The sequence below is a fragment of the bacterium genome (assembly GCA_016716565.1).
GTDB lineage: Bacteria > Bacteroidota > Ignavibacteria > Ignavibacteriales > Ignavibacteriaceae > IGN2.
On sequence record JADJWC010000002.1, the window covers coordinates 403,700 to 865,072 of the forward strand.

Genomic DNA, 461,373 nt, shown 5'->3' on the forward strand with positions numbered 1-461,373 from the left:
CAAATGCTGTGGCAATCGCTGATGGAAATTTTCTACGGTCGACTGACGGCGGCGTAAGTTGGAATATCGGGGTATCAGCAAGTGAGAAGTCCGATCTGCTTTCTGTAACAGCTGACGTTGTTCTTGCGTATGGAAGAACCGGAATCTTTCCTAATTACGATGATCGAATTTTAAGATCTTCCGATGCTGGGCAAACCTGGACAGATCTTGGTGAAGTTATACCAGAAGGAATATTTGCAGTTACAGTAAACGATTTGCAATACATTGTTGCATCAGATTTTAATGGCAATATGTTTCGCTCAACTGATTTAGGATCATCATGGTCACAGACTTTTATTTCACGTGGTCAAATCCCAACATTTTTTAGTTCCTCTTCACCTTATTTTTCTGATTCTCAAACAGGCTATTTCGGATACGGCAATGGTTTCGTTATTAAAACTACAGATGCCGGTGCATCCTGGATTCAAATATCAAGCGGCACTGGTGAATCACTACATGATGTTGCACGTTTCAGCAATGGAAATCTACTTGCTGTTGGTGATAATGGAACACTTCTTACAAGTGATGGACTTTCCCAGTGGATCATCCATGAGAGATTTTCACAGAATCATCTGAAAGCTGTTCAGGTAATTGATAACAATAGTGCAGTGCTTGTTGATGAAACAGGACAAGTATATAAAAGTACTGATGGAGGAATTAATTGGTCAGCGACTGCCGGAAAACCTTCAAGTATGTCTTCAGCAGAAGATATTCACTTTACAACATTGTTGGATGGCTGGGTAATTGGTCAGAGTTTCAATACCGGTGCCTTATATCATACTACAGATGGGGGAAATAGCTGGATACCCGTTACAGAATTTTTAGGAAGTTACAGATCAGTAGATGTTGAAGGTTCAAATATCTGGGCTGCAAACGTTGGTGAAATATTTTACAGAAGTACAGATAACGGTGCAACCTGGATTCAGGGAGAGCTACCGTGGTCGCCTGTTAATCTTGGGGACATGGATTTTTATAATGAAAGTATTGGTTATGCGGTTGGATGGTGGGGTCAGGCATTTCGCAGCAATGATGGTGGAATAACATGGGAAATTTTACCCACACCATCCACCAACGATAACTTTACGGATATTCATCTACTAGGTGCAAATGAACTTTGGGTAAGCACCAACAATAATGTAGCTTATTATTCTGCAACCGGCGGTCAAAGCTGGTCAGTAATGAATATCGGTTCAGATGGTTTTGGCAGTTTTAGTTCAATTGTGGGTGTACAAGGCGGAGATGCCTGGACTGTCGGAGATCAGGGATATATTGAGCATTTTACCGGTCCGCCACCGCCACCTGTTAATCAACCTCCGGTAGCATCATTTGAATTTAATGCAACTGGCCTCACGGTCGACTTCACAGATACGAGTACTGATCCCGATGGTTTTATCGTAAGCTGGGAATGGAATTTTGGAGATGGAAACTTTTCGACTCAGCAACACCCGACTCATACTTATGATACCGCTAATACATACATCGTTACTTTAACAGTAACTGATGATGATGGTGATACTGGTACTGCCGGTAGAATAGTGGTAGTTCAACCCGGACCTGGTGGAACCTATGGAAATTTTACAGAAGTAACACCATTAGATTCTCTCTTTGTCACTCCGCAAGATGAAGATTTTTGGGTTATAACAACAGCACCTGCCGATTTTGATTTAGATGGCGATCTTGATATTGCGGTACTGGGTTATTATGTAGTCTATAATGTAAGCGTCGAAGACAAGCTCGTGCTTCTTCGCAACGAAGGATCTGTAGATTCAGTGAAATGGGATTTTTCTTATATCGATTTACCTATTAGCTCTTTGACTTCAGGTTCTTCAGATTTAGCCTGGGGAGATGTTGATGGTGATACCGATATGGATTTAGCGATAGGTACAGATGGTGCTACGGTGCTATATAGGAATGATTCAGGGAATTTAATTCTCACCGACACAGAACTTCCTGGGTACTGGGAAGAAAACAGCCAAGCTGAATTTGATCTCCGTTCAATTACTTGGGCAGACTATGACAACGATGGCGATCAGGATTTATTTATTCCATCAGTTTTTGATGATACTACTTTCAGCTACAGAACAGCTTTATTGCGAAACGATGGTCCAAATACGAGTGGAGGTTGGATTTTTACTGAAACTGATTCGATGTTTGCTGCTACAAGTCACGCACAGAGTTCATGGGCTGATTTTGATGGTGATCAGGATCTTGATTTACTTTTAATAAACGTTGCTCCATTGTATGATAATGGATTTATTCATCGGTATCGTAATGACGGCAATGGTGTATTCACAAGAGAAAATATTCTTGAAAATTTAAGTGTCGAGCGAGGAGAAGCTCAATGGGGAGATTATGATGGTGATGGAGATCTTGATGTTCTTGTTGTCGGTAATCTCAAGGAAATCGATAGTACTTATACTCCAATGGCTCTACGAATTTATAAAAACGAGAATGAATCCTTTGTCGCCTTCGATGTAATTAGTTGTATCCCCTGCGAGGGTTGGTTCGATCTTACGGCTGCTACCTGGGCAGATTACGACTCGGATGGCGATATGGATATTCTATTAGCTGGAACTCATAATCCCGGCACAGGAAATATTGAAGGTCGTGCAAGAATATACACCAACGATAATGGAGTCTTTACTGAATCAGGCAATGAATTACCGGCTCCGAGAGCAGCTGGTGATCGTGGTGGAACTTTTTCATGGTTCGATTTAGATGGTGACGGTGATCTGGATTATTTTATTGCAGGACAATATTTTGTCCCCGGCGGAAATGGTTTGGTAGAAGCACAAATGCACGTTTATCGTAATGATGTTCCTGCATTAAACGAAGCACCTTCCCTTCCAATCGGATTAAATGCAGTTGTTCAGCCGGACAATTCTGTAACTCTTTCATGGCTGCCTTCAACTGATGATCACACTCCCGGTCCTGCGATTACTTACGATCTTGTTATTGTAAGAAACGGTACTCACGTTCCAGTTGGTGATCTGCAAAAAGTTGGGCAGGATATTATCACGCGACTACCAGAACCCGGAAATATCAGCGCAGTTGTTGAATGGTCTTTAGCAGGATTACCGGATGGACAATATCAATGGCAGCTCCGTGCAGTCGATGCGGCTTATGTCGGCAGTCAGGTAGCTGTAGGAGAATTTAGTATAGGTGTAGTTTCAGTCGATGGAGATAATGAACTTCCGTTTAACTTTAGTCTTGAACAGAACTACCCTAATCCATTTAATCCGGCAACGACAATTAAATATTCAATTCCCAGCTCAGGTCAAGTTACATTAAAAATTTATGATGCTTTAGGAGAAGAGGTTGCACTGCTTATAAATGAGTATCGTCAAGCAGGAAATTATATTCTAACATTTGACGGAAGGAATTTATCGAGCGGCGTGTATTTTTATCAATTGACATCTAGCAATTTGATTGATACAAAAAAAATGATCCTCCTTCGATAACATTTCAGTGAATAGGTTTTGATGAAGTAGCCCAAAAGTGATACCCTCCTCCTGCCCTCTCAAATTTTTTTTTGAGAGGGCATTCTATAATCTGTTAACTGAATACAATTGTAGGATTTGTCCCAAATCATCAGAATTGAGCACTATAATGTTATAAGGTTTAATTATCACATAAGGAAAAATTAAATGTTAAAGAAATTATTTTTTTTATTGAACGTCGTTCTTTTTGTTCCATTTAACTATGCATACTCAGAGAATATTAATATTCTGCAAAATGATTCAATCACTGAATCTCAGGCTATCCAGAAAGCAAAACAATTAATTTCAGGAACTGTTATAAAGACCGAATTGACAACGCATGATGGAATAAATGTCTGGGAAGTTTACATGGTTACTTCTTCAGGTGGAGAATTGAAGGTAAAGTATAGTTTAGATAATGGCACAATGGTTGAGTTAAAGGGGACTTCTCCTTCTTTTGAGTATGAAGTTCAGTCCGGAATGAATTTAATTGAATACTCTACTGCTAGATCTGTCGCACTCAATACAAAAACTGGCGACATCAGCGAATGGAAACTTGAAAAAGATGACAGCGATAACAGATGGGAGTACAGATTTTTTATTTTAAGTGCCAGACAAAAATGGGAAATCCGAATCGATGCAACCACAGGAGTTATACTAAGAATTAAGTAATTTTAGTGAGGCTTTTAATAAATATTGAGCGATGGAAGTAATTATTGAGAACATATTAGCGTATTTGCTGGCAATCAGTTTTATTGCTTCTCTTTTCTATTTTTACATCAAGCGTCATAAAAAGCATACCCAAAGCACAAAACGAAAAATTGCAAAAGCTAAAGAATCAGGTTTTCACGAACCTGTTTCTCTCCATCCTGTAGTTGATCCGGATATTTGTATCGGTAGTGCTGCCTGTGTTGCAGCCTGTCCTGAACACGATATCCTGGGAATTGTAAATGGTCAGGCGACAACAATTAATGCTTCGAGATGTGTTGGACACGGAGCGTGTTTTCATGCCTGCCCAGTTCAGGCAATCACTCTCTGCATAGGTACAGAAAAAAGAGGAGTTGAACTTCCTCATATCAGCGAAGAATTTGAAACTACAATCCCGGGAATTTTTATCGCCGGTGAACTTGGTGGAATGGGTTTAATCAAAAATGCCGTTGAACAAGGTAAACAAGCGATGAGTTATCTATCTTCAAAAATTGGAACGAGGGGAGATGCTCATTACGACGTTGTGATTGTTGGAGCAGGACCTGCCGGTATTTCTTCTACGCTGGAAGCTGTTAAAAGAAAATTAAAATATGTAACCCTTGAGCAAGACACTCTTGGTGGAACAGTATCAAATTTTCCAAGACAAAAAATTGTAATGACCTCCCCAATGGATTTGCCGCTTTACGGTAAATTAAAACTTTCCGAAACATCAAAAACAGAATTGTTGAAAATCTGGAACGAGGTGCTCTCAAAGAATAACGTTACCATAAATGAACTTGAAAAAGTAGAAAGCATTGAGAAACAGCAGAATATCTTCATTGTAAAAACAAATAAAAATCATTATTCAACTAAAACTGTACTTCTTTCAATTGGAAGACGGGGTTCTCCGAGAAAGCTGGATGTTCCCGGTGAAGAAAAAGAGAAAGTTTCTTATCGACTTATTGAACCTGAGATGATCCATAACCAGAAAATACTGGTAGTAGGTGGTGGTGATTCAGCAATAGAAAGTGCTCTGCTTCTTGCTGATGAAAATAATTTCGTTACACTTTCGTACCGCAGTGATTCATTCTCGAGACTAAAACCTAAGAACCTTGAACGGATAAATAAATATTCTAAGAGTGGGAAAGTAAAAGTTATTCTTAATTCAGAAGTGATCGAAATACTTGATACCAGCGTACTTCTTCGGGTATCCGATAGAACTGAAGCAGTTGTTGTCGAAAATGATCTTGTGTATATTTTTGCAGGTGGTATTTTGCCCACAAAGTTTTTAGAGGAAATAGGAATAAAAATCACGAAAAAATTTGGTGATGCTATCCTGAAGCACTCATAATTTCAAGGAATAAAAATCTTTAGACTTTTTACATACTTTTTCTTTTTGGTTTCGTCTATTCAATTGATTGCCCAGATCTCTCCCGGCGATCTTACAAGTTTTCATGCTGATCTTGAAGGAATAAGCAACTGCACTAAATGTCACGAGCTTGGCGAGCAGGTTAGCAATTCAAAATGTCTTGATTGTCATACTGAAATTAAAGCAAAAATGAGTGCAGGTAGTGGTTATCATTCCAGCTCAGATGTTAAAGGGAAAAACTGTTCAAGCTGTCATAGTGAGCATCATGGAAGAAATTTCCGGATTGTGAATTTCAAACCTGAGTCATTCAATCATGATAAAGCAGGTTTCAGTTTAACAGGTAAACACAAAAACACAGAGTGTAAAGATTGCCATAAACCTGAATTCATTTCCGATACAAAACTTAAAAAAAGGAAAAACACATATCTTGGTTTGAATCAAAATTGTTCGACCTGTCATGAAGATTACCATCAAAAGACTCTTGGAGAAAATTGCAATAATTGCCACAACACAGAATCATTCAAACCCGCGGTCAAGTTTGATCACGCTAATGCAGCATTTAAATTAACTGGTGAACACCTTCAGGTTGATTGCGCTGGCTGCCATAAAATGGAAACAAAGAACGGAAAGAAATATCAGGCATTTAAAAATATTCCTTTTCAAAATTGTAATTCGTGTCATAAAGATGTTCATCAGGGAAGTTTTGGGCAGAACTGTTCCAGTTGTCATGTAACCGCGAGTTTTAAGCAAATCAACAACTCAATGTTTGATCATAGCAGGACAAAATTTCCTTTAGTCGGAAAGCATAAGTCTGTTAGCTGCAACAATTGCCACAAAGCACCTTCTGGTTACAAAATGAAATTTGATTTATGTACCGACTGCCACACGGACTTTCATAAAGGACAATTCATCGTCAATAATGTCACGCAGAATTGTTCGGACTGTCATTCTGAGAATGGTTTCAGACCTTCATTATTCACACTGGACAAACACAATAAATCACGATTTCAACTTACAGGTGGACATTTAGCCACACCTTGCGAAAGTTGTCACTATCAACAAAACAACTGGCATTTTAAAGGCATCGGAGTTGATTGTATTAGCTGCCATAAAAATATTCACGAAAATGAGCTAATTGCGAAGTTCTTACCAAATAATGATTGCCGAGAATGTCACCAAACGGAAAGTTGGAATACTATAGAATTTGATCACAACAAAACGGAATTCCCTCTTTTGGGCAAGCATAGCTCACTTAGCTGCGGATCCTGTCATCGCCAGAATAATGGTGAGGCTATTGCAATCGTTTTCAGTTCGATTAAGAAAGAATGTGAAGCTTGTCATAAGGATGTTCATTATTCACAATTTAGAGTGGATGGAATTTCAGATTGCAGCCGTTGTCATACATTTGATAATTGGAAGCCTGAAAAATTTGATCACAACATAACGGAGTTTAGTTTAGAAGGTGCACATCAAAAAGTTGATTGTGCACGTTGTCATCCAAAAGTAGAATTAAACGGGAATACTTTCATCAAATTCAAATTAGAAGATTTTAAATGCGCTACCTGCCACAAAAAATAGTTTTGGCCTTGCTACTCGTAGTATCTGCATTAGCACAATCACCGCACGGTGATGATTTTGATTACGATTGCGAACTCTGCCATGAACCAACCAGCTGGAAAATTGACGTAAAGAAAGTCAGGTTTGATCACAGCATAACTAGTTTCGATCTAGTTGGACAGCATCAAGCCGCAGATTGCAGAAGTTGTCACTCAAATCTTGAATTCTCAAAAATTAATTCCGACTGCGTTTCCTGTCATACTGATTTACATCAGGGGACAGTTGGAAAGGACTGTTCAAAATGTCATACGCCAAAAACATGGATGGTTGAAGATATAAATGGTCTTCACCAAAAAGGAAGATTTCCACTTGTTGGAAATCACCTGACTGCTGATTGCCAATCCTGCCATACTCGTTTTGTAGATCTCTATTTTGAACCATTGAATACTGATTGCTTCGCCTGTCATGAACAAGATTACAACGCTACCCAAAGCCCGAACCATTTAGCCGCTAATTTTTCCAAGCAATGTGAAGATTGCCACAATGTTACAGCAACATCATGGTCAACAGTAAATATTGTTCATGATTTTTTCCCACTCACGGGTGGTCATGCTATCTCTGACTGTTTCGAGTGTCATGAAACCGGAGGTAATTTCACTGGACTTTCACAGGAGTGTATTACTTGCCACGAAGATGATTACAACAATCAGGAAAACGATCCAAATCATATAGCCGCAAATTTTTCAACAGACTGCAGACAATGTCATACAATTAATGGATGGTCTCCTTCTTCATTTGATCATGGTTTGACTGCATTCCCGCTCACCGGGGCACACATTAATACAGAATGTTCATCCTGTCATTCATCAGGATTTACAGGAACACCAACTGATTGCTTTGCTTGTCACGAGGATGATTTCAACTCAACTCAGGATCCTAATCACGTTCAATCGAACTTCCCGACTACTTGTGCAGTATGTCATAGCACAACAGCGTGGGAACCGGCAACTTTCGATCACGCTCTTACTGCTTTTCCGCTTACAGGAAAGCACATTACTGTTGACTGCCAGGAATGTCACTCAACTGGTTACACAGGGACACCTACTGATTGTTACTCCTGTCATCAGGAAGATTATAACACGACTCAAGATCCGAATCACGTATTGAAAGGTTATTCAACAAATTGCACTGAATGTCATACTACAAACGGCTGGGATGAAATTATTAATTTCAATCACAGCATTACGCAGTTCCCATTGACAGGTGCACATATTTCTACAGATTGCAACCAATGCCATCAGCAAGGATATACAAATACCCCAACTGATTGTTACCTATGCCATACTGAAGATTATAATAATTCTACGAATCCAAATCATGCCGGTGCCGGTTTCCCAACAACTTGTATTGATTGCCATACTACAACTGCCTGGGTTCCTTCAACATTTGATCACGATGGACAATATTTCCCAATTTATACAGGAGAACATGCAGGAGAGTGGAATTTATGTGCTGACTGTCATCAGGTACCGAATAATTTTGCTGTCTTTACTTGTATAAGCTGCCATGAACATAATCAGATAGAAATGGATGATAAGCATCAGGGTGTTCAAGGCTACCTTTACGAAAGTAATGCTTGTCTATCCTGTCATCCCGATGGAACTAAAGGAAATGCATTTAATCATAGTAATTCTATTTTTCCATTAACTGGTGCACATACAACACTGGATTGCCTACAATGTCATCAGAGTGGATATTCAGGAACTCCGACGCAGTGTCTTGCTTGCCATCAGGATCACTATAACAATACTACAAATCCAAATCATACTTTACTTTCATTGCCGACGGATTGCGAACAATGTCACACTACCAACCCGGATTGGCAGCCGGCAACATTCCCAATTCATAATCAATATTTTGAATTGCTCGGTGCTCACGCCAATATTACTAATTGCACTGATTGCCATAATGGAAATTATACCACGACATCTAATCTCTGCAATGATTGCCATAACGATGCATACACCAATGCGTTAAATCCAAATCATGCGGCAGCGGGAATACCCACTGAATGCGAGCAGTGTCATACTTCAACTGCATGGATACCATCTACCTTCAATCATATTTCAACCGGATTTGAATTACTTGGTGCGCATACAACAATTCAGTGTTCAAATTGTCATCAGGGTGTAATTACCGGATTAAATTCTGCTTGCATTTCCTGTCATCAGGATGATTTTAACATCGCCCCAAACCATGTTGCTCAGGGATTTCCGACAAACTGTGAAATGTGCCACAATTCTATTTCGTGGAATCAGGTAACATTTGACCACAACGCAACAAACTTTCCGTTAACGGGTGCTCATATTAGTGTTGATTGTTCTAGTTGTCATGAATCCGGTTTTACAGGAACTACAACAATCTGCTACGATTGCCATACAAGTGATTATCAGCAGAGCACGAATCCAAGTCATACTGCGTTATCATTACCAACGGATTGTTCTCAGTGCCATACTACAAATCCGGATTGGCAGCCAGCAACTTTTCCAATACATAATCAATTCTTTGAATTGCTGGGTGCTCATGCAAACATTACTGACTGTGCTGATTGCCATAATGGTAACTATACAAATACACCAAACACTTGCATTGGGTGTCATCAGAGTGAGTATAATGGAACTAACGATCCGCCTCATTTAGTACTTAACTTTTCTTTTGACTGTTTAACTTGCCATAATATGAATGGATGGACTCCTGCTAACTTCAATCATTCATTCTACCCGATTTCAGGTCACCATAACAATGTTAATTGCAATCAATGTCATTCGGAGGCAAACTATCAGCCACAGTGTTTAAGCTGCCATATGGATGATTTCCTTGAAGAGCATGATCCGGGAGATCCTACTAATTGCTGGAATTGTCATGATACTTTTGATTGGAGTATTGGAGCCAAAGTAGACGGATTAAAACAATTAAATTAAAAATGACTCGAAATATTTTTTACATACTAGTTTTGTTCACTGCTGTTCAAATTTCTGTTCAAGCACAGAATAAGAACTTGGTTACCGGCCAGATTAGTTATATCTCAGCACAAAATATTTATGTTAAATTTTCAAGCACAGATGGAATTGAAACCGGCGATACGCTTTTCCTGAAAGACAGAAATAATTATCTGCCAGCTATCATAGTTGATCACAAATCATCAACGTCGTGTGCAGGAGTTTCTATTACTAACAGGAAACTGGAATTAAACACAATTCTGTATGCATTTATCTTCGAGCAGAAAACTGAAGACACAAGTAACGCTGATGTAACTCAAGAAACTTTAATTGCTCCTATTGTAGTTCCACCGGTTGCTTCAGAAGACATAGTTACAAAAACTTCTTTGGAACCCATTCCAACTCTTTCAGGAAAACTATCTGTTCAGTCATACTCAAATTTTACGAACAATCAATTCAGCTATGATTATCAGAGATGGCGATATACTTTTCAATTGAGTGCAGACAGGATTGGCAGTTCGGGATTTTCTTATACTCATTATCTGAGTTTTGCCTATCGTGCCGATGACTGGAACAGGATATCTTCAAACTTTTCAGAAGCACTTCGGGTTTACGATCTTGCTGTGAAGTACAATTTTAATGAACGAACTTTGCTTTGGCTGGGACGACACATAAACAATAAAATTTCAAATATAAGTTCGATTGACGGACTTCAATTTGAAACAGGCGTAGATGAGTGGTCATTCGGGGCCGCTGTTGGCTCAAGACCGGACCTCAACAATATGGGCTATAATTTTAAGTTGTTTGAATATGGTGCTTACCTGAACCGGGCTGATCTGCTGGCAAACGGTGATATGCAAAATACTCTCGGCTATTTTGAACAGACTAATGATTTTAAAACTGACAGAAGATTTCTCTATTACCAGCATTCCAATTCTGCGATTCAGAACACTAGGATCTTTCTTTCAACCGAAGTTGATCTTTACAAAAAAGAAATGGGCGAAAGCAAAACTGATTTTTCACTTACAAGTCTTTTCACTTCAATAAATATTCGTCCGAGCGATTTCTTTTCCATTATGCTTTCGTATGATGCAAGAAAGAATGTAATCTATTACGAAACATTTAAGACATTGGTTGACAGTATAATTGAAAATGAGACCAGACAAGGATTCAGAACACGACTAACCATAAAACCTGTGCAAAATTTATATATCGGTGGAGATTACGGTTACCGATATCGCAGAGGTGATCTGAAACCATCAAATAATTATGGCGGATATATTACTTACTCAAGAATTCCCGGGATCGAAACCAGTGCAACTGTTTCATTTAACAGGTTGAGTAGCAGCTATACTGAAGGTGATATCTGGAGTACAAATTTGAGCAGACCAATTGTCTTTGGATTTGATATAATGTTAGGTTATAGATTTACCAGTTACAAATTCAGAACGGGCATTGAAGAATTAAAGCAACACTCCGCTTCAATAAATCTGAACACATATCTGTTAAAACCTGTACTACTTAATTTAACATATGAAGGAAATTTTGAAGACACGAGAACCTCGGGAAGATTTTTAGCCAACCTTACTTATAGATTTTAAACTACTATTTAGTAGAGATGACATCCGGTAATTGCCGGATGTCATCTCTTTAAACCAAACTAACATTACTTAAGAAGAATCATCTTCTTTGTCTGAACAAAATTATCAGTTATAATTGTATAGTAATAAACTCCTGCCGATATATGATTTGCATTGAATACAACTTCATAACTTCCAGCTGATTTTTCTTCATTAACCAGAACTGCAACTTCATTTCCTAAAACATCATAAACTTTAATTGAAACAAATTGTTTTTCTGCAACAGCATATTTTATTGTTGTTGACGGATTGAATGGATTAGGATAATTCTGTTCTAGCACAAATCCATTTGGTGCAAGATTGTCAACAGAAACTATATCACTATAAGCATATTTACCATTGAAGTCGATCTGCTTCAGTCTGTATTCAAGAGATGAAGCATTTATTCCAGTGATATCATCTTCAAAAAGGTAATATGCCGGCTCGGTTGTAGTTCCTTTACCCTCTTTGAATCCTATTAGCATCCATTCTGCAACCTTACCTGTAGTAGTACTTCTTCGATAAATTTCAAACAGTTGATTATTAGATTCAGTTGCTGTTTCCCATTCTATTAAAATCTTTGAACCTTTATTGATTGCAGTAAAGGATGTCAGCTCAACAGGAACATTACCTTCATCCATTGTTAGAGCTTTAATACAAAGATTTGCACTTCCAGCTGATCCTGGGAATGCTGGATCTTCGTAGTAATACGTATCCATCCACTGTGAACCATTCCAGTAAAAACTTTCGTTAGGATTTGAAGTGGAGTTTACGATTGTTAAATATGAATCCTCCACCAGCAAAACTGGTACTTCGGAAGTTCTGTCAAATGGTTGCCCACCTCTGGAAAGACTGAGATAAACATAAAAATCATTTCCTGCATTCAACAACAGAGGATCTGTAATATCAATTGTATAGAACCCGGTATATTGTATGTAACCTGATTGTGAAAGTAATTCATTCTGCAGTTGTCCACTTTGAAATGTATCATATACTTTGAATGTATAATTGACACTATCCGCAGCAACGAAGAAACTAACAGATTTGAGATATTCATTTGATTCAGCAGCGAATGCATTGAATCCCTCATTGCAATCTGTTTTCGTTGCTCTCCATCCATGATAATCGTGGTAGTAAATGTGATCATACTGCTGCGGCTCAACATCTTTGAATGTGACGGCTCCCATTTCAATATTTTTTCCACAGTGCTTGTCGTAATAGGAAATCCAAAAATAACCGCTTAATCCCCAGCCTGCACCCCAACTGTTCTTTACAAGCCAGGCACCGGGTAATGGAGCTTGAGTTACTTTGTTATCATCCCATCCGACAATTGATACCGCATGGTTCGGATCCTGAGTGGAAGTAGGCGGCTGATAATGAATATAATTCTGAATGAATGAACTTGCATAACACATACAGGTTCCCATTACTCCATAATCCATTATCATTTGTTTGAGTGTATTTATGTTGCTGAGATCTGAGTAAGTATTAAGCCAGTATATTTCTCTGGGATAATAATAATGCCAGCTTGTATCAGATCTTGGCGGCGGTGTACTGTATGATTGTCCATCAATATCTCTTACAGCACCCTCACCTCTTGATAAATATGCAGAAGCAACTCTATAATCTCCGCCTTCATGAACAACAAGTCCGTTACCGGTAGGCGGATCAAGATCTTCGTTAAAGTACTGATTAAATCCATTCCACCAATCCAGGTGATATTCTGCAAGATTTGGTTCACCTGTTTCGCCATTATTTGCCCAGGCTCCGGTCATAAGAAGATTTCCTTCCATTGCAGCCATTGTACCGTGAGTCCAGCAGGTTCCACCTTGCTGGGATTTTACAGATGTTACATAGTTAACACCCCCAACATTTCGTAAATCATAAGTAGCTGGAGGAGTTTGTGCGAACGAAGATGAAACATACACAAACAAACACATCAGCATAAAAACTGAAATAAATTTTTTCATTTGAACCTCTTGTTTTTATTAATTGGATGATATGATTTAAATGAAAATTTCTGAAAAAGTTGTAGTCTTCCGGAAAAGCAGAACCAGGCAGGTACATTAACGTGAGATTCTGTTAGGAACGCATTTTTAGTGCGAAAAAAAATATCAGACTTTAAGTCTGTCAATCCCCTAACCTTTGATAATAATGATTACAATGTAAACTTATTCAATTCTCGCATTAAAAACATGGAAAAATTTTTCAGGATAATTTTTAGTATTTCCTATTTTGATTATAAAAAATCTCACGTTAAGTTTAATCAGTTCTTTCAAATGTTTACGGTGTTCCCGCTTCGAATATGGAGTAAGGGAAATTATAGGGAAGTCCGGTGCAAATCCGGCGCTGTCGCGCAACTGTGAGAACAATTAACAATTAAAAATTTACAATGAACAATTTCCGCATTTTTAATTGTTCATTATTCATTGTTAATTGAAATAAGCCAGGAGACCTGCCGTAAGTGTAACTTAATCAACCTTCGCGAGAATCCCGAAAAGGGATAAAGAGGTTAGTTAAACGATGGTCTCTTATTCATCCTTCGTTTTCTTTCAACTTTTCACCCGCGAAGTTACTTGCTAAAACCTTTTAATAAAGGAGTAACTTCTATGGTAAAAATAAAATTCTTCTTTCTATTTGCTGTCTTTATTCTGTCGGCATCACCTTTTGCACAAAATAATATCGTGCAAAAAACTGATTCATCCGGATACTATAAATTGACCGATGTTGTAATTTCAGCTACGAGAACAGCTTCCAGTACACTTGAGCTTGCTAATTCTATTTCAACAATCGATTCATCGGAAATTGTAAATAAAAATTCATTCAATGCTTTTGATGTATTAAGAAATGAATATGGAATGAGCTTTTCTCAGCAAGGTACGAAAGCTTCAGTTTCAAATGTTTATATGAGGGGTGCCAATTCCTCTCATACACTTGTATTGATTGATGGCGTTGAAGTCAACCTGACGGATGATCCTTCAAACTTTTATAATTTTTTTAGTCTCCCAACTGAAAACATTAGCAGAATTGAAGTGCTTCGGGGACCTCAAAGTACACTTTACGGTTCGAACGCACTTGCCGGAGTAATTAATATTATAAGTGCTGTTGGAACAACCAAACCTGTTTCCAGCATCAGTGTTGAAGGAGGAAGTTACAATACATTTAAAGGGACATTATCATCACTTGGAAAGGTCGATGATTTCAGCTACACGGTTGGACTGAGCAGGATAAAAAGTGATGGATTTTCTGCAGCTTCAGAAAAATATGGCAATACCGAAAAAGACAGCTATCAACTTGATAATATCAGTTCAATTCTGGGCTATGATTTTTCAGATAAATTTAAAACTGATATTGTTATCAGGTATAACAAATCAAAATCCGATCTTGATCAGTCACTCGGTTCACCGGAATTCTGGGATGATCCAACGTACGTATTCAACCAGCAAGAATTTATAATCCGTGCTCAGGGAAGGTTAGGCCTTTACGATGATATGTGGAATCAGAAATTCGGGATTTCATATTTCAGTAATGTAAGAGATTACTCTTTTGATTCTTCAGCAGCAAGTGCATATCAATCGTGGAGTAACTATGATGGCAGAAGATATAAAGCTGATTGGCAAAATGATATTAGCTTTTTTAGGAATAATCTTATTACTGCCGGATTAGAATTTGAAGTCGAAGATATGGAATCCGAGTATTATTTAATCTCGAGTCTTAATCCGCCTGACTTTGCAAGCATTATTCCGAAGACAAATGTAAATACCTTTAGTTTTTATTTGCAAGATCAAATTAAAGTAAGTGAAAGTTTCTTTGGAACGCTTGGAATCAGGCTTGATCAGAACAATCAATTCGGGAGTGCGTTTACATATCGGATCGCTCCCGCATACATATTCTGGCAAACTGGCACAAAGTTAAAAGCAACTGTCGGAACCGGATTCAAAGCACCAACACTTTTTTATCTCTATGATCCACTTTATGGTAACACTGAACTGGAACCCGAAAAAAGTTTTGGCTGGGATGCTGGTGTTGAACAGTTTTTCTGGAGTGAGGGATTTTCGATCGGTGCAAATTATTTTTTCAACAAGTTTGATGATATGTTTGGCTTCGACCCGATTACATTTAAATCAATTAACATTAACAAAGCGCAGACAAATGGAGTTGAAATCTTTACGAAGGCAATCCTGACGAGCGAAATAGAAATCAAAGCTAATTACACGTACACAAATGCAATTGATAAAAGTGAAAACACGGTCGATTTCAACAAAAAACTTTACAGAAGACCGGAACATAAAGCTGGATTGTTTCTCAGCTATTTATTTTCAGAAGATCTGAATGCAAATGTCGAGTTAATTTACGTCAGTAAGAGAGAAGAACCTGATTTTGTGAATTATCCTTCACGGATCATAGTACCTGATTATTTACTTGTAAACTTTGCAGCACATTATGATATACTTCCATTTATCAGACTTCAAGGCAGAATTGAAAATTTACTCGACAAGGAGTATGAAGAAATATATGGTTTTGGAACAGCTGGATTTTCTGTTTACGGCGGAATAAGTCTGAAAGTACAGTAATATTCAAATCATATTAGATAATAAGAATGAATATAACTTTGACCTTTGGCTTTTGACATTAAAAAATAAACTTTATCTTTGAACAATTATAAACTGAAATTATTTTCAAAAAAATTTTAGAAAGGAAACAAATATGAGCAGGATAACACCAAAATTCTGGATACTTACTTTAATGATTTTTGCTGCTGCATTTGTAAGATTACTTCCCCATCCGCCTAACTTTGCACCAATTGCTGCTATGGCATTATTTGGAGGAGCATACTTCAATAAAAAATGGGCGGCGTTTCTTGTCCCGCTTGCAGCGATGTTTGTTACAGATCTGATCCTCGGTTTCCACGAGACCATGTGGGCAGTCTATTTAAGCTTTGCACTGATTGTTGTTCTTGGAATAACAATGCTTAAGGAGAAGAAAGTAGGTAATATCTTTTTTGCATCTGTTATTTCGTCAGTCAGCTTTTTTATCATAACAAACTTTGGCATCTGGATTTCAACAGGATATTATGAAAAGACCGGTGCTGGATTAGCTGCTTGCTATACTGCAGCAATTCCTTTCTTCCATCAGACATTGTTGAGCGATTTATTTTTTGTTGGAATTTTGTTTGGACTTTATCATTTAGCCAAACAGAAATTACCACAGTTGGCTGAAATAAAAGCTTAAAAATCAGGCGGCGGTTATGCCGCCTTTCTTTTTCTCAATGAACTACAAACCTTTACTAATTGATTTTGATGGCGTTCTGAAAATTGGAAATTCCCCTGCTTCAGATGTAGAGGAATTTTTTCAATTCATCGAAGAGAATAAAATCCCTTCATGTATACTAAGTAATTCTACTCTAAGAACCGGTGAGATGGTTAAAGAATTTTTTGCTGGTAATAATATTGAACTTAAAATTCCTGCTATCACTGCATTCGATGCAACTCTATCTTTCGTTAAAAGGAATTATAACAGAGTACAAGTTTACTGCCGCGATTATCTGATTCATCACTTTGAAGGAATGATTGATGTGAAAAATCCTGAAGCGATTGTCATCGGTGATATTGAGGACAGATGGAATTATCAGATAGTAAATGACATCTTCAAAAAAGTTTCTGCTGGTGCAGACCTGGTCGCAATGCACAAGAATAAATTCTGGAACCCTCACGGTGAATTACTGATTGATGCAGGTGCTTTCATCACCGGGATAGAATTTGCTTCGGGCAAAGATGCTATTGTGATTGGAAAACCATCACAACATTTTTTCAAAGAAGCCCTCGAAAATATAGGTCGTAAAATAGATAATGGATTTTATATGATTGGAGATGATCTTGAAAATGATATTATTGCTTCACAACGGATTGGCGGAACGGGAATTCTCATTTACACCGGGAAAACTAGATTTCCTTTCAATAATTCTATTAATTTAAAACTAGATTTTGAAGCACACTCATTGAATGATGCAGCTTCAATTATACAGCGGGAATTTCGGCATTAGCTTTTTGAATCTTTCCCCTTCTCAAAGCATACTTTACAATTCGTTTCAGTGCCTGAGCATAGCTCATTCCTGCATGCGCAGCAGATCTCATAAATCCTGCACCTTCCGTAATGTCAGGATTTGGATTTACTTCAAGCACATAAAGCTTGTTTTCTTTGGAGAAACGCATGTCAACTCTTGCATAATCTCTGCAGCTCATCACTTTAAATGCTTTAAATGCAATTTCTTTAGCTCTCTTTTCAATTTTTTGCGGAAGCGGTGCAGGGCAGATCGGAATTGTTTTATGATATGATTCGTGGTGCGGATCCCACTTAGCCTGGTAACTCACGATATTATGTAAATGATCAGGCATTGCTGAAAAGTCAATTTCACTTATTGGTAAAACGCGAAGTCTTTTATCACCCATAACCGCAACATTTAATTCCCTGCCTTCAATAAACTCTTCAACCAAGGCAGGCTGATTGAAGTGCTTTAATACATATTCAATCCTCTTTCTGAGTTCTTTGCCATTCTTGACTATCGATTCGTTTTCAATGCCGACACTAGCATCTTCAAAGGCGGGTTTAACTAATAGCGGATATTTAAGCCGATGCGGATACTTCGTTGATTTCACCTGAACTATAAAAAATCGAGGGATTCTAATCCCTGCTGAACTTAGCAACCTTTTAGCAAGTATTTTGTTTTGACAATTAGCTAGACCCATAGCTGGTGCGCCTGTATAGGGTATGCCTATCAGTTCATACAATCCTACCACATTCATCTCTAGTCGTGGATTATCCTTGTAAATTTCAACAAAATTAAAGATGACATCCGGTTTGTCCTCTTTGAGATGTTTAAGTAAAAGGTCGAGGTTATCCTTAATATTCAACGTATAAGCATTAAAGCCGACCGAAGTAAGCTTTTGAGCAATATAATCATACTCCTCCATTGGAGTCGTTTTATCAACCTCAAAATAAGTCTTAAATTCAAGTTCCTTAGGCTCCGGCTCAGATGTTTTACGGTACATTTCCGGCTGGGCTTCATTGTAGATGACTGCTACTTTTATTTTGGGTCTTCGCATGTCACAAATTTAAAGATATTTTTTTTGGAATAGAAGAAATAATGCTGACTAATTCATTCTGATTAATTAGATTTGAGCCCTGAATAATTTAGATCATGAGCTTCTACCCTCAACCAAATAAATACCAGTGTGGACCGTTCGCATTAAAGTATGCTCTTGTAATGCTTGGAATTTTTACGAGCGAGAAATCAATCGCAAGGAAAGCAGGCAGCTCCTGGTGGCATGGAACTGATGAACTTGGATTAGAAGAAGCTGCAAAATTTTACGATTGCAGATTTAAATATTTCCGTCGTGAAGTCGGACAGGATGCAATTAAAGTACTTATCCAGCATTTGAAGAGAGGATTTCCATGCATACTTAGTGTTGATAAATGGGGTCACTGGATTACAGTTATTAACTGGCAGCAGGGAAAATTTATTTTGATGGATAGCTCAAAGGATAAAGTCATCCAGATATATTCAGCAAAGCAGTTGATAAGCAGATGGAAGTTTATTGATCCTGATGATGAGTTTAAAAGCTTCGATGGCTATGCTCTGATTCCAAACTTCAAACCGAGAACAAGAGCAAAGTTTACTCTTGCGAAAGCAAGATATGTAATGCAGAAAAAAAATTCAGAACTTGCCAAACACTGGGATACTTACTTCAATGATTTAATTTCGATATGCAAACCGAGAACGGCAACATCAATTCATACAATTTCATTCGGTGAGTTTTTGCGAAGATATGAAAAGATGATAATCGAAGAAGTTGTTTACTGGCATGGAATTCCAACCTACAATGAGCTGAGAAAAATTGTCGACAAGATGAAGTTTATTGCAGATGTGTATAACCTGATCATCTACATTGATGAACACAAAAAGGCTTTGGTGGATATAACCAGTCTTTTAATGATGTATGCCTGCGGTAAATATGGGATGGAAAAAATTTACGCATAATCTTTAATCTAAAAATGAGTGAAGTAAAACGATTCAGCAAATTACTTAAAACTGAAACATCAGCACTACTGATAATAGATATTCAGGAAAGAATCCTGCCGGTTATTAATAATTACCAGATGGTTGTTGATAATACTTTAAAGCTCATCAAAGGATTCAAAGTTTTAAGTTTACCGATTTACTACACAGAACAATACCCAAAAGGACTTGGTCCAACGACTAAAACAATAACCGATGAACTTGGAGGTTTGAAGCCATTCGATAAAATGTCATTCAGCTGCTCAGGTGCAGGGGAATTGTTCAATGAATTCAAAAAGAAAAACTTAACACAAATAATTGTATGCGGGGTCGAATCTCACGTCTGTGTTCAGCAAACAGTTTTAGATTTAATTGAAAACGGATTGCAGGTAAACCTCGCTGCCGATGCCGTTTCATCACGTAAAGAAATTGATTACCGTACTGCTCTCGATCGAATGAGACATCACGGTGTTGAAGTGACGACAACAGAGGCAATCCTTTTCGAACTTCTGAATGTCTGCGGTACTCCCCAGTTTAAGGAGGTTTCAAAGATTGTTAAATAGTATTTCAAAGATTAGCCGCATTCCACAAAGCACTCACTAACCAGCCTTCAACTTTTTCATTAGCAACTGTTAAATTTTATAACAGCAAAAAAAAATTGCGATTTGCTATGATTTCTGAATGCACTTTGTAATTTTTACTATAAATCACTCAAAATCACACAGTATTTCCACACCTTCATAATTCACAGATGGCACACGGCTTGCCATAACTAGATGTTGACAAGTAAGTTTAAAATGAATTGAACAAACAGCCGATTGAATAATGCATCAGTAAATACTCACCCAATTGTGGAAGAAGCCCTAAAGAATTTTTTCGACAAATCTTCCAGAAAAGAATTCGTTGATAAGCTTTTCATCGATACAATTCAAAAGGACATTGCGAAGGAAAGTGCGAAGGATCGAATTGTTGATATCAGTACTTCTTCCCAAACACGTTTCCAGATTGATCAGCTCATCACTTTTGCTGAAACCAGAATGGATGAAGAAAAGTATATTCAGTTTTTAATTCATATAGGTCAGCACACAATCATTGCTGGTGAAAACCCAATCGCACTGGAAATCCATGAAAAACTAATTCGACTGTGTAATGATAAAGTTGAGATGGCAGATATCAGAGCAAACGCACTTCTTTCAATCGGAGAAATATACAGTCGTCAGGCTCAATGGGAATTAAGCATCAGCTATCTCGATAAATCAATTAAGATTTTCAGAGATGAAAATGACACAAAAGGAAATATTCATTGTCAGAATATTCTCGGAACAATTCACGGTGATCAGGGAAATCTGAATAAAGCGAAAGAGCATTTTGAGAATGCACTAAGTGCTTTGCAGGAAGTTGATGATATTGCTCTTATCGGAACTATCGAAATTAATCTCGGCATAATCAATAATATGCAGGGTAATTATAATGAAGCTCTGTCATACCTCAAGCGAGCACTTTTGAATTTCGAAAAAGTTGGTGACATCAAAAGAATAGCTGAAATAAAACAAAACCTCGGAATGGTCTACACTAAGAAAAAGGAATACTCAGCAGCAATAAATGAATTTAATGAGAGCATCGAGCTTTCAATCCGTTCAAGCTATTTACAAAACCTTGGAATCGCTTACATCAATAAAGCATTTGTTTATCTGCAGCAAGGTGATTTCGATTTTGCAGGAGCTTTTGCAAATAAATCGATGGAAATTGCTAACAAGATAAACGACAAATTATCAATTGCTGAAGTTTATAAGATTAAAGGAATAATTAGCAGACATAAAAACAATATTGATGCTTCCGAAAATTCACTACTAACTGCTTACAGACTGAACAAAGATCTGAACAATCAGCTTAATTTAGCAGAGGTTGCCTGCGAACTTGGAATTTTGTTCAAGAAAAAAGGTGAGCGGGCTACAGCAGATAAATATCTCAACGAAGCCCTTGGGTATTTTAAGAAAATAGATTCCAAAGCAGATATTTCCTATCTTGAAAGGTTGATGGCTGATTAGGATTTTATTTTACTACTTTAGTTCCAGCCTTAAATAACCTTCTCGAAGAAAAAACAAAGAACTAATCAAATCGATAATAAAAAAACCTGCCCATTGATTGAGCAGGTTAAATGAAATCTTAATTTATTTTAATAACCTGACATCGCTGAAAGCAAACTCAAGCCAAAAATAGCCATAAATACTGCAGTCAGAATTGCAGCAATTACAAAGTATACTACTAACAGAATGATTATACTCACAATAAGATAACCAACTTTTTTATCTTCGGGTGTTTTCATAATCGGTGACAGTCCAAGATACATTAAAAATAAACCATACAAGCCGATTAATCCTGCAAGCCATCCAATGGTAGGTAAAATATTTAGTATACCTGCTATCCAAACCGGTGTCATTGAATAAGCAACGAGTTGAACAGCTCTACCCATGTTCTTTTGAGAACCAAAACTCGGTGCCAGCGCATCTATAACAAATCCAGCTATCAGAACTGAAAGAAATGCATTAATCAACTGGACAAGTCCCATAGCTATTCCATAGCTAAATGAGGTGAATCCAAGTATTCCTATTACACCCCAACCGATTATAGCTGCAATGGTCGGAATCAATGCCAGAGGCAATACATAACCAAAAAGAATTTGCTGAATATTAGGTTCTTCTGCAGCAACAGCATCCCATTCTGTTTTGGGAGTTATGATAATATTTTTTGCCCGCTCCACGAGGTTCATAAAACGCTCCTTTTATGTTGATGAATTTGAAAGAGAAAATTATTATTCGCTTACCGGATTTGCTTCCCGCATTGATTCCAGTTTACCGATATCTATTTGATCCAAAGCTGATTTAATTTCATCCATTGGAACATTATTTCCATTAACTGAAACCATAAATCTTCCCGACACTAAAACTTCAATGCTGCCATATTCTCCCTGGCTGTCATATTTTTCATATGCTTTATGACCTTTGTACTTGATAGTTTTCTCATAACCGGTTTCAGACTCTTTATCGATATCAGCCATCGCCCAACCCCAGGCAGCGATTCCTGCAAATCCTGTCGCACCTGAAATATCAGTAATTTCAATATCAATTCGTTTTGAATAATCCCCATTGTTATAATCTGCTTCGGCTTTAGAGACAGTAAATCCCATTGCTCCTGTTTTTTCACCTTCAGCATTTGCTCTTTTCTAATCACCCAGTGATTCGGGTAGCAATGCTTTCAGATCTCTGAAATCAACAACATCGTACTTTTTTCCTTCTTCATATCCTTTCTGGACTTCTTTCATATTATCAACAAAATCGTCAAGACCTTTTATGCCGGTCTTTTCTTCAGACTCATTTTTTTGTTGTTCATTTGGTTGGTTATTGTCTCCTTTTCCGCAGCCGGCAAGAAACAATATTGATAATAAAAACAGACAGGAAATAAATTTCCACATGATGAGACCTCCTATTAATTAAAAATTAGTTTGTTGGTCAAAGGATGTTTAGCCCTCACAATCCTCATCTAAATCTTCTATAATTAAAAGTATCCTTTTAGATACTCTATAAAACTTAGTAAAATTAGCTGTTGGAAACAATAGTTGTTCAATCCTTTTAGCTGATGAGTGTATCAATATTTAGAACGAATATTTAATTCTTGCGTAAAATGAAGTTCCGAATTCACCATACTGAGTTAATGATTCCCCTTTAAAAAAATTAGTTATTAAAAACAGATCGAGATTTGTAATTACTGAATAGTTTATTGATGGAACTATTACGAAAGATTTATCATCGGGATTAAATATTCCGTAAAGTGTTCCTCTGAGCAAGGGTGTGATGTCATATGAAAATTCCTGATACAGAGACCATCTCGCCGCCGAAAGCATTCCTAACGAAAGTGCTTCTTCCTGGAATAAAAGTGTGTTGGATGTTTTTCCATTATTGTTATACAGAATTTCTGTATGAATGTAAAAAGTGTTTGGGAAAGTATAATCTCCCGATAGTGCCATTGAAACAAGCGGCTTATCCCAGGACGAAATTGATGATTCACCGGACTGCATATAAATTGAATTTGTATCCGGCTCATTTGGTGCCTGGCTTACAAGAATCTCTCCGCGAAAACCTGCATCAAGAACATCCCCTGCCCAGCTAAAACCAGTAAGCCATCTTTTAAACCTTACTCCTGCAATAAGATTAAAATCATAGTTCCATTCATTCAAGCTCCAAAGTCCTGCTAAGATCTGGTTATTAGGATCCTTTGCCGGCTGATATGCAACATCGAATCTTGTAACAGGACCAGTGTAATACTGAAGTCTGACTGCATCTGTTGCGGGTAGTTCTTCATAATCAAAATTCAAAACATTACGTGGATTAAAAAGATCAGTCGGATTCCAAACCCAGCAGGTTCCCCATGCTACTCTTTGTCTGCCGAGTGTTGCTTGTAAGTTATCTTTAATATATTCAATCCATATTCGGTCCGCTTCAATATACCCTAAAGACTTTTCTGATTCCCAGAGGATTGCATCGAGCTCAGCAAAATCGTGCTGTGTTTGAATCAGTTCACCAAAGTCAGGAATCCTTTCAACTGATTCACCATAAAATGCCCTGAATCTTATTTCTAAAGCAGCGGTTAAATTTTCGATTGCATACCATTTAGTATTTAATCGAAGATGAATTAAGTTGTCATTTAATCGATCATCAATTCTGGGAATTTTAGAAGTGCTGAAGAGATATTTTGCATAGCCATTATATTCAAATGGAGATAGCTGTGCAAAAGACATATTAATATTAAACAGCATTATAAGAATTAACTTATTTTTCATTTTATTTTTTCTTGATTGGTCTAATGATTATGTCTGGATAAATATATCAACCGTTAACTAATCAAGATTACTTATTTCATTTCCGTTTCACTTCATCCTTCTCAACCATACCATCATGTAAAGTAACAACGCGATAAGCTCTGTCAATTACTCTCTGATCGTGAGTCGAAAAAACAAAAGTCATATTAAAATCTTTATTCAGCTTTTCCATCAAGTCCAAAAGTGAATCCGCTGCAGCTGAATCCAGATTTGCTGTAGGTTCATCTGCAAGAACAAACGACGGTTTTGATGCAAGTGCTCTCGCAACAGCTATTCTTTGCTGTTGACCGCCTGATAGTTCAGAAGGCTTGTTGTCTATTCTGTCACCCAAACCAACTGCTGTCAACAATTCAATTGATCTTTTTTCTCTTTCTGATTTACTAATCCCTTGCAAAAGCATAATGAACTCGACATTTTCTTTTGCTGTAAATACGGGGATAAGATTGTACGCTTGAAATACAAACCCGATATGATGAAGTCTGAAATTAACAAGCTCGTCTGGTTTGTAGGTTGATAAATCAACATCGTCAATCACAACACTGCCCGATGAGGGATTATCTAATCCACCAACAATGTTAAGTAATGTGGTTTTTCCTGAGCCGGATGGACCAACAATTGCAGTGAATTCACCGATTTCGATTTGAAGATTAATTTCATTCAATGCTTTAACAGGAATGGCTGTTCCATCATAGATTTTTGTTACCTTATTTATATGAATTAATGACATAAATACTCCTAATAATCATCAGCTTCGCAACCGGCATAGTGCAAAGCGATTGCTATAAAGTTTTTTTGAAATTTGTAATCATTCTGCATTCTTTATCAAGTTTATCTAAGAGTTCATTTAATTTTTCATTCGTTATTAGTTTTCTTCTGTTAAGAACTATCAAAATGTTTGCATCTTCAAATGTCGATCTTCTTGCTACGTTTAAGAAATATCCAAATTCTTTTTTAAAGGTTGACCCAGATCCTTCCGCTATATTATTTGAAATACTCAAAGCTGCATCTCTTAATTGCTCTGCAAATTTAAAGAGATGCTTTCTTTCCAGCTCATCAGCGATATCAAGTAACTCATCACCAATTTCGATTGCCAGTTTCCAGATTTCCAAATCCTGAAATCTAAATTTCGCCACTATTTCCTCCATTTTTATTTTGAATATTTTGTCGTTCTCTCAGCGCTTTGCTCTTTGCACTCTGCGCTTAAAAAGTTCTAATAGCTTTTGCAGGTTTAAGTTTGATTGCTTTGATAGCAGGATACATTGCTGAAAAAACCGCTGTTAATAAAATCATAACCGTAATTGATAAGTAAAAAGTAGCTGGCAGAATCGGATAGAGTATTGTCCCCAATCCCCACTCAGATAATCCGGCTGCAAATGCCGAAAGATTTATCCCTGCAGAACCAAAATATGTTATCGTGATAATTGCTAATATCATCCCGACGATCCCGCCAACTATTGCCAGTGTTATCGTTTCCAGAATAACCATCAAGAAAACTTTCTTCCTTTTCATTCCGATTGCCATCAGAACACCAAACTCTCTCACTCTTTCAAGAACAGACATTAGCATTGTGTTCGTTATTCCAAATAGTAATGCGAAAAGAATTACTCCCATAAAAATGCTCAGCTGAAGTCCAATCATTTCATCCATTAACTTAAGTTCAGGTGCAAGTTCCTTCCAGCTTTTGACTGAAAGATAATCATAGCTCTTTGCCAGATTAGTATAAAGTGAATCAACATTCTCGGAGGAATTTAATCTTACTACTATTTCATGACATATAGGTTGCGAAGCGATGAGAGAAAGAATATCGTTTTCTTTTATAAAAACCGTGGAGCGATCAAACATCGTTGATTCAGTACGAAAAATTCCTGTTACTCTAAATGCTCCATAGATAATTGATCCATCCAATCCCTGAAAACTTAAAACGACTTTAGACTTCTCTTTTAGACCTAGATTTTCAGCTAGCTTATATCCCAGTAAAATTTGATTTTGAATATTATCCGAAAAATATTTCCCAACTATAATATTATTGTGAACTGAAGTTACTTTCATTTCATCCTGCGGTTGAATTCCTGTAATTCTGACTCCACCGGAAGATGTTGCGGATGAAATCATTCCCTCAATAATAAGTCTTGAGGAAACACCTGTAACATTTGGCTGTGATTTGATGTCTTTAAGTATGTTAAGAGTTGAAGGAATTGTGTCAGTCAGAAGTTTATCATCCTCAAATGTTTTTGTATGAATTTGTATGTGACCGAGATCTCGGTCTATAGTTGTGTTTATTAGTGACTCACCCATCCCAAACATAATTGCAGAAGTAAATAACCCGCAAAGTAACCCAACAGCAATAGCAGCTATAATAATCAGGCTTCTTCTTTTGTTCCTCCAGATATTTCTCCAGGCAAGAATTAATAACATATCAACCTCTCATAGCTTGGACTGGCTTAATTTTCCTGATAAAGTTTATAGGATACAATCCTGAGACTAAGGCTATTGCCAGAACCGTCCAAACCTGGGCAATAAACATCCCGGGATAAATTGCAAACGGAAGAATCGGTTCAAAACCCCATGCAAGAATAGCGTCAGCCATTTCTCCGGTTAAAGGAATTGGATGACTGACAAAATAAATTAACAAAGGCAGGCTTATTATAGCACCTGTAAATACACCAATAAAAGAAATGAAAATTGTTTCGAGTGTAGTTACTAAATATAGTTTCCATTTTTTCATTCCAACCGAAATAAGAATACCAAATTCCTTTACGCGCTCAGCTGTCATCATCATTATAGTTCCGAAAATTCCGAATGCAATTACTACGTAAAGAATTCCAAGCATAATTATTCCCTGTGCATTATCAATTTGAATTGACTGTACCAACTCCGGAGAAAGTTCTTTCCAGGTCATCACATCATAATTATCTTTTTGCTTTTCATCCTTCATTTCAAAAAGTGAACTGACCTGATCTCTTATTTCATCTACCTTTTTTGGATTTTTAATCATAATCGATAAAGAAGTTAATCTGTCCGGCGCAGAATAAATCCATTGAGCATAAGGGATACTGAGATAAGCAAAGGATTTATTTTGTGATGGCAGAGTGAATTTTGCAATTCCTTCAACTTGGATTAGTTCGGCTGCTGTTACTCCATACATTCCTTGACCATAAATAAGAACTGAATCACCAATATCAACTTTTAATAATTCTGCAAGTCCCTCGGCAAGAATAATTCCTCTGGAATCATTTGTGGGATATTTACCTTTTATGATTTTCTCTTTTAATGATGTAAGCTTATTTTCTTCTTGCGGATCAATCCCAACGATTTGGGCGACTTTAGTTACCTGTCCATATGATACCAGAGAAAAAGTCTCTAACCGTTTTACTGTAAAATCAACTCCTTCTATCTGATTTATCTTATTAATTTTTTCATCATCCAGAATCATACTTTCTTCAAGAGATCTTTTTTCCCAGTAATCTTTTCCCTGTACCTGGATATATCCTGTGTACATTCTGACCGAAGAATTAATCATATAATCGTAATATCCGGTCTGCATTGAACGCATAAGAAGTGCTAGAATTACAGCAAAGAACACTGAAGATGCTGCTATTAAAGTTCGCCGTTTATTGCGCCAGAGATTTCTCCATGCCAATATTATATATGTCAGCATATTTATCTTACACGCTTCATATTTTGTTCTGAAAAGAAACTTTCATCAATTTTATAGTTGAATTCAATTGTGGTGTATTCCATAATTGTTTTATTCCCAGGTTTATCAACCGGTATCATTTCCCAATATGATAAAATATTTCTTCCCCCCATTTTCTTTGCTTTACTTCCGATGAAGGATTTAATGAGAATATTATCTTCGTCATAATAATCTGCCTGAACTTGCAGATAGCTTCCTTTTGCAATCCAAGTAATTATTTTTCCCCAGACAACTCCTGCTTCGGGTTTTGGGATCATTTCAATTTTGTAACAATCGTATCCCTTTAATTTTTCTTCGTCGATTAGTGTGTGATTATAATCATTTACAACGGAGGATTGACGAACGAGATCATCATTTGTAAAGTCCGAGCCCATCCAGGATTGAAGCATCATTGATGGGGGAATTTTTATTACTCTTTGTGCAGACGGCAGCCAGTTCCAGACTTCATTTTTTCTTTTTAGAGTAACACTTCCTTTGTCTCTTGCAGGTTCTGTAATATATATTAGAGCATAGTCGGGCTCCAATGCCCAGACTTTCATTCCCATTGTACGTGACCAGTCTGGTTTTTCAATTGTCATCTTTAACTCTGAATAACTGCTGTTTGAACGCATGAGCTCATCAGCTTTTTGTACTATTTCTTTTGCATCCTGCGCGTTTGCAGTTGATATTAACAGTGTTATTATAATTATAAAATTTTTCATAAGTCTTTTCTTTCTTTCAGCAGGTTTTCTAAATAAAAACAAAGAATTATTATAAGAAACAAGTTTGTTAAATACGACATTGTTGGGCAGATTTTTTTCCATCAATTAAAATGTTTTCTGGTTGAAAGATATATTTTTATTTTTGCACACAGGAAAGTTAAAAATTCAATTTAAACTAAAAGAAATTTAAGGAAGTTAATATGCCAAATCCACTTATTTCTCATATAGAGATCCCATCAACAGATCTCAATACCTCATCTGATTTTTTTAAAAAAGTTTTTGATTGGGATTTTAAACCTTTTGGGAATGGGTATTTACTGTACAATAATCATCAGGGGATTATGGCAGGAATTAGAAAAGTTGAATCAGTAGCTAAGGGTGAATGCACAACTTTTCATGTAACGGTCGATAATTTGGAACAGGTATTAGAGAAAATAAAAGCTGCAGGAGGTCACATCAAAAGAGGGAAAACTACAATCCCTGCTATGGGATGGTATGCAGTTATATCAGATACAGATGGCAACAGCATCGGTCTATATCAGAAAAGCTAACCAAAATTAAAAATATTTTTGATTTAAAGCAGATTAAACTGCGACAACGGGCTCTTCTTCTGTTTCCACAATACGATAAGTATGATTTATTGTCATTGCTTTTTTGAGCATTGCCGAAACACCGCAGTATGTTTCAGTAGAAAGTTCTATTGCTCTTTCAACATCTTTATGTTGTATTCCTTTCCCATAAAAGACATACTCGAGGTCAATGTGACTGAATACTTTTGGATGCTCTTCAGTTTGCTGTGCTGTAATGTTAATTTCAAAATCAGTCAGTTTAACTCTCTTTTTTTGAAGGATGCTCACTACATCACTCCCGGTGCATCCGGCTAAAGCCATTAAAACTAATTCCTTTGGTCTTACACCTGCATTACTTCCACCTAATTTTTCCGGTCCATCCATTGTAATCCAGTGATTTGATTCCCCTCTGGCAGCGAGTGTTAATCCTTTTACTTGTTTCAGGTAAACTTTTTTAGTTTCCATTTTTCCCTTTCTTCAGAAATATGTGAATTTATAGTAGTATGATGCTATCATTTTTAATTAGATTCTTTCAATTAAGGTTATTATAGAACAATATAATCGGAGCGATTGTTCAATTTTGAATTATTACCCATACCAGGTCAAATAAAATTATTCTTGTTGATTATCTAGAATAATGGAACTATCCGGCAATATGTTATGTTATCAACTATGTAATTCTAACACAAATTAAAATGGAGAAAAAATGAAAAGAATATCAATATCCTTATTTGCAATTGTAACATTGTTCACTACTTCAATTTTGGCACAATACGATACAAAAATGGTATCCAAAGCAGTAAAGAACGATATCGTTCAGACAGCAATCAGTGCCGGTAATTTTACAACTTTAGCAACTGCATTGACAGAAGCTGGTCTCGTTGATGCATTAAAAGGCGATGGTCCCTTTACAGTATTTGCACCAACAGATGATGCTTTCAAGAAATTACCGGAAGGTGCTCTTGAAGGATTATTAAAAGATAAAGATGCATTAAAGAATGTTCTGCTATACCACGTTGTTGCTGGAAATGTAAGTTCAAAAGATGTTGTGAATCTGGATAAAGCAACAACTCTTAACGGTTCAGATATTAAGATTAAGACAGTTGATGGCAAAGTAATGATTAACGATTCCCAGGTTACAGGTGCTGATGTGCAGGCTTCTAACGGGATTATACACGTAATTGACACAGTTTTACTCCCCCCTACTAAATAGCCCCCTATGTGGATGATGAAGAGACCCCGGAGTGATGACCCGGGGTTTTTTATTTTAATTCAGCAGTTACATTCTTTATTAAATTCCACGCATCCTCAATGTGTCTTCTCTCGTGCCTGATGCTTCCGATTGTCAATCTGATTACAAACTTGACATTAAGTTTTGTGTGAGATAAAAATATTTTTCCTGAAGAATTTATTTTTCCAATAACTTCTCATTCAATTCATTTAGTTCCTGATCTGTTTTATTCCGTGCATTATATCTGAAACAAACTGTTGAAAAAGGAACAGGTGCCATTCGTTCAAAATCTTTTTCATCGTCAATCCATTTAGCAAATTCCTGAGCTAGTATAATGTGAGCTTTTATTCTTGAAGCCAATCCTTCAACTCCGAAATATCTGATAATAAACCAAAGCTTGAGTGAACGAAATCTTCTTCCCAATTGAATTCCGTAATCCATCAGGTTTTCTACTTCATCATCCTGTTTAGTCTTCAAATATTCTGGGATAAGACTGAATGCCTGCTTTAATATTCCAGGTTTGCGAGTAAAGTAAATACTCAGATCCATTGGTGTGAACATCCATTTATGGGGATTGATGACTATTGAATCTGCTCGCTCCCACCCTTTTGTAATCCATTTCATTTCGGGAATCATTGCAGTAACTCCGGCATAGGCTGCATCGATGTGAAGCCAAAGATTATGTTTTTCACAAATTGCCGCTATCTCTTCAACCGGATCTACACTTGTTGAAGATGTTGTCCCAACTGTTGCAACAACGCAGAAAGGTTTCCATCCATTTTTAATATCTACTGTAATTGCTTCATCAAGTTTTTGGGGAATCATTTCGAACTTATCATTCACTGGAATTTTTCTTATTCCTTCCAAACCAATTCCCAATGTCAACGCACCTTTTTCAATTGATGAGTGCGCTTGTTCTGAACAATACATCCTGAGTCTTGGAATATCATGTCTTCCAGCCATTCCTTTTTCTCTGAAACCGAGATTTAGCTGCTCACGTGCAGATGCAATCGCGTGCATCGAGCTTGTTGAAGCTGTGTCGTAAATAATTCCCCAATAATTTTCGGGCAATCCAACCATCTGTCTGAACCAGTTCATCATTGCTCTTTCGTGCTCGGTAAAAGCAGGAGATGTTTTCCAGAGCATGCCGTTTATGCCCAAAGCTGCTGTTAAAAACTCAGCTAAAATTCCCGGACCGCTTGATGTTGAGTTGAAGTAAGCCATAAATCCGGGATGATTCCAGTGAGTAATTCCATCCATCAAAATTTTATCAACATCATTTAAAACTTTTTCAATCTCTTCACCACTCTGCGGCGGCGAATTAGGAATTTGCTTTGAAATATCACCGGGATTTACCTGTGAAAGCGGCGGAAATTTTTCAATATCATTTAAGTAATCAGCAATCCAGTCAACTAACTGATGACCAGATTTTCGAAATTCTTCTATAGGCATGTCTGACATAGTGTGCTTCCTTGAATTTATAAATTCGTGCATTCGTGGCTAACTATTATTGCCACGAATCTGCCTAATAGCAGACAAGTTCACGAATAATTTCATTCGAAAAATAAGAAATGAATTTGTCTTTATTCACTCTGCAATATTTAATAAGTTAATACAAACGATAATATTAATTTTCCCTCAATCAATTAAATGATGAATAAAATTCTTTTATTAACAATATCGGTAATCCTGCTCATTTTAATTTCTTGCACTGAGAAGTTGCCGCTTGATAAAGATTTGACTAAGAAAAACTATAACTTGATTAATCAGGATGGTGAAGAAGTAATATTTCCTAATGTCATCAAAGGCAACATAACAGTAATTGGATTTATCTTCACGCACTGTCCCGATATTTGTCCGATGACAACACACAATATGTATTTAACAGAAAAGCAATTGAAAGAAGACGGAATTAACGATGTGAATTTTGTTGCGATCAGTTTTGATCCGGAAAGAGATTCACCAGAAGTGCTTAAAAAATTCGCCGAAGCACGTGAGCTTGATTTTAAGAGCTGGAAATTGCTAACTGGTGAAAAGAAAATAATTACAGAATTATTAAAAAGATTCGATGTAAAAGCTATCAAAACGGACGAGTTCACAGATGCAGAAGGTAATTATGAGTACTCGATGATGCACACGGATAGAATATCTTTGATAGATGAGAATTCAAGATTAAAGAAAAACTACAAGGGCAGCACATTGAATATTGAAGAATTAGTCAAAGACATAAAAATATTAAAGGATTAATCATGAACATCTTATTAGCAATTTTATTCGTTCTCTTTCTACCTGAAGACAAAATAAAAATTAATAACCCGTGGATGAGACCCTCATCAGAAAAAATGGCAACGGCTCTTTATTTTGTAATCGAGAATAAATCTGAAACACCAGACACACTTTACCAGGTTGATTCTGATTTGGCAGAACGAGTTGAAATTCACGAGACATACTCTGAAGGTGAAATGATGGGCATGCGCAAAGTGGATATGATAATAATCGAAGGTAAAAGTTCTTTTGAACTAAAACCAGGTGCTCATCACATCATGCTGATGAAGTTGAAGAAAGATATTAAAGATGGTGATGAAGGAGAGTTTGTACTTCACTTCAAGCAGGCGGGTAAGATTAAAATCACCGCTGTAGCAAAGAAACCGAAATAAGTTTAATTGATAGGATTAACCAAAATCTAGCACAGATTACTCATCTGTGCTACGAAAATTGCGGATCTTTACTTTTCAAAAAACTCTTCAGAATATCTCTTCCAGTTAATATCATCCAGTTTTTCCATCTCGCCTACAAAGATTGCACCTTCCGGTTCAAGTTCAGCTTCTTTACTTGTCATAGTTTTCTTTTTTATTGCCTGAAGTCTTTCAATTTCTTCCTGGTAAAACGAAACTGCTGCTTTCCCGATTTTCATTGCCGGAAGTTCTGAATCAAGCTCATCAGCATCAATTTCACAGATGAAATTTTTATCGTATGGTGAGAACTCGAGTGAATCCAGCTCATTGTTAATAAATTTATTTATTTCTTTAACTTTACCGCTGACAGGCGACTTAAATGAAATCCTCCTCTGTCCCTGTGTTATTGTAAACAAAGACTGACCTTTTTTTACAGGCATACCAAGATTCGGTAGACCAATAGAATCTACTTTTCCGATAATCTTTTTCGCAAAATCATCAATTCCAACTTTAACTGTTCCTTCTTCACCAACATTAGCCCAGCAATGTCCTTCAGAAATAAATACACCTCCCGGTATCTGGAACTCAGGAGCCTTGAAACCAGCAACTTCTTTAAGATGTGTAATGTGTACTTTCGGTTTCAGCATTTTGCTGATTCTGTCTTCCCGCTTGATAAGTAATTTTTTAACAAACTCTAAAAGCTCATCTTCAGTAAATGGCTTCTGAACATAATCCATCGCACCGAATTTCATACACTCAACGGCCGTTTCAACAGTAGCGAAACCGGTGATGATTACAACATCAATATCAGGACGAAGATGCTTTACAGATTTTGTTACTTCTAGCCCATCCATTTCAGGCATCTTTAGATCTGTAAATACAAAGTCGTATGAGTGGGTCTGGATTAATCCCAGAGCTTCTTTTCCGTTTTCAACTGTGTCAACGCAGTATCCGTCAAGCACAAGAATTCTTCTGAAGCTGTCGAGAATAACTGATTCATCATCAACACACAGGATTCTTGCTTTGGGATTTTCTACTTCAGCACGCTTGAGAGTTTTTGCTTCCCTGCTGTAATCAAGATTGAGACTTACTTTAAGTGCCTCTTCTCTTTCCTGATGTACTTTCTTTTCTTTTACTCTCTTTGCAATATATCTGATTGTGATATCAGCAATGATGAAAACGATTACGGCTAAAACAAATAGTGCCATTGTAACTCCCTGTTATAATTTCGTAAAATATTTTTTTCTACTGTTCAAATATAGTTCACTACATCCTGTCTGATGCAAATGGAACCAGGTAATTTAAATCATACTCAATATTCGATGGAATAATTTTATAAATCCAGCCTTCGAAATAAGGATCTTTTTCGAGCAGGTTTATATCATTAATTATTTTTTCATTTCTTTCGATAATTCTTCCGCTTATTGGTGAAAGCAAACGATGAGCAAGTTCATCATCAGTCAGCAGATTTGCACAACTATCCCCCTGAATAATTTCATCGTCATTTTCCATTAATTCAATCTTTACCAGTTTTTCAATTGTTTCGAGGAACAAATCGGTGGCTCCAATTACAGAAATGCCTTCTGTTTCAAGATTCATCCAGCTAAGATTGCCCAATCGTTTATACTTTGGTGGACCTGGTACATACGATAGAGACGATTTATCATTACGAAATTTTGCCTCCTCGATGCCTTTTTGAATACGATGATATTTTATTCCTCTGTTAATCGAACTATTTAATTCCTCAAACGTAAACGGCTTCGGGACAAAGTCAATTGCGCCTTTGTAAAGCGATTTTACTGCATTCTCGACTGTTGAAAATCCTGTAATCATTATTACTGGAGTCGGAATTTTTCTTTTCTGTATTTCGTCCAGAAAAGTGAATCCATCCATGTGAGGCATCATTATATCGCACAGGATTAACGAATAGTCCTTATTCGATAATTGTTTCAATGCTGCAGAAGCATCATTATTGGAATCAACCTGAAATCCTTCCGCCGAAGCAATTCTTGATACGGCATTGAGAATCACCTGCTCATCATCTATGATCAATATTTTTTCGTTCTTAAACATTCGTCCATTAGTTTGTGTAATTCAAAGGCAGAAGTATTGTAAAAGTTGTTCCTTTGCCAACTTCACTTTCCACGTTTATTGTCCCATCGTGATTATCAATTATTCCCCAGATAACTGCCAATCCAAGTCCCGTTCCTTTCTGACCCTTTGTGCTGTAAAATGGTTCGAAAATTCTTGGTAAATCTTCCTTCGAAATACCCGAACCATTATCAGCAATTTTTATTTCAATATAATCTCTTACACCTGCTTCATCCACAAAAGCCCAACGTTGCCAATCGCATTTTGGATTTATACAGCCTTCAAACATTCCCTGTGGAGGGATTTCAAATGAGTAAATAGTACTATTACATTTTGGACAGGTTGATTCTTTGTCAATAACTGAAATGTTACACTTTGGACAGGATATCTGCACTTGCTCAGAATTTTTTATCGCGATTCCATATTTATCTCTATTCTTTCCGTAGATCGGATCGAGGTTGACGAATCCTTCTTTTCCATTCTGAACGATCTTTAATTTCACACTCGGTTTGCCATCAATTTTTACTTCTTCATTCATCAGCGAATGTCTCTTTGAACAAACAGCATTTTTAATCTGAAGTGTGCCGTACGGCGAAAGGCTGATCATTCTGGAAGAAACTGATATCCTTCCATCTCTTTCCTGCATAGCATCTGAAGCATTCACTAATAAATTAATAAACACCTGCTGCATCTGGTTGGAATCAATTTAAAGAGAGGAATGTTCTCCTCAAGATTTTTTTCAAGTTTTATATGCTTCATCGAAAGCTGGTTATCAACTACACCAATTGCATTGTTTATTATTTCATTAATGTTTGCGTTACTCTTTTTCGGCACTGACTGACGTGCAAAGTCCAATAAACTTTTTACGATTTCCCTGCTTCGCTTGGTTTCTCTTACAATCACTTTTAAATCTTCCTGAAGTTCAGGATCATTTACTCTTTTTAAAAGGAAACTGCTGTAAGTAAGTACTGCTGTTAACGGGTTATTGATTTCGTGAGCAACACCAGCGGCCAGCCTTCCCATTGATGCCATTTTATCTGATTGAAAAAGTTGCAATCGTGCATCAGCAAGTTTTTGCGTCATATTGTTGAAAGATTTTGCAAGCAAACCAAGTTCATCTGAACCCAAATCTTTAATAGAATAATTTAAATTTCCCGTACCTACCTGCTCAGTTGCATTGACGAGCTCATTAACCGGTTTTTCAATCCACTTTCGCACAAATATTCCAATGATCAAGCTCAACAGTGCTATCGCAATCAAAGCGAAAATAATTGAGCGAAACTCACTGCTTGCAATTTGTGCATCAACTTCCTTCAAACTCAATTTAACATCGAGAACGCCGAGGACTTTCTGTTCAGCAGGATGAACATGACAATCTGCTTCCCAGCAGGATGGTTCATTGTAAATTGGATTAATTGTGCCAAGTATTCTTGATGAATCCTGAGGTGAATCATAAATTCTCATCCGGTCTTCCATCGGCAAACGTTCCAACGGTTTATTTGCGGTATGACATCCATAACAGGCTTCAGCATTTTTATCTACCATCTCTCCAATGAATTCTTTCTGCGAAGAAAAAATTATAGAACCTTCTTTATTAAAAATTCTGATTTCCTGAATGCCCGGTTCCTCTGAAATCGTATTAATTATCATGTGCGTTTCATCGGTTCTGTTTTCGAGCATGCTAAGGTGAGTACTGTTACGGATTGTTTCACTCAATTTATTCGCATAGCCTTCCGCTTGTGCGATGAGTTCGTTTCGCTGCGCCTGTATGCTGAAAAATGAATAGACGCTTATGATGGCAACTGTGACGATTCCAACGGTCAGGATCAGCTTAAGACTTATTTTCGTGAATGCTTGTTTAAACTTCATCATCACTTAATCTGCTAAAATTATTTCACCTGTTTACCAGGCTTGTTCTGTGGATAGCTCATATCATCATGACAACCTTCGCAGGAAGGATTCTTTGAGTAATCATTATTTTCATGACAATCAGTACAATCAAATTCAATGTGCATTTCATCAAGAATTAATCCGGTTACTTTATGATTGAAATTAGAAGAATCCCAAGCCTGATGACAGCTACTACAGGAACTACTCAAACCTGTAAAGACTGTTTTGCGTTGATGACAGCTCGAGCAGTTTAATTTTGAATGATAACTTTTTAACTCAAATCCGGTTCTCGCAAGATGATTGAAAGGAGCCATCTCTTTTGTTGAGTGACAGCTTTCACAATCTTTTTTGGATTTTGTATCGTGACAGCTTGAACAATTTTTATGAGCTTCTTCAATTGATATTTTTTTTACTTTTTTATCGGGTTCATCAGAATGACATTTAGCACAACTTTCTTCCTGATGACAGCTTTTACAATCCAACCCATAAATATCCGTGTGTTCGTTATGATAGAATGTTACTAGCTTTCCTTTTTCGTGAGAAGTATTGTAAACAAGTTTAGTCGGAGCTTTTATTTCCGGATGAACCCGGGTCAACTGATAATCTTTTCCTGTATATGCAGATTTGCCGCTGGAGTTTAATTCATGGCAGCTTTCACACGCAACATCATTACTCCATTCATTGTGACAATCCATACATTGCCTGTGGTACGCACCTTTCAAATCCGGTTTGGAGATATCTGTTCTTTGCCTTGCGGGTTCATGACAATCATCACAGCCGATCACATCTCCGGGAGGATTATAATGATGACACATTTCGCAACCGCCGGACATTTCCGACATTTCTGCATGAATCCTGTGCGAAAAGATAACAGGTTCATATAAATCCTGCACACTCTTCAACTTATCCATCTTAATGACTGCAGGAGATTTTGAAGGTGACATATAAACCGTCATCATTTTTTCGCGGGGACAATCAATCAAACAGGGATTCGATTTGGTCGGAGTCTCACAAGCATGACAAAGACTGCAATTAAACTTTAATTGTGAATGATCCTGTGCAACCGCTGGAACGCTCAATAAAAGAACTGAAATAAAACTGACTGATATTTTTATAAAAGTTTTCATCATGCACCTTTAATTGCATATTTAGTTTTTCTCAAAGCACTTTTTACAGGTAAGCTGATAATCGGGAAAATCATAACGAATGCACGATAGACTAATATCTCGAGAGCAACGAAACCGATCGTTACAGAAATTTCTCCTATTGATGGAAAGTATGAAGTTTCTGTATAAGGTGGATTATAAGCGATGATATAATTATTGAACCGGTTAAAGACGACTCCAAATATCACGAGCATAGAAGCAATATATAATCCCGTTGTAGACTGCCTCACAGAAGCAGACAAAAACATTCTCAATGGTATAATCACTCCTAAAACAATTTCAATTGTGAACATTATACTGGGCAGAGTAAGTTCAGTAAGATAAACGAATGATTCTCTTATGAACATATCTCCTATTTTTGCTGCCAAATAGATTCCAAGAATAGGCCCAACAAATCTTGAGAGACTTGTCAGCACATCTTTTTCAGGTTTTAGTCCAAATGATTTTGAAGAAGTGAGTGATTCCATAATTACCATCGGAAATCCAACAGAAAAAGCTGAGAGTAAAAACAAAAGTGGTAATACCGGAGTCTGCCACAACGGATGCATCTTCTCACCAGCTATAATCATTAACGTACCGAGTGAAGATTGATGCAGGCAGGAAAGAACCACTCCAGCTATTATGAAAACGAACATAAATTTGTTTAATGTCCGATCCAAAAATCTCAATATGCTGTCAACAATTTTATTTAACCCTGATAAAATTCCGGGAAGATTTACCCTTCCGATAAATCTCTCGGTAACTATTGGCAGAAACTCTATGTAAAGAACACTTAAGTACACCATTACACAAATGCCAACTTCAAACAGTGCGGAGTTGCCATTCCACATAACCAGTGGATGCCATACATAGTACCATCTTCCTATATCTGTAACAACACTTAATGCTACGAATGTGTAACCCAGCATTGCTGTTAAAAGCGCAGGCCTGATTAGCACTTCGTACTTATCACGATGCCAGATATGACCTAATGCTGCAGTTGTAAAACCTCCGGCTGCCAATGCAACACCAGTAGCTACATCAAGGCCAATCCAGATCCCCCATGGAAAATATTGATTTAAGTTTGTAACAAACCCAAGTCCAAATATGAACCTCAAAGCAAGAAATACTAACCCAATTAGCGCAATGACCGAAATAAAAATAACCGACGGAGTAAAATATTTATGTTTGATTGGAGTCGGCTGAAATTCGTGTTCCATTATTTGCCCTCCTCTTTGCTATCTTTATTTTTTGAGACCCACATTATTCCACCAAGCAAAGCATATAGTGCAATTGGAGGAACAAAATATGCAAATATTCCATGCTGAATTGATTCAGAAACTCCGGGAGCTGGTTTATCTCCTAATTTCGGAAAATCCAACTCGTTAAATTCTCTGTTTGCAAGATACATCCACGAAGTACCTCCAACTTCAGTGAAACCATAAATCTTGTTTATATATCTGTCCGGGTAAAGTTCGATTCTTTTCTCTGCAGTTTCAATAAGGTTTCTTCTCTTTCCATAAGTAATAGCTTCTACCGGACAAATTTCAACACAAGCTGGAAGCAAACCCCCTTTTGTTCTTTCAATACAGAAATCACATTTATTTATGTTAGGTTGAATTGCTTTTTCATATTCAAATGTCGGAACCTGAAATGGACAAGCAACCATGCAATAGCGACATCCGATACACATACTTCCATCCCAAACTACCGCACCGCTTTCTTTTTTAGAGAATGCACCAACAATGCACGCTGAAACACAAGCTGGATGATCGCAATGCATGCATTGAACTTTCACATTCAATGGACTTTTCGGATTTGATAAATTTTCATACCTGTTAACAACTGTATACGATTCATTTGCTGGTCTTCGCATTTTCTCGAAAACGCTTTCATCATCGTAGCTTTCAAGATCGCCTGCTGGAATATCGTGTGCAGTTTTACAAGCCCACTCGCATCGTCTGCATCCTATGCACACAGTTGTATCAACAAGAACACCCATTCTGTCCTCGAAAAGTTCTGACTTTGATTGTGCTAATAACTTTTTTGCAGGTATGCCTGAAACGGTTGCACCAACTACCCCCAAAGTTTTCAGGAAGTTACGACGGTTCAATTCTCCCATAATGACCCCATTATTGTTTGGATTTGATCTCTAGAGTTTTTTACAACCCTTGCAAAATCGTACCAATGATGCCACCTGAACTAATTGGGAAATGTTTAGAAAATCTGTAAAAATATCTGATTTTATCCAGAAGATTTTCAAGAATTAATTGTCAATTGTTAAGCATCTCTTATTTGTGAAAAATTAATAAATGCTGATTGGCAATATTGAGAATTAATTGTGGCAATTATTTTGTTACGAATAATGGAGATTTAAGGAATGAATTCAGAATTCAGGCAAATAATTACGTCTATGAGTTATGAATTTAGATTATGTTTTCTTCCGCAGCGGGGACAGAATAGTTCAGTCTTTTGGAAATCCGGTGGAATTTTTATTTTCAATCCACAGGAACAATCGATAAATGAGTAGTTGTTCACTTTCATCATAATATCTCCTGTATCTCTTTTCGTTTGTTTATTTAAACCGAGTGTAACAGGAGTAATTGAAGCTTCCTTTAATCCTATAGTAGTCTGATCAGCTAAACCTGAAGAAGGTATTATTGGTAAATTGCTTTTTTTTATTTTGTTGAATGCATTCTGATAATCAATATAGTTTGCACCACCGGACATACTTCTGAGAATTCTAACTCTCTCTGAAATCGGAGGATGTGTGCTTGTGAGATTAGATAGTTTTTGTCCCTTCGGCTTCAGTGGATTAGCAATGTACATTGGGGCAGTAACTTTATTAGCGGTCTTTAACTCTTCAGTTGAGTTTGCAATTTTTTCAAGAGCGGATGCTAAACCTTCCGGATATCTAGTGTAACGAACTGCAGATGCATCAGCAAGATATTCTCTTTTTCTTGAGATGGCAAAATAAAGTAGTTGTGCTAGTATCGGTGCAAGTATTGCAAACACGATTGCGACAATCATAATTATCATTTGTCCCTGTCCGCTGCTTTTGGAAGATTTTGAGGTGTATCTTCCTCCGCCAAACCAAAGACTCCGCAGAAAAACTTCTGAGATCAGAACAATACTGCCGAGCATAATTCCGGCAAAAGTCATAAACAAAACATCGCGGTTAACAATGTGTGAAACTTCGTGAGCAACAACTCCCTGAAGTTCATCTCTGTTCAATCTTGCGAGAAGACCTGCAGTAACTGCAACTGCGCTGTTTTCAGGTTTCACTCCTGTTGCAAAAGCATTTGGTGCAGCTTCATTGATAATATAAACTTTAGGCATCGCTGGAAGACTTGCAGAGATTTTCATCTCTTCAACAATATTAAAAAGTTGAGGATGAACTTCCTTCGTTACTTCTTTTGCACCACTTACTGCAAGAAGAATTTTACTTCCGCTGAAGTAGCTGATGAGTGATAGAATTCCCCAGATAACGAACGCAAAAAACATCCCGATGAATCCTCCGCCATCGGGATAATATGCACTTCCGAAAAAATATCCGAGAAGTAAGAGAGTTAATCCAAGAGAGAAGAAAAGGATCAACGACTTACGTCTGTTAGCTTCGATTAATTCCCACATTAAGAATCAACCTTTTTACAACTCAAGATTGAATGATTGGATGATTTGAGCCACAGGCTCATCAGCCTTTGGTTGAGAATAATTGAATAAAAATATATTGTCACCATCGATTACGATTTATTTAGTTATTGGTTATTTGTTAATGGTAATAGTTTATTAGTTGCTGGTTTTAGTTTGTAGTTGGAAGAACCAAAACTGAAGACTATTGGACTAAGACTAAAAACTAACAAACAAAAAACTAACTTTCAGAAACTAACTTTCGGCACTTCTCTTTCTTTTGCGTCTTCAACCTGGAAGAATTCTTCCTGTAAAAACTTGAACATACCAGCTATGATATTCGATGGGAACATCTGGATCTTGTTGTTATAAAACAGAACCTGATCATTATAGCTCTGTCTTGCAAAAGAAATTTTATTTTCTGTTGAAGTAAGCTCTTCCTGCAAAGCAAGGAAATTTTGATTTGCTTTCAGGTCGGGATAATTTTCAACCTGAACACGAAGCTGTCCGAGTGCACCGCTCAGCAATCCTTCTGCCTGTGCCTTTTCACCGACTGTCGAAGCATCCATTGCCTGGCTGCGGTACTTTGTGATATTTTCCATTATTTCGCGTTCGTGCTTCATATAACCTTTTACGGTTTCAAGCAGATTCGGAATAAGATCGTGTCTTCTTTTCAACTGAACATCTATCTGCGACCAGGCATTCTTTACTCTGTTCCTCAATTGAATCAGCGAGTTGTACATTGAAATAACAAACAATACAACAACTGCAATTAAAACCAGCACTATTATTAAACCGGTCATTTGCTTCCTCCATTATTTTGGGATGAATTTTCAAACATATCTTTTAAAAGATTAATTATTTTATTCTTTTTATTCACTGAGCCGAACTCAACAACTTTCTTAAGCTCACCTTTATCGAACCAGATACCGTGATTCTTTCTGCACTTATCAACAACTACTTTTCCCTTTTCTCCAATCTCAGACTTTTTCATTTGTTTTCCGCAGATGGGACAATCATAGCTTTTTTCTTTTACGTCTGCTGCTTCTTTGAACAAATTGATCAGTGCTTTTCTTTCTTCATCTGTTTCAAGAAGCAGCTCAAGCTCGCCTGCATCAAGCCAGACACCTGAACAGCTTGTGCAGTAATCAACTTCCACCTGCTCAAGCTCGAGCACAATCATTGGATCTTTACAAGCGGGGCAAAGCATTTTATTTACTAAAACAACGTGTACGAAATTCCCAGTTGCAGTGCTTCTTTAAGCTGTCTTTGAATCGATTCATCTTCATCATAAAGCAGAAGCACATTAAATGTTACTGAGACGTACTCATTCACTTTTGCCGAGATGATATTATCCCATCGCACATCCCATACACTTAAGTCATCAAAAGTGCCGAAAAGTCTCAAATAAGTATAGTAGGACATATTATCAAAGAAATCCCATTTATATTCTGTAACTGATTCAATACCGGTTTCATTTTTAAATTTTTCGATCTCACTCAAAGTTTCAACATCATCTGAATATGATGTAAACTTGTCCGTAAAAGTCTGCTTCATTCCAATACCAAGTCGTGTTGAGAAGTTTGGAATTTGATCGTACACCAAACCGATTGCTTCAGTGAGATAAAAGGGATCCATAAAATCAACTATTTGAAAAGAAGGAATACTATCATAATTATAACCCTTTGATACAGCAGTTCTTGCGGTAATACCTGCATAAGGACTAACCGCCCATCCGATATGGTAAATCAAAGTACTTTCAAAAAATATTTCGTTGTCGTTTGTTCTGTATTCTTCATCACCGAACTTTGTTCTGCCGTAGGCAAACTTCAACGAGTTTCTCCATTTCCACGGATCACCGATATAATCTAATCCGAATAAAGAAAAGAATGTAAACGATAATGAGTTCTGTCCTCCCTGCTGCCAGTTGGAAAATGCTACCTGCGAAAGATTAATTCCCACTACACCCTTTGGAGTCCAGAGGGTATCTTTCTTTACAGCAGTTGTATCCTGTGCAAAGGAGGAGAATGATATTAAGACTATCATCATTGATATTAGAATTGTTTTCATTTTTATTCCCTGAGTTGTTATAAATTGATTTTAATATTTCTGAATAAGTTTTGAGATTATGCTATTTTCTGTAACAAGATCTTTCATTTTGGAATACGGAATTTCCAGCTCAGTCGGTCCGAAAGCATACGCAGTTATTTCATAGTTGTTATAATAAAAAACCAAACTGCTATCGCCAATCAAAAAATTTTCGTTAAGACTGAATTGATTATTTTCAAACCAGAAACCAGCCTGTCCAAGGTCCGCATCTGGAGTCAGTTCTTTAAGTTTTCTGAATTCAACCTCTGCTATCTTATTGAGTTCATCCTGCTTATCAGCGGGAATTATTTTATCTAGAGAAATTTCATCGCCATTCGTCAAATAGTAATTTTTAAATGTTATGAATGTATTCGGATGAGCTCCACCTGTGTAAGAGTACTCCATATAATCAATTGAAAAAATATTTTCCTTGTTGAATTTTACTTCTCCCGTTCTTTCAATGAACCAGGATTGAAAAGCGTCGGGAAATTCCTTCATAAATGATTCATAATCACTGATGAATGATTCCATCTGAGAATTAAAATCAACTTCACTCGTAATATTTTCACCATTTGATGAGAAAAGGTTCTCAATTGATTTGTTGATTTTATTTTTTACAGTTTCATTCTCATACTTAATAATCTGTGGAAATTCTATTTTTATTTTAGCACAGTTGTCATCCCGCAGACTGTCGCATCCTTCTGACTGCTTCTCGTACTTCACCATTTCAAACTGCAAATCATTTACGGAAGGATTTTTATTTCCTCCGCAGGCAAAAAATAAGAACAACAAACCAACGGATATAAAAATCAGAAAGAGTTTTTTCATTATACCTATTTCATAATTCTAAACTGAATAATTAACTGAACAAAAATAAATAACATTCGTTAGAATTACTTATCAATTTCGAACAGAAGTAGTGCTAATGAAAAGATGAGTTCAATATTTATTAGATTAGTATAAATGAGGAAAAGAATTTATTACCTAAGGGAGGAGCCAATAATACTCCCGGAAGATGAAGCACATATCTGGAATTTTGATATGGATAAGTATCTCAATCAGATTGATGAGTTTGCAGATATATTATCAAGTGATGAATTGGTCCGGGCAAGTAAATTCCATTTTGACAGAGATAAAAACTGGTTCATCATAAGCAGAGGTTTATTAAGAGTTTTTGTGAACTTCTACTCGACCATTCCAGCCGAAAAAATTAAATTCATCACAAACGATTTCGGGAAACCATCATTATCGATTGCTGATAACAATCCACATTTACATTTTAATCTTTCACATAGCAAAAACTTTTTGAGTATTGGTTTTTCGAGTAACAACCATATCGGTGTTGATGTTGAATTGATGAAACCATTGAAAGATCATCTGGAAATTGCAAAACGATTTTTTTCTGCTCATGAAGTTGAACAGCTGCTTTCATTTCCTGCTGATAAAATACTTGACGGATTTTATTCCTGCTGGACAGCGAAGGAAGCTGTGATCAAATTATCAGGCGAAGGACTTTCATTCCCTCTAAAAGAATTTGACGTAGAGTTAAAAGCTTTGAAACCCGGTGAATCCTCCATATACAAAGTAAATTTAAAGAAACTATCTACCGATTTATCGATCGAGGTATGCAGGTTAAACAAAATGCTTTACAGTGCTTGTGCAGTCAGCAATGTGAACACTGCATTCATCCACTGCTATTTTGATGAGAATGATCTTTTATCCTCTTCCCTCATCTGAATGGAAAAAGCTATAAACTATGAATCTTTTTTAGTTCATTTAAAAGATGAGTGATATCCGGTTCAGTTTGATTTGATTTGCCGATTGGATCTTCAAATCCATCAATTCCTAAAAGTCCACGGATCGTGTTAGTTACACCATAACTCAAAACATCAAGGTTGTATCCTCCTTCAAGGAAGAAAATTATTTTTCCTTCGCAAAGCTGTGTAGCAGATTTAATGAGTTGAGTTGTAATCCAATCGAAACCTGAAAGACTCAAATTCAGATTTGCCAGCGGGTCATCCCAGTGAGCGTCGTATCCGGCAGATACAAGGATTAAATCGGGATGAAATCTTTGTAACATCGGAATAACAATTTCCTCAAACACAGATTTGAAACCTGTATCACCAACGCCGGCTTGTAATGGATTATTAATAACAGTTCCTTCTGCATCTCCCGTACCGATTTCTCTGATACTTCCTGTCCCGGGATAAAATGGATATTGATGAGTAGAAATAAAAAGTATATTCGGATCATCGCCGACCAAAGCTTGTGTTCCATTACCGTGATGAACATCAAAATCAACGATTGCAACTTTATTTATTCCGGGTTGAGTCAAAGCTGACTTTGCTGCAATTGCAATATTGCCGAACAGACAAAATCCCATCGCACGGTTTGCAAGTGCGTGATGTCCAGGTGGACGGAGTAGTGCAAATCCGTTTTTTAAATTTCCACTACAAACTTCTTTCGTCAGATCAATTGAACTTCCAACGGCGGTTGCAGCGGCAAGAAAAGAATTTTGGTTTGAATAAGTATCAGGATCAAAGTAACCGCCTCCTTTTTCGCAAAAGGATTTTACATACTCCACATATTCTTGAGAATGGCACAAAGAGATTTCTTTAGATTCGGCAGCACGTGCAGTGATAGTTTGAATTTTCTCGAACAATCCCGTTGCTTTTAACCGCGTAATTATTGAGTCGAGTCTTTTCGCATTCTCGGGATGACCGGTGAAGTTGTGTTTTAAGAATATTGGATCGAAAGCTATTCCGGTGCTCAATTGTTTTCCACGTAATTCATTTAAAAATGATAATCCCCGAACTTTTTCCGGGGATTTTTTAGCTCCGCAGGTAGGACTTGAACCTACGACTCCCTGATTAACAGTCAGGTGCTCTAACCAACTGAGCTACTGCGGAATTCATTAAAATTGAGGGACAAATTTAACGACTCGGTGAACACATGTCAAGAAATTATTTCCCCTGATAATAATTAAAAACAAAGCATAAAACTGTTCTGATCAACTTCCTTAATGAGATAAATTATCCAGTCATGACAAGATTCTAATTCCGAAATTTTTGAGTTCAATTTTTATAGTAGAGATTAACTTTCTTAAGAAAAAATATCACGTCAATTTCGACGAGAATTTTTTCAAGTTTACTTTTTATCCATAATCTTCTCAATCAAAAATTCATCTTCGTAATATTTACAGGAAGTATTTTTCGTGGCGACAATTATAGCATCTCACAATAAAACTCTACTTCAAATTATATTATTCTTTTTCTTAATGAATTTGTATACTCCGTCAAAACTGACTTTTAAATCTTCTTAAATGGGACAGCTTTTAATTTATTGCATTAGATGGCATGTCAGTTGAAAGTTAAAAATTATACTTTTGATCAATATCAACTAACAAATTAAAGGACCACAGAACAGGGGAAAAACTTTAACTCTTCCTATCTCGACTCAACCACAACCACCATATACCGGCTTCGCTAGAAGCCGGTTTTTTATTTTTGGCATTTTCCCATTATTGAATCTGATTCAATTTTTATTTAATTATTTATAGTCAATTTAACATCTATTATTAAACGGTAGTGTGAAAACTTCTTTCATAGTATTACTGTTTGCATTCGTGTGTGTACAAAACTTTCTGCTTAGCCAGACTGAAAGGTTTGTAATATCCGGTTTTGTAAAAGATGCTATTACAGGTGAAGCACTTGTTGGAACAAATATATTAGTTTATGATGATTCGCTTAGTCTTAACTTCCCTCCGGTAACTGGTACTGCAACTAACAGGTTCGGATACTATGCAATACCTTCTCTCAAGTCTCAAAAGTACATCTTAATTTTTCGACATATAGGGTACAAAACCGCAATTAGAGAAATATATTTAAAAGATGAAAAACAGTCGGAATCGCTGTCAGTTGAGTTGCTTGCAGAAGACATTCAGTTGAATGAGATTATAGTTGAAGGAGAAAAACAGGAACGCATTCTGACAAGTACAATTGATATTCCACCTGAATTATTGACTAACCTTCCTACACTCACTGGAGAAATTGACTTGTTTAAATCCCTTGAAATGTTGCCTGGAGTCGGAAAGGGTTCTGAGATTTCCAGCGGCTTATATGTCAGAGGAGGTTCGCCAGATCAAACTTTAACTTTAGTTGACGGAACAATTCTTTATAATCCTGCTCATCTTGGAAATATTGCCAGTACTTTTAATTCAACTGCACTCAGTGATGTTAGATTAATAAAAGGAGCTTTTCCTGCTGAATATGGTGCAAGACTTTCAAGTGTCCTTGATGTAAAATTACGTTCAGGTTCAAAGGAAAGAGAAAAAGGTATTGTTGGACTTGGAACGATAAACTCCTTTGGTGCTTTTGAAGGACCACTTGATAGTAATTCCACATATCTGGTGTCCGGGCGGTATATGTATTACGATATTATTCAAAAAAATTTTGATGAGGAAAGTTCAACTCCAAGATACAATTTTTATGATTTTAATGCGAAAGTCAACCTTTCGATTTCAGAAAGAAATGTTGTGGCGATAAGCGCTCTTTACAGCAAAGATCATGCTTATAGTCCACCCAGCATTAAAGATACAGACTATGATATCGAATGGGAGAATTTAAATCTTAGTTTGAATTGGCTTCAGGTAAATACAAGATCTCTGCTTCTTAATTCTATAGTAAGTTTTATTAACTACAATTTCACATCAAAGATTGGTATCGATCCTAAATCCAAGACTTCTTATACTTATTTTTCCAATCCAGATCTTACTGATCTTTACTTTAGACAAAATGCCGAAATGAAATGGCACCAGGATCATCTTTTCAAAACCGGAATTGACATTGCTTTACATAACTATGATGTGCTTTACAGCGATATTTATTCTGAAGCTCTGGAAAAAGATCCATATGCCGGTGTTGATATTTCATCGGTTGAAGCAGCATGGTATTTGCAGAGCGAATCCCAATTCGGATCAAGATTCAGTGCAAATTATGGGGGTCGGTTTTATTATTTCGGTTCAACAAAATATTTCAGCTTTGAGCCGAGAGTTTCACTTGCTTATAATCTTACTGCAGATTTTATTTTCAAGGGAGCATTTGCAATTGCACACCAATTCCTTCATCTGATCGAGCGAAATGACATCACTCTGCCAACCGATTTATGGTATCCCTCCACAAAAAAAATTGAGCCCAGTTATTCTACCCAGTATGTACTGGGATTTGACTCGTACTGGTTTGATCAATCGTACAATTTTTCGGTTGAAGGGTTTTATAAGGATATGAAGAACCTTTATGAATTTAAAAACTCAATAGAGCTTGATCCACTGGATTTTTCAATCGAAGACCAATTCACGAAAGGTGAAGGAGAAGCTTACGGAGTTGAAATATTTTTGAACAAACTCAAAGGAAATTTATCCGGCTGGGTGGGTTACACATTATCCTGGTCCAAACGTCAGTTTGATGAGCTGAACGGCAGCAAAGTTTTCTATCCACGTTATGACCAGCGACACGATTTTTCTTTCGTGGTAACTTATAAAATTCTTGAGAAGCTTAGTATTGGTGCAACGTGGGTTTATGCAACAGGACAAAGATATACCCTTCCGCCCGGTCAATATATTTTTGATCCTATCGGAACCGGAGGTGATCCGCAAATCCAATTTAATTACAGAGGACTGAACACGGAAAAGTTTCCTGCATACCACAAACTTGATATTAATTTCAATTATTCCTTTAAGTGGCTGAATGCAGATTTTGAAGCTTATCTAACTCTATATAATCTTTACAACAGATTGAATACTTTTGCTCAATATGTAGTGATTGTCGAAAATGAAGTTGGAGAAGAAGTACCAGTTATTAAAAGAATAAGTTTATTTCCGTTTATTCCTTCAGCAGGAATTGCAATTAAATTTTAATGTTAAGTATGTATAAAAAATTAAAACTATTCTTTGTGCTAATATTGATTTCTCTTTCGGCATGTGAAAACGAAGAATTGGTTAATCCTGAATTTAGTTATGAAGAATACGTAGTCGTTCAGGCAGAAATCCAGGCAAACAGATATTTCCCTGCCGTTCGATTTACTAAAACTCTTCCATTAGGAGTTCCATACAGAATTGAAGACGCTGAACTGAAAAACGTGATTGCGTATATTAAGCGAAATGGTATTCAAATTATTCCTTTAATTTATACAAGTAAGGGTCTCTATCAACCATTGGAAGATTTTTTTGTTGTTGAAGGAGAAACGTATGAATTATTTGCGATGTACAACGATACTTATATTTACAGCATAACGCAGGTTCCATACAAACCGGAACTCACGAACGTCTACTACAATTCAAGCGGCCATAATCTCAACGCAACGGTTTCATCAAAAGCTGGAGAAGTTTACGCTGCAATTTGGATTGTCACCACAACTCCGTCAGCAAAAGCCGATGACTATTTTGCCGTCACCTCAGCTATTCCAGGTACTGATGTGATTGCTACAACTTCCACCATTCCGGAAGAATACAGAGGCGGTAACTATTCAGGTTTGCGGTACATCCAGGTAAATTCTTTCGATCAGTCTTTCAAAGATTATTTTAATACCAGAACTGCAGGCAGCCAGATTAATGATCCCTATGTTCAGGGAGGCGGTGAGATAACCTGGAATGTTCACGGAGATAAAGTGATTGGTATGTTTATCGGAGTATCAAAGGGAATTCCTGAACTGGTATTTTAATTTATGATGAAATTTCATTTACAAATATTAATCGCACTTCTAATAATATTCAGCAGTTGTGTTGAAGATAACATCACTCCACCGCTCACTGGTGAATTAAATCCAACTGCAGAAATGCTGGTTTACTTTGAATCAAAGGGTGATTTTGTAAACAGTAATTCAGCTCCAGCACTGATCGATGCACAGGAAGTTTATTCAAACTTAGCAAATTATCTTATTATTGATTTAAGAAGTTCTGCTGATTTCAATGCTGGTCATATCGAAAGTGCGGTAAATATTTTAGATGATAGCCTTTATAATTTTATAAAAACTATCGATGCCATCTCATATTCAAAAATAATTTTAGTCAGCAAGAACGGACAAAGTTCAGCATACTTCACCTGCCTGCTACGATTAGCTGGATACAATAATGTTTACTCGATGAAATATGGAATGGCTGCATGGAACCAGTTTTTTGCAGATAATTGGTTTAGTGCCTTGAGTGACGCAGTGAACATTTCGTCGTATACAAATGAGGATTTTCCAAGAAATGAATTGACTGATTTGCCGTCAGTAACATTTGAAAATCCCGATGCATCACTTCCGGATAGAGTCAATGCTCGAATAAAAAAAATTATTGAAGAAGGGTTTTACTACACGGATAATCTTCCATCAGAGAGTACTCATTATATAGTTTGCTACGGCAAAATGAGATTGTACTATGCTCGCAAATTTATAATTCTCGAAGGCAGAGGACATCCACCTGGTGCAAGGCTGTATATGGACAAGCCCGACTTTGAATTTAAAAGCGGCAAATACCTCCAATCATTGCCAAATAATCAGCCAATCTGTATTTATGATTACGATGGACAGCAAAGTGCCTGCATGACTGCATATTTAAGAGTACTAGGTTATGATGTTACTTCCCTGCTTTTTGGGGCTAATCAATTATTTTACAGCAGGATGATGGATGAACCGGATTTAATGGAGTATGCCTTCTCTTCCTTAAAGATTAATAATTTTCCTTACGTTACAGGAGAATGAAAAAAAGGCGATTCATTAGAATCGCCTTTGAATTCTTATCAATAAAAACATCAGGAAATAATCTTCGATTCTTTCAATCTTCTCGTCATCGCAATAAAGAAACCGATCACCATTATTGCAACGCCAGCCCATACAAGATTTACAAATGGTTTTATGCTGGCGGAAACGCTTAAGATTTCTGCTGTTGTAGTTTGAACAGATGCATTTTCAGTTTCAGAACCGTCGAGAGGAGTTAATGCAAGATCAATATTTCCAGCTGAAAGGTTTTCCAATTCAATTTTCAAATTCATTTCTTTTGATTCGAAGGAAGTGAATTCTACCTTCCCGCTGGTCTGCTTTCGTAAAAGTTCAATCTCGACTTTCTTACCGTCTTTTTCAATCTCGAGTACGGCACCCATTTGAAAATCTTTTCCTTCGCTCATTGCCTGCATAGTTTCGGCACCCAAGTTGAATTTCGTGAATGTAATTTTCGCTCCTTCAAATTCTGTTGAACCGCCTTTCTCCAAAGAGATGTGATTATGTGAATGCTGAGTCTGACTTTGTCCACCTTCATCATAACCTAAAGGAGCAAAATAAATGTCTTTTGTAAGAAGAGTAAGAATAGCTGGCTCACGGACTATGCTGTTGTTAAAATCACTTCTGTACATTATTGGGGCAATATTGTATTGTGAGTTACCTTTCTTAACATTTATGTTAAATGCATACTTGGTATTGTTTGCAATTAAGTTGTAGCCCGTAAAAGTCATTTCATAACCAAATGCAGATGCTGGCTTGCCTTTTACAAGATCAACTGTAACTTCTTTGCTGTAAACTGCCGAGCCAATCACACCAAGAATGAATAACGCGATTCCAATATGAGCCACATATGCACCGAGCATTTTTAAGTTACCCTTTACTATTTTTATCGCAATGTCCAGATTTACAAATAATGCGAATGAGGTAGTGAGTGATAGAATAATTATCATAATCTCTCTTACGCCACCAAAAATCACAAGCATAATTGTAAATAAAACTGCACCGGCTGCAGAGTAAGTTGATTTCTTTATCAATTCATTCAAATCTGATCTTTGCCATTTGATTAGCAGACTTATACCATTGAGAAACATTATGATAATAGCGAGAGGGAGATGCATTTCATTATAGAATGCTGTATCGACGGAGGTCCCAAATAGTGGTGCGGATGTTCCGGCAAGTACTATTATCGCTGATGCGATCAATACAATCATTGCAGTAAAAAGTGCTAGTTCCCTTGAAAGAATACTTTCGTCGTCTCTGATATTTTCATTTAATGTTTTCCATCTGAATGCAATCATACCTAAACCAAGAAGTGTGAATGTGCCTATGAATAAAACAAGGAAGAGATATACGATCATTCCCGGATCAACAAATGAGTGTACAGATGCATCGCCGAGTACACCGCTTCTTGTTAAGAATGTGCTATATAAAACGAAAACATAAGTCATAACACTTAATAACAAATTCGTCTTTGCATATTTACCAATTCCTCCCTGTGCCTGACTTCTCTTTTGAACGAGTAAAGTATGAATAGCTGCAACTCCAACAAGCCAGGGAATCAAGCTTGAATTTTCCACAGGATCCCATGCCCAGTAACCTCCCCATCCAAGCATTTCATAAGCCCAATAGCCGCCGAGCATTATTCCTAAACCTAGCACTCCCATTCCGGCGAGCATCCATGGAAATGCTTGTCTTACCCAATCTTTATAGTCATTCTTCATCATTGCGGCAATTGCAAAAGCGAATGGAACTGTAGCCATAGAAAATCCGGCAAACAATATCGGCGGATGTATCTGCATCCAGAAATTCAGAAGCTGCGGATTCAGTCCTCTTCCATCGGTAATGAAATCATTTAGTGAAACACCGGCCTGAGATAGTAAACCTGCGAGCTCTTTATTTACCTGAATGAATCCCTGATTAGTGCTTTGATCCGTGAAGAAAAATTGCTGAATAAACGGAAGATTAAAAAACTGAGAATTTATGTGTTCGATTTTTACAAACACCGGATGAACCCAGATATACTCAAATGGATTTTTGAACCAGGGCGAAACCATAACTAGTAAGAATGATGTTGCCAGAGTGAATACAGCCATTACACGCGGTTCGAGGTCACCTCTTTTAGAAGTATATGACTGAAGAATTACTCCGACGATTGCAGTCATTAATAGCCATAACATGAAACTTCCTTCCTGACCACCCCAAAAGGAAGAAGCAAGTTGAAAAACTCCAAGATTTCTTAAGTCGTTATTACTGTAACTGTAGATGTAATTATACTGATATTGATGAGTAAGAATTGCATACCATAAATAAACGGATGCAGAGATAACCAGAACAGCCATCCCATGGTAAGCAATCCTTCCATAATTTAGAGTGTTTTTATACCCCCGGTAATTAAGAAAGTACATTATCATAGAGATAATGCTGAATGCAAGCGCAAGTGTGAGTATAATACTTCCTATCATCTAAACCTCGAGTCTGATTAAATTTTCTTAAATATCTTAGATAAATATTACAACGAAGAGTTCGCCGTTTGCTCTTCGTATTTACTTGGACATTTAGTTAGAATGTCTTTGGCGTGAAAGTACCCATTCTGATATTTACCGGTTACAACAACACTGGTGGCACTTTCGAAATTGTTAGGTATTGATCCTTCGTAAATTACTTTCATCTGGTTTCCATTATGATCGCTCATCATAAAGGAGAAGGTTTTATTTTGATTGTCAATCTGATAGTTCTTTTCTTTCACCCAGCTGCCCGTTGCTTTTACTGATTTTTCAGTTGACATTACTTTATTGAAATCGTCAACATATTCAATATTACTCTGAGTGAATAAATACCCCATCAACACAAGAAATACTGCAATAATAATTCCCCCGAATATATATTTATTTTTCATTTTTTATCTCCACTTAATTCTTTTTCAATAGTTTTTAATCTTTTATCGAGGGCGAACATATAAAAAAATATTCCTACCCAAACAATGAGAACAATAATCATAACAATGTAAATAGCATTGTTCTGCAAAAAGTTGTAAAGACCGTCCAAATTTATCCTCCCTGCCCTGTAATTGGGCTCATTAATTTTTTATCAAGCTTATCTTTAATAATTATTGATCGATAACCAACACGCCACATCCAGAAATATAGAATAGTAAATCCAATCATCGAAAGGAAAAAGATTAGCTGCATATTTGAATTCATTTGAAAATCAATTACCGGTCCAGCATTTGAATCATCTGCTGAGCCAGGATGAAGTCCTTTCATTATTCTTGGCATTATGAAAATAAAAAATGGAACCGTTACAAATGCAATCAATGAATAGACTGCAGATAGTGTTGCGCGTTTGTCTTCAGATTCAATTGAAGAACGAAGAGCAAAAAGAGCTCCGTAAATTAAAAGAATAGCAAAGATGCTTGTTTGTCTTGGATCCCAGCTCCAGAATTGTCCCCACGCGAACTTTGCCCAAACCGCACCGGTAACAGTAGCAAGAATGCAGAAGATCATTCCAAGCTGTGCTGCTGAATGTGCTTTTGCGTCTTCATCAAGATTTTTAGTGCGTAAATATCTGAAACTAAAAATAGTGGACATTAAAAATGCAATTACGGTAAGCCATGCGGTTGGTACGTGAAAGAATATAATTTTCGCATTTTCCTCCAACCCGGGGATGAACGGAAATTCGTACCAGGCGCTTGGTTTCTCAACAATTGGAAATGCAATTCCTGCTATTGATACAAATGCTAAAAGTAAGAATAAGAGAATTTTCCAGATCATAAAATTTTAACTAAAAAAACCTTTGATTTTGACTAATCTTTCCAGATAAAATCGAACAGCATATAAGATGCAGTAAACATAATTACGTCGTAACCAACAACAATTGCTATTTCAAATTGAGATTCTTCAAAGCTTGTACCATCAAACGAGAACAAAGTTAATTGAACACAGGTAAGAATCAAAGGTAATAAAATCGGAAAGGAAAGAACCGGATAGAGAGTGCCTTTTGCACCGGCTTTTGCAATAATTGCAGCGATTATCGTGGATGCAACCGCAAGTCCAATATTTCCCAAAATAAAGGTCAATAAAAAGAGAGAGAAATTTTGTACAACAAATTTTTCGAATAAAGCTGAATAAAGAAGAGCGATTACCAGGTTCATGCAGAAGACGAGTATCAAGTTAAAAATCAGCTTACCTGAAAACACAGTTGTTGGAGAAGCAATTAGCTGAAGTGTTAATGTTGTTCCGCGTTCTTCTTCAGAGACAAATGCTCTTGAAAGACCAGACATCGCTGTGAAAAAAATAACCACCCAGAAAAGTCCTGCTGTAAGACTTTCGGTTATAGTTTCATTTCCAATTGAAAAAAGAATTACACTAATCGCCACGATGATGAACATCGCCAGTGAATTGATCGCGTAGCGTGTTCGCAGTTCTGAATGAAAATCTTTTTTGAATAGTGCGTATGCTTGGGTTATCATAGTTTATTTATTTAACATTTGGCTAAAGCCAATATTTATTTACCACTCATAACCACGAGCTAAAGCTCGTGGCTATTTAAAGTTGACTTTTCGCTGATATTAATTGCCACGACCTTCAGGTCGTGGAATAGATATCCCACCTGAGTCTTCGGCTTTAGCCAAAATTATGTTTCTTGAGAAATAAATTATATTCTTCTGCAAAAGATTTAAGACTATGGTGCTCCTCTTGATTTTTAATATAATCTTGTACTTTAGCGACTTGAGATTCGCTTACTGATACTGCGATATATTCATCCTGCCATTCAAATTTTATATTCGTGAATTTGTTCTTATTAATCCAATTTGATGATTCACCTTTAATTAACATTACAATTTTACTGATTGTCTGCTCTCTTCCAAGTGATATCAACAAGTGAATATGATCTTGAACGCAATTTATTGTATCTATAAAAATATCTTTTAATCTGGCGTTTTGCTTAATGTGTTGCAAAAGAATTTGCTTTAATTCTTTGTTGATAAGCTTTTCTCTATTCTTCGTTGACCATATTAAATGTATCCAGATTCTCGTATATGGCATAATTATATTAGACTGAAACAGTTTTAATTTATAAACTTAATATTACGAACAAAAGCTGCCATTAGTTCAATCATTTAAATTTCTCCAGCAGCAAAACTTCATTGCATAATTCTAAATCTTTAACTTCATTGGAAGCGATAATCACGATTCTTGTTTTTCCTTCTTCACGAACGATATTATAAACTACTTTCTTTCCTTCTTCATCAAGGTTGGAAGTCGGTTCATCAAAAATCAAAACTTCGGGAAAATGCATTAGCGCAAAAATAAATTTAAGTCTTTGCTTCATCCCTGATGAATAAGTTTTTACAAGATCATTTTTTCTGTTATCAAGAAGAAACTGTGAAAGATAATCATTCACTCTTTTCTCATTAAAACTAACACCGCGAACTTTTGCAAATATTTGCAAATTCTCCCAGGCAGAAAATTCTTCGTACAAAACCAGGTATGGAGATACAAACCCGATATGATTGTGAAGCTTTTCTGGAATTATTTCACCGCCTGAATTTTTATGAATGATTTTTCCTGATGATGGAGCAATTAACCCAGCGACAATTTTTACAAGAGTCGATTTGCCTGAACCGTTCGGTCCTGAAATGCCGAAAATGCCATTCCCTGTCCAGTGAAAATTAATATCTCTGAAAATTAATCTGCGTCCGAACAGCTTGGAAAGATTTTGAGATTGGATTGAGTAATTACTCATTGAATATAACAAATTTTCCTTTTACAACTTCATCGCCTGCTTTAATCACGTATATATAAACTCCAGAAGCAAGTTTGTTATTATTATCATCAATACCATCCCAGCTAACCCCTGTTTGACCTCCGGGAAGAATCTGAATGCTTACTTCCTTAATGTAAATTAACTGCATATCAACAGAGTAGATGTTAAAATCAACGGTCTCTCCGACATTTTCTTCAAATGGAAAAAACACTAATGGTGTGTTCAATAAACTCGTGCTATAGTTGAATGGATTTGGATAAGCATATTCAACATTGCTTGCAGGAGGAACAATTAAACTATCTTCCCTGATTAATTGATTGTTCAAAACTTCCGAGACAGCCCAGTAATTTGTATTACTTACAGAAAAAGTTGATGAATAATCACCGGTGAGTTCTCGTTGTCCGCTCGTCGGGTTGTTGAATAATGTGTAGTTAAAATCAAAATATTGATTTGAATTTTCACTTGCAGCAATAGCATCAGCATTCGTTACAATTGCAACTAGTGTGTCACTGTTTGATGCAATATTGAACTTCACATAATTATTTGCCGTTGGTGCAGACATCAAATCGGGAGGCGGTGCAGGATATTGAATTGTAAATGTTGAAGTAACTTCTGGATAGTTCACAGCCTCCTCAAAATATTTTCCAGGTATACTTCTGAAGTTTGTGAAGAAAGTCCATATTCCAAACTTGTTCAGCTCTCTTGGATATGATGTTCCGACTTCGTTCAAGCTTTGATTAATGGCAAGGATAGCCTTTATGCTCGGAATCAACTCCCACTGTCTTTTCAAGATCCCAAATCCAAAATTATTTGTCAGATAGATATTCCAGATTGCAAGGTTATAACCATTCTGTCTTGGAAAGGCAAGATCAGTATTATTGAAATATGAGTTCATATAAGCGTAATAGTCGTTCACATCATCATAAACAAATTCTTCCATTGATGTTGAAGTTAACTCATAAAAAAATATATCAGAGTCCCTGTAAGGCGACGTTCCGTTAAAAACCGAGTAGTTTCCCAATTGAATTCCATGATGAAATTCGTGAGCGACTGTAACCTTCATACCATTAAGACCAGCTGAATAATAACCAGTATAATCATTATCAATGACCATAAAGGAAGTCCAATTGACTGAGCCGACTTTACTCTCCCATTCAGTATAACCATAAATGCTGCTGGATTGATTCTGTATATAAACGTCATACTTATTATCACCACCGCCATCCCCATCCGGAGGAGGTGCAAGAAATAGAAGCTGTTCAACTTCAAATCTGTAAACTGAATCGAGTGCTCTCGCAACTTCGGCAACATTTTCATCGATAGTTAATCCAGTAGAATAATTTGGCCGATTTGTTCCGCTTGGATCGTAATGTATTCTGAAAAATCCTGAAGGAGAGACTACACTTGTTTGCAAAGATGGTCGTGCCAATAGAGTCTTTAAAATATTCTGCTGTTCAATCGTAAAAGAATTTAAATTTAGTTTCACATCATTTACCAAAGTAAAACCGCACTTCCTGTCTTCAATAGATAGCTCCACAGGTTCATCAGTTTCCGGCAGGAGTTCGGGTGCTCTCAGCTGAATGAACTTAGAATAGAGTGAATCTAGCTGTGAGGTATTTAACTCCTGCGCAATCACTTTATCATTGGCTAAAAAAATAATCGATAATATGAATACTGTCTTAACTATTTTTTTAATGAGCGAATTGATATACAATTTTCTTCCTTATTAGAATAAACTAAAAAATAATTTTTCTTATTCAATCTTGCGAACAAATAATCTGAAACATTTTCTGCGGGGAACATCTGGTTCAGCAAGTATGTATTATCTGTTTGACGATAAACAAGTTTGTAAATATAATTATCATTAATACTATTTACCGTAAAATTATTTATCCCTTTGATTGAAGTTTCACCAAAAAATGCTTTTCCAAATTCCGGCTTTTCATTTCCAATGGATTCATTGATCTTTTTTGATATGCTAATTTTATCTGCTGACACTACAACCAGATAATTTTCCATCTCGCTTTGAACCAGACTTGCTACAAATGGATATTCATTGTCAAATTGATCAGCACCATAAAGATTAACTTTCGTGTCAATTGAATTCGAAACACGCAAGTTTGTCTTTTCCACATTTGGACCTGTTTTAATTCTTACCGTTTTGAATTCAAAAGTATTATTCTCAGATTTCCAATAATATATTACCGGCTCATCCATTACAAACAATTCAGCCTCAGTTACATTCCTGTCAATAACAGGATATTCCTTAAATGTTATACTGACATCTTTATTTTCAAATTTGCCTAAATACATTTTTGATTTTTTATTATAAAGAACAAAAATGTTTACAAATGAACTGTCAATCCTCTGAAAATAAACATCAAGAATTTCACCAGGTGCATACAGCTGCTTTCTGGATATTTTATCGGTGTTAAAGTTGTATCTAAAGACTTCCAGTAAAGGAGCATCTTCTGAATAGCAATAAAAAATTTTCCGGAATTTGAAAAACTCATCGACTTTTATTTCGGTATGAGCTTCTGCCAACGGAATAGAATAATACTTTGAAGGAATCCCCGAATTATTGTTTACAAGCAATTTCAAAGATCTATCATTTTCATCAACAAAGGCAATATCATCGTTACCATCATTGTCATAATCAAACTTTGTAACAGCTCCAGCGCTAACACCGAGTGAGATTTTTATATCAGAGGGATTAAAAATTCTTGAGCTGAGTAGAGTCAGTTCACCAGAAGAGGTAAGGCAAGCAAGTTCGAATGCAGAAGCGAATCTTGATCTGGTGAATGATATTATTGATGCATTTTTCAGATATGGAACCGACTCATAAAATTGCTGGCCGTCTTTCCCAAAAATAATATTCAATGAATTATTCAGGATTAGATAAGCAATATCAGGGACTTTATCACTGTTGAAATCTCCGATTTGAACCGAAGCAGGTTCGCCTTCAATCTTTAATGAGATTTTGTTTTTAAATTCTGATCGATAATCACCAAATACAATTTCTATGCGATTATTGATTGTATAGATAATGTCCGGAATACCATCCAGGTTCAAATCAAAGCTGCGAAGTGATCCGATTTTATTCAGGTACGGAATTGTCCGAAGATCACGAAATATTCCCCTAGTGTTATTAATAAAAACCTGAGTGAATTTTCAAGAATGTCAAATGCTGCAATATCCGGGAAACCATCATCATTGATATCAAGAAAAGCAGCTTCGCTGAATGTAGTGCCCGGAGCAATTTTTCTTTCACCTATTCCATCGTCAGCCTTGTAAAGAATTGAAAGTCCGTCAAAAGCACTTCCGAATACAAGTACTTCGTCGTTTCCATTCAAATCAATATCGCCGGTAAGAATGTTTTCAGGATATGAATCAAATGATATCTCACCTACTTTTTCAGACAAAGAATCAGTATAAATACTGAAGAATGATACTTTCCTTTGCTTTCTATCAACTGCAGAAAATAAATTATCAAATCCTGCAATGTTTTTGACCGGTTTGAGTTGAGATATTTCAGATTTTATCGGAAGCTCTTTGAATACTACTGTATCATTCTTTATTCCAGAATAAATTCCTATTTGTTTAATAGCGGGTGAGTAAAAAATTAATTCGGTATTGCCATTAGAATTCAAATCGGCTGAGATAACGGCGTTATAACCCTTTGGGACAGGGTAATCATTCCGATAACAAAATCCGTTTATTGGAACCTGACTGAAGGATAGACTTGGAATTAATAATAAAACTAGAATGAAACTATTTATCAACAGAGCGGTTTTTGAGTCTGTTGTCTCTCCTGGTAAGCGCCTCATTAAATCTTCTTTTCTGTTCATTTGTTTCTGGTAAAGCTTCTATTGCTTTTACCGGTTTACCTTCTGAATCAACTGATACAAAAGTAAGGTAAGCCGAATTGGTATGCTTCACCGTGCCCTCTTTAAATGATTGTGCAAATACTTTTACTCCAACTTCCATTGAAGTATTAAAAACTCTGTTAACGGAAGATACCAGGGTTACGGCGTCACCAAGTTTAACAGGATGGTGAAAATCTATTCTGTCGACAGCAGCGGTAACACATATTCTACCGTTATGTTTAGCAGCACTCAGTGCTGCACAAATGTCAATCCAATGCATCAATTGTCCCCCAAGGAGATTACCCAGCTGGTTTGTATGGTGAGGAAGAACCAGCTCGGTCATTGTAATCTGCGATTCGCTTACTTTCCTGCCATTCATTAATTAGAGGAAAATCCCCCCTTTAATTTTGATTCAAGCGTATTTCTTAAATCATCAACCTCCTGAAAATTTTTATCTTCAGGATACATCCGAACAAACTTTTTCATTTCTTTCAACGCTTCATCTTCTCTTTCTCTATCCATCAGCAGTTTAATTTTCCTGTATAATGCCATCGGTGCATATTGTGTATCATGATAAGTCTCGACTACTGAATCATAATATTTTAGTGACGCTGTGTAGTAATCCATCTTTTCATAGATGGTTGCGATTGTATACTCTTTTCGTCCAAGCTTATCATTCATTTCTTTAATCTTTGTCTCTGCTTCACCTACTTTTTCATTCAGCGGGAAAAAATCAACAAATGCCTGATACTCTTCGATTGCTTTCCTGGTATATTTTTGATCGAGAGTATAATCGGGAGAAAGCTCATAATAACTTTCGGCGAGCATGAACTGAGCATTGGAAACAAATTCACTTGCAGGCATGTTTTTAATCAATTTACTGAACTCGTATGCTGCAAGTATGTATTCCTCGCGATAAAATCTGCACATACCAAGATAATATTGTGCATCGTCAACAATACTGCTGCCCGGATACTGGAGAAGCAAAGCTTCAAGCTCGGTAGCAGCATCTTCATAATCCTCATCTTCAAATAAAGTGATTGCGTATTTAATCCGGTCATCAGGTGACAAATCGCTAAGATCACGAGTTGAACTACACCCCCAAATGACCATCAAAATTGATGTAAATATTAATAGATATTTTCTCATAAGTGCTTTATTTTCAAAAACTAACAGGTAATATTAGCTAAATTTGATGAGGCTTCAAAGGTAAAATCAGTCACTCACTTCTTACGGTGAAGAATATCACAATGACCGCTGCTGCCGTTCCGATTGCAATTAATGGTTCAGCAAATCCGGAAAGAAATGGTTCTGATGGAATCGTTCCTTTTGTGAATGGGAAAGATTCGTTTTCGAGATATTTTAAATCTTCCACTTTAACGGTATCGATTACTGTGATTTCGAAATCTTGTTTTCCGCTTTCAGAAAAAGATTGAAGATAATTTCCAAATAATGTTGAGTAGCGCTGAATGTAATGAGTTCCAAACCAGCCGTCCCTAAACATCTCTCCATATTCAACACCGGCTCCTTCAATAACAATATTTACTTGAGGAATTTTTAGATCATCAGAAGGATTTTCAAAAATTTCTCTGCCGGATTTTATGAATCTGTCTTTAATACTATTTGAAAAAAGAGAATAGGATTGACCAAGATTAAGTTTAATAAGAATTTTCTTTTCACTTATTGGGATTTCAGAATTTATCCGATCAACGAGCGAATCGGTTAATGAATAAAAAATTTCAATATTTGTTTTTGATTGACCTAAAAGATTGGACAGTGGGAACAGAATAATCATCAAAATGAATAATCTTTTCCCTTCGTTAAAAATATTGTTTGCAAACTGAATGAACATTACACTGCTAATATCCACAGAATGGCTAAGAGTTTCAAGATGTTCTTGATACTGCGTGCCTCGGCGAATCCGCCAGAGGCGGAGAAGACGGGGATGCTTGATTCTGGATACTTGATACTTGTCACTAGATGAAATAAAAAAAGCTGTCGGATCCAAGATAGATCCAACAGCTTTTAATTTTTAATTTATAATTGCTTCTATCTCGCCATTGCCTGCAGTCTCTTTATTCTTTCTTCAGTTGGTGGATGAGTAGAAAACAACTTTGAAATTCCTCCACCAGCTAAAGGATTTATTATAAACATATGAGCTGTTGCAGGATCAGAATGATAAACTGGTTTCATCTGGTTACCTCTGGAAATTTTTTGAAGTGCAGAAGCAAGACTTAATGGACTCCCTGAAATCTCCGCACCGCCTTTATCAGCTGCAAATTCACGTGAACGTGATATTGCCATTTGTAAAAGCATTGCCATTATCGGAGATAAAATCAAGAGAACTAATCCTCCAATTCCTCCGCCTTCTCTGTCGTCACTCCTTCCAAACATCATAGCCCATCCAGCCATTTGTGCAATGTATGAAATAGAACCAACCAACGTTGCTGCAATTGTGCTAATCAATGTATCCCTGTTTTTCACGTGTGCAAGTTCGTGAGCCATCACACCGGCTAGTTCGTCATTGCTTAATCCCTGAAGAATTCCCGTTGTTGCAGCAACTGCAGCTTTCTTCGGACTTCTTCCTGTTGCAAATGCATTTGGTGTTGGATCGTTTATCAAATAAACTTTAGGCATAGGAAGATTTGCCTGTCTCGCTAATCTTTCAACCATATCATAAAACTTCGGTGCTGATTCACGATTGACTTCTTTTGCTCTGTACATTTTCAGAACTATTTTATCAGAAAACCAGAACGAACCGAAGTTCATAAGTAATGAAAATACCAAAGCGATGGTCATTCCTGTGTTACCGCCAAGATAATAGCCGATAAACAAGAAAAGAGCCATCATTAATGTCATTAAGAATACTGTTTTAACTGCGTTCACTTTTTATCTCCTTTTTAAGTTTGGGAACAAATCTAAGCTGTGAAAAGTTTCGTTTCAATACTAAGTGGGATGACTATGAATTTCAAACGATTCTGAATCCCGCTAGTAAATTCATTATAAATTGTTCATTATGAATTCTAAATTATCCCCTCTCCTTCCCCTTGCCTTTATTTGCTATAATCCTTAAATAGACGAAGCATTTTTCAAGGAGTTTAAATGAGATCCATACTTTCATCGCTTTTTATCATTTTTGTTTTAACAAGCTCAATCGCTGTTGGGCAAGATACATACAGATTTATGAATATTGATATGAGTGCGCGTGCAGCAGCACTTGGCGGAAGCTTTTCTACAAATAATGATGATGTTGATGTTCTCTTCTACAATCCCGCAGGTATGAGTTTCCTTGAAAAAAATCCTGTCTCATTTTCCTTTGTAAAACACTTGATGGATATAAATCTTTTCAGCTTAGCCTACTCAACAGAGTTTGAAAACATTGGCAGGTTCGGTACCGCTGTTAAATATATCAACTACGGAACATTTGATGGTGCTGATGAATTTGGAAATAAAACAGGTGAGTTTGGTGCCGGCGAGCTTGCATTCATTTTGGGATACACAAATGAATTCACTGAGAATTTTTATTACGGTGCAAATGCAAAAGTTATTTACTCCAGTATCGAAGATAAATCATCAAGCGCGATAGGACTCGACCTCGGAGTAAATTACGAAATTCCGAGCCAGCAGTTGAATCTCGCGGCAACAGTTCTTAATCTCGGTACACAGATTTCTTCATACATCGACACAAAAGAAGATCTTCCGCTTGATATTACAATCGGTGTTTCAAAAAGACTTGAAAATCTTCCGGTTCGTTTGTCACTTGATTTTCATCAGCTTAATAAAGAACGTGATGAACTTTATCAGCATCTGAAAGGATTTACTCTCGGTGCAGAGTTCTACTTAAGCGAAGTATTCACACTTCGTTTTGGATATGACAACGAAGCGCGTTCGGATCTGAAGGTTGGCTCTTCGGCTGGCATTGCAGGATTTAACGGCGGACTTGGTGTTAAAATTTCCGAATATATTTTTAATTACGGGTATTCGTCGATGGGTTCTATTGGCGCAATGCACAGAATTGGACTGGCAACAGCAATTTAAAGCTTATTTACTTCCCTGCTTCTCTAAGTTTTTTATCCTGTCAAGATAAGTTTCGGCAAGCGTGTGTGAGTTCTGGAATTCTCTCATATCAAGCACTGCGTTATAATATTTTTTTGCTTCATCATATTTACCGCGAGATTCCATTATGTTGCCTGAATAGAGAGTCGCATTAATTCTAAAACCCGAAGCTTTGTCTTCGTCAATTTTTTTAGATTCTTCAATACATTTTTTATAGTATGAAAAAGCTTCAGTTAATTCTCCTTTAGTTCTCAAAATATTTCCAATGTAATAATTCGCTTCCCTGCGAACCATGGGAGTATTGTAACCTTCCTGGTTTCTATCGGCTTTCCTGAGAACGCTCCTGAAAATTTTATCGACTGTTTCCCAATCAGCTCTCCTTGCCGCAAGTCTTCCCTCCCATCTTTCAAATACCGGATTATCCGGGAATAACTGAACAAGTTGTTTTGTATAAAGCGCCGCTGATGTGGTATCGTTTTCAAAATAGTAGAAAAATGTAACGAGGATGTACTTTGCTTCGTACTTTGAATACTTCCCAACACTTGCTGCTTCTTTCAATTGCTTCAGTCCGAGTTCCTTGTTGCCTGTTGGAAAGAACATCATCACAGGTTTAACTATCGGGTATTTTTCTGGAATTACAGCAGCGAGATAATTGTAAATTCCAAAACCAAGCTTTACATCAACATTATCGGGATCGAGTTTGTGTGCAAGTTCAACCAGTGGCAAAGCTTCCCGTCCATCATCTGCGGCACCGAACCAGCTTTCACGCATTACCCTCAGTCTTCCTCTGAAACCAATTGCACCGCCTTTGAAGAAGAGTGCATCAACGTTGTTCGGATCTTTATCGAGAATTGCATCGCAGAAATCAACCGTCTCTTCAATCTTTTCATAGAAGCGTTCATCCTGTTCTTCATTTTCTTCTGAAAGAATAATTCTCCACCAGTCAATCATCGCAAAAAAGAATTTCCCTGCCGGATGTTTTGGATATTCTTTTTGTAAGGTAAGAAAAGTCTTTTCAGCTTCGGTGAATTTTATACTGTAGATTTGATTGATACCTGCCTTGACGAGAGAATCGTAATCAGGTTTTGGGGAAGCAAAACAGGTAATGAGGAGAATAAAGAATAAAACTTTTTTTAACATATGTAATAGATGCTTTTAATTTTGATAAGAAAGTTAAGAATATATAATAAAAAACTCGATGCAAAGATCGGGTTTAATTTGTAGAAAAATTGTTGGACTATTTCAACAGTATCATCTTCTTCGTCTCAACATAGTTTCCAACTTTGATTTGATAAAAATAAATTCCGCTTGGTAGATCATTTGCATACCAGGTTATTTCGTATCTACCTGCTTGCTTTTCTTCATTAACTAATGTTTCTATCACGTTGCCAAGTATACCATAAATCCTGATTTCAACATTCGAACTTTGTGGGATTGTGTATTGCATTTTAGTATTCGGATTGAATGGGTTGGTATTTGGTAGCGATATTGTAAATAGTTACCACTGTAATCCAAATTCATCAGAGTTTTTCCAAGTGTACCTTTTAAACGGGGAACAAGTTTATCTTTAACAGTATTATAAAGAGTATCCTGATCATTTATTTCCGGGTTACCATCTTCGTTCACAAGACACTCTATATAAACATCTGATGAACAATGATTAATATACTGAACAAAGGAATCAAACCACTCAAAAATGATTCCATTAGAACCGTGAGCAAGAGAAAGCATAATCATCGAAGTAAGTTCTGGTGTTTTTGGTTTCCGCCAAATGCACCATTCTGGCGGATTATTCGGGTAATTTGTTCGGAGACCAAAAGTCTGAGCCTTAAACCAGAAACTTGAATCAACCGCACTGGTTCTTTGAAAATTAAATCTCAACCATTCAAAATCCTGATAACGAATTGCTGGCCAATTTGGTGAAGCAGGATACATTCCAAGTATTATTTTCTCCGGCTTTGCTATGTTATAAAACATTTCTATTTCATCTTCTCCGTTTACATCAAGTGTGTGCCACCAAGAAGGATCAAAATGAACTACCAAAGGCGGTGCCTGGACGCTTCTTATCAATTCATCAACTACACGAATGGGTGTATAGCAATCTATTGAGTAAGGCTCATCTGTTCCACCCCAATATATTATGTTGTCCCAGCCCATAGTCTTAAAACTATCTGCGTACGATTTAATATTTTGAATTGTCTGAGCAGCTGTTAATGAATCATACATAAAAGCGTTCCACCCATCATTATCGTAAACTTCAGCGTAATCAATGTAAAGAGTACAGAGAGTATCTGTTCTCAGCCAGTCTACCCAGAATTGTATGCCTGTAAATGATTCCCAGTCTATAAAGTTTACGGCTAATGAGGAACCTTCCATTAGTGAAAATTTTTCTGGCAAAATGAATCCCGGGTAATATTCATACCATCCTGAGAGTGGATTTGGATGCAAGTAGAAATCATCAAAATTTCCGTTAGTATCAAAATCCCCGACCTTCAGAGTTCTTGCTATAAAGGTAGAATCATAATGAAGGCTATCATTTGGATTTTTATATCTAAATACTACCTTTATTACACAGACATCCTCATTTATACTTGCATAGCCGTGATTATCCAACGCCATTCGGAATCTTGGTGTATATTTTAAATCATACCGATCATAATTTTGATACCAGCGCTTATATAATTTATCTTGCCTGTAATGTGGTCCATACATCAATGAACACGCGGGTGAAGTCAATCCTTCGGTTGACCAGCATTTTTTCCCCCTCCAGGTAGCAGTATCTCCGAATGTCGTACTTGGATTATTATAGTCATAATGCTTAAACCCAACTCTTTCCGGATTCTCCTGATTTTGTTCTGCTTCCCATTTTGAATAGTAAGCTGATGAGTAATGATATATATATTCAAACTCATTTTTATCATTATATGCAATCAGGTTATAAATTTCCAGCGGTTCCTTTGTATCATTATCAGCTCGATGCCATATTGTATTAAATCCTGTAGCCTCATAACGAATGCGCATATTAGAATTTGTTAGTAGTGTATTTTTGACTGGTGCACCGACAGTGAACTCTTCAGACGGCTTTTGTTCCTGTGCTAATGCTGTTGCGTTAAATAGTAATAAAGCAGTAATTATCCGTCCGCTTTTACAAAGCGAGATAAACCCTCTTGGATAAAACAAGTAATACAGGTGATGAATATTTTGTTTCATAAGTCCTCCCGATTTTTATGTGTGAATGTAGTTAATTAATCCTGTCAGATTCCGGACAACCTGCCTGTTGGACAGGCAGGGCCGGAATGACAGCGCTATGTCATTCTGAGCAATAGCGAAGAATCTCACTCATAACTTCTTTAGAATCTTCATCCTTTCAGGACTCAGAATGACAGTTGTTATTTTATGTAAATCATTTTCTTTATATCTGAAAAAACAGGAATATTATTTTCACCTTTTACAAAAATTTGATAAATGTATACTCCCGAAGCTAGATTCTTGATACTGGATTCTGAATGCTGGTTATTCGATGCAGAGAATTCTACTTCGTAGTAACCTGCTTCTTGAACTTCATTTACTAATACATTAACCAACTCTCCTTTTATATCATAAACGTACAGCTTTACATTTCCTCTCTCTTTCAACTTGTAGCCTATCTTTGTACTAGGATTGAATGGGTTCGGATAGTTTTGATACAGGATGTAATTGTTAACCGGCACCCATCCATTCTTTACGGGCACTAGTTTTACTGAAACCTGCTCTGATGGATTTGATTCATTCCCCTGATTATCTACGGCTGTAAGTTTGTAGTAAAGGGTTTCAACATTTGACGGAAATGTATGGTAATAAAATGTATCGGTAATTGAAGCAATAAGCTTTGTCGAATCTAAAGTGAAGTCAAATGTAGTATCTCTATAAACATTATAATAACTGAAATCTGATTCTGTGGTTTTATTCCAGTTTAATTTTATCAGACTGTCAACATTCGCTGTAAGATTAACAGGAGACCTTGGTGGAAGATCAACATAAAAATAACTTTCCCCATAAGGTCCTCCGTAAAGTCCGATGTCACTTCTTGTGCTGTCTTTATCCAGAATATTCGGATCTCCTGCATCAATTAGAGGAGAAAATTTTTGAAGATGAAAATCTAAATCACCCTGTGTCGTGTCATCATTTACTATCATTGGGTTAACCGAGAGGTTTGTTGTGTCTGGAGTAATGCCCGAATAAATTACACTGCTGTTCCATACGTTATTATATTGGTATTTAAAATTTCCTCCTGAAAATGCTGATATCCATCCTTGAGCATCTGTTACCCCATTATTTTTTGCTTGATCATCAGGTCCCATTAAGATTATATAATCTTCGTAAATGCCAACAATATGATTATTTTTTATCTTCAGGTATTGTGCACCATAATTACGTAAACCGGTAACTGACTCAATTCCACTTTTCGTAAAAATTAAATTATTGTAAACATATGCTGAATCAGATGTAGAAAATCTCATTCCTACCCCACCATAAGGTGGTCCAAAAAATATAAAATTATTAGTTATAGTCGGTCTTGCACCTATATTTTTATAAATACCATAAGAATTTGTTTCAATATAATTTGAATCTATTATCGATCTGTAATTGCTGTTAAAGGCTTCTATATATACACCATCCACCACTTGTGAATTCTGATCAGTATATATAAAATTCCTGCGTATATTTGAACCAGAATTAAAAATCCATACTCCTCTTGTTTTTATATTTTCAAGTAGGTTATTGTAAACCAGAGGATTAGAATATCGAATATAAATTCCCAGTGATGCATTTACTATTCTATTTGAGGTAATACAACTGCCATACCCATTCTGATTAGCTTGTATACCCCAAGTATTTAAAGTATTTGGTAATAGTATTTTAAATCCTTTTAACAAGCAGGTGTCTTTAATTTGAACTGCAGGAATTCCTGTAGCAGATAAATAAATTACACAACTGTCCATTCCTGCGCCAATAAGTGACAACCCCGGTATCATAACAACCTGCTCTTCATAAACTCCGTTGGCTACGTAAATGGTATCACCAAAGACACAAATGTTAATGCACTTCTGTATGCTGTCTGCGGCTGTTTCCCAGCTAGTGTAGGGTGGTATGCTAAGTCCGGTTTTGCTAACGTATCTTATCGTAGCGTTAAGTTGTAAGCTGTAAGCGATAAACAACGTAATTAATAAAAGGAAGAAAAGAGATAAGTTTATTTTGCAGGAAAAATTGGGTCGCATATAGTTACCCTTTTTTTGTTTGCAAATTAGGAAATTATTTTGAGAAAGGCGAGAGTTACGCAGTTATGGATATCTCTGCCATTATTACCAAACAGTGTTCAAAATTTATTAAGGCAAAATGCGAAAACGCTAAAATTTCAAACATCTGAGATTAGTCTATAATTTCGCTACAATTTCGGTCAAATTCCGTTCTAATTATACTCATATTGTTTTCGCTTAAAATTTGTCTGAAATTCTGGCAGAGTTGCATTCTTTAGTTTCACGTTATTACAGGTATTTAAATATGTTTTTTGAATCAGGTATTATCAGCTATCAGTAATAAAAAAGGCGATCCGATGATCGCCTTAGAAATACAAAATAAAGTAATAAATTTAAGCTGTATGCAATTTGTTTAGTAGATATACCGAAAGCTTATCAACCCCAACTCTTTCCTGCACCATTGTATCTCTTTCACGAACGGTTACAGTCTGGTCTTCGAGAGTTTGAGTATCGACAGTTATGCAAAACGGAGTTCCGGCTTCATCCTGTCTGCGGTATCTTCTCCCAACAGCACCTTTGTCATCATAAAAAACCCGGAAAGATTTTCTTAAATCGGTTTCAATCTTTCTTGAAATTTCAGGCATACCGTCTTTGTTAACCAGGGGAAAGATTGCAGCTTTTATTGGTGCAAGTCTCGGATGGAATTTGAGAACGGAACGAAGTTCACCATTCACCTCTTCTTCATAATATGCATCGACTAAAAATGCCATAAAAGATCTGCTTGCACCGGCAGAAGTTTCAATTATGAATGGAATAAATTTTTCTTTCGCCTGCTCATCAAAATATTTTAATGATTTGCCTGAGAATTCTTCGTGCCTGCTGAGATCATAGTTTGTTCTGTTGTGAATTCCTTCAATCTCTCCCCATCCGAATGGAAATTCATATTCAATATCAACAGCTTCTTTTGCATAATGTGCAAGCTTATCTGCCGGATGATCGTGGTAACGTAATTTGGTTGGAGTCATACCCATTCTCTTAAACCAATCGAGCCGTTCTGCTTTCCAGTAATCGTAAAATTTTTTGTCTTCACCTTCTTTTACAAAGTATTGCATTTCCATCTGCTCAAACTCGCGTGTACGGAAAAGAAAATTTTTCGTGTTTATTTCATTACGGAATGCTTTTCCGATTTGAGCAATTCCAAACGGAAGTTTTTGTCGGGAAGATCCCTGAACATTCAAAAAGTTTACGAATATTCCCTGAGCTGTTTCCGGTCTTAAATAAACTACTGAGCCAGTATCTTCAACAGGACCGATAAAAGTTTTAAACATCAGGTTGAATTTTCGTGCATCTGTGAATGTTCCCTTGTTGCCACACTGAGGACAGTTTAATTGTGCAAGCAGCAACTTTGAAATCTCAGCATCTTCAAGCAATAGTGTGAAAGGATTTTCCTGACCGGAATTATTAATCTTCTTATCAATCTTTTTTAAAAGTCGTTCATCACTCTTCAAATTTTCTTTCAACTCTTGTATTGCTTTATCTTTTTTCTTGTCAGCATATGAATCTCCAAGAACATCCAACCTGAATCGTGCTTTACATTGTTTGCAGTCAATCATAGGGTCAGTAAAATTCTCAACGTGACCTGAAGCTTCCCAAACTTTCGGATGCATTAAAATAGATGCATCAATTCCTTCAACATCTTCGCGGTAAGTCATTGTTTTCCACCATTCGCTTTTAATATTGTTGAGAAGCTCAACACCGAGCGGACCGTAATCCCAGCAGCCGTTAAGTCCGCCGTAAATTTCACTAGATTGAAAAACAAATCCTCTTCTTTTAGCAAGAGAAACAATTTTTTCTAAAAGGTTATCTTGTGTGTTATTTTTACTAGAAATGGTCAAATCCTCCGTTAAAATCAAAATTTCGGGTGTGAATATAACAAAGATTAGCGAGAGAATTCAGAGAATTATTTTCCTGAAATGTATTATATCTATATAACTATTTCTTTCCTTTTATTTATTTTTTCACATCAAATTCGAGGGACAAATGATAAAAGCACTATTACCTAAGGAAGAGAAGTATTTTGACGACTTCAGGGAGATGATTTCCCACATCCAGCAGATGGCAAAGTACACCGAACAGCTTTTTGCAGATGAACTCGTTGACAAGAACCACTACCTCAATATCAAACCTTTAGAACTAAGATGCGATGAAATTTCATCACGTATTGTAAAAAGACTAAATAAAACTTTTATCACTCCGTTTGACCGCGAAGATATTTTCGCACTTATAAAAAGAATGGATGATATCAGCGATATGCTTTTAGGAGCTGCTGCACGAATTGAAACTTTTCACATCACAAAAAAAATACCTCACGCCGATAAGCTCGCCTCGATTATATACAAACAGTCACAAGAACTTGGAGTTGCAATCCAGGATCTGAAAGCAAGACGGATCAACGAGACAAAAGCAGTAAAGGATCTTGAATCCGAAGCAGATACTGTGTACAGAAATGCTATGCAGGAACTCTTTGCAAATGAAAAAGATGCAATCGAACTAATAAAGAAAAAGGAAGTGCTCGATATTCTGGAAAGAACTTCTGACCGTTGTCAGTCTGTTGCAAATGTCATTCTTTCCATCTTCATCAAAAATGCATAAGCTTTAATGGAATTTGTAATCTTCATTATTATCCTTGCGCTTGTCTTCGATTTCTATAACGGAATGAATGATGCTGCAAACTCAATCGCCACAGTGGTTGCGACTCGTGTTCTCAGTCCGTTTCAGGCAGTTGCGTGGGCAGCATTTTTTAATTTCATCGCGGCTTTTGCTTTCGGCGTTAGCGTTGCAACTACAATCGGTAAAGGTATTGTCGATGTAGCTATTGTTGATAATTTTGTTATTCTTTCCGGACTTATTGGTGCAATTATCCTAACGGCTACAGCAACACATTTTGGTTTACCCATAAGTGTTTCTCACTCGATTATTGGCGGTTATGGCGGGGCCGCCATAGCTAAAGCAGGATTTAGCGCCCTAATTATATCAGGATATACAAAGGTTGCAATCTTCATTTTTGCAGCACCACTGATTGGAATGGTGATGGCGTATATTTTTTCAATCATCACTCTGTGGATAGTAAGGAACAAACAGCCTAGGAAAGTAGATAAATATTTCCGTAAACTTCAACTTGTCTCTGCTGCGCTTTATAGTTTAAGTCATGGATCTAACGATGCACAAAAAACAATTGGTATAATTACAATCGTACTTTTTACAAACGGTTTGTTAGGTGATGTATTCCGTGTTCCGTTTTATGTTATCATCATGAGTCATGCAGTAATCGCTTTGGGAACATTAGTTGGTGGTTGGAAAGTGATCCGAACACTGGGAATGCGAGTAACCAAGCTAAATCCATTCGGCGGATTCAGTGCTGAAACTTCTGCGGGATTAACAATTATCGGGGCAACAATTTTTGGAATACCAGTAAGTACAACTCACACTATCACAGGTTCAATAATCGGAGTTGGATCTGTAAAAGGTGTCTCAGCAGTACGATGGGGAGTGGCAAAAAATATTTTGTGGGCGTGGGTGCTTACTATTCCGGTCTCAGCTATCAGCGCAATGATAACTTATGAAATAGTGATTTACGTTCAAACTCTTCTCTGAAGTTACTTTCGAATCTCCTCAGATAACAATTTCTTAATGCGGCGATGTTTATCACTCAACTTTCCATACTTAGCTTTTACGACCTCAAGAAGTGAAATGGACTGGATGATATAATTCTTCCTCAGAAGTTTTAAATGATTGCTTTTAGTTTTCTTTATCTCAGCATTTAATGCCTCAAGATGTTTCCTGATTGCATAAACATCTCCTCTGTCAATTGGACCTGAAAGTGCTTTCGCAGGAGATAACCTAAAAACATTATCAAGTGCAGATTGAGTTGTCTTTCTAAGAATATTCTTCGGAGCATTATTTTTTGAAGATATCAGAGAGAAAGCGTTGAAAAGATTTCCAACTAAAAAATTTGAGCTGTGAACTGCTGCAATATGCTGAAAGACTTTTTGCTCGGACGTGATCCTGTGAGGTTTCAATTTTAACTTTTTGCACAACTGGAGCAAGAAAAATCTCGCTCGCTTATTATCCGTTTCAATTGATGCGGGTGAATTTTTTATATCAACCACATCTTTTGATGGGAATGGTCTGATGATATGCAGTGAACCGACTCCACAACCCTTCATCGATAAAGATTGTAATGCAGAAATATTTTCGACACCGGAAAAGTGAATGCAGATTTTATCTTTAAATTCATTTATTATTCTTGACAATGCATCTGCAGTCTTTTTGATTTCACCATCGGGAACTGTTAAAAAGAATATGTTCACATCGGATGGAATTTTTTTCAGATTATTTGAAAATAACGGAATTGAAAATTTATTTACAAGAGTTTTTGCAGAGGATAATTTTCTGCTGACAACTATATGAACATCGTATCCTGATTTAATTATAGCAGATGTGAGTGAATACGCAAGTTTGCCGGCACCGATTATTGCTATTTTTTGCTTTGTCAAGCTGGTTAATCTCCGTAAAAAACTGCAGAGAGATAGCCAACTACTTCTGAGTTATCACCAGTTACATCTCCTGAATCTGTCCTGCTTAGTACCATCGAATGCCTGATGTTCTTCAGGTTCGCTGCTTTCATCAAAGCAACAATTGGTCCTCCGCCGCAAGCTTCGCAAGTATGATTTTCAAGATCAAACTGCAGCGATTCGTAATCAAATTCTCTCACTCTCTTTTCAACAATTGAATCGAGTCTGTCAGCCTGGCTTTTATTATAGAAATGAGAAAGATCAGAACTTGCAACAATCAAAGTTTCATTATCTGATATTTCCGAGAGTCTTTTTGCAAGTGTATCGATGTTTCTTTTCGACTGATCGCCCATCACAACAGGAACAATTTTAAAACCTTTTAACACTGACTGCAGAAATGGAAGCTGTACTTCCAGAGCGTGTTCTCTTCTGTGTCCTTCGTATCCTTTGAAAATTATTCCGTCACTGGTCTCAAGCTTTTCACGAAATTCGTTATCAACCTTCAAAATACCGAGCGGAGTTTCATACGCATCACCTTCAAATAGACTGATGCCTGGAAAATATTCGCTGTGGCTTGGTGAGATAATAACAACAGTTTTATAATTTTTTCCGATTAAAAGATTATAAGCATGCGCGGCAGTTTTTCCCGAGTAAACATAACCAGCGTGAGGTGAAACAATTCCAAAGACGTTATCAATTTTTTCTTTTGGCTTTGTAACATCCAGCATAAGGGAAATATCTTTTTTCAATTTATCAGGATTTGCGGGATAGAAATATCCGGCTACCTGAGCTGGTCTCACATAATTCATTTTCTACCTCCAATTTCTTCTTCAGAAAAAACGATAGCAGTGAAGACTTTTATGTTTAGCATCCTTTCCTTCCAGTAACTTCCGTAGAGCCCTGCTTTGTGGCAGAGTGCTGTAAGAAATTGTGCACGGTTATAATTTTGTTCAGTTGCAACCTGCGGAAGAAGAACCGCTCTTCCACCTTCATCAAGAAGCAAACCATGTTTTCCGACTTCAATTTTATCATAACTTTTTATCGGCTCAAATTCAGAGAGAACTGATATTTCAATTTGAACTTCATCGAGTTCATCCCTATTCAATTCAGAAAATCTTGGATCACCAAATGCAGCATGTTTCGCAGCATCAACTATAATTTCAAATAATGGTTTGTTAGCAATAATGTATCCAATGCATCCACGAAGCTCTTTGTTAATATGAAGCGTGACGAACGCACCCAATTTCATCTTAAGTTTTGGATAAGCTTTGTAGTCAATTGCAGTAACATCACTTTCACTAAACTCCTGCAGGATAGATTCCCTTGCAGCATTTAACAATATTTTCTTTTCTTCATCAGATAATTCCATTTCAACCCCATTCAAATAATTATCTCATAAACCACAAGTCTGGTTTTACCAAAAAGCAGAAACAGCAAATCATCTTTTACAAAAAAAGAATCGGTAAGAAACAAACTTGTTTCTTTGTTGATGACTTCTTCTAAAATATACTTTCCTTTGGATAAATCAACTGCCTTAAAAAGATTATTAAAAGAACCTTTTGAATTTGCTTCGTGAAAGCTCATCATTAGCAGCTGGTTTTTCAATATAAATTCGATTTTACCAGACACAACAAAATCATTTTTTAAAGTTTTAATAAATTCATTTGCTTTCTCGTCAATTCCAGAATCAATTTCAAAAGCTTCCGGAAATAAAAAACCACTATCAGTTTCATTCAGCGAAGCTTCACTGCGAAGTTTATTTATATATTCGTAGTTCTCGCCAATATCCTCAATAACTTCACCATTGAATGGATTGATGGCGAGATAATTTCTTCCTTCAAATTTATCTCTGTAAGTGTAGAGTCTATCTTTATAAAGAAAGAGGAAAATCAGTTCAGGATTATTCCAGAGGAATCCCTTCTTCGTAATGTCATAAGCAAATATTCCTCTGTGCTTCGGCATATCAGGCTTTGCAAATTTGTGAAAGAAGATGATGTCATCCTTAACGGCTTCAACTCCCACCCAAAATTTATCATCAAGCTGAAAGTTGTTTAATATTTTTTTACCTGAACCAAGTGAAAGACAATGAAAGTAAGCTTGTTTCTTTTCCGGCTCACGTTCTTCAATTATCAGCTTACCGGAGTTAGCTGGAATAATCCTCCATATTTGTCGACCGTTATCAAATTTGTAGTTTTTTTTAAGTTTCATCTCACTTCAATGGTTCAAACCTGGCTGTAAAGTGTCGAAGCATTGGAGCTTCGTAAACTATTTTGTAACCATTCAACCTGTTCCTGTTATTAAAAACTTCGAGTATAATTTCAATCAGGTAATCAACGTGACTTTGTGTATAAACTCTTCTAGGAATTGCTAGACGAACTAACTCCATCATCGCAGGAATAAGTTTTCCATTCTTATCATACTTACCGAACATTACACTACCTATTTCCACTGCACGAACTCCGCCTTCAAGATAAAGCTCACAAACAATTGATTGTCCGGGATATTGATCGGATGGAAGATTGGGTAAAAATCTTTTAGCATCGATGTAGATTGCGTGACCTCCCGGCGGCTCAATTATCGGAACACCGGCGGCAACTAATCTTTCACCGAGATATTCAACACTACGAATTCTGTACTCAAGATAATGTTCATCAACAACTTCTTCCAAACCTTGCGCAACTGCTTCCAAATCTCTTCCAGCAAGTCCGCCGTATGTTGGAAATCCCTCTGTAACGATAAGCAGGTTTCTGCACTGCATAGCAAGATTTTCATCGTTCAACGCAAGAAAACCACCTATGTTTACGAGCGCATCTTTTTTTGCACTCATCGTTGCTCCATCAGCATACGAAAACATTTCCTGTGCAATTTCCAGAACCGATTTATCAGCGTATCCTTTTTCTCTTTTCTTTATGAAGTAAGCGTTCTCCGCGAACCTGCAGGCATCGAGGAAAAGTGGGATTCCATATTTCTTACAAACAGCTTTCACTTCTCGAATGTTTTGCATCGAAACCGGCTGACCTCCACCAGAGTTATTTGTAACTGTCATCATACACAAAGGAATATTTTCTACACCTTTTTCTTTTATGAATGCTTCAAGTTTTTCGATATCCATATTGCCTTTGAAGTCAGCTCGTTGTTCGGGATGCTTTCCTATTTCATTGAGTAAATCTTCCGCTTCAGCACCAGTAAATTCAATGTTAGCTCTGGTTGTATCGAAGTGTGTGTTGTTTGGAAAATATTTTCCCGGTCCGCCAACAATTGAGAATAATATTTTCTCTGCTGCCCTTCCCTGGTGAGTGGGAATAATGTATTTCATATGAGTTATTTTTCTAACTGCATCTTCAAAGCGATAAAAACTCTTTGAACCAGCATAAGCTTCATCGCCCTCCATAATTCCTGCCCATTGCTTCGCACTCATAGCGGACGTACCGCTATCGGTTAGCAAATCGATAAGCACATCATCTGCATGAATCATAAAAGGATTATAACCGGCATTAATTAAAATTTTTTCTCTCTCTTCACGGGTAGTGAATCGGATCGGTTCAACTGATTTTATTTTGAACGGTTCGATAATTGTTTTTGGTCTCATTTTTTTCTCAGACAAGGTTGGAAAATATTTTCTTCCCAAATTTACAAAATGAACTGTTACTTTGGCATTTACGAATATTAATAAGCATATAGATTCTGGAGAAATATTAACAATCAAAGCCAAATAATAATATTCAATACCGATAATCATAAAATAATTGCCTTTGACTCGAAGATAGAATATGTTTTGTCCAACAATTTATAACAATTTGTGAGGTGCATAATGGATCCAAACGAAACTATTAATACTTCAGAACAAACACAGGAAACCGGGGAATTAAGTCATTCCGATAAAATGATCGGAGTATTCACTGAACCGGCAAACATGTTTTCAATCACTTCGAAGTTTGCAGCAAAACATAAAGACTGGGTTATCCCCATACTTATTTTCTTCATTGTAGTATCTTTAATCAGAATCCTTGCGATGACAAATGAGGAAGTATATTTTGAAGCGAAGAAACAAGGAATAGACCGAATAGAAAAGATGGTCGAAAGCGGAACACTAACACGTGAACAAGCAGATCAGCAGATAGATGCGATGGATACTTATATGAGAGGTCCAATGAGCTGGATTATTACATTCATTCCAACTCTGTTATTTGGATTTATTTTCATCATTATAATAACAGCAATTTATTTTCTGTTCATTAAGTTCCTGTTAAAAGGAGAAGGGACCTTCACCGGTGCATTGGTTGCCATGGGATTAACAAGTTACATCAGTATTCTCCAAATAGTAATTGCCGGAATACTAACTATGGTTATGGGCAAGCTTATGATGGATACCAGTGTCGCTTCTTTTATTGGCAGCGATAAAAATACTATTGCTGGATGGTTTTTATCGAAGTTAGATCCTATAAGCATTTGGGCTTATGCTATTCTGGCAATCGGATTTGCAAAGATGAATAAATCTGAATCTACTGGTAAATACTATATCTTAGTTTTCGCGGTTTGGATAATTGGTACATTTATCTGGTTCCAGATAACACAAGCTGTCCCATTCTTACAGGGATTTAACCAATAATTCGTTCGACTTAAAAATGTGAGACTTACTTTTAAGTATGCGAGTCTCACTTTCATTTTTATAATCTATTCAAATCAAACTCTGCGGATCAACATCATAAATCAACCGAACATCTTTGTATCTTGATTTCCTGTTGAACTCAACGAACGATTTCAGAATTGCGTCCCGGAGAATTTTCCCGCCAGGATCTGTTTGTCGGGATGACTTCACCAGTATTTGATATCTAAATTGCCCTTTGAGCCTTGCAATAATCGCAGGAGTTGGAGAAGATATTTTTAACCACTTGCTGTATTTTTTTATTTCAGTATGAAATCCTGCTATAGCACCTTTAGCCTTTTCATTCGATTGATCTTTTGATTCAATCAATGCGATTCGTGTAAAGGGCGGAAATCCCATATTCTCTCTGTCAAGAATTTCCTTTTCATAAAAACCTTTGTAGTTATTGTTAAGAACCATCTGCAAAGCAAAATGTTTTTCATTCTGAGTTTGTATGATAACTTCACCGGGTGATTTGCTTCGTCCTGCCCTTCCTGAAACCTGTGTAAGTAATTGAAATGTTCTCTCATCAGCACGAAAATCCGGAAGCCACAAAGTTGTTTCGGCTGAGATTACTCCCACGAGCGTGACTCTTGAAAAATCCAATCCTTTTGAAACCATTTGCGTTCCGACTAACACATCTATCTCACCGCTTCCAAAAGAAATCAGTAATCTGCTCAAAGCTGATTTTTTTGTAATTGAATCGGAATCTATCCTGCTCATCTTCACATTAGGAAAATAAAATGCTAACTCGTCTTCAACTCTTTCTGTTCCGGTTCCAAAATATTTTATCTGAATTGATCCGCAATGTGTGCAGGCACCGGGGACATCTTTTACTAATCCGCAATAATGGCATTCAATTACATTTTTATTTATATGATAAACCATCGGAACTGAGCAGTTATCACAGACTTCAACTTCACCGCAATCAGTACAGTAAATTTGCGTTGAAAAGCCTCTCCTGTTTTGAAGAATGATAACGCCTTCGTTTTTCTTCAACCTGTCTTCAATTTTATCGAGCAAAGTCTTGGAAAAAATATTTTCCATCCGTTTCTTTTTTCTTTCCCTGTTAACATCAACAAGAGTTATCACAGGGAGTTTTGCATTATCAATTCTATCAGGAAGCTCAAGTAAAGTGTACTTACCCGATTTAGCATTATACATACTCTCAATAGACGGAGTAGCTGAGCCCAATAATACAGGACAACAAACAATACTTCCCAGCATAATTGCTGAATCCCGAGCATTATATTTTGGAATCATATCTGCCTGCTTGTAGCTTGCATCGTGCTCTTCATCAACGACAATCAATCCGATATTTTTCAACGGTGCAAACAAAGCCGATCTCGCACCGATTACAACACTTGATTTCCCTCTAAAAATTCTCTGCCATGAATCAAATCTTTCACCAGGTGACATTCGGCTATGAAGAACAGTCACTTCATCACCAAATGAATTGAAAAACCGTGAAGTGATTTGCGGAGTAAGAGAAATTTCAGGAACAAGTATCAGAGCGGTTTTCTTCTTTTCAATAACTTTTTTCGTAAGCTCGATGTAAACTTGTGTTTTCCCGCTTCCTGTGACACCGTGAAGCAAATAAGTTTTAAAATTGGCATCGGAAATAGTTTTTGCAACTTCAGCTATCACTTCAGATTGTTTGTCGGAAAGTGAAAATTTTGTTTGCTCTTCTTTGTAATGCTCAACATATCTGCGATCAATTTCCTGTTCGTAAATTTTTACGATGCCTTTTGCCGAGAGTGAATCAAGAGAAGATTTTGACGATGAAGTTTTATGAAGCAGTTCAGCAACTGGTAATCCTTTTCCCTTTGCATTTACTAATTCCAGAAGAAGCTTTATTTGCTTTGGAGATCGTCTTTCGATTTCAGGAAAAGAGAATATACTTCGCCAACTGTTTTATTCAACTTAACGTAGTTAACTGTTTTGGCTTTTACTTTTGCTTTCTGTAGTGTATCAAGCAGCGTAACCACACCATTTTCCTGCAAGGTTCTTAGAATCGAGTAAATGTTTTTCTTCTTCACAATCTTTTGAAGTTGATGAAGACTTATCTGATCTTTTTCGGAGAGAGCTTTCAAAATCTTTGTTCTTGTGGAAGATTTATTTTTTTCCTTTGATAGAAGATGAGCAGCAGCTACTTGATCGGCGATGATTTTTCTTTTTGATTCAACATCAGAACCGTACGGGACTGCAAGCTTTAACGCCTCTCCTAATGAGCAGAGATAATAGTCTGCGACCCATTCGTAAAACTTAAATCCATTTTTATCAACAATTGGTTTTTCATCGAGGATATCGATGATTGGTTTTGGTTCTTCTTTTAAGCTAATTGTTTTGGGTTTGTTTACGATGAAACCTGTGAGAGTTCTTTTGCCGAATGGAGCTACAGCTCGAACACCAACTTTAGCCTGGCTCTGCAGTTCCTTTGGAATCAGATATGTAAATGCTTTGCGGAATGCTAATGGAAAAACTATTTCAGCATACATATTTTTAGTTCTTAGTTTTAAGCTGGTAGTTATAGTTACTGGTTGTTGTTATCTCGTTTATTCGTTTACGAAATATATTTAGTCGATTTTAGATGAAATTATGATCTTACTAAAAACAAACAAACTATGAACTAATTTTCATCATTCTTCGAGATACTTTGTTAGTTCGACAAGACTTCCCTTATTAACATCAACGCTGAACATTTTAAACTTCAGAGTCCTGATTGTATTATCCCACATAATTCTTTTATGGCCTTCGGACACAATTACTTCCCCGTTTGTTGAGATGATACTATCTTCGAGCGGTATAGTAATAAAATAGAACGGTTCCTGGTAAACAATGCCTTCAACTTTCGAGACTTCATCGAACGAATATTTCATAGTACCACTAAGCTTACCATCGGATATGAATAATTTTCTATCTAGAATAAATTTTCCCTCTTCACTCATCTGCTGAACAAACTCATCACTTTCCAGGATAAAATTAAAAAGCTGATCTTTGTCTGCTTCAAGTTCCGAAGTATCCATCGCATCAGATCGGATATCGGAAACATTCAAAGTAACCGTTCCTGAATTTTCATCATCGAGATTTACTTCATAAGAAACAGTATGAAACACAAGACATCCCTGCATTGTCAGAATAATTAAAAGCAAAAGCAATATTTTTTTGATAGACATTTTAGTCTCCCTTTTTAAATCAATTAAGTTCTATTGTAAAGCTAAATTAGTAATTGTTAAAAATAAAGTTGAATTGCGCAGGATTCTTAAGAAGTAAGTTCTGATTTTGATAAACGATGTTTGATTTTATAAAACAGCAGCTTCAAGCAATTTTAGTTTTTTTGTTTCAGTATTCAATTCAGCTTTGCCTCCAAATGGAAGTGTGAACTTGTCTGCAACATGACCGAATGACAGTCCGTAAATAACAGGTATTCCAAGATTTCCCAACCTGTCTTTTAATACTTCCATCAGCGAAAAAGAGCCACTAAAAGCAGGATTTGATTTGTTCGGTTCACACAACTTGAAAACTCCAAGAGCAATTCCGGCGGCATTTTCGAATTTTCCCGCCAGGATCATTTGAGTTAACATTCTGTCTATGCGGTAAGGTTCTTCTATAAATTCTTCCAAAAAAATTATTTTATCTGAATAATCTATATCGTATTCTGTTCCTATCAACGAAACACAAATTGATAAATTTCCTCCCACTAATTCTCCTTCAGCAATACCTTCTGAAATAACAGTTATTCCATATGGATTATAATTGTTACCGGTTGTTGAGTTAACCAGTTCAAGTTCGAAGGTTGGATTTAATAATACATCTTCAAAATTTTTTACACTAAAACTGCTGAATGTTGAAATCGATACAGGTCCGTGAAATGTGACAAGCCCGCTGTTTTTATAAATAGCGTACTGCAGCGCAGTAACATCGCTGAATCCGATCAAAATTTTGGGATTATCTTCAATCAAATCATAATCAAGATACGGTAAAATTCTTGCGCAGCCATAACCACCACGTGCACACATAATTGCTTGTACATCTTTTCTTTCGAACATTTCGTTCAGATCAGCTGCGCGTTCTTCATCGATTGCTGAAAAGTATCCGTTTTTACTCATCAATCTGTCTGTATATACAACCTTGAAACCGAGATTTCGAATATTATTGATTGATTCTTCTTTTTCCTGTTCAGTGATGTAACTGCCGGGTGTAACGAGAGCAATTGTATCACCTCTCTTAAGTCTTGAAGGTTTAGTCTGTTTTTTTGCTGACAGAAATCTGCCATCACTTGCCTTAACAGGCACTACTGATGCAGCAACTGTAGCGGTGGAAATTGTTTTGATGAAGTTACGGCGTTTCACAGAATTACAAAATTCCTTAAAACTTAGAATAAATCATTGATCAATGTTTGTTTGTTCAAGTTCAGTTGTTTACTTACATCATTTAATATGCTATTCAGAGTCCCGATTTTAATTGGATCATGATTTGGGATTGTTACGTGGAATGATTTTTCTTCAATAATAATTGTTAATCTGATATGACTTCCCGATTGCCTTGTTTTTGAGTAGCCATAATTTGATAATATTTTAATGAGTTTCGAGGCAGATATATCCCGGGGAACTTTCATAATGTAATTATTTCTTCACGTTGGAAACGGAGACTGATTATGGATGGTAGCTCACTTTCTTCAAAATGGCAGCGCACCGCATCAGAAATATTTTTTTTCAAATCATCTATCGTTTCGGCTTCAGTATAGATTGATTCTCCTATCGCTTTTGCCTCATAACCACCATCTAAAGATTCTTCAACAATAAAAATTATTTCTTTTATTTTCATTTTGTCCTCGATTGTTCACCTGAAAGATATAAATCAAATTTTTAAGATAAAATATTAACACTTTATCCTGATATCCACTGCAAAGATATTATTATCATCCGTAACCACAAGTGGATTAAGATCGCACTCGGTTATTTCTTTGTGATTCAGCATCATCTGAGCGACCGATTTTATCGTATTTTTTATTTTGACAAGATCAGCAGGTTTTTCGCCACGTACTCCCTGAATTATTTTTCCGATTTTTGTTCGATTGATCATTTCGTCAATATCTAAATCATTTAAATATGCTGACCGGATAACGGTATCATCAAAATATTCAACATATTTCCCGCCTGAACCGAACATTACCATCGGTCCAAAACTCGGATCACGAAATCCGCCAACCAATAACTCAAACTTTGTATGAATGAATGGCTGGATAAGAAATGAGTCGAGCTGCATACTTTTTTGTTTGAAGTTATTTATCATTTCATCTGCAGTTTTGATTAATTCAGCTTTATCTTTGATGTTTAATACGACACCTTTCAAATCGGATTTGTGAATAATTTTTTCTCCAACTGCTTTCATTACGACGGGATATTTCAAATCTGATTTCTTCAAATCATCATAACCAAATAATTGGGTCTTAACAATTGGAAGACTATAGAATTCAGATACTTTAATAACATCTTCCTGCGATAGAAAACGACCGGCTTCGAATTTTATTCCTTCAATTTTTACACTCTCTGCATTCAACCTGTGTTTATGATTAGATTTATTTCTGAACTTCAGCATATTACCAATCACAACAGCAGGTTCTTCAGACCGTCTGAACAATGAACGTTTAGTTTTCGATTCTTTTCTGTACATATCCCAGAACTCAGGTAGCGGCATAACAACCTGAAAAATTGGTTTTTCGCTTTGTATTTCATTTATCCCTTCAATCACAGGCATTGCGGGAACCATTATCGGTTCAACAAAAACCGAAATAACCGCATCAACATTTTTGTCTTCAACCAGAAATTCGTTGACTTGCTTGAATTGTTCTGCAGTTCCGCCAGGAAGAAGATCAACCGGATTGTTAACACTTCCCTGTGGATGAACAATCTCTCGAAGTTTCGATTTTGTTTCGTGAGTCAGTTCAGCAAGAGATAAATTATTCCTTTCAAGAGTATCTACAGTAAGAATAGCCGGACCACCAGCATTAGTAAGAACCGCAACTCTATTGCCTTTTGGCATTGGAAAATCTTCAAAGCCTTTTGCTGTGTTGAACATATCGTTCAAATCATCTGCACGTATTATTCCAAATTGATGGAGCACTGCATCAACAACTTTATCGCTGCTTCCCATCGCGCCGGTGTGAGATGATGCAGCTTTAATTCCGCTGGAAGTTCTTCCACCTTTTAAAACGATCACAGGTTTGGTGATTTTTTCTTCAATAAAATTTTTTAAAAACTCTTCTCCTGCTTCAAAACTTTCAAGATAGTATGTAATCACACTTACATTTTTATCCATCTCCCAAAACTCAAGAAGATCATTTTCAGTGACATCCGCTTTGTTGCCAACACTGATGAACTGAGAAAATCTGATATCAGTTTCGCGCAGAGAATTCAAAACTGCTGCACCTATTGCACCACTTTGCGAACAAAATGCCATCTTCCCGTTTCGTGGTTCTTCTGCTACAAAAGTTGCGTTCATTTTTACTTCAGGATGTGTGTTGATAATTCCCATGCAATTTGGTCCAACCAACTTTGCCCCTGATTTCTTTACTAATTCTAAAATTCTTTTTTCTTCCTGCTCACCTTCTTTTCCGGTTTCTTTGAATCCTGCTGTGATGAGAATAAGAGCTTTTGTTCCTTTATCTGTGAGTTGTTTGATGGATTCTTCCACAAACTGTTTCGGGACCATTATTATTGCGAGATCAATTTTCTCTTTTACTGATTCAATAGTCGGGAAGCATTTGTAACCTAAAACTTCATCCGATTTGGGATTAATCAGAAAAAGTTTTCCGGTGAAGCCGTATTGTTTTATTGATTTAGTTAATTCATAACCAAGTGATTTTGGTTTGGAGGAAGCCCCGACAACACAAATTGATTCGGGATAGAAATAATCATTAAAAACAGCAGTCATTTTTATTCCTGAATTTTTAGAAAGTGTATCCCAAACTTAAGGCATATTGATGAAAGAATCTTTCAATTTCCGGCTTAACAAACTTTAGAACTGAAATTTTCTGAACTAAATTTCTGGTGTGAAATCTCTCAGGGTAATTTCTATTTTTGAATTGAACGAAATATTTCTAAACTTTTAAAGCTCCGCTGCCAGAAAGGGAGTTGGTATTTAGCCACCCGTGATATCAGCTTCCTGCAGCCGGGGCTTTTTATTTTATCAAAAGCATTTTCTTCGATTCAACAAAATTTGCTGCTTGAATAGTATAAATATAAACTCCGCTTGATAAGTTGTTTGCATTAAAATTAATTTCATATTTACCGGCAGGTTTTTCTTCATTAACAAGTATGGCAATTTCATTACCGAGAATATCAAAAACTTTTAGAGTCACATTTCCGCCCGTTGACAAAAAGTAACTTATTTTGGTTGATGGATTGAAAGGGTTTGGATAATTCTGTTCGAGACTGTACTCGTCAGCGATAAATTCGTTAGCAACCTCACTTACTATACAATCAAATTCATCCGCACCGATATCAGGAGTTTGTAAATTTCTTTGTTCGCCATCAATATCCATTGTGATTCCGGAGATTGGTGTGCCTGTCATTTCGATGCATACATTTTGCCTTCTGTCAATATGGAGATCCGGGTTTGCAAAAGTAGTCAGAGAATTAAAACTATGGATATCCATTCCTGCAGACTGCCATTCTGATAATGTTTTATGATGGATGCCGTTTTTTCCTGCGAGAAAATTATTCTGATTGTCTCCAACATAAAGATCATTATAATCTGAAACTAGACTGCCTGAACCACAATCATTTAAAGCAAATGAATAATACGGTGATTCATCCCTGGTATTTATTAATATATTATTCTTCGCGATGATATTTGAGCAGTTGTTTGCAATAAACAATGAGGCAGAACCATACTTATTATTTCCAGTTCCTGTCAAGTAAACTGAGTTGTGATAGACCTTCGCAAAATCCTGATTCCTTAATTGAATACCGCTCACGGAAGCACTTGGCGCAGAAGATTTACTTTGGATGTCATAAATCATATTGTTGTAAACAGTGTTAATACATCCTTTAAATGATGAAGTACCATTTAAGATAATTCCGATTCCACCATAGTAACCATCATCTACTGAAATATTATGAACAATATTATTTCGGATTATATCACCTGTACCAGCAACAGATGCGATGCCTGGAGAATAAATGACTTGACTTCTGTTGTGTAAATTTTGAACAGTATTGTTTTCGATAATCGTATATTGACCAAAAGTAACATTGATTCCCATCGATATCAGGCTGTCAGCTTCTGAACCGATATAATTTCCGCGAATAATGTTTCCGTTCATTCGATAAAATAATGATGCTAAATTTATCCCGACTGCAGCTTTCTTAATGAAATTGTTTTGAATAACATTGCTGTCGGGAGCGAAGTTGCCCGAATGATGAAGGAAAACAATACCGGCACTTTTTCTTGTATAATCTTCACATTCAACTGTTAGATTTTGAACAATGTTATGATTAGAATTATTTATAAAAATAACTCCATCATTGAACTCAAAGTTTTCATTCTGAAGCGAGTGAATTCTTAATGAACTTGTTCCAGTTAAACTTATTCCATCAATCGTAAAGTAACTTACATTAATTAAACTAAGAACCGCTTCACCATCTGCTTCTATTATTACATTTTTATCTTGAGCTGGCTTAAGAGTAATTCTATTATTGTGTCCAGTTCCGGAAATTGGTCCGACAAGTATAAATCCCGGTGAGCCCGATGCCGAACGGTATAGCTCATCTATTAATTCCAGACTTACTTCACCAGATATTCCATCCAAACTTAATTTTCTGAATGCTGAATCAATTGTAGGAAAATATCCTCCCGCTCCAATGGTATACGTACCAGCTGAGAGTGGATTGGAAAGCGGTGAATCTGGTTTTGTAGGAATTGAATAATCTGCTCTAAAACCGAATGCTTCCAATTCTTGAGAAAATGAATCACAAGATATCAGAATTATAATTGTCAGAATTGTCAAAACATTTAAGTTTTTCATTGGTGCACTCCTTAGAATTTGAATTTATTTTTCTTTTAAAGTCGCACACCAAATAAATAATAAATGAATGGGGGGTAGTTATCAAGGATGTGTCAAAGGTTTGTAATAACTTTCCAAGAGTTTAGAATATGTTGCAAATGTTTATAATAATGTTGCAGATGTGATTTTGATTCAAATTTGAAGGTTCAAAAAATCAGAATTTTGCATAACTGATTCGGCCACGTGAATATTTATCAAACTTCGAAATTGCTTTTTCTCCCTGTATTTTACTCTCCTTTTCTCTAATTTTGGCTTAACTTTAACTACATTTTAAGGTGCTCTATGAAAATGTCTGGCGGTCCGGCATCGGTCAATCTGAAAATTGTGCTTTTAATAATCGCTGTTCTTATTGCAATAGGAACTCTTTATTACACACAAACACTAGTGCGTAAACTTCAAGAAAAGGAACGGCAGATTGTTGAACTTTATGCAAAAGGGATAGAATACCTCGCAAACACAACTAATCCTGATGTTGACATCACTTTCCTTTTCGACAATATCATTAAACCTATCGATTTCCCGTTAATTCAATCGGATGCAGAGAACAATGTTTACAACCGGACAGACATCCGTAATGTTGAAATTGATACGACCTTAACAAACGAACAATTCAAAACATTTATTGCTGAACTTATTGCTGAGATGGATGCAACTCACCCTCCTATTGAAGTTAAGTACGAGGGTATCATCATAAACAAAATTCACTATGGAGATTCAGAGCACATAAAACAATTGCGTTACTATCCATATATACAGTTATCTATTGCGGCACTTTTTATAATAATAGGATACATTAGTTTCAGCAGTATCAAGCGAAGCGAGCAGAGTAATATCTGGGTTGGAATGGCAAAAGAAACAGCTCACCAGTTTGGAACACCTATTTCCAGTCTGATGGGATGGCTGGAAATGTTGAAATTAAATTACCAGGATCCGGATAAAGTCATTGATATTTCAGAAGAGATTAGCAGCGATGTTGAAAAGCTGAATAGAATTACGTACAGATTTTCCAAGATTGGCTCCAAGCCTGAACTTTCAAATCAAAATGTTATCGAAGAACTAAAACAAGTAACCTCTTATTTTGAAAGACGGCTTCCGCAAACAGGCAAAAAAGTTGACCTGATAATTTCAGGCGATGAAAAAGCCTGTGCCGAAGTGAATCCAGAGTTGTTTGGATGGGTAATAGAAAATCTTATTAAGAATGCCCTCGATGCTATTGAAGGCACAACAGGGAAAATTGAAATTTCAGTGAAGGAATTAAAAAGCAAAGTTGAAGTGGAAGTTAAAGACAGCGGCAAAGGTATTGAAATGAAAAGAAGGAAAGATGTGTTCAGACCGGGATACAGCACCAAGAAACGCGGCTGGGGACTTGGACTCAGTCTTTCCAAAAGAATAATCGAAGGTTATCACGGCGGAAAGATTTTCGTTAAAAGCTCAATGCCCGGTGAAGGAACAACTTTTAAAATAATTTTAAAAAGCTGTTAACTCATTTCCAGCATTCTGTTAATCGGAATTAGTGCTTTCTCTGCAATTTTAGGATCAATGATTATTTCCGGAAATTTATTTTCCATACACAGGTACAACTTTTCCATCGTATTAAGTTTCATATAAGGGCATTCATTGCAGGAACAACTTTCCTCTTCCGGAGGAGCTGCAATAAAAATCTTATTCGGTTCCGCTTTTTTCATCTGGTGAATAATTCCCGGCTCGGTTGCAACGATGTACGAGTGAGATTTATCCTCTGAAATAAATTTCAACAATTTACTTGTTGAGCCAATAAAGTTTGCCCACATCAGAACCGAATCTGTACACTCCGGATGTGCTATTAATTTAGCTCCCGGATTTTCTGTCAATAACTTAATTATTTTTTCTTCACTGAAATGCTCATGCACTATACACGAACCTTCCCACAAAAGCATATCTCTGCCAGTTTTTTTTATTAGATACTTGCCAAGATTTTTATCCGGCGAGAAAAGAATCTGCTGTTCTTTTGGAATCTGATTAATTATTTTTTCCGCACTGCTAGATGTGCAGATTATATCACTTAATGCTTTTACTTCTGCAGTACAATTGATATATGTAATTGCTAAATGATCCGGATGCATTTTTCTAAATTCAGCAAACTTATCTGCCGGACAACCTTCGGCAAGAGAACATCCTGCTTCGAGATCCGGAAGTAGCACAAGCTTATTTGGGTTCAAAATCTTCGCAGTCTCTGCCATAAAATGAACACCTGCGAAAACGATTACTTCAGCACTTGTATCTTTAGCTTTTCTAGCTAGTTCCAAACTGTCCCCTACAAAATCAGCAATATCCTGAATCTCCGATTCCTGGTAATAATGAGCCAAAATAACTGCATTAAGCTGTTCCTTTTTTTGAAGGATTTTTTCAGCCAAATCTGTCGTGGTTACTGTATCAATCATAATAATTCACTCCAACAAAGATTTAATAGGGATTGCAAATACCATTTTACAGGTAATATTTACACTGAAATTATTTTTCTCAATAATTAGCTTATTTGAAACATAAAAACAATATAAAAACCAGTGGCATTGATATTGATAATTATAAAACGAAATAGTTTAAGCATAGCATCCCTCCAAATATGACACACAAAGCTGCCGGGTTTCGCCCTCACAATCCGGCAGTTGCCCTTTTAAACCAAAATCTTATTCGTTTTATTTAGCACTTTAAGCACTGCTTTTTTGTTTGCCCGAACATCTACTAAAATTTCACCGAAGTCTTTTATCAGAACAAACCGGTTCTGTCCTTCTTTATTCTTTTTATCGTATCTCATTGATCTGAGGATATCTTCTCCATCGAATTTGGTTGACTTTAATTCAGCTTTGAATTTCAGTGGGAGTTCAATCATTTTATCAAGCTTGTTCTGATTTATAAAACCTAATTCATAAGAAAGATATAGTGCGTTTAATATTCCGATTATGACAGCTTTGCCATGAGAAATTTTATAATTAGAAATGCTTTCATAAGCATGAGCGAAAGTGTGACCAAAGTTTAGAATCTTTCGCAATCCGGATTTTTCAAATTCATCCACAGATACTACAGCTGATTTTATTTTTATGCATTGCAAAATAATTTCGTTAATAAATTTTAAATTCAATTTTTTCAACAGATGAAAATCGGAAAGAAGCTTATTATATAATGTCTTATCTGTCAGATATGAATATTTAATTACCTCACCGAATCCTGAAATTATCTCTTTCTGTGGTAGTGTTTTAAGAAAACCTATGTCAATCAACACAAATGACGGCGAATTAAATGATCCAATTAGATTTTTTGCTTCCCTGAAATTCACGCTTGTTTTGCTGCCAATTGAGCTATCAACCATCGAAAGAAATGTTGTTGGTATATGAACGAGTGGAACTCCCCGCATATATGTGGAAGCAATAAATCCTGCAAGATCACCAATTGTCCCACCACCAATTGAAATTATAAGTGTGTCTCTTCCAAATTGTTGTTTGTAAAGAGCAGAATAAATTTTAGTAGTAGCATCAAGTGATTTATTTTTTTCAGAAGCTGTTACAACCGAGTAATGTATTTTCTCTGCAACTGCGTTTATTGTTCGCTTTATTTTATTGCCGAAATACTGCTTCATGTTTCTGTCAAGAATTACAAAAATTCTTTTGGGAAGATCGTATTCAGATATTAACTCAGGAAGAATCGGGAGTGTATCGCTGCCGACAAATACCGGATAGTTTTGCTTTATTGATTTGACTAAGACTTTGTTCAAGATTTTCTAAAATTATTTATGATTCACTCAAAATAAATTTTGCAATTATATCAACAGTTTTCCCCACAGTTTGATTATCGGTATCAATGATGAAATCAGCTTGCTCATAATATCCCTTCCGGGCATCGAGGAGCTGATTTATCCGCAATAAAAATTCTTCCTTCGTTGGAACTTCTTCCCCCTCAAAAATAAAAGCAGGACGATCTCTTTTAAATCTTAATCTTTTATAAGCCATTTCAGGAGATGATTTCAAATAAATTATTTTCCCGGATGATTTGATTATGCTGAAATTTTCTTCGCTAGCAATTGCACCCCCGCCAAGCGAAATGATTGATTCATTTTTTTCTGAAAGCTTTCTTAAAATCTCCGTCTCAATTTTTCTGAAATAACTTTCTCCTTTAGTGTCAAATATCTCAACAACTTTCATCCCTTCCTGGTTTTCGACTTCTTTATCGAGATCAAAAAAATTCCATCCGAGAGTGTTCGCAAGAATTGGTCCGATGGTGCTTTTTCCCGCAGCCATAAATCCGGTTAAGTAATATATTTTTTTCTTCATAAGTAGATAGTTCAAAAATAGGTTTTATCGGTTGAATATTAAAGGCGGGTAGTTGTGATGAATCAGAAGCTGAATACAAAACCGAGAATAAATGTGAGTCCATCGATATCAATTTTTGTATCGAATGCGTTTTCCGGAAGATCAATTACGTTTCCTTGGTAAATAACTTGTGCCTTTGAGTACTTGCTCGAAACGGTGTACTGCGGATTACGAAACTTCATCTCAAATCTTGCTGCAACTTCAGGAATAATTACATAGTCCATCGAAGCAGAAACATGCAATCCCAGAGCGAATTTTCTCTGAGTTACTTCAAGTTCAACATCCTGAAATTTTCTTACGAATTCACCGATATAATATCCGAGACCTCCACCCATCATAAATTTGAAATCTTCAGTTGAAAAAGGGAAATGATAATAAGCGGTAAGTTCTATCGGTACAACTCTGAAACCGTCTTCAACTTCAAATATGAAAACCTGGTTGCCAATAAATGCTGTTAGATTGGGCAGATACAAAGTTTTACTAATATACTCAGCATTTAAACCAAGCAGAAACTCCTTCGAAAATCTGTAACGAACATCAAGCGCAGGGCTCCAGATATCTTCAAATGTTGTAGATCTATTTCTCACTTCCGGACTTGATGAATTCGGATTCAGAAAAACCTCTGCTGAAGTTGTGTAAACTGCATTAACAGCTATACCAATATTTGCTGAATCCGTCTGAGCAAATACCGGAAAAGTTAAAATAGTCAAAGCCAATAGATTTGTAGTAAGTCTGATCATCTTCAAAAAAGTTAGTAAGTGCTTCAGAACTTGTATAAAATTATTTAAAAAAGAAAACCCCCTATTCATCCTTTTTTGATGAAAGGGGGTTTTTAAAATTTTTAATATTAATAACCGAAGAACAGATGTCTGTTGTCCGTTATATTAGCTTTCTCCTTAATTTCTGTTAACCAGGAATTTAGAGATACTGATTTTTTCTCCTGGAAAACTGTGTTTCTGAGAGTTGCACTTTGATTTTGAAATGCAGTAGAATCAAATGGAGTTTTTTCAGTCAGGTGGAAGACAACATAACCTCTTAATGCTTTTATTGGCTCAGATGTTTCACCCGGTTTCATAGAAAGGGCTGTAAATATAACTGCATTATCCTTTCCCAGAATCGGAATTGAAGTGGCAGCGCTGAATTTTCCAGTATTAGCGACCTGAATTCTCGAATCGATTTGAGTTACTTTATCAATATCATTATTAGCTTTCTTCATAACCTCCAAAGCCAGCTCACGCGATTTTTCGTACTGTTTTTCAACAACATAAAGCTGACGCACTTTCGGCTGCTGAGCTTCAAATTTTTCAAGTCCGTCTGCAATTACCTCTGAAACTTTAGCGACAATATATCCATTAGGCAATCTGTGAACTTCACTGACGGAATTCAATCCATTCTCAAATGCAAAAGTCACAAGTCTTTTGTTAGCACCGACGCCGGGAATAGAAGGACTCTTCATTGTGAAGCTTCCGCTTTCCTGAATAGTATATCCCACAAGCTCTGCTTCTTTTTCAAATCCGTTTTTCTTTGCAAGGTAGGAAAAATCATTTGCTGAAGTATATTTTGCATCACGGGTTGTTGCTGATTCTTTTACTGCATTAGTAATTTTTTCGACAACATATTTGCTGCTTGATTGATCTGTCACAAGTATTATGTGATAACCAAAAGAACTTTTGACAGGCTTTTGAACTTCGCCAACTTTAGCTGAAAAACATGCATCCTCAAACTCCTTTACCATCATTCCCTTTCCGAACCAACCAAGATCGCCACCGTTTTTGCCTGAACCGGGATCTTTTGAATGCTCGATAGCCGTCTGTTTGAAATCAGCACCGTTAATTAATTCCTGATAAATCCGGTTTGCTTCAGCCAGGTTTGCGGCGTCATCTCCCATTTGTGAAACTAAAATGTGTGAAGCTTTGACAAACTTGTCTTTTGAAGGTATTACGTTTACGAGATGATAAAGCACAAATCCTCCGGTTTGAGAAGGAACCGGTCCTACAATTGAACCAACATTTGCTAGCTTTAGAGCATTGATTGCTTCGCCAGTTAAACCCGAAGCTGTTAAAGTATCAATGGAATAAGGTGTCTCGGAATAAATATCTACAAAATATTTGAAGTCGGAAGTGTCTCCCTCAGCAGTCTTCTTAACGTTTTCAAGATTCTTAATCACCATCATGCTATCTGCATGTGAGGGTTCGTGTCGAAATAAAACGTACGAAATTTTTCTTTGTGCATTTATTTTGAATTTATCAGGATTGTCATCATAATATTCTCTCAGTTCTTTTTCAGAAGGTTTAAATATTGTATCCGGAAATAGAGCGTTAGCAAAAAGTGCAAACTTACCATCCATAAAAGTATTCTGCTCAATGAATTTTCTTTTCACTTCAGCTTCACTTACTGTAATGCCGGCTTCAAGCAGACTTTGCAATTTTTGTCTGTATTGAGTTTGCCTTACTACTTCTTCAGCCTGTAAAAGAACCTGTTCGTTCTGCGGATCGAAAATTGCTTGTTCGTACAATTCACGATTAAACTGTCCAAGTGAATCGATAAAATTCTGTTTAAGGAAAGCCGGAGGATCATCTCCCAAAATAATTTCCTTTATTTCTTCATTACTTACTGTAATACCAAGTCTTTGTACTTCCTGTTCAATAAGTTTTTCAGTAACCAGGGTTTCCCAAACCTGATCCCTGAACTGATCAAATTGTTCTTCGGGAATGTCATTACCAGTTTGCTGCTTCTGCTGTTCTCTTTGTCTTTCGACAGCCATTTGAAACTCCTGGTAAGAAATATCAGTTCCATTAACTGAGCCAACATCGTTCGTTCTGCCGCCAATCGCTTCTAGTACGTTCGAATCAGAAATTACCATAAAGAGGACAAACAAAGCACCGACTGTAATTATAAATACTGGTGCCAGGTTCCTCATTTTAGCCATCATTCCCATTACTTAAAATTCTCCGTTTTTAGTTCAAAAATAAGGATACAAACATAGATACAGACTCGTTAAAAATCAATTAAAATTAGCGTGGATAAGACAGTCCTTCTCAGGAATAGTTGACAATTCAGCTGGTTATTCTCTTGAAGTTAAGCCATTTGTTTATTTGATTTTCAGACCAATCAAACCTATTTTAGATTGTCATCAATTAAGAAAAAGTTATAATAAAATTGGAAAAAGTTGAATTTTTAAAGACTGTTCCCATCTTTTCTGAATTAAAAGATGAAACACTTGCACAGTTATCCCGGTCCGGCTCGGTCCAAAGTTTTTCGAAAGAATCCATAATCTTGTCAGAGAAAGACGCCGGTTCTGCTCTGTTTATCATCATTTCCGGAAAAGTTAAAATTTCCAGGATTAGTTCTGAGGATAACGATAAAGAAGTGATTCTTTCAATCCTAAATCCCTCTGATTTTTTTGGAGAAATGTCTCTACTCGACGGTCTCGAGAGATCAGCAACGGCTACTGCTATGGAGGATTCAAAAATTTTTATAATCCAGAGGAATGACTTTTTAAAGCTGCTTGAAGAACATCCGGAAGTGTCAATTGCATTACTGCAGGAATTAACTCAAAGACTGCGTGTTGCCGGAATGAAGATAAAAGCACTTTCCCTTAAAGATGCCGAAGGAAAAGTTGCAACTGTTCTACTTCAGCTTGCTGATGATATCGGGAAAATAAAACACGGTGTTGTTGAAATTGAAAGACTTCCCTTCCAGCACGAACTGGCTAACATGGCGGGGACTTCAAGAGAAACGATTTCACGGACACTTCATTCTTTTGCCAAGAAAGGTTTAATTGAACTTGAGGGTTCAAAATTGAGAATTGTGGAATACGAAAAGTTTAAATCCCTTTATGCTCTCTGAGAAAAATGGCTGCTGAGAAAACCGATCTACATCTGCATTCCTATTATTCCGATGGATATCATGCACCGGAACGATTAATTGATAAAGCTTTTAACCAGGGAATCAGCACACTAAGTATTACTGACCACGATAGTGTAAATGGAATCAATGAAGCAACAGATTACGCAAAAAAATATAACATCGAAGTTATCCCCGGTCTTGAAATTAGTACAGATATTAGAGATACAGAAGTGCACATTCTTGGATATTTTGTTGATCCAAAGAATAAAGACCTCGAACATTATCTTAACTTCTTCCGTGAGGAAAGAGTAAAGAGAGCTGCTCGAATGGTAAAAAAGCTTAACGTACTTGGTCTCGACATAACAATTGATGATGTTATGGTCTTTGCAAAAAATTCAGCGATAGGAAGGCCGCATATTGCACAAGCATTGCTTGCCAAGGGACAGGTCAAATCATTTTTTGAAGCATTCTATAAATACATCGGAAACCATGCACCTGCTTATGAACGGAAAGTTCATTTATCTCCGCAGAGTGCTTTTAAAATTATAAGTGATGCCGGAGGATTATCATTTATTGCCCATCCCGGAAATATGCCTGAAATCCTTATTAAAGAATTAATTGATGCAGGAGTGGATGGAATCGAAGTTATTCATCCTTCTCATTCACCTGAGCAAGTGAGATTTTATCGCGGAATTGTTAATGAATACTTCCTGCTGGAATCCGGTGGTTCAGACTTTCACGGTGGAAAAAGAGAAGATGACGAAAATCTAGGTAAGTATTATACCTCTGCCAAGGTAGTTGAAACAATGAAAACAAGGCTCGTTAGGAATATTGAATGATTCCGGTGATATTTTTTTAGACTTTCAAACCTGAGTATTTTTTATAACTTTCTATTATAACAATCAGAATTATTTTTCGAGGTACGATCAGCAAGTTTCTACGTTTAACTCACAATTGAGAAATGGAAAATGAGAATTTTATTTTTTTTGTTAATCGTACCGTACTTTATTTCAACTACCCTTTCCCAGCAATTCATCAACTGGAAAAATTACACTGCTCTTAAAAATGTTCAGGACGTTGCAATCAGAGGTAATGACATCTGGAGTGCAGCCAATGGAGGAGCATTCCTTTATTCAACACAAACAAATCAATTCACGACTCTTCACAAATCAGAAGGATTGCGAGGTAATTCACTCACTTCCGTGATTGCTGACGCTTCCGGCAAAATATGGTTTGGCAGTGCTGAAGGAATAATTGACATTTACTCTGAAAGTACTGGCGGTCTCGATGTAATCATGGATATCTACAATTCAAATCAGATAAACAAAACAATAAACGATTTTTCTCTTGCAAGTGACACAATAATCGTTGCAACAGATTTTGGAGTTTCACTTATAAATGCAAGTAGTTTTCTTTTCTTCGATACATTCTTCAAATTCGGAACGTTTGCATCAAACACAAGAGTTAACAGTGCTATAAAGAATGGTTTATTTTATGTTTGTACCGATCAGGGAGTTGCTATTCAAAAGCCGGGTGCTTCCAATCTCTCAGCCCCGGAATCATGGGATGTTTATTCTATTCTTAATGGACTGCCTTCAAACAAAACTTTAAAACCAGGATTGTTCCAGGGAAATTTGATTGTAAGTACTGATAAAGGCTTTGCTCTGCGTTCAAACAATACATGGAATAATTTCATTACTGAACTGGCCAATGTTAATATTAATGATTTTCAAATCAGCGGTGATTCAATAATTATCCTTGCACAAAACAATATATATCTTTATTACAATCAAACACTCAATTTGCTTTACAATTCTCCTGTATCACTTTCTAAAATTGAATTTAACCATGATATCGGTTTTGCATGCGCAAGTGCAAACGGAACACTTTTTCTGAATACAACATTGACCGGTGATTTCGTATCTCCGAATGCACCTCCTGTAAATCAATTTCCAAGTATGAGCGTTGATGTAAACAGCAAGTTCTGGTCAGCAAGCGGAAAAGACAATAGAGGTGTCGGCTATTACACTTACAGCGAAGAAACCTGGGAAATCTTTAATACTTCAAATACTCCTGAATTGCCTTATAACGATGTGTATCATTCAGCTTCTATCGCAAACGCCACTTATCTCGGTACGTGGGGTTTTGGTTTTCTTGAAGTAAATGGAGACAATAAAAAACTTTTTAATAGAACTAATTCAGGTATGCAGGGAATACCACAGAATCCGGACTTCATAGTAGTTACAGGTTTTGGGAAAGACTCTCGAAATAATTTATGGGTTCTCAATTATTGGGCAGTTGACAGAAATACTTTATCAATGAGAACTCCTGATAGTGTCTGGTATCATTTTTTAATTCCGGCAGCACAGAACAGAGTTTTGCTCGGACACGAAAATCTTTCAATTGATCCATATGATACCAAATGGTTCACGTGCTCGGATCCTTCGCGGTTGGGTTTATTCTATCTTAACGAAAATAAAACTTATACTGATGCCTCGGATGACAGATCAGATTATCTTACTACAGCAGATGGTTTGAACACAAATGATATCCGTGATGTCGTAGCTGACAGAAGAGGTGATGTATGGGTGGCGACAAGTCTTGGTGTGAATATTATTTCAAACACGAGCAGTATTCCTTCATCCGGCAGTGCAGGACTCCGCATCTCCAGTGTTTTTGTCCTTCGTCAACAATCGATAAATGCTATTGCAGTTGATCCTTTAAATCAGAAATGGATCGGCACTAACGAAGGTCTGCTACTTGTTAATTCTGATGGCTCACGACTGATTACAACATTTACAGCACAGAACAGTGCTTTGCTTTCTAATATTATAAGAAGCATCGCAATCGATGAGAACAAAGGAATTGTTTACGTTGGAACGGATGAAGGTTTAACTTCTTTTGAAACTCCATACATAAAACCTCTCGAAAGTTTTGATGAGCTGTTTGTTTATCCCAATCCATACAAAATAAAAGGTGGGACCAATCTTTTAACGATTGACGGATTGATTCGCGATACCGAGATAAAAATTCTATCAATTGACGGAACACTGGTAAGTCAATTCTTTTCTCCGGGCGGAAGAACCGCTTACTGGGATGGGAAAGACAAAAACGGTGAGTTGGTAAATACCGGTGTTTATATAATTGTTGCTTTTGATTCTGAAGGAAACGAAGTAGTAACAGGAAAAGTTGCCGTCTTCCGTGAATAATTTCTTTTTATGATTGATCTCTCCAACATCTCTCTTCAGTTCACCGGGGAATATCTTTTCCAGAATGTTAATTTAAAAATCCATTCAGGTGATAAAATTTGTCTCGTCGGTTCAAATGGAACAGGTAAAACTTCTTTGCTTAAAATGCTCGTCGGACAAATTGAACCTGAAAGTGGAGGAATCAACAAACAAAAAAATATTACGATCGGTTACCTTCCGCAGGATCAGGTTGTTCATCGCGGAAAGACTTTAATTGATGAAGTGTTCACTGCCCTTTCTGATATCAAATCACTTCAGCAAAAAGAAAAAGAAATTATTGCTCAGCTTGAATCTCCTTCTTTAAATGATGAAGAAAAAGAAGATCTAGTAAACCAGCTTGGCGAAGTTCATCTTCGTTTGGAAGAACTCGAATCATATAACGCAGAATATAAAATTGAAAAAATTCTCACCGGACTTGGATTTACAGAAAAAGATTTCAGAAGGTTGACTGATGAATTTTCCGGCGGATGGCAGATGCGTATTGCAATGGCAAAGCTTCTCATTGCTCAGAATGATTTACTCTTGTTTGACGAACCAACAAACCATCTCGATCTCGATTCACTGCAATGGCTGATTGGTTACATTCAAAGCTTTAAAGGTTCGATGATAATTGTTTCTCACGATAAGAATTTTGTTAATCTTACAACAAACCGAACGTGGGAAATCTTTCTCAGGAAGATCAATCCATACAACGGCAAGCTGAATGATTACCTGAAATACAAAGAAGAACGCGACCAAATGCTGATTAACCAGCGGGAAATTCAGCAGAAAAAAATTAAAGACACTCAAAGATTTATTGAACGCTTCCGTTACAAGGCAACAAAAGCACGACAGGTTCAAAGCAGAATTAAACAGCTTGAAAAAGTCGAGCTGATTGAAATACCGGATGATGAAGAAACGGTTAACATAAGATTTCCCAATCCCCCGCCAAGCGGAGCTTACAATGTTGAGTTGAATGGAATCCATAAATCTTTCGGTGAGATGAAGCTGTTTGATGGAATTGATTTCAGAGTGAACCGTGGAGACAAGATTGCATTTGTCGGACCGAATGGTGCGGGCAAAACTACACTTTCAAAAATCATCGCGGGAAAGATCGATATTGATAAAGGTGAAAGAATTAGCGGACATAACAATATCATTTCCTATTACTCACAGGATGTTGCTGATTCATTAAATCCTGAAATTGATCTTATTGAAACTCTAGACTCAATTGGCTCTGACAAATCAATCGGACAACTTCGATCTCTGCTTGGTGCATTTCTTTTTACAGGCGATGATGTTTTCAAGAAAGTCGGAGTGCTTTCCGGAGGAGAAAAAAGCAGACTGGCACTTGCAAAGATTTTGCTCTCCCCTTCCAATTTTATAATTCTCGATGAGCCGACAAACCATCTCGATTACTCATCCAAAAAAGTTTTGCAGCAGGCTTTGGTTAACTTTTCCGGTACGCTGATACTTGTTTCTCACGATGTGGAATTTCTCAAACCAATTGCAAACAGAGTCGTTGATATACGTGCAGGCAAAGTAAAAATTTACGAAGGCGATATTGAATACTACCTTTATAAAAGAAATGAGGAAACTCAACCAGTAACGCCAATAAAAATTGAACAACTAACTGAAACATCCTCCCGCAAAGAGCAAAAGCGTATTGAAGCTGAGAAACGCCAACAGAGATATAAAGCAACAAAAGATTTGAAGGAAAAGCTGACAAAGCTTGAAAAAGAAATTCACGAACTTGAGCGGGAGCTTGAAAAAATAAACACAGTTCTTATCAATCCCGACACATACAACAACCACACACAAATACGTGAACTTAATGAGAAGCACAAAGAGCTGAAATTATCTCTTGATGAAAAAGTAAAAGAATGGGAAGAAGTGAGTTTGAGTTTGGAGGAGGTTGAGAGAGAGTTTAGTTAAATTTTAAATTAATTCTCTACACCATCTAATTATAAAATCAAAGTTATATTCAAAGATAAAAATCACTATAACTAATATTATTTCAATATTAACATTTTCTTTACATAGGTTGTATCTTCAGTTTCCAATTTATATAAGTATACTCCAGATTCATTATCAAAGAAGCTTGGCATAATTTGGTAGTTACCTTTCAACTGGAATGCATTAACCAGTGTGTCTACAGGATTTCCATTTATGTCAAAAATTATAAGACTCACATTCTGATCTTTTTTTAAATCATAAATTATTGTAGTTGAAGGTGAAAACGGATTTCCATTTTCATCAGTCAACTTATATTGACTTGAGGTCTCATCTGTTGTTTTATGAGGTGTCGAACAATACACGAATAGTAAAAGAGTTGAAATTAAATAAGTTACTTTCAACATAATTTGCCTTCTAAATTTTTATTCAAACTTAATTTTTTTGACTACACGCCGCAATTCTTTTATTTATGGCCATAATATTTATTAATGGATTTCTCTCTCCATATTACAAACTAAACCCTCACACCCAAAAACTCTTCGGCAAGAGCAATACCACCGTAAACCGCTGCATCATCTCCAAGCTTTGAAGCAACAATTTTCAAACCTTTGGCAGAATCATTAAGCACGTGTTCGGAAAAAGATTCTTTTATTAAAGGAAGCATATAAAAATCCAGCGCTTCAATCATTCCTCCGCCGAGAACGATCAAATCGAGGTTTAACAGATTTGCTATGCTTGCAAGAGTTTCCCCAATCACTTCGCATCCTTCTTTAATTCTTCTCCGGACAACTTTATCTCCGGACTTAACAGCATTGGATAGCGACTTGCTTCTTATTCTCTCACCTGCTTTAACCTGCTTCGAAAGCTTGCTTCGCTTGCCCGATTTAATATCCTTTATAATTTTATTTACGATTGCCGTTCTGCTTGCGATAGCTTCAAAGCATCCCTTTCTTCCGCAGCCGCATTTTGGTCCGTTTTTCTCGACAAGCATATGTCCAATCTCTCCTGCAACATAATTTGAACCGCGGTACATCTTTCCGTCAATTATCAATCCTCCGCCGATTCCTGTCCCGACAAACACTGCAAGCATATTTTCTGCTTTCTTCCCGACTCCAAAAGTTTTTATTCCAAGCGCACCGAGGTTTACATCATTTTCTATTAAAACAGGGAAAGGAATTTCAGCTTCGAGAGCTTTTTTTATGTTAAAATTTTTCAACCCGAGATTTGGAGCCAATCCAATTACGCCTGAATCCGGATTAAGCAATCCGGGTACACCAAGACAAACAGCTTTTATTTTTTTTCGGTTAACGTGAGCTTCCTCGATCAGCTCATAAACAATTTCTGCAAGCTGGTGGACATATTTTTTCCTGGAGACAGTCGGATCGGTTGGTTTTTTTACGCTGGCGATTATTTCCTCTTTGGAATTTACAACACAGCCGAGCACTTTCGTCCCGCCCATATCTATGCTGATTACTGAATCTCTGTGCATCTGGAAGTGATCCTTTTTTGTTTTGGAAAAACTAAGGAGAAATGTGTTTTTATCAAAAAGAAGAATCGCTGCTTCTGTCATCCTGAATTTATTTCAGGATCTATGATTATTGTATAAGATGCTGTCCGAAGGACTCCTTCGGAGAAACAAGTTCAGCATGACAGCTGAATAGATTTGCTTATTTTTGTTCTAATGAAAATCCATAACAAACCTAAAAAACGATTCGGACAGAACTTCCTGCAGGATGAAAATATCCTCAACAAAATTGTGAAGGAAATAAATCCACAGCAGGACGATTTGATAATCGAAATTGGTCCCGGCTATGGAGCACTTACTCAAGAATTATTTTCTGTAACTGAAAATCTTATAGCTGTCGAAATCGATAATGAACTTGCAATAAATTTGAAAGAAAGATTTCCTGATATTCAATTAATCAATGAAGATTTTCTGAAGACAGATCTATATAGACTATCTTCGCCGGAGAAAAAACTTCGAATAGTTGGTAACATTCCATATAACATTACTTCTCCTATACTTTTTAAGCTGATAGAAAATAATAAACTGCTTAACGATGCTGTGTTTATGGTTCAGTATGAAGTTGCAAAACGGATGACTTCTGGAATTGGAACAAAAGATTATGGAATTCTTGCTGTGGTTTTAAAGTATTTTACAGAAACCGAATTGTGCTTCAAGATTTCACCAAATGTTTTCTATCCAAAGCCGAAAGTCTTTTCAGCATTGGTCCATATTCATTTTAAAGAAGTCAAGCATCCAGAAGAAGAACAGAAACTTTTCATTGAAATTGTAAAAGCCGCTTTCGGGAACCGGAGAAAAATCCTAAAAAATTCATTCGGCAATAGTATATTTCACGAAATTGATTTTTCAAATTCAGGTATTGACCTTTTGCTTCGCGCAGAGAATTTAAGTGTTGATGATTTTGTGATGCTCACAAAGTATGTCTCAAAGGTTTCTCACAGTTTTACCCGAAAGTAAATTCAAATATTTCTGAATGGATAAGTTCAAACAGTTCGTAAAACACCTTAAAGCATTCGATGTCGTTGTAATCGTATTCTACATTATTCTGTCCACGCTTCATATAATTTTTTATCAAAAGATTGATACATGGCTGTTGTGGATTGTAGTAAATGTGTTCATCATCCTGATTACTTTTTCACTGGCTTACCTCGAATCGAAGTACGATAATGAGTTCTGGAACGCTGCTCACTACTGGTTTATTGTGCCGGTTGTCCTCATCACGTTCAAAGAACTTTATTTTATGATTAAGCCGATCAGGATTTATGATCACGACGAGATGTTTATTCTTATCGACAGGATATTATTCTTCGGTAACGATCCGACGCATCTACTTTGGAAAATCTCAACTCCGGTGCTGACTGAAATTCTGCAGATTGTTTATGGAATGTTTTACCTTCTTCCAATCCTGCTTGGATTATTTCTCCTGCGAAAGAAACGATATGTTGCAATGGACTTTTCAGTGTTCGTTATTATTTACGGATTCTATTTATCATATCTTGGCTACTTTATCTGGCCGGGAATTGGGCCACGGTTTACTCTCCATAACTTTGAGACAATTAACCAGGATTTACCCGGACTTTTTCTAACAAACTTCCTTCGTGAAATTGTGAACACAGGCGAATCAATTCCCGCAGGAACACCAAATCCTGCTGAAGTAGTTCAGCGGGATATTTTTCCAAGCGGTCATACAATGATTACGCTGATCGTGATGTATTTATCTTATCGTTTAAAGAGCAGATCAAGATTTTTCTTTATTCCTATTGGAACTCTTCTGATATTTTCAACTGTTTATTTGTGGTATCATTATGTGATTGATTTAATCGGAGGTTTGGCATTTATGATTTTCGCTGTGTGGTCGGGGAAGTATATTTTCAACTGGTGGAGAAGGAAAATCGGAAAACCGGAGTTTGAGTATGGAAAATATTAAAGTAAAGTATGTGTGTAAGTCCGTATGAACGATAAAAAAAACAAAGTAAAAAGCATATTCGATTCTATAGCCTTCAGATATGATTTTTTGAATCATCTGCTGAGCTTCGGAGTTGATAAATACTGGAGAAGAAAAGCACTTAGGCTTAGTAAAATCAACAGCGAAAGTTTTTTGCTTGATGTTGCCTGCGGTACGGGTGATGTTGCTATTGAAGCTTACAAGCAAGGAGTGAAAAAAATTGTCGGTGCAGATTTCTCCCACAATATGCTCGGACTCTTTGCAAAGAAAAGTGAGTGGATTAACGGCCGCACAGTTCAAACCACAGCAGAACAAATGCCTTTCCGTGACAATTCTTTTACAAATATAACAGTAGCATTTGGAGTGCGAAACTTCTACGATATTAAAGAAGGATTCAAATCATTCCACCGAGTTCTGAAACCAAACGGCAAAGCAACAGTAATTGAGTTCCAAATGCCTGAGAATAAAATCTTCAAATCGCTCTACAAATTTTATTTTAAGAAAATACTGCCTTTCATCGGTGGAATTGTTTCTAATAATAAAGCTGCGTATCAATACTTACCGAATTCAGTGGAGGAATTTGATGAAAAAATTTTACTTGTGGATTTGTTAAAGGAGGCCGGATTCAAATCAGTAAAAAAATATACACTGACTTTTGGAATTGTTCAGGTTGTTATTGCGGAGAAATAAAGCACTCGGCAGTCTGGTCGTTAGACTTCGACAAAGTCTAACAGACTTTAACGAGCAATCCGTCAGTTGCCGGAAAGTCCAGAATCAGATTCCGGACTTGTTTCTATCGAAACTTCGCCGGAATGACAGTTGGAATTAAGTAAATGTCATTCCCACAAGTCCCGACCATTGTCGGGACGCGTTGGGAATCTGAAAATCACTATTTAATATTATATTCAATTAATTCCTGAGTGAGAAGATTCGAAGTAGGCTCGAATGAAATTCCTCCGCCGCCAATATTCACGATGAACTGATTCCCTTCATATTTAACTGATCCAACATCCTTAACGAACCACATTAATGCCGTGTAAGTCTGCGGTGGTGATCCGATCTCCGAATATAATTCTAAAGTATATTTTACTTTTTGAGCAGTCACAGAGATTGTTCCGGAAGTTAAATTTAAATTTACCTGTTCTGTACCATCAAAACTTGCGATGATATCCAGAATCTTCACTTCAATTCCGGGTTGAACCTGAGCAGTAATGCGATATAAACTCCAGGAACTTCCTGTTGTTAATGGATAAAACAGCAATTGCATTTCATCTCTAAGTGAAACGAACTGCTTTAATGTATCGGGAATCAATTGCGAAATTAAACTTGTATCAACTGCATAGAAAACCGCTGTCTCAGTTTTTCTGAAGAGATATGTCGCAACATTACTTTGACTTCCAAAATCCAGCGAGTCCTCCTGAGTTATGTAATTAATTCCATTCAGTATAAAAGTTCCTGAATAAAAAATATCTCTCGTTCCGCTTTGGATAATATTGCCGGCAGAATCTTTTTCAATAACCGAATATTTAAATGTTGAGCCAATACCACCGGGATAGTAATCAGGGAAAACCTGTGCTGGCGGATCTGTTGGAGTATTATCTTCACAACCTGTTGAGATCAGTAATGAAAGTAAAGTGAGTAAGAATATTTTTATATGGGTGTTCAACTATAATTCCAACAAGTATTTTTTTAATTGATTAAAAGCTCTGAACCTGTGACTTATTTTATTTTTTATTTCCGGAGGAAGTTCCGCTGTTGTTTTATCATAACCATCCGGAAGAAAAAGCGGATCGTAACCAAATCCATTTGTTCCGCGAGGTTCTTTTATTATACTGCCAATAATCTCACCCATCGCCACAATAAAATCACCACCAAAATAATAGACCGCTGCACAAACGAACTTTCCTTTATGCGGTTCAGGAAATGATTTTAATCGCTCAATCAGTCTGCGGTTATTGTCTTCATCGGTTGCATTTTCACCCGCATATCGTGCTGAATAAACTCCCGGCTCATTCCCCAGTTGTAATGCGACGATTCCCGAATCATCAGCAATGGTCGGCAGTTTAAATTTCTTGTAGATTATTTCTGCTTTTATCTTTGCATTGCCCTCAAATGTATCGGCTGATTCGTGAATTTCATCTGTGTATCCGACATCATTAAGTGAAAGTATTTCAGAATTAATCCCTTTTAGGATATGACGAACTTCTTTTACTTTACCTTCATTCTTTGATGCAAATATTATTTTCTTTGTCATAACCTATTGAGCAGATTTTTTAACTCCTCTTTACCTTTTGAGATAATTTCTTTCTGGTCGTATACCAAAGATTCCCTATCTTTTACTAACCATCTTCCATCAACCATCACACATTTAACATTCTCTGTTGTCGATGAAAAAACTATATCCGAATAAACTGATTCATTCGAATCAGAGTACGAATTTGAATATGAATCGAGATCCATCAAAACAAGATCAGCTTTTTTACCAACTTCAATACTTCCAACTTCATTCTGCAAATGAAGAGCTTTTGCGCCTTCAATAGTTGCCATCCTGAAAATTGTTTTTGCATCCATCACTTCCGCACCGTGGATTGGTTTTTGAATTAACGATGCCAGTCTCATTTCATTGAAGATACTGAGATTGTTATTACAAGGAGCACCGTCAGCTCCGAGTGTCACTGAAATTCCTTCCTTCAGAAATTGAGGAATTGGTGCAATGCCCGAACCAAGTTTCATATTCGCAGATGGACAATGAGCAATTCTTGTATTTCTGTCCTTCAGCATTTTTCTTTCACTATCAGATGTGTGAACACAGTGTGCAAGAACTGTGTGATCATCCAGCACTCCGATTGAATTAAAATATTCGATATTTTCTTTGTGAAATCTTCTTCTCACTTCATTTATTTCATCTGCACTTTCGGATGAATGAGTATGGTAAACACTTCCTGGAAACTCCTTCATTATTTCTTTTGCTTCTTTCAGAAGCTTTTCGCTGCAGGAAAGAACAAACCTCGGTGAAAAAGAATATCTGACTCTTCCTTCTGCCGAATTGTGAAAGCTCTTTGCGAGATTTACAATATCTTTTATTTCATCATTCGTTGATGATTTGAAATCAGGATAAAGGTCATTTATATCAATCAAACATTTTCCTGAAAACCCACGAATGCCTGAATCAATCATTTCCTGTAAAACAACTTCACCGTATCTCAAAGTTCCCATATCAAGAAATGTTGTTGTACCGCCCATCAATAGCTCATTTAGACTAAGCTGAGCGGTTACTCGTAACGATTCTTTATTGTGTGCATTTTCAAAAGGAAAGATTTTCAGGCGAAGCCATTCAAGTAATGGAAGATCATCAGCTAACCCTCTGAAGAGTGTCTGGCTTAAATGAACGTGTGTCTGGATGAAACCCGGAATGAGAGTCAGATTTCCTGCATCATAAACTTCATCATAATTTTGCTTTTCAATTTTATCAACCGGAATAAATGCGGAAATTTTGTTATCCACGATTTCAACAGCCTGATTTTTAATAATTGAATCTTTTACATCTGCTGTTATAATTTTTTTAGGGATTATTAGAATATTTTTTTTCTGTATCATTTTCTTACTCCTGCCTGCCGGCAGGCAGGCATACTCTTACTCTTTCTCTGTTTTCTCCCCGTAAATTTCTTCCATCACTTCAAATGCATATCGAAGATGTGGAATTACTATTGAACCACCAATAATCAAAGCAATATTAAATGCTTCGTGGAGTTCTTCTTTTGTTGCTCCTTCAGATATAGAACGATCAATGTGATAGAAAATGCAATCGTTGCATCGTAAAACCATCGAACCGACAAGTCCCATCAGCTCTTTCATCTTTACAGGAATTGTGCCTTCGACATACGCTTTGTTATCAAGTGCAAAGAATTTATTGAAATCTCTGAAACCTGAGTTAAGAATTTTATCATTCATCTCAAGTCTGTATTTCCTTGTTTCCGGAACGTTCTTTTTCACATTACTCCTTATTATAAATTATTGAACTTATTTTTTTCGGGATCGTACGATACTTCAAGATCTTTTACATTAAAATCATCCGGTTCATTTTCCCAATCATACTTTTTTGAAGGTGGATCAATTTTTCTAAACAAGTATGCAGCAATTAATCCGGTAATTCCTCCAAACAGATGCGACTCCCAAGAAATTCCTTCCAGACCGGGTAGTATTCCCCAGACCAATCCACCATAAAGAAAAGTAATAACCAAAGCCAGTGCAATTGATTTATTATCTCTTCTGAATATTCCACTAAAGAAAAGAAAGCTGACAAATCCATAAACAATTCCGCTTGCACCTATGTGATAAACCTGTCGTGCAAAAATCCAGACTAATAATCCGGTGAAAAGATAAATAAAGAAAAAAAGTAAATAAGAAATTTTATTGTAGAAATTAAATATGATCCAACCAAGAATTATCAATGGAAAAGTGTTTGATATCAGGTGTGAAAAATCTCCATGAATTAATGGAGAAGTAAATATTCCAAGAAGTCCGACAGGTTTTCTTGGAAGTAATCCCAGCTTGCTCAGATCCTGATCAAGAATAACTGAAACTAAATGAATAATCCATAATAGTACCGGAAAGATCAGCGGTGTTATGAATTTGGAAATGTCCAGCTTTTGTTCGTTTGAATTTTCTTCTTGCATGAATCAGAATTTTAACATTCAATAGCAAATATAATTATACGGTGAACATATCTTTGTGTTAAAAAAGTAGGGACAGGTCGCGACCTGTCCCTGGAAAACATGCTTCTCAGATTCCGGCTTTCAACTGAATGACTTTAGATACTATGGGTGTCATTCTGGTGACTCCGACTTCAGGCGGAGGAGTCCAGAATCAAGACGATCAGATTCCGGGCAAGCCGGAATGACAATACGTTATTCGGTTTACCTTATTCAACTCCTAATTGCGCTAAGGCTCCTTTAATTCTTTCGTGCTGATTCTCTGGAGCCATACTTAATGCTTTTTTATAATAATCGATAGCAAGCTGTTTATCTCCCTTATTCATATAGCCTTCAGCGAGACTATCCCAAACGTTCCAGCTTTCAGGAAATAGTTCTGTGTTCTTCTTGAAGACTTCAATCGCATCATCAATTTTTCCACCGCCAAGAAACTGGTAACCAAGAGTATTTACATCAGCTTCCAATGCATCTGTAAATGCTTCTTCTTTCAATTTAGATGCTTCATCCTTTTTACCGAGTGCATTGAGTATCACAGATTTTGTATAAGTATTAGTTACATTTTTTACTATGCCGATTGAATGATCAGCCCACTCCAATCCTTTTTCTAATTCCACTCCATTCACATAGCAATAATTTGCTGCCTGATTCCACCCTTGCCAGAAAAATCCTGGAATACCTGTAAGCTGAATCTCCATTTCAGCTAGCATTTGCTTGTGCAAATCGATTTCTATCTTAAAAGGAACTTTTAAATTTTCCCATCTCAAAGCTGCAGTAACTGAACTTGGTGTGACCTCATCAAAAGTGTACATCAGCCATTCCTGGAAATCTAATGATACGGCTTTTACTTTGAATCTCATCAGATCATTTTCTTCTTTGTAAAAGAAACTTCCCCAGGCTCTATAATCTTTGTTCAGAATAATTGTCCAGTCATTTTCTGTTGGGATCATATGAAGTCCATACATCCCTGCAGGAACTTTTCTTCCATCAATGATGACATCTTTTGAAAAAGAAATTGTCGTGTTCTCGTTTGCGCCAGCTCTCCAAACCTGATCGAATGGAACCAATTTTCCCCAGACCTCTCGTCCTTTAACTCCGGGACGATGGTAATCGATTTTAATTTCGCACATTCCGATTTGCTGCATAACAATGGCATGTTGACTAGCATCTGGAAGCGTTAAGTTCTGCTGCGCCGCGATTTGCAAAGTGAAGAGAAATAGAAAAAATACATTTGAACAAAAGAATTGTATAACAAATTTCATTTTGACCTCCGATAAATTATTGAATAGAATTTGTTGAAAATAAAGCAGGAATTCTTCAATGGAATAGTTTTTATGACTAACGGCAGGATGCGTTGGTGTCTGGTAAATTAAAAACCCCTGTCAGCTAATATTGATAGGGGTTTAATTAAGTCAGATAAAATTTACTTTTATTTTAACAAAACCATTCGCTTTGTTTTAACGAATGAACCTGTCTTTAAACTATAGAAATATACTCCGCTAGTCAATATGGACGCATCAAAGTTAATTTCATAAGCACCCGCTGGTCTTTCTTCATTAACGAGAATTGCTATTTCGTTTCCAAGTACATCAAAAACTTTCAAGCTAACAAATCCGAAATCGGAAATCCGAAATCCTATTTTTGTTGAAGGATTAAATGGGTTTGGGTAGTTCTGATAAAGAGCGAATGATTCGGGTTTGGCTTCGTCATCAGAAATAGATACGACAATATCATTGGTTAACTTTGTTTCAAGTCCCGGAAGTGAAAACGGAGGTATTCCTAAAAACGTAAGGTTGTCTATATACTGACCGGGAATAATATCCTGGACGATCCAGTTGCCAGGTGCAATCCAGATTGTATCCTTAGTTGAAAGTAATTCTACCGGAATCGGCCCGAACAGATAAGCAATCTTCCATTGCAATAAAAACTTTTTACAATTGTAACTTCCGAGTACTGTTTGTATTGTCTGATCCGTCAAACGCTTCCCGGTATAACTAAACCTGAAATCGTAGCTTAAAGAACCGATGGTGATTGATGTATCCTTTTGCAGAAGATTATATTCTTGTGTACCAGCAGTGAATCTGTAAACATCATACCAGTCCTGAAGTGATGAAAAAAATTCAAGAAAACTGAAATTAGATGCGACACCTGCTGAATCCAGTGCGATTAGAAATGGCTCGATATTACGGATGCTGAAATATTCAAAACCATTTGTACCTTCAGTGTGATAAAACAGCGAATCAAGATAAGGCTGCTGCTGTATCGTTAGTAAAGGACCATCCTTTGTCAATACGATGTTGGCTGATTTACCTTCGTAATCAGCAACGGATTCAAATTTATCCATTCTGTAATAAGCTAATGAGTTTATAGGATTGCTAACTGAATCGAGTGGAATAGCTTTAAACTTCCACTCAAATCCTGTTTGCGTCGGGAAATAATCGCTTGCCTGCTGTGCACCGGATTTTCCGAGTAAAAGTAGAAATGATAATACCGTAATTATTTTTTTCATTAACTCACCTCTTATTAGTTTGTTTTATTAAACTTTGTTTGTTTTTATCTGAACTTAAGTTTCAAATTTAGTACGAGAAATGCAAGCGAAAGGAATTTGGATATAGTCAGATTGCGAAATTCACACCGATAGAATAGCTTCTTATTTTTCTCAGATTCCCGATTAACTCAACATAATTATAGTTGAATATATTTTTAACGTTGAGATATACATTCAGAGGTAATCCATAAGAAATAAAACTATAACCAAGTTTTAAATCAGTCGTGTAAACCGGAACACGAATATCACCATCGACAACCACTCCAAGATCGACAAGTTCTTCATCAATTTCTTCGACTCTGCTTGTGTATCTGAAGTTAATTCCTAAATCAAGATTCCATTTTCTGAAATCCAGGCTTGAGTAGAAAATATGTCTGGGACGGTAGCGAAGTGCAGTTCCATTTTGCACATCTCTTGCCCACAAGTAAGTATAATTAAAAGTAAATGAAAGTTCATTTGGTAGCGCATCAAGAATAATTCCTGCTTCAGCCCCTTGAATTCTTGCCCTGATAAGGTTGCTGAAATAAACTAAACCGTCGGATGGATCAACGCCGGGTTCAATCATATCATAATATTCATTTTGAAAAACTGCAGCATCCAGATTCAGAAAACTAACCGGGGTAAAGTTCACACCGAATTCAAAAGTTAAATTATACTCCGATTTAATATTCGGATTTGGTTTAACGGTTATTCCGCCAGTCGAAGTTGATGTAAATGCCTCAGCAGTTGTTGGTGCACGGAATCCTGTTCCAAGAGACGACCTTAAAATAATTTCTCTGGTGAGTTTATAATTTAATCCAATCTTGGGTGAAACTGCCCCTGATCCATCAAGTGAATCAAGCTTACTGTAATCATATCTTACTCCAACACTGGTAATCAACGGAAAATTAAAAGTGATATCTCCCACAACATAAGCACCAACTGAAAATGCATCCGGATTACCAAAAAGACTTGAATTTACTTCAGACAAAGTTCCTTCAACTCCGCTTGTGAGCATGAGAAAATCTGTAATATTATTATTTAACTGAACTTCACCTCTGTAAAGATGAGAAGTTGATTCATTTGGAATCGCTGCATTATCCTTAAAAAAATTCCTGTAATAGCTCGTCTTTATATTCAGCAGAATATCATTACCGATAACGTTTTTGTAAATAAGTCCAAACAGATACCGGTTTGTTTCAATCCTGTCAGCGCTGTTTTGATCAGGAGGAATTAAAGCATTCCTAGAATCTTTCCAGTAAAGAAACTGACCGGCTCTTTTATTAAATGTATTCGCTAAAAAAGTTAGAGATGAAGTTGGAGAAAAGTCGTACACAGCTTTTAAAAATCCAATGTATTTTTTGAAATCGTCTTCCATCCTGTAGCCCAAATCTTCAAGCCGCGTTAATGAAATGTTGAATCCAAAGTTTTCTAAAGTATTTGAGTGAGAAAGTGTTAATCCGTTGAATGGTCGTCTTTCACCTGACCAATCCCATTCACCATAATACGGCTTGTCATACATTCCATAAAATCCGTTGAAAATTGTCAGAGGTTTTTCTGAAATATCTCTTGTGATACTGTTAAGTACGCCACCAATTGCCGATGAACCGTAAAGCGAACTTGATGCACCTTTAATAATTTCAACTCTTTGGATTTCCAGAGTTGGGATCATCTCCCAAACAATCTCTCCGGAATCACCAGTATAAAAAGGCAATCCATCAATTGCGAGCAAAGCTCTTGATCCGGTTCCGCGACCATATCCACTTGAACCGCGGATACTAACTTGATCTTCCGTCATATTCACACCCGGGACATATCTAACAGCATCTTCAAGGTTGCTGAAGTTTCTCTCAGAAAACTGACTTCCTGAAATCACTTCTGTACTGACCGTAAGATCAGATTTTTTTTGTTCATACTTTCCTGCAGTCACCAAAACCTCATCCGTTAAAATTACTGACTCCATCAAAGTAACATCAAGAACGACAGAAGCATTTTTAATTATGACATTCTCATTCCTGAATTTCTCATAACCTATAGCAGAGAATTCAACTGAATAATTACCCGATGAAAGATTTGATATTTTATAAACTCCCTCTTCATCAGTCGCTGCACCAAAATTTGTATTAAGCAGGATAACATTAACGCCGGGAATTGGTTTTGAATTTACATCAACGACAATTCCGCTGATTGAGTATGTCTGGGCAAGTAAGAGGTTGGTACTGCTTAAGAAAAAAAGAATAAATCTAAATTTAAAATATTTTTTAATAGGATTGCTCAATTTCCTCCCAGTGGCTGCGGTGGTGGATTATTGAAATCAACCCAGATATTAATATTTTCTACAAAAGTGCTGTTAGGAATTACTAGAGTTCCTGGTTTTGTTGTGTCTCCGAATGTGTAATAAATCCCTGACACAAACCAGTCTCTTCTGTCTAAAGAAAGAAGCTCCGTCGATTGCTGCACAACAGCCACATAAGAATAGGTCCCCGACGGAAAAGGTCCCGGCGTCTGTGGAATATAAGCGGAGTCTAGTGAACTAAAATCGTGCGATTGAACTCCAAGCGGAATTTCCCTGCTTAAATATCTGAGATTTGTAATTACAAAATTGCTATCGGATAATAATGGATCTTTGAACACAACAAGAAAGGATCTTTTAACACTATCAGGCCATTCAGTAACAAAGTGAACCGTACCGCTAAAACCTGATGTACCTAATGGTTCCGGTTCAATTCCGTGATCACAAGAAACAAAATAAAATGATGAAGAGAAAAAAAACAAGATTAATAAAAAATACCCCTTTACAAATTTTGTGATTTGTTTGGGATGACTAATCATTATGCTCAGCAGGTGGAATATTTTCCGCTCCTTCAAGTTTACCAATTAATTGCTGCGGTTGATGTATGAGCAGTGGTAAACAAGAGGAACAAATGTATGCTGGTTTATTTGTATATGTTAAATTAACCAAAGGTATTTCATTTTCTGATCTGTTGCAGCTAAGACAATGTTTAAGAGTTTCTTTGTTCATTTATTTCCTGTTTTTATTATGAAAAAAATATTTAACCTTATTACCGGATAAGAATCATCTTTTTAGTTTGAACAATTTCTCCTGCATTCAATGTGTAGAAATACACTCCACTTGTTAATCCGGTCGCATTAAAATCGACTTCATAAGTGCCGGAGGATTTTTCTTCATTCACAAGAGTCGCTACCTCACTACCCAATATGTCGTAAACTTTAATGGTTACCGACTGAGATTGCTTCGTTCCCATTGCAATGACATTCGGAATAGTATATTTTATTTTTGTAGAAGGATTGAATGGATTCGGGTAATTTTGTTCAAGTATAAAATCAGACACGACTTGTTCGGAAAAATCTATTCCTGTAACAACCAGATCAAGGTCGATTTTATACATAGATCTGCCATAAGTACCAGCAATAAGATCTCTGGTTGTTGGATGTATTTTGATATCTCCAATCGGCAGAACAGGTAATCCTTCACCTAGTACCCACCAGCTCTGACCCGAATTAAAACTGACATACATACCGACATCACTTCCAAGGTATAAACGATTCGGTTCTACTGGATCAATTGCAAATGCATTTACGGGTGCATCAGGTAAATTGCTGCTTATATCGCTCCAGGTTGTACCTTTATCAGTACTTCTAAAAACGTGAGGTTGTGGGTCCTTCCACTTTAATCCATTGAATGTTACATAAACAATATTCTCATCTGTTGGGTCAACCGCAACTCTTGTTACCCATCTTAAAGGAAGTCCATCAGAAATTTCATTCCAGTTTGAACCGTTATCCGATGAAACCCAAACGTGCGCATCATCAGTACCAACATAAATAACATTTGAGTTAGATGGTGCAACGGCGATTGTGGTTAATGTTCCTAATCTTCCACCATTATAATCTGTTAACTGTGGACTAATCTTTGTCCAATTGCCGGCACTATTGGTCGTTCTATACAAATAATTGGTTCCATAGTAAAGAATATTGTTATTATTAGGATCCATTACAACCGGAGTGCTCCAGTTTGTAGGTTCGTTTGAATTAATTCCGTTTGTAGCAGAATTAAAATCAGAACCTCCGTCCGTCGATTTACCCAAACTTCCGAATTGTGATTCTGCAAAAATGATATTTGGGTTTGTAAAATCTACAATCACATAAAATCCATCTCCGCCGTAAATATGATCCCAGTTATCCAGTCCACCATTTTGTGTTCGGTTTGTACCATTATCCTGCGTACCACCATAGTAAGCCAATGGATTGTTTGCGTCTAAACCGATTTCATAAAATTGTGTAGCAGGAATTTGAATATGCTGTCCCCAATTTACGCCTGCATCATTTGAAATGTTTATTCCGCCATCATTTCCTAAAATGCAATTGTTTGGATTTGCAGGACTAAAAGCTAATGCATGATGATCGACATGCGTTTGATAATTCTCTACCCAGGTATTACCAGAATTAGATGAGCGCATAAAACCAACATCTAAAACATATACAATATCAGGATTAGTCGGATGAACTCTCACCTGACCAAAGTACCAGCTGAAGTTTGAGCTGCCATTTCCAAGCTCATCGTCTGGATCAACATCTACCCAGCTATCTCCGAAATCCGTGGATTTAAATAAGCTGATGATTTCGTACCCGTCAGTATATAAAGAATATACAATATCTGGATTTGACTGGCTTATTGCTAAACCAATTCTACCAACGTTTTGAATATCAGGATTAGGTACCCCAGCTGAGGCTGGAATTTCATTCCAGTTATCCCCACCATTTGTCGTGATATAAATTCCACTTGATGGACCATAAAGATGTGAAGTGGTTGGTCTCCTCACTCTTTCCCACATTGAAGCCATCATCCTTTCTGGATTTGATGGATCCATAATTAAATCAATTGCACCTGTTGTATCTGAAATAAACAAAATATTATCCCAGCTTAATCCTGCATCTGTTGATCTGTAAACTCCCCTTTCAGGATTTGGTGCAAAGTAAGAACCAACTGCCGTCAGATAAACTATATTTGAATTTGATGGGTGAACTAAAACCCTCCCGATTGAAGTTGTTCCTTCAAGTCCAAGAAACTGCCAGGTGTTTCCTGCGTTAGTTGATTTGAATACTCCACCACCGGGGAAATTATTGTGCCCGCCATTTGGTTCACCTGTTCCTACATAAACAACATCGGGATTTTGCGGATCAATTGCAATATCACCAACAGTTAAAACTGCCAGAGAATCGAATACGGGGAACCAGCTGTTTCCCATATCGGTTGATTTGAAAACTCCACCCGTTGCGAATCCTGAATAAACAATGTCTGGATCTGATGGATTAAATTCGATGTCGACAACTCTTCCACCGACATTCAAAGGACCAATAAATTCCCAGCTGACAGAATTAATACCTTTCTTCAACTGTTGGCGAGCCGTTTCCCTGTGAAGTTTGTGTGCCTGTTCCAGTGCATCAATCATTGCGCGCGGATCAGCATTTAAGTAAGGCCATGTCTTCTTGAGATATGCCCATTCATATGGATATAACTTCTTTTCGGTTTTACTTTTTACATTCAGTGATGATTGATTTTCTTCTGAAAAAAAATTAAAGCTGAAGTAAATGAATGATAAAGAAAGAGATACTAAATAAACCAGGATTTTATAGGACTTCATACACTACTCTGAGATTTGTTTTTGAAATTTGTGATTTTAATTTTTGAACAGCTTCGATAAACCGATCTACATTATTTGTTGATTATCGAGATACTCAGTTCTGAATATTTTCCAATTGCCATCTTCTTTTTTCATATGATGGATGCCTGTTGCTCTCGTTGGAGCAAAGCCTTGTCCAGTGATAGCACGTGTTGTCTGCACATAATATACTTTTGCATCATCACCTGTAACTTCAAGCACTTCTATTTCTTCAAGATCGAACTTCATATCATAGTTTGCAAACACAAAATCCATCCCATTGACAGTTGATTTATACTGCGGAGAATCTTTATGAATTGTTTTCAAAACACGTTCTTTATCTTCCGCTTCGGTGGCTGCAATATTTTCTTTTACAACCGCTATAATTTCCTCCGCAACTTTGAGATCAATGCCGGATTGTTTCTGAATTGGTGTCTGCTGTTGTTTCTGCTCCGGAGGAAGAACATACTGCTGACCCTGCATTTGTTTTGGTACTGGCTTTTGTTCTTCAGATTTGCAGCTGATGAGAACTAATAAATTAAAAAGCGATATAATAATTAAAACTGATTTCATTTTTTCACTCATTAACTGATAATATTTTTTTAAGTTCTTCATTATTCACATTTAGTAATCCTATCGGGACTAATCTTGGAGTAAGAATTTTCCAATTCTGATTTTTTGAAAATACTTCCTTAAAAAGAGGTAGTGAACCTTCGAGATTACCGTTGTTGACAAGTGTTGTTGCATGCCAGAATTTCATTTCTTCGTTATCGGGGAACATTGCTTCAGCGGCTGAATATTCCTTCATTGCGAGTTCCATATCTCCTTGTTCAACTGCAAGATCTCCGGCGTTCACATGCGAATAAGCACGATGAATTTTCAAAAGTCTCTCAAGCTTCTCTAATGGATATGGATCGTCTTCAACTCTTAGATCAATCAACCTGTCTTCCCAAACTTTACCGGTCGATTCGCCTTTTACAACTAAAATAGCTGCTGATTGTTTTCCACGAATATCTCCGCCAACTTTTTCAGCAGCAAATAGTGCAGCCATCATTCTTTCAGAAAGAAGTCCGGTTGATTCTTCAAATGCTTTTGACATTGCACCTGGCACTTTATCATTAAGCATCAAATTAGCCTGAACAGAATAATTTTCACCAACTATATTTCCTGCACCCGGAATACAATTTTTTCCCGTATAACTTTTTACATTTCCATTTACATCAATAATGGCAAGCTGGCGGACGTCTCTCCCTTCATCTTCTAAAATTAATTTGTCTACAACTTCTGAAGCAGTCATTCCTGATTTTAATAATTCAAGTCCATCCGGACCAAAAGCCGGGTTAACAAATGACTGCGTTGCAACAACACCAACTCCAGCTTCTCCCCAAGAAACTATTGAACCAACAGAAAACCAATGCGATTGAACTGCAACACCCATTTCACCTGTTTCAGGATCTCGTGCAACGATTGAGTAAGTTGCTACTAGTGGATTATCGGAATAAAAGTTTTGAGCAGGCAGTTCATTCGTTAACGAAATAACAATAACAGTTAGAATAATTTTATAAATTGTCTTCATCTTCCAATCCTAAAAATTGAAAATTATTATTAAATAAAATAGCTCAAGCAACATTTTTTAACAATTGATAAATTTGAGTTCCATTTGAAGCAAGCTTTATCCAAACGTAATTTTGAATATTCTCTTAATTTTTTAATTGTTGAAGTAAATAATCTTTATGGAAATACTGGATCTTCAAGCTCTTATCATTCTTTTCGTTGTCGGTATTATTTCAGGATTCCTTAATGTAAATGCTGGCGGCGGTTCAGCTCTAACACTTCCAGCTTTAATTTTTCTGGGACTGGAATCCTCTGTTGCCAATGGTACAAACAGGATAGGTATTCTTGTTCAAAACATTTCTGCTGTTTATTCATTTAAGAGAGAAAAATATCACGACTTAAAAACCAGTTTAATACTTTCTTCGTTCACTCTTCCGGGCGCAATTGCCGGTTCATTCTTTGCCATAAATCTCAATGATGATATTTTCCAGAAAATTCTCGGAGTTATAATGATAGGAATCATTATTTCGATGCTCATTCCTCAGAAAAAAATTGCATTAACAGAAAATACTAAACTATCTTTTTCAACTGCTGCTTCAATGGCTGGAATTGGATTTTACGGTGGTTTCATACAAGTTGGAGTTGGATTCTTATTAATGGCTGCACTTAAATACCTGATGAAATTAAATCTTGTTCTAGTAAATATGCACAAAGTTTTTATTGTGTTCATTTATACTATCCCGGCACTGATTGTATTTATTATTACAAACAATGTAAACTGGTTTTTTGGTTTGACTCTTGCCACAGGAAATGCTTTGGGTGGATGGTGGGGTGCAAAAATGTCAGTCAAAAAAGGTGAAGGATTTATAAAAGGTATTTTAATTGTTGCAATTCTGATAATGGCGTTGAAGCTCTTAAATGTCTTTTAAACAAATTCAGCTTTAAGAAATTTACCGGTAACACTTTCTTTTTTCTTAATGATTTCTTCAGGAGTTCCTTCCGCAATTATTTTCCCACCGAACTCACCACCACCGGGACCGAGATCAATTATCCAGTCAGCCATTTTTATTACATCCATATTATGTTCCACAACAACTACTGTATTCCCTTTATCAACTAGCTTGTTGAGAACATCAAGCAGAATTCTTACGTCTTCAAAATGAAGCCCCGTTGTGGGTTCATCAAGAACATACAAAGTTTTTCCGGTAGAAACTTTACTCAATTCAGTTGCAAGCTTTACTCTTTGAGCTTCACCGCCGGATAGCGTTGTTGCCTGCTGTCCAAGTGTAATATACCCCAATCCAACATCGTTCAGCGCTTTTATTTTTCTTTTGATTCTTGGCAAGTCTTCGAAGAAATCCAGAGCTTCGGAAACACGCATTCCCAATACATCAGCAATAGATTTTGTTTTGTAAAGAACTTCGAGAGTTTCCCTGTTATATCTTTTTCCTTTGCAGGAATGGCAGTGAACATAAACATCAGGAAGAAAATTCATTTCAATTTTTTTCAAGCCGTCACCACCGCATTCCTCACATCTTCCACCAGCAACATTAAAACTAAATCTTCCGGTTTTATACCCTCTCATTTTTGCTTCGGGGAGTTCCGCAAACAAATCACGAATGAATGTAAACAGTCCGGTATAAGTTGCAGGGTTTGATCTTGGCGTTCTTCCAATCGGCGATTGATCTATTTCAATTATTTTATCAATGTTCTCCAATCCTTCAATTTTATTATATGGGAGCGGAACGGATTTAGAATTATAGAGCTTGTTCATCAAAATTTTAACAAGCGTTTCATTCAACACAGAAGACTTTCCTGAACCACTCACACCAGTAATGAGAGTAAGCGTGCCAAGTGGAATTTTCAAATTTACATTCTGAAGATTATTTCCTTTTGCACCTTTGAGAATGATAAACTTTCCATTTCCCTTTCTTCTTTCTTCAGGCATTTTGATTTTTTGCCGGCTTCTTAAATACGCAAGAGTAAGTGAATCAATTCCGTTATCTGAGTTGAGAAGTTTTTTTGTTTCACCTTCAAGAACAACTTTACCTCCGTGCTCACCTGCACCAGGACCAAGATCAACCATAAAGTCGGAACTTTCAATTGTCTCTCTATCGTGTTCAACAACAACGATAGTATTACCTAAATCACGAAGATTTTTTAGTGAGTTGATAAGCTTGATGTTATCACTCTGATGAAGTCCGATTGAAGGTTCATCAAGAACATACAGAACTCCAGCAAGCTGAGTTCCGATTTGTGTTGCCAATCTAATTCTTTGTGATTCGCCACCTGATAATGTTCGTGCTGAACGACCGAGAGTTAAATAATCTAATCCAACATTATGTAGGAATTCCAAACGTTCATTCACTTCTTTCAGAATTGGTTTGGCAATTAGTGCTTCATTGCCTTTGAGCTTTACACTTTTAAAAAACTCCATCGCTCTCAAAATAGAAAGTGAAGTTATCTCGCTGATATTTTTTCCGTTGAATTTAACGGCAAGCGATTCTTTCCTCAATCTCCCGCCGTTGCAAGTTGCACAAGGAATAGTATTCATATATGACTCAACCCACTCTCGGATACTGTTTGATGATGTTGAATCATAATAATGTTTTAAATATTTAATCACTCCTGAAAAGCGATGCATATACTGAACGGGTTTTCCTCCACCGTAAGTGTAAGTGAACGGAATTCTCTCCTTGCTTCCGTTGATAATAACTTCCTTTTGCGCTTCTGTGAGTTTTTTCAGAGGAGTGTCGAAATCAAATTTATATGTCTTTCCAACAGCTTCAAGCTGCGTGAAGAACCAGATCTTCCTCGGTTTACCAAGCGGTGCGAGTCCTTCATCATTTATTGATTTATCCCAATCGGGGATTATAAGATTGATATCGAGTTCTTTCTTCTCTCCGAGACCTTCACAATCAGGACAGGAGCCGTACGGCGAGTTGAATGAAAAAGAATTTGGTGCAAGCTCTCGGTAACTTATTCCACAATCGATGCATGCAAGCTGCCGGCTGTAAATATGGTCATCTTTTCCATCATTTACGATGATATTTCCTTCTCCATAATTCAACGCAACTTCAACAGATTCAGAAATTCTTGTTCTTGCAGATTCAGAAACAGTAAATCTATCGACAACAATTTCGATATTGTGAATTTTGTATCTGTCTACCTGGAATCCTTTTATGATTTCAGAAACTTCGCCGTCAACACGAACTCTCAAAAATCCGTCCGATAAAACTTCTTCGAACAATTCTTTGTAATGACCCTTTCTTCCTCGGATCAATGGAGAAAGGACAGATACTTTTTTATTCTTAAATGATGAAAGAATTGAATCAATTATCTGAGAAGATGATTGCTTCTTTACAGGCTTTCCGCAATTATAACAGTGAGGAATTCCAACTCTTGCAAAAAGTAATCTCAGGTAATCATAAATTTCGGTAACTGTGCCGACGGTTGAACGCGGATTTCCAGTTGTTGATTTTTGTTCGATCGAAATTGCAGGACTTAATCCTTCAATGAGATCAACATCAGGTTTTTCGAGCATGTCAAGAAACTGACGTGCATAAGCAGAAAGCGATTCGATGTATCTTCTCTGACCTTCTGCATAAATAGTATCGAAAGCAAGTGAAGATTTACCTGAACCTGAAAGTCCGGTAATTACAGTAAATGTATCTCTCGGAATTTCAAGATCGATATTTTTAAGGTTGTGCTCTCTCGCACCTTTTATTGTTATAAATTCTTTTTCCAAGGAAAGGCAATTAAAATTTTAATTAGCTATATTAGCTATTGATGGTTTGATAATCAATTAAAAATGCTTTGCACTAAAAGACTTTTCTGTGATGAATCTCCCTGACGAGATACGAACAATTGAAGATTTTAAGGAAACAATCACCACAATAAACAAATCCCGTTTCATTGCACAGGTTTATTCAGTCAAATCTGAAGATGATGCGAAAGATTTTCTGGCAAAAGCAAAAAAGAAATATTTCGATACTTCTCACCATTGTTATGCATATAAACTTGTTGATGGAAAATTTCACTATTCAGATGCTGGTGAACCAAACGGAACTGCCGGAATTAGAATTCTAAATGCAATTGACCATTTTGAACTGGTTAATCAACTTGTAATCGTCTCACGAAATTTTGGAGGAATTAAGCTCGGTGTTGGTCCTCTTGGCAAAGCTTACTATGAATCTGCTTTTCAGGTTTTGACGGAGTCAAAAATTGTATTAAAGAGTTTGTATCAAAAAGTTTTAATTTCTTCAGATTTTAACCAGGTAAGTTTAATTCACAGAATATTGACTCAGAATAAATCGATTATCGTAAAATCTGAGTACGAAGATTCTCTGAGAATTGAGTGTTTAATTAAACCGGCAGCATTAACTCAAATTCATCAAATACTTTCAGAATCTGGTAAAAAGCGGATAAATATTGTTGATACAAGCGAATTTATTTATAAATGAAACATTTCGGCAGTTACAAACAATTGTTCAAAAAAAACTGTTGATGTTACTTGATTCAAATATCACTATTGATGATATTTGTCAAGCACAATATTTCAATTTACACAAAAAACATTTGGGGGTGCCATGGACACACATCAAACTGCGGAACATCTAGCTAATCTTACTTTCAACCTCCTTGCAAACTGTCAGGAAAAGGAAGTTCGTCTTGCAACAATACATAATCTAACTCAGGCTGAATTCAGATGTTTGAGATTATTCGGAACTGATGAAAGCGTTAACAATAAATCAATTGCCGAGAGAATGAATCTGAGTCCCAGCAGACTCACAAGAATTATCGACGGTCTTGTTGAAAAAGAATATATCATCAGAGAAATTGATCCCAACGACAGAAGGAACATGCGCGTAATGCTTTCCAGACGAGGTAAACATCTGGTCAATCAGCTGAACAAAGCTTATGTGCAAATCCACCATGAAATTCTGCAGGATATTGATCAGTCACAGCACGAGCCACTAATTACAGCTATGCAGCATTTACTGGAAGCATTAGAAAACTGGCTGAAGAAACCCGAGAAATAATTTCAGATTTGCCTTTTAAGATAATTCAGAAACTTCTTCACTGATTCCAGATCAGAAAAAAGTCCTGAAAGATTTGTGAAGTTCTGAGTAGTCAGCTTAAAATATGTTTGTTCAAAATAATTCTGCTCCGATTCACTAACCGAGGAGAGTATTTGCTTTAACTGCTCGATACCTTTTTTAATATTCTCACTGAGGTCACTTTTTATATGCTCAATAGAAGTGACCTCTGGAATTCCCGGAGCGTTCTTTATTACGCGCAGCATCCCGCAAATGTATTTTGCAGTAAATGTCAGCTCTTCGAATTCATTCTCCTTACCTCCTGCAACAACAGCATCGATTATCTTTTTCACATCTTCTTTTTTTTGCAAAAAACTACCTGTATAGTTTTCAACTTCTGATAAAAACGAATTGTCAATTAAATTTATTTTCATCGAAACTTTGTTTTTAAACTTTCACTCCAATACCAAGTCCATCACCAACAGGAATGATGGTTGATTTGAGATTGGGTTGATTCATAAACAATAAATTAAATTCACGAATGTGACGAGTTGATTCCTTGTAATTCGGCGGCACTCTGTTAGAAGCTGCATATCCATGCCACAACAGATTATCTACAACCAGCACGCCTCCTCGTCGCAGTAAAACAAGTGAGTAATCGAAAAGTCGTTTGTAATCTTCCTTATCAGCATCTAAGAAAATTATATCATATTTCTTTTTCAACTGTGGCATCACATTGACAGCATCGCCTTCAAGTAACTTTATTTTATCTGCCAGACCGGATTTAGCAATGAAATCCTTTGCAACAGTAATATTATCAGCACTCTTTTCAATTGTATGAATAACTGATTTTCCCTGTAGCATACGGACAATTCTGATTGAGGAATAAGCTATTGCTGTTCCTAATTCCAAAACTCTTTTTGGATTTTTAAGAAGAACTAATTGCTCAAGAAAGTCCGCGGATTGCCAGGACAAAATCGGAACATTATGTTCTTTTGCATAGGCTTCCATTTCCTCGATAAGTGAGTCTGTCTGCTTCCTGAAAGAAGACAAGTATTCCATCTGCGCTGAATGAATAATTTTATCCATAATTTTAAATGAAATGTGAGTAGGTGCTTGGAAAATTAAGAAAAATCCAGGTAAAGTTTATCCTGAATTCACGAGAATCTAAAAAGAAAAATCAATCTATCTTAATAAAATGAGGTTCCTGCTGTATTTATTTCCGCCGATTTCTATCAGAAAATAATAAGCGCCGCTTGCAAGTGGTACTCCATCAGCATTTTTTCCGTTCCAGTCGAAACGAAATTCACCATCTGTAGTGATCGTGTTATAATATCCAACCTGCTGTCCAAGTGGATTGATAATTTTTATTGTAAGATTTTCATCGCCGGATGATTTAATTGAAACTGAAGTAAAACTATGTAATAATGGATAAAAAGGATTTGGATATGGTTCGCTGACGATATAATCAGTATAAGTTTGAACAAGATCAGTATTCAATTTTATGTCGAGTGAGCCGTAGTAAAATCTGTAATTACCGCTAACAGGTTCTCTGAAAGTTGCGCCGGTGTTATCATCGTAAGTAAAAAAGAAATCTACGAGATCATTGTTAAACAGGTATGGAAGTTTAAGAGAATATTTCAGGTTACCGTCAAATTGCATCTGGCTTTCAGTGTAATCAACACCATTTGTAGAATAGTAAACGTGAACTGTGTGCGGAAAAATATTTTCATTTGTGATAAACATTTTATTTATGCTGAACGTGCCATCCGCTGCTTGAAGGTTTGGAAATTCAACTGCTCTTACTGCCGAAAGTAAACCATAACCAACATCATTATTAGGAGAAGAACTATTGTCAGCGGTTTCAATAAGAATATTTCTTACCTGACTGTTTTTCAAATGGGGGTAAGCAGATAACAACAATGCTGCAATTCCGCTCGCAATCGGTGCCGCAACAGAAGTCCCGCTTGCTAATGTATAACCGGAAAAATTTCCAGCAGCTGCGCAATAAACACTAACTCCCTGTGTAACAACATCCGGTTTTATTCTTCCATCAAAGCTTGGTCCGCGGCTGCTGAATGATGCAATCTGGTTTTGGTTATTTACTGCTCCTATCGCAAGTGTATTTATTCCGTCAGCGGGAGCGGTAATGTAATACCACGATGTTCCACCTTCATTTCCAGCGGAGGAAATTGTAACCACACCTTTTCTGAATGCAGTTTCAACAGCTCTTGTAACTATAGTCGTTTTGCCATCCATATCGCTGTACGAATAAGAAAACTCAGGCGGATCGAATGTACTGTAACCAAGCGAGCTGCTGGTGATATCAACTCCGTAGCTTTCCATCCATTCGATTGCGGCAGCATAATTATCTTCCTCGATATGCTTTTCACTTCGGATATCTTCAGTTTTTGCAAGGATAAAATCAGCACCATAAGCCGAACCAATCAATGAACTATCCTTAAATCCACCAACGATGGAAAATACCAGCGTGCCGTGATTATGCTGCGCAGGATTGTCAAGCGAATCGTTCGCAGTTGAGTTGTCCTTGAAAATAAAATCGTACTCTGCAACTACAGTTGCATCTTTTAATGATTCGTGGTTTTTCCAGTTGAAACCTGTGTCCAGAAGTCCAAGCAATACACCCTCTCCCGTAATTCCTTTTGAGTGAACCGCAGGAATATCGGAAAGCTGAAGCTGACCGAATGATGGTCCGTAATCAAAAACAGAAGAATTGTCAGTCTGCTTTAGAAAATTATTCGATTCCTGGATTACCGGAGATTTGTAGACAAACTTTTTGACCGGTTCAATCTTTTCAACAAAAGGTAAAGAAGTTATTTTGTTTTTCTCCTCTTCAGTCAGATATGCACTTACAGCGTTAAACCATCGGAGCTTGTTCTCAATTTTCACTCCATCCTGTTCAAGCTGAGAAACATAATCATCTTTGATTGGAAGGTCTTCAAAAGCGATGATATTATTGTCACCGAGAGTTTTAATTCTCCGCTCGATACTTTTTTCAGAAAGAAGTGAAAGTGCTGATAAATACTCAGAACTGTTCTTTTCAAGATTTACTTTTTCTTCGACACCTTTATCTTTTAAATAGATTAAGTATTTTGTCTGAGCAGAACTTAACGATGATATTGAAATAATAATAAGAGAATATATTTTATCATAATACTCTCAAGCTTTTGAAAAATTAGTTCATTCCCTTAAATATTCTGTCGGCTCTTATTGCCGAAAGAAAGCCAAGCGGTCCGGGTGCAATTTTGTCAGAATTATAGGACCAGTAAACAAACATAGCTTTCCCGATAATCATATTGCCTGTAATAAATCCGAAATTGCGGCTATCCATACTCTCTTCAAAATTGTCACCGATCACAAAATAATGATCTTGCTTGAGAACATATTCAAAAATTGCTCTGCCATCAAGAGTTACTAATGTGCCCTCAGATAATAATGACCGTTCGCCATGATCCATCACAATAACAGACTGCCATCTTTCAAAACTTTCAGGGGAAATATTTATTGTGTCATCCTTTGCCGGAATTATTATCGGGCCATAGCTTAACCTGTTCCATTTAGCACCTGGCGGATAAATTGTCTCTTCCCTGACGAAACTTTCTTCATCAAGAAATTGAGGTTTTTTAAATGATGAAGGTAGAGTTATCTGCTTTCCATTAACAAATACATTTCCTTCCGTTATTCTTAATGTATCGTGCGGACCCGCAACGACCCGTTTTATGTATTTTGTTCCCTCTTTTTTAGAGTCACTTTCAAATCCCTCCGGGAACTGAAATATTACGACATCATTTATTTCAGGTTTTCCTATTTCAAAAAGATTGGCATAAGGAATTGGCAGATTAGCAAAAGGAATTTCTTTCGGAGTTGAAATATTGTATGCAAATTTATTTGCAAGTATAAAATCTCCCGGTTGAAGTGTGTTTTCCATTGATGAGCTTGGAATCCGGAATGCATCAATTGCAAATGCTTTAACGATTATTGCAATCAGAATTACCCAGAAAAGCACCTTAAAAATTTTGCCGAGCTTAGATGAAAAATTCCCCATTGAATTACTCCTCTATTTGAAGTACTGCTAAAAATGCTTCCTGCGGGATTTCAACATTTCCCACTTGCTTCATTCTTTTTTTGCCTTCTTTTTGTTTCTCAAGAAGTTTTCTTTTTCTTGTTATATCTCCGCCGTAACATTTTGCCAGAACATTTTTCCGTAATGCTTTTACGACTGACTTTGAAATTACTTTTGAACCGATCGCTGCCTGAATTGAAACTTCGAACATTTGTCGCGGAATTAAGTCCTTTAATTTGGTACAGACTTTTCTTCCCCAATCATAAGCTTTATCACGATGAACAATCATTGAAAGTGCATCAACCGGATCACCATTTAATAATATATCAAGTTTGACCAAATCAGATTCAACATAGCCAATATATTCATAATCAAATGAAGCATATCCGCGAGTAGTTGATTTCAGTTTATCGTAAAAATCGAAAATTATTTCCGAAAGTGGAAATTCAAATTGCAGATCGGCTCTGGTCGGGTCAAGATAAGTAGTGTTTTTATAAGTGCCTCTTTTATCCATCGAAAGTTTCATGATGTTGCCAACATATTCGCTTGGAGTAACAATCTGCGCTTTGATATACGGTTCTTCGATTCGCTCAATATCACCTACCGGAGGCATTTCTGCTGGATTATCAACAACTATCTGCTCACCTTTTTTATTATAAACATAATACTCAACGTTTGGCAATGTTGTAATAATTGTCTGATCGTATTCCCTGTGCAATCTTTCCTGAACTATTTCCATATGAAGCAATCCAAGGAACCCACATCTGAATCCAAAACCAAGTGCGGCAGAAGTTTCGGGTTGATAAACTAATGCTGAATCATTCAACCTGAATTTTTCGAGAGCATCACGCAAACCTTCGTAATCATCAGAATCTGTTGGATACAATCCGCTGTAAACCATCGGCTTGACTTCTTTATAGCCGGGGAGAGGTTTCTCAGCACCATTTTTAGCTTGTGTTACAGTATCGCCAACTTTCGTAAACCGGACATCTTTAATTCCGGCAATGAGGTAACCAACATTTCCTGCTGATAGTTCATCAACTTTAACTTTTCGTAATCCGAGTACGCCAATTTCTTCAGCATCCATGACTTTATCAGTTACAAAGAATTTTATTTTATCGTTTGTACGAATAGTCCCATTAAATACTCTTATGTACGCAACTGCACCGCGATATGAATCAAAAATCGAATCAAAAACTAAAGCTTGTAGTGCCGCGTCAGGATCTCCTTTCGGTGGTGGAATTCTCTTAACTATTTCTTCGAGAAGTTCATCAATACCAATATTTGCCTTAGCACTTACTTTCAGAATATCTTCTTCTTTACAGCCAATTAAATCAATGACTTGATGAGAAATTCTTTCAACTTCAGCACTTGGTAAATCAATTTTGTTTAGAACAGGAATTATTTCCAATCCTGCATCGAGAGCAAGATAAAGATTGCTGATTGTTTGTGCTTCGACTCCTTGTGCAGCATCTACAACAAGCAAAGCACCTTCGCAGGCAGCAAGTGAACGCGAAACTTCATAGCTGAAATCAACGTGACCGGGAGTATCAATTAAATTCAGGATGTACTTCTCACCATTTTTTGCAGTGTAATGCATCTGGATGGCGTGAGATTTTATGGTAATTCCTCTTTCTCTTTCCAGATCCATATCATCCAGAACCTGAGCTTTAGCTTCACGTTCTGTAACAGCACCGGTTTTCTCCAGAAGCCTGTCGGCAATAGTGGATTTACCGTGGTCAATATGCGCAATTATGCAAAAATTTCTAATCTGTTCCATTGATTAAATTTAATTAACAAGTAAATATAAGGAGAGGTGTGTTCTTGTTAAAGGTACGGACAAAGCAAAAATGGTGAATGAACTGCAGAATTATTGTTTAGAACAAAGCCAATCTATTAAACCAGCAGAGATTTGAATTCATCCATCTTCATTATCGTATCAATTATTATCCCTTCTCTCAAAGCATTTTCGGAGACTGTCATTTCTTTAAGTTCAAATGTTTTGAATACTTCACTCAGAATTAATAGACCGGCAGGTATAATGTCAGCTCTTTTTATTTCCATTCCTTCAATGAATAAACGATCAACAGGAGATTCACAGTTTAGAACTTCTTCAGTAAGCTTAAAAATTTCATCAGCAGTAAAAGTAAAACCATTCATTGTTTTTTTGAATTTACCGCTTCTTCTGAAAGAGATTATTGAAGCTGCTGCAACGATTGTTCCCGAACTTCCTATTGCAATTTCGAAGTCGTGGTTCGGATGAAGGTTTTCATTAGTATTAAATTTATCTTTTATATATTGTCTGCACATTTCAATTCCGGATTCAGAAAGATGAAAATCCGGGAAGAACATTTTACTGAGTCTGACAGCACCAACTTTAATACTCTCAGCAAACTCCGAGATACCATTTTCACCCAATAAGAATTCAGTGCTTCCGCCTCCGATATCAACAGAAAGAACACGTTTGTCATAAACATCCAGTGCATTCTGCACCCCAAGATAGATCAGCTCGGCTTCGGTTTTCCCGTCAACTGCTTCTACATTTATTCCTGTTTCTTCGAAAACACGATCAATAAATTCACTTTTATTTTTTGCTTCGCGGATTGCACTTGTTGCTATTGCTCTCACATCAGCTTTATAGAACTGAGCTATCTTTGCAAAGTCTTTCAGCACATCAATTGCTTTTTCCATTTCTCCTTCCGAAATCCAGGTGAATTCTTTGCCTTTATGAGAACCTAGACGGATTACTTCCCTTTCACGGTCAATTATTTTGAATGAACCGTCGCTTTTAACCTGAACAATTATCAGGTGAAAAGAGTTTGTGCCCATATCAACTGCTGCAATGCACTTGTTCATTTTATTTTTCCCTTATCCCTAAAAATTATTTCACACAAATGATAAACATCGTTAATAGAAACATCATCAATGAGTTCTGATTTACGAATAAAATATTTATTCACTCCAATAGGTGCCCAGTTAAACGGATTTGTTGGTCCAAAAATACTAATTTGGGGAGTATCAGTCGTACCCGCAACGTGCATAATTCCCGTATCGTTTGAAATGAAAAGATCGGACAATGAAATAAGTGCAGCAATTTGCGGAATAGGCTGATTGATAAATTTTCCAAATTTTATTTCACAGTGTTTTGTCAGATAATTTAACTCCTCCTTTTCAGCCCATCCTCCTGTTAGGTAAAAGTTCGCAGAATAGATTCTGTCCAGCCTTGCAACGAGTGCTGCATATTTATCCAGCGACCAGCGATTGTTCGGCTTGCCGGCGCCGACGTGTAATCCTATTAAAAGTTCTTTCTTTTTATCAGCAAACTCATCAATAAATTTTTTTGCTGCCGTTATATCATCACTATCGAAAGTAATTTCAGATTTGAAATTTTGTGTGTTAATCCCAAATGGTCGTACTATGTCAAGAATTCGTTCCGACACATTTGAATCAGGATGTTTGCGCCAGTCAAGATCGATTCTCCTGTCAAAAAAGAAAGAACTCCTGTTAAAATTTCCATCCAGAGATTTGACACCAACTCGAATTTTAGACTTTGTTAATCGTGCCAGAAGATCACTTGTAAATGATACTGACACTGTTGCAGGAACTATTACAAGGTCATACTGCTCTCTTAGAAATTTAATCTTGCTCCATAAATAAACAGGATTAAATAATTTTCTTTTATCAAAGACGAAAATCCTGTCAACCAACTTGTTTTTTGATACAGCAGGATAATTGTCTGTGCTTACTACGAGTGATGTTTGAGAATCATGATAAGTTTCCTTCAATGCCCTTAATAAAGAAACACTCGCAAGCAGATCACCAAGCTGATTGTGCTGTCGAATAATAATAATTTTTTGGGGAGTGTTAATTTCCCTTGCAGGGTTTTCAGTAACAGAGAAAAATATTTTGAAAAATGAATAGACTATTTTCGATAATAGATTATTCTTGGACATTATTTCTTTGAAGAATCATTTTCATCTTCCGAGGATGTAACATCTCGAAAGTCAGCTTCCTGGACATTTTTATACTTGTTCTTCAAGTTAGCAGCTCTTTCCTTTAAATCATCGATGTTCGGTTTGGAGCCGGATTTATAGTTCGACAACAGCTTGAAAAATCTGAATGCAAAAAGTATGAGAAAAGCAACGGCAGCATATAATAAAATTCGAATCATAATATTCTTCTTGCTTCAGGATTAAAATATTCGGTAAAACCTCTGTCTTCTCTGAATATCTGCTTGAATAACTCATCAAAATCGCTTTCATTATTTACAAAATCTATTTCGGATGAATTTACAATCAGCAGCGGAGTTGAATTGTATCTGAAAAAATAATGGTTGTAAGCTTCTCCAAGTTCTTCAAGATAACTTCTTGTTATCGCTCGCTCCACCTTACGGTTTCTTTTCTTAATGTTATATATCAATCTGTCTGTATTTGATTGAAGAAAGATCACCAGGTCAGGTTTACGAAGTGATCTGGCCAGAAGCGGATAAATACTTTCGTAAAGATTTAATTCATCTTTACTCAGATTCAGATAAGCGAATATCCTGTCCTTCTCAAAAATGTAATCGCATACAAGATGTTCCGAGAATAAATCTTCCTGATTCAGTTCCTGCTGTTGCTTGAACCTGTTAATCAGAAAAAACATCTGCGTCTGGAAGGCAAACCTTTTCCGGTCAACATAAAATTTTTCGAGGAACGGATTGTGCTCAAATTGCTCAAAGATGAGCTTTGCGTTCAGTCTCTCGCCAATTTTTTTCGCAAGGCTCGTCTTACCAGCACCGATAACACCTTCGATTGCGATATAGTGCAAATCGTTATTTGGATTTTGAATGTCGCTCATTGTATCAGAACTTTATGAGGAATTTTTCTGAGGATATAAGTTTTATTTTCTTTTACTGAAGATTCCTTATAATCCGCCTTAAAAATACTAATTTCAGAGATTTTTTTATTCACTTCCGGATGGAAAAAATCAGGAGCAATTTCGCATAATGGCACTAAAACAAAATCCCTGTTCATCAAATCTTTATGAGGAATTGTTATTTCATTGTCCGAAAATATTAAATCGTTATAAAACAAAATATCGAGATCAATTTCTCTTGGGCCCCATTTGACAGTTTCTTTTCTTCCAACTTTTTGTTCAACTGATTTTAATAAACTGAAAAGTTCCTTTACTTCAAGCTGTGTTTTGATTCTGAAAACCGCATTAAAAAATTCACCTTGAATTATATCGCCGTATGGAGCTGATTCATAAATTGATGAAACCTTTTCAACTTCACAATCAGGATTTGCATCAATAAGTTCAATGGCATAATCAATTTTATTGATCTGAACTCCAACATTTGAACCAACACCTATATATGCGAAATTTTTAATCGTTTTCTCCGAATCAGTTTTTAAATTCTTTTCTTTCTTTTATCACTTCGGCTTCGACACAATCTACAACGCCTCCAAGAGGAGGATTGTTTTTTCTTACACGGACTGCAACTTTAATAATTCGTTCATACTTTTTTAATAACTCATCTGCAATTTCAACTGCGAGAGCTTCAATCAGATAATATTTTTGTCTGACTGCAAACTGATTTAAGAACGAATAAACCTGGTAGTAATCAACAGTTTTTTTTAAATCATCCCCTGCAGCTGCCTCGGAAAAATCTGTGTAGATATCAATATCCGCTTCAAACTTTCCGCCAACATATTGCTCTTCATTGCTGACACCGTGATAACCGTAAAACGTTGCGTTCTTAATTCTGATAATATTGATCATTTTATAAATTAAATTTTTTACAGTGTTAAAATTAAATAAATGTTCACAAAGATCGTCTGAAATTTTTAATAGAATTTATGCTGATTCAGATTTGATTATTGACTCATTTCTTAATTTCAGAAGATTACCTAGGTTTGCACCGAAAACCCCGACAAGAACCAATGCAACACCAAGGAAATGTCTTGTCGACAGAACTTCTCCGTAAAGAAAGAAGCCAAGTATTAACGCAACAACCGGAGTAATAAATGCTATTAACGATAGAATTATAACATTGATATGTTTTATCAACCAGTAAAAAGATGTGAACGTTACAACACTTCCAAAGATAGCGAGATAGAGAATCGATAAAACTGCGTGCTCATTAATTCTAATGGTTGAAAGATCTTCTGCAACGATTGCAATTGCGGTCATTGAAATTCCCGCAATCACCATCGGAACAAAATTCATAGAAAGATGATGGAGATGATCTCCAAACTTCTTAATTGAAACTGCGATCCATGCCTGCATCGTCCCGCTTAGTACAACTGCAAACATTCCGATCAGGTAATCGGAGATATCACCTCTGAATGAATCTGAAAAAATAACTACGATTCCGCTAAAGCCTAAAATTGTCCTAAAAATTTTATAGAAACCAATGGATTCTTCTTTCATCCTTAAATAGGAAAAAATCACAACCCAGAACGGATAAACAGCAAACAAAACTGCAGCCATTCCAGAAGGAACAAATTGCTGTGCCCAATAAACTAGTCCAAACGGAATCACAAAAGAAAAAAATCCCATAAGAAGATATAATCGAATTGCAACTTTATCTGTTTGAAGAGTAACCCCTCTAAATCTCATCAAAGCAAAAATCAGAATTGAAGCAAGTATAAAGCGAACACCTGCTGAAAAAAATGGAGTGAGTGCCTCGAGTCCGAACTTTATAGCAATCCAGGTTGAGCCCCAGATGAAACAAAGTAAAGCATATGCAAGAATAATTTTTACCGTTAATCTGCTCAAATCATTCCTTTATTGCGATTATACCAAGTGCCCTGCCAGATTGAATTCCATCCCGTCTGTATGAATGCAGCAGTTTGGAATATTCATAACTGCACAATTTTGAAACCTGAATATTTATTTTTTTAACTCCCTCATTTACTAGCATATTGAAATTAACACCAGCAATATCCAGATAATGTTTATTTTCTCTTGTGAGAATGAATTGTTCATCAAACTTTTTCGCAACTTCTTCACCAACTTCATAATTTTTCTGCGAGATCGATGGCCCGATATAACAAATTAAATCAGAAGTGATGCAGGAAAATTCGACTGACAATCTTTTAATTGTTTTAGCAAGAATTTTCTTCTCTGTTCCCTTCCATCCTGAATGAACAGCGGCAATTACTTTTTTCAAAGGATCGTAAATAAAGATAGCAGGACAATCAGCGCTGCTGATTGCTAATCCAAGATTTTTGGATTTCGTGATCAGAGCATCACTTTCACCGCAGCTTCCGTAAGTATCAACAAAATTTATTTTATCTTCATGCACCTGCTTCTGGTAGCTGACCATCTCTTCATTCAAACCAAGCTCGTTAAAAAACATTTTTCTGTTTTGATCAACTTTTTCTTTATCATCTCCGACACTGAAAGATAAGTTAAAATAATATGGTGCTTCCGAATCTTGTCCGTACCTGGTTGAAAATCCAAATATAATTTCCGGAAACTGATTAAAAACAGATGGTTTGATGATGAGCATAATTATATATCAGATACTCAAGACTGATTGAGAGTATATCACTTTAGTAGTATATTAGCACGGTTATATTTAAAACATCAATTAAGGCAAATATATTGAAAATATTAGTAACTAATGATGATGGGATTTACTCGGCGGGGATTGCAGCATTAGCCGAAGCATTAAAAGAAATTGCCGAAGTAATTGTAGTTGCTCCAAGCGAGGAACAAAGTGCAGTCGGACATGGAATAACTATGAAATATCCGTTGAGAGTATTTAATTATCATAAGAACGGAAACTTTTTCGGTTATGCAGTTGAAGGAACTCCTGCTGATTGTGTGAAGATGGGAATACGAAATATTATGGGCGAATCTCCTGACCTTGTTATTTCAGGAATTAACCACGGCTCAAATACAGCGATTAATATAATTTATTCTGGAACTGTATCTGCTGCACGGGAAGCCGCTATTATGGATGTGCCCGCAATAGCCATTTCAGTTACAAGTCACGAAGCAAAAGATTTCCGGTATGCAGGAAAAGTTGCTAAGTACCTCGCTCAAAAAATAGCTAAGTTTGATTTACCAAGAGGCACTTTGATTAACGTAAATGTTCCGAATCTACCTGAAGAAGAAATCGCAGGCATTCTTGTTACAAAACAAAGTAAAGCAAAATGGGATGATATATACGAAAAGAGAACTGATCCTTTCGGTAAAGATTATTACTGGCTTACTGGGAAACTTGTTGAAATTGAAAATGAAAATCATACTGACCAGAATGCAATCAAAAATAAATATGTCTCCGTCACTCCAATCCATTTTGATCTTACCGACTACGATACTTACGAAAAAATGAAAAGCTGGAACATAGAAAAGAACTTCAATGAAAAAGCTGATTGATGTCTGTCAGATTGATGCTTTCACCGATGAACCATTCAGAGGAAATCCTGCAGGCGTAGTTTTTTCAGATGGACTAACCAATGAAGAAATGCAGCTGATCGCTCGCGAGTTCAATCTTTCTGAGACTGCATTTATATCTTCGTCCAACGAGGCAGATTTCAATCTGAGATGGTTCACTCCAAAAGTAGAAGTGAAACTTTGCGGTCATGCGACAATAGCTTCCATTCATTACCTATTGCATCAAGGCAAAATTAAAAACAATTCAAGCTTTACTGTCAGCACTCTTTCCGGAATACTCAAATGCAGTACAAATAATGGAAATTATTCATTAACTATTCCCATACCCGAATTAAAATTATTCCAAGGGAACAAAGCGGAAATTATTAAAGCCCTTAACGGTGAGAAAGTAATCAATCCTGAAAAATTCCCTTTTATTCTTGACGATGGAGGATATCTTTACATTTATGTTTCTTCATTAAAAGATCTAATGAACATAAAACCTGACTTCAAAAAATTGATGGACTTATCTACCGCAAGAAAAGGATTTGATGCTTTCACTCTTTTCACAACTGAAACAATTGAAAAAGAAAACAATGCACATTTGCGTTTCTTTACTCCTTATTACGGAATTGACGAAGATCCTGTAACAGGTTCTGCAAATGGACCTTTACTTCTTGTACTGCGTATGTTAGGCTTAATTGAGAAGGACATTGAAGGGAAAATCTTCACTTTCGAACAAGGCGATGTTCTTGGCAGAAAAGGCAGAATTGATGTTTCTTATTCTCCTTCTAAAAATGAATTGTCAGTAGCGGGAAAGGCTGTAACAATTTTCAAGGGAGAACTTTATTTCTGATGTTCGGATATGAAGATGTACAAATATCTCTGGCATTTTCCGGTGTCTATCTTTTTATTGCATTAATACTAATTGCGATATACTCGGTTTATGTTTATCGATATACTATCCCACAAATTCAACCCTTCAAAAAAATATTGCTCGTGACTATTCGTGTTCTGGCTCTGTTAGTTTTGTGCCTGATACTCTTCGAACCGATACTAAACCTGAGCAAAAAATTAACGCTCGAACCTGCCAATCTTGTTTTTATCGATAACTCCAGATCAATCCAGATTGATGACGGAACTAATAGGCTTTCAACTGTAAGAAAAATAATTAGCGACTTTTCAGATAGGACATCCGAAAGCAATTTGACTTATTTTGAATTTGGAAATTCTGTTAAGCCCATTGGTGTTGATAGTATTGATAAAATAGATTTTGCTGATGGCGCAACAAATTTACAGGATGTATTTAGCGAACTTCAAAACTCAGAAGAGAATGTCGCTTCCATTACAATTATTAGTGATGGAGTTATAACTTCAGGAAGCAATCCATATTATGATGCAATAAATACAGGAATACCAGTATTTTCTGTTGGAATTGGAGATACAACTCAACGCACAGATGTTGAATTAAAAAAGGTTTTGCACAACGATATAATTTATGCCGAAACGCCAACAAGCATTCTCGCTACTGTTTCAAATAAAGGTTTTGCGGGAGAATTAATCACAGCCACACTTTACGAGGATAATAAATTCACTTCTCAGCAGACAGTAAATCTGAGTTCTTCAGGGATTCAGAATATTAATTTCGATTATAAACCTCAAAGCAGCGGAGAAAAAAAATTAAGTATTCAATTATCTTCGCTTAAAGGTGAGTTTACCACTGCAAACAACAAGCAGGTATTTTATGTAAATGTACTCTCGAATAAAATTAAGGTGCTCTTACTTGCATCAAGTCCAAATGCAGATCTGACTTTTATTAAAAATTCTCTGATGAGAGATGAAAACATTCAAGTAAATTCTATTGTGCAAATATCGAGAGATAAATTCCAGGGAAACTTGAACTACAATCTTGTTGATAGCGCTGATGTTTTATTTCTGATTGGCTTTCCAGCCGATGCAACGCCGGAGGAATTATTAAATCGTGTAATTACAAAAATCAGAGAAAAGAAAACTCCTTTCTTTGTAACTCTTTCTTCCGGTATCAGTTTAAATAGAATTTCAAGATTTGGAAACGATTTACCTTTTACAATCGCACAATCGTTCAGTGGTTTTAAAGAAGTTCAGCCGTACATTTTGCCCGAGCAAATCTCTAATCCGATCTTTAAGCAAGTTGAAAAGAATCCCCTGGAGAACTGGAATAATCTGCCGCCAGTTTTACAGCCGAATGCAATATTTTCTTCAAGAGTTGAAAGTAAAGCACTCGCACAGATAAAGTTAAACAACAACGTAACTAACTCGCCTTTGATTATTTCCAGCAGTTTCAGTGGAAGAAGGTCAATTGGAGTTCTGGCAAAAGATATATGGAAATGGAAATTGCAGGTTGCACCAAAAGGTCTTGATTTGTTCGACAGCTTTATAGTCAATTCTTTACGCTGGTTAAGAGCAGGTGAAGATCAGAAATTAGTTAATGTGAAAACCTCAAAGAAAAATTATTCGCAGGGTGAGAGAATTGAGTTTACCGCTGAAGTATTTGATGAATCGTTGGATCCTGTTTCAGATGCCGGGATTAAAATCAAGATTTCATCTCTAGCAAATAATTACGAAACTGATATGCAGAATGTCGGTTCGGGATTGTATGAAGGATCAATAATCATCAACGAACCGGGCGATTTTAATTTTTCAGCTGAAGCAACTGTAGATAACCGGATTTTAGGAAAGGATAATGGCAGCTTTAATATTGGCGAGATTGATATCGAAATGGTAAATCCTGTAATGAACTACTCATTTTTAAATTTGATCGCAAACGAAACCAGCGGAGAATTTTACTTTGCAGATGATTACCAGCCGTTGCTGGCCAAGCTTAAAGAGCTCAAAATAAATTCATCAAAAGAAAAAGTGATTACCTCTGAATTCGCACTTTGGTCAGACACCTGGCTTCTCATTATCGCTGTGCTTTTATTTTCGCTTGAATGGTTTATCCGTAAAAGAAATGGAATGCTATAATTTTTTTTGTGAATGATAGCAGCTGCTACATACCTTATTGATTTTTTCCTGCCGAGATTTTGCCCCGGATGCAACAAGAAATTACTGCCTAAAGAAAAACCTGTCTGTGACGAATGTTTAAGCAGCTTATTAGTTACTGATGAAGAAAAACTTTCCAGCGAATTTGATAAGAACTTTTCTTCCTCAAATTATGTCGATGACTATTTCGCTGCCTACATTTTTGAGATTGACAAGACGCTTCAACATATTATCCATGCCTTGAAATATAAGAAGCAGTTTAAACTTGGTATTTTTTTAGGTGAATTAATCGGTGAAAAAGTAAAAGCACTTAACTGGCAATTTGATTTGATATTGCCGGTTCCAATCCATCATCTAAAAAAGGCTGAGAGAGGCTTTAACCAATCAGACTTTCTTGCAAAGGGTTTGTCCAAATCACTTCGAATTCCGTACTCAACTGGTTTCGTAAAACGAACAAGACATACTGACTCGCAAACAAGATTAAATATGAAAGAAAGATCAAAGAATGTAGCTGATGCTTTTAAAGTTCGAAAGTCAAAAAAAGTTGCAAATAAAAATATTCTGGTTGTAGATGATGTATGTACGACTGGTGCAACAATTCTTGAATGTGCAAAAACACTTAAGAATGCCGGAGCTTTGAGAGTATTTGCGTGTACAGTCGGAACGACATCATTTGAGCAGGAATATGCTACATTTTCTCAGGTGCACTTACTCCAAGAATAGCCAATCCATTTTTAATTACCGTTTTTGCAGCGAGTGCAAGTGCTAATCGGGCTTCGGCTAATTTCTTTTCACTTCCCAATATCCTTCTGAACGTATAAAACTTATGGAAATGCAGCAGCAAGGTCTTCAAGGTAAGCACAGATTCTCTGAGGTTCATAATTCTCAGCACTGTATAAAACTTCTTCTTCAAACTTGTGAAGCTTTTTAAGCAGCGATAGTTCTTCTTCTTCAACCAGCATATTCAAATTATCCATAGATGGTTTTATGTTTTCCGATTCAACCGTTCTGATAATTGAACAAATTCTTGCATGCGCATATTGAAGATAGAAAACGGGATTTTCATCGCTTTGTTTTTTTGCTAGATCAATATCGAAATTCATATGCGAAGAAATTGATCTCATATTAAAAAAGTATCTGACAACATCTTTACCTACTTCTTCAGTAAGTTCGTCAAGAGTTATGTAATTCGCTTTTCGCGTTGACATTTTAACAACTTCGCCGTCTTTAAGTATCGTAACGAACTGATGTATCAGCACTTTCATTTTACTTACATCATAACCTAAAGCTTTGACTCCTGCAACCACATCCGGATACGTAGCATTGTGATCAGAACCAAATAGATCAACCATTAAATCATAACCACGCTCATATTTTACTACATGGTAAGCGATATCCGGAAGACGATAAGTAGGTTCACCGGTGTTTTTAACAATTACTTTATCCTCACCACCAGTCAGTTCAGAAAGTTTTAACCACGTTGCATTTTCTTTTTCATAAGAGAGATTTAACTCACTGAATTTTTTTAGGAGAGATTCTATCTTCCCATCATCATAAAGAGACTTTTCATTATAAAATAAATTATGATGAATACCGATCGCTTCCAAACTTTTCTTTATCTCACTAAAAATCTCAGATTCCGCAGCTTCCTTAAATTTTCCTTCAACAGGTTCATCAACAAGCTTTTCACCGAATTTATCTTTTAATTTTCGGGCAATGTCAATAATATATTCACCCTGATAATAATCTTCCGGGAAATCTATTTGCTGTCCAATAAGATTCAGATACCTGATTCTGACTGAATCACCAAGCACACGCATTTGTCTTCCGGCATTATTAAAATAATACTCGCGATCAACTTTATACCCGATCCACTCAAGCAGATTCGCGACGGTATCACCAATAACTGCATTCCTTCCGTGACCAACTGTCAAAGGTCCGGTTGGATTGGCAGAAACAAATTCAACATTTGCTTTTCTACCGGAATACTTTTTTGATTTTCCGTAATCATCTCCGGTTTCAATAATGTCTTTAATAATGTTAGCCAAAAATGATGGCATAAAATAGAAGTTAATAAATCCTTGTCCTGCAATATCAGTTTTGCTAATTATTGTGTTATCTATTTTCAGATTGTTCAGAATTTCAGCGGCAATTTCTCTTGGATTCCGCTTCAGTTTTTTTGAAAGGATCATTGCAGCATTTGATGATAAATCACCATGCGTTTCAATTTTAGGAGTATCAAACGATAGTTCTACATCAGCAAGATAAGGTAGTTGCTCTTCAGCATCCTTGAATATTTTCTGTAAATATTTTTTCAATTAGATAGAAATAAAGTGAATGAAAAATGATATGTAAACTTATTAAAGAAGTACACCCGAAAAAATTTTCTTCGAAAAATTATTTCATCGTTTGGCAGCAACTACATTTTTTTCTGCCGGATCCTTCATCATTTCAGAGGGGGCATCTCCCCAAAGCTTTTCGAGGTTGTAAAAGTCACGAGCTTCTTTTTTAAAGATATGAACAACAACATCAACATAATCCAACAATACCCAGCTGAGCGCTTTAAGCCCTTCTCTGTGCCAGCACCTGATCCCTTCATCAGAAAGCACTTTATCAATCTGATCAGCTATTGCTTTTACCTGAGTATCGGAATCAGCAGAGCAAATCACAAAATAATCTGTAAAGGTCACAAGTTTCCGAAGATCAACTTTTAGAACATTTGAACCTTTCTTTGTGAAAATAACTTCTGAGATGTGGTTAGCTAAATCTGTTGAGTTCAATTCTACCTCTTTTTTATTGGAATTAAATTTCTGTAATCTCTTCCGAGTATAAATGTAACATCGAGTAAGTAGTCGGGATTTATCTGCTGAATAATTCTGCTTCTATCAAGTCCTACGATAGCTGCCACTTTTTCAGCATTCAGAATTTTTTCGTTCCTGCTTATTATGATACTGTTTTCAATTTCAAACGAACGGTAATTACCAAGATTGACAACATCAATTTTGTTTGCTCTCAAATGATCAGTTAATTTTTCCGCAATACCTGTAACGCCGCATCCATTTAAAACCTCGACCTGGATTCTTGCTTTCGTGCTGTCTATTGATAAATCAGGACCTGAGTTAAAGTATTTATCAGATACAGTGTTAAAAACAGTATAAGCTAAAACAGAATTAATTAGAATCAGAACAAGGATTGAAATATTTAAGATAAGATTTTTAGATGAGCTTGCTTTTTTAGTATCGCTTGAAATTTTATTTGCCCCGTTGTTTAAAAAAAATTTTAACTATTACTTTACTTCAAATGGTGATTCAGACTGATAACCGTTTATTCCCGAACTAAAATTGAATGGATTTCCATACCCATAAAACGGATGATAGTACCCATATCCGAACGGCATACTTCTGTATTGTAAATGAACTGAAAAATTGTCCCACGGGTGATAATTTAAAGCTGCATTGCTGATGTAAATTCCGGAAATGTCTTTCTGGAACTGATCACCGAGAGTACTGTATGGAGAATACATTACAGAAACATCCAGCTGAACATTGAGATTGTTCATCAATCTGTAAAACATGCTATTTGTATAACTTGTGAGGGACATACCTTGTCCGGCAAAAGTAGTATAGTTCAAGCTGAAAGAATGACGCATAATAAAATCATCGGAGTTTAGAAAGCCAAATAGTGCATTAGAATTTTCTGTAACAATTCCTTCTTTCACACTTTTCGGTTCGATACCAGTATCCCGGAATTGTGCAACTATGCTGGTTGAATACAAAATAAATATTGTTATTAAAAAACTTTTCACTTCATCACCAAAATTTTAATTCAATTTTATATAAATAACGTACAAAAAGCAACTAACAACTTGTGAACAGTTCATTATAAAATCTTTGAGATTTTATTATTCTTATCCACCAGGACAACCTTTGGTTTATGGTTTTTTATATTCTCTTCTGGTAAATGGACGTAACTGACAATAATTATTTCATCTCCTACAGCACCAAATCTTGCCGCCGGACCATTCAAACAAATTGTCCCGCTGCCAGCAGATCCTTCAATTGTATAAGTGTCGAGTCGTGTTCCATTGTTAAAATTTAAAACCTGAACTTTTTCGTACGGAAGAATATTCGCAGCTTGCAGCAAGTCCTTATCCACCGTGATGCTTCCTTCATAGTACAGTTCAGCTTGAGTAACAGTAACCCGGTGTATTTTAGACTTTAACATTTCTCTTTGCATTAAAACTTTTTCCTTTAATTTTGTGCAGTCAAATATACCCATTGGCAATTCTAAGATTCAAGGCAACAATTAAAGAGTGAAAATGATTCAAAATCTAATGATAAACCAAATATTCCGCAGGTTATCTTGAGAATACTAGTAGTTGACAACTATGACTCTTTTACATTTAATCTTGTTCAGTTACTTGGCAAATACAGGAATGAATTATTAATTGTTAAGAATGATGATAAGATTGAGACCGTCAGAGTTTTCAACCCGGATAAAATTTTAATTTCTCCTGGTCCAGGAAGACCAGAAAATTCAGGATTAACTCTTGAAGTTATCAGAGAATTTGGAAATTCAATCCCGATATTGGGAGTATGTTTGGGAATGCAGGCAATCTGCTATTTGTTCGGAGCTGAAATTGTCAATGCTGAAAATATATATCACGGAAAAACTTCAGCTATAAACCATGATAATAAAACTATTTTCAAAAACCTGCCTCAGAAATTTGAAGCAATGCGGTATCATTCATTAGTTGTAAAAGAAAATACAATTCCAGATGAAATTGAAATCTCAGCAACAGCTGCGACGGGTGAAGTTATGGGAGTTCGTCATAAAATTTATTCTCTTGAAGGAATTCAATTTCATCCTGAATCAATACTCACACCTGCTGGTAAAAAGCTGATAAAAAACTGGCTGGCTCTGTAATTAACTTTTCACTTCAACAATCATTTCAATCTCAACAGCAGAATTTAACGGGAGTTCACTGACTCCAACTGCACTGCGAACATGTTTTCCTGCTTCACCAAAAATTTCGCCGATAAGTTCTGACGCACCATTTGCAACTTTTGGCTGAGCAGTAAATCCTTCTGCACTTGCGATAAATACGGTCAACTTCAATACTCTTTTAATTTTATCAAGATTTCCGATTACACTCTTTACAGCACTCAGACAATTTATCGCACAAAGTTTTGCTGCTTCTTTTCCTTCTTCCTCTGACAAATCTCTTCCAACTTTACCCTGATATTTTACAGCACCGGAAGAAATTGGCACTTGCCCTGATGTCATAACAAGATTTCCAATCTGCATCGCCGGTATGTATGCAGCTAACGGTTTTACAGGTTCGGGGATTGTAATTCCAATTTGCTTAATTTTTTCTTCGAACATGATTCCTCGATTTCTACTCAGAGAGTTTTATTTTGATTAAATTTGAATTGATTTCTAATAAGTATTTAAGTTAAAATAATACGATAAGGATTTATCAAATGACTGGTGACAAATTTAACGAATTCGTTGAGATAGTTAAAAGATTAAGGAAGGAATGTCCGTGGGATCGGGAACAAACAAATGATTCCATCAAAGCGGCTACTATCGAGGAAGCTTATGAAGTAGTTGAATCAATTGAAAAGAAAAATTTTGAAGAGCTAAAGAAAGAGCTTGGAGATCTGCTGCTTCATGTAGTCTTTCATACTATCATAGCTTCGGAAACAAATGACTTTAGTATTGATGATGTGATAGATTCGATCAGAGAAAAATTGATCAGACGACACCCACACGTTTTCGGTGAAGTAAAAGTTTCAGGCGCAGATGAGGTGAAGAAAAACTGGGAAGAAATCAAAATGGATGAAGGAAGAGATTCAGTATTGGAAGGCGTACCTGAAATGCTTCCAGCATTACAAAGGGCTCATCGACTTCAGGAAAAAGCTGCAAAAGTAGGTTTTGACTGGGAGAAAAAAGAAGACGTATGGAAAAAAGTAATCGAAGAAATTGAAGAGATGCATGAGATTGAAAAAATTAAAAATCAAAACTCGGATCTCAAAAACGATGAAAAGCTATATTGTAAATTAGAAGATGAAATCGGAGATGTGTTTTTTGCTCTTGTTAATTATGCAAGATTTTTAGATATCAATCCTGAAAATGCACTGAGGAGGACTAATTCAAAATTCATTAAAAGATTTAATTACATCGAACAAAAGATAAAAGATTCAGGTAGAAAATTGTCTGAATCAAATTTAAAAGAGATGGATTTTTACTGGGAGGAAAGTAAAAAAATAGTTTAGAGATTGCCGTTTTTATTATTACTGAACTTCTCATAAGCATCGATAATATCCTTCACAAGCTTATGTCTCACAACATCACTCTTATCAAAATAAACAAAAGCAACACCTTCCACATTGGATAAAATTTCTTTTGCCTGGACCAATCCGCTGACTTGTTTTGCCGGAAGATCTATCTGGGTAATGTCCCCCGTTATTATTGATTTGGAGTTGCCGCCAAGCCTTGTTAGAAACATTTTCATCTGCATTGTTGTTGAGTTCTGAGCTTCATCAAGAATAACATAAGCATTATTCAACGTTCGTCCACGCATATATGCAAGCGGAACAATTTCAATAACTCTTTTCTCAATATAGTTTTTCAATTTTTCTGATGGTATCATATCATCAAGTGCATCATAAAGAGGCCGAAGATATGGATCTATTTTCTCGCGGAAATCACCCGGAAGGAATCCAAGACTTTCGCCTGCTTCCACTGCTGGTCTTGCTAAAATTAATTTTTTGACTAACCCGCGCTTCAATGCTGAGACAGCAATTGCAACAGCAAGGTAAGTTTTTCCTGTTCCTGCCGGACCAATCGCAAAGCAAATGTCATTTTTTCTTGCAAGGTTTATATAGTTGATCTGACCGGATGTTCTGGCTTTAATGACATCCTTTTTTGTATAAAGAACTATTGTATCCAGTTCTTCTTCATCAACTACTTCTTTGCCTTCTGTAGTCAATTCAAGAATAGTGTTCACATCACTTGTACCTAATCTTCCACTTGTGTTGAGAACATAGGCCATTTCCTTCAGCACCTTTTCAATCAATTCAACTTCTTCAATTACTCCTTTAAGAATTACATTATCTCCTCTGACGGTTATTGAAGTGTTAAACCTGTCTTCAAGTATTCTTAGGTTGGAATCATTGAACCCGAGAAGATCAAGCATATTGACATTTTCGATAATAATTTTCTTTTCTACAGCAGTCATAAAAATCTTTAAATGAAAAAACCCTTATCCAGAAACTGGACAAGGGTTTTTTCCAAATAAATTAAGTTGAACAACAATACAAGAATATATTATTGAACCGGAGCTGGTTTATAATTAGCTCTTAACTTTTCATACTTATCTTTTTCTTCCTGAGTCAGTGGTGGAATTGAGAACTCCTGATCAGGATAGATAAGATCCGGATTCTTAATTTTATCTCTGTTTGCTTTATAGATTACCGGCCATGCAAAACCGTTTCCATAATGTTCTTTCTTTCTTGCAATACCCCAGAGGTGATCACCTTTAACTACTTTGTAGTTAATTACAGGAGGTGCATCGATCCACTCATCAAGAGCTTTCTGCATCTTGTTGTGAACCTTATCGAAAAATTCAGGTAATGCACTAATTTTGTTCATCTTTAAAGCATTTAAATCAGCTTGTCTGTCAGCCTTTGGTGCTTCTTTTCTTTTAATCTTGCCATCAAGTTCGTTAACAGCATTTCTGAAATTGTCAACATCACTTCTGGTAGCACCAACAAGTGCATAGAGTTCGTCGATGCACTGTTCTGGATCCTGAAGACCAGCTTTTACAGTATTGAGATTTTCGATATCCTTTTTCAAGGTTTCTATCTCAGATGTTAAAGCTTGTTTTTGACCGGTAAGCCGGGTCATTTCGGCTTCCCATTCTTCTTCAGTCATCTCTGTTTCCTGAGCAAAGGAAGAAAGAGATAACAGGAAAGAAAGGGAAATGATAGCAACTAAAAATTTTGCAAGTTTCATTTTTTTCTCCATTTTAATTTTGTTATAAAAATTCCTGTTAATAATTACTTAGGCAATTTTTCAAGATTTGCCTTAGTTTCTTCCTTTTGCTTGTTGCATTCAGCCAATTTGCGGTTAATGGTCTGAATTTCAGATTCGAGTTGTGCTTTTTGATCTCTCAGACTGTTAGCCTCTGCTTCGAGTGATTTTACTTCATCACGCAATGCATTGAGTTCAGCAATCTGAGCTTCACTTAAACCACCACAACCTGCAATCAGCGCCATGCTGACAAACAGAACAGCAGCGAGGACAGGAGTCCTGAAGTTTTTAAGTAGGCTCATATGAAACCTCCGATTATTTATGAATAAGATATTAATTGATTAAGATTTAGATAAAAGTCAACTACCTCTAGTTTACCAAGTAGTGTAAAATTTAGGATTCTTATATAACGAAAGCATTGAAAATATTCAAGAAATATTAAGTTTTTATTTTAAAAAAGCCTTTTTTCGACAAAACTAGTATATCTTTCTCCAGCAATAATTACATGGTCAAAAATCGGTATCTCCAATATCTTTCCAGATTCTACAAGCTTTTTTGTTATTCTTATATCCTCATTACTTGGTTCCGGGTTTCCACTCGGGTGGTTGTGAATTAAAATTATACTTGCTGAATTATTATCTATTGCAACTTTAAAAATTTCACGCGGATGCACAACACTCGAATTCAGATTTCCCACTGAAATTGTTTCGTACTTTATTACTTTATTCGCAGAATTTAAACATACAACAATGAACTGCTCTTTCACTTCATCTCTTAGAATTGGTATAAAAACATCTGCAATATCCTGAGGTGAAGTTATTTTTTTATCTGAACGCCACTTTGACTGGGATAAAATTCTTCGGCTCAATTCAAAAGCTGCAGCCAGAGTTGCGGCTTTGTCATTACCTATACCGCTGATGTTTGTAAGTGATTGAACTGTGCGGGTTGCAAGAAGAGATAAATTTTTTTCACTATTAATCAAGTCTCTTGATATCTCTAAAACCGACTTCCCTTTCTTGCCTGTTCTAAGCAGAATGGCAATCAGCTCTGCATCAGAAAGATTTTGCGCTCCCCTCAGCAACAGCTTCTCCCTGGGACGATCATCAAGGGGGAGCTCTTTGACAGTAAGCTTTTTCCCATTGTTATTATTCATCATTGGTTAAGTCTGAATTTGTCAATTAATTCAAAGATACCATCTCTGTATCGGATAATATTTAAGAATCTGTTTACTCTTCTTTCATCGAATGAAATATTATTTCGTAAACCGCTGCTGACCATTCCCGATGACATCTTTTCTACAAGATTTTTTCTGCCCTGACCACTATTCCTGTAAGCAGTGAGTAAAAATTTTGCAGCATCATAGCCATAAAGAGCATTTCGATTTACATCTTTACCTGTTATGGAAATAAACTGCTCATTAAAATTCTGATACGTTTCTGAAGTAAAGTCAACAAAGTAATCCGATTCAAAAACAAGATTGTTACTTATGCCCGGGACTGTTTCAAATCCCTTTGCTGTGAACCAATCCTGGTTACCGAACAAAGGTATCTTAATATAATATTTAGCCATTTCAGATAATAGCAGAGGAGTGATTGAATTATCTGATAACGGAATATATATTCCTTCAATTACGAGAGAGTCGCTGTAAATTTTTGAAACCGGTGTACTGAAGTTTGAATACTCATTACTGAATGATTCTTTTCTGATAATTCTACCTCCAAGCTTTTCAAATTCATCAATGAATGATGCAGCAAGAATTGGTGAGTAGCTGTCAATAGAATTTAGAACAGATATATTCCGTCTATTTTCAACGTAATAGATGTACTGTGCCATCACTCTTCCTCTAACGGAGAATGATGGATTTGCCTGAAAGAAGTTATGACTGATGCTTGTCAAATCGTCATCAGTTGCAGTTGGTGAAATTATCGGAATGTCGTAATCATCGAATTCATCAAGAGCTGCGCGCACTTCGTTACTAAAGATCGGACCAATGACAGCAACAAGCGAATTGAGTTCAACAAATTCATCTTTTATTTTTTTTATTTGCTGAATATCTTTTTTTGTATCACGGATTATCAATCCAACTTTTTCATCTCTTGTTTTATTAAATTCATCAACTGCGAACTTTATTCCTTCAAGAATTTCGGCAGCAGGTTGTGATTCATATTCCTCAAACTGATTAATTTCAAGAGGAAGCATTACTCCAATTATAGTTGTTGCAGGCTGGATATTTTCTACTGAACTATCAACTAATTTTTTTGCTTCAGAATATTCCTCAGATTCAGGATAGTCACTTATAATTTGCTCAAAAGCATTTTTTGAGCTATATGAATTTCCAGTTCTCAGATAATATTTTCCTTTTTGAAGAAGGATAAATGTTCTAATCTTATCACTGGTGAATGATGAATTTATTCGATCAAGCTGGATGTCATTTAAATATTTGGCAGCAATACCCTCTCCAATCTTTCTTGCTTTTTGTTCAGATAAAGAAGATGTTGTTTTATCAATAACATTTAAAACTTCTTTAAATGCATTGTAATAGTTGGCAATTTCCAGATTGTACTTAACCAGAAGGAACCGGATTTCATCCGTATATGAACTGGAAGAATAATTCAGCAGAAATTGATCTGCCGTATACTTGAACTGATTCAGCTGACTTAATTCAAGTTGTATTTTTGCTTTGAAAAATTCTGAAGCTGTGGTTTTTGAATTGTATTTATAATCTGATAATATTTTTTTAAAACCTTCCAAAGCTTCATCATTTTTACCTGAATTATATAACGCAATAGAATTATCAAATAGATTCTTTATCTGCTCATCTTCTTGTTGAGCTGATGCGAAGTGAAATTCAAAAGCTATGAATAGCATAACAATAAAAAATATTTTAAGGCGGCTATTTATCATCAGTTAAAATATAGTTTTCGAAAAGTAAAATCATTCCCATTCAATTGTTGCCGGAGGTTTCGAACTGATATCATACACTACCCTGTTTACGCCTCTAACCTTGTTTATTATTTTATTTGAAACGGAAGATAGAAAATCATGTTCAAAAGGAAACCAGTCAGCAGTCATCCCATCGACGGAAGTTACTGCCCGCAAAGAGAGCACAAATTCATACGTTCTTGCGTCGCCCATAACACCTACAGAACTCACAGGAAGTAATACTGTGAATGCTTGCCAGATGCTGTTATATAATCCTGCTTCTTTAATTGATGTAATATATATATCATCAGCCTCGCGGATAATATCAAGTTTGTCCCTTGTGATTTCACCTAAAACTCTGACACCAAGACCCGGACCCGGGAACGGATGCCGATTTATAAATTCAGATGGAATGTTCAGGCTTTTGCCGACACTTCTAACTTCGTCTTTAAACAACTCACGAAAAGGTTCAACTAATTTAAGATGCATTTTCTCAGGAAGTCCGCCAACGTTGTGGTGAGTCTTAATCGTTGCTGATGCTCCTTTGACTGACACTGACTCGATTACATCGGGATAAAGTGTTCCCTGAACGAGGAACTCAGCATCCTTATATTTTTTTGCTTCTTCTTCAAATACTTCAATAAACGTATTGCCGATTATCTTTCTTTTCTTTTCAGGATCTGTGACACCTTTGAGGTTTGTAAGAAACTTTTCTGACGCATCTACATGTTTATGATTCAGTTTTAGTTTCTCTTCAAATAATCTTCCAATCTTTTCACTTTCATTTTTACGCATCAATCCATTATCAATATGAATGCAAATTAAATTTTCGCCAATGGCTTTTCTTACCAGAACTGCTGCCACAGTGGAATCTACTCCGCCGCTGAGCGCACATATTGCTTTCGAGCTTCCGATAGTTGATTTAATTTTTTCAAGCTGGTATTCAATAAAATTCTGCGATGTCCAATCTCCTTTACACTTACAAATTTCAAACAGGAAATTGCTGATAATTTTTTGTCCTTCTTCGGTGTGTACAACCTCAGGATGAAATTGAAGACCATAATATTTTTTTGATGGATTTGAAATCGCACAAATCGGGGAATGATCCGATTCACCAATGACTTTAAATCCTTTTGGCAATTCAGTTAAATAATCGCCGTGACTCATCCAGACAACAGACGCATCTTCAACACCGCCTAGTATATCTGTGTTATCGGTAATTCGCAATATTGATTTACCATACTCACGGTCAGCTGCCGGCTCAACTTTTCCTCCAAAGTTTTTACAGATAATCTGAAGGCCGTAACAAACTCCAAGAAAAGGTACTTTAAGACTGAATATTTGAGGATCAATATCCGGTGCTGATTCATCATAAACACTCATTGGTCCGCCAGACAGGATTATTCCTTTTGGATTCAAATCTTTTACCTGCTCGAATGAAATTGTATGAGGATGTATCTCGGAATAAACGTTGACTTCTCTCACCCGGCGGGCAATAAGCTGTGTGTACTGTGAACCGAAGTCAATAATTAAAATTAAGTCTCGTTGTTTCATTAACCTTAAAATAAATATTTTATTAAAAATAAAAACCCGCTATTCACGGGTTTATAAAAAAAATATATTAATCAGCTTAGCAGAAACTATTGCCCGATCAAACTTTTATAAGCATTTGAATCAAGCAGATCATTGAGGTCTGGAGGATTTGAAATTTCTGCTTTGATCATCCAGCCTTCACCGTAAGGATCAGAGTTTACAAGTTCAGGAGAGTCGGAAAGTTTTTTATTGATTTCAATTACTTTACCGCTGAAGGGTGCAAAAATATCACTGACAGTTTTCACTGCTTCGATTGTGCCTAATGAATTGCCCTTGGTAATCTCCTTTAGATCAGGATCAATATCTAAAAAGACAACATCGCCGAGTTCACCCTGCGCATAATCAGTTACTCCAAGAATACCAATGTTTCCTTCAACACGAACCCACTCGTGATCATTAGTGTATTTTAAATTTTCAGGTATTTTCATTTTTCCCTCTAACTAAATTTTATGAATATAAGTAGTACTAAAATTTCTCTAGAAAACTTGTATCAAAATTACCGCTCATAAACCTTGGATCTTCCAATACTTTCAAATGAAATGGAATGGTAGTTTTTATTCCTTCTACAATGAATTCGTTCAATGCACGTTTTGCCCGCATTATCGCATAATGCCTGTCGGTACCCCAGACAATAAGCTTCGCAATCAAAGAGTCATAGTAAGGTGGAATTGAGTATGATTGATAGATGTGCGAATCTAATCTGATACCAAAGCCTCCTGGAAAATGCAGAGAGGTAATCTTTCCCGGTGATGGTCTGAAATTATTATCCGGATCTTCTGCATTTATTCTGAATTCAATTGCATGACCATGTGGTTTTTTAGGTTTTGCTTCTATCTCTTCTCCAGCTGCAACTAGGATTTGCTGCCTGACGAGCTCAACATCATAGACAAACTCAGTCACAGGATGTTCAACTTGTATCCTGGTGTTCATCTCCATAAAATAAAAGTTCTTATGCTTGTCGAGAAGAAATTCAATAGTTCCTGCGCCTTCATAATTAACTGAATGAGCCCCTCTTATCGCTGCTTCTCCCATCTTTTTTCGAAGTTCCTCATCAACAGCAGGTGAAGGTGATTCTTCTATCAATTTCTGATGTCTGCGCTGAATTGAACAGTCTCTTTCCCCATAGTGGTATACATTTCCATGCTGATCTCCAAGAATCTGGATTTCAATATGTCTTGGATTCTCAATAAATTTTTCAATGTAAACATCACCATTAGCAAAAGCTGCTTCGGCTTCGGTTCGTGCGGTTTGGAAAGCCTTTTGAAAATCAGCTTCTTCCCAAACTATTCTCATTCCTTTTCCGCCGCCACCTGCGGAAGCTTTAATAATAACAGGGAAACCTATTTCTTTTGCAAGCTCTTTTGCCCTTTCAACATTATCTATAACTCCATCGCTGCCAGGAATTACAGGAACCTGATTCTTTTTCATAGTGTTTTTAGCAAAAGCTTTATCTCCCATTGAACGGATCATGTCAGGAGAAGGTCCAATAAATTTAATATTTGATTCCTGACATATTTCGGAGAAGCTGGCATTCTCTGCAAGAAAACCATACCCGGGATGAATGGCATCAGCACCTGTAACCTGGGCGGCAGAAATAATCGATGGTATTTTCAGATAGCTATCCTTACCGAAAGGAGGGCCGATGCATACTGCTTCATCAGCAAAAGTGACATGTAGTGAATCCCGATCCGCTTCAGAATAAACAGCGACTGTTTTAATCCCCATCTCTTTGCAAGTACGGATTACACGGAGAGCAATTTCGCCGCGATTGGCGATTAGAATTTTATTAAACAAGGTTTATCCTGATATTAGTAATACTAAGTCAGCTCAATTAAAAACAGTGGTTGATTATATTCAACAGGTTTACCGTTCTCAACCAGAATCTTGACGACCTTTCCATTAACATCCGACTCAATTTCATTCATTAGTTTCATTGCTTCGACGATGCACAAAACACTGCCGGGTGAAACAACTGAGCCGACCTGAACATAGGAATCAGCATCCGGAGCAGGTGCTCTGTAAAACGTACCAACAATCGGTGACCTGATTTCGTGAAGATTGGCTGATGTAATCTCAGCTTCAGTTGTTTGCTTTGTGGTTTCACCTGTAGGTAAAGATGTTTGCATCACAGGCTGAGCAGAAGCAACAGGAATTTGAGCTTGAGTGATTACCTGTGCATTCCTGATTTTCTTTGCAATCTTAATCTTTAAATCACCTTCTTCAATTTCCAAATCTGTAACACCACTGGTGTCAACAATCTTTACGAGTTTTTTAATTAAATCAAGATCCATTTTCAGCCTCTGTTTTTAAGATTTAACTCTTTCTGAATATTCTCCTGTTCGTGTATCTACTTTGAGTACATCACCTTCATTTATGAACAAGGGAACGTTAATTTGAGCACCTGTTTCCAGCTTTGCAGATTTTAGCGCACCGGTTGCAGTATCGCCTTTAAAGCCGGGTTCAGTTTCAATTACTTTTAAATTTATGAAAATTGGTATTTCAACCGATATGATATCAGATCCATTAGAAACAACTTCAACTTCTTCGCTTTCTTTCAGGAATTTTATTCCATCACTGAATAATTCCCTGGCAATATTAATCTGCTCATAAGTTTCATTATCCATACAAACCAGAGAATCACCTTCCGAAAAAAGGTATTGGTATTTTCTTCTTTCGACACGGACAGTTTCGACTTTCTCACCCGCTCTGAACGTATTTTCTAAAACCTTTCCATTCCTTAAATTTTTTAAAGTCGAACGAACAAACGCACCGCCTTTTCCGGGCTTTACGTGCTGGAATTCAACAATGCTGTAAAGATCACTTTTGAATTTAATAATTAAACCGTTTCTGAAATCTGAAGTATCTGCCATAATAGTTTAGATATAAGAGTACCGTAAGTTCTGTTTATAATAAAATGCTGTTAAGAATAAAGAAATCTGACACTGCTAAGTTAACCAAAGAAAATTTATTATTCCGACAAAATGCCAATGTGAATCAATAAATCATCGAAAGATATTTATCAACATCTCTGAAAGCGAGTGACGTTGCATAATCTTCTTTGATTGTATTAAAAACTATTCTGGCTTCTTCCTTCTCGCCTGCTTTCAGGAAATTAATTCCTGCATTGAGCAGATAATCCGGGTTTTGCGAATTAACCGGTGATTTTTTAGATGCTTTTAGAAACAAATCTGCAGCTCTTTCAAATTCATTCTTGCTTGCGTAATAACCTGCCTGACCGGCAAGTGCAGCAGCCTCAAAGTAATCAATACTTCCGCCGTAATCGGAATAATATTTTATCGCTTCTTCATAGTTACCTAGGAATGCATAAGAATTTGCAAGATATATTTTTGCTGTTTCTCCGTTCTCGGTACCGCCATATTCTTCAACAAGTTTTTTTAAACCAATCAGGTTGGTTCCCTGCTTACCTTCAATTGCTTCAAGATAAGATCCCTGATCATACAAAGGCATTATGCGAGAAAGTTCTAATCCGGCTTTTTCGTTGCTTTGTGATTTCTGATTGATGTAGAAATATGCTGCTGCTGCAACAACCACAAGTACACCAGCATAAAGCATAATCTTGCTTTTATATTTTTCAAAGAATTCAATTGTTGATTCATAAAGATCAAGTAAAGTATCTTTTTTTATTTCTTTCTTTGATAATTTTTTCTTTTTCTGTAACATTAATTCATCCTTCAGTTAACTACTATTTTGATTAAAAAACCCTGCAAAAATAATACTTTTGCAGACAACCTGCCATTAATTTTAGTACGCCCAGGAGGACTTGAACCTCCAACCTTTGGAACCGGAATCCAACGTTCTATCCAGTTGAACTATGGGCGCATTAAATGCCGATTCTTATGTGATTTGTGAATAGCCAGGCTTTATTTTGATAATAAACTTCAACCCTGTAAGCACCCGGTCTTTTTACTTCAAAATCAGCTTTTTCAGCCTGGAATTCGGCTATCTCCTTTCCGTTTCTGATCAACTTTATATCAGCATTTTGAACCGGTAAAACTATGGATAATGTCACTTTTTCAGAAGAAGTAATAGTATCTCCCATATAAAATTTCTTTTTACCTGCTTTAGCAAAAAATTGAAATCCCTTGGAATTTGCATGATAATCGTTCGCTATGAATGATCTTCCGTAAGCCAGTGCTTCATAGATCGCTGATTTAGATTTTGATATCTTTTGTTTGGTATTTCCTTTTACCAGTGGTTCAGGTAGAAATAAATGAATGTGTATCGATTTAAATAAAACTTTGTAAGGGAAAATTTCCACTTCAAAAAATCCAAAAAGACTCTGCTTGTGTGCGTGAGCATCAACTCCACCAATTCCAACTACTTTTCTTTTTAAATTTAACTCATCCCAGAGTTTAAGTGTTTCAGGCGGCGGAGCTACTATCGATCTCAACGGATGCAGAAACGAAGTATACTTGTTCTGTTCAGTGAGATTTTCCATCCATTCTGACATATGATTCCAAATTTCAATTCCATCAAAATCTTCAATTGTCCAGTCGACCCAAGGGTACGGTGGATGTTCCTTTATATGATTTCTTTTTTCATGTGGATGAGCAAGGAACCCGATACCACCTGCTTCTTTTACTTTCCTAACATACTCTTTTGCTGAGAGACGAGTTGAATATGCCTGCTCAATTCCAAAAGCAAGATAATGATTTTTATTTTCCCTGTCATTTATTTCACAACCGATCAGGCAGAGAGTTTTGCCGTACCATTTCTCAAAACCTTCCTGTAAGCCGCGTAACGTGTTGTGATCGGTAATCATAAGAAAATCGAGATCCGATTCCTCAGCAAATTTCGCTATCTCAGGAATTTCACCGGTTCCATCTGAAAAAAGCGAATGTATATGTGCAACACCAACGTATTCAATCATAGAAATTATAATGAATTCACTTCAGAAAAGTTAATTAAGAATTTGTTATGAGGAAAATTAGGAAAATTGGATGCAACGCTATCTATACTAAGATCATCATTTCCTGAAATATTAACCAGACTTAATGATTTTTAGAATTATGCGCTTATAATGAACCCTTACACATTATTGTTTAATTCAGCAAAAGTGGAATATTTAGTTGAATGCTCAACAGTCATTCCGCTGATTTTGTTTATAAGAATATTTATTCTCTCATCCGTATCATCTTCAAAATTTTCAAAGGTTTCTTCAGAAACGAATATATATTGTTCCTGGAAGCGGTTTGCTTTTCCTTTGACTTCGTAAACCGAATAACTCTCCAAACCTTCAGCTTTTATTAAGGTTTTTAATTCCTTTATAGTTCTTAAATATTCTTCTCTTTTATCTTGCTGAATTTCGTAATTAATTGTGAACAATACTTTCGACATTTAGACTCCTTAAATTAAAGGTTCATTTCACCGGTAAATACAATTTTTGCAGGACCAGTGAGTGACAGTTTTTTTACTTTTGAATTTTCTACCTCAAAATTTACTAATAATTTTTCTTTTGATTTAGGAATAATTTGAATAGGGACGGTTAATTTTTTATTAACAAACGATATTAATGCAGCTGCAACCGAACCAGTTCCGCAAGCTAAAGTTTCGGCTTCCACTCCTCTTTCGTAAGTTCTTATATGAACAATTCCATCCTTAACCTCAACAAAGTTTACATTCGTGCCGTCCGGTGAAAATTCCGGTAAATATCTAATTTCCTTTCCTATCGATTCAATCGGTACAGAATCCAGTGTTTGAAACAGTCCTTCACTTTCGTTTATATCGATCACAACGTGCGGAGAACCGGTATCAGCAAAATGTGCATTTAAGAGTCTTCCGGCTGCTTTTATTTTGAAGTTATACTTTATTTTCTTTGGGGGGTTTAAATAAAATTTTACTTCTGAATTATTGAGGACTTCTCCTTTGTATTCAACTTCGTTGGAAATGAATTTTGCACCAGCATCATTCAGCCTCCCTGTTTCTGACGCATAAAAGACTGCACATCGTGCACCATTTGCACATAAGCTTCCAGTTGATCCATCAGCATTAAAATAATTCATTACAAAATTATGTTCCGATGCATCTGAAATAACGATAAGCCCATCTGATCCGATTCCATTTCGCCGGTCGCAAAGAAGCTGAACTAATTTTGTAGATACATCAAAATCCCGGTTGAGTTTTTTATCGACAATTACAAAATCGTTTCCTGCGCCGCTCATCTTTGTGAAAATAATCTTTTTCATATAACTATGAAATTTAACCGATGAGCTAGTAGCAAGCAATGAAATAATTGCGAAAAAATATTTCCCCGAAAGAATAGAGATGAGGAAGACTTATAAAAAGCTTCCTCAAAAAAAATCAAGCAGTATATGTTCTCATCATTGTAGCTACTTCCTGAGCTTGCTTGGTATTGTATTCGAATGCAAGTTTCTTATGATTGATCAGGTCAACGATTGTTCCGATCAGGCAAAGGCCACCGGTAAGTAAGTACAGAATTCCAAGACCAATCTGTCCTAAAACAAATCTTTGGACTCCTGCAATACCAAGAAATCCTATCAAGGTAAACAGAAGCATATTGCTAGGATCTTTTCGTCTTGACATATATGACATCGCAAACTGCTGAGCCTGGTTATCGCTCATATCTTTTATTAACATCTGTACAAAAGCCATTTCGTCTGCTTCAAGACTTGGCATTAATTGAAATGCATTAGGCATATCTCCTCCAATTATTTTTGATGATATTGATTATTCTAAGTGTTAAGACTGTCAGTGCAAAAATTCCTAAAGGATGTGCATGGAATGAAGAAACAAAATCACCCTTGAACAAATAGGATATCGAATTGCCTAATCCGCATCCGGGACAAAATTCAATTCCGAGATTAGCTAAAGGACAGATTGTAAAATGTGATTTACCCGGTGAATGAATGAATGCGAGATATAATAAACCGACTATCCATACTAAAGCTTCAAATCCTAACAATGACCAGATCTTGAAAAATTTACTAGTGAATAAATTCGAATTCTTCTTTTCAGAAATAATATTTTCTTGAACTGTTAACAATTTCCATCTAAAGATTATGAATTTCTTTTGGAAACTTAGATAATCAATTCTGTTTTAACAATTGGTGATTGATGAATGGTATGATTCTGTCGGTGAATTAAGAAGTAATGTTAATATGATTAGCTGACTTCGTCTGATAAAGACTTTGCTGGTGAAGGCTTCATTTTTCGTTTTACTCTCCGAAGGAGTCCTTCGGATAAAACGAAGCCTGGTGGAGGTGCGGGGAGTCGAACCCCGGTCCGAAATTAAGATCCAAAGAACATCTACATACATAGTCTGTTTCTTTTTGACTTTAAGCTGCCAAACAGACAAAGATCACTTAAAGTCTGCCTGCTGTTTAATTCGCTTCATCTCCGCAGACAAAAGACTCAGCTATTCTACCTAAACGGCGTTCTTCCAAACCCCGGTAAAATAGAGAAAGGAGAACGAGCTACGTTTTATTTACGCAGCTAAGGCGTAATTATATTCGCCAGTTATTGTTTGTTCCCAATTTTTTAACGTGTCTTCGGGGAACACGGTACGCAGTTCTAAGCCTCTTTAATCCCGTCGAAACCAAAATTTCACCCCCAATTGGGGAAATGCAAGAATCCAAAAATTAAATCACAAATAATTACGATTTTGGATTCCAGATAGTATCAGGATAGTTTGAGACCTTATTCTCAAAACGTGAAAGAACAAAAAACAAATCCGATAATCTGTTAAGAAACATAACAATATTATCTCCGATAGTCACTGAATTTTTTAGTGCCACAACTTCCCTTTCGGCACGTCTGCAAACAGTTCTGCATATATGAAGCAAAGCTGAACTTTTAGATCCGCCGGGAAGAATAAAGTTCCGGAGTTCTTCGAGTTGAGCATCATATTTATCAATCATTTTTTCAATCTCTTTATAAAATGATTCCGGCGTCCGCTGAATATTCAACTTAGCATTTTTTTCAGTTTCGGGAGTAGCTAAATCAGATCCGATCGTAAAAAGATAATTCTGAATCAAGGAAAGATTTTCTTTAACACCGGGATCTTTGACTTCAGTAATCGCATAGCCAATAAAAGAGTTTAACTCATCGATTGTTCCATATGCTGAAATGCGGAGTGAGTCTTTGCTGACACGTTCACCGCCAAATAATCCGGTTTCACCTTTGTCCCCGGTTTTGGTGTATATTTTCATTTTAGAAAAGGCAGAGATTGAACTTCTGATTTAACAATTTTATTATCAGAAAGTTTCAGGGAGATTTGTGTTCCGTGAGTTGAATGAGAGTTTCTAATATAAGCAAGTGCAATTGGTGATTTTAGTCTATGTGATGTTGCGAAAGAAGTAAGTTTCCCGATATCTTCTCCATTGTATTCAATAACCATATTGCCGTTATTAAATTCAATTGGTTCATTTAATTTAAGACCAACAAGTTTTTTTTGGACCTTATTGTATGTCTGTAGTCTTGCTATTACTTCCTGTCCTATATAACATCCTTTATTAAAATCAATAATCTCTTCAAGTCCTGCTTCAAGAGGGTTGAATTCATCACTTAGTTCATTTGGAGCAACAGGTATTCCGTATTCAATTCTATAAATATTATAAACTTCTTCACCAACCAGATTAAAATTGAACACACCTTTATTTTCCTGCATATAATTGATCAGACGTTTTGAGTTTTCAAAATCTGCAAGGAACCAGAATTTGTTCTTTCCTCTTTCGCCAGGAATTTTTATCAGGAAGAAAAGAATATTTTCTGTGTGAATAATTTTAAAAGAATTAGGCTGGATCTCATTAACAATATTTCCGCAGATGAGAGTTGCGAACGACTCGGCTTGAGGACCAGTCAATTCAAGCAAGTTATATTTTAAATTTGCATCATTAACCTGAACATCATCACTGATAACATATTTTCTGATCCAGCTCATAACTTTTTGTTTAGTGATACGATCACAAACCAGCAGCTGGTAATTATCAAAATTCATTATAGTGGTTAATCCAATTATTCTTCCCTTTTCAGTAGTGAATATGGTTTTCTTAACACCTTCTTTCGGAAGATCCTTTACACTATTGGTCCCAATCCTGTGAACTAAATCCAGAGCATCATTTCCCTTCAACTCAATTATGCCTTCATGAGAAATGCTTCGGAGCGCAACACCATTGTAAAGAGAATCAAGCTCTGCTTCAACATTTGTGAATCGGTTAATCACGCGGTAACCATCGATCTGAAATGAGGAAAATCCCATTGATTCAAAGTATTCAATTAAGAGCGTATTTTTTTCGTCAGTAATAAACATTAAAATTGGTTGCTAAGGGTTAATTTTAGGTTTCTTAGTAAATCAAAATTTGTGCTACAAATATAACATACTAAAAATGAATAAAAAGCTTGCGAATAATCTATTTTTCATTATTTTATTGAAGGCCTGAGAGTTGTCCCGTTTAAGTCAAAATTACCAATGGGGGGATGATTGATATAGTTGTATGCAATCTCACAATATATGCTATATGTCAAGCCAGCAACTGAGAGAAAAGAATTTACTCTAATACTGAAATAAAGGTTTCGTCAACTAAAAATTATTTTGCGAACTCATCAAGAAAATATGCTGAGCTTAATATTCCCAGATGAAAATGATTCAGGTTAAAATGTTCATTCGGTGAATGAAGGTTTTCAGTATTTAGTCCCATCCCCATAAGTACTGGTGATGCTTTCAATTTTTTCGCAAACGAAACAACAATTGGTATTGAACCGCCTTCTCTCATAAATACTGTCTTCTTTCCAAAAACTTTTGCTAATGCACTTGCTGCTGCCTGTGTCGCTTTATCATCGAGTGAAGTAGCTATCGGATAAGCACCATGTAAATCTTTTATTTCCATTGTAACAGATTTTGGTGCAATTTTTTTCATATAGGATGTAAAGAGTTTTCCTATTTTTTTAGGATCCTGATTCGGAACAAGACGCATACTAATCTTAGCAGTAGCTTTTGAAGGAAGTACAGTTTTAGCACCTTCGCCGGTGAATCCTCCGAAAATTCCGTTGCAATCTAATGTCGGTCTTGCCCAAACTCTTTCGAGAGTTGAGAAGCCCTTTTCACCTTTTAGTTCTTTAACACCGAGAGTCTTTGCGTATTGCTTTTCTGAGAATGGCAGTCTCTTAAAATTATCTCTTTCTTTTTTAGTAAGATTAACAACGTCCTTATAAAAACCGGGAATTTTTATTTTGCCATTACCATCCTTTAGTTTCGAAATCATTTCCGCGAGGACATTAATAGGATTATCAACTCCGCCACCGAATGTTCCTGAATGTAAATCTCTGTTCGGACCGGTAACAACAACTTCCATATAACATAATCCTCTTAATCCATAAGTCAGCGTTGGTATTCCGGGTCCGTAAAGAGAAGTATCCGAAATCATAACTGCATCGCATTTAAGCATTTCCTGGTTTTTATTTACGAACTCATCGAGATTTCCACTTCCGATTTCTTCTTCACCTTCTATAATAAATTTAACATTCAAAGGAAGTTTGCCGATAGTTTTAAAATAAGCTTCAACACTTTTAATGTGCATGTACATCTGACCTTTATCATCTGTTGCACCGCGAGCGAAAATATTTTCACCTTTAATTGTTGGTTCAAATGGAGGAGAATCCCACAGATTAATCGGATCAACAGGCTGAACATCATAATGTCCGTAAACTAAAACTGTTGGTTTTCCCGGAGCATGAAGCCAATCGGCATATACCAACGGATGACCTTTTGTTTCGATAACTTTTACATTTTCCATCCCGGCTTCTGTGAGTTTATCAGCAACAAACTGTGCCGCTGTGTTCATATCAGTTTTATTTTCAGCAAGTGTGCTGATGCTTGGAATTCTTAAAAAGTTTTTCAACTCATCAACGTATTTCTGCTTGTTTGAATTAATATAACCAACTACATTTTCCATTTTATCACTCCTTATTTTTGTTCTATCTCAAACTTATGAATAATGGGAATAAAGTTTTTAAAGTTATTAACTGTCATTTCATCAAGATCTTTCAAAATTTCATTTGGTGGTATAAAGAAAGTGTGCCACGGATCGTCAACCAGAAAAAGAAATTTTTCAGAAGTAATTGTGATTGATTCAAGTGAGCCAACATATTCCAGACTATCATAGCTGGGAATCACAGTTTTCATCTCAAAAAAATCCAAATCAATTATGTTAAAATATTCATCCAGAAGCAATTTAAAAACTTTCCTGTGATTCCTGTCAATCCCCAAAAGTGAATAATTTTCATCCGAGTACAGCCCACAGACAGTAGAAATATTGAGAGTATCAGTAGAAATTTCTTTCACAATTGTCAATGAATTCTTGTCAGCAATTTTTATCAATGTATGATCGCTGAATTCTCCAGGACTCATCTGATCATTTTCGAGACCGAGATAAAAATAATTTTCATCCGAAGTTAATCCTTCATAGCCAACATTTGGCTGCAGTTTATTATTAAACACATTTTCCGGTGTGAACTGAACTATTTCAAGAGTCACTATTGTATCACGCAAAATATCATTATTTAAAAACTTTAATTTGCAGATGTTGTGATACTTTAAATGCTCGTTTCCGTTTCCTTCAATCGTTAAATATACCTCGCCTGTGTACCTGTCATAAAAAATTTCCTCGAAATCCCATTTTGGATAATTAGCCAGCATTTCATTTGCTTGATCACTAAATTTAATTTCAGAAAAGCTGAAGAGAGTATCCTGCTTAATCCTGAATCTATGAATCTTTCCAACATCATCTGCAAGTAGAAACTCTTTCTCATCATCTCTTTCTGAAATTAAAGTAATCCCGGAAGTCTGAGATGTTTTGTACTCATTATTTTTCAGCCATCGTGGATAATATTCAGCCGGATGAATTTCTAATTGCTTGCTATTCCCATCCGAAGAAATTGAAAAAAACAGGATGAACGATGCGGAGATCAGTATTAATATTGGAGCAGTTATAACAACAAATGAATTTTTCATATCTGGGTTAGAAATATATGAAACAAATCATATCAGTGTATACTGATTATCTTGTTAAACTTGGCAGGCTTGAGTATTTTTCTTTTGATGATTGCGCACAGATATATACTTAAAGCCCATTTTATTCCTTTTATTTTTTCTACGCTTACTTTGATGGGCATATTCCTTCTTCAGTTCATGATGAAATTTGCCGATCGTCTCGTCGGAAAGGGGCTTGACACCTGGTTAATCATTCAGCTGATTGTTTTCAATTTGTCCTGGATGCTTGTGCTAGTTATACCGATGGCTACACTTGTTGCAACTTTAATGGCGTACGGAAATTTCTCACAGAACAATGAGATTACGATATTAAAATCATCCGGTGTTAGTCTTTATAAAATGATGAGAGCACCGTTTTTAGCAAGCATCGTATTAGCATTTTTGTTGTTTTTGTTTAACGATCAGGTTTTGCCTGATGCAAATCATCAGGCAAGAATTCTTATGTCGGATATTTCCCAGCAGAAGCCGACACTTTCACTTGAGCCAGGATTCTTTTCACAGGAAGTTTCCAAGTATGCGATCCTTGTAAGAGAAATAAATTCACAAACGAATGAGCTAAGCGGTGTAACTATTTACGATTATACAACTCCTGCAAAAATCAATGTTGTAACAGCCAACAAAGGAAAAATTTATTTTACTGCTGATCAAAAAAATCTTGTTATGGATCTATGGAGCGGTGAAATCCACGAAGCAGATGTAAAGGAAACAGGACTTTACAGAAAACTTATCTTCGACAAGCACAGAATTGTAATGGATGGTTCCCAATTTACTTTCCACCAATCGCAGGGCGGGATAAGAGGAGAAAGAGAACTCGGTGTTGATACAATGGTTGCAATCGTTGACAACTTCAGAGCAGAAAGAAATCAGCAGTTAAAATTCTTAAAATCTGAAACAGATAATTATTTATTCACAAAAAAGTCGAAGAAGTTTTCATACAGCAACCCTGCACCGGAAGTACGCGAACATCTGGTTTATGCAAGAGTGCTCGATAAAATAAGAACAGCAAAAAATAATATCACTTCTAAAGCCAGAAGTATTGAATTCACCGACAGAGAAATTGAAAAATATGAAGTGGAGATTTATAAAAAATATTCTATCCCCGCGGCGTGCATCGTTTTCATTTTGATTGGTGCACCGCTGGGAGTTATGGTTAGAAAAGGCGGGTTTGGTGTGGCTGCAAGCATCAGCTTACTATTTTTCCTTATCTATTGGGCTTTCCTGATCGGTGGAGAAAAACTTGCTGAGCGAGGTTTCTTCTCTCCGTTTATAGGAATGTGGGCAGCAAATTTTCTGCTTGGTTTCCTTGGGATTGTACTCACAGTAAAAACTAATCGAGAGACAGTTACGATCAAATTCACTTTGCTGAAAAAATTAATTCCAAAAAGACTACGACAGTTGCAGGAACCAGATGAAAATTATTGACCGGTATTTAATCAAACAATTCCTGCTGACTGTTTTCTTTGCACTGCTTGCATTCATCCTGATTTTTTTAGTGATAGATGCAATGGAGAACCTCGATGATTTCATTGATCAGAATGTGCCGTGGGTAAACATCCTTCATTATTACGTGGTGTTCACTCCTGAAATAATAAAACTGATAACACCCGTCGCAGTTCTCTTCGGTGCTTTATTCACAGCAGGGAAAGCATCACAGCTAAGCGAGCTCACTGCAATCAGGGCAAGCGGGGTTAGTCTTTACAGGTTTATGGCGCCGTTCGTAGTCACTGCCCTGCTGATAAGTTTCATTTCACTTTACTTCGGCGGATACATTGTCCCGATGGCAAACAAAACAAAAGTTTATATTGAGCAGACATATCTTAAAAAAGGATTAGTGTTTACAGGAAGCAATATTTATTTCCAGGACAGCAAAGCGCGAATCGTAAGCATCTCTTACTTCGACAGCAATCTCAACTGGGCGAACAGAGTTAGCATACAGGAATTTAATGAAGCCAATCTTACTGAAATGATTCAGCGGATTGATGCACAGAAACTTGAATATGATTCACTCAGCGGAGTGTGGATTGCAAAACAGGGAGTTAAAAGAATTTTTACTGACAGAACCGAAACAGCCAGTTATTTCGACAGCTTAAAACTATCGAACCTGCATTTCAAACCGGTTGACCTCACAAAGAAACAGCAGAAGCCTGTGGAGATGAATTTAAGCGAACTATCAGACCTGATTGATTCACAGAAAAGAGCAGGAACAAATCCAATTGTTGCACAGATTGAATACCACTCGCGGTTTGCTTTTGCAATGACGAACGTAATAATTGTTCTCTTCGGACTACCAATATCTGCCAACAAAAGAAAAAGCGGTGTTGCTGTACAGGTTGGAATAAATATACTCATCGCATTTATCTATCTTGTCTTTATGAAAGTAAGTCAGGCATTTGGCAAGAATGGTGCGCTCGATCCAGTTTTAACTGCGTGGTTTGCAAACCTGATTTTTGTTGCAGGAACCTTCATCACCCTGCCGAGGATGAAGTACTGAATTATTTATTCTAATTAAATCAAATCATCTTTCTGGTCTGAACAAATTCTCCTGCTATCAATTGATAGAAATACACTCCGATTGGCAGTTGCTGTGCATTCCAGTTTAACTCATAATTGCCCACTGATTTTTCTTCATCCAGTACTCTTCATTTCTTGTTTAATTTTTTCTTCTCGACTGGTTGTTGTAAAAGTTATCACCCGTAACAACGCTTTTACCAGTTTTTTGTTCAAGTGCTTTCCTGGCATCTTTAGCAATCTTTCCGCCTTTCTTCGCGGGGGGTTTATTAGCTTCAAATCCTTGTGCTTTTTCACTTTCCGCAATTTGTCTCGTTGAAAGTTCAGCGAGTGCGGTGAATATCAGCTCGGCTTCACTCATATGATCACGAAGGTTTTGAGACTTTAATCTCTTTAAGTTCTTATGTTCTTTTACAGTCAGTTCGCTCCATTCTTTATGGATAATATTTGTTAGTATAGCGAACTCATCTTCTTTTTCTACTCCGTGTTTGCCCCAATAGTCAGTAAGCTTGTTTCTCGTCTCCTGACCCAACATTCTCTGCTGAATCCACTTTTCGCTTCTTCCTTTTTTCTGCCAGTACTCACGAGAACGATTCAGGGCAATTTCAGGATTGTTCATTTCTTCCATTCGCTCATAACCAACTCTTGCAAGCCATAGTTTTATTGGTTCGGCTTTTTTACTTGGCACAGATTGAACGAGCCGAAGTATGGTTTCTACATCAGCCACATCGGTCAGGTATCGTTTGCCATCTGCCGCTAATAATTTCAGTTTGTCACAGTTTGTGACAATCTCACTTCCTTCCTTTTTCAGACGATTTTTTAACGTAGTCCAATAACTTTGTGCTTTTTTAAAATCTATCTGACCGGTTAAAGCTGCAACAATATCAATTACAGAAAAATACCAGATTTCTTTTTCTTCATCGTAATGTCGTCGAATTCTGAAAGTTTCAAATATTACGAGTGATTTTTCGTTTTTTGCTTCCATAAAATTCTAAAAATTATTAAGATTAGAAATTGAATAACACTTACCTAAGAAGAAAATGTAAACTTGACTGCAAGTTAAGTTATAAAAAATAAAACCTCAATCTGCTTAAAATAAAAAATCCCGGGTCATCACTCCGGGGCAGATTAAAAAATAATATTTTTGAGTTACTTCAATAATAACATATTCTTCGTGTTCACATAAGCTTGTCCTGAGCCTGTCGAAGGATCAACTGCTCTCAATTGATAGAAATACACCCCGCTCGGTAATGATGCTGCATTAAACTCAACTTCACACCTCCCTGCTGGTTTGTATTCATCAACAAGTGTTGCAATTTCATTTCCCAAAACATCAAACACATTTAGAGTAATCTCACTGCTTACTGGTAATTGATAACTGATTACCGTGCTTGGGTTGAATGGATTTGGGTAGTTCTGCTCAAGAATAAATTCTGTTGGTTGAATTAGTTCATCTTTTACGGAAGTAATTTCACTTAATGGTCTTCGCCAAACTCCACCTGAATGTAATGTTCCACTGAAAGCATTATTGCCAATAGTTGCGAAGGAAGCTACCCATTTGTCAGGAGGTAAACCTTCGTTTATTGATATCCAGCTTGTACCAACATCAGTAGAAAGAAATACCAGACCATCATTACTATTCTCGTTAATTGACCCTGCAAAGATATTTGTCCCAATTATGCCAAAAGACATGATACGATATTGTAGTGGCCATGAATTAACTTGAGTCCAGGTATTGCCATAATCAGTAGAACGTAAAATAATTGAACCATCACCTGAAAATGTACTTTGCCCACAAACACATAAAGGTCCACCACTTCCAGGTTCTGTACTCACCTGATTCCAGCTTATTCCATTGTTAGTAGAAAGATAGATGCTCCCATGGCAAGTTGTATCACAAATACTGACACCAGCACAAAGATTAGTTCCGCCTGTTCCATTGGGGATTGTAACAATAGCATTGACATTTCTATTAGGTGGGAAACCATTGTTAATTGGAATCCAGGTTATTCCGTTATCATCAGAGCGATATACACCACCTTCAGTACCAGGATAAGTTGACGAAGCACCAGCGAAGAGACTTGTTCCACTAATTGTAAAACAAGTGATTGTTGTATCAATAGGTAATGATTTAATTAATGCCCAGCTTAAACCGTTATCGGTGGAACGAAAAACCCCGCCAAATAAAGTACTTGCATATAAATATGTTCCACAAACAAATAATGAAAAGATACAGGTGTTCGTAAGACCATAGTTTATTTGAGCCCAACTTTGACCTCCATCACTTGACAAAAACACTCCTTCTTGACACCCTCCGGCAAACAGATTTGTGTCACTAACTGTAAGTGTAATCACACCTACCGAGTCCAGGCCATTGGTTTGCACCCATTGTGCAAAACTTAAATGCGCTGCCAGAAAAAGAAACAAAGAAATTTGTATTAATTTTTTCAATGTAAAACTTCATTAAAATTTTTATGCGTACAAGAAATAATTTTTCCAATTCTAAATACTCTCTCCCAACTTCTGACTACTTCAGTAATAACATTTTTTTTGTTCCAATATAATTTCCCGCTTTTAATTGATAGAAGTAAACCCCACTTGGCAGATTCCGGATGTTGCCGGAATGGCTATTAGTATTGAACTCAACTTCATACCTTCCTGCTGGTTTTTCTTCGTTTATAAGAGTTGCGATTTCATTTCCCAAAACATCAAATACTTTCAATGTTACATCGCAGCTTACAGGTAACTGATAACTAATCACGGTGCTTGGATTTAAGGGGTTGGGGTAGTTTTGTGAGAGAGAATAGTCCGTTAACATTTCTGTGTTTTGATCATCGACAGCGAGAGGTATTTCTCCACCGCCAAATGCACCTATATCACTTCGGTCTGTTCCTAATCCCCAAATACAATGTAAACTAGAATCTGAAAAATCAGGATCGCCTGCATCAATACACGGGGAGTTAAAAGTGCTGCCACAATCAGTGGACATAAGATGATAATTGAAGTTTGCCGTATCTCGGAACATAGGATCACTATCCATATTATTTTCGTATAACCCAGTATAATTATTTCCAGCGCCAGCACCACCAAAACTTTCTTTACCTCCCTGAATGTCGCAGTAGAAAAAATTTGGGTCTGAGGTAGCCTCAATTAAATTAACCTGATTTCCATTCGTGGCCGTATTTCCCCAAATAATATTGTTTATAAAAACTGGGTCTGAATTCTGATTGCAGCAAATTCCGCCTCCAAGAGTAGAACTGTTAAAAGCAATCGTATTGTTAATAAAGATTGACTTGTCTCCAATATAACATTTGATACCACCTCCTTCACCTTCAACGCCAAAAGATTGATTATTAATAATAATATTATTTGTGATTATTGCATTTGTTGTCATAGTAAATATTCCACCCCCTGCCCTGGTAGTAACATTTTCAGAAATAAAATTTCCAGAGATGATCGCATCATTGTAACAACAAGTAATTGGACCATGAGGGCCGCTATTATTTGCAAATACGTTATTGGATAAAATTGGATTTTCACCTGGATTATTAATTGAGCTATAAAGGCTTAAAATTGCACAATCAGTAGTTCCTGTAGTATTTCTGAAAGTGCTATTAACAATAATTGGTGAAGCTGATTTGATAAAAATCGCAGCCCCACCTGTTAAAGCAGTAATATCACCACTGTTGCTATTGTATTCAAAAAGACAATCAGATACAAAAACTTTATCAAATGCACCGATTAAAATTGCACCACCACATCTATCCCAACTTGAGCTAACTCCCGTATTAGCCTTTCCGTATCTAAATGAACAATAAATTAATTTCGACGTGTCATTTGTGTTGGGTGTGTAATTGAATCTTATACCATGCCAACCAATTTCTACACTATCAGCTGTAAAGTTTATTGAATCCTGCTGAGTACCAACAGCGAGTAGTCTACCTTGTACATTAAATTTATAGTGACCCATAAATACAACACTTACTCCAGAACCTATCGTTAGTGTTTCACCATTTGGAATTGTTATTTCTCCCTGTATATAGTATGGTGACCCTGCTGATGACCAGTCACCACTTACATCACCTGGTGGAATAAATGTCTGAGCAATTGAACTTGTTATAAGAATGGGAAAAAACAGTAAAAAAATTTTGATTTGGTTCATGGTGTACCTCCTGTTAGAAGTTGAAAAAGTTATTTTCAAAACTTCTGCTTCGGGAGAGAAGGAAAGCATTCAGCGCAGTGGAGTTAGAGGTCAACAATAAGAATTCTTGCCCTCGCGGAGTAGAAATTATTTTTCCGTAAATAAAATGCAAATTGTTACTTACAAAATCAAGCAACACTTACTAATCAGCAAACAATTGTAGCGGCGAATTGAATTCGCCCAAAACAAAAAGGGGCGTATGCGATACACCCCAGCGAAATATAACAGGTGTCATAGTTAGATCTGTGCAACTTCATCAAACAGGATAACATCATAAGTACCCCGCCTTAACCCAAAATTGGCTAACTTTGAGAGAGAAATTTCTTTCAATCACAGATGTTCGAAATAATAATCATAATAATCCTTATCGCAATAAACGGTGTGCTCGCAATGAGCGAGATTGCATTCGTTTCTTCCAAAAAATTCAAGCTGGAAGAAAAAGCAAAGAAAGGAAGTGAAGCAGCAAAAAAAGCTTTGATACTTTTAAAAGAACCGGAAAAATTTCTCTCCGCAGTTCAGATAGGTATTACTCTCGTTGGTATACTCGCCGGTGCGTACGGCGGTTATGCAATTGCAGAGGATATAACTCCCATCTTTGAACAGGTAAGCTATCTTAAAAAATATGCTATTGAAATTTCGATAGGTCTTATAGTTGCGTTAATTACATATCTTTCTCTTGTTATCGGCGAGCTCGTTCCAAAAACCATTGCACTTAATAATCCTGAAAGGATAACTCTTTTAACTGCCGGGTTGATGTATTATATAACAAAAATATTTGCACCCGTCGTATGGTTTTTGAGTGCGTCCACAAAGCTGCTTTTATCTTTAACCGGAATTAAGAAAAATCCTGAACCGCCTGTTTCGGAAGAAGAATTGAAATCACTGCTGGAAACAGGAACTCAGCACGGCACCTTTGAAAAAGAAGAATCCGAGATGATTAAAAAAATATTCAGCTTTAACGATAAGAAAGTAAGCGAGATAATGGTACGCAGGGTCGATATCGAGTGGATTGATTCATCAATGACAAACGATGAAATATTTCAGTTTATATCCACGCACCATTACTCGAAGTACGTAGCAGCTGAAAATGATATAGATAATTTCCTGGGAATACTTTATGCGAAGGAATTTCTGATCAACTATCACAATAATCCTTCGTTTGATTTGAAATCAATTATTGTCGAAGCACTTATTGTCCCTGATACAATTTATTCGATTGATCTTTTTGAAAGATTCAGAGAGAATAAAACCAATATTGCTGTCGTAATAAATGAGTACGGCGGGACGGAAGGTTTAATTACTCTGCACGATCTGATCGAAAATATCGTAGGTGAAATACCCGAGAAGTTTGATGAATCGGAACAAAATATTATAGTTCGTGAAGATGGATCATACCTCGTAGATGGCTCAACCGAAATAAATAAAGTTTCAGAACTGCTTTCAATTGAATTTGCTGCAGAAGAATACACTACACTCGGCGGTTTTATGATGAGCAAGCTCGGTAAAATACCTGAAGAGGGTGATGTGGTAAAACATAGTCAGTATAAATTTGAAATAGTTGATATGGATGAAAAACGTGTCGATAAAGTTTTAATAGAAAAGTCAATTGATCAGAAATAAAAAATGCCATCCCAAAAAATGAGATGGCAATTTTAAATTTGGTTTTAGATCCTTCGACAAGTTTATAGTGAGCTTGTCGAACTGCTCAGGATGACAGTTCGGCTAATTCACCTTCTCGGGTCCTTTCGGTGCAACGAATCCAAAATGCTGGTCAGCCGGCATTTCCATTTTAATTTCACCGAAGCGCGCTTCAAATTTTTCTATGTTATCTTTCAACGCTTTCATCAGCATCTTTGCATGCTGCGGTGTTGTAATAATTCGCGAAAGCACTTTTGCTTTCGGCACACCGGGCACAATACGCGTAAAGTCAATTATAAACTCAGCCGGTGAGTGAGTGATGATAGCCAGGTTGGAATAAATTCCTTCCGCTTCTTTTTCACCAAGCTCGATATTTATCTGCTGTCCCTGAGGAGGTTTGTTTTGATTCATCTCTTTCACTTTATCTTAATTCATCTGCTTTTTTAAATGCATTGTTTGCATCATCCGTCATTCCTAAAACAGAATATACTTTACCGAGCAGCTCCCATATCGCAACGTTGCTCTGATCCTTTTCTACAACTTTCTCTAGGTAAGGTAAAGCGGCTTCATATTTTTTCTTATAATCATCGCTCATAACACCTTTCTGTTCTGCTTCTTTGTTCATTGCGGTTCCCCATTTTACATAGGTAACTCCGAGGTTATAAATCGCGTTATCATATTCAGGATCAAGCTTAATTGCTTCAAGAAGCTGTGTCTCTGCTTCAGGATATTTATCGGTGTTAAGAAGAACAACTCCGTAATTATAACGATTGAATTTATTGTTTGGATCTTTTTCAACTAAATCTTCTGCAGAAGTTAATGCGTCCTGCATCTTATTCGCGCCAATATAAGCACTGAACTTTGTTCCAATCATCTCGGCATTCTCTGGAAATTTTGAAGTTCCTTCCTCAAGTATTGCTATTGAGTTGTTGTAATATTCCATTGCCTTTACGCTGTCCTGAACATTTTTGTCCATTTTAAAATCACTCATTTTATTGAGACCCAGAGTATAGTAAACTTCTCCAAGATACTGATAACCTTCTTCAGCCTGTTCAAGTTCAACAAGTTTCTTCAATGGTGCAATTGATTCTTCGGTTTTTCCTGTTGTTAATAAAACAAATGCAAGATTTCTGTACGTTTCGCCTGAATCTGGCTCAAGTACTATTGCTTTATTGTAAGCATCAATTGCCATATCGTAGTACATTTTGGAGCTGTCTGCATCCGTTGCTTTATTTCCTCTCTGAAAAAGATTTACTCCGCGGTTAAAATTATTTGCCCATTGGAAAGCTTTGTATTCATCTATATTCTTTTGAAACTTACTGCTTATTGCAAGAGATTTATCGAACGACTCAATCATTTTATCAACGTTATCAAGTTCGCTGTAAACTGTTCCAAGCAGAAAATAGCCTTCGTCACTTTGCGGATTTTTTGTTACTTCGGAATTCAGTGTTTCAATTGCTTTATCCCAATTCTTCTGCTGAATGTAGAGTTTTGCACTCGTGAGTTCAGTTGAAGAGCATTGGAATCCAAGGAACATTACCCCCATCATTAACATTCCGAGTACAATTAGTTTGGAATTTTTCATATTAACTCCATTTATGGATTATTAAGTTTATTGATTTGTTACTTTTGGATGAAATTTATGTTCCAAAAATACAATTATTATTCTTAAAAGACAGACATATTTTGAATCACACTATACCTATTTAAATTGATTTTGGAAGCCTAAAAGGGTAATTTTTGAAGTGAAATAAGAGGAAATTTTGTTAACCAAAGAAATCATAAATTCTGTTCCGAAAGTTCTGCTCCACGATCATATCGATGGAGGTCTGCGTCCACAAACAGTGATCGACCTTGCTGATGAACTTAATTACAAAAAACTTCCAACACGCGATGCGGAGGAACTAGCAAACTGGTTCCACATCGGTGCTAACAAAGGCAGCTTAGTTGAATTTCTGAAAGGCTTTGAACATACTACTGCAGTTATGCAGACGAAAGAAGGACTGGAAAAAGTTGCTTACGAGATGATGGAGGATATGAAAAAAGATGGTGTTGCTTATGTTGAAACAAGGTTCGCTCCGGTTTATCATACAAACAAAGATTTGTATCTCGAAGATACTGTAACTGCTGTGCTCAATGGATTAGAAAAAGGTAGAAGAGATTTCGGTGTCGGTTATGGATTAATCCTTTGCGGAATGCGTAATATGAAAAATACGCTCGAGATTGCTGAGCTTGCTGTTAATTTCAGAAAAGACGGAGTTGTTGGATTTGATCTTGCAGGTGAAGAAGGCGGATATCCTCCTAAAAAGCATCTCGAAGCATTTCAGTTTATTCAGCGAGCAAATTTTAATATAACTATTCACGCTGGTGAAGCTTTCGGAAAAGAATCTATCTGGCAGGCAATTCAGTGGTGCGGTGCGCACAGGATCGGTCACGCAACAAGATTGCTTGAAGATATTGTGTTGAATGAAGACGGCGAGGTTGTAAGTTTCGGCGATCTGGCTCAATATGTACTTGATAAAAGAATTCCTCTTGAAATTTGTTTGTTAAGCAACCTGCATACCGGTGCAGTAGATAAGCTTGAGAATCATCCTTTCGGAATATTATTCAAAGAGAAATTCAGAGTAACGATAAATACAGATGACAGGCTGATGAGCAATACAAATATGACTGAAGAATTTATGACGGCCATCAAGTATTTTAATCTCAGCTTTGATGAAATTGAAAAAATTACAATTAACGCAATGAAGTCTGCATTCATTCCATACAAAGAACGATTAAGATACATATACGATATTATTAAACCGGGATATCAAAAAGTCCGGAATCAACTATACAATTAAGCATACAAGAAAATGAAAAAACTTTTTACAAATTATAATTTTGAATTCAACAAAAACGAGAAGAAACTTTTATCATCTTTCTGCAAACAGGCACTCAAGCAAATGGGAAACGATAACCAGTATTTTGGTGAAGTGAAGGCATTCAATTCTATTCTGGAAAAATTAAATGCAAACTCTGACAGCGTTAAACTCACAAAAGATGAAAAGATAAGACTGACCAATAACATCAAACAAAATATTGAGTATCTGAAAAAAGAGATGAGCAAAAGCTGGTTTATTAAGAAATGGCTGATGAAATCACTTTATAAACAGTATTCAGATATTTATGAAAATCATTTTAAAGGATAAATGATGATCCCTACTGATGAAAAAATTATTAAAGCACCGACAGGAACAAACTTAAGCTGTAAAGGATGGATTCAGGAAGCAGCTATGAGAATGCTGATGAACAACCTTAATCCGGAAGTCGCAGAAAGACCTGAAGATCTTATTGTTTACGGCGGTAGCGGAAAAGCAGCACGTAATTGGGATGCGTTTGCTGCAATTGTTGACTCATTAAAGAAGCTTGAAAATGATGAAACACTTTTAGTTCAATCAGGAAAACCTGTTGGCATTTTTAAAACTCACACTAATGCACCACGGGTTATTATTTCCAATTCAATGCTCGTTCCCGATTGGGCAACCTGGGATGAGTTCCGCAGACTTGAACAGCTTGGATTAACGATGTACGGACAGATGACTGCTGGAAGCTGGATATACATCGGAACACAGGGAATCCTTCAAGGCACTTATGAGACTTTCGCTGAATGTGCCCGAAAATATTTTGATGGAACTTTAAAAGGAAAATTTGTACTTACAGCCGGTCTTGGTGGAATGGGCGGAGCTCAGCCGCTTGCTGCAACTTTTAACGGAGCTGCTTGCCTTGGAATTGAAGTTGATCGTTCCCGTGCACAAAAGAGAATTGATACTGGTTATCTCGATTTCCTTACTGATAATATTGATGAGGCACTGAATAAAGTGCTTGATGCAAAATCAAAGGGAATTGCTCTTTCAGTTGGATTAATTGGAAACGCTGGCGAAGTTCTTCCTGAAATTTTAAAAAGAAATATTATTCCCGATGTTTTAACTGATCAGACTTCTGCTCATGATGTTCTCAATGGTTACGTCCCGATGGGAATGAGCTTTGAACAGGCAATTCAACTTAGAAAAACAGATCCCGACAAATACATCAAGCTTTCACGGCAAACAATTGTGAATCATGTCCAAGCAATGCTTGAGTTTCAGAAACGCGGTGCAATCACTTTTGATTACGGCAACAACATCCGCGGAGAAGCAAAGGAAAATGGAGTGAGGAATGCTTTCGATATTCCCGGCTTTGTTCCTGAATTTATTCGTCCGCTTTTCTGTGATGGTAAAGGTCCGTTTCGATGGGCTGCCCTTTCCGGTAATCCAAAAGATATTTACGAAACAGACAAAGCTGTAAAGGAAACTTTTCCTGAGAATAAAGCATTGATGAATTGGATTGATATGGCACAGAAAAAAGTTCACTTCCAGGGATTGCCTTCAAGAATTTGCTGGCTTGGTTACGGCGAGCGAGCGAAGATGGGAAAGATTTTCAACAAACTTGTTGCGGATAAAAAAGTAAAAGCTCCGATTGTAATCGGAAGAGATCATCTCGATTGTGGTTCCGTTGCGTCCCCGAATAGGGAAACCGAAGGAATGATAGATGGAAGTGATGCGATTGCTGATTGGCCGATATTGAATGCACTGTTAAATGCAATCGGCGGTGCAAGCTGGGTTTCAGTTCATCACGGCGGTGGAGTTGGAATTGGTAAATCAATTCACGCAGGAATGGTAGTAGTTGCTGATGGAACTAAAGAAGCTGAAGAAAGATTGGAAAGAGTTTTAACGTATGATCCGGGAATGGGAGTTATGCGTCACGCGGATGCTGGTTACAAACAAGCAATTGAAAATGCGAAAAAATGGAATGTTAAAATTCCAATGCTGAAAAAGTAAACGATATGTCATTGCGAGGAACGAAGTGACGAAGCAATCTAAAAAAATGTTGTGGATCATATTATTTAGTCTAATAGTCAGTTGTAATGTTTCATTCGCTCAATCGAATGATCAGATTAATGAAGATGAATGTACTTTTAACGGAATTCAGCTTTACGGTAAAATCCAGTTTGTGGAATCATTCCCTGATTTAACTGTTCAGGTTGTTGAATCATTTCCTGATCTGAAAGTAAAAATAGTGGAATCTTTTCCCGATGACTGCGGTGAATGGCAGATTGTTGATTCGTTTCCGGATATAAAAGTCAAGATAGTCGAATCATTCGCAGATATAAAAATAAAATTTGTGGAATCGTTTCCAGGAATTCCTTAGAAAATAGATTGTCATTCCGAACTAGTTTCGGAATCCAAAAAAATATTATCAAAGATGCTGACACCTGCCTGTTCGGCAGGCAGGCAAGTTCAGCGAAATAGAAAATCATAAATAGAGGAGTAAATATGAAACTTAAAGTATTAGTAGCCGACAAATTTCCTGACAAGTACATTCAGCAGATGAAAGATCTTGATCTCGATGTAATTTATCAGCCAAAGCTTGGTGAAAAAGATCTTCCGGAAGCTGCGAAGGAAGTTGATATTCTTGTTGTCCGATCAACAGTAGTAAATGAAGAGACTATCAACAGTTCAAAGAAGCTCAATCTTATAATCCGTGCAGGTTCAGGTGTTAACAACATCAATATTGCTGCGGCGAATAAAAAAGGTATTTATGTTACCAACTGTCCCGGAATGAATGCAGTTGCAGTTGCCGAACTTGCAATTGGATTGATGATCTCAATCGACAGGTTTATTCCGGATAATGTGAGCGATTTCAATAAAAACGTATGGAATAAAGATAAATATTCCAAAGGAAAAGGATTAAAAGGTAAAACTCTTGGTCTCATTGGAGTTGGAAACATCGGTAAAGAAGTCGCAAGGAGAGCCCTCGCTTTTGAAATGAATGTTTACGGAAAAGATATTACTAGAATCGAAGGAGTTCAGATAAAAGATTTCAGTGAGATGGATCAGCTTCTTCCTTTGTGCGATGTTGTCAGCATTCACCTACCCGCAACACCACAAACAAAAGGATTGTTCAATAAGCAGATGTTCAGCTATATGAAAAATGGTGCTTACCTGATTAATACATCACGGCAAGATATAGTTGTTGAAGATGATCTTCTTGAAGCAATCAAAGAAAAAAATATCCGTTATGCCTGTGATGTTTTCAAAGGTGAACCGGAAGCAAAATCCGGTGAAGTAACTTCGAAGCTGCAGAACAATCCGAATATTTATGTAACACACCACATTGGTGCTTCAACTGAGCAAGCGCAGGATGCAGTTGCTGAAGAGACAATAAATATTATTAATCATTACATTCACAGCGGAGTAATTGACCACTGGGTAAACAGAGCAAAAATCACAGATGCTAAATATCAGCTTGTAGTAAAACATTATGACAAGCCAGGTGTTCTTGCAAGTGTTCTCGATTTGCTACGTGAAGGAGATATAAATGTTGAAGAGATTGAAAACGTAATATTCGATGGCGGAATTGCAGCAAGCTGCACAATGAAACTAAAGAATGCCGCAACTGCCGATATGCTGAAGAAGATGAGTGAAAATCCGAATGTGATAAGTGTTAGTCACGTAGAGATTTAGTTTTTTTATGGGCGGTTCTCAGAATCGCCCATTTTTTTATACAAACTTCACATCTATAATATCTTTTATCATCCCGTGGTAATAAGGCATTTGCAGCAATTGGGTGATGCCTTCCCTATCCTGCTCTTCAAAATCAAAAACAAGATGCTGGATATTTACCGAAAGAAAATCAAGTGAAGTTTGAGGAAATGTCGGGAACAGCTTTTCAAAGTTTTCAGCGTGTCCATTCTTTAAATCATTCCTGTGTCTTGAATTAAATTCTTTAATTGCTTCATCAGTAGAAGATGCAAGCACAAAGTTAATGTAAGGCGCATTTATCAGTTCGATTATTTCTTCTGCGAAACTCAATCCATTTAAGAAAAGCTCCTTCTCATAATTCTCATCACCAATGATCAGCAGGTTATTATTGAAATCAGATACTTCTTTATTCAGTAATGTTGTTTTGATTTCAACATCATAAAATTCTTAAAAAGTATCTTGCTCAGAATTACTTCATTTGATGAAACATCACCTTTTAAAAATAATTCATCTATTGTTTCCTGTTCTTCCTTAAAATGGATGTAAGAATTGGAAAGGAGTGCATTAAATGAAATTCCAATTTCAGATGAAATGAACAAATCTTTGTTGGTGATCAAATCCAGACTTGGAATAAGTCCAATGGAGTTATCCCTATTCGATATTTCTTTTACAATAAGTGCTGCAGGAAGAAACCCGATTTCAAGATTAGATTTGTCTTCAATTTCTGAAAGAAGTATTTGTGAGAAAATATTCTTCGGCAGATAAAATTTTGTATTCATAAAATAAAAAAGCCGCCTGCTGGCGGCGTGCTAAAATTACTGAGCTTTTTTATCCTTAATTCGTGCGGCTTTACCTGAAAGATTCCGCAGGTAATAAAGTTTTGCTCTTCTAACATTACCTTTTTTCAATATTTCTATCTTGGAAATTTTTGGTGATGTGAATCTGAAAATTCTTTCAACTCCGACACCACTTGAAATTTTTCGTACGGTAAATGATTTATTTAGTCCGTTGCCACGAACGCTGATCACATCGCCTTCAAAAGGCTGGATTCTTTCCTTGTCACCTTCAACGATGCTTACATAGACTTTAATATGATCTCCGGTTCTGAATTCCGGCAAATCGGTTCTTGGTTTTTCCTTTAATACGCTGTTTACTTTATCCATCGCTTACTCCTTTACTTTTTACCAAAGACTCTCAGTCTCCGGATGAATTAATTTCACGCCATTTATCTGTTAAAATTTTTGATTGTTCTTCTTTCCATTTTTTAATTTCTTTTTCATTACCAGAAAGAAGAACTTCTGGGACTTTCATTCCCCTGTATTCAGCAGGTCTGGTAAAATAGGGCGCTTCAACTATTTCACCATCCTGGAATGAATCATCCAATGCTGCTTCACTATCATTAAGAACTCCGGGTATCAATCTTACAACTGCATCAATAATTATCAATGCAGGAAGTTCACCGCCTGTTAGCACATAATTTCCGATTGAAATTTCATCTGTTGCAAATTTTTGTCTTACGCGGTCATCTACTTCTTTATAATGTCCAGTAATTACAAGCAGATTCTTTGATAGAGAAAAATCATTTGCAATCTTCTGGTTGAATAATTTTCCTTTTGGTGTTGTGAAAATTATTCTATCATAAGTCCTCTGTGCTTGGAGCGATTCAATACATTCAAAAAAAGGTTCAGGTTTCAGAACCATTCCCGGACCACCACCAAAGGGTTTATCATCAATCTGCTTATGCTTGTTATATGCGAAATCCCGGAGATTATGAATCTGCAATGAAAGTTTTCCTTTATCCTGAGCACGTTTAATTATGCTCGTTTTCAACGGACTTTCAAGCAAATCCGGTACAGCTGATATAACATCAATCCTGATCATCTTCAAAAAAATCTTTTTTGATGTTCAGAATTAATTTTTTTTCGGCAGCATCAAATTTTTCAATAAAACTAAGAACAAAAGGTATCAGAATTTCTTTTTTATCATCAGCTTTAACTACAAGTACATCGTTGCCTTTCCCTTTTATAATATCCGTAATCACGCCAAGACATTCTTCCTCAATAATAATTTCGCTTCCAATTATATCGTGAACAAAAAAATGATTCTCAGGTAAAGTGACAGCATCTTTTTCAGCAACATAAATTTCTCTTTCCAGAAGCAACTGAGAATCTCTTATACTGTCAAATCTTTCAAACTTTACTAAAACACTTCCTTTTACATCTTTGATATCTTCGATATAAAATGCTTTCTTATCACCCCAAAAGTCGAGGTATACTTTTTTCAATCTTAAAAACCTTTCCGGAAAATCCGAGAAAGATTTTATTCGCACATAACCATCCTTACCGTAAAGCTGTTCGATCCGGGCAATTAAAAAATATTCCAAGCCTTTGCTTAATAAAACTAATCTAATATTTCCAGTACTGCACGTTTGCCTTCTTTTGCAGCAACTGCGGTAAGAAGTGTTCTTATAGATATAGCAGTCTTACCTTTTTTACCAATAACTTTACCCACATCTTCCTGCTTGACCCTTAACGTAAGACTTATTTTTTTATCTTCAGTAATTGTCTGTTCAACAACTACCTGTTCCGGGTTATCGACAAGATGCTTCGCAATAAATTCAACGAACTCTTTCATAAGAGCCTCCTCCATTAGCGCTGTGAGCAGTAGTTTAAGTACAGTTAATTAACCGTTCAGAAGCAGCGCCATTAACTTCCGCTGTACTTTAGCCAGTTGTCTTTTCTGTTTTTGATTCCTCTGCCGGAGCCTGCTTGTCCGAAGCTTCAGCATTTGCCTGGGCTTCCTGTTTAGCTTTTGCTTTTTTGGATAATTTCTTATCAGCTTTTTTCTTCGAGCCGGCTTCTTTCATCTTCTGCCAGTTCTCAAGTTCTGATTTTATTTTTTCTTCATCCAGACCTTTAGATATTAATTCTTTTTTAAGAGTAATACCTTTCTGCCTCAAAAGACTTTTAACTGTATGTGTAGGCTGAGCACCAACGTTCAACCAGTACATTATTCTATCTTCTTTCAAATCCAGAGTATGAGGATTTGTCAAAGGATTATAGAAACCAACAGCTTCAAGAAATTTTCCATCTCTGGGTGATCGTGAATCAGCAGCAACCAATTTATAGATAGGCTGCTTTTTCTTTCCCATTCTTCTTAATCTTAACTTAACTGCCAAGTTATTATGACCTTTCCATTTAATTCATTATTTAATCAATTGATTTTACTTTTACCTGCCCATTGACAGGTTTGCTAATGATGATTTACCAGAAAGTCTGCTCATCATTTTTTTCATTTCTTCAAATTGTTTCAGGAGTCTGTTTACATCCTGAATAGATGTTCCGCTTCCACGGGCTATTCTTTTTCTTCTGCTTCCATTTAAAATTTTTGGATTCCCTCTCTCTTTTGTAGTCATCGAGTTTATAATTGCCTCAACTTTTACTAGAGCCTTGTCATCAATTTGTGCATTTTTTATTTGTGCACTGACTCCGGGAATCATTCCAAGGAGAGATGACAGAGAACCCATTTTCTTGATGACTTTAATTTGCTTAAGAAAATCATCAAAATCAAATTGATTTTTCCTGAACTTTTCTTCAAGCCTTTCTGCCTCCTTCTCATCAAAACTTTGCTGAGCTTTTTCAACAAGCGAGATTACATCTCCTTTTCCAAGTATTCTGGATGCTAACCGATCCGGGTAAAAAACATCCAAAGCATCGGTTTTTTCGCCATTACTGATGAATTTGATCGGCTTTCCAACAACAGATCTTATAGATAAAGCTGCACCGCCACGTGCATCGCCATCAAGTTTTGTAAGAACAATACCATCAAAATCTACAGTTTCATTAAAAGCTTTGGCAGAATTTACTGCATCCTGGCCAGTCATCGAATCTACCACAAAAAGAATTTCTGACGGATTGACCAGTTTTTTAATATCAGAAATTTCCAGCATCATCTGCTCGTCAATGTGCAAACGACCGGCAGTATCTATAATCAATGTGTCAAAATTATTTTGCTTCGCAAAGCTTAATGCATCAGTAGCGGTCTTTCTTGCATCCGGTTTATCAAGAGAAAAAACTTTTACATCAATCTTGTCACCGAGCTGTTTAAGCTGTTCGATAGCAGCAGGTCGGTAAACATCCGCAGCAGCCAATAAAACTTTTCTTTTATGATCTTTTAATCTTCTGGCAAGTTTTGCACAGAAAGTTGTTTTGCCAGAACCCTGCAGACCAACAACCATAATTGTTGTTATGCCTGATGGATTAAGTTTTAACTCTGTTTGCGACGAACCCAAAAGATTAACAAGCTCATCATAAATTATTTTAGTAATCAACTGTCCGGGAGTTATCGAGGAAATAACTTCCTGACCTAGAGCCTTTTCAGAAACTTTATCAATAAATTCTTTAGCTACTTTGTAATTAACATCAGCATCGAGCAGGACACGGCGAATTTCCCTGAGAGTATCAGAAATATTTTTTTCGCTTAACCTTCCCTGTCCCCTAACCTTTTTTAGTGCGCTTTCTATTTTTAATGATAAATCTTCAAACATAATATTTAGTTCAGCTGGACATAGAGAGGTTAATAAGGAAATTATGAGCTGGCTTTGAGAGCATTCGCTCCTGAAACAATCTCCAGGATCTCTTTAGTTATAGCGGCTTGTCTTTCTTTATTATACGTCAGATTCAAAGAACGAATTAACTCTTGCGCATTTGTAGTAGCATTATCCATCGCTGTCATTCTTGCACTTAATTCAGCAGCATTTGATTCAAGCAATGCTCTCCATATCTGAACTTTTAAATGTTTTGGAATAAGCGATTCAAATATTGAAAGCTGATCCGGTTCATAAATATAATTTGCCGAATGTAAATTTTCTTTTTGCTCTGATTGAATGAACGGAACCGGCAGCAATTGAACTTTTACAATTTTCTGCTGGATCATCGAGACGAATTCATTATATACCAAGACGATTTTGTCAATATCACCGTTTAAATATTTTGGTATAAGATCATTATATAGCTGAAGCGTCGATTGATATTCGAGCGAACCGAAAAGTCCGGTAATCTTTCCTGCGATTGAATAATTTCTTTTCCCAAAATATTCAGATGCTTTTTTACCAACCGTATAAACTGAAACAGTGCTCTCATTTTTCAACTCTTCATTAATAAAGCTGCTTGCTTCTCTAATGATATTAGTATTGAATGCTCCACATAACCCTCTGTCAGCTGTTATTACAACAACACAAACATTTTTTGATTCTCTTGAAGCAAAAAATTTATTCGACTGTAAAGAATCATCTGCAGCAAGTCTGGAGAGCATCTCACCAATTTTATTGGCATAAGGACGAGCACCGACAATGCGTTGTTGCGCACCACGCAATTTTGCAGTTGCAATCATCTTCATTGCTTTCGTGATCTTCTGCGTACTCTTAACGCCTACAATCCTTGTCTTTATGTCTCTTAAGGTAGCCATCTGAATCTATTATGCGGTCTTCTTAAATACTTTCAAAAAATCCTGAGCTGCATTACTAATTTTTGCTTCGAGATCTTTAGAAATATCTTTTTCTTTCTTTAGAGTTTCAAAGATGTCTTTATGTTTAACTTCGAAAAACTCAAGTGCTTCTTTTTCAAATCTTTTTACATCTGATACCGGTATTGAGTCCATAAAACCGCGAGTTCCTAAAAAGATACTAACTATCTGTCGTTCAACAGGAATTGGCGCATACTGGCCCTGTTTCAGCAATTCAACAAGACGAGCACCTTTGTTCAAAGTTCGTAAAGTGGATTGATCTAGATCAGAACCGAATTTCGCGAATGCTTCGAGCTCTCTGTACTGCGCCAGATCAAGTTTAAGTGAACCGGCAACTTTTTTCATTCCTTTGATTTGAGCATTTCCACCAACACGTGATACTGAAATACCTACGTTAATAGCAGGACGAACACCTGAGTTAAATAAACTTGACTCGAGATAAATCTGTCCATCAGTAATTGAAATTACGTTAGTTGGAATATAAGCTGATACGTCGCCCTGCTGAGTTTCAATAATTGGCAGAGCAGTCAAACTTCCGCCGCCGAGATCATCGCTTAGTTTTGAGGCCCTCTCAAGTAATCGTGAATGAAGATAGAAAACATCACCGGGATAAGCTTCTCTTCCGGGAGGCCTTCTTAATAACAACGAAAGTTCACGATAAGCAGCTGCCTGCTTTGATAAGTCATCATAGATAACGAGTGAGTGCATTCCATTATCACGGAAATATTCGCCAAGAGTTGCACCCGAATAAGGGGCAATGTACTGAAGCGGAGCTGGTTCCCATGCCGAAGCTGTAACTACAGTTGTGTAATCCATCGCGCCGTGTTCTTGCAGCTTTGCAACAACTTGTGCAACTGTTGAACTTTTCTGACCGATCGCAACGTAAACGCAATAGACAGGTTTTATTCCAAGAGACTTTGCTTCTTCGGTGTGCGTATACTTTTGATTAATAATTGCATCTATTGCAACAGCTGTTTTACCGGTCTGTCTGTCACCAATGATTAATTCTCTCTGACCACGACCAATCGGGATCATCGCATCAACAGCTGCGATACCTGTCTGTAATGGTTCTTTTACCGGTTGCCTCTGAATAACGCCGAGTGCTTTTCTTTCGATTGGTAAAAATTTATCAGTGTTGATCGCACCCTTTCCATCAATTGGCTTTCCAAGCGGATTAACAACTCTTCCGAGCAATTCTTTTCCAACCGGAATTGACGCAACTCTTTTTGTCCTTTTAACTGTATCGCCTTCTTTAACGAGAGAGCTTTCACCAAAAAGCACGCATCCAACACTATCTTCATCAAGATTCAATACCATTCCGATAACATCATTGGGAAATTCAACAAGTTCGCTGGCCATCACTTTGCTTAATCCATAAACACGTGCGATTCCATCACCAACCTGCAAAACGGTTCCAACATCATAAACGTCAACTTCGCTTTCAAAACCGGAAAGCTGTTTCCTTAATATCGCCGATATTTCGTCAGGTCTAACTTCAGCCATAATTATTTCCTTTTAAACTTCATTATTTAATTGAGTGAAAAGTCACCCTTTAAAAATTGTTTTTTCAGTAACTCCAGTTGATGTTTTATTGAAGCATCGTAAAGAGTATCATCAACTTTAGCAATAAATCCGCCAACTAATTTCACATCCGTTTTAAAATTTAGCTGCACTTTTTTATTAAGAATCTTTTCAAGTTTGCTCTGAAGAACTGTTCTTTGTTCGTTCGTAAATTCTGAGGCAGCTGTTACAAAAACATTAGCAATTCCAAGGTGTTCATCTCTTAATTCTAAAAACCTTTTACAAATTGAACCAAGCAGGTTTTCCCTTTTCTTTGAGACTATAAATTCTATAAAATCCAATGATTCTTTGGAAATTTTTTTATCGAAAATTTCTTTAAGAATTTTAAGCTTTAATTCTGGTCGCACAACCGGGCTTTCAAGCATTAGCTGCAGTTGTCTGCTCTGTTCAAGTGTCTGAACCATAAGCTTCATATCAGCAGAAACAACATCTAGATTTTTCTTCTCAAGAGCAGTTTCAAGCAAGGAAGTTGCATACCTATGTAAGATCCTGAAATCAGCCACGACTAATTCTTTGCCACTTCATTTAAATATTTATCAACCACCTGCTTGCTTTTTTGTGCATCTAGTGATTCTCTGATAATCTTCTCGGCGGCATTTACAGCAATCTCTGCAATTTGTCCTTTAAGTTCTTCAAAGGCAGAATCTTTCTTCCTTTGGATCTCTGACGAGGCTTCATCGACTATTTTCTTTGCTTGATCTTTACTGTCTTTTATCATCTGCTCTTTCAGAGATTCTGCATAAGCGCGGCTCTGCTCGATTATTTTCTTCGATTCTTCTTCAGCTTTTGCGAGATTTGCCTGATTCTCTTCAAGAATTTTTCTTGCTTCGTCTTTGGCTTTTTCAGCCTGCGCCAACGATTCCTTGATATCGCTTTCACGTTTATCGAGAGCAGTTAGAATCGGCTTCCATGCAACTTTCTTCAAAATTAAAAGAAGAACAATGAAAGTGATGACGGTCCAGATCATCAAACCTGGATTAACATCCAGAAGTCCTCCGTTACCGCCTCCGGCTGCAATCACTGCAAATGTAATTTGAGTTAGCATTTATTTTCTCAAATAATTTATTTATGCTTTAAGAGCAAGAAGAATGCAAATAACCAATCCGAAGAATGACATACCTTCGATAAGTGCAGCAGCTATGATCATCGAGGTTCTGATTGCGCCTGCAGCTTCGGGTTGTCTTCCGCTCGCATCCATTGCTGAGCTTGCAAGCTTACCAATTCCAAGTCCACCGCCGATGACTACTAATCCGGCGCCAATACCTGCTGCTAACCATGCTAAATCCATTTAAGTACTCCTTTAATATTTGTTGATAAATTAATGTTCCTGATGTACTGCCATTCCTATAAACAAGGAACTGAGCATTGTAAAAATATATGCCTGAATGAGCGCTACTAAAATTTCTAGAAGATAAATAAAAACAGCAAATGCTACTGAGACGGGAGCAATGAATATTGTTCCCATAAAAAATATCAATCCGATAAGTGCAAGAATCACTGTATGTCCAGCGATCATATTTGCAAAAAGTCGTATTGCCAATGCAAAAGGTTTAGTGAACAGTCCGAGAATTTCAACAGGTATCATTAACGGCAACAGCCACATGGGAATTCCATGTGGAACTAGTCCCTTGAAGTAACCGAAAAATCCATTATGCTTAATACCGCCTAATTGAATCATCAAAAATGAAATTATTGCAAGAGTAGCAGTGACTGCAATATTGCTTGTAAATGTTGCTGAAAACGGAATCAATCCGAGAAAATTTCCAAACAGAATAAAAAAGAATAATGTTAAAAGGAAAGGAAGAAATGGTTTATAAGCTTTACCCAAAGTTGGTTCAGCAATTTCATCACGGACAAATATGATTAACACCTCGAAGAAATTTGCAAGCCGTTTCGGAATAAGTGATGTTCTATAATTCTTTGCAACGAAATAAAAAGTAAGCAGCAACAGAAATGCTGCGACCCACATGAAAATAACATGCTTGGTTGGAGTTATATCAATTCCAAAAACCGGTGGAAGTTGAGGAATGTGTAAATATCCCAGGAAAGGAAGTTCGATTTCCTTGCCATCCATTATGTGATGCAAAATCCAGTCGCTCTCTGAACCGCTTGAAGTCTGTAAAGTATCAGTAACAGCTTTTAAAGTATCTATGTTATTACTTGCCGCCAAACTGGCTTTTTCTCCCTAAATTCAAATAAAATATCTCTATTATTAAGTAAAAAACGTAAAAAAAGAGGATTGAAAATATAAACCCATATGTGTTTATTTCCAAAAAAATGAGGGTAATTAATATGAAGGTTAGGCCTAAAATCAATCTGAGAAGAAGTCCACCCCATAATGAAATGAGGAATATTTTTTCCGATTTCCTCAGACTTATCTTAATCAATAAAAATCCTATCAAAAAATTTAATAGCGAGATAATTGCGCCAATTAGTAATGACTTAAAGATTATCGCTGAAATGACGGAGGTAAAATACAGTACCGTAACAATCAGGAAGGAAAGAATTGAAATTGAAAAACAAGCAATGAGTAACTGTTTTTCATTTTTTACCATTCCCGGCCTTCAGTACAGATTTAATGAATGTATACATCCCTGCAAACACACCAAAGAATGCACAAATTATTGTGAGCACTGGTTTAGTTTCAAAATGACCATCCAGCCAAATACCGATGAAAACCATTACCGTTACGGTAACCGCCAGTTGAAGACCTAAACCAATGTATGGACCTACTTCTTTATAAAAATTTCTGGCACCTTTAAGATTATCAGGTTCCAGTTTCATTATTAAGAATTGGATGATGATGAATCAGATAAACTGGACGATGTGTTTTGACCCATATTGCTCTTTCCATCAAATCTGGCACCTGCTTCTACGACAAGAATTTTAGTAAAAATATCTCCTTTGAGGTCAGCTTTTGATTCGAGCATCAGTTTTTCTTTGGCATTTATAGTACCTTCAACTTTTCCGCCAATAGTAATGCTTTGACCATTAACTTTTCCAAATACTTCGCCGGATTCACCGACGGTAACGTTTCCCTGGCAAATAATATCCCCCTGGATTGTTCCATCAAGACGGATGCTGCCGTTGCTAGAAACTTTACCTTCGACTTTTACGCCGTAGCTTATTATTGTGATTTCTTCCGAATCACCGTTCATTTTTGTTTTCATATGTTCTCCTTAATTTATATTTAATAAAATGGTTTCGGGATCAATAGGCTTACCATTGTGCCAGATTTCAAAATGAAGATGAGGACCAGTTGTTGCAAGTCCGCTATTTCCGCTTTGAGCTATCAATTCTCCCTGTCTGACAAACTCTCTCTCTTTTTTTAGTATTACTGAACAGTGTTTGTAAATACTTAAATATCCATCAGAATGATTAAGAATTATTATGTGACCATAATTATTTGTGTAACCTGAAAAGACCACAAAACCACCAGCTGATGCAAAAACTGGAGTACCATCCTTTACAACAATATCAATTCCAAAATGACCTCTTTCAGGATCAAATGCTCTGCTAATATATCCATTGGCAGGAAAAATGAAAAAGATTTTGTTCTCCTGCCAGTCAGTTAAATACTGACCAATTAAGTTCACAAGAAATCCAAATATATTACCTTCCCTTGGTGTCTGATAATATTTTTGCAGTGTATCAGCACTAATTTTTAATGAGTCAATCAATGTTGAGTCACCTAATGCCATTGCGTACTTTAATTTTTGATTAGCTGATTTTAACGCCTGAAGCTCTTTTGCCAGAAAAATTATTTTGTCATTCAACTGTTCCATCTGCTTAAAATCCTTAGCTGAATGTGAAAAACTTCCCGGCAAAACGTAATCACCGATTCCAGTTATACTGAATATGTAAAAACTTAAAACTGAAATTAAGACCGAGTAGATCAGAACTATTCCTATGAGTTTTGAAAGCGTAATTTTCTTAGTTCTGGTTTCCCTTGATGTATTATCAGGGACAATTATTATTGAAAAGCTCTTTATCTTTTTTAAATTTTTCAGTATCGACATCTTTTATAAACTATTTAAAAGCAACCCAAATTTAAGTTAAGTTCTGCAACAATTCTACAAATTTTATTGAACCTTCTCTTACTAATTTCGGCTTATTTGTGGTAAGATCGATAATTGTGGAAGATTTTTCATTAGCTGATTCAGTATGAAACAATATCGCATCAACCTCGTGCAAGAATTTATCAATTATTACTTCTGGTAAAATTAATGGGACTTCACCGCTTCGGTTTACACTGGTTGAAATCAGCGGGCGGGAAATTTCTTTCAGAAGTTTCAAACAAAAATAATTATCAGGTATTCTCACAGCAACACTGTTCTGATTTACTATCTTGCTTGTTCTTTCATTCAATTTGAGTATTACCGAAACAGGTGCAGGCCAAATTTTCTCAAGAAATTCATAGTAAGCTTCATTACTAACCTCAACATAATTTAACAGATTCTCTAAATCAGAAATCAGCCAGATGAACTGCTTCTTTTCATCCCTGCCTTTGATTTCGCTAATTCTTTTCACCACATCCGGATTAAATGGATTTCCACCTATTCCATAAATGGTATCGGTTGGATAAATAAAAATTTTTCCTGAGTGAAATAATCCAGCAGCCAGAATTAAAGCTTCTTCCGGATTTTCATTAATGTTTATGATCTTTCTACTAGTGATTGCCATCCGATATTAACTTTTCAGCTTTACTGATGATCAAATCAGGTGTTAATCTTTTTGCACAATCAAATGTTTCAATCGGACATCTTCTAAAGCCATGAATACCACAAGGTTTACAATTAAGCTTATCATAGCTAATGTAATCGCTTTTAGAATTATATGGATAAAACCCAAATTTAGGAATGGTAGAACAGTAAATTGTCAGCACTGGAATATCAGCACACATACCCAGATGGGTTGGAGCACTGTCATTACAAATCAGCAACGATGCACTTTTTAATAACTCTGTTGATTCTATCAGAGAAAATTTTCCAGCTGCAATAAAAACATTTTTTTCTGATTCTGCCTGCAATGACTCACACAAAGTTTTATCCTGCTCTCCACCGATCAGTATGATTTGATAACTTTTATTAATAAAATAATCAATTAAAGATTTATAATATTCCGAAGGATATTTTTTGGTTTCCCAAACTGAACCTGGTGCAATTGCTATGAATTTCTTTATCTCATTAGATTTTAAGTATCCGTGAACGTTTTCCTTTTGCTCCTGTGATGGTTTTATTTCCGGAATAATTTTCCATTTTTCACCACTGTAATCACCTTCAACGAAAGCTAAATTCCTTTTAACTTCATGATCATCATGATTGTACTTTACGGTTGATTTGAAAGCGAACTTTAGATTACTGTTATCAAATCCGAAAGATTCCTTTGCTCCAAGATTTAAAGTAATTAAAGCACTTCTGAATGAACGATGAGGTGAATATACAATTTCGTATTTCTTCAACTTCAATTCTTTTATGAATTTAATGAATGAAAAAAAGGATTTTTGTTTTCCTTTTTTATCAAACAGAATGACTGAATTAACTGCAGGAGAAGCATTAAAAATTTCCACTGTTGCAGGAGTACACAGAACATCGATCGAATACCCGGATCTCTGCTTTTTTAATTCCTGTATAAAAGGAAGTGTGAGGATTGCATCTCCGGGAAATGCCGTTTGAATTACAAGTATTTTATTGGTCTCATTCAAATTAGTATTTCCATCTGTTGTGCATCCATAACCACTGTTCGGGATGTTCACGAATTACTTTTTCGAGATATGATGTATATCTCTGGCTAATCTCGATAACTTTTTCATCTTCACCTTCCGGAAGGTTCTCCAATGAAATTTCAATAAGTGTGGTTTTATATTTATAATCCTTATCTCGTATCGGAATTCCACAGATTAACGGGGCTCCCGTTTTCAGTGCCAGTACAGCAGGTCCAGTATATATTGAAACTTTCCTGCCGAAGAAATCTACTTTTACACCTTCAGCAGGTCCTCTCTGGTCTGCAACCATTGCAACGATTTTCTTTTCCTTTAAAGTCTGATAAGTTTTTCGAATTGATATTCCCAAAGGAACGACTTCATTGCCAAATTTAGTGCGTGCTTTGTTCATCCATTCAAATACTAACGGATTTCGAAGTGGCTTCACGATTACAGAGAAAGGAAGCTGAATCTGAATCGCGACAGAAATTGCTATAAATTCCCAATTCCCGAAATGTGAAGAAAGTAATATCACCCCTTTCCCTTCGTTAAACTTGTTTACTATTAGTTCAGGATTGCTGCATTCAACTACATCACGCAGAGCTTCCCTTTTTAAGTATGGTAAATACAGAATTTCTACCAAACTGATGGCGAAACTTTTATAAATTTTATATGCAAGCTTTTTATTAGTTCTAAGATTATTCTCTGGAAAAGCTATTTGAAGATTTTTTAGAACTATTTTTTTTCTGATCGGGATAATGTAAAAAAATGTAAGTGCCAAAACATTGGCAAATTTTCTGGAAAGATCTAGACCAGCTATCTTGAAGCAATAACTAAAAAAAATAAAAAGAATATATTCAATTTTGTTCTTCATCATACGCAGTAATGATTAACACAAAAATAACCAAACCTAATGAATAAAGATGAAGATTAGCCAGACTCTTAAATTTAAAGACAATAAGTCTGTAAGTTATTGAATAGCAATCCGACGCTGCCAGTACTCATCCCGCAATTCACCTCTTTTGGTCGAATGAATCAGCTGGTAGTCATTGAATCCTGTAAGATCACCAAAAATAAAATAAACTCCTCCTTCAAGACTTTCGTACTTCCAAATTTCATAGGGGCGAGTGTTAGTTTCGTTAGGATGTCTCTCAATTTCTGAAGGTTCGCCATAGATAATATATACTCTTCCTCTATCACTCTTCCAGCCTTGTTTTCCCATTGCAGTGAATCTTGTATCACTTTCTCCGATTCTTTTTGTATAGCTCAGGTAGCTTTCATTTCTATCGTCCGAAGGATTTTCATCACGGGCTTTCCAGAAATTATACATGAATTCTCTTTTCGCTTCTTCTGTCGAGAGTGCTTTATATTTATCTATTTCAGGATTAGTGGCAATGTATTTTGACTTGTTGAACAGATCATCAAGCTCTTCAACAGACATAGCACCGAACGTTGTGCTTAAAACAGGAGACACAGTTACTGAAAGTGTATCCGGTGCAACAACAGATGGGTTGTAAATAAAAAATCTTTTTGATGAAGAAACACCATAATTAGCGACGCTATCGATCAGGTCTATACGAAGTGTGTAGGTGTCCGTCGGGAGTTTATGAGCTTTTACCAATCCGACTTCAACTCTGGTATCAGCAGATTTATTTATTTTTTTTGACTTAAAATTAACAAGCTGCCCTCTGCTATTGAGGATAATTTCATTCAATTTAAAGTCATTCACGGCATTTTCATCATGCAGATTATACAGCTCAAGATAATAGAATACTACGGGCTGCATTTCTCCGCCTACACTTGCTGGCAGAGGCATCACTTCATAAGTATTCTTGTAGAAAATTGATTCGGTGTTATCGGTGTTGGGAATAATATTGGATGCAAGCTGTACGTCACTTAGCGCAGTGCTATCATTTAGAAATGGTTTTACTACAAGAAATTCAGAAATTGTTCTTTTATTTGAGGCATTAACTGCATCGCTTCCTGAAACATTTATCAGATATGAACCCTTATCAATAATAAAACCAAACAATCCAATGAGACTTTTACTGATATTGATAGTATCAGTAATTTGATTAGTTACCATCCAGTGTTTACTAACTATTACATTTCCCGATGCCGAGTCATTTATTTCAATATCAAGTAAACCTTGTACAAAATCTCCAGTATCAGTAGAAGTAATGATAAAACCATTCTGATTAAAAGAATAGTAAAATTCTACGTAATTGGATACAGAGTCATAACCAAATTGAGCATAATCAAATTCGAAATTGATATTTTGCGGATAGAGAAATGTAATAAATGATAATACTGATATTGGAAGAAGTAACCTGTTCATTTCAATTTTCTTTTCATTGTTACTGACAAAATAAAAAAGCGTCCGTTGAAAAATCAACAGACGCTTCTATGCTAATCAATAATCGACTTATTGAAAGTTCAGCTTAATTGTGAATACATGATTAGCACTCGGGAATTCCTTCACATCGCGGAATGCATAATCAAATACGAATCCAACTTCGCCGCCAATCTTATAATCCAGACCAGCACCGAAAGTAAGACCATAAATATATTCACTTGTATTCTCAAATAAGAAATTATATCCACCTCTCAGGAAGAAATTGTTCATAAAGCCGTATTCAAGTCCAAGGTTGCCAATATCTTCAAAGTTGTTGTTAGCCGTGTATGCACCACCGATCAACAGATTGTTCTGTTCATTGAACTGGAATGCATAAGTTAAGCTAAGCTGGAAGAAACTGGGAATCTGGAAAGATTCGGTTATGATTTCATAACTTCCGGAAGAAGCTCCAGGAATTGTACCTGGAATAGCAGTTCTTGATGAAAGTTCCTGCCCGGAGTAGCTCATATCGCTACCAATGTTTTTGACAGCAGCACCAATCATCAATGCATCAGAGAAACGATATTGAACGCCTGCATCCAGAGCAAATCCAGTCGCATTTGTGTTTTGAATATTCTCTGAAATAAGCTTTAAGTTTGTTCCGATAGCTATTCTATCAGTCAGAACTTTTGAATAAGTAAATCCAAGTGTTAAAAATGAAGGCGAATAGGTTTCACCTGTTCCATCCGGGAAACTCTCATTAGTAACCGGAATATCTCCGAAATCAAATGTCTTTAAATCCAAGCCTATTGATCCGATATCGCCAAGGCTGGTGCCTATGGCAAAGTAAGAAATGTTTATGTCAGCAAGATAGCTAACATAACTGAACATCGCTTCAGTTTGTGGATAAATATCCAAGCCCGCAGGGTTGTAATAAATGGATTCTAACCCTGTTATATTAGCCAGGAACGCACCACCTGTAGCTATTCCCCGGGCACCCACAGGTATAAGTACCTGCTCAGCACCCGTAGTACCTTTTCTTGCAACATCACCTGCGTAGATTGAAGTTGCAATTAAGATCAGTATAAGTATTATTTTTTTCATTTTTTTAAACTCCACTATTTTAACTTAAAATAGCTGGCAGGCAACAATTTATATACCTGCCAATCTTAATTTCGTTAGAACCTTTGAATTTGTTTCTGAGGCATTATTATTGCAAACTTCAATACTTTATCACCAAATTTTGGTGATGAGACAATTGCAAGATACATACCTGAAGCTACTCGTAATTCAGATTCATTCTGCAAATTCCAGCGTAAGAACGGGGATGTTGGTGAATCCTTATCATCTGTAGTTAATGTCCTCAAAAGTGTACCTGATAAAGAATAAATCTTTACAGTTACTTCTTCTGGCAGGTTTGTAAAAGTTACAAACGGCTCATCAGGAGTATTGGAATAGTAATTTGACAAAGTGTTATATCCGAATAGAGGATTCGGAAATACATTCACTTTATCCCAAAGTGAACGTTCTTCTTCTCCTGTCAAAGTTCCAGCATTTTTAGTCTGGAATTCAAAAACATCCGCTTCCGTATATGGATATATATCAACTCCACAAATCACAATATCTCCAGGTGCCCAGGTAGCTTCACTACTTACTTTATTTATTCCCACAGCAAATAATGTATTAAAGAAAGGTGAATTTGCTTTATTTCTTTCATCCTGTGAAATATTTGCAGTCAGAGGTATCTGATAGAATACTCCATTGCTCACACTGGCTCCATTTAAATCTGCCCAACCAACGTCTGGTCCGATATAGGTACCACCTTTATAGATACGCTGGTTGCCATCGGGATCATAAGGCTCATCAAAGATGAAGATATATTCGCCTGAACCGACAACATTTGTACCCGGATCCCATACTCCATCTGGGTTACCGCCATAGCTAGCTCTTTTCTCAACGAATCCAACTGCAAGTTGTCTTCTTTCTCCAAAATTTGGATCTTCAACCCAAACCTGAAACGGAACATCAACATAACCCAATGGTCTGTCGGTGATACTGTCCCACTGTCCAATTGTTCCTTTCCCTACAGTATCAGCTGGCGTAATTCCTTCTGCATATTTAAAGAATCTTGGTTGTGCACTTGTTGGACCAAAGAATCCATTTAAATACCTGTATGCTTTTTGTGTTTCACCAAATTTAATTTCAACTCTACGCAATCGACCAGCATTAACATATGTACCCCAATAGGTAGTAAGCTGACCACCAATATTTAGAATTTTGCTTGCGTATTGTGCATCATTAGTAACGTAATTAAAAACAGATGAAGCAGTGTTAACCCATTCGGGACCTGCAAACTGATATGCTAACTCTGTGTCTACAGTTGCCACCTCATCTGAAATTCTGGTAATAAATCCCTCAGTGGGAACTCTACTAATTTCTGTTAAACCATATAAGTAATATTTTAATGAATCGTAAACAGTTCCAGTATTTAAGTTTTCCAAATTCCAGTAGGTTGAGTACAGCTGTGTTGAACTATCCTGATAAAATGTTACTCTATACTTGTCACCAGTTAGTTCATCATTATTAACTGGATCAAATTCAACATTTCCTCTACTACCGCCTATTATTTGGGATGCACTTTGAGGTAATGCAGGAGGTGTATAGTTATCTTCACCTGCAAAGATACTTAATATTGATCTAATATTCTCTGCTTCTTGCGCGAAGGCAAATGAACTCAGATAATAATTGCCTACGGTCCCAATTGGCTGACCCGGATCATCTTTATATATAAGCGCATCGTAATTAAGCGCATAACTTGTAACCGCAAAATAGTATGGTCTGCCTTTATATATTTTTTTATTCGGTTCAAATGGATCATTAAATAATCGTAGCCTTATTCTGCCTGTACTAGGGTCAGCGTAGATCGAATAATTCAACTGATTACCTGATGGCGATACTTCGTACAATAATTCGATACCACCGGTTTCAGCATTTTCTTTATAAACATTTTGGATGAAGTTATTAAGGTCATATCTGCCCACTAAGATTGAATTATCCTGTCCTGAAACTTCATCTTCCGCAACATTTGTTTTAAATGCCCAAATCTGGTAACCTTCGAATTTAAGATCCCAAGTTGGAGTTTGACTTACATAAGCAACCTGCCTGTTTGTAGGCCAGATAATATCAATAAAATCGTCGCTTGAGGTTAATGTGACTTGCGGAGCTGGTGGTGGTGTTGGTGCTAAAAAGTTCAAGTCAAATATGTTCTGAGCACCATCATCAATTGCCCGAGTAGCTGTGATACCATCCAATGGATTAGCACCTTTGCCAACAACATAAGCAATAACAATTTCATTCTCTTCATTCTTATTGAGTACAAAAGGACCGCTATTGGTCATCTGTCTTACATCACGATTCTGATTACAGATCCAACCAACATCAGTAACTGGATCTCCTGAATACCAAAACCTCGGATCAATTGTCGTACAATCAACTCCACCTCTAACTTCCCCAAATGCGAAAGTACAAGGATTTACAGGCACTCCAAATCTATCCAAGCCAAGCATATAATTGCGAGCTTCATTTATATCATCTGGATCTCCGAGGGCAGCGACACCATTGAAGTAGACCACGAAGGAAGAAATCGGAAGATTTTTAGCTCCGGGATACTCCACAACTCCTTTAATCTGGCCTTGAACAGAAAAAGCCGTATCAAGAGGAGTATCACCTTCATCATAAACATTATTCCCGTTAACATCTATATAAGTTTCTCCAGCAATATAAGCTCGCGGTCCGGAGAAGAAATCTATAAAGAAAGCTGGTACCTGATTTCCGTAATTGATATCAGGTCCGTTACCATAAGTGTATCCGGCATTCCTAGGAACATCAACACCAACCACATCATCAGTTGCATCACCGAGGTCGGGATCTGCCCATGCACCAAAATAAACATCCGTGAGTTGGTCGGGATCGCTTTCATTAAGACCAACATACTTCATTCGGTAACGAACAAAGATGATATTACCTATAGCACCGGCAGAAGCAAAAGCGAAAACTGACTGCCTAACTTCAATACCTACTTCTATAGTTGTGTTCCATCTTCTTTGGGCAACCGGTAAACCATCATGAAAAACACACCACACTAATTCATCCCCAACTAAATCTGGCATATCTTCATCGGGATCCCACATACCGTTGCCGTTTTTATCTACAGGATTGTAAACTCCGTCACCATCACCATCAACGAAGTCAGCACCAAGAGCTACTGCATCGCTCCAATCCTGCCAGCTTTGGCCGAAAGGTTCATCCTGAGAGTTTATTACATATAGAACAGCATTTGGATCGTTCTCACCATCCACAACACCTTGTACATAATCCTCCACAAGGCTGGCAGACGCTGCGGCGTTAGCCCAAGGAGTTCCACCTCGTAAGCCGCTTAGGAAGAATCCACCGGAAAAGAGAAATCCTCCGCCGGCAAATTGTCCGAGTGTACCAAGCGGAGGAACGTTAACATCTGCTATTATACCTTTTCGATTCAATGGCATGTAAACATTGTTAACATTCAACGCGTAAGCATCTCCCTGCTTACCTGAAGCTAGCTCACTGGTAATTTTGTAAATTGGTCTGGGAGATTTGACACCAGTTTTGTCATCTCCTAAAAAACCAAATGCAATAAATGCTACCGTTGTTATCAGCAGCAGCAATTTATAACTGTGTTTAATTATTATTTTCATTTTAATTATCCTGTTTGTAATTAAATCAAATTTTTGTTAGAAAGTTATTCTATCAAAATTTAACTTGAGACCCAGTTTTATGAGTCTCGGGATACCAAAATTATTAGGATCTCTTTCCAATGTTTCATAATCTTTTACATAACCTTCTCCCTGCTGCTGGATCGTGCCCTGAGCATCTGGATCAGTTAACCAGCCTGTGGTATAAGGACTGCCTGTAGATCTCCAAACGTTAACAATATTATCAGAATCAAGCAGGTTTTCTATCACAACATAAGGTGTTATATAAAAGTTATTGATTGGAAACCCTTTTTCAATCTTAAGGTCTATCCTGAAGCTTCCCGGACTGTACGCTGAATTAACATAACCTGTATTGTCAGCAACTAGTCCGTTATCTCCAAGTATATCCCACTGATCAACAGGTGTATAAGGTCTACCACTATTAAACGAGAATATAGCATTTACGTTTAAGAGCTCCCACATACCTGCTTCACCTTCCGGAATGTAGAAATCAAGAATAGCTATTGCTGTATGTCTCTGATCGAATGCAAGAGGTGCAATAACCTTTGGAGGTAAATTATCAAGGTTTCTGAATACTGCTGTTTGACTTGAATTTGTTGAGGAACCTGTTCCATCAGCAAAGGACAAAGTATACTGTAATGATGCACTGAAATAACTTAACCGTGTAACATCAAATGATAAAGCAAATCCTTTAATGGTACCGAAGTCAGCATTTTGCGGACCAATAGCATTAATAATTTCGCCGCCCTCAGTTCGTTGATATTGACTGAGCTGCACGTTCACGAGCGATTTTGTATTCTTATAAAATGCAGTAATGTTTAAAGCAGAATTCTGACCTAAGAGTTGTCTGAAACCAACTTCATACTGGGTAGTTTCTTCACTAACCAATCCGCCATTGAATCCATTTTGTGGGGACATTGTAATATATTGATTCCAATCAAATGGACCAGAATACATATCATTCAACTCTGGAGTCTGAAAGAATGTTCCGTACTGAGCATGAAATACCGTAGCTTCAGTAACAGGGAAACCGATACCGATTCTTGGTGAGAATTTAATTTCAACATCTTTTACCTTAAAGTCTTCAATATCAAACTTATTAGGATCCAAACCTCCGGCGTACGGTAAATCAGGATTAACGAGTTCGTGTGATTTAATATCGAAGTAGTCCATTCTGATTCCAAGATTTAGAACTAAATCCTGTAATTCAAATCTGTCCTGTAAGTAGAGGTATCCGAGTATTGGTTCTGCTGGTTTCAAAAACTCAGCCATAGATGGGTGAGATTGAATAGTAGGATCAGCAAACCAATCCAGTGATGATGGATCATCCGAATTGGTTTTGGTTATACCGGTTACATCATATCCAAAAACGAAAGGCTGGTTCTGAGCAAATCTGATATAATCAGGCTGTGTTGGATCAGTGCCTGCAACAATATATGCGAAGTTGCCATAACCTCTAACAGTGTGCTGCTCAACTCCAAAACCAAATTCAAGGAGATGATTATCAAGCTGTGAAGTAAGATCAAAGTCAGCTCCGATTCGGTCATCTTCTCTCTGCTGGAATAAATTAGTAGCATATCCATAAGGTCTGAAGACTCCATTAACATCTTCGGTTCTTGTTCTTCTGCCGTCACCAAGAAGTGTAACGTTCATTCCTGATTCATCAGCCCACCATGAGCTATCACCGTAAAGAATCTGATTTTCAGGTCCTTTAAGGAATGGGTTATATCTCTGGAAATCGAATTGTCTGTAGCCTAAGTTCAGATTCCAGAATGTATTATTACTCACAGTCTGAGATATTCTGACGCTGTAAGAAGAATTTTTTTCTTCTGTCTCTTCAATAAATTGTGATGAATATTTGTATTGTCTTAGAGGTCCTGTCCCTTTTGAGAGCTTAGCAATTCTGTCATTCAATAATGCACCTAATTGAATATTCCAGTCTCCAAAACGCGAGTTTAACTTGCCGCTGAATCTCCAAACACTGGCTGGGTTGTTTGGAATTGTTTCCAGTACAAGTGGTTCATCCATAACTGATCCATCATCTGCTGTCCAGATTTCTATTGGGATCGCGGTTGGGTCAGCATCTTTATACCAGCCTCTTTCACCTGATAAGAAAATTGTATGCTCAGGAATTCCTGGAATTATAGGACCACTTAATGATCCTGAATATAAGTTTGAGCCAAAATCATCTGTCTTTAAAAGATCTGATGACTGAGCATCTATAAATAAATTATAATGCGGCTGTCCGGATTTTGTGGTTACATTCACAATACCTGACTGTGCTTGTCCGTATTTAGCTTCATAACCGCCGACTTGAAATGAAATCTGATCAATTGCTACGTTACTTACCTGCGCAACGGTTTGCCTGTTATAAAGATTGTTCTGAGGAACACCATCAACGATATAAAGGACTTCACTTCCTCTACCTCCGCGGACGTTTATGCTCGCATTACCATCTTGTCCGCCGCTTCCTTCCTGCACGACAACACCTGACTGAAGAGAAGCAAGATTTTGCACTCCACGAACAGGTAAACGAGAAATCTGATCGGAGTCAATTACTTTGACTGTGTTAGTGGACTTTGCCTCAAAGAATTTTTTATCAACAACAACAATATCAGGCAAAGTGAAGTCAGTTGTCAGTTCAACATCCAATTCATAGGTGATGTTCGCAACAATTCTCACCTCCTGAATTGTTTTAGGGGCATAACCTACGTAGCTGACTTTAACCTCGTAGGTTCCGGGAGTAATATTTAGTATAAAATAATTTCCATCAATGTCTGTGGCAGCTCCTAAATTGGTGTTCAATAATATTATGTTAGCACCAATCAAAGGTTCTTTAGTATCTGCATCTATAACTTTACCGCTCATTTTGCCAACTCCCGTTTGTGCAAACAATGAGGATGATAAAAGCAGGAAGACTAAAGTTGCCAGAAGATTTGTAGATATTTTTTTCATCTCTTCTCCACGAAATGTTTTAAATAATCTTCTGAGTTAATCTCTATTAAGAATAAAAAGAACAAATGAACAATTAAAAAAAACGGGCGAATTTACCAATCGTTAAATTGGAAAACCCACCCGTGTCATATAAGCTTCAATCGCAAATTACTTGAGTAACATCATCTTTTTAGATGAAATAAAGTTACCTGCATTCAGAGTATATATATAGAGACCGGATGCAAGTTTTCCAGCATCAAACGTAACATCGTATTTTCCGGCTTCTTGTGTGGTATTTATCAAATTAGCAACTTCATTTCCAAGAACATCATAAACTTTCAATGCAACATCACTTCTTTCAGGAAGTGTATAACTAATTGTTGTACTTGGGTTAAATGGATTAGGATAATTCTGATCTAATACAAAATTATCTACAACTGCATTGTCATCTCCATCAACAGATGTTACCGGGAAAGAAACGCTATCATATTTCCATGTACATACTGTTCCGAAAGAATTTTCGCCTAATTGTCCAGCACCAGGTATCTCATCATAGTAGTAGAAAAAGTGAACTGTAGCTTGACCGCCATCTACTTCTACTCCATTGACCGCAATATTAACCCAGTAGTTTGCTTCATCAACTACATTAACAGCAATTGCTGGATCGCTCCATGTAACACCACCATCATCTGAGTATGCATACCAGATATCATAAAAATATTTGTTGGCTTGCCCAGATTGAACGAATGTATTAATTGGGCTATTTCCTGGCTCACCTGTAAACTGAGGCAATTGCCACATAACAACTACCACATTACCATTATCACTTGTTCCAACAGTTGGTTGGCTTGGACCGTTGAAATTGCCAACACTAAGATTTGTAAAATCATATGGATAAGATTCAACTATTGGGCGTTCGAGATCCATCCAAACTTTATCTCTGTCATTCCAGTAAACGATAGTTGGTACATTAAGGGTGTCGGGACCAAAAACCGCATAAGTATTTAATCCAGCTCTTACTAAATGTGTTACTTGATTATCATCGACTGTATACCACAAGAATGGCCAAGTTGAAAAATTCTGCTCATAGTGACGGCGGTTAGAAATTACAGTATCACCATCGAGTGAAATGTATTCGCCCTGCCAGTTAGCACCTGCGTTAGTAGAATACCAGTGGTAAATGCCATCCGCACTATCAGGATTGGAGGTACCAACAGCATCATAACCTAATAAAGATAGAGAACCTCCGCGTGTGACTTCAGCGAAGAAGGAAATCTTTTCACCGTTAGCCATAACAGGATGATCGTTTCCATCAATTGTTCCCCAGAAATTTGGGTCACCACTTCCGGCACTATCAACAACTGTAAAATTAAGACCGCCATCTGTTGATACTGCAAAATATTTTGAAACACCGGTTTCTTGATCAACTAATTCCCAGAAATTGCCATCGCTTGTCATCGCAAAACGTGCCCAGCCACCTTTTAATGCAGTTGTTTGATCACCAATTTGTGTTGCTGTACCTGGATCAGTAAGTAAATCAACTTCCCATATGTAATCTCTGATTAATGCATCTGTAGCTAAAAAGTCATAAATTCCAAGATAAGCTGTTCCACTTGCTTTATCTAACAAAACATGACTATTCCAACCTGTTCTGATTGGAATGCCAGTTCCATCAACGCCATATGGCCAGTAAAAGCTAACACCAAAGTCATCTTTAAATGCTACTGTAGCATATCTCTGACGAACACCACTTGGCTGCAAAATTGTATTATCAGTTGCAATCATGAATGGATCTAAAACTCCATCTCCTGTAAAGTCATACATAAGTCCTATACCAGGATGTGCACGATTCCACATCCAATCGTAATTCGCAACAGCCATATCGGTTGGTACTAGATTGGGTCTATACATTCGATTAACTTGAATTTCTCTGTTTTTAAAGTCAGAGTAAAAATCAGAGCTATTCATCTCTTGGCCTGTCACCTGATTCGAAAGCGTTTTTGGTTTAATAGATTTGCTTTCTTTCAAAGTTTGACCAAAAGTGATTGAAGTAATGAGTATAAGAACTAAAAAAAGTCCCGTAATTGTATTCCTCATAACTTTCTCCTTATATATTTGTGATTGGTTTATAGTTAGTTGTAGAGTAAAAATTTTACTTTATGCGCCCAGTTAATAATATTAATTTACTGTTAAATTTTTAAATGCTTATGAAAAATAACACTGTCTTTTTTTACAGTCAAGCATCGAAATACGATTTATTTACTGATTTAGAGATAAGGTTTTTTACCAAAAATGTCAAGAGATTGAATTTTCCGCTAAAATCAAATATAAACCGAATAAATATCCTTTATGCCTTCTATCTCTGAAATTGATTTCTCAACATCTGCGTTAATTTGACTGTCAATATTTATTATAGTCATTGCATCTTCACCTTCAGTTTTTCTTCCGAGAGAAAGACTTGCAATGTTAAAATTTGCTGCAGCTAATTTACTGCTGACAGAAGAAAGCATTCCGGGCTTGTCAATATTTAAATAAATAAGAATACTACCTTCAGGTTTAAATTCAACAGGGTAATCATTTATCTCAACTATTCGTACTTCACTATTTCCAAACACTGTTCCCGATAAACTCCAGCTGGAAGAACTGGTCATCATTTCTAATTTGATCAGATTTAAATAATTGTGCTGCCCGGTTGAAATTGTTTCATCAATTACAATTCCCAACTCATCAGCTAACACAGGTGCGTTAATGTAATTAACATTTACATCCAATTGCTCAGCAAGAAATCCCTTTAACAAAGCATTCGAGATTATTTTTTCGTTAGTGTTAAAAAGTTCTCCATAAAAAGTGATCGATAATTTCTTCAAATTTTCTTTTCTGATCTGTGAAAGTAGTTTTCCCATCTTTTCAGAAAGCTTTATAAATGCTTTTAAATTTTCGTTTGAAATTTCTTTTAATCCTGATGCATTCACAGCACCTGATGAAGAACCATTTTTAAAATATCCGACAATCTGTTCCGCAATCTGAACCGCAACTTTTTGCTGAGCTTCCTCTGTTGATGCACCAAGATGAGGTGTTGATACAACTGATGGGTGTTGAATTAATCCATTACTAAAGTCAGGCGGTTCCGTTTCAAAAACATCCAGTCCAACGGCAGATACTTTTCCCTCCTTCAAAGCTTTCAATAGATCTTTTTCGTTCACTATCCCACCGCGTGCACAGTTTATTATTGTCACACCTGTTTTACATTTCGAAATCTGCTCATATGAGATCAGATTTTTTGTTCTGTCATTTAATGGTGTATGAACGGAAATGATATCTGCACTATTCCATATTTCATCCAACGGAACGAGTTGAATCCCTAAATCATTAATTGAGTCAGCTGCTACAAGCGGGTCAAAAGAAATAATTTTCATCCCGAAAGCTTTCGCCCTGACAGCAACTTCTTTTCCAATTTTACCTAGACCAATTAAGCCAAGTGTTTTTCCAAAAAGTTCAGTCCCCTGAAATCTTTTTCTATCCCATTTTTTTAAATGTAGAGAAATATTTGCCTGTGGGATTTTTCTCGAAGCAGCAAGAATCAGAGCAATAGTGTGTTCAGCAGCGGAAATTGTGTTTCCGCCGGGTGTGTTCATAACTAAAATACCTTTTCTTGTTGCAGCTTTTACATCAATGTTATCAACACCGGCACCAGCTCTTCCGATCACTTCCATTTTTTGCATTCGTTCAATTAAGTTAGAATCTACCTGCGTCGAACTTCGCACGATGAGAGCATTGTATTCGGAAATTATATTTGATAATTCTTCGGAAGTTAAATCAGTTTTATAATCAACCTGGAATCCGGCTGAATTTAAAATAGCAGTACACTTTTCATCAACGGAATCGCTGATAAGGATTTTCTTCATTACAAAAATTAATAAAGATTTTTATTGAAGTTATAAAGCAGCGTTTAGCTTTTCAACAATTTTACTTTTTGGAACTGCTCCGATAATCGTATCCTTCAAATTTCCATCTTTGAAAAGAAGCAGTGTTGGAATACTGCGAACACCATATTTAATTGAAGTTTGCTGATTGGAGTCAACATCCAGTTTTCCGATTTTAACTTTGCCATCATACTCATTGGCTAATTCTTCAACTATTGGTGCGATGAGTTTACAAGGTCCGCACCATACAGCCCAAAAATCTATTAGAACTGGTTTGTCTGATTTGATTACTTCTGTTTCAAAATTCTGATCTGTAATTTCAACTGGTTTCATTATAAATCCCTTTAATGAAAAAATTTAATTGATGGTTTTTCCTGTGTAACTAACAATATCTTCGCCTCCATCAGCATTTATCATTCCGCCGCTAATCCATTCGCCTCCATCTCTGCTTAAAAGTGAAATGATTTTTGCGACATCTTCAGGTGTGGTTAATCTTCCTCTTGGATTTTTTACTTCTGCCACTTTTATCATCGCTTCGTTTCCCGGTATTTTGCGTAACGCAGGTGTATCTGTCACTCCTGCCATTATTGCAGTTACGCCTGTTTCCATATGTCCAAGTTCAATTGCTAACTGTCTTACGTGTGATTCAAGAGCTGCTTTTGCCGCTGACACTGCACCATAATATGGAATTGCAGTGTGACTTCCAGAGCTTGTCATCGCAAATATTCTTCCTTTCTTTGCAAGAAGATTCGCCAAATAAACTTCCTGAACCCAATAAACCAGCGAGTGAGCCATTACATCAAGTGTCATTTCCATTTGAGCATGTGTAATCGGCTGTTCATCATCTTTTTTAGGAACAAAACTCTTCAATGTACCGAATGCAAGCGAATGCATAATTATTTTAATGGATGCATCGCTTCCAAGCTTGGATTTTAACTCGGTGATAATTTCAGTTCTTTTAAATTGATCTGCTGCATTTACATTGTAGAACCAGGCTTCCCGTCCCTTCGATTTAATATGGTTTATTATCTTTTCAACATTCGGCATTGTTGCCTGGCGATCGAGATGAATTCCGATAATGTTATAACCATCCTCGGCAAGCTTCATTGCGGTTGCACCGCCGAATCCGGAGGATGCGCCTAAAATTAGTGCCCAGAATTTTTTGTTTGCTTCTTTGTCCATAGATGATGAAATATTGATTTATTAGTGAGTGTAATAATACAAAATAGGTGAAAGTCACACAAATAAATTAACGTACAACTGAATTACATATTACTACTATTTGGTGTTTAAAAGAAATGAATCTTCACCAAACAATTTGTTTAGATCTGAAAAGAATTCGTTTGTTAATTCAACCCTGTGATTTTTTAGAGCGTATGCAGATTTGCGGCTGCCATTCGAGAATAACTGAATGAAAACAGGAATTTTTCCCGGATATTTTTCCATGACAGTTTGAAGTTCCCGAAGCTTCTCCGGAGGAGTTCTGTCTTTATTTATATTAATTTTTATACTTCCGGTTAATTCATTTCTTGCGGCATCAATTGGCAATAATTTGTTGACATGCATCTTCACTGCATCGCCGCTGCTTTCCAGATTACCGACTACAAATACAGCTTCGTCCTTCTGAACATACTTTCCGTATTCAGCGTAGATTTTTGAAAACATCAGGCATTCACAGGAACCTGTGAAATCATCAATTGTGAAGAAGGCCATCTGTTTGTTTGATTTGTCAATCTTTGTTCTTACCTCAGTAATAATTCCGCATGCTCTTACATTTTCTATTTCTTCATTCTCTTCAACTTCGCCGATATGAAAGTTTGCAAATGATTTGTATTCAATATCGTACTTATGCAGCGGATGACCTGTAACATAAAATCCAACAACTTCTCTCTCTTTAGCAAGCATTTCTTTTTCTGACCACGGCTCAGCATTTTTTAAGGAAGGTTCGGAAATTATAATATCATCTGTACCACCGAAAAGATTGTCTCCTGACGCAAGCTTTGAGTTCTGTACCTTGTGAGAATGTTCGAGCGCAACTTCAACCGATTCAAAAAGTGATGCCCTGTTCTTATAAACAGAGTCAAATGCACCCGCGATAACTAGACCTTCAAGCGATCTTTTGTTTACAATTCTTGTATCAACGTTCAAGCAGAAATCAAATATGCTGGTGAAGTTTCTTCCCAGTTTATTTCTTGATTTGATTATCTCCTCGACCGCACTTTTTCCGACATTCTTGATTGCCGAAAGACCAAACAGAATTTTTCCATCAACAACATCAAAATTTACAGATGGATTATTTACATCCGGTGGGAGAATTTCTATTTTTAACCTTCTACAGTCTTCAAGAAACTTTGTAACCTTTGCAGAATTTTCAAATTCATTTGTCAGGTTTGCAGCAAGAAATTCTGCGGTGTAATGAGCTTTTAAATATGCTGTCTGGTAAGCAATATAGCTGTAAGCAACTGCGTGACTTTTGTTAAATCCATAGTTAGCAAACTTATCTATTGCATTAAAAATTTCTTCAGCAACTTTTTTATTGATTCCATTTTCGACAGCACCTTTGATGAATTTCGCTTTCTGTTCTTTCATTGCAATGAGATCTTTCTTACCCATTGCACGTCTGAGAATATCAGCTTCTGCTAGACTTATTCCGCCGACTTTATTTGCAATCTGAATTACCTGTTCCTGGTAGACGATCACTCCGTATGTTTCTTTTAAGATATCTTCGAGTATCGGATGAAGATATTCAACCTTTTTTCTGCCGAACTTTCTATCAATGAAATCATCAATAAATTCCATCGGTCCGGGACGATAAAGTGCGTTCATCGCAGCGAGATCGTTTAGACTTGATGGCTGAAGTTTTTTCAGATACTCGCGCATCGGTGGCGATTCAAACTGGAATATGCCGGTAGTCTGTCCCTTTGTGAAAAGCTGATATGTTTTCTGATCATCGAAAGGAATTTCGTCAATGTTTATTTCGATATCATAATTTTTCTTAACAAGATCGATTGTGTCTCTGATAATTGTAAGTGTTCTCAATCCAAGAAAATCCATTTTCAACAGTCCAACATTTTCGATGTCTTTCATATTGTATTGAGTTACAATTTCCTGCTGAGATACTGCATTCGCTAGAGGAACATATTCACTTACTTCACCCGGAGTGATAACAACACCAGCAGCATGCTTCGATGCATTTCTGTTCATTCCTTCTAAAACACGTGCATACTTTATTAATTCTTTTATCTGCGGTTCTTCTGAAGTTTTCACCCACTTCAACTCTGGAACTTCTGCAAGCGATTGATCTATCGAATATACTTTTCCGAATTTTGATGGAATGTATTTCGTAATATTATTTACTGTCGGAATAGGAATCTTCAAAACTCTCGCAACATCTCGAATGACTGCTTTCGATGAAAGCCTGTTGAAAGTTACGATTTGACTGACACTGTTATCACCATATTTTTTCCTAACGTAATCAATCACTTCGCCTCGCTGATCATCGGCAAAATCGACATCAATATCAGGCATTGATTTTCTTTCCGGGTTCAAAAATCTTTCAAATAGTAAATTGAATTCGAGTGGATTGATATTAGTTATTCCCAAAGCATACGCTACGAGGCTTCCTGCAACACTTCCTCTGCCAGGTCCGACTGGAATATTTTTTTCTTTTGCTGAGTTGATGAAATCCTGAACAACGAGAAAGTATCCTGAGAATCCCATCTTCTTTATGGTATCCAGTTCATACTTAAAGCGCTCCTCAATTTCTTTTGTTTGTTCAAGTTTCTTTTTCTCGAGTCCTTTCCAGGCAAGCTGCTCAAAATACTCGTCTGCATTTTTTGCCGATGATTCTTCCGGAATAGGAAAACTCGGGAAGTGATATTCATTGAAGTCGAGCTTCAAATCTATTTTAGAATCGATCTCCAACGTACTCTCAATTGCCTGCTTGTGATTCTTGAAAAGCTTGACCATCTCGTCTACTGATTTGAAGTAAACCTGGTCGGTTCCGTATCTGAGATTTGTGTAATTCTCATCTCCCATCTTATCGCCGAGAAGTAAAAGTATGTTGTGTGCAACTGCGTGATCTTTGTCAATATAATGGCAGTCATTTGTAGCAACTAATTTGATATCAAGTTCCTTGGCAATCCTGGGCATATTTTCAAGTATCGGCTTCTCGACATCCATATTGTGATTCTGGATTTCGAGATAGAAATCATCGCCGAAAATTTCTTTGTAAGTTCTGGCAACTTGCTTTGCTTTTTCATAATCGTTATGAACTAGATGAGTTGATACAACTCCGCCGGCACAGGCTGATGTGCAGACTAATCCATCGCGATATTTTCTCAAAAGCTCAAGATCAATTCTTGGCCGGTAATAAAATCCTTCGGTGTGTCCGAGAGTGGAAAGCTTTGTTAAATTTTTATATCCTTCTTTGTTCTTTGCAAGAAGAATTAAGTGGCTGTAGTTCTTTCTTCTTTTTCCTGTTCCATTTGATTGCGAACTTTTTCTTTCAAACCTGTCGCCTTCATTTACAACATAAGCTTCCATTCCAAGAATTGGTTTTATTCCTGCTTTCACTGCTTTTTTATAGAATTCGATTATGCCGTACAAAACACCGTGATCTGTAAGTGCAACAGATTTCATATTGAATTTTTTTGCAGCATCAATCAAACCATCAACGGTGCAGGCACCATCCTGAAGACTGTAATGACTATGATTATGGAGATGAATGAATTCTGCCATTAGTTAAAAAAGTAATTTAGAATTTATAAAGCTGTGAGAAGAAAAATTTCTGAACCGAACTACTACAAGTTAAAAATAAAATGCACAGAGATAAAATTAATTAATCAACGCCCCGTATGTCCAAAGCCACCTTCACCACGAGAAGTATCATTCAGTTCATCCGTTTCAATAAATTTTGCCGTATAAACTTTCGACAAGACGAGCTGCGCAATTCGCTCTGCGGGTTGAATTACAAAATCTTCTTTGCCGAGGTTTATGATTATAATTTTAATCTCACCACGATAATCTGAATCGATTGTGCCGGGAGAATTTAAAATTCCGATTCCGTGTTTTGCAGCGAGTCCACTTCTTGGTCTCACCTGGATTTCATATCCTTCAGGAATTTCGACTGAGATATTTGTCGGAACCATTTCAATTGCGCCGTGTGGAAGAGTTATTGGGTTTTCAATAGCTGCGTAAATATCGAGTCCTGCACTTCCTTTTGTTGCGTATGATGGCAATGGAATATGATCCAGTTCTTTTCTTAATCGCTTAAATTTAATTTCAATTTCCTGCGGCATCAGCTTTTCTTTCTTCTGCTCTCTGCAAATTTATTTTTTATCAAGTTAATTTCATTTCTATTTACTGCAACAAAATAAATATACAGCGAGAAAATTATCAGGATTAAAATTTTATGCACAAATAATAAATTACCCGTTGAATGTAAATAATAAAACAGAGCCCCTGTTATCATTACAGCAAACATAATGTGTCCGATTCTTTTCAGCTCGTATTTAACCTGGAAAAATTTTTGCGTTACAAAATAGTATCCCAATGCCATCACCAGATAACTTGCGAGTGTTGCAATTGCAGCACCAGTTAAACTCAAAACCGGGATCAATAAAAAGTTTGCGACTACATTTACAATCGCGCCTGTTCCGGTAATGAAAGGAACATAAATACTTTTTTCTTCGATATAAATTCCTGCCGAAAAAACTGTATACACTCCATTAATCAGGTATGCAAGCAAAACAATCGGAATAATATGCAGACCCGACCAGTATTCTGAACCAATAAGTGTGAATCCTGCTATCTTTATTTGAGCAATGTCATTAATGAACAATGAAAGAACAACTAGCATAAAACTTCCGACCAGAGTAAAATAAGTAAGTACTTTGGAAAACATTTCTTTTGCATTCGGTTCTTTTGCATTTTGAAGAAAGAACGGCTGCCACGCAAACTGAAACATATTTACATACAGCATCATAAAAATTCCGAGCTTGTAGTTTGCTTTGTAAATACCGACGGTTTGAAGGTCAGTAAGTTTTTCGAGAATTGGAACATCTATAACCTGGACAAGCATAACCGCAAATCCCGCTGGAAGGAAAGGCAGTCCAAACTTCAGCATTCTTTTAAAAAGAACTGAATGAAACTTGAATCGAAAATTTTTGATGATGGTTGGCAATACTAACACTAGCGAAACAGCAGAAGCAATCAGGTTGCTTATAACAATAGCTTCAATTCCCCACTTGAGAATCACTATCAGATAAACATTCAATAAAATGTTCACCATAATATTGACGATCCTGTACAGAGAAAATATTTTTGCTCTTCTTTCCAGCCGAAGCTTCAGGAATGGAATGACTACATTCGCATCAAGAAATAAAATTGCAGCAGATAAATAAACCAGATATTGATAGTCAGTCGGAATTCGCAGAGAAGTTCCGATTACGCTGACGTTCATCACTATTAAAAAAACAAACAGAAGCGAAGTTCCGAAAACTGAAATGTAAGGCGTTGAAAAATTATCTTTATCATCTCCGATATCTTTGAATGAAGCAAACTTGAGAAAAGCCGAATCGAGCCCGTAAATGAAAACTATATTCAGAATCGCCATATAAGCATAAATAAGCTGGATGATTCCGTAATCAGCAGGAGCGAAAATATTTGTGTAGAGAGGAACGAGAATAAAATTAAGAAACCTGCCAACCATCGTGCTGATGCCGTAAATGGCAGTGTCTTTCGTTAGTTCTTTTAGTTTATCGAACATCAAAGATTTTTACTTCCTCAATTCAACTTCAAGTGAGATGTCGAGCGCTTTTACACTGTGAGTCAATGCACCAACTGAAATAAAATCAACCCCGGTTTCAGCAACTTCTTTTACATTTTCTAAATTGATATTACCAGACGCTTCCACCAAACATTTACCTCCAATAATTTCAACAGCCTTTTTTGTAAGATCGATGGTGAAGTTATCAAGCATAATAATATCAGCATTACAAGCTAAAGCTTCTTTTACTTCATCAAGATTTTTTGCTTCGACTTCAATTTTGAGATCTGAATTTTTATTTTTATGAAATTTTCTACAAGCATCGATAGCTTTAGTAATAGAACCGGCAATCTCTATGTGATTATCTTTAATAAGAAACATATCGAATAATCCGATGCGATGATTTTTCCCGCCACCTAAACGAACAGCATCTTTGTCAAGTAATCTGAGTCCGGGAACTGTTTTCCGAGTGTCGAGAATCTTTGCTTTGGTGTGACTTATTTCCTCAACGAATTTATTTGTCATAGTTGCAACACCACTCATTCTCTGAAGAAAATTAAGAGCAGTCCTTTCCGCAGTTAGTATTGATGACGCTTTCCCAGTTACTTCCGCAACAATTACTCCCCGATTTACTTTCTTTCCATCATCAACAAACTGACTGAAAACAATTCCTTCATCAATTAATTGAAAAACATTTTGAGTAACCTTTAAACCAGCTATTACCCCGTTTGCTTTGATGAGAAATTTCCCAGTTCCAAAAATTAATTCAGGAATAATTGCCTGAGTTGTTATATCTCCGGATTGAATATCTTCATCGAGTGCTTCACGGATTATTTTTTTAAGGTAATCTTCCAATTATCCCTCGGCAAAATGTTTTTTCATTGCGTTAAGAAAAAACTCCGGTGCGCGTGTAATTCTCTTTGTGTCAGATTTTATGAACGCAAGCTCGATGTATCCTTCAGCAATCACAATATTCCTATCAACACTTCTAACTGTATGATCAATATGAACTTTTGCTGTTGGTAGTTTTTCAACCCGCGTTTCAACTTCGAGCAGCTCATCATAAAAAGCAGGATTTTTAAATTGCAAGAATGCTTCATATACCGGCATCTGATAACCGCTCTCTTCAATTGTTCGATAAGTTAATCCCTGTTCACGCATCATTTCGGTTCGTCCAACTTCGAAGTATTCAAAATATTTTCCGTTGTACGCATAATTCATCTGATCAGTATCAGCGTAACGAACCCGCAGTGTTGTTTTATGAATCAGCATTAAAGAATCTTCTAAATTTTATACTCTAAAATAAAAAATCCCGAATATATCGGGATTGAAATTTTATTAATGATTTACACTGAGGGAAATACTTATTCAGTGTAAGGACCCATACTCCCAAACTTGTCAATCCTGTTCTGAACAAGCTTGTCTTTTTTTATTTTAACCAGGTTAGCAAGTTCTTCAAGTAAAGCTGCTTTAAGATTATCAGCCGCTGCTTTATGATTTTTATGTGCACCGCCTAAAGGTTCGGGAATAATTCTGTCAATAATTCCCTGCTCGAGAAGATCGGTTGCTGTGAGTTTAAGAGCTTCCGCAGCTTGTTCTTTATAATCCCAGCTTCTCCATAGAATACTTGAACAGGATTCAGGACTGATAACAGAATACCAGCAATTTTCAAGCATAAGTATTCTATCTCCAATACCGATACCTAATGCGCCGCCGCTTGCGCCTTCGCCAATAATACAAACAATCATCGGAACGCGAAGCTTGCTCATTTCAAACAAGTTTCTGGCAATTGCTTCTGCTTGTCCACGTTCTTCGGCTTCGAGTCCGGGATAAGCACCGGGAGTATCAAGCATTGTGATTACAGGTTTATCAAATTTTTCAGCAAGTTTCATCAAACGAAGTGCTTTCCTGTAACCTTCAGGATTTGCCATTCCAAAATTTCTGTAGACATTTGACTTTGTGTCTCTTCCTTTTTGATGACCTATGATCATAACTTTATAATCATCAAGCTGAGCAAATCCGCCAACAATTGCTTTATCATCACGATAATGCCTGTCGCCATGAAGCTCAACAAAATTGGTTGTCATCAAGTTGATGTAGTCAAGTGTGTATGGTCTGTCAGGATGCCGTGCAAGCTGAACTCTCTGCCAGCGCGAAAGATCTTTATAAAGTTCTTCTTTAAGCTGCGCAACTTTAACTTCAATGCGCGCAATTTCTTTTTCAATTCCGAGCCTGTCGGAAGATTTTTTCATTTCATCGAGCTTTTGCTCGAGCTCATAAACCGGTTTTTCAAAATCAAGTATTGTTTTGCCCATATTTAATCTCCTTTACTCAACATTTTATTCAGAGTTTTTCCGAGTATCTCAAGATCAAGCCAGATATTCTGGTTCTTCACATAGTAAAAATCGAGTTTTTCAGAATCTGTAAATGTGCCCTCGTCAATATACCACAAACCTGTTAAACCTGCTTTCCCTAAATTCATACTTTCAACAAGAACAGATTTTTTGGGTCCGACTAAACTACATTTCCCAGAAATAACCTGTGGAACCGACAGTACAAATGTTCTCAAATCTGTTTTTTTCTCAGATAACTTCGATAGTAAGAATACAAATGGATAAAGAGTGAATAAAACCGCAAATGAAATAACATAATCGAATACAACTTTTAGTGTCTGCACCGTTGGATTTGAAATATTGTAGTTGACTTCCACAAGCGGAATATCATCAAGCATTGAAACTGAACCTTTTCCGACTACAAAGTTCATATCGGAACCGACAATTTTGAAATCGACATTGTGGTCTTTACTGGCTGATACTATCGACATCATGTCGGAATAAGAAATTTCTTCAGATGAAAAAATAACCTCATTAATTTTCTTTTCAGAAAAAACATTTTTGATGTTACCTATGCTTCCAACAATTCTAAACTCACTAACTTCCTGTCCAATATCGGAATGCGTTTTGCCAATAAGTCCGATAAAACTATGCAATTCTGCTTTTTGAGATTTTATTTTTTTAGCGATCTCTACTGCCTCATCATCAGTTCCAACGATTACGGTTCTTCTGTTCAAGGCACCATCGAGCTTTATCCCGATTTTAAAAAATAATTTAAGAAAGATGCGATAGAGAGTTGTTCCAAATAGGAGCAGAATAAATGTTATAAGAACAACCGCACGGCTGAATGCATATTGTTTGAAGAAAAATGTTGCTGATGTAATGATTAAAAAACTTATCAACATCGCTCCAAAATTTCTTAAGACTGAAACTTCATCTTTTTTATAAACACCCGAAAGTACAGCTACCAACATGTAGATTAGTGCCGGGAATGTGTAAACTATCCAGTAAGCTCCGGGATCAAAACCAACCCACTCGGTTACATTCTTATAAAATTTTTCAGCAGCAAAAAGTGAGATATTAAACAGAACGAAATCTGCAAGTGCAGAATAAAGAGACAGCTTTCTTTTTCCTAAAAATGCAAACAGCTTCCTGAAACCAATTGCGGAGCGAAGAATAATTTCTACCAGCGGAAAACTGGAAAGATGTTTTTTAACAAATAGGTGCATCGCATCGTAAAATAGTTTTGTTTCATCAAGATTACTTCGTTTAGTGCTCTCACCTTTATAATGTATTACCTGTGTTGAATGAACATAAAAAACTTTGTGCCCGGCTTTTTGAACACGGTAGCATAAATCGAGATCTTCTCCATACATAAAAAACTTTTCGTCAAACCCGCCGACAGTATTGTAAATAGCTTTTCTCATCATCATAAATGAACCGGAGAGTGCATCAACCTCGTAAGTTTGATTTTCATCAAGATAAGTGAGATTGTAACGGGCAAATATTCTGCTTTTTGGAAAGAGATTGCTTAAACCTGTTACTTTTGTGAATGAAGTCCACGGACCGGGGAAACTTCTTCTGCAAGCAAGTTGAAGTGTTCCATCTGAATTCAGAATCTTGCAGCCGGCTAATCCGCATTGAGGATGTTCTTCAAAGAATGAAATCATTTTATCAAAAATGTCTTCGCTTACAATACAATCCGGGTTGATAAAAAGAATGTACTTTCCTTTTGCGATTGTTAGTCCCTGGTTATTTGCAGTACCGAAGCCGGCATTGACTTTGTTTTCAATCAGAATTACTGAAGGAAATTTTTCTTTGAGAACTTCAACGCTGCCGTCATCGGAAGCATTATCAATAACAATAATTTCTTTTGAAATATTAGATGAAGCTTTTTCAATTGAGTGGAGAAGATTCTGAAGGAATTCTTTTACATTGTAATTAACTATGATAATGGAGAGATCCAAGGAAAATCCTACTTCAACAATCCGAAAATACTTTTTAATCTAAGCTTCCACACCATCGTAACAGCTTCACGAACAATCTTTTTCGACATCTTTGATTTTCCTTTAACCCGGTCAACGAAGATGATCGGTATTTCTTTTATACGGAATCCTTTTTTCCAAGCTTTGAAAGTCATTTCAATCTGGAATGCATAACCATTGGAAGTTACTTTATCAAGATCAATTGCTTGAAGAACTTCTTTCCTGAAACATTTGTATCCTCCGGTAGCATCGTGAACTGACATTCCTGTAATTACACGTGTGTAAAAATTTGCAAACCAGCTTAGCAACAATCTTCGCATCGGCCAGTTAATTACATTTACGCCGGTTATATATCTGCTGCCGAGAACTAAGTCTGAATTTTTAATTTCTTCGAGGAATCTCGGAATTTCATTCGGATCGTGAGAGAAATCAGCATCCATTTCGAAAATCAAATCGAAGCCGTTTTGAAGTGCGTATTTGAATCCGGCAATATATGCCGTCCCAAGACCTTGCTTTGATGATCGTTTGATAAGATGAATGCGTTCATTGTTCTTCATTTCATTCTCAACAAACGAGGCAGTGCCATCGGGTGAATTATCGTCCACAATAAGAACATTGATTGAACTATCCTTCGAGAGAACGACAGGTAAAAGCTTTGGTAAATTTTCCAGCTCGTTATATGTGGGGATAATAATTAATGTTTTCATATTGGAATTTAACAATTAACTGCCACGAACCTGACTGCTGTCAGGCAGGTTTCACGAATAAAATGCCTCAACTGTAATGTCCTTTCCCGAATAAAACTACAAGAACAGTCCGGGCAAGAATTTTAAGGTCCATTCTAAGCGACATATTTTCAATATAGAAAAGATCATAACGCAATTTAACTTTTACATCTTCAATACTTTCATCATACTTGTGTTTTACCTGTGCCCAACCGGTTATTCCCGGTCGTACTTTCAATCGTCGTTTGTAGTAAGGTAATTGTTCAGAAAGCATTTCAACGAAGTACGGTCTTTCTGGTCTGGGACCAACCAAACTCATTTCGCCTTTAAGCACATTAAAGAACTGAGGTATTTCATCAATCCTGAGCTTCCGCATAATTTTTCCAACACGAGTAACTCTTGGGTCATCTTTGGTTGACCAAACTGGTCCGGTATGTTTCTCAGCATCCTTATACATAGAACGAAATTTATAAATTTTGAATTCCCGGCCATTCATTCCAATCCTATCTTGCTTGAAAAGAATGGAACCTTTGCTGTCCAGTTTAATCGCAATTGCAACAAGAACGTTAAGCGGTAATGTTATCAAAAGAATTAATAATGAAATGAGAACATCAGAAATCCGTTTTAATCTTTTTTCCCATTCAGGCATCAGCTCTGGCATTATATCGATGAGAGGAATACCGTAAAGCTGGGAAGTTCTCGCTTGACCGCTTAGAATTTCATATAGATCAGGAACAATTTTTAATCCTATTCCCCTGTTCTCAACTCTCGATATTATATCGACAAGAAGATCGTGATTCTCTTTTTCAAGCGCGATGATTATTTCAGAAGCATTTAAATTATCAATTATATCTAACAGATTATCAAAAGTATCAACTACTTTCACATCCTTATAATTTTTTCCGACATTTTCAGGATGAACTGCAATGTATGCGCCTACATCAAGACCTAAAGCAGGATGCTCAAGAATTTGATCGTGAACTTCCTGGCCTTTGGGATTAAACCCAATAATTACAGCAGTTCTTCGACCGATTCCTTTTATTAAAAGCCCCCTCTGGAAACTTCTGATCAGCAATCTTCCGATAGAAACAAAAGTGAAGAGGAAGGCCCAGTAAATGAATATAAGAATCCTGATACTTGACTCTGCCCCTTCAAGGTAATCGCTGATGAATATCAGAAAGAATAAAATAAAAATTCCTACAAATGTTGTCTTAAACAGAGTTGATATTTCATCGAAGCGTGAAGCTGCAAACCAGGTACGGTACATTCCGAAAAAAGTGAAGATGATCAGCCAGTAAAGGTAAACGACCAGCATCGGAATGTACATTTCCGGCATTATCAATACTTTGAACCAGCCGGTTTCTATTCGGATATAATAATATACAATCCATGCTATGTTTATAAAGATAAAGTCTGCAAGCAGGATTAATATTTTCTGTGTTCGTATATTCAAAATTTATTAAATGTTTAAATCAGAAATTGATTACCACTTTTTTGATCTTGGCAGAATCAGGCCAACAATAAAACCTAATCCCCATGAAAAATGTAATGCAAATATTAATAAAGATATCAAAGGAATAAATTTATAATTCTCCTTTGTTGCTTTAATTGAAACACTCAGGAGATTCATAAAAAAATAAAAAGCAAGAACAACTATCAGGTATATTGGTGATAAAATGGATAACAAGGTGAATATCAAAAGTAAAATTAACGTAAGTACAAATGCAGGCGGAACAATGTGAGTTATCTTAACTGCCGATTTATGTTTCTTGAACATATGCACTCTTAAAATTCCGTACCTGAACATCTGCTGAATGAATTTTTTTACAGTTTTCCGCGGGTGATAATAACTTTTAATATTCGGCGAGAAAAATATTTTATGCCCGGCTTTCCTGACTCTCCAATTTAATTCAGCATCTTCTGCAATGGAAAAATTTTCTTCAAAGTATCCTATCTCATCAAACAACTCTCTTCTGTAGGCAGCATAAACAACTGTATCGACAAACTGTTCCTTCCTGCTCCATCGATATGGTGCACTTCCAATCCCGAACGGATTTTCCATTGCCCAGCCGATTGCCTTTTGTGTTAAGTTGAAACCAAGATTTATCTGTGTTCCACCGGTCACTTTCAGATCATACTCGTTCAAGTATTTATTGTTATAGAAAATAAAATCTTTGTCAATCGAGGCATGTGCACCAAGAATTATTATTATTTCTCCTTTAGCTTCTTTTATTCCGATGTTTAAAGAAGTCGGAGTTTTTCTAACCGGGTTTTCAAGAAGTGATATTCTGGGAAATCTTTCCTGATAACCTTTTATTTTCTCAATGGTTTTGTCGGATGAATGACCGTCGACAATCACAATATCAATTAAACTACGATCATAATTTTGATTAAGTATCGAATCCAGACAATTTGTGATATTATCCTGTTCGTTGTAAGTGGGTATTACAATTGAGAACCTGAATTTTTTAGAAGATGTTTCTGACATAAAAATATTATTTCAACGACACACTGTTTCTACTTGAAAATGACTGCATTTAATTCTAATTAATCCGGGACAACCGGAGTTCAAAAATATGTATTCTGAAACAGAAAAAATTGCAAATTTCTATGCCTATCGCAGGCTAAAATCTGAATAGAGTCTAATTAATTCTTTCGAATCAGTTGCCCAATTATACTTTTCCTGAACGGCGTTCACTCCATTCTGACCAAATGGAATATCTGATGATAAAATTTCAACTGCTTTTTCAGCAAAACTTTCTGCATTTCCTGTTTGGTAAATCAAGCCACATTTGCTTTCTTCAATTACTCTTTTTATCGCTTTTGAATCAGCAGCAAGAACTGGTTTTGACTTGGACATATACTCAAACAGTTTGTGCGGAATTGTTGTATTCCAGAATTCACACTCCGGCTGCGGACTGACAAAAATCTTCGTCGTGCTGAAATATGATGCGAGTTTATCATGACCGGGCCATTCTATAAATTCAACGTAATTATTGAGTACAAGTTCTTCAGAAATCTTTTTTAATGATGGAACAGTTATTCCATTCCCAACAATCAGGAGTTTTGCATTTGGAATATTCTCTTTCAGAAAACTCATACCTCTAACAACTACATCCAGACCTCTTTCCGGTGTAACATATCCCGCATAAAGCAGAATAATATCATTTCCGTACTTTTCAATAATTCTTTCATCGATTGGCTCTCTGGCAAAAGTTTCGAGATCAACAGTGTTGGAAACCAGATAAATTTTCTTTGGTGAAACACCTTGCTTAACAAGTCGATCGGAGTTTTCCTGCACAACAGTAATAATTGCGTCAGAATATTTGATGCAGAATTTTTCAAGCCACATTGCTGCATTATAATTTTTAAAAAGAAAATTTATCAATCCTGTTTTACCAAAAGCCTTCAACGCTTCGGGATAATTTTCGTGCATATCAAAAATTACAGGAAGTCCGAACAACTTTCCGAAAAACAAGGCCAGAGGTACCATTGGTAAATCATGAGCATGAATGAATCCAGGTTTAAAGCGGATGACAGAAGTAAAAATTTTAATCAGGTAACGTGGATTAAAAAAGATCGGGAAATTAATGATGCGATTTAGTTTTATCGAATTGAATAAAGCATTGACTCGGTTTATTTTACAATACTTAAAATCCAGTTTTAGATTTTTATCGTATTGATTACAAACTACCAAAACATTATAACCAGCCTCAGATAAGCTTTTTATTTCTTTTTCCAATCTGATATCAGGCGGAAATAAAGCCTGCGATATCATCAGAATATTTTTACTTCTTTGCACTGCAGTAATGCTCAACTTTTAAACTCGTTAGCCGGATATATAAAAATTATTCGGAGATAGTAGAAACTTCTTTTCACTAAATCCTTTTTCATCAATAAGATTCCACCGATTAAAAAAATCGGAATGCGGAGCATTAATCCCGAATAATGAAAAAATATCGCCAGAATAAATTTCATTGTGGAAAAATGCTTTTGAAAAAATTTAATTGTAGAGATTGACTGATATTTATTCTTAAACCAGGATTCACCTTTCGCTGATTTTCCTTTCAGGTGAATAACTGAAGTTTCAGGATAGTAAATTACTTTCTCTTTATTCTGTTTGTGCCGATAACATAAATCTGTTTCATCCATATAAAAGAAAAATCTTTCATCGAAGCCGCCCAGTTTTTTGAAAATATTTTTTGTTATAAAAAGAAATGCACCTGTTACAACCTCAACGTCAGTGATACTGTTAATTCCTTTATTTATCAGATGATATTTGTTGAAATGTTTTGATTTCGGGAAGAGTAAATACAAAAAAAAGTTGGAAGTGAATACATTGACTAATGTGGGAAAATCAAATACGGATTTCTGAATAGAGCCATCTTCATTTAAAAGTCGGCAACCGATAATATTTTCACCAGAAATTGAATTTGCATAATCAAAGACTTTCTTAATTGAATTTTCCTGAATTATTGTATCATTATTCAGAAACAATAAATACTTTCCTTTTGCGAGTTCTGCTCCCTGGTTATTTGCAGCACCAAAACCTTTGTTTGATTGATTCGTTACTAATTTTACCCCGGAATATTTCGATAAAAGATTTTCAAGATCACCTGCAACCGAGCCATTATCAACAATAATTATCTCAGAGTTGATTTTATTCATATACTTAAAAATTGAATCGAGACAACCTTCAAGTAATTCAGTCGAATAGTAATTAATTATAATTATCGAAACATCTATTTCTAATTTTTGAACTTGCTCTTCCATGAATCATAATTGATTGCTCTGAGCAGAAGATTAACTTCCTCGTCAGAAAAATATTTTATTTTAATTGTAAGAATCAGTGTCAGAATTAAAGTCAGAGGCAAGTATGCGTAAAAAGGAACTAACGACAACAGTAAAACTCCTGTGACGAGTGGGACCAGCCATTTTACGACCCGGATTGAAAAGAAATTGAACTCAATTCCGATTCCCCTCAAAATAAAAATGAAGAATATTGTTCCTGCGGCTCCGGCAGCTACACGTGCAATTGCCACACCTGAATAAGAGTATATCGGAGTCAAAATAATTACCAGTAATATCTGAACAGCAACTATAAGCATCGTGGCAAAGAAGTTATACTTTTGTTTGTTGTAAACCGTCAGTAAGTTCAAAGTAAATGTATTGAAGTAAGTAAACAATATCGACCAGAATAAAATCGTCATCGGTAAGTATGCATCAGAGTATTCGCCGCCGAATATCAGCTTGATGATATATTCCGCTTTGAAAGTAATTATAAATGAAATCGAAAAAGAAAAAAGAAATAAAATTTTGTAAACAAGTCTTGTCGCTGGCATTGTGCTTGCACTTCCGGTTTCTCTTCCGCGTACAATCAATGGAAAAATTGTAGTGATCAAAGCCTGAGGAATTATTCCTAACGGAACTGTTAGACGCAAAGCTGCTGAATACAATCCAACTGAATACTCAGAATCGAGACTCCGTAACAGCAAAACATCAAGCTGCTGGAATGCGGTTGTGAGTATAACGGTTCCAAATAGTGGAAAAGCTTCCTTAATCAGCCAGACTCCCTGCTGGAAAGAAAAACTAAACTTATAGTGATATTTCTTCCGAAGAGAAATTACGAGAAGCAGAAATCCCGGCACGTTTGCAATAACATAAACTATTACTAAATATTCAAGTCCTCCACCAATATAAGGCATCAAAAAAACAAATATTAGCAATGCAATACTATCGATGGTATTGAACAACATTACACTGAACATATTCAGATTCACCTTGAACAAGACTTCCAGTAATTCACGGAAGTTCATGTATTTTGAAGAGAAGATAATGTTCAGGAAAAGAATATTGGAGAGTAACAACTCCCGATGGTCAAGTTTTGTAATGAGAGCAAAAGTATTGTAAACGAGAAATAATCCCAGAAGTAAAATTATTCGCAGACTAAATGCCGTGTTAAGTAAGTCAGAAGTTGAATCTTTCTTTGAAGTTTCCCTGAAAACAATCGGGCCAAAACCTATATCGATAAACTTAGAAACCAAAACAGTCAATGCAACAATCGAGGAGAACAAACCATACTGCTCAACACCGAGATTACGTGCAATCAGTGTAACCGAAACAAGAGTAATGAGCATCTCTGCTCCCCTACCGAGAAATATTGCAGTGACGTTACTGGTCACTTTGGAGGTTGGCTGCATGGGTTAGGTTAAATGGTTGCAGATGGAATTAAATAGGGATTTTATCATATTCTATCTTGGGGTTGAGTTCCAAATATATACCTGCTTCCTCATCAGAAATTTATATAGTCCAATAAGCAATGCCAGGTTAGTGAATACATAATAGTAGATGATACTAAATACTGAAATATTAATTTTCAATTTATTAAGAATAAATCCCACTAGAGCAGATACATAAAATCCGATTTGAAAATAGAAAATGATTTTATAAAAATATTGATAGTCGATTAACAAAGCATTTGTAATCAGCAAAAATATCATAAGCAGAGGTACGAACCAGCGTATCACTTTGTGTGAAAAAAAAGCATACGATAAAAGTATCTTTTTAGGGATGAGAAGACCCCGAAATATTTCAGAGTTTGAAAATTTGTCGTTGCGAACCGGACTTTTCTTCTGAATTCGGTTATAATTTCTTTCGATACCTCCTCAACTGCTATAGCATCATATCTGTATAAAAACTGAAAACCCTGTTGAAGTACGGCTAACGTCTGAAACAAATCATCAGTTATAGCAACTTGAACTGGAAATTCAGTGAACAGTTTTTTCCTTATCGCATAAATACCACCGTTTGCTGCGATGAGTGTACCCAGATTACCTTCAAGTTTTTTTAGCTGCGTTTCATACTGCCAATACAATCTTTCCCGGTTGGTTTTATCGAAATCATCTGCGGGCTCTTCCAAAACCAAACGGCCGCACACACCACCCACTTTTTGATCAGCAAATTCAGATACTAACTTAACAAGCGCATCTTTGTGAAATTTAGTATTGGCGTCACTAAAAACAAGTATATCATTCTTAGCTGTTTTACACAGATCATTTAGCACGGCAGCTTTTCCTCTTCGCTGCTCAAAATTTACACATTTCAACCAGCTATAGTCTTCGCTCTTACTCTGTACTATCTCACTTGTTCGATCTGAAGAACAATCTGATCCAATGATCAATTCCAGCTTGCTAAAATCATAGTTGAGGTTCTTAATATTCTCTATCCTCTCAGCTATAACTTTTTCTTCATTGTAGGCTGCGATTAAAATTGAAATTGACGGTAAATTATCTTGATCCGAAGCAGATGTTCTGGATTTAAAAAGATTAAATATCCTAAGCGAAAAAGGATAGAACAGATATGCATAAAGAAGGAGTAAGACAGCAAACCAAAATATGGCCGCAATGTAAAGTTCCACTTGTATCAATAAATATTATAAATAGTAAGGCTAAATATATAAATCAATTTTAAATTTTGATTGGCACTGTAATGATAACTGCAATGAGGAAAGAAAGTCATCCAAATCTAGTATGAATTTGAAAGCTTACTGAACTTGTCAGAATTAAGATTCTTTATTTACAGAAATCTATAATACAGGTTCTTTCTGAATTACTGTGGCCTCAGAAGATTTTTTAACAACATTATTCAAACCTTTTTCCTCATCTATTTCAGTTGTTACATCTTTGTCGTATGATAATCGAGTCTTAAACTTATCTGTGTTGGCTTTGGACTCTCTACTAAAAAGGTGCTTGTAAAAAGTGAGAAAAGCTTTTAATGTTCTTTTAAGTTCTGATGGATGTCTGATTATGTTTTTCGCTTTCATTGAGAAATATGCAGGCCTTAAGTAATATTCTCTTCTTGCATAATTACAGAAATCGACAATTTCTTGAGCTGAAAGATCGTGGGTTCCAACAACTGTATTGTGCAATCCATTCGGAGTTAACCAATCATCCCATGTTTTTGCAGTAATTAATCCTTCTTTCTTTGCCCAGTCGTAAGCCTCGGTTCCAGGATACAACATCAGTGGAAAGAATTGAGCAGTATCAGTATTAAGTCTCTTGGCTAAGGTAAGAGTTTCGTTCATCGTTTGTAAAGTTTCACCTCTATTCCCCATCATATAACAGGCATGAATTAACAATCCAACTTTTCTTGCATTCTCAGCAGCAGTGAATTGCTCAACCCGAACACCTTTTTTCATCAACTTCAAGATTTCATTTGAACCACTTTCAAATCCTACTATCACCAGACGACAGCCGGCTTTTTTCATCCAGCGCATTGTTTCTTCATCAAGATCGGCTCTTACATTACAAGTCCAGGTTAGTTTGTTCTTTTGTTCAATAAGAAGCTTACAGACTTCAATCGTATGTTTTTTAAATACTGTATACGTATCATCTTCAATTGTTATTTCCACTACTTCAGGAAAATTTTCTTCGATGTATTTAAATTCTGCAGCGATACTCTTAGGAGAGCGATGACGATATGTATGTCCGTAAAAATTTTGTGGATACACGCACCAGGTGCAAAGGTACGGACATCCTCTTCCGGTATAAACCATCATCTGCGGATAGCGGCCAGCTGCGAAGAAGTAGTCACGAGGATTACAAAATCTTTTAAATATTTCACTTGCGAACGGCATCGCATCCAGATCTTCCTGTGTTAATGCAGGACGATGCGCATTTGCAACAATTTCATTTCCATTTCTCCATGTTAGCGAAAGAACACTGTCCAGATTTTCATTTTTTTCAAGTCTTTCGGCCAATTCAACAATTGTCGCTTCGTATTCATTTCTGGCAATCGCATCTATTAAGCTTGAGCTATTTAGAGTCTCTTTATCGACTGCAGTAACATGGTTGCCAACTAAACATATAAATACGTTATCAAATTTCTTTTTTACTTCTTCTGCAAACCTTATATCGCTGCTAATACTTCCTGTACTTGTTTCGATTACGGCCATCCGTGGATTAAATTGGGAGAGCCGGTTCATCGTTTCTTCAACTGAGATGTCTTCAGCAGGTACGTCTATAAGCGTAATTTTATGACCATTTTTTTCCGCTACTCCTGCAGCGAGAGCTAACCAAATGGGATAGTAAACTGTTCCACTTTTGGTTACAGCAGGACTTCTCGATCCCCTTGAATATTTAGGGAAAAACGGGGGATTTATGAAGGCAATATTCATAGATTAAAAACCTCACTTAGTTTTAATTATTAACAAATATCTTATATAGGAAATTACAATTAATTGATATTTGCAAAATTTTCTGATCAGAAGTTACTATGGTAAATAGTTAAAGACAAGTTACTTTTATTTGATATAAACACAATACATTAAATCAACACCTATTATCAGACAATGCCTAAAGAATTAAATAAATTGATAAGTTTTACAATTTCATTTTCTGCTCTAAACTTTTCAGCTTGCTTGAGAGCCTTATGTTTCATCTCCTCATAAAAATTATTATCATTTAATAAAATTATGCTGTCCGCAAAAGAATCATAATCGTCGGAATCAATCAACTGCCCGCCTTCATTAACTACCTCAACAAGCGCAGAATTTTTCCCGGCTAAAACGGGTAATCCACATTTCATTGCTTCGAGCGGAGGTAGACCAAATCCCTCATAGAAAGATGGGAATAGAAATATCTCAGCTAAATTATATATAGAAGGTAAATCTTCTTCTGAAATATAGTCGATGTGAATAATTCTGTCATTCCTTTGCTTCATCTCTTCAGACAATTTTTCGAATCCGAATCCCTTATTTCCCACCAAGACTATTTTTATTTCTTCGTTTCTAGATTTTAATATATCAGAGACTTTTAATATCCCTGATATATTTTTTCTTTCTTCAATTGCCCCAACATATAAAATAAACTTCTCCGGAAGATTGTATTTCTTTTTGACTAATTCTGTTTCTTCTCTATTCAACTGCATTGGTTTATATTTTTCATCTGTCCATATGTGCGTAACTGTAATTTTGTCAGGATGAACATCATAAAATTTAACTATGTCATTTTTTGCCGATTGGGAAACCGTTACAATAGCATCTGCTCTTTTTATTGACTGCGGAACAATAACGTTCATATACTTTTTATAATAAGCTGTAAAAAACTGAGGGCAGGCCTTTGTCATAACATCGTGAATGACAATTACATTTTTGCGAAGTGATTTTTTAACTGGAACTAAAACGTATGGAGTAAAAAATAAATCAATTTTATTTTTTTCTAATGATTTCGGCAAAACAAAGTTTAACCAATAATGAGAATAAACCTGCTTAGGAAGTTTGCTTTTAGGAACATTTACATAATTGTAAAAGCTATTTTTTAGGACTACTTCATCATGTAAATACAGAAAATATTTATTTTTTTTATCGAATTCAGGGATATATTTTAATACATTCCAAAGATATCTTGAAATGCCAGTCATATTTCCACTTAACAGTCTGGCGTCTATACCGATTCGCATGTCTATAGTCAAATATTTCTGAAAATATTAGTTACTAAATTGATAATCAAATTGCTTCTTCCAAAACTTTGCAATAAATCTTAAAGTGCTCTCTGGCAATATTGTCAAAATTATAAATTGAGATATCGCCGTAATTCAGATTTTCTCTTATTAAAGAATGATTTTTATCCAGTTCTGCAAACTTTTCAATAAGGCTTGCTTTATCATCTAATTCGAAGCAAAACATTTGATTATTATGCTTTGAGTTTAACTCCTTGCTTGTAGGAATATTTGAGATAATAATCGGGGTATTTTGACTCATCGCTTCAATAATCGGCATTCCAAATCCTTCGTATAATGATGGAAATACAAAAGATTTGCTGTATTTATAGAGTGTAACAATATCCTGATCGTTTAAATATCCCAGTGTTTTTATACCTAAATCATCACGCAATAAATGTTTCAAATCACCAGCGCCCCACCATTTTTGTCCACCAAGAACCATTAATGTATTTTTATCAATTTGATTTTTACTCTTCGCTTCTATAAAAGATTCTAAAGTAAATTTTAGATTCTTTCTTCTAGACAAACTGCCGAGAAAGAAAAAATATGTGTATGGTTGAATATTAAATTTATCTATAAGTACTTTTTTCGAACCTTCATAATTCCAAAATACATCTCTGATTCCATCATTGCAGAATACAATTTTTGCAGGATTAGTACTTGGAAACATTTCAAGAAACTCTCTCCGAATAGCTTCTGTAGGGGTAATAATACAATCTGCTCTTTGAGCGACTTTTTTAATGGAATGCTGATTATATTTTACATAAATAAATGGAACTGTTTCGGGAAACAAAAAAACTCCCAAGTCGTGTACTGTGACAATCCTTCTGCTTTTACCACTAAATAGAGTTGCATAATTATCTTGATAATGAACAATATCATATTTTTGAAACAAAGCTAGAATATTCCTTAAGGCATCCATGCTGAATTTTCTTATTCCTTTGGGTAGAATTTTCAATGCTTCGTAATTGGAAATTTTACAGTTACAATATTTTTTTAAATGTTTATGTAGATTTATTGCTTGTAGGCCTATACCTGTCGGTTTACCAACAGCAGATCTTCCTTCGTCAATTAGAACATTTATAGGGCTACTCTTCATCAACACAACTCACATTCATTTCTGTTTATTGTAGATGAAAATTCAATAATGTATTGATAATGAGATGAAAAAGAAATCATATTTAGACTGCTTTACCAAAAGTAATTTTGTCATTCTACTATCAATCCGTGTAAATAATATCAGTAAAAATATTTATGGAACTTAGAATTACATTAAAAATAGTAATTATATACATCGCTTTTTAGAATTTTTTTCCCTTTTTGTTGTTCAAATAATCCCACCACCCTAATAGAATCATTTTGATTTTCCGAATTTTATATTTTTCAAATAAAATCAGTCGAGCTATCATCCGTAAATATGAATTAAATTCAATACTAAATAGTTCCGGAAAAATATTTTTATATTTTTTTCTTAGCAGAAACATATTTCTGGTTTTATAATACCACCTAAAAGGTTTATGGTTGTGCGGATGGACTTTTTTCTTAAATATACTAATCTCAGTAAGGTCTGCTTCATTATGATCAAGAACTAAATCATTTATTCGAATCAAATCGTAGTGATGCAAATGCAATTTAAAACAATACTCAATATCCATGTAATCAAGGAAAAAATCTTCATCAAAACCACCTACCCTTTTATAAACATCCAAGGAAATCAGATTTCCGGAAGTCATGGCCATTGTCACTTTTTCAGTTTTACTAACTACAGGTTTAATATGAGTACCGTATTTATTTCCATGTATTGGCGTAACTAGGCCTACATTATTGCTTCCTTCAAAAATAGAAACACAAGAACTTACTAAATTTAAAGGAGCTTTACTGTCCTGATCCATAGTAAGCAAATATTGAAACCCGAGTGCTAGTGATTTTTGGGCAGCGATATTTAATGCTGCGGCTATTCCAATATTATTGTTATTAAAAATATATTCTACTTTCTTATTTTTTTCATAATATACTTTTACAAAATCTGAAACACTTTCTGAGTTGTCTATTACATATAAATGATCAGTTTGATCTAAGTAGCTATTAATATTTTCAATGACAGCTTTTTCTGGATTAAACAACACAGTTACTCCACAAACCGTCTTTAGATTGTCTCGATTAATGATCTGCATTCAAATATTTTCCAAAATGGTTTTTTTTATAATCAATATAACCCAGTAAAATCATCCTGATCTTTACCCAAACATTCCTTTCAAAAGCAATAATCTCAAATAACTCTCTTATAAAATTTCTCCTGTCTCTTTTTATATATTCGGGAAATGATTTTCTGTATAAGTTATCCACAAAAAGACGGTTGCGGGTGCGGTAATATAATCTCAAGGGAGAATGATTACTGGGATAGAATATCCACCGAAAAAATTTTTTCCGACTTGAATTACCTAGTTTGTGAAATACTAAAACTTTGTTGGTTTTAATAACTTTATAATTGTTTTTATTCAGCCTCAAACAATACTCATGATCTACATGATCAATAAATAATTGATTCAGAAAACCGCCTACATTTTTATACGCATTCAGACAAAGAAGATTTCCACTGGTAATAGTTGAGAGCACATTTTTATTATATAAATTCTCTGGCTTAGGCTGATACTGAATATCTTTATCAAAATGTTCAGCAGAAACAATCCCTATCCTATCTGAAGACTGAATTAAATTTAAAAGTTCATTAACCATTCCATCATCTGCCTTGCTATCCTGATCCATCGTTAATAAGAAATCAAAACCTTGATCTATAGCCTTTTGGGCACCTATATTTAATGCACCAGCAACACCTATATTAGAATTATTAAAAATATATTCAAAGTTTTTAAAAGAAGCATTTGTTAGAAAACCTTCGTTTGAAAATTCAGAATTGTCAACAATAATAACTTTTTCAACCTGGTTAATGTATGAATTAATATTATCCAGAATATTTTTATCCGGATTAAACAAAATTACTACTGCTGCTATCCTTACCATTTAATATCTTAATTTATTCCTATAATATCCAAGACTTACATCTGTTAAACATTTTTAAACCTTGATTTAAAGAAAAGTCTTTCATCCTCGGTAAGAAAATATTTCCAACCCAGTATGATAAATGACGAGAGAATTATAAGAGCAAAAATAATCTTATATTGTAGAGAATTAATGAAGAATGGTATAAATAAGATTATTATCATTAGAAAAAAGACCAAAAGATAAAACTTTGACCCAAATGTTATTTTGAAATTCTTTTTTGCAACGGAATACATTATCACAGCATCCGTTGCAGCTGCAACCATATAAGTGATCGATGCGCCAACAATCCCCCAATAGTTAATCGCAAACCATAGTGCGGTTATATAAAAAGGAAATTCTACTAGAGCTATTAATGCGGGAATTTTCGGGTTTCCAGTACCCTGGAAAAAATTATTTGGGATTGAAGAAAGACTATTAAAAAGTATACCAATACTTAAAAATTGCAGAATCGTAGAACTATTGTCCGCATAATTTTTACCCAACCACAGTTCTATTCCATTATAAGCAAATGTAACTATTATTACTATGAAAGGATATAGTATTAAAAAAATAAACTTAATTCCTCTTAAAAATATTTTTTTTGACTCTTCCGGGTTATTTATATAGCTCGATGAAAAAATCGGGAATAAAACACTTACTAATGCACTTGAAATTAATAACAATTTTGAGACGGTTTCATACGAGACAGCATAGTAGGTAATCGCTGAAGCAGAAATTAAAACACCTATGAGAAATCTATCTGAATACAGAATTATAGGACCGATAACATTCACCAAACTGGTCCAAGCACTGAATTTAATTACCGGGCGGATTATATTGAAGTTTATTTTGATTTGAATTTTTATTTCAGGGTTGATTTTTGTGCAAAGTAATAGGTACCAAAGCCAAAGAATTATTCTAACTATAATCAGGACTACTACCATCCAGAATAGACTATTTGTAAATAATAAACAGGCGACAGGGCCTAGGAAAGTAAAAATGCCTAGTAGAATTCTAATTACATTAATTATCCCGAATTGAAGATAAGCTTCTAAAACCCCTCGAAGACCAGCTGTAGTTGATACAATTGGAATCGCAACAACTAAAATATAAAATGTATCAAGTGCTTCAGGTTTGACAGCATCACTTATATTGAAAAGCTCTGTAATGGAGGGAACAAAAAAGATTAAACAAATTGCTACCATCACACTAACAATCAACATCGATAGCAAAGATGTCCAGAAAATCACTGGAATTTGATCATTTTGATTTGAACCGATTTTCTCAGCTGTAATTTTAGTTAGAGCCTTACCAATACCGAAATCAAAAAAGCTAAAGTAGCCTATTATCATCCAGGCTAAATTTAACAAACCAAATTTTTCTTCGCCTAATCCATTTATTAGTATAGGGATAAATATTAAAGCAGTAATTATTGGAACGCTGTAACCTATTAAATTATATATGGAATTTTTTGCTATAGTTTTTCCACCATACATTAATTTCTCATAGGATTTAGATTTGATTTAGGCAATTGCATAGTTTAGTTATAAGTGAGAGCATATTCATTAATTTGTATTCAAATTATTCTAGCAATATCCCCAGAGTATTTTCATCACCATTCATTGTGTTATAAATGAGATTTGACGGAAAGCGAATGAAGGGTAGCCTATTAAATACAAATAGAGAAAGTTTCTTTAAACGTGACTCTAATTTGATTATAGGGAATCCACTCTTTGTCAGAGCCGGTTTTTGTAATTCTTCTTTAAGATTACTAAAATATTTGTATAGTTTGTTATCAAATTTAGGGTAATGCTTTGAAAAATCTTCAAAAGATACTTTGAACCCAAGTTTTTCTGCAAGAGCGTGAATTCCTCTCTTACTGAACCAGATTAAGTGAACCGGTGGCAGATCAGTCTGCCAAATAGAATCAGACTTTGAGTAATCTTTATTTGGTGTTGTAAGAAGAATTTTACCATCCTGGTTTAATATTTTTTTGCAATCTTTTAAAAATTCGAACGGATTTTCAAGATGCTCTATCACTTCTGTCGCAATAATTAAATCAAACTTCTCATTGTATCGTTTTGCATATTCTTTTATATCAGCATTGTAAAAAAAATCTCCAAAATTTTCTCTGGCAAATTTTATTGGAGTAGAAGCAATATCAATAGCTTTTATATGAAATTGTCTTTTTTTAATAGCATAGCTTAAATATCCATAACTACATCCTACTTCAAGTATATTTAACTTGCTTTTATTCTTTAGATAGTTATAAACTGGGTAGTATGTTGATTCAAGGCAAGCTAAAAATTTTAATGGATCATCTACAACTTTTACCAAAGCCGCATAAAGATAATATCTATCATAACCAGCTGAATTTATTGACGAATAAATAATATCATATATTCTTTTTGTCGATTCTTCTATTAGTACAAAATGACAGTCACAATCATTGCATTTGAAAATATTAAAAACACTTCCTTCTACATAACCAGGATAATTCTTGAAAACAGTTTGTGTATTGCTACTTGCACATACTCTGCAAATATTTGACAGATTCATTCTTGAAGCACCTTACTTTTTTTTATAAATATAAATTGAGCCAATACTATTACAGTAAATGGTAATACAGTATCCAACCTTGACAATGCATCGGAGTTAAAAGAAATCATAATTACTGCGAATACAATTGAGACCAGAGCTAACATTACTAAAGTAGGATTTCTATGGAAGAAGTAATAAATCTCTGAAAAGATGAATCCAATTATAAATGGCATTAATGCTAATCCAGCAATACCAAAGTCAAGATAGTATGTCCAGAAAAATGGGTAAGTATTATATCCACCGATATAATTTTCAATCCTATTGAAGTTGTAATAATCTATAAACCATTTTCTTATTGTCGATGCTTCAATTAAATATTCAAAAGTGAAGAAACCAAACGAATGATTCTGAATGTGGGAATAATATTTTACAAAATTTTCAATGTTCATACTCAAATACATATAAGGAAGCGTAAAATCCAAATACTTCGGAGAAAATTTCATCTCTGAGTTCACATATATGTAAGTTGAGAATAATTGAGTAGCTCTGATTGATTGAATTCCGATTATTAAACCTGAAAGAGCAGCGAAAAATAAAATTAATGTTCTGATTCTAATCTTCTTACCGGAATAATAGTACAGACAAAATGCCATCATAAACAAAATAAATAAACCAAAGCGTTGAACGAATAGAATATAATTTCCAAGTGACAAAATAAAAATTAAAACCAGAACAGATTTTTTAGTAAAATTTGATTTTACGAAAATGAAGTATTGGATTATTAAGAATAGCACAACATTAATGCTGCTGACAATATAATGAAGACCGTATACACCAAACATTACCCTGGCAGAATCAGGCCTGGAAGTAAATAGAGGGATGTATCCCTCAATCTGCCACTCAGCTATAAAACTAGCCAAACAGAGTAAAAAATAAACAATAATAAAATAGAATAGTCTTGGTTCATTTATTTCTAATTCTCTAAACTTCAATCTTATTGCCGATACCGGGAGGAAGGGTTTATCTAAATTTATTATATAGGAAATGTAAATCCCAATCAGGAAAGTTAGTAAGCTTAATAATACCATTACCCAATCGAACAATTCCCATTCGGATTGGAGTCTGCTAAATTTTAATTCCACTAATCCAAAAATCAGTAACCATAAAAGGAGAAAGACTCTTCCGGGGGAAAGTAAGTCTGCTTTTTTTTTAAAAGCAACAATCAGGATTAATGAGAAAGCTAAAAGGCATACAAAACTAATAACGGGCATAATTAATCAGATTATATGCTTTAAATTTTCTTTCGAAATCTTAGAGAGGATTTCATATACTCATATTGATCCGGTGCAATCGATTTTATTTTCTTCAATCCTTCCAGAGAAAAGACTATTAACAAACCAAAGAATGTTGAAGCAAAAAATGATATTACAAAATAAAGGGAACCTTTAGGACGAGCCTTTCTATCAGCTGGTCCAGCATAGTCCAAAATTAAAACCGAAGGCGTGTTTCGAAATTCTTCAACCTTGGCTTGCTCATACATAGGCTGAACCAACTCAAGTATCTTATATTGAATTTCCAGGTCCCGGTAAATTTTGAAGTATTTATAACCTAATCCCGGTGCTTTTTTAAACGGGATTAATAAATTAACTCCATCTTCTGATAGCCCTTGCCCGGAAATTATCATCTCGATTTTTCTTTTAGTTTCTTCTAATGCAATCTCCGCTTTCATAGTCAAAGGACTGTCTTTGCCGTATGTTCGTTTCATTACATTCAACTCGATCTCCTTCTGCGCAAGCTGAGCGTAAATATCAGCCATTGCATTTACAGTTGCTTCAAGCTGTTCGGGAACTGCAATCACTCCATATTTTTCGAGAAAGTTTTTCATCTGATTTTCAAGCGAATCAATTAAAGTAATATTTTCATTATACCTTTTCTCGATAAATTCACGATTTGCTTTTGCATTCGTCACACTCAACTCAGTATTCATTTCATTCAGCTTAGCTATCATGTAATTTGCAATGTCTGCGGCTTTTTGCGGATCTTTGTCGTAAACAGTAACAACCAAATTACCTTCATCAGCAACATCTATTTCCAGATTATTATTAAAAGCCTTTACAACATTTTCGTAATACGCATCCTCCATTTCATATTCTTCTATGATCTTGAATCTTTTTATAACATCATCTGTTAATGTTGCACTTTTTAAAATTGCTATATAACGATCTGTTTCTGAAGTTCCGGTTAAAGCCGCTAAACCTTTGCTAGGAGAAAAACTTTTTACTATGGATGAGAGCCCTCCTATTGATCCAAGAAAGTCGGTTTTCTCTGCTGGTAGAACAGAAGCGGAAGATTTATACCACTTAGTAGCCAATAGCGCATACGTTGTGGCTCCAGCCGTAATAATTAAGATGAATAAAATCAAAAACCATCTGTATTTAACTAAAACTACCAGGAATTCAATTAAGGAATGACCAACTTTATAATCGCCATTGCCGGGAATATTTGCTTGAGTCTCTTTTGTATCCATTGATTTTCGGTTTTGTGATGAATTATTATAAAAAACGTCCAAAGTTACTGTTTTTATAATTGTTATAGCAACATTATTAGATGTCGCTATCAGCTTTTTCTAACGATAGTTTAAGAATTGTAAAAATGTAGGGGATTTAATTTCCTTTTGTTTATTAAGCTCAGGCTTTTCGATGACTCATAATATTATTGTAGCAAAATCATTTTCTTTGTTTCAGAGTAATTACCCGCTTGAAGCTGATAGAAATAAATCCCAGATGCTGGATTCTTGATACTTAATGCTGGATTAAATTCAACCTCATAACTACCCGCCGGTTTTTCTTCGTTAACTATTGTTGCAACTTCTCTTCCAAGAATGTCATACACTTTCAGTGTAACAAATCCTGTTTGTGGAATTTGATAAGCAATTGTCGTCGATGGGTTGAATGGGTTGGGGAAGTTTTGAGACAATGAATAATCTTTTGATAATTTATTTTCATCAATTCCAATAAAACTTACACCACCATCCGAAGTATGCAATATTGTACCTGCTCTACCAACTGCCCAACCATTTAATTCATCTACAAACCAAACTGAATATAACCACGAATAGGTTCCACTTTGTTGGAATGTCCAATTGATACCTCCATCAACAGAATTTAATATTATTCCAACATTACCTACTGCCCAACCTATTTTTTCATCCACAAAATAGACTGATTGCAACCATGCAGTATTTGCAAGAGTCTGTATAGACCAGTCTATTCCTCCATTTGTTGTCTTGGCTAATAGACCTAGTCCACCAAATCCACCAACTGCCCACCCGTCATTTTGATCAATAAAAAATATTGATTTTAAAGCGTGTGCGGAAATTGAGTGATCTGTCCAGTTTGTGCCACTATCTGTAGTTTTAAGAATCTTTCCATCTCTACCAACAACCCACCCTGTGTTCTGATCCAAAAAATAGATATCAAAAAATTCTGAAGTTGTATCACTATTGTAATTTTTTACCCAAGTTGAACCTCCATCTGTCGTTTTTAAAATTATTCCGAAAATATCTGGCCATTCTAGTCCAAAAGTACCAACAACCCATCCAGTATTTTGACTTACAAAGTAAACGGATTCCAACATAAGACTATCACCAATCAAATTCTTTGTCCAATTTACACCTTCGTTTGTCGTTCTTAGAATAATTGCTGTGTCATTCGGAAATGTTCCTTCGGTACCTACAATCCAGCCATAACTATTTTCAATGAAATGTACATCTTTTAAAAAAATATTCGCAGCTACTTGTTGATTTATCCAACTATTTCCAGCGTCAGTGGTTTTAAGTATAGTGTTATCTTCCCCAACAACCCATCCTGTTAAATCGTCTGTGAATTGGACAGACCATAGGTAATTAGTAGATTGTGAATTTTGAAACAACCAACCCTCTTGTGCGTATGAAGTTATTACCAAAAGAAATAAAACTAAGAAAGAAACGATCATTTTTTTCATAATTGAACTTATATTTATTTGAGGAGAATCATCTTTTTTGTTTCAGAATTATTACCGGTATTTAACTGGTAGAAATAGATTCCACTTGTCAGTCCGCTTGCATTGAACTGAACTTCATAGCTGCTTGCTGGTTTTTCTTCGTTAACTAAAGTTGCAACTTCTCTACCGAGAATGTCATAAACTTTAAGTGTAACAAATTCTGTCTTTGGGATTTCATAAGTAATTATTGTAGTTGGGTTGAATGGGTTGGGGTAGTTTTGGGATAAACTAAGCTCGGTTGGTATTTTTATTTCGTTATCTTCATTAAATGTGATACCTCCACCATCAGTGGTATGAAGTATTATTCCTTGCTCACCCACAGTCCATCCTGTAGTTGAATCTATAAAATAAATTGAGGATAAAAAATTGTCTACACCGCTTGATTGGTTCGCCCAGTTAATTCCACCATCTGACGTTCTAAGAATTTGCCCTCCAAAACCGGATATCCAGCCGTTATATTGATCCACAAAATATATGTCATATAATTGAAACCCGAAATATGACTGAACTGCCCAGCTATCACCACCATCAGTTGTATTAAGAATTGTATTATTTTCTCCCAGAATCCACCCCATATTAATGTTAACAAAATGCACAGAAATTAAAAAATCAGAAGTACCACTAGATTGAGAAGTCCAATTATCACCACCGTCAGTTGTCTTTAAAATAGTACCGTTTTCACCAACAAGCCATCCTGTATATTGATCCACAAAATAAATTGACCATATTAGCTCCTCAATTCCTACATCTTGCTCTATCCAACTTGTTCCTCCATCGGTGGTTTTCAGCACTATATGAGTAGAACCACTCAAATAATAAATACCTGTAGCCCAGCCATTATTCTGATCAGAAAAAATTACATTCAGCAAGCCATAGGAAGAATCTCTTGCCTGTTCTATCCAATTAGTACCGCCATTGGTCGTCTTGAGGATTATTCCATTATCACCTACGGTCCAACCAAAATTTTCATCAATGAATTGTATAGAATTAAACTGTGAACCTATATAATGTAGTTGAGTAATCCAGTTCGTACCGCCATCAGTAGTCTTGTGAATTTCACCACCAACTGTCCATCCGATATTCTCATCCACAAAACAAACAGAGTTTAGATAGTCTTGAGTCCCTTTCACCTGATTCTTCCAGCTTAATCCCCCATCCGTAGTATTAAGGATGGTTCCAAGTTCACCTACTGCCCAACCAGAATTCTGATTTATAAAATTAACAGACGTTAAATGATAAAAAGTACCGCTTAAAGAATTAATCCATTGGAGCCCTCCATCAGTTGTAATAAGGATAGTTCCATTATTCCCTACAATCGATCCATAGTTCTGATCTGTAAAATCAATCGATATTAAAGAGGAGTAAGTACCGCTTGATTGACTAATCCAACTTGTTCCACCATCAGATGTCATGTAAATACTATCAGCATATCCAACAACCCAGCCTTTATACTCATCAATAAAATTTACCGAGTATAATCCTGTAGTTATCCCCTCAGATTGATTTATCCAGTTTGTGCCGCCATCAGTTGTTTTAAGGAATATTCCTGTAAGACCATAATCATCTCCTACAATCCAACCTATATTTTGATCAATAAAATAAACGGAGAATAGCCAAAAATTTGTATTACTCATTTGATTTATCCAATTATCACCACCATTAATTGTCTTGAGAATAATACCATTCTCACCTACTATATAACCAACATTGCTATCTGTAAAATGAACCGAAGTTAAATTATTAAGAAAATTAGTTGATTTATCTAACCAAGTAATACCACTATCAGTCGTCTTTAAAACAACACCATCATCACCAACAGCCCAACCAACATTTTGATCATATAAAAAAATAGAATTTAAAGTACTGCTCACCCCACTCTCTTGTTTTGTCCACGTTTCTCCACCATCTGTAGTTATTACTATTGTACCATTATAACCTACTGCACAGCCGGTTAATTCGATAAACTTGACAGAATTCAACATCTCACCTGTTGGAAAAGGACTCTGTTGAAACCAGCCTTCTTGTGAGAATACAAATTGTTGAAAGAGAAATGAGATCAAAATTGAGTAAAATATTTTTTTCAAAAAAACCCCCCAAAAAAAAAATTTATTGAGTAATCTGAGTTATCTAAATAATCTGCTAAAATTACTATTAAAACAAAAGCAAAATAATTTCCAATGTCAAGGAAATCCTTTCGCGTATTTTACATCCTTGCTTCTCATTAATGTTTTATAATTATTGCGATTTTGATAAAAAATAATTGTTGATTTCTTATTTTTCTTTTTTATATTTGAACCAACAATTGAGGAAAATTTTAATTTATTGATCGATTTGCTACTTTTTTAATAAAAACATTTTTTAGGAACTTTTATTACCAGAGTAGCAGATTTACGCCGATTTTTGGGAACTTCTCTGGTCGGTTTTTTAGTTTTAAATTAAAAGGAACAAAACTCGGAGGAATTATTCTAAATGTTCGATACTGTAACAATGCAGAGACATTCATTAACAAAAAGAAAGGAAAGCTGAGATGAACCAAATAAAAGCAAAAATTGACAATCCTCTGTCTGAGTTAATTAGTGACGAGATCTTTGAGTTATTGGAAGCTCACGGTCTAATTGATGAGAAAGCGGTTCGTGATTATCAGATTCGTAAAAAATTCAAGAGCCTGAGGGCTGGTAAGGTAAGTGCCGGCGATGCAATAGATGCAATCAGGGAAGAGTATCCTTATCTGCAGTTCGATACAATCAGAAAAATTGTATACCAGATAAGTAAATAAGAAATACTTGACAAATAGCACTTATCATTTTTATATTTCAACTGACTCTTTCAAAGGGTTCTCCCCTGCCCTTTGATGTAACAGAGTCGAGCCCAGTGGTCCCCCATCGCTGGGCTTTTTATTTTTTTTAGGAGTAATTATGGCAACCAAAATCAGAAAGAAAACTGTCAAGCAAATAAAGAAAGCTTCTGTTTCCCCATTCAATATTTATTGGGAGAAAAAGAATTATTACCTGCTAGTCTTAGGTTTGATAGTTACGATTGTTGGATTTTATTTTATGACTATCGGACCGTGGGATAGTTTCTCCTCTTTGGTTATTTCGCCAATATTACTTTTTATAGCATACGTTATCATTTTCCCTTTATCAATTTTTTTAAGAAAGAAATCAGACAAGGAACAAGTTCCCCAGATGGACAGGCAGGATAGCGAAAATGATCCTGGCAAAAGTTAAGGGAAACCTGGTTTCAACTCAGAAAAATTCCAATCTGGTCGGACAGAAATTATTGCTCGTTCATCCTGTCGATTTGAAAAACAATTTCATTGGTAATAATGATGTTGTTGCCATCGATGTTGCTAATGCAGGAATCGGTGACACTGTTTTACTGGTTCAGGAAGGAAAAGCTGTCCAGCAGATTCTCGGACATAAAAACGCTCCGGTCCATTCGATTGTTGTTGCAGTTGTCGATTCAATCGATGTGAACGAAAAGTACACTTCAAAAAAATAAAACATCTTTAAAGTGAGTAAACTAAGTTTTGAACAGTTAACTGATCTGTTTTTACTTTTATCGATTGACGGTATCGGTCCCGGTAAATTCCGTAATCTTCTCGCAAAATTTAGAAATACAAAAAATATTCTTTCAGCAGATTATCAATCCTTAATGAATGTTGAAGGAATCAGCACCAATCTCGCAAAAAGAATCCGTAAAGCTTCGCAAGAAAGAGTTGACTCAGAAAAATTCACAGAGAAAGAATTAAAGAAGCTAGAAAAACTCGGCGGTAAAATCGTTACTATCTGGGATCAGGAATATCCGTCAATCCTGAAAAAGATTTATGACCCTCCTATTCTTTTTTACATTCTAGGTGATCTTACAGAAAGTGATCAATACTCCATTGCTATTGTAGGAACAAGACAACCAACCAATTATGGTAAAGTGCACACAGAAAAGATTTCAATGGAACTTTCCAAACAAGGAATTACTATAATCAGCGGAATGGCAAGAGGTATCGATTCAATTGCACACAATGCTGCAGTTAAATCTGGCGGAAGAACAATTGCAATTATCGGAAGCGGACTCGATATTATCTATCCTGCAGAAAACAAGAAATTGTTTGAAAAGATTTCTGAAAATGGAGCTGTAATAAGTGAATTTTCTCTCGGCACAAAACCAGACGCACAAAATTTTCCTAGAAGGAACAGAATTATCTCAGGATTAAGTTTGGGCGTTGTGGTAATCGAAACGGGAATCCAGGGTGGTGCAATGCAAACTGCTGCACTTGCACTTGATCAGAACAGAGAAGTTTTTGCGCTGCCCGGAAATGTTGGAGTGAAACAATCTGATGGAACCAATCTATTGATTCAAAAAGGGGAAGCTAAATTAATTACTTCGGCAGATGATGTTATAAGTGAACTGGAAATTAAGTTGAAACCTGTGCTTGGAAAAAACATTCCGAAACAGCAAATAGATATCACCCTTTTCGAGGAAAAAATTATTAACGTGATGAACTCAGAACCGCTTCACATTGATAAAATTGCTTCGCTTGCAAATCTATCTTCTTCCGATTGTCTGGTGAATTTACTTTCGCTGGAATTTAAAGGATTGATAAAGCAGCTGCCGGGGAAAATGTTTGCATTGCTTTAGCCGTACCAGTTAGTTTACAAAAAACGTCGTTTTTCATCACGGGTAAAGCGAAGTGATCTCATACTTGATAAAAACGAAAGATTGCTTTGTCGCTCCGCTCCTCGCAATGACAGTAATCTTGTAATTTTGTAATCGAGTTAATATTTCTTCTTCCCCTTCCACAAAGTTTTTAGGCGATCTTTCATATTTTTTTCCTGTCCGTTTTCTGTTGGAAAGTAAAACTGCTTTGCATCCATCTCTTCAGGGACATATTTCTCAATCAGGAAATTGTTGTCGTAATCGTGGGGATATTTATATTTCTCTCCATAACCGAGCTCTTTCATTAATTTAGTAGGTGCATTACGAAGGTGAATCGGGACAGGATAAACCGGCTGCGTTTTAACTTCCTGCTCAGCTTTTGATATTCCCATATATGAAGCATTACTTTTCGGACTTGATGCAAGATAAGTTGTGCATTGAGCAAGAATAATCCTGGCTTCAGGCATACCGATTTTTTCTACAGCACTAAATGCTGCTTCAGCCAGCACTAATCCATTTGGTGAAGCATTACCGATATCTTCGGAAGCAAGAACAATCAATCTTCTTGCAATGAATAAAGGATCTTCACCGCCTTCAAGCATTCTTGCAAGCCAGTATAGTGCTGCATCAGGATCACTTCCCCGAACACTTTTAATGAATGCTGAAATTAAATTGTAATGTTCTTCTCCGCCTTTATCATAAGCAACATTTTTTCTCTGAATGATATTATCAAGTAGTTCTTTGGTGATTAATATTTTTTCTTTATCCATTTCCTGAATCACTGCTGACTCAAATATGCTGAGCATAATTCTTGCATCACCACCGGAGAGATACAGTAGATAATCTTCATCAGGTACTTCAATATTATACTTGGACAGATATTCATCTTTCGAAATTGCATTGTGCAGAATTTTATGGAGGTCATTTTTAGATAATTCATTCAGCACATAAACTCTTGCCCGAGAACGTAATGCTGGTATCACTTCGAAGGACGGATTTTCAGTTGTTGCACCAATTAAAATTATCAATCCCGATTCGACTGAATGAAGAAGTGCATCCTGTTGTGCTTTATTGAAACGATGAATTTCATCTATGAAAAGTATCGTACGTAATTCGAGAGTTTTATTGTGCTCAGCAATCTGAATAATATATCTTACTTCTTTCACTCCGGCAGAGACAGCACTTATTTGATAAAATTTTGAATCGGTTTCATTTGCTATAATTTGCGCGAGAGTTGTTTTTCCTGTTCCCGGTGGTCCCCAAAGTATGAAAGAAGTAACTGTTTGATTATCAATCATCAACCTGATTGGTTTGCCATCACCAACAAGATGATCCTGTCCATAAAATTGTTCAAGTGATTTTGGTCTTACCCTGTCGGCTAGCGGTGTTGAAGGTAATTTGGAAGTACTGTCACTTTTCTTCGATTTCAATTAATGTTTCACCTTCACGTTTCATATTATATTTTTCCCGTGCTACTTGTTCCATCTTGGCTGGAATTTTCTTTTGCAAAGAATCAACTTCATTCTTAAGTCTTTCATTTTCCAATTTAATGTTTTCAAGTTCAACCTGCATTGAATCAACCTTGCTCTTCAATCCATGATATTTTACCAATCCACGTTCGTTGAAAAAAATGTATATCATTCCAAGAATGATGATGGTAATAAACAAATACATAACAAATTTCTTTCTAAGCCTTATCATTAAAGTGCCTGCCGAATAATTTTTTCAACTAATTCTTCATATGAAATTCCAACTGCTTTTGCAGCTTTCGGAACAAGACTGAGTGGAGTCATTCCCGGAAGTGTGTTAACTTCAAGACAATAAATTTCGTTTTGCTCATTCAACCGAAAATCAATTCTTGCATAACCATCACATCCAAGTGATTGAAACGCAATTAGTGCCTGATGTTGTGCTTTCTTTGCAACTTTTTCAGGAATGTTTGCCGGAACAATATATTCGCTCATTCCGGAAGTGTATTTATGTTTGTAATCGTAGAAGCCACTCTTAGGAACGATTTCAAGAACAGGTAATGCTTCATTTGAAAGAACGGCAACGGTTAATTCTCTTCCCGGAATATATTTTTCAATCAAAGCTTTGGAAGAATATTGCAGTGCGAGTTTAATTCCTTCTTCAACTTCGTATTTACCCTGGACAATTTTTAAACCAACGGTTGAGCCCTGATCGTTTGCTTTTATTATGCACGGGAAACCAAATCTCTGATTTATTTCATCCGCAATAAGAATTGGCTCGAAGCTTCTCTGTTGAACAGTGAACCAGTCTGCGGTCTGGACTCCTGCCTGTCTGAAAATTACTTTTGACATTTCCTTATCCATTGCCAAAGAACTTGCAAGAACTTTTGAACCGGTATATTTCAAACCTCTTAGTTCCAGAAGAGACTGAATTGTTCCATCTTCAGCCCACTTTCCGTGCATTGCTGAAAACACGACATCAACATCATCAAACATCGTTGAATTTATCGCATCAATACAATTACGGTTTGAGATTTCAGAATAATCTTTATCAGAAAAGAAATCCTCTTCTTCTTCTGGTTGATGCAAACCATATGCAGGATCGATAACCTTTGTTGGATATTGAAGATTCTTTAATGCCTGCAATATTCCTTTGCCAGACATTTTTGAAACTGCTCTCTCGGGAGAGGTTCCGCCAACTAATAATGCAACTTTGGGTTTTGAATTTAACATAATTAAGTTTTTACTAATCCAATTTCTTAAAGAAATTGGGTTAGTGTGTTAGTTAAAAAACATTTCTTGGATCCTGCGTGATACCGTAAGTTTCTTCTGATATTTCAAATAACCTCTTAACATCTTCAGATGATAATTCGTTTGGTTTTCCAAGTAATCTAGCTTTGAAAAGAGTTTCTGCTGCGTGTTCAAGCTTTTCCATTTTGTAATATGCATCGTCGACATTTTTTCCGAGAGTCATTGCCCCATGGTTTTGAAGCAGAAATGCCCAGCCGTATTCTATAAAAGGATCGAGACTTAACGGAAGATCGTTTGTCGATGGCGTTGCATATTTACAAAGATGAACTTTTCCGAGAGTCAAAATCACTTCCGGGAAATAATGATTCACAAGTCCTTCACCCAAAAGCGAAAAAGCAGTCGCGTGAACAGGATGACAATGAACAACAGCGTTTACATCTTTTCGTTTTGAGTATGCATAAAGATGAAGTTTAAATTCTGTGGTGATTTTCCCTTCGCCTTTTAAATGCTTTCCGTTGAAATCAAATTCGAGAATATCTTTTTCTGTAATTTCACCCTTGCAGATTCCGGAACGTGTAATCAAGACAGTGTTATCGGAAGTAATAAGCGAAACATTTCCATCACTGGCAGCAACAAATCCTTTTTGATAGACTTTGTGACAAACCGAAATGAGCTTATCTATCTCTGACATTTTCTTTCAAGCTCTTCCATTAATTTAATATTAATCAGTCCGTCTTCACCGGTAACAGGTGGGGTTTGATTTTTCAGAAATGATTTTTGTACCGCTCTCATCATAAACAAAAATTTGTTCCCTCTTTTCCTGAAACTTTTCTTTGCTTCTCCATCAAGTTGAATAGTGATTTTTGACGGGACTCCTTTTACTCCAATAAAATTCTCGATGCTTATTGCTCCGGTATGCCCAAGTATCTCAATCCTGTTGAAAGCCTTTTTTGTATTAAATGAAACATTGAACGAACCATAATTCCCGTTTTCATATTTCACAATTGCAGATACATAATCCTCAACCTCATAATTATAAATGATGTTGTCCATATATCCATTTATCTCTGAGATTTCTCCTCCGAAAAATCTTAACAGATCTATCATATGAGTTCCAAGATCACGCAAAGCACCGCCACCGCTTAATTCTTTGTTGAACCTGAAGTTGTTGCTCGGAGGAAAATCCAGATTACAAGAAACGCTTACTGATACAAGCTTGCCAATAGTTTGATTCTTTATTAATTCTTTTGCTTTGATAACATGAGGATGAAGACGATGAACATAATTTACAGCAAGGAATATATTATTTCTTTTGCAGGCATCAACCATTTCCTCTGCTTGCTTGCTTGTTATTGCGAGAGGTTTTTCGCAGAGAATATTTTTTCCTGCTTCTGCAGCTTTTATTACCTGCTCGTAATGATGCGCATTTACACTTCCAATAAAAACACAATCAATATCTGATTTCAGGAAATCATTGTAATTATTAAAGTATCCTGAAGCTCCCGATAGTTCTGCTAATTCCTTCGCTCTGTTAAGATTGTGACTGTAAAATGATTGAACCGTACTTCTTCTTACAAATTTCAGTGTTGGTATGAAGGTGTGTTCAGTGAATCTTCCGCAGCCTGCGACTCCCCATTTAAGTTTCTTTACTACAGGTCTTCTAACTTTAACCATCTGAGAGAATTTAACTCGCTAAAAAACTTTGTTGAATAATTTCAGCTTATCCATCACCATACTTATTGGTCTGGCATTGAGCATAATGTAAAAATGAACGCTCGGAACATTTTTATCGAGAAGCTCGCGAACCTGGTTTGTTGCCCATTCAACACCGATGTTCATTACCTCATCCGGCTTCGCATTTTCAATTTCATCAGACAGCGCCGAAGGAATGCTGACATGAAAATCTTTTGGAATCGAATGAAGCTGAGCTTTTGAAGTTAATATTTTTAGTCCCGGAATAATTGGAACTTTTATTCCTGCCTCACGACACTTTTCCACATAATCAAAATAAAATTTATTATCATAAAACATCTGTGTAACAATATAATCAGCGCCAGCATCTATTTTTTCTTTTGCAAATTTTATATCTGCTTTTAAGTTCGGAGCTTCGAAATGTTTTTCAGGATATCCGCCGACACCAATGCAAAATTTTGTTGGTCGTGCATCAAGCAATGAATCTTCCAGGTAGATCCCTTTGTTCATCCGCATTATCTGCTGCACTAGCTCAACTGAATTTTTATTCGCACTTCTTCCGGTTGGGATTGGTTTTTCGTAACCGCTGTCATCTCCCCGAATTGCAAGCACATTATCGATACCGAGATAATTCAACTCAATCATAAAATCTTCTGTTTCTTCTCGGGTAAATCCTTTTACAAGAATATGAGGAACAGCATCAACATTATATTTATTCTGGATGAGGGCACAGATACCAAGTGTTCCTGGTCGTTTTCTTTTTACTTTCTTTTTTATTCCTTCGGGAGTTTCTTCGTAAATAACTTCTGCGGAGTGACTGGTGATATCAATAAACGGTGGTCTGAATTTTATTATTCCATCGAGAACGTGTAAAACATCCGTAATATCTCCGCCGCGTTTTGGAGGAATCAATTCGAAACTTATAAGAGGTTCTTTCGCCTTCTCTAAATGATCAATTACTTTCATTTAATCTCTTGTTGTTGAACAAATCATTTATGTAAATATAGACAAAGTTAATAATAATTATGGATTGATTAGAAGTGATTTATTTCGGCAGTAATCTTAGTAAACTATTTCTTTGTCTTTATTTTGAATGTCATAGTGCGACCGTTATAGTCTTTGTTATTCCCTAATCTGACATATCAGCAGAGAAGAGTTAGTTTTATTAAACTTTCATATTTTTAGAATGTGAAATTTTTAGAAAATATTATAGTTACTATATTTATAACTGGATTGGTTTTTTGGCTGAATCGTCGTATAGGTATTAAATTCAAGATACGTAAAGCATTTTCAAGTAATAATGACAAATTATCAAAAATTCTCCTCGAGATATTAAAATTTTCATCCCTATTAGTTTTTTCAATTTGTTTAATCCTATTTACCATAATTTCAATTGAATGCTATAATGAAGGATTTGGCTTTGAGCCAACATCAGAGGGAATCGGAAACTTCATCGATTTTTATTATGTACCTTTATATTTATTGGTAGTTCTGTTTTTCTTAGCAACTTTGGGTGTAGCAACTGCTGGTGTTATGCACAGTAATGAAAATATAATTGAAGCAAGAAAATCAAGAGCTGCAGGCTATAGGCCAGAATTATATATTCCCAAATTTAACCTTCTCTTTAAAATTCAAGAAGAATTAGGAAAAAAGTTTTTAACAGTTGTTGATGATCATCGGCACGATGAGGATATAAAATTAGAGTTATTAAATGTTGGAAAAGGTGTCGCGAAAAAAGTTGATTATGAATTTAAGTTTAATTATTCAGAGGCATTAGTATATATCGAAAAATTGGATCGAGATAAGAATTTTGAAATTATTTTAGGAAAAGAGGGATTACTTATAAAATTTCTTAAGGAATTTAGTGAGTTGCAGAACATTTCAATTAATTTTGATAATGAAAGAAATTCAGATCTAATATCCTATGTGCCAGACTTAGCAGTTGCGAAAAGAACCATTGGAATCAATTTCCCACGTGCAACTTTATTTCTATTTTACATAGCAACTTTATTATTGATGAAAAATCACAACATAAAAAAAATGAAAGTAAGTCATATTTCGGATATTCCGAATTTTCCCAAATTACAACTACACTTATCATATCGCGACTTAGATTACAATCCACATGAAAAAAAATTTAGATTTGATCTCTATTCAGATTGTATAGAATTACCTTTAAAAGACGATAATTTAATTCCAACAGTGAATACCATCACCATTGAACCTGTTGAAATATCAGGCACATTTCATATCTAGCAGAGTTCGTCAAATCTTCCACAACAAAAATATAACTTATATATTCTAAGTCTCTCGGTGGACCATTGAAAACCTTGTTAGTTCAAGATAGTGTGAATTCCAAGGCCGTCACGGTCGCACCGTGACGTAAAGATCACTACAACATCCTTATTCCTGCATACTCAACATCAACTTCAAGAACAGTATGATCTCCATTCACATAATTTCTTGCACTTGAATATTTGTAATCTTCTGCTCTGCTTACTAATCCCGCCTTCACAGGATTGTTATGTATGTAATTCAATTTTGCCCAGAACATCTGCTGGCTTCTAATTACCTCATCATCAAATCTTGGCATCCATAATTTCTTCGTCTGGTCTTTCAATCCTTCCGCTGATTCATGGAATATTTTCAGAAGTTCACTGCTCTCATTTAGAGTATCAAATATCTGCCAGGCAGTAAATTTCTTTATGTCTCTCATTATATCAGAGATTGTTCCATACTTTGTAGTCACAATCAATATCCAGTGGAAGTGAGACGGCATAATCACATAACCGAGAACTATGTATTTATACTTTTCTCTGTAATGTTTAATATTTGAGATTAGTATGTCGCAGAAATGGTTGTTGGTAAATATTGGCGTGAACTTTACAACGGTTGTAGTTACAAAATAAAATCTTTCTTCTGTTAAATTGCTTCTTCCTCTTCTTCCCATAGAGCAAAGATAGTAAATTATCTGTCAAGGTACGACCTTGACAGCCAAGAGGATTGTGTCACGGTACGACCGTGACATCCTTGCTGGTTTTTATTTCGGTAGTAATCTGAGTAAACTATTTAATTGGTTGGTAATGGACGCTTCATCAGTTCTTATCTTCATATACTTTCCATTAAGAAAAGGTTCTGTCTGGTTTTTATAATGATCGCTGAAAATATTTCCAGACTGACCTGTAGTCAGGATCAAATAAAACTCATCGGGCTTTGCAAAATCATAAATGAATCTCATCGAAGGACCAAGCTCGCAATCAAAAGGATCGTGACGGAATAATGGATACTTTTCAATGCTTTCAGAAAAAGCATACTCTGTATTGAAAATCGTTGTTCCATCGCCGCTAATTTCATAAGGACCAATATTCACTACCTCATCAATTATCCAGGAAACTCCGGCAAATGCGTGCTTGAAAGTTACTGTGTGAAGATTTCCCCACTGCCAGTCTTTAACATCTTTCCCTAATATGTTCTCAAGTTCATCAAGTGCATCATTCATACTTTCCCGTATAACATCGTCTCTTGTTTTTCTCTCATTCTTTTTCACATCGTTATACCAATCTGAAAACGGATTCTGCAAAAGTTCAGGAATATTTCTGTAAGGAACATTCGCAAGAAAAACATATTGATTGAAAAGATCTTCACCCATTTCATCCATATAAATATTTTTCATCAGCTTATCAAAGAAAGTAAGAAAGATAGCCGGTGCCTGCTGATATTTATCCATTTCGTAATTCCACTCTTTCAACAGTTGAAGTGATTGTGATAAATTTTTATCCTTCACTTCAGCATCCTGAAATGCAAAAATTATATATGGAACAATCTGTTTTGCATAAGGTGAATACACATCTGATTGGTACTTCATATAATCATTCACCGAATGCTGATTTTTTGTTTGAAGTAATTCTGTGATCCTTTCTATACGCGATGAAGGTTCCCAGAGATTTGTGATGTGATATTTGAAATCTTTAATTACTTTGTTGTTTGCAGTTGCAATAAAGTTCTGAGCTGGATTGAAAAGAAATGGGAGTTCCGTTCTTGGAACAAGTCCTTTCCAATCATTTTTTGCAGTTGAACCTTCAAACAAAAAGGTAGTTGCGTTGTTTGGTCTGATTGGAAGTGCTCCGCCAAAAATATAACCGATGTTTCCTTCCTTGTCTGCGTAAACAAAATTTTGTCCGGGAATATTAAACTTCTCAACTGCTGATTTGAACTCATTCCAATTTTTTGCTTTGTTGATTTTCAGGAATGCATCCATCTCATCGCTGAATTCATTACCGAGCCATCGCATACTGATCGGCGGATATGCTGATTCATCCTGATTATAAACAAAGTTATAAGGATGAATATTTGAAATAATTGGTCCGCGATGAGTGTATTTTATTTCAATCGGTTCTTTGATTCCATCTTTTGTGTATATGGTATCTTCAATTATTATCAAATCTTTCCAGCTTCCATCCAGCAGATATTTTGTTCGTGATGAATCGAGAGTTTCAAAATAAAAATCGGTTTCATCAGTCATTATGTTTGTTAACGTCCAGGAAATTCCGCCTTGGGCGGATTCATTCTTTCCTATCACAATTCCCGGAACTCCCGGCAATGTTACACCAGCAGCATTCCAAGTTGGTGATTTGATAACTGCAGCGTACCAGATTCCCGGTGCTCTGTAAGCAAGATGAGGATCGTTTGCAATGATTGGTTTTCCCGAAGCAGACATTTGTGAATTCACAACCCAGTTGTTTGAACCAAGATGTGTTCCGGTCATTCCAATAAATTTTCTGAATGCTTTGTCTGTCTCAATAAAGTTGGAATTAATTTGGGAAAACTTTTTTATATCCGCAGGAATTATTGTTGGTGCATTCTCAGGGTAATTTGGAAAAATTTCTTTTACTTTTTCTTCACCAAGTTTCTGCACAAGCTCAGTGAAAGTTAGATCTGTCCACCAGCCAAGATTGAGTTCCCACGCCATCATTCGAATCACGATTATACTATGTTCGGGTTTCCATTCTTCAGGCTGGTAACCGAGGACATCAAATTCAACAGGATATTTATTTTTCTTTTCTTCGAGATAGAAATTAACGCCGCGAGAATACGCTTCAAGCAGTTTCAAACCTTCCTGATTCATTTTCTCTTTTATCATTTTTGTAGTTCTGCTCAATCCAACTGTTCTAAACATTTTATCAAACGGCAAAGTTTCCACTCCGAATATTTCGCTAAGTCTTCCTTCTCCTGCACGACGGATAATATCCATCGAAAACATTCTTTCGCTTGCATGAAGATAACCCAAAGTAAAGGCAACGTCTTCATCATTATCTGCAATAATGTATGGAACAGCGAGACTATCAAAATAAATTTTTACTTCAGATTTGAGCGAAGGAGCTTTCAATTCGCCCTCATAAACAGGAAGCGATTCAAGAAGTGAATTATAAAAAATGTACCCACCGACAATGAAGATGATTATCAGCGAGAGGATTATTCCGATTGTAACTTTAAGCCAGGTTCTCATCTATTCAAATAAATTTACTTAGTGTAAATATAAATAATAAAAGGAAGGATTTGATGAATGATTGGTTGAATGATTGATTGATGACTTAACTGTTGCAATTAGGTTTCTTCGTAAAGGACAAAGATTGTTTACTTCAATTTGAAAAAAATATTTAATTTTCGCCATCTATTTGAAAACTATAACTCTCAAGATGGTAATATCGATTGAGTAAAAAGAAATCAACAAAACATACTGCAAAACTCCAGCAAAAGGTTAACGAAAAAGCTGTCGAAACATTTTACAATATACAGTTCGACAATAAGTTCAGGTATTTCATTTTACTTCCTGTTTTGCTCTCAATAACAGCAGCTATTTACTTAGTCTATTCGGCTTACAAAACAAATGGGTTCTTCGGTTTTCCACTTGACGATCCGTGGATTCATCTTACCTTCGCTAAAAATCTTATCGAGTACGGAAGCTTTTCATACTTTAAAAATGAACTCGTGACTTCGGGTTCTACATCTCCAATTTATACTTTGCTGTTATCATTGTTTTATATCATCAGTAAAAATGAATTCGTAATTAGTTATTTAATCGGAGTGATATTCGGTGCTCTTCTCGTTTATACGATGACAAAACTTGCTTTGCTGAACTTTAAAAACTCAGCAATGATTTCGTTGATCATAGCATTAATGATTGCACTTCAGCCAAAACTGAATCTGATAAATGTTTCCGGAATGGAAACATCGATGTTCATTTTTTTAATTGCAAGCAGTTTCTACTCATATCAAAATAGAAAAATTCTTCCACTCGGAATTTTTCTCGGTTTAACTATCTGGTGCAGACCGGATGGTTTTGTGTTGTGGATTGCATTTGCTCTGGATTATGTTTTAAGTAAGTTTTACCTGACTAAATCTGCTGCTCAGCCATCAGAAAACAGCATAACAATTAAAGAATTTGCGACCGCATTTTTATTGGCTTCTGTCTTAGTAGTTGGATATTTTCTGTTTAATTACATTTTGTCAGGTTCAATTTTACCAAACACCTACAGTGCAAAGATTGAGTACTACAATAAAATGAACAGAGCACTTTTTCTTGAAAACGATGTACTCAAGTATTTCACAGAAGCTGAATTCATTTTAATCTGGCTGCCATTTTTAATTTACGTTGTTGTTATTATCAAATCGATTATTAAAAAGTAATACTCACCTTGTTTTTATCTTATTTATCATCGGACTGATCGCCGTTTATTATTTGAAACTACCTTTCGCTCACAGATTTGGCAGATACCTGATGCCGGTAATTCCTTTCTACATACTTATTGCTATCACCGGAGTAAAGTTTATTAGTGATTTCATTCTATTAAAATTTTCTAAAAATAAACCTGCTCTGCCAAATTTTGTTTTCATTATTTATTCGATTGCAGTTGTGGGACTTTTTATCAGTTATAATTCCAACAGCAAAGATGATTTTACATTTTTATGTAAGTACTCAAATGACAGACATGTGGCAGCAGGTAAATGGTTGAAGCAAAACACACCGGATTCCGCAATAGTTGCAACGCACGATATTGGTGCTGTTGCTTTCTACGGAGAAAGAAAAATAATTGATATGGCTGGGTTAGTTACTCCTGAACTTATCTCACATCTTCAGGAAAATGATTACGCTGCTTATATGAACGATTATCTTTCCAAACAAAAAGTTGATTATATAGTTACTCTCAGGAATTGGTTCGAAGTTGTGAATGATAAACCAATCTTTACACCGGTTAACAGCTTCGAGTTCCTCGACATATTTAAATTTAATCCTGGTCGCACACATATTCAGCCGAGAGAAGTTTCTGAAAAAAATCAGGCTGCTTTGCAAATGATACAAAAAGGTATGCTGCCGGATGCTATAAATATCCTTCAGCAATCGTTGTGGCAGGATTCAAAATCTTCCCAAACTCATTTTCTGCTTGGTGTTGCTTATGAAGGAATTAAAGATTATCCGAACGCGGAAAAGTATTTTAAGCAAGCCATTGAGCTTTCCCCGGATTTTGCGGAAGCTAATTTCGGACTAGGAAAAGTTTATTTCGAGCAGAAAAAATATGACGAATCTCTCATCTGTGTAAAAAGATCACTTGAGCTCGATTCAAATTTTACACCGGCAATACAGTTACTGATGCAGCTTAATTCCTTGAATGAAAAAAATATCAGGTAGATATTATTTTACGAGTATCATCTTCTTTGTTGAAATAAATTCTCCTGTTTTCAACTGATAGTAGTAAACACCACTGGGGAAATTGCCTGCATTGAACTCGACTTCGTAAGTACCAGCTGATTTTTCTTCATTCACAAGCGTTGTCACTTCATTTCCAAGAATGTCATAAACTGAAAGGACTACAAATTGAGATTGCTTCTCCGGCAATTGCCGGATCGCAATGACATTCAGGATCGAATACTTTATTTTAGTTGACGGATTAAACGGATTAGGATAGTTCTGTTCAAGAACAAATTGTTCCGGTGAAATAATTTCGACTTCAACAATTTCAGAATAAGTGCTCGTTCCATCAAAATCAATTTGCTTTAACCGGAACTTGTAATTTCCTTCAACGAGATTTTCGTCACTAAAAGAATAAAAATGCTTTTCAGTAGATGTTCCATAACCAGGAATGAAACCGATTGAATTCCATTCGTTGTCATTCTGAGTGACCTGCCTGCCGGTAAGGCAGGAACGAAGAATCTCGAAACCTGAGTTATTAGTTTCTGTTGCGGTACTCCAGTTTAGCTGAACATCATTTTCATTTACTGATGCTTCAAATGATGTGAGTTCAACCGGAATTATTTCATAGATATTTCCTCTCTTCATAAAAATATCACAGATGACAGTATCATTTCTTACATCACCTTCAGCATAAAACATAGCAATATCACCATTGCCTTTTGTTACTACCTGCGACGAATTTCTTGTAACATATTCCGGAGGAAGATCTGCGATTAGTATGGTATCATTAAAAACGTGATTCTCGGCAAAGAGAAGATAAAATCCTTTACCAGAAGCAGACTGACTTGATTGATACGTTGTGTAAAGTCTGTTCTGATCATCAATTTCAAGTGATTGGATTCCGGCGGGAAGCTGACCCGGAGGTGTTATCGCTACAGGAGCAGAAAAAGTTCCACTGACGTTATTTATATAATATAGCATTGAACTAGTTCTGTAAATAATATGTACCTTATCATTAGTATCAACTCTTATTCTCGGATAACTAATGTTAGCAGCTACACTGGTTGGTACTTCCTGAAAAGAACCGGAAGTATTGTTAAAATATTTTAACGGACCTGATGATAAAGTTGTTCCGCTCACCATCGCAATATGTACCTTACCGTTAGAATCTATGTCCAGGGTAGCTTGAAAATCTCCGGATGCTTCTCCATTGGACAAGAATAGTTCTGGTCCTAAAGTACTTGTTCTTAAATCATAATTTCTGTAATAACAATTATCGGATCCATTTGTGTAAGTATAATAAACAAAGTGCATAACACTATCCGGACCAATTTTACTGAACGGTGTTGCCTTGTTTAATCCACCTTGAGTTATAGATATTGGAGTTGAAAAAGTTCCGGATGCATTATGAATATACATCACCTGAAAAATTGAAGGATCGCGAGCTTCGTAGCCAATATGCACAACATCGTTTTGATCAATGGACAAGGTAGAGTAATTATCATCAACAGAGTTATTTGTTAAATTAATTGTTGAAAAATCTCCGTTGATGTCCTCCTCTACATAATATATTTCGTTATAGCTGCTTACTGTGCCCAGCCCGCTTGTGTACGATAATCTTAGTAATCCCTGCGAGTTGTATTGTGCAAATTGTCTGTTATTGAAACGATTATTGTATGCGATCGTATCCTGCATGAAAGGTATGTGCCGATACTATTACGCTTGAAATAATAATAAGTATAAATGTTTTCATAAATATTTCTCCTTAAACTTTATTTATAATAATATCACACTATTTAAGTAGAATCATTTTCTTTGCTTCAACGAAATTACCTACCTCCAGTTTGTAGAAATAAATTCCACTCGGCAGATTCCGGACTTCGCCGGAATGACTATCGAAGGTTACTTCATATTGCCCGGCAGGTTTTTCTTCGTTTACCAAAATTAACAATTCGTTTCCGAGAACATCATAAACCTTTAAGCAAACTGTTTCGGTAACTGGCACCGAAAATTTAATAATTGTACTAGGATTAAACGGATTAGGATAGTTTTGCTCGAGGACAAATTGTTTTGGTGAATTAATTTCAACTTCTACTATTTCTGAATAATTGCTTGTTCCATCAAAATCAATTTGCTTTAATCGATAACGAAGAGTATGATTAAGATTAAGAGTAAGAGAAAGATCATCAATAAAAGAATAAGATTTGGGTTCAGTAGTCGTACCAAATCCTGGAATGAAACCGATATTTTCCCATTCTAAATTCTGACTTCCAACTACCAACTTCTCTCGATAAATCTCAAATCCATAATTATTAGTTTCTGTTGCAGTACTCCAGTTTAGCTGAACATCATTTTCAGTTACGGATGCAGTAAAGGAAAGTAACTCAACCGGAATAGTCAATTGATTTATGAAAACAACTACAGGCGCTCTCGCAGTTCCAACAGCTAAGTCAAGTGCACCATCACCATTCACATCACCGAATGAAATTGACGTCGCAGATGATCCCGCGATATACAACCAGGTTGGTTCAGTGTCTAAAACACCCGACCGGTTTTTAAATATTTCAATCCTTTTAGTACCGAAATGAACTACTGCAAGTTCCGGGTAACCATCTCTGTCGATATCACCGGTTATTAATTCCTGCGCTGAAGGATTAACAGAGTTAGATGTCCAGACTGGTCCGGTTAAAGTTCCGTTTACATTTTTATAAATCACTGTTTGAACACTGCTGCCCGAAATTGCCAGATCCTGGTAACCATCTTTATCAAAATCAGCCCAGGCAATACCTTTCTGACTTTGTGTGTTGCCTACTGTCCATCCGGGAAAATTATTCATTACACCGTTGTTATTGAAATACACACCACTTTCATAGTTGACCCACTTTGATGCTGCAAGATCACCTTTTGCAATGTATCGATAAGAAATTTTAACGGTCATACCTGACTGCGGAACTGTTCCCAATGATAACCATCCTTCAATCGGATTATAACAATATTCAGAATACGGTTGATCATCAACCAGAACAGTATCGACTGAATAGATAGGAAATAAAGGCAGCGGAAAGGCGTACCTGATTCCATCACCATAGTATTCAAGGTATTTGTATTTGATCTGCTGATTATCAAGATCACCGAAAGCAACCGAGTTCGTTATCATTTCATCAGCAGAAAGCCAGTTGGGTACTGTCGGAAAAGTTCCATTATTGTTATAAAAAATGCAGATTGGTTTTGTGGGGATAACACTATTACCCTGGTTTCCAAATGCGAGATCGAGATCACCGTCGTCATCAATATCACCTAAAACTTCGCCGACTGTCCAGTTATTATCCTGTGAAATCCATCCGGGAGCGTTATTCAGTCCGGTTTCACTGTTGAAATAAATTACTGAAGGCACAAATGAATTATCTCCATTAGCAGAAATTAATTCCGATTTCCCGTCACCATTAAGATCAGCAAACTTTACGTCAGTGGTGGATCTCATATCCGTAGAAATCCATGCTGGCGTAGTTGTAAGAATTCCGCTATCATTTCTATAAATCAAAACTTCGTATTCCGGTATTGGTGGATATGAATTGCTGAAGTAACATCCTGTTGCCAGGTCGAGATCGCCATCGTTATCATAATCACCCCAGGACATTCCTCCGATTTGTCTTTCGAGAGTTGAACTCCAGTCTGGAGTTAAGCCATAAGGAATATCATCTGATAATGCGATCACCTGACCGACGACAGAAAATTCCTTTTCGTTATAGGTTGAGATGCTTTTACCATCAGGTGAAATATCTTTATAGGTAATAATATTTTGCTGGGAATAGATACTTTGAAAAGAAAGTATGACAAGAAGAGATAGAAATATTTTTTTCATTTCAACACCAAATTAATTTAACTCGTTTAAACTTAAGCCAATTGGAAAAATAATAAAAGGAAAAATTGATGAATGGGAAAATATTGATTGGATGATTGTTTGATTGATTGAATTTTATAATCGATATTATTTCTTCGCTTTTGCCTCCGCTTCAGCCTTCTGAATCAATGACACTCCATCTCTGAAGAAGCTTCGGTGTGAGTGGAAACTTTCGGACTGAGCATCGGTATTCCGAGATTCATTCCTCTCAACACAAATATTACTCCGAGAATTATTGCCAGGACCGGAACAGCCTTTCTGATTTTAGTCCGGATCCCGATGTTGATAAATTTTCCGAACACTGATGCGACAAACATTGCAGGAACTGTTCCGAGTCCGAAAAGAATCATAACTGCAGCACCGGAGATTGCATCACCACTCGCAATAGCTCCGGCTAATGCAACGTAAACAAGTCCGCACGGAAGGAATCCGTTTAGTATTCCAATCAGAAACATTGCAGAGAATGTTCCTTTCTTAAAAAGAACACCAATATTTGATTTTAATGGATGCGCAAGTTTTTGAATTACAGGATGCTGAGCAAAATAGTTTTTATATTTCTGGGGAAGAAGAACGGCAACAATGATGACTATGCCAAGGACAATTGAAACAATCTGCTGTGCACCTGCGAGTGCGATTTTACTTCCGACAAGTCCAAGAACAGCTCCGAGAAAAGCGTAAGTAACTACTCTGCCGAGATTATATAAAATTCTTCCGGTGAAGAATGAGAGATTGTTTGAATCAGGGACAGGTAATGCAATTGCAATCGGTCCGCACATACCGATGCAATGCAAACTTCCGACTAATCCGACTAAAAATGCTGCGTAAATTTCTGGTGACATAGTTTTTATTTCTGAGTGTTTGTCATTCCGGCTTGTCCGGAATCTGAGCGCTATAAGTGTCAGATTCCTGACTCGCTACGCTCGCAGGAATGACTGATGGTTTTATTGAATCGTGACTGCTCTTTCATTATAATATCCATTACCATTCATCATCCAGTTTAATTTCATTCGCCAAAATCCTTTTTCAAAATCTTTAACTAATATCATTTGGTTTCCTTCTTCACTCAAATCCAAAGGCAATTTAAAATCTAATTTTGAATCTGACGGCCGGTAAAAATAAATTTCTCCCGAAATGTTTTTATTCAAATATTCAACCGGGAATAAAATATTAATTATTTCTCCGTTAAAATTAATCTTTACTTGCTCATCAAGAGATTGCGTTCTGCTCTGTTTATCAATTTCATCCTGATAGGTGAGGGATTTCTCATAGTAGTTATCAGAAACAAGACTTACATCCTGAGTCATAAAAATTACAGTCATCGATACACTGATCACAACAAAAGCAATAATCCCGATAACTATTCCTGTCCCCCAATTTATTCGGCTATTTTTAGACGAACTAATCTTTTTCATCTGATTCATCTTTCTTTTTCATTGGAGCTAAAAATGATGTCGATACTTTTTTAATCAGTTTGTCGCCGCTGTAAATTCCAATATCGATTGGTGTGCTCATTTTTGTTAATTCTTCTTTGGGAAGAAGAACTAAAAACTTTGCATCAACATTTCCCTGGGGTTCCATTACTATTTGATTTCCAACTAGCTTCAATTCACCTTCAATATTTTCCAGCTTTAGTGTTACCGGAATTTCATTAAAAGTTTTATTGACCATATTCAAATCATAAAGATTGCTGACCTTATTATTCGGTTGTTCCTGGTAAAGAAGTCCGGCTGTTCTCAAAACTGTCGCACTGAAATCTGTTCTGTTCAAAAGCAGAATTACCAAAACCGTTATAAGAACAGTAAGTAATGCAGAGTAACCAATTGCACGCGATGTAAATTTCCACTTAGCTTTATTCTGAATCGAGTTTAAAGATGCATAACGAATGAGTCCACGTGGTTTATTAATTTTATCCATAATATCATCGCAAGCATCAATGCAGGCTGTGCAGTTCACGCATTCGAGTTGAATCCCATCGCGGATATCGATTCCGGTTGGACAAACTTCAACGCATTGGTAACACTCGATGCAATCACCGCGGTTTTCCCATCCTTCATCTTTCTTAAACTTTTTCCTTGGTTCACCGCGAACGTTATCGTAAGCAATAACAATTGAATCACGGTCAAGCAAAACTCCCTGCAATCTTCCGTAAGGACAAACAATTGTACACGCTTGCTCTCTGAAATTCGAAAAGACAAAATAAAATATCCCGGAGAAAACAGTAATCGCAAACAAACCCTGCAAATGTTCTGATGGCGGATCAGTTACAATTTTTAGAAGTTCATCCATTCCAATTATATAAGACAGAAAGATATTCGAGATGAAAAATGCGATTGCAAAGAAAATAATCTGTTTGATGGTTTTCTTAAAAAATTTTGACGCGGTCCATGGTGCAGCTTTTAATTTTCTCTGATCTTTTGAATCACCCTCAATCCAGTATTCAATATTGCGGAAGACCATTTCCATAAAAATTGTTTGAGGACAAGCCCATCCGCAGAATATCCTGCCAAACACTGCAGTAAACAGAATCACAAAAACGATCAGTGAGATCATTGCAATTACAAGCAAATGAAAGTCGTGAGGACCAAATAGAACTCCGAACAGAATAAACTTTCTGTTCAGGAAGTCAAAAAGCATAAACGGCTGTCCGTTTACTTTTAGAAATGGAGTCAGAATAAGAATTAAAAGAAGAATTGCCGAAACAATTATTCGTGCTCTGTGAAATCTTCCGGAAGGTTTTTTAGGATAGACCCATTTACGTTTCCCATCATCAGTAACAGTCGCTAATTGATTTCGGAATGTTTCTGCTTCTTCATCGTATAGCTGTCGTTCGAGTGTGTCTTCGTTCATTATCTGCATTATAAAAGAGTTCAGTCATTCTGGCCCTGCCTGTCCGGCAGGCAGGTTGTCCAGAATCTGAGGACATTATTAGGATTCAGATTCCGGCCTCTCCCGACTGAAGTCGGTATCGCCGGAATGACATAAGTATTCATTAATCGTTATTCAGCTTTTTCTTCTTTCCAGATTTCACCTTCGGGCTGTTTTGGTGCTGCAGGGGTTGTACCGTGTAAGCTTATAATATAACTTGCAACTTCCTGCATCTGGTTCGGATTGAGCTGTGTCTGCCATGCAATCATTCCTTTTTCAACAACACCATATTTAATTACTTTAAATACATTTTTAATCCCGCCGCCGTGTATCCAGTAATCGTCAGTTAAGTTTGGTCCGACAATTCCTCCTCCATCGGTCGCATGACATGCAATACAATTGGCATCATAGATCGCTTTACCGGCATTCAATTCATTTGCATCCGTGAGAAGTTTAACGGTCTCTTCATTCACAAAAGCTCCGGATTTGATTAAAGCTTCTCTTTCCAGCGATGCAATGCGAACTTCTTCAGTATATTCTTCGTGTTGAACCTGTCCTGACCCAATTATATGGTAATCAATCATATAATAAGCGGCAAAAATTATCGTCAGAATGAAAAGCCAGGAAAACCATGGTGGAATTTTGCTGTCGAGTTCCTTTATTCCATCAAAGTCGTGCTCGAACATAATATCTTTTTCACGTTCAATGGGAGTCGATTTAGTAAGCATCTGATTTAATTTAGATAGTACTGATGCCTTCTTCTCTTTTACAACTTTCGGTTTACCTTCATAATAAATTATGCTTAGTAATGAAATTACTATTACTAAAAGTAGAATTAATGCGACAGTGTCATAATAATTCGGAGGGAAATCAGATTCACCCGCTGCAAATACATTATTTACGAATAAAAGAACAAAAGCAAATATTGATAAAAGATTTTTATACTTCATTTGTTCCACCTGTAAAATTTTTAATTTCACTTTTTTCTTCATTAAGAGGCAATTCACTCATATGCTTGATATAGTTTTTATCAGTCTTGAAAAGCCAAATCGTCATCCCGATGAAAAATAAAATTAAAATTATCATCGAAACGATCGTATAAAACTCAACACCTTCAATTGATTGCAATACTTCTTTAATCATATTATTTACCTGCCTGCTGTGATGATTTAATATCGATTCCCAATCTTTGCAGGTATGCAATGAGAGCTATTATTTCTTTGTTCGGTTCAGCGGATGCGCCGGCATTTTGCAAATCCATCGCAATCATTTGAGCTTGATTCTGTAAGTCACCGTTAGCGGTTTTTTCGAAACCATCCGGATACGGAACACCAATACTTCGCATTACATTAATTTTAGTTTCAGTTGTTGAAATATCAAGATCGTTAGTCAACAGCCACTGATATGAAGGCATTAGTGAACCAGGTGACATGCTCGACGGATTTTCCATATGCAGATAATGCCAGAGGTTTGGGTACTTCCCTCCGATTCGATGAAGATCTGGTCCGGTTCGCTTTGATCCCCACAAGAACGGATGATCATAAACATATTCGCCAGCTTTTGAATATTCGCCATATCTTTCTGTTTCACTTCTGAATGGACGAACTAACTGCGAATGACAACTGTTACAGGCTTCACGAATGTAAATATCTCTACCCTGCAACTCAAGCGGAGTGTATGGTTTAACCGCAGCGATTGTCGGGACATTTGATTTAACCAGGAACATCGGAACAAATTCAAATACTGAAGCTGTGATCACGGTAATAAACGTTAACAAAATAAACAAAGCTGGTTTGCCTTCAAGAAATCTGTGAATCACTCCACGCTTTAATGGATCTTTGAACTTTTCGAGTGCGGGTGCTTCAGCCTGTTCTTCTCTTGCAAACGAACCTTGCTTCGCTGTTTTGTATAAATTGTAAACCATCACACAAACACCAACATAATAAAGCGAGCCGCCAATCATTCTTATTATGTACATAGGAACAATTTGTAAAACTGTTTCAAGGAAATTTGGATACTGCAAAACTCCAAGCGGAGTAAACTGCTTCCACATTAATGATTGAGTAATTCCGGAGAACCACATCGAGAACGCATAAAAAACTATCCCGAGAAAGCTAATCCAGAAATGGAAGTTTGCGAGTTTCTTTGAATAGAGGTTTGTTTTCCAGAGTTTTGGAACAAGCCAGTACAATATGCCGAAAGTTAATAAACCGTTCCAGCCAAGTGCGCCAACGTGGACGTGTGAAATTATCCAATCGGTGAAGTGTGCAATTGCATTTACATTTTTAAGAGAAAGCATCGGACCTTCAAATGTTGCCATACCGTAAGCAGTAACTGCAACTACCATAAATTTCAGAATCGGATTTTCTCTCACTCTGTCCCAAGCACCACGAAGAGTCAGCAGACCGTTAATCATTCCTCCCCATGAAGGTGCAATCAGCATTATTGAAAAAACTGTTCCGAGAGATTGCGCCCAATCCGGTAAAGCAGAATAAAGAAGATGATGAGGACCTGCCCAGATATAAAGAAAAACTAGAGTCCAGAAGTGTACTATTGAAAGCTTGTAGGAGTAGACAGGTCTGTTTGCGGCTTTCGGGAGGAAGTAATACATCAATCCGAGATAAGGAGTAGTTAAAAAGAAAGCGACTGCATTATGTCCGTACCACCATTGAACAAGTGCATCCTGAACGCCGGCATATATTGGATAACTTTTCAGAAAGCCGGCAGGGACTTCGAGTGAATTCACAACGTGAAGAACGGTTACGGTAACCCAGGTTGCAATGTAAAACCAGATTGCTACATACATATGCTTTTCGCGTCGCTTGATAATCGTTCCAAACATATTAATTCCGAATGCAATCCAAACGAGTGCAATTGCAATATCAATCGGCCATTCTAACTCAGCATACTCTTTGCTTGTTGTAAATCCCATTGGAAGAGTAATTGCTGCAGCAACAATAATTAATTGCCATCCCCAGAAATGAATATTGCTCAATAAATCGCTGAACATTCTTGCTTTACACAATCTTTGCAGGGAATAATAAACTCCCATAAAGATTGCATTACCTACAAAAGCAAAAATCACTGCGTTTGTGTGAAGCGGTCTTATTCTTCCGAAAGTAAGAAATGGTATGTTAAAATTTAGTGCAGGTGCAAACAACTGTGTAGCGATTAGAAGTCCAACAAGCATTCCAACCAGTCCCCAGATTACAGTCGCCAGTGTAAATTTGCGGACTATCTCATTATCATAACTGAATTTCTCCAATTGCATAAGCTATTCCTCTATTTGGATTCAGAATTATTTATTTTCTTTTTTTCTTCTTCAGTTTCATTGTCGAATAAAACGCGTATCGCAGGTGTGTGAGTATCTTTATACTGTCCTTTTCTAACAGCAATCACGAAAGCAATTAAAAATCCTACTGCGACTAAAAGACTAATTCCAATCAACAAAACAATTACTGAGATAGCAGACCTCTCCTTTTTGCAAGCAGATTTGTTGAAACAGTTGCAAACAATACAACTGAAATCGAACTGAGAGGCATTAATATTGCAGCAATGAGTGGTGAAAGCATTCCCTGTACAGCGAAACTTAATCCGACAACATTATAGAAAAATGATATGACAAAACTAATATAAATTATTTTAATTGCCGATTGCGAAAAGTTCAGGAATTTTGGGAGCAGCTGCAGATTTGAAGCATCCATTATTGCATCACAAGCAGGTGAGAAACTGCTGATATCTTCTGTCACAGCAATTCCAACATCGCTCTGCTTTAATGCACCTGCATCATTTAGTCCATCGCCAACCATCAAAACTTTTTTGTTTGAAGATTGAAGTGATTTAACATAGTTCAACTTATCTTCAGGAGATTGGTTGAATAATAAGTCATCTTCATTTTTAAAAAACTTGAGAAGATTAAATTTTTCTCCTTCATTGTCACCTGAGAGTAATGAAATTCTGAATCGCTTACTCAATGATTTAACAACTTCACCGATTCCCTCGCGGTAAGAATTAGTTACAGTAAAGAAACCAAGAAGTTCATCGTTTACGGAAACGAAAATCGTTGTCGATTGGATGATTGAATGATTGAATGATTGTTTGGGAAATGGATTAACTGACGATTCATCAATAAATTCTTTTGAGCCGACTTTAATCAAGTTTCCGTAAACAACTCCTGTTATCCCAAGTCCAAGTACTTCATCAAACTTTGTAACAGGGAAAAAATCATCTGCTTCAATTGAATTATAAATTTTCAGACTTAGTGGATGTGTTGAATTACGCACAAGCGATTTAATCATTTTCTGCTGAAATGAATTTAGAACAGCTCCTGTAAAAACAAGATCGGATTTACCAAGCTGAGTGATCGTTCCAGTTTTGTCAAATACAATTGAGTCTACTCTGCCGAGATCTTCAATAACAGAAGTGTTGCGGAGATAAAATTTATTTCTTCCAAAAATCCTCATTGCATTTCCAAAGGTGAATGGGACGGAAAGAACAATTGCACACGGACAAGCTACAATCAACACGGCAGTAAAAACATTAACGGCAATTGCAAAACTTGATGGCAGCCAAAAACCTGCAGATATAAAAGCTGTGAGCAAAACAAAGATTGTAAACCTTTTGCTAATAACTTTCGAAAAGTTGGTGAAGAAACTCTCTGCTTTTTTATTGAAGATGTCATTGTTCCAGAGCTGAGTCAGATAACTTTGCGATACTTCTCTGATTACTTCCAGCTCAATCGCACTGCCAAGCTGCCGACCGCCCGCATAAATCATTTCTCCCGAGACTTTGCTGACCGGCTTGGATTCACCTGTAACAAAACTGTAATCAATTCTCCCATCACCGTTAAACAGAATTGAGTCTGCGGGAATAATTTCATTTTTCCTAACGATGATTCTGTTACCAAGCATCAGCTTGTTTATCGGTATTGATTTCTCTTTGCTATCTTGCTTAATTGTTACTGACAATGGGAAGAATGATTTATAGTTTCTTTCGAAGTTGAGATAAGAATAAGTTTTTTCCTGGAGAAATTTTCCAATTAGAAGAAAGAAAATTAATCCTGTGAGAGAATCGAAATAGCCAACCCCCGATTGTGATGCTACTTCGTACATGCTTCTGCCGAATAGAGCAAGTATTCCAAGTGAAATAGGAAAATCAATGTTGATAATTTTCTTTTTGAGACCTTTGATTGCAGAGCCAAAATATTCCCATCCGGAAAAGAAAACGACTGGTAATGAAAGAATGAAATTAAGAGTTATAAAAAAAGTTCTGAGGAATGAATCAGTAATATCTATCCCAAGATATTCAGGAAAGGAAAAGAGCATCACATTCAAGAAACAAAAACCTGCAACTCCAATCCTGAGATGGAGAGTCTGTGAAGCTTTGCTCTCATTTTTTTGTTCAACCGATTCAAGAAGTATCTGAGGTTCGTAGCCAATCGAAGCAAGCAGCTTCACTAATTTCTTTAGCGAGATTTTATCATGGACGAATGTTACACTAAGTTCTTTCTTCAAAAAATCAACCTGTGAATGAGTTACAGAACTATTCATCTTATAAAGATTTTCGAGAAGCCAGATGCAGGAACTGCAATGCATCTGCGGAATGTGAAAAGTTGCCTTGCTAATATTTTCATCCTGGAAGTCCAATATTTTTTGAATGGTGGATGGATCATCAAGATAATCAAACCGGTTTCCAAAATTAAAATTTGGTGAGATGCCGGGATTTTGTTCAAGGTTATAGTAGTTGCATAGCTTGTTCTGATCAAAAATTTCGTAAACAGTTTTGCAGCCGTTACAGCAGAAAAGCTTTTCTTCAATTCTTATTGAATCGTCTTTACATTCATCACCGCAGTGGTAGCAGCTAAGACTGGTTTCGGTTTTATTTTCTTTACTCATTCCAATGAAATATTTCAGTTGAAAATATAACCATATTTCAAAACTATTTAATAAAAAAACCCCGAGCGCAAAGCGAACGGGGTTAAAATAAAAGCTGGCGACTACCTACTCTCCCACACACCTGCGCATGCAGTACCATCGGCGTACTGGGTCTTAACTTCTCTGTTCGGAATGGGAAGAGGTGTATCACCCAGGCTATAGTCACCAAAATCTAAATTGAGATTCCGATCCGCCTCAGGCGGACGGAATGACATATCAAAATAATGAAGATTGAAAGAGCAGAGCTTGTTGAGAATGTTAAACGTAACCTGTTTATAAAAATAAATGGTTAAGTCGCACGACTTATTAGTACTGCTCGACTAAATTTATTACTAAACTTACATCTGCAGCCTATCAACCTCGTAATCTCCGAGGAGTCTTAAGTTACTTGCGTAAGGGATACCCAATCTTGAAGCGTGCTTCGCGCTTAGATGCTTTCAGCGCTTATCACAACCGTATATAGCTACCCAACGATGCCACTGGCGTGACAATTGGTGCACTAGAGATACGTTCGCTTCGGTCCTCTCTACCAGAAGCGACCCTTCTCAAGTATCCTGCGCCCGCATAGGATAGGGACCGAACTGTCTCACGACGTTCTGAACCCAGCTCACGTACCGCTTTAATTGGCGAACAGCCAAACCCTTGGGACCTTCTTCAGCCCCAGGATGCGATGAGCCGACATCGAGGTGCCAAACCTTACCGTCGATATGAACTCTTGGGTAAGATCAGCCTGTTATCCCCGGCGTACCTTTTATCCTTTGAGCGACGGCACTTCCACTCGCAGCCGTCGGATCACTAAGTCCTGCTTTCGCACCTGCTCGACCTGTATGTCTCGCAGTCAAGCTCCCTTGTGCCTTTACACTCGACGCATGATTACCAACCATGCTGAGGGAACCATTGAGAGCCTCCGTTACATTTTTGGAGGCGACCGCCCCAGTCAAACTACCCGCCTAACACTGTTCCTAATCCTGATTCAAGGATCGAGGTTAGAATCCAAATAAAACAAGGGTGGTATTTCACCTTTGGCTCCACCGAAACTAGCGTCCCGGCTTCAAAGCCTCCCACCTATGCTACACATGCCCTATCCGAACCCAATATTAGGGTGCAGTAAAGGTGCACGGGGTCTTTCCGTCCATATGCGGGTAACCGGCGTCTTCACCGGTACCACAATTTCACCGAGCCCGTGGTTGAGACAGTGCCCAAATCGTTACACCATTCGTGCAGGTCGGAACTTACCCGACAAGGAATTTCGCTACCTTAGGACCGTTATAGTTACGGCCGCCGTTTACTGGGGCTTCGATTCAAAGCTTCGCCTTGCGGCTAACTTCTCCTCTTAACCTTCCAGCACCGGGCAGGTGTCAGTCCCTATACATCGTCTTGATTGACTTCGCAGAGACATGTGTTTTTGTTAAACAGTCGCTTGGGCCATTTCACTGCGGCCTCTTTCAGCTTTGCCCGCGAAGGACATCACTTACAAGAGGCACCCCTTCTCCCGAAGTTACGGGGTTAATTTGCCGAGTTCCTTAACCACGGCTCACTCGAGCGCCTTAGAATACTCATCCCATCTACCTGTGTCGGTTTGCGGTACGGACTGATAAATTTCTCCCGCACGAAGATTTTCTCGGCAGTATGATTACGGTCAGTTTGTGTCCAAAGGACTCCCGTTTGCATCTCGGCCTTAAGAAAGCGCGGATTTGCCAACGCTTTCAGCCTACTTGCTTAGACCGCCTAATCCAACAGGCGGCTGACCTTCACTCCTGCGTCCCTCCTTACGGTCGAACGAAATTCACCAGGTACAGGAATATTAACCTGTTTACCATCACCTACGCCTTTCAGCCTCGGCTTAGGATCCGACTAACCCTGAGATGACTAACATTGCTCAGGAAACCTTAGATTTTCGGCGTCTCGGTTTTGCACCGAGATTATCGTTACTAATGCCAACATTTGCTTTTCTATACGCTCCAGTTAACCTCGCAGTTAACCTTCGATGCATATAGAATGTTCCTCTACCGCTCCGATAAATCGGAGCCCACAACTTCGGTAAATAGTTTAAGTCCCGTGTATTGTCGACGCTAAGTCGCTTGACTAGTGAGCTATTACGCACTCTTTAAATGAATGGCTGCTTCTAAGCCAACATCCTAGTTGTCTAAGCAACTTAACATCCTTTCTCTGTTAACTATTATTTGGGGACCTTAGTTGGTGGTCTGGGTTGTTCCCCTCTTGGCCGTGAAGCTTATCCCTCACAGCCTGACTCCCGAAAAAAATATGACAGGAATTCGGAGTTTGTCTGGGTTTGGTACCGTTGTGACAGCCCTAGCCCAATCAGTGCTCTACCTCCTGCATACTATTAATCGAGGCTAGCCCTAAAGCTATTTCGAGGAATACGAGCTATTTCCGAGTTTGATTGGCCTTTCACCCCTACCCTCATCTCATCCAAGCAGTTTTCAACCCGCAATAGTTCGGACCTCCATGAGGTTTTACCCTCACTTCATCCTGGACAAGGGTAGATCACCCGGTTTCGCGTCTACCGCATGTTACTTCAATCGCCCGATTAGGACTCGCTTTCGCTATGGCTGCTTCCCTAAGGGAATTAACCTTGCAACATACGAGTAACTCGTTGGCTCATTATCCAAAAGGCACGCTGTCATCCCGATAAATCGGGACTCCAACCGCTTGTAAGCACACGGGTTCAGGTACTATTTCACTCTCCTACAAGGAGTTCTTTTCACCTTTCCCTCACGGTACTTGTTCACTATCGGTTACGGATGAGTATTTAGCCTTACCAGATGGTTCTGGCAGATTCCCACAAACTTCCACTTATTTCGCGGTACTTGGGATCTTGTTCCAAAGAGTTATATTACTTTCGCTTACAGGACTATCACCTTCTGTGGTAGAACTTTCCAGAACTTTCAGCTAGCAATATAATTTTTGACTCTTCGGCTTATCGGTAATTCAGCCCGAACAAGCCCCGCAACTCTGTTGACGCAAGGGTTACCTCCTTTAACACGTCATACAGTTTAGGCTATTTCCATTTCGCTCGCCACTACTAAGGAAATCACTATTGTTTTTTCTTCCACCGGGTACTTAGATGTTTCAGTTCCCCGGGTTAGCTTCTTGCAACCTATGGATTCAGTTGCAGATTTCCCGACATTACTCGGGACGGGTTGCCCCATTCGGAAATCCACGGGTCTTAGGTTATTTCCACCTATCCGTGGCTTATCGCAGGTAGTCGCGTCCTTCATCGCCTATCCGTACCAAGGCATTCACCGTGTGCCCTTAATAACTTAACCAAAAATTTTTATAAACAGATAGATTTCGCATTCTCTATATTTTTTTACAAGCTCAGTAAAATTTTTTCCGAATATCTCGAAATTAATTTTTACTCTTTCAATCTTTCAAAGAACAATCTAAAGGAATTAACCTTTGTGGAGCTAATCGGGATCGAACCGATAACCTCCGCCTTGCAAGGGCGGCGCTCTCCCAGTTGAGCTATAGCCCCAAAAACTAATCAAAGTTTTTTGGGGTGATAGTTATCTTAACACACCCATTATGTGGGCCTGAGTAGAATTGAACTACTGACCTCACGCTTATCAGGCGTGCGCTCTAACCATCTGAGCTACAGGCCCATTGATTTTCTTAGACAACAAAAAATCATCCCGAAAAAAAATTCAAGATGAAATTGTGGCCTGAGCATCACTAATTAAAGAACAAAAAAAATAAAAGAGTGAGACGTAAGTGTCAATTTCGGTTCCGGATTACTCTTAGAAAGGAGGTGATCCAGCCGCACCTTCCGGTACGGCTACCTTGTTACGACTTAGCCCCAGTCACCGGTTTTACCTTAAACAGCTCCCTCCTTGCGGTTAGGACGCTGGCTTTGGGTACCCCCGGGCTTCCATGGCTTGACGGGCGGTGTGTACAAGGCCCGGGAACGTATTCACCGCGGCGTGCTGATCCGCGATTACTAGCAATTCCAACTTCATGGAGTCGAGTTGCAGACTCCAATCCGAACTGAGGATACTTTTGAGGGATTGGCTCCACCTCGCGGTTTCGCTGCCCGTTGTTGTATCCATTGTAGCACGTGTGTGGCCCTAGGCGTAAGGGCCATGCGGACTTGACGTCATCCCCACCTTCCTCACTACTTGCGTAGGCAGTCCCATTAAAGTGCTCAGCATTACCTGATGGCAACTAATGGTAGGGGTTGCGCTCGTTGCGGGACTTAACCCAACACCTCACGGCACGAGCTGACGACAGCCATGCAGCACCTGTACAACAGCCCCGAAGGGAAGGGTACTTTCATACCCGGTCTATTGCATTTCAAGCCTAGGTAAGGTTCTTCGCGTTGCATCGAATTAAACCACATGCTCCACTGCTTGTGCGGGCCCCCGTCAATTCCTTTGAGTTTCAACCTTGCGATCGTACTCCCCAGGTGGAATACTTAATGCGTTAGCTTCGGTACCGAACCTTTCGATCCGACACCTAGTATTCATCGTTTACAGCGTGGACTACCAGGGTATCTAATCCTGTTTGCTCCCCACGCTTTCGCGCCTTAGCGTCAGTATAGGACCAAGAGACCGCCTTCGCCACTGGTGTTCTTCCAGATATCTACGTATTTCACCACTACACCTGGAATTCCATCTCTCTCTTCCGTACTCAAGATTAGCAGTCTCAAAGGCAGTTCTACAGTTAAGCTGTAGGATTTCACCTCTGACTTGCTAACCCGCCTGCGCGCCCTTTACACCCAGTGAATCCGGACAACGCTTGCCCCCTACGTATTACCGCGGCTGCTGGCACGTAGTTAGCCGGGGCTTTCTCTGAGGGTACAGTCAATTTCCGAGTCGATCGGAATTATTCTTCCCCTCTAACAGGAGTTTACAACCTTACGGCATTCATCCTCCACGCGGCGTTGCTGGGTCACCCTTTCGGGCATTGCCCAATATTCCTCACTGCTGCCTCCCGTAGGAGTCTGGACCGTGTCTCAGTTCCAGTGTGGCTGATCATCCTCTCAGACCAGCTACTGATCGTAGCCTTGGTGGGCCGTTACCTCACCAACTAGCTAATCAGACGCAAGCCCATCTTTAGACGTCGTATAGACTTTAACAACATCACCATGTGGTGCCGCTGCATCATTCGGTATTAGCCCCGATTTCTCGGGGTTATTCCAAATCTAAAGGTAGGTTACTTACGTGTTACTCACCCGTGCGCCACTTTACTAAAGATATTGCTACCTTATTCTCGTAGACTTGCATGTGTTAAGCACGCCGCCAGCGTTCGTCCTGAGCCAGGATCAAACTCTCCGTAGTAGAGTTTAATACTTGTGTAATCTGGCGTGTATTTGTACGCTTTGTTGAAACCGTTTAATTAACAGATTAAACGCACTCACTCTTTCAAAGAACAAAATAAAACCTTCAAAAATGAAGGGCTGTAAATTTAATCTCTTTATTTAATAAAGTCAAATAGGAATGAGAATAAAATTTCGTTTCAATTTTTTATCATTGGGACATCAGTTAGTAAAGAACATTCAAACAAGGCTTCCAAATATATTCTTTAATACATCAAAGTCAAGTCACGTTAATTGTTTATAATTGTTACTATCGAGAGTAAAATAGCAGCTATACTAGCCAGTAAACTCATATACACTGAATATTCAAGAATGTAGGATCTTAATGTGCGTAAATTTTCTTTCGGCACATAAATATAATCCCCTTCTTCGATTGTTACATCTTCTCGTAACGGTGATATCCATGCCCTCGATCCTCCTTTAATTACCATTATTTCATCCTCTTCTGCAAGTTCACCAATTCCGCTAGCTTCATTAACGTAATAGTTATAATCTTTTCCTTCTATATAAGTCACATGTCCAGGTCTTAGTACCTGTCCAAATACATAAATTGAATTTTGGATCGGAGGAATAATAATTACATCGCCAGTCTGAACAATATACTTTGCAATATCTGACTCCGGATCTTTAATTTTCCTAAAATCCAAAGAGCTTCCTTCAATTAGTACTCTTAATTGATTTTCCAAATTAAAATAGTTTGTATCATCCGTTACTACATTTGACATACGATACATCAGAGCTAGTTCAAGGTTCAAAATTATATTTCGATATTTTGGATCTTCGAGATCCGGCTGTTCATCAAGTTTAATCTTGTATTGATTTTCTAAAAGCTTTGAAAGACTGTTCGCTGAATAAACTCTCGCTCGTTTCAACGATGCTTCCGGTGTAAACCAGCCACAAGATTCTAGTACTTCATAAAGTGTTGTGCTGTTTTTTGTGATTGGGATAACGCCGGGCATAGTAACTTCACCTATAACAGTAACCGCATAGTTTTTTCTTTGAGTTTCTGGTGCTAGAAATCTGAATCTATCACCCCGCTGAATCTCAAATTCTCCATCAATTTTCATTTTGGAAATAACTTGAGATTGGCCATCATAGGAAAGTCTTGATACTTCAACACTATCAACATTTTCATAAGCAGGATTAATTCCATCAACGAGTTCGAGTGCATCTCCTAACTTATCGCCTTCCACAAATAAAAAAGTACCCGGACTATTTACTACTCCGGAAACAGCAAAGAAATTTCTTGACACATCATTTGAAGGAAATACGATGACATCGTCATTCTTAAGGTAAGGATTATTTGAAAAATCTCCATTCAATCTGAATTTTTGTAAATCGACGATTAACTCCTCACCATTTGCACGTTTAAGTCTTATTCCTCTCAAAGCATAATTCGATAGTTCATCCTTTAATTTCCTGTATATCTCAGGATCAGAAGTAATTCTTAATGTTAAGTCAACTGCTTCAGCATACATTCTTGTAATGAATTCATCTACTCTGTCTGTAACAAGAGCGGGATAAGTTCCATTTATCGGGAATGTTCCGCCAATTGTCACACTAATCTTTCCAACAGAAAATGCATCCCCGCTTACTTTTGTATCTTGAGTAAATTGGGGATATGCTGTCATAGCAAAAATCATCAGGAAACAAAATAGAGTAGCTGCTTTCATTTTATTAAACCTCATTCTCCACAGTATTATCTGGAAGAATATTGTAATTTATAATAGTTCTGATAGTCACCGGATATTATTTCTTTCCACCATTTCTCGTTCTCTAAATACCAATTAATGGTGTTCTTGATGGCAGATTCAAAAGAAAAGTCTGGCTGCCAGTTGAGTTCATTTTTTATTTTTGTAGAATTGATGGCATATCTTCTATCGTGACCAGGTCTGTCCTTCACATATTGAATCAACTCCTCGGATTTTCCCAAATGCTTTAGAATTAATTTTACAATTTCGATGTTAGGTTTTTCCGTGCTTGCACCAATGTTGTAAACCTCTCCAATTTTCCCCTTCTCCAAAACAAGCTCAACTGCTTTGTTGTGATCAATCACAAAAATCCAATCACGCACATTCATTCCATCTCCATAAACAGGAAGCTTTTTATTATTCATCGCATTTATTATCATCAGTGGAATTAATTTTTCCGGGAATTGATACAATCCATAATTATTAGAACATCTGGTAATTACAACCGGGACATGATATGTGTGGTGAAAAGCGAGTGCCATCATATCTGCAGAAGCTTTACTTGCAGCATACGGACTGTTCGGCTGCAGCGGAGTTGTTTCTTCAAATTGTCCCTCCGGACCAAGACTGCCGTATACTTCATCAGTTGATATCTGAACAAATTTTTCAACACCAAATCTTTTTGCATTTTCAAGAAGAACGTTTGTGCCAAGTACGTTTGTTCTGAAAAAAACTTCAGAGCCGAGTATGCTTCTATCAACGTGTGACTCAGCCGCAAAATTTATGACATGAGTAATTTCATATTTCTGAAAGAGATAGCTGACTAATTCATCATTTACAATATCGCCCTTAACGAAACTATAGTTGGGATGATTTTCAACATCTTTAAGATTATTGAGATTTCCAGCATAAGTAAGTTTGTCAAGATTAACTATAAAAACATCGCTGCGATTTTTTAAGATATGATTTATAAAATTGCTGCCAATAAATCCGGCTCCGCCGGTAACTAAAATTTTCTTCATATTAAAAAGAGAAAAATCCTATGAATATTCCTGATTGTATAAAAAATGAATTGCCGTTCAAGTCGGATGGAATTCCAGAAACACTTTGATCGTTATCTGCCGTCCAGTCATCCGCAAATGTAATTTGATAACCCGCACCTAACCTAATTGATACGAATCGATAGACCGGGTAATCAAGATTTATAGTCGGAGTGAACATCCAATAACTGTTCTTTAATTTTCGATAGTAACTATTTGAATTAATATTTGGATCAGCAAGTTCTTCCCAGGTACCTTCCCAGGTAAATTCACCAGAACTGCTGTACATATCTATTTCTAAATTTCCTGCACCAATTGCCGCACCTACAGAAACCCCGATATCTTTAATAAATGGAAGTGTGTATTCAAGTGTAACTCCACCACCTCCAAGATTGTAAGTCACTTCTCTGTTAACATCATCTATTGTTTCCGAAACTGATTTTGAGCCTCCGTAACCCATTCCTCCAATACGAAGATTCTTAACAAAACCAACATAAAGATATCCGGCAATTCCTGATGAATAAAAACCACTTGTTGAAAGTTCTGCCATTCCAATTTGATTTAGTTGATTGTTTACTGGATCGATATTCGGCATATACCATGCAGGAACATATCCAATTCCACCTCCGAACGGTGCATCAAAAAATTGCCCGGATTGACTATAAACGAATGAAGTCGTTAAGAAAAGACCGGCAATCAATAATTTTTTATACATATAATTCCATTAAATAATTTATAAATTTACCAAAGGGCTTTAGGAATTCCAAAGAATGAGTGTTTCTAAAATTACTGGCAAATTTATTTATCCAAACAGATTTGAATAAGTCACTAATTCAGTATAATAAATGAAAAAAGTATTACTAACAGGCGGGAGCGGATTGCTCGGTCAATACCTGAATCTCGCCATTTCAAGAAAGTTCAATTTACACACAACATATAAAAACAATCCCGGTAATTGTAAAGACTTTTCACACACAGTTGTTGATATACTAAATGAAAATGAACTACAGAAATTATTTGAAAATGTTAAACCTGATATTGTTATTCACTCAGCAGCAATCACTAATCCTGTTCCGAAAACAAAGCAGTCAGCCAAAGAATACTTTAATACAAATGTAACTGCGACTAGAAATATTGCGCAGCTATGCAGTCAATACAAATCTAAGATGATTTATATTTCCACAGATCTTGTTTATGCAGGTTATCGTGGTTCTTTCCTGAAAGAAGATGCAAAACTAATTCCTGCAACTTTGTATGCAGAGACAAAACTTGTCGGTGAAACAAAAGTGAAAGAATCAATTGATAATTATTTGATACTTAGAACAGCATTGCTTTATGGAATTGGTTTAAATCATTCTCGCTGTCATTTTCAAACCATGTATGATGATTTGAAAATCGGTAAACCAACAAAACTATTTATAGATCAGTACCGAACTCCCATATCATTGGCTGATTCTGCGAAGATTATCACAGAGTTAACAGCAATGGATTTAAAAGGTGATACTATAAATCTTGGAGGAAGAGATAGAGTTTCGAGATATGAATTGGGGGAAATGCTGTGTTCGGTTGCAGGCTTGGATAAAAATCTTCTTCAAAAAATTACGATGGATGAAATTCCGAATTTTCCCAAAGTTGAAGATGTTTCTTTAAACACTGAAAAACTTCAGTTACTCGGATTAAAATCAAGAAGCATTGAAGAAAATATTTCTGAAATTATTCGTGTCAATTCGTGAAACTTGCCTGACGGCAGTCAGGTTCGTGGCTAATTTTCGGTAGCTCTCAAAACGATCACACCTAAATGTCTTTTGTATTTCATAAGATAATCTGCAAGTGGTTCTTTTGTAATGTGAACTCGAGTGTTTACGGTTGGTGCATGCATCAAATATATTCTTCCATCATCCATTTTTAAAGCAATTCCTACGTGACCGATGTCCAATCCCTCAACTGTGGTTGTTATTGCTATCAAATCCCCATTTTGGATTAAATTTTCTTTAGATTCCAATTCATCTTTTGGTATGAAATAATATTCTCTGCAGCTAATTTCTTTTTCTTGTTTTTGAATAATAGAAATGAACTCCGGATTTTCTTTCAAGTGTTTGTAACTCTCAGGATGAGTTGACATAAAATCAATTTTGAATTTTATCTTCTCACCCCCAATTTCTTCAGTAACATCTTTTACAATTCCCTTCTTCACATTGTCATATATCCAATCTGAAAAATAATGCAGACGGGATGGATACTGATCGATCACTCCATCGCGATAACGGATTAATTGAAGTTCACTCACATAATCTTCGAAAGACGTTTTACCTTCTTTTACACACCGTGCGAGAACAAGTGCGTTTTCCAGAAAAGTTGTACAGTCAAGTCCGGTAAGATTTATTACAAGCTGTTCGTCACCATCTTTTTCCAAACCGTGAGCAAGATAATCTGTTCCAATAAAACTTTTTCCAATTTCAACGATTATATCTGCGATTGGTTTTTCAGCAAGATTCTTTTCAACAGCTAACTCAAACTTTGAATTGCAAACTTCAACATCCTGTTCAGAAAATATTTGTGCTTGCAGATTAAAGAAAGTGAATATAAGGAATGCAAAAGTGAGGCGAATCAATTTTTAATTTTTAATTGTTAATTTTTAATTGATTAAATAATATCTTCATCAACCGGCATTGAAGTGAATTCTTCAAGCTGACGTGCGTGTGCAAGATTTTCAAACCGTGCATACTCTTTCACAAATGCAAGCTTCACTGTTCCTGTCGGACCATTTCTCTGCTTACCAACGATAACTTCTGCAACACCTTCAAGCGACTCACCATTTTCATCTTTTTCTATTCCGTAATATTCAGGTCGGTTGAGAAACATAACAACGTCAGCATCCTGTTCAATTGAGCCTGACTCTCTTAAATCAGAAAGCTGCGGACGTTTATCCGATCGTGCTTCAACTGCTCGGTTTAACTGTGCAAGTGCCATCACAGGAATATTCAGCTCTTTCGCAAGTGATTTTAATGAACGGGAGATGTGTGAGATTTCTCTTTCTCTTGATTCAGCACTTGCTGGTCCGGTCATTAGCTGAAGATAGTCAATAATAATAAGTCCGATTCCTTTCTCAGCTTTTAATCTTCTGGCTTTCGCTCTTATTTCAAGAACAGTTGAGGCAGGTGTATCGTCAACATAAATTGGTGCATCGGTTAATTTATGAACTGTTTTGCTAAGCTTCGGCCCTTCTGAGTGCGGTAGTTTTCCTGTTCTTACAAGATGAGCATTTATTCTCGCTTCAGCACAAATCATTCTGATTATAAGCTGCATTGTTGCCATTTCAAGACTAAAAATTCCAACCGGAACTTTGTGATCAATCGCAGCATTACGAGCAATTGATAAAGCCAGTGCTGTTTTACCAATTGAAGGACGAGCCGCAAGAATTACCAGATCAGATTTCTGAAGTCCGCCGAGAATTTCATCAAGCTCATAAAATCCTGTTGGTACGGAAAATTTTTGCTGAGTTGATGAGTGAATTCTTTCAATATACTCCATTGCGTCTCTAACTGCTCTGTCCATTCCCTGGTAAGATTTTGAAAGATGACTTTCTGTTATTTCAAATATTCTTCGCTCGGCGTCATCGAGAATATCAAACGCATCTGCTGAACCTTCGTACGCATTCTTTGCTATTTCGTGAGCACTTGTTATCAATCCTCTCAATATTTGTTTTTCAAGAATTATCTTTGCATGGTATTCAATGTTAGCTGCGGAAGGAATGTTCTGCGAAAGCTTGCTGAGATAAACTGCACCGCCTGCTTCTTCGAGCTCGCCGCGCTTCTTTAATTCTTCGTAGAGAGTAACCGTATCAATCGGTTCATCGGAATCGAACAGTGATTGCATCGCCTCGAAAATTATCCGATGAGATTTTACATAAAAACTTTCCGGCGAGAGCATCTCCAGTGCTTTCGGCACTGCTTCTTTCTCAATCATCATTGCACCGAGAACGGATGCTTCTATCTCAGGTGCTGACGGCGGTTTTATATCGGAAGCATTTGAATTATCAAACCCGTTTCCGTTGCTATTTGCTTTTCTTGTTTTTGCCATTGATGAGGAAAAAAGATCCGGCAGTTGCCGGATTAAGATTTTAAGTTCTTTTTAATTACACTCGGAAATTCGTAAATGTTTTTCTAAGAAGCAATTGAAAGAAAAATTATTTGCGTTTTTATTCTAAATAATTATAATCCGGATGCGAACTCGCAGTCAGCTCGTCCATAGAACTCCTTTGGAGAAGCATAGGTTAGTTGAATTATTAATTTGTGATTACAAACTCTACGGGACTAGTTTCTTTTATTTTAACATTATCGAAGAAACAATAATTTTTAACAAAAGCTTTATAATTCCCTGCCGGTAAAATTAATTTTGGATCTCTTGCTGATGAGTTCGGCGCTATCCAATAATCTCTAAATATTCCACCGTTTTTTACTTCATCACCCAGAATAACTTGGGGAAATGATAATCCATCAACAGATGTTGCAATAATGGAATCATTCTGATGAATTTCAAAAAAGACTGGTATTCCGGTATAATGATAAGATAAATCTCTACCACTTAGATTCACTAACGAGAATCTCATCTCGAAATCATCACCACTTTTGAAGGTTGTTTTTTCAACACCATTACTGTCATAAAGCTTAAATTGTGTATTGACACCATTAATCCCAACGCTTGAATTATCTTCATTGCAAGCAATTAAGAAAATCCCAGCAAACAAAAGGAAATAAATTATTTTCATTTTATACTCCTTTAATTTTTTATCCAGCTAACGACGTTGCGCCTAACCCGCCGCCCATAACAAGGAAGCCGAGTAAAACACAACTGATAAATATTTAGCCGTAGGTGCTTATCTTGCGTCAGCAAAGCACCGAAGGCAAGTTAATTAATTAGAACGAACACTTAGAACAAAATGCCGAACAAAAACTAAACGCCAAAAATTATAAAATCGCCGAACTAAAATGGCGGTCGGGTTGAGGCGCTGGTTAGGCATAATATAATTTTAATTTGATATTACTTTTTAGTTTTTTCTATCATCCAATTTGGAATATCATTACAAATAGGAGATAAAAAGATAGTTCCTTCTTCGTAAGTATCAGAGTTTGACATCACATAAAATCTTGAATCATTCTTTGAGTAAATTAAAATTTCACTTGTTGAATCATAGTTACAAGGTTCAAATTCAATTGCTGGCTTATGATATGTTGTTTGCAAATTTACAATCTTAACTGGTCTGCCATTTTTAATAAAATAGATTCTACTTTGCTCAGTAGATATTGGTTTGCATTCAAAACCTAGTTTGTTTGTAATTATATTACTAGGCAATCCAATACTTTCATCTCCTTGAGCTACAGCCATAGAATCCCAATCAAAATTTGTCAGCTTTTCGAAAGATAATTCTTGAATATTCCTACTTTTTTGAAAATCATAGAAACATTGTTCAAGTTGTGAATAGAAATTGTTTTTAATCTCATATCCAGAATCACAACTAATCAATAGAATACTTAAAAATAAAAGTAGAATTGATTTGAATAATTTCATTGAATTTTACTTATGCCTAACAGCGTTGCAACTAACAAGCAGCTGCAAAGTTTTTATTGTTAATATTTTGTTTAACTGACAATGTTATTTATTTATTAAAAACTTTTCCTTACTGAACCAACTCAAACTGCATATACCAAGACCTGTATGAAGCCGTCTTTGTTGAGTTGCTTGTTAGGCATTAATTTTCCACAAATTGAGTGGTTACTTGTTCTCCAATTTTTAAACTATTGTAAATATTCATAAAATCCTCCCAATCACTATCTTCTATTGATTCATGAGTAACGTTCCGCTGATAAAACATTACATCTTGCAAAATAGATGTTGAATCATTCATTTCTATAATCTCATAAAATAGACCGTGCGCTTTATCAAAGAATTCACAACCTAAAAACAGATTATCATTTTGACCTTTATTTATTTTAAATGATACCGTTTCAGGAAATTTTTCCACAACCACAGCAACAATGGGTTCCTCGAAAATCATATGTTTATATTCTTCAGGCATAATGGGTATTCCTGTGGGTTCTTCATTTGAATCATTGTGGCTAACTAAGAATGGTCGAGTGGTATTAAATTCATGATTACTCTTGATATTAGCAAGGCCCGAATTAATATAATTACAGAATAGATGAATAATTTTTCCCTCAATTAGATATTCCCTATCACCCCAAGGTATTTTATAATATTCTTTTGGGAAGATTTTTTTTGTGCTCGCTAAAAATGGCAAATTATTGAAGACATATTTGTCATTGAACTTTGATATATAACCAAATTGGGTATGATCATAACCTATATCAGTAATTAAATTATACTCGAATACAATACCACAATAAACACTGTAGTTTTCACCAGAAAATCCAGAACTACTTGAATACACTGTACTAAAAAAACGCCCGATGACAAATAATATCATCACCAAAAAGATGATTGTAGAAATGAGAATAATTGAAACCTTTTTTAATATTTTATACAATTTCAATTTAATGCCTAACTATTACTTATACTGCCAAATTTCCGCATAACACTCTGGCAGCAAGAAGGTTATATTCCAATTAAAACTTTTATTATTTGTTATTTTCAAAACTTCTTGCGGCATATCATTCCTGATATTAAAAAGTGTTATCCAGCATTCTTTTTTAAATCTCTCATCCCGTCATTCCATGTTTATCGGTTAACATTTTCCCCTCTGGATTTGCTGTATGTCGGGGTAAGCAAATAAAGACGATTCAAACTTATTCAGGTTTCATTTTAATTTCAACTAAACCCTTCAAATTCTTCAAATTTCTTATCCAACTTTGGAAATGCCACTCTGACCGATTAAAGTCCTATTTCCAGTTTTGGAAATGCCATCCTAAAGCTTCAGAGCCCTATTTCCAACTTTGGAAATGCAACTCTAACCGACTAAAGCCCTATTTCCAGTTTTGGAAATGCCATCCTAAAGCTTTAGATCCCTATTTCCAATTTTAGAAATACCACCATAATCGACTAAAGTCCTATTTCCGGTTTTGGAAATGCCATTCTAAAGCTTCAGAGCCCTATTCGCAAATTTCGGAATGCCATTCTAAACGTTCAGAGTCCTATTCGGAAAATTACGAAAGGCATCCTAAAAGCTCAAAGTCCCATTCGGAAAATTCAGAATGCCACTTTTAAGCTTAAAACACGTATTCGTAAAATCCAGAATGCTATTCTAACTGTTCAGAGCCCCTTTCGTAAAGTTCCGAAAGCCACTCTGAAACTTTAGACCCCTATTCGTAAATCTTCGAAAATGAATTACTGAGCTTCTATTCGTTCAACAATTATTTCATCGCCAAGGCAGGCGTTGGGGTCTTCGTGCCAGTCGAGTTTTACCTGAATCGGGAAGTTTGGATTGTGGAGTTTTAGATTGCTGCCTGGCGGAACAGTGTCGAATCTGTAAGTGCTGTCAGCTATTTCAATAAAGTAACCACCGCAGCAGCTGCATTCGCGGTTATCAATTCCGGTTATTATTCCTTCGCTTTCATACTCGTGATCCTGCACCGAGCAGCTCAAAAATCCGATGAGCAGGATGATGATATAAAATATTTTTTTCATCGTAGATCCTCCTTGATTCATTTCTTTACCTGACTGCATTTAATATCTCATTGCTAAAATATTTTTATTGCGGAGTGAATCAAGTTAATTAATCTACCCTTACAGAAATTTGATTATCCACAAACGGATAAAACCGAAAATTCGATCTATGAAACATTAATTTTGTAGGGGCGTATAGCATACGCCCTGATTCATTATCACCATTTGAATTCAAATCCTGGGGCGAATTCAATTCGCCCCTACGATGGATTTATTAAAGCAATTCTTTTTTCTTCTCTTCCTGATCTTTCCTTTCTTCGATTAGCTGCTGATTCCAGTTGTATTCTCTTATCCATTCATCAACAGAGAATTTTATTATAAAACTGTAGAAGTAAAATGGTACCATATAATAGACGGGCATCCAGATCATAAATTCAAGACCGTCCTGAAAAATTATAAAAAATAAAATGACGGGAATGATAACTATTATGAAATACGAAGCCAGCCATCCATATCGCTTTTCTCTATATAGAACATAAACAATAAATGGTGTGACCAAAACAGGAGGACTTATGGCGACCAAAATTAGTATAACGAATACCGGGTTAGAAATTTTAAGAAAAGTAAGAACGTGTTGACCCAAAAAGAATATTCCCGCTGCTGCCGGCGGCAGTGTATAATTAATCACCAGCAATTTTCTTAACCGCTGAACAGCATCGATATCCCTTATTATTGGTGATCCACTTATCATCTGTCTTAGTTGATAAAAAAGTCCTGAATCAAAATTTCTCGCTTACTTTTTACCGGCGATCTTGTACTGAATAATACTTGCTTTCTCCATCGTGATCATCCCGCCGAAGTTTGCTTCTTCAAAAATACCGTTCAATACCGGAATGAATTCTTCAATCTTTTTTTCTTCATCAACAATTTCGATTACCAATGGTAAATCTTCGGAGAGTCTCAGCACTTTGGTAGTATGTATTCTGCTGGAAGCACCAAATCCCATAATTCCTTTTGTTACAGTTGCACCTGCTAATCCTGCTTTGCGTGCGTCGAGGACAATCTTTTCATAAACCGGAACGTGATTTATTTTATCGGATTCACCAACGAATATTCGTAATAATTTTGCTTCACCTTCGATATGCATTTCACCCTCCGATAATAATTTTTGATAAAATATAAGCCAGATAAACAGCAATCATTGTAAGAATAACGTTCAGCAGAATATTGGCACCGGCAAGAAGAAATTCTGAATCCTGAAAAAGTTTTACTGTTTCATAAGAGAAAGTGGAGAAAGTTGTAAGGCCGCCGCAGAGACCAACAGTAAGGAAGAGTCTCATTTCAGAGGAAATAAGTTTCAGCGAATCGAAATAAAATAAAACCAGACCGATGATGAAGCTTCCGATAATGTTTACCGCTAGCGTTCCATAAGGAAATAACGAAGTCGAGCTTCTTTGAACAAAGTCTGAAATAAAATATCTGAGCATTCCACCAAGTCCTGAACCAACTGCGACAATTATATATAACTTCATTTTCCTTTTCAGATTTATCTCAAAGGTTTGTAATATTCATCCAACTCCCATTTGAGCGGGTTAAGTTCAATATAATTTCTGATGTTCTGTAAATCGACTTCATTTCGGATTATGTGCTCATAATAATTTCTCTGCCAGATTTTTAATTCAGTATTTTTTGTTAATTCTCTGATACGTTTTGTTACTGCAGATTTGAATCCTCTGATAATCGCACCCAATGATTGCGATGGAGATTTAAATTTATCATTTGTAGGGGCGTATTGTATACGCCTCGATTCATTATTACCGGTTGAATTCAATTCTAGTCTTAAATTCATTCCTTGGGGCGAATTCAATTCGCCCCTACCGTTTATTATTATATTTCCATGTAAATGATTTGGCATTATAACATAATAATCCAAATCAACATTATTCCTGATTTCTTTTGTTTTTAACCATTCAACCTCAACAATCTTTCCGAATTCGTTCAGAACCATCTTGCCTTTAACGATTTTCCCGAACAAATATTTTCTTTCATATGTACAAACTGTAACATAATACCACCAAGGAGTAGAATAATCAAATTCTTTTAATCTGATTGACCGACGCTGATTTTTTGGCTTGTCATTATTCATTATGATTAGTTGAAAAATTTAACCAACTAACTCTTCAAATAATTTCCTAAATTTTTTCAAATCCTCCCAGCAATCTTTTTTCCAGTGCGGATTGCGAAGCAGCGCAGCTGGATGATACGTAACGATCACTTTTGCACCTTCGTACTCATAAATACTTTTTCTTAATTCACCGAGTGACTCTCTTTTTTTCAACAAGCCTTTAGCGGCAGTCAAACCAAGACACAAAATTAATTTTGGTTTTATGAGTTCACATTGTTTTTTAAGATATGGCATACAGGTATCCATTTCATCTTGCATCGGAGTTCTGTTTTCGGGCGGTCGACATTTGACAACATTACCAATGTAAACTTCTTCTCTTGAAAACTTAATTGCTTTGAGCATATCAGTTAAAAGCTGTCCGGCTCTTCCGACAAAAGGCAAACCCTGTTTATCCTCTTCTGCACCGGGACCTTCTCCGATAACTAATACATCTGCGCTTGGATTGCCGGTTCCAAAAACAAATTTATTTCTGCCCTTATGAAGCCTGCATTTTGTGCAGCTGCTGACAAGCTTTTCGAATTGATCAAGGGATACTGCTTTTTCCCAATCTTCTTTTTCAGCTTCAAACAACTGCGGTTCTTCGAATAAAACTTCCGGTTCTTTTACAACCGATGATATCTTTTTCTTTTTGGGGATGAATAATTCATCGCCAAAAATTTCTTTTTGAATAGTTAATCTTTTTATTATTTCTTTTTTCGATGGCTTACTCATGGTCTTTTACAAAATATTTTTTGCTTCGGTTAATATTTTGTTTGCAACCTGGAACTTGGAAAGCAATGGAAGCTTAATTGATTTACCATCCTGCTTGATTATTGTCACTTTGTTTGTGTCAACTTCAAAGCCGGTTTCTTTGCCCGGAGAGTTTAATACAACCATATCAAGATTTTTCTCTTTCAGTTTTTTCTTTGCGTTGGCTAATTCATTTTGAGTCTCAAGTGCAAAACCGATTACTTTTATTTTTTTTGAATTTATTGAAGAAAGAATATCAGGATTTAATTCAAGTTTAAGCTCAAGTGATGTTTTATCCTTTTTAATTTTGTTTGAAACAATCTTAGTCGGACGAAAATCAGAAACAGCAGCAGACATTATAAGCAAATCATTTTTAGTTATCTCTTTCTTAACTGCTTTTTCCATTTCCGAAGCGGAGCGAACATTTATTGTTTTTATTTCGGGATAAATGCTTTGTGAAGAAGGACCCGAAACTAGAGTAACATCTGCACCTCTCAAGAATGCAGCTTTTGCAATCGCATATCCCATTTTGCCGGAAGAGCGATTTCCAATAAATCTCACCGGATCGATATCTTCATAAGTTGGTCCGCCAGTTACAAGTATTTTTTTACCCATCAAATCTTTTGAATAACCGGATAGAATCAGTTCAACTGCATCAATAATTTTATTTGTATCGGCTAACCTTCCATCTCCGGAGAGTCCGCTTGCCAGTTCACCAGTTTCCGGATAGATGATGTAATGCCCAAGTTTCTCCAGCTTAACAAGATTTTCTTTATTGATTGGATTGTTGAACATATCCACATCAGCGGCAGGAGCTACTACTAAAGGAGAACGAAGTGCTGTTACCAGAGTTGTTAATGCAGTGTCAGCAAATCCATATGCAATCTTTGCAATTGTATTTATTGTTGCTGGAGCAATAAGCATTATATCTGACCACAATGCAAAATCAATATGCCAGGTTGAAAGGCTTGTTCCATCTTTTTGATTTTTAGGAAATGTATTGACCACTACTTCATTGTGTGAGAGTGTCGCTAATGTGAGTGGAGTAATAAATTCTGTTGCGGAAGGTGTCATTACAACTTTTACTTCTGCGCCTCGTTTGACAAACTCCCTGACAATTAAAGCTGATTTATATGCTGCAATACATCCTGTAACTCCAAGGAGAATTTTTTTCCCCGATAAAGAATCTGTAATCATGAAAGTTCTTTCAAATTGTTTGACTTAATTTAATAGAAATACAAACAAGATATTTAAAATAATAAATCCGGCATGCAGCCGGATTCAACAAGTTGAACTATTAAAATATTTATTATTTATACTCGAATTCTATTTTGCCATCAAGAAACTCACTGAGTGCCTGAAGATGAGGTTTCTTTCTCTGTTCCATATCAAGAGCAATTTTCAACTGAGCCGGATTATCAATGTCTTCACTTTCATCATCTGTAGTAGCTTCAGGAATTGTGCTAAGTAAAGCGTTAAACTCAATTTTATTTTCAGCATTGATCTGCCTTGCTTTTTTAGCGGTGACAATAATTCCTTCATAGACATTACTTGCCCGTTTATCGATTTCTCTTAAATCAATCGGTGTTATTTCCATTAACTAATTCTCCTTTAATATTTTTTCAACTAAACTTTTTGCTTCTTTAATTGCAATTTCTAGATCTTTATTTTCAATTATGTAGTCAAATTGATCTTTCAGGCTAAGTTCCATCTTAGCCCGTTCAATCCGTTTCAAAAAATCAGACTCACTTTCAGTATTTCTTTGCTTGAGTCTTTTAACAAGTTCTTCGAAACTGGGAGGCGAAATATATATTAAATGTGCATACGGGTAAAGTCTTTTTATTGTGAGCGCACCCTTTACATCAAGTTCCAGGAGAACAGGCTTTCCGCCCTTAATATTTTCTATTATAAAGCTCTTTAAAGTTCCATAATAGTAATCGTAAAACTTCTCCCATTCAATGAAATCTTCACTTTTTATCTTTTTTTTGAATTCTTCCTCGGAAAGGAAAAAATACTCAACACCGTTTTTTTCAGTCTCTCTCTTCGGTCGGGTGGTTGCGGAGATCGAAAAGACCACCTGAGGAAAGGTTTTAAGAATTTCTTTTACTATTGTAGTTTTACCTGCACCACTCGGAGCTGAAAATACTAATATTTTTCCTACAGCATTACTCACAATTACTCGATATTCTGGATTTGTTCTCTTATTTTTTCAATTTCTTCCTTTATCAACACAGAGTGATGAATGATTGATGTTGAAACTGACTTGGAAGAAATGGTGTTAGTTTCGCGGTTCATTTCCTGACAAAGGAAATTTAATTTTTTTCCCGGCTCCTTTTCATTCTTTACACTTTCTTTAAAGAATTTCAGATGACTCCTTAATCTTACACATTCTTCTGTTATATCTGCCCTATCAGCAATCAAAGCAAGCTCAAGATTAAGCCTGTCTTCACTTATTTCTGCATTACCCAATAATTCTTTTATTCGCAGCTTAAGTTTATCATAATATTCGTTAATATTTTTTTTGTATTCATCTTCAATCTGCGAAACTATCTTAACAATGTTTTCAATTCTGGCTGAAAGATCTTTTGACAATTCAGTCCCTTCTTTCTTTTTCATTGAAATCAATTTGTCAATCGCCTTATCGAGTGCTGACTTAACCAGTTCAAATTCAGCTTTACCGATTTCTGTATCCTGCGAGACAAATAATTCCTTACTTGCAAGAAGATGTTCCAATTTTATTTCATCAGTTATAGCCGCTGCTTTTTTAATTTTCCTGATAAGTGACAAGTGCTTTGAAAGTTTTTCATCATCCACAGAAACAAATCCGTTTTCAATCCCGTCCTTCTTGAAGTGAAGTATAACACTGAGTTTTCCGCGCTGAACTTTTGATTTAATGAATTCTCTTATTTCATAATCGTAAGGAGATAGTAACGGGGGAAGCTTTAAGGAAATTTCAAAGAACCTGCTATTCACGCTCTTAACTTCCGCTTCGACAGATATTTTGCTTTTTGATGCACTCCCTTTTCCAAAGCCTGTCATGCTGTATATCATAATATCCCTGTTGATTTAATTCAAAATTAATTTTTGTTGTGAAAGATAGTGATAAGTAATCAAACCGGATTAATCAGAATGCTTCACCTATACCAAAGTGGATTACCATTGTGTCAAAAAACTGTTTGTTAAAAATAAATTTCTGATCCTTAGGATCGTAAAACTTAAAACCAAAATCCAGCCTGAATGGCGCAATAGGTGAATAGTACCTAATACCTGTTCCAACAGCCAGAGCAATCTGATCAATTCTTATATCCTTGAAATTATTCCAGGTATTACCGTAGTCAGTAAAAAACGCAAAGCCATATTCCTCTTCAAATTTTCTGCGATATTCAAAACTTCCTTCGAGCAAAATATTTCCACCTCTGATTTTCAGCTCTTCATTAAGTGAAGGCGGGAATATAGTCTTGTTAAAAAGTGGATCAGAAGGTACTAATTCTCTTCCTCTCCATCCTCGTACTGAATTGCTGCCTCCAGCAAAAAAAGTTTGGTTTGGAGAAACGAGCGCTGCGTCGCCACTAATCATTTGAATGTAACCGGCTTTAACTTTGATACCAAAAATTGTGAATTTATCTCTTGAAATTGTATTATATAATCCACAGGTAAGCTGCATCTTAAAATAAAAACCCAAAGAATCTACAGCCAGAATAGATTGCCCGCTTCTGAGGTTTAGTGCATTATATTCAACATTTGCTGAGGATACTTCGGAAATCAAAGAAATGATCCTTCCTTCTGTTGGATAGAAAAGATCATCGGTATTTGTTGAACCAATTTCTGCACCCAGCGAAGAAGTAAATGTCTTAGGACTTACAGAAAGTGTATCTTCAAATTCAGGGATGCTATAGCTTAATCTGTCAAATCTTAAGTATGGATTTAACAGATTTATGAATGTGTATCTGGGCAAATCAAACGCTGATGTAAAATTTGCCCCGTAATTCTGATAATCAACAGTATTGATATTATAAGATTTTACATAACCCTCAAGTCTTCCTGCGACGTTCCTGCTGAAAAGGAAGGGTTGTTCAATTATAGCGGAGAGATCTACTTCGGTCTGAAAAGTTTCTTCAAACAAATCAGAGTCAAAACTTATGTTGGTAACATCATTTATTCTAAAACGCGCTCTGATAGTCAGTTTTCTCGCATCACCAAGAAAATTTTTTCTTATATAACTAGCACCTACACCAACATTAAAATAACCAAATTCATTATCGGCAAATACTTCAGGGGAGAGCTCGTTTAAACTACCGACAGTTCCTTTGATCAGAAGACGTGCCTTACTGCTCATTGAACTTATCGTATCAGCTGTGAGATTAATTGAAGTGAAAAGTCCGGTACGTGCAAGGCGTACTCTGCTTTTTGAAATTTCTCTTTCCCTGTAAACGTCCCCAACATTTATATCGGTAAGGTATGTAATCAGATCGTAACTCACTTCAGAGCTTGATTCACCATCGCTTTCAATTTTAATATCACCATAAGTGTACCATCTGCCACGATTAAAATAAGTATAAATATCAGCCTTAGCATTTACGGTATCAATTTTCACCACAGTACTGTCATAGCGTGCAAGCATGAAGCCATTATCTTTTAAATAAGTAATAATAGCATCATTTTTTGTCTGCACATTTTCCTGAACATATCTTTCCCAGGTTGGATATTCTTTATATTCTTCGATTGCCTCGTTCATTTCTTCGCTGAGATTGTCAAGTCCGGTAAAACGAACCTTTCCATAAGTATGTCCGGCATTTTCTTTAATGAAATAAGTAAGTTCCGCTGATTTACCAACTGAGTCTACGACGAATGAAGAACTTATTTCTGCTTTAAAGAATCCATTAACTGCGTAATAAGATTTTAAAGAAATAATGTCAACTGAGATAGTAGTTGAATCAAAATAATTCGGTGGAGAACCAAGAAATACAATTGTATTGTATAAAAACCGCCAGAACCAGAATGGATTTTCCTCACTTTGTATAACGGCTTTAAGTTCTGCGTCTGTGAAGGTTTCATTGCCTTCAAAGTTTATTGACGATAATTCGTAATCTTCGAATTCCTGTGCCAGATGAGTAATACTTAAACAGAAAACAATTAATACAGTGTTTAAGAAAAGCTTCATCAGGGAGTAATATTTTTTCTAAATTGGAGAAACAATTCCTCACCAAACAATTTTTACCGGGATTTAAATTTATTATAGTGCTTTTTCAACTAATCTCAGGTTTGGATAATCTCTCCTGAAATAACTTACGAAAAATGTTTTGATCATCGGATTATCAATATTCTCAGTCAGATCAAGAGAAACCCTCCCTTCGGTAATAACTGAAAGATGTGCACTATAAACTTTTAGTTTTTTCATATCGATTACATGAGAATAAACATCTCCGCTGGCGTTGCCCAAAAAGTAATTTTTTGAATTATAGTATACCAGCTCATTTTCGATGTGGGAAAATTTTATTTTATTGACTATACACTGAACAAATGACCCATTGAGCAGCCCGGTTTCGAATTTAACTTTGAATTCACCTTCATCCCAGCTGATGAGGTAAAATTTTATTCCCCATTCATTTTTATCTGAAACCTCTTTACCAGCAACAATTGATTTTACTGAATCAGTTTCAAAGTATCCTGCAGTCGTGAATGAAACATCATCTCCGATTAAATCTTTAGCTGTCTTCAGCACAAGTTGTTCATTTTCGAAAAGATTGTGTGGCGGAGGTTCATAAGATTTTTTACACCCACCAAAAAAAACTACAATCACTGTCAGGGATAAAACGATATGTATTTTACTTGATAACAACTTCGGTTCCCTCTCTTATTACTGAATGAATTTCATCGATGTTTTCGTCACTCAATGCAATCGAACCATTTGTCCAGTTAAAAACAAACGGAAGATTTTTAAAGATATAGTTTAATTCTCCAATGCCATGAATTCCAATATTGCCACCTAATAATCTGTGATATCTGGTGCAACCTTCATAATAATACTGAAATTTAATATCATTGAATTCTTTTTGAGAGATCCATCCTCTCCTCAAAGCGTTTGCACCATCTTCAAGATTCGGATAGTCGATCTGAAAAAATTTATGATATTTGTGATTAATAGAGATTTTACAAATTCGATATTTACCAACAGGAGTTGCTTTATCATCGGCTCTCGTTTTTGGTTCCTGGAGTGATTTTCCGAAACTCACTCTGTAATTTTTTATCAGGACACTGTCTTCATAAACTCCTAGTGTGTAATTGCGGCGATCAACAATTAGTTTGGGATTATTTATTTCAGTGTATCCAGCTTTAATCATCGCTTCGGAAAGTGGAATTTCACGAAGGTTTAGAATAATTCCATACACCAATATGCCGAAAAAGAAAAGAACGATAGCTAAAGTCAGATAAATAATATTTTTGAGAACTTCTTTGTTAAGATAGTCGGCAGCATTCACCGGTCCCAACTTCATTTTTTTTAATTTTTCAAGCAACTTCAAGCTTCGTTGAAACTTTCCAAAATATTTAATTCATAATTATTTAATATAAAATTTACTCAAAAATCAAATAATTTTTAACTGCAATATTGAATATGCTTACCGAAGAATTGACTGTATAATTAATTCTCAGGATGTACATAAAAAACCCGGTCTGCAAAACCGGGCTTTAAAATGAAATATAAAATGAAGTTATACTTCCATAATTTCTTTTTCTTTATGCTTAAGAATATCGTCAATTAATTTTATGTGATCGTCAGTCAGCTTCTGCATTTCTTTTTCAGCGTCGTGCAACTGGTCCTCAGTCATCTTTTTATCCTTCTGTTCTTTTTTAAGATGATCGTTTGCATCACGCCTGACGTTTCTGATAGCAACTTTAGCTTCTTCACCAAATTTTTTTACAAGTTTAACAAGTTCTTTCCTTCTTTCTTCATTTAATGGTGGAATTGGAATTTTCAGATTAGTTCCATCGCTTATCGGATTAAGACCGAGGTTAGCTTCGAGGATCGCTTTGTCTATAATCTGAACCATTTGTTTTTCCCATGGAGTAATGGAAAGAGTATGTGCATCGAGTACTGACACGTTACCAACCTGATTAAGCGGGACCATATTTCCATAATAATCAACCCTGATGCTGTCGAGTAGCACGGTTGTCGCTTTGCCGGTTCTTACTTTTGCGAGCTCACTTCTTAATGTTTCTATAGTTTTATCCATTCTGCTTTTAGCGTCTTTTATTTGCTGATTCATAATAACCTCTGTTTGTTATTAAACTTCTTTTGAAATTTTTTCTCCATTGTTTATAAGAGTGCCTACATCTTCACCTGAGACAAGCTTGAGTAAATTATCGGGAACATCCATATTGAATACTATCATCGGCAGATCATTTTCCTGGCAAAGACTTACCGCTGTTAAATCCATAATTCGTAAATTCTTTTTTAACACATCCAGGTATGAAATATTTTCAAACCTCAATGCATCAGGATTTTTTTCGGGATCGCTGTCAAAAACACCATCTACTCTTGTTCCTTTGATTATTACATCGGCTTTTATTTCAACTGCGCGAAGCGATGCTGCTGTATCTGTACTAAAATATGGATGACCTGTACCCGCACCAAAAATCACAATTCTTTTTTTCTCAAGATGTCTGATCGCTCTTCTTCGTATATAAGGTTCGGCAATTGCTTCCATATTTATTGCACTCATCAGACGGGTATAAATTCCTTTTTTCTCAATAGCATTTTGAAGAGCAAGTGAATTAATCACCGTAGATAACATGCCCATCTGATCGCCGGTTGCTCTGTCAATTCCCTGCGAAGTTGCACTGAGTCCGCGATAAATATTTCCGCCGCCAATAACAATCCCGAGTTCAACACCCGTTTTATAAGCCTTTTCAATTTCTGCGGAAAAAAATTCGAGCACATTATTATCAATTCCAAAACCCTGTGAACCCATTAATGATTCACCACTCAATTTGAGTAAAACTCTTTTATACTTTAAGCTCATTACATCCTGAAAAATTTTATGTTTAAATATAAAAAAAGGTCTTAATATTATTAAGACCTTCTACTTTGAAATTATTTCTTCTCATCACCGAGATGGAAGCGGTCAAATCTTGAGACCTTTGCTGCAGACCCGTGTTTAGTATTGAATTCTTTCAGCAGATCGCCAACAGTTTTTGAATTATCTTTAATGAACGCCTGCTCAAGAAGAACATTTTCCTGGTAGAATTTATTCAATCTTCCCATCGCAATTTTCTCAAGCATCTGCTCGGGCTTTCCTTCTTTCTTTGCAAGCTCTTTGTATATTTCGATTTCTTTATCAACAACAGCTTTAGGGACGTCTTCCCTTTTTACACTTATCGGATTCATAGCTGCAACCTGCATAGCCATATCTTTTCCAATTGTGTAAAGCTCATCGTTTCCTGATTTTACATCTTCGAATTTTATGAGCACTCCAAGTTTAGAGCCCATGTGAATGTAATCCACAAGCAAACCTGTCGTCGCTTCCACAAAATTGAAACGGGAGATTTCTATCTTTTCACCAACTTTGCCCAATACTTCGTTAACTTTATCCTGAACCTCAGTGTAGTTCATTAACTCAGTGACACTCTTGGGTCTGTATTTGTGAGCAGCATCGAGTACAAATTTTGCCAGATTAATAAAATCCTCACTCTTCGCAACAAAGTCGGTTTCACAATTGATTTCAAGAATTGTAGCGGAACGTTTATCATCCGAAACTTTAGTGACTACTAATCCTTCATTCGCTGATTTTTCAGCTCTCTTTGCAGCAACAGAAGCACCTTTCTTTCTTAAAATTTCTATGGCTTTCTGGATATCGCCATTAGCTTCTTCGAGTGCCCGTTTGCAGTCCATCATACCGGCACCGGTTCGTTGTCTTAAATCATTTACTTGTGCAGCAGTAATTGCCATAATAATTAGTTCCTTTCAAAATTAATTTTCGGAAGAAGTTTTTGTTTCTTCAGAATCTTTTTTTTCTTCAGATATATCTTCTTCTTTTTTGTCTTTTCTCTTCAAATGTTTCTTGGATACCTTTTTCTCTTCCGCTTGTTCAGTTTCTTCGTGATGCTCTTTCCGTGCTCTTTCTCTTTCAGCAATTTCCTCAGCTCTTCTTTCTTTGAACTTTGCCTGTCCTTCAATAACAGCATCAGCCATATGCTTTACGATAAGTTCAATTGTTTTAACAGCGTCATCATTTGCCGGGATCATATAATTTATATCATCAGGGTCGCAGTTCGTATCAACAATAGCAAAGACCGGAATGTTCAATCTTTTTGCTTCCTTAACTGCTATATCTTCCTTTTTAATATCGACTACAAAAACAACTCCCGGAAGTTTTCCCATCGTTTCAACTCCCTCGAGAATTTTTTTCAGCTTGTCGCGCTCCCGCGTAAGAAACAATCTTTCCTTCTTCGTAATCTTTTCGAAGGTTCCATCAGTTTCCTGTTTTTCGATGTTCTGTAATCTCTTTACACTTTTTCTGATTGTCGAAAAGTTTGTGAGCATTCCGCCAAGCCATCGCTCACTAACCCAGTTCATTCCGCATCTTTTTGCTTCGGATTCGATTACACCTTTTGCCTGCTTTTTAGTACCCACAAAAAGTACTGTGTTTCCCTGCGAAACAGCATCGACCATTTCCTGGTATGCTTGATTTAATAATCCAAGACTTTTCTTTAAATCAATGATGTGGATCCCATTCTTCTCCATAAAAATGAATGGTTTCATCTTGGGATTCCAGCGGCGTGTTAAGTGCCCGAAGTGTGCACCTGCTTCAATGAGGTGCGTCAACTCTACAGTTGCCATAAATATATCTCCTGTTTTTACCTGCCTACCGTCAGGCAGGTCTTCTATCTTCGTCTTCTCTACCTTTCACCCGACTACTGCCGGACACAGGAGGTAAATCGGAAGATATGAATGTTGATTAATTTAGTTTATTGTTAATTGTTGTTGGTTTTAGTTTCATAGTTTACAGTTTTAGTCTATAAGTTCAGCTCTAATTATTGAATCAAGGCTGATTACCAATTGACCAGAACTAAAAATAAATGAACCAATAACCAGATTATCTTTTAGAAAATTGAAATCTTTTTCTTGCTTTCGGTTGACCGTATTTCTTTCTTTCAACCATTCTTGGATCTCTTGTTAAAAGACCTTCTATTTTCAATGCCTGTCTGTATTCGGGATTCAAATCTATTAAAGCTCTCGCAATACCTAATCTTATTGCTTGTGCCTGACCTGTTGAACCGCCGCCCTTTACGTTAACGAACACATCAAATTTGCCTTTTGTTTCGGTTACATAAAAAGGTTTTGTTATGTCTTCACGACTAACAAGTAATGGGAAAGCCTTCTCAAACTCTTTTCCATTTACTGTCACCTTACCATTACCATTTTTCAATATAATTCTTGCTACAGATGTTTTTCTTCTTCCAATAAAAATTCTATCAGCCATTACTTCTCCGATGTGCTTAATAATTCTGGTTTCTGAGCTTTGTGCGGGTGTTCGGGTCCTGCATAAACTTTTAATTTCGTAATCAGACTTTTGCCTAATCTGTTCTTCGGTAGCATACCTCTAACAGCTTCCTGAATGACGTACTCTGGTTTTTTACTTTTCATTTCTTCGTAAGAACGAATCTTCTGTCCACCAGGATACATACTATGCCAGATATATTTTTTCAGTTCTTCGCGTTTGCCTGTCATTTTAACTTTGTCAGCATTAATTACAATCACGAAATCACCGGTATCCATATTCGGTGTGAAAATTGGTTTCGTCTTTCCTCTGATAACTGATGCAACTCTGGAAGCTAGTCTTCCTAACACCTGGTCCTTCGCATCAACAAGGTACCACTTTCGGGCGGCATCCTCGGTCTTAATGAACCTTGTCATACCTGTCTTTTTCAAAATAAACTCCTTCGTTAAACAAATTCAATTTTTGAGCCTGAAAAAATAAGCTCCTACCCTCTAAAAGTCAAGAAATTTAAAGTCCAATTAACTTGATGCTTTTTTTAACCATAGCAAAGTCCTCTATTTAATCCAGCAAGTACTGAAATGCTTAAAATCAAATCGACATAATCGATAGTAATAAAGCTTGAATTATTTGATGACCGAAGCGAAATTTGTAACTTTGTGCTCTAAAATTCAGTTTTTTTGTATAAATCCCAAGGATAAAATGAAATTTCTTGTAACCGGGGGATCCGGATTTTTAGGAATAAACTTAATTCGTTACCTTTATTCAAAAGGTCAACATATTAAATCTCTTGATCTTGTTGAATTTGATTATCCCGACATGAAAGACAAGATTGAGGTAATTAAGGGCGATATCAGAAATAGAGAGGATGCCGAAAAATCTGTTGAAGGAGTTGATATAGTTGTCCATTCAGCTGCCGCACTTCCATTATACGCTCCGGACGAAATTTTTTCAACGGATATCGATGGTACAAGAACAATGCTTGAAGCGGCAGAAAAATTTAAAGTTCAAAGATTCGTTCACATATCATCAACCGCTGTATACGGAATACCAGACCATCATCCTCTTTATGAAACTGATAAACTAGATGGAGTTGGTCCATATGGTAAAGCTAAAATTCAGGCAGAAGAAGAATGTTTAAAGTTTCGACATAAAGGAATGTGCGTTCCGATAATCCGGCCTAAATCATTTATTGGTCCCGAGCGGCTGGGAGTTTTTGACCTACTCTACGATTGGGCAAAGGATGGGCATGGCTTTCCAATGATCGGAAACGGAAAAAATCGTTACCAACTTTTAGACGTAGAGGATTTATGCGAAGCAATTTATCTTTGCTCTACGTTGGATAAAGAAAATGTTAATGATACTTTCAACATTGGCGCAAAAGAATTTACTACTATGCGGGAAGATTATCAGGCAGTTCTTGATTTTGCAGGTCATGGAAAGAAAATAAAAGGACTTCCGGAAAAGCCTATTATACTAACTCTCAAAGTTCTTGAATCAATGAAACTTTCTCCGCTTTACAAATGGGTTTACGAAACAGCGTCAAAAGATTCTTTTGTATCAATTGAAAAAGCAGAAAAAGTTCTCGGTTACAAACCAAAGTATTCAAACAAAGATGCTTTAATAAGAAATTATAAATGGTATCTTGCAAACCACGAAAAATTTAAAAATAAAACCGGTATTTCACACAGAGTTCCGTGGAAGCAAGGCATTCTTAAAATGGCAAAATATTTCTTTTAATTTCTATGATTTTAATAATTTCATTTCCAAAATATTAAGGAGGGAAAGATGGCTCAGAAGAAAGATTATCTTAAAGAAGTTATCGAACATATTGATATCAAAAAACACAATGTAGTCCCTTTAGTTGATGCTATGGAGAATATGGCTTTTACTGCACGAGATCTCAATCGCGCTGCAAGAATTTATGATATGATGATAAAAGATAAGAACTGCGGAATTATTCTAACGCTAGCCGGGAGTCTTTTCAGTGCTGGGCTGAAGAAAGTTGTTTATGATATGATCATGAACAATATGGTTGACGCAATCGTTTCAACGGGTGCGATCATTGTTGATCAGGATTTCTTTGAAGCACTTGGTTTCAAGCACTACAAAGGAACAAAATGGGTCGATGATAATAAAATGAGAGATCTGCACATCGACAGAATTTATGATACTTTTATTGATGAAGATGAGTTGAGAATTTGTGACGACACTTGCGCAAAAATATTCGATGGTATGGAACCAAAACCATATTCATCAAGAGAGTTTCTTTATGAGTTTGGAAGATATCTTGAAAACAACGGCGGACCAAAAGTAGATGATTCAGTTGTTTGGGCTGCTTACAAAAAGAATGTCCCGATTTTCGTTCCGGCTTTTTCAGATTGCTCTGCTGGATTCGGTTTCGTAGTTCATCAAACACAAAATCCTGATAACCACGTTTCTGTTGACTCAGCAAAAGATTTTGTTGAACTCACAAAAATTAAACTCGCAAGCAAAGACACAGGTATCTTTATGATTGGCGGCGGTGTTCCTAAAAACTTCACACAGGATATTGTTGTTGCAGCAGATATTCTTCAGGAAGATGCAACGATGCATAAGTACGCTGTTCAAATAACAGTTGCTGATGAAAGAGATGGTGCACTTTCCGGATCAACACTTAAAGAAGCAAGCTCGTGGGGTAAAGTCGAAACAACGTACGAGCAGATGGTTTACTCTGAAGCTACAGTTGCTATGCCTTTAATTGTTGGTTACGCTTATCATAAAGAAAACTGGAAAGAAAGAAAAGCGAGAGAGTTTCAGAAACTGTTTGCAAAAGTCGGCGTTACAGCCTGATTCTTTTTCCATCTATTTACTTAAAGTCACACTTATTATTGATATTAGTGTGACTTTCATCATTTAAAGTAATAAAATCGAATTGTTTTTTGCCTGATAAAAACTGAAATTTACTCTGTTTGTAGAAATAAGTAAGGTAAAGAAGAGTGAGAATTATAATCGCAGGGATGGGGGACGTTGGATATCATCTGGCAAAACAGCTTTCCAATGAAGAGCACGACATCATTGCAATTGATAAGGATCAGCAGAGGCTGAGTTATTTAGATTCTCTTGCTGATGTGCTTACCATCAACGGCTCCTCAACAAACATTTCAGTACTCAAACAGGCACAGGTTGAAAAAGCTGATCTTTTTGTGGCTGTAACCTCATTTGAAGAAGCAAATGTAACGAGTTCGATACTTGCTAAAAAACTAGGCGCAAAAAGAACCATAGCCAGAATAGGTAATTCCGAATATCTTGATGATGAGCTCGAATTCAGATTTCAGGATATTGGTGTAGATTTTATGATTTATCCTGAAGAGCTTGCAGCAAGAGAAATGGTCAACCTGATAATGAGAACTGCGGCAACAGATGTTATGGATTTTGAGGGAGGAAAACTTTCGGTAATTGGATTGCGGCTGGATAAGGAAGCTCCCGTCATCAGAAAAACCATTCTCGATATTGCTAAAGAATTTGAAACATACGATTTCAGAATTGTAGCACTCCAAAGAAATTTCAGAACTATAATTCCAAAAGGCAACGACAGGTTTTTACCAAACGACCAGGTATTCGTAATTACAAAACCTGAAGGCAACAGCGTTGTGATGAAGCTTGCAGGGAAAGAAGATATTAAGTTTGATAACATTATGATACTCGGCGGTAGTAAAATTGGTCACAGGGTTGCTCAATTGCTTGAAGATAAAATGACCGTCAAACTGATTGAATCGGATGAAGAGAAAAGTCTTAAGCTTGCCGACACGTTGAAGAGCACATTAGTGATTAAAGGAGACGGACGGGATATTGATCTGCTTGCCCAAGAAGGAATAATTGATGTTGATGCTTTTGTCGCCGTAACCGAAGATGCTGAGACAAATATTATCACATGTCTTATGGCAAAGCACCTTGGAGTAAAGAAAACAATCGGTCTCGTTGATAAAGTTGATTACATCCCGCTGACTCAAACCATCGGACTTGATTCTCTCATCAATAAGAAATTAATTGCTGCAAATAACATTTCCAGATTCATCAGAAAAAGTGAAGTACTTGCTCTGAGCACTCTTGAAGGCGTTGATGCGGATATTATGGAATATTTTGTCCAGGCAAACTCACCGATTACAAAAAAACCAATCAAAGATCTCAACTTCCCGAAGGAAGCAATCATCGGAGGTATTATCCGCGGGGAAGAATCTATTATTGCGGTGGGAGATACTAAGATTCAAAAAGGCGATAAAGTAGTTGTATTCTCTCTTCCCGGTGGTGTAAAACAAACGGAAAAGTTCTTTAAGTAATGAACTTCAAACTTGTCCTGAACATACTCGGTTTTTTATTAATATTAACCGGGTTGTTCATGCTTGCTGGAATTCCTTTCTCACTGTATTACAATGATGATGACATTGTCGTCTTATTGTTTTCCGGACTTAGCACTGCTCTGCTTGGATTTATTATGTGGATTCTCACATCAAAAAATCTCGAAAAAGAATTTAGTAAACGTGAAGGTTATCTGATAGTTACGCTTGGCTGGTTTTTGATGTCAGTGTTTGGCGCACTCCCATTTTATTTCTCCGGGTACTTTTCTTCATTTACAGATGCATTCTTCGAAACAGTATCTGGTTTTACAACAACCGGGGCATCAGTATTGAGCAATGTGGAAGTACTACCGCACGGATTGCTTTTCTGGAGAAGTATGACTCACTGGATCGGCGGTATGGGAATAATTGTTCTTTCAATAGCTATACTTCCGTTGTTAGGAATTGGCGGGATGCAGTTGTTCCAGGCTGAAGTTGCAGGTCCAAGCAAGGACAAACTTCATCCTCGTGTCAAAGAAACGGCTAAGCGACTCTGGGCAATTTATGTTCTGTTTACCGGAACTGAAACTTTGCTTCTTTTATTTGGAGGAATGAACTTGTTTGATTCACTCTGTCATTCTTTCGGAACTTTGGCAACGGGAGGATTTTCAACAAAGAATCAAAGTATAGCATTTTATAATTCACCTTTTATTGAATATGTGATTATCTTTTTTATGATGATCGGCGGGACTAATTTTTCACTTCATTATCTCGCTCTGAAAGGTAAGTTGTTCAACTACTTCAAGGATAGCGAATTTAAATTTTATTTGACTCTGGTACTTTTTGTTGTGATATCATCTTCGCTCTTCCTGATAATTTACAATAACCAATCAGTTGAATCATCTTTTAGAGATACTGCATTCAGTGTTATTTCGGTTATCAGTTCTACAGGTTTTGCAACAGTTGATTACCAGAAGTGGGCTCCGTTTTTCACAGAGGTATTTCTAATTCTACTTTTACTGGGTGCTTGCGCCGGATCAACAAGCGGTGGAGTGAAAATGGTAAGATATCAACTGCTGTTAAAAAATAGTTTGCTGGAATTGAAAAGATTGATACACCCGCAGGCTGTTATTCCCGTCAGACAAAACGGTAAAGTCATTCAAACCGAAATTATCGCAAAAGTTGGTGCATTTGTTCTTCTTTATCTTTTTATTTTTGGCATCGCTTCGGTCATTCTTGCTATCACCGGTTTAGATTCCACATCGGCAATGGGTTCTGTTGCGGCCTGCCTTGCTAACATTGGTCCCGGTCTAAATGTAACAGGTCCGGTATCAAATTATAGTTCGGTTACTGATGTTGGTAAATGGGTACTAAGTTTCGTAATGCTATTAGGAAGACTGGAAATTTTCACCATTCTCATTCTCTTCTCACCTTCACTCTGGAAGAAGTAAAATAATAATTGTCTCTCCATTTTTGATGATTTAGATTTGTAATGTGAATTACAGAATAGTCCTTAACATAACCAGTTTTCTTATAATGCTGACCGGATTTTTCATGCTGACTGGTATCGGATTTTCAGTTTACCACCAATCTGATGATATATTTTCTTTACTCGTTTCGGGACTCAGCACAGCACTGCTAGGTTTTATCATCTGGATATCTACGCGGAAAAGTGAAATTGCAGAACTAGGAAAACGTGAAGGTTATTTAATTGTATCACTCGGCTGGATAATAATGTCGCTCTTCGGTGCAATACCGTTTGTTGTCCACGGTGCTATCCCAAATTATACTGATGCCTTCTTCGAAACCATGTCCGGTTTCACAACTACCGGGGCATCAATATTATCTGACATGGAAAAAGTTCCGCATGGATTACTCTTCTGGAGAAGCTTAACTCACTGGCTTGGCGGAATGGGAATAATTGTGCTTTCCCTTGCAATTCTCCCTTTGCTTGGTATCGGTGGAATGCAGCTTTTTACTGCGGAGGTTCCCGGTGTAATAAAAGATAAAATTCATCCGAGAGTAAAAGAAACTGCAAAAAGACTCTGGGGTATTTATGTAATTCTCACTGCTGCCGAAACTTTGTTGTTAATGGCGGGTGGTTTGAATTTTTTCGATTCTCTCACTCACTCATTTGCTACAATGGGTACAGGAGGATTCTCCACAAAGAATACAAGCACTGCCTATTTTACTTCACCCTATGTACAATATGTATTCATTGTTTTTATGTTCCTGGCAGGAATGAATTTCACTCTGCATTACTTTGCTATCCACAGAAATTTCAGTTTTCTGAAAACCAACACTGAGTTCAGATATTATTTCAGCTTTATTGTGTTTGTTAGCTTGTTTGTGATGATCATCCACATTCCTCATGTAGATTTTCACTGGGAAGAAGGAATACGTCAATCGCTGTTCCACGTCGTATCGCTTACAACAACTACAGGATTTGTTTCGTCGGACTATGAAAACTGGGCTCCGTTTTCCAGGATGATTTTTTTCGTTCTGCTTTTTGTTGGAGGATGTGCTGGTTCTACAGGCGGTGGAATCAAATTTGTAAGACAGGTTATTTTATTTAAGAACGGCTGGACTGAACTAAAACGACTGATCCATCCCCGTGCTATCATTCCAGTAAAGTTCAATAACAAAACTGTTACTGCCGAAATTGTATCGAACGTTCAGGCATTTTTCATTTTCTATATTCTGCTTTTTGTATTTGGTTCGATAATTATTTCTCTACTCGGAGTAGATTTTGTAACGGCAATTGGTGCGACCGCGACCTGTATCGGCAACATCGGCCCCGGAATAGGGACTGTCGGTCCGGTCAACAATTTTGCTCATCTCCCGGATTCCGTTAAATGGATACTCAGCTTTCTTATGATGGTTGGGAGGCTTGAGTTATTTACCGTGCTGGTAATTCTATCTCCTGCTTTCTGGAAGAAGTAGATTATTAGAATTTCAATTTAGTCAGATCATCCTTTTTACCAATAACAATAATTATGTTATCAGGTTCAAGCTTATAATCAGCAGAAGGTATCAACTTAAACTTTTCTGAAAGCACATCTTTAATTGCAACAACTTCCAGGTTGAATTTATTCCTCAATTGCAGTTCTTTCAGCGACTTGCCTGAAAATTTATCCGGCACTACAATTTCAACAATGCTGTATTCGGGAGCGAGAGGTATGTGCTCGATTAAATTCGGTGCAGTCAATCTCTCGGCTAATCTTGTTGCTGAATCTTTTTCCGGGTTAATGATTTCGTTTGCACCTAACTTTTTCAGAATTGCACCGTGGATTTCTTCCACAACTTTTACAATTATATGCTGCACACCCATCTCTTTCAGATACAATGTAACTAAAGAACTTGATTCGATTGTGTCACCAAGATTCACAATAACCGCGTCGACATCCGGCTGAATAAATTCCTGCAGAATAGATTTTTCTTTTGCATCAGCTATTATCGCTTCGGTAACGAGTTCTTTTATTTGTTCGATCCTCTTTGCGTTGGAATCTATTACAAGAACTTCGTTTCCCCTTTTCATAAGTGATACTGCTGTACTGAATCCGAAATTCCCCAAACCAATCACTACATATTGTCCCATAAAATTTATCCTTTATTTTTTAACCGACTAAAATTTCATCTTCCGGATATTGGTATGATGATACTTTTTTCTTTCTGAGAATTGTAAGTCCGATTCCCAATGGACCGACTCTTCCGATCAGCATAGTTATTATTATAACAATTTTGCCAAATGGTGTCAGGTCAGCTGTTATGCCGGCAGACAATCCAACCGTACCAAGAGCAGAGCCGACTTCAAAAACTATTTTTAAAAAATCTTTATCCTCACTCATCGTTAGAGCCAAAACTGCTGCAATAAACCAGAGTAGTGCTAATGCTGCAATTGACAAAGCTCTCTTTACAGTATCATCAGAAATTTTTCTTTTAAGTGCCAAAACTTTTTCTCTACCAGTTAGCTGGTTATAAAGTGAAATAAGAATCACCCCGAAAGTTGTTTGTTTAATTCCTCCTGCTGTACTTCCTGGCCCTGCGCCTATATACATTAGTATTATCAGTATGAATAAACTTGCTCTTGTCATCAATCCGATATCCACAGAATTGAATCCTGCAGTTGTTGAAGCTGAAGATGCTTGAAAGACTGATAACAATATTTTATCCAGATTACTATTTGAACCGCTCCAATTCTCAGAAATAAAGATTATTCCGCCGCCGATCAGTGTGAGAATTAATGTTAAGCTTACAATAAGTTTTGTATGCATTGACAGCCGATGTGGTTGTTTGCGCTTAGGTGAAAAGAGAACTGCAAGGTCATATAAAACAAAAAATCCAAGCGAGCCAAGTACCATTATCAACACGACAACAAAATTGAAAGAAAAGGAAGTTCCATATTTGATAAAGCTGTCCGTGTAAGTTGAAAATCCTGCAGTTGTAAATGCTGATATGGAATGAAAAACCGCTGAGTATAATGCTTCACTAAATGAAAAGTACTCCATCCAATAAATTGTTAAGAAGATTACACCAAGTACTTCGATCAGAAGTGTTGATAGAATCATAATCTTCGTAAACTTTAACAGGTCAACACTTGTTGGCCTGCTTATCGATTCTCTCAGTAGTATCCTGTTTGACATTGAAATCTTTCCCGCAAAACCAAGCACTGCAAGCGATATAAATATCATATATCCCAATCCGCCTATCTGGAATAAAATCATTATTACTGTCTGTCCGAACCTGTTGAAATAAGTTCCTGTATCCACAACGATTAACCCTGTTGTTGTAACTGCAGACATCGAAGTGAAAAGTGAATCGAGGAATGAAGTGTATTGACCATTTATAGAAGAAAAAGGCATCATCAGGATGACAGCGCCAATAACGCTAAGCAATGAGAAGCCAAACGTTAAGCTGCGGATGGGTGTGAGAAGGTTACGGAAAAATCCGAACTTTTTCATAAGGTGTTGAGAAATCTCAACTCGACTGGTTTCACAAAAAGTAAAATCATAACCTGTATTAACTTAGCAATAATTTTGACGATTGCTAATCACCAATAATGTATCCATAAATGATAGAATTGATTGAAAACGTGAGTATTTCAATCCGAAATTGTAATACAGAATTTAATTGCTAATTTTGATCCCGTAATTATGCCAATTAACATCCAGAGAAAATTTCTTAAAGTCTTCAGGAAGTCTGCTTCAAGATTGATTCAGGTTATTATCCTCTGCCTTTGGTTTATAAACCTGTTGACCTGCTCGTTGATTTATCAAAATGCGTATACACTTTCTTCAACATCTGATATACCGGTACACACATTAATAAATTACGATTTAACGTCACCAGAGAAACTCTTTTATTTTCAGAATGAAACTAAACGGATAACTGAAAACCTGAAGGTTCAGCCGCTTTTCAATCTGAATCTTGCTGTTCTGTTAAAAACGGATTTGCATCAAAAAAAATTTGCTGAGATCTCAACATCGGAAGACAGGCCAATTCTATTATTTGTTTTTATCGAAACCACAAATCCCCGCAGCCCACCGTACACCTTTATCTGATCGTTCTTCATAAGTAACAAACAATCATTTTCAAACTAAAATTTGAAAAGCTTTAATAGCTTTTTTGGATAAAGGAAAAAATATGTCAACTACTCAAAATGAAAAGAAGAATTCATTCCTGAAGGATGTGTTATTCGGGATATTAGTACTTGTGCTGCCGCTTGTGATATTATATTTATTGTTCGCTTAGCAATAGCATTAAAGTTAACAACCGATACTATCGGGCAACAGTCAGATAGTATCGGTGAATTTATAGACTAAATAAAAATTACGACTGCGTGAAGTACGGTCCATAAAGAAAAATATAAAAGTGCAATTTTTCTCATTTGCCTGGCCAGGGCACCGAAATAAATTCCTTTCACGATCGTATTGCTCATCATCGATATTAAAATTGATGCAATCACAATTCTATCGATCATCGTTTGCTTTGTAATTAAAGAAAGAATAAAAGGATCAATATCAGTTACGCCAACTATCGCCGATAAACCCAGCACTCCGGTTTCTCCGAGATACTGTTTAACCCAAATAGTGATTATTGAAAGAAGAACAAAAAGCGAAGCAAATATTAATGCTGGTTTTACTTCAAACGGATTTTGAATTGTAGATATTGAAGCTGCAGAGGAACTTTGAGTTTTATCCTTAATTAAAACCGCAAACAGAATTCCTGCCGCAAAGAGAATAATTAACTTCCACCAGATCAGAACACCAATTGCAGGATTTATTAAAAATATTATGACCAATATTCTTAAATACATCACACTGCTTGCCAGGATAGTTGCTTGCAAGGCTCTTTCGGAAGTAACGTTATTATTTTTCGCAAAATTACCCATGGCAATACTTACAGCGGTGCTGGACACTATTCCACCTAGTATTCCGGATAGCCAGATCCCTACTTTATCGCCAAACTTCTTCATTAAAAAGTAGCCGACAAATCCAATTGATGATATCAGGATAACAAGCTGCCAGATCCGGTAGGGATTAAGATTATATTTAGTATAATCTTTGTCAGGTAGAGCAGGAAGAATAATTATAGTAACAATGAGAAATTTAATTACAGCAAGAAATTCTGCTTTATCAAGCTTCTCAATGTATTGTTCAAGCTTAGCTTTTTCTGAAAGTAAAAGTGTTGTGAAGATACCAATCGCCATTGGAATCCATATATCTGCGACGAGTGATAAAACGCCAACCACAAAGGTTAGTATTGCGGCCATTTCGCTTGTCCAGCCGATCGCGCCTGTTTTTTGCTTGGCAAGATATCCCGCAAGGGACATCGCTCCGATCACAAGGATACCAACCGGTATGATAAATTCTATACTTAATCTGAATAACCAGGCACACCCAAAGCCGAATAAACTGATAAGAGTATACGTTCTTACTCCCGCAGTTAGTTTGGTTGATATTGTAGCGCTTCTACTTTCTCTCTCCAGACCAACCAGAAAACCTAATGCAATAGCGACAAGAAATCTTAGTTGATCATTCCATTCGATTAAATTCATAGCTGATTAGATTTTACTGTCAAAAATTACAACAAAATTGTGAATGTATAATGGAGATCTAAAGGAGATAGTAGCTTTTTCAATAACTCATATTATTAAAAAACCGTTTCACCAACATTATAAGGATAAGTCAGAATATCGGGTGCATTCGGAAATACCCAAATAAACTAGCCTGTGTGAATTAAATACAGATTAACTTCACATTAAAATTTTTTAACCATTCAGTAAAAATCGGCAACACATTTAGGTCGGGACTTCAAAAAATCATTTTATTGACAATTTAATCCTGCTGGATACTCAGATTATCTCCGGCATATAGATTGTATTTGTATTATATTTGTGCGCAATTTGAAAGAATAATTAAGATGACAGGCAAAGAAATCCTCAAAAAATATAAAGATCCAAAAAATTTTTTTAACAGAGACTTAAGCTGGGTAGAATTTAACCGCAGAGTTATGGAAGAAGCCTTGAATCCTGAACTTCCTCTTCTGGAAAAGGTAAAATTCATTTCTATCTTCTTTTCAAACCTTGATGAATTCTATATGATTCGCGTATCAGGATTGAAAGAGCAGATTGCTGCTAATATCCTTGAGCCCACAATCGATGGTTTGACTCCTCTTGAACAGGTTCAGAAAATTGAAAAAGTTTTAAGACCAATGCTTAAGCAGCTGGATGAATACTGGAATAATGAAATTGTCCCGGCATTACGCGAACATAAAATTTACGTTCAGAAGATCGCTGAGTATTCACCGGAGGAAAGAAATATACTTCGTGAATATTTTAAAAAAGAAATTTACCCGATACTGACACCTCTTGCGTTCGATCCGGGAAGACCTTTTCCATACATTTCGAATCTCAGCTTAAACCTTGCGGTACTGATTCGTAATCCTAAAGGTGACACTCATTTTGCAAGAGTGAAAGTACCAAGCACTTATACAAGACTTCTGCCAGTTGATGATATTCTTAATCCGTCACGTCGACCGGATAATAATGGCGGCTTCGAAGCTAAGTTTATCTGGTTTGGAGATCTTATCAGAGCAAACCTCGATTTACTTTTCCCGGGTGTTGAAGTGGTTGAAGCTCACAAATTCCGTGTCACACGCGATACTGATATAGAATTGCAGGAAGATGAAGCTGATGATCTGCTTCGTGTTATTGAAGAGAACATCAGGCAAAGAAGATTCGGACAAGTGGTGAGACTCGAAGTCGAAAGCACAATGCCTGAATATATGCTGGAAACTTTAATGGAAAACTTAAGGATTAAACGGGAAGATATTCACATCGCTGACGGACCTATCGGGTTAAGTGATGTAATGAGTCTCTACAAACTTCCTCTCCATCAACTTAAAGAGAAACCATTTTACCCGATTGTACCAAAAACATTTGAAACCGAAGAAGATATATTTTCGGTTATTAAGCAAAAAGATATTCTTCTCCATCATCCATACCACTCATTTACACCAGTTATTGAATTTGTAAGGAATGCAGCAAGAGATCCTGAAGTTCTCGCAATCAAGCAAACATTATACAGAGTTGGTACTGATTCACCTATTGTTAAAGCACTGATAGAAGCTGTTGAAAGAGGAAAACAGGTTGCGGTACTTGTTGAGCTTAAAGCAAGATTTGATGAGGAGAACAATATCTTCTGGGCACGTGAACTGGAAAAAGCCGGTGCACATGTTGTTTATGGTTTGGTGGGATTAAAAACTCATGCAAAAATGACTTTAGTAGTGAGAAAAGAATTTGACGGAGTAAAAAGATACGTTCACCTTGCCACTGGAAATTACAATGCAGTAACTGCCAAAATTTATACTGACTTCGGACTATTTACCTGCGATGAAGATATTTGTTCCGATGTCTCTGATGTGTTCAATTACTTAACAGGCTACTCGAAACAAACGGAATATAAAAAGCTTTTTGTATCACCAGTTAATATGCGTGAAAAAATGCTCCAAAAAGTTTTCCGTGAAATTGAAAACGTTAAAGCCGGCAAAGAAGGCAAAATTATCTGGAAGATGAACTCCCTGGTTGATCCTCAAACTATTAGTGCTTTGTATGAAGCTTCCAACGAAGGAGTTAGAATCGAATTAATAATCCGTGGTATTTGTTGCCTCGTTCCCGGTGTGGAAGGGCTGAGCGAGAATATTAAAGTCAGAAGCATTGTAGGAAGATTTCTCGAGCACAGCAGAGTATTTTATTTCTACAATGATGGGAACGAAGAAATGTATATGGGCAGCGCCGATATGATGCAGAGAAATCTTGATGGAAGAGTTGAAACTTTATTTCCCATCGAGAATGAAAAAATCAGAAATGATGTGATGAAGACTCTTATCAAAGCATCTCTGAAGGATAACCAAAAAGCACGCACCCTTTTAGATGATATGACCTATAAAATGGTAACACCGAGTAACGGCGCAAAACTCATAAACAGTCAGGAGTGGCTGATGAAACAGGTTGAAAAAAAATTCCGGACTAACTGTAAAATCATAAAAGAGACTCATTAAGGAACTTCCTCTCTCCATTCAATTGCTTATCTTTTGAGCAATTATTTTTAATAATCATAAATTAAAATCAGATAAAACCATGACTGAAATAACAAAAAGCGGTATTCTTTCTGCTATCAAGAAAATTGATGATAAAAATTTCAACAAAAACTCACTAACTCTTAACTCAATAAAAAAAATTGAACGCAGCGGCAGTTCTCTGACCGTCGATATTTCAATCCCGGCTCTGAACAAAGAGACAAACTTCGACTATAATAAAATTGCAGATATTATTAAGCAGGAATTTCCTGAGCTTCACGATATTCATCTGAATGTTCAGCAGAGAGTATCAACTGTAACTACTCATAAAGATCCGAAGAAAGAAGCAATTCTTCCCGGAGTTAAAAACACAATAGCTGTTGCCAGCGGTAAAGGCGGTGTTGGTAAATCAACTGTTGCTGTCAATCTTGCGGTTGCTCTTGCTAAAGACGGTGCAAAAGTCGGATTGATCGATGCGGATATCTACGGACCAAGCATTCCGCTGATGCTTGGAGTAAATGAAAAACCAAATGTAATCCAGGATGATGGAAAAGTCAGGCTAATTCCTCTCGAAGCATTCGGATTAAAAATGATTTCAATTGGACTTTTAATTGATGATAATGCCCCGTTAATCTGGCGCGGACCGATGGCAAGTGGAGCCATCAAACAATTTATGACCGATGTTGCGTGGGGAGAACTAGATTATCTTGTTTTCGATATGCCTCCCGGAACCGGTGATATTCAATTAACTTTAGTTCAGACAATTCCTCTGACAGGTGCTGTTATAGTCACAACACCACAGGAAGTTTCTCTCATCGATGCAAGAAAAGCTTTGAAAATGTTTCAACGAGTAAATGTTCCCGTACTCGGCTTGATTGAAAATATGAGTTACTTCATCGCACCGGATACAAAAAATCGATATGATATATTTGGTTCCGGCGGCGGTGAAAGAGTATCGAGAGAATTGAAAGTTCCTTTCCTCGGCGGTATTCCAATAAATCCACAAATAAGAGAAGGCGGCGATAAAGGTATACCAATTGTCTTCGACATTCCTGATTCTAAGGATGCCGAAATAATCCTTGATATTTCAAGAAATCTTGCCGAACAGGTGAATATCAGAAATTCAAAAGCGCCGGGAAAAGTTGAAATACTTCTTGGTGATGATGATTAACGGACTGTCATCACTTCGTCCCGTTAAAAACGGGACTCGCAATGACAATTCGCATATTTCATTTCAAAATTTTCATTAGATTTACAGAAGTAAATTAGTAATACCGATGAAAGAGGAAATTTTAAAAGCACTTGAGTCAATAAGACCTTTCCTGCAGGCAGATAATGGCGATGTTGAACTTGTTGAAATAACCGATGAGAATATTGTCAAAGTCAGGCTTACTGGTGAATGCGAAAACTGCCCTATGTCGGTGCTTACGTTACGCGCCGGCATCGAAAGAGCTTTGATGAATAATGTGCCAGGCATCAGGAGAATTGAAGCAGTAAATTAATTGCTTTATGACAGATTCAACTTACAAGCACTTTACTAAATTCCTTTTATGGACTGCAGGAATAATTATTCTTCTTTACCTTTTCTACCTGCTCACAGAAATAATTATCATATTGTCTTTGTCAGTTCTGCTGGCGTTTATATTTGCGCCGTTCGTTTCTATGCTCGAGGGAAAAGGATTTAACCGGCTTACTGCAACTTTGATTATGTTCGCTGTTTTCGGATTCATCATTTACTTTAGTCTGTCAATAATAATCCCGAAGTTTGTTTATCAGATGGAACAGTTGATAAGTTCGCTTGAAGGTTTTTCCTTTGCTGAGGAAATGAAAATACTTGAAGGAACCCTATTACACTATATACCCTTTCTCAAATCCGGCGACCTGACACAAAGAGTTGAACTATTCATCACCTCGCAGATTACAAATATTTTTGACAGTATCTCTACTGTACTGTCAAGTGTAGTTTCAATAATAGCAGTGCTGGTGATTGTTCCATTTATCACGTTTTTTATTTTGAAAGATTACAGAAGAATAATGCAGGGTCTGCTTCAAACTATTCCGAATAAATATTTTGAGATGTCATATTACATTCTGAAGAAAGTATCATTGCGTCTTGGATTATTCGTGCGTGCCTGGATTTTTGATGCTACATTTGTCGGAGTGATGATTGGCTTTGGTTTTTATTTCATTGGCGTCCCCAATGCTTTACCACTTGGAGTAATCGCAGGTCTTGGACATCTCATCCCATACTTTGGACCAGTGATCGGCGGTATCCCTGCGATAATAGTTTCGATAGTTCAGTACGGAGATCTTTCACAGGTTCCACTTATTCTGCTTGTGGTTTTAATTACTTACACTTTCGATAATGGTTTTGTTCAGCCGTATGTTTTCGGTAAGAGTGTTGATATGCACCCGATCGTAATAATTCTTCTCATAATCAGCGGAGGGACTTTGTTTGGTCTGATGGGAATGCTGCTTGCTGTACCCGCTGCAACAGTTGTTAAAACCTTTACTAAAGAAATTTACTTCGCAAAGAAGAATTATAAAATTGCGAGAGTATGAGATTGAACTATAGAAGATGACATCTCATTGAGAGATGTCATCTTTAAAAGAAGTTACTTGAGCAATACAATCTTCTTAGTATCAACAAAAACTTGTCCTGAGCCTTTCGAAGGATTGACTGCTTGCAATTTATAGAAATAAACCCCGCTTGTTAATGCACTTCCATCAAATTCAATTTCATAATTGCCAATTGGCTTTTCTTCATTTATCAATGTTGTAATTTCATTGCCCAATACATCATACACTTTGAGTGTTACAAAACTCATTTCTGGTATTTGGAATTTAATTGTTGTTGTTGGGTTGAATGGATTGGGATAGTTTTGTTCGAGTGCAAATTCAGTTGGTACAGAAAAATCCTTTACACCAACTATAGTATCTATTCGTACCAATACATAATCATCTAAATACCATTGAGATGAATCGGGATTGGGCCAGTTGCTTCCCAAAAGATCTGTTACAGATAGTTGAAGTTTACAAGTATCGCCTCCGTTACCGAGAGTCCATTGCCACGCGTGAATAAGATTACCCTCAAAATAGTATTCAGCCAAATCACTATTTAAATCTACAATTAGTTCGTTATGCATCCACGTATCATAAGAAAATGAAAATTGTGCAGTTCCCCATCCACCAGCTAGTAAAACTCCGTTACCTAATGGATTAAATTTTACATAAAATCCCCACTCAGTTGAATCAGGACTATAAAAAGCTGCTAACTGCCCCCAGCTAGCGGTGTAAGCTGTGGGAATGTATAAATAAAAACTAATGCTATAGTAGCCACTATCAAAGTCTGGAATAGGTTTAACAAGGTCGTTATTCTGCTGAATCCAAACCGAGTTCGTTCCGCTATAAGCAATTGAGTTAGTCACGTAAGGATCTTCAACCGGATCGCATGGAAGACCGCTCCAAGTATCCCAATTAATCGAGTCCTGACAAGCCAATTGTTGACCGGCAGTAAATGATTCAAAATCATTCTGGAATAGAATTAGGGAATCTTCCTGCCCAAAGACAAAAGATGAATTTAAAACCAATAAACCCGTAATAAGATTGCTGAGAAAAGACATTTTGCGCATGACATCCTCCCAATAAAGAAATTTTAATAAGTGTTTATTTATTAACACTACTCCTTGGGGGAAGCACAAAATTCCGGAAGGAAGAAAAGAGAAACTATATTCTACACGTTTCTCCTAAGGGGCAGAACTGCTATTAATAATATGCAAAGATTTTACAAGATAAAAAAGCAACTGTTGGTGAGTGGCAAGTAAAAAGAGAATTTTATTAAAAACGCAGGATTAAATTAAATCAAACTTCGCTGGACAATCTCTCAATCACATCTGTAGACTTTATTCCATCAGCTTCAGCGCTGAAGTTGGTAATAATCCTGTGGCGAAGGACGGGAAGCATTGCAACTTTTACGTCATCAATGTTCGGAGTGAATCTTCCCTGGATAACTGCACGGGTTTTTGATGCAAGAATCATATACTGCGAAGCTCTCGGTCCTGCGCCCCACGTTATCCAATCTTTAATGAATTGTGGTGAGTTTCCATTCGTTGGTCTGGTCATATTTGCAACTTTAACTGCATACTCGATAACATTATCAGCAACAGGAACTTTTCTTACAAGATCCTGGAACTCAAGTATCTCATTGGCGTTCAAAACTTTTTCAAGCTTTGCTTTATATTCACTCGTTGTTGTTTCGACAATTCTGATTTCCTCTTTGAAAGATGGATAATCAAGCCATAGGTTGAACATAAACCTGTCAAGCTGTGCTTCAGGCAAAGGATATGTTCCTTCCTGCTCGATCGGGTTTTGCGTTGCGAGAACAAAGAATGGCTGAGGAAGCTGATAAGTTGTTCCGGCTGCAGTCACTTTATTTTCCTGCATTGCTTCAAGAAGTGCTGCCTGAGTTTTGGGAGGTGTTCTGTTTATTTCATCTGCAAGAATAATGTTTGCAAAGATTGGTCCTGAAATAAACTTGAAATTTCTTTTTTTGCTTATGGCATCTTCTTCTATAATTTCTGTACCGGTAATATCACTCGGCATTAAATCGGGAGTAAACTGTATTCTGCTGAATTTTAAATCAAGAACTTCAGCAACAGTTTTTATGAGAAGTGTTTTTGCGAGCCCGGGAACTCCAACTAATAAACAATGTCCTTTTGAAAAAAGTGAAATCAAAAGCTGGTCAACTATTTCATCCTGACCAACAATTGCTTTTGCGATTTCTGATTTTACTTTCTTGATTTTTTCGGCAAGCTTTTCAACAAGCTCAACGTCATTTCGACCGGTGGGAGTTTCTTTCAAATTTATTTCCTTTTAAAGTTTGCTTCTAGCTTTCGGATGCTAAGTTTTAGATGGAAAAATTATTATAATGTTTCTTTTCACTGCTTACTAATTACAGTCTTACTTCCCAATAAATTTTGTCACGTAGTGAAGCAACCCACGTATCATACTGCTTTTGTTTTTTATACTCGTCAGCCAGCCGTTTTAATTCAGTGTAATCTTCTTCAAGGCTTGCAGGATGCTGCGGTACCCTGGTTTGAAGATAAACTATATGATAACCATAAATGCCCTGTCCATAGTCTATTCTTTTGGGAAAGCTGATTTCCTCTTGTTTCATCTTTGATACAACATCAAGAAGATTTTTATCTAACTGATTTATATAGAATGTTCCCAAATCACCCGAGAACGGTGCAGTCTCTTTATCTTCACTGTATTTTTTTGCATAGAATTGGAAAGTATTAACTCCATTTACAATACTATCTCTTATCTCTGTCAGGAATTCGATTGTCTCAAGGTCGGCTCCCTCATCTGTTTTAAACTTAAAGAGGATGTGACGGGTTCTAATTGATTCACCTCTTCGTTCAAGCAGCTCGATGATATGGTAACCAACCGGAGTTTCAACAACGTCCGATAACTCACCAACTTCGAGAGCAAATGCAGCAGCTTCGAATTGTGGATAGAAAACACCTTTCTTTACAAAACCTAGATCACCGCCATAAGTTTTGCTGCCCGGATCTTCGGAATATTTCTTTGCCATTTCTTCAAAACTTGCACCTTGCTTAATTGAATCAAGCACTGCTTGAGCGAAATCGCGGTATTGTGCTTTCAACCTGTCAGTTGTTTTTGGATTCCTGAAGATATGAAAGATGTGAAGCTTTTCCGGAATCATTCCCAGACTATCCTTGAAGTTGTAATAGAATTCTTCAACTTCACGACGGGACGCTTCAACAGGTGCAAAATTCTTTTCACGCAGACGCTGAACCATCAAACTTTTCCTTACATCTTCACGAAGCTCTCTTTTTATTTTCTCAAGACTCATCCCGTACATTTTTTCAATATTCGCTTCAGAACCATACTGCTGTTTGAGTACGTTTATCTGGTATTCAATTCTTTGAGCTACTTCAGCATCGGTCACTGTTATTGAATCAAGTTCTGCCTGCGCATAGACAAGCTTTTCATCTATCATTGTAAAAAGGATTTGCCTCTTCAAATCCGGAGATTTTGGATCGAGGCTTCTTTGGGATGCATAAATCGCTACCTGGAAATCAAGCTCGCTCTGGAGTATAATTTCATTATCAATAACGGCAACAATCTTATCTATAACCCCTGATTGAGCAAACAAAACTCCGGAGAATAGGATAAGGATAATTATCTTATTTATGAATTCTTTTATCATTTAATTTCTATCTCGCTTAATGAGTACAGGTCATCAATATAATTTTCCAGGGCTAATTCAGTTAGTGCAGATTTGTATCTTCTTTCAACTTCATTCTTCACTGCTATGTACGGGGGAACAGACTGCGCCGAATATTTTTCTAAAAGCTGCACAACAGTATAATAACCGTTGTCATCAGGAATGACAATGCTAATTTCCAGTGGGTAAAGTCCTTCGAGAACACGTATCAACCTGCCGGGATAAATATCCTGTTCCGGTATTAATGACTCGCTGGTTACACTGACAAGTTGTGGTAAATCTTTAAAATTTTCAACCGCAGTCTGCCAGCCATTTACAATTACTTCAGTACGGAACATTACAGCTGACTCCCTGTCTGAAAAAGTTATCCGGTTCAGAAAATAGGAATTAAAAGGAAGACGAAAACTTGATTGATTCTCCTTATAATAATTTTCCAGCTCCGCCTGCGAAACATTAAGCTGTGAAGATGCCGAAAAATTTTCAAGAAGTAATGAAGCTGCCAGTTGTCTTCTTGAATTTTCAATTGCTCTTTTAAATTCCTTAGAATCTGTAATTCCCTGCTTAACTGCTTCCTGGAAAAGAATTTCCTGTCTTACCCAATTTTTAATGAATGCCGACCGGAATTTTTCCGAAACAAACTGGGAGTCAGCCATCTCGTAAAGTTCAGATTCCAGAAGATATGTATCATTGACTCTCGCTATATAGGAATCCGGTTTTTCAGGTTTACTACATGAAAAAAGAAACAGCGATACGAGTAATAATCCTTTAATTATTTTCTGCCTGCTTAAAAGCATTCTCGAGTTCATTATAATAAACTTTCGGCTCGTATCTTTTCTCAAGACTTGTCAGGTAATCGTTCTCAAGTTTTTTACTAAGCATTTCCTGGTATTCACCTGAAACTTCAGCTTTAGCTTCTTCAAATGTTTTAATTCTTGAAGGCTGTCTGTCATTCAATTTGAACATTGCATACCCGCCGCCAAAAGCAACCGGTGCTGAATATTCACCAACACTGGCAATTTTATTTGCTTCTTTATAGAAATCAGAGTAATCGACAGACTGCAGATCATATTGTCCCTTGTCTTTCTTCTTCGTGCTGCGTTCTGTATAAAGAGCAGCTAAAGTATCGAATGATGCACCTTCTTTAAGCATGGTGTAATATTTCTGAATTGTTGAGTCCTGCATGCAAAAGATTTCTGTAAAGCTGATTCGCTCCGGCATAATGTATTTATCTTTATTTGAGTCCCAGTAGTTATAAACATCAGCACTGTCAATTTTTACTTTATTCCAGACTTCCTCCTCCTGAATTTTGAAGATGAAGATACCATCCTTGTAGTCTTCCATCAGTTGAGCGAACTGTGGATCTTCCTTATCAAGATTCATTGCTTCTTCCTCAAGCAGCATATCCTCTGCGAGTGTATTTATTGCATTTTCAACCTCAGCTATATCATCCATAGGCTTGGCAGTGATTTTTGAATTGCTGTTTGCTGCCTCAAGGAAATTACCAACTGTTACTTTTTTCCCTGAATATGAAAATAAAACATCATTTGCTATTTCATCATATTTTGGGTGAACCATTCCAAATCTCAACGAATCACTGTTTTCAACAAATCGGTCAAGACTATTTTCATCGATGGTGAAGTTATATTTTTTCTTCAGTGATTCAATCAATACTTCCCTTTCGTGCTGATATCTTTGCTTGTTAAACATGTTCTTCAGGTTTTCATACTCAGCTTCATATGGTTGGGTATCCATTTTATCAGTCAACTTGATTATGTGATAACCAAAGTTTGTTTGAACAAGATCAGAAATCTGACCGACTTCCATTTTGAAAGCAGTCTCATCAAACTCTTTTACCATCATTCTTCTTTCAAAGTATCCGAGATCGCCGCCTTTTTCCTTTGAACCGGGATCATCTGAATATTTGAGAGCCAATTCTTCAAATGAAGCTCCGTCTCTTAGCTGAGCTAAAACAGAATCAGCACGCATCTTTGCATACGCAGTGTCAATGTTGCCTTCACTGTTGTGGTAACCAATTAATATGTGACTTGCCTGAATTTTAGGGGTACGATGATTTCTCTCGGTAACTTTTATCAGGTGGTATCCGAATCTTGTTTTTACAACTTCAGGATAAATTTCACCAGCCTGTAAAGTGTACATCGGATCTTCGAATTCGTATGGAAGTAATCCAGCAGTTATGTAATAAATATCTCCGCCGTTAACTCCTGAGAATTTATCATCAGAATGTTTGATTGCCATATTTTCGAAACTATGTCCGTTCTTTATGCTGTCCAAAATTGCCTGAGCTTTTATTCTGGCAGCTTCATCGCCTGTTGAGTCTGGTCTGATCATTATATGACTAACTCTGAATTCTTCTTTTCTTCTATCATATAACTGCTTTATTCCAGGCTCATTCACTTTCTTTTCAATAATATATGAAACTCCAACCTGTTTCTGGTAATCTTTAAGTTCGCCCATCAGATTTTCGTCTTTATCGTAGGCTCTTACCTGTGCATCTCTAAGCTTCATTCTGAATTTAACATACAGGTCTAAAAAGTTTTTATATTCCTGCATGTCCTTGTTAACAGCGTTTTCCCAGCCGCCTACATTTTTTGCATAAGCGTGTTCAAACTCGTCTAAAGTGATTTCATATTTTCCAAATTCTGCTACTACCTGAGCAGGAACGTTGGCTATGATAATTAACTGAAAAAAAAGAAATGTTATTGTAAAACGATTTCGCCACATTTTGTACTTTCTCCTAATAATTTCTGAAAAATGAGAGGAGAATTTTAGGTATAGTGGGCTTGAAAATCAAGGGAAATTAAGCCTGACCCAGCGTAAATTGTCACCGGATCAGGCTTAAAATTTTATTTAATGAGGGATATTTTAATTGTTTGCTGAAAGTTATTAGCTATCATTCTTACAAGATATACTCCGCTTGCAAGTTCAGTTCCATTCAAGGCAATCTCTTTAATGCCGGGATTTACTTCTTCATTTAAAATTACACCGAGTTCGTTTCCAAGAACATCGTGCAGGGATATTTTTACATTCGATCTTTCAGGAACTGCAAATCTTATTTTAGTAGCTGGATTAAATGGATTCGGATAGTTCTGCAGTAGGTAATAACCTTCTGGAAACTGATCGCTTTCAGTATTCGTCACTAACGATTGAAGCGCCGCATAAGTGTTTATAATACCCCAGCCATATAAATTATCAGGATTGGTACTTTGAGAAGCTGTGTTTTTTAATAAGTCTGCCAGCTGCATCGGAGTTAAACTTGGATCAGCTTCGAGCAGCAATGCTGCAGCTCCTGCAGCCATTGGACAACTCCATGAAGTTCCGCTTCCCCAGCTGCTGAAGCATGAGTTAGAACTATTACAAGCAACATAGTTACTTGATCCCATAGCCATTACATCGGGTTTTATTCTTCCATCGACAGTTGGACCAACACTGCTGAAACTTGAACGATTTCCACTGCTGGTAACCGATCCTACTGCAATTACACTATCACCATCTGCGGGTGCACCAAGTGTATTATGTACATCATAACCTTCATTACCTGCGGAGTTAACGACAAAGATTCCAAGGCTCGCAGCATAATCGGCACCATTGGTAATTCGGGTTGTATTTCCATCCATATCCTGCCATGTATAGCTTGGGTATGGTGGATCAAAACCAATATATCCTAAAGAAGTTGAAGTGATATCTACACCAATACTATCAGCCCATTCGAGTGCTGCTATCCAGTTATCTTCTTCAATCGGTGTTTCGCTCTCAGTATTTTCAGTTTTTGCTAGAATATAATCAGCACCAAAAGCGGGACCGATTAATTGTCCTTCAAGAAAGCCGCCGATCAGTGATAATGTTGATGTCCCGTGAGAACCGCTTCCCATATCGTTCCCATTTTCAACATCAGGATCACCATTAACAAAATCCCAGGTTGCTATAACATTCAATGTGCTAAAAACCTGGTGAGTTGTCCAGCGATCAAAACCTGCATCAAGCATACAAATTGTAATTCCGTTTCCTGTATAGCCAAGATCATGAACCTGAGGTACTGAGATAATATTCAATTGTGTGACCGATTGCCCATAATTAAAGCTGTTTGTTCCTTGCGGTTTTGAAAAATCCGGATTCGATTCTTCGGGAGATTCATTAATAATTTCTTCCTCGAATTTATCAGATCTGAATCTGTAAACGATATCCATCTGTTTTACGAACGGTAATGAAGCAATTTGTGAAAGTTCAGAAGATTTAATCCATCCGCTGACGCCATTGAACCATTTGGATTTTTGCTTCAGTTCAAAACCGGCTAACTGGAGTTGACTAATGTAATTCTGATTAACAGGTAAATCTCTTTGAGAAATAATTTTATCTTCAGTGAGAACTTTTGCTCTTCTGTTCAAAGATTTTTCACTAACCACTGTCGCTGGCTTTTGAAAATAATTCTGAGTTTCATTACCTTTATCATTAAAGAAAACCCAAACCAGCAATGCCTCTGAGGGATTGGAGTTCTCCAGAACTGTATTTAATTGTGGTGTGAACTTTTCGACCGAAGACTGCGCAAACAAAATCCCGGCAAAAAGAATTACAAAAATGGTCAGATACTTCATTGTATACCTTTATAATATTTAATGAAAATTTTATTTAACTCTTGTTCCAACTTTTACAGAATCATCAACTATTAAAACTTGCAAACCTCCGGGCTCTTTATCAACGGCTAAAATCATACCACGGGATTCTTCACCCATTAGCTTTGCCGGCTGAAGATTTGCAACCACAACAACTTTTTTACCTACTAAATCTTCCGGGTTGTAATGCTCGGCAATTCCTGCAACTAATTGTCTTTCACCATCATCAAGCAAGACTCTCAGCTTCATCAGTTTTTTACTCTTTGAAATTTTTTCAGCCGAGATGATTTCGGCAACCTTCAGCTTCGTTTTCATAAAATCGTCATAAGAGACTAATTGATCCTGCTGTTTATCAAGTACTCCTTCAGTTGCGCCTAGTTTTGAAACTTGTTCTTCGATCACTTCATCCTCTATTTTAGGAAATAAAATTTTTGCAGTGTTTATTTGATGCCATTCTTTCAAAAAGGATTTTCCGCTTTCACTCCATTGAACAGGTTCAGCATTTAGCATTTTGAATAATTTTTCTGAAGAGAAAGGTAAAACCGGATAAAACAATTCCGCAAGTGTGTAAATTGCCTGCAAACAAATGTTTAATGTTGTGCTGCATTTTTCTTTATCCGATTTGATTGTAATCCATGGCTGCGAATCATTAAAATACTTATTGCCATCACGAGCAAGATTCATCATCTCGTTTACGCCATCTTTAATTCTGTACTTCTCGAAAAGTCGGGCGATACGATTTGGATATTCGGCAATTTCGTTCAACATATCTTCATCAATTTTGTCCAGCCTTCCTCTTGCTGGCACTTTCCCATCAAAATGTTTGTGAACGAAAGTGAAAGTTCTGTTAATAAAATTTCCAAGTATATCAGCCAGTTCACTGTTATTTCTTAATTGAAATTCCTTCCAGTAAAAATCTGTATCTTTATTTTCTGGAAGATTGGCCGCAAGCGTATATCGAAGCGGATCTGGTGGAAATATATTCAGGAATACTTCAACATCAATTCCCCATCCTCGGCTTTTAGAAAATTTTTTTCCTTCAAAATTGAGAAACTCATTAGCAGGCACATTCTGTGGAAGACAATATTTTTCTTTTTCCCCTTCATTCCACGCCATTAAAATTGCAGGAAAAATTATTGTGTGAAAAACAACGTTATCTTTACCGATGAAGGCAATGTATTTTGTTTGTAAATCCTGCCAGTATTTTTTCCAAAGATCCGGCTGATTTTTTAGTTGAGAAAATTCTTTTGTTGATGAGATATAACCAAGCACAGCTTCAAACCATACATAAATTACTTTACCGGCTGCAGAGTCAACAGGAACTTTTACTCCCCAATCCAGATCTCGGGTAATTGCTCTTTCTTTCAAACCTTCTTTAAACCATCCGCGACAATATTGAAGAACGTTTTCCTTCCAGCCAAACATTTCATTCATTTCATTTACATATTTTTCCAATGCTGGCTGGTATTTACCAAGCGGGAAGTAGTAGTGAGTAGTTTCTTTAAGAACCGGAGTTTCACCACTTACTTTGCTTTTTGGATTTTTTAGCTCAGATGGATCGTAAAGTGAACCACAGTTTTCACATTCATCGCTTCTTGCCTGTTCATTGCCGCATTTCGGACAAGTTCCTTCGACGTATCTGTCAGGTAAAAACATTTTAGCTTTTTCATCATAGAACTGGTTTGATTTTTTTTCAATGAAAAGCCCACGATTAAAAAACTCGACGAAAAATTCTTTTGCTGTTTCATGATGAATTGGAAGACTTGTTCTTGAGTAATTATCAAAACTCATCCCGAATCGTTCAAATGCTTTCTTGTTGGCTTCATGAAATCTATCAATAATTACTTGCGGAGAAACTTTTTCTTTATCAGCAGTAATTGTTATAGGAACGCCGTGCTCGTCTGATCCGCAAATGTACAAAACATCATCACCATTCAATCTTTTGTATCGAACATAAATATCTGCTGGAAGATATGCCCCGCTGAGATGACCAAGATGAATGGGTCCATTTGCATAAGGCAATGCCGAAGTGACTAAAACTTTTTCTTTACTCAAATGATTTCTTATACAATGAATATCAAAATTTTGGCAAGAAATATAAAGATTTTAGAATGAAATTGAATGAATTCTCTCAATTGTTCCATAATTCTTCGCTAAAAATCCTTAACTTTACGGGGATAATTCGAATGAATTAATATTACCTCAATAAAAACGGGATCAAATTAAAAATGAAAGATCACTCCAAATTAGATTTCAACACTAAATGCGTTCACTCAGGAATTGATGAGTACGAATACGGTTCAGTAGTTCCGCCAATTTATCAAACATCAACATTTAAATTTAAATCTGCTCAGCACGGTGCATCGTTGTTTGCTGGTGAAGAAAAGGGATACATTTATACTAGAATGCTCAATCCAACTATTGAGGCAATGGAAAATGCAATTGCTGAACTTGAAGGTGGACATAAAGCTCTCGGATGTGGCAGCGGTATGGCAGCGGTTCATACAATCTTTGCAGCGCTTTTATCCGCAGGTGACCACGTTGTTTGCTCAGCAGCAGTTTACGGACCAACAACTACTTTGCTAAACACAGTAATGAAAAAGTTCGGAGTTGAAACGACTTTTATTGACACCTCAGATATTGAGAATGTAAAAAGTGCAATCAAACAAAACACAAAAGTCGTTTATGTTGAAACACCCGGAAATCCTACGCTATGTATTTCGGATATTGAAGAAATTTCTAAAATTGCTCATAAGTATGGAGCTAAGGTTGTTGTCGATAATACTTTTATGAGTCCTGCTTTGCAGAATCCGATTGCTCTCGGTGCAGATGTAGTAATGCACAGCTTGACAAAATTTTTAAATGGACACGCTGATGTCGTTGGCGGAATTGTTGTGGTAAAAGATGAGCCTACTTACCAGCAATTCAGAAAAACTTTAAATCAGATTGGCGGTGTTATTGATCCGTTCAACTCATTCCTCGTGCATCGTGGATTGAAAACACTTGCATTACGCATGGAAAGACATTGCCAGAGCGCACAAAAAGTTGCCGCGTGGCTCGAGAAGCACCCGCTTGTAAAAAACTTACGATATCCTGGACTAAAAAGTCATCCGCATTATAATGTTGGATTGAAGCAGCACAAAGGTCCCGGCGGAATGATTACATTTGAAGTTGAAGGCGGAATTGAAGCTGGCAAAATTCTTATGAACTCTGTTAAACTTCATCAGCTTGCGGTTAGCCTCGGTGGAGTGGAATCACTAATTCAGCATCCGGCGAGCATGACTCATTTCTCAATGGGTAAAGAAGCGCGTTTAGCCGGAGGAATTACGGATGGACTTGTAAGACTTTCCGTTGGCATTGAAAGTGTTGAAGATCTTATCGCTGATCTGGAACAGGCTCTCGAAAAAGTTAAAGAAGCTCATCTGATCGAAGTGGAAGCGTAACCTAATAAATCAATCTTTTGTATGACTGTATGGATGTATGGAATTATCAAATCATACATTCATACAACCATACTGATAAACCTTCCCTTTTACCGAGCTTTTTCCACTACTCACCGATTTTTTCTTTTATACATTCATTATTTTGCATACGTTTTGGTTGAGATTTAATTAAAGGAGCAAAAAATGTCAGAAAATAAGAATAGCGTAGATAAAAGGGTTTTACTGGGAGGAATATTAATTATCCTTGGCGGAATTTTTCTACTCAATACAATGAACGTCCTGCATTTTAGAATTGCACACGTGATATTCTCCTGGTCATTCATCATGATGGTGATCGGTTTGTTTGTGCTTGTAAACACTGAGAAGAAATTTCTTGGTGGTATTCTAACCGGCATTGGTGCTCTGTTTCTGATTCCAAAAATTTTTCCCGAAGTTGATTACGATGGAGGAATTATCTTTCCGATTTTCTTTATTATTCTCGGCATATATATTATTCTTAAGAAAAGAAAGGTGGATGCTTCTCCCGAAATTTCTTCCGATACTTCAAAAATAAATCGAGATAGAATTGATGACGTATCCATCTTTGGAGGTGGAACAAAAATTATTTCTTCCAACAATTTCCAGGGTGGAAATATCACCGCGATCTTCGGAGGATCTGAAATAAATCTTATTAATTGCCAGCTTGCTGAAGGTGAGAACGTTTTAGATGTCCTTTGCGTTTTTGGTGGTACGACAATCATCCTTCCAAAAGAGTGGGATGTTGTAATAAATGTAACATCAATTCTTGGCGGATTTTCGAATAAGGCAATCAGAAATCCAAGCGTTGTAATCGATCAATCGCGGACTCTGCATATCAAAGGATTAGCTCTATTTGGCGGCGGCGAAGTTAAAACGTATTTATAAACTCCCTGACTGATGCAAGACAATCCGATATTAAGGAACTTCAGAAACATTGTCATTCTGTTTCTCTATTCAGTTTCGTTTGCTGTTATCAGTTTCCTGATTTTGTTCTTCGGACTCCAGCTCGATCTGTACTCATCAATCGTTGAAAGCCTGGTTTCTTCTATTCTGTTATCCGGACTTACAATTATCTGGCATTATCCTGCAAAATACATTTCCATTGAACAGTATCATCTCTTAAAAGTATTCTTCAGCCATTTGGTTAGTGCAGTAATTTCTTCAGGTTTATGGGTATTATTAATTTACATTGTAATGGTCACGGTTTTTAATTTTGGAACGACTTACGAAAACTATTTCTATAAAACTATTCTGTGGCGTTTTCTTGTTGGATTTCTGCTTTATGCAATTGTGGTTTCATTCTATTACTTAGTTTCTTACTATTCCGAACTGCAGGAAAGATCATTAAAGGAATCAGAATTAAAAAATCTGGTTACACAGGCAGAACTAAAATCACTGAAGTTTCAGATTAATCCCCATTTCATTTTTAATAGTTTGAATTCGATGAGCGCTTTAACAGAAATCGATCCCAAAAAAGCAAAAGAGATGATAATCAAGCTTGCAGATTTTCTTAGGTATATTCTCGCAACAAATGAAAGAGAGAAGAACAAGCTAAGTGAAGAATTGAAGAATATCAGACTTTATCTTGATATTGAAAAGATACGATTTGAAGATAAGTTTGATTACTCGGAAGAAATGAATGAAGAATGCAATAAAGCTGAAATCCCGAATATGATTCTTCAGCCGTTGTTTGAGAATGTGATTAAGCACGCTGTATATGAAACTTTTGATAAAGTACTTTTGACTTTAAAATGCAGCTTTGAGGAAGGATATTTGAAAATTCAATTGATCAATAATTTTGATGAGTCATCCAGACCAAGAAAAGGTGCGGGAGTTGGTTTGAAAAATATAAACGACAGGTTAAATCTTATTTACCGCCGAAATGACCTTATGGAAGTAAAAAAAGAAAAAGGTATTTTTAGTGTAACTTTATTTATTCCCTGTGAAGATCAAACTAAATCCGAAGAAATAATCTCAAATGCAAAAAAGTAAAATCACTACCATCATAATCGACGATGAAAAGCTAGCCCGCGAAATAACAAAGGGCTATTTGAAGAATCACCCCGAAGTTGAAATACTTGCCGAATGTTCAAATGGATTTGACGCGATAAAAAAGATCAACGAACTTAAGCCCGATATTATTTTCCTAGATATACAGATGCCGAAGATAAGCGGATTCGAAATGCTTGAACTCCTCGAAGAACCTCCTGTAATTATCTTCACAACTGCTTTTGATCATTATGCAATTAAAGCATTTGAAGTTAATGCTGCAGATTATCTCCTAAAACCTTTCTCCGAAGATCGATTCAATGATGCACTGAAAAAATCTTTCAACTTCCTGCAGGATAAATTTGAGCACGACGCAGTTATCAAGAATATTATCGATTATAAAGATGAAAAGATCGAGTATCTTGAACGAGTCGTTATAAAAGAAGGATCAAAGATTTCGATCATTCCGGTAGAAACAATAAAATGGCTTGAGGCACAGGATGATTATGTTATGATCAATTGCGATCAGGGAAGATTCCTCAAACAAAAGACAATGAAGTTTTTTGAAAACCATCTTAATGAAAATAACTTCATCAGAATTCATCGTTCCTACATAATCAATGTAGATTTTATACAACACCTTGAACAAACAGGGAAAGAATCCTACCAAATTATTCTCAAAAACAACAAGCAGCTGCCTGTTAGTAAGACGGGATTGGCAAAATTGAGGAATACACTCTAATAATTATCAGTTATTAGTTTTTAGTTGATAGTTCCGGTTTATTGGTTACCGGTTGCAGCTAATCAGTTATCTGCATTAGTTAAATTTTTATCCTCCTGAAAACCAAATAACCAGAACCAATAAACCTTCAACTAATAACTAAATTCGTTCTATTTTACCACTAACAAATTGAATCTGTTCACTCGCTTCAATATATTTGACCTGACCATTCACGAGGATTAAAATGATTTTAGACAAAGACTTACTTTCATTCCAGGAAGCTCGCAGCTTAGCAGCAAAAGCAAAAGAAGCGCAGCTTGAATACAAACACTTCTCGCAACAGCAGGTTGATAAAATAATTAAAGCAATGGCAGAAGCTGGTTACTCTGCATCGGAGAAACTTGCAAAGATGGCTTGTGATGAAAGCGGCTTCGGAGTTTATGAAGATAAGATTATCAAAAATCAATTCGCTACAAAAAATGTTTATGAATCGATAAAGAATTTAAAGACAGTCGGAATCGTAGCAGAAGAAGCAAACGGCAAAGTTTTAAAGATTGCAGAACCAATGGGGGTTGTTTGTGCACTAATCCCTTCAACAAATCCAACATCGACTGCAATGTTCAAAGCATTAATTTCTTTGAAGAGCAGAAATGCTATTGTTGCAAGTCCTCATCCTAAAACTGCAAAGTGTACGATTGAAGCATTAAAGATTTTATCTGATGCTGCCGAAAAAGCCGGCGCACCAAAAGGATTAATTCAATGTTTGAGTGAACCGACAATAGAAGGAACTTATGCACTAATGCATGATAAAAATATTTCCGTAATTCTCGCAACCGGAAGCACACAAATGGTGAAAGCAGCCTATAGTTCTGGTAAACCTGCGTATGGAGTTGGACCAGGAAATGTTCCTGCATTCATCGAGCGAACAGCAAATTATCAAAAAGCAGTTGCAGATATTGTGTATGGGACCACTTTCGACAATGGAACTCTCTGTTCATCTGAGCAATCAGTAATTGTTGATCTTCCATTAAAAGAAAAAGTAGTTGAAGAGTGTTTAACCCAAGGATGTTATTTTGTTAATGCAGAAGAAAAGGAAAAACTCGCGAAAGCAATTCAAACAAATCTTCGAATCAATCCTGAGATTGTCGGAAAGCCAGCAACATTCATTGCGAAGTATGCCGGGTTTGAAATTCCGGAAAACACGAAAGTACTAATTGCTGAATGCAATGAAGTTGGGAAGAATGAACCTCTGTCAATAGAAAAACTCTCACCAATTTTATCTTTCTATGTAGTTGACGGATGGCTTGAAGGTTGTCATCGATGTATTGATCTTTTGCAATTCGGTGGGATTGGTCATACAATGGTTATTCACTCAAACGATGAACCAATAATTATGAAATTTGCACTCGAGAAACCGGCTTTCAGAATTCTCGTAAATACAGTTGCATCAATTGGAGCCGTTGGCTACACAACTTCACTTGAACCTTCCATGACACTTGGACCCGGGACCTGGGGCGGCTCGATTATTTCAGATAACGTAAGTGCAAAACATCTTCTTAATATTAAAAGCCTGGCTTTTGAAACCAATCCAATTAACAAAGGAAAAAGCGTTGATAAATTCGAAGTGCAGAAATACAAAGGCGGAAAAGACTGGTTTATAAAAGAAATCGAAGAAAGACTTCGAGAACGTGCTGGTAATCCTCCATTAAAGGATGTCTACACTTACTCTGAAAAAGAAAAGACTGTTGAGGAGAAACCTTTACCAGTTAAACCTGTAACATACGGAACCGGAATTACAGAAGAAGACATCAAGAAAATAATTAAAGAGTTCAGGTGATATTAGGAAGATGACATCTTTTTCCGTCAGAGGCAGAAGAGCAGAAAGATTTCATCTTTAACAACTTTAATGTGCAAACTGCGGAAACAGATGCGAAAACTTCTGAACTACAGCTTCGGCAATGAGATAAGCTGCCCCTCTATGAGTAAGCAAATCAGTGTTGACTGTCATGTGATATAAAAGCGGATCATCAATATCAACGTGAAAATATGATCTCAAATATTTCTTCCTATTCTCATCCTCTTTTTTGATATAAGTAAGCGCTTCCTTTTCATTCATATCCATCAACTCTTTTATGTGCTCGACTCTTTTTTCCAGCGATGCAATAAGTCTTACGTGAAAAGTGTTCTTCAGTTTCGCTGTAATGATGTGTGCGCCTCTTCCAACGATTACCACATTTCCCATTCGTGCAAGCTGCAGGATTGTATCGGTTGTTTTATGAACAAGTGTCCATTCCGAAGGTTTCAGTCCGAGCATTTCATACACAACTGCATTAAGATGTTTATACTTTCCTTCGTGCATAAACTCAGAAATCTGTTTTGGCAGGTTGTGATCTTCGAGTACTCTTTCAATAAGATTTCGATCAAAGAATGCCCACTTCACACCTTCAAACTCTGAGTATTCATCCATTATCTGGATGAGTTTTTCGCATACCGGCTTTGAACCTGCACCGGTTTGGCGGGAAATAGTAATGCAGGGATACAATTCTCTTTTGATGAATTTTTGATCTGATGATCGTGTGTGGGATTCGATATAACGTTTACTTTTTTCGTATGCTCCTATAGTCATTACAATTATTCTCCTTTCTAGAAAGCCTCAGTAGAAGTAAATGCTTTATTGTTAGCAAGAATTTTCAGAAGAAACTTTTCTCTTAACTAATAATATAATTTTAAAATGAAGAAAAGCAACAGTAGAAGTAAAAGAATTTTAATCTATCTCTATAGATTCTTTTTGAGAAAGGTCAAACCAGCTTTTTATTCTTTCTTTTTCACTTCCGTTTGTAGAAATGTGGAAGAATTCGTTTTTATGGATGTCGTATGTATAATCTTTTTGCCATTTGTCAATGTTTGCCACAATTTCTTTAAGACCATTTGTAATGAGATAAAGTTCTTCATTCGTCATTGTTGGATGGATTGACATTCTCACCCAGCCGGGTTTTTCTGATAAATCACCCTGATCAATTTTATCTGTTATCCGTTTTGATCTTTGTGGATCAACATGCAGAAGATAATGTCCGTAAGTTCCAGCACAGGAACAACCACCTCTTGTTTGAATGCCATATCGATCATTTAAAAGTTTTACAATTAAGTTGTAATGAATATCATCAACATAAAATGAAATTGCACCGAGACGATGTATAATGTGATGTGCAAGTATGTGCATACCGGGAATCTTAAGCATCTCATCAAATGCAATTTTGATCAATTCCTCTTCCCTCTTCCGCATTTTATCAACATTTATTTCTTCTTTCAGCTTGATGCATAATGCAGCTTTGATCGCCTGCAAAAAAGCCGGAGTTCCACCGTCTTCACGAGCTTCGATGTTGGAAACAAATTTGTGCTGACCCCACGGATTTGTCCAGTCAACTGTTCCTCCGCCGGGCTGATCCGGAACTTTGTTTTTATAAAGCTGTGAGTCGAAAATCAAAACACCCGAAGAACCGGGACCACCGAGAAATTTATGAGGAGAAAAATATATCGCATCAAGTTTTTCCAGAGGATCGGATGGATGCATATCAATTTTAACATAAGGAGCTGAGCACGCAAAATCAACAAAACAATATCCGCCGTGTTTGTGAACTATCTTTGCGAGTTTGTGAACAGGTAATTCAATTCCAGTAACATTTGAGCAAGCAGAGAAAGCTCCAATTTTCAGTTGACGGTTTTTGTATTTGATTAATAATCTTTCAAGATCGTTCACCTCAACCAAACCTTCATCTGTCGGAGCAATAACAATTACATCAGCGATTGTTTCAAGCCAGGTCGTATGGTTTGAGTGATGTTCCATATGAGTAACAAAAACTATCGGACGAAGTTCTTCGGGGAGTTTAAGATAATCTTTTAACTGTTCGGGAATTTTTAGACCAAGCAATCGCTGTAGTTTGCAGATAAGTCCTGTCATTCCAGAACCAGCAGTGATTATCACATCATCTTTTGACGCGTTGCAATGTTTTTTAATTATCTCGTGAGCTTCGTGGTAAGCGTGAGTCATTGAAGTGCCGGTTTCACTCGATTCGGAATGAGTGTTGCCGACAAGCGGACCGAATAATTTGCTGATTTTTTCCTCAATTGGTTTGTATAAACGTCCGCTTGCAATCCAGTCAGCATAAACAATTCTCTTCTCGCCATAAGGCGAAGTGAAAGTTTTATGGTAGCCTACAATATTTTCTCTGAATTGACCGAAATATTCTTCGAGGTTTTTCATTGACTGTTCTTCAACTTTTTATCTTTTGGTATGTGAATATAATGAATTGAGAAAAGCAAAGCACCTACAGTTTTTATGGAAGAAACACCCCGATGATTCAACAGGACTGAATAAGAGCTACTTGATTAAGATTAGCTTCTTTGTAGCTGTAAAATTTCCAGCAGAAAGAGTATAGAAATAAATTCCGCTTGATAGTTGAGAGCCATCAAATTCAACTTCATAAACTCCGGGTTGTTTTTCTTCATTTACAAGTGTTGCAACTTCATTCCCTACAATATCGTACACCTCCAAAGTTGTAGAGACGACTCGCCGAGTCGTCTCTAAATATGAAATTTCGAACTTAATTATTGTTGTTGGATTAAAAGGATTAGGGTAATTCTGATATAACACAAAATTTTCATTTTTGATTGGATTTATCTCTGATTCCACATTGGAAATTAGCTCACGTACATAAATTCCATTATTAGTACCAACATACAACAAATTGTTTTTAATTATAAGTGAGCTAATATATTCATCATTTAATCCGATCAGCATCCAAGGTTCATCATCAATTTTCACATAAACACCTGATGTGTCTAATGAAGAATTTGCAGCAATATAAGTGTAGTCATGTTCTGAAAAATTTAATGCGGCATCCCGAACGCTGACAGATCCATTGAATCCTTCAGATAGATTTTCCCATGTAACTCCGCCATTATTGGTTCGAAAAATTCCCACAGGATAAGAGAATGACCAGGATGAAGTAGCATACATCTCATCCGAATTTCTACCAAATTTTAAACTGTAAATTCCACCACCATTTTCATATCCTGCATAATCAAAGTTTACTCCTCCATCAATACTTCTAAATAATTTCCCATTCATTGCTCTACCAATGTATAGCATTATTGGATTGAATGGGTCGAATTCTATGACTGCCACACCAATGTCAAATAAAAATGAATCTGCACTAGGTATAAACCAGTTTTCACCACTATTAGTTGTTTTATATAAATTACCACCCATTGGACCTAATGTCCCACAGAAAAGAATATTAGGATTGATTGGATCCATCGCAATTGTATAGGTTCCAGTGCCAGCATTTATATCAATACCATTACTAGAGCTAAACCAATTTTCACCTCCATCTGATGTTTTAATTAGCCCATAAGCGACACCCCCAACAATATAAATTATATCTGGATTCTGATAATCAATTACAAAATCCGATGGAGAAATATTAGTGATAAGTGTATCCCAAGTATTTCCGGAATCTATGCTTTTAAATAAACCTCCAACACAATTTCCACCTATATGCGAACTTGCAGCGTAAATTGTGTTTGAATCGGTGGAATGTTGAAGTAATTTAGTAATGTCTTCACCTTCAAGACCCAATAGTTGCCATTGCGGATGGATCGGTATACTAATTAGAACAAGATAACTTAATACGCAAATAAAATATTTCATAACCTTCTCCCTGAAACTAATTAATATTAGCAAAATATAACCTAATACTCAATACTTTGATAAAGGATTTATAGTTGCCGATCACTAAGTAATTTTATTGTATGGTATTATAATATGACTTATAGATGTTCGGGTTTACGCAATCCACCTTTTTTTTTATTTTTACATTTAGATTACAAGCTTTTAAATTATGAAATACCTAATAGGCATAGACGGCGGCGGGACCAAGACAGACTGTGCAATTGCAGACCTGTCAGGGAAAATTATTCGTCAATCATCTGGCAAGCCTTCAAACTTCCTTGTAATTGGTGTTGAAGAAGCCGTTGAGAATATTTTTGCTTTGATTGAAGAAAATCTTTTTGCACTTGAGGGGGATTTCTCTGATGTAAAGCAGATAGTGATAGGTGTCGCAGGTGCAGGTCGTGATGAAGATGCAAAGCTTCTGGAAAAAGGTTTCAAGGATTATGCAGACGAAGAAGGAATTCACTTCAAAGGTGTAAAAGTTTTAAGCGATGCACACATTGCACTCGAAGGTGCATTCCCAGACTCAGCTGGATGTATTTTAATTGCAGGTACCGGCTCGATACTTTTTGGTAAAGATGAAAAAGGAGTTATTTATCGTGTCGGCGGTTTCGGAAGATTGATCGGTGATGAAGGAAGCGGCTACTCAATCGGCAGAAAAGCATTGAACGCAGTTTCAAAAGCATCGGACGGAAGAGGCGAAGAAACTATGATCTCGGAATTGCTGGATGCGAAAATGAATCACAACACTTCTAAAAATATCATCAACAAAGTTTACAATGAAAAACTTGATGTTGCATCAGTCGCAAAAATAGTAATCGAAGCAGCAGAAGAAGGCGATCCAATCGCAGAAGATATTCTCGATGAAGAAGCTGACGAATTAGTTCTTCACATCCGTTCACTTATAAATAAAATTCACACAAACAATCTCAATGTTGCATTTTCCGGCAGCTTGATTGATAATAAAAATTTCTATTCAGACTTACTCAAAAATAAAATCAAATCAACATTACCAAATGTCAAAGTAGTCAAGCCTGCCAATCCTCCCGTAAGCGGTGCAATTCTCTTCGCAAAAAGATTAGCGGATGAAAAATAAAAGAGAAGAAAGAAATCCCTGGCTGTGGATTCCCTCTCTTTATCTTGCCGAAGGTCTTCCGTATGTTGTTGTGATGACTGTATCGGTCATTATGTATAAACGACTCGAAATTTCAAACACAGAAATCGCACTTTATACAAGCTGGCTTTATCTGCCTTGGGTAATAAAACCTTTCTGGAGTCCCGCTGTTGACCTGCTGAAGACAAAAAGATTCTGGATAATAATTATGCAGCTTTTTATCGGGGTTGGACTTGCCGGAGTTGCATTCACACTTCCAACAGAAAAATTTTTCCAATACACGCTTGCATTTTTCTGGCTGCTCGCTTTCAGCTCTGCAACTCACGACATCGCAGCAGATGGTTTTTATATGCTCGGTTTGAAGCAGCATCAGCAGGCATATTTTGTAGGGATAAGATCCACATTTTACAGAATTGCAATGTTAGCCGGACAGGGATTACTAGTAATTCTCGCCGGACATCTGGAAGAAAGTTCTGGCAAGATTCATTTTGCGTGGCAGATCACTTTTTTAATCCTCTCAGTTTTATTCGTTCTGTTTTTCATTTATCATTTACTTATTCTTCCCAAACCAAAAAGTGATTCACCAAGAGAGAAAGTCGAGATCAAACATTTCATTACTGAATTTCTCAAAACATTTATCTCTTTCTTCAGGAAGAAAGAAATTTTAATAATTGTTTTATTTATACTTCTCTACCGATTTGCTGAAGCACAGCTTGTTAAAATGGCTTCTCCTTTTTTACTTGATAGTAAAGAAGTCGGCGGACTTGGTCTTTCAACAGGCGATGTAGGATTTGTTTACGGAACTGTCGGAGTAATTGCACTTTCACTCGGTGGAATTCTTGGTGGAATTGTCGCATCAAAGAAAGGATTAAAATTCTGGATTTGGTGGATGCTGATTGCAATCAATTTACCTGATCTTGTCTATGTTTACCTCGCTGCAACTCAAACATCAAATTTTATTTTAATAAATATTTGTGTGGCGGTTGAGCAGTTTGGCTACGGTTTTGGATTTACTGCGTTTATGCTTTATCTCATTTACGTATCTGAGGGAGAATACAAAACTGCTCACTACGCAATTGCAACAGGATTGATGGCTCTTGGAATGATGCTTCACGGAATGATCAGCGGATGGATACAGGAACAGGTTGGTTATTTGAATTTCTTTATCTGGGTTTGTATCTCAACGATTCCAGCGTTCATAATAACAAAATTTCTTAAGATTGATCCGGAATTCGGGAAGAAGAATTCAGCATCATCGGAAAATAATTGAGGTTGTTAAAAGGTTCTCTCGATACATTTCATTACTCGAGAACCTTTTTTCTGTCTGGTTTTCGAGTTTTTTCTGATGGAATCAGAAAAATTATCGAGAAAACTTTGCTTTTGGTACATCCTCTTATCGGTATCTCAATATTTCTGATATTTAGCAAAACCTTCGCTTACCATCAGGTCGTTTATGTTGATAAATTTTCCTTTCTTGTCTTCGATCCAGATTTCTGCAAGATATCGTCCATATTTTTCTCTACGGTCTTTAATTGTTTCGATTGTTATTTCTTTACCACTAATTTTTGATTTCAGGAAGTCGCGAGACTTCAATCCTTCCGGTCTTTCTTTGCCAGTCAGCTCGGGTGCGTTGATTCTATTCAGTCTCAGTTTCTCGCCGCGAATCCAGGCACTTAAACCGAGATCAATATCGACAGTGCAGGTGTCTCCATCATAAACAGAAGTTACAATTGCTTTGTAGTGATATAGTGTGTGCTCCATTTTTTACCTTTATCTTTGTGTGTTGATAAATAATTTTCTGATAAACTTTTCAGAAGTTAATTGAAAAAATTCTATTTGCAAATACGATTATTGTTTTGCCTAATTCTGCTCTCAGGAATTTTTGCGACTGCAACTGCACAGTTTATGTTTTCTGCAGGCGCAACTGTCGGCGGGGGATTTATCAAAAGCAACTCCCCATCTGTCGGAGTATTTACAACTTCCGTTTTTATTGAAACCAACACAGTTCTTTTCTCTGAAGTATTTCCTCGTTTAAGTTTTATCTTCGCAAAGGATTTTAATGCGACCATTCCTAATGTTGAAAAACCCTACTTCCCATGGGTGCAAGGAATAACTTTCAAAGGTGTTACTACGCAATATTTTGATGGAAGATATTTTTTGGAGGAAGGTGTTGGCTTACTTGCGTTGAACGACAGAACTTTCAGCGATACGGATAACTGGAATTACGGAGTTGCCCTTTCAATAAATGGAGGTTTTGATTTGCGGGGATTTAATCTTGATGGATTTAAACTTGGAGCCGGTGCTGAATACGGAATTACTTTTACAAACGCTTTGCCGCAGTATTCGTCAATTCATCTTTTTATTCAATATACTTTTTAGTTTACAGACAAACCCAATTTCTCCGAGAAATTGGGTTTGTTGTAAAATACTATTTGCTAATCCCTCCGGCGTCTAACTCTTCCGCAAGTCTTTCAAACTCATATAAATCTTTAATTGCTTCCAGCATTCCGGCAGAATGAACACCAACAGACCTGTTCACTTCGGGATCGTAAATAAAATCTCCCGGCAGGCTCTGGATATTTCCGTCGAACGAAACGCCGACTATCTCTGAATCTTTATTAATTATAGGGCTTCCAGAGTTTCCTCCGACAACATCATTCGTTGCTACAAAATTAAACGGAGTCGAGAAATCAAATTCTTCCGGTGCATCAAGCCAGCGTTCGTGCAGATTCCACGGAAACTCTCCATCAAAAGAATAATAACGGTCAAGAATCCCGTAAAATGTTGTGATTGGAGGTGCAATCGTTCCGTTGTAATCAAAGCCTTTTACTATTCCATCGGAAATTCGCAAAGTAAATGTTGCATCCGGAGGAATTGAAGTTCCGTAAACTTCAAATAATGCTCTTCCTAGTTTTTGGATCGCTGTCGCTTCACGTGCAGCAAGCTCATCTATTCGTGCAGAAATTGATTTTGATTCTTCATCAGAGAATTTTACGAATTCAATAAAAGGATCAACGCTGTTCAGAACTGCATCCGGTCCGTTAGAAACAATCTCTTTTATTCTTTCTGCTGAACTTAAATAAGTGCGGGAAAGAATATCTTCAACTGCTTCTTCCCCTTTTTTACCATTAGTGAATTTGTTTAAGAATTCAACATCTCCAAACTCAGTATGTAAGACATCAATTTTATTTTTTAACAGTTCCTTATTCTTTTCAAAGTCGAAATCTTCTGGCAGCAATGTGCTGATAAATTCATCCAGTTCATCTTCTGTGTAGGCATAAGATGAATCTGTTTCAGCAAGCTTCATTTCATCAGCGAGTCCGATAAGCTGACTTGCAATCATAAAATATTCCGGTGAATCATAATTATCATATGAAATTGCTGACTGTTTTGCCGATAAGCTTCTCATTTCACCGATAACATTTTCTATGTCTGTCCAGATGGTTCCGTATTTTTTATTCAGCTCTTCATCCGACTGGACTTTACTTCGGAGCTCATTCTCAAAAGCTTTTTTCTTCTGCATCAGCACAGGATTTCTTAAACCATCGAGCATCCCTTTGTACGCTTTTCTTGAGTTGTAATAATTCAGCAATTGATCATTGAGATAATTTGCCGATTCGGGATCTTCTTTGATTATTCCCTGCAGGAATTCAATAAAGCTGTCAACCAGTTGAATTGTCTGTGGGTAAATGTTATCTCTCGCGTATTCAAGTTGTGCAACCGTGCTAAGCCGATTTGTTGAGGCCGGATTGCCCGGAACAAAAACTAATTCTCCTTCTTCGGCTCCGCTTTTACTCCATTTAAAATAATGATCAACTTTTAGCGGAATTCCTTCATCATAAACCCGGAAGAAAGAACAATCGAGATTGTATCTGGGATAAGTGAAGTTATCATAATCACCGCCGAAATAGCCTGCTTGTGCTTCAGGAGCGAACACAAGTCTTACATCATTATATCTTTTGTAAACGTAAAGCGAATACTTTCCGTCAAAATAAAGTGGAATAACTTTCGCAAATGTTTTTTCATTTTGTTCGTAACGACTTTCAATCTCAATTATTTTTTGTGACTCAATAGATATTCTTTCACTGTCTGATTGTGCAGTCTCAAGTGCTGACTGAATTTCCTCGGTAACATCTTCAATTCCGATACACTGCTCAACATATAATCCAGGGACAGGTTTCTCCTCTAACAGTTCCCAGGCAATGAATCCATCTTTGTGAAAATCTTCTCCATCGCTAATAATTTCAGTAACACTTTCTCTTGCACAGTGATGATTCGTCATTATCAATCCATCTTCAGAAACGAATGACGCAGAACAGTAATCGGCAAACTTTAAAGTAGCAAGTTGAACATGTTCGTACCAATCTTTATCGGGAGTGAATCCATATTCTTCTTCGAAATATTTTGTGGGTGGATATTCGAAAGTCCACATCTTCCCGGTATCAAATTTTCCGGCTTTAATTGTATCGAGATTGAGCCAATCTGAGCTTTGTGAGTGTGAGTATGGATAATAAAGTGAAACAATTAAAGTTATGGAAATTAAAAGTCGTGAGTAAGAAGAAGAGAAATTCATTTTATTCCGAGTTTCTATGTAGAAATATGTCCAATTGTTAGTTCAAAATTACGGAGAAAATATTGGTGCAGGAAAGGATTAAATTTTACCAAGCGTCAAGTTCTTACTTTTCGTGTATTAAACATAATCTATATCCCGTGAGGTTGTCAGATTCCAGACAAGCTGGAATGACAGAGTGTCGTCATTCTGGCGATTCGCCAAAGGCGGAGAGTCCAGAATCTTTGTTCTGCTTTAGTCTCGGATTCCCGACTCATTCCTTAAGAACTTTGCCGGAATGACCAACGCTCTATAAATTAAAAACCGGATGGACTAATCCATCCGGTTCAAAAAGAACTCTTAAAAGAGTTTTAGCTATCGGGCAAAAACTAAATGTAAGATTCCGGAAAATAGAGAGGTTCTACTTCCCATTCATCTTCAACTGTTCCGATGCAGTGTGAGCATTTATGTACGTTGAATACAACCTTCTCTTCATTGGGTGCTGCACGAACGAAGTTCAAAACTGTTTTACAGCTTGAGCATTGCACGATGTGAGATGATGTTGTTTTACGACTGCAATCAGGACATAAGTAACCTAATTCCCCCTGAGATTCTTCCGGATCTACCAGGAATATTGAGTTACATTTAGAGTTGTTGCATTTAGCGAAGTGCCACTTAACAGTATCTTTAGTTTCGATAACGCTCTCCACAATTTTTGTATCTCCAATGTAGTAAGTTCAAATTTAAAAGTCCACTAATAAATTTTTCTCCCTAAATTATTTTTCTCCCCACATTTTTTCCTGCACAACACCAAACATATCCGAATCTTGCGTTGTAAAAAATCCATATCTTTGTACTTGATAAATTCACCCACAATAAGCAGAAATGGAGAATAATGAATAAAATCGCTTGCTTTAAGGCTTATGATGTTAGAGGGAAAGTCCCGTCTGAACTAAATAAAGAATTAGCTTATAAGATAGGTCGAGCTTTTTCAAAATTTATTAATGGCAAGAAAGTTGTCATTGGATATGATATAAGAAAATCATCAGTTGAAATATCTGAAGCTCTGAAGAATGGATTGACCGACAGTGGTGTTGATGTAATTGATATCGGACTTTGTGGAACTGAAATGATTTATTTCTCAACTCCACATTTTGATGCTGATGGCGGAATAATGATAACTGCAAGTCACAATCCTCCTGAATACAATGGGATGAAATTCGTTGGGAAAGGTTCTGTTCCTGTTGGTTACGATTCAGGACTGAATGAAGTTGAGAAGATGATTGTAAATAATGATCTTGGCGAAGTTAGCAAAACAAAAGGCACAGTAGCTAAAAAAGATGTAATGAAAGATTTTATAAATAATCTTTCAAAGTTTTATGATCCTAAAAAAATTAATCCATTAAAAGTTGTGGTGAATGCTGGGAACGGTTGTGCAGGATTAGCAATTGATTCTCTGGAACCGAAACTACCAATTAAAATGATAAAACTATTCAACAATCCGGATGGAAATTTTCCAAATGGTGTCCCAAATCCAATGCTTGAAGAAAACAGAAAACCAACTATTGATGCAATTAAAAAAGAAAAAGCCAATCTCGGAGTTGCATGGGATGGAGATTACGACCGCTGTTTCTTTTTTGATGAGCACGGAAATTTTATCGAAGGTTATTACATAGTCGGACTGCTTGCAAAATCAATTCTTAAAAATCATCCCGGAGAAAAAATTGTTCACGATCCAAGACTCGTTTGGAATACAGTTGAAGTTGTCGAAAAGTCTGATGGAAAAGCAGTTGTTTCAAAAAGCGGTCACGCTTTCATTAAACAGAAAATGAGAGAAGTAAATTCGATTTACGGCGGAGAAATGTCTGCTCATCATTATTTCAGAGATAACGCTTACAGCGACAGCGGAATGATTCCGTTTCTTTTAATTCTCCAATTGATGTCAGAAGAAAAGAAAACTCTTTCGCAGTTGGTTGATGAAATGATTGCTGATTATCCTTGCTCTGGAGAAATCAATTCCACGATTGATGATCCTGCAGGAAAAATAAAAGAGATTGAAAAGAAATTCTCTGATGGTAAGATTGATTACCTTGATGGCGTTTCAATCGAATTTCCAAATTGGAGATTTAATTTAAGAATGAGCAACACTGAACCTATCTTACGTTTAAATGTTGAAAGTCGTGGAGATGAAAAATTGATGAAAGAAAAGACAGAAGAGTTGTTGAAGATTATAAGAAGATAGATATTACTAAAGGATATGTCATTGCGAGGATCCTCCGAAGGTGGAGACGAAGCAATCCCTTTTAGTCTCAAGATCACTTCGCCCGACTAAAGTCAGGCTCGTGATGACATTTATTCGACTCCAAACTGGTAATTAAATCTCCACCTCAACATTGAACGGCACTTTTAGTTTTTCCCATTCGAGCATAACGACAGCTTTTTTATCGGAACTCTTGCTAATCGTATATGCCAGCCATTCCTGCCAGCAATTATTCTGCATTGGTGTTACTTCAATTCGCAAAGCATCTTCAACATCGTTGTATTCAAACGCACCCCATTGATTGGCAACTTTGTTAAAAATTAACGTCCAGGTTTTTTGTCCCGGAATAGCAAAAAAACTATAGCTGCCGGCTTTAAGTTTTTTACCGTCAATCTTCACATCAGTTGAGAAAGTAATTTTCGTTGCTTCGTTTGCACCTGCACGCCAGACAGCATTGTAAGGTACCAATCCACCCCAGATTGTTCTGCCTTTTACTCCCGGTCGACCGTATTCAATTTTAATTTCTGTAAAACCGACTGTTTGTTCAACCATCGCTTTTGGACTTATTCTTACTTCCTCTTTTTCCTGAGAATAACTTATACCAGAGTAAGTCCCAACTAGAAATGCTGCCAATAAAATTGTAATTGCAGATAATGATTTCCCAGAGATCTTCATACTATTTCCCTTTTTCAATAAGAAATTAATCAAAGTTTCTTCAAAGCATCAACTACATAATCTATTTCTTGTTTCGTATTGTAGAAATGCGGTGCAAATCTAATATATCCTTCACGTAACGAGCAAACTATTTTTTTTTGCTTCAAATGATCAAATATTTCCTGTCCGTTTTCTGTTCTGAAACTCACGATTCATGAGAGATGTTTTTCTGGTAATGAAAGCAAAGGCGAATTGTATCCAATCTTCATAAGCTCATCAATAAAATATTTTGAGTTGCTTAAAATCTGCTTTTCTATTTCATCAAAGCCAAACTCCTTAAATAACTTCATTGATGAATTGAAAGCATAGATAGCGAGATTGTTCAAAGTTCCCGGTTGAAATCTCTCTGCAGTTTCTTTGGTTGTCAAATCGAAATCCAGCAGTTTCCACGCATCTTTAACTGCAAGCCAGCCGATTGGTGCTGATTTCATTTTTTCCTGAAGTTCTTTTCTCACATAAATGAAAGCCAATCCCTGCAAGCCAAGCATCCATTTTTGTGTGCCGTTTGCAAGATAGTCAATATTATATTTTTCGACATCTAATCTAATTGCACCTAAGCCCTGGATAGAATCCACACAAAAAATAATTCCCTTCTCTTTGCACACTTTCCCAATCTTTTCTAAATCAATCCTATAGCCAGATAAAAACTGGACAAAACTGACTGAGATTAATTTGGTTCTCGGTTGAATTGCAGCGATAATTTCTTCTGCAGTTACTATTCCCTTTGTTGATTTTAGTATGTCAACCTCAACTCCCTTTTCTTTCAGATGAAGAAAAGGATAAACATTTGCAGGGAATTCAACATCATTTAAAATAATTCTGTCACCGGGTTTCCAATCTATTCCGAGTGTCAGCCAGATTATACCGTTTGCGGTATTGTCGAGGAAAGCTATCCTGTCACCGCTGGTATTAATCATTTCACCAATAATTGATTTTGTTTCATCAGCAACTTTTTTAAAGGCCCAATAATCGTCCAGTACATATTCACTTCTCTCCTTCACAAATTCATCAATCCTGTTTTTCATTAACGTGCTTATTGGTGCAGTTGATGCGTGGTTGAAATAAACTATTCCGTTTTTTATATGAGGGAAATAACTTCTTGCTTTTTCGATTAGATGTGTATTCACTTTATAAGAATTAAGACTTTTTCTTTCTGCTTCTGTCCTTCCAGTAACCCGGTTTTCTTGCAAGATGTGTTACAGCAACAATAAAAATTTCTTCTTGCCGGATTTGATAGATGACTGCAAATGGGAATTTACTCGTTATACATTTGCGGGTATTCTTTGAAAAGTTAGGATTAGATGAAGGAAATTTGATTATTCTCTGAATGGATGAATAAATCTCCTCCAAAAATTTTAATCCAAGATTTGACTGCTGAGATTCATAATAATCAATAGAGTTGATAAGCTCTGCTGCAGCTTCTGGATGGAAGGTATATTTCACTTTTTAAATCTTTGCCTTATTTCCTTCACTAAATTTTCACCATTCAATGATTCAACTTTTTTCTCGTCATATTCTCGAATACGATTTTCAACTTCATCTTTCCACAGACGATCTATATCAGATTGGGTTGGAACATTAAGGCTTTGCAATAGTTTATCCACCAATTCTGCCCTTGCTTCAAGCGGGAGCAACAATGCTTCATCAAATAATTTTTCAGTGAGATTATTCATAAATTATTTTCTTAGATATTTATGTTTGATTGCTATAAATATACCTTTTGAATATTCATTATACAAAATCAAAATAATTTACTCGCCGACTAATGATATTTTAATAAAGCAGAAATCTTCAATAAGGTTTGCTTTCTTTGATATTCGCAACAATAATAATTAGATTTTGACACGAAATTTTACAATCATATACCGAAAAATACCAACCATATTTAAATAATAAGGTATACAATATGACTTATCCGAAATCTCAAAAACACAAAGAACTTTCTCCTGAAGAATTAAGATGGAAATGTGACCCGGAAATTTTAGAGTTTGATTCAACACAGGACTTAAAACCAATTGAGGGAATTCTTGGTCAGGAACGAGCATTAAAAGCAATGAGACTTGGAGTTGAAATGAGAGCTCCGGGTTATAATATTTTTATTTGCGGAATGTCTGGTTCAGGAAAAGCAACTACGGTAAAGCAAATGCTTGAAACGATTGGTGCCGATTGTCCGCCGCTTTTTGATTATGCATACGTAAATAATTTTAAAGATTCCGATAGGCCGACACTTCTAAAATTCCCAAAAGGGAAAGCAAAAGTCTTCAGAAAAAATCTTTTTCATGCAATAGAAATCCTGAAGAGACAAATCCCGCAAGCACTGGAAAGTGAAGATTACATCGAAAGAAAGAAAAAAATAGTTTCTGACTACACGCAAAAAGAGCAGGAACTTATGCAAGAGTTTGATGCAAAAATGAAAAAAGTTGGATTCTCACTCGGCCAGGTTAAAATGGGTGAAATTGCTCGACCAGACATAATGCCGATAATAAAAGACAAACCTGTTCCCGTCTTCCAGTTGAATGAACAGATTGAACTGGGCAACATCACCCAGGAACAAGCTCAGGAAATAATAAAAAAATATAACGATCATCAGCAGGAACTTCAGATATTATTCAAAAAAGGTTTGAAGACAAGCGAAGAATTCCAGGATAAACTGCAGGCACTTGAGAGAGGAAGCATCGTTAACGTAGTAAAAGGAATAATTGATAACCTCCAGGAAAAATTCAACGATCCGAAAGTTGTAGACTACCTTGATCAGGTAGAAAAAAATATACTTGAAAACGTACAAATATTTAAAGGTGCAAAACCTGTTGGCGAAACAACCGAAGAAGGATTTATCATTGATTACTTCAAGGAGTATAATGTTAATATCATACTTGACAACTCTGACACGAATGAATGTCCGATAATAGTTGAAACTTCACCAACATACTCAAATCTTTTTGGAGCAGTTGAAAGAATCAGCGACGGCAGAGGAAGTTTCTTCAGTGATTTCACAAATATTAAAGCTGGTTCTCTTCTGCGGGCAAACGGCGGCTACATTGTTCTTAATGTTATGCATTTGTTTGAAGAACCCGGAGTATGGAAAACTTTAAAGCGCGTACTGACTTACAACAAACTCGAGTTCCAGGATTCACCAACAATTTTCCAAATGTCAACATCAACACTAAAGCCGGAACCTATTGACATTGAACTAAAAGTTCTGCTAATAGGCAGCCAGTATGTTTATTCTATGCTTTCTGCTTACGAGTATGATTTTAAAAAAATGTTCAAAATAAAAGCTGACTTTGATTATGAAATAAAAAGGTCTGACAAAGTATTAACAGAATATGCACGAGTTATAAAAAAATTAATCAAAGAAGAAAAACTAAAAGAATTTGATAGATCGGCAATTGCATATCTTATGGAACTCGCTGCGGTGTTCGCCGGACAAAAGAACAAACTAACGACTCGCTTTTCCAGAATTGCAGATATAGCACGTGAAGCAAATTTCTGGGCAAATGATGATGGATTTGACACTGTAAATGATGAACATATAAAAAAGGCTTACAAAAATGCTGTCAACAGGCACGGAATGCTTGAATCTAAAATTTCAGAAATGTATGAAGACGGCACATTCCTTATGGACACAACCGGAGAAAGAGTCGGACAGATAAATGGTCTTGCTGTTTATGAAGCAGATTTTTATTCATTCGGAAGACCAACAAGAATTACAGCAACCGTTTCGCTAGGAAGCGGAAATATCATCAATGTTGAACGTGAAGCAGGAATGAGCGGAAGGCATTACAACAAAGGTGTTCTAATTATTTCAGGATATTTCAAGGAAACTTTTGGTCAGGATATTCCTTTGGCATTCAATGTGAATTTGGTATTCGAACAATCTTATGGAACTGTTGATGGCGACAGCGCTTCCTGTGCAGAAATTTATGCTTTGCTCTCGACTTTGTCAGGATTACCAATCAAACAAGGTATTGCAGTGACTGGTTCGCTCAATCAAAAAGGTGACGTTCAACCAATCGGGGGTGTAAATGAAAAAGTGAAAGGATTTTTTGAAGTTTGTAAACATGAAGGGCTTACGGGAAAACAAGGAGTAATTATCCCGATCCAGAATGTCAAAGAATTAATGCTGAGCGAAGAAGTAATTGAAGCTGTTCAAAAAAAGCAATTTCATATCTATCCAATTTCAAGAATTGAAGAAGGAATTGAAATTTTAACTGGAGTAAAGGCAGGAAAGAAAACCGCAAAAGGTTATGAAAAGAATTCTGTTTTCGATTTGGTAGAAAATAAACTGAAGGAGATGTATAAAAAATCCCGTGCGATCAAAGACGATAATACTAAAACAACAAGAAAAAAGAGACGGAAGTAATTGAATTGAGCTTCAGTAAGGCTAAAACAAAAATTCTTGCGACGCTCGGACCCGAAACTTCGAGCGTAGAAAAAATTAAACAATTGATTTCTTCGGGTGTCGACGCTGTTCGTCTTAATATGTCACATGGTGATCATAATTTCTATTCATCGTTGTTTGAAAATATTCATACTGCAAGAACTGAACTCAACTCCTCACTCGCAATTCTTGCTGATCTTCAGGGACCGAAAATCAGAATCGGTGAATTGGAAGAAAAGCAGATTGAAATTTTCTCAGGCAACAAGATTGAGATTACGACTGATGATATAATTGGGGACGATAAAATCATTTCCACATCTTATAAAGATTTACAGAAAGATGCTGAACTCAGCAATTTGATTCTTATCAATGATGGCCTGATCAGGCTAAAAATTGTAAGTAAAAATGAAAGGTCCGTCGTTTGTGAAATCGAGAACGGCGGAATCCTTTCTCCGCGTAAAGGAATGAACCTTCCGGGGATGAAGTTATCGACACCTTCAATTACAGAAAAAGATTTTGAAAATCTCGAATATCTAAGTGATAAACCAATTGACTATATCGCTCTATCATTTGTAAGGAAAGCAGATGATATTCTGAAATTGAAAGAATGGCTAAACAAAAAAGGAACGCCAGTTCCCATCATCGCAAAGATTGAAAAGAAAGAAGCGATAGATTCATTCGATTCTATTTTAAATGCTTCTGATGGAATTATGGTAGCTCGTGGTGATCTCGGAGTTGAGTTATCTCCGGCAAAAGTTCCTGTCATTCAAAAAGAGATTATTAAAAAATGCAATGAAACAGGTAAGCTGGTGATTACTGCAACACAGATGCTTGAGTCAATGATAAACTCACCAATACCGACACGCGCCGAGGCAGCAGATGTGGCTAATGCAGTCTGGGATGGAACCGACGTCGTTATGCTCAGCGGTGAAACTTCTGTTGGTAAGTATCCAGTAGAAACAGTCAAGATGATGAATGATATCATCATTAATGCCGAACAGCATTACATCTTGAATGAAAATTTAAAATTCCAGATACCGGAAGCATTGGAGGAAAATTTATTTGATTCCGTTCTGAAAGGAATAACCTCTGTGGCGGAACAAATTAAAGCAAATGCAATCGTTGTGTTCACATATAAGGGAAGAGCAGCAAGAGGCTTGGCAAAGTTTCGTCCTGCTGCAAAAATCATCGCCATTTCAGACAGTTTCGAGACAATGAATAATCTTTGTCTCCGCTGGGGAGTCAATTCTCTTTTCATAAATAAAATTGATAAACAAAACGCGGCAATTGAAGAAGCAAAAATTTTAATACTGAACGCGGGACTTGTAAATAAAGGAGAGCTTGTTATATTTTTATCCCGCGCACCGTTCTCTGAAAAAGGCAGAAGCGATTTTCTTCACTTTGAGGTTATGTAATCTAAAAGTAAAATGTAAATACGATGGATAAAGTTTTAGCAAAATGGTGGGAACCAACAGAAGGAAACAAAATCCTTTGCACTCTTTGTCCAAGATATTGTAAAATTGGAGATGGCCAGCCAGGCTTCTGTTATATAAGGCAAAACATTGGTGGAAAACTTTATTCAATCGGTTATGGAAGGCCAACCGGATTTGCTATTGATCCAATCGAAAAAAAACCACTCAATCATTTCCTTCCCGGTTCAACAATTTTAAGTTTCGGTACAGCAGGCTGTAATCTCGGATGCAAGTTTTGTCAGAACTGGTCAATGAGCAAAGCTAAACTTGATGATCTCAATTCATTTGAAGCTTCACCGGAGGATGTGGTGAATCTGGCTAAACGATACGATTCACCTTCAATTGCTTTTACCTACAACGATCCGACAATCTTTGGTGAGTATGTAATTGATATTTCGAAGATTGCAAAAGAAGAAGGAATAAAGTCTGTGATGGTAACAGCAGGATATATTGATAAAGAAGCACGAAAGGATGTATATAAATACATTGATGCGGCCAATGTTGATTTGAAAGGATTTACTGAAAGATTTTACTGGAAAAATACTTATTCACATTTGGATGATGTGCTTGACACGCTCGTCTGGTTAAAAAACGAAACTGATGTTTGGTTTGAAATAACAACATTACTAATTCCTGATGAGAATGATTCTGCTGAAGAAGTAAACCAAGAATGTGACTGGATTCTCAAAAATCTTGGAGATAGTGTTCCATTACACTTCACTGCTTTTCATCCTGACTTTAAAATGAGAGATAAAGAAAGAACCCCCGAAAAAACTCTTACAAGAGCAAGAAAAATTGCGATGGATTTGGGAATCAAGTATTGCTATGTTGGCAATGTTCACAACACAGAAGGACAAACAACTTATTGTCCAAACTGCAATGAAAAATTAATTAAGAGAGACTGGCATTCAGTTATTTCAAACAAATTAGTAAATGGAGCTTGTAAATCCTGCGGTGAAAAAATAGAGGGAGTTTTTAACAATTAATAAAAAAGGAGATTTAAAATGAAATATTTTACACTTCTTCTCGTTTTATCAGCTTTCAATTCACTACTATTTCCACAATGGCAAACACAAAACAGCGGAACAACTGAAAATTTAAATGATGTGTTTATTCTAAATCAAACATCTGCAATTGTAATTGGGAACAATGGAACAATTCTAAAAACTTCGAACAACGGTAGTGAATGGATCTCAATAAACAGCGGAACACCAAATCGATTAAATGCAGTTTCTTTCCGTGATAATGAAAATGGAATTGCTGTTGGCAACGAAGTTATTTGCAGAACGACTGATGGCGGGGGAAATTGGAATTCTACAATTTCATTAAGTAATTTTTTAAATGTTTCTTATAGGGAAATTTATTTTGGGGGACCAAATATTATTATCGGTGATGAAAATGGCTACATCCTCTATTCATCAGATGATGGAAACACATGGAACCTTACTCTAATTTTTCCTACACAGCCGTTAATAGCAGTTGGATTCAATTACGATTCGCCAAGTATTCATGCTCCTTTAGCTTATATTGCAACAACATACAATACTGGAGTTTCTTTTTTTCCTTCAACTACTTGGAATATATATGAAAATCCAATAATTCCGGCATGGGATATTTTAACTGGTGGAGAGTTTTACGATAATAATCAATATTTAGTTGGTTGGAATGGAAATCCCGGGCCAGCATCACTGTTATTAAGAAGAACCGATTCTGATACAACATGGGGACCAATTTATTCTTTTGTTCCGGGACCATATATTCCAAATGATATCAAAGCATTAAATGAAATATTATTTGTTTGCGGCAGCGACGGAAAAATATTCAAATCAATTGATCACGGTGATAATTGGACACAACAATTTACAAGTATTACAAACTCTCTCAATGCGATAAGCTTTCGATATGATTCTATTGGCTATTCAGTTGGTGACAATGGTGCAATATTATTTACATCCAACGGAGGAGGTATAAATTCAGTTGGTGAAATAATTCAACCGAATGAAATTGTGTTATACCAGAACTATCCAAATCCTTTTAATCCACTAACAAATATTGAATACAAAATAAACAGCAAACAATATGTTCAACTTAAAATTTATGATGTTCTTGGAAACGAGATTACAACTTTAGTAAACGAAGAACAACTTACTGGAAGTTATGCTTTCGAGTTTAATCCTGCATTGACAAACTTAAAAATATCTTCGGGGATTTATTTTTATAAGATTTCAACTTCGGGTGAGGAAGGTCATTTTGTTCAAACAAAAAAAATGATTTACTTAAAGTAGATTACAAAAAAGCAATTTCTTGAAATACCCAAATTTTATGTTTGGATTTTTTGTTGTGAAGATTTTATGAATAAGTTATTTTGAGTACAACATTTAAAAATCATATTAATCTTTTATGGAATTATTAAAGAATAGATTAACACTTGTTACAGGTGCTTCTGCAGGAATCGGAAAAGCCTGCGCAGAAGTATTTGCAAGAGAAAAATCAAACCTGATTTTAACTGCAAGGAGAATCGAAAGATTGAAATCACTTGCAGAGAAATTAGAAAAAGATCATGGAATTAAAGTCAAGTGTATTCAACTTGATGTTCGGAATTACGATCAAGTTGAAAAAGCAGTTAATTCACTAGATACAAGCTGGAAAAAGATTGATATACTTGTGAACAATGCAGGTCTTTCACGCGGACTGGATAAAATCCACGAAGGCAAAAAAGATGATTGGGATGAGATGATCGATACAAATATTAAAGGATTGGCTTATGTAACAAGACACGTCCTCCCTTTGATGGTCAAAAGAAAAAAAGGGCAAATAATTAATATCGGTTCAACAGCCGGACATGATGTATATCCTTCCGGAAATGTTTATGCAGCAACAAAATTTGCTGTAAAAGCATTAAGCCAATCAACTCGTTATGACGTACTGGATCAGGGAATAAAAGTAACAAGTGTCGATCCGGGAATGGTCGAAACAGAATTCAGCATTGTAAGGTTCAGGGGAGACAAAGAAAGAGCAAAAAAAGTTTACACAGGAATTAAACCATTAATCCCAAAAGATATAGCAGAGACTGTTTTGTTCTGTGCTACAAGACCGGGAAATGTAAACATCAACCAGGTAATATTAACTCCATTATATCAGGCTTCATCAACACAGGTAATAAGGAAGGAAAAATAATCAGGCAAATAACGAAATATCGCCAGCACCTTCACGAACGATTACCGGTTCATCACCGCTAAGATCAATAACGCTTGATGGTTTTCCGCTAAGATTACCGGATGCAAGCATCAGGTCAACCTGAAAATCGAAAACAGATCTAATTTCCATCGGATCGATAAGTAACTCTCCTTTACGGGTAGTTGTGCTCGTGCTTACAATTGGATTCCCCAATCCTTCAACAATCTTTAAAGTTACTGGATGATCAGGAATTCTGATTCCAACAGTTTTCCTTTTACTCCATAATTTTTTGGGAACATTTTTAGCTGCGGGGAGAATAAAAGTGTATGGACCAGGCAGCAATTTTTTCATGGTCTTATATGCATAATCGGAAACTCTGGCGTAATTGGAAATATCTTTTAGGTTTGGACAAATGAAGCTGAGCAATTTGATATCCGAATTACCTTTAATTTGCTTCACCCTGTCTAACGCTTGTTTATTAAAAATATCGCAGCCTATACCATAAACTGTATCAGTCGGATAAATAATCACACCACCTTCTTTAAGAATATTTATAGCTTTGTTAATAAACCTCAACTCAGGATTAACAGGATGTAATTCATAATAGTCCATAAGAACCTCGTAATATTACCATAGTAAATAATTATTGATAAGAAGTAAAATATAGGCGCTAAGATAAAACTTTACCAGACTTTTTCAATTCAAAAGATGATTTTTCAATAAAATTAAAGTACAATGAATATTGTCAAAATAAAGTTTTGTTTAAGAAAAAAATCTTTATATTTAGCGCTCAAAATTTCAAAGTTTTTGATATAAAAGGAGTAAATAATGGCCAGAAAATGTCAGGTATCAGGAGTTGGTCCCAGATACGGCAGCAGTATATCGCATGCTCATAATAAGTCTAAAAGAAGATTTTTACCCAATTTGCAGAAGAAAAAAATCTGGGTTCAGGAATTGAACCGCGAAGTTACCGTCAAATTATCCGCTAAATCGTTAAAGACAATAAGTAAAAACGGAACTGCTGATCTTGCAAAGGTGATCAGGGAGAAAAAAATTAAAGTTAATTGATGCAAGTCAAATATTTAAAATGAAAAGGGAAGCAAATTGCTTCCCTTTTTTTCTGCATATCAAAAATGTCTACTCTCTAACAACCCAGACTTTCACTTTTGCACTTACGCTTGGATGCAGTTTTACATTTACACCGTAAATACCAAGTGTTTTAATAGCTTCATCAATTTCAATTTTTCTTTTATCAATTTCATAACCTTTTTCTTTTAAACTGTCAGCAATCATCTGAGAAGTGACGGTTCCAAAAATCTTGTCTTCTTCACCAACTTGAACGGGTATCGTAATGGATACTTTTTCCAATTCGGTTGCAAGATTTTCGGCAGCATGCAACTCATGCTTAGCTTTCTTAAGCACGGCTTTTTTCTCATCCTCAAGTGCTCTTAAATTTCCATCGAGGGCAATGTATGCTATCTTTCTCGGTAAAAGGAAGTTGTGCGCATAACCGTCTTTAACGTCAACAACATCTCCCACCTGACCAAGGGGCTCATAGTTTTGTCTTAGTATTACTTTCATCTTATCTCCTTTTGCTATCTGATACTTTCAGAAACGTATGGCAGCAAAGCCATATGACGAGCTCTTTTAACAGCAATAGCAAGCTGTCGCTGATACTTTGAGCTTGTTCCTGTAATTCTTTTTGGAATAATTCTGCCCTGCTCAGAGACGAATTTCTGAAGTAGTTTTACATTTTTATAATCAATGTATTTTATTTTCGCCTGTGTAAAACGGCAGATTTTTTTTGTTTTTATTTCTTTCTTTTGAGTCATCATAATTATTTATCCTTCATTAAATCAGATTCTTCGTTTGAAAGGAATTTATCAAATGAGTCCTCTGTGTAATCAACATCATTTTCGTCTGTAACTACAGAATTATCATCCTCTTCAAGCACTTCTGCATCTACAAATTTTCCTCTTTTATTTAAAAATTGAATTCTTCTTGCTTTTATTTCAACGATGCTTCTGTTGTGACCATCATCGGTTTTCCAAGTTCTGCTCTGCAATTCACCATCAACTAAAACTGCTGAACCTTTTTTTAGTCTTTCTTTACAACTTTCTGCAAGTTTATTCCAGGCAACAATCCCAACATAACAAACGTCTTCCTGCCATTGGTTACTGCTGTCTTTAAATCTTCTGTTTGAAGCCAAAGAAAAATTGACAACTGGTGTCTTATTAGTTGTTTCTCTAAAGATCGGGTCTTTGGTTAAGTTGCCGGCGACTATCACATAATTAATTTCCGGCATTTTCAAATCGGCCATGGTTTAATCCTCCATACTATCATTAGTTATTGTTTATACGTCAGTTACGGGTGTCTCTACATCATCCTCATCAGCTTCTTCCGGAGGAACGACAGGTATTTGTTCCACTTCTTCTACTAACTGAGGTAACAGAGATTTATCGATTTCAATTTGTTCGAGTGCATCTTTTGAAAGCGTGATAGTTAGATATCTTAAAATACTTTCATCTAACTGATAATATCTTTCGAGCTTGGGGATCAGATCAGGCTGGGACTTGAATCTGAAGATTGCATAATATCCGATCTTGCTTTTCTTAACCTGGTAAGCAAGTCTTTTTCTTCCCCAATCTTCTATTTCAAGTATGTCTCCCCCGTTGTTTGTAATAGTCTCTTTGACTTTTGAGATGAGAATTTTTATTGCTTCGTCATCAAGTGCTGCATTAATAAGAATGGCACTTTCGTATACACGATTATTCATTTATAAAAGATCTCCCTTTGGACTTTAGGCCTCTCTCAATCGTATTGAAAGAAGCAGGGTTTATAAAAAATACTATTCTTTTGGGCGTCAAATCTATTTAATTAATGGAGCAATAACAAGTGAAATTACAGCCATTAACTTAATTAAAATATTCAGGGATGGACCTGAAGTATCCTTAAAAGGATCGCCGACAGTATCGCCAACTACAGCAGCTTTATGCGGGTCAGAGCCTTTGAGATATTTTTCTCCGTTTACTTCAAATCCGCTCTCAAACATTTTCTTAGCATTATCCCAGGCTCCACCGGCATTCGCCTGAAAAATTGCCATTAATACGCCGGTTACAGTAACACCTGCTAGCAGTCCGCCGAGCATTTCAGCTCCACCACCAAAACCAACCAGAACAGGAGTTATAACTGCCAATAAACCAGGAATAACCATTTTTCTAATAGCAGCCTGTGTTGAAATTGCAACGCACTTACCGTACTCAGCAGCCCCATCCGCATCTTCAAATGTTTTAATATCTTCACTAGACCATTCTCTCTGTTCTTTACCATGGTATTTCTTCATAATGGCAAGAGCTTTTGTTAATGCAGGAATATTTTTGAATTGTCTTCTTACTTCTTCAATCATCGCCATAGCTGCTTTACCAACAGCACTCATTGCTAAAGCTGAAAACAAAAACGGAAGCATTCCACCTACAAACAAACCAGCCATAACACCAGCTTTTGATATATCTATTGTCCTGATATTTGCAGCCTGCATGAATGCACCGAACAATGCAAGTGCAGTTAATGCTGCAGAACCAATTGCAAATCCTTTTCCTATCGCCGCTGTAGTATTTCCAACAGCATCGAGTTTATCTGTTCTTTCTCTTACTTCTTTAGGAAGTTTTGACATCTCAGCTATTCCACCGGCATTATCAGAAACCGGTCCGTATGCATCAACAGCAAGTTGAATTCCCGTGTTCGAAAGCATACCAACTGCTGCTATTGCAATTCCGTATAATCCACCAAAGTAAAAAGCTGCAATGATCGATATTGCAATTATTATTACTGGTATTGCAGTAGAGAACATCCCATTACTTAAGCCGGCTATAATATTAGTCGCTGTTCCCGTTAATGACTGTCTTGCAATCGACTTAACAGGTGGTTTTCCAAATCCAGTGAAAAATTCCGTTATTACTCCTATCAACACACCAGCAACAAGACCGATCACAGTTGCGAAGAAAATATTTAGTGATGTGATCTCATAAGTGGTTCCGTACAATGGATCATCATAAGTCCATCGGGCAGGTAGAATCCAATCAATTATAAAGTACAAAGCAACGATCATTAAAAATGAAGAGCCGAACTCACCAAGGTTTAATGCCTTCTGAGGATCACCACCCTCCTTAACTCTAACAAAAAAAGTTCCTAATATTGACATTATTATTCCGACACCAGCCACTGCCAAAGGAAGAAGTATTGCACCTAACCCATTAAAGCTTCCCTGAAATTCGGGCAATCCAAAGAATGCAGCACCAAGCACCATTGTACCAACAATTGAACCGACATAGGATTCAAAAAGGTCAGCACCCATACCTGCAACATCACCCACATTATCTCCAACATTATCAGCAATGGTTGCCGGGTTCAGAGGATGATCCTCAGGAATTCCAGCTTCAACTTTCCCGACGAGATCAGCACCAACGTCGGCAGCTTTTGTGTAAATACCACCTCCAACACGGGCAAATAATGCAATTGAAGACGCACCAAACGAAAATCCTGTTATAACTGTAATAACTCTGTGCAGATTTGTAACATCTCCCACTCCAAATAAATCTCCGTAAATCACGAAAAGAATTCCAAGTCCAAGCACACCTAAACCAACTACAGCCATTCCCATAACCGAGCCACCTGCAAAAGCGATTTCAAGTGCTTTACCAAGACTGGTTCTCGCAGCATTTGTAGTTCTTACGTTAGCCTTGGTTGCTACTTTCATCCCAATAAATCCAGCAAGAGCTGAACAAAGTGCGCCCACTATGAAAGATATTGCTACTAATGGTGAAGAGTCATTGGGGTCTGCAGAAATAGCAAGTAATATCGCCACACAAATAACGAAGATTGAAAGTACTTTGTATTCAGACTTCAAAAACGCCATCGCACCTTCGGATATGTGGCTGGCAATTTTTTTCATTTTTTCTGTACCGGGATCTTTTTTGCTAATCCAGGATGATCTATAAAACGTAAATATAAGTGCTATCACTCCAAAGAAAGGAATAATATAAAAGAATGATGGCATAATTTTCTCCCTAGTGTTTTAAATAGTTTGGTTAGAATTATTTTGATTTTCTGATTTCATTAAAATACTATTTGATTCCAGCATTTTTTTTGAACCACCGATGATAAATTCTTCAATTAGTAAAGTACCTTTTTGAAAAGTTTCTTTAAGTAAGTCCAATTCACTTTCAGTTAATTTTGAGAGGACATATTCAGATAAAGCTACGTCTTCAGGATTACCCCCGATTCCAATTCGTATTCTAGGGAATTGATCTGTTACAAGATGGTAAATGATTGAACTTAAACCGTTATGCCCTCCATCTCCTCCCGAAAGTCGAACTCTTAAAGCAAAATTTTTTAAATTCACGTCGTCACTAACCACAAGAAAATCCTGAGACTCAATTTCGTAATTTTCCAGAACCTGTTTTGCAGCAATCCCGCTGTTATTAACAAATGTAACTGGTTTTATCAAAGCAAATTTTTCATCATTAATAAAACCGACAGCTTCGAGGTACTCACCTTGAGCAGATTTAAACTTGAGTGATCTCTTTTCAGCGAAGAAGTCTAACAATAAAAATCCGGCATTATGCCTGGTATATTCATACCGAATGCCGGGATTTCCAATTCCAAATATAACCCGCAAAGCAAACTGGAATTTATTCTTCTTCTTTTTCTTCCTGCTTACCCTTAGATATAACTTCAGGCTCCTTTGGCTCTTCGGCAGCACCTTCAGCCGTTGGGGCAGCTTCTTCTTTTATCTTAGCATGAGTAACCTGCACTACCAGCGATTCTTTTGGATCAGTAAATTCAATATCCTGAATATTCAAATCACCAATATGAATTGAATCGCCAAGCTTTAAGCCTGAAACATCAACTACAATATGTTCGGGAATATTACGCGGTAAACATTCGACTTCAATTTTATGCATTACATGCTGAATGATTCCTCCTTCTTTAACTCCAATCGGCGAACCAACGAGTTGAACCGGAATCTCAAGTTTTATCTTTTCTCCTTTTGTAAGTCCCAGCAAATCAAAGTGAATGACTCTATCTGTAACAGGATCAAACTGCACATCTTTAATAATGCACTCATATTCTTCATGGCCATCAAGCACAAGCGAAATCAGATGCGTCTTTGAAGTGAATACCAGCGGATTGATTGCTTTATCAGCTACACTTACATGTAGTGGTTTATTATTCTTTGAATAGAAGACACCTGGTATATTACCTTCTTTTCTGTTTTTCCTGGTTCCGGATTTTGTAAAATCTTTTCTCTCCGAAGCTTTTAACATTGTTTTTTCCATTTTGGCTACAACTCCTGTTAACCTTTATCAATATGAAATAATGAACTAATAGATTCGTTATTAAATGTTCTGCGAATCGCCTCAGCAAATAGTTCCGCAGAAGAAATTGTTTGAATTTTTTCCACACCTTCAATTCCCGGTGTATTTATTGTATCAGTTACAAAAAGCTTTGTTACTTTAGAGTTACTGATTCTTTCCAAAGCCTGACCGGAAAGCACCGAATGTGTTATTGCACCATAAATATCAAGAGCACCCTTTTCTTTTAATGCTTCAATTGCACCGACAAAAGTTCCTGCAGTGTCAATAAGATCATCAACAATTAAAATATCTTTACCTTCTACATCTCCGATAATGTTCATCACTTCAGCCAGATTCTGTTTAGGACGTCTTTTATCAATAACAACTAAGCCACAGTTAAGTAATTTTGCATAAGCTCTTGCAATTTTGATTCCCCCAACATCAGGAGAAACAACAACCAGATTTTTTCTGTAAAGTTCAATTCTATCTTTAAAAACAGAAGAACCATACAAATGGTCAAAGGGAATATCAAAATATCCCTGAATTTGAGCTGCGTGTAAATCCATTGTGATTATGCGACTTGCACCGGCTACTGTTAAAAGATTTGCCATAAGTTTTGCGGTTATTGCAACTCTTGGCTGATCTTTTCTATCCTGTCTTGCATAACCGAAATAGGGAATTACCGCAGTGATAGTATTTGCAGAAGCACGCTTAGCTGCATCAATCATTATAAGCAGTTCCATCCAGCTATCTGATGGCGGATTGGTGGATTGAATCAGAAATACATCCAATCCTCTGATATTTTCTCCAAACTTAACCCAAATCTCACCGTCACTAAAACGTTTCAATTCAATTGCTCCTAGAGGCTTTCCAATTCTGGTAGCAATTTTTTTTGCCAGCGGAAGATTTGAACTTCCAGCAAAAATCATATAATCATTCGTTGCCATAAAATCGTGGATTTTCTTTAAAAAAATAGAGGACAAATATAGGTAAAGCCTATTGTTATGTCAATAAATTTATGAGGTTGTAATAAGCTGATTTTGAATGATAAATATTAGCTTTTTCTCTTTTTCAATAAAAAGAATAATACTAAAAGCAATACAGCACCGGATAGAAAATAAATCCATGCTGGTGTTTCTTTTAGCTTATAAGGCTGAAAAACAACTGAAATCGTTTTTCCTCCTCCTATTTCAGAGAGCTTGTATTTCCAGGTTAGTGTTTTTCCAGAGATTTCCTGAGCGTTATGTGAGAGTACATCCCCCGGAATTTTATACCTGTATGTAACGCTGAAAGTACTTGCGTCTATTCCGAATCCTGTTGCTATTGGCGGAATAAACTGACTGAACATAATTTGATCTTTACTCTTTTGCTGGAATGAAAAATTATACTCGGCAAATACTTTTGTTTTGTTTAATGAATCAATATGCGTAAATGAAACTTCAATGATGGCATGTGTGGTTGAATCTGTTGAGTCTTTGTAAACGCTCACTTCGTCAACAGTACTGTAAGCCGAATGAAAACCCGACCTAATGGAATCTGGATTAAATATCCCGAGATTTTCTACTACTTTTTCGCTTTCTTCATTTGTGAATTTCATCCAATAGTCAATGTTCATCTTACCGGAGCCATCAGGATAAAGAGTTACTTCCTGGTAATAGTTCAGACATCCGTTAAAACTTGTAATTATTGCAGAAAGAAGCAGTAAAAGAAAGATTTTTATTTTTTTAGAAGAATAGAAATTAGCCGTATTCATAATTATTTTGAATCTACTTGTAAGATGACTAATCAAATTTAGAGAAAAAAAATTAAATTCGCTTACTTTAATAATTTGATTTGTAACAATAGAGATTAATAATGCCAACTTATGAATATAAATGTACAAACTGTAGCTATACATTCGAATACTTCCAACCCATGACTGCTGAGCCATTAAAAGAATGTCCCGAATGTAAGGGAATACTAAGAAGGATTATCGGGACAGGTGCTGGTCCGATATTTAAAGGAAGCGGTTTCTATCAAACTGACTACAAGAGTAATTCTTCTCAGAATAAAAACAGCAGTAAGTCCAACACTACACCGCCAGCTGGGGAGAAAAAATCAGAAACTAAAAGTAAAGAATGATTTTTTAGTTGAATTTGTTCGAGCGAATATTTTTTAATTAAGCAGAAATTAAAAATCTGCGCCCAGTGAAAAATAAAATTTAGGACTGGAGAAACCTTCAACATTATATGCCCAGGCAACATCAAAACGTAGCAGGAAATAAAGGAAGTAAACTCTCGCACCGACTCCTGTTCCAACAAGTAAATCATCTGTTATTATATTGCCGGCATTATTTCTCGAGAAGAGCCTGATTTTACTATTATCGTACCAGGCAGCACCTGCATCAACGAATGCTACACCAATGACATTGCTGAATAAAAGAGGTAAACCTCCGGTGAGCAAGTAACGAATTAAAGGAAATCTCAACTCCATATTTGCGAGGAGATATCTTGTTCCAATTCTTTCGGAGTAATCATATCCTCTTAAAGGAAGAACTGCAGTTAAAAAAGCAAAATCTGATGCTGATTCAATTGGAACTTCAGTTGTTGCGAAAGTTCTGTTAATCCAGTTTTCAGTCCCTCCGATAAAAAATCGTTGTGGATTTTCACCGCCTGAATAACCTCCGGATAATCTTAAAGCAAGTGAATGATCATAGAAGAATCTTAAATAAGTACGCATATCGCCAATTATTGAATAGAAACTCTTATTCGGATCAGTGACACCAAGATTTCCAAAAACATCAAAACGGTATCGTGTTCCCTGGATTGGTGCGGTATACCCCCATAGAACATTATCGTGAACAAAACTTACCTGTGGTACAGTGAAAGTAACATTCTCAGTAGGTTCTAATACATTGTCAAGGTTTTCACCTGTAACATTGAGTACACTGGCTCCAAAATCGAATCGGTAAAATCTGTTTAATGGAAAACTGGCTGAGCCTGAAATTCCAAAGTTCCTATACCGGAATAAATTTGAAGTATAGAATCCTCGTGGATCAAATCTCAAAAGACGGACAAATCTTGCGGTGTGAAATCCTTCAATTCCCCAATTAATTCTTTTTGCGAGATAATAATAAGCTAAACCGTAATCGCTGTTCTTCAAATCTACCTGAAGCCCAGTAACACCAATCAAACGATGGTTCCCCAGCACATCACTGAAAGAAATAACGGTTGTTCCGATTAGTCCATAAAGCGTACTGTATCCGGCATTTGCATAAACAAGATCTGGTGCAAAATTTATTCTGTACTTGTTTACCTTAAAATTACCACGTTCATCAAGGTTATCAATTAAACCGAGAGTATCGGTCTCTTCTTCATCTGATACTGCCACCTGTTCCGTTCCGAACACATAATTTCCAAAATCAACTGTAACAGAGTCGCCATATTTTTTTGTGGTATCAGTGTAACTTCCGGTGAAGAAGTTCGATGGATTAAAATCTGAACTATCTTTTGCCGTATCATCACCCTGATCTGATAAATTTAACGGAGCTGCATCAAGGTCTAATTTACCTTGTCTGTATTTGGTTAAAGGCAATTCTTTAATGTCAAGCTCTGATTCAAAAGGATTGTTAAGCAAAAATATGTTAAACGATGATTTGTAAAGTGATGAGAACGCAAGCTTCTTCCCATCTTTTGATGCAGATAATTGATACAAACCTGATTGTGAGTTTGTAACCGGGACAGGTTTAAGATCCTTTATATCATTAACAAAATCGTCATTAGAAGAGAAAACTAAATTTTTCCTGTAGATATTATTTATACCATTCAGATCTGATATGAATAAAATTTTACTTCCGTCGGGACTGACTATTGGCGTAGTTTCATTACTGTTGGGAAGATCTGTAATTCTTTGAATTTCTTTTGTCTCTACATTAAGTGCATAAATTTCCATTTGTGAAAAATCATGCTTATAAATTTTGAATCCGGCTGGCACATCTTTAATATTTTTATAACTGTTTCTGTCTGAAGAAAAATAAATTGTTTTGCCATCGTGGGACCAGTTGGGATCTTTTTCTGTAAATATATCGTCAGTTAAATTTTTAATTTCTTTCGTATCGAAATCGTAAGTGTAAATATCTGTCTGCTTTGAATTTTGAGCAATAAATGCAAGCTGCTTTCCATCCCATGACCAGATGACACTTTGCACCCCATCCATCTTAATTGGGAGTGTGATATATTCTTCTTCTTCCACATCAAAAACATAGATAACATCGTAGCCGTGACTTAAAGCCGCAATAGCAATTTTAGATCCATCCGGCGACCAGGTTAATCCAGGTGTCAGAATATTTAACTCTTCAAAATTCGGAGATTGGTTACCTTCTGCAAGCTTTGTAATGATTTCGCCGGTATTCGCATCCATTATATACAAACTAAAAAAGAAATCACGATTTGTTATGAAGGCAATTTTATCACCTTGTGGAGAGATGGCAGGACTTGTATTATAAAAACTTTCTTCTCCGTCAGGATCAGTTAATCGTTTGGCAAATTCATCAGGATCCTGCGTTGTCTCAACATCTGGCCAGTAGACGCGTTTTATATCTTTTTTCCATCTCTCATTGAATTCTTTTACGTTAAGTCCGATAGTCTGTTTGAATGCGGCGTCTACATTACCAAGACTTCTCATCGCATTTATAATCTCACTGATTTTTTCTTTACCATATCTTCTTGCGATATAATAAAAAACCGCCTGACCACCACGGTAAGCAAAGTAACCGGATAATCTATCCACGTCCGGCAGATATTCATTTATCGCAGCATCTCTTATAAACATATCTGTATCTTCATCCCAGCCGAGAGCCTGATACTCAGCCATTCCTTCGTTGAACCAAAGGGGAATCTGAACTGTAATGTTGTTTGAAATTATGTTTTGAAGCGAGCCGCCATAAAACATATCGTTTATAACTGCGTGAACAAGCTCGTGATGAATCAGATGTCTGAATTGTTTATACGAACCATGGAATTGAACTACAACTCTGTTCTTGAATAACTCTGTAAATCCTTCTATTCCTTCACTGAGATAGGAATCAGTAACGTTTGTCTCCTGAAAATCATTCTGTGAGTTGTAAATAATAATCGTTACACGATTATTCAGCGAGTAATTAAAACTCTCAAGTATTTTTGCTAACGCATCTTCTGAAGCATGGGCGGTAAACTCAGCAAGAGTTTCGCCGTTATTATTGAAGTAAATATCGAAGTGTTTTGTCTGGACGTAATACCAGTCAAAATATTTGTACTGAACTTTGTTCTTTCCAAACTGTGCAAACACAGTGATCTGCACAAAAAACAAAATTGTAAGTATTTTTAATATCGTTTTCAACATCAGTTTGATTCGTCTGCTGTAGTTATAAAATCCAGTTCAAGATTATCTGTATCAACCCGGACAAGTTTAACTGTAATTTTATCACCCAGCCGAAATTGCTTTTTAGTTCTCTTACCAATTAATGAATATTTTTTTTCATCCAAAACATAAAAATCTCCCTCCAAATCTCTTACTCTTATCAATCCTTCTGCTAAAATATCAGTTAATTCAACAAAAATGCCATAATTTACAACCCCCGAAATTACTGCATGAAACTCCTCCCCAAGCTTATCCTGCAGAAACTGAATTTGTTTCAATTTAACTGAACGACGCTCAGCTTCCATAGCTGTTCTTTCAGTCGCAGAAATATGTTCGCAAATTTTATCTAAATGGTCAAGAGAATAATTTCTTCCAGATTTTGAGACTAAAGTTTTGTCTAAAATCCGGTGAACAAGAAGATCAGCATATCTTCTTATTGGTGAAGTGAAGTGAGTATAGTTTTTAAAACCTAATCCATAATGACCAATATTTTTTGTTGAATAAATTGCTTTTGCCATTGAACGAACAGCAAGCTCATTAATAACTCCTTCTTCTTCTGTTCTGTGGACTTGCTTCATCAACTGATTGAATTGACTGGCAGCTTTTCCTCCTTTTGGATTGAAAGTATAACCCAGTGACTTAACGAACCTGGCAAACTCATTTATTTTTTCTTCATCGGGATAATCGTGCACCCTGTAAACAAAAGGAATATCACCTCTCGAAAAAATTCGTTCAGCAATTGTCTTGTTTGCGAGAAGCATAAATTCTTCAACAAGCATGTTGCTTTCTTTTATTTCTTTTTTGATGACATCAATCGGGAATCCTTTTTCATCAAGTTTAAACTGGACTTCGGGAGTGAAGAATTCAAAACTGCCCGATTTCATTCTCTGTATCCGCAGTTTCTTTGCAAGCTCATTTATCAGATTTATTTCGTCTGAAAAATCACCGCTTCCTGATTCAATTATTTGCTGAGCTTCTTCGTAAGTGAATCTTCGTTTACTGTTTATTATTGTTTTCGATATTTGATGATTAAGAATTGCAGCTTTGGAAGTAATTTCAAAAATTACTGAAAATGTAAGCCGGTCTTCATTTGGCACCAGAGAACAAATATTATTTGATAGCTTTTCAGGAAGCATTGGAATTGCTTTACCTACAAAGTAAACACTGTTCCCTCTTTCGGATGCTTCTTTATCTGTTGATGTTCCCTGTTTTACATAATGGCTAACATCTGCAATATGAACACCAACTCTGAAATTACCATTCTCAAGTTTTTCTATTGAAAGTGCATCATCAAAATCTTTTGCATCAACAGGATCAATAGTGAAAACATTTTTATCTCTGAAATCGAGCCGCTTGTTTACTTCGTACTCAGTAATATCAATATTTATACTTTCAGCTTCGTCAAGAGTTTTATCTTTAAATAAAAACGGGATGCCAAACTCACGAGCAATCGATGTAACTTCAGCCTGCAGTGTCCCCTCTTTCCCTATTACTTCAACGATTTCACCGACCGGATTGAGCATTCTATCTTCCCAGGAAATACTTCCAACAGCAACTTTGTCTCCGGTTTTGGAATCCTTCAGACTTTTTTCGTCAACGTAAATATCACGATGAATCTTTGGATCATCCGGAGTAACAAAGTAAAAAGATTTGCTCTTCTTCAACTGTCCAACAATTTCCTTACGCTTCCTCTCGATTATTTTGGTTATTTGTCCTCAAGGTTTTTCCCTTTTTGCTTTGCGAAGAGAACAACTTCAACTTTATCACCATGAAATGCATTATTGATGTTTCTGGCAGCAATAAATATGTCACCGGTTTTTGAATTTTTGGGAGTAACAAATCCATAACCGCCATCATTCAAATTAAAATAGCCTATCAGCCTGTTGGAATCCGGAAGAGTGTACAATTTGTATCGCTTGCCATTCTTTGAAAGAAACTGTTCTGATTCCAGTTTGTGTAATTCATTTTTTAATAAAAGATATGTTCTGTCATCCTTTATTTTTAATCTTTTTGCGACTTCCTTCGATTTAAAGGAACGGCTGGGATTTTCTTTAAAGAAAGCTTTGATCTGGTTTTTCATTAAAAAACAAAACTATATTTCAACCCGAGCTCATTGATCATTTCGCTGTAGGTTGATGATTGATAAGGCGGTTCTCTTCTATCGAACCGTATGATAAAATTAGGGAAGAATAATGGATGTTCAATTTTTACATTTGCTCGGCTGAGATCCTGGAAGACCTGAGACGTGCCTCCGATCTCGTATCTGAAATCAGCTACTTTGCCAATAAGACTGAACTGAGTTTCTGTACCAACTTGCTGTACATTTACACTTCTTACTACATCTCCAAGTTTTTCATTTAGCACTGACCCAACAATGGAGCCCGCGAGAGATGCTGCAGTTGATGCGGCAAAGTTAGATTCCTGCATCGATGCATCTTCAGGAAATTTATTCACAATAATGAAAAACATTGCATCTGATCCTGTCTTGGTTGCATCAAGCTCATATTGATTTGCGTTCCTTCTGCTTCTGTAAACTGATATATTGTTTTCGTCCTGTAGAAAATTTGCAGTTATACTTTTAGCAGGTCCTTCCAGTTTAATAATTATACGCACATCCCATTCATTTGTACCGGTGCGAACAGTATCAGGACTGTAAAAACTTTCATAAGTCGCTGTAACATCGACATAAGGATTATCAATCTCATCAAGAAATCTAATATTGCCGTTCGCCTGGAAGGTTTTAATAAAATCCAGTTTGGATCCATCAAGCAGTGTTAATTCACCTTTTGCTATCGGAAGCTCGTTGATTTCAGAATATTCCACTTTCCCTCCGAGATAAGCAGTAAGATTCTGCTTGAATTCTCTTGAAAGAACAAAAATTACTTTTGCTTCTTTTTCAACCTCAATTTTGAAATCAAAATCAAACGGTATTTCAGATTCTGATTCAAGCTCTTCCTTCTTCTGCTCAGCAATGAGAATAAGACTATCTATTTCTTTCTCAAGTATATCCTCATCAACCGGTGCAGAAAATACATAAGTGAATTTATCGTTCTCATTCGAAAATGCAGATTGAGTCGGTGAATATGTTACGTTAGCACCATTCTTCAAAATCAGATCAACGTTCAGATAGTTTCGTTCTTTTGTTGATGTAAAGATTAAATCACTGTTTGTCCTTACAGCAATATCACCATAAAGTGAAGGATTGACAGCCTTCGAACGCTGATCAAATAATTTTAGTTCGCCGGAAGCGCGCATATTTATATTTTCAATCGAAAAATTATGATGAGCAATTTCTCCTGATGCTGTTATCGTGCCTCCGTCCCTCATATTGCTCTCATTACTTAAATTAAGGCTGGTCAGAATTACCTTATTCTCGATAAAATTAATTTTAGCATCGAGAAGATATGTCAGATTCACAACTTCGAGGATGAAAGATGAATTAGTAATTGTCAGTTCACCATCATTTAAAATATTTCCATACGGACCGTAAACACTTACATTTCCGTTGAGCAATCCTCGCATATTTTTTATACCCGGAAAAAAGCCGCCCGCAAACCGCAGATCAAAATTGTCAGCGAATAGCTTTATATCAACAACATCACTACCGGTATTTCTCTTTTCTGCATAAAATGAAAGATCGATTGGAAGACTGCCCTCGATGCCAAGGCTTTTATTCTGCTGTTCATTTTTTAGTGCGAGAAAATCCACATCGAATTCAAGTAGCTTAGATTCATACGATGCAGTGCTTTGTATTGAACCTAGACTGTAATTTTGAATTTTAAGCGAGTCAATAGAATATTCCAGTTTCATTAAAGGATTCTGTGCTGTACCCGTCATAACGAAATCAAGATTAAGTTCTCCACCAAAAGACTGATCGGGACTAATACCGAGAAGATTTGTACTTAAGTCTTTAATCTTAAATGTTTGGAGTTTGAACCTTAGATCTTCTGTGCCGCTTAGCGATAAAATGCCGTTCAGATCAAGAGTACCGCCATTGTGCACAAGTTTAAATGATTCGAAATTGAAACTGTCATTCGAGTAGCTGAATTTTAAATCGCTGTCATTAGCAAGGTCAAAATCAATATAACTAACACGAAATTGGTTAAAGTTTACATCAACAAAACCCTCATTAATAAAGAGTCCTCCGGCTAAATTTAGTTTTGTGTCTGAATCGTAAGTAACATCAAGACCAATTTGTGCATCATTGCCATCAAAATTAAGATCGAATTTTAAATCACTTATTTCGCCTCCGATAAAAATCCTTTTTGCATCCACATTAATGTCTGCGGAAAATCCATCAAAAGTATCTGCATATAATTGACTATTAATTTCAGCCGCGAAATCAAAATCCGATAAATAATAAAGTTCAACTCCATCCCAGTATTTCATCTGATCAATTTTTGTATCAAGAGTTAAAATGGTTGTGTCGCCAATCGCTGCAAGTTTCCCCGTGATTTCACCGTCAACTTCAATTTCAGCATTGCCAAGAAAAAGTGAAAGCAGCTCAAATGATTTTAGTTCGAGGAGGTACTGGGCGTCCAACCTTTTTACTGGTTCATAAGTTTCAAGATTTTTTGATTGAACATTGACTACAGGTTGTGTATTGATTTTCCTAAAATCCGGCGGTTGAATTTTTTCAATTTTATTTTGTATTGAATTCGAGACAAGCTGTATTTCATTCGAAATTACTTCTATCGCTTCAGCCAATGTGAACTCGCCTGAAATAGTCAGATCAGCTAAATCTGATATAATGTTTATTACTCTGTTCTTTTCTCCGCTTCTGATATCTGCAATTAAAGTTGTGCTGTCTATGTTAATGTCATCAAGCCTTGAACTGTCAATTTCGAGAATAGCAAACAAGTTCAGACGATCCTGGTCAAAATTTTCACCGTCTCCGGTAAGTTTAATATTCAGTTCCGTATTTATTCCGCTCTCCTTAACAAAGTCATCGAGGTTGAATCCGGCAAGCAGCATATTAAAATTGTATTTCGTGGAAGTCGTGTCTGCGAAATTAAACTGAGCATCGAGGCTGCCTTGAGTTTCAGCTGAATTGAAGGAAATCGCAGTATTAATTATCCCGTCAGAACCATCAGCATTAATCTTAAAATCTCTGAAATATATTTCTTCAATTGTTGACTCATCTGCTTCAATTTGTATTGATGTTTCAAGATTTTCAGGCGAAAAACCTTTCCCTTTTAAGCTGCCTGTTAAATTAAGATTTGAATTCAATCCGGCAACAGGTTTTAGATTAAGATCAGTGGTTTTGATTTGATAATCATATTCAATTTCGTCACCTGACAAATTCATTTTTACCAGCCCGCTAATTCCTCCTTTTTCCGTTTGAAGAAGCATATTAGCAGAGAAATCAAGAGGCTTTCCTTCAAAAGAGAGTGAATCAAACTGAAGAACTCCATAATCTTTATAAGTTGGAATTCCGATGGAAGGCAGCAAGTTTGTGACATCATCCTGGTTGATATACGAATCACGGAATTTCACGCTTATCATCATCTGGTCACCGCCTAGCACATTTTGAATAAAGCCCGATGCATTAAGATTCGTTTCATTAAATTTCACTTCGAGATTTTCAAGTTCAAGCTCGGATAAATTTCCTTGCGCTGTTACGTGAGTTTCAATACTGCCTTTCAGAATATCCGTTCCATCAATAAAGTTTGTGAGATCATCGAAATCAAAATTCATTGCACTCATTTCAACCCTGACAGGCGACTTATTTAAATCAACTTCTTCACTGTTAAAAAGATAAAAGTCGGAGATTGCTGCATTCAGTGAAATGTAAGATCGTTCGGTAATAATTTTAAGATCAGTTACTCCCGCCATATCGCTGAGAAGAACAAAATTTCCGGACAAATTAAGAAGCTTAAAGCCAGTCAGATTTGGAGAAGCACTGAATTCAGAAATAATTATTTGGTATTCGTTTCCTGCGATATCTGCAGAAGCAGAGAGTGAGAGATTTAAATTCTCAAGCCTCAAATCATCCATATAAGGTTGTGGATAATATACGTTACTATTTTTGTTTGCTATTGTCTGATGTTTGAAGTTCACGTTTTTAAGAGTCAGGTCTGCAACATCAATCTTCCAGCTGAATGGCTGCGAAGTGGTTACAGTGTCTTTTACTTCCTCAACCTCTTCTTCTCCCGGTGAAGTAATTCTGGAAATATTCAGTTCGCCATTTTCATCTTTAAGAAGCGAGATATTTGCGTTTTCAATTTCAAGCTTGCGTAAATAAATTGTTTTAAGAAAAACCCGCAGCGGACTTACTTTCAGTTCAATTTTTTGTGAAGAAAAAATTGTATCCTGATCTAGTGTATATACAGTATTTGATAATATTAAAGATGTGAAAATTGTTCCGTCCAAATTACCAATCGAAAGTTTTCCGTTTGTTGATGAGTTGGCTTGCTCGATTATAAAATCTTTAAGCCAATTGCGGAATGATGATGTTTGTGTGTATCCGAAAGCAATCAGCAGAATCACAAAAAGTCCGACTCCGGCACCAAGGAAGTAATTAATTATTCTCCTGAAGAGTGGTCTTTTTATATCCGACTTTTTACGGAAAAACATTTCGCTTCCGGTTAATTTGAATAACGCTCAACTATCAGTTCAATAATTTTTGAAGTTGACTGATCGTTTACAAATTCAATATTCATAACTTTTCCGCCGTGTTTTTCAACGATATCCTTGCCTACAATTTTCTCAACTGACCAGTCCGCACCTTTTACAAGAATATCAGGAATAATTTCGGAAATTAATTTTTCGGGAGTGTCTTCTTCAAACAGAACGACATAATCTACTGGTTTGAGATTAGCGAGAACAAATGTTCTTTCTTTCTGTTTGAGAATTGGTCTCTTATCTCCCTTGATTCTTCTGACTGAATCATCGGAGTTTAAACCGACAACTAAAATGTCGCCAAGATTTTTTGCTTTGGAAAGATAATCCACGTGTCCGGCGTGTATCAAATCAAATACTCCGTTTGTGAAGACTACTTTTTTCCCTTCAGTTTTAAGCTTTGATCTGATTTCTTTAATTCTGGAAGTGAAATTGCAGAGCTCATATATTTTCTTTTAAAACAATTTGAAAGAGAGCTTCTTTCTCGATCGGAACGATCCCGACTTCACCGCAGACAATTCCCGCAGCATAGTTGGCAAGGAAACAGGCTTCATAAATATTTGCACCAGCTGCAAGTGCTACGGTTAAAGTTGAAATAACTGTATCTCCGGCACCAGAAACATCAGCTACTTTTCTTGCTTTGGTAGGCATTCGTCTTTCTTTGTCATCATTTTCAAATACAGCAATACCTCCTTCACCAAGAGTAAGCAATACATATTTTGATTTTAGTTTGTGCAGAAGATCTCTTCCCGCCGATGAAATGTCTTTGTCGTCTTTAATTCTGATCCCAAGTACTGTTTCAGTTTCTTTTCTGTTTGGCTTGAAGACAGTTACATTTTTGTATTCGAAGAAATTATCAAACTTCGGATCGACTGTAATGAGAATATTATTTTTATTCGCAAGTGAAATAATTTTAGAGATGAGTGAAGGAGTTAAGATTCCTTTGTTGTAATCCTGGAGAATTATTCCATCAAGTTTACTAAGATCAGTTTCAACATAGGATAAAATTTTAGCTTCGATTTTATTATTTATATAAGCTTTGCTTTCCTTATCTATTCGAACGACATGCTGATTGTTAGCAATAACACGAGTTTTGGTTGTAGTTGGTCGGTCGTTGTCGATTACTATTCCTGCAGGATCTATTTTCTTTTCTTTCAGCAATGAAGAAAAAATATTTCCATAATTATCATTACCAATTACACCCACAGGGACGGGAATTCCACCAAGAGTTAGAATATTCAAAGCAACGTTCGCTGCACCGCCGAAACGGAAAAATTCATCTTCAACTTCAAGCACCGGAACCGGTGCTTCAGGAGAAATTCTTTTAACATCTCCCCAGAAATAACCATCGAGCATCATATCGCCAATGACTGCGATTCTTTTTCCATCGAAGCTTTTCCTGAGTTCATCTAGTCGTTTATTTGAAATATCAACCATTTTTTACCTGATTATTGCAAAAATTAACAATTAAAATAAGTATAAATGAAGAGGTTAGAAAGCCCGTAAATGTTGAATTGTAGGGGCGACTCGATGAGTCGCCCAAGATTGCTGTCAAGGTTTAATTTGTTTTTATTTCAAGAGAATCATTTTCTTTGTTTGAATGAATAAACCAGAACGGAGAGTGTAGAAGTAAATTCCGGATGCTGGATTCTTGATACTGGATTCTGGTGAAAACTCAACTTCGTATTCACCGGCAGATAGTTCTTCGTTTACTAGCGTTGCTATTTCATTTCCAAGAACATCGTAAACCTTTAATGTTGTAAAGACGATCCGCGGGATCCTCTCTACTGATGGGATTGTAAATTTTATTTTTGTACTGGGATTGAATGGATTCGGAAAGTTTTGTTCGAGTTTAAATTCCGTTACTATTGGTATTTCATCTTCTACAGAAACAATCGGGTAACCAAAATTATTTTCATAAAATTCTTGTACGGCATCGGAGATTGCACGTACTGCAGTAATTCCGCCAAGTGGTGTTGTGCTTCTATCAACTTCGTAACCGATTAATACTTCTATTTCCTGATCTTTTATCAGAGCAAAAGGTCCTACTGAACCCATTCCACGAACGTCATGGTTTTGATTACAAATCCATCCTACATCTGTAACGGGATCACCGGAACACCAAAAGTATGGATTAACCAGATTGCACGGAACACTACCTCTTACCTCACCATATTGCCAGGTACACGGATTTACTACTTGACCTATTATGGTCAATCCAAAAGTATAGTTTCGAGCTTCAGTTAAATTTGCAGGTTCTCTCAGGTTAGGATCTCCACCGATATGGTACACTGCCGAATTTATATCCAGATTTTTTGCACCGGGGAAAATTGTAATCCCAATTGGTCCCAGATAGTTTACTGCAGTATCTAATGGTGTATCAATTCCATTTTCAAAAATGTTATTTCCGTTCACATCTATAAAAGTTTCTCCAGAAATATAAGAAAGAGGTCCCGCTAACATATCCATCATAAATGATGGCACCTGGTTCCCATAAACCTGATCAGGTGTGTTATTATAGAAGTAAGTTCCCTGCCGAATTGTATCACAGCCATAAACGTCATCAACAGCATTTCCAACATCTGCATCAGCCCACATACTGAAGTAAACATCTTTTAAAGTGTCGGAGATTAATCCTGTATTCTTAATTCTGTATCTGACAAATACTGCATTACTAATTGCACCTGTTGAAGCTTCAGCAAAAATTGTTTGTCTGACTTCTATACCTTGGGGTTCTGCATACCACCTCCTTTGATCTGCAGGAAGTCCATCGTTGAAAACGCACCAATAAGTTTCATCTAAAATTAAATCGGGTTTGTCTTCATCCGGATCCCACTGGTTATTTCCATTTAGATCAACTGGATTGTAATTTCCGTCACTATTGCCATCATAAAAATCTGCACCGAGATCGACTGCATCGATCCAATCCTGCCAGCTTTGTCCGAATGGAATATCAGATGAGGCGAGTTTGTAGATTGCTGCATTGGGATTATTCGGATCCATTCCAACTGTCCCGGCGAGATAATCTTCTACTAGCGAAGCTGAGGCAACTCCATTTGCCCATAATGAATCATTTGAGTAACCGCTTAGCCAGAATCCCGATGAAAATAGGAATGTACCTTCTGCAAATTGCCCTGTCGAACCAAGTGGTGGAATATTTACATCTGCAATTACACCTTTGTTGCTAAAAGGCAGATAAATATCATTTACCTGTATGTAAGCCGCTGAACCAACGTTCTGGCTGAATGTCCCTGAATAGCTAATCAGGAAAATCAGGAAGAACCAGAAAAGAATTTCTTTTTTGAAAACTGTTGTCTTCATTTCTTCCTCCATTATAACTATTAAAAATTTACTTCATTAAAACCATTTTCTTTGTTTGAACGAATTCCCCAGCACGGAGAGTATAGAAGTAAATTCCGCTTGATAAGGACAAGTCACGACTTGCCCCTACATCGAATGTCACTTCATATTCACCTGCAGAAAGTTCCTCATTCACTAAAGTTGCTACTTCATTTCCTAAAACATCGTAGACTTTTAAAGTTACCGGTTGAGATTGCTTCGCTTCGCTCGCAATGACAAACCCAATATTTGTGCTTGGGTTAAATGGGTTTGGATAATTCTGCTCAAGTTTAAAATTGGAAATCATAGGTATTTCATTATCCACAGATACAATTGGATAACCAAAATTATTTTCATAAAAAACTTGAACAGCATCTGAAACTGCTCTCACTGCTGTTATTCCTCCAAGCGGTGTTGTGCCCCTGTCAATTTCATATCCTATTAGTATTTCTACTTCCTGATCTTTGACTAAAGTGAATGGTCCGGCTGTTCCGGCAGCGCGTAAATCTCCTTTTTGAATACAAATCCAACCGATATCAGTCACGGGATCACCAGAAAACCAGAATATTGGATTAACTAAGTTGCAACCAACTCCGCCCCTAACCTCACCAAAAGCAAAGGTACATGGATCAAGCAATAGACCATTTTCAGTAAGACCGATCATATAATTACGAACTTGTATTTTAGTATCAGGATCACTATAGCCTGGTGTATTTTTAAAAGAAGTAATAGCTGAGCTGAGCGCAATATTTTTTGCACCTGGGTACACTCGTATACCAATTGGTCCAAGATAATTTATCGCGGTATCAATTGGTGTATCTATTCCATTTTCAAAAATGTTATTTCCGTTCACATCTATAAAAGTTTCTCCAGAAATATAAGAAAGAGGTCCCGTTAACATATCCATCATAAATGAAGGAACCTGGTTACCATAAGAAGCATCAGGTTGATTACCATAAAAATAAGCACCTTGTCTTATTGTATCGCATCCTGAAACATCATCTGTTGGGTCTCCAACATCTGCATCAGCCCACATACTGAAGTAAACATCTTTTAAAGTGTCGGAGATTAATCCTGTATTCTTAATTCTGTATCTGACAAATACTGCATTACTAATTGCACCTGTTGAAGCTTCAGCAAAAATTGTTTGTCTGACTTCTATTCCCTGTGGTTCTGCATGCCACCTCCTTTGATCTGCAGGAAGTCCATCGTTGAAAACGCACCAATAAGTTTCATCTAAAATTAAATCGGGTTTGTCTTCATCCGGATCCCACTGGTTATTTCCATTTAGATCAACTGGATTGTAATTTCCGTCACTATTGCCATCATAAAAATCTGCACCGAGATCGACTGCATCGATCCAATCCTGCCAGCTTTGTCCGAAAGGAATATCAGAAGAAGTCAATTTGTAGATTGAAGCTTTTGGATCGTTTGGATCCATACCAACAGTACCAGCAAGATAATCTTCAACTAAATTAGCAGACGCAACTCCATTTGCCCACAGAGAATCATTTAAATATCCACTTAGCCAGAAACCCGATGAAAATAGAAAAATACCTCCGGCAAATTGACCACCTTGCCCATTTGGAGCAATGTTTACATCTGCAATTACACCTTTGTTGCTAAAAGGCAGATAAATATCATTTACCTGTATGTAAGCCGCTGAACCAACGTTCTGGCTGAATGTCCCTGAATAGCTAATCAGGAAAGTCAGGAAGAACCAGAAAAGAATTTCTTTTTTGAAAACCGTTGTCTTCATTTCTTCCTCCAATTTTTTATTAATATTTAATAATTACTTTTATCTTAACAAAATCATTTTTTTACTTGTGATGAAGTCGTTTACTCTTAGTTGATAAATGTAAACCCCGCTTGCTAACCCTGTACTACTAAATGTTACTTCATACCTGTCTGCTCTTTTAAATTCATTTAGTATTGTTTTTACTTTTTGCCCAAGTATGTCAAACACTTCAATTGTCACTACTCCATCTTGTGGAAGCTCATATCTTATTGTCGTCGTTGGATTGAATGGATTGGGGTAGTTCTGGTAAAGCACATAACTGTTTACAGGATTTGTTGCAGGCGGCGGTGTGTAAGTAATCGATGCAAAATTACTTTCGTATTCCTGTATTGCTCTCTGAACATTTTCTCTTGCTACTGTAACAGAATTCAATGGATCGCTTCCTCTGCCAATTACATAAGCAATAATTATTTCCTGTGGTTTATCTTTTTCTAATTGAAATGGACCTGTGCTGACTATATTCCTACAATCACGATTTTGTGAGCTCAACCAACCAATATCAGTAACAGGGTCACCTGAAACCCAAAACCTGGGATTGATTTCACTACAATCAACTCCACCTTTAACTTCAAAATAAAGAAATGTACAGGGATCTGGATAAAAACCTGTCCTTGTCCGACCTTCGAGATAATTTCTTGCTTCATTTGCATCATTAGGATCATTAAGATCGGGATCACCGCCAATCGTCAAAGTGTGCGAAGTAATATTCAAGTTTAAAGCACCTACGATTTCTTCAACACCAATCAAAGTTCCTTGAAAATTATAAGCGGTATCAAATGTATTGCCTGTTTTAATTATAGGTCCTTGTAATAAGGAGGTAAAGAAAGAAGGCGGATTATCGCCATAGACCCAATCCGGTACATCAGAATAGTAAAAACCTGATTGAAGTAACGTATCACAGCCAACTATATCATCGTTTGCATCTCCTACATCTGCGTCTTCCCAAACTCCAAAATAAACTGAATCCATTATCTCAGCTGCTGAACCCGTATTCAGAATTTTGTACTTAATGAAAATAACATTTTCTAATTCTGGATCATTTATTGCAAAAAGTGTTTGCCTTATTTCTATTCCTTGTGGTTCTGATTGCCATCTGCGCTGATATGCTGGTCTGCCGTCGTTAAAGACACACCAGGCAATCACATCGCCAATTAATGGAGGCATATCTTCATTCAAATCCCACGTGCCGTTCCAGTTTTTATCAACAGGATTATAAATACCGTCTCCATCACCATCATAAAATTCAGCGCCAAGTGAAACAGCGTTTTTCCAATCCTGCCATGATGAACCAAATGGAAGATCGTCTTTTCTGACAACATAGATTCCAGAGAGGGGATCTTCCGGATCAGAGCCTACCATTCCCGGTATGTAATCTTCTACCAGTGAAGATGAGGCCACACCATTAGACCACATTGTGCCGTTTGTGTAACCAGAAAGATAAAATCCTCCCGAAAAAAGAAATTCTCCTTCTTCGAATTTACCCAGCGATCCTATCCCCACAAGTGAAATATCACTTTTATAAGTAGACTGATTGTTCTCATAATCTGAAGAAAGCACTCTCACCTCTAGATTATATTCCATACTCACATCCGCAAGTAATCCGGAATGATTCATTGGCAGTTCTATTTTATTCGCACTGAAATTATAACCATTAATATACCTGTGATTAAACAACGGAAAAGTATTAGCAAAAACTGAGTCATTTGCTTCTCCGTCATCGTGCAACCCGTCATCAAAAGCCTGCCCGATATAAACTGAATCATCAATCACAACCGTTACTGACTTTACCGCTTCATCATCAATTACCGTGAGCTTAAGGACAAAGGATTCATTTTCATAATCCCTAAACTCTTCTTGTGCATATGCGTGGTAAACTTTCGGCGGGGTGAATTTCTCTTCGGATTCCTGCAATATTCCGTATGCTATATTGTGATGGAACTCAGTCGGAATAATTTCGGAATATCTTTCAGTAGCAAATGAAATGAAGGATTTATTGTTAAATGTTGAAATGCTGTGTGAGTTGTCTTCGCCAATGTATCTAGTAAACTGGATTTCTTCTGACCAGGTTACTCCCCTATCACTGCTTATTTTATAGTAGATATCTTTATCACCGGAGCTCGTTGCTGCTGTAATATTATCTCTCTGATATACCACAATGATATTCCCGTTTGCTAATTCCAAAACCTTTGGTCTTCCTTCGTGATAAACCTGGTCTGCTATAACAATAGGGTCCGACCAATTCAAGCCATAATCTGAACTGATGCGAGAATAAATTCCACTAAAATTTTGCACGATTCTTTCATAGACCGCTACGAGTGAATTTGGCCCGACAGAAATTATCGATAATTCTCTCGTTCCATAAACGGCTGTCGGGGGGAACCAAAATGCATTAACACTCCAACTGGTTCCATCATCTAAACTCATTTTGTAAAAACTTCTACTATCCCAATGGTTCCAAAAGCAAAGACAAATTTCGCCATTTTCCCATTGCGTAATATTTAAGAACCTCGAACTTTTCTGGAAAACAGGTTGTGATCCACCACCCATAATACTCAATGGCTCAGACCAACTTTCTCCTAAATTATCAGAATAAATTAATTTCATTGATTCATTCATAACGGACCAGGCAAACAATATCCTTCCTGATATAGTTTTCAATGCAGTAAGATAAATTGCATCCTGAATAGTTAATAGATTTATTTCTTGGACAACTTTTGGATCCTGCCAGCTAATGCCCCTATCGGTGCTTTTTGATGAGAAGATTGTATCCATTTCCGGATTAACATAGAAAATGATTATTTCATCTTCTGATATCCATACCGGTGCAGATTCTTTGATTGATTGTGAGATATCCTGAACGGGAAGCCTGGTAACTTCCTTAATTTGAGCGAAGGCAGATGTGCAAACCCCAAGTGCCAGCAAGAATTTGAGAATATTCTTCATAATGCACCCTTAATTTTTACCCTGATTATTTTAAAATTAAATAAATTAATTGCCAGAGTAAACTAAAATATCAGAGAAATTTCGGGATTAATTTATGCCAAAATTTATTGATTCAGATTGAGGCGGGAATTATTTGTTTTTTGGCCAAACTGCGAGACGGTTGTCAATCTTCAGTCTTGCCAGACCTTCGCCTGTTCCAATCCAGAGATATTTTCCGTCGAAATGAAATGATAAAATTGAAGAAGATGTAATGTCCAATTCATTAAGGTCAACAGGTATCACCTGCTTGGTAATTCTGTTGATCAGGTATAAACCCTTTCCATACTCAAGTTTTTTCTGCTTGTCAAATTCATAAACACCGACCCAGATATAATTACCAATCCTGCATAGAGAATATATTCCATTACCTCCGAGACCATCGCGTTTATATATCCTGTCCCAGTTAATTCTCCGGTCGTGAATGTAAACTCCGCCAAGATTAAAATCCGGTTCTTCAGCAGTTATGAATTCATCGGTTCCAAACCAGATGTTTCTTCCTTCGAAAAGAATTTTAGAAACTGAAACTGTTTTGCCTTCTTCTTTAAATGCTTTGGACTTATTTGAAAAATATCTCCATGCAGATGGATCAGTATGTTTCTTTTTTTTGTTGAATATGTGAACACCTGATTCTGTTCCAAACCAGACTAAGCTGTCGCCATCGAGTTCAATCGATTTGATTGTATTTGATTTCTGATCATTCCCCTGGATACGACTGATGTCCTGGTAGTTTCTTGTTTTAAGATCGAATCGAGTAATGTTTCTGAATCTTCCTATCCACAAAACATTTTGTGATGGGTCAAATTTAAGAGAACGAATCCAGTTGCCGAATTCACCGCCCTGGGCAAATTTTCGTTTATCCCAGCGTCCGCCCTTCTTTGTAAATGTGAACAATCCTTCTACCGATGCTGCCCAAACAAAATTCTTGCTCACTTCAATTGCGTAGAAAAGGTCGTCGCTCAGGTTTCCGCTTTTAGTAGAAAAGTTTGTCCATTTTCCATCAGCGATTGAATAACGGTAAATTCCCTGTCCATAAGTTGAAACCCACAGAAAACCTTCCTCTTCTGCTATGTCAGTAATAGCAGCACCTTTCAGAAATATTTCGGATTCTACCTGGGAGAGAATTTCAACGGATAAAAAAATGAATAGTAGAAAAACAGAAATGTATAAAGATGTTTTTTGAAAAATGGAATTTATTGCAAAAACCATATCCAAATTAATAACTTTCGTCCGCTGATGGGAAGCTGCTTTTTTTAACATCCACTATGTATGACTTAACAGCTTTATTAATTTCTTCTGCCAGTTTTGAATAATGTCTTACAAATCTCGGATGAAAATCAACGTTCAGTGCAAGCATATCCGGAGTAACGAGAATTTGTCCGTCACAATATTTTCCAGCACCAATTCCGATTGTTGGAATCGATAACGAGGATGTGATTTTTTTTGCAAGTGATGCCGGAATTTTTTCGAGGACTACTGAGAATGCTCCAGCTTCTTCAAGAACTTTTGCATCACGAAAAATTTCTTCAGCTTCTTTTTTTGTTGTGCCTCGCTCTCTGTAACTGCCAAACTGATGAATACTCTGCGGAGTTAAACCAATGTGACCCATCACAGGAATTCCATTCTCAGTTATCTTTCTTACAGTTTCTGCAACACGTCTTCCACCTTCCAGTTTAACTGCCGCTGCATGAGTTTCCTTCAAAATTCTTCCGGCATTCCTGAAACCATCATCTGCACCGAGCTGATATGACATAAAAGGCATATCAACAACAACCATTGCACGGTTAACTCCTTTTGTCACTGCCTTTGTATGATAAATCATTTCATCCATTGTAACCGGCAGAGTGGTTTCATTACCCTGGAAAACATTGCTGAGCGAATCTCCGACAAGGATTATATCTATTCCTGCTTCATCCAGAATTTTTGCGGTGATAAAATCGTAAGCGGTAAGAGCAGTTATCTTAATTTTTTTCTTCTTTAAAATATCGAGAGCTTTTGTAGTAACTTTTTTTATTTCTTTTTCTGATGACATTAGTTTACCTGTGAAATACTTTCTGTAAATATTTCTTCTTGCAGCTTAACATTAAAGTGATTTTCAAATCCCTTCTTGATCGAACCGGCTAACACCTGATAATCAATCTTCTCGTTGATTATCGCCTCAAGTTCAGTAGTTGTTTGTTCAATTTCTAATTTTAACTCTTCAATTTTTTCACCGGGAAGAGTTAGATAATCAATTATCCTTTTATGAAAATTACCGCAAAGAATAGATCCGTGCTGAAGAATAACATTTCCAATTTTGCGCTGCGCGCTTCCGACAACTTTTTTCCCTTCATAATTTAGTTCGTTCATCGCGGAAACTGCAAAACACAATGTACTTTTTGAATCTTTGTAGAAAGACGGAAAATGAGGCTGTGAATGTTCAAGTTCAATTTTTTCAAAGACAGTGTCGTAATTAATTAATCCTTTTCGCAATGCAAGATTAATTTCACGATAAATTTGTTTTGGTGTTTTGTCTTCAGAGACAGGGTAGACAACTGAGTAAGTCAATTCTTCAGCATGAAGGATTGCTCTGCCGCCTGTTGGTCTTTTTACAGCAGTAAAACCATCATCAGATATTTTTTTTTGATCAATAGAATTGTAATCCTGATTCGCGCCGAGAGAAATACAGTAAGGCTGCCAGCGATAAACTCTTAATACAGGCACACCGGAAAAATTTCTGACAAGCTCAAGATCAAATTCCATATTAAAATCGCCGGTATTTGAACCGGTATTTAAAAAGCGCCAGATCATTTACCAACAATTCCCCTTTTCGTGCCGCTTAAAAAGTTCAATACTTTCCGGACATAATTATTACCACCAAATTTGGACTCTATGATTTCTACTGCCTGGGTAACATTCAAAGATTTATCATATAAATATCTGTAGGCTTCCTTGAGCATCTGAATATCTTCAGATTTAAATCCTCTTCTTCTCAATCCAACAACATTAAGTCCTCCAAATTCGGCCGGATCATTCACAGCAAGAATATACGGCGGAACATCCTGTGTTATTTTAGCCGCACCTGCAATCATGGAATGTTCGCCAACACGTGAAAACTGATGTAATCCAGCCAAACCACCGATAATCACCCAATCTTCAATATGAGAATGTCCTCCAATCTGCACAGAGTTAGCAATGATACAATTGTCACCAATTACGCAATCGTGAGGTACATGACTATAGGCCATCAGCAGACAATTTTTTCCAACCTGTGATTTGCCTGTTTCTTTAGTACCTCTGTGCAGAGTTGCAAATTCTCGCACGACAGTATTATCACCAATAATAAAAAGAGTTGGTTCACCTGAAAATTTTAAATCCTGTGGAAGGTTAGCAACAGACGCTCCCTGAGAAATTTTAACCTTGTTACCGATTCTCGCTCCGTTATATACTACTGCGTGTGGTCCAATGGAACAATCATTTCCAATTTCTACATCACCTTCAATAATGGCGTATGGTCCAACAATTAAATTTTCCCCAAATTTTGCTTCGGGACTAACGATCGCAGTAGGATGAATATTTTTCATTTTTATTTTGAATTATTATTTGTCTTCGGCTTGTCAACAATGCCGGCCATAAAATCTGCTTCGGCAGCAAGAACCTCATCAACATAAGCTTTTCCTTTCATAAGAATCACTTTGCTTTTCTTCTGCACAAGTTCAACTTCCATAAATAATTGATCACCGGGAACAACAGGTTTCCTGAACTTTGCATTATTTATTTGCATAAAGTAGACGAGATGATCCTGCGGATCGGGAATAGAACCAAGCAGCAGCACTCCTCCAGTCTGCGCCATTGCTTCAAGAATCAGAACACCAGGCATTATCGGATTACCAGGAAAATGTCCCGGGAAGAATGGTTCATTTGTAGTTACTGATTTTACACCGATAACTTTTTTATCAACTTCAAGATCGATTATTTTATCAACCAGCAGAAATGGATAACGGTGTGGAAGAATTCTTTCAATTGCATTTGCATCGAAAACTACACCTTCTTTTTTAACTATCTGATATTTTTTTACGATCTTTTTCTGCTGGTATAATTTTCTCACCTGCTTTGCAAATTCAACATTAGCTTTGTGTCCAGGACGAGCAGCCAGTATCTGCGCTTTCAACGGTGCACCAATCAGTGCGAGATCGCCAATAAGGTCAAGTAATTTGTGTCTTACTGGTTCATTCCTGAATCGAAGCTGCTTATTATTTAAAATTCCGTTATCTCCCAGAACAAATTTTTGTGTCACACCAATTTTTTTACCAAGTTCGGAAAGATGCTGTTCGTTTAACTTATGATCAACAATTACTACTGCATTATCTATATCACCGCCTTTTATCAATCCCTGATCTGCTAAGGCTTCAACTTCACTTAAGAAACAAAAAGTTCTTGCAGGTGCAAACTCTGAAGCAAATTCTTTTTCAAAATCAAACAAGCCGGTATGCTGGCTGCCCAATGCCGGATTCTGATAATCTACCATAACTGTGACACGGTAATCATCGAGCGGTAGAGCAACAATATCGATCTGCCTGTCATCTTCGTGATGCATAATTGTTTGATCAATCACAAGATAATCTTTCGGAGCTTCCTGCTGCTCAAAACCTGCGCTCTGCAACGCTTCAACAAAAGGAAGTGAACTGCCGTCACCAACCGGAGGCTCAATTCCTTCAACTTCAATAATTATATTGTCGATTTGAAGACCCATAATCGCTGCTAAAACATGTTCAACTGTATGAACTTTAGCTTCACCAATCCCAATTGTCGTTCCGCGGGAAACATCGACAACATTTTCAGCTATAGCTGGTATTTCAGGTCTGCCGCCAAGGTCCGCTCTGATAAATTTTATTCCGTGATTTTCAGGTGCAGGTTTAAAGGTAAGTTTGCATTCAGTTCCAGTATGAAGTCCAATTCCAGTTATTGAAACAGGCTTAGCTATTGTTCTTTGCTGTTCAAGCATTTAAAATCCGATTTATTTACGATTTGATTGGATTAATTGATGTGAAAATTAGTAAGATGAGCCCTGATTTCCAATAAAAGAAGACAGTTAGTTAATAACCATATCAGGAATTTTTTGGTGGCAGTAGTTCTTTAAGTCTTCTAATTTCTTCTTCTAAATTTTTGATGCGCTCTACATACTCAGGAAAATTTCTATAATGTGCTTCGAGAGTTCTTGCTTTCTTCGCTTCCTTCGCCGGATATCCAAAATATAATCCCGGCTTTGAAATTGTTTTTGGAACGCCTGACTGAGCCATTAAGACTACGTTATCTGTAATTTCGAGATGTCCTGCAATTCCCACCTGACCTGCTACGATAACATTGTTTCCGATTTTTACACTTCCTGAAACACCGCTTTGAGCTGACATTACTGTGTTATTTCCAACGGTAACATTGTGAGCGATCTGAACAAGGTTGTCGATCTTCACACCTTTCTTGATGATAGTACTTCCAAGAGTTGCTCTGTCAATTGTCGTGTTCGCACCAATTTCAACGTCATCTTCAATTATTACATTTCCGATCTGCGGAACTTTTATATAAGCACCAGATTCATCCTTCTGATATCCAAATCCATCGGAACCGATCACAGCACCAGCATGAATAATTACATTTTTTCCAAGCTTGCAATCTTCACGAATGCTGACATTCTGAAAAATTAATGTGTTATCCCCGATTTCAACATTATCCATGATAACTGTGTTATGAAAAATTTTAACTCCGTCGCCAACTTTGCAATTAGCACCGATCACAACATTTTTACCAATAGCTACATTCTTACCAAATGAAGTTGATTCGTGCACAAAACAGCTTTTATCAATACCTTCCAGTTCGAAACTCGGTGAAAAGAATTTTAACAAAACAGCAGCAAATGCTTTTTCGGGTGCATCAACCTCGATGTAAGTGATGTCATTACGTGATTTAGCAAAATCATTTTTTACAATTATTGCAGATGCTTTAGTTGCGGGGAAGAATTTTTCAAATGCTGGGAGATATAAGAATGTCAGATCCCCTTCTCCAGCTTCATCAATTCTTGCGAGGGAATTAATTGTAATATTTGAACCGCCGGTAACTTTTCCATTGACCAGCTTTGCTATTTCGGAAACTTTAATGCTGATATTCTTACTCAAGTTTTAATCTTTCAATTACCTTTGGTGTCAGATCATATTCGGGTTTGGCAAAGAGGAAAAGGATATCACCGCTTCTGTCGAATACAAAGTCAAGAGCCTCTTCGTTTGCTATCTGCTGAATGATAGTGAAAACTTTATTTTGTATTGGTTTCATCACTTCGTTTTGTTTTTGGAAGAGTTCTCCGTTAGCACCAAATTTTTTATCGCGGTAATCCGAAATCTCCTTTTGAAGCTTGGTAATTTCTGCCATTGCCTCGGCACTCGTCTGCTCGGTCATAATCAACTTTCTTTTTTCATAATCATCCTGTTTTGCTTTCAGCTCGCCTTCCATTTTTCTAAGCTCAGACTGCCACTCCTGAACTAACGCATCGAGCTGCTGTCTTGCATCCTGAACATCAGGATAGTTATCCATGATTGTATCAGAATCCACATAGCCGATTTTCAATTGTGCAAAGCTTATAAAAGAATACAGCGGTAAGTATAAAAACAAAGAGAAGAGAATGAATTTCATAATGACTCCGGGGAGTTAAAATTTTTAATTACAGGTTCTTCCACAAAAAGAAAGAACCTGCTGATTAAAATAAATGAAATTATTTGCCCCTTTTCAGGTTATCCAGAACTTTAAATGTTATATCGAAAGCAGCATCAGCATAAAGCAAAACAATATCTCCACTTTTATCGAAGACAAATTGCATTCCTTCGCCCTTTGCCACCTGTTCGATACCCGTATAAATTTTTCTTTTAACAGGTTCAAAGATTTCTTCCTGCTTCAGATAAATTTCTCCATTCGGCTGTCCGAATTTTTTATTCCTGAAACCGAGAATATTCTGTTCCATTGCGATGAGTTCCTGCTGTTTTGATAGTTTCTGCTCATCGGTCATCGTTGTTGCCTGTTTCTGATAGTCAGTAAGCAATTGCTGGTAACCAAGTGTCATTGAATCAAGTTGATCTGACCATAGTTTTGTTAAAGCATCAAGATCACTTTGAGCTTTAATCGCTTCCGGAAGCTGCGTGAGTATTACTTGCGAATCTACGTAACCAATTTTTTGACTGGTCTGCGCAAAAACCGCAGTGCTGAACAACACGATTAAAATTAAAAGAGAATTTCTCACAGTTTTTTTCCTTATGTTATTTTAAATTGAGTTAAACTAAAATCCTTTACCAAATTGAAAATGGAAGAGCCATTCAGGATCTCTGCCATCAACAATTTTACGGTCAAAACCATAACCAAAGTCAAAGCCTATTAAACCGATGGGATTGATTAAAATTCTTGCCCCTACTCCTGCTGATCTTCTTACATCAAAAATATCTGTTTTGTCAAAACTTTCAAAAACATTTCCTGCTTCTGCAAATGTAAGAAGGTAAAGAGGAATCGGTTCTAAAGTAACAGCAAAACGTAGTTCAGCACCAATTTTATCAAAAACACGCCCGCCAATGACTTGTCCGAAAACGTTTCTCGGACCAACACTTCTATCAGGATAACCTCGTAGTGGAACTGTTGAAATCACCAAACCATTACCACCCATATAGAAAAATTCAAATGGCTGTATCGGCGTTCCTTTTACGATTTCATCTATATAACCAAAATCTGCAACTGTATAGAAAACCAACCTATTAGTATTGAATAATCTCTTGTACCATTCAGCTTTGAAAGTGTTCTTCAGATAATCTACATCTCCGGGCAAGAATGGTCCACCTGATACTTCCATATCGAGCGTATATGTAGAACCCTGTGATGGAAATATTGGATTATCAATATTTCTTCTACTTAATGTTGCACCAAGTGTGTACTGGTGAGTAACACCTTCCTGGTAGAAGTTTTGCCCTTCAATTACATTGTTATATTGATATCGTAATCTTCCCTGAATATAAAAGAAATCATCCGGCCATTTTAATCTTCTCCCAACTCGCAAAGTTGCACCTGTCTGCCGTAAATCATAAACATACTGCTGACGAGTATCGAAGACATCAACGCCGACGGAAGTTGGAGTATCAAACATCCACGGCTCAGTAAAACCGACTGTAAAAGTTCTGTAAATATTCCCAAAACCAAACTGCCAGTTGAAATTTAGGATTTGTCCACCGCCAAGTGAGAAGGGCTCTGTTATAGAAAAGTTTGTAAGCGTAACACCAATTGATCCGCTGAATCCAAATGCACCGCTGTATCCGACCGAAGCATTCAGGTAATCACTTGATTTTTCTTCAACGTTGAAGATGACTGCAACTGTGCTGTCACTTTCGAGCCGTGTATCTATTCCTCCCGGACCATACAATTTTTCCGCGCTAAAGTACTGTAAATTGGCAAGCTGCTGAACACTTCTGAATAAAAAGCCGCGGTTAAAATAATCACCAGGAATTGTGTACAACTCTCTGCGAATAACTTTATCTTTTGTTTTAGTATTGCCTTCAATTTCAACACGGGATATCCTGAACTGATTCCGTTCCTCAACACGAATATGAATATCGACTGAATCAGTGCTAACTCTTTTTTCTTCTGCCTGAGCATTAAAAGTTAGATAACCGTTGTCAAGATATAATGCGGAAATATCTGTCTGTGCTTCATTGCCTCTAAGATTTTGCTGAAACTTTTCATAGTCATAAACATCACCCTTGGCGAAATCCAATCTTTCATTTAGTACATAATCAGGATAGACAGTGTTTCCCTCCCACGTAATATTTCTGATTTTATATTGAGGACCTTCAAAAACATTAATTAAGATTTTCAAATCCTGATTATCATTATAGTAAATGAGTGAATCGTTCAAAATTTCAGCATCACGGTAACCATTCTTTTTATAATAATCTATTACCAGTTGCTTATCCTTTTCGTAATCTTTAGGTTTAAACTGAGCACTTGACCAAAATTTCCACCATTTAGCCGTTGAAGTCTCATCCATTTCTCCGGCCAGATCATCGCTATCAAAAACTGTGTTTCCATTAAATTCAATTTCCCTGACGATCACTTCGCTACCTTCATTGATTGTAAGCTTTAACAAAACACGGTCTTTAATTCTTTCAATCAGATTTGAATATATCAGATCGCTGCTCTCATAGGTAAACTCGTATTCATCAGAAAAATCTTTCTTGTTTCTCCAATACACTGTTATGTCATCATCAACTGTATCAGCAGATACAAACTCGAACATTTCATCTTCGATTTCAGCATTTAAGAATCCTTCTTCAGCATAAAGATCTTTGATTCTCAATTTCAATTTCGCTATGGATTGCGGAGATATTACCGTTCCCCGCAGAAAGGTTACCTTGCCCTCAATATCCTCTGTATCTATCTCATCATTTCCTTCAATTACTACACGCTCAAGTCTCGGATATTCTTCGACTTTAATGAGAAGAAAAACTCCCTCTGCAATTTCTCTCTCAATTAAAATCTGGATGTCGGAAAATATGTTAAGTGTCCAGAGTTGTCTTATAGCACTTAGCGTTTGATCACCCGGAACCTGAATTTCACTGCCAACTTTCAATCCACTGTTTGCAATTATCGTTGCAGCATCTGCTGATTTGTTGCCTTCAACAGATATCCCTAAAACTTTATAGCTTTTTTGATTACTCTGTGAGAATGAGGAAACTGAAAAGAGAAAAATCGAAACTATTATAAATATCTTGCTAAACTTCAACCGTCGAATCCTCATTAAGTGTTTCGTCCGAAGAATTACTGATCTGCTCGCTTACTTTACCAAATCGGCGTTCTCGCTTCTGATATTGTCTGATTGCATCGTATAAATGTTCTCTTGAAAAATCCGGCCAATAAACATCGAGAATAACGAATTCTGAATAAGCAATTTGCCAGAGTAAAAAATTACTTACTCTAAATTCACCGCTTGTTCTGATTATAAGATCTGGATCGGGCATGCTTTTGGTAGTCAAATTATCAGAGATAGTTCTTTCAGTTATATTTTCGGGAGAAATTTTCCCCTCTGCAATTTTTGTTGAAATAGTTTTTACAGCTTCTAAAAGTTCCCATCGTCCGCTGTAGCTAAGTGCAAGATTTAACGTCATCCTCTTATTATTCTTAGTTCTTTCAATATCCTTAAAAAGCTGCTTCTGTACGACGTCCGGAAGCGATTCGATGTTTCCTATGCAAGTCAGTTTAATATTATTTTTGTTAAGTTCGTCGAGCCTGTCCTTTAGACTTTTCAATAAAAGTCGCATAAGTGTGGAAACTTCATCCTTAGGTCTGTTCCAATTCTCTGTTGAAAAAGTATACAGAGTAAGATATTTTACTCCTATTTCAGCACAAACTTCAACTATCTCTCTTACAGTTTCAACACCCCTCCGGTGACCGGCAACCCTTGGTAAACCACGTTTTTTTGCCCACCTGCCGTTTCCGTCCATAATTATTGCAATGTGGGTTGGTATTTCGCCGCTTCTCTTCAGTTCCTCCTGAAGAGCTTTATCAGATTGTGTCTTTTTACTTGCCAATCTTAATTTTTTTTATTGATGAAGCCTGTAAAATTATAGTCGATGGTCTAATAAATCAAGGAAAATGAAGCCTGATTAAATAATATAATCAGATGAACAGAATATTATGTGGATTGAAGACTGGAATAAAGGTAAAAATAATAGCGGCGATATTAATTCAGGAGAAGATAACCTGATCCTTTAACTGACTGCTTCTGCCTCTTTCAATTGTCCGCTCAACTATACGAGTGAGTTTAACATTTTTTCTAACATTATCATCAACATTTGATAGTATTTCTTTTGCCTGCTTATAATAATCATCAGGTACTCCAACGAGTAATAGTATTGGTTTATCAGATGCCTTACTTTTTCTGGAGGCCAGGTAATTGATTTTTTCTATTAAATCGGGATTAAAAATATCTTCTTTGGTAAGTGTAATCCCTATAGCGTACTTTTCTCTTTGTCTTCCTATAACATCAACTGAAAATCTACCGATATTTGATGGTTCCGGAAGATAAGTACCAAGTCTACGGCTTATTGTAAAATAACCAAGTCTCCAAAACTCATTCACTAACAAATCGATTGCTTTTCTTTCTGAACTATCCATAAAAAATCTCTCCTCAGGAGGCAAATGTATTTATTGGTATAACCGGTGAAAATCTAAATGAGTTTACAACCCGAATATTGGCAATTCTGTTGTACTCAAATTTCCGGACTTCATTTGTATTCTTAACTCTGCCATAAATTATTTTTCTTCCGAATTTATTTTTAGCGATGTAGTATGGTTCAATATCGAACTGTTCCAAGCCATACAGAAATTGCAAATAATTTCTTTTTCTAATTGCCTGAATAAAAATATCTGTTTTCATTTTTCCACTCCTTTTAATTTAACCATCTGACAACACCTTTAACCTTTCCAATTAATCTGAAGTCATCACTGTTTTTAACATCAATTGGATTGTAGGAGTTGTTTTCTGGAATGAGTCTTATCTTATTATTTACATATTCAAATTTTTTGACAGTTGCTTCATCGTTTAACATAGCAACAATAATATCGCCATTCTTTGCCTGCTCTTTAGGAGAAACGATTACCAAATCCTTGTCATTTATCCCTGCATTTATCATACTATCACCTTTTACTCTCAGTGCAAATGCTTCTTCAACTTTTTTCAGAAATGATGGATCAACGACCAGTGAGCCTTCCAAATTCTCTACTGAATTAATCGGAAGACCTGCAGCAACTCTACCAAGGATTGGAATCTTTATGAATACATTTTCATCCACAGCAATTTTATTAATGGGTTCGTCATCATTTTTCTTAATAAATGAAATTCCTCTGCTTGCATTGCTCTCAATATTGATAAAGCCTTTTTTTACTAAAGCTTCCAAGTGCCTTTTGACTCCGAATGTTGAAGAAATCTGAAAATGTTTCCCTATTTCCCGGAGGGTTGGCGGGTAGCCCGTTTCATTTGTGAACTGCCGGATAAAATTCAGGATTTCTTCCTGTCTGTCTGTTAATTTGTTTTTCATATAGTGCTCAATTGTTCACTTCAAATATAGTGCACATATGACCACTTGTCAAGTACTTCTTTAAGAATTTTTATGAGGAGAATATTTTTAGGAATTGGGCAGAAGAATGATTTCGTTCTGCCCTTAATTGGATTTTAGGTAAGAACTACCTCTTTTTGTTCGACGAGCGTTAGCCAGCTGTGTACGTCTTTTTTCTTTCCGTAATGTATAGACGTAAGTTCATTGAAAAGTTTCAGGTCCAGTTCACCTGGTTTTCCATCGTTGAAAACCATTTGTTTGCCTTTGTAAGTCAGCCAGCCAACTGAAGAAATAATTGCTGCGGTGCCGGTTCCAAACAAGCCGAGAAGTTTTCCGTCATCGTATGCTTCTACTACTTCATCAATTGAAACTTCTCTTTCGACTATGTTCATTTTCCATTCTTTCAGAATTTCAATCACTGATCGCCTTGTAACTCCTGGTAAAATGGTTCCATTTAATCTTGGTGTTACAATTTCATCTTTAAAGTTGATGAAGATGTTCATTGTCCCCACCTCTTCAATATATTTCTGATGAATACCATCAAGCCACAAAACCTGAGTGAATCCCTTTTTAATAGCTTCCTGACCAGCAAGAAGACTAGCCGCATAATTTGCTGGTGTTTTGCATTCACCTAAGCCTTTTCTGACAGCTCTTACATATTCATCTGTCACAAGAATTTTAACTGGTTTGAAACCCTCCGGATAGTAGGCACCAACAGGTGACAGCAGTAAAATAAATTTATATTCTTTTGCCGGTTTAACGCCAAGGAATGGGTCTGCACCATAAATAAATGGTCTGATATAAAGTGAATCGCCATGTTTTGCAGGGATCCAATCTCTTTCAATATTAATTAATTCCTTTAGAGCTTCAATTGCAAAGTTGGCATCAATCTCGGGTATACAGATTCTTCTCGACGAGTTATTTAATCTTTCGAAATGTTTATCCGGTCTGAATATTACTATATCGCCCGATTCTTGTCTGAAAGCTTTCAGCCCTTCAAATACTGCCTGTCCGTAATGAATAAACATTGCAGCAGGATGGATTGGTAATTCATCAACCGGTTTTATTCTCGGATTATGCCATCCATCTTTTTCATTATAGTCCATTTCGAACATATGGTCGGTAAAAATTTTTCCAAATCCAAGAGATTCAGGCAGGTTAACTTTTGATTTTCTTTCTTTTATATTGAATTGAATTGGTTCCATTGTTTACTCCAGAATTTTCTTAAATGACAATTAATGGTACTCAATTTTGCGGAGAATTTAAACTCCTTAATTGACAAAGCGCACAGAAGCCAATTTTAATATTCACTTCTATCAGAACAATAAGGTCCACAAGAAGTAATCGAGAATTAAAATCAGTGCTGCCGATAGTACAAATGAACGAATGGTTGAAAGTCCAACACCTTCCGCACCACCGGAAGTCTTGAATCCGATATGACATCCCAACAGTGAAGTTACACCACCAAACACTACTGTTTTAATTAATCCACCTGTAAGATCGGAAAACTCAAAAAACTGTCTCACCGAACCAAAAAAAACACTGTAAGGAACCTGCAAGAAATAATCAGAGACAACATAAGCACCAGCAACAGCGATTGTGTTTGCAAATATTACAAGAACAGGCATCATTAAAATCGCAGCTAAAAATCTCGGCATTGCCAAATATCTGATGGGGTCAATTGCCATAATTTCGAGTGCATCAATTTGTTCGGTAACTTTCATAGTGCCAAGCTCGGCAGCAATGGAAGCACCAACTCTTCCTGCGATAACAATTCCTGTTAGTACCGGACCAAGCTCAGTAATAATAGCTCTGCTGGTAGTCCCGCCAAGCAGTGAGAGCGGAGCGATTCCTTTTAATTGATAAGCTGCCTGCCATGCAGCAACCGCACCCGTGAATGTAGCAATGATTATAACAAGCGGTAATGAATCAACACCAATGTGCTGCATCTGGAACAATACTTCTTTTCTTGTTCGATGAAGACTTTTGAAGCTTCTCACAATTCCAAACAGCATCAAAAAAACCTGTCCTGTCTCTTCAAGAAAAGCTAAAGATCGTTTACCTATTGTCTGGAAAAATTTATTAAACACAACACACAAAATTATTATTACTTCACATTAAAATTTAAAGAAAATTACCTAAATCATGCGTCTGACAATTTTGGATTAATGGCCTAATTTATTTCTTATTTTGCTACGTTCAACTTGTAAAACATATCATTCTGAGACGACAAACATTGAGCATAACAACAAAGTATTTTCTTGTTGTGAAAAATATTTTTAACGCGATGTAACTAAAATCTTGTTTTTTGCGTGGCCTGAATGATTGTTCTGCTAAAATCCAAATAAGTGAGCAATTGGTTTTTAATTAAAAAAATGATGTAAAAATTTTTCCTGATTAGCACTATAATTGCTGTAAAAGCACGTTAATTCTGCTTTTCAAACTATCTTGTGTGGGCAATTTTTCTTGCAACAGAGTACTGAAATACTCATTGACCAGATTCCATTGGGAATTCTAACATTTTCTTTTCATGGTAGAGTCGAGTTCATTAATCAAAATTTTCACAAACTTGGTTTACTCTATCAGTTCAATACCTCTCTTCTGAATATAAATATTTTCAAGTACAACATTTTCCCACCAGTCAATATAATTGAAGAGCTCAAAGCAGTAGTTAAAGGCAGACCATTTGAAAAAGAAATAAAGCATATCAAGACAAGTGACGGTAGATTAATTTCGCTTATTGTAAAAGGCTCACCTATTTACGAGGAAGAAAATATCACGTCTGGCATGCTTATAATTGAAGACCTTCAGTTTCTGTCTGAAAACGGAGATACTTCTCAGCAAAAGCTGACGACAGATTTCATTAATAAAGGAGAGATATTCCTCATCGTTACAGATTCAAGCGGTGATATAAAATATTCTGCAGGTAAAGAAATCCAGGGTTCAAATCTTTTAAGGAGAGAAATCACAGGCAGAAATTTAAATGATATTTTCACTACAACACCGCAGCAAAAAGTAATTGATTCATTCAATAATGCTGTTCAATTCGGCAAGGCTCAGTTTCTTCAACTTGAATTCGATATCGAAAATAAAATTAAAAAGTATGATTGCACAATTGAACCGGTAATTGGTGAAAATGGATTTGTACAAATCCTTTATTTAATTTTTAAAGAGAGCCCTCTTCCACCGGAAGAAATCGACGCAATGGTTGAAAGGCTACGTAAGCTCGATTACTATCAGGAAATTTCCCGAAAAACTGATAGTGGAATTTTTCTTATTAAAGGCGATGGAACTATCTTTGACTGGGATAAGCAATTCGAACAAATATGTGGAATGAAAAGGTCAGAAGCTATACTTACCATCAATGATTTATTCCCAGCTATCAATAAAAATGAATTGCTGAATTTAATTCAACAGTTGAATGACTTTAATACTTGTGAGATCTCTACTTTTCTCTTGAAAAAAAACCTTGAAAGATTTCCTGTTAAGTTGGATTTTTATCGAGGTCATGATGTTGATGCCGAAGCAATTGTACTTTGCAAAAAAATCAAACTTGACACAGCAATTTTTCAACAGACCTGGAAAAATCGGGAAGAACCACAACCGCACCTGGAAATTTCCCAGCCTATGTGCAGAATCGGAATTGAAGGCTCAATTATCCTGGCAAACTCTGCATTATCAACCTTAACCGGTTATCAGAAGAATGAATTGCTATTCAATAATTTTTTCAGCTTTATTACCGAAGATGACGTTACCAGATTAAACAAAGAAATATCAACATTATTCTCTGGTGAGAAAAAATTATTACCAATCACATTAAAGGATAAGAATTCAAATCAAAAAGATTTATTAATAATTCTTGAAGCAGCTGAAGTAATTGATGGCAAACTTTACACGGTAAATTGTTTCTTTGAAAAGCCGCAATTCACCCCTATAGCTGATTCAGAGAATATTTATAAATCGCTGTTCAGTGCCTCAAAAGACGGAATGGCTGTTGAACTTGATGAAGTCATAACAATGGTTAATGATTCTTTTGCAAAAATATTTGGTTATGAAACTGCAAAGCAACTTGAAAACAGAAATATTTTAGAACTGGTTAATGAAGAAAGTATTCCGGCAATACTTGATTATCTCAAATCAAAAAGGGAATCTCAGCAAGGAAAAGAAAGAATTGAATTCCTTGCCAGAAAAAAAGATGGCTCATCTTTCCACGCAGAATTTTATGCTTTCAAACTTGAAAAAAAGAATCAGCCGTACCTGATATTTGTCGCTAAAGATATAAGCGAACGAAAACGGATGCAGGAAGCAGCAAAAGATTCTGAGCAGAAATACAGAAACATTGCTGAAAACATTGAAGATCTGCTTTATACTTTTGAGCGTATTGACGATAAAATGATGCCCACATATTTTTCTAATGCAATCGAAAAAATTACTGGTTATACTCAGACAGAATTCTTGACTGATCACAGATTGTTTTTAAAAATTGTTCACCCGGATGATTTCTCTGATATGAAGAAACGGCTAGCATTCCTTTGGAAAAGCGAGAAGCAATCAGCCGGAGAATTTGAACTTAGGATAATTAACAAATCAGGAAATATTGTCTGGGTAAGAAATAAAATTAATTTTATCCGCGATGCTGAAGGAAATATTCATAAAATTTACGGGCTTGTCAGCGATATAACTTTCAACAAAAAAGCTGAAGAGGAACTAAAACAATCGGCAGCTAATCTTAAGAAGCTGAATGATGCAAAAGACAGATTCTTATCCATTATTTCGCACGATTTAAGAGCTCCGTTCAGTTCGATACTTGGCTTCACTGATCTTCTTCTTGAAGATGAAACACTTACTGATGTTGAAAGACAGCAGTACATTTCTTATATACAGGACTCATCCAAATCAATGCTTGCACTTGTTAATTCAATGTTAGATTGGACAAGACTGCAGACCGGCAGAATAAAATTTGAGCCTGAAAAATTAAATGCAAGAGAAATAATTGAAAGTTCAATAAGTACTGTATCCGGAACTGCACTTAAAAAGGGTGTTGAGATTGAAAATCTTGTTGACCCCGGCCTTCACATTTTTGGTGATAAGAATCTTATTCTTCAGGTCTTTAATAATCTCCTTTCCAACGCTGTCAAGTTTACTAAACTTGGCGATAGGATTATGATCTCTGTTAATGTATCGTCAACATCACGATTTATAACTTTTTCAGTTAAAGATACTGGCGTAGGAATAAAAGCAAATAACCTCGAAAAACTTTTCAGCATTGAAACAAAATTTACATCAGAGGGTACTGCCGGTGAAAAAGGAAGCGGGCTTGGACTTTCTCTTGTAAAAGATATCATTGAAAAGCATGGCGGTTCGATTGATGTTAAGAGTGAATTTGGCAAAGGGACTGAATTTATTTTCACAATTCCTGTTGCATCAACAAAAATTCTTCTTGTTGATCCGAATACACGAGAAAGAATGTTCTATTCAAAAGTTCTTATTAATATTACCTCTGACTATGCAATTAACGTAGTTTCAAATGGTAAAGAAGCGCTTGAACGGATTATTCAATCGCCTCCGGCTTTAGTAATTACAGAGCACAAAATGCCGATAATGGGTGGACTAGCACTTGTTCGTGAACTGATCAAAAATAATCTGAGGGAAACCATTCCGATAATTATTCTTTCAGGAGAAATTGACCGTGCTGAAATCCAGGAGTATACTGAGCTTGGTGTGGAATATATTTTCAATAAACCTGTTAACCTGATAAGCCTTAAAACAGCGATCGAAAAATCTTTGAGAAAAAGAAATAAATAGTTTCTTTTACTCTACATTGTACGATAGATAAACCAGCCCGGGACAACTTCTTCTAAATAAACAAACTCTTCAAATAAAATTGCCGGTAGAAGGATTGCATCAGCCGCTTGAACAAATCCGGCTTCCATATTTTCAAATTTTAATATTTGAATGAAAGTACAACCAGGATATTTTTTATCTGTGTAGATAGCATTACATCCTACCGATGCCAGCACAATGTTAGCTTTATCTTTTTCATTGTTAATGAATAATGATATTAGATCCTGGAAACTTTCCAGATTGGAGCTGAGATAATTTTTTAATTCCTGATCCGAGGCAGTAAATAGCTGCAGTGAAAGCAAAAACACTGAATCGCCCGGTGGTAGTGTATTAAGATTCAGGAGTGAATCCCGTGCAGTATAAATAAATGCCGGCAATAAAAATCTTCTCACAGCATTCATCTTCCATTCATTCACATCTTTAATAAGATAGCTGTAAAAATCAATTATTTTGGTTTCTGTTTGAACTTCTACTGCAAAAACACAGGTAGTATTAGTTGATTTGATTTGATGGAATGATACTTTAGCTTTTCCGTTAAGCTCTTCACCGACTGTTTTTCCATTTGATTCTTCAATCAATTCACCAGTTAGGTAATTTGCTTTATCCGGGAAACTGCTTTTACTGAAGAATATATCAACAAGCCATTCGGGTGAACCGACTGAAAATTGCTGAGGCAGGAGTTTGGGAGTGTCTAGTAAAATCAAACAGAAAATATTTAAGAAGATTATTTTCATTTATTTCTTTTTAAAAATCATTCCAGATGAACTGCTTAATGTAACTTTTTTCTGAATTGTTTTAATTGAATTAATTCCTGCAATGTTTTCATCTGCAAGAACTTCCCATTCTCCTTCCGGCAATTCAGTTTCGAATGAAGATTTTGGATTTGCATTTATTAGTACAACAAATTCTTCATCTTTATATTTTACTGAATAACCAAGAACGAAAGGCTTCTCCTTGTAATTGAAAAAGGTAACATCATTATAATCTGACCTTCTGAATGCATCATACTTTTTACGGAGCGCAATCAGGCCTTTGTAATAGTTGGACAAATCCTGATTAATTTTAACATGATTGTAATTGATGTAATTCGTTTCATTATCTTTATCATAAGTATTATGATCAATCATTCCTTTGTGCGGATCTTCTTCGGGAATGTTTTGTGGAATAACTTTACTTCTTGCAAACTCCTGCCCTGAGTGAATCATAATAATTCCTCTTGAGGTAAAAAGAAATAATGCAGCAAGTTTGTTCAGCTTCAATTGAAGAGGAGTAAGTTTAACGTGTTTATCAACATCTTTAATTATTTCATCTCTCTTGACATCACCTAATCCAAGTCGAATAAAATCTCCAAGGGTATAACCATCGTGAGATTCAAGATAATTTACTGAGTGATCAGGCTTCTGGAATAATCCAAGAGTATCTTTTGTAAGAGTTCCATTCACATAACTTTTAATTCTGGTAGGATGATTATTTCCATACCACTTACCAAAAATCCAGCCGTGACCATCAAAAGGATTTTCACCTTTAATTCCGTTTCTTATTTGATCATTCCACGCACCCCAGCCACGAACAGAAAATCCAGCAGGATCATATCCTCCGCCCCAGGGTTCGCAAACGAAAACTACGTACGGATTAATTTTCTTTGCTTCGTGAATAATTAGTTCAAGTGTTTCCCAGTCAATCAACTTTCCAAGATCGAAACGGAATCCATCAATGTGATATTCTTTCATCCAGTAAAGAACACTCTCAACGATCATTCTTCTTGCCATCGGTGCTTCAGTTCTGAAATCGTTTCCACATCCGCTTTGAGCAAGGTAATTTCCTTTTTCATCTAATCTGAAATAATATTCTTTGTCAATCTGTTTCAGGTTTCCGATTTCATATTCTGAAATGTGATTGTAAACCACATCCATTATCACAGCGATTCCGTCTTTGTGAAAAGCTTTCACCATATCTTTAAAGTCGGTGACTGCTTTCGCATCTTTTCCGCTCCATTTTTCCCATTCAAGCTCACGTACATTTTCACTGTAATAACTTTCAGGTGCAAAGAATGCTGCGGTCATATATCCCCAGTGATTTCTTTCATAAGGATTCCATGTATTGAATTTTCCGTTGAGTGAATCTTTAAATGGAATTTCGATGTTGGCAAATTCCTGTGCAGGTAAAAGTTCAACAGTGTTTACACCGAGATTTTTTATATAATCGATTCCCCCGGTTTTTCCTTTTTCAATTAGCCCGTGATAAGTTCCTCTTTGAGTAACTCCCGATGAATGATGTTCAGTCATATCACGAATGTGCATCTCATAAATAATAAGATCTCGCCAATCTCTTTTGATCCACTTATCGCCTTCCCAATCGTAATTTCCTTCTTTAACAACAATACTTCTGCGCGGATTGAAATAACTATTAAAAGTAGTTACTGCTTTTGCATAAGGATCGATGCAAACGATATCTTCAATGCACGGAGTTCCGGGATGACAAACCTTGAAACCGTAAAACAATCCGTAAAGTTCTCCATCGAGCGAAGTCTCCCAAACACCGTTTTCATCTCTTGTCATCGGGAATTCTTTTCCTTTTGTCTGCTCTGGTGTTTCGAAAGTAAGCAGAGAAACTTTTTCTGCATTTGGTGTGAACAATCTAAAAAATGTCTTCCCGTTCTCAACAAATGAACCGAGCTTTTTGTCTGAATAAAGTTTATCGAGTTGTTTTTGTTTTTTCTGAATTGGATTGAGATATGATTTTGGCTGATCAGTTGAATGCAATTTACTTCCCATGATTGTGAAAAGACTAATTGTTACAAAAATTGTTTTTTTGGATAGATATTTCATAAAATTAGAATAAATATTATAAAATTAGTATGACAGATTAGTAATCTGTCCCACGAAGGATTTGAGTCAATTACTGTAAATCTCTCCATCAACAACCGGCGTTACACATATTAATGGCTGCTCTGCAACTTTAAAGTTGGAAAAGATTTCTTCAAAAAGTTGAAAATGCATTCCACGTTTTTCAAACTTATGGAAACGGTTGTAAGTCATAAATTTTCCCTGCTTATCTGTTGGTGCATCGAACTTGTATGCTTTATTATAATCATCTCTTGCTTTACTTTTCAGAAAATCAATTTTCCTGTCATCTCCGCCTTCCATTTCATAAGCCATCACACGGAACTCGGTTACAAGTCCATCATTTATAACCAGATAAATATTTAAAATAGTTTCGTTCATCTTTAAATGGAGAATTGTAAATACAAACAAAAGCTAAACACAGAGCATACACAAAAGCAAACTTGCACATAACACTTTCCATCGCAGAGATTAGCGAGTAAGAACCTGCAACCATCAAGCTAAACCCCAGTACCGGTGGAATGCTTATAAATACCGCACCGAATAGCAATACTTTTCCAACCAATCTTTTCTTTTTATCACTATCTTTCTTTACAAACACTACAAGCAGAATAATTGAAATCAGAATCGGCATGTAGTAAAAGAATCCGTACAAATCACCAAGTGGATAATGATAAGTTGCGTAAAGAACTGTGCAGCTTGTTACCGCAAATTCAGGGTTGATAAATGTGTAGTAAATCGAAAAGAAAATTGCCGGAATGAAAATTAACCAGCTTTTCAGAGTAAGAGTAAGATCATGAGTAAGAGTAAGAGTTAATAACAAATTTAATGGAGGAAGAAACGAAATTATCACAAATGCAAAGTATGGGAAGAATGAGCTTTGCAATTCAACCTGACACATCAGGAATTCCATTGTCTGGTATGCTGCAAGTAATGCAACCATAGTAATTGCAATTTTGTTAAGCCGGTTCTTCTCTGCAAAAATTAACAGATTGAAAAGAAGAAGAAACTCAAAACAAGCAATAAGCAGAGATACTGTTCCGTTCCAGTTCATAATTTATTATTGTAGCACAGAATAATATTCTGTGCTACGGGGAATATGTTACGCTTTAGGACCAATCATTTTTTCAGGTCTCACAACTTCGTCAAATTTTTCTGCTGTGAGCAAACCAAGCTCAACGACAGCCTCTTTCAAAGTTTTATTTTCAGCGTGAGCTTTCTTCGCAACTTTTGCTGCATTATCATAACCGATATGCGGATTCAATGCAGTAACCAGCATCAATGAATTATCAAGATGCTTTTTGATATTAGTTTTAATTGCTTCCATTCCATCCACACAATGATCAGTAAAGCTTTCACACGCATCCGAAATTAATCTGATAGAGTTAAGAACATTAAAGATGATGACTGGCTTGAAAACATTCAGTTCAAAATGTCCGGTTGCACCTCCGAAGTTCACAGCAACATCATTTCCGAAAACCTGTGCACAAACCATTGTCATCGCTTCACTTTGAGTCGGATTAACTTTGCCCGGCATAATTGATGAACCAGGTTCATTTTCAGGAAGATGAAGCTCGCCTAAACCGCAGCGTGGACCGGAACCAAGAAATCTTATATCATTTGCAATCTTCATTAGTGATGCAGCAAGTGTTTTTAAAACACCGCTGAATTCAACAAGAGCATCGTGAGTTGCAAGTGCTTCAAATTTATTTCGAGCAGTAACAAATTTTAATCCTGTAATCTTTGCGATGTGATCAGCAGATTTAACTGCAAACTGTGGATGAGTATTTAATCCAGTTCCAACTGCTGTACCACCTAAAGCTAATTCATAAAGTCTTGGCAATGCAGCATCAATTCGTTCAAGTCCATTTGTCAGTTGTTGAGCGTATCCGCCAAATTCCTGTCCAAGTGTTAATGGAACAGCATCCATCAGATGAGTTCTTCCGATTTTGATGATATCTTTATACTCATCTGCTTTTTCTGAAGTGCGTCACGAAGTTTTGTTACCATCGGAATTAGTCTTCGATGAATTTCTTCAACAGCTGCAATATGCATAGCAGTTGGAAAAGTATCATTAGATGATTGTGCTTTATTCACATCATCATTCGGATGGATTGGTTTCTTGCTTCCCATTTCACCGCCAGCAATTTCAATTGCTCGGTTTGAAATTACTTCGTTAGCATTCATATTAGTTTGAGTTCCGCTTCCTGTTTGCCACACAACAAGTGGAAAATGTTCGTCAAGTTTTCCATCAATCACTTCATCTGCTGCTCTGACAATCAGATCAGCTTTTTCCGATGGCAGAGTTCCTAATTCTTTATTTGTGAGAGCAGCGGCTTTCTTTAATATACCAAGTGCGCGAATTACTTCTCTCGGGAATCGATCTCCACCTATTTTAAAATTCATTAATGACCTTGCGGTCTGTGCGCCGTAATATTTATCGGAAGGAACTTTTATTTCTCCCATTGTGTCTTTTTCAATTCTGTAATTCATTTTTTTCTCCCTGCTAAAATGAAGAGTTAGTAATCTTGATAATTGTTACCTGAAATTTAATACAATTTTATTTTACTATTGCTCATTAATAATAATTGTGAGTTAGTTATGAAATCTTATACACTCTAAATGCATTTCAATTTTATAAAAAACCGCTCATCATCAATTTAGTTGCTGTTCGGCAAATGTCATCCTAAGTTTGTGCCCGTTCATTTACAATAATTTTTTCATCATACATAAACTAAGGAGGTTTATTTTTTATGAAAGTCAAAGGGCTTGTTTTTGTTTATCTGTCTTTGGCTCTTGTTTCAGCAACTGTTTTTTTCATTGGCTGTAATCAACAGGAAGTAAAAACAGAAATGACTGTGCAGGAAATGATTAAACGTGGCGAATTTTTAGTTATGGTTGGAGATTGTGATGCTTGTCATTCACCAAAGAAATTTGGTCCGGAAGGACCCATGCTTGATATGAGCAAAAGACTTTCTGGTCATCCCGAAGGTTCACAATTAGCTCCGGTTGATACTTCATTGATTGGACCATATGTTTACTTTTCCAGCGATCTTACTGCAGCAATCGGACCATGGGGTATAACTTACTCGGCTAATTTAACCCCTGAAATGACAACAGGAATCGGAAGCTGGCAGCCGGAAATGTTTATCAATGCTATGCGAACAGGAAAACACCTTGGTGTAAAGGAAGGAAGACCTATTATGCCACCAATGCCATGGGAAAATTTGAACAGATTATCCGATGAAGATTTAAAAGCAATATTTGCGTATCTAAAATCGCTGCCGGCAATTAAGAATAAAGTTCCTGATCCATTGCCGCCAACAGCAATAGTAGCTGTTAAGTAAAATTGAAGCGGAGTTCATCTCCGCTTTTTTTACTCAATCCTGAGAATAGGATAAACATTTAATTGTTTATCAGGATAAGGCGATCTTTCATAAAAGAAATCCAGTCTGGCTGTTGAACTGTTTCTGAATGATTCATCAGTTTTCAATTTCTCTTCAAATTCTTTTTTTAGTGCAGGATCTTTAGCTAACATTTCCTCCGCTAATTTTTCCATTACATAATCTTCATAATATTCCTTCTGCTCAAAGATCTGGTTCATAAATCCCCATTGCACAAAGGAGTCCTGTGATTTCGGTTCAAGTAAATGAGTAAGAACTCTTGCGGTTCGTGAATTGGTGGAGTAGTAAATACTTCCGGCAGGAATTTTCACTACTTCCGTATAAGTATCATATACGAATCTCACCCTTTGTCTTCCTTCATAGGGAGCCGATTCAAATTTCACTTCTTTGAATTTATATCTTGTTGCAGATATCATTGTATCTTCATTGATGATTGAATTCATTCCAATCCCATGAAGAGAAAGGTTTTCTGAAAGGTAAGAATATTCAGGTGGGATGATATATGCCTTCGCTATCTTTATTGAGTCAGTAATAACTATATCATTAAAATATTTTACTTCAAAATCTTTTTTACGATCAGTATAAATAAGCTTTTGCGTTCCAGATATTGCTGATGAATCCCAGTAATACTCATATCCCCTAAAGTGACTAAGATCATAATTATCTGTATTTGAAAAAGTGATAGGAAGATATTTTCCTGTTTCATACAACTTTGATGTATGCTCATCAGCTTCTCTATTTAATTTCATCAGCTTATTTGAATTCTCAAAAACAAATTGCATCGTTGTTTCAAGAACGGCTTTAGTCGAATAAACTCTATCTTTATACGGCTTGATCATATGAGTTTCGACAAGAAGCATCGGTCGATTCTGTAAGGCAAAATATCCCGATGAAAATCTTGGTGTAGATGGCCAGTATATTAATCCTTCATCAAGACCTTTACTCCAATTTTTCAAATAAATGTATGGATAAATAAGAAATCCTTTTTCTTCAACTTCCTTTTCCAAATAAGGAGCGAATTCATTTCCCAGCCAATCACCAGTTTGCTTATAAATATTTTTTGACCATTCAACTGAATAAGTAACAACATATTGATAATCAGCTCCATCTGTTGTATGCGTATCAACAATAAAATCAGGTGAATATTCATTATACAATCTTAACATTTGTCTCATTTCTGATACATCAGCTTTCATCCAGTCACGATTAAGATTTAGATTTTGTGCCGTTGTTCTCCATCCCATTTCTTCGGGGCCATTCTGATTTATCCTGTTGTATTTGCTTTTACGCTCGTGACCATCCACACTGAAAATCGGTACTACGATTATGTTCAAACTATCGAGTAAATATTCCTTCTCTTTTGTAATAAGGATTTCTCTCATTAAAAGTATCGATGCATCCTTACCTTCAATTTCGCCTGAATGAATTCCATTGATTATCAATATTGTTGGTTTGTGTAATCTTTGCTGATCTACAATTTTATGTGACCCGGTTTTTAAGTCATTTTCATTCTTTACGAGCAGATAGTTCATTTCTCTTCCCTGAGGAGAAACGCCAAAGGAATGGAATTCGGCAAACTCAGATTTTTCAGCAAGCCCGCGGAAATAATCCATAGTTTGTCCATAATCCGCGGTTGAAAGAAATCCAGATTTTTCAAATACTGTTTCCCAGTCTTTTTCTTGATGCTGAGATAGCATTTGATTTGTCAGAATTATAATAATGATTGATGTTAGAAGTTTTAGCATAGTGGTTAATAATTTCTGTTTAATTAATGTGAAAATTCATTAAATGAAAAATAAAAAATCCAATTGAGTTTCAGACGTCAAAACGGGAGGAGATTATCCTTCTTGTCTGAATTCAAGTAAAATTTAAATATCTATCGGTAATAAAAACTTGAAACAACATTTATATTCAGGTCATCAAAATGTTAAATTGCTAAAAACAACCTGTTGCGACCACTTATCACTTTGAATTTCAAATCTTCATTAATTAAATTTCAATCAAGCGTTATGGTATTATCTTTGACTGCACTTATAAAAGCATTTTTTGATCTGTTCAATTTAATTAGCTTTGAAACAATCAAACCAAAGTGAGGTTATCTTGGAAATTCCCCAGCTCGATCGCAGCAACTATCTGAAAGGTTTGCTGATTACTGCGCGAAAAGACAATCAATTGAGCGAAGCTGAAATAACTATTATCAATAAGTTCGCAACAAGACTTGGTTTTTCTTCCGACTTCTTTAAAGAAACTATTTCCAACCTTCTTGATAACAAGTATATAACAGAAGAGCCAATTAAATTTTCCAGTCAGAATATTGCTAAATCATTTATTGAAGATGGATTGAAGCTTGCTCTATCTGACGATGCAATCAGCTCAGCCGAAACAACATGGTTAAAGGAAACTGCAAAAGTAAACGGCGTCGCTGAAGATTGGGTAGATAAAAAAATGAAGGAAATCCAAAGTAAACCACATCTGATCGGTAAAACTGAATTTGCTTTATTTTCTTTGATCTGACTTAGTGTTCTGAAGCATAATCCTCGTCCTTTCTCTCATCAATTTATTGTTGTTTACTTTCCTTATATCTAATTTTAAAGTGTAATTAATTTCTATTTATTAACTACAGCAATCAGCCTGCTAATCTCACAGTCCGAAAGGTACTAAGATGAAAAAAATGAAAGCACTCGTAAAAAAATATGCTAAACCGGGAATCTGGATGGACGAAGTTCCTGTTCCTGAATACGGTCCGAATGATGTATTAATTAAAATCCACAAAACTTCAATTTGCGGAACAGACATTCATATTTACAATTGGGATGAATGGGCACAAAAAACTATTCCTGTCCCAATGCATGTCGGACATGAATATGTCGGAACGGTTGAAGCATTCGGCAACAACGTTCACGATGTAAAAGTTGGTGAGCTTGTCAGCGGTGAAGGGCATATCGTCTGCGGAACTTGCAGAAACTGTCGCGAAGGAAGAGGTCATCTCTGTCCGAACACAAAAGGAGTTGGAGTAAATCGTCCGGGATGTTTTGCTGAGTATCTTGTTATTCCAGTTTCCAACTTATGGCATTGTGATCCCAAAATCCCTAAAGAACTTTTTTCAATATTTGACCCGCTTGGGAATGCTGTACACACAGCACTTTCATTTGATGTATTAGGTGAAGATGTTTTAGTCACTGGGGCAGGACCAATTGGAATAATGGGTGCTGTAATTGCGAAACACTCAGGTGCAAGAAACGTTGTCATAACTGACATGAATCCATATAGGCTTGAGCTTGCAAAAAAACTTGGAGTTACAAGAGCCGTCGATATCACGAAAGAAAAACTTCCGGATGTGATGAAAGATCTTGGTATGGTAAGTGGTTTCGATGTTGGTCTTGAAATGAGCGGAAGCATTCATGCTTTCAATGATATGATTGATGTAATGTATCACGGCGGTAAAATGGCGTTACTTGGTATTCTGCCAGAGAAGGCTGCAGTAAATTGGACTAAAGTTATTTTCAACGGACTCACCATTCGCGGTATTTATGGAAGAATGATGTTTGAAACCTGGTTCAAGATGCAGGCGATGGTTCAGAGTGGCTTACCAATTCAACCAATCATAACTCATCGATATAAAATAGATGATTACCTGGAAGGATTTGAGATAATGAAGTCGGGAAATTCAGGGAAGGTGATTCTCGACTGGGAATAGAAAGTTGAATTGTCATTCCTGTGAAAACAGGAATCCAAAAATCGAAATTATATGGATTCCGGCTCAAGGCCGGAGTGACAATCATACTAATCTATAATTGAAGAGTAGTGTCATTCCTGCGAAAGCAGGAATCCAGAAACTAGAGCTAGAAGTCTTCTGATAAATCCCGCCAATCAGGATTTGATTTTTCGATCAGCTCTATTTTCCATTGTCTTTTCCATTTCTTTAATGCTTTTCTCTTAGAATAGCAGCATTCACATCCTCAGTGGATTCAAAATAAACGAGCTTATTGATCGAATAGTTTTTTGTAAATCCCTCTATCAAACCTGATTTATGTTCAAATACTCTCCTGATCAAATCATTTGTCATCCCAACATAAAGAGTTCCATTTCTCTTACTTGCGAGGATGTATATGAAATAAGTCTTCATAAGAAAGTAGATTCCGGCTCCAGGCCGGAATGACATTTCCATTTCAAGCAATAACCTTGTGCTTTCGTCCAACCTTCTCAAACGCACTTATACAAGCATCCAGATCAACTCTGGAGTGTGCTGCAGAAATCTGTACTCTTATTCTCGCCTGACCTTTTGGAACCACCGGATACGAAAATCCAACAACATAGATTCCTTCATCATAAAGTTCTTTTGAAATTTGCTGAGCAAGCTGTGCATCATTATCAAATTTTCTGAAAAGAATAGGAACGATTGGATGAATACTTTCAATCAAATCGAAACCAAGTGCTTTCATCTTTTCGCGGAAGTATTTTGTATTCTCCATTAACTTATCTCGCAAGTCATTGGACTTTTCAAGAAGATCAAAAGCTGCTATAGAAGCCCCGACAATAGCAGGTGCAAGTGTATTTGAAAATAAATACGGACGTGAACGTTGCCTGAGCATATCTACAATTTCTTTTTTAGATGCTGTGAATCCACCAGAAGCTCCGCCCATTGCTTTGCCAAGAGTTGAAGTGATGATATCAACTTTTCCAATTGCATTACAATATTCAACTGCACCTCTTCCTGTTTTTCCGAAAAATCCGGTTGCGTGAGAGTCATCTACCATTACGAGTGCATCGTACTTATCGCCAAGTTTAATTATCTCATCAATTTTTGCTATATCTCCATCCATCGAGAAAACACCATCAGTAGCAATTATAATATTTTTTGCCGGATGAGGCTCTTGTGCAAGTCCTGTGTGTTCCCAGATGTCAGCTCCTTCACGGGAAAGAACTAATTTTTGCTCAAGCGATTTCATATCTGAGTGTTCATAAATTAATCTTCTTGCTTTGCACAATCTTATTCCATCAATTATACTTGCGTGATTTAGCTGATCAGTAATTATTACGTCATCCTGACCGAGAATGCTTTCAAAAAGTCCGCCGTTTGCATCGAAGCAGGAAGAATAAAGTATTGCATCATCCATCTGGTAAAAATCTGCAATTCGTTTTTCAAGCTCTTTGTGGATATCCTGCGTACCGCAAATAAATCTCACTGAAGACAAACCAAATCCGTGAGTCTCAAGAGTCTTCTGCGCAGCTTTTATTACATCCGGATGATTTGCAAGTCCGAGATAATTATTTGAGCAGAAATTGAGCACTTCTTTTGGTTTTGAATCAGCCGGGTAGGAAACTTTTATTTTAGCCTTTTGATCTGAAAGAATTATTCTCTCGTCTTTGTAAAGATTTGCTTCTTTGATGGTATATAGTTCCTGCATTAAATCGTATTTTGTTCTGCGATACATAATATCACTTATGAATTGTTATTAAAAATTATTGGCGGTTCAAAAATATTGAAATTGGACGTGAAGTGAAATGAAAATGAATAAATAAACAGGTCAGAAATGACATCAATCACTTCTGACCATTCAAATGAGGGATTTATTTACATTCCGTACTTATCAATAATCTCCTGTTTTGTTTTTCCGAGGATGTCGTACTTCTTTCCTACTTTAATAAAAGCGGCGAGAGCTTTTTCGAGATGATGTCTTTCGTGAGCAGCGGATAACTGCGTTCTTATTCTTGCCTGTCCTTTCGGGACTACCGGGAAAAAGAATCCTACAGCATAAATTCCTTCAACATAAAGATCACGGGCAACATCCTGCGACAGTTTGGCATTAAAGAGCATAACAGGAACAATTGCTGTTTCGCCATCTTTTATTATAAAGCCGGCATCGGTTAAACCTTTTCTCCAGTACTTTGAATTCTCTTCAAGCTTGTCGCGTCTTTCAGTTGATCTGGAAATTATATCGAGAACTCTCAAAGCACCTTCAACAATTACCGGCGCAACTGTGTTTGAGAAAAGATAAGGACGGGCTTTCTGTCTGCACATTTCAACAATTTCTTTTCTTCCGGAAACACATCCGCCACTTGCACCGCCGAGAGCTTTTCCCAAAGTTGTTGTAATAATATCTATTTTACCGAGAACTCCGCAATGTTCCTGCGTTCCTCTTCCTGTTCTTCCGATGTAACCGCTTGCGTGCGAGTCATCAACAAAAACCATCGAATTATATTTTTCAGCTAGCTCAACAATTTTATCCAGCTTTGCCAGATCACCATCCATCGAGAATGCGCCGTCGGTAATTATCATTCTCAATCTTTTGTTCTGATGAAGCTGAAGTTTCTCTTCAAGGTGAGCCATATCAGAATGTTTGAAAGAATCATTCTGTGCTTTGCACAAACGCATTCCATCAATTATCGAAGCATGAACAAGCCGGTCAGCAATCATAACATCCTGATCAGTCAGTACTGCTTCGAAGACTCCGGCATTTGCATCCATGCAGGATGGAAAGAGAATTGTATCTTCTGTTCCTAGAAACTCCGTTAGTTTTTTCTCAAGCTCTTTGTGAATGTCCTGTGTTCCGCAAATGAATCTGACAGATGACATTCCATAACCTCTTACATCGAGTCCGTCGTGTGCAGCTTTTACAACTTCGGGATGAGATGAAAGTCCGAGATAATTATTTGCACACATATTAATGACTTTTTTCTTTGCCGAGCCGATCGGGAACTCAACTTCAATCTCGGAATCCTGCGGAGCGCAAATTGCTCTTTCTTCTTTAAAGATTCCCTGTGTTTTTAAATCTTCAAGCTGATCGGAATAAACTTTTCGAACGTCTGTATTGTAAGCCATTTTATTTACTCCTTAACGTTGAATTCTTTTAGAAGATTGATAATATTATTCACGCTGTCAAACGCTTCAGGTGAAGCTTTTGCATCGGGAATCTGGATATTGTATTTGGTCTCAAGAAAAACCTTTAACGAAACCATTGAGAATGAATCAACTATTCCACCTGAGATAAGTGGTGTGTCGTAAGTAATTTCCCTGTCATCGTCAGCTTCCAGGTATTCGTTTTTTACGTATTGAAGGATTGTGTCTTTGATTGATGCCATAGTGTATTCTCCATTCTGCATTGAATATTTTATTTATATAAAAAGATTTGCTATCACTCATTTTGATTTTTTGAGGTTCCCCAGATGTTTAATTTAAGTTCCTTTAGAACTTCATTTGCCTCTTCAAATTGATTCTCATTTACAAAAAATCTTGCCGGTTCAAGTAGTGGACGAGCACTCAAGAAGTTTTCACCTAAAACATAATAATCGATTTCAGAGTCATCTAGAATAGACTGAATTAAAGCGATATCACCTTGATTTAAAGAAGAAAATAATTCAACATAATTTTCTTTTTTAAAAACTTTAGGAGGAATTGCTTTGAGATTGATGAAAGCTTCACATTCCGGACAGTGAACTTTTCTTGATGTTCTCTCCTCATCTTCAAGTTCTAATTCAGAAGAACAATTTGGACAAATTATTTTTATAGCCAAAAGTGTTGGAGGTAATTCTCCACGTAGAAGATTTTGACATTCTGGATTTTTACAGTAATAATATTCTTTCCCTTCATCCAGACACTCTTCACAATAATCCTTTCCACAACCATGGCAGATTGAGAAAGTTTTTTTATCAGGATGATTTATACAAGATTTCATTTTTTACTCAAAATACATTTTAATCAGTTTCTTTTTAGTTGTCATTCCGGCTTCAAACCGGAACCTAAATTAAAAGGTTTCTGGTCACACTGAGCCTGTCGAAGTGTGACTAAATTACTACTCGTCAGTCTTCGACAAGCTCAGACTGACATTCTATAAAATGGATTCCTACTTTCGCAGGAATGACATTTTTTCTTCTTACATATCATTCTCAAGTGTTGAAATATCTCCAATCTCTTCGCCCCATTCTTTTGCACGAAGAACACGACGCATAATTTTTCCGCTTCTTGTTTTCGGTAGTGAATCCACAAACTCAATTTCCTGAGGCATTGCAAGTGCAGAAAGTTTCTTTCTCACAAAATTCATTATTTCGAGCTCAAGCATTTTTGTTTTTTCATTTCCCGGCTTAAGTGCTATGAATGCTTTTACGACTTCCATATTCATAGGATCAGGTTTTCCAACAACAGCAGATTCTGCAACTGACGGATGCTCTAGCAACGCTGATTCAATTTCAAATGGACCAACGAGATGTCCCGCTGTGTTTATCACATCATCATCTCTTCCGACAAACCAGTAGTAACCTTCCTCGTCAATGCTTGCTCTGTCACCGCAAAGATACCAACCATTTGCGAATTTTTTTCTATAAACTTCTTCATTGTTCCAATAGCCTCTTAACATTGCAGGCCAGCCGGGCTTGAGTGCTATCATTCCGACAATTCCTTTTTCCTCAATCGGCTGGTGAGTTTTTAAATCTACAACTGTTGCAGTGATTCCCGGAAAAGGTTTCCCCATCGAGCCGGGCTTTATTTTCATTCCAGGATAATTGCTGATAACTATACTTCCTGTTTCTGTCTGCCAGTAAGTATCGAGGAAAGGAAGTCCGAAAACTTCCTTCGACCAGATAACTGCTTCGGCATTCAGTGGCTCACCAACACTTGCAAGATGACGAAGCGATGAAAGATTAAACTTCTTCACAATTTCATTTCCTTCTTTCATCAAAGCACGGATTGCAGTCGGTGCGGAATACCATACTGTGATTTTATGTTTCTCAATAAACTTATACCACGATTCTGCTTTGAAGCCTGCATCAAGAACACACTGAGTTGCAGCATTTGCCCAGGCACCGATAATTCCATACGAAGTTCCTGTTACCCAACCGGGATCTGCTGTGCACCAGTAAATATCTTCATCTTTAATATCGAGGACATATTTTGCAGTTATATACTGAGAGATCAATGAATAATGAACGTGCTGAGCGCCTTTTGGTTTTCCGGTTGTTCCGGAAGTGTAATGAAGGACAGAAGGAGTTTCAGCTTTTGATGGATAAATTTTGAAATCATTTACTCTTTCTCCTTTATCCATATGAAAAGCAATTTCTTTTTCACGAAGTGGTTTGCTTCCGTCATCATCAACAACAATAATATGTTTTAACGATGGAAGCTGCTCAACAATGTTTCTAACTTTAGCAAGATGTTTTTTCTGAGTGAAGATTGCTGAAGTTTGTGCATCTTCAAGTCTGGTCAAAAGTGATTCAGAACCGAATGCTGAAAAGAGTGGCTGTGCAATCGCACCCATTTTCAATATGCCGAGAAATCCAAAATAAAGTTCCGGGACTTTATCCATGAACAAACAAACTCTTTCACCGGGATTAATTCCAAGTTTCTGCAGAAAAGCTGCGATTGTATTTGTAAGCATTCGCATATCATCAAACGTGTATCTTTTTTCTTCACCATCAAAACCTTCCCAGATGAGAGCAAGTTTTTTTGCTTTTCCCATTCGGCAAATTCTGTCAGTACAGTACTCACCAATATTAATTAAGTCTCCGTCTTTGAATCCAAGTTCTTTTCTGGAAATTTCCCAGGAAAAATTTTTATAGACTTCTTCGTAGGATTTCATATTAGGCTGGTTTTCGGGCATAGAGTTTTTCTCCGGAATTAGATTGCTGAATATTTAAAAACAGAAAATTTGCCGACTCAAATTTAAGGAAAATAATTTATTCGATTAGCTACCCTTTAAGATAAAAAATGATTTCTCATTAGATTTCTTCTATAAATAATTAATTTTTTGTGCGGCTAAATGAAAAACAGAATAGAAATCCATAAAGGAGATATAACCAAACTTAATGTTGATGCAATTGTAAACGCAGCAAATACTTCATTGCTTGGAGGTGGTGGAGTTGATGGTGCAATTCATCGTGCAGCTGGTCCGGAATTGCTGGAGTTCAATAGAAAACTTGGCGGCTGCAAAACAGGTGAAGCAAAAATTTCTCCCGGATTTAAACTTCCTGCAAAATATATTATTCACACCGTTGGACCTGTTTGGAATGGAGGAAAGAATAATGAAGATAAATTACTAGCTAATTGTTACATCAATTCTTTAAAACTTGCAGTTGATAATAAAATTAAAACTATTGCGTTCCCTGCAATAAGTACAGGTGTTTATAGTTTTCCTCTGGAAAGAGCAACCAAGATTGCAACTACAGAAGTAAAAAAATTCTTAGAAAGGAATGAATCAATCGGGAAGGTAATTTTTGTTTGCTTTGATGAAGAAACGTGTGAAGTTTATGAGAGAATAGTTAATGAATTAATCTGACAACTTTGCTAATCATCCAATAATAATTGTTTCATTGCTTTATTGCTGAGGTTGTTTTAACAATAAAACAATTTAACAATAGAGCAATAAGATTTCATCTGAGAAATATTATTGCCGCACCAATCACAGCCACGAATGCACCAATAATAGCTTTCCAGTCTAGCTTTTCTTTAAAGTAAAATCTTGAAATTGGCAGCATGATGATCGGCATTGTTGCCATAAGTGTTGAAGCTATTCCGACTTTAGCATATTCAATTGCAATTAAACTTCCTGTAATTCCAAGAACCGGTCCGAAGATGGTTCCAATTAAAATTACTTTTGCTGAATATTTGTCTTTGGAATAAATCCCGATTGGATTTTTATACCTCCTGAAAGTTGATGCAATTGGAATAATAATTAATGAAGCGCTAAATAATCTTATGAAACTTGCCGCAAAGCCATTTAAATCTCCTCCTTGAAACGCATACTTGGCAAAGATTAATCCGCTTGCCTGACCAAGTGCTCCAAGGAACCCATAAAATATTCCAAGTTTGTCAAAAGTAATATTGTTCGTTTCGCTTGTTTTTTTCTCTAATACAACAATCAATATTCCCGTGATTGTGAGAAGCATTCCAAACATTCCTAAATACGAGATGATTTCATCAAGAAAGAAAAAAGCCAGCACAGCACTAATTACAGGAACAGAAGCCATAATCATTATACTGAGTCTTGCACCGATTAGCTGAAATGATTTGAAGAGAAAAGAATCACCGAGAACCAATCCAAGTATTCCGCTGATTACCAGATTTGAAATCTGATTAAAAGATAAGGCGAGACTTATTCCAAATATTCCGATGATAACGATTAGTATAATACTTGCAAAAGCCATCCTGTCGATGTTCACCTGAATTGCACCAACTCTTCTCGACGCATTAGTAAATGCATACGAAGTAATTGACCAGCAGAAAGCTGTTGCAAGTGCCGCTATTTCACCTATGTAGTTCAGATATCCTCAGAATAAAAGTTAATGAGTTTACGCTCAATTAATTATTAAAGCCCACCTAATGACGTGGGCTAAACTTAAATAAGATAATTATTGAACGAAAATAATTACAAATTAAAATACATCTTGTACTCAAAGGGATGAGGCATAGTACCGATTGAGAGAACTTCTTCTCTTTTTACTTTAACCCATTGTTCAAGAAGTTCATCGGAAAAGATACTTCCCTGCTTTAAAAATTTATTATCAGCTTCGAGAGCATCCATTGCTTCTTCAAGATTTCGTGGAAGGAATTGTATATCCTTAATTGAATCATCTTCCAAAAAGTTTTTATCGTATGGACCAAATCCTTCTTTTACCGGGTCAATCTTTTTAACAACACCATCAATACCGGCAAGTAAGATTGCAATCATCCCAAAATATGGATTCATTGTTGCATCAGGTGGACGATATTCAAATCTCGTTTCATCAGGATTATTTACATACTTGGGAATTCTCACTGCTGAAGCTCTGTTTCCCTGTCCAAATGTTAATGCAACCGGAGCTTCAAAACCCGGGACTAATCTTTTATATGAGTTTGTGCTCGGATTTGTAAACGCAGAGACAGCAGGTCCGTGTTTCAATAATCCACCGATAAAATATTTTCCCAGATCACTCATATTTCCATAAGCACCTTTTTTATAGAAAATATTTTTTCCATTCTTGGTTAAATAAAGATGAAGATGCAGGCCATTGCCTGCCTGCTGATACATTGGTTTCGGCATCAGAGTGATATGAAGGTCGTTCTTTTCAGCAAAGTTGAAAAGAATGTATTTGGTAGTAACGATGTTATCACCAGAAGTTAGCAGATCAGAGAAGTAAGTTTCAATTTCCTGCTGACCTCTTTCACCAACCTCGTGATGATGATACTTTACTTTTACTCCCTGCTTAATTAAAAGTTTTGTAAGCTGATCTCTGAAATCATCGTACTCATCAAATGGATTTGCTGCGTGATATGCTTTCTTATAAAACTCTTCAACGTGTTCCACTTTATAAAAGGAAGATGATGTGCGAGTGTCATATTCAACATTCGAGAAAATATAAAACTCGAACTCCGGTCCCCACCAGGATTTATCAGCGCCTGTAACTTTCTTTAATAATGACTCAGCTTGTTTTGCCAGATATCTCCCGTCCTGGTTAAAAGGACTTCGTTTTTCATCAGTCAAAACGATGTGTGAAAAAAAACTTAAAGTTGGCGCTTCACGAAATGGATCTATTGAAGCAGTTTCCAGATCAGGCATAAGAATCATATCGCTGTTTTCAACTTTTCTGAAGCCATAACTCGATCCATCAAATCCAACTCCTTCATACATAATTTTATCAAGTATATTCTCATAATACGGAAGCGTTACGTGATGAAGTCTTCCGACCAGATCAATTGCTTTAAGATCGATGAATTCAACTTTATGTTTTTTGATTAACTCATTACACTTTGTGATGTGATTGTTTTTCATAAATATTCCAGTGGGTAAAAGATGTTTTGAAACTTTATATTTATTAAAGATAAAAATGCCCGGAAGTATATTATCTCCCGGGCTGAATGATTACATATTATAATTTAGTGCATCAAGACCGGGATACACTGCTGTTACATCCAGTTCTTCTTCAATTCTTAACAGCTGATTGTATTTTGCAATTCTATCTGTCCTTGATGCAGAACCTGTTTTAATTTGTCCGGCATTAGTTGCGACCGCAATATCAGCAATTGTTGTATCTTCAGTTTCTCCTGAACGATGACTGATTACGCTAGTGTAACCATTTATCTTTGCCAATTCAATTGCATCGAGAGTTTCGGTTAATGTTCCTATCTGGTTTACTTTTATTAATATTGAGTTTGCGACACCGAGTTCAATTCCTTTTGCAAGTCTTTCAGTATTTGTCACAAATAGATCATCACCAACTAACTGAATTTTATCACCAATTTTTTCAGTCAGTAATCTCCATCCATCCCAATCGTCTTCTGCAAGACCATCTTCAATTGAAACGATAGGATATTTACTAGCCCAACCTGCCCAATAGTCAACCATTTTTTCAATTGGAATTTCCTGGTTCGGAGCTGATTTAAATAAATGATAAGCATTTCTTTCTTTGATGAAGAACTCACTTGCAGCAGGATCAAGTGCAATTGCAATTTCTTCACCAATCTTGTAACCAGTTTTCTGAATCGCTTCAAGAATTACTTCGATTGCTTCTTCATTCGATCTTAGATTTGGAGCAAAACCACCCTCATCACCAACTGCAGTGTTGTATCCTTTTTTTGATAAAACTGATTTCAATGCATGAAAAGTTTCCGCACCCATTCTTAACGCTTCAGCAAAACTTGGTGCACCAACAGGCATCACCATAAATTCTTGGAAGTCAACATTATTATCGGCATGCTTTCCACCATTTAAAATGTTCATCATGGGAACGGGAAGAGTTTTTGAATTTGTTCCACCAATGTATCTGTAAAGTGGAAGATCAAGTGCTGCTGCAGAAGCTTTTGCGCAGGCAAGTGAAACTCCAAGAATCGCATTAGCACCAAAATTAGATTTATTCTCAGTTCCATCAAGATCAATTAAAAGTTTGTCAATTGAAATCTGATCGGTTGCATCAAGTTCAATTATTTGATCAGCAATTTTTTCATTAACATTTTCAACTGCTTTTTGAACACCTTTACCATTGTATCGGTTTTTATCTCCGTCTCTAAGTTCAACTGCTTCGTGCTCACCGGTTGAAGCACCGCTTGGAACAGCTGCTCTTCCAATTATTCCGCTTTCAAGCATCACTTCAACTTCTACAGTTGGATTGCCTCTTGAGTCTAATATTTCTCTTGCTACTACATCAACTATTGTTGTCATTTTTTTCTCCGTACGGGTTTCAGATATTATTAAAATTTGTAATATGAAAATTACCTAAAGGTCAAGGAAAATGAAACACAGTAATCATGAATTAGCACCAAATATCTACCTGTGTAATTGTGATTCAGTTAACAGATTTTTTGCCGCCTATCAATTGTAAGTTGATAGGTTATCAGAATAAATTATTTTTACGGCAATCAATTATTATTAGAAAAACAATGCACGAGAAGTACGGATTAAAAGCATATCTTGCATGGCTAACAATTTGTATTGTCTGGGGAACTACCTACCTGGCAATAAGAATTGGAGTCGCAGATTTACCTCCGATGTTATTTGCAGGTTTACGCTGGATTATTGCCGGTTTGCTAATGACAATTCTGTTAAATTTACGTCATTACAAGTTACCTGCATTAAAAGATTTGAAGGATCTTGCCATAGTTGGAATATTACTACTTGGTTTTGCAAATGGATTAGTTGTAGTTGCAGAGCAATGGCTTCCAAGCGGGTTAACTGCGCTGATACTTAGCACACTTCCATTCTGGGTTGTTGGAATAGAGTATTTTCTTCCCCAAAGACCAAAAATTAATTTGTTAATAATTTCAGGATTGCTTCTCGGTACAGCCGGTGTTGTTCTAATTTTTGCAAGAGATTTAAATATAGCATTGGATTTTAATGTTGTGCTAGGAGGATTGTGTTTACTTGGTGCAGTAATATCATGGGCAACAGGAAGTATTTATTGGAAGTATAAAAAAACAGATGTACGTCCGATGATGGGCGCTTCAATACAAATGCTGATTGCAGGAGTGCTTCAAACTGCACTTGGATTAATTCTTGGCGAGCAAAATAATTTTCATCTCACTCAAAATGGAGTATTGGCACTAGGTTACCTGATAGTATTCGGATCAATTCTCGGATATGCATCATACATTTATTCGGTCACAAAACTTCCGCTTTCTCTTGTTTCAACCTACGCATATATTAATCCAATTATCGCAATTTTACTCGGGTGGTATGTTCTCAATGAACCTCTTACTGTTACTGTTTTCATTGCATCCGGATTAATATTAGCAGGTGTCGCAATGGTAAAACGCGGTAATACTCTTGCATTGAAGAAATGATTTAGTAAAAATTTACTGAATACTCTCACTTATGTTTTCCTGATTCACCCCTGCAACTAACTTCATCTGAATACATCTCATCAGCAGATAAAAAAATTTTAATGTTCTATGGATATTCAAAAAATCATTAACAATTTGAGAAAAAAGAAATACTTGCTGGTAAGCAAAGAAGAAGTGAATGAGCTGCTGGCTGTTTCCAAACTTTTAATTGAAGAAAACACTTACATCTCAGATAAAATACGTCTTCTCGAATTTCAATCTGATCTGCTTCTTCAGGAAAAAACCACTAATGACGAATTTTTAATCAGGATAATCAAAACAAAAAAAGAAGGCGAAGAGTTAATAAAAGATAGACTTGAAATTTATAACCGGATGTGGGATGGTTGCGGCTGTAAAGTTGATTATTATGGTTAGAATTATTTATTGATCTGTTACCGCAAATTCTCCAGGTTTTCAGGCTTCAAATTAAATTCATCAGGAGCCATTTGGTAAAATGCACTCAGCTGGTGAATCATTTTTTGCAGCTCTTTGCAGTCCGGTAAGTTTGCTGAGCGCGCAAGAATTTCTCCGGGCATTTTTCTAACGAGTGAATCGTACAAATCTTCTATCTCATCCTGTGCAAGCTGAAGCGACAAACCGATATTATCATACATTTCCTGCTTGATTTTGCTCATCTCTTTGTAAGCATTCAGATGATTGATAATAACATCGTTAAAAATTTTTAATGTGTCACATAAAATTTTTGGCTCAAATCCTTCAGCAAACCTGCGGATTGCAATATCATCAATATACTTAAGCATCAGACTACGATCACTACTTCTTATTGTTGCAAGCAGCAGATGATAAACCGCACTTATGTAACATTGAAAATCATTCAACTGCATTTCTTTGTACTTAGTAAATTCTTCTCTGGGATTTTCATCCAGAATTGTTCCAAATATCTTTGTAAGAAGAACCTCTTTCTGCTCTATCATTTTTTCATAGATCATCAGGTTCGCTCTGTGCGCAATTCTCTTCAATGCGGCTTCATTTTTTAGATGCCATTCATCCGGGTGGCTTTTCATTCTTTCCAGAACAAATAACAATCTTCTTCGCAAATGATACCTTGAAGTAGGCTGCCATCCAAGCTTTTGCTGAGTAATGGTTGAATCAACATTTAATTTTTTATCAATGTATCTAATCATCCAGAATTGCTCAAATGGTTCTTTGGTCGTTAGTTTAAATATTTTCAGAAATCTTCTTAGAACAAGAGCCGGATAGGTTAGCAGCTTCGGCAGATAAAAAGGTTTAATTTGTTCACCGTAATAGTAGTTCGTTGCAATTTGAAATAATTCTTTGTGTGATGTTGAGCCGTTCGGGCTGGCGCTATAAATATCGAATGATGGTAGTTCATCTGTCTTCGATAAAATAATTTGTATCATCTGACAAAGATCACGAATATGAATATATGGGATAGCAGATTCGCCTCTTCCTGCAATAATCCTGCATTCAATTTTCTTTGAGAGCCAGCAGCATAAAAATTTATACAGAGGAGCAAACTCACACCAATCGCTGTAAACAGCAGCAAACCTCATTACAGAGCAAGGAAATTGATTCGAAAATTGTTGTACTAATATTTCGCCTTCTTTTTTGCTCACAGCATACTGATAGTTCGCGTCCGGAGACGTTTTTTCAGTTATCACATTTCCGTTCGCAGGAAATTCACACGCAGCGAGCGAGCTGGCAAAAATGAATCTCTTAGCTTTTAATTTAGCACTAAACTCCAGCATATGTTTAGTGCCATCAATATTAACAAACTGGTAAGCTGGATTATCCTTGTACGTAAAATCATAGAATGCAGCAAGATGAAGCACAAAATCCGCACCTCCATTCTCAATCACGTAATTGGCAGCTTCATCAACTGTATTTTGATTTGAAATATCACACTGCAGCCAGTAAAGATTAGGATGATATGGAATGTTTGCTTCTTTTCTTGAGCGACGTGCGATTGCAAAAATTATATAATCTTCTTTTAAATAATCAATTATATAACTGCCGATAAATCCACTGGCACCTGTTATCACTATTGATGGTAATTTTTTCATAGGTAGCAGTGATCAAAATATGATACTTTTATAAGTCTGTGATACAAGTACAATAACAGCAAGCCAACAATAAAATCTGTTAGGCAGGAAAAAATTATCATCCACTGTGAACTGATTAAAAGATAATAGCATAATAAAAATACTGTTGCAATAAATTTGACGATTATCGAAAAGATGATAAGCTGTTTATTCTTGATCAAATCACTTGCTGCCATAGCATAACAAACTGCCATTGCAATGTGGAATACACCGCCCTGAGTTGAAAAAAATCTGTCGAAAGTTGGTTCGAATCCTAAAAATTCGAAAGCTGAAGATGGCAAAAAAATTAAGCCTATTCCTACAAGTAAAGAATGAAGAGAAACGAGCCATAAAAAAACTGAAAGCAATTTTTCTGCTTTAAAATCCATACGAAACCCCATTTAAATACACTCCAAATAAGTCAATAAACAAAATGAATTTCAAGCAAAATATTTTTTTTCGATTTATAACTAATAACTTTTAAGATTACCGAATAATTGAAGTATCAAAATATTGCGGAAGGTTGAGTAAGAAATGAACCAGATTTTTGAACTGCAAATGCGCTTTCGGATGTTTGTCTAAATGATATTAATATTGCATCAATTATCCCAGAAATCCATTTTAGCTTCAAGACTATCGGGAAAATTATTTTGAATTTCTTTTAGTGTTTCTTTAAGTGGTGATTTATCTTTTGTTTTGATATACCTGGCGAGTTCTCTTTGAATCAATAATTTAGGAAATGAACTATTGTTCTTAAAATCATCAATATCCTGATCGATAATTCTAATTATATCATCATATCTTCCACGGGGCATAATTGTTTCGGTTAATCCTAATCTTAAAATTATTCTGAATTCCTCAGGCGGAAGATATCCGTTGAAGTGATAAAACGAATTACCGTTATGATCTACAAAATAAATTGAAGGCGTCCAGTATGCACCAAAACTTCTTCTTACTTCTCTGTCTTTTATGATATCGAGCTTAAGCGGCACGAACCATTCATTAATATCTTTCTCAACCTTAGGATCAGGATAGGTTATTGAATAAAGTTTTCTACAACCGCCGCAATTTTCCATTTCGAATTGAAGCAGAATTACTTTGCGGGATTTAGCCGCTTCTTCTTTTGCCTGCTCAAAGTTATTAAGCCATTCCATTTTATTTCACCATAAAATTTACTTTCATAATTTTTATCTGTTGTAAAGACTCCTTCTGCAAGTGCATTTAATGCTTCACTCGTTGCTGCTTCTTTCTTAATTATATTTCTACTATTAAATTATTTTTTATTCTGCAGTAATTCAATAATCAACCTCTCAAGTTCAATCTCATCACCTTTCATATAACCAAGATGTGTATAAATTATTTTACCTTCTCTGTCAATCAAAACACTATAAGGGATATCAAAAGCGTAATAGACACGAGCTGTTTCATTATCAGTATCATACAAAACAGGGAACTTATACTTTTTAGATTTAGCGTAAGGTTTAACTTTTGCAACGGTCTTTTCATCATCGGTTGCAATTGCTAATAGCATTAAGTCATCATCACTATATTTTTCGAAAAGGAAGGAGAATGACTCTAACTGAGTAACCGCAGATCTGCAGCACGAGGACCAAAAACAAATCAAAATAGGGCCAGTTCCAATTAAGGATTTTAGCTCGATAATTTCACTATCAAGATTTTCAAGTTTGAAGTTAGGTGCGTTTCTTCCGATACCTGAAAGGTTATGGTTTTGTGCTGATGATATAGTGTTGAGCAAACTAACTACCAGAATTATCTGTAAATATTTCATTTTTATTGTACGGTATATATCAAATAAATTCCGCCAAGAATTACTAATACACCGCAAATTCTTTTTATCCACAAAATTGTTTTTGAGCCTTCTGACCAATTGAGATATTTCTGAACTTTTCCGGTTAAAGTGCCCGCACCAACAATAACCGAACAATGGCCTATCCCGAATGCCAGAAGAAAGGTGACAGCAAGTAAATAATTGGTTTGTGCTGTTTGAAACACGATACCAAGCACGGGAGCCATATATGCAAAAGTGCAAGGTCCCAATGCTAGGCCGAAAAGCAATCCAAGTATTAACGCAGCTAATACCCCTTTTGTTTTCGTCCTTCTTAATCCTGCATTGTTCCAATCAAATTTTATTATGTCTAGAAGATAAAGCCCAACTAAAAAGAAAATACCGGCGACAAGATAATTCCCAACGCCGCCAATATCTCCCATTAATCTTCCCAGCGACGCTGTAATAATTCCAATCAAGCCAATTGTAATTAATATCCCGACAGAAAATATTAAGGAGATGTTAAAAGTTCTACCTACTGATATTTTTCCTTGCGAACTTATAAAACCAACAACCAGCGGAATACTTGAAAGATGACAGGGAGAAAGAAGAATTGATAACACTCCCCATGCAAAAGAAGCAAGTACAGCAAGCCAGACTGAGCCCATCATTGCTTCATAAAGAGCTGTGAATAATCCTTCAAACATTATCAACCTTTTTTATTATTTGGTTTCAATCCTTTCCCTTGCAAAATCTTATCTATCTCTGCTTCCGGATAAAAACCTTCGTGACGGTGAAACTCTTTTCCATTCTCATCAAGGAAAACCTGAGTGGGAATTAATTTAATTCCATACTGCTGTGCGTATTTTTTCTGCTCAGCTTTCCAGACATCATAAAAAATAACTTTAATCTGTTCGTCGTATTTTTCTTCAATTGCTTTCATCACCGGCTGCATCTGCTTGCACGGAATACAGTTAACTGAACCGAGTTCGACGAACGTAACTTTTGGCTTTATATCTTTAGTTTGAGCAAAGCTCAACAAGGGTAATAATGCAAGAACAATTACCAGAAAAGTTTTTTTCATTTTAATTTCCTTTCAACCACAAAAGTAATTGATCATCTTTAGGTATGATACCTGTGCTTACTACTTTTTCATTTATAACCAAACCGGGCGTCATCATAATTCCATAATTCATCATTTCGTTTATATCCGTAACTTTCTCTACGGATGCATCAATGTTATTTACAGCAACCAGATCTCTTACTTTTGCTTCAAGCGTTTGACATTTCTTACAACCTGTTCCAAGAACTTTAATAGAAATCATTTTTTACTCCAAATTAATTTTTTACTTTTTTAAGATAATCTGTTAAGATTGATAACATTTTTTCTTCATACTCAATTATCTGAAGCACTTTATTGTTGCCGTCCATTATTACAACAGAAGGTGCAAACAGAGTTTCATATTCAATCTGCAATTCATTATACCAGTACGAATCAACTATCCAGTAATCATATTTGTCATCATTATCAGAAATAAATTTCAGCAGATCGACGGTTTGATTTCTGCTCATCTTAAGTGTGCAATAGCAGGACATTGAAGTGCTGAAGAGAAGCAATTTTGTTTTAGGCGATGAAAAGAATTTTTGCTTTGAAAATTCGTAGAAGATATTTTGAAAGTGAAGATACCAGTCATTGAAAAGTACAAAAGCAGAATCAACTGAAATGTTTTTTGATTCAAGTTCAAATTCATTTAAATGATTTTTCAGACTGTCAATTTTTTCCTGACTGGCATCAGGAGATGATTCTGATAATTTAAAACTAATACCGGAAGAAAGAAGCTTTTTAAGTTCAACAAAATCTGATGTAATTAATGAATCACCATCAGAAAGTGATATTAAAATTCTTTCAGCTTCTTTATTAACTGATTCAAAATACTGAGCATTACATATGCCGTTAATGAATAACAACAGCATAACAGGAAATGTTATTTTTATTAACATAATCTCCCTTTTGAGACAAATTATAATTTGAGCCTATTTATGGACAAATATCAGGAGCTTTAATAGTTCCCGCTTCAACTTTTACAAAATATTTTTTCTGAAAAAATAATGCAACATTAACAAGAGCAATTAGTGCAGGCACTTCAACTAATGGTCCTATTACAGCAGCAAATGCTTCTCCTGAATTTATTCCGAATACAGCAATCGCAACTGCAATCGCCAGCTCAAAGTTATTACTTGCGGCAGTAAATGATAACGTTGCTGTCTTGCTGTAATCAGCACCTACTTTTCTTCCCATATAAAATGAGACTAAAAACATAATCACAAAGTAAAGGAGAAGCGGGATTGCTATCCTAACAACATCCAGCGGAAGCTGAACGATGTATTCTCCTTTTAATGAGAACATAACAAGTATCGTAAACAGAAGTGCAATTAAAGTAATCGGACTGATCTTCGGGATGAATTTCTTTTCATACCACTCTTTGCTTTTTAATCTTAGTAAAGTAAACCGGGTTATCATTCCGGCAATGAATGGAATACCGAGATAGATGAAAACACTTTCGGCAATTTGCCCGATCGTTATATCTACAGCGAAAGTCTGTAATCCCAGGCATGAAGGAAGAACAGTTAGGAATACATATGCATAAATTGAAAAGAACAGTACCTGAAAAATCGAATTGAATGCAACGAGTCCTGCTGCATACTCAGTGTCTCCTTTAGCAAGTTCATTCCATACAATAACCATCGCAATGCAGCGTGCAAGTCCAATCATTATCAGACCAGCCATATATTCAGGATAATCCTGAAGAAAGATTATTGCAAGAACGAACATCAGTATGGGCCCAACAATCCAGTTTTGAATTAACGATAATCCAAGAACTTTCAAATTTCTGAAAACATCAGGAAGCTCCTCATATTTAACTTTTGCAAGAGGAGGATACATCATTAATATCAAACCGATTGCGATTGGAATATTGGTTGTGCCTACCTGAAACTGATTCCAGAAATTAACTACTATCGGAAATAGATATCCTGAAAAAACTCCGACAAGCATTGCGGCGAAAATCCACAATGTTAAATAGCGATCCAGGAATGAAAGTTTTTTTGTGAGAGTGCTCATAATTATTCATAAGGTAATGGAACACAGATTTTACTGATGAGACTGACTTGCACGGATTTATATCTATATGAATCCGTTCAATCCGTCTGATCCGTGCTCTTTTGTGTTTTTAATTCTTTAAGAAAAAAGTCATAAAAATCTCTTTTGATTTCGTCTCTAACTCTGCGATAGACAAACATTACTTCTTCCTCAGATCCAACTGCATCCGCAGGATCGTCAAAGCCAATGTGTAATCTATGCATAACATTTCCCATAAAAACCGGACAGGTTTCTTTAGCATTATCACAGACAGTTATTACGTAATCAAAAGATTGTGATAAATATTTTTCGACATCCTCTGCAACACCTTTACTTATATCAATCCCAATTTCCTTCATTGCTTTAACAGCAAACGGATTGACTTTTTCTGCTGGCTTTGTTCCCGCAGAATAAACCTCAAGATTTTCATCAAACGATTTCAGAAATCCTTCGGCCATTTGGCTGCGGCAAGAGTTTCCGGTACAGAGTATTAATATTTTTTTCTTCAACTATTACCTTTCATAAAAATTAATAGAACACAGATTACTCAGATTTAAACTGATCTACGCTGATCTGCAAAACCTGCGTCATCAGCGTGCTATCCCTCAAAACAAAGAACCATAAATCAACCCGCTTATTGTTGCCATTACAATTACAAGAGAGACATACACAATCGTTTTTTGTGTGCCGATGACACTTCTTATCACAAGCATATTTGGAAGAGATAAAGCAGGACCCGCAAGAAGCAAAGCCAGTGCAGGACCTTTTCCCATTCCGCTGTTTATTAATCCCTGAACAATCGGTATTTCAGTCAAAGTTGCGAAATACATAAATGCACCGGTTACTGAAGCAAATAGATTTGAGAAAACAGAATTTCCACCGACTAGTGTTGCAATCCATTCGTTCGGAATGATTCCATTACCGCCGGTTGGTGATCCAAGTAAAAACCCTGCAGCCAGTACTCCAACAGCAAGCAAAGGCATAATTTGTTTTGTAAAGCCCCAAGTTTCCTTCATCCATTCATTTGTTTCACCTTCTGAAAGAGACAAGATAATACTAAGTGAAATTACTGCAACCGTGAAAGGCACAAGTGGTTCTGGATAGATTATATAAGAAATTAAAGTTATTGCAACAGCTGATAGAACGTAGATTACTTTCAGCTTTAAAATAAATATCAGGGAAAAAACTAAACCTGCAGCAAAGATTGATGTAATAATCCATTTACTTGCAAACATAAAATACCAGAAGCCTTCCTGTTCACCCGGCTTTCCCCAATTTGCAAAGACAAGTATCGCAACCAGAATAAAAAAATGAAGCGAAGTTTGCCACAAAGGTCTGACTTCTTCAACAGCAGGCATAGATAGTTGTGTATCGGATTTTACTTTTTCTTCTTTTCTATAAATGAATGCCATTATAAGTCCAATTACAACACTGAATAAAACTGCACCAATAATTCTTGCAATTCCAAGTTCAACTCCAAGAATTCTGGCTGTAAGTATAATTGCGAGAATATTTATTGCAGGACCAGAATAAAGAAAAGCAATTGCAGGACCCAAACCAGCACCACGTTTATGTATTCCTGAAAACAAAGGAAGCACCGTGCAGGAACAAACAGCCAGTATCGTTCCTGATACTGAAGCGACAGAATATGCAATCCACTTTTTTGCATTTGCACCAAAATATTTTATAACAGATGCCTGGCTTACAAAAACTGAAATTACACCAGCAATAAAGAATGCCGGAACAAGACAAAGCAGAACGTGTTCTTGAGCATACCATTTTGCAAGCGACAATGCAGAATTAACAGACTCTTTAAAGATTGATGAATTAACAGGAAGAAAATAAGCGAGAAGGAACACACTAATTATCAGAATGAGTTTTTTATATTCTCCGCCCCATAAAGAAGCAAAATTTTCCCATTTCGATGTTTCGCTAACTGTCGAACTGTTCGTAAAAAATTTTTTAACGACTGCAGACTTCATAACGATTTACTTTGTGAACTTTCTGCTTATCGCTGATGATAAGCTGATCATCTGCGATCCAGAAATCGAGTGTAGTGATAATAGAAGAAATTCTGTTATCAGAAGGATGGGGATTTATTTTATAATTAACCCACTTGCCATCTTTTTCCTCAATGATAAAACCAGTTTCTTTAAGAATGCTCAAGTGTTTTGAGACTGTCGAAGTCGCAAGCTGGAGAACCTCTGTAATTTCGCAGACACACAGAGGTTTAGATTGAAGCATTTTAAGAATTCGCAGCCTGTTTGAGTCCGAGAGTGCTTTGAATAACCTTGTTTTGTCCATAACTATGAAAATTCACTTCGTTAACTAACGAAATATATAGTTATAAAAAATGGGATACAAATTTCTCTGTATCCCTTCTGAATTTAATCAGTTTTTATAACCAACAACTGTTATACTAAAAATTCCTGTGCTGCTCTTTTTGAATGATTCAATTTCTGAATCATTTAAATATTCTTTTAACACTTCATGAGGCAATTCAATTACTTTGGTTTTCTTAATCTCAATATTTCCGAACCCTGTGTCTTTTATTATTCCAAGATACTCATCCTGCTGAAGAGCACCTGCAACACAACCAGCATACATCTCTGCAGACTTTTGTAATCCAACTGGAAGCTCACCCTTCAGAACAATATCCGAAACGCAGAAATGAGCGCTAGGTTTAAGTACTCTGTAAATTTCTGAAAATGCTTTTCTTTTATCGGGAACAAGATTCAACACACAGTTACTTACTACAACATCTGCAAGATTATTTTCGAACGGCATTTGTTCGATATCACCTAAATGAAACTCAACATTCTTAAAACCAAGTTTTGTTTTGTTCAAATTTGCTTTTTCAACCATCTCTTCAGTCATATCAAGCCCAATTACTTTTCCCGTATCACCAACAATTGCTCTTGCCACGAAAACATCATTGCCTGCGCCTGAACCAAGGTCTACCACCGTATCACCTTTTTTTATTCCAGCATATTCCGTAGGTAAGCCGCAGCCAAGTCCAAGATCAGCATCAGCAACATATCCCTCCAGGTGATGATATTCATCCTGCATTACGGTATAACCAACTATTTTAGCTTCATCACCCCCACAACAAGCAGGTCCACAGCAGCCTGAAGCTTTAGATGCCTTTGCAATTTCACCGTATTTTTCTTTTACAACTTGTTTTAATTCATTTGGTGTTTCCATTTTACTTGTCCTTTCTATTTTCTTCTTTTTTGGTTTCTGATCCGCGGCAGCATGTGGGTCCGCAACAGCTTGATACTTTTTGTTCCTGTGCAATTTGTCTTTCTTTTTCTTTGACATTTTGCTTCGTTTCATTTGATGCCTTCATTTTTTACTCCTTCTTAATTTGATTTAACAACAACCTATTTTCGTAAACATTTTATCCAAAGCTGTTTTTGCTTTGAGTAAATTTTTATTATTCACACAGTAACAAATCTTCGGACCATCAATTTCGCCGTCAATCAAACCCACTCTTTTCAGTTCCTTTAAATGCTGGGAAACGGTTGCCTGTGCAAGCGGGAGCTGATCCACAAGACTTCCTACCATACAGGAATCCATATCATTTAAGATTTTCAGTATTCTTATTCTTGCCGGATGCGATAGTGCTTTCGCTACATCCGCCAGCCAGATATCTTCTTGTGTGAATTCATCTTTTTTTGAAACTGCCATAAAATTAATCCTTAAATCGTTCATCGTAAATATACGATAGATATTTTAAATGTCAAGACCATCCATCATTGATATCACACTTTTTTTATGAACAGTGAATGTCAATTTTGAGTAAAATTTCTTTATTGCTCCATAATGCAATGCTTTTCTCTTGAATTTTACCGAAAGAATGCCATTTCAGGTGGTTAATTGGTTGAATTAATCCGGGTTACTTATCACGAAATTGTCCTAAAAACTGAATCACTTAATTGTTATTTTTAATTGTTCGAAATAAAAAATTTTGACAGTGATAGTTTCTCCTAATATGGGGAGTGATTCGTGCACGAACTTTCAATCGCCCGGAATATCATCCAAATTGTCAACAGCAGTGTTGAGAGAGATAAGCTTAATCTCGTTGATAAAATATACCTAAAGTTCGGACTGTTAAGTAACATCCTGAATGACTCACTTAACTTCAGTTATAATTCTATAATCGAAAATACTCCTCTTAAAAATTCCAATCTTGTTATCGAAACTCTCCCGATAAAAATTCAATGTAAAGATTGTAATGAAATAACTACTACAAATGATTTCATATTCTGCTGTCCTTTTTGTAACAGCAATTCTATTTCGGTAATTGCCGGAGATGAATTAATTATCTCTTCAATTCATTTAAAAGATGAAAGCGGGTAAATAAGATGAGCATAATTACTGTTGAACGCAAAGTTCTCGAAAAAAATGATCAGATTGCCGCTGAACTAAGAACAAAGTTTAAAGCAAAAGGAATATTAGCTATCAACCTGCTTAGCTCACCGGGTTCTGGAAAAACAAGTTTGATAGAAAGAACAGTAGAGCAATTAAAAGACAAAATAAATATTTCCGTAATCGTTGGTGATGTTCAAACTGATAATGATGCAAAACGGATAGGTAAACCTGGTATTCCGGTGGTTCAGATAATAACCCACGGTTCCTGTCATCTTGAAGCACAGCTTGTAAGAGATGCTTATAAAAATATCGAAAATGAAAAAACAGATCTTTTAATAATTGAGAATGTAGGAAATCTCGTTTGTCCCGCCGGTTATGATCTCGGCGAAGATAAAAAAGTGGTTCTGCTAAGTACAACAGAAGGTGACGACAAGCCATTGAAATATCCTGCAATGTTCAGAAACTCATCTTCAATGGTTATTAATAAGATTGATTTGGTTCCTTATGTTAACTCCTCAGTTGAGGAGATTAAAAAAAATGCAAAGTCAATTAATTATGAACTCAAGATTTTTAATGTGTCCTGTAAAACTTCTGAAGGAATTGAAGATTGGTGTAATTGGCTGCTAAACCAAATAAAAAAGTGAAACAACGATTTAAAATATTGATTCAAGGTGCTGTTCAGGGAGTTGGCTTCCGTCCGTTTATATATAAACTTGCCGACGAGCTGAACCTGAAAGGAATTATCTCAAACACAGTAAAAGGCGTGAACATAGATATTGAAGGCGATGAGTCGCTACTAAACGAATTCGTTAGACGAATCAAAACGAACAAACCAAAACTTTCTCATATTACCAATTTTGAGATAAGCAAACTTGAAGTAAAAGGATTCAGTGATTTTAAAATTATTAATAGTGATTCACGAGGAGATCCTGAAGCGATAATTTTACCTGATATTGCAGTTTGTGACGAATGCTTGGCTGAAATGTTTGATTCGAATAACCGGAGATTTCTCTACCCTTTTATAAACTGTACTAACTGCGGTCCGCGTTTTTCAATTATTGAATCTCTCCCCTACGACCGACCGAATACTTCAATGAAAAAATTTGAGATGTGTGATGAATGTAAAGAAGAGTATGAAAATCCTCTGGACAGACGATTTCATGCTCAGCCAATTGCATGTCCCAAATGCGGCCCGCAAGTTCAACTTTTAAATCAAAATTGGAATTTGATTTGTGAAAAAGAAGATGCAATATCTGAAGCTGTTCAAAAAATAAAAGAAGTAAAAATTATAGCTTTAAAAGGTCTTGGCGGCTTTCAGTTAATTGTTAGTGCAGGAAATGATATTGCTGTTAAAAGACTTCGTGAAAGAAAGCACCGTGATGAAAAACCATTTGCTGTTATGTTTCCATCAATTGAAATGATTAAAGATTACTGCTTCGTCTCCGAAGTTGAGGAGAATCTATTGTTATCTCCAGAATCACCGATTACTCTTCTAAAGAAAATATCCAGCATCCGGAATCCTGCATCCCCCAAGGGGGCAAGCAATATCCAGAATCAAGCACCCAGCATCTCAGAATTCATTGCTCCTAATAATCCAAATCTTGGAGTAATGCTTCCATACACCCCGCTCCATCATTTGATTATGAAAGAACTTGGTCAACCGGTTATTGCTACAAGCGGAAATATTTCCGAAGAGCCTATGTGTATTGATGAGAATGAAGCGATTGAAAAATTATCCGGTATTGCTGATTATTTTCTGATTCATAACAGACCAATCATCAGACCTATCGATGATTCAGTTGTTAGAATCGTCAAAGATGAATCGATCATCTTGAGAAGAGCTCGCGGATATTCACCACTACCGATTTCAATCAGAAACGCAATAGAAGAAAACTTCGTTTGCGTTGGCGGTCATCTTAAAAATACTGTGTCCGTAAAAAAAGGAAAAGAAATATTTGTAAGTCAGCATATTGGTGATCTTGAGAATACAGAGGCAGAAAAATATTTTCGTAATACAATATCCGATCTTAAAGAAATGTACAAAGTCAATCCCTCGTATTTTGTTTATGATCTACATCCTGATTATTCATCAACAAAGTATTGTACAACTCAGAAAGTAAGGACAATTCCTGTTCAGCATCATATCGCTCATGTTGCAGCTTGCTTTGAAGAAAATAGACTCGAAAATAAATGCTTCGCTGTATGCTGGGATGGTACCGGTTACGGATTTGATTCCACTATCTGGGGTGGTGAATTTTTTACTTACAGTGCTGAAGACTTTAATCGCGTAGCACATTTCAGGCAATTCAGAATACCTGGCGGTGATGCTGCAGTCAAAGATACAAGACGATCATTGAGCGGAATTCTGTATGAAATTTTCGGCAATGATATTCCATTTGCAAAACTGAATTTGGCTGTTCCTGAAAACGACTTAGGTTTATTTACTCAAATGCTTAATAAAGATTTGAACTGCTTTAAAACAACAAGTGTTGGCCGGATATTCGATGCGGTTTCTTCCCTGCTTAATATTTGCAGAAAATCTTCATACGAGGGACAAGCTGCAATGATGCTGGAGTTTGCAGCCGATCAGAAAATATCCACTCATTATAATTTTAATCTGACAGAAAAATCAACCTTAATAATTGACTGGCAGCCAATGTTTGAGCAAATGTTCAATGACATTGCCAAGGAAGTAAAAGCTTCTACGATCTCAGCAAAGTTTCATAACACCCTTGTTGAGATCATCATGGCTTTGTCAGGAAGAATTGGACTAAAAGATGTTGTGCTTACCGGCGGCTGCTTTCAGAATGTATTTTTACTTGAAAGAACTATTGAAAGGCTTATTGAAGAAGGATTCAATCCACATTGGAATAAATCAGTTCCAACAAACGACGGAGGGATTTCATTTGGACAGGCAGTAATTGCCAATCACATTCTGAACAGAGATAATAAAACAAAGATTATCCAAACTGAAACAATGAGAGTCTAACTATGTGTCTGGCAATACCCGGCAAAGTTCAAAAAATAATTGACGAGAAATCTTCTCCAAAAATGGCTGAGGTTAATTTCGATGGAGTTATAAAGCATGTTTGTGTTGATTTCATTCCTGATATAAAAGTTGGTGAATACGTCATGGTTCATGTCGGCTTTGCATTAAACAAAGTCGATGAGAAAGAGGCATTAAATCAGCTGAAAGCAATTTCAACAGCAGAAGATATAATCAGAAAGAAGATGAAATGAAATTTCTTGATGAATATCGTGATGCTGAAAAAGTAAAAATACTTGTCGATCAGATTCAATCGCTCAATATTCCGCCTATCAATATTATGGAAGTGTGCGGAAGCCAGACTCATACTATACTAAAATATAATCTTGAAGAACTTCTGCCTGCTAATATAAATCTTATTCACGGTCCCGGCTGTCCCGTATGTGTTACTCCAATTGGTATGATTGATAAAGCAATTTCACTTGCGCAAAAGAAAGATGTAATTTTCACTTCTTATGGTGATATGCTTCGAATTCCCGGAAGTAAAAACAGTTTGATGAAAGTAAAAGCATCCGGTGCCGATGTAAGGATGATTTATTCACCTCTCGATGCAATAAGATTAGCGAAAGAAAATCCTGATAAAAAAATTATTTTCTTCGCAATAGGTTTTGAAACAACAGCACCTGCAAATGCGGCTTCAATTTTAACTGCAAAGAAAACAAAACTGACTAACTTTTTTGTGCTTAGTTCTCAAGTACTGATTCCACCTGCTGTTCAGTCACTTCTTGATTCTGATCTGATAAAATTAAACGCTTTGCTTGCACCGGGACATGTTTGTACAGTCACAGGCACCAAATGGTGCGGTGAAATTTCAAATCATTATAAAATACCAATTACTGTAACAGGTTTTGAACCGGTAGATATTCTGGAGGGTATTCTTATATCAGCAAAACAAATTTTATCGAATGAACACGACACAGTTAACCAATATAAAAGAGTTGTAACTAAGGATGGAAATCTTAAAGCACAGGAAACGATTTACAGTGTTTTTGAAATCTGTCATAGAAACTGGAGAGGACTTGGTGAAATAAAAAACAGCGGATTGAGAATAAGAAATGAGTTCAGTCACTTTGATGCTGAAAAAAATTTTGAGATTAATTCAGTTACTACCAATGAAGATGAAAGATGTATTGCTGGTGAAATTCTTCAGGGATTGAAAAAGCCAAATGATTGTAAGTTGTTTAGTAAAGATTGCACACCAACAAAACCTGTTGGCGCACCAATGGTATCGTCTGAAGGTGCTTGTGCTGCTTACTTTAATTACCGAAAAGTTAATGAATTAGTATAATGAATATGGATTGCCCAATACCAGAAAATGAATTTGAAAAAATATTGCTTGCACATGGAAGCGGCGGTTCTCTTACAGGCAAATTGATTCAGGATATATTTATTAAATCATTTAATAATGATTTACTTGCAAAAGAGCACGATGGTGCTGTATTTAATATTGATGGAAAGAAGTTAGCGTTTACAACTGACTCATTTGTTGTTAATCCGATTTTCTTTCCTGGCGGAAATATCGGTGAATTAGCAGTTTACGGAACAGTTAATGATCTTGCTATGTGCGGGGCAAAGCCACTTTACCTTTCTGCATCATTTATTATTGAAGAAGGATTTGAGATGGAAACGCTGCAGCAAATTGTTGCCTCAATGAAAACTGCTGCGGATAAATGCAATGTTCAGATCATAACCGGGGATACAAAGGTTGTTGAAAAAGGAAAAGGTGATAAAATTTTTATTAATACATCGGGAATTGGAATTGTTCCTGATGAAGTAGATCTCTCACCGTCAAATGTTAAAGAAGGAGATAAAATTATTTTAAGCGGTACGATTGCTGATCACGGTATTGCAGTTCTATCTGCAAGAGAAAATCTTGCATTCCAATCTGAAATTAAAAGCGATACTGCACCCCTCAATGATCTTGTTGAAGTTATGCTCAAAGTTTCAAAAAATATTCATGTTCTGCGTGATCCGACCAGGGGCGGACTCGCCGCTTCTTTAAATGAAATTGCTTCCAAAGCTGCTGCCGGAATTATAATCCATCAGGATAAGATTAAGCTTAAAAACGAAGTTAAAGCTGCCTGCGAATTATTAGGACTCGATCCGCTTTACATTGCCAATGAGGGAAAGTTGATCTGCTTTGTTACACCTGACGATGCTGAAAAACTTTTAATTGAAATGAGAAAAAATTCACTGGCAAAGAATTCCGAGATTATTGGTGAGGTGGTGAATGAATATAAAGGCAAAGTGGTTTTAAAAACTTTAATAGGAACGAAAAGAATTTTAGATCTTCACACTGTCGAGCAACTGCCAAGGATTTGCTGAAAGGAATATTATGGAACAGTCATCTCTCGCATTGATTTTAACTGCAACTTCCATCGGTTTCATTCATACTATACTTGGTCCCGACCATTACATACCTTTTATTGCGATGTCAAAAGCTGGTAACTGGAGTAAGAAAAAAACTATTTGGATTACCACAATTGCGGGAATCGGGCATGTACTTAGTTCTGTAGTTCTTGGGATAATTGGTATTGCTTTGGGAATAGCTCTCAGCAGTCTTGAGTTTATTGAGTCATTCCGTGGTGACCTTGCAGGCTGGCTTCTTATTACTTTTGGATTATTGTATTTCGCGTGGGGAATCCGGCATATTTATAAAAGCAGACATCACTCGCATGCACACTTTCACGAAGACGGAACATTTCATACGCACAGCCACAATCATTCAGAAAACCATGCTCACGTTCATGACAGTAAAAAAGTAAACTCAATTACTCCGTGGATTATATTTACAATATTTTTATTCGGTCCTTGCGAGCCGCTTATTCCGTTGCTGATGTTTCCGGCAATGAACCATAGTGTGTTAACTTTGGCTTTTGTAACCGTGACATTTTCAATTGCAACAATAGGGACAATGCTTTTGGTCGTAACCGGCAGCTTATACGGATTAAAGATTTTTTCATTTGAGGGTGCCGCAAAATATTCTCACGCAGTTGCAGGCGGATTGATTTTATTGTGTGGAATATCGATTAAGTTTTTAGGGTTGTAATGCTGTTATTTGATTCTGAGATTCATTCCTATTTAAATGGTTTACTTCTTCTTGAATCGGGAACTCAACTTTGAACTCACTTCCCTTTCCAAGCTGACTTAAAACTGAGATATTACCGCTGTAGTGTTCAACAATTTCTTTTACAAGATTTAACCCGAGTCCTGTTCCGATTTGTTCAGTTTCTCTGGCATTTTTACTTCTGTAAAATTCCTCAAATATTTTTTCAATATCCTCCTTTGGAATTCCAATACCTGTATCCTTAACAAGAAATCCGTAAGTAAAATCACCAATAAAAGTTTCAACAACTACTTTCCCACCTGAAAGAGTGTATCTCAGCGCATTACTTACAAGATTGCTGACTACTTTTTCAAATCCATTAACATCTATCCTGATATTAAATTGAACCGGCAGATGATAATATTCCAGAAAAATATTCTTTTTATCAGCATAGGGTTTGTGATGATTCACGATTCCATTCAACCATTCATCAAAATCAACATTTTCAAATACAGGTTTTTCCATTCCAAGGTTGTATTGAGTAACAGTTATCATTTCCTTTATCATATCAATAACCTGTGAGGATCTCCGTTCCGCTTTGAATACCATGTCTCTTACTTCTTTTCTCAGATCATCAGCAAATAAAGTTTTTACAACATCAAGCGTACTTTGAATTGCAATCATCGGCGACTTTAATTCGTGTGCAGCAAACCGGAATGTTCTGCTTCTGTCTTTAATAGCTTTTTCAAGCTGAACATTTTTTTCGTCAATAATTCGTTTTAGTGCCCTGTAACCATTCATAAAGTAATTAATGATATAAACAACGGCAAAGTTTGTAATGTAAAATGCAATGAGTGAAGTTATTATCAAAGCTAATGATGCCGGTTCAGTCCTAAGTAAATATCTGTCAACCATAAAAAGATGTTCGAGAACTGTCCATACAGTCAAAAGCAGAGCAGCAATAATCGCATTGAAATATGGAAGAAATTTTCCGGGAAATATAATACCCGAAAGTATTACCTGCACGAGATACAGAAAGTAGAATGGATTTCCTATTCCACCCGAATAATGAATTATGAATGAAATGAAGAACAAATCAACTAGTATCTGAAGTTCAAGAAACGCAAGTTCCTGGTATTCATTTTTAAAGGGAAAATATCTTGCAATAAAGAAAAACAAAATGTTAATGATAATAAGGGTAACAGCTATGCTGGTTATTTCAACGAAACCGATTCTGAAACCAAACATTTCGTCGGCAACAGGAACGCAAAAAATCAGGGAAATAATTGCAATCCACCGAATATTTGTAAGCCATGCTAATCTTTCTTTCAAGGAAGCTACTGTATGGAAAGGCAGCTTTACACTTCCGGATGTTCTGAGATCAAACCTGAACATTGAAGAACTCGTCGAGTTTTGATTTAACAGTTTGCGATATTCCTTCATTCAAGCTTGTCGAAAGAGGTTGAATTCCAATGAAGATAAAATCCATTTTCTGATTTTTTAATAAATAATTTTTTACGATATTGATTGAAAATGCGTGTGTACTGAAATCCGTTTGTTCAATTTCTTCTTCGGTAAAATATTTTACGCCTCCGGGTTCATTATTGGAATGTGCCGCATCGACAAACACGACAACCTGAGGTTTGTGATTAAGAATTGTTTCTAAATGATTCTCAGGATTTCTTCCTGCTATGATGAATTGAGATTTCTGAAATTCTTTTTTTGATTTAAGCCTCTCTACGAATTCTATTCCCGCACCATCATCACCGCGATATTCGTTACCTAATCCTACAAATAGAATTCCCTCTTTATTGTAGTTCGAAAGATCATCTGTTAAATGCGTAAAATTCATCTTCAACAACAATTTTATGACGGCATTTCGGACAAACTTCTTTTATCTGGTCTTCCCTTCTTATTCTTGACTTTGCTTCTGACGGTTCAAGTTCAAAAAACTCTCTCTGTATATTCAGTAAAAAGTTTGGATGCGCATAAGCTTTTGCTCCAAGTCTCTGTCTTATCCATTTGATCTGATCCATAGGTGCGATGATAGAACCACAAACTTCACAAAGAAGAATTTCCTTTTCAACTTTTTCAAGAATGTTCGGATCGTTAATATCCATTGTGGAAAATGAGTATTCGGTACTGAGAATTACTCCTTTCTCGGTGATGCAGTGTTCCTCGCACTGTCCGCAATGAATGCATGATGCATAGTTAATTTGCAGCGTCCTTATTTTATTATGCAAATAATCTGTTACTGTAATTGCCCCGGCAGGACAAACCTGTGCGCAGGTTCCGCAACCGACGCAGTCATTGCTATGATATCTTGGAAAACCTCTGAATTCTTCCTCGGGTTTGAATCCATCAGCCGGGAATCTGGTAGTATATGGTTTCGAAAAGAAGGATGTTAACGCCTCTTTTATTTCTCGTATTTTGGGAAGATACATATTGCTGCTCCAAACTTTTTGATTTTAGACTTCCACTTCTTCTTTTAAAGTTTCATCTTTCAATTCTTTGTCTTCTTCATATTTATCAACAACAGATATTTTTGCTAATGGTATTTTACTTCGATGAGCTGCTCTTGATACTGCATGTGCTGCTGTTGGTGCAGCAAGAACAATGAAGATAATTCCAATTAAAGCTTTGAATCCAAAGCTTGTAAATCCCTGCATTACGATTACGCCAAGCAAAATCCCCATCGAGCCGAATGTAACACACTTTGTTGCCGCCTGAAGTCTGTTGTAAACATCCGGAAGACGAACTAAACCAAGAACTCCTAAAAAATCAAATATTATCCCGATTGCTATTAAAACAATTCCAATGGTATCAGTCATCTAACTGCCTCCCTTCAAGAATTTTTGAAAAGGCAAGTGTTGCAATAAGACTAAGCAAAGCCCAAATAAGTCCCACATCAATAAAAAAAGATTCATCATAGTATAAGCTTAGAAGAGCCGTTAGTCCGATAATTAAAACGCCGAGTATATCCACAGCCACAATCCTGTCAGCTGCCGTTGGTCCAATTATTACGCGTATCAAAACCAATAATGAACTGAACAGGATTACATTTATAAACTTTAGCATTAAGTCGCCTTCGTAAATGAAGAAATTAAAATAAAAGAAAGCAGCGAAGATGATTAGTCCAAGTGTCCATTTCAGAATTTTCATTCAAATACCTCCATAAGGCTTTTCTCAAATTTTTCTGATATTTCTTTCGTGGCAGCTTCAGTGTCCTGTGCTTTTACTTTAATCCAATGAATGTATAGTTCACCTTTTTCCTTATTAACATCAACTGTCATTGTTCCCGGTGTTAGTGTTATTGAATTAGCAAGGACTGTGATCGCAGAATCTTTTTTCAACTTTGTTTTAATTTTAACAATTCCCGGCTTTATAGGCAGCAATGGGTGAATAACAAGATATGCAACTTCAAGATTCGCCTTAATCATTTCCCAGAAAAACTTAGGAATGTATAGAAGAAAATGCAGAAACCTCTTTACCGGATGCTGGCTTTTTGCAGTCGTTACTAAAAAATGTCCCGCTAAAAAAGTAATCAAGAGTGAAATGCCAATACCTATCAGTGCTTCCTGATAATCTTTTATATCAGTTAAGGCAAACCAGACAAGCAAAGCAAATACAAATACTATTATTCTGCTTTTAGTTTTAATTTCCATGCATACCTCCAAGAACAAGCTGAATGTATTCTGTTTTATCCGTAATTACTTTAACAACCGGATCAAGTGTTACTTCTTTAATTCCGGGAACGATCATCAAACTTGTAACGATACATAGAACTGCGAGCGTTATCATTGCAGAGTTCATTCGCCATCCTATTTTATTTTCTACTGCTTCAACTACTGTATCTCCCTTGAATCCATATCTCTGAACTTTCATAAATGAAGCAAGCGTTAACAAGCTTCCAACTATTGCGAAGATCGCATACCATGGCAGACCAGCCTGTAATGCAGCAATTATTATAATTAACTTGCTGAAGAATCCGTTGAACGGCGGTATTCCGGAAATCGAAAGCGATGCAATCAGAGAAGTTTGTGATGTTGTCGGTAAAATCTTCATCAGATTTCCCATCTTCCTTAAATCACGTGTTCCAAGCGCCATCTCAACAGAACCAGCATTATAAAATAAAAGTGATTTGAATATTGCATGATTAAATAGATGAAATACTGCGCCAAGAATTCCAAGCGGCGTTGCGATTCCCATTCCAAGTAAAATATAACCAATCTGACTGATGCTGTGGTAAGCAAGCAGTCGTTTCATATCCCACTGACCAATTGCGAGGAAGACACCGATAATTATCGAAATAGTTCCGAGTACTAAAAAGATTTTCATGAATATTTCTGGAGCGTTAAAGACATTATAGAAAATTCTGATGAGCACATAAATTCCAAGCGCCTTGATCAATACTCCAGAAAGCATTGATGAAATTGGTGCCGGTGCAGAAGAGTGAGCATCGGGAAGCCATGCATGAAAAGGCATAGCTGCGGCCTTCAATCCAAATCCTGCAATGAATAATGCACCAACCCAAAAAATAACTTTAGAATCTACTGCCGGAATTAATTCAGCAATCTTTGCCATGTTAAGATTGGATGTGGCGCTGTAAAGAACTGCTATTCCCGCAAGAATTAACGTCGATGAAACGGAACCCATTACAGCATATTTAAATGATGCTTCAAACTCCTCTGCTCTGCTTCCATAGGCTACGAGCGCGAAAGCAGAGAAAAGAGCAATCTCCATAAAAACAAAAAGATTAAAAAGATCACCCGTTGCAATTACACCATTCATCCCTGTAACAAGCAGCATGAATAAGGCATAATATCTCCAGTCCATGGAAAGATGCCGGATATATTGAACGGAGAAAATGAGTGATGTGAATGAGATAATGCTTACCATAACCAGAACAAATGATGTAAGTGCATCTTGTACTAAAACTATTCCATATGGAATAGGCCAGGCACTCATTTCATAGGTAACCACCTGCTTATTCATTGTTATAAATGAATAAACCGAAAGTATTAACATAGCAGTTACAGAAATAACACTTAGTATCACTGCCCAGTTATCTTTTTTCCCGGCAATTAGAGTAATTAAAAATGCTGCAAGGAGGGGGATTATTATATAGTAAGGAAGTATCATCCTTTTAACCTCCTAATCTCAGTTATATCGAATGTGCCATATTTTTCAAAGAGTTTTATTGCCAGTGCTACAAGCATTGCAGTTGTTCCGAGCTCAATAACAATTGACGTAAGCACCAGTGCTTGAGGTAACGGATCAACCATTGGTTCAACGGCTTTTCCTTTTGCTAGTATCGGATAAACTGAATCATTTCTGTAAGCAAATAGTATAAGCAATAGATTTACTGCATAACCAAGAATTCCAAGCGAAAGAATGATCTTTATCAAATCTCTTTTAGTAAGAACACCATAAATACCAACAAGAAGAAGTGCAAAACAAAGAAGATATACGATCATAACTCATTCTCCTTTCACGGCTTTTGAACCTGCCAGAACCCATACTACAAGGAAGAGAGACATTCCGACTTTGATTCCAATTACAATGTTTAGCGGAAGGATTGTGCCTGAACTTATCAACGCAAACAATTCTCCTTTTGTCATGAAGTTCGCAAGGAAGGCGCCGCCTATCGATAAACCAAGGATTCCTATTACCAGAAATAAAGTAGCACTTGCTGCTTCAACATCATGAAGAAAACTGATGTTAAGCCAGTCCGAAGTAAATTTTCTTCCGTATGCAAGCATCACATTCAGAAAAGCAAGTGCAATGATTACGCCTCCCGCAAATCCCCCTCCGGGTGAAAGATGACCGTGGAAGATTATATAAATTCCGTAAAGCAAAATCATCCACACACTTATACGTGTAACGGTTTTCACTATTAATGTCATACCACTATTTTGATGCATGACTTAACTCCGAGTTATCTTTTTTCGATTTGGATTTTATTCTGAGTATTGTAAATGCCCCAAGTATTGCTGTGAACAGAACAGTAACCTCTCCTAGAGTATCGTAAGCTCTGTAATCAAGAATGATTGAGCTGACAAGATTTACCGCACCGGTATCTTTAGCACCGTTATCGAGATAGTATTGAGAAGTTGTCATCAGCGGTTCTCCAAAAGGAGGAAGTAGTTCAAAAACAGAAATACTGAAAATAAAAATTGCAGCAAGTGTTATTACTGTTATTCCGGCAAGAACTTTATTTATTGTCGAAGGTTTTTCTTTGTGGTAATCTTTCTTTAAAAATGCTCTCACAAGAATTATCACCGCAAAAATTTCAAACAGGAATTGAACAATTGCCAAATCAGGTGCCTGAAGGAAAAGGAAAGACAGTGATACTCCCAAACCAACAACACCAATTGCAACAATTGAGGAGAGGATGTCCTCCATCTCAAGAGCTGCAATTGAAGCGATTATCATTACGATAAGTATAAATATTAACCAATACTCAACAGGCATTTAATCCTCCGGAAAAACTTTTTATTGTTTTTGTCATCCTGCACGAAGTGAAGGATCTCAATCTTTTATTCGGAGATTCTTCGCTCGAAGACTCGCTCAGAATGACACGTGCTATCTACACCACCAGCATTATTATCAGAAAGCCAATAACCATATAAAGAACATAAAGCTGAAGCTGACCGGGATGTGCTTTCTGCAAGTATCCCGAAAATGAAAAAGTAAATTCTCTTCCCATCTCATAAAGATCGAAATACTTTTTCTCAGCATAATTATAAATTGACTTAAGCAAAGTGAAATTTCTAACTTCATTATAAAACTCTGTCCCTGCAACACGGAATTTTTCCAATGCAGGCATTCCTCCAACGTAAACATCATCGTATCTTACTTTTGCTGTGAGTCCATAAATCAAAATCCCGACAAGGAATGCGACAACAAATAATAGAATGACAATTATCGGGTCATATAATCCAACGAATGATGGAATGCTCATACCTGAAGCTTCAACAACAGGATAGATGAAATATTTGAGTGGCAGAGCCACGGCTAATATTCCAAATACAACACATAATGCTGATAACAATCCGGTTGATAACCACTGATTAGCTGGAGCTTCTTTTATGTCTTTGTATATATCAGGACGTCTTCCAAGGAATGCTGCATGCAGGAATTTCATAAAACTTGCGAGTGTTAATGCACTTCCGAAAACGGCAATGATTATGCACACAAGAAGCCATAACTGATAACCGGCTCCAAGTGTTGCTGTTTTTTCAATCAATCCCTGGTAGATCATCCACTTCGAAAAGAATCCATTGAATGGCGGAATTCCAGAAATGGACAGTGCACCGATCAAAGCCATCAGAAAAGTTATCGGCATATTTTTTCCAAGTCCGCCAAGATAATCAAGCTCAGCTGTTCCCGCTCTCTTTTCAACAGAACCAAATGAAAGGAATAAATTTGATTTATAGATTGTATGATTTATCATATGGAATAATCCACCTGCAAAAGCAAGAACACTTCCGCTTGCGACTCCCATCACCATATAACCAACCTGACTTACTGCGTGATAACCTAGAAGTCTATATCCGTTATGCTGGATCATCGCCATCATTACAGCAGATATTACTGTTAATGCACCGATAGAAATTAAAATCATATTTATTAATGGGTAAACGACGAAAAGTGAAGTGAGCATTTTTGCAAGAAGAAATATTCCGAGCAGCTTATCTAGCGACGCAGGCAGAAATGCGGCGCTTTCAACAGGTGAGTTCTGACTGAAATCAGGTACCCATGTATGGAATGGAAAAGCACCTGCTTTTGCAAAAGCTGCAATTAGTAAAAAGACAAATGCGATGTGAGCATATTCTCCCTGTAATGGAATTTGCGGATTGTTAAGTGACCATCCGGTTGCAGGAGAAAGCAGCCACATTATCACCAAACCCATCAGCAGAAAAGCATCACTTCCACCAATAATTATAAATGTTTTCTTAGCAGCTTTTGGTGCGTCGAGAGTTTTGCCCATTGTTGCGAAAAGATAAAGTGTTAATCCGCTAAGCCCCCAGAAAATCAAAAATGAAAGTGCGTGCTCACTGAGAACAACTGCATTGCAGAATGAAACTGTTATTGGATAAAGGAAGAAAAATCTTTTCTCTGAGTTTTTATCTAATCCATTAAGGGAGAAAATCAGAATTATGAAACTAAGTATTTGTATGAATGCGACAACAAATAAACCTAATTGGTCTAATGAAAAAATTATTTGTCCGAAGTAAGCAAAAGAATCCATCGGTCTTTGATAGAATAAATAAACCATCACAAGTCCGAATACAAGAGCGAGGAAAGTTAATCCTTTCCGCAAGACTGCCGGAAGAAAAAGATTAACAAATCCTACAGAAAGAGGAATTATTAAAAACAGAAAAAGTTCATTTACTATCATTTCATTTGCCTCCTGAGCTGTTCTGTTTTTTCACGTGAGAGGTTAAGCAGATTAATCTTGTATGGTTCATTATTCTTGTCGCGTATTTTTAACGATCGTTCAGTGCAGCAATAACAAGGATCAACCGCCGCCAATGTTATCAATGCGTCCGCAACTGGTATCCCTTTACACGAAGCTTTGAACGTTGGAATATTTACATAACTTGGTGCTCGAACTTTGTGCCGAACAGGTCTGTTCGTACCGTCGGTCCTTACATAATGAAAAACTTCTCCACGTGGTGCTTCGTATCTTCCGATTCCTTCACCGGGAGAAATTTCTTTCACATTATTTCTTATCCCGCCATTTACTGTTTTCAGTTTTTCAAGACACTGCTTGCAGATTTTAATTGATTCAAATGTTTCAAGAAGTCTTACAACTGTTTTATCAAATACATCCCCATTTTCAGTAACAATTATTTTGAAATCAACAAGATCATAAGCATCTGTCGGTTCATCTTTTCTTACATCAATTGGAACTCCTGAAGCACGTGCAGTCGGACCAACTGCACAAAAATCAATCGCATCTTTTTTTGTAAGAACTCCCACACCCTTTAATCTTGATTTTAAAACCGGATCATCAGTGGCTGCTTTGGCTATCATTTCAATTTTCTTTTCAATTTCATCCATTACCTCGAACAATTTGTTTACTTTCGATGGATCAACATCTTTAGCAACACCGCCCACTCTCATCATTCCATAATGATTTCTGTTTCCTGAAATTATTTCAAACATCTGAAGAACAGGTTCACGGTATTTCCATGCCCACATCCACAATGTATCATAGCCGATAAAATGTCCCGCAAGGCCGAGCCATAAAAGATGACTGTGAATTCTTTCAAGCTCACCAACAAGTGTGCGGATGTATCGCGCTCTCAAAGGTATTTCAATATTATCCACGTCTTCCATTGCATGAACAGCTGCAAGCGGGTGAGATGTTGAGCAGATTCCGCAAATTCTCTCCACCAGATACAGTGATTGCGTAAATGTCTTCGACTCAGAAATAAACTCGTGTCCTCGATGCATCCATCCGATTTCCAGATCAATATCGACAACTGTTTCACCATCAACCTGAAGAGTGAAATATTCTGCTTCCTCAAGCAGCGGATGATACGGACCAACTGGTATTACATTTTTATCCATTGCTTCTCCATTTTCTAAGAGGCACTTTAATATTTTGTGGATGATTTCCGGTTAAAAGCGGTTCTGGTCTTGGATGACCTTCAAAAGTTATCCCGAGCATTTCAGACATTTCTCGTTCTATCCACTCGGCACCGCGAACTATTGGAGTTAGAGAATTCATCTTGGGATTTTTTTTGTCCTTCATTACAACACGAGGACAATAATATTCTCCGGTTTTATCGAGTGAGAAATGATAAAGAACTTCAATTCCTCTGTATGTTTCAGTTGCTGTTGCAGTTGATAATCTGCATCCGAGTTTATTAAAGAGATGATCTGCAACTTCTTTTATATTCTGATTTTCAACTTCAAAGTAGAGTCTTTTTTCCTTTTCAACTTTTGAAACGATTTTGTTTCCCATTAAGGAAATAAATTCATTGTAATTATGCATTTAGGACTCCAACAAGTTTAACAACTCCTTCGATCATCGCCTCTGGTTTTGGCGGGCAACCCGGTATATAAAGATTTATCGGGATGACATCTTCACGTTTCTCAACAGTGTTATAGCTATCCTTAAAACAGCATCCGGATGCAGGACAGGTACCTACACCAACTACAAAACAAGGTTTAGCCGCCTGCTCGTAAATCTTTTCTACCTGCGGTGCAACTTTCTGATTTAACACTCCGCTCAATAGAATTACATCTGCGTGACGAACTGAACCGACAAGCTTTATTCCGAATCTTTCAATATCATATTTCGGGGTGAGCAGATCGAGTATTTCAATATCGCAATTGTTGCACGGCGATGCACTCATATGATAAACCCAGATGGATTTCGCAAGTCGCTTATTGTACCAACTCATATTTATCCCTTAAAGATTTTTTATTTCCTCACTTCATTAAAGAACAGTTTGTCAGTCTGAGCCTGTCGAAGACTGACATCATTTTATTTAATCACACTTCGACGAGCTTAATATCACATAAAAGATTGCTTCGTCATCCTGTCAATCCAGGACTCCTCGCAATGACATTCTTTTAGTATCCAAATACAGCCAGCACTATTGCAATCAATGTTAAAGGTGTTGCATACTTCCAGAAGAAGTTTAGTGCTGTGTCAATTCTAACTCTCGGATTTGTGTTTTTGATGATGATCATCAACACGACAATTAATAAATATTCGAGAACGCTCCACAAAATTTCTATTCCATTAAAACTGAATCCTCCCCAGAACAACAAGACAAGCAGGAACGGAAAAACTACATACATCATAAAATGATTCAGCTTCCAGAAACCAAGCGGCGGACCACTGTATTCCATAAATGGTCCTTCAACAATTTCTGTTTCAGCTTCAGGAATATGAAATGGAGGTAATGTCATCTTTGCCTGAATGCACAGCAAACCAATTATAAAAGCAATTATTCCAGAAGCAGAACCGATAAACATTCCATCTGCCTGAGCAGCTAAAATATTTCCAAGATTGATCTGGTATCCTGATTTGATTATCGGAACAAGTAAAACCAGAATGAATGCAAGTTCATCAGCAAGCAGAAGTTTTATTTCTCTTCCGGCACCAAGACTCGAATAAACATTTCCAGATGCAGATCCGCCAAGCACAACCATCACAGAAAATATCATAAGCAGATACATTATTACAATCAAGTCTCCACCGAAGCTGATATTAAAGAATAGTGAAGTTCCGACAATTGCAGAAACAAGAACAAGCATCGCAAATGAAATAAACGGTGCGACTACAAACATTGATTTAACGCCGTCTTTTACAACTATCGTTTCTTTTCCAAGCAGCTTAAAAAAATCATTAAAGTTCTGAAGGAATGGCGGACCAACACGATACTGAAATCTTGCTGATACTTTTCTGTCAACCCAGCCGACTGTTAATCCAAGTATTGCTGTGAATAAAAATCCGGGAAACACGAGCAGGTAAAAGAATAATTCAAAGTTCATAATTTGCCCTCCTTATTCAGCCAGCTTGGAGTTCTAACTGCCAGATGATTTCCAACATAGAAAATATTTTGCTTATGATCTTCAACTACTTCTTTCATCACAAAAGAATTTGCCGGTGCAGTTTGAACACAGGCTGGTTCATAATCAGGATTTTGCTCAAGCTGATTCAGACAATAATCGCATTTTGAAGTAACATAGTTTATAACTTCAGGAAAGATTGTTCCAAAGGGACAGGCAAGCACACAGCTTTTACAACCGACACAGCGCATATTATATCTTTTTATCATTCTGTTTTCCTGATGCTCAAGTGCTTCCTTCGGGCATGCATCGATACAGAACGCTTCTTTACACTGTCTGCAATAAGCAGAAAACTCAGCTACTTCGAGGAGACTGAATGCACCGTGATTTTTTTGATGGAACATATATTCACAGTGAATGTCTTCCGCATTAACATTTGAGTTCATCAGCATCGGGATATCGATGTATAATCTTTTCAATCCCATATTGCCTCCTCATTTTTAATCTGATCATAAGTGAAGACAGGTCCATCTTTGCAAGCATAATAACCACCAATAACACAATGTCGGCATTGTCCGAATCCGCAATACATTTTCTTCTCCATCGATAGATAAAGATTTTCTTCTTTGTAACCGTACTTCAGCAAATCAAATGTTCCAAACTTCATCATAACTGGAGGTCCGCAAACAATTGCAGGGTTGCCATCAGGCTTCATATTAATTTTTTGCAGGAGCTTTGTGACCAGACAGACATCTTCTGCCCACTGTTCACCTGGAGGAACTTCATCCACAGCGCGTATGAATCTAACGTTATCGTATTTTCTCCATTCACTAACTTCATCTTTGTAGATACAATCTTTAGGAGTTTTTGCACCGGCAAGAAAAGTTATGCTGTTATAATCCTTATTGTCATGGAGCATTGTTAAGAAAAGAGAACGAAGTGGTGCAAGTCCGCAGCCGCCGCCAAGAATTAAAACATCTTTCCCTTTAAATTTTTCAAGAGGATAATTCGAACCGAACGGACCGCGTATTCCAATTGTAGCACCTGCGTGGAGTTTATGTACCTGTTCTGTTAAGAATCCGGTTTTCATAATTGTAACATCCATATCATCAACAATGTAATGAGATGAGGACGGAGTAAACGGACCTTCACCAATTCCCGGAATTCCAACTTCTATGAACTGTCCTGTTTTAAAGGTAATTGGTTTCTTTGGTTTAAACCTCAATGTTCTTATCAGAGGTGATTCCTGAATCACTTCATAAACATCTGCAGGAATAACTTCATACGGATTTTGCATAAAACTTCCTGGAAAATTTTTTTAGTTTACTTCCTGAGCTACAGAGCTAACATTTTTAACAACCTGACGAAAATCAATTTTTGCTGCACAAGCTTCAGTGCATCTTCCGCAGCCTGTACATCCAAACTCACCAAAGTTTTTGTACATATAATCAAACTTGCACAGATATCTGTTCCTAAATCTTTCGGTCATTTTTGGTCTGGGTGTTCCACCACCTGCAACTCTCGCATAACCGTACCACTGACAAGAATCGTATGACCTGACTTTAATAAAATCCTTGTCCGTTGACTCATCATTAAGGATCAGGCAATAACAGGATGGACATATATTTGTGCAGGCACCACAGCCGATACATGCTTCAGAGACTTCTTCCCAACTTTTATGTTCAACTTTTCTGATTTCAGAAAAATCACCTGAATGTGTAAGATTATTATTTTTTTCAATAAGTCGATTAAATACTTTTTCACGATTTGCTTTTACAATTTCAATATCAGAAACAGTTGAATTAGCAACCGTAATTTCTTTTTTCATCAGTTCTACAAATTCCTGGCTGCGCTCCGAACCAATCTGGATAAAATAATTTCCACCAATCACTGACAGGTTTAAATCAAATCCATTTTCAGGAAAAGGATGACCATTGACAAGATTGCAGCTGCATGTTTCGTGTAGATAATCACAATCTGAAGAAATGATAAGTGAGTTGTCTCTCCATTGTTTGTAGGCAGGATCAACAAATCCACTTTGCAGCATGGCTTTATCAAGCAGGTGAAGTGCTTTCAGATCGCAGGCTTTTACACCAACGATAACTCTTTTTAGGTTTTTGTTTTTAATCGGATAAACTTTTTCGCGGAAAAGATAGAAGAGAATTTTTATCGGGTCAATTGTTCTGAAGAAATCTAAAAATAGTATTTTATTTTCTTCAAAGCGCTGGAAATGAAAGGATGGATTTTCATCATCGGATCGTGCACGGTAAGGAACAATAACTTCGTTGATGTTGCCCAAACCATTATTTACTTTTTTTAGGAAGGAATGGAAATCATTTTTATTAACTATCATCAATCCTCCTCCTGTCTGTTGATAGTTTGAACAAGACTATAATTCCGTTAGCTATTCGGAAATCTGTTCAAGACTTTGCAATTAATTTTTAATTCTACTCATCAAACTTATCTGCTGGAATTTCGAAAAACAACTAAAATGTTTCGAATTTAGCTCATAATCAGCATTTTTTAGCAACTAGCAATTAATAATAAATGGGTAACGATCATTCCATTTCTTTGAGATACAGCCCCAACTTCAGGAAGTTCATTAAAGAATTCATACAATATTTATTTTCAACTTTGTTCTTTCTTTAAAGTGAAAGTGAATTTGATTACCTTGATAAAAAATTTTAAGATTATTTTGACAATTCAAATTTTTTGGACTGAATGACAATTCCTGCTGAAATAATTCACGCTGCAATCAATAACGATATTCTGAAATTACTTATTCAGATTACTGTGTTGCTTCTTACTGCCCGAATATTTGGTGAGATTTCTCAGAAAATCGGCCAGCCGGCAGTGCTCGGTGAAATTCTTGCCGGTATCGTTCTCGGACCTTCTTTGTTGGGAAACTTATTCCCGTTTATTCATGGATGGATTATACCTGCAACTGAAATGCAGATCAATCTTCTTGAAGTTATCACATTAATCGGTGCAATTTTCCTTCTGCTGATAACAGGTCTTGAAACTGATCTTGTACTAATTAAACATCATTCAAAGAAAGCTGCTGCAACTGCATTCGGTGGCTTAGTGATACCCTTCTCTGCAGGTTATTTTTTCAGCCAATATATCCCGGATCATTTTCTAGTTGATCCGTCTCAAAGAATAATCTTCGGTTTGTTCCTTGCAACTGCTATTTCACTTTCTGCAATTCCTGTTATTGCAAAAGTATTGATTGATTTAAAACTTATCAGGCGAGACATCGGACAGATAACAATTGCCGCAGGTATGATTGATGATACAGCAGCTTGGATACTTTTATCAATCGTTTTAGGATTAATCGGAGGGGAGGCAATTACTGCCGGTACAATTGCTTATTCGTTTGGTAAAGTAATATTATTTGTCTTGCTTAGTTTTTATTTCGGTAAACTACTTGTTAAGTATTTTATTTCATTCACTCTAAATAAAGTATCATCCCGCGATAAAATTCTGACAGTTGTAGTTGTTTTTACTTTCACGCTTGGCGCAATTGCTCAAGCCATCCATCTCGAAGCAGTACTAGGAGCTTTTGTTACAGGAATTATTTTAGCTCAGCTTCCATCAATTCCAAAGGACTCGATAGAAAAAATCGAAAGCATTGCATTTGGAATTTTTGCACCGATATTTTTTGCAGGTGCAGGATTAAAAGTTAATCTTCTCGATTTGTTCAGAACTGATCTTCTTCTTATTGGTGCAGCTTTAATTGTTGTAGCTATCGTAAGTAAAATTTTAGGAGCTTACTTAGGTTCAAGACTTTTAACAAAAGCAGATCACTGGACTGCTCTTAGCTTTGGAGCTGGTCTAAACGCAAGAGGTGCGATTCAAATTATTGTCGCAACTATCGGTCTTTCATTCGGTATTCTATCACAGGAAATTTATTCACTAATTATCATAACTGCTGTTGTAACATCTCTGATGGCTCCAGTTATGTTAAGATGGACGCTTAGCCATGTCAAACCAGAAGCTGATGAATTAAAAAGACTTCAACAGGAAGAACTGCTTCGTGATAATTTACTTGTAAGAGTTCATCGTGTCCTCCTTCCTGTAAGAAGTAGGGAAATGAACAAGGTTAGCTTATCAAAAATGATTGAAGCTCGAATTCTTGAAAGAATAGGTAGAAAAACTTCTCTGGATGTAACACTACTCACTATCTCTGATGAGAGAGACAAAGCAGAAAGTCAGCAGTTTCTCAATACGCTGTCCGCGTTCTTCAAAAAATTTCCCGTAACAAAGAAGATAGCTGAGAGTAAAAACACATTGGAGAGCATACTTGAAGAAGTAAGAAAAGATTACGATCTGCTTATAGTCGGTGCGACCGAGAGACAAAAAAATTCCGATATGCTTTTTAATCCGATTGTAGATAATCTTGTAAGACTTTCACCCTGCCCGAGCATTGTTGTCCAAAGCAGTAATGTTGCAGAGGACTGGAGACCAAGCAGAATTCTTGTACCAACGAACGGCAGTCTCGCATCGAAAAGAGCCGCTGAAGTTGCTTTTGGAATTGCTTACCACGATCATGATCAGGTTCACATTCTTAATGTTGTTGAAAGTAAGGACAATTTTGCATCATTGGATATTGAAGGCACAGTTACGGAAAGAAGATTATCTTTCGCTTATCAGATTGTTGATGAATTGAAAAAACTTGGTGAGTCACTTAACGTCAATACATTCACTGAAGTTGAAATCGGAGAAGACCCTGATAAAGTAATATTAAAGATGTCCCGTGAAAAGAATTTTGATCTGATAATTTTAGGAACCGATATCAGACCGGGAACAGATAAACTTTACCTTGGTCCCCGTGTCGAAAGAATATTAAATAACTGCACTTGCCCTGTTCTCGTTGTTAACGGTGCCTAAACAGTTAACTTAGATAATGAGTCAATAACATCTTTTCCAAGATCAATCGAGAGAACTTTTCTATTATTATCTATCAACGCCTGCCTGTCGCCTAATGCTTGTGCTTTAATAAGTGTTCCAAATGAAATTGATGATTCGTCTTTTCCTGCTTCATCCTGTATTGGTACATCTTTTCCAATTTCTGAAATGAATTGAATAAAAAAACCATTTCCACCATCGCCTTTATGCAATTGACCGGTTGAATGAAGAAATCTTGGTCCGTAACCAAGTGTAGTAGCTACTTTATACTTCTGTAAAATTTTCAATCGCAATTGCTGAAGCTGCTGCCAAGTTTTGTCATCAGGTTTCAAATAAGCCTGAATTGTTACGTAGTTCTTTCCGCTTTTCAAATCAGAAAGAAAAGATGAAAGATTGTTATCATTATTTCCTGTGCTCAATTCAGGTAGTTTTCCTTTCAGTTGAAATTGTTTCACCATATTTCTTGCAATTACTTTTGCAGATTCAACATTTGGTTGATCAAACGGCTGCACACTCATAATGTAACCGGCAACAGCTGTTGCAAACTCCCACCTGAAAAATTCAGAACCGAGCTGGTAAACGTTTTTCATCTCTATTTCAATTAATGGAAAACCAGCAGACTTGATTTGACTTACGTTTTCATCAAATGAATTGTCTCCTGATAGTCTGATATAAACAAATATTCTGTCCTTGCTGTATTGATTAACAGATACTGATGGTTCAAGATCAACAGGAAGAATTCCTTTGCCATTTTTACCGGTGCTTTCGGCTATAAGTTGTTCCAGCCATCCACCGAGATATTGAATCTTTGGCGAAGTGATAAATGTAACTTTATCAACTCCCGAAGCAGCAAGAGAACCAAGAATTACGCCAAGCATTACTCCGGAATTCTTTTCAACAGATATGAGTATACTTTCACTTTCCATCTTTGAAGCTTCATTAAATAACTTTTCGATATCGACACCGATCAAAGCAGCCGGTACAATCCCGAAAAGCGATAGTGCAGAAAATCTTCCTCCGATATCAGGATCATTTAAAAATATTTTCCTGAAGTTCAGTTTTTTTGCTGTCTCTTCTAATCCACTTCCCGGATCGGTAATCGCAATGAAATGTTTTGAAGCACTCTCTTTACCAAGTTTTTTCGAAATGCTTGTAAAAAAGTATTTCATAAATGACATCGTCTCAACTGTTCCGCCGGATTTTGTGGAAACAATGTAAAGTGTTTTATTCGGATCAAGTTTCTTTTCATATTCCAAAATTGCTTCGGGATGTGTGCTGTCCAAAACGTGGAGGTCAAGAAAACCTTTTTCAACTCCAAATGTTAAACGAAATACTTCGGGTGCAAGGCTGGAACCGCCCATTCCCATCAACAGTGCATTAGTGAATCCTTCGTTTCGGACTTCATCTACAAAAGATTTTATTTCAGGAAAAGATTTTCGCGTAACCTTCAAACAATCAAGCCAGCCAAGCCGGTTTGAAATTTCTTCCAGTGAATTTCCCCAAAGCGTAAAATCTTTTTCCCAGATCCGTTCTATAATTCGTTCACTTTCCAGCTGATCAATTTTTTCTTCAATAATCCCGGAATACGAACCTAATTCGTATTTCATACAGTAACCTCTGCCTTAATCTTTTTTACTTTCTCTTTCAGACTTCCGAGAAGTGATTCGAAGGAATCAGAAAAGGATTTTACTCCGTCAACTAAAAGTTTATCGGTGATTTTATTGATATCAATTCCAAGTTTCTTCAATTCTTTAAGCTGAGATTTTGCTTCATCAATACCTTTATTTAATGTCAGATCAACTTTACCGTGATCGATAAAAGATTGTATGGTATCCGGCGGCATTGTGTTTACAGTATCAGGACCGATCAGAGTATCCACATAAAGAAGATCGTAATAATCGGGATTTTTTGTACTTGTACTTGCCCAGAGAAGTCTTTGCTTTCTTGCACCTTTAGCTTCAAGCTTTTTCCATCTTTCGCTGTTGAACATCTCTTCGGAAATATCAAAAGCAATTTTTGAATTTGCTACCGCAATTTTTCCTAGAAGCTCCTTATTCCCTTTTGATTGAAGCTCTTTATCAACGGCTGTATCAACACGGCTGACAAAAAATGATGCAACTGAGGCATGCTTACTAATATCTCCGCCCGCGGCATCGTACTTTTCCAATCCGGCCATGAATGCTTCGACAACTTTTTTATAGCTATCAGTACTGAATATTAATGTTACATTCACATTTATTCCGGATCCAAGCACCTCAGTAATTGCCGGCAGTCCTTCATCTGTTCCAGGAATTTTTATCATGATATTTGGTCTGCCTAAAGCTTTAAAGAGATGTTTTGCTTGTTTGATTGTTTCTTCAGAATTGTTAGCAAGAAGTGGATTAACTTCAATGCTAATGTAGCCGTCGAGACCGTCTGTTTCATTGTAAACTTTTCTCATTTCGTCTGCAGCAATACCGATATCTTTCAATGCAAGCTTTTCATAAATGTCTTCAACAGATAATCCTTTTAAAACAAGACGTTTGATGTCTTCATCATAGTCTGAACTTTTCGAGATTGCTTTATCAAATATTGTAGGATTTGAAGTCATCCCTCTTAAACCCATCTCTCTCAGCTTTATCAGTTCGCCGCTCGTTAACAGTTTCCTGCTTATAAAATCAAGCCATACTGATTGCCCAAGCTCTGCTAATTTATTTAACTTACTCATAGTTTACCTTTATATGATTTTTTATAGTTCAACTTTTTCAATTCAAATTGTTTATTTAAAGTTAATGATATTTTAGATGAATGATATCTTTCGCTTATCCAATAATACCGATGCTTCTTTATCAATATAGTAATGCAAATTTCCGCTCAGCGGATTGATAAATTCAGCCGGATATATTTTTTTTCTCTCCTCCAATATTTTTTGAATAATGCCTGACTTACTTTCTCCAGTAACTAAAAATCTTACTGCATCAGAGTTATTTATCACTTTACCGGTTATGGTAATTCTTTTTTGTCCGGTTGAAGGATGAATTGCGACATCACAAACTTTATCAGAATCCAATAAATATATTTGATCAGGAAAAATTGAAGCCGTATGTCCGTCTTCACCAATTCCAAGCATAACTAGATCAAATTTCGGAAATCCATTTGCTGACTCAATGATTTTCTCAATTTCTCCGGTATATCGTTTTGCTTCAGTCTCCGGATCATTTTCGCCTTTTATCCGATGAATATTTCCCTCCGGAATTTTAATTTTATCAAGAAGATACTTTTTCGTCATTCCAAAATTGCTTTCATCATCAGTGGGAGGAACACATCTTTCATCGCTCCAGAATAAGTGCAACTTCTCCCAGTTTATCTTTTCTTTGTAATTAGATGCGAGTATTTCAAAAATAATCTTCGGCGTACTCCCACCGGAGAGAGCGATAAAAATTTTTGCTTTTGTACTGCTCAGCTTGTGTAACTCCACGCAGAAATAATTTGCAAGCTCTGATTTACTCTTAAAAACTTTTATCATCGTCTACAGTTCACAATAAATTCCATCGCCTTCAAGATTTTTGCAGGGATAACGCCAGGTCATGTTTTTTCCTTCAATCATTTCATCGGCTTTTTCAGGACCCCAGGTTCCTGCAGGATATCCATAAACAGGAATGTTATTATCATTTTTCCAAGCTTTTAAAATAGGATCAACAAATTTCCAGGCAGCCTCAACAGCATCAGCGCGTTGATACAATGTCGAATCACCGATCATACAATCATGTAGAAGACGTTCATAAGCTGTCGGCAAATATGCGTTAGAAAGGTCTGAATAGTGAAAATCCATGTTTACATTTTGAATGTTGAATCCCTGTCCCGGAACTTTCATACCGACTTTAAACAAAACTCCTTCGTCTGGCTGAATGCGAAGAATCAACTGGTTACAGGAATTAACCTGATCCTGATTCGAAAAAAGAAAATGAGGAGTTCGTTTGAAATGAATTACAACCTCGGAAACCTTTGTCGGCATTCTTTTGCCTGTTCGAATGTAAAATGGAACACCGCCCCAGCGCCAGTTATCAATAAATAATTTCATCGCAACGTACGATTCAGTTCGTGAATCTTTTTCAACACCTTTCTCTTCACGATAGCCGGGAACTTTTTCCCCTTTAATAGTTGCAGAAGTATATTGTCCTCTGATAGAATATTTTTGGATATCTTTGCCATTAAATTGCCTGAAAGACTGAAATACTTTTACGATCTCATTCCTGATTGCATTTGATTCAAAAGAAGAAGGCGGTTCCATTGAAATAAGACCCGTAAGCTGCAGCAAATGATTCTGAACCATATCTCTCAATGCACCGGATGAATCATAATAACCGCCACGGTTTTCAATTCCAATATTTTCTACCGAAGTAATTTCAACATGATGAACATAGTTCCTGTTCCACAAAGGTTCAAACACACCATTTGAAAAACGAGTGACTAAAATGTTCTGCACTGTTTCTTTACCAAGGTAATGATCAATTCGGTAAATCTGTTCTTCTTTAAAATATTTTGATAACTTTTTATTTAATTCCAATGCCGACTCAAGATCGTATCCGAAGGGTTTTTCAACAATAAGCTTTTTCCAGCTTCCATTTTCACTATTGCTCAGTCCTACTTCTCCAAGTAAACATGGAATCACACCATATAATGAAGGCGGAGTTGAGAGATAGTAAATGAAATTTCCATCTGTTCCCAAATCATTATCAAGCTTCACAAGATGATTTTTTAATTTCTGGAAATCCTCTTTGTTCTCAGTGTCTACAGATATGTATGAAAGCTTTTTCAGAAATTCATTTACTACCTGCTCATTATCCTCTTTATAGTTGGCAAATTTTTTAATTCCAGCTTTCATCTTCTCTCTGAATTTTTCATCAGATAAATCTGTCCTGCTTGCACCGATCACAGCAAATTTTTCCGGTAATAGATTCTGCTTGTGTAAATCATAGACGGCTGGTATTAACTTTCTGAAAGTAAGATCACCGGAAGCGCCGAAGATTACGAGAATGTGATTATCAGGTTTTTTCATGATTAAACTTTATTAGTCAATTGTCTGCTTTTTTAATTGCGTGTCCGCCGAACTGATTCCGCAGTGCTGCCAGCATCTTCATTGCGAATGATTCATCCTGACGTGATTGAAATCTATTGAATAGAGATGAGGTGATAATATGAGCCGGTACATCCAACTCAATTGCTGTCTGAACAGTCCATCGTCCTTCCCCGCTATCCTGAACATAGCCTTTAATACTTTCGAGCTTTGCATCATCAGCCAATGCAAGATGAGCCAGCTCAAGAAGCCAGGATCGTACGACGCTTCCATACTGCCAGACTTTAGAAACAGCAGTCAGATCAATATTGAATTGTGATTTTTCCAGTATCTCAAATCCTTCAGCATAAGCCTGCATCATTCCATATTCAATTCCATTGTGAACCATTTTGACGAAATGTCCGGCACCAGATTCACCACAATAGAGAAAACCATTTTCAGGAGCGAGGGATTTGAATATTGGTTCACAATAATTCGTTGCGTTTTTGTTACCTCCATACATCAGACAATATCCTTCTTTCAATCCCCAAATACCGCCGCTCGTTCCGCAATCGATATAATTAATTCCTTTCTGCTTACAGAGCTCTGATCTGGATATGGTTTCTTTAAAGTAAGAATTTCCTCCGTCAATAATTATATCATCTTTTTTCAGATGAGGTAGCAGTGCATCAATATTTTCATCAACAGGTTTTCCTGAAGGTACCATTAACCAGATTACTTTTCTTCCTTCAAGCTTATTGACAAGATCTTTAACTGATTCAGCAGTATTTGCGCCGAGTTTTTCGGCTTCTAATATCTGTTCTTTTGATCTGTTATAAACAACGATCTCATGATTATCCTTTAAAAGTCGGTGGACCATATTCAATCCCATTTTGCCAAGCCCGATAAATCCAATTTTCATCTGAAATTCTCCGAAGTATTATTTGTTAGTTTTTATGTGATAATAACTAAATAAAGTTAATGAGTAATATATTTGTAATCAATTTAAAAGATGTTCAGTATTAGTATCAATAAAAGGGAAAATGAGACAATTTAAAATTAACTTTTTAATGCTTCTGCTGGTTTGGATAATACTTGCGGTAATTTTTGGAATTTATGATCTGGATATTTCAAAGCAGTTAGTAAATCAGAACTCAGCTTGGGCAAAATTTCTTGAAGATTACGGAATGATTCCCGGTATTCTTGTAATTCTCAGCGGAATATTTATTTACTATTCATTCATAAATCAGCAAACGGGCATCTGGCCATATTTCCAGAAGGTAGTTTTCTTTTTAGTAAGCAACGGATTGATATTTTATTTGTTTGATATTCTTCTCGGACAAGCAGTATCTGATCATTTAATAATTTTTTTAAGCATCGCCTTTGCGATAAATATTATCATCTTTATTGTTTTGCATTCGAAAACAGAAGTGCAGAATGTAATTGCAATCAAGTTTGCAAAAGTAGTTGTGGCTGTAGCTTTGTTTGGATATGTAATTTGTATTCAGATTGTGAAATATCTTTGGGGAAGAGTCCGTTTCAGAGAACTTGATGCTGCATTCTCACAATTCACTCCCTGGTATTTACCTCAAGGATTTACCGGATTTGATTCTTTCCCTTCAGGTCATGCAGCAATGGGATGGATACTTCTGCCATTGTTAATTCTTCTGGTAAATAAAAAATCTTGGATAAGATATTCGGTGCTATTTTTGATTTTAATATGGGCAGTTGTTTTAGCTTCCAGCAGAGTTGTAATTGGTGCACATTATGCTTCCGATGTTTTGTTCGGATCGTTCTTTATAATTTTGACATTCTTAATATTGAACAAAAATCCCAAATATCAATCATCAAATAACAAATAAATTCTAAACACAAAATCTCAATATTTAAGTTCAGAAATTGTTTATCGGATATTAAATATTATTTGTGATTTGATTTTTGTGATTTGCTAATTCGAAACATTAATTTCTTTTACTCTTCCAGTACTCACGATATTTATCTTGTGTCACTAACCCTATAGGACCTTTATAGATTCCACCATCCATAAACCCATCGTAAACACGAACAGCTATCGTATTTTCTTTTCCGGGAAGTAAAACATTATCGGGGATGTAATATCCGCGTATTGTAATCCATTCATAATTCTGGTTGAAGTTTGTCGGAACAATGTCAAAACTCCAATCACCGGTTGAACCAATGAGAGTACCGTTGACAAAAGTTTGGTCAATGTCATCTATCATTCCAAGCATAAGAACCATTTTTTGGTTTGCATATTTTTCAGGCAAAGTAAACTTCATTCTGTACCAGGCAAATCCATTATAATCCTTAAATCCCTGAGTTTCCCAGAATGCGGGGACGAATATTTCTTCCCAATCTTTATCATTATAGTCAGGATTTTTCCAATCGCTGATATCACCAATACTAATTTTCCATGTTCCTCTCAGATCAATATCAAGATCAAGATAAGCAACTTGTCCTACATTTTGATTGATTGGTGAAAGTCCAACACCCCCTCTGACGATTCCACCGCCAAGCTGAGCATCGTAAACACGGATCGCGATTGTGTTCTTACCTGCTTTTAAAATTTCTTTTGAGATATAATATTCACGGTATGCATCATACGCTGTAACGTACTGTGGTGGAAATCCACCAGACATTCCAATTAGTTTTCCATTAATATAAGTTTGATCAACATCATCAATGAATCCGGCATTTAATACAAAATTATTTCCGATCAATTCTTTCGGGATTTCAAACGTTTTTCTGTACCAGGCATATCCGTTGTACCCGTGGAAACCCTGGTCTTCCCACATAGCAGGCACTTTTATTTTTTCCCAGCTGTTGTCTTCAAAATCCGGTGAAGCCCAGACTGAATCATCACCAATTGAGAATCTCCAGTTGCCTTCGAGATTAATAAAGTTTTTATCAACAGCACTTTTGATTTTATCAAACTCATTAAAAAAGGCTTGAGTGTCAAACTCCTGTTGATTATCATTTTCTGACTTGCAGCCAGTTATAACAAATAATATTACCCCAAGACAAACAAATATTTTTTTCATTATGATAAAGATTTTAATTTCATCTGTAAAATACTACTCATTAACGAAAGCCGTACTTGCTGCATCATTTACCAAATATTCATTATAGATCTGAGCAGCCATTCTTCTAACTTTGGCATCTTCATCATTCAGTGAAAGATCTTTCACTTCGAGCAATCCTTCTTCACTGCCTAATTCATAAAGAACTAAAGATATTAGAATCCTTGTGTTTGCATTTTTTTCGAACTTAAGCTGATCTATCAATGCACCCTCTGCCTCAGTTATCCGGTAGTAACCAGCAAGATATATTGCGCTTCTTCTAACACCATCATTTTCGGAATGTATTCCTGCAGCCAGGTTTTCCAGGGCATGCTTGTTTGGAGTAACGTCCTTTATGGAATTCTTCTGTGCAAATCCACTTCCCATTAGTGATGCTGCCAAAAGAACCGCTGTTAAGTATCGGCTAGTTCTTCCCGCAAAGCGGGATTTCACTTCGTTCAACATTTTATTTTCCTCCTGTCTTTAAGTTTTTAAGTAGAACAGTTAATCATTATTTCCACTAGAAAACTACTCTTTTGAAGTGCAACAGGGGTCATGGCAAAGTAAGGAATTTTAAAAAGTTGTCATGGTAGATCAGGATTTTAAGATTTTGACCGTTTTGTCAGCTCTTTACAATTGATCAAATGATGGCTAAGTTGATGATGTGAATTCGAAGCAACATTGATTTTGTACTTCTTCAGTCAAAGATGATGAATAATCAATTGGGAAAATGCATCAGTACTAAGATAAATTCTTGGAAATAGCTAAAGGAGAAATGCAATGATAAAAGTATTATGCTCTTTTTTTGTGTTTTCTACTTTAATCCAATCACAAAACATCTGGCAACAATCAAACGGCCCACATACTTTAGGTGGTTATGTTCAATGCGAAACAATTGACTTGAACGGTTACCTGTACGTGGGAACTATAGACAGCGGGGTATATTATTCTACAGATTTGGGGAATTCTTGGAGTAATTCAAGCCTTAATGGCTATTCTATAAATTCTATTAGCTCATCTCCAAATGGATATATTTTTGCCACATCGTACCAACTTATGTTTAGATCAACAGACCAAGGAACTAATTGGGCTCAAATTACTAACGGATTACCTACTGCATATTTTAATGAAGT

At 36.5% G+C, this 461,373-nt stretch carries 422 protein-coding genes, 4 tRNA genes, 3 rRNA genes, 1 other RNA gene, 10 pseudogenes and 1 riboswitch (1 of these 441 running past the window's edge); of the genes and pseudogenes, 104 read left to right on the plus strand and 336 right to left on the minus strand.

Annotated features, from left to right (window positions below; all coding sequences use genetic code 11):
• The first annotated feature begins 1,217 nt into the window (after positions 1-1,217).
• From IPM14_08565 to IPM14_08610, 10 genes and pseudogenes are all read left to right on the plus strand, one after another.
• A pseudogene (locus tag IPM14_08565) lies at positions 1,218-1,562 on the plus strand (PKD domain-containing protein).
• 342 nt (positions 1,563-1,904) lie between these two features.
• Positions 1,905-2,084 (plus strand): annotated as a pseudogene (locus IPM14_08570) (VCBS repeat-containing protein).
• Between the two features lie 102 nt (positions 2,085-2,186).
• Positions 2,187-2,423, plus strand: a pseudogene (locus IPM14_08575) (VCBS repeat-containing protein).
• Between the two features lie 39 nt (positions 2,424-2,462).
• Positions 2,463-2,786 (plus strand): annotated as a pseudogene (locus IPM14_08580) (VCBS repeat-containing protein).
• Positions 2,787-2,834: 48 nt separating this feature from the next.
• Positions 2,835-3,500 (plus strand): T9SS type A sorting domain-containing protein, encoded by a 666-nt coding sequence (locus IPM14_08585; GenBank protein MBK9098152.1) that lies wholly within the window; start codon positions 2,835-2,837, stop codon positions 3,498-3,500.
• A gap of 186 nt (positions 3,501-3,686) precedes the next feature.
• On the plus strand, positions 3,687-4,190 hold the full coding sequence (locus tag IPM14_08590; GenBank protein ID MBK9098153.1) for a PepSY domain-containing protein: 504 nt from the start codon (positions 3,687-3,689) through the stop codon (positions 4,188-4,190).
• Positions 4,191-4,221: 31 nt separating this feature from the next.
• Entirely contained in the window at positions 4,222-5,556 is a 1,335-nt protein-coding gene (locus IPM14_08595; protein ID MBK9098154.1) for an NAD(P)-binding domain-containing protein, read from the plus strand.
• 57 nt (positions 5,557-5,613) lie between these two features.
• Entirely contained in the window at positions 5,614-7,152 is a 1,539-nt protein-coding gene (locus IPM14_08600; GenBank protein ID MBK9098155.1) for a cytochrome C, read from the plus strand.
• Complete coding sequence (locus tag IPM14_08605; protein MBK9098156.1) at positions 7,128-10,112, plus strand: hypothetical protein; 2,985 nt, start codon at positions 7,128-7,130, stop codon at positions 10,110-10,112. Before IPM14_08600 ends, IPM14_08605 begins: the two co-directional genes overlap by 25 nt.
• A 2-nt stretch (positions 10,113-10,114) precedes the next feature.
• Complete coding sequence (locus IPM14_08610; GenBank protein MBK9098157.1) at positions 10,115-11,731, plus strand: hypothetical protein; 1,617 nt, start codon at positions 10,115-10,117, stop codon at positions 11,729-11,731.
• Between the two features lie 65 nt (positions 11,732-11,796).
• Here the strand turns inward: IPM14_08610 and IPM14_08615 are convergent, their stop codons facing one another.
• Positions 11,797-13,719, minus strand: coding sequence for a T9SS type A sorting domain-containing protein (locus IPM14_08615; GenBank protein MBK9098158.1), 1,923 nt, complete (start codon positions 13,717-13,719; stop codon positions 11,797-11,799).
• 299 nt (positions 13,720-14,018) lie between these two features.
• A riboswitch (cobalamin riboswitch) is annotated at positions 14,019-14,227 on the plus strand.
• Between the two features lie 131 nt (positions 14,228-14,358).
• Here IPM14_08615 and IPM14_08620 point away from each other — a divergent pair.
• From IPM14_08620 to IPM14_08630, 3 genes are all read left to right on the plus strand, one after another.
• Entirely contained in the window at positions 14,359-16,323 is a 1,965-nt protein-coding gene (locus tag IPM14_08620) for a TonB-dependent receptor (protein MBK9098159.1), read from the plus strand.
• Positions 16,324-16,456: 133 nt separating this feature from the next.
• On the plus strand, positions 16,457-16,981 hold the full coding sequence (locus IPM14_08625) for a hypothetical protein (GenBank protein MBK9098160.1): 525 nt from the start codon (positions 16,457-16,459) through the stop codon (positions 16,979-16,981).
• 16 nt (positions 16,982-16,997) lie between these two features.
• Positions 16,998-17,792, plus strand: coding sequence for an HAD hydrolase-like protein (locus tag IPM14_08630; protein MBK9098161.1), 795 nt, complete (start codon positions 16,998-17,000; stop codon positions 17,790-17,792).
• On the opposite strand, the gene IPM14_08635 is transcribed toward IPM14_08630, so the two are convergent.
• Entirely contained in the window at positions 17,767-18,852 is a 1,086-nt protein-coding gene (locus tag IPM14_08635; GenBank protein ID MBK9098162.1) for an ATP-grasp domain-containing protein, read from the minus strand. The genes IPM14_08630 and IPM14_08635 overlap by 26 nt on opposite strands.
• A gap of 95 nt (positions 18,853-18,947) precedes the next feature.
• Between IPM14_08635 and IPM14_08640 the strand changes: the two genes are divergently transcribed.
• The 3 genes from IPM14_08640 (at position 18,948) to IPM14_08650 (ending at position 21,853) form a co-directional block, all read left to right on the plus strand.
• On the plus strand, positions 18,948-19,787 hold the full coding sequence (locus tag IPM14_08640; protein MBK9098163.1) for a hypothetical protein: 840 nt from the start codon (positions 18,948-18,950) through the stop codon (positions 19,785-19,787).
• A gap of 14 nt (positions 19,788-19,801) precedes the next feature.
• Positions 19,802-20,368, plus strand: coding sequence for a hydrolase (locus tag IPM14_08645; protein ID MBK9098164.1), 567 nt, complete (start codon positions 19,802-19,804; stop codon positions 20,366-20,368).
• 255 nt (positions 20,369-20,623) lie between these two features.
• Positions 20,624-21,853 carry a tetratricopeptide repeat protein gene (locus tag IPM14_08650; protein ID MBK9098165.1) on the plus strand — a complete coding sequence of 410 codons (1,230 nt, stop codon included), beginning with the start codon at positions 20,624-20,626 and terminating at the stop codon, positions 21,851-21,853.
• A gap of 128 nt (positions 21,854-21,981) precedes the next feature.
• Here IPM14_08650 and IPM14_08655 read toward each other — a convergent pair whose 3' ends face one another.
• The 9 genes from IPM14_08655 to IPM14_08695 all read right to left on the minus strand — a co-directional run bounded on the left by IPM14_08655 (position 21,982) and on the right by IPM14_08695 (position 28,989).
• A complete protein-coding gene (locus tag IPM14_08655) occupies positions 21,982-22,575 on the minus strand; it encodes a YIP1 family protein (protein ID MBK9098166.1) in 594 nt (197 codons plus the stop codon).
• Positions 22,576-22,617: 42 nt separating this feature from the next.
• Positions 22,618-22,992 carry a hypothetical protein gene (locus tag IPM14_08660; GenBank protein MBK9098167.1) on the minus strand — a complete coding sequence of 125 codons (375 nt, stop codon included), beginning with the start codon at positions 22,990-22,992 and terminating at the stop codon, positions 22,618-22,620.
• Positions 22,993-23,028: 36 nt separating this feature from the next.
• Positions 23,029-23,277 carry a hypothetical protein gene (locus IPM14_08665; GenBank protein MBK9098168.1) on the minus strand — a complete coding sequence of 83 codons (249 nt, stop codon included), beginning with the start codon at positions 23,275-23,277 and terminating at the stop codon, positions 23,029-23,031.
• 180 nt (positions 23,278-23,457) lie between these two features.
• The gene (locus IPM14_08670) at positions 23,458-24,642 is read right to left on the minus strand and encodes a hypothetical protein (protein MBK9098169.1); all 1,185 of its coding nucleotides are present in this window, start codon (positions 24,640-24,642) and stop codon (positions 23,458-23,460) included.
• A gap of 76 nt (positions 24,643-24,718) precedes the next feature.
• The gene (locus IPM14_08675) at positions 24,719-25,408 is read right to left on the minus strand and encodes an ABC transporter ATP-binding protein (GenBank protein MBK9098170.1); all 690 of its coding nucleotides are present in this window, start codon (positions 25,406-25,408) and stop codon (positions 24,719-24,721) included.
• Positions 25,409-25,460: 52 nt separating this feature from the next.
• Positions 25,461-25,826: a four helix bundle protein gene (locus IPM14_08680; GenBank protein ID MBK9098171.1), complete on the minus strand. Its 366-nt coding sequence runs from the start codon at positions 25,824-25,826 to the stop codon at positions 25,461-25,463.
• Positions 25,827-25,881: 55 nt separating this feature from the next.
• Positions 25,882-27,096: an ABC transporter permease gene (locus IPM14_08685; protein ID MBK9098172.1), complete on the minus strand. Its 1,215-nt coding sequence runs from the start codon at positions 27,094-27,096 to the stop codon at positions 25,882-25,884.
• Position 27,097: 1 nt separating this feature from the next.
• Positions 27,098-28,339, minus strand: coding sequence for an ABC transporter permease (locus IPM14_08690; GenBank protein ID MBK9098173.1), 1,242 nt, complete (start codon positions 28,337-28,339; stop codon positions 27,098-27,100).
• Between the two features lie 2 nt (positions 28,340-28,341).
• Positions 28,342-28,989 carry an outer membrane lipoprotein-sorting protein gene (locus IPM14_08695; protein ID MBK9098174.1) on the minus strand — a complete coding sequence of 216 codons (648 nt, stop codon included), beginning with the start codon at positions 28,987-28,989 and terminating at the stop codon, positions 28,342-28,344.
• Positions 28,990-29,279: 290 nt separating this feature from the next.
• Here IPM14_08695 and IPM14_08700 point away from each other — a divergent pair, with 290 nt between their 5' ends.
• A complete protein-coding gene (locus tag IPM14_08700; protein ID MBK9098175.1) occupies positions 29,280-29,630 on the plus strand; it encodes a VOC family protein in 351 nt (116 codons plus the stop codon).
• Between the two features lie 33 nt (positions 29,631-29,663).
• Here the strand turns inward: IPM14_08700 and IPM14_08705 are convergent, their stop codons facing one another.
• A complete protein-coding gene (locus IPM14_08705; GenBank protein MBK9098176.1) occupies positions 29,664-30,113 on the minus strand; it encodes an OsmC family protein in 450 nt (149 codons plus the stop codon).
• 241 nt (positions 30,114-30,354) lie between these two features.
• Here IPM14_08705 and IPM14_08710 point away from each other — a divergent pair, with 241 nt between their 5' ends.
• Positions 30,355-30,861 carry a fasciclin domain-containing protein gene (locus IPM14_08710; GenBank protein MBK9098177.1) on the plus strand — a complete coding sequence of 169 codons (507 nt, stop codon included), beginning with the start codon at positions 30,355-30,357 and terminating at the stop codon, positions 30,859-30,861.
• A 49-nt stretch (positions 30,862-30,910) separates the two neighbouring features.
• Here IPM14_08710 and IPM14_08715 read toward each other — a convergent pair.
• Positions 30,911-32,340 (minus strand): annotated as a pseudogene (locus tag IPM14_08715) (amino acid decarboxylase).
• A 189-nt stretch (positions 32,341-32,529) separates the two neighbouring features.
• On the opposite strand from IPM14_08715, the gene IPM14_08720 reads away from it, so the two are divergent.
• Together IPM14_08720 and IPM14_08725 are read left to right on the plus strand one after the other, a co-directional pair.
• Entirely contained in the window at positions 32,530-33,126 is a 597-nt protein-coding gene (locus IPM14_08720; GenBank protein ID MBK9098178.1) for an SCO family protein, read from the plus strand.
• A gap of 2 nt (positions 33,127-33,128) precedes the next feature.
• Positions 33,129-33,536, plus strand: coding sequence for a copper chaperone PCu(A)C (locus IPM14_08725; protein MBK9098179.1), 408 nt, complete (start codon positions 33,129-33,131; stop codon positions 33,534-33,536).
• Positions 33,537-33,604: 68 nt separating this feature from the next.
• On the opposite strand, the gene IPM14_08730 is transcribed toward IPM14_08725, so the two are convergent.
• The 12 genes from IPM14_08730 to IPM14_08785 form a co-directional block, all read right to left on the minus strand.
• Entirely contained in the window at positions 33,605-34,762 is a 1,158-nt protein-coding gene (locus IPM14_08730; protein ID MBK9098180.1) for a response regulator, read from the minus strand.
• 58 nt (positions 34,763-34,820) lie between these two features.
• Entirely contained in the window at positions 34,821-35,627 is an 807-nt protein-coding gene (locus IPM14_08735) for a response regulator (GenBank protein MBK9098181.1), read from the minus strand.
• 7 nt (positions 35,628-35,634) lie between these two features.
• Positions 35,635-36,336, minus strand: coding sequence for a hypothetical protein (locus IPM14_08740; protein MBK9098182.1), 702 nt, complete (start codon positions 36,334-36,336; stop codon positions 35,635-35,637).
• Positions 36,309-37,517, minus strand: coding sequence for a HAMP domain-containing protein (locus IPM14_08745; GenBank protein MBK9098183.1), 1,209 nt, complete (start codon positions 37,515-37,517; stop codon positions 36,309-36,311). Before IPM14_08745 ends, IPM14_08740 begins: the two co-directional genes overlap by 28 nt.
• Before the next feature lie 17 nt (positions 37,518-37,534).
• Positions 37,535-38,662 (minus strand): hypothetical protein, encoded by a 1,128-nt coding sequence (locus IPM14_08750; GenBank protein ID MBK9098184.1) that lies wholly within the window; start codon positions 38,660-38,662, stop codon positions 37,535-37,537.
• Complete coding sequence (hybB, locus tag IPM14_08755) at positions 38,662-39,900, minus strand: Ni/Fe-hydrogenase cytochrome b subunit (GenBank protein MBK9098185.1); 1,239 nt, start codon at positions 39,898-39,900, stop codon at positions 38,662-38,664. Before hybB ends, IPM14_08750 begins: the two co-directional genes overlap by 1 nt.
• Positions 39,900-40,802: a 4Fe-4S dicluster domain-containing protein gene (locus IPM14_08760; protein MBK9098186.1), complete on the minus strand. Its 903-nt coding sequence runs from the start codon at positions 40,800-40,802 to the stop codon at positions 39,900-39,902. Before IPM14_08760 ends, hybB begins: the two co-directional genes overlap by 1 nt.
• A 296-nt stretch (positions 40,803-41,098) precedes the next feature.
• Complete coding sequence (locus IPM14_08765; GenBank protein MBK9098187.1) at positions 41,099-42,313, minus strand: M48 family metallopeptidase; 1,215 nt, start codon at positions 42,311-42,313, stop codon at positions 41,099-41,101.
• A 245-nt stretch (positions 42,314-42,558) separates the two neighbouring features.
• The gene (locus IPM14_08770; protein MBK9098188.1) at positions 42,559-43,113 is read right to left on the minus strand and encodes a LemA family protein; all 555 of its coding nucleotides are present in this window, start codon (positions 43,111-43,113) and stop codon (positions 42,559-42,561) included.
• Positions 43,110-43,520, minus strand: coding sequence for a zf-TFIIB domain-containing protein (locus IPM14_08775; protein ID MBK9098189.1), 411 nt, complete (start codon positions 43,518-43,520; stop codon positions 43,110-43,112). Before IPM14_08775 ends, IPM14_08770 begins: the two co-directional genes overlap by 4 nt.
• Before the next feature lie 8 nt (positions 43,521-43,528).
• Positions 43,529-44,380, minus strand: coding sequence for a DUF3078 domain-containing protein (locus IPM14_08780; protein MBK9098190.1), 852 nt, complete (start codon positions 44,378-44,380; stop codon positions 43,529-43,531).
• 30 nt (positions 44,381-44,410) lie between these two features.
• Positions 44,411-45,226, minus strand: coding sequence for a DUF3298 and DUF4163 domain-containing protein (locus IPM14_08785; GenBank protein ID MBK9098191.1), 816 nt, complete (start codon positions 45,224-45,226; stop codon positions 44,411-44,413).
• 135 nt (positions 45,227-45,361) lie between these two features.
• On the opposite strand from IPM14_08785, the gene IPM14_08790 reads away from it, so the two are divergent.
• Positions 45,362-46,135, plus strand: coding sequence for a 4'-phosphopantetheinyl transferase superfamily protein (locus IPM14_08790; protein ID MBK9098192.1), 774 nt, complete (start codon positions 45,362-45,364; stop codon positions 46,133-46,135).
• Between the two features lie 10 nt (positions 46,136-46,145).
• Here the strand turns inward: IPM14_08790 and IPM14_08795 are convergent, their stop codons facing one another.
• Positions 46,146-47,171, minus strand: coding sequence for a histone deacetylase (locus IPM14_08795; GenBank protein MBK9098193.1), 1,026 nt, complete (start codon positions 47,169-47,171; stop codon positions 46,146-46,148).
• Positions 47,172-47,233: 62 nt separating this feature from the next.
• Positions 47,234-47,307, minus strand: a tRNA-Asn gene (locus IPM14_08800).
• A 680-nt stretch (positions 47,308-47,987) separates the two neighbouring features.
• On the opposite strand from IPM14_08800, the gene IPM14_08805 reads away from it, so the two are divergent.
• From IPM14_08805 to IPM14_08815, 3 genes are read left to right on the plus strand one after another with little or no spacing between them, the layout of a single operon-like run.
• Positions 47,988-50,312, plus strand: coding sequence for a TonB-dependent receptor (locus IPM14_08805; GenBank protein ID MBK9098194.1), 2,325 nt, complete (start codon positions 47,988-47,990; stop codon positions 50,310-50,312).
• A gap of 8 nt (positions 50,313-50,320) precedes the next feature.
• Positions 50,321-51,115, plus strand: a complete 795-nt coding sequence (locus tag IPM14_08810) for a DUF4249 family protein (protein MBK9098195.1) — start codon at positions 50,321-50,323, stop codon at positions 51,113-51,115.
• Between the two features lie 3 nt (positions 51,116-51,118).
• Entirely contained in the window at positions 51,119-52,138 is a 1,020-nt protein-coding gene (locus IPM14_08815) for a rhodanese-like domain-containing protein (protein MBK9098196.1), read from the plus strand.
• Between the two features lie 50 nt (positions 52,139-52,188).
• Here the strand turns inward: IPM14_08815 and ccsA (IPM14_08820) are convergent, their stop codons facing one another.
• The 14 genes from ccsA (IPM14_08820) to htpX all read right to left on the minus strand — a co-directional run bounded on the left by ccsA (IPM14_08820) (position 52,189) and on the right by htpX (position 64,671).
• Positions 52,189-54,615 carry a cytochrome c biogenesis protein CcsA gene (gene ccsA, locus IPM14_08820; protein MBK9098197.1) on the minus strand — a complete coding sequence of 809 codons (2,427 nt, stop codon included), beginning with the start codon at positions 54,613-54,615 and terminating at the stop codon, positions 52,189-52,191.
• A gap of 47 nt (positions 54,616-54,662) precedes the next feature.
• Positions 54,663-55,049 carry a cytochrome c maturation protein CcmE gene (locus tag IPM14_08825; protein MBK9098198.1) on the minus strand — a complete coding sequence of 129 codons (387 nt, stop codon included), beginning with the start codon at positions 55,047-55,049 and terminating at the stop codon, positions 54,663-54,665.
• A complete protein-coding gene (locus tag IPM14_08830) occupies positions 55,046-55,150 on the minus strand; it encodes a CcmD family protein (GenBank protein MBK9098199.1) in 105 nt (34 codons plus the stop codon). The genes IPM14_08825 and IPM14_08830 overlap by 4 nt, the downstream gene beginning before the upstream one ends.
• Before the next feature lie 50 nt (positions 55,151-55,200).
• Positions 55,201-55,923 (minus strand): cytochrome c biogenesis protein CcsA, encoded by a 723-nt coding sequence (ccsA, locus tag IPM14_08835; protein ID MBK9098200.1) that lies wholly within the window; start codon positions 55,921-55,923, stop codon positions 55,201-55,203.
• A gap of 32 nt (positions 55,924-55,955) precedes the next feature.
• Positions 55,956-56,621 carry a heme exporter protein CcmB gene (locus IPM14_08840; protein MBK9098201.1) on the minus strand — a complete coding sequence of 222 codons (666 nt, stop codon included), beginning with the start codon at positions 56,619-56,621 and terminating at the stop codon, positions 55,956-55,958.
• 154 nt (positions 56,622-56,775) lie between these two features.
• On the minus strand, positions 56,776-57,198 hold the full coding sequence (gene tnpA, locus IPM14_08845) for an IS200/IS605 family transposase (protein ID MBK9098202.1): 423 nt from the start codon (positions 57,196-57,198) through the stop codon (positions 56,776-56,778).
• A 70-nt stretch (positions 57,199-57,268) separates the two neighbouring features.
• Positions 57,269-57,898, minus strand: coding sequence for an ABC transporter ATP-binding protein (locus IPM14_08850; GenBank protein ID MBK9098203.1), 630 nt, complete (start codon positions 57,896-57,898; stop codon positions 57,269-57,271).
• Complete coding sequence (locus IPM14_08855) at positions 57,891-59,633, minus strand: hypothetical protein (protein MBK9098204.1); 1,743 nt, start codon at positions 59,631-59,633, stop codon at positions 57,891-57,893. Before IPM14_08855 ends, IPM14_08850 begins: the two co-directional genes overlap by 8 nt.
• Entirely contained in the window at positions 59,603-60,991 is a 1,389-nt protein-coding gene (locus tag IPM14_08860) for a VCBS repeat-containing protein (protein ID MBK9098205.1), read from the minus strand. Before IPM14_08860 ends, IPM14_08855 begins: the two co-directional genes overlap by 31 nt.
• A gap of 29 nt (positions 60,992-61,020) precedes the next feature.
• Positions 61,021-61,746 carry a hypothetical protein gene (locus IPM14_08865; protein MBK9098206.1) on the minus strand — a complete coding sequence of 242 codons (726 nt, stop codon included), beginning with the start codon at positions 61,744-61,746 and terminating at the stop codon, positions 61,021-61,023.
• Positions 61,691-62,164 (minus strand): acyl-CoA thioesterase, encoded by a 474-nt coding sequence (locus IPM14_08870; GenBank protein MBK9098207.1) that lies wholly within the window; start codon positions 62,162-62,164, stop codon positions 61,691-61,693. The genes IPM14_08865 and IPM14_08870 overlap by 56 nt, the downstream gene beginning before the upstream one ends.
• Positions 62,164-62,934 carry an outer membrane protein assembly factor BamD gene (gene bamD / locus IPM14_08875; GenBank protein MBK9098208.1) on the minus strand — a complete coding sequence of 257 codons (771 nt, stop codon included), beginning with the start codon at positions 62,932-62,934 and terminating at the stop codon, positions 62,164-62,166. Before bamD ends, IPM14_08870 begins: the two co-directional genes overlap by 1 nt.
• A 70-nt stretch (positions 62,935-63,004) precedes the next feature.
• Entirely contained in the window at positions 63,005-63,637 is a 633-nt protein-coding gene (locus tag IPM14_08880; protein ID MBK9098209.1) for a hypothetical protein, read from the minus strand.
• A 197-nt stretch (positions 63,638-63,834) separates the two neighbouring features.
• Positions 63,835-64,671 carry a zinc metalloprotease HtpX gene (htpX, locus tag IPM14_08885; GenBank protein ID MBK9098210.1) on the minus strand — a complete coding sequence of 279 codons (837 nt, stop codon included), beginning with the start codon at positions 64,669-64,671 and terminating at the stop codon, positions 63,835-63,837.
• Positions 64,672-64,887: 216 nt separating this feature from the next.
• Between htpX and porQ the strand changes: the two genes are divergently transcribed.
• Positions 64,888-65,823, plus strand: coding sequence for a type IX secretion system protein PorQ (gene porQ, locus IPM14_08890; protein ID MBK9098211.1), 936 nt, complete (start codon positions 64,888-64,890; stop codon positions 65,821-65,823).
• Positions 65,824-65,826: 3 nt separating this feature from the next.
• On the opposite strand, the gene IPM14_08895 is transcribed toward porQ, so the two are convergent.
• From IPM14_08895 to IPM14_08915, 5 genes are all read right to left on the minus strand, one after another.
• On the minus strand, positions 65,827-66,981 hold the full coding sequence (locus IPM14_08895; protein MBK9098212.1) for a tetratricopeptide repeat protein: 1,155 nt from the start codon (positions 66,979-66,981) through the stop codon (positions 65,827-65,829).
• Between the two features lie 97 nt (positions 66,982-67,078).
• On the minus strand, positions 67,079-67,288 hold the full coding sequence (locus IPM14_08900; protein ID MBK9098213.1) for a T9SS type A sorting domain-containing protein: 210 nt from the start codon (positions 67,286-67,288) through the stop codon (positions 67,079-67,081).
• Entirely contained in the window at positions 67,222-69,051 is a 1,830-nt protein-coding gene (locus IPM14_08905; protein MBK9098214.1) for a hypothetical protein, read from the minus strand. Before IPM14_08905 ends, IPM14_08900 begins: the two co-directional genes overlap by 67 nt.
• 179 nt (positions 69,052-69,230) lie before the next feature.
• Positions 69,231-71,099: a hypothetical protein gene (locus tag IPM14_08910; GenBank protein MBK9098215.1), complete on the minus strand. Its 1,869-nt coding sequence runs from the start codon at positions 71,097-71,099 to the stop codon at positions 69,231-69,233.
• 371 nt (positions 71,100-71,470) lie between these two features.
• A complete protein-coding gene (locus tag IPM14_08915; protein ID MBK9098216.1) occupies positions 71,471-72,967 on the minus strand; it encodes a glycine--tRNA ligase in 1,497 nt (498 codons plus the stop codon).
• A 151-nt stretch (positions 72,968-73,118) separates the two neighbouring features.
• Here IPM14_08915 and IPM14_08920 point away from each other — a divergent pair, with 151 nt between their 5' ends.
• Together IPM14_08920 and IPM14_08925 are read left to right on the plus strand one after the other, a co-directional pair.
• Positions 73,119-73,730 carry a DUF47 family protein gene (locus tag IPM14_08920; GenBank protein MBK9098217.1) on the plus strand — a complete coding sequence of 204 codons (612 nt, stop codon included), beginning with the start codon at positions 73,119-73,121 and terminating at the stop codon, positions 73,728-73,730.
• Between the two features lie 6 nt (positions 73,731-73,736).
• On the plus strand, positions 73,737-74,732 hold the full coding sequence (locus IPM14_08925) for an inorganic phosphate transporter (GenBank protein MBK9098218.1): 996 nt from the start codon (positions 73,737-73,739) through the stop codon (positions 74,730-74,732).
• 2 nt (positions 74,733-74,734) lie between these two features.
• On the opposite strand, the gene IPM14_08930 is transcribed toward IPM14_08925, so the two are convergent.
• Genes IPM14_08930 through IPM14_08950 form a run of 5 tightly spaced genes read right to left on the minus strand, consistent with a single transcriptional unit; the run spans position 74,735 to position 79,241 of the window.
• The gene (locus IPM14_08930) at positions 74,735-75,634 is read right to left on the minus strand and encodes a DUF2520 domain-containing protein (GenBank protein MBK9098219.1); all 900 of its coding nucleotides are present in this window, start codon (positions 75,632-75,634) and stop codon (positions 74,735-74,737) included.
• 5 nt (positions 75,635-75,639) lie between these two features.
• Entirely contained in the window at positions 75,640-76,461 is an 822-nt protein-coding gene (gene amrB, locus IPM14_08935; protein MBK9098220.1) for an AmmeMemoRadiSam system protein B, read from the minus strand.
• Positions 76,458-77,021, minus strand: coding sequence for an AmmeMemoRadiSam system protein A (amrA, locus tag IPM14_08940; protein ID MBK9098221.1), 564 nt, complete (start codon positions 77,019-77,021; stop codon positions 76,458-76,460). Before amrA ends, amrB begins: the two co-directional genes overlap by 4 nt.
• Before the next feature lie 11 nt (positions 77,022-77,032).
• Positions 77,033-77,860, minus strand: coding sequence for a DUF4905 domain-containing protein (locus tag IPM14_08945; protein ID MBK9098222.1), 828 nt, complete (start codon positions 77,858-77,860; stop codon positions 77,033-77,035).
• Between the two features lies 1 nt (position 77,861).
• Positions 77,862-79,241: a tryptophanase gene (locus IPM14_08950; GenBank protein MBK9098223.1), complete on the minus strand. Its 1,380-nt coding sequence runs from the start codon at positions 79,239-79,241 to the stop codon at positions 77,862-77,864.
• 222 nt (positions 79,242-79,463) lie between these two features.
• Here IPM14_08950 and IPM14_08955 point away from each other — a divergent pair, with 222 nt between their 5' ends.
• Positions 79,464-80,261 (plus strand): hypothetical protein, encoded by a 798-nt coding sequence (locus IPM14_08955; GenBank protein MBK9098224.1) that lies wholly within the window; start codon positions 79,464-79,466, stop codon positions 80,259-80,261.
• Between the two features lie 69 nt (positions 80,262-80,330).
• On the opposite strand, the pseudogene priA reads toward IPM14_08955, so the two are convergent.
• The 7 genes and pseudogenes from priA to IPM14_08990 all read right to left on the minus strand — a co-directional run bounded on the left by priA (position 80,331) and on the right by IPM14_08990 (position 87,957).
• A pseudogene (gene priA, locus IPM14_08960) lies at positions 80,331-82,795 on the minus strand (primosomal protein N').
• 141 nt (positions 82,796-82,936) lie between these two features.
• Complete coding sequence (locus IPM14_08965; protein ID MBK9098225.1) at positions 82,937-83,473, minus strand: hypothetical protein; 537 nt, start codon at positions 83,471-83,473, stop codon at positions 82,937-82,939.
• A gap of 126 nt (positions 83,474-83,599) precedes the next feature.
• Positions 83,600-84,649 (minus strand): LD-carboxypeptidase, encoded by a 1,050-nt coding sequence (locus tag IPM14_08970; protein ID MBK9098226.1) that lies wholly within the window; start codon positions 84,647-84,649, stop codon positions 83,600-83,602.
• A gap of 23 nt (positions 84,650-84,672) precedes the next feature.
• Positions 84,673-84,915 (minus strand): type II toxin-antitoxin system HicA family toxin, encoded by a 243-nt coding sequence (locus tag IPM14_08975; GenBank protein MBK9098227.1) that lies wholly within the window; start codon positions 84,913-84,915, stop codon positions 84,673-84,675.
• Positions 84,912-85,124 carry a 2-oxoisovalerate dehydrogenase gene (locus IPM14_08980; GenBank protein ID MBK9098228.1) on the minus strand — a complete coding sequence of 71 codons (213 nt, stop codon included), beginning with the start codon at positions 85,122-85,124 and terminating at the stop codon, positions 84,912-84,914. Before IPM14_08980 ends, IPM14_08975 begins: the two co-directional genes overlap by 4 nt.
• Positions 85,125-85,178: 54 nt before the next feature.
• Positions 85,179-87,233 carry an acetate--CoA ligase family protein gene (locus IPM14_08985; protein MBK9098229.1) on the minus strand — a complete coding sequence of 685 codons (2,055 nt, stop codon included), beginning with the start codon at positions 87,231-87,233 and terminating at the stop codon, positions 85,179-85,181.
• A gap of 247 nt (positions 87,234-87,480) precedes the next feature.
• On the minus strand, positions 87,481-87,957 hold the full coding sequence (locus IPM14_08990) for a T9SS type A sorting domain-containing protein (protein MBK9098230.1): 477 nt from the start codon (positions 87,955-87,957) through the stop codon (positions 87,481-87,483).
• 1,692 nt (positions 87,958-89,649) lie between these two features.
• Here IPM14_08990 and IPM14_08995 point away from each other — a divergent pair.
• Positions 89,650-90,849, plus strand: a complete 1,200-nt coding sequence (locus IPM14_08995; protein MBK9098231.1) for a HAMP domain-containing histidine kinase — start codon at positions 89,650-89,652, stop codon at positions 90,847-90,849.
• Here IPM14_08995 and nadA read toward each other — a convergent pair.
• From nadA to IPM14_09020, 5 genes are all read right to left on the minus strand, one after another.
• Complete coding sequence (gene nadA, locus IPM14_09000; GenBank protein ID MBK9098232.1) at positions 90,846-91,787, minus strand: quinolinate synthase NadA; 942 nt, start codon at positions 91,785-91,787, stop codon at positions 90,846-90,848. The genes IPM14_08995 and nadA overlap by 4 nt on opposite strands.
• 233 nt (positions 91,788-92,020) lie before the next feature.
• Positions 92,021-93,115 carry a 3-dehydroquinate synthase gene (aroB, locus tag IPM14_09005; protein ID MBK9098233.1) on the minus strand — a complete coding sequence of 365 codons (1,095 nt, stop codon included), beginning with the start codon at positions 93,113-93,115 and terminating at the stop codon, positions 92,021-92,023.
• 16 nt (positions 93,116-93,131) lie between these two features.
• Positions 93,132-93,671, minus strand: a complete 540-nt coding sequence (locus IPM14_09010; protein MBK9098234.1) for a shikimate kinase — start codon at positions 93,669-93,671, stop codon at positions 93,132-93,134.
• Positions 93,672-93,733: 62 nt separating this feature from the next.
• A complete protein-coding gene (locus IPM14_09015; GenBank protein ID MBK9098235.1) occupies positions 93,734-94,456 on the minus strand; it encodes a hypothetical protein in 723 nt (240 codons plus the stop codon).
• 101 nt (positions 94,457-94,557) lie between these two features.
• Positions 94,558-96,630 carry a peptidylprolyl isomerase gene (locus IPM14_09020; GenBank protein MBK9098236.1) on the minus strand — a complete coding sequence of 691 codons (2,073 nt, stop codon included), beginning with the start codon at positions 96,628-96,630 and terminating at the stop codon, positions 94,558-94,560.
• Between the two features lie 239 nt (positions 96,631-96,869).
• Between IPM14_09020 and IPM14_09025 the strand changes: the two genes are divergently transcribed.
• The 4 genes from IPM14_09025 to IPM14_09040 all read left to right on the plus strand — a co-directional run bounded on the left by IPM14_09025 (position 96,870) and on the right by IPM14_09040 (position 102,721).
• Entirely contained in the window at positions 96,870-97,559 is a 690-nt protein-coding gene (locus IPM14_09025; protein MBK9098237.1) for a Crp/Fnr family transcriptional regulator, read from the plus strand.
• Between the two features lie 5 nt (positions 97,560-97,564).
• The gene (locus IPM14_09030; protein ID MBK9098238.1) at positions 97,565-98,398 is read left to right on the plus strand and encodes a PHP domain-containing protein; all 834 of its coding nucleotides are present in this window, start codon (positions 97,565-97,567) and stop codon (positions 98,396-98,398) included.
• A gap of 129 nt (positions 98,399-98,527) precedes the next feature.
• Positions 98,528-100,768: a hypothetical protein gene (locus IPM14_09035; GenBank protein ID MBK9098239.1), complete on the plus strand. Its 2,241-nt coding sequence runs from the start codon at positions 98,528-98,530 to the stop codon at positions 100,766-100,768.
• Between the two features lie 9 nt (positions 100,769-100,777).
• Positions 100,778-102,721, plus strand: coding sequence for an ABC-F family ATP-binding cassette domain-containing protein (locus IPM14_09040; protein ID MBK9098240.1), 1,944 nt, complete (start codon positions 100,778-100,780; stop codon positions 102,719-102,721).
• 77 nt (positions 102,722-102,798) lie between these two features.
• Here IPM14_09040 and IPM14_09045 read toward each other — a convergent pair whose 3' ends face one another.
• Both IPM14_09045 and IPM14_09050 read right to left on the minus strand, forming a co-directional pair.
• Entirely contained in the window at positions 102,799-103,146 is a 348-nt protein-coding gene (locus IPM14_09045; protein ID MBK9098241.1) for a T9SS type A sorting domain-containing protein, read from the minus strand.
• Between the two features lie 110 nt (positions 103,147-103,256).
• A complete protein-coding gene (locus IPM14_09050) occupies positions 103,257-104,312 on the minus strand; it encodes an ROK family protein (protein MBK9098242.1) in 1,056 nt (351 codons plus the stop codon).
• A 111-nt stretch (positions 104,313-104,423) separates the two neighbouring features.
• On the opposite strand from IPM14_09050, the gene rsmA reads away from it, so the two are divergent.
• From rsmA to ubiE, 3 genes are read left to right on the plus strand one after another with little or no spacing between them, the layout of a single operon-like run.
• Positions 104,424-105,224 (plus strand): 16S rRNA (adenine(1518)-N(6)/adenine(1519)-N(6))-dimethyltransferase RsmA, encoded by an 801-nt coding sequence (gene rsmA / locus IPM14_09055; protein MBK9098243.1) that lies wholly within the window; start codon positions 104,424-104,426, stop codon positions 105,222-105,224.
• 16 nt (positions 105,225-105,240) lie between these two features.
• Positions 105,241-106,194: a phosphatase PAP2 family protein gene (locus tag IPM14_09060; protein MBK9098244.1), complete on the plus strand. Its 954-nt coding sequence runs from the start codon at positions 105,241-105,243 to the stop codon at positions 106,192-106,194.
• A 24-nt stretch (positions 106,195-106,218) separates the two neighbouring features.
• Positions 106,219-106,902: a bifunctional demethylmenaquinone methyltransferase/2-methoxy-6-polyprenyl-1,4-benzoquinol methylase UbiE gene (gene ubiE, locus IPM14_09065; protein ID MBK9098245.1), complete on the plus strand. Its 684-nt coding sequence runs from the start codon at positions 106,219-106,221 to the stop codon at positions 106,900-106,902.
• 199 nt (positions 106,903-107,101) lie between these two features.
• Here ubiE and IPM14_09070 read toward each other — a convergent pair whose 3' ends face one another.
• The 13 genes from IPM14_09070 to IPM14_09130 form a co-directional block, all read right to left on the minus strand.
• The gene (locus IPM14_09070; GenBank protein ID MBK9098246.1) at positions 107,102-107,878 is read right to left on the minus strand and encodes a hypothetical protein; all 777 of its coding nucleotides are present in this window, start codon (positions 107,876-107,878) and stop codon (positions 107,102-107,104) included.
• Positions 107,879-108,466, minus strand: a complete 588-nt coding sequence (gene rdgB / locus IPM14_09075) for an RdgB/HAM1 family non-canonical purine NTP pyrophosphatase (GenBank protein ID MBK9098247.1) — start codon at positions 108,464-108,466, stop codon at positions 107,879-107,881. It lies immediately after the preceding gene.
• Positions 108,463-109,809 carry an amidohydrolase family protein gene (locus tag IPM14_09080; protein ID MBK9098248.1) on the minus strand — a complete coding sequence of 449 codons (1,347 nt, stop codon included), beginning with the start codon at positions 109,807-109,809 and terminating at the stop codon, positions 108,463-108,465. Before IPM14_09080 ends, rdgB begins: the two co-directional genes overlap by 4 nt.
• A 36-nt stretch (positions 109,810-109,845) precedes the next feature.
• Positions 109,846-110,163: a carboxymuconolactone decarboxylase family protein gene (locus IPM14_09085; protein MBK9098249.1), complete on the minus strand. Its 318-nt coding sequence runs from the start codon at positions 110,161-110,163 to the stop codon at positions 109,846-109,848.
• 53 nt (positions 110,164-110,216) lie between these two features.
• Positions 110,217-110,888, minus strand: coding sequence for a rhomboid family intramembrane serine protease (locus tag IPM14_09090; protein ID MBK9098250.1), 672 nt, complete (start codon positions 110,886-110,888; stop codon positions 110,217-110,219).
• 245 nt (positions 110,889-111,133) lie between these two features.
• Positions 111,134-112,183, minus strand: coding sequence for a DUF2911 domain-containing protein (locus IPM14_09095; GenBank protein ID MBK9098251.1), 1,050 nt, complete (start codon positions 112,181-112,183; stop codon positions 111,134-111,136).
• Between the two features lie 167 nt (positions 112,184-112,350).
• The gene (locus IPM14_09100) at positions 112,351-113,430 is read right to left on the minus strand and encodes a T9SS type A sorting domain-containing protein (GenBank protein MBK9098252.1); all 1,080 of its coding nucleotides are present in this window, start codon (positions 113,428-113,430) and stop codon (positions 112,351-112,353) included.
• A 106-nt stretch (positions 113,431-113,536) separates the two neighbouring features.
• Positions 113,537-115,726, minus strand: coding sequence for a TonB-dependent receptor (locus IPM14_09105; protein ID MBK9098253.1), 2,190 nt, complete (start codon positions 115,724-115,726; stop codon positions 113,537-113,539).
• Entirely contained in the window at positions 115,723-116,223 is a 501-nt protein-coding gene (locus IPM14_09110; GenBank protein ID MBK9098254.1) for a hypothetical protein, read from the minus strand. The genes IPM14_09105 and IPM14_09110 overlap by 4 nt, the downstream gene beginning before the upstream one ends.
• Before the next feature lie 49 nt (positions 116,224-116,272).
• Positions 116,273-116,470: a hypothetical protein gene (locus tag IPM14_09115; protein MBK9098255.1), complete on the minus strand. Its 198-nt coding sequence runs from the start codon at positions 116,468-116,470 to the stop codon at positions 116,273-116,275.
• A gap of 40 nt (positions 116,471-116,510) precedes the next feature.
• A complete protein-coding gene (locus tag IPM14_09120) occupies positions 116,511-119,114 on the minus strand; it encodes a T9SS type A sorting domain-containing protein (protein MBK9098256.1) in 2,604 nt (867 codons plus the stop codon).
• A 66-nt stretch (positions 119,115-119,180) separates the two neighbouring features.
• Entirely contained in the window at positions 119,181-119,705 is a 525-nt protein-coding gene (locus IPM14_09125; protein ID MBK9098257.1) for a hypothetical protein, read from the minus strand.
• Positions 119,706-119,709: 4 nt separating this feature from the next.
• Complete coding sequence (locus IPM14_09130) at positions 119,710-120,708, minus strand: DUF1028 domain-containing protein (protein ID MBK9098258.1); 999 nt, start codon at positions 120,706-120,708, stop codon at positions 119,710-119,712.
• 157 nt (positions 120,709-120,865) lie between these two features.
• Here IPM14_09130 and IPM14_09135 point away from each other — a divergent pair, with 157 nt between their 5' ends.
• Positions 120,866-121,615 carry a sulfite exporter TauE/SafE family protein gene (locus IPM14_09135; GenBank protein MBK9098259.1) on the plus strand — a complete coding sequence of 250 codons (750 nt, stop codon included), beginning with the start codon at positions 120,866-120,868 and terminating at the stop codon, positions 121,613-121,615.
• Here the strand turns inward: IPM14_09135 and uvrA are convergent.
• Positions 121,612-124,434: an excinuclease ABC subunit UvrA gene (gene uvrA, locus IPM14_09140; protein MBK9098260.1), complete on the minus strand. Its 2,823-nt coding sequence runs from the start codon at positions 124,432-124,434 to the stop codon at positions 121,612-121,614. The two genes, IPM14_09135 and uvrA, sit on opposite strands and share 4 nt — an antisense overlap.
• Before the next feature lie 88 nt (positions 124,435-124,522).
• Here uvrA and IPM14_09145 point away from each other — a divergent pair, with 88 nt between their 5' ends.
• Positions 124,523-125,149 carry a YigZ family protein gene (locus tag IPM14_09145; protein ID MBK9098261.1) on the plus strand — a complete coding sequence of 209 codons (627 nt, stop codon included), beginning with the start codon at positions 124,523-124,525 and terminating at the stop codon, positions 125,147-125,149.
• Between the two features lie 126 nt (positions 125,150-125,275).
• Positions 125,276-125,728, plus strand: a complete 453-nt coding sequence (locus IPM14_09150; GenBank protein ID MBK9098262.1) for a MarR family transcriptional regulator — start codon at positions 125,276-125,278, stop codon at positions 125,726-125,728.
• Between the two features lie 2 nt (positions 125,729-125,730).
• Here IPM14_09150 and IPM14_09155 read toward each other — a convergent pair whose 3' ends face one another.
• From IPM14_09155 to pgeF, 13 genes are all read right to left on the minus strand, one after another.
• Entirely contained in the window at positions 125,731-126,159 is a 429-nt protein-coding gene (locus tag IPM14_09155) for a hypothetical protein (protein MBK9098263.1), read from the minus strand.
• Positions 126,160-126,172: 13 nt separating this feature from the next.
• Positions 126,173-126,814 carry an O-methyltransferase gene (locus tag IPM14_09160; GenBank protein MBK9098264.1) on the minus strand — a complete coding sequence of 214 codons (642 nt, stop codon included), beginning with the start codon at positions 126,812-126,814 and terminating at the stop codon, positions 126,173-126,175.
• A 96-nt stretch (positions 126,815-126,910) separates the two neighbouring features.
• Positions 126,911-128,635 (minus strand): S8 family serine peptidase, encoded by a 1,725-nt coding sequence (locus tag IPM14_09165; protein ID MBK9098265.1) that lies wholly within the window; start codon positions 128,633-128,635, stop codon positions 126,911-126,913.
• Between the two features lie 286 nt (positions 128,636-128,921).
• On the minus strand, positions 128,922-129,791 hold the full coding sequence (gene lepB, locus IPM14_09170) for a signal peptidase I (protein MBK9098266.1): 870 nt from the start codon (positions 129,789-129,791) through the stop codon (positions 128,922-128,924).
• A gap of 4 nt (positions 129,792-129,795) precedes the next feature.
• Positions 129,796-131,589 carry an elongation factor 4 gene (gene lepA / locus IPM14_09175; GenBank protein ID MBK9098267.1) on the minus strand — a complete coding sequence of 598 codons (1,794 nt, stop codon included), beginning with the start codon at positions 131,587-131,589 and terminating at the stop codon, positions 129,796-129,798.
• Between the two features lie 116 nt (positions 131,590-131,705).
• The gene (locus tag IPM14_09180; GenBank protein MBK9098268.1) at positions 131,706-132,665 is read right to left on the minus strand and encodes a Ppx/GppA family phosphatase; all 960 of its coding nucleotides are present in this window, start codon (positions 132,663-132,665) and stop codon (positions 131,706-131,708) included.
• On the minus strand, positions 132,662-133,762 hold the full coding sequence (locus tag IPM14_09185) for a glycosyltransferase family 9 protein (GenBank protein ID MBK9098269.1): 1,101 nt from the start codon (positions 133,760-133,762) through the stop codon (positions 132,662-132,664). The genes IPM14_09180 and IPM14_09185 overlap by 4 nt, the downstream gene beginning before the upstream one ends.
• A complete protein-coding gene (locus IPM14_09190; protein MBK9098270.1) occupies positions 133,762-133,980 on the minus strand; it encodes a hypothetical protein in 219 nt (72 codons plus the stop codon). Before IPM14_09190 ends, IPM14_09185 begins: the two co-directional genes overlap by 1 nt.
• Complete coding sequence (locus IPM14_09195; protein ID MBK9098271.1) at positions 133,977-134,648, minus strand: deoxynucleoside kinase; 672 nt, start codon at positions 134,646-134,648, stop codon at positions 133,977-133,979. Before IPM14_09195 ends, IPM14_09190 begins: the two co-directional genes overlap by 4 nt.
• Positions 134,645-135,181 (minus strand): 2-amino-4-hydroxy-6-hydroxymethyldihydropteridine diphosphokinase, encoded by a 537-nt coding sequence (folK, locus tag IPM14_09200; protein ID MBK9098272.1) that lies wholly within the window; start codon positions 135,179-135,181, stop codon positions 134,645-134,647. Before folK ends, IPM14_09195 begins: the two co-directional genes overlap by 4 nt.
• A gap of 13 nt (positions 135,182-135,194) precedes the next feature.
• Positions 135,195-135,572, minus strand: coding sequence for a dihydroneopterin aldolase (gene folB / locus IPM14_09205; protein ID MBK9098273.1), 378 nt, complete (start codon positions 135,570-135,572; stop codon positions 135,195-135,197).
• Positions 135,573-135,647: 75 nt separating this feature from the next.
• A complete protein-coding gene (locus IPM14_09210) occupies positions 135,648-136,571 on the minus strand; it encodes an EamA family transporter (protein ID MBK9098274.1) in 924 nt (307 codons plus the stop codon).
• Position 136,572: 1 nt separating this feature from the next.
• Positions 136,573-137,307, minus strand: a complete 735-nt coding sequence (gene pgeF, locus IPM14_09215) for a peptidoglycan editing factor PgeF (GenBank protein ID MBK9098275.1) — start codon at positions 137,305-137,307, stop codon at positions 136,573-136,575.
• Positions 137,308-137,402: 95 nt separating this feature from the next.
• On the opposite strand from pgeF, the gene surE reads away from it, so the two are divergent.
• From surE to IPM14_09235, 4 genes are read left to right on the plus strand one after another with little or no spacing between them, the layout of a single operon-like run.
• Positions 137,403-138,182 carry a 5'/3'-nucleotidase SurE gene (gene surE, locus IPM14_09220; GenBank protein MBK9098276.1) on the plus strand — a complete coding sequence of 260 codons (780 nt, stop codon included), beginning with the start codon at positions 137,403-137,405 and terminating at the stop codon, positions 138,180-138,182.
• Positions 138,166-139,035 (plus strand): PhzF family phenazine biosynthesis protein, encoded by an 870-nt coding sequence (locus IPM14_09225; GenBank protein MBK9098277.1) that lies wholly within the window; start codon positions 138,166-138,168, stop codon positions 139,033-139,035. Before surE ends, IPM14_09225 begins: the two co-directional genes overlap by 17 nt.
• Complete coding sequence (locus IPM14_09230) at positions 139,035-141,182, plus strand: VWA domain-containing protein (protein MBK9098278.1); 2,148 nt, start codon at positions 139,035-139,037, stop codon at positions 141,180-141,182. Before IPM14_09225 ends, IPM14_09230 begins: the two co-directional genes overlap by 1 nt.
• Positions 141,183-141,194: 12 nt before the next feature.
• The gene (locus tag IPM14_09235) at positions 141,195-141,923 is read left to right on the plus strand and encodes a ComF family protein (GenBank protein MBK9098279.1); all 729 of its coding nucleotides are present in this window, start codon (positions 141,195-141,197) and stop codon (positions 141,921-141,923) included.
• On the opposite strand, the pseudogene IPM14_09240 reads toward IPM14_09235, so the two are convergent.
• The 5 genes and pseudogenes from IPM14_09240 to IPM14_09260 all read right to left on the minus strand — a co-directional run bounded on the left by IPM14_09240 (position 141,889) and on the right by IPM14_09260 (position 145,436).
• A pseudogene (locus IPM14_09240) lies at positions 141,889-143,518 on the minus strand (arginine--tRNA ligase). The gene IPM14_09235 and the pseudogene IPM14_09240 sit on opposite strands and share 35 nt — an antisense overlap.
• An 84-nt stretch (positions 143,519-143,602) precedes the next feature.
• Positions 143,603-143,980: a ribosome silencing factor gene (rsfS, locus tag IPM14_09245; protein MBK9098280.1), complete on the minus strand. Its 378-nt coding sequence runs from the start codon at positions 143,978-143,980 to the stop codon at positions 143,603-143,605.
• A gap of 2 nt (positions 143,981-143,982) precedes the next feature.
• Positions 143,983-144,450 (minus strand): LytR C-terminal domain-containing protein, encoded by a 468-nt coding sequence (locus IPM14_09250; protein MBK9098281.1) that lies wholly within the window; start codon positions 144,448-144,450, stop codon positions 143,983-143,985.
• 36 nt (positions 144,451-144,486) lie between these two features.
• On the minus strand, positions 144,487-145,005 hold the full coding sequence (locus IPM14_09255) for a hypothetical protein (protein ID MBK9098282.1): 519 nt from the start codon (positions 145,003-145,005) through the stop codon (positions 144,487-144,489).
• A 74-nt stretch (positions 145,006-145,079) separates the two neighbouring features.
• Positions 145,080-145,436, minus strand: coding sequence for an aspartate 1-decarboxylase (locus IPM14_09260; protein MBK9098283.1), 357 nt, complete (start codon positions 145,434-145,436; stop codon positions 145,080-145,082).
• Positions 145,437-145,562: 126 nt separating this feature from the next.
• On the opposite strand from IPM14_09260, the gene IPM14_09265 reads away from it, so the two are divergent.
• The gene (locus IPM14_09265; protein ID MBK9098284.1) at positions 145,563-146,126 is read left to right on the plus strand and encodes an aminodeoxychorismate/anthranilate synthase component II; all 564 of its coding nucleotides are present in this window, start codon (positions 145,563-145,565) and stop codon (positions 146,124-146,126) included.
• Here the strand turns inward: IPM14_09265 and IPM14_09270 are convergent, their stop codons facing one another.
• Positions 146,127-146,585, minus strand: a complete 459-nt coding sequence (locus IPM14_09270) for a RidA family protein (protein MBK9098285.1) — start codon at positions 146,583-146,585, stop codon at positions 146,127-146,129. It lies immediately after the preceding gene.
• A 98-nt stretch (positions 146,586-146,683) separates the two neighbouring features.
• Between IPM14_09270 and mazG the strand changes: the two genes are divergently transcribed.
• Positions 146,684-147,478, plus strand: coding sequence for a nucleoside triphosphate pyrophosphohydrolase (gene mazG, locus IPM14_09275; protein ID MBK9098286.1), 795 nt, complete (start codon positions 146,684-146,686; stop codon positions 147,476-147,478).
• Here the strand turns inward: mazG and IPM14_09280 are convergent.
• The 22 genes from IPM14_09280 to IPM14_09385 form a co-directional block, all read right to left on the minus strand.
• Complete coding sequence (locus IPM14_09280; GenBank protein MBK9098287.1) at positions 147,475-148,443, minus strand: PhoH family protein; 969 nt, start codon at positions 148,441-148,443, stop codon at positions 147,475-147,477. The genes mazG and IPM14_09280 overlap by 4 nt on opposite strands.
• An 89-nt stretch (positions 148,444-148,532) precedes the next feature.
• Complete coding sequence (locus IPM14_09285; GenBank protein ID MBK9098288.1) at positions 148,533-149,219, minus strand: LysM peptidoglycan-binding domain-containing protein; 687 nt, start codon at positions 149,217-149,219, stop codon at positions 148,533-148,535.
• Between the two features lie 44 nt (positions 149,220-149,263).
• On the minus strand, positions 149,264-149,539 hold the full coding sequence (locus IPM14_09290; GenBank protein ID MBK9098289.1) for a hypothetical protein: 276 nt from the start codon (positions 149,537-149,539) through the stop codon (positions 149,264-149,266).
• Between the two features lie 149 nt (positions 149,540-149,688).
• The gene (gene radC / locus IPM14_09295; GenBank protein MBK9098290.1) at positions 149,689-150,390 is read right to left on the minus strand and encodes a DNA repair protein RadC; all 702 of its coding nucleotides are present in this window, start codon (positions 150,388-150,390) and stop codon (positions 149,689-149,691) included.
• The gene (locus tag IPM14_09300; GenBank protein MBK9098291.1) at positions 150,390-152,141 is read right to left on the minus strand and encodes an ABC transporter substrate-binding protein; all 1,752 of its coding nucleotides are present in this window, start codon (positions 152,139-152,141) and stop codon (positions 150,390-150,392) included. The genes radC and IPM14_09300 overlap by 1 nt, the downstream gene beginning before the upstream one ends.
• A gap of 30 nt (positions 152,142-152,171) precedes the next feature.
• Positions 152,172-153,713, minus strand: coding sequence for a glutamine-hydrolyzing GMP synthase (gene guaA / locus IPM14_09305; protein MBK9098292.1), 1,542 nt, complete (start codon positions 153,711-153,713; stop codon positions 152,172-152,174).
• Positions 153,714-153,799: 86 nt separating this feature from the next.
• Entirely contained in the window at positions 153,800-154,180 is a 381-nt protein-coding gene (gene gcvH / locus IPM14_09310) for a glycine cleavage system protein GcvH (protein MBK9098293.1), read from the minus strand.
• Positions 154,181-154,217: 37 nt separating this feature from the next.
• Positions 154,218-155,546 (minus strand): acetyl-CoA carboxylase biotin carboxylase subunit, encoded by a 1,329-nt coding sequence (gene accC / locus IPM14_09315; GenBank protein ID MBK9098294.1) that lies wholly within the window; start codon positions 155,544-155,546, stop codon positions 154,218-154,220.
• Positions 155,547-155,569: 23 nt separating this feature from the next.
• Positions 155,570-156,043 carry an acetyl-CoA carboxylase biotin carboxyl carrier protein gene (accB, locus tag IPM14_09320; GenBank protein ID MBK9098295.1) on the minus strand — a complete coding sequence of 158 codons (474 nt, stop codon included), beginning with the start codon at positions 156,041-156,043 and terminating at the stop codon, positions 155,570-155,572.
• Between the two features lie 15 nt (positions 156,044-156,058).
• Positions 156,059-156,622, minus strand: a complete 564-nt coding sequence (gene efp, locus IPM14_09325) for an elongation factor P (GenBank protein ID MBK9098296.1) — start codon at positions 156,620-156,622, stop codon at positions 156,059-156,061.
• A gap of 124 nt (positions 156,623-156,746) precedes the next feature.
• Positions 156,747-157,433: a tetratricopeptide repeat protein gene (locus IPM14_09330; protein MBK9098297.1), complete on the minus strand. Its 687-nt coding sequence runs from the start codon at positions 157,431-157,433 to the stop codon at positions 156,747-156,749.
• 85 nt (positions 157,434-157,518) lie between these two features.
• Positions 157,519-157,592: transfer RNA gene (locus tag IPM14_09335), tRNA-Arg, on the minus strand.
• A 1-nt stretch (position 157,593) separates the two neighbouring features.
• Entirely contained in the window at positions 157,594-158,643 is a 1,050-nt protein-coding gene (locus tag IPM14_09340; protein MBK9098298.1) for a CehA/McbA family metallohydrolase, read from the minus strand.
• Between the two features lie 158 nt (positions 158,644-158,801).
• Entirely contained in the window at positions 158,802-159,110 is a 309-nt protein-coding gene (locus IPM14_09345) for a hypothetical protein (GenBank protein MBK9098299.1), read from the minus strand.
• Positions 159,111-159,124: 14 nt separating this feature from the next.
• Positions 159,125-159,958, minus strand: a complete 834-nt coding sequence (locus IPM14_09350; GenBank protein MBK9098300.1) for a diaminopimelate epimerase — start codon at positions 159,956-159,958, stop codon at positions 159,125-159,127.
• 115 nt (positions 159,959-160,073) lie between these two features.
• Positions 160,074-160,430: a TM2 domain-containing protein gene (locus IPM14_09355; protein MBK9098301.1), complete on the minus strand. Its 357-nt coding sequence runs from the start codon at positions 160,428-160,430 to the stop codon at positions 160,074-160,076.
• Positions 160,423-160,704, minus strand: a complete 282-nt coding sequence (locus tag IPM14_09360; GenBank protein ID MBK9098302.1) for a DUF2752 domain-containing protein — start codon at positions 160,702-160,704, stop codon at positions 160,423-160,425. The genes IPM14_09355 and IPM14_09360 overlap by 8 nt, the downstream gene beginning before the upstream one ends.
• 281 nt (positions 160,705-160,985) lie before the next feature.
• Positions 160,986-161,344, minus strand: a transfer-messenger RNA (tmRNA) gene (gene ssrA, locus IPM14_09365).
• Positions 161,345-161,386: 42 nt separating this feature from the next.
• Complete coding sequence (locus tag IPM14_09370; GenBank protein ID MBK9098303.1) at positions 161,387-161,941, minus strand: cob(I)yrinic acid a,c-diamide adenosyltransferase; 555 nt, start codon at positions 161,939-161,941, stop codon at positions 161,387-161,389.
• The gene (locus IPM14_09375) at positions 161,938-163,041 is read right to left on the minus strand and encodes an aminomethyl transferase family protein (GenBank protein ID MBK9098304.1); all 1,104 of its coding nucleotides are present in this window, start codon (positions 163,039-163,041) and stop codon (positions 161,938-161,940) included. The genes IPM14_09370 and IPM14_09375 overlap by 4 nt, the downstream gene beginning before the upstream one ends.
• 277 nt (positions 163,042-163,318) lie before the next feature.
• The gene (locus IPM14_09380; protein MBK9098305.1) at positions 163,319-164,683 is read right to left on the minus strand and encodes a dipeptidase; all 1,365 of its coding nucleotides are present in this window, start codon (positions 164,681-164,683) and stop codon (positions 163,319-163,321) included.
• Between the two features lie 11 nt (positions 164,684-164,694).
• Entirely contained in the window at positions 164,695-165,741 is a 1,047-nt protein-coding gene (locus IPM14_09385; protein MBK9098306.1) for a hypothetical protein, read from the minus strand.
• An 87-nt stretch (positions 165,742-165,828) separates the two neighbouring features.
• Here IPM14_09385 and IPM14_09390 point away from each other — a divergent pair, with 87 nt between their 5' ends.
• The gene (locus tag IPM14_09390) at positions 165,829-167,202 is read left to right on the plus strand and encodes an LptF/LptG family permease (protein MBK9098307.1); all 1,374 of its coding nucleotides are present in this window, start codon (positions 165,829-165,831) and stop codon (positions 167,200-167,202) included.
• A complete protein-coding gene (locus IPM14_09395; protein ID MBK9098308.1) occupies positions 167,189-168,271 on the plus strand; it encodes an LptF/LptG family permease in 1,083 nt (360 codons plus the stop codon). The genes IPM14_09390 and IPM14_09395 overlap by 14 nt, the downstream gene beginning before the upstream one ends.
• Before the next feature lie 159 nt (positions 168,272-168,430).
• On the opposite strand, the gene IPM14_09400 is transcribed toward IPM14_09395, so the two are convergent.
• From IPM14_09400 to IPM14_09410, 3 genes are all read right to left on the minus strand, one after another.
• A complete protein-coding gene (locus tag IPM14_09400; protein ID MBK9098309.1) occupies positions 168,431-169,273 on the minus strand; it encodes a hypothetical protein in 843 nt (280 codons plus the stop codon).
• A gap of 164 nt (positions 169,274-169,437) precedes the next feature.
• Positions 169,438-169,980, minus strand: coding sequence for a T9SS type A sorting domain-containing protein (locus IPM14_09405; GenBank protein MBK9098310.1), 543 nt, complete (start codon positions 169,978-169,980; stop codon positions 169,438-169,440).
• A gap of 835 nt (positions 169,981-170,815) precedes the next feature.
• Positions 170,816-172,519: a T9SS type A sorting domain-containing protein gene (locus IPM14_09410; GenBank protein ID MBK9098311.1), complete on the minus strand. Its 1,704-nt coding sequence runs from the start codon at positions 172,517-172,519 to the stop codon at positions 170,816-170,818.
• A 306-nt stretch (positions 172,520-172,825) separates the two neighbouring features.
• Here IPM14_09410 and IPM14_09415 point away from each other — a divergent pair, with 306 nt between their 5' ends.
• Positions 172,826-174,109, plus strand: coding sequence for an HlyC/CorC family transporter (locus IPM14_09415; GenBank protein ID MBK9098312.1), 1,284 nt, complete (start codon positions 172,826-172,828; stop codon positions 174,107-174,109).
• Positions 174,110-174,211: 102 nt separating this feature from the next.
• Here IPM14_09415 and IPM14_09420 read toward each other — a convergent pair whose 3' ends face one another.
• Entirely contained in the window at positions 174,212-174,538 is a 327-nt protein-coding gene (locus IPM14_09420; GenBank protein MBK9098313.1) for a DUF3467 domain-containing protein, read from the minus strand.
• Positions 174,539-174,548: 10 nt separating this feature from the next.
• Positions 174,549-175,712, minus strand: a complete 1,164-nt coding sequence (locus IPM14_09425) for a tetratricopeptide repeat protein (GenBank protein ID MBK9098314.1) — start codon at positions 175,710-175,712, stop codon at positions 174,549-174,551.
• Positions 175,713-175,890: 178 nt separating this feature from the next.
• Between IPM14_09425 and IPM14_09430 the strand changes: the two genes are divergently transcribed.
• The 5 genes from IPM14_09430 to IPM14_09450 all read left to right on the plus strand — a co-directional run bounded on the left by IPM14_09430 (position 175,891) and on the right by IPM14_09450 (position 180,672).
• Positions 175,891-176,970 carry an adenosine deaminase gene (locus IPM14_09430; protein MBK9098315.1) on the plus strand — a complete coding sequence of 360 codons (1,080 nt, stop codon included), beginning with the start codon at positions 175,891-175,893 and terminating at the stop codon, positions 176,968-176,970.
• A gap of 12 nt (positions 176,971-176,982) precedes the next feature.
• A complete protein-coding gene (locus IPM14_09435; GenBank protein ID MBK9098316.1) occupies positions 176,983-177,318 on the plus strand; it encodes a hypothetical protein in 336 nt (111 codons plus the stop codon).
• Positions 177,319-178,986 (plus strand): urocanate hydratase, encoded by a 1,668-nt coding sequence (hutU, locus tag IPM14_09440; protein MBK9098317.1) that lies wholly within the window; start codon positions 177,319-177,321, stop codon positions 178,984-178,986.
• 46 nt (positions 178,987-179,032) lie between these two features.
• Positions 179,033-179,356, plus strand: coding sequence for a hypothetical protein (locus IPM14_09445; GenBank protein MBK9098318.1), 324 nt, complete (start codon positions 179,033-179,035; stop codon positions 179,354-179,356).
• 125 nt (positions 179,357-179,481) lie between these two features.
• Positions 179,482-180,672 carry a phosphoglycerate dehydrogenase gene (locus tag IPM14_09450; protein ID MBK9098319.1) on the plus strand — a complete coding sequence of 397 codons (1,191 nt, stop codon included), beginning with the start codon at positions 179,482-179,484 and terminating at the stop codon, positions 180,670-180,672.
• 36 nt (positions 180,673-180,708) lie between these two features.
• Here the strand turns inward: IPM14_09450 and IPM14_09455 are convergent, their stop codons facing one another.
• The 53 genes from IPM14_09455 to IPM14_09715 all read right to left on the minus strand — a co-directional run bounded on the left by IPM14_09455 (position 180,709) and on the right by IPM14_09715 (position 241,458).
• On the minus strand, positions 180,709-181,020 hold the full coding sequence (locus tag IPM14_09455) for a hypothetical protein (GenBank protein ID MBK9098320.1): 312 nt from the start codon (positions 181,018-181,020) through the stop codon (positions 180,709-180,711).
• Between the two features lie 80 nt (positions 181,021-181,100).
• A complete protein-coding gene (locus tag IPM14_09460) occupies positions 181,101-181,469 on the minus strand; it encodes a hypothetical protein (protein ID MBK9098321.1) in 369 nt (122 codons plus the stop codon).
• 36 nt (positions 181,470-181,505) lie between these two features.
• The gene (rplS, locus tag IPM14_09465; GenBank protein ID MBK9098322.1) at positions 181,506-181,853 is read right to left on the minus strand and encodes a 50S ribosomal protein L19; all 348 of its coding nucleotides are present in this window, start codon (positions 181,851-181,853) and stop codon (positions 181,506-181,508) included.
• A gap of 31 nt (positions 181,854-181,884) precedes the next feature.
• Positions 181,885-182,571, minus strand: a complete 687-nt coding sequence (gene trmD, locus IPM14_09470; protein ID MBK9098323.1) for a tRNA (guanosine(37)-N1)-methyltransferase TrmD — start codon at positions 182,569-182,571, stop codon at positions 181,885-181,887.
• On the minus strand, positions 182,558-183,073 hold the full coding sequence (gene rimM / locus IPM14_09475) for a 16S rRNA processing protein RimM (protein ID MBK9098324.1): 516 nt from the start codon (positions 183,071-183,073) through the stop codon (positions 182,558-182,560). The genes trmD and rimM overlap by 14 nt, the downstream gene beginning before the upstream one ends.
• A 17-nt stretch (positions 183,074-183,090) precedes the next feature.
• On the minus strand, positions 183,091-183,324 hold the full coding sequence (locus IPM14_09480) for a KH domain-containing protein (GenBank protein ID MBK9098325.1): 234 nt from the start codon (positions 183,322-183,324) through the stop codon (positions 183,091-183,093).
• An 88-nt stretch (positions 183,325-183,412) separates the two neighbouring features.
• On the minus strand, positions 183,413-183,868 hold the full coding sequence (rpsP, locus tag IPM14_09485) for a 30S ribosomal protein S16 (protein ID MBK9098326.1): 456 nt from the start codon (positions 183,866-183,868) through the stop codon (positions 183,413-183,415).
• 51 nt (positions 183,869-183,919) lie between these two features.
• Positions 183,920-185,236 (minus strand): signal recognition particle protein, encoded by a 1,317-nt coding sequence (gene ffh, locus IPM14_09490; GenBank protein ID MBK9098327.1) that lies wholly within the window; start codon positions 185,234-185,236, stop codon positions 183,920-183,922.
• Between the two features lie 41 nt (positions 185,237-185,277).
• A complete protein-coding gene (gene atpG / locus IPM14_09495) occupies positions 185,278-186,156 on the minus strand; it encodes an ATP synthase F1 subunit gamma (protein ID MBK9098328.1) in 879 nt (292 codons plus the stop codon).
• Positions 186,157-186,165: 9 nt separating this feature from the next.
• Complete coding sequence (locus IPM14_09500) at positions 186,166-187,719, minus strand: F0F1 ATP synthase subunit alpha (protein MBK9098329.1); 1,554 nt, start codon at positions 187,717-187,719, stop codon at positions 186,166-186,168.
• A gap of 23 nt (positions 187,720-187,742) precedes the next feature.
• On the minus strand, positions 187,743-188,297 hold the full coding sequence (gene atpH / locus IPM14_09505; GenBank protein ID MBK9098330.1) for an ATP synthase F1 subunit delta: 555 nt from the start codon (positions 188,295-188,297) through the stop codon (positions 187,743-187,745).
• Between the two features lie 2 nt (positions 188,298-188,299).
• Positions 188,300-188,839 (minus strand): F0F1 ATP synthase subunit B, encoded by a 540-nt coding sequence (gene atpF / locus IPM14_09510; protein ID MBK9098331.1) that lies wholly within the window; start codon positions 188,837-188,839, stop codon positions 188,300-188,302.
• A gap of 21 nt (positions 188,840-188,860) precedes the next feature.
• Positions 188,861-189,082 (minus strand): ATP synthase F0 subunit C, encoded by a 222-nt coding sequence (locus IPM14_09515; protein ID MBK9098332.1) that lies wholly within the window; start codon positions 189,080-189,082, stop codon positions 188,861-188,863.
• A 30-nt stretch (positions 189,083-189,112) separates the two neighbouring features.
• A complete protein-coding gene (gene atpB, locus IPM14_09520; GenBank protein MBK9098333.1) occupies positions 189,113-189,946 on the minus strand; it encodes a F0F1 ATP synthase subunit A in 834 nt (277 codons plus the stop codon).
• Between the two features lie 389 nt (positions 189,947-190,335).
• Complete coding sequence (locus IPM14_09525; GenBank protein ID MBK9098334.1) at positions 190,336-190,578, minus strand: AtpZ/AtpI family protein; 243 nt, start codon at positions 190,576-190,578, stop codon at positions 190,336-190,338.
• A 2-nt stretch (positions 190,579-190,580) separates the two neighbouring features.
• Positions 190,581-190,964 (minus strand): polymer-forming cytoskeletal protein, encoded by a 384-nt coding sequence (locus IPM14_09530; protein ID MBK9098335.1) that lies wholly within the window; start codon positions 190,962-190,964, stop codon positions 190,581-190,583.
• A gap of 9 nt (positions 190,965-190,973) precedes the next feature.
• Positions 190,974-191,813, minus strand: coding sequence for a M23 family metallopeptidase (locus IPM14_09535; GenBank protein MBK9098336.1), 840 nt, complete (start codon positions 191,811-191,813; stop codon positions 190,974-190,976).
• Positions 191,814-191,844: 31 nt separating this feature from the next.
• Positions 191,845-192,477, minus strand: a complete 633-nt coding sequence (locus IPM14_09540) for a threonylcarbamoyl-AMP synthase (GenBank protein ID MBK9098337.1) — start codon at positions 192,475-192,477, stop codon at positions 191,845-191,847.
• A complete protein-coding gene (locus IPM14_09545; GenBank protein MBK9098338.1) occupies positions 192,464-193,549 on the minus strand; it encodes a glycosyltransferase family 9 protein in 1,086 nt (361 codons plus the stop codon). The genes IPM14_09540 and IPM14_09545 overlap by 14 nt, the downstream gene beginning before the upstream one ends.
• Complete coding sequence (locus IPM14_09550) at positions 193,500-194,372, minus strand: lysophospholipid acyltransferase family protein (GenBank protein ID MBK9098339.1); 873 nt, start codon at positions 194,370-194,372, stop codon at positions 193,500-193,502. The genes IPM14_09545 and IPM14_09550 overlap by 50 nt, the downstream gene beginning before the upstream one ends.
• Positions 194,373-194,465: 93 nt before the next feature.
• Positions 194,466-195,833, minus strand: coding sequence for a GWxTD domain-containing protein (locus IPM14_09555; protein ID MBK9098340.1), 1,368 nt, complete (start codon positions 195,831-195,833; stop codon positions 194,466-194,468).
• A gap of 87 nt (positions 195,834-195,920) precedes the next feature.
• Positions 195,921-196,934 carry a PorV/PorQ family protein gene (locus IPM14_09560; GenBank protein MBK9098341.1) on the minus strand — a complete coding sequence of 338 codons (1,014 nt, stop codon included), beginning with the start codon at positions 196,932-196,934 and terminating at the stop codon, positions 195,921-195,923.
• A 74-nt stretch (positions 196,935-197,008) separates the two neighbouring features.
• Positions 197,009-200,563, minus strand: a complete 3,555-nt coding sequence (locus IPM14_09565; protein MBK9098342.1) for a hypothetical protein — start codon at positions 200,561-200,563, stop codon at positions 197,009-197,011.
• Between the two features lie 36 nt (positions 200,564-200,599).
• The gene (locus IPM14_09570; GenBank protein MBK9098343.1) at positions 200,600-203,536 is read right to left on the minus strand and encodes a carboxypeptidase-like regulatory domain-containing protein; all 2,937 of its coding nucleotides are present in this window, start codon (positions 203,534-203,536) and stop codon (positions 200,600-200,602) included.
• Between the two features lie 147 nt (positions 203,537-203,683).
• Positions 203,684-205,612, minus strand: a complete 1,929-nt coding sequence (locus tag IPM14_09575; GenBank protein ID MBK9098344.1) for a T9SS type A sorting domain-containing protein — start codon at positions 205,610-205,612, stop codon at positions 203,684-203,686.
• 224 nt (positions 205,613-205,836) lie between these two features.
• A complete protein-coding gene (locus IPM14_09580; GenBank protein ID MBK9098345.1) occupies positions 205,837-207,420 on the minus strand; it encodes a phosphoglycerate dehydrogenase in 1,584 nt (527 codons plus the stop codon).
• A 30-nt stretch (positions 207,421-207,450) separates the two neighbouring features.
• Positions 207,451-207,771, minus strand: a complete 321-nt coding sequence (trxA, locus tag IPM14_09585) for a thioredoxin (protein ID MBK9098346.1) — start codon at positions 207,769-207,771, stop codon at positions 207,451-207,453.
• 24 nt (positions 207,772-207,795) lie between these two features.
• Positions 207,796-208,620 (minus strand): SDR family oxidoreductase, encoded by an 825-nt coding sequence (locus IPM14_09590; GenBank protein ID MBK9098347.1) that lies wholly within the window; start codon positions 208,618-208,620, stop codon positions 207,796-207,798.
• Positions 208,621-208,716: 96 nt separating this feature from the next.
• Positions 208,717-212,178, minus strand: a complete 3,462-nt coding sequence (gene dnaE / locus IPM14_09595; protein MBK9098348.1) for a DNA polymerase III subunit alpha — start codon at positions 212,176-212,178, stop codon at positions 208,717-208,719.
• Between the two features lie 104 nt (positions 212,179-212,282).
• Positions 212,283-212,738 carry a dUTP diphosphatase gene (gene dut / locus IPM14_09600; protein ID MBK9098349.1) on the minus strand — a complete coding sequence of 152 codons (456 nt, stop codon included), beginning with the start codon at positions 212,736-212,738 and terminating at the stop codon, positions 212,283-212,285.
• Positions 212,738-214,207 carry an oligosaccharide flippase family protein gene (locus IPM14_09605; GenBank protein MBK9098350.1) on the minus strand — a complete coding sequence of 490 codons (1,470 nt, stop codon included), beginning with the start codon at positions 214,205-214,207 and terminating at the stop codon, positions 212,738-212,740. Before IPM14_09605 ends, dut begins: the two co-directional genes overlap by 1 nt.
• Positions 214,208-214,216: 9 nt before the next feature.
• Positions 214,217-215,062 (minus strand): carboxylating nicotinate-nucleotide diphosphorylase, encoded by an 846-nt coding sequence (gene nadC, locus IPM14_09610; GenBank protein ID MBK9098351.1) that lies wholly within the window; start codon positions 215,060-215,062, stop codon positions 214,217-214,219.
• Complete coding sequence (locus IPM14_09615) at positions 215,063-215,479, minus strand: acyl-CoA thioesterase (protein MBK9098352.1); 417 nt, start codon at positions 215,477-215,479, stop codon at positions 215,063-215,065.
• A gap of 92 nt (positions 215,480-215,571) precedes the next feature.
• On the minus strand, positions 215,572-216,522 hold the full coding sequence (locus IPM14_09620) for an acetyl-CoA carboxylase carboxyltransferase subunit alpha (GenBank protein ID MBK9098353.1): 951 nt from the start codon (positions 216,520-216,522) through the stop codon (positions 215,572-215,574).
• Between the two features lie 2 nt (positions 216,523-216,524).
• Positions 216,525-218,507 carry a glycosyltransferase gene (locus IPM14_09625; GenBank protein ID MBK9098354.1) on the minus strand — a complete coding sequence of 661 codons (1,983 nt, stop codon included), beginning with the start codon at positions 218,505-218,507 and terminating at the stop codon, positions 216,525-216,527.
• 8 nt (positions 218,508-218,515) lie between these two features.
• Entirely contained in the window at positions 218,516-219,232 is a 717-nt protein-coding gene (locus IPM14_09630) for a polyprenol monophosphomannose synthase (protein MBK9098355.1), read from the minus strand.
• A 67-nt stretch (positions 219,233-219,299) separates the two neighbouring features.
• Positions 219,300-220,703, minus strand: coding sequence for a sugar transferase (locus IPM14_09635; protein ID MBK9098356.1), 1,404 nt, complete (start codon positions 220,701-220,703; stop codon positions 219,300-219,302).
• 30 nt (positions 220,704-220,733) lie between these two features.
• Complete coding sequence (locus tag IPM14_09640) at positions 220,734-221,738, minus strand: glycosyltransferase family 2 protein (GenBank protein ID MBK9098357.1); 1,005 nt, start codon at positions 221,736-221,738, stop codon at positions 220,734-220,736.
• Positions 221,739-221,864: 126 nt separating this feature from the next.
• On the minus strand, positions 221,865-223,067 hold the full coding sequence (locus IPM14_09645) for a glycosyltransferase family 4 protein (protein ID MBK9098358.1): 1,203 nt from the start codon (positions 223,065-223,067) through the stop codon (positions 221,865-221,867).
• On the minus strand, positions 223,064-224,023 hold the full coding sequence (locus IPM14_09650) for a glycosyltransferase family 2 protein (protein ID MBK9098359.1): 960 nt from the start codon (positions 224,021-224,023) through the stop codon (positions 223,064-223,066). Before IPM14_09650 ends, IPM14_09645 begins: the two co-directional genes overlap by 4 nt.
• Entirely contained in the window at positions 223,999-225,387 is a 1,389-nt protein-coding gene (locus IPM14_09655) for a flippase (protein MBK9098360.1), read from the minus strand. Before IPM14_09655 ends, IPM14_09650 begins: the two co-directional genes overlap by 25 nt.
• 386 nt (positions 225,388-225,773) lie before the next feature.
• Complete coding sequence (locus tag IPM14_09660) at positions 225,774-226,676, minus strand: glycosyltransferase family 2 protein (protein MBK9098361.1); 903 nt, start codon at positions 226,674-226,676, stop codon at positions 225,774-225,776.
• Between the two features lie 159 nt (positions 226,677-226,835).
• The gene (locus IPM14_09665) at positions 226,836-228,425 is read right to left on the minus strand and encodes a radical SAM protein (protein ID MBK9098362.1); all 1,590 of its coding nucleotides are present in this window, start codon (positions 228,423-228,425) and stop codon (positions 226,836-226,838) included.
• Between the two features lie 167 nt (positions 228,426-228,592).
• Entirely contained in the window at positions 228,593-229,708 is a 1,116-nt protein-coding gene (locus IPM14_09670) for a glycosyltransferase family 4 protein (GenBank protein ID MBK9098363.1), read from the minus strand.
• A 46-nt stretch (positions 229,709-229,754) separates the two neighbouring features.
• Entirely contained in the window at positions 229,755-230,849 is a 1,095-nt protein-coding gene (locus tag IPM14_09675; GenBank protein MBK9098364.1) for a glycosyltransferase family 4 protein, read from the minus strand.
• A 202-nt stretch (positions 230,850-231,051) separates the two neighbouring features.
• Complete coding sequence (locus tag IPM14_09680; GenBank protein MBK9098365.1) at positions 231,052-231,873, minus strand: glycosyltransferase; 822 nt, start codon at positions 231,871-231,873, stop codon at positions 231,052-231,054.
• A 37-nt stretch (positions 231,874-231,910) separates the two neighbouring features.
• Positions 231,911-232,771, minus strand: coding sequence for a glycosyltransferase family 2 protein (locus IPM14_09685; GenBank protein ID MBK9098366.1), 861 nt, complete (start codon positions 232,769-232,771; stop codon positions 231,911-231,913).
• A 44-nt stretch (positions 232,772-232,815) separates the two neighbouring features.
• Positions 232,816-234,288 (minus strand): flippase, encoded by a 1,473-nt coding sequence (locus IPM14_09690; protein MBK9098367.1) that lies wholly within the window; start codon positions 234,286-234,288, stop codon positions 232,816-232,818.
• A gap of 85 nt (positions 234,289-234,373) precedes the next feature.
• On the minus strand, positions 234,374-235,351 hold the full coding sequence (locus tag IPM14_09695) for a class I SAM-dependent methyltransferase (protein MBK9098368.1): 978 nt from the start codon (positions 235,349-235,351) through the stop codon (positions 234,374-234,376).
• On the minus strand, positions 235,348-236,604 hold the full coding sequence (locus IPM14_09700) for an oligosaccharide repeat unit polymerase (protein MBK9098369.1): 1,257 nt from the start codon (positions 236,602-236,604) through the stop codon (positions 235,348-235,350). Before IPM14_09700 ends, IPM14_09695 begins: the two co-directional genes overlap by 4 nt.
• 20 nt (positions 236,605-236,624) lie before the next feature.
• Positions 236,625-237,860 carry a hypothetical protein gene (locus IPM14_09705; GenBank protein ID MBK9098370.1) on the minus strand — a complete coding sequence of 412 codons (1,236 nt, stop codon included), beginning with the start codon at positions 237,858-237,860 and terminating at the stop codon, positions 236,625-236,627.
• A 185-nt stretch (positions 237,861-238,045) separates the two neighbouring features.
• Entirely contained in the window at positions 238,046-239,335 is a 1,290-nt protein-coding gene (locus tag IPM14_09710) for a T9SS type A sorting domain-containing protein (GenBank protein ID MBK9098371.1), read from the minus strand.
• A gap of 14 nt (positions 239,336-239,349) precedes the next feature.
• Complete coding sequence (locus tag IPM14_09715; protein MBK9098372.1) at positions 239,350-241,458, minus strand: T9SS type A sorting domain-containing protein; 2,109 nt, start codon at positions 241,456-241,458, stop codon at positions 239,350-239,352.
• A gap of 443 nt (positions 241,459-241,901) precedes the next feature.
• Here IPM14_09715 and IPM14_09720 point away from each other — a divergent pair, with 443 nt between their 5' ends.
• From IPM14_09720 to dprA, 4 genes are all read left to right on the plus strand, one after another.
• Positions 241,902-242,150: a hypothetical protein gene (locus tag IPM14_09720; protein MBK9098373.1), complete on the plus strand. Its 249-nt coding sequence runs from the start codon at positions 241,902-241,904 to the stop codon at positions 242,148-242,150.
• Positions 242,151-242,289: 139 nt separating this feature from the next.
• Positions 242,290-242,601 carry a hypothetical protein gene (locus tag IPM14_09725; GenBank protein ID MBK9098374.1) on the plus strand — a complete coding sequence of 104 codons (312 nt, stop codon included), beginning with the start codon at positions 242,290-242,292 and terminating at the stop codon, positions 242,599-242,601.
• Positions 242,582-242,875 carry a EutN/CcmL family microcompartment protein gene (locus IPM14_09730; GenBank protein MBK9098375.1) on the plus strand — a complete coding sequence of 98 codons (294 nt, stop codon included), beginning with the start codon at positions 242,582-242,584 and terminating at the stop codon, positions 242,873-242,875. Before IPM14_09725 ends, IPM14_09730 begins: the two co-directional genes overlap by 20 nt.
• Positions 242,876-242,887: 12 nt before the next feature.
• Positions 242,888-244,009, plus strand: coding sequence for a DNA-protecting protein DprA (dprA, locus tag IPM14_09735; protein ID MBK9098376.1), 1,122 nt, complete (start codon positions 242,888-242,890; stop codon positions 244,007-244,009).
• 137 nt (positions 244,010-244,146) lie between these two features.
• Here the strand turns inward: dprA and IPM14_09740 are convergent, their stop codons facing one another.
• Genes IPM14_09740 through IPM14_09765 form a run of 6 tightly spaced genes read right to left on the minus strand, consistent with a single transcriptional unit; the run spans position 244,147 to position 249,405 of the window.
• The gene (locus tag IPM14_09740; protein MBK9098377.1) at positions 244,147-245,457 is read right to left on the minus strand and encodes a replication-associated recombination protein A; all 1,311 of its coding nucleotides are present in this window, start codon (positions 245,455-245,457) and stop codon (positions 244,147-244,149) included.
• Positions 245,438-245,728 (minus strand): septum formation initiator family protein, encoded by a 291-nt coding sequence (locus tag IPM14_09745; protein ID MBK9098378.1) that lies wholly within the window; start codon positions 245,726-245,728, stop codon positions 245,438-245,440. The genes IPM14_09740 and IPM14_09745 overlap by 20 nt, the downstream gene beginning before the upstream one ends.
• Positions 245,728-246,729, minus strand: a complete 1,002-nt coding sequence (locus IPM14_09750) for a D-alanine--D-alanine ligase (GenBank protein ID MBK9098379.1) — start codon at positions 246,727-246,729, stop codon at positions 245,728-245,730. The genes IPM14_09745 and IPM14_09750 overlap by 1 nt, the downstream gene beginning before the upstream one ends.
• A gap of 52 nt (positions 246,730-246,781) precedes the next feature.
• Positions 246,782-247,438: a class II aldolase/adducin family protein gene (locus IPM14_09755; protein ID MBK9098380.1), complete on the minus strand. Its 657-nt coding sequence runs from the start codon at positions 247,436-247,438 to the stop codon at positions 246,782-246,784.
• Entirely contained in the window at positions 247,426-248,421 is a 996-nt protein-coding gene (locus tag IPM14_09760) for a Gfo/Idh/MocA family oxidoreductase (GenBank protein ID MBK9098381.1), read from the minus strand. Before IPM14_09760 ends, IPM14_09755 begins: the two co-directional genes overlap by 13 nt.
• 18 nt (positions 248,422-248,439) lie before the next feature.
• On the minus strand, positions 248,440-249,405 hold the full coding sequence (locus tag IPM14_09765) for a methylenetetrahydrofolate reductase (GenBank protein MBK9098382.1): 966 nt from the start codon (positions 249,403-249,405) through the stop codon (positions 248,440-248,442).
• Between the two features lie 222 nt (positions 249,406-249,627).
• Between IPM14_09765 and IPM14_09770 the strand changes: the two genes are divergently transcribed.
• The gene (locus tag IPM14_09770; GenBank protein MBK9098383.1) at positions 249,628-250,695 is read left to right on the plus strand and encodes a hypothetical protein; all 1,068 of its coding nucleotides are present in this window, start codon (positions 249,628-249,630) and stop codon (positions 250,693-250,695) included.
• Between the two features lie 136 nt (positions 250,696-250,831).
• Here IPM14_09770 and IPM14_09775 read toward each other — a convergent pair whose 3' ends face one another.
• The gene (locus IPM14_09775) at positions 250,832-251,389 is read right to left on the minus strand and encodes a transposase (protein MBK9098384.1); all 558 of its coding nucleotides are present in this window, start codon (positions 251,387-251,389) and stop codon (positions 250,832-250,834) included.
• A 90-nt stretch (positions 251,390-251,479) separates the two neighbouring features.
• Positions 251,480-253,945: a penicillin acylase family protein gene (locus IPM14_09780; GenBank protein MBK9098385.1), complete on the minus strand. Its 2,466-nt coding sequence runs from the start codon at positions 253,943-253,945 to the stop codon at positions 251,480-251,482.
• 203 nt (positions 253,946-254,148) lie between these two features.
• On the opposite strand from IPM14_09780, the gene IPM14_09785 reads away from it, so the two are divergent.
• Entirely contained in the window at positions 254,149-255,126 is a 978-nt protein-coding gene (locus IPM14_09785; GenBank protein ID MBK9098386.1) for a hypothetical protein, read from the plus strand.
• A 52-nt stretch (positions 255,127-255,178) separates the two neighbouring features.
• Positions 255,179-256,126: a tetratricopeptide repeat protein gene (locus IPM14_09790; GenBank protein ID MBK9098387.1), complete on the plus strand. Its 948-nt coding sequence runs from the start codon at positions 255,179-255,181 to the stop codon at positions 256,124-256,126.
• A gap of 3 nt (positions 256,127-256,129) precedes the next feature.
• Here the strand turns inward: IPM14_09790 and IPM14_09795 are convergent, their stop codons facing one another.
• The 18 genes from IPM14_09795 to IPM14_09880 all read right to left on the minus strand — a co-directional run bounded on the left by IPM14_09795 (position 256,130) and on the right by IPM14_09880 (position 277,612).
• The gene (locus IPM14_09795; GenBank protein ID MBK9098388.1) at positions 256,130-256,774 is read right to left on the minus strand and encodes a T9SS type A sorting domain-containing protein; all 645 of its coding nucleotides are present in this window, start codon (positions 256,772-256,774) and stop codon (positions 256,130-256,132) included.
• A 1,147-nt stretch (positions 256,775-257,921) separates the two neighbouring features.
• Entirely contained in the window at positions 257,922-259,991 is a 2,070-nt protein-coding gene (locus tag IPM14_09800; GenBank protein ID MBK9098389.1) for a T9SS type A sorting domain-containing protein, read from the minus strand.
• A gap of 164 nt (positions 259,992-260,155) precedes the next feature.
• Complete coding sequence (locus IPM14_09805) at positions 260,156-260,869, minus strand: sulfite exporter TauE/SafE family protein (GenBank protein MBK9098390.1); 714 nt, start codon at positions 260,867-260,869, stop codon at positions 260,156-260,158.
• A gap of 102 nt (positions 260,870-260,971) precedes the next feature.
• Entirely contained in the window at positions 260,972-261,442 is a 471-nt protein-coding gene (locus IPM14_09810; protein ID MBK9098391.1) for a FixH family protein, read from the minus strand.
• On the minus strand, positions 261,429-262,877 hold the full coding sequence (ccoG, locus tag IPM14_09815) for a cytochrome c oxidase accessory protein CcoG (protein ID MBK9098392.1): 1,449 nt from the start codon (positions 262,875-262,877) through the stop codon (positions 261,429-261,431). Before ccoG ends, IPM14_09810 begins: the two co-directional genes overlap by 14 nt.
• Before the next feature lie 149 nt (positions 262,878-263,026).
• Positions 263,027-263,845 carry a c-type cytochrome gene (locus IPM14_09820; protein MBK9098393.1) on the minus strand — a complete coding sequence of 273 codons (819 nt, stop codon included), beginning with the start codon at positions 263,843-263,845 and terminating at the stop codon, positions 263,027-263,029.
• Positions 263,835-264,038 carry a cbb3-type cytochrome c oxidase subunit 3 gene (locus IPM14_09825; protein MBK9098394.1) on the minus strand — a complete coding sequence of 68 codons (204 nt, stop codon included), beginning with the start codon at positions 264,036-264,038 and terminating at the stop codon, positions 263,835-263,837. Before IPM14_09825 ends, IPM14_09820 begins: the two co-directional genes overlap by 11 nt.
• Position 264,039: 1 nt before the next feature.
• Positions 264,040-266,166, minus strand: a complete 2,127-nt coding sequence (ccoN, locus tag IPM14_09830) for a cytochrome-c oxidase, cbb3-type subunit I (GenBank protein MBK9098395.1) — start codon at positions 266,164-266,166, stop codon at positions 264,040-264,042.
• A gap of 11 nt (positions 266,167-266,177) precedes the next feature.
• Entirely contained in the window at positions 266,178-266,360 is a 183-nt protein-coding gene (gene ccoS, locus IPM14_09835) for a cbb3-type cytochrome oxidase assembly protein CcoS (GenBank protein ID MBK9098396.1), read from the minus strand.
• On the minus strand, positions 266,351-268,789 hold the full coding sequence (locus IPM14_09840; protein MBK9098397.1) for a heavy metal translocating P-type ATPase metal-binding domain-containing protein: 2,439 nt from the start codon (positions 268,787-268,789) through the stop codon (positions 266,351-266,353). Before IPM14_09840 ends, ccoS begins: the two co-directional genes overlap by 10 nt.
• Before the next feature lie 92 nt (positions 268,790-268,881).
• A 5S ribosomal RNA gene (rrf, locus tag IPM14_09845) occupies positions 268,882-268,998 on the minus strand.
• Positions 268,999-269,113: 115 nt separating this feature from the next.
• Positions 269,114-272,118 (minus strand): 23S ribosomal RNA (locus tag IPM14_09850).
• A gap of 136 nt (positions 272,119-272,254) precedes the next feature.
• A tRNA-Ala gene (locus IPM14_09855) sits at positions 272,255-272,327 on the minus strand.
• Between the two features lie 53 nt (positions 272,328-272,380).
• Positions 272,381-272,454: transfer RNA gene (locus IPM14_09860), tRNA-Ile, on the minus strand.
• A 139-nt stretch (positions 272,455-272,593) separates the two neighbouring features.
• A 16S ribosomal RNA gene (locus IPM14_09865) occupies positions 272,594-274,128 on the minus strand.
• Together the 16S, 23S and 5S rRNA genes with 2 tRNA genes alongside form the textbook arrangement of a ribosomal RNA operon.
• Positions 274,129-274,396: 268 nt before the next feature.
• The gene (locus tag IPM14_09870) at positions 274,397-275,839 is read right to left on the minus strand and encodes an SLBB domain-containing protein (protein MBK9098398.1); all 1,443 of its coding nucleotides are present in this window, start codon (positions 275,837-275,839) and stop codon (positions 274,397-274,399) included.
• A gap of 26 nt (positions 275,840-275,865) precedes the next feature.
• On the minus strand, positions 275,866-276,879 hold the full coding sequence (gene rfbB, locus IPM14_09875; GenBank protein ID MBK9098399.1) for a dTDP-glucose 4,6-dehydratase: 1,014 nt from the start codon (positions 276,877-276,879) through the stop codon (positions 275,866-275,868).
• Position 276,880: 1 nt separating this feature from the next.
• Complete coding sequence (locus IPM14_09880; GenBank protein MBK9098400.1) at positions 276,881-277,612, minus strand: hypothetical protein; 732 nt, start codon at positions 277,610-277,612, stop codon at positions 276,881-276,883.
• Positions 277,613-277,742: 130 nt separating this feature from the next.
• Between IPM14_09880 and IPM14_09885 the strand changes: the two genes are divergently transcribed.
• On the plus strand, positions 277,743-278,630 hold the full coding sequence (locus tag IPM14_09885) for an NAD(P)-dependent oxidoreductase (protein MBK9098401.1): 888 nt from the start codon (positions 277,743-277,745) through the stop codon (positions 278,628-278,630).
• 29 nt (positions 278,631-278,659) lie between these two features.
• On the opposite strand, the gene IPM14_09890 is transcribed toward IPM14_09885, so the two are convergent.
• The 24 genes from IPM14_09890 to rplM all read right to left on the minus strand — a co-directional run bounded on the left by IPM14_09890 (position 278,660) and on the right by rplM (position 298,346).
• Positions 278,660-279,508 carry a DUF1460 domain-containing protein gene (locus IPM14_09890; protein MBK9098402.1) on the minus strand — a complete coding sequence of 283 codons (849 nt, stop codon included), beginning with the start codon at positions 279,506-279,508 and terminating at the stop codon, positions 278,660-278,662.
• 32 nt (positions 279,509-279,540) lie between these two features.
• The gene (gene dnaB / locus IPM14_09895; GenBank protein ID MBK9098403.1) at positions 279,541-280,977 is read right to left on the minus strand and encodes a replicative DNA helicase; all 1,437 of its coding nucleotides are present in this window, start codon (positions 280,975-280,977) and stop codon (positions 279,541-279,543) included.
• A 205-nt stretch (positions 280,978-281,182) separates the two neighbouring features.
• Entirely contained in the window at positions 281,183-281,665 is a 483-nt protein-coding gene (locus IPM14_09900; protein MBK9098404.1) for a hypothetical protein, read from the minus strand.
• Between the two features lie 272 nt (positions 281,666-281,937).
• Positions 281,938-282,465, minus strand: coding sequence for a hypothetical protein (locus tag IPM14_09905; protein ID MBK9098405.1), 528 nt, complete (start codon positions 282,463-282,465; stop codon positions 281,938-281,940).
• 181 nt (positions 282,466-282,646) lie between these two features.
• Complete coding sequence (locus IPM14_09910) at positions 282,647-283,441, minus strand: hypothetical protein (protein MBK9098406.1); 795 nt, start codon at positions 283,439-283,441, stop codon at positions 282,647-282,649.
• A 797-nt stretch (positions 283,442-284,238) separates the two neighbouring features.
• Positions 284,239-284,538: a hypothetical protein gene (locus IPM14_09915; GenBank protein MBK9098407.1), complete on the minus strand. Its 300-nt coding sequence runs from the start codon at positions 284,536-284,538 to the stop codon at positions 284,239-284,241.
• A 253-nt stretch (positions 284,539-284,791) separates the two neighbouring features.
• Positions 284,792-285,268 (minus strand): hypothetical protein, encoded by a 477-nt coding sequence (locus IPM14_09920; GenBank protein MBK9098408.1) that lies wholly within the window; start codon positions 285,266-285,268, stop codon positions 284,792-284,794.
• A gap of 42 nt (positions 285,269-285,310) precedes the next feature.
• Positions 285,311-285,664 (minus strand): DUF190 domain-containing protein, encoded by a 354-nt coding sequence (locus tag IPM14_09925; GenBank protein MBK9098409.1) that lies wholly within the window; start codon positions 285,662-285,664, stop codon positions 285,311-285,313.
• 1 nt (position 285,665) lies between these two features.
• Entirely contained in the window at positions 285,666-286,049 is a 384-nt protein-coding gene (gene crcB, locus IPM14_09930) for a fluoride efflux transporter CrcB (GenBank protein ID MBK9098410.1), read from the minus strand.
• Between the two features lie 14 nt (positions 286,050-286,063).
• The gene (locus IPM14_09935) at positions 286,064-286,663 is read right to left on the minus strand and encodes a transposase (GenBank protein MBK9098411.1); all 600 of its coding nucleotides are present in this window, start codon (positions 286,661-286,663) and stop codon (positions 286,064-286,066) included.
• An 18-nt stretch (positions 286,664-286,681) separates the two neighbouring features.
• Positions 286,682-287,413 (minus strand): uracil-DNA glycosylase, encoded by a 732-nt coding sequence (locus IPM14_09940; protein ID MBK9098412.1) that lies wholly within the window; start codon positions 287,411-287,413, stop codon positions 286,682-286,684.
• 6 nt (positions 287,414-287,419) lie between these two features.
• Positions 287,420-288,628 carry a bifunctional phosphopantothenoylcysteine decarboxylase/phosphopantothenate--cysteine ligase CoaBC gene (gene coaBC, locus IPM14_09945; protein MBK9098413.1) on the minus strand — a complete coding sequence of 403 codons (1,209 nt, stop codon included), beginning with the start codon at positions 288,626-288,628 and terminating at the stop codon, positions 287,420-287,422.
• A gap of 112 nt (positions 288,629-288,740) precedes the next feature.
• Complete coding sequence (locus IPM14_09950) at positions 288,741-289,028, minus strand: DNA-directed RNA polymerase subunit omega (protein MBK9098414.1); 288 nt, start codon at positions 289,026-289,028, stop codon at positions 288,741-288,743.
• A 3-nt stretch (positions 289,029-289,031) separates the two neighbouring features.
• A complete protein-coding gene (gene gmk, locus IPM14_09955; GenBank protein MBK9098415.1) occupies positions 289,032-289,604 on the minus strand; it encodes a guanylate kinase in 573 nt (190 codons plus the stop codon).
• A gap of 2 nt (positions 289,605-289,606) precedes the next feature.
• Complete coding sequence (locus tag IPM14_09960) at positions 289,607-290,482, minus strand: YicC family protein (protein ID MBK9098416.1); 876 nt, start codon at positions 290,480-290,482, stop codon at positions 289,607-289,609.
• A 73-nt stretch (positions 290,483-290,555) separates the two neighbouring features.
• The gene (locus IPM14_09965) at positions 290,556-292,592 is read right to left on the minus strand and encodes a BamA/TamA family outer membrane protein (GenBank protein MBK9098417.1); all 2,037 of its coding nucleotides are present in this window, start codon (positions 292,590-292,592) and stop codon (positions 290,556-290,558) included.
• Positions 292,593-292,664: 72 nt separating this feature from the next.
• Positions 292,665-293,270: a hypothetical protein gene (locus IPM14_09970; protein ID MBK9098418.1), complete on the minus strand. Its 606-nt coding sequence runs from the start codon at positions 293,268-293,270 to the stop codon at positions 292,665-292,667.
• Entirely contained in the window at positions 293,257-293,925 is a 669-nt protein-coding gene (locus IPM14_09975) for a L,D-transpeptidase (GenBank protein ID MBK9098419.1), read from the minus strand. The genes IPM14_09970 and IPM14_09975 overlap by 14 nt, the downstream gene beginning before the upstream one ends.
• Before the next feature lie 216 nt (positions 293,926-294,141).
• Positions 294,142-294,696 (minus strand): ribosome recycling factor, encoded by a 555-nt coding sequence (gene frr, locus IPM14_09980; protein MBK9098420.1) that lies wholly within the window; start codon positions 294,694-294,696, stop codon positions 294,142-294,144.
• 18 nt (positions 294,697-294,714) lie between these two features.
• Positions 294,715-295,452: a UMP kinase gene (locus tag IPM14_09985; GenBank protein ID MBK9098421.1), complete on the minus strand. Its 738-nt coding sequence runs from the start codon at positions 295,450-295,452 to the stop codon at positions 294,715-294,717.
• A gap of 71 nt (positions 295,453-295,523) precedes the next feature.
• Complete coding sequence (locus tag IPM14_09990) at positions 295,524-296,378, minus strand: elongation factor Ts (protein ID MBK9098422.1); 855 nt, start codon at positions 296,376-296,378, stop codon at positions 295,524-295,526.
• Between the two features lie 21 nt (positions 296,379-296,399).
• Complete coding sequence (gene rpsB / locus IPM14_09995; protein ID MBK9098423.1) at positions 296,400-297,269, minus strand: 30S ribosomal protein S2; 870 nt, start codon at positions 297,267-297,269, stop codon at positions 296,400-296,402.
• 256 nt (positions 297,270-297,525) lie between these two features.
• Positions 297,526-297,912, minus strand: a complete 387-nt coding sequence (gene rpsI, locus IPM14_10000; protein ID MBK9098424.1) for a 30S ribosomal protein S9 — start codon at positions 297,910-297,912, stop codon at positions 297,526-297,528.
• Entirely contained in the window at positions 297,912-298,346 is a 435-nt protein-coding gene (gene rplM, locus IPM14_10005; GenBank protein ID MBK9098425.1) for a 50S ribosomal protein L13, read from the minus strand. Before rplM ends, rpsI begins: the two co-directional genes overlap by 1 nt.
• A 283-nt stretch (positions 298,347-298,629) precedes the next feature.
• Here rplM and IPM14_10010 point away from each other — a divergent pair, with 283 nt between their 5' ends.
• From IPM14_10010 to IPM14_10030, 5 genes are all read left to right on the plus strand, one after another.
• Positions 298,630-299,667 (plus strand): NAD-dependent epimerase/dehydratase family protein, encoded by a 1,038-nt coding sequence (locus tag IPM14_10010; GenBank protein MBK9098426.1) that lies wholly within the window; start codon positions 298,630-298,632, stop codon positions 299,665-299,667.
• Positions 299,668-299,715: 48 nt separating this feature from the next.
• A complete protein-coding gene (locus IPM14_10015) occupies positions 299,716-300,759 on the plus strand; it encodes a deoxyhypusine synthase (GenBank protein MBK9098427.1) in 1,044 nt (347 codons plus the stop codon).
• A gap of 146 nt (positions 300,760-300,905) precedes the next feature.
• A complete protein-coding gene (gene trkA / locus IPM14_10020; protein MBK9098428.1) occupies positions 300,906-302,246 on the plus strand; it encodes a Trk system potassium transporter TrkA in 1,341 nt (446 codons plus the stop codon).
• A 59-nt stretch (positions 302,247-302,305) separates the two neighbouring features.
• Positions 302,306-303,694, plus strand: coding sequence for a TrkH family potassium uptake protein (locus tag IPM14_10025; GenBank protein ID MBK9098429.1), 1,389 nt, complete (start codon positions 302,306-302,308; stop codon positions 303,692-303,694).
• Positions 303,695-303,797: 103 nt separating this feature from the next.
• The gene (locus IPM14_10030; protein MBK9098430.1) at positions 303,798-305,186 is read left to right on the plus strand and encodes a TrkH family potassium uptake protein; all 1,389 of its coding nucleotides are present in this window, start codon (positions 303,798-303,800) and stop codon (positions 305,184-305,186) included.
• A gap of 4 nt (positions 305,187-305,190) precedes the next feature.
• Here IPM14_10030 and IPM14_10035 read toward each other — a convergent pair whose 3' ends face one another.
• Positions 305,191-305,841: a TrkA family potassium uptake protein gene (locus IPM14_10035; protein ID MBK9098431.1), complete on the minus strand. Its 651-nt coding sequence runs from the start codon at positions 305,839-305,841 to the stop codon at positions 305,191-305,193.
• 19 nt (positions 305,842-305,860) lie between these two features.
• Entirely contained in the window at positions 305,861-307,204 is a 1,344-nt protein-coding gene (locus IPM14_10040; GenBank protein ID MBK9098432.1) for a hypothetical protein, read from the minus strand.
• Between the two features lie 192 nt (positions 307,205-307,396).
• Between IPM14_10040 and IPM14_10045 the strand changes: the two genes are divergently transcribed.
• Entirely contained in the window at positions 307,397-307,804 is a 408-nt protein-coding gene (locus tag IPM14_10045) for a hypothetical protein (protein ID MBK9098433.1), read from the plus strand.
• Between the two features lie 257 nt (positions 307,805-308,061).
• Here IPM14_10045 and IPM14_10050 read toward each other — a convergent pair whose 3' ends face one another.
• Positions 308,062-309,300 (minus strand): MgtC/SapB family protein, encoded by a 1,239-nt coding sequence (locus IPM14_10050; GenBank protein MBK9098434.1) that lies wholly within the window; start codon positions 309,298-309,300, stop codon positions 308,062-308,064.
• A 365-nt stretch (positions 309,301-309,665) separates the two neighbouring features.
• Between IPM14_10050 and ppk1 the strand changes: the two genes are divergently transcribed.
• From ppk1 to IPM14_10070, 4 genes are all read left to right on the plus strand, one after another.
• Entirely contained in the window at positions 309,666-311,804 is a 2,139-nt protein-coding gene (ppk1, locus tag IPM14_10055) for a polyphosphate kinase 1 (protein ID MBK9098435.1), read from the plus strand.
• Positions 311,805-311,883: 79 nt separating this feature from the next.
• Positions 311,884-312,993, plus strand: a complete 1,110-nt coding sequence (apbC, locus tag IPM14_10060) for an iron-sulfur cluster carrier protein ApbC (protein MBK9098436.1) — start codon at positions 311,884-311,886, stop codon at positions 312,991-312,993.
• A gap of 106 nt (positions 312,994-313,099) precedes the next feature.
• Positions 313,100-313,324: a NifU family protein gene (locus IPM14_10065; GenBank protein MBK9098437.1), complete on the plus strand. Its 225-nt coding sequence runs from the start codon at positions 313,100-313,102 to the stop codon at positions 313,322-313,324.
• A gap of 7 nt (positions 313,325-313,331) precedes the next feature.
• Positions 313,332-314,384 (plus strand): AI-2E family transporter, encoded by a 1,053-nt coding sequence (locus tag IPM14_10070; protein MBK9098438.1) that lies wholly within the window; start codon positions 313,332-313,334, stop codon positions 314,382-314,384.
• 53 nt (positions 314,385-314,437) lie between these two features.
• Here IPM14_10070 and IPM14_10075 read toward each other — a convergent pair whose 3' ends face one another.
• The 7 genes from IPM14_10075 to metG form a co-directional block, all read right to left on the minus strand.
• Entirely contained in the window at positions 314,438-314,968 is a 531-nt protein-coding gene (locus IPM14_10075; GenBank protein ID MBK9098439.1) for a T9SS type A sorting domain-containing protein, read from the minus strand.
• A gap of 715 nt (positions 314,969-315,683) precedes the next feature.
• The gene (locus IPM14_10080) at positions 315,684-316,682 is read right to left on the minus strand and encodes a MoxR family ATPase (GenBank protein ID MBK9098440.1); all 999 of its coding nucleotides are present in this window, start codon (positions 316,680-316,682) and stop codon (positions 315,684-315,686) included.
• Between the two features lie 91 nt (positions 316,683-316,773).
• Positions 316,774-318,057, minus strand: coding sequence for a peptidylprolyl isomerase (locus IPM14_10085; GenBank protein MBK9098441.1), 1,284 nt, complete (start codon positions 318,055-318,057; stop codon positions 316,774-316,776).
• Positions 318,054-318,881, minus strand: coding sequence for a hypothetical protein (locus tag IPM14_10090; protein ID MBK9098442.1), 828 nt, complete (start codon positions 318,879-318,881; stop codon positions 318,054-318,056). Before IPM14_10090 ends, IPM14_10085 begins: the two co-directional genes overlap by 4 nt.
• On the minus strand, positions 318,841-320,817 hold the full coding sequence (locus IPM14_10095; protein ID MBK9098443.1) for a peptidylprolyl isomerase: 1,977 nt from the start codon (positions 320,815-320,817) through the stop codon (positions 318,841-318,843). The genes IPM14_10090 and IPM14_10095 overlap by 41 nt, the downstream gene beginning before the upstream one ends.
• A 122-nt stretch (positions 320,818-320,939) precedes the next feature.
• Positions 320,940-322,685: a S8 family peptidase gene (locus IPM14_10100; GenBank protein ID MBK9098444.1), complete on the minus strand. Its 1,746-nt coding sequence runs from the start codon at positions 322,683-322,685 to the stop codon at positions 320,940-320,942.
• A gap of 30 nt (positions 322,686-322,715) precedes the next feature.
• Positions 322,716-324,758, minus strand: a complete 2,043-nt coding sequence (gene metG, locus IPM14_10105) for a methionine--tRNA ligase (GenBank protein MBK9098445.1) — start codon at positions 324,756-324,758, stop codon at positions 322,716-322,718.
• Between the two features lie 173 nt (positions 324,759-324,931).
• On the opposite strand from metG, the gene IPM14_10110 reads away from it, so the two are divergent.
• From IPM14_10110 to IPM14_10130, 5 genes are all read left to right on the plus strand, one after another.
• Positions 324,932-326,146 (plus strand): aminotransferase class I/II-fold pyridoxal phosphate-dependent enzyme, encoded by a 1,215-nt coding sequence (locus IPM14_10110; protein ID MBK9098446.1) that lies wholly within the window; start codon positions 324,932-324,934, stop codon positions 326,144-326,146.
• 183 nt (positions 326,147-326,329) lie between these two features.
• A complete protein-coding gene (locus IPM14_10115; GenBank protein MBK9098447.1) occupies positions 326,330-327,049 on the plus strand; it encodes a hypothetical protein in 720 nt (239 codons plus the stop codon).
• 12 nt (positions 327,050-327,061) lie between these two features.
• Entirely contained in the window at positions 327,062-328,156 is a 1,095-nt protein-coding gene (locus tag IPM14_10120) for a histidine kinase (GenBank protein MBK9098448.1), read from the plus strand.
• Entirely contained in the window at positions 328,143-328,895 is a 753-nt protein-coding gene (locus tag IPM14_10125; GenBank protein MBK9098449.1) for a LytTR family transcriptional regulator DNA-binding domain-containing protein, read from the plus strand. The genes IPM14_10120 and IPM14_10125 overlap by 14 nt, the downstream gene beginning before the upstream one ends.
• A 223-nt stretch (positions 328,896-329,118) precedes the next feature.
• Positions 329,119-330,711, plus strand: a complete 1,593-nt coding sequence (locus IPM14_10130) for an acetaldehyde dehydrogenase (acetylating) (protein MBK9098450.1) — start codon at positions 329,119-329,121, stop codon at positions 330,709-330,711.
• 66 nt (positions 330,712-330,777) lie between these two features.
• Here the strand turns inward: IPM14_10130 and IPM14_10135 are convergent, their stop codons facing one another.
• The 3 genes from IPM14_10135 to IPM14_10145 all read right to left on the minus strand — a co-directional run bounded on the left by IPM14_10135 (position 330,778) and on the right by IPM14_10145 (position 333,891).
• Positions 330,778-331,500, minus strand: a complete 723-nt coding sequence (locus IPM14_10135; protein MBK9098451.1) for a cytidylate kinase-like family protein — start codon at positions 331,498-331,500, stop codon at positions 330,778-330,780.
• Positions 331,501-331,638: 138 nt separating this feature from the next.
• Positions 331,639-333,135: an aminotransferase class V-fold PLP-dependent enzyme gene (locus IPM14_10140; protein MBK9098452.1), complete on the minus strand. Its 1,497-nt coding sequence runs from the start codon at positions 333,133-333,135 to the stop codon at positions 331,639-331,641.
• Positions 333,136-333,252: 117 nt separating this feature from the next.
• Positions 333,253-333,891, minus strand: a complete 639-nt coding sequence (locus IPM14_10145; GenBank protein MBK9098453.1) for a T9SS type A sorting domain-containing protein — start codon at positions 333,889-333,891, stop codon at positions 333,253-333,255.
• A gap of 883 nt (positions 333,892-334,774) precedes the next feature.
• Here IPM14_10145 and IPM14_10150 point away from each other — a divergent pair.
• Complete coding sequence (locus IPM14_10150) at positions 334,775-335,701, plus strand: hypothetical protein (protein MBK9098454.1); 927 nt, start codon at positions 334,775-334,777, stop codon at positions 335,699-335,701.
• Positions 335,691-336,989 carry an AmpG family muropeptide MFS transporter gene (locus tag IPM14_10155; protein ID MBK9098455.1) on the plus strand — a complete coding sequence of 433 codons (1,299 nt, stop codon included), beginning with the start codon at positions 335,691-335,693 and terminating at the stop codon, positions 336,987-336,989. Before IPM14_10150 ends, IPM14_10155 begins: the two co-directional genes overlap by 11 nt.
• A gap of 134 nt (positions 336,990-337,123) precedes the next feature.
• Here IPM14_10155 and IPM14_10160 read toward each other — a convergent pair whose 3' ends face one another.
• Positions 337,124-337,480: a thermonuclease family protein gene (locus IPM14_10160; GenBank protein ID MBK9098456.1), complete on the minus strand. Its 357-nt coding sequence runs from the start codon at positions 337,478-337,480 to the stop codon at positions 337,124-337,126.
• A 60-nt stretch (positions 337,481-337,540) separates the two neighbouring features.
• Between IPM14_10160 and IPM14_10165 the strand changes: the two genes are divergently transcribed.
• Positions 337,541-338,098 (plus strand): hypothetical protein, encoded by a 558-nt coding sequence (locus IPM14_10165; protein MBK9098457.1) that lies wholly within the window; start codon positions 337,541-337,543, stop codon positions 338,096-338,098.
• Positions 338,099-338,147: 49 nt separating this feature from the next.
• On the opposite strand, the gene IPM14_10170 is transcribed toward IPM14_10165, so the two are convergent.
• Both IPM14_10170 and IPM14_10175 read right to left on the minus strand, forming a co-directional pair.
• Complete coding sequence (locus IPM14_10170) at positions 338,148-340,292, minus strand: S46 family peptidase (protein ID MBK9098458.1); 2,145 nt, start codon at positions 340,290-340,292, stop codon at positions 338,148-338,150.
• 365 nt (positions 340,293-340,657) lie between these two features.
• Positions 340,658-340,978: a hypothetical protein gene (locus tag IPM14_10175; GenBank protein MBK9098459.1), complete on the minus strand. Its 321-nt coding sequence runs from the start codon at positions 340,976-340,978 to the stop codon at positions 340,658-340,660.
• Between the two features lie 185 nt (positions 340,979-341,163).
• On the opposite strand from IPM14_10175, the gene IPM14_10180 reads away from it, so the two are divergent.
• The gene (locus IPM14_10180; protein MBK9098460.1) at positions 341,164-342,510 is read left to right on the plus strand and encodes a phosphomannomutase; all 1,347 of its coding nucleotides are present in this window, start codon (positions 341,164-341,166) and stop codon (positions 342,508-342,510) included.
• A 132-nt stretch (positions 342,511-342,642) separates the two neighbouring features.
• Here IPM14_10180 and IPM14_10185 read toward each other — a convergent pair whose 3' ends face one another.
• From IPM14_10185 to IPM14_10205, 5 genes are read right to left on the minus strand one after another with little or no spacing between them, the layout of a single operon-like run.
• The gene (locus tag IPM14_10185) at positions 342,643-343,203 is read right to left on the minus strand and encodes a DUF2911 domain-containing protein (protein MBK9098461.1); all 561 of its coding nucleotides are present in this window, start codon (positions 343,201-343,203) and stop codon (positions 342,643-342,645) included.
• Between the two features lie 29 nt (positions 343,204-343,232).
• Positions 343,233-343,391, minus strand: coding sequence for a hypothetical protein (locus IPM14_10190; protein ID MBK9098462.1), 159 nt, complete (start codon positions 343,389-343,391; stop codon positions 343,233-343,235).
• Positions 343,392-343,394: 3 nt separating this feature from the next.
• Positions 343,395-344,369: an aminotransferase class V-fold PLP-dependent enzyme gene (locus IPM14_10195; GenBank protein ID MBK9098463.1), complete on the minus strand. Its 975-nt coding sequence runs from the start codon at positions 344,367-344,369 to the stop codon at positions 343,395-343,397.
• A 10-nt stretch (positions 344,370-344,379) separates the two neighbouring features.
• Entirely contained in the window at positions 344,380-344,685 is a 306-nt protein-coding gene (locus tag IPM14_10200) for a type II toxin-antitoxin system RelE/ParE family toxin (protein MBK9098464.1), read from the minus strand.
• Complete coding sequence (locus IPM14_10205; GenBank protein ID MBK9098465.1) at positions 344,682-344,915, minus strand: addiction module protein; 234 nt, start codon at positions 344,913-344,915, stop codon at positions 344,682-344,684. Before IPM14_10205 ends, IPM14_10200 begins: the two co-directional genes overlap by 4 nt.
• Before the next feature lie 233 nt (positions 344,916-345,148).
• Between IPM14_10205 and IPM14_10210 the strand changes: the two genes are divergently transcribed.
• The 5 genes from IPM14_10210 (at position 345,149) to IPM14_10230 (ending at position 352,272) form a co-directional block, all read left to right on the plus strand.
• The gene (locus IPM14_10210; protein MBK9098466.1) at positions 345,149-347,605 is read left to right on the plus strand and encodes an AAA family ATPase; all 2,457 of its coding nucleotides are present in this window, start codon (positions 345,149-345,151) and stop codon (positions 347,603-347,605) included.
• A 5-nt stretch (positions 347,606-347,610) separates the two neighbouring features.
• Entirely contained in the window at positions 347,611-349,038 is a 1,428-nt protein-coding gene (gene pyk / locus IPM14_10215) for a pyruvate kinase (GenBank protein MBK9098467.1), read from the plus strand.
• Between the two features lie 23 nt (positions 349,039-349,061).
• Entirely contained in the window at positions 349,062-350,081 is a 1,020-nt protein-coding gene (amrS, locus tag IPM14_10220) for an AmmeMemoRadiSam system radical SAM enzyme (GenBank protein MBK9098468.1), read from the plus strand.
• A gap of 18 nt (positions 350,082-350,099) precedes the next feature.
• Positions 350,100-351,380, plus strand: a complete 1,281-nt coding sequence (locus tag IPM14_10225) for a T9SS type A sorting domain-containing protein (protein MBK9098469.1) — start codon at positions 350,100-350,102, stop codon at positions 351,378-351,380.
• 115 nt (positions 351,381-351,495) lie between these two features.
• A complete protein-coding gene (locus IPM14_10230; protein MBK9098470.1) occupies positions 351,496-352,272 on the plus strand; it encodes an SDR family NAD(P)-dependent oxidoreductase in 777 nt (258 codons plus the stop codon).
• Here the strand turns inward: IPM14_10230 and IPM14_10235 are convergent, their stop codons facing one another.
• The gene (locus IPM14_10235) at positions 352,273-352,884 is read right to left on the minus strand and encodes a threonylcarbamoyl-AMP synthase (protein ID MBK9098471.1); all 612 of its coding nucleotides are present in this window, start codon (positions 352,882-352,884) and stop codon (positions 352,273-352,275) included.
• A 216-nt stretch (positions 352,885-353,100) separates the two neighbouring features.
• On the opposite strand from IPM14_10235, the gene rpmB reads away from it, so the two are divergent.
• Positions 353,101-353,340, plus strand: coding sequence for a 50S ribosomal protein L28 (gene rpmB / locus IPM14_10240; protein ID MBK9098472.1), 240 nt, complete (start codon positions 353,101-353,103; stop codon positions 353,338-353,340).
• 69 nt (positions 353,341-353,409) lie between these two features.
• On the opposite strand, the gene IPM14_10245 is transcribed toward rpmB, so the two are convergent.
• The 9 genes from IPM14_10245 to IPM14_10285 form a co-directional block, all read right to left on the minus strand.
• Positions 353,410-353,853: a 50S ribosomal protein L9 gene (locus IPM14_10245; GenBank protein ID MBK9098473.1), complete on the minus strand. Its 444-nt coding sequence runs from the start codon at positions 353,851-353,853 to the stop codon at positions 353,410-353,412.
• Between the two features lie 14 nt (positions 353,854-353,867).
• Positions 353,868-354,107: a 30S ribosomal protein S18 gene (locus IPM14_10250; protein ID MBK9098474.1), complete on the minus strand. Its 240-nt coding sequence runs from the start codon at positions 354,105-354,107 to the stop codon at positions 353,868-353,870.
• A 2-nt stretch (positions 354,108-354,109) separates the two neighbouring features.
• Positions 354,110-354,592 carry a single-stranded DNA-binding protein gene (locus IPM14_10255; GenBank protein MBK9098475.1) on the minus strand — a complete coding sequence of 161 codons (483 nt, stop codon included), beginning with the start codon at positions 354,590-354,592 and terminating at the stop codon, positions 354,110-354,112.
• Positions 354,593-354,625: 33 nt separating this feature from the next.
• Entirely contained in the window at positions 354,626-355,048 is a 423-nt protein-coding gene (rpsF, locus tag IPM14_10260) for a 30S ribosomal protein S6 (GenBank protein ID MBK9098476.1), read from the minus strand.
• Between the two features lie 93 nt (positions 355,049-355,141).
• The gene (locus tag IPM14_10265) at positions 355,142-357,328 is read right to left on the minus strand and encodes a sodium-translocating pyrophosphatase (protein MBK9098477.1); all 2,187 of its coding nucleotides are present in this window, start codon (positions 357,326-357,328) and stop codon (positions 355,142-355,144) included.
• 18 nt (positions 357,329-357,346) lie between these two features.
• Positions 357,347-357,949, minus strand: coding sequence for an aminoacyl-tRNA hydrolase (locus tag IPM14_10270; protein MBK9098478.1), 603 nt, complete (start codon positions 357,947-357,949; stop codon positions 357,347-357,349).
• Between the two features lie 13 nt (positions 357,950-357,962).
• Positions 357,963-358,610, minus strand: a complete 648-nt coding sequence (locus IPM14_10275; GenBank protein ID MBK9098479.1) for a 50S ribosomal protein L25 — start codon at positions 358,608-358,610, stop codon at positions 357,963-357,965.
• A 17-nt stretch (positions 358,611-358,627) separates the two neighbouring features.
• Entirely contained in the window at positions 358,628-359,575 is a 948-nt protein-coding gene (locus tag IPM14_10280) for a ribose-phosphate pyrophosphokinase (protein MBK9098480.1), read from the minus strand.
• A gap of 107 nt (positions 359,576-359,682) precedes the next feature.
• Positions 359,683-360,381, minus strand: a complete 699-nt coding sequence (locus IPM14_10285; GenBank protein MBK9098481.1) for a hypothetical protein — start codon at positions 360,379-360,381, stop codon at positions 359,683-359,685.
• A 101-nt stretch (positions 360,382-360,482) separates the two neighbouring features.
• On the opposite strand from IPM14_10285, the gene IPM14_10290 reads away from it, so the two are divergent.
• A complete protein-coding gene (locus IPM14_10290; GenBank protein ID MBK9098482.1) occupies positions 360,483-360,749 on the plus strand; it encodes a zinc ribbon domain-containing protein in 267 nt (88 codons plus the stop codon).
• Between the two features lie 48 nt (positions 360,750-360,797).
• On the opposite strand, the gene IPM14_10295 is transcribed toward IPM14_10290, so the two are convergent.
• The 23 genes and pseudogenes from IPM14_10295 to IPM14_10405 form a co-directional block, all read right to left on the minus strand.
• Positions 360,798-363,986, minus strand: coding sequence for a PD40 domain-containing protein (locus IPM14_10295; protein ID MBK9098483.1), 3,189 nt, complete (start codon positions 363,984-363,986; stop codon positions 360,798-360,800).
• Positions 363,986-366,084: pseudogene (rnr, locus tag IPM14_10300) on the minus strand (ribonuclease R). Before rnr ends, IPM14_10295 begins: the two are co-directional and overlap by 1 nt.
• Positions 366,084-370,580, minus strand: coding sequence for a hypothetical protein (locus tag IPM14_10305; protein MBK9098484.1), 4,497 nt, complete (start codon positions 370,578-370,580; stop codon positions 366,084-366,086). The pseudogene rnr and the gene IPM14_10305 overlap by 1 nt, the downstream one beginning before the upstream one ends.
• An 11-nt stretch (positions 370,581-370,591) precedes the next feature.
• On the minus strand, positions 370,592-371,044 hold the full coding sequence (rfaE2, locus tag IPM14_10310) for a D-glycero-beta-D-manno-heptose 1-phosphate adenylyltransferase (GenBank protein MBK9098485.1): 453 nt from the start codon (positions 371,042-371,044) through the stop codon (positions 370,592-370,594).
• A gap of 22 nt (positions 371,045-371,066) precedes the next feature.
• Positions 371,067-372,062, minus strand: coding sequence for a D-glycero-beta-D-manno-heptose-7-phosphate kinase (gene rfaE1, locus IPM14_10315; GenBank protein MBK9098486.1), 996 nt, complete (start codon positions 372,060-372,062; stop codon positions 371,067-371,069).
• 132 nt (positions 372,063-372,194) lie between these two features.
• The gene (locus tag IPM14_10320; protein MBK9098487.1) at positions 372,195-372,683 is read right to left on the minus strand and encodes a T9SS type A sorting domain-containing protein; all 489 of its coding nucleotides are present in this window, start codon (positions 372,681-372,683) and stop codon (positions 372,195-372,197) included.
• Positions 372,684-373,974: 1,291 nt separating this feature from the next.
• Complete coding sequence (locus IPM14_10325; protein MBK9098488.1) at positions 373,975-374,628, minus strand: T9SS type A sorting domain-containing protein; 654 nt, start codon at positions 374,626-374,628, stop codon at positions 373,975-373,977.
• 1,134 nt (positions 374,629-375,762) lie between these two features.
• Positions 375,763-378,705: a T9SS type A sorting domain-containing protein gene (locus IPM14_10330; GenBank protein MBK9098489.1), complete on the minus strand. Its 2,943-nt coding sequence runs from the start codon at positions 378,703-378,705 to the stop codon at positions 375,763-375,765.
• Between the two features lie 129 nt (positions 378,706-378,834).
• Positions 378,835-380,001, minus strand: a complete 1,167-nt coding sequence (locus tag IPM14_10335; GenBank protein MBK9098490.1) for a hypothetical protein — start codon at positions 379,999-380,001, stop codon at positions 378,835-378,837.
• Entirely contained in the window at positions 379,958-380,773 is an 816-nt protein-coding gene (panB, locus tag IPM14_10340) for a 3-methyl-2-oxobutanoate hydroxymethyltransferase (GenBank protein MBK9098491.1), read from the minus strand. The genes IPM14_10335 and panB overlap by 44 nt, the downstream gene beginning before the upstream one ends.
• Positions 380,773-381,531: a hypothetical protein gene (locus IPM14_10345; protein MBK9098492.1), complete on the minus strand. Its 759-nt coding sequence runs from the start codon at positions 381,529-381,531 to the stop codon at positions 380,773-380,775. The genes panB and IPM14_10345 overlap by 1 nt, the downstream gene beginning before the upstream one ends.
• Complete coding sequence (gene lpxA / locus IPM14_10350; GenBank protein MBK9098493.1) at positions 381,528-382,304, minus strand: acyl-ACP--UDP-N-acetylglucosamine O-acyltransferase; 777 nt, start codon at positions 382,302-382,304, stop codon at positions 381,528-381,530. Before lpxA ends, IPM14_10345 begins: the two co-directional genes overlap by 4 nt.
• 2 nt (positions 382,305-382,306) lie before the next feature.
• The gene (locus tag IPM14_10355; GenBank protein ID MBK9098494.1) at positions 382,307-383,725 is read right to left on the minus strand and encodes a bifunctional UDP-3-O-[3-hydroxymyristoyl] N-acetylglucosamine deacetylase/3-hydroxyacyl-ACP dehydratase; all 1,419 of its coding nucleotides are present in this window, start codon (positions 383,723-383,725) and stop codon (positions 382,307-382,309) included.
• Between the two features lie 103 nt (positions 383,726-383,828).
• Positions 383,829-384,878 carry a UDP-3-O-(3-hydroxymyristoyl)glucosamine N-acyltransferase gene (gene lpxD, locus IPM14_10360; protein MBK9098495.1) on the minus strand — a complete coding sequence of 350 codons (1,050 nt, stop codon included), beginning with the start codon at positions 384,876-384,878 and terminating at the stop codon, positions 383,829-383,831.
• A 4-nt stretch (positions 384,879-384,882) separates the two neighbouring features.
• The gene (locus IPM14_10365; protein ID MBK9098496.1) at positions 384,883-385,404 is read right to left on the minus strand and encodes an OmpH family outer membrane protein; all 522 of its coding nucleotides are present in this window, start codon (positions 385,402-385,404) and stop codon (positions 384,883-384,885) included.
• A gap of 76 nt (positions 385,405-385,480) precedes the next feature.
• A complete protein-coding gene (locus IPM14_10370) occupies positions 385,481-386,002 on the minus strand; it encodes an OmpH family outer membrane protein (protein MBK9098497.1) in 522 nt (173 codons plus the stop codon).
• A gap of 36 nt (positions 386,003-386,038) precedes the next feature.
• Positions 386,039-388,537, minus strand: a complete 2,499-nt coding sequence (gene bamA, locus IPM14_10375) for an outer membrane protein assembly factor BamA (GenBank protein MBK9098498.1) — start codon at positions 388,535-388,537, stop codon at positions 386,039-386,041.
• The gene (locus IPM14_10380; GenBank protein ID MBK9098499.1) at positions 388,512-389,327 is read right to left on the minus strand and encodes an isoprenyl transferase; all 816 of its coding nucleotides are present in this window, start codon (positions 389,325-389,327) and stop codon (positions 388,512-388,514) included. Before IPM14_10380 ends, bamA begins: the two co-directional genes overlap by 26 nt.
• A gap of 157 nt (positions 389,328-389,484) precedes the next feature.
• Positions 389,485-389,913 (minus strand): hypothetical protein, encoded by a 429-nt coding sequence (locus IPM14_10385; GenBank protein ID MBK9098500.1) that lies wholly within the window; start codon positions 389,911-389,913, stop codon positions 389,485-389,487.
• A gap of 13 nt (positions 389,914-389,926) precedes the next feature.
• Positions 389,927-390,175, minus strand: a complete 249-nt coding sequence (locus IPM14_10390) for a hypothetical protein (protein ID MBK9098501.1) — start codon at positions 390,173-390,175, stop codon at positions 389,927-389,929.
• A 13-nt stretch (positions 390,176-390,188) separates the two neighbouring features.
• A complete protein-coding gene (lexA, locus tag IPM14_10395) occupies positions 390,189-390,836 on the minus strand; it encodes a transcriptional repressor LexA (protein ID MBK9098502.1) in 648 nt (215 codons plus the stop codon).
• Between the two features lie 134 nt (positions 390,837-390,970).
• Positions 390,971-392,059, minus strand: a complete 1,089-nt coding sequence (locus tag IPM14_10400; GenBank protein ID MBK9098503.1) for a branched-chain amino acid aminotransferase — start codon at positions 392,057-392,059, stop codon at positions 390,971-390,973.
• 111 nt (positions 392,060-392,170) lie between these two features.
• On the minus strand, positions 392,171-392,944 hold the full coding sequence (locus IPM14_10405) for an ABC transporter permease (protein ID MBK9098504.1): 774 nt from the start codon (positions 392,942-392,944) through the stop codon (positions 392,171-392,173).
• A gap of 376 nt (positions 392,945-393,320) precedes the next feature.
• Between IPM14_10405 and IPM14_10410 the strand changes: the two genes are divergently transcribed.
• The gene (locus IPM14_10410; GenBank protein ID MBK9098505.1) at positions 393,321-396,659 is read left to right on the plus strand and encodes a PAS domain S-box protein; all 3,339 of its coding nucleotides are present in this window, start codon (positions 393,321-393,323) and stop codon (positions 396,657-396,659) included.
• Between the two features lie 11 nt (positions 396,660-396,670).
• Here the strand turns inward: IPM14_10410 and IPM14_10415 are convergent, their stop codons facing one another.
• From IPM14_10415 to fumC, 5 genes and pseudogenes are all read right to left on the minus strand, one after another.
• On the minus strand, positions 396,671-397,432 hold the full coding sequence (locus tag IPM14_10415; protein ID MBK9098506.1) for a hypothetical protein: 762 nt from the start codon (positions 397,430-397,432) through the stop codon (positions 396,671-396,673).
• On the minus strand, positions 397,433-399,472 hold the full coding sequence (locus IPM14_10420; GenBank protein MBK9098507.1) for a pullulanase: 2,040 nt from the start codon (positions 399,470-399,472) through the stop codon (positions 397,433-397,435).
• Positions 399,473-399,592: 120 nt separating this feature from the next.
• Positions 399,593-399,922, minus strand: a complete 330-nt coding sequence (locus IPM14_10425) for a hypothetical protein (protein ID MBK9098508.1) — start codon at positions 399,920-399,922, stop codon at positions 399,593-399,595.
• Positions 399,882-400,595 (minus strand): hypothetical protein, encoded by a 714-nt coding sequence (locus IPM14_10430; GenBank protein MBK9098509.1) that lies wholly within the window; start codon positions 400,593-400,595, stop codon positions 399,882-399,884. The genes IPM14_10425 and IPM14_10430 overlap by 41 nt, the downstream gene beginning before the upstream one ends.
• Before the next feature lie 48 nt (positions 400,596-400,643).
• Positions 400,644-402,034: pseudogene (gene fumC, locus IPM14_10435) on the minus strand (class II fumarate hydratase).
• 260 nt (positions 402,035-402,294) lie between these two features.
• Between fumC and IPM14_10440 the strand changes: the two are divergent.
• Positions 402,295-402,888: a c-type cytochrome gene (locus IPM14_10440; protein ID MBK9098510.1), complete on the plus strand. Its 594-nt coding sequence runs from the start codon at positions 402,295-402,297 to the stop codon at positions 402,886-402,888.
• A gap of 29 nt (positions 402,889-402,917) precedes the next feature.
• Here the strand turns inward: IPM14_10440 and IPM14_10445 are convergent, their stop codons facing one another.
• Positions 402,918-404,690: a hypothetical protein gene (locus IPM14_10445; GenBank protein ID MBK9098511.1), complete on the minus strand. Its 1,773-nt coding sequence runs from the start codon at positions 404,688-404,690 to the stop codon at positions 402,918-402,920.
• A gap of 355 nt (positions 404,691-405,045) precedes the next feature.
• On the opposite strand from IPM14_10445, the gene IPM14_10450 reads away from it, so the two are divergent.
• Both IPM14_10450 and tdh read left to right on the plus strand, forming a co-directional pair.
• On the plus strand, positions 405,046-405,459 hold the full coding sequence (locus tag IPM14_10450) for a hypothetical protein (GenBank protein ID MBK9098512.1): 414 nt from the start codon (positions 405,046-405,048) through the stop codon (positions 405,457-405,459).
• Between the two features lie 157 nt (positions 405,460-405,616).
• Positions 405,617-406,642 (plus strand): L-threonine 3-dehydrogenase, encoded by a 1,026-nt coding sequence (tdh, locus tag IPM14_10455; protein ID MBK9098513.1) that lies wholly within the window; start codon positions 405,617-405,619, stop codon positions 406,640-406,642.
• Between the two features lie 145 nt (positions 406,643-406,787).
• Here the strand turns inward: tdh and IPM14_10460 are convergent.
• The 6 genes and pseudogenes from IPM14_10460 to acsA all read right to left on the minus strand — a co-directional run bounded on the left by IPM14_10460 (position 406,788) and on the right by acsA (position 412,538).
• Positions 406,788-407,071 (minus strand): annotated as a pseudogene (locus tag IPM14_10460) (GIY-YIG nuclease family protein).
• A 43-nt stretch (positions 407,072-407,114) separates the two neighbouring features.
• On the minus strand, positions 407,115-408,380 hold the full coding sequence (gene kbl / locus IPM14_10465) for a glycine C-acetyltransferase (protein MBK9098514.1): 1,266 nt from the start codon (positions 408,378-408,380) through the stop codon (positions 407,115-407,117).
• 140 nt (positions 408,381-408,520) lie between these two features.
• Positions 408,521-409,768 carry a glycine C-acetyltransferase gene (locus IPM14_10470; protein ID MBK9098515.1) on the minus strand — a complete coding sequence of 416 codons (1,248 nt, stop codon included), beginning with the start codon at positions 409,766-409,768 and terminating at the stop codon, positions 408,521-408,523.
• Positions 409,769-409,773: 5 nt separating this feature from the next.
• Positions 409,774-410,028, minus strand: coding sequence for an acyl carrier protein (locus tag IPM14_10475; GenBank protein MBK9098516.1), 255 nt, complete (start codon positions 410,026-410,028; stop codon positions 409,774-409,776).
• 53 nt (positions 410,029-410,081) lie between these two features.
• Complete coding sequence (locus tag IPM14_10480; protein MBK9098517.1) at positions 410,082-410,621, minus strand: DUF2007 domain-containing protein; 540 nt, start codon at positions 410,619-410,621, stop codon at positions 410,082-410,084.
• A gap of 198 nt (positions 410,622-410,819) precedes the next feature.
• Positions 410,820-412,538, minus strand: coding sequence for an acetate--CoA ligase (gene acsA, locus IPM14_10485; GenBank protein MBK9098518.1), 1,719 nt, complete (start codon positions 412,536-412,538; stop codon positions 410,820-410,822).
• Positions 412,539-412,697: 159 nt separating this feature from the next.
• Here acsA and IPM14_10490 point away from each other — a divergent pair, with 159 nt between their 5' ends.
• Complete coding sequence (locus tag IPM14_10490) at positions 412,698-413,213, plus strand: O-acetyl-ADP-ribose deacetylase (GenBank protein ID MBK9098519.1); 516 nt, start codon at positions 412,698-412,700, stop codon at positions 413,211-413,213.
• A gap of 94 nt (positions 413,214-413,307) precedes the next feature.
• On the opposite strand, the gene IPM14_10495 is transcribed toward IPM14_10490, so the two are convergent.
• The 3 genes from IPM14_10495 to eno form a co-directional block, all read right to left on the minus strand.
• Complete coding sequence (locus IPM14_10495; protein ID MBK9098520.1) at positions 413,308-414,096, minus strand: DMT family transporter; 789 nt, start codon at positions 414,094-414,096, stop codon at positions 413,308-413,310.
• Between the two features lie 206 nt (positions 414,097-414,302).
• On the minus strand, positions 414,303-415,685 hold the full coding sequence (glnA, locus tag IPM14_10500; protein ID MBK9098521.1) for a type I glutamate--ammonia ligase: 1,383 nt from the start codon (positions 415,683-415,685) through the stop codon (positions 414,303-414,305).
• Between the two features lie 90 nt (positions 415,686-415,775).
• Positions 415,776-417,071, minus strand: a complete 1,296-nt coding sequence (gene eno, locus IPM14_10505) for a phosphopyruvate hydratase (GenBank protein ID MBK9098522.1) — start codon at positions 417,069-417,071, stop codon at positions 415,776-415,778.
• Between the two features lie 218 nt (positions 417,072-417,289).
• On the opposite strand from eno, the gene IPM14_10510 reads away from it, so the two are divergent.
• A complete protein-coding gene (locus tag IPM14_10510) occupies positions 417,290-418,189 on the plus strand; it encodes an EamA family transporter (GenBank protein MBK9098523.1) in 900 nt (299 codons plus the stop codon).
• Between the two features lie 108 nt (positions 418,190-418,297).
• Complete coding sequence (locus tag IPM14_10515; GenBank protein ID MBK9098524.1) at positions 418,298-418,603, plus strand: hypothetical protein; 306 nt, start codon at positions 418,298-418,300, stop codon at positions 418,601-418,603.
• Positions 418,604-418,620: 17 nt separating this feature from the next.
• Here the strand turns inward: IPM14_10515 and IPM14_10520 are convergent, their stop codons facing one another.
• The 14 genes from IPM14_10520 to IPM14_10585 all read right to left on the minus strand — a co-directional run bounded on the left by IPM14_10520 (position 418,621) and on the right by IPM14_10585 (position 428,906).
• Positions 418,621-420,273 (minus strand): NAD(P)-dependent oxidoreductase, encoded by a 1,653-nt coding sequence (locus tag IPM14_10520; GenBank protein ID MBK9098525.1) that lies wholly within the window; start codon positions 420,271-420,273, stop codon positions 418,621-418,623.
• Positions 420,270-420,680, minus strand: coding sequence for a hypothetical protein (locus tag IPM14_10525; GenBank protein ID MBK9098526.1), 411 nt, complete (start codon positions 420,678-420,680; stop codon positions 420,270-420,272). Before IPM14_10525 ends, IPM14_10520 begins: the two co-directional genes overlap by 4 nt.
• Before the next feature lie 210 nt (positions 420,681-420,890).
• Positions 420,891-421,445, minus strand: a complete 555-nt coding sequence (locus IPM14_10530; GenBank protein MBK9098527.1) for a thioredoxin family protein — start codon at positions 421,443-421,445, stop codon at positions 420,891-420,893.
• A gap of 119 nt (positions 421,446-421,564) precedes the next feature.
• Complete coding sequence (locus IPM14_10535) at positions 421,565-422,080, minus strand: TlpA family protein disulfide reductase (protein ID MBK9098528.1); 516 nt, start codon at positions 422,078-422,080, stop codon at positions 421,565-421,567.
• Between the two features lie 2 nt (positions 422,081-422,082).
• Positions 422,083-422,784, minus strand: coding sequence for a cytochrome C biogenesis protein (locus IPM14_10540; protein ID MBK9098529.1), 702 nt, complete (start codon positions 422,782-422,784; stop codon positions 422,083-422,085).
• Positions 422,785-422,786: 2 nt separating this feature from the next.
• On the minus strand, positions 422,787-423,161 hold the full coding sequence (locus tag IPM14_10545) for a thioredoxin family protein (protein MBK9098530.1): 375 nt from the start codon (positions 423,159-423,161) through the stop codon (positions 422,787-422,789).
• A 1-nt stretch (position 423,162) separates the two neighbouring features.
• Positions 423,163-423,402, minus strand: coding sequence for a TM0996/MTH895 family glutaredoxin-like protein (locus IPM14_10550; GenBank protein ID MBK9098531.1), 240 nt, complete (start codon positions 423,400-423,402; stop codon positions 423,163-423,165).
• A gap of 13 nt (positions 423,403-423,415) precedes the next feature.
• On the minus strand, positions 423,416-424,078 hold the full coding sequence (locus IPM14_10555; protein ID MBK9098532.1) for a hypothetical protein: 663 nt from the start codon (positions 424,076-424,078) through the stop codon (positions 423,416-423,418).
• A 37-nt stretch (positions 424,079-424,115) separates the two neighbouring features.
• The gene (arsB, locus tag IPM14_10560; protein MBK9098533.1) at positions 424,116-425,198 is read right to left on the minus strand and encodes an ACR3 family arsenite efflux transporter; all 1,083 of its coding nucleotides are present in this window, start codon (positions 425,196-425,198) and stop codon (positions 424,116-424,118) included.
• 77 nt (positions 425,199-425,275) lie between these two features.
• Entirely contained in the window at positions 425,276-425,725 is a 450-nt protein-coding gene (locus tag IPM14_10565; GenBank protein MBK9098534.1) for an arsenate reductase ArsC, read from the minus strand.
• A 96-nt stretch (positions 425,726-425,821) separates the two neighbouring features.
• Positions 425,822-427,198 (minus strand): permease, encoded by a 1,377-nt coding sequence (locus IPM14_10570; GenBank protein MBK9098535.1) that lies wholly within the window; start codon positions 427,196-427,198, stop codon positions 425,822-425,824.
• Complete coding sequence (locus IPM14_10575; GenBank protein MBK9098536.1) at positions 427,179-427,520, minus strand: winged helix-turn-helix transcriptional regulator; 342 nt, start codon at positions 427,518-427,520, stop codon at positions 427,179-427,181. The genes IPM14_10570 and IPM14_10575 overlap by 20 nt, the downstream gene beginning before the upstream one ends.
• A gap of 87 nt (positions 427,521-427,607) precedes the next feature.
• Entirely contained in the window at positions 427,608-428,420 is an 813-nt protein-coding gene (arsM, locus tag IPM14_10580; protein ID MBK9098537.1) for an arsenite methyltransferase, read from the minus strand.
• Between the two features lie 168 nt (positions 428,421-428,588).
• Positions 428,589-428,906: a winged helix-turn-helix transcriptional regulator gene (locus IPM14_10585; protein ID MBK9098538.1), complete on the minus strand. Its 318-nt coding sequence runs from the start codon at positions 428,904-428,906 to the stop codon at positions 428,589-428,591.
• Positions 428,907-429,224: 318 nt separating this feature from the next.
• Between IPM14_10585 and IPM14_10590 the strand changes: the two genes are divergently transcribed.
• The 7 genes from IPM14_10590 to IPM14_10620 are packed head-to-tail and all read left to right on the plus strand — an operon-like array spanning position 429,225 to position 435,685.
• A complete protein-coding gene (locus IPM14_10590; GenBank protein ID MBK9098539.1) occupies positions 429,225-429,578 on the plus strand; it encodes a hydrogenase maturation nickel metallochaperone HypA in 354 nt (117 codons plus the stop codon).
• A 5-nt stretch (positions 429,579-429,583) separates the two neighbouring features.
• The gene (hypB, locus tag IPM14_10595) at positions 429,584-430,234 is read left to right on the plus strand and encodes a hydrogenase nickel incorporation protein HypB (GenBank protein ID MBK9098540.1); all 651 of its coding nucleotides are present in this window, start codon (positions 429,584-429,586) and stop codon (positions 430,232-430,234) included.
• On the plus strand, positions 430,207-432,579 hold the full coding sequence (hypF, locus tag IPM14_10600; protein MBK9098541.1) for a carbamoyltransferase HypF: 2,373 nt from the start codon (positions 430,207-430,209) through the stop codon (positions 432,577-432,579). Before hypB ends, hypF begins: the two co-directional genes overlap by 28 nt.
• Before the next feature lie 2 nt (positions 432,580-432,581).
• Positions 432,582-432,830 (plus strand): HypC/HybG/HupF family hydrogenase formation chaperone, encoded by a 249-nt coding sequence (locus IPM14_10605; protein MBK9098542.1) that lies wholly within the window; start codon positions 432,582-432,584, stop codon positions 432,828-432,830.
• On the plus strand, positions 432,827-433,924 hold the full coding sequence (hypD, locus tag IPM14_10610) for a hydrogenase formation protein HypD (protein ID MBK9098543.1): 1,098 nt from the start codon (positions 432,827-432,829) through the stop codon (positions 433,922-433,924). Before IPM14_10605 ends, hypD begins: the two co-directional genes overlap by 4 nt.
• On the plus strand, positions 433,924-434,961 hold the full coding sequence (hypE, locus tag IPM14_10615) for a hydrogenase expression/formation protein HypE (GenBank protein MBK9098544.1): 1,038 nt from the start codon (positions 433,924-433,926) through the stop codon (positions 434,959-434,961). Before hypD ends, hypE begins: the two co-directional genes overlap by 1 nt.
• Positions 434,962-434,971: 10 nt before the next feature.
• A complete protein-coding gene (locus tag IPM14_10620; protein ID MBK9098545.1) occupies positions 434,972-435,685 on the plus strand; it encodes a sulfite exporter TauE/SafE family protein in 714 nt (237 codons plus the stop codon).
• On the opposite strand, the gene IPM14_10625 is transcribed toward IPM14_10620, so the two are convergent.
• The 18 genes from IPM14_10625 to IPM14_10710 all read right to left on the minus strand — a co-directional run bounded on the left by IPM14_10625 (position 435,674) and on the right by IPM14_10710 (position 449,573).
• Complete coding sequence (locus IPM14_10625) at positions 435,674-437,077, minus strand: HAMP domain-containing histidine kinase (GenBank protein ID MBK9098546.1); 1,404 nt, start codon at positions 437,075-437,077, stop codon at positions 435,674-435,676. The two genes, IPM14_10620 and IPM14_10625, sit on opposite strands and share 12 nt — an antisense overlap.
• Positions 437,064-437,534 (minus strand): hydrogenase maturation protease, encoded by a 471-nt coding sequence (locus IPM14_10630; protein ID MBK9098547.1) that lies wholly within the window; start codon positions 437,532-437,534, stop codon positions 437,064-437,066. Before IPM14_10630 ends, IPM14_10625 begins: the two co-directional genes overlap by 14 nt.
• Positions 437,509-438,126 carry a 4Fe-4S binding protein gene (locus IPM14_10635; GenBank protein MBK9098548.1) on the minus strand — a complete coding sequence of 206 codons (618 nt, stop codon included), beginning with the start codon at positions 438,124-438,126 and terminating at the stop codon, positions 437,509-437,511. Before IPM14_10635 ends, IPM14_10630 begins: the two co-directional genes overlap by 26 nt.
• Before the next feature lie 24 nt (positions 438,127-438,150).
• A complete protein-coding gene (locus IPM14_10640; protein ID MBK9098549.1) occupies positions 438,151-438,513 on the minus strand; it encodes a Na+/H+ antiporter subunit G in 363 nt (120 codons plus the stop codon).
• Positions 438,506-438,844 (minus strand): multiple resistance and pH regulation protein F, encoded by a 339-nt coding sequence (locus IPM14_10645; GenBank protein ID MBK9098550.1) that lies wholly within the window; start codon positions 438,842-438,844, stop codon positions 438,506-438,508. Before IPM14_10645 ends, IPM14_10640 begins: the two co-directional genes overlap by 8 nt.
• The gene (locus IPM14_10650) at positions 438,841-439,347 is read right to left on the minus strand and encodes a Na+/H+ antiporter subunit E (protein MBK9098551.1); all 507 of its coding nucleotides are present in this window, start codon (positions 439,345-439,347) and stop codon (positions 438,841-438,843) included. The genes IPM14_10645 and IPM14_10650 overlap by 4 nt, the downstream gene beginning before the upstream one ends.
• Positions 439,337-440,824 carry an NADH/ubiquinone/plastoquinone (complex I) gene (locus IPM14_10655; GenBank protein ID MBK9098552.1) on the minus strand — a complete coding sequence of 496 codons (1,488 nt, stop codon included), beginning with the start codon at positions 440,822-440,824 and terminating at the stop codon, positions 439,337-439,339. Before IPM14_10655 ends, IPM14_10650 begins: the two co-directional genes overlap by 11 nt.
• Positions 440,821-441,159, minus strand: coding sequence for an NADH-quinone oxidoreductase subunit K (locus IPM14_10660; GenBank protein MBK9098553.1), 339 nt, complete (start codon positions 441,157-441,159; stop codon positions 440,821-440,823). Before IPM14_10660 ends, IPM14_10655 begins: the two co-directional genes overlap by 4 nt.
• A 3-nt stretch (positions 441,160-441,162) precedes the next feature.
• On the minus strand, positions 441,163-441,606 hold the full coding sequence (locus IPM14_10665; GenBank protein MBK9098554.1) for an MnhB domain-containing protein: 444 nt from the start codon (positions 441,604-441,606) through the stop codon (positions 441,163-441,165).
• Positions 441,593-442,156, minus strand: a complete 564-nt coding sequence (locus IPM14_10670) for a DUF4040 domain-containing protein (protein ID MBK9098555.1) — start codon at positions 442,154-442,156, stop codon at positions 441,593-441,595. The genes IPM14_10665 and IPM14_10670 overlap by 14 nt, the downstream gene beginning before the upstream one ends.
• Positions 442,157-442,271: 115 nt before the next feature.
• Positions 442,272-444,086 carry a hypothetical protein gene (locus IPM14_10675; protein MBK9098556.1) on the minus strand — a complete coding sequence of 605 codons (1,815 nt, stop codon included), beginning with the start codon at positions 444,084-444,086 and terminating at the stop codon, positions 442,272-442,274.
• Positions 444,083-445,264 (minus strand): nickel-dependent hydrogenase large subunit, encoded by a 1,182-nt coding sequence (locus IPM14_10680; GenBank protein ID MBK9098557.1) that lies wholly within the window; start codon positions 445,262-445,264, stop codon positions 444,083-444,085. The genes IPM14_10675 and IPM14_10680 overlap by 4 nt, the downstream gene beginning before the upstream one ends.
• The gene (locus tag IPM14_10685) at positions 445,257-445,691 is read right to left on the minus strand and encodes an NADH-quinone oxidoreductase subunit C (GenBank protein ID MBK9098558.1); all 435 of its coding nucleotides are present in this window, start codon (positions 445,689-445,691) and stop codon (positions 445,257-445,259) included. Before IPM14_10685 ends, IPM14_10680 begins: the two co-directional genes overlap by 8 nt.
• A complete protein-coding gene (gene nuoB, locus IPM14_10690) occupies positions 445,684-446,103 on the minus strand; it encodes an NADH-quinone oxidoreductase subunit NuoB (GenBank protein ID MBK9098559.1) in 420 nt (139 codons plus the stop codon). Before nuoB ends, IPM14_10685 begins: the two co-directional genes overlap by 8 nt.
• A gap of 172 nt (positions 446,104-446,275) precedes the next feature.
• Positions 446,276-447,202 carry an NADH-quinone oxidoreductase subunit H gene (locus tag IPM14_10695; GenBank protein MBK9098560.1) on the minus strand — a complete coding sequence of 309 codons (927 nt, stop codon included), beginning with the start codon at positions 447,200-447,202 and terminating at the stop codon, positions 446,276-446,278.
• Positions 447,199-447,699, minus strand: a complete 501-nt coding sequence (locus IPM14_10700) for a 4Fe-4S binding protein (protein MBK9098561.1) — start codon at positions 447,697-447,699, stop codon at positions 447,199-447,201. Before IPM14_10700 ends, IPM14_10695 begins: the two co-directional genes overlap by 4 nt.
• Positions 447,696-448,517, minus strand: a complete 822-nt coding sequence (locus IPM14_10705; protein MBK9098562.1) for an FAD/NAD(P)-binding protein — start codon at positions 448,515-448,517, stop codon at positions 447,696-447,698. Before IPM14_10705 ends, IPM14_10700 begins: the two co-directional genes overlap by 4 nt.
• A gap of 21 nt (positions 448,518-448,538) precedes the next feature.
• A complete protein-coding gene (locus IPM14_10710) occupies positions 448,539-449,573 on the minus strand; it encodes a 4Fe-4S dicluster domain-containing protein (protein ID MBK9098563.1) in 1,035 nt (344 codons plus the stop codon).
• Between the two features lie 368 nt (positions 449,574-449,941).
• Here IPM14_10710 and IPM14_10715 point away from each other — a divergent pair, with 368 nt between their 5' ends.
• Entirely contained in the window at positions 449,942-452,110 is a 2,169-nt protein-coding gene (locus tag IPM14_10715) for a cation:proton antiporter (protein MBK9098564.1), read from the plus strand.
• On the opposite strand, the gene IPM14_10720 is transcribed toward IPM14_10715, so the two are convergent.
• The 5 genes from IPM14_10720 to gnd all read right to left on the minus strand — a co-directional run bounded on the left by IPM14_10720 (position 452,107) and on the right by gnd (position 458,085).
• Positions 452,107-453,735, minus strand: coding sequence for a glucose-6-phosphate isomerase (locus tag IPM14_10720; protein ID MBK9098565.1), 1,629 nt, complete (start codon positions 453,733-453,735; stop codon positions 452,107-452,109). The two genes, IPM14_10715 and IPM14_10720, sit on opposite strands and share 4 nt — an antisense overlap.
• Positions 453,732-454,835: a transaldolase gene (gene tal / locus IPM14_10725; GenBank protein MBK9098566.1), complete on the minus strand. Its 1,104-nt coding sequence runs from the start codon at positions 454,833-454,835 to the stop codon at positions 453,732-453,734. Before tal ends, IPM14_10720 begins: the two co-directional genes overlap by 4 nt.
• Positions 454,836-454,907: 72 nt before the next feature.
• Positions 454,908-455,633 (minus strand): 6-phosphogluconolactonase, encoded by a 726-nt coding sequence (gene pgl, locus IPM14_10730; GenBank protein MBK9098567.1) that lies wholly within the window; start codon positions 455,631-455,633, stop codon positions 454,908-454,910.
• Between the two features lie 3 nt (positions 455,634-455,636).
• Positions 455,637-457,166 carry a glucose-6-phosphate dehydrogenase gene (gene zwf / locus IPM14_10735; GenBank protein ID MBK9098568.1) on the minus strand — a complete coding sequence of 510 codons (1,530 nt, stop codon included), beginning with the start codon at positions 457,164-457,166 and terminating at the stop codon, positions 455,637-455,639.
• A 16-nt stretch (positions 457,167-457,182) separates the two neighbouring features.
• Entirely contained in the window at positions 457,183-458,085 is a 903-nt protein-coding gene (gene gnd / locus IPM14_10740) for a decarboxylating 6-phosphogluconate dehydrogenase (GenBank protein MBK9098569.1), read from the minus strand.
• A 121-nt stretch (positions 458,086-458,206) separates the two neighbouring features.
• Here gnd and IPM14_10745 point away from each other — a divergent pair, with 121 nt between their 5' ends.
• Positions 458,207-459,025, plus strand: coding sequence for a phosphatase PAP2 family protein (locus IPM14_10745; GenBank protein ID MBK9098570.1), 819 nt, complete (start codon positions 458,207-458,209; stop codon positions 459,023-459,025).
• A 99-nt stretch (positions 459,026-459,124) separates the two neighbouring features.
• On the opposite strand, the gene IPM14_10750 is transcribed toward IPM14_10745, so the two are convergent.
• Both IPM14_10750 and IPM14_10755 read right to left on the minus strand, forming a co-directional pair.
• Positions 459,125-460,222, minus strand: a complete 1,098-nt coding sequence (locus tag IPM14_10750) for a glycoside hydrolase (protein ID MBK9098571.1) — start codon at positions 460,220-460,222, stop codon at positions 459,125-459,127.
• A 33-nt stretch (positions 460,223-460,255) separates the two neighbouring features.
• Positions 460,256-460,705, minus strand: a complete 450-nt coding sequence (locus tag IPM14_10755; GenBank protein MBK9098572.1) for a HEAT repeat domain-containing protein — start codon at positions 460,703-460,705, stop codon at positions 460,256-460,258.
• Between the two features lie 591 nt (positions 460,706-461,296).
• Between IPM14_10755 and IPM14_10760 the strand changes: the two genes are divergently transcribed.
• On the plus strand, positions 461,297-461,373 hold the start of the coding sequence (locus IPM14_10760; protein MBK9098573.1) for a T9SS type A sorting domain-containing protein. Its footprint extends 1,744 nt past the window's final position; the window shows 77 of its 1,821 coding nt (coding positions 1-77); it begins with the start codon at positions 461,297-461,299; its stop codon lies beyond the right edge, outside the window.

Bases quoted from the DNA above. Each gene is read 5' to 3' on its own strand.
- IPM14_08585 (MBK9098152.1), top strand. From the start codon at position 2,835: ATGCACGTTTATCGTAATGATGTTCCTGCATTAAACGAAGCACCTTCC.
- IPM14_08590 (MBK9098153.1), top strand. From the start codon at position 3,687: ATGTTAAAGAAATTATTTTTTTTATTGAACGTCGTTCTTTTTGTTCCA.
- IPM14_08595 (MBK9098154.1), top strand. From the start codon at position 4,222: ATGGAAGTAATTATTGAGAACATATTAGCGTATTTGCTGGCAATCAGT.
- IPM14_08605 (MBK9098156.1), top strand. From the start codon at position 7,128: ATGCGCTACCTGCCACAAAAAATAGTTTTGGCCTTGCTACTCGTAGTA.
- IPM14_08610 (MBK9098157.1), top strand. From the start codon at position 10,115: ATGACTCGAAATATTTTTTACATACTAGTTTTGTTCACTGCTGTTCAA.
- IPM14_08615 (MBK9098158.1), bottom strand. From the start codon at position 13,719: ATGAAAAAATTTATTTCAGTTTTTATGCTGATGTGTTTGTTTGTGTAT.
- IPM14_08620 (MBK9098159.1), top strand. From the start codon at position 14,359: ATGGTAAAAATAAAATTCTTCTTTCTATTTGCTGTCTTTATTCTGTCG.
- IPM14_08625 (MBK9098160.1), top strand. From the start codon at position 16,457: ATGAGCAGGATAACACCAAAATTCTGGATACTTACTTTAATGATTTTT.
- IPM14_08630 (MBK9098161.1), top strand. From the start codon at position 16,998: ATGCCGCCTTTCTTTTTCTCAATGAACTACAAACCTTTACTAATTGAT.
- IPM14_08635 (MBK9098162.1), bottom strand. From the start codon at position 18,852: ATGCGAAGACCCAAAATAAAAGTAGCAGTCATCTACAATGAAGCCCAG.
- IPM14_08640 (MBK9098163.1), top strand. From the start codon at position 18,948: ATGAGCTTCTACCCTCAACCAAATAAATACCAGTGTGGACCGTTCGCA.
- IPM14_08645 (MBK9098164.1), top strand. From the start codon at position 19,802: ATGAGTGAAGTAAAACGATTCAGCAAATTACTTAAAACTGAAACATCA.
- IPM14_08655 (MBK9098166.1), bottom strand. From the start codon at position 22,575: ATGAACCTCGTGGAGCGGGCAAAAAATATTATCATAACTCCCAAAACA.
- IPM14_08660 (MBK9098167.1), bottom strand. From the start codon at position 22,992: ATGGGATTTACTGTCTCTAAAGCCGAAGCAGATTATAACAATGGGGAT.
- IPM14_08665 (MBK9098168.1), bottom strand. From the start codon at position 23,277: ATGTGGAAATTTATTTCCTGTCTGTTTTTATTATCAATATTGTTTCTT.
- IPM14_08670 (MBK9098169.1), bottom strand. From the start codon at position 24,642: ATGAAAAATAAGTTAATTCTTATAATGCTGTTTAATATTAATATGTCT.
- IPM14_08675 (MBK9098170.1), bottom strand. From the start codon at position 25,408: ATGTCATTAATTCATATAAATAAGGTAACAAAAATCTATGATGGAACA.
- IPM14_08680 (MBK9098171.1), bottom strand. From the start codon at position 25,826: ATGGAGGAAATAGTGGCGAAATTTAGATTTCAGGATTTGGAAATCTGG.
- IPM14_08685 (MBK9098172.1), bottom strand. From the start codon at position 27,096: ATGTTATTAATTCTTGCCTGGAGAAATATCTGGAGGAACAAAAGAAGA.
- IPM14_08690 (MBK9098173.1), bottom strand. From the start codon at position 28,339: ATGCTGACATATATAATATTGGCATGGAGAAATCTCTGGCGCAATAAA.
- IPM14_08695 (MBK9098174.1), bottom strand. From the start codon at position 28,989: ATGCGTTCAAACAGCAGTTATTCAGAGTTAAAGATGACAATTGAAAAA.
- IPM14_08700 (MBK9098175.1), top strand. From the start codon at position 29,280: ATGCCAAATCCACTTATTTCTCATATAGAGATCCCATCAACAGATCTC.
- IPM14_08705 (MBK9098176.1), bottom strand. From the start codon at position 30,113: ATGGAAACTAAAAAAGTTTACCTGAAACAAGTAAAAGGATTAACACTC.
- IPM14_08710 (MBK9098177.1), top strand. From the start codon at position 30,355: ATGAAAAGAATATCAATATCCTTATTTGCAATTGTAACATTGTTCACT.
- IPM14_08720 (MBK9098178.1), top strand. From the start codon at position 32,530: ATGATGAATAAAATTCTTTTATTAACAATATCGGTAATCCTGCTCATT.
- IPM14_08725 (MBK9098179.1), top strand. From the start codon at position 33,129: ATGAACATCTTATTAGCAATTTTATTCGTTCTCTTTCTACCTGAAGAC.
- IPM14_08730 (MBK9098180.1), bottom strand. From the start codon at position 34,762: ATGGCACTATTTGTTTTAGCCGTAATCGTTTTCATCATTGCTGATATC.
- IPM14_08735 (MBK9098181.1), bottom strand. From the start codon at position 35,627: ATGTTTAAGAACGAAAAAATATTGATCATAGATGATGAGCAGGTGATT.
- IPM14_08740 (MBK9098182.1), bottom strand. From the start codon at position 36,336: ATGCAGCAGGTGTTTATTAATTTATTAGTGAATGCTTCAGATGCTATG.
- IPM14_08745 (MBK9098183.1), bottom strand. From the start codon at position 37,517: ATGATGAAGTTTAAACAAGCATTCACGAAAATAAGTCTTAAGCTGATC.
- IPM14_08750 (MBK9098184.1), bottom strand. From the start codon at position 38,662: ATGAAAACTTTTATAAAAATATCAGTCAGTTTTATTTCAGTTCTTTTA.
- hybB (MBK9098185.1), bottom strand. From the start codon at position 39,900: ATGGAACACGAATTTCAGCCGACTCCAATCAAACATAAATATTTTACT.
- IPM14_08760 (MBK9098186.1), bottom strand. From the start codon at position 40,802: ATGGGAGAATTGAACCGTCGTAACTTCCTGAAAACTTTGGGGGTAGTT.
- IPM14_08765 (MBK9098187.1), bottom strand. From the start codon at position 42,313: ATGTGGGAATTAATCGAAGCTAACAGACGTAAGTCGTTGATCCTTTTC.
- IPM14_08770 (MBK9098188.1), bottom strand. From the start codon at position 43,113: ATGACCGGTTTAATAATAGTGCTGGTTTTAATTGCAGTTGTTGTATTG.
- IPM14_08775 (MBK9098189.1), bottom strand. From the start codon at position 43,520: ATGCTTTGCCCCGCTTGTAAAGATCCAATGATTGTGCTCGAGCTTGAG.
- IPM14_08780 (MBK9098190.1), bottom strand. From the start codon at position 44,380: ATGAAAACAATTCTAATATCAATGATGATAGTCTTAATATCATTCTCC.
- IPM14_08785 (MBK9098191.1), bottom strand. From the start codon at position 45,226: ATGAAAAAACTCTTTCTGATTTTTATATCCGTTGGTTTGTTGTTCTTA.
- IPM14_08790 (MBK9098192.1), top strand. From the start codon at position 45,362: ATGAGGAAAAGAATTTATTACCTAAGGGAGGAGCCAATAATACTCCCG.
- IPM14_08810 (MBK9098195.1), top strand. From the start codon at position 50,321: ATGTATAAAAAATTAAAACTATTCTTTGTGCTAATATTGATTTCTCTT.
- IPM14_08815 (MBK9098196.1), top strand. From the start codon at position 51,119: ATGATGAAATTTCATTTACAAATATTAATCGCACTTCTAATAATATTC.
- ccsA (MBK9098197.1), bottom strand. From the start codon at position 54,615: ATGATAGGAAGTATTATACTCACACTTGCGCTTGCATTCAGCATTATC.
- IPM14_08825 (MBK9098198.1), bottom strand. From the start codon at position 55,049: ATGAAAAATAAATATATATTCGGGGGAATTATTATTGCAGTATTTCTT.
- IPM14_08830 (MBK9098199.1), bottom strand. From the start codon at position 55,150: ATGATTATTGTTCTCATTGTTTGGGTAGGAATATTTTTTTATATGTTC.
- ccsA (MBK9098200.1), bottom strand. From the start codon at position 55,923: ATGATCTGGAAAATTCTCTTATTCTTACTTTTAGCATTTGTATCAATA.
- IPM14_08840 (MBK9098201.1), bottom strand. From the start codon at position 56,621: ATGATAACCCAAGCATACGCACTATTCAAAAAAGATTTTCATTCAGAA.
- tnpA (MBK9098202.1), bottom strand. From the start codon at position 57,198: ATGCCATATACGAGAATCTGGATACATTTAATATGGTCAACGAAGAAT.
- IPM14_08850 (MBK9098203.1), bottom strand. From the start codon at position 57,898: ATGAGTAATTACTCAATCCAATCTCAAAATCTTTCCAAGCTGTTCGGA.
- IPM14_08865 (MBK9098206.1), bottom strand. From the start codon at position 61,746: ATGAGGCGCTTACCAGGAGAGACAACAGACTCAAAAACCGCTCTGTTG.
- IPM14_08870 (MBK9098207.1), bottom strand. From the start codon at position 62,164: ATGAATGGCAGGAAAGTAAGCGAATCGCAGATTACAATGACCGAGCTG.
- bamD (MBK9098208.1), bottom strand. From the start codon at position 62,934: ATGAGAAAATATCTATTAATATTTACATCAATTTTGATGGTCATTTGG.
- IPM14_08880 (MBK9098209.1), bottom strand. From the start codon at position 63,637: ATGTTCATTCAGTTTGCAAACAATATTTTTAACGAAGGGAAAAGATTA.
- porQ (MBK9098211.1), top strand. From the start codon at position 64,888: ATGAGATCCATACTTTCATCGCTTTTTATCATTTTTGTTTTAACAAGC.
- IPM14_08895 (MBK9098212.1), bottom strand. From the start codon at position 66,981: ATGTTAAAAAAAGTTTTATTCTTTATTCTCCTCATTACCTGTTTTGCT.
- IPM14_08900 (MBK9098213.1), bottom strand. From the start codon at position 67,288: ATGCAATACACAATCCCACAAAGTTCGAATGTTGAAATCAGGATTTAT.
- IPM14_08905 (MBK9098214.1), bottom strand. From the start codon at position 69,051: ATGAAACAAAATATTCATCACCTGTATTACTTGTTTTATCCAAGAGGG.
- IPM14_08910 (MBK9098215.1), bottom strand. From the start codon at position 71,099: ATGCGACCCAATTTTTCCTGCAAAATAAACTTATCTCTTTTCTTCCTT.
- IPM14_08920 (MBK9098217.1), top strand. From the start codon at position 73,119: ATGATAAAAGCACTATTACCTAAGGAAGAGAAGTATTTTGACGACTTC.
- IPM14_08925 (MBK9098218.1), top strand. From the start codon at position 73,737: ATGGAATTTGTAATCTTCATTATTATCCTTGCGCTTGTCTTCGATTTC.
- amrB (MBK9098220.1), bottom strand. From the start codon at position 76,461: ATGAATTATGTGAGACCAGCTCAGGTAGCCGGATATTTCTATCCCGCA.
- amrA (MBK9098221.1), bottom strand. From the start codon at position 77,021: ATGGAATTATCTGATGAAGAAAAGAAAATATTGTTAAATGCTGCAAGG.
- IPM14_08945 (MBK9098222.1), bottom strand. From the start codon at position 77,860: ATGAAACTTAAAAAAAACTACAAATTTGATAACGGTCGACAAATATGG.
- IPM14_08950 (MBK9098223.1), bottom strand. From the start codon at position 79,241: ATGAGACCAAAAACAATTATCGAACCGTTCAAAATAAAATCAGTTGAA.
- IPM14_08955 (MBK9098224.1), top strand. From the start codon at position 79,464: ATGGATCCAAACGAAACTATTAATACTTCAGAACAAACACAGGAAACC.
- IPM14_08965 (MBK9098225.1), bottom strand. From the start codon at position 83,473: ATGTCTATCAAAAAAATATTGCTTTTGCTTTTAATTATTCTGACAATG.
- IPM14_08975 (MBK9098227.1), bottom strand. From the start codon at position 84,915: ATGAAAGTTCCCCGGGATATATCTGCCTCGAAACTCATTAAAATATTA.
- IPM14_08980 (MBK9098228.1), bottom strand. From the start codon at position 85,124: ATGAAAATAAAAGAAATAATTTTTATTGTTGAAGAATCTTTAGATGGT.
- IPM14_08985 (MBK9098229.1), bottom strand. From the start codon at position 87,233: ATGACTGCTGTTTTTAATGATTATTTCTATCCCGAATCAATTTGTGTT.
- IPM14_08990 (MBK9098230.1), bottom strand. From the start codon at position 87,957: ATGGATATCCATAGTTTTAATTCTCTGACTACTTTTGCAAACCCGGAT.
- IPM14_08995 (MBK9098231.1), top strand. From the start codon at position 89,650: ATGAAAATGTCTGGCGGTCCGGCATCGGTCAATCTGAAAATTGTGCTT.
- nadA (MBK9098232.1), bottom strand. From the start codon at position 91,787: ATGATTGATACAGTAACCACGACAGATTTGGCTGAAAAAATCCTTCAA.
- IPM14_09010 (MBK9098234.1), bottom strand. From the start codon at position 93,671: ATGAAGAAAAAAATATATTACTTAACCGGATTTATGGCTGCGGGAAAA.
- IPM14_09020 (MBK9098236.1), bottom strand. From the start codon at position 96,630: ATGAGGAACCTGGCACCAGTATTTATAATTACAGTCGGTGCTTTGTTT.
- IPM14_09030 (MBK9098238.1), top strand. From the start codon at position 97,565: ATGGCTGCTGAGAAAACCGATCTACATCTGCATTCCTATTATTCCGAT.
- IPM14_09035 (MBK9098239.1), top strand. From the start codon at position 98,528: ATGAGAATTTTATTTTTTTTGTTAATCGTACCGTACTTTATTTCAACT.
- IPM14_09040 (MBK9098240.1), top strand. From the start codon at position 100,778: ATGATTGATCTCTCCAACATCTCTCTTCAGTTCACCGGGGAATATCTT.
- IPM14_09045 (MBK9098241.1), bottom strand. From the start codon at position 103,146: ATGTTGAAAGTAACTTATTTAATTTCAACTCTTTTACTATTCGTGTAT.
- IPM14_09050 (MBK9098242.1), bottom strand. From the start codon at position 104,312: ATGACAGAAGCAGCGATTCTTCTTTTTGATAAAAACACATTTCTCCTT.
- rsmA (MBK9098243.1), top strand. From the start codon at position 104,424: ATGAAAATCCATAACAAACCTAAAAAACGATTCGGACAGAACTTCCTG.
- IPM14_09060 (MBK9098244.1), top strand. From the start codon at position 105,241: ATGGATAAGTTCAAACAGTTCGTAAAACACCTTAAAGCATTCGATGTC.
- ubiE (MBK9098245.1), top strand. From the start codon at position 106,219: ATGAACGATAAAAAAAACAAAGTAAAAAGCATATTCGATTCTATAGCC.
- rdgB (MBK9098247.1), bottom strand. From the start codon at position 108,466: ATGACAAAGAAAATAATATTTGCATCAAAGAATGAAGGTAAAGTAAAA.
- IPM14_09080 (MBK9098248.1), bottom strand. From the start codon at position 109,809: ATGATACAGAAAAAAAATATTCTAATAATCCCTAAAAAAATTATAACA.
- IPM14_09085 (MBK9098249.1), bottom strand. From the start codon at position 110,163: ATGAATGATAAAATTCTTAACTCAGGTTTCAGAGATTTCAATAAATTC.
- IPM14_09090 (MBK9098250.1), bottom strand. From the start codon at position 110,888: ATGCAAGAAGAAAATTCAAACGAACAAAAGCTGGACATTTCCAAATTC.
- IPM14_09095 (MBK9098251.1), bottom strand. From the start codon at position 112,183: ATGAAATTTGTTATACAATTCTTTTGTTCAAATGTATTTTTTCTATTT.
- IPM14_09100 (MBK9098252.1), bottom strand. From the start codon at position 113,430: ATGAAAAAAATAATTACGGTATTATCATTTCTACTTTTACTCGGAAAA.
- IPM14_09115 (MBK9098255.1), bottom strand. From the start codon at position 116,470: ATGAACAAAGAAACTCTTAAACATTGTCTTAGCTGCAACAGATCAGAA.
- IPM14_09120 (MBK9098256.1), bottom strand. From the start codon at position 119,114: ATGAAGTCCTATAAAATCCTGGTTTATTTAGTATCTCTTTCTTTATCA.
- IPM14_09125 (MBK9098257.1), bottom strand. From the start codon at position 119,705: ATGAAATCAGTTTTAATTATTATATCGCTTTTTAATTTATTAGTTCTC.
- IPM14_09130 (MBK9098258.1), bottom strand. From the start codon at position 120,708: ATGAAGACAATTTATAAAATTATTCTAACTGTTATTGTTATTTCGTTA.
- IPM14_09135 (MBK9098259.1), top strand. From the start codon at position 120,866: ATGGAAATACTGGATCTTCAAGCTCTTATCATTCTTTTCGTTGTCGGT.
- IPM14_09150 (MBK9098262.1), top strand. From the start codon at position 125,276: ATGGACACACATCAAACTGCGGAACATCTAGCTAATCTTACTTTCAAC.
- IPM14_09155 (MBK9098263.1), bottom strand. From the start codon at position 126,159: ATGAAAATAAATTTAATTGACAATTCGTTTTTATCAGAAGTTGAAAAC.
- IPM14_09160 (MBK9098264.1), bottom strand. From the start codon at position 126,814: ATGGATAAAATTATTCATTCAGCGCAGATGGAATACTTGTCTTCTTTC.
- lepB (MBK9098266.1), bottom strand. From the start codon at position 129,791: ATGGGGAATTTTTCATCTAAGCTCGGCAAAATTTTTAAGGTGCTTTTC.
- lepA (MBK9098267.1), bottom strand. From the start codon at position 131,589: ATGGAACAGATTAGAAATTTTTGCATAATTGCGCATATTGACCACGGT.
- IPM14_09180 (MBK9098268.1), bottom strand. From the start codon at position 132,665: ATGAACAAGTGCATTGCAGCAGTTGATATGGGCACAAACTCTTTTCAC.
- IPM14_09185 (MBK9098269.1), bottom strand. From the start codon at position 133,762: ATGTCCAAGAATAATCTATTATCGAAAATAGTCTATTCATTTTTCAAA.
- IPM14_09190 (MBK9098270.1), bottom strand. From the start codon at position 133,980: ATGATTCGAATTTTATTATATGCTGCCGTTGCTTTTCTCATACTTTTT.
- IPM14_09195 (MBK9098271.1), bottom strand. From the start codon at position 134,648: ATGAGCGACATTCAAAATCCAAATAACGATTTGCACTATATCGCAATC.
- folB (MBK9098273.1), bottom strand. From the start codon at position 135,572: ATGATCAATATTATCAGAATTAAGAACGCAACGTTTTACGGTTATCAC.
- pgeF (MBK9098275.1), bottom strand. From the start codon at position 137,307: ATGCTCATCATCAAACCATCTGTTTTTAATCAGTTTCCGGAAATTATA.
- IPM14_09225 (MBK9098277.1), top strand. From the start codon at position 138,166: ATGAAAAAGCTGATTGATGTCTGTCAGATTGATGCTTTCACCGATGAA.
- IPM14_09230 (MBK9098278.1), top strand. From the start codon at position 139,035: ATGTTCGGATATGAAGATGTACAAATATCTCTGGCATTTTCCGGTGTC.
- IPM14_09235 (MBK9098279.1), top strand. From the start codon at position 141,195: ATGATAGCAGCTGCTACATACCTTATTGATTTTTTCCTGCCGAGATTT.
- IPM14_09260 (MBK9098283.1), bottom strand. From the start codon at position 145,436: ATGCAAAGAGAAATGTTAAAGTCTAAAATACACCGGGTTACTGTTACT.
- IPM14_09270 (MBK9098285.1), bottom strand. From the start codon at position 146,585: ATGTTCGAAGAAAAAATTAAGCAAATTGGAATTACAATCCCCGAACCT.
- mazG (MBK9098286.1), top strand. From the start codon at position 146,684: ATGACTGGTGACAAATTTAACGAATTCGTTGAGATAGTTAAAAGATTA.
- IPM14_09280 (MBK9098287.1), bottom strand. From the start codon at position 148,443: ATGACTGCTGTAGAAAAGAAAATTATTATCGAAAATGTCAATATGCTT.
- IPM14_09285 (MBK9098288.1), bottom strand. From the start codon at position 149,219: ATGAAACTTGCAAAATTTTTAGTTGCTATCATTTCCCTTTCTTTCCTG.
- IPM14_09290 (MBK9098289.1), bottom strand. From the start codon at position 149,539: ATGAGCCTACTTAAAAACTTCAGGACTCCTGTCCTCGCTGCTGTTCTG.
- radC (MBK9098290.1), bottom strand. From the start codon at position 150,390: ATGAATAATAACAATGGGAAAAAGCTTACTGTCAAAGAGCTCCCCCTT.
- IPM14_09300 (MBK9098291.1), bottom strand. From the start codon at position 152,141: ATGATAAATAGCCGCCTTAAAATATTTTTTATTGTTATGCTATTCATA.
- guaA (MBK9098292.1), bottom strand. From the start codon at position 153,713: ATGAAACAACGAGACTTAATTTTAATTATTGACTTCGGTTCACAGTAC.
- gcvH (MBK9098293.1), bottom strand. From the start codon at position 154,180: ATGAAAATACCTGAAAATTTAAAATACACTAATGATCACGAGTGGGTT.
- accB (MBK9098295.1), bottom strand. From the start codon at position 156,043: ATGGATCTTGATTTAATTAAAAAACTCGTAAAGATTGTTGACACCAGT.
- efp (MBK9098296.1), bottom strand. From the start codon at position 156,622: ATGGCAGATACTTCAGATTTCAGAAACGGTTTAATTATTAAATTCAAA.
- IPM14_09330 (MBK9098297.1), bottom strand. From the start codon at position 157,433: ATGTTACAGAAAAAGAAAAAATTATCAAAGAAAGAAATAAAAAAAGAT.
- IPM14_09340 (MBK9098298.1), bottom strand. From the start codon at position 158,643: ATGATTGAATACGTTGGTGTTGCACATATACATTCGCTTTTTTCAGAT.
- IPM14_09345 (MBK9098299.1), bottom strand. From the start codon at position 159,110: ATGTCGAAAGTATTGTTCACAATTAATTACGAAATTCAGCAAGATAAA.
- IPM14_09350 (MBK9098300.1), bottom strand. From the start codon at position 159,958: ATGAAAAAGATTATTTTCACAAAGATGAGCGGCGCAGGAAACGATTTT.
- IPM14_09355 (MBK9098301.1), bottom strand. From the start codon at position 160,430: ATGCCTAATGCATTTCAATTAATGCCAAGTCTTGAAGCAGACGAAATG.
- IPM14_09370 (MBK9098303.1), bottom strand. From the start codon at position 161,941: ATGAAAATATACACCAAAACCGGGGACAAAGGTGAAACCGGATTATTT.
- IPM14_09375 (MBK9098304.1), bottom strand. From the start codon at position 163,041: ATGTTTATTACTGACGAAAAAAATACGCTCTTAATTGAATACTTTGAA.
- IPM14_09380 (MBK9098305.1), bottom strand. From the start codon at position 164,683: ATGGAAAATGTAGTTGGTTATATTAATTCAAACAAGCAGAAATACGTT.
- IPM14_09385 (MBK9098306.1), bottom strand. From the start codon at position 165,741: ATGAAAAATTCATTTGTTGTTATAACTGCTCCAATATTAATACTGATC.
- IPM14_09390 (MBK9098307.1), top strand. From the start codon at position 165,829: ATGATTGCGCACAGATATATACTTAAAGCCCATTTTATTCCTTTTATT.
- IPM14_09395 (MBK9098308.1), top strand. From the start codon at position 167,189: ATGAAAATTATTGACCGGTATTTAATCAAACAATTCCTGCTGACTGTT.
- IPM14_09400 (MBK9098309.1), bottom strand. From the start codon at position 169,273: ATGGAAGCAAAAAACGAAAAATCACTCGTAATATTTGAAACTTTCAGA.
- IPM14_09405 (MBK9098310.1), bottom strand. From the start codon at position 169,980: ATGTCTTTTGGCATAATTGGGACAAATATCTTTGCAGGGTCAATTAAC.
- IPM14_09410 (MBK9098311.1), bottom strand. From the start codon at position 172,519: ATGCTTTCCTTCTCTCCCGAAGCAGAAGTTTTGAAAATAACTTTTTCA.
- IPM14_09415 (MBK9098312.1), top strand. From the start codon at position 172,826: ATGTTCGAAATAATAATCATAATAATCCTTATCGCAATAAACGGTGTG.
- IPM14_09420 (MBK9098313.1), bottom strand. From the start codon at position 174,538: ATGAATCAAAACAAACCTCCTCAGGGACAGCAGATAAATATCGAGCTT.
- IPM14_09425 (MBK9098314.1), bottom strand. From the start codon at position 175,712: ATGAAAAATTCCAAACTAATTGTACTCGGAATGTTAATGATGGGGGTA.
- IPM14_09435 (MBK9098316.1), top strand. From the start codon at position 176,983: ATGAAAAAACTTTTTACAAATTATAATTTTGAATTCAACAAAAACGAG.
- hutU (MBK9098317.1), top strand. From the start codon at position 177,319: ATGATGATCCCTACTGATGAAAAAATTATTAAAGCACCGACAGGAACA.
- IPM14_09445 (MBK9098318.1), top strand. From the start codon at position 179,033: ATGTTGTGGATCATATTATTTAGTCTAATAGTCAGTTGTAATGTTTCA.
- IPM14_09450 (MBK9098319.1), top strand. From the start codon at position 179,482: ATGAAACTTAAAGTATTAGTAGCCGACAAATTTCCTGACAAGTACATT.
- IPM14_09460 (MBK9098321.1), bottom strand. From the start codon at position 181,469: ATGAATACAAAATTTTATCTGCCGAAGAATATTTTCTCACAAATACTT.
- rplS (MBK9098322.1), bottom strand. From the start codon at position 181,853: ATGGATAAAGTAAACAGCGTATTAAAGGAAAAACCAAGAACCGATTTG.
- trmD (MBK9098323.1), bottom strand. From the start codon at position 182,571: ATGATCAGGATTGATGTTATATCAGCTGTACCGGATTTGCTTGAAAGT.
- IPM14_09480 (MBK9098325.1), bottom strand. From the start codon at position 183,324: ATGAAAGAGTTCGTTGAATTTATTGCGAAGCATCTTGTCGATAACCCG.
- ffh (MBK9098327.1), bottom strand. From the start codon at position 185,236: ATGTTTGAAGATTTATCATTAAAAATAGAAAGCGCACTAAAAAAGGTT.
- atpG (MBK9098328.1), bottom strand. From the start codon at position 186,156: ATGGCTACCTTAAGAGACATAAAGACAAGGATTGTAGGCGTTAAGAGT.
- atpF (MBK9098331.1), bottom strand. From the start codon at position 188,839: ATGCTAACTCAAATTACATTTGCAGTGATTGCAGCCGGAGGCGGTAAC.
- IPM14_09515 (MBK9098332.1), bottom strand. From the start codon at position 189,082: ATGGATTTAGCATGGTTAGCAGCAGGTATTGGCGCCGGATTAGTAGTC.
- IPM14_09525 (MBK9098334.1), bottom strand. From the start codon at position 190,578: ATGAAACTGGAACCTGATAATCTTAAAGGTGCCAGAAATTTTTATAAA.
- IPM14_09530 (MBK9098335.1), bottom strand. From the start codon at position 190,964: ATGAAAACAAAAATGAACGGTGATTCGGAAGAAATCACAATAATAAGC.
- IPM14_09535 (MBK9098336.1), bottom strand. From the start codon at position 191,813: ATGTCGATACTGAAAAATTTAAAAAAGATAAAGAGCTTTTCAATAATA.
- IPM14_09540 (MBK9098337.1), bottom strand. From the start codon at position 192,477: ATGGCAATCACTAGTAGAAAGATCATAAACATTAATGAAAATCCGGAA.
- IPM14_09550 (MBK9098339.1), bottom strand. From the start codon at position 194,372: ATGATGAAGAACAAAATTGAATATATTCTTTTTATTTTTTTTAGTTAT.
- IPM14_09555 (MBK9098340.1), bottom strand. From the start codon at position 195,833: ATGAACAGGTTACTTCTTCCAATATCAGTATTATCATTTATTACATTT.
- IPM14_09560 (MBK9098341.1), bottom strand. From the start codon at position 196,934: ATGAAAAAAATAATACTTATACTGATCTTAATTGCAACTTCAATCTAC.
- IPM14_09565 (MBK9098342.1), bottom strand. From the start codon at position 200,563: ATGAAAATAATAATTAAACACAGTTATAAATTGCTGCTGCTGATAACA.
- IPM14_09570 (MBK9098343.1), bottom strand. From the start codon at position 203,536: ATGAAAAAAATATCTACAAATCTTCTGGCAACTTTAGTCTTCCTGCTT.
- IPM14_09575 (MBK9098344.1), bottom strand. From the start codon at position 205,612: ATGAGGAATACAATTACGGGACTTTTTTTAGTTCTTATACTCATTACT.
- IPM14_09580 (MBK9098345.1), bottom strand. From the start codon at position 207,420: ATGAAGAAAATCCTTATCAGCGATTCCGTTGATGAAAAGTGTACTGCT.
- trxA (MBK9098346.1), bottom strand. From the start codon at position 207,771: ATGAAACCAGTTGAAATTACAGATCAGAATTTTGAAACAGAAGTAATC.
- IPM14_09590 (MBK9098347.1), bottom strand. From the start codon at position 208,620: ATGGACAAAGAAGCAAACAAAAAATTCTGGGCACTAATTTTAGGCGCA.
- dnaE (MBK9098348.1), bottom strand. From the start codon at position 212,178: ATGGCAGAATTCATTCATCTCCATAATCATAGTCATTACAGTCTTCAG.
- dut (MBK9098349.1), bottom strand. From the start codon at position 212,738: ATGCCGCAGGAAATTGAAATTAAATTTAAGCGATTAAGAAAAGAACTG.
- IPM14_09605 (MBK9098350.1), bottom strand. From the start codon at position 214,207: ATGTTCGATAAACTAAAAGAACTAACGAAAGACACTGCCATTTACGGC.
- IPM14_09615 (MBK9098352.1), bottom strand. From the start codon at position 215,479: ATGCTGATTCATAAAACAACACTGCGGGTTCGTTACGCTGATACTGAT.
- IPM14_09620 (MBK9098353.1), bottom strand. From the start codon at position 216,522: ATGGGCAAAACAATACTTGATTTTGAAAAACCGGTTTATGAGCTCGAG.
- IPM14_09630 (MBK9098355.1), bottom strand. From the start codon at position 219,232: ATGAAAACATTAATTATTATCCCCACATATAACGAGCTGGAAAATTTA.
- IPM14_09640 (MBK9098357.1), bottom strand. From the start codon at position 221,738: ATGTCAGAAACATCTTCTAAAAAATTCAGGTTCTCAATTGTAATACCC.
- IPM14_09650 (MBK9098359.1), bottom strand. From the start codon at position 224,023: ATGGAAGAGCAAGTTCAAAAATTAGAAATAGATGTTTCGATAATTATA.
- IPM14_09655 (MBK9098360.1), bottom strand. From the start codon at position 225,387: ATGCTCATTACTCTTGTTTCGGTTACACTGATTGCACGTAATCTCGGT.
- IPM14_09665 (MBK9098362.1), bottom strand. From the start codon at position 228,425: ATGAATATTGCCTTCATAAATCCCCCGTTTTTCCCTAAATATTCAAGG.
- IPM14_09670 (MBK9098363.1), bottom strand. From the start codon at position 229,708: ATGCGAATCGGTATAGACGCCAGACTGTTAAGTGGAAATATGACTGGC.
- IPM14_09675 (MBK9098364.1), bottom strand. From the start codon at position 230,849: ATGAAGAGTAGCCCTATAAATGTTCTAATTGACGAAGGAAGATCTGCT.
- IPM14_09685 (MBK9098366.1), bottom strand. From the start codon at position 232,771: ATGGTAAGGATAGCAGCAGTAGTAATTTTGTTTAATCCGGATAAAAAT.
- IPM14_09690 (MBK9098367.1), bottom strand. From the start codon at position 234,288: ATGTATGGTGGAAAAACTATAGCAAAAAATTCCATATATAATTTAATA.
- IPM14_09695 (MBK9098368.1), bottom strand. From the start codon at position 235,351: ATGAATCTGTCAAATATTTGCAGAGTATGTGCAAGTAGCAATACACAA.
- IPM14_09700 (MBK9098369.1), bottom strand. From the start codon at position 236,604: ATGCCCGTTATTAGTTTTGTATGCCTTTTAGCTTTCTCATTAATCCTG.
- IPM14_09705 (MBK9098370.1), bottom strand. From the start codon at position 237,860: ATGGATACAAAAGAGACTCAAGCAAATATTCCCGGCAATGGCGATTAT.
- IPM14_09710 (MBK9098371.1), bottom strand. From the start codon at position 239,335: ATGAAAAAAATGATCGTTTCTTTCTTAGTTTTATTTCTTTTGGTAATA.
- IPM14_09720 (MBK9098373.1), top strand. From the start codon at position 241,902: ATGAACCAAATAAAAGCAAAAATTGACAATCCTCTGTCTGAGTTAATT.
- IPM14_09725 (MBK9098374.1), top strand. From the start codon at position 242,290: ATGGCAACCAAAATCAGAAAGAAAACTGTCAAGCAAATAAAGAAAGCT.
- IPM14_09730 (MBK9098375.1), top strand. From the start codon at position 242,582: ATGATCCTGGCAAAAGTTAAGGGAAACCTGGTTTCAACTCAGAAAAAT.
- IPM14_09745 (MBK9098378.1), bottom strand. From the start codon at position 245,728: ATGATAAGGCTTAGAAAGAAATTTGTTATGTATTTGTTTATTACCATC.
- IPM14_09750 (MBK9098379.1), bottom strand. From the start codon at position 246,729: ATGTTAAATTCAAAACCCAAAGTTGCATTATTAGTTGGCGGAACCTCT.
- IPM14_09755 (MBK9098380.1), bottom strand. From the start codon at position 247,438: ATGTCAGAGATAGATAAGCTCATTTCGGTTTGTCACAAAGTCTATCAA.
- IPM14_09760 (MBK9098381.1), bottom strand. From the start codon at position 248,421: ATGGTTAAAGTTAGAAGACCTGTAGTAAAGAAACTTAAATGGGGAGTC.
- IPM14_09765 (MBK9098382.1), bottom strand. From the start codon at position 249,405: ATGAAAGTAATTGATCATTTAGAGAAGGCGAAAGAACCTCTTATAAGT.
- IPM14_09775 (MBK9098384.1), bottom strand. From the start codon at position 251,389: ATGGGAAGAAGAGGAAGAAGCAATTTAACAGAAGAAAGATTTTATTTT.
- IPM14_09780 (MBK9098385.1), bottom strand. From the start codon at position 253,945: ATGAGAACCTGGCTTAAAGTTACAATCGGAATAATCCTCTCGCTGATA.
- IPM14_09795 (MBK9098388.1), bottom strand. From the start codon at position 256,774: ATGAAGAGAGGAAATATCTATGAAATAATTCCGGTTGAACTCACATCA.
- IPM14_09800 (MBK9098389.1), bottom strand. From the start codon at position 259,991: ATGAAAAAAATATTTCTATCTCTTCTTGTCATACTTTCTTTTCAAAGT.
- IPM14_09805 (MBK9098390.1), bottom strand. From the start codon at position 260,869: ATGTCACCAGAAATTTACGCAGCATTTTTAGTCGGATTAGTCGGAAGT.
- IPM14_09810 (MBK9098391.1), bottom strand. From the start codon at position 261,442: ATGAAAAAGATTAGTTCGTCTAAAAATAGCCGAATAAATTGGGGGACA.
- ccoG (MBK9098392.1), bottom strand. From the start codon at position 262,877: ATGAACGAAGACACACTCGAACGACAGCTATACGATGAAGAAGCAGAA.
- IPM14_09820 (MBK9098393.1), bottom strand. From the start codon at position 263,845: ATGAAGTATAAAAATCTTTTATCAATATTTGCTTTTGTTCTTTTATTC.
- IPM14_09825 (MBK9098394.1), bottom strand. From the start codon at position 264,038: ATGATTAAAGAAGTATTGCAATCAATTGAAGGTGTTGAGTTTTATACG.
- ccoN (MBK9098395.1), bottom strand. From the start codon at position 266,166: ATGCAATTGGAGAAATTCAGTTATGATAATGAGATAGTCCGCAAATTT.
- IPM14_09840 (MBK9098397.1), bottom strand. From the start codon at position 268,789: ATGAGTAAAGAAAATAAAACCGAAACCAGTCTTAGCTGCTACCACTGC.
- IPM14_09870 (MBK9098398.1), bottom strand. From the start codon at position 275,839: ATGAAAGCAGCTACTCTATTTTGTTTCCTGATGATTTTTGCTATGACA.
- rfbB (MBK9098399.1), bottom strand. From the start codon at position 276,879: ATGAAGAAAATTTTAGTTACCGGCGGAGCCGGATTTATTGGCAGCAAT.
- IPM14_09880 (MBK9098400.1), bottom strand. From the start codon at position 277,612: ATGTATAAAAAATTATTGATTGCCGGTCTTTTCTTAACGACTTCATTC.
- IPM14_09885 (MBK9098401.1), top strand. From the start codon at position 277,743: ATGAAAAAAGTATTACTAACAGGCGGGAGCGGATTGCTCGGTCAATAC.
- dnaB (MBK9098403.1), bottom strand. From the start codon at position 280,977: ATGGCAAAAACAAGAAAAGCAAATAGCAACGGAAACGGGTTTGATAAT.
- IPM14_09900 (MBK9098404.1), bottom strand. From the start codon at position 281,665: ATGAAAATAATTTATTTCCTTTTGTTTGCTGGGATTTTCTTAATTGCT.
- IPM14_09905 (MBK9098405.1), bottom strand. From the start codon at position 282,465: ATGAAATTATTCAAATCAATTCTACTTTTATTTTTAAGTATTCTATTG.
- IPM14_09915 (MBK9098407.1), bottom strand. From the start codon at position 284,538: ATGAAAAAAATATTTTATATCATCATCCTGCTCATCGGATTTTTGAGC.
- IPM14_09920 (MBK9098408.1), bottom strand. From the start codon at position 285,268: ATGATAAGTGGATCACCAATAATAAGGGATATCGATGCTGTTCAGCGG.
- IPM14_09925 (MBK9098409.1), bottom strand. From the start codon at position 285,664: ATGCATATCGAAGGTGAAGCAAAATTATTACGAATATTCGTTGGTGAA.
- crcB (MBK9098410.1), bottom strand. From the start codon at position 286,049: ATGAAGTTATATATAATTGTCGCAGTTGGTTCAGGACTTGGTGGAATG.
- IPM14_09935 (MBK9098411.1), bottom strand. From the start codon at position 286,663: ATGAATAATGACAAGCCAAAAAATCAGCGTCGGTCAATCAGATTAAAA.
- IPM14_09940 (MBK9098412.1), bottom strand. From the start codon at position 287,413: ATGAGTAAGCCATCGAAAAAAGAAATAATAAAAAGATTAACTATTCAA.
- coaBC (MBK9098413.1), bottom strand. From the start codon at position 288,628: ATGATTACAGATTCTTTATCGGGGAAAAAAATTCTCCTTGGAGTTACA.
- IPM14_09950 (MBK9098414.1), bottom strand. From the start codon at position 289,028: ATGGAAATAACACCGATTGATTTAAGAGAAATCGATAAACGGGCAAGT.
- IPM14_09960 (MBK9098416.1), bottom strand. From the start codon at position 290,482: ATGATATACAGCATGACAGGCTTTGGAAAAGGGAGTGCATCAAAAAGC.
- IPM14_09965 (MBK9098417.1), bottom strand. From the start codon at position 292,592: ATGAAGCTTTTCTTAAACACTGTATTAATTGTTTTCTGTTTAAGTATT.
- IPM14_09975 (MBK9098419.1), bottom strand. From the start codon at position 293,925: ATGAAGTTGGGACCGGTGAATGCTGCCGACTATCTTAACAAAGAAGTT.
- frr (MBK9098420.1), bottom strand. From the start codon at position 294,696: ATGAATCAGCAAATAAAAGACGCTAAAAGCAGAATGGATAAAACTATA.
- IPM14_09985 (MBK9098421.1), bottom strand. From the start codon at position 295,452: ATGAGCTTAAAGTATAAAAGAGTTTTACTCAAATTGAGTGGTGAATCA.
- IPM14_09990 (MBK9098422.1), bottom strand. From the start codon at position 296,378: ATGGCAATTACTGCTGCACAAGTAAATGATTTAAGACAACGAACCGGT.
- rpsB (MBK9098423.1), bottom strand. From the start codon at position 297,269: ATGGCAACTGTAGAGTTGACGCACCTCATTGAAGCAGGTGCACACTTC.
- rpsI (MBK9098424.1), bottom strand. From the start codon at position 297,912: ATGGCTGATAGAATTTTTATTGGAAGAAGAAAAACATCTGTAGCAAGA.
- rplM (MBK9098425.1), bottom strand. From the start codon at position 298,346: ATGACAAGGTTCATTAAGACCGAGGATGCCGCCCGAAAGTGGTACCTT.
- IPM14_10010 (MBK9098426.1), top strand. From the start codon at position 298,630: ATGAAATTTCTTGTAACCGGGGGATCCGGATTTTTAGGAATAAACTTA.
- IPM14_10015 (MBK9098427.1), top strand. From the start codon at position 299,716: ATGGCTCAGAAGAAAGATTATCTTAAAGAAGTTATCGAACATATTGAT.
- IPM14_10025 (MBK9098429.1), top strand. From the start codon at position 302,306: ATGCTTGCTGGAATTCCTTTCTCACTGTATTACAATGATGATGACATT.
- IPM14_10030 (MBK9098430.1), top strand. From the start codon at position 303,798: ATGCTGACTGGTATCGGATTTTCAGTTTACCACCAATCTGATGATATA.
- IPM14_10035 (MBK9098431.1), bottom strand. From the start codon at position 305,841: ATGGGACAATATGTAGTGATTGGTTTGGGGAATTTCGGATTCAGTACA.
- IPM14_10040 (MBK9098432.1), bottom strand. From the start codon at position 307,204: ATGAAAAAGTTCGGATTTTTCCGTAACCTTCTCACACCCATCCGCAGC.
- IPM14_10045 (MBK9098433.1), top strand. From the start codon at position 307,397: ATGCCAATTAACATCCAGAGAAAATTTCTTAAAGTCTTCAGGAAGTCT.
- IPM14_10050 (MBK9098434.1), bottom strand. From the start codon at position 309,300: ATGAATTTAATCGAATGGAATGATCAACTAAGATTTCTTGTCGCTATT.
- ppk1 (MBK9098435.1), top strand. From the start codon at position 309,666: ATGACAGGCAAAGAAATCCTCAAAAAATATAAAGATCCAAAAAATTTT.
- apbC (MBK9098436.1), top strand. From the start codon at position 311,884: ATGACTGAAATAACAAAAAGCGGTATTCTTTCTGCTATCAAGAAAATT.
- IPM14_10065 (MBK9098437.1), top strand. From the start codon at position 313,100: ATGAAAGAGGAAATTTTAAAAGCACTTGAGTCAATAAGACCTTTCCTG.
- IPM14_10070 (MBK9098438.1), top strand. From the start codon at position 313,332: ATGACAGATTCAACTTACAAGCACTTTACTAAATTCCTTTTATGGACT.
- IPM14_10075 (MBK9098439.1), bottom strand. From the start codon at position 314,968: ATGCATAACGAACTAATTGTAGATTTAAATAGTGATTTGGCTGAATAC.
- IPM14_10085 (MBK9098441.1), bottom strand. From the start codon at position 318,057: ATGATAAAAGAATTCATAAATAAGATAATTATCCTTATCCTATTCTCC.
- IPM14_10090 (MBK9098442.1), bottom strand. From the start codon at position 318,881: ATGAACTCGAGAATGCTTTTAAGCAGGCAGAAAATAATTAAAGGATTA.
- IPM14_10095 (MBK9098443.1), bottom strand. From the start codon at position 320,817: ATGTGGCGAAATCGTTTTACAATAACATTTCTTTTTTTTCAGTTAATT.
- IPM14_10100 (MBK9098444.1), bottom strand. From the start codon at position 322,685: ATGAAGTATCTGACCATTTTTGTAATTCTTTTTGCCGGGATTTTGTTT.
- IPM14_10110 (MBK9098446.1), top strand. From the start codon at position 324,932: ATGAAAGATCACTCCAAATTAGATTTCAACACTAAATGCGTTCACTCA.
- IPM14_10115 (MBK9098447.1), top strand. From the start codon at position 326,330: ATGTCAGAAAATAAGAATAGCGTAGATAAAAGGGTTTTACTGGGAGGA.
- IPM14_10120 (MBK9098448.1), top strand. From the start codon at position 327,062: ATGCAAGACAATCCGATATTAAGGAACTTCAGAAACATTGTCATTCTG.
- IPM14_10125 (MBK9098449.1), top strand. From the start codon at position 328,143: ATGCAAAAAAGTAAAATCACTACCATCATAATCGACGATGAAAAGCTA.
- IPM14_10130 (MBK9098450.1), top strand. From the start codon at position 329,119: ATGATTTTAGACAAAGACTTACTTTCATTCCAGGAAGCTCGCAGCTTA.
- IPM14_10135 (MBK9098451.1), bottom strand. From the start codon at position 331,500: ATGACTATAGGAGCATACGAAAAAAGTAAACGTTATATCGAATCCCAC.
- IPM14_10140 (MBK9098452.1), bottom strand. From the start codon at position 333,135: ATGAAAAACCTCGAAGAATATTTCGGTCAATTCAGAGAAAATATTGTA.
- IPM14_10145 (MBK9098453.1), bottom strand. From the start codon at position 333,891: ATGTATGCTACTTCATCCTGGTCATTCTCTTATCCTGTGGGAATTTTT.
- IPM14_10150 (MBK9098454.1), top strand. From the start codon at position 334,775: ATGAAATACCTAATAGGCATAGACGGCGGCGGGACCAAGACAGACTGT.
- IPM14_10155 (MBK9098455.1), top strand. From the start codon at position 335,691: ATGAAAAATAAAAGAGAAGAAAGAAATCCCTGGCTGTGGATTCCCTCT.
- IPM14_10160 (MBK9098456.1), bottom strand. From the start codon at position 337,480: ATGGAGCACACACTATATCACTACAAAGCAATTGTAACTTCTGTTTAT.
- IPM14_10170 (MBK9098458.1), bottom strand. From the start codon at position 340,292: ATGAATTTCTCTTCTTCTTACTCACGACTTTTAATTTCCATAACTTTA.
- IPM14_10180 (MBK9098460.1), top strand. From the start codon at position 341,164: ATGAATAAAATCGCTTGCTTTAAGGCTTATGATGTTAGAGGGAAAGTC.
- IPM14_10185 (MBK9098461.1), bottom strand. From the start codon at position 343,203: ATGAAGATCTCTGGGAAATCATTATCTGCAATTACAATTTTATTGGCA.
- IPM14_10205 (MBK9098465.1), bottom strand. From the start codon at position 344,915: ATGAATAATCTCACTGAAAAATTATTTGATGAAGCATTGTTGCTCCCG.
- IPM14_10210 (MBK9098466.1), top strand. From the start codon at position 345,149: ATGACTTATCCGAAATCTCAAAAACACAAAGAACTTTCTCCTGAAGAA.
- amrS (MBK9098468.1), top strand. From the start codon at position 349,062: ATGGATAAAGTTTTAGCAAAATGGTGGGAACCAACAGAAGGAAACAAA.
- IPM14_10225 (MBK9098469.1), top strand. From the start codon at position 350,100: ATGAAATATTTTACACTTCTTCTCGTTTTATCAGCTTTCAATTCACTA.
- IPM14_10230 (MBK9098470.1), top strand. From the start codon at position 351,496: ATGGAATTATTAAAGAATAGATTAACACTTGTTACAGGTGCTTCTGCA.
- IPM14_10235 (MBK9098471.1), bottom strand. From the start codon at position 352,884: ATGGACTATTATGAATTACATCCTGTTAATCCTGAGTTGAGGTTTATT.
- rpmB (MBK9098472.1), top strand. From the start codon at position 353,101: ATGGCCAGAAAATGTCAGGTATCAGGAGTTGGTCCCAGATACGGCAGC.
- IPM14_10245 (MBK9098473.1), bottom strand. From the start codon at position 353,853: ATGAAAGTAATACTAAGACAAAACTATGAGCCCCTTGGTCAGGTGGGA.
- IPM14_10250 (MBK9098474.1), bottom strand. From the start codon at position 354,107: ATGATGACTCAAAAGAAAGAAATAAAAACAAAAAAAATCTGCCGTTTT.
- IPM14_10255 (MBK9098475.1), bottom strand. From the start codon at position 354,592: ATGGCCGATTTGAAAATGCCGGAAATTAATTATGTGATAGTCGCCGGC.
- rpsF (MBK9098476.1), bottom strand. From the start codon at position 355,048: ATGAATAATCGTGTATACGAAAGTGCCATTCTTATTAATGCAGCACTT.
- IPM14_10265 (MBK9098477.1), bottom strand. From the start codon at position 357,328: ATGCCATCATTCTTTTATATTATTCCTTTCTTTGGAGTGATAGCACTT.
- IPM14_10275 (MBK9098479.1), bottom strand. From the start codon at position 358,610: ATGGAAAAAACAATGTTAAAAGCTTCGGAGAGAAAAGATTTTACAAAA.
- IPM14_10280 (MBK9098480.1), bottom strand. From the start codon at position 359,575: ATGGCAACGAATGATTATATGATTTTTGCTGGAAGTTCAAATCTTCCG.
- IPM14_10285 (MBK9098481.1), bottom strand. From the start codon at position 360,381: ATGAATACGGCTAATTTCTATTCTTCTAAAAAAATAAAAATCTTTCTT.
- IPM14_10290 (MBK9098482.1), top strand. From the start codon at position 360,483: ATGCCAACTTATGAATATAAATGTACAAACTGTAGCTATACATTCGAA.
- IPM14_10295 (MBK9098483.1), bottom strand. From the start codon at position 363,986: ATGTTGAAAACGATATTAAAAATACTTACAATTTTGTTTTTTGTGCAG.
- IPM14_10305 (MBK9098484.1), bottom strand. From the start codon at position 370,580: ATGTTTTTCCGTAAAAAGTCGGATATAAAAAGACCACTCTTCAGGAGA.
- rfaE1 (MBK9098486.1), bottom strand. From the start codon at position 372,062: ATGGTTGATATTTCAAATAAACGACTAGATGAACTCAGGAAAAGCTTC.
- IPM14_10320 (MBK9098487.1), bottom strand. From the start codon at position 372,683: ATGGGTTCAGTAGGACCTTTTGCTCTGATAAAAGATCAGGAAATAGAA.
- IPM14_10325 (MBK9098488.1), bottom strand. From the start codon at position 374,628: ATGATCGGTCTTACTGAAAATGGTCTATTGCTTGATCCATGTACCTTT.
- IPM14_10330 (MBK9098489.1), bottom strand. From the start codon at position 378,705: ATGAAGAATATTCTCAAATTCTTGCTGGCACTTGGGGTTTGCACATCT.
- IPM14_10335 (MBK9098490.1), bottom strand. From the start codon at position 380,001: ATGTTAAAAAAAGCAGCTTCCCATCAGCGGACGAAAGTTATTAATTTG.
- panB (MBK9098491.1), bottom strand. From the start codon at position 380,773: ATGTCATCAGAAAAAGAAATAAAAAAAGTTACTACAAAAGCTCTCGAT.
- IPM14_10345 (MBK9098492.1), bottom strand. From the start codon at position 381,531: ATGATCTGGCGCTTTTTAAATACCGGTTCAAATACCGGCGATTTTAAT.
- lpxA (MBK9098493.1), bottom strand. From the start codon at position 382,304: ATGAAAAATATTCATCCTACTGCGATCGTTAGTCCCGAAGCAAAATTT.
- IPM14_10355 (MBK9098494.1), bottom strand. From the start codon at position 383,725: ATGCTTGAACAGCAAAGAACAATAGCTAAGCCTGTTTCAATAACTGGA.
- bamA (MBK9098498.1), bottom strand. From the start codon at position 388,537: ATGAGGATTCGACGGTTGAAGTTTAGCAAGATATTTATAATAGTTTCG.
- IPM14_10385 (MBK9098500.1), bottom strand. From the start codon at position 389,913: ATGGATAGTTCAGAAAGAAAAGCAATCGATTTGTTAGTGAATGAGTTT.
- IPM14_10390 (MBK9098501.1), bottom strand. From the start codon at position 390,175: ATGAAAACAGATATTTTTATTCAGGCAATTAGAAAAAGAAATTATTTG.
- lexA (MBK9098502.1), bottom strand. From the start codon at position 390,836: ATGAAAAACAAATTAACAGACAGACAGGAAGAAATCCTGAATTTTATC.
- IPM14_10400 (MBK9098503.1), bottom strand. From the start codon at position 392,059: ATGGAACCAATTCAATTCAATATAAAAGAAAGAAAATCAAAAGTTAAC.
- IPM14_10415 (MBK9098506.1), bottom strand. From the start codon at position 397,432: ATGAAAATAATCTTCTTAAATATTTTCTGTTTGATTTTACTAGACACT.
- IPM14_10420 (MBK9098507.1), bottom strand. From the start codon at position 399,472: ATGGGAAGTAAATTGCATTCAACTGATCAGCCAAAATCATATCTCAAT.
- IPM14_10425 (MBK9098508.1), bottom strand. From the start codon at position 399,922: ATGAACGAAACTATTTTAAATATTTATCTGGTTATAAATGATGGACTT.
- IPM14_10430 (MBK9098509.1), bottom strand. From the start codon at position 400,595: ATGAACTGGAACGGAACAGTATCTCTGCTTATTGCTTGTTTTGAGTTT.
- IPM14_10440 (MBK9098510.1), top strand. From the start codon at position 402,295: ATGAAAGTCAAAGGGCTTGTTTTTGTTTATCTGTCTTTGGCTCTTGTT.
- IPM14_10445 (MBK9098511.1), bottom strand. From the start codon at position 404,690: ATGCTAAAACTTCTAACATCAATCATTATTATAATTCTGACAAATCAA.
- tdh (MBK9098513.1), top strand. From the start codon at position 405,617: ATGAAAGCACTCGTAAAAAAATATGCTAAACCGGGAATCTGGATGGAC.
- kbl (MBK9098514.1), bottom strand. From the start codon at position 408,380: ATGTATCGCAGAACAAAATACGATTTAATGCAGGAACTATATACCATC.
- IPM14_10470 (MBK9098515.1), bottom strand. From the start codon at position 409,768: ATGGCTTACAATACAGACGTTCGAAAAGTTTATTCCGATCAGCTTGAA.
- IPM14_10475 (MBK9098516.1), bottom strand. From the start codon at position 410,028: ATGGCATCAATCAAAGACACAATCCTTCAATACGTAAAAAACGAATAC.
- IPM14_10480 (MBK9098517.1), bottom strand. From the start codon at position 410,621: ATGAAATCTTGTATAAATCATCCTGATAAAAAAACTTTCTCAATCTGC.
- acsA (MBK9098518.1), bottom strand. From the start codon at position 412,538: ATGCCCGAAAACCAGCCTAATATGAAATCCTACGAAGAAGTCTATAAA.
- IPM14_10490 (MBK9098519.1), top strand. From the start codon at position 412,698: ATGAAAAACAGAATAGAAATCCATAAAGGAGATATAACCAAACTTAAT.
- glnA (MBK9098521.1), bottom strand. From the start codon at position 415,685: ATGAAAAACAATCACATCACAAAGTGTAATGAGTTAATCAAAAAACAT.
- eno (MBK9098522.1), bottom strand. From the start codon at position 417,071: ATGACAACAATAGTTGATGTAGTAGCAAGAGAAATATTAGACTCAAGA.
- IPM14_10510 (MBK9098523.1), top strand. From the start codon at position 417,290: ATGCACGAGAAGTACGGATTAAAAGCATATCTTGCATGGCTAACAATT.
- IPM14_10515 (MBK9098524.1), top strand. From the start codon at position 418,298: ATGGATATTCAAAAAATCATTAACAATTTGAGAAAAAAGAAATACTTG.
- IPM14_10520 (MBK9098525.1), bottom strand. From the start codon at position 420,273: ATGAAAAAATTACCATCAATAGTGATAACAGGTGCCAGTGGATTTATC.
- IPM14_10525 (MBK9098526.1), bottom strand. From the start codon at position 420,680: ATGGATTTTAAAGCAGAAAAATTGCTTTCAGTTTTTTTATGGCTCGTT.
- IPM14_10530 (MBK9098527.1), bottom strand. From the start codon at position 421,445: ATGGAATGGCTTAATAACTTTGAGCAGGCAAAAGAAGAAGCGGCTAAA.
- IPM14_10535 (MBK9098528.1), bottom strand. From the start codon at position 422,080: ATGAAATATTTACAGATAATTCTGGTAGTTAGTTTGCTCAACACTATA.
- IPM14_10540 (MBK9098529.1), bottom strand. From the start codon at position 422,784: ATGTTTGAAGGATTATTCACAGCTCTTTATGAAGCAATGATGGGCTCA.
- IPM14_10545 (MBK9098530.1), bottom strand. From the start codon at position 423,161: ATGAAAAAAACTTTTCTGGTAATTGTTCTTGCATTATTACCCTTGTTG.
- IPM14_10550 (MBK9098531.1), bottom strand. From the start codon at position 423,402: ATGATTTCTATTAAAGTTCTTGGAACAGGTTGTAAGAAATGTCAAACG.
- IPM14_10555 (MBK9098532.1), bottom strand. From the start codon at position 424,078: ATGTTAATAAAAATAACATTTCCTGTTATGCTGTTGTTATTCATTAAC.
- arsB (MBK9098533.1), bottom strand. From the start codon at position 425,198: ATGAGCACTCTCACAAAAAAACTTTCATTCCTGGATCGCTATTTAACA.
- IPM14_10570 (MBK9098535.1), bottom strand. From the start codon at position 427,198: ATGAAGTCTGCAGTCGTTAAAAAATTTTTTACGAACAGTTCGACAGTT.
- IPM14_10575 (MBK9098536.1), bottom strand. From the start codon at position 427,520: ATGGACAAAACAAGGTTATTCAAAGCACTCTCGGACTCAAACAGGCTG.
- arsM (MBK9098537.1), bottom strand. From the start codon at position 428,420: ATGGAAACACCAAATGAATTAAAACAAGTTGTAAAAGAAAAATACGGT.
- IPM14_10585 (MBK9098538.1), bottom strand. From the start codon at position 428,906: ATGGCAGTTTCAAAAAAAGATGAATTCACACAAGAAGATATCTGGCTG.
- hypB (MBK9098540.1), top strand. From the start codon at position 429,584: ATGAGCATAATTACTGTTGAACGCAAAGTTCTCGAAAAAAATGATCAG.
- IPM14_10605 (MBK9098542.1), top strand. From the start codon at position 432,582: ATGTGTCTGGCAATACCCGGCAAAGTTCAAAAAATAATTGACGAGAAA.
- hypD (MBK9098543.1), top strand. From the start codon at position 432,827: ATGAAATTTCTTGATGAATATCGTGATGCTGAAAAAGTAAAAATACTT.
- hypE (MBK9098544.1), top strand. From the start codon at position 433,924: ATGAATATGGATTGCCCAATACCAGAAAATGAATTTGAAAAAATATTG.
- IPM14_10620 (MBK9098545.1), top strand. From the start codon at position 434,972: ATGGAACAGTCATCTCTCGCATTGATTTTAACTGCAACTTCCATCGGT.
- IPM14_10625 (MBK9098546.1), bottom strand. From the start codon at position 437,077: ATGTTCAGGTTTGATCTCAGAACATCCGGAAGTGTAAAGCTGCCTTTC.
- IPM14_10630 (MBK9098547.1), bottom strand. From the start codon at position 437,534: ATGAATTTTACGCATTTAACAGATGATCTTTCGAACTACAATAAAGAG.
- IPM14_10635 (MBK9098548.1), bottom strand. From the start codon at position 438,126: ATGTATCTTCCCAAAATACGAGAAATAAAAGAGGCGTTAACATCCTTC.
- IPM14_10640 (MBK9098549.1), bottom strand. From the start codon at position 438,513: ATGACTGATACCATTGGAATTGTTTTAATAGCAATCGGGATAATATTT.
- IPM14_10645 (MBK9098550.1), bottom strand. From the start codon at position 438,844: ATGAAAATTCTGAAATGGACACTTGGACTAATCATCTTCGCTGCTTTC.
- IPM14_10650 (MBK9098551.1), bottom strand. From the start codon at position 439,347: ATGGAAATTAAAACTAAAAGCAGAATAATAGTATTTGTATTTGCTTTG.
- IPM14_10655 (MBK9098552.1), bottom strand. From the start codon at position 440,824: ATGATACTTCCTTACTATATAATAATCCCCCTCCTTGCAGCATTTTTA.
- IPM14_10660 (MBK9098553.1), bottom strand. From the start codon at position 441,159: ATGATCGTATATCTTCTTTGTTTTGCACTTCTTCTTGTTGGTATTTAT.
- IPM14_10665 (MBK9098554.1), bottom strand. From the start codon at position 441,606: ATGCATCAAAATAGTGGTATGACATTAATAGTGAAAACCGTTACACGT.
- IPM14_10670 (MBK9098555.1), bottom strand. From the start codon at position 442,156: ATGCCTGTTGAGTATTGGTTAATATTTATACTTATCGTAATGATAATC.
- IPM14_10675 (MBK9098556.1), bottom strand. From the start codon at position 444,086: ATGATAGTAAATGAACTTTTTCTGTTTTTAATAATTCCTCTTTCTGTA.
- IPM14_10680 (MBK9098557.1), bottom strand. From the start codon at position 445,264: ATGGATAAAAATGTAATACCAGTTGGTCCGTATCATCCGCTGCTTGAG.
- IPM14_10685 (MBK9098558.1), bottom strand. From the start codon at position 445,691: ATGCATAATTACAATGAATTTATTTCCTTAATGGGAAACAAAATCGTT.
- nuoB (MBK9098559.1), bottom strand. From the start codon at position 446,103: ATGAGTTGGTACAATAAGCGACTTGCGAAATCCATCTGGGTTTATCAT.
- IPM14_10695 (MBK9098560.1), bottom strand. From the start codon at position 447,202: ATGAACTTTGAATTATTCTTTTACCTGCTCGTGTTTCCCGGATTTTTA.
- IPM14_10705 (MBK9098562.1), bottom strand. From the start codon at position 448,517: ATGCAAAATCCGTATGAAGTTATTCCTGCAGATGTTTATGAAGTGATT.
- IPM14_10710 (MBK9098563.1), bottom strand. From the start codon at position 449,573: ATGATAGTTAATAAAAATGATTTCCATTCCTTCCTAAAAAAAGTAAAT.
- IPM14_10715 (MBK9098564.1), top strand. From the start codon at position 449,942: ATGACAATTCCTGCTGAAATAATTCACGCTGCAATCAATAACGATATT.
- IPM14_10720 (MBK9098565.1), bottom strand. From the start codon at position 453,735: ATGAAATACGAATTAGGTTCGTATTCCGGGATTATTGAAGAAAAAATT.
- tal (MBK9098566.1), bottom strand. From the start codon at position 454,835: ATGAGTAAGTTAAATAAATTAGCAGAGCTTGGGCAATCAGTATGGCTT.
- pgl (MBK9098567.1), bottom strand. From the start codon at position 455,633: ATGATAAAAGTTTTTAAGAGTAAATCAGAGCTTGCAAATTATTTCTGC.
- zwf (MBK9098568.1), bottom strand. From the start codon at position 457,166: ATGAAAAAACCTGATAATCACATTCTCGTAATCTTCGGCGCTTCCGGT.
- gnd (MBK9098569.1), bottom strand. From the start codon at position 458,085: ATGAAAATTGGATTTATCGGGCTTGGCAAAATGGGATTGAATATGGTC.
- IPM14_10745 (MBK9098570.1), top strand. From the start codon at position 458,207: ATGAGACAATTTAAAATTAACTTTTTAATGCTTCTGCTGGTTTGGATA.
- IPM14_10750 (MBK9098571.1), bottom strand. From the start codon at position 460,222: ATGAAAAAAATATTTGTTTGTCTTGGGGTAATATTATTTGTTATAACT.
- IPM14_10755 (MBK9098572.1), bottom strand. From the start codon at position 460,705: ATGTTGAACGAAGTGAAATCCCGCTTTGCGGGAAGAACTAGCCGATAC.